At 72.9% G+C, this 340,962-nt stretch carries 326 protein-coding genes, 2 tRNA genes, 1 other RNA gene and 1 riboswitch (1 of these 330 running past the window's edge); of the genes, 151 read left to right on the forward strand and 178 right to left on the reverse strand.

Annotated features, from left to right (window positions below; all coding sequences use genetic code 11):
- Window positions 1-171, reverse strand: the 5' portion of a protein-coding gene (locus H958_RS0130340) for a GNAT family N-acetyltransferase (RefSeq protein WP_081686441.1). Its footprint begins 894 nt before the window's first position; only the first 171 of its 1,065 coding nucleotides appear in the window; it begins with the start codon at window positions 169-171; its stop codon lies beyond the left edge, outside the window.
- 4 nt (window positions 172-175) lie between these two features.
- Window positions 176-544: an EamA family transporter gene (locus H958_RS47955; RefSeq protein WP_196807640.1), complete on the reverse strand. Its 369-nt coding sequence runs from the start codon at window positions 542-544 to the stop codon at window positions 176-178.
- A gap of 160 nt (window positions 545-704) precedes the next feature.
- Here H958_RS47955 and H958_RS44400 point away from each other — a divergent pair, with 160 nt between their 5' ends.
- Window positions 705-1,052, forward strand: a complete 348-nt coding sequence (locus H958_RS44400) for an EamA family transporter (protein ID WP_196807641.1) — start codon at window positions 705-707, stop codon at window positions 1,050-1,052.
- A gap of 38 nt (window positions 1,053-1,090) precedes the next feature.
- Here H958_RS44400 and H958_RS45635 read toward each other — a convergent pair whose 3' ends face one another.
- The 9 genes from H958_RS45635 to H958_RS47960 all read right to left on the reverse strand — a co-directional run bounded on the left by H958_RS45635 (window position 1,091) and on the right by H958_RS47960 (window position 13,560).
- Window positions 1,091-3,142 carry a glycosyltransferase family 2 protein gene (locus tag H958_RS45635; RefSeq protein ID WP_231379411.1) on the reverse strand — a complete coding sequence of 684 codons (2,052 nt, stop codon included), beginning with the start codon at window positions 3,140-3,142 and terminating at the stop codon, window positions 1,091-1,093.
- An 11-nt stretch (window positions 3,143-3,153) separates the two neighbouring features.
- A complete protein-coding gene (locus H958_RS41460) occupies window positions 3,154-4,305 on the reverse strand; it encodes a DegT/DnrJ/EryC1/StrS family aminotransferase (RefSeq protein WP_051325147.1) in 1,152 nt (383 codons plus the stop codon).
- The gene (locus H958_RS0130370; RefSeq protein ID WP_028061418.1) at window positions 4,302-5,270 is read right to left on the reverse strand and encodes an NAD-dependent epimerase/dehydratase family protein; all 969 of its coding nucleotides are present in this window, start codon (window positions 5,268-5,270) and stop codon (window positions 4,302-4,304) included. The genes H958_RS41460 and H958_RS0130370 overlap by 4 nt, the downstream gene beginning before the upstream one ends.
- Window positions 5,267-6,403: a DegT/DnrJ/EryC1/StrS family aminotransferase gene (locus H958_RS0130375; RefSeq protein WP_028061419.1), complete on the reverse strand. Its 1,137-nt coding sequence runs from the start codon at window positions 6,401-6,403 to the stop codon at window positions 5,267-5,269. Before H958_RS0130375 ends, H958_RS0130370 begins: the two co-directional genes overlap by 4 nt.
- Window positions 6,400-7,524: a Gfo/Idh/MocA family protein gene (locus H958_RS41465; protein WP_081686444.1), complete on the reverse strand. Its 1,125-nt coding sequence runs from the start codon at window positions 7,522-7,524 to the stop codon at window positions 6,400-6,402. The genes H958_RS0130375 and H958_RS41465 overlap by 4 nt, the downstream gene beginning before the upstream one ends.
- Window positions 7,521-9,221 carry a hypothetical protein gene (locus H958_RS0130385; protein ID WP_028061420.1) on the reverse strand — a complete coding sequence of 567 codons (1,701 nt, stop codon included), beginning with the start codon at window positions 9,219-9,221 and terminating at the stop codon, window positions 7,521-7,523. Before H958_RS0130385 ends, H958_RS41465 begins: the two co-directional genes overlap by 4 nt.
- On the reverse strand, window positions 9,218-11,329 hold the full coding sequence (locus H958_RS41470) for a glycosyltransferase family 2 protein (protein WP_051325021.1): 2,112 nt from the start codon (window positions 11,327-11,329) through the stop codon (window positions 9,218-9,220). The genes H958_RS0130385 and H958_RS41470 overlap by 4 nt, the downstream gene beginning before the upstream one ends.
- Before the next feature lie 457 nt (window positions 11,330-11,786).
- Window positions 11,787-12,728, reverse strand: a complete 942-nt coding sequence (locus H958_RS41475) for an HDOD domain-containing protein (protein ID WP_051325022.1) — start codon at window positions 12,726-12,728, stop codon at window positions 11,787-11,789.
- A 589-nt stretch (window positions 12,729-13,317) separates the two neighbouring features.
- Entirely contained in the window at window positions 13,318-13,560 is a 243-nt protein-coding gene (locus tag H958_RS47960) for a hypothetical protein (protein WP_037412090.1), read from the reverse strand.
- A gap of 83 nt (window positions 13,561-13,643) precedes the next feature.
- Here H958_RS47960 and H958_RS0130405 point away from each other — a divergent pair, with 83 nt between their 5' ends.
- Entirely contained in the window at window positions 13,644-14,018 is a 375-nt protein-coding gene (locus tag H958_RS0130405; protein WP_028061421.1) for a hypothetical protein, read from the forward strand.
- Window positions 14,019-14,043: 25 nt separating this feature from the next.
- Here the strand turns inward: H958_RS0130405 and H958_RS0130410 are convergent, their stop codons facing one another.
- The gene (locus tag H958_RS0130410; RefSeq protein ID WP_028061422.1) at window positions 14,044-15,144 is read right to left on the reverse strand and encodes a citrate synthase 2; all 1,101 of its coding nucleotides are present in this window, start codon (window positions 15,142-15,144) and stop codon (window positions 14,044-14,046) included.
- Window positions 15,145-15,183: 39 nt separating this feature from the next.
- Between H958_RS0130410 and H958_RS41485 the strand changes: the two genes are divergently transcribed.
- Window positions 15,184-16,506 carry a citrate synthase gene (locus H958_RS41485; RefSeq protein WP_051325023.1) on the forward strand — a complete coding sequence of 441 codons (1,323 nt, stop codon included), beginning with the start codon at window positions 15,184-15,186 and terminating at the stop codon, window positions 16,504-16,506.
- Window positions 16,507-16,573: 67 nt separating this feature from the next.
- Here the strand turns inward: H958_RS41485 and H958_RS0130420 are convergent, their stop codons facing one another.
- Window positions 16,574-17,185 (reverse strand): hypothetical protein, encoded by a 612-nt coding sequence (locus H958_RS0130420; RefSeq protein WP_028061423.1) that lies wholly within the window; start codon window positions 17,183-17,185, stop codon window positions 16,574-16,576.
- Between the two features lie 124 nt (window positions 17,186-17,309).
- On the opposite strand from H958_RS0130420, the gene H958_RS44405 reads away from it, so the two are divergent.
- Window positions 17,310-18,725, forward strand: coding sequence for an HD-GYP domain-containing protein (locus H958_RS44405; protein WP_156028415.1), 1,416 nt, complete (start codon window positions 17,310-17,312; stop codon window positions 18,723-18,725).
- A 51-nt stretch (window positions 18,726-18,776) separates the two neighbouring features.
- Here the strand turns inward: H958_RS44405 and H958_RS0130430 are convergent, their stop codons facing one another.
- From H958_RS0130430 to H958_RS41505, 4 genes are all read right to left on the reverse strand, one after another.
- Window positions 18,777-21,188, reverse strand: coding sequence for a GcvT family protein (locus H958_RS0130430; protein WP_037412093.1), 2,412 nt, complete (start codon window positions 21,186-21,188; stop codon window positions 18,777-18,779).
- The gene (locus H958_RS41495; protein WP_051325025.1) at window positions 21,185-22,129 is read right to left on the reverse strand and encodes a choline/ethanolamine kinase family protein; all 945 of its coding nucleotides are present in this window, start codon (window positions 22,127-22,129) and stop codon (window positions 21,185-21,187) included. The genes H958_RS0130430 and H958_RS41495 overlap by 4 nt, the downstream gene beginning before the upstream one ends.
- Window positions 22,126-22,500 (reverse strand): GntR family transcriptional regulator, encoded by a 375-nt coding sequence (locus H958_RS41500; protein WP_028061425.1) that lies wholly within the window; start codon window positions 22,498-22,500, stop codon window positions 22,126-22,128. Before H958_RS41500 ends, H958_RS41495 begins: the two co-directional genes overlap by 4 nt.
- A 211-nt stretch (window positions 22,501-22,711) precedes the next feature.
- Window positions 22,712-24,238 (reverse strand): APC family permease, encoded by a 1,527-nt coding sequence (locus tag H958_RS41505; RefSeq protein ID WP_051325026.1) that lies wholly within the window; start codon window positions 24,236-24,238, stop codon window positions 22,712-22,714.
- A 106-nt stretch (window positions 24,239-24,344) separates the two neighbouring features.
- Between H958_RS41505 and H958_RS0130455 the strand changes: the two genes are divergently transcribed.
- From H958_RS0130455 to H958_RS0130475, 5 genes are read left to right on the forward strand one after another with little or no spacing between them, the layout of a single operon-like run.
- Complete coding sequence (locus H958_RS0130455) at window positions 24,345-25,682, forward strand: glutamine synthetase family protein (protein ID WP_028061427.1); 1,338 nt, start codon at window positions 24,345-24,347, stop codon at window positions 25,680-25,682.
- A gap of 17 nt (window positions 25,683-25,699) precedes the next feature.
- Window positions 25,700-26,422 carry a FadR/GntR family transcriptional regulator gene (locus H958_RS0130460; protein WP_028061428.1) on the forward strand — a complete coding sequence of 241 codons (723 nt, stop codon included), beginning with the start codon at window positions 25,700-25,702 and terminating at the stop codon, window positions 26,420-26,422.
- Window positions 26,423-26,480: 58 nt separating this feature from the next.
- A complete protein-coding gene (locus H958_RS0130465; RefSeq protein ID WP_028061429.1) occupies window positions 26,481-28,049 on the forward strand; it encodes an amino acid permease in 1,569 nt (522 codons plus the stop codon).
- A complete protein-coding gene (locus H958_RS41510; RefSeq protein WP_037412096.1) occupies window positions 28,046-28,738 on the forward strand; it encodes a gamma-glutamyl-gamma-aminobutyrate hydrolase family protein in 693 nt (230 codons plus the stop codon). The genes H958_RS0130465 and H958_RS41510 overlap by 4 nt, the downstream gene beginning before the upstream one ends.
- A gap of 52 nt (window positions 28,739-28,790) precedes the next feature.
- Window positions 28,791-29,534: an SDR family oxidoreductase gene (locus H958_RS0130475; protein WP_028061430.1), complete on the forward strand. Its 744-nt coding sequence runs from the start codon at window positions 28,791-28,793 to the stop codon at window positions 29,532-29,534.
- Here H958_RS0130475 and H958_RS41515 read toward each other — a convergent pair.
- A complete protein-coding gene (locus tag H958_RS41515; protein ID WP_051325027.1) occupies window positions 29,527-31,158 on the reverse strand; it encodes a family 43 glycosylhydrolase in 1,632 nt (543 codons plus the stop codon). The two genes, H958_RS0130475 and H958_RS41515, sit on opposite strands and share 8 nt — an antisense overlap.
- Before the next feature lie 47 nt (window positions 31,159-31,205).
- Here H958_RS41515 and H958_RS0130485 point away from each other — a divergent pair, with 47 nt between their 5' ends.
- A complete protein-coding gene (locus H958_RS0130485; RefSeq protein ID WP_028061431.1) occupies window positions 31,206-31,616 on the forward strand; it encodes a GFA family protein in 411 nt (136 codons plus the stop codon).
- On the opposite strand, the gene H958_RS47075 is transcribed toward H958_RS0130485, so the two are convergent.
- Complete coding sequence (locus tag H958_RS47075) at window positions 31,613-32,179, reverse strand: hypothetical protein (RefSeq protein WP_037412099.1); 567 nt, start codon at window positions 32,177-32,179, stop codon at window positions 31,613-31,615. The two genes, H958_RS0130485 and H958_RS47075, sit on opposite strands and share 4 nt — an antisense overlap.
- Before the next feature lie 17 nt (window positions 32,180-32,196).
- Here H958_RS47075 and H958_RS0130495 point away from each other — a divergent pair, with 17 nt between their 5' ends.
- Both H958_RS0130495 and H958_RS41525 read left to right on the forward strand, forming a co-directional pair.
- Entirely contained in the window at window positions 32,197-32,820 is a 624-nt protein-coding gene (locus H958_RS0130495; protein ID WP_028061432.1) for a penicillin-insensitive murein endopeptidase, read from the forward strand.
- Between the two features lie 31 nt (window positions 32,821-32,851).
- The gene (locus H958_RS41525) at window positions 32,852-33,811 is read left to right on the forward strand and encodes a cyclase family protein (protein WP_051325028.1); all 960 of its coding nucleotides are present in this window, start codon (window positions 32,852-32,854) and stop codon (window positions 33,809-33,811) included.
- Between the two features lie 36 nt (window positions 33,812-33,847).
- Here the strand turns inward: H958_RS41525 and H958_RS0130505 are convergent, their stop codons facing one another.
- Window positions 33,848-35,038: an acyl-CoA dehydrogenase family protein gene (locus H958_RS0130505; RefSeq protein WP_028061433.1), complete on the reverse strand. Its 1,191-nt coding sequence runs from the start codon at window positions 35,036-35,038 to the stop codon at window positions 33,848-33,850.
- A 17-nt stretch (window positions 35,039-35,055) separates the two neighbouring features.
- Between H958_RS0130505 and H958_RS0130510 the strand changes: the two genes are divergently transcribed.
- Entirely contained in the window at window positions 35,056-36,483 is a 1,428-nt protein-coding gene (locus H958_RS0130510; protein ID WP_028061434.1) for an acyl-CoA synthetase, read from the forward strand.
- Here the strand turns inward: H958_RS0130510 and H958_RS0130515 are convergent.
- Window positions 36,480-37,271: a hypothetical protein gene (locus H958_RS0130515; protein ID WP_156028416.1), complete on the reverse strand. Its 792-nt coding sequence runs from the start codon at window positions 37,269-37,271 to the stop codon at window positions 36,480-36,482. The genes H958_RS0130510 and H958_RS0130515 overlap by 4 nt on opposite strands.
- Window positions 37,268-38,650, reverse strand: coding sequence for an nSTAND3 domain-containing NTPase (locus tag H958_RS0130520; protein ID WP_037412101.1), 1,383 nt, complete (start codon window positions 38,648-38,650; stop codon window positions 37,268-37,270). Before H958_RS0130520 ends, H958_RS0130515 begins: the two co-directional genes overlap by 4 nt.
- A 320-nt stretch (window positions 38,651-38,970) precedes the next feature.
- On the opposite strand from H958_RS0130520, the gene H958_RS0130525 reads away from it, so the two are divergent.
- The 8 genes from H958_RS0130525 (at window position 38,971) to H958_RS0130555 (ending at window position 48,402) form a co-directional block, all read left to right on the forward strand.
- On the forward strand, window positions 38,971-39,234 hold the full coding sequence (locus H958_RS0130525; RefSeq protein WP_156028417.1) for a hypothetical protein: 264 nt from the start codon (window positions 38,971-38,973) through the stop codon (window positions 39,232-39,234).
- Window positions 39,231-40,271 carry an alpha/beta hydrolase gene (locus tag H958_RS0130530; RefSeq protein WP_156028418.1) on the forward strand — a complete coding sequence of 347 codons (1,041 nt, stop codon included), beginning with the start codon at window positions 39,231-39,233 and terminating at the stop codon, window positions 40,269-40,271. Before H958_RS0130525 ends, H958_RS0130530 begins: the two co-directional genes overlap by 4 nt.
- Before the next feature lie 20 nt (window positions 40,272-40,291).
- On the forward strand, window positions 40,292-42,067 hold the full coding sequence (locus H958_RS0130535; RefSeq protein ID WP_028061439.1) for an alpha/beta hydrolase: 1,776 nt from the start codon (window positions 40,292-40,294) through the stop codon (window positions 42,065-42,067).
- A 40-nt stretch (window positions 42,068-42,107) separates the two neighbouring features.
- Window positions 42,108-43,478: an aspartate aminotransferase family protein gene (locus H958_RS0130540; protein WP_028061440.1), complete on the forward strand. Its 1,371-nt coding sequence runs from the start codon at window positions 42,108-42,110 to the stop codon at window positions 43,476-43,478.
- Window positions 43,479-43,512: 34 nt separating this feature from the next.
- Window positions 43,513-45,054 (forward strand): M1 family metallopeptidase, encoded by a 1,542-nt coding sequence (locus H958_RS41530; protein WP_037412103.1) that lies wholly within the window; start codon window positions 43,513-43,515, stop codon window positions 45,052-45,054.
- Between the two features lie 1,296 nt (window positions 45,055-46,350).
- The gene (locus H958_RS0130550) at window positions 46,351-46,650 is read left to right on the forward strand and encodes a hypothetical protein (RefSeq protein WP_028061441.1); all 300 of its coding nucleotides are present in this window, start codon (window positions 46,351-46,353) and stop codon (window positions 46,648-46,650) included.
- A 58-nt stretch (window positions 46,651-46,708) separates the two neighbouring features.
- Window positions 46,709-46,939 carry a hypothetical protein gene (locus H958_RS47080; RefSeq protein WP_156028419.1) on the forward strand — a complete coding sequence of 77 codons (231 nt, stop codon included), beginning with the start codon at window positions 46,709-46,711 and terminating at the stop codon, window positions 46,937-46,939.
- 74 nt (window positions 46,940-47,013) lie between these two features.
- Window positions 47,014-48,402: an NCS2 family permease gene (locus tag H958_RS0130555; protein ID WP_028061442.1), complete on the forward strand. Its 1,389-nt coding sequence runs from the start codon at window positions 47,014-47,016 to the stop codon at window positions 48,400-48,402.
- On the opposite strand, the gene H958_RS41535 is transcribed toward H958_RS0130555, so the two are convergent.
- The 7 genes from H958_RS41535 to H958_RS41545 form a co-directional block, all read right to left on the reverse strand.
- Window positions 48,318-48,968 carry an MgtC/SapB family protein gene (locus H958_RS41535; RefSeq protein ID WP_051325029.1) on the reverse strand — a complete coding sequence of 217 codons (651 nt, stop codon included), beginning with the start codon at window positions 48,966-48,968 and terminating at the stop codon, window positions 48,318-48,320. The genes H958_RS0130555 and H958_RS41535 overlap by 85 nt on opposite strands.
- Window positions 48,969-49,026: 58 nt before the next feature.
- A complete protein-coding gene (locus H958_RS41540; protein WP_231379412.1) occupies window positions 49,027-50,595 on the reverse strand; it encodes a GMC family oxidoreductase in 1,569 nt (522 codons plus the stop codon).
- Between the two features lie 435 nt (window positions 50,596-51,030).
- Window positions 51,031-51,957: a type I pantothenate kinase gene (gene coaA / locus H958_RS0130570; RefSeq protein WP_037412105.1), complete on the reverse strand. Its 927-nt coding sequence runs from the start codon at window positions 51,955-51,957 to the stop codon at window positions 51,031-51,033.
- On the reverse strand, window positions 51,951-52,139 hold the full coding sequence (locus H958_RS0130575) for a YbdD/YjiX family protein (RefSeq protein WP_028061444.1): 189 nt from the start codon (window positions 52,137-52,139) through the stop codon (window positions 51,951-51,953). The genes coaA and H958_RS0130575 overlap by 7 nt, the downstream gene beginning before the upstream one ends.
- Window positions 52,136-54,274: a carbon starvation CstA family protein gene (locus H958_RS0130580; RefSeq protein WP_028061445.1), complete on the reverse strand. Its 2,139-nt coding sequence runs from the start codon at window positions 54,272-54,274 to the stop codon at window positions 52,136-52,138. The genes H958_RS0130575 and H958_RS0130580 overlap by 4 nt, the downstream gene beginning before the upstream one ends.
- A gap of 99 nt (window positions 54,275-54,373) precedes the next feature.
- Window positions 54,374-54,685: an AzlD domain-containing protein gene (locus H958_RS0130585; protein ID WP_028061446.1), complete on the reverse strand. Its 312-nt coding sequence runs from the start codon at window positions 54,683-54,685 to the stop codon at window positions 54,374-54,376.
- Window positions 54,682-55,389: an AzlC family ABC transporter permease gene (locus tag H958_RS41545; RefSeq protein WP_037412107.1), complete on the reverse strand. Its 708-nt coding sequence runs from the start codon at window positions 55,387-55,389 to the stop codon at window positions 54,682-54,684. Before H958_RS41545 ends, H958_RS0130585 begins: the two co-directional genes overlap by 4 nt.
- A 32-nt stretch (window positions 55,390-55,421) precedes the next feature.
- Between H958_RS41545 and H958_RS44410 the strand changes: the two genes are divergently transcribed.
- Window positions 55,422-56,015 (forward strand): CGNR zinc finger domain-containing protein, encoded by a 594-nt coding sequence (locus tag H958_RS44410; RefSeq protein WP_051325030.1) that lies wholly within the window; start codon window positions 55,422-55,424, stop codon window positions 56,013-56,015.
- Window positions 56,016-56,024: 9 nt separating this feature from the next.
- On the opposite strand, the gene H958_RS0130600 is transcribed toward H958_RS44410, so the two are convergent.
- The 7 genes from H958_RS0130600 to H958_RS0130630 are packed head-to-tail and all read right to left on the reverse strand — an operon-like array spanning window position 56,025 to window position 61,701.
- Window positions 56,025-56,600, reverse strand: coding sequence for a hypothetical protein (locus H958_RS0130600; protein ID WP_037412109.1), 576 nt, complete (start codon window positions 56,598-56,600; stop codon window positions 56,025-56,027).
- 2 nt (window positions 56,601-56,602) lie between these two features.
- Window positions 56,603-57,160, reverse strand: coding sequence for a hypothetical protein (locus tag H958_RS0130605; RefSeq protein WP_028061448.1), 558 nt, complete (start codon window positions 57,158-57,160; stop codon window positions 56,603-56,605).
- Window positions 57,161-57,174: 14 nt separating this feature from the next.
- Window positions 57,175-57,936 (reverse strand): ABC transporter permease, encoded by a 762-nt coding sequence (locus H958_RS41555; RefSeq protein WP_051325031.1) that lies wholly within the window; start codon window positions 57,934-57,936, stop codon window positions 57,175-57,177.
- Window position 57,937: 1 nt separating this feature from the next.
- Window positions 57,938-58,876, reverse strand: coding sequence for an ABC transporter ATP-binding protein (locus H958_RS0130615; protein ID WP_028061449.1), 939 nt, complete (start codon window positions 58,874-58,876; stop codon window positions 57,938-57,940).
- Window positions 58,873-59,607 (reverse strand): hypothetical protein, encoded by a 735-nt coding sequence (locus H958_RS41560; RefSeq protein ID WP_051325032.1) that lies wholly within the window; start codon window positions 59,605-59,607, stop codon window positions 58,873-58,875. The genes H958_RS0130615 and H958_RS41560 overlap by 4 nt, the downstream gene beginning before the upstream one ends.
- A 37-nt stretch (window positions 59,608-59,644) precedes the next feature.
- Window positions 59,645-61,024 carry a HAMP domain-containing sensor histidine kinase gene (locus tag H958_RS0130625; RefSeq protein ID WP_196807644.1) on the reverse strand — a complete coding sequence of 460 codons (1,380 nt, stop codon included), beginning with the start codon at window positions 61,022-61,024 and terminating at the stop codon, window positions 59,645-59,647.
- Window positions 61,021-61,701 (reverse strand): response regulator transcription factor, encoded by a 681-nt coding sequence (locus tag H958_RS0130630; protein ID WP_028061451.1) that lies wholly within the window; start codon window positions 61,699-61,701, stop codon window positions 61,021-61,023. The genes H958_RS0130625 and H958_RS0130630 overlap by 4 nt, the downstream gene beginning before the upstream one ends.
- 156 nt (window positions 61,702-61,857) lie before the next feature.
- On the opposite strand from H958_RS0130630, the gene H958_RS44415 reads away from it, so the two are divergent.
- Genes H958_RS44415 through H958_RS0130650 form a run of 4 tightly spaced genes read left to right on the forward strand, consistent with a single transcriptional unit; the run spans window position 61,858 to window position 66,604 of the window.
- A complete protein-coding gene (locus tag H958_RS44415; RefSeq protein WP_156028420.1) occupies window positions 61,858-63,744 on the forward strand; it encodes a peptidoglycan-binding protein in 1,887 nt (628 codons plus the stop codon).
- Window positions 63,741-64,421: an ABC transporter ATP-binding protein gene (locus H958_RS47085; RefSeq protein WP_028061453.1), complete on the forward strand. Its 681-nt coding sequence runs from the start codon at window positions 63,741-63,743 to the stop codon at window positions 64,419-64,421. Before H958_RS44415 ends, H958_RS47085 begins: the two co-directional genes overlap by 4 nt.
- Complete coding sequence (locus H958_RS0130645; protein WP_196807645.1) at window positions 64,418-65,677, forward strand: ABC transporter permease; 1,260 nt, start codon at window positions 64,418-64,420, stop codon at window positions 65,675-65,677. The genes H958_RS47085 and H958_RS0130645 overlap by 4 nt, the downstream gene beginning before the upstream one ends.
- A gap of 15 nt (window positions 65,678-65,692) precedes the next feature.
- Window positions 65,693-66,604, forward strand: a complete 912-nt coding sequence (locus H958_RS0130650) for a hypothetical protein (protein ID WP_156028421.1) — start codon at window positions 65,693-65,695, stop codon at window positions 66,602-66,604.
- A gap of 1 nt (window position 66,605) precedes the next feature.
- Here H958_RS0130650 and H958_RS0130655 read toward each other — a convergent pair whose 3' ends face one another.
- On the reverse strand, window positions 66,606-67,424 hold the full coding sequence (locus H958_RS0130655) for a hypothetical protein (protein WP_051325033.1): 819 nt from the start codon (window positions 67,422-67,424) through the stop codon (window positions 66,606-66,608).
- A 303-nt stretch (window positions 67,425-67,727) separates the two neighbouring features.
- Between H958_RS0130655 and H958_RS41570 the strand changes: the two genes are divergently transcribed.
- The 3 genes from H958_RS41570 to H958_RS0130670 are packed head-to-tail and all read left to right on the forward strand — an operon-like array spanning window position 67,728 to window position 74,446.
- Complete coding sequence (locus H958_RS41570) at window positions 67,728-70,862, forward strand: efflux RND transporter permease subunit (RefSeq protein ID WP_051325034.1); 3,135 nt, start codon at window positions 67,728-67,730, stop codon at window positions 70,860-70,862.
- Complete coding sequence (locus H958_RS0130665) at window positions 70,849-71,325, forward strand: hypothetical protein (RefSeq protein ID WP_051325035.1); 477 nt, start codon at window positions 70,849-70,851, stop codon at window positions 71,323-71,325. Before H958_RS41570 ends, H958_RS0130665 begins: the two co-directional genes overlap by 14 nt.
- Window positions 71,326-71,347: 22 nt before the next feature.
- Entirely contained in the window at window positions 71,348-74,446 is a 3,099-nt protein-coding gene (locus tag H958_RS0130670; RefSeq protein WP_028061458.1) for an efflux RND transporter permease subunit, read from the forward strand.
- A gap of 1 nt (window position 74,447) precedes the next feature.
- On the opposite strand, the gene H958_RS0130675 is transcribed toward H958_RS0130670, so the two are convergent.
- The 3 genes from H958_RS0130675 to H958_RS0130685 form a co-directional block, all read right to left on the reverse strand.
- On the reverse strand, window positions 74,448-75,536 hold the full coding sequence (locus tag H958_RS0130675; protein WP_028061459.1) for a M24 family metallopeptidase: 1,089 nt from the start codon (window positions 75,534-75,536) through the stop codon (window positions 74,448-74,450).
- 119 nt (window positions 75,537-75,655) lie between these two features.
- Window positions 75,656-76,891, reverse strand: coding sequence for a threonine ammonia-lyase (gene ilvA / locus H958_RS0130680; RefSeq protein WP_028061460.1), 1,236 nt, complete (start codon window positions 76,889-76,891; stop codon window positions 75,656-75,658).
- Window positions 76,866-77,258 carry a Rid family detoxifying hydrolase gene (locus tag H958_RS0130685; protein WP_028061461.1) on the reverse strand — a complete coding sequence of 131 codons (393 nt, stop codon included), beginning with the start codon at window positions 77,256-77,258 and terminating at the stop codon, window positions 76,866-76,868. The genes ilvA and H958_RS0130685 overlap by 26 nt, the downstream gene beginning before the upstream one ends.
- Before the next feature lie 18 nt (window positions 77,259-77,276).
- Between H958_RS0130685 and H958_RS0130690 the strand changes: the two genes are divergently transcribed.
- Together H958_RS0130690 and H958_RS0130695 are read left to right on the forward strand one after the other, a co-directional pair.
- Complete coding sequence (locus H958_RS0130690; protein WP_028061462.1) at window positions 77,277-79,235, forward strand: thioredoxin domain-containing protein; 1,959 nt, start codon at window positions 77,277-77,279, stop codon at window positions 79,233-79,235.
- A gap of 2 nt (window positions 79,236-79,237) precedes the next feature.
- Entirely contained in the window at window positions 79,238-81,307 is a 2,070-nt protein-coding gene (locus H958_RS0130695) for an MMPL family transporter (RefSeq protein WP_028061463.1), read from the forward strand.
- On the opposite strand, the gene H958_RS41575 is transcribed toward H958_RS0130695, so the two are convergent.
- Window positions 81,304-82,110: an IclR family transcriptional regulator gene (locus tag H958_RS41575; protein ID WP_407641171.1), complete on the reverse strand. Its 807-nt coding sequence runs from the start codon at window positions 82,108-82,110 to the stop codon at window positions 81,304-81,306. The two genes, H958_RS0130695 and H958_RS41575, sit on opposite strands and share 4 nt — an antisense overlap.
- Before the next feature lie 51 nt (window positions 82,111-82,161).
- On the opposite strand from H958_RS41575, the gene H958_RS44420 reads away from it, so the two are divergent.
- From H958_RS44420 to H958_RS0130750, 10 genes are read left to right on the forward strand one after another with little or no spacing between them, the layout of a single operon-like run.
- Window positions 82,162-82,629: a pyridoxamine 5'-phosphate oxidase family protein gene (locus H958_RS44420; RefSeq protein ID WP_051325037.1), complete on the forward strand. Its 468-nt coding sequence runs from the start codon at window positions 82,162-82,164 to the stop codon at window positions 82,627-82,629.
- Window positions 82,626-83,759: a M20 family metallopeptidase gene (locus H958_RS0130710; RefSeq protein WP_028061464.1), complete on the forward strand. Its 1,134-nt coding sequence runs from the start codon at window positions 82,626-82,628 to the stop codon at window positions 83,757-83,759. Before H958_RS44420 ends, H958_RS0130710 begins: the two co-directional genes overlap by 4 nt.
- The gene (locus tag H958_RS41585; protein WP_051325038.1) at window positions 83,756-84,727 is read left to right on the forward strand and encodes an ABC transporter permease; all 972 of its coding nucleotides are present in this window, start codon (window positions 83,756-83,758) and stop codon (window positions 84,725-84,727) included. Before H958_RS0130710 ends, H958_RS41585 begins: the two co-directional genes overlap by 4 nt.
- A 5-nt stretch (window positions 84,728-84,732) precedes the next feature.
- Window positions 84,733-85,905, forward strand: a complete 1,173-nt coding sequence (locus H958_RS0130720; protein ID WP_196807647.1) for a substrate-binding domain-containing protein — start codon at window positions 84,733-84,735, stop codon at window positions 85,903-85,905.
- A complete protein-coding gene (locus H958_RS0130725; protein WP_037412111.1) occupies window positions 85,905-87,359 on the forward strand; it encodes a sugar ABC transporter ATP-binding protein in 1,455 nt (484 codons plus the stop codon). The genes H958_RS0130720 and H958_RS0130725 overlap by 1 nt, the downstream gene beginning before the upstream one ends.
- Window positions 87,356-88,318 carry an ABC transporter permease gene (locus H958_RS41590; protein ID WP_051325039.1) on the forward strand — a complete coding sequence of 321 codons (963 nt, stop codon included), beginning with the start codon at window positions 87,356-87,358 and terminating at the stop codon, window positions 88,316-88,318. Before H958_RS0130725 ends, H958_RS41590 begins: the two co-directional genes overlap by 4 nt.
- Window positions 88,315-89,283: a PfkB family carbohydrate kinase gene (locus H958_RS41595; RefSeq protein WP_081686460.1), complete on the forward strand. Its 969-nt coding sequence runs from the start codon at window positions 88,315-88,317 to the stop codon at window positions 89,281-89,283. The genes H958_RS41590 and H958_RS41595 overlap by 4 nt, the downstream gene beginning before the upstream one ends.
- Window positions 89,280-89,948 carry a bifunctional 4-hydroxy-2-oxoglutarate aldolase/2-dehydro-3-deoxy-phosphogluconate aldolase gene (locus H958_RS41600; protein WP_037412113.1) on the forward strand — a complete coding sequence of 223 codons (669 nt, stop codon included), beginning with the start codon at window positions 89,280-89,282 and terminating at the stop codon, window positions 89,946-89,948. The genes H958_RS41595 and H958_RS41600 overlap by 4 nt, the downstream gene beginning before the upstream one ends.
- Entirely contained in the window at window positions 89,945-90,745 is an 801-nt protein-coding gene (locus tag H958_RS0130745) for an amidohydrolase family protein (RefSeq protein ID WP_028061467.1), read from the forward strand. The genes H958_RS41600 and H958_RS0130745 overlap by 4 nt, the downstream gene beginning before the upstream one ends.
- Complete coding sequence (locus tag H958_RS0130750; RefSeq protein ID WP_037412115.1) at window positions 90,742-91,908, forward strand: pyridoxal phosphate-dependent aminotransferase; 1,167 nt, start codon at window positions 90,742-90,744, stop codon at window positions 91,906-91,908. Before H958_RS0130745 ends, H958_RS0130750 begins: the two co-directional genes overlap by 4 nt.
- On the opposite strand, the gene H958_RS0130755 is transcribed toward H958_RS0130750, so the two are convergent.
- The 8 genes from H958_RS0130755 to H958_RS0130790 all read right to left on the reverse strand — a co-directional run bounded on the left by H958_RS0130755 (window position 91,905) and on the right by H958_RS0130790 (window position 101,595).
- Window positions 91,905-92,609 (reverse strand): Bax inhibitor-1/YccA family protein, encoded by a 705-nt coding sequence (locus H958_RS0130755; RefSeq protein WP_028061469.1) that lies wholly within the window; start codon window positions 92,607-92,609, stop codon window positions 91,905-91,907. The genes H958_RS0130750 and H958_RS0130755 overlap by 4 nt on opposite strands.
- An 18-nt stretch (window positions 92,610-92,627) precedes the next feature.
- Window positions 92,628-93,971: a glutamine synthetase family protein gene (locus H958_RS0130760; protein ID WP_028061470.1), complete on the reverse strand. Its 1,344-nt coding sequence runs from the start codon at window positions 93,969-93,971 to the stop codon at window positions 92,628-92,630.
- Between the two features lie 50 nt (window positions 93,972-94,021).
- Entirely contained in the window at window positions 94,022-94,387 is a 366-nt protein-coding gene (locus tag H958_RS41605; RefSeq protein WP_081686461.1) for a winged helix-turn-helix transcriptional regulator, read from the reverse strand.
- A 12-nt stretch (window positions 94,388-94,399) separates the two neighbouring features.
- The gene (locus H958_RS0130770; RefSeq protein WP_028061471.1) at window positions 94,400-94,966 is read right to left on the reverse strand and encodes a carboxymuconolactone decarboxylase family protein; all 567 of its coding nucleotides are present in this window, start codon (window positions 94,964-94,966) and stop codon (window positions 94,400-94,402) included.
- Between the two features lie 450 nt (window positions 94,967-95,416).
- A complete protein-coding gene (locus H958_RS0130775; protein WP_028061472.1) occupies window positions 95,417-96,004 on the reverse strand; it encodes a hypothetical protein in 588 nt (195 codons plus the stop codon).
- 7 nt (window positions 96,005-96,011) lie between these two features.
- Window positions 96,012-96,155, reverse strand: a riboswitch (cyclic di-AMP (ydaO/yuaA leader).
- A 311-nt stretch (window positions 96,156-96,466) separates the two neighbouring features.
- Window positions 96,467-96,964: a c-type cytochrome gene (locus tag H958_RS44425; RefSeq protein ID WP_051325042.1), complete on the reverse strand. Its 498-nt coding sequence runs from the start codon at window positions 96,962-96,964 to the stop codon at window positions 96,467-96,469.
- Window positions 96,965-97,049: 85 nt separating this feature from the next.
- The gene (locus H958_RS0130785; protein WP_196807648.1) at window positions 97,050-100,658 is read right to left on the reverse strand and encodes a DNA polymerase III subunit alpha; all 3,609 of its coding nucleotides are present in this window, start codon (window positions 100,656-100,658) and stop codon (window positions 97,050-97,052) included.
- A gap of 88 nt (window positions 100,659-100,746) precedes the next feature.
- Complete coding sequence (locus H958_RS0130790) at window positions 100,747-101,595, reverse strand: alpha/beta fold hydrolase (RefSeq protein ID WP_051325043.1); 849 nt, start codon at window positions 101,593-101,595, stop codon at window positions 100,747-100,749.
- 151 nt (window positions 101,596-101,746) lie between these two features.
- Between H958_RS0130790 and H958_RS41610 the strand changes: the two genes are divergently transcribed.
- Window positions 101,747-102,244: a GNAT family N-acetyltransferase gene (locus H958_RS41610; RefSeq protein WP_037412118.1), complete on the forward strand. Its 498-nt coding sequence runs from the start codon at window positions 101,747-101,749 to the stop codon at window positions 102,242-102,244.
- Here H958_RS41610 and H958_RS0130800 read toward each other — a convergent pair.
- The 3 genes from H958_RS0130800 to rnpB all read right to left on the reverse strand — a co-directional run bounded on the left by H958_RS0130800 (window position 102,235) and on the right by rnpB (window position 104,456).
- Entirely contained in the window at window positions 102,235-102,711 is a 477-nt protein-coding gene (locus H958_RS0130800) for a collagen-like domain-containing protein (protein WP_028061476.1), read from the reverse strand. The genes H958_RS41610 and H958_RS0130800 overlap by 10 nt on opposite strands.
- Window positions 102,708-103,895 carry a Y-family DNA polymerase gene (locus H958_RS0130805; RefSeq protein ID WP_028061477.1) on the reverse strand — a complete coding sequence of 396 codons (1,188 nt, stop codon included), beginning with the start codon at window positions 103,893-103,895 and terminating at the stop codon, window positions 102,708-102,710. The genes H958_RS0130800 and H958_RS0130805 overlap by 4 nt, the downstream gene beginning before the upstream one ends.
- A 238-nt stretch (window positions 103,896-104,133) precedes the next feature.
- Window positions 104,134-104,456, reverse strand: an RNA gene (rnpB, locus tag H958_RS44590) — RNase P RNA component class A.
- A 77-nt stretch (window positions 104,457-104,533) separates the two neighbouring features.
- On the opposite strand from rnpB, the gene H958_RS0130810 reads away from it, so the two are divergent.
- A complete protein-coding gene (locus H958_RS0130810; protein ID WP_028061478.1) occupies window positions 104,534-104,731 on the forward strand; it encodes a hypothetical protein in 198 nt (65 codons plus the stop codon).
- Between the two features lie 121 nt (window positions 104,732-104,852).
- Window positions 104,853-105,704: a 3-hydroxybutyryl-CoA dehydrogenase gene (locus H958_RS0130815; protein WP_081686465.1), complete on the forward strand. Its 852-nt coding sequence runs from the start codon at window positions 104,853-104,855 to the stop codon at window positions 105,702-105,704.
- Between the two features lie 96 nt (window positions 105,705-105,800).
- Here H958_RS0130815 and H958_RS0130820 read toward each other — a convergent pair whose 3' ends face one another.
- Genes H958_RS0130820 through lexA form a run of 3 tightly spaced genes read right to left on the reverse strand, consistent with a single transcriptional unit; the run spans window position 105,801 to window position 107,419 of the window.
- Window positions 105,801-106,184 carry a nuclear transport factor 2 family protein gene (locus H958_RS0130820; RefSeq protein ID WP_081686466.1) on the reverse strand — a complete coding sequence of 128 codons (384 nt, stop codon included), beginning with the start codon at window positions 106,182-106,184 and terminating at the stop codon, window positions 105,801-105,803.
- Window positions 106,185-106,208: 24 nt separating this feature from the next.
- A complete protein-coding gene (locus H958_RS47090) occupies window positions 106,209-106,784 on the reverse strand; it encodes a hypothetical protein (RefSeq protein ID WP_156028423.1) in 576 nt (191 codons plus the stop codon).
- Window positions 106,781-107,419 (reverse strand): transcriptional repressor LexA, encoded by a 639-nt coding sequence (lexA, locus tag H958_RS0130830; RefSeq protein ID WP_037412120.1) that lies wholly within the window; start codon window positions 107,417-107,419, stop codon window positions 106,781-106,783. The genes H958_RS47090 and lexA overlap by 4 nt, the downstream gene beginning before the upstream one ends.
- Before the next feature lie 112 nt (window positions 107,420-107,531).
- On the opposite strand from lexA, the gene H958_RS0130835 reads away from it, so the two are divergent.
- The 6 genes from H958_RS0130835 (at window position 107,532) to H958_RS0130865 (ending at window position 118,676) form a co-directional block, all read left to right on the forward strand.
- Window positions 107,532-107,616, forward strand: a tRNA-Leu gene (locus tag H958_RS0130835).
- 199 nt (window positions 107,617-107,815) lie between these two features.
- A complete protein-coding gene (locus H958_RS0130840) occupies window positions 107,816-110,551 on the forward strand; it encodes an AAA family ATPase (protein WP_156028424.1) in 2,736 nt (911 codons plus the stop codon).
- A complete protein-coding gene (locus H958_RS48575; protein ID WP_028061484.1) occupies window positions 110,548-112,860 on the forward strand; it encodes a helix-turn-helix transcriptional regulator in 2,313 nt (770 codons plus the stop codon). Before H958_RS0130840 ends, H958_RS48575 begins: the two co-directional genes overlap by 4 nt.
- Window positions 112,861-112,996: 136 nt before the next feature.
- Complete coding sequence (locus H958_RS41620; RefSeq protein WP_156028425.1) at window positions 112,997-116,257, forward strand: hypothetical protein; 3,261 nt, start codon at window positions 112,997-112,999, stop codon at window positions 116,255-116,257.
- Between the two features lie 694 nt (window positions 116,258-116,951).
- A complete protein-coding gene (locus tag H958_RS0130855; RefSeq protein ID WP_028061485.1) occupies window positions 116,952-117,374 on the forward strand; it encodes a tyrosine-type recombinase/integrase in 423 nt (140 codons plus the stop codon).
- A gap of 738 nt (window positions 117,375-118,112) precedes the next feature.
- The gene (locus H958_RS0130865; protein ID WP_156028426.1) at window positions 118,113-118,676 is read left to right on the forward strand and encodes a TIM barrel protein; all 564 of its coding nucleotides are present in this window, start codon (window positions 118,113-118,115) and stop codon (window positions 118,674-118,676) included.
- Between the two features lie 133 nt (window positions 118,677-118,809).
- Here H958_RS0130865 and H958_RS44435 read toward each other — a convergent pair whose 3' ends face one another.
- Window positions 118,810-119,541: a phosphatase PAP2 family protein gene (locus H958_RS44435; RefSeq protein ID WP_156028427.1), complete on the reverse strand. Its 732-nt coding sequence runs from the start codon at window positions 119,539-119,541 to the stop codon at window positions 118,810-118,812.
- A gap of 527 nt (window positions 119,542-120,068) precedes the next feature.
- On the opposite strand from H958_RS44435, the gene H958_RS41630 reads away from it, so the two are divergent.
- Window positions 120,069-121,013: a lysylphosphatidylglycerol synthase domain-containing protein gene (locus H958_RS41630; protein WP_156028428.1), complete on the forward strand. Its 945-nt coding sequence runs from the start codon at window positions 120,069-120,071 to the stop codon at window positions 121,011-121,013.
- Between the two features lie 337 nt (window positions 121,014-121,350).
- Here H958_RS41630 and H958_RS0130885 read toward each other — a convergent pair whose 3' ends face one another.
- From H958_RS0130885 to H958_RS41640, 3 genes are all read right to left on the reverse strand, one after another.
- Complete coding sequence (locus H958_RS0130885) at window positions 121,351-121,554, reverse strand: cold-shock protein (RefSeq protein WP_028061488.1); 204 nt, start codon at window positions 121,552-121,554, stop codon at window positions 121,351-121,353.
- Window positions 121,555-121,724: 170 nt separating this feature from the next.
- On the reverse strand, window positions 121,725-122,615 hold the full coding sequence (locus H958_RS41635) for an alpha/beta fold hydrolase (protein WP_037412126.1): 891 nt from the start codon (window positions 122,613-122,615) through the stop codon (window positions 121,725-121,727).
- Window positions 122,616-122,658: 43 nt separating this feature from the next.
- On the reverse strand, window positions 122,659-125,211 hold the full coding sequence (locus H958_RS41640; protein ID WP_051325045.1) for a glycoside hydrolase family 78 protein: 2,553 nt from the start codon (window positions 125,209-125,211) through the stop codon (window positions 122,659-122,661).
- 46 nt (window positions 125,212-125,257) lie between these two features.
- Here H958_RS41640 and H958_RS47970 point away from each other — a divergent pair, with 46 nt between their 5' ends.
- On the forward strand, window positions 125,258-125,425 hold the full coding sequence (locus H958_RS47970) for a hypothetical protein (protein WP_196807650.1): 168 nt from the start codon (window positions 125,258-125,260) through the stop codon (window positions 125,423-125,425).
- A gap of 76 nt (window positions 125,426-125,501) precedes the next feature.
- The gene (locus tag H958_RS41645; RefSeq protein ID WP_196807651.1) at window positions 125,502-126,428 is read left to right on the forward strand and encodes an alpha/beta hydrolase; all 927 of its coding nucleotides are present in this window, start codon (window positions 125,502-125,504) and stop codon (window positions 126,426-126,428) included.
- Between the two features lie 14 nt (window positions 126,429-126,442).
- On the opposite strand, the gene H958_RS48825 is transcribed toward H958_RS41645, so the two are convergent.
- Window positions 126,443-126,571, reverse strand: a complete 129-nt coding sequence (locus tag H958_RS48825; protein WP_255325474.1) for a hypothetical protein — start codon at window positions 126,569-126,571, stop codon at window positions 126,443-126,445.
- Between the two features lie 10 nt (window positions 126,572-126,581).
- Here H958_RS48825 and H958_RS0130915 point away from each other — a divergent pair, with 10 nt between their 5' ends.
- Window positions 126,582-126,887 carry a hypothetical protein gene (locus tag H958_RS0130915; protein WP_028061489.1) on the forward strand — a complete coding sequence of 102 codons (306 nt, stop codon included), beginning with the start codon at window positions 126,582-126,584 and terminating at the stop codon, window positions 126,885-126,887.
- A 54-nt stretch (window positions 126,888-126,941) separates the two neighbouring features.
- Here H958_RS0130915 and H958_RS0130920 read toward each other — a convergent pair whose 3' ends face one another.
- Window positions 126,942-127,295, reverse strand: a complete 354-nt coding sequence (locus H958_RS0130920; RefSeq protein WP_028061490.1) for a response regulator — start codon at window positions 127,293-127,295, stop codon at window positions 126,942-126,944.
- A 129-nt stretch (window positions 127,296-127,424) separates the two neighbouring features.
- Window positions 127,425-128,327, reverse strand: coding sequence for an aminotransferase class IV (locus H958_RS41650; protein WP_051325047.1), 903 nt, complete (start codon window positions 128,325-128,327; stop codon window positions 127,425-127,427).
- A gap of 181 nt (window positions 128,328-128,508) precedes the next feature.
- Between H958_RS41650 and H958_RS0130930 the strand changes: the two genes are divergently transcribed.
- From H958_RS0130930 to H958_RS0130940, 3 genes are all read left to right on the forward strand, one after another.
- Entirely contained in the window at window positions 128,509-129,633 is a 1,125-nt protein-coding gene (locus H958_RS0130930) for a hypothetical protein (protein ID WP_156028429.1), read from the forward strand.
- 16 nt (window positions 129,634-129,649) lie between these two features.
- Window positions 129,650-130,354, forward strand: a complete 705-nt coding sequence (locus H958_RS41655; protein WP_231379413.1) for a L,D-transpeptidase — start codon at window positions 129,650-129,652, stop codon at window positions 130,352-130,354.
- A 62-nt stretch (window positions 130,355-130,416) separates the two neighbouring features.
- Window positions 130,417-131,334: a bifunctional 5,10-methylenetetrahydrofolate dehydrogenase/5,10-methenyltetrahydrofolate cyclohydrolase gene (locus tag H958_RS0130940; RefSeq protein WP_081686471.1), complete on the forward strand. Its 918-nt coding sequence runs from the start codon at window positions 130,417-130,419 to the stop codon at window positions 131,332-131,334.
- 3 nt (window positions 131,335-131,337) lie between these two features.
- Here the strand turns inward: H958_RS0130940 and H958_RS41660 are convergent, their stop codons facing one another.
- Window positions 131,338-132,156, reverse strand: a complete 819-nt coding sequence (locus tag H958_RS41660) for an HD domain-containing protein (protein WP_156028430.1) — start codon at window positions 132,154-132,156, stop codon at window positions 131,338-131,340.
- 20 nt (window positions 132,157-132,176) lie between these two features.
- Here H958_RS41660 and H958_RS0130950 point away from each other — a divergent pair, with 20 nt between their 5' ends.
- Window positions 132,177-132,632, forward strand: a complete 456-nt coding sequence (locus H958_RS0130950; protein WP_037412128.1) for an AAA family ATPase — start codon at window positions 132,177-132,179, stop codon at window positions 132,630-132,632.
- 43 nt (window positions 132,633-132,675) lie between these two features.
- Here H958_RS0130950 and H958_RS41665 read toward each other — a convergent pair whose 3' ends face one another.
- Both H958_RS41665 and H958_RS41670 read right to left on the reverse strand, forming a co-directional pair.
- The gene (locus H958_RS41665; RefSeq protein WP_037412132.1) at window positions 132,676-133,629 is read right to left on the reverse strand and encodes an aldo/keto reductase family protein; all 954 of its coding nucleotides are present in this window, start codon (window positions 133,627-133,629) and stop codon (window positions 132,676-132,678) included.
- 43 nt (window positions 133,630-133,672) lie between these two features.
- Entirely contained in the window at window positions 133,673-133,957 is a 285-nt protein-coding gene (locus H958_RS41670; RefSeq protein ID WP_196807652.1) for a DUF3817 domain-containing protein, read from the reverse strand.
- A gap of 22 nt (window positions 133,958-133,979) precedes the next feature.
- Between H958_RS41670 and H958_RS0130965 the strand changes: the two genes are divergently transcribed.
- Complete coding sequence (locus tag H958_RS0130965; RefSeq protein WP_051325051.1) at window positions 133,980-136,070, forward strand: molybdopterin-containing oxidoreductase family protein; 2,091 nt, start codon at window positions 133,980-133,982, stop codon at window positions 136,068-136,070.
- A 7-nt stretch (window positions 136,071-136,077) separates the two neighbouring features.
- Here H958_RS0130965 and ansA read toward each other — a convergent pair whose 3' ends face one another.
- The 3 genes from ansA to H958_RS44440 are packed head-to-tail and all read right to left on the reverse strand — an operon-like array spanning window position 136,078 to window position 138,648.
- The gene (gene ansA / locus H958_RS0130970) at window positions 136,078-137,091 is read right to left on the reverse strand and encodes an asparaginase (RefSeq protein ID WP_028061495.1); all 1,014 of its coding nucleotides are present in this window, start codon (window positions 137,089-137,091) and stop codon (window positions 136,078-136,080) included.
- 1 nt (window position 137,092) lies between these two features.
- Window positions 137,093-137,761 carry an SDR family oxidoreductase gene (locus tag H958_RS0130975; protein WP_028061496.1) on the reverse strand — a complete coding sequence of 223 codons (669 nt, stop codon included), beginning with the start codon at window positions 137,759-137,761 and terminating at the stop codon, window positions 137,093-137,095.
- Complete coding sequence (locus H958_RS44440) at window positions 137,752-138,648, reverse strand: LysR family transcriptional regulator (RefSeq protein ID WP_051325052.1); 897 nt, start codon at window positions 138,646-138,648, stop codon at window positions 137,752-137,754. Before H958_RS44440 ends, H958_RS0130975 begins: the two co-directional genes overlap by 10 nt.
- Before the next feature lie 21 nt (window positions 138,649-138,669).
- Between H958_RS44440 and H958_RS0130985 the strand changes: the two genes are divergently transcribed.
- The 6 genes from H958_RS0130985 to H958_RS0131015 all read left to right on the forward strand — a co-directional run bounded on the left by H958_RS0130985 (window position 138,670) and on the right by H958_RS0131015 (window position 144,437).
- Window positions 138,670-140,076 (forward strand): APC family permease, encoded by a 1,407-nt coding sequence (locus H958_RS0130985; protein ID WP_028061497.1) that lies wholly within the window; start codon window positions 138,670-138,672, stop codon window positions 140,074-140,076.
- 47 nt (window positions 140,077-140,123) lie between these two features.
- A complete protein-coding gene (locus H958_RS0130990) occupies window positions 140,124-140,438 on the forward strand; it encodes an antibiotic biosynthesis monooxygenase family protein (RefSeq protein WP_028061498.1) in 315 nt (104 codons plus the stop codon).
- Window positions 140,439-140,846: 408 nt separating this feature from the next.
- Window positions 140,847-141,170 carry a hypothetical protein gene (locus H958_RS0131000; protein WP_028061499.1) on the forward strand — a complete coding sequence of 108 codons (324 nt, stop codon included), beginning with the start codon at window positions 140,847-140,849 and terminating at the stop codon, window positions 141,168-141,170.
- A 32-nt stretch (window positions 141,171-141,202) separates the two neighbouring features.
- Complete coding sequence (locus H958_RS0131005) at window positions 141,203-141,916, forward strand: DUF4097 family beta strand repeat-containing protein (RefSeq protein WP_028061500.1); 714 nt, start codon at window positions 141,203-141,205, stop codon at window positions 141,914-141,916.
- Complete coding sequence (locus H958_RS44445) at window positions 141,913-143,454, forward strand: sensor histidine kinase (protein ID WP_051325053.1); 1,542 nt, start codon at window positions 141,913-141,915, stop codon at window positions 143,452-143,454. The genes H958_RS0131005 and H958_RS44445 overlap by 4 nt, the downstream gene beginning before the upstream one ends.
- Window positions 143,445-144,437 (forward strand): substrate-binding domain-containing protein, encoded by a 993-nt coding sequence (locus H958_RS0131015; RefSeq protein ID WP_028061501.1) that lies wholly within the window; start codon window positions 143,445-143,447, stop codon window positions 144,435-144,437. Before H958_RS44445 ends, H958_RS0131015 begins: the two co-directional genes overlap by 10 nt.
- On the opposite strand, the gene H958_RS41685 is transcribed toward H958_RS0131015, so the two are convergent.
- Window positions 144,415-144,930: a DoxX family protein gene (locus H958_RS41685; protein ID WP_081686473.1), complete on the reverse strand. Its 516-nt coding sequence runs from the start codon at window positions 144,928-144,930 to the stop codon at window positions 144,415-144,417. The two genes, H958_RS0131015 and H958_RS41685, sit on opposite strands and share 23 nt — an antisense overlap.
- Before the next feature lie 38 nt (window positions 144,931-144,968).
- On the opposite strand from H958_RS41685, the gene H958_RS41690 reads away from it, so the two are divergent.
- Window positions 144,969-146,240, forward strand: a complete 1,272-nt coding sequence (locus tag H958_RS41690; protein WP_037412137.1) for an NAD(P)/FAD-dependent oxidoreductase — start codon at window positions 144,969-144,971, stop codon at window positions 146,238-146,240.
- 45 nt (window positions 146,241-146,285) lie between these two features.
- Window positions 146,286-146,891, forward strand: coding sequence for a TetR/AcrR family transcriptional regulator (locus H958_RS41695; RefSeq protein ID WP_051325054.1), 606 nt, complete (start codon window positions 146,286-146,288; stop codon window positions 146,889-146,891).
- Here the strand turns inward: H958_RS41695 and H958_RS41700 are convergent.
- The gene (locus H958_RS41700; RefSeq protein WP_051325055.1) at window positions 146,848-148,701 is read right to left on the reverse strand and encodes an aminodeoxychorismate synthase component I; all 1,854 of its coding nucleotides are present in this window, start codon (window positions 148,699-148,701) and stop codon (window positions 146,848-146,850) included. The genes H958_RS41695 and H958_RS41700 overlap by 44 nt on opposite strands.
- A gap of 51 nt (window positions 148,702-148,752) precedes the next feature.
- On the opposite strand from H958_RS41700, the gene H958_RS44450 reads away from it, so the two are divergent.
- The 3 genes from H958_RS44450 to H958_RS0131050 are packed head-to-tail and all read left to right on the forward strand — an operon-like array spanning window position 148,753 to window position 151,059.
- A complete protein-coding gene (locus H958_RS44450; protein WP_028061502.1) occupies window positions 148,753-149,298 on the forward strand; it encodes a hypothetical protein in 546 nt (181 codons plus the stop codon).
- On the forward strand, window positions 149,295-150,245 hold the full coding sequence (locus H958_RS0131045; RefSeq protein ID WP_196807654.1) for a DUF2332 domain-containing protein: 951 nt from the start codon (window positions 149,295-149,297) through the stop codon (window positions 150,243-150,245). Before H958_RS44450 ends, H958_RS0131045 begins: the two co-directional genes overlap by 4 nt.
- A gap of 19 nt (window positions 150,246-150,264) precedes the next feature.
- Entirely contained in the window at window positions 150,265-151,059 is a 795-nt protein-coding gene (locus tag H958_RS0131050) for a thioredoxin domain-containing protein (protein ID WP_028061504.1), read from the forward strand.
- Here H958_RS0131050 and H958_RS0131055 read toward each other — a convergent pair.
- The 6 genes from H958_RS0131055 to H958_RS0131080 are packed head-to-tail and all read right to left on the reverse strand — an operon-like array spanning window position 151,038 to window position 155,705.
- Window positions 151,038-151,436 carry a VOC family protein gene (locus tag H958_RS0131055; protein WP_028061505.1) on the reverse strand — a complete coding sequence of 133 codons (399 nt, stop codon included), beginning with the start codon at window positions 151,434-151,436 and terminating at the stop codon, window positions 151,038-151,040. The two genes, H958_RS0131050 and H958_RS0131055, sit on opposite strands and share 22 nt — an antisense overlap.
- 47 nt (window positions 151,437-151,483) lie before the next feature.
- Window positions 151,484-151,675, reverse strand: coding sequence for a hypothetical protein (locus tag H958_RS0131060; protein ID WP_028061506.1), 192 nt, complete (start codon window positions 151,673-151,675; stop codon window positions 151,484-151,486).
- Between the two features lie 2 nt (window positions 151,676-151,677).
- Window positions 151,678-152,715 carry an acetoin dehydrogenase dihydrolipoyllysine-residue acetyltransferase subunit gene (locus H958_RS0131065; RefSeq protein ID WP_037412144.1) on the reverse strand — a complete coding sequence of 346 codons (1,038 nt, stop codon included), beginning with the start codon at window positions 152,713-152,715 and terminating at the stop codon, window positions 151,678-151,680.
- On the reverse strand, window positions 152,715-153,731 hold the full coding sequence (locus H958_RS0131070; RefSeq protein WP_028061508.1) for an alpha-ketoacid dehydrogenase subunit beta: 1,017 nt from the start codon (window positions 153,729-153,731) through the stop codon (window positions 152,715-152,717). Before H958_RS0131070 ends, H958_RS0131065 begins: the two co-directional genes overlap by 1 nt.
- 3 nt (window positions 153,732-153,734) lie before the next feature.
- Window positions 153,735-154,730 carry a thiamine pyrophosphate-dependent dehydrogenase E1 component subunit alpha gene (locus tag H958_RS0131075; RefSeq protein WP_028061509.1) on the reverse strand — a complete coding sequence of 332 codons (996 nt, stop codon included), beginning with the start codon at window positions 154,728-154,730 and terminating at the stop codon, window positions 153,735-153,737.
- A 33-nt stretch (window positions 154,731-154,763) separates the two neighbouring features.
- Entirely contained in the window at window positions 154,764-155,705 is a 942-nt protein-coding gene (locus tag H958_RS0131080; protein ID WP_028061510.1) for an ATP-NAD kinase family protein, read from the reverse strand.
- A 29-nt stretch (window positions 155,706-155,734) separates the two neighbouring features.
- Here H958_RS0131080 and H958_RS41710 point away from each other — a divergent pair, with 29 nt between their 5' ends.
- Together H958_RS41710 and H958_RS0131090 are read left to right on the forward strand one after the other, a co-directional pair.
- Window positions 155,735-157,261 (forward strand): GAF domain-containing protein, encoded by a 1,527-nt coding sequence (locus H958_RS41710; protein ID WP_051325056.1) that lies wholly within the window; start codon window positions 155,735-155,737, stop codon window positions 157,259-157,261.
- Window positions 157,258-157,668, forward strand: coding sequence for an FHA domain-containing protein (locus H958_RS0131090; protein ID WP_028061511.1), 411 nt, complete (start codon window positions 157,258-157,260; stop codon window positions 157,666-157,668). The genes H958_RS41710 and H958_RS0131090 overlap by 4 nt, the downstream gene beginning before the upstream one ends.
- A gap of 134 nt (window positions 157,669-157,802) precedes the next feature.
- Here the strand turns inward: H958_RS0131090 and H958_RS41715 are convergent, their stop codons facing one another.
- The 3 genes from H958_RS41715 to H958_RS44455 are packed head-to-tail and all read right to left on the reverse strand — an operon-like array spanning window position 157,803 to window position 160,513.
- Complete coding sequence (locus H958_RS41715; RefSeq protein ID WP_051325057.1) at window positions 157,803-158,933, reverse strand: PucR family transcriptional regulator; 1,131 nt, start codon at window positions 158,931-158,933, stop codon at window positions 157,803-157,805.
- A 22-nt stretch (window positions 158,934-158,955) separates the two neighbouring features.
- On the reverse strand, window positions 158,956-159,711 hold the full coding sequence (locus H958_RS0131100; protein ID WP_028061512.1) for a tyrosine-protein phosphatase: 756 nt from the start codon (window positions 159,709-159,711) through the stop codon (window positions 158,956-158,958).
- A gap of 58 nt (window positions 159,712-159,769) precedes the next feature.
- Window positions 159,770-160,513, reverse strand: coding sequence for a protein kinase family protein (locus tag H958_RS44455; protein WP_051325058.1), 744 nt, complete (start codon window positions 160,511-160,513; stop codon window positions 159,770-159,772).
- Window positions 160,514-160,597: 84 nt separating this feature from the next.
- Between H958_RS44455 and H958_RS41725 the strand changes: the two genes are divergently transcribed.
- Window positions 160,598-162,082, forward strand: a complete 1,485-nt coding sequence (locus H958_RS41725; RefSeq protein WP_081686474.1) for an MDR family MFS transporter — start codon at window positions 160,598-160,600, stop codon at window positions 162,080-162,082.
- 45 nt (window positions 162,083-162,127) lie between these two features.
- Here H958_RS41725 and H958_RS0131115 read toward each other — a convergent pair whose 3' ends face one another.
- Together H958_RS0131115 and H958_RS0131120 are read right to left on the reverse strand one after the other, a co-directional pair.
- A complete protein-coding gene (locus H958_RS0131115) occupies window positions 162,128-163,165 on the reverse strand; it encodes an enolase C-terminal domain-like protein (RefSeq protein WP_051325059.1) in 1,038 nt (345 codons plus the stop codon).
- On the reverse strand, window positions 163,162-164,205 hold the full coding sequence (locus H958_RS0131120; RefSeq protein ID WP_037412147.1) for a nitronate monooxygenase: 1,044 nt from the start codon (window positions 164,203-164,205) through the stop codon (window positions 163,162-163,164). The genes H958_RS0131115 and H958_RS0131120 overlap by 4 nt, the downstream gene beginning before the upstream one ends.
- A gap of 684 nt (window positions 164,206-164,889) precedes the next feature.
- Here H958_RS0131120 and H958_RS47100 point away from each other — a divergent pair.
- Window positions 164,890-165,036, forward strand: a complete 147-nt coding sequence (locus H958_RS47100; protein ID WP_156028431.1) for a hypothetical protein — start codon at window positions 164,890-164,892, stop codon at window positions 165,034-165,036.
- On the opposite strand, the gene H958_RS0131130 is transcribed toward H958_RS47100, so the two are convergent.
- Entirely contained in the window at window positions 165,033-165,470 is a 438-nt protein-coding gene (locus tag H958_RS0131130; protein WP_028061516.1) for a MarR family winged helix-turn-helix transcriptional regulator, read from the reverse strand. The two genes, H958_RS47100 and H958_RS0131130, sit on opposite strands and share 4 nt — an antisense overlap.
- Before the next feature lie 61 nt (window positions 165,471-165,531).
- On the opposite strand from H958_RS0131130, the gene H958_RS0131135 reads away from it, so the two are divergent.
- Window positions 165,532-167,001 carry an MFS transporter gene (locus H958_RS0131135; RefSeq protein WP_051325060.1) on the forward strand — a complete coding sequence of 490 codons (1,470 nt, stop codon included), beginning with the start codon at window positions 165,532-165,534 and terminating at the stop codon, window positions 166,999-167,001.
- A 15-nt stretch (window positions 167,002-167,016) separates the two neighbouring features.
- Here H958_RS0131135 and H958_RS0131140 read toward each other — a convergent pair whose 3' ends face one another.
- Window positions 167,017-167,937, reverse strand: a complete 921-nt coding sequence (locus H958_RS0131140) for a PfkB family carbohydrate kinase (RefSeq protein WP_028061518.1) — start codon at window positions 167,935-167,937, stop codon at window positions 167,017-167,019.
- A 57-nt stretch (window positions 167,938-167,994) separates the two neighbouring features.
- Here H958_RS0131140 and H958_RS0131145 point away from each other — a divergent pair, with 57 nt between their 5' ends.
- On the forward strand, window positions 167,995-168,978 hold the full coding sequence (locus H958_RS0131145; protein ID WP_051325061.1) for a LacI family DNA-binding transcriptional regulator: 984 nt from the start codon (window positions 167,995-167,997) through the stop codon (window positions 168,976-168,978).
- On the opposite strand, the gene H958_RS0131150 is transcribed toward H958_RS0131145, so the two are convergent.
- Both H958_RS0131150 and H958_RS0131155 read right to left on the reverse strand, forming a co-directional pair.
- A complete protein-coding gene (locus H958_RS0131150) occupies window positions 168,926-169,912 on the reverse strand; it encodes a LacI family DNA-binding transcriptional regulator (RefSeq protein WP_037412149.1) in 987 nt (328 codons plus the stop codon). The genes H958_RS0131145 and H958_RS0131150 overlap by 53 nt on opposite strands.
- Before the next feature lie 157 nt (window positions 169,913-170,069).
- Entirely contained in the window at window positions 170,070-172,109 is a 2,040-nt protein-coding gene (locus H958_RS0131155; protein WP_231379414.1) for a RecQ family ATP-dependent DNA helicase, read from the reverse strand.
- Between the two features lie 71 nt (window positions 172,110-172,180).
- On the opposite strand from H958_RS0131155, the gene H958_RS0131160 reads away from it, so the two are divergent.
- The 8 genes from H958_RS0131160 (at window position 172,181) to H958_RS0131200 (ending at window position 183,351) form a co-directional block, all read left to right on the forward strand.
- Window positions 172,181-173,293, forward strand: coding sequence for an acyltransferase family protein (locus H958_RS0131160; RefSeq protein ID WP_081686476.1), 1,113 nt, complete (start codon window positions 172,181-172,183; stop codon window positions 173,291-173,293).
- 105 nt (window positions 173,294-173,398) lie between these two features.
- Window positions 173,399-175,681: a CocE/NonD family hydrolase gene (locus H958_RS41730; protein ID WP_051325062.1), complete on the forward strand. Its 2,283-nt coding sequence runs from the start codon at window positions 173,399-173,401 to the stop codon at window positions 175,679-175,681.
- A 94-nt stretch (window positions 175,682-175,775) separates the two neighbouring features.
- Window positions 175,776-176,246 (forward strand): winged helix-turn-helix transcriptional regulator, encoded by a 471-nt coding sequence (locus H958_RS0131170; protein ID WP_028061523.1) that lies wholly within the window; start codon window positions 175,776-175,778, stop codon window positions 176,244-176,246.
- Between the two features lie 110 nt (window positions 176,247-176,356).
- A complete protein-coding gene (locus tag H958_RS41735) occupies window positions 176,357-177,883 on the forward strand; it encodes a sensor histidine kinase (RefSeq protein WP_051325063.1) in 1,527 nt (508 codons plus the stop codon).
- Window positions 177,884-177,946: 63 nt separating this feature from the next.
- Window positions 177,947-178,513, forward strand: coding sequence for a dihydrofolate reductase family protein (locus H958_RS0131180; RefSeq protein ID WP_028061524.1), 567 nt, complete (start codon window positions 177,947-177,949; stop codon window positions 178,511-178,513).
- Between the two features lie 888 nt (window positions 178,514-179,401).
- Window positions 179,402-182,215, forward strand: a complete 2,814-nt coding sequence (locus H958_RS41740) for an ATP-binding protein (protein ID WP_037412152.1) — start codon at window positions 179,402-179,404, stop codon at window positions 182,213-182,215.
- Window positions 182,216-182,271: 56 nt separating this feature from the next.
- Window positions 182,272-182,484 (forward strand): hypothetical protein, encoded by a 213-nt coding sequence (locus H958_RS41745; RefSeq protein WP_196807656.1) that lies wholly within the window; start codon window positions 182,272-182,274, stop codon window positions 182,482-182,484.
- Window positions 182,485-182,526: 42 nt separating this feature from the next.
- Window positions 182,527-183,351, forward strand: a complete 825-nt coding sequence (locus tag H958_RS0131200) for a hypothetical protein (protein ID WP_028061525.1) — start codon at window positions 182,527-182,529, stop codon at window positions 183,349-183,351.
- Here H958_RS0131200 and H958_RS0131205 read toward each other — a convergent pair.
- Together H958_RS0131205 and H958_RS0131210 are read right to left on the reverse strand one after the other, a co-directional pair.
- Complete coding sequence (locus H958_RS0131205; RefSeq protein ID WP_028061526.1) at window positions 183,332-184,141, reverse strand: ABC transporter permease; 810 nt, start codon at window positions 184,139-184,141, stop codon at window positions 183,332-183,334. The genes H958_RS0131200 and H958_RS0131205 overlap by 20 nt on opposite strands.
- Window positions 184,138-185,079 carry an ABC transporter ATP-binding protein gene (locus tag H958_RS0131210; protein ID WP_081686528.1) on the reverse strand — a complete coding sequence of 314 codons (942 nt, stop codon included), beginning with the start codon at window positions 185,077-185,079 and terminating at the stop codon, window positions 184,138-184,140. The genes H958_RS0131205 and H958_RS0131210 overlap by 4 nt, the downstream gene beginning before the upstream one ends.
- Before the next feature lie 134 nt (window positions 185,080-185,213).
- On the opposite strand from H958_RS0131210, the gene H958_RS0131215 reads away from it, so the two are divergent.
- On the forward strand, window positions 185,214-186,356 hold the full coding sequence (locus tag H958_RS0131215; RefSeq protein WP_051325064.1) for a sensor histidine kinase: 1,143 nt from the start codon (window positions 185,214-185,216) through the stop codon (window positions 186,354-186,356).
- A complete protein-coding gene (locus H958_RS0131220; protein WP_037412155.1) occupies window positions 186,344-187,018 on the forward strand; it encodes a response regulator in 675 nt (224 codons plus the stop codon). The genes H958_RS0131215 and H958_RS0131220 overlap by 13 nt, the downstream gene beginning before the upstream one ends.
- Here H958_RS0131220 and H958_RS47105 read toward each other — a convergent pair.
- Both H958_RS47105 and H958_RS0131230 read right to left on the reverse strand, forming a co-directional pair.
- Entirely contained in the window at window positions 186,993-187,142 is a 150-nt protein-coding gene (locus H958_RS47105) for a hypothetical protein (protein ID WP_156028432.1), read from the reverse strand. The two genes, H958_RS0131220 and H958_RS47105, sit on opposite strands and share 26 nt — an antisense overlap.
- Before the next feature lie 419 nt (window positions 187,143-187,561).
- On the reverse strand, window positions 187,562-188,491 hold the full coding sequence (locus H958_RS0131230) for a LysR family transcriptional regulator (protein WP_028061530.1): 930 nt from the start codon (window positions 188,489-188,491) through the stop codon (window positions 187,562-187,564).
- Window positions 188,492-188,624: 133 nt separating this feature from the next.
- Between H958_RS0131230 and H958_RS0131235 the strand changes: the two genes are divergently transcribed.
- Genes H958_RS0131235 through H958_RS41750 form a run of 3 tightly spaced genes read left to right on the forward strand, consistent with a single transcriptional unit; the run spans window position 188,625 to window position 190,679 of the window.
- On the forward strand, window positions 188,625-188,888 hold the full coding sequence (locus H958_RS0131235; protein WP_028061531.1) for a GNAT family N-acetyltransferase: 264 nt from the start codon (window positions 188,625-188,627) through the stop codon (window positions 188,886-188,888).
- Window positions 188,885-189,832: an EamA family transporter gene (locus tag H958_RS0131240; protein ID WP_028061764.1), complete on the forward strand. Its 948-nt coding sequence runs from the start codon at window positions 188,885-188,887 to the stop codon at window positions 189,830-189,832. The genes H958_RS0131235 and H958_RS0131240 overlap by 4 nt, the downstream gene beginning before the upstream one ends.
- Window positions 189,807-190,679 carry an LLM class flavin-dependent oxidoreductase gene (locus tag H958_RS41750; RefSeq protein ID WP_081686480.1) on the forward strand — a complete coding sequence of 291 codons (873 nt, stop codon included), beginning with the start codon at window positions 189,807-189,809 and terminating at the stop codon, window positions 190,677-190,679. Before H958_RS0131240 ends, H958_RS41750 begins: the two co-directional genes overlap by 26 nt.
- Here H958_RS41750 and H958_RS0131250 read toward each other — a convergent pair.
- The 3 genes from H958_RS0131250 to H958_RS0131260 form a co-directional block, all read right to left on the reverse strand.
- Complete coding sequence (locus H958_RS0131250; RefSeq protein ID WP_081686481.1) at window positions 190,668-192,446, reverse strand: ABC transporter substrate-binding protein; 1,779 nt, start codon at window positions 192,444-192,446, stop codon at window positions 190,668-190,670. The two genes, H958_RS41750 and H958_RS0131250, sit on opposite strands and share 12 nt — an antisense overlap.
- 918 nt (window positions 192,447-193,364) lie before the next feature.
- Window positions 193,365-194,282: an acyl-CoA desaturase gene (locus tag H958_RS41755; RefSeq protein ID WP_037412159.1), complete on the reverse strand. Its 918-nt coding sequence runs from the start codon at window positions 194,280-194,282 to the stop codon at window positions 193,365-193,367.
- Between the two features lie 149 nt (window positions 194,283-194,431).
- Window positions 194,432-194,872: an Lrp/AsnC family transcriptional regulator gene (locus tag H958_RS0131260; protein WP_028061533.1), complete on the reverse strand. Its 441-nt coding sequence runs from the start codon at window positions 194,870-194,872 to the stop codon at window positions 194,432-194,434.
- A 74-nt stretch (window positions 194,873-194,946) separates the two neighbouring features.
- On the opposite strand from H958_RS0131260, the gene hppD reads away from it, so the two are divergent.
- From hppD to H958_RS0131285, 5 genes are all read left to right on the forward strand, one after another.
- The gene (gene hppD / locus H958_RS0131265) at window positions 194,947-196,071 is read left to right on the forward strand and encodes a 4-hydroxyphenylpyruvate dioxygenase (RefSeq protein ID WP_037412162.1); all 1,125 of its coding nucleotides are present in this window, start codon (window positions 194,947-194,949) and stop codon (window positions 196,069-196,071) included.
- Window positions 196,072-196,075: 4 nt separating this feature from the next.
- Window positions 196,076-197,095: a serpin family protein gene (locus H958_RS0131270; RefSeq protein ID WP_028061535.1), complete on the forward strand. Its 1,020-nt coding sequence runs from the start codon at window positions 196,076-196,078 to the stop codon at window positions 197,093-197,095.
- A complete protein-coding gene (locus H958_RS0131275) occupies window positions 197,095-198,288 on the forward strand; it encodes a homogentisate 1,2-dioxygenase (RefSeq protein WP_028061536.1) in 1,194 nt (397 codons plus the stop codon). The genes H958_RS0131270 and H958_RS0131275 overlap by 1 nt, the downstream gene beginning before the upstream one ends.
- Before the next feature lie 44 nt (window positions 198,289-198,332).
- Entirely contained in the window at window positions 198,333-198,500 is a 168-nt protein-coding gene (locus tag H958_RS48580; protein ID WP_156028433.1) for a hypothetical protein, read from the forward strand.
- Between the two features lie 83 nt (window positions 198,501-198,583).
- On the forward strand, window positions 198,584-199,696 hold the full coding sequence (locus H958_RS0131285; protein WP_028061537.1) for a quinone-dependent dihydroorotate dehydrogenase: 1,113 nt from the start codon (window positions 198,584-198,586) through the stop codon (window positions 199,694-199,696).
- Here the strand turns inward: H958_RS0131285 and H958_RS41760 are convergent.
- The 5 genes from H958_RS41760 to H958_RS41765 form a co-directional block, all read right to left on the reverse strand.
- Window positions 199,693-201,186: a sensor domain-containing protein gene (locus H958_RS41760; RefSeq protein WP_051325066.1), complete on the reverse strand. Its 1,494-nt coding sequence runs from the start codon at window positions 201,184-201,186 to the stop codon at window positions 199,693-199,695. The genes H958_RS0131285 and H958_RS41760 overlap by 4 nt on opposite strands.
- 88 nt (window positions 201,187-201,274) lie before the next feature.
- On the reverse strand, window positions 201,275-201,502 hold the full coding sequence (gene secG / locus H958_RS0131295; RefSeq protein WP_028061538.1) for a preprotein translocase subunit SecG: 228 nt from the start codon (window positions 201,500-201,502) through the stop codon (window positions 201,275-201,277).
- An 8-nt stretch (window positions 201,503-201,510) separates the two neighbouring features.
- The gene (locus tag H958_RS0131300; protein ID WP_028061539.1) at window positions 201,511-201,804 is read right to left on the reverse strand and encodes a hypothetical protein; all 294 of its coding nucleotides are present in this window, start codon (window positions 201,802-201,804) and stop codon (window positions 201,511-201,513) included.
- 26 nt (window positions 201,805-201,830) lie between these two features.
- Window positions 201,831-204,017, reverse strand: coding sequence for a heme lyase CcmF/NrfE family subunit (locus H958_RS0131305; RefSeq protein WP_028061540.1), 2,187 nt, complete (start codon window positions 204,015-204,017; stop codon window positions 201,831-201,833).
- A gap of 1 nt (window position 204,018) precedes the next feature.
- Window positions 204,019-204,417 carry a cytochrome c maturation protein CcmE gene (locus tag H958_RS41765; RefSeq protein WP_051325067.1) on the reverse strand — a complete coding sequence of 133 codons (399 nt, stop codon included), beginning with the start codon at window positions 204,415-204,417 and terminating at the stop codon, window positions 204,019-204,021.
- Window positions 204,418-204,737: 320 nt separating this feature from the next.
- Here H958_RS41765 and H958_RS0131315 point away from each other — a divergent pair, with 320 nt between their 5' ends.
- The gene (locus H958_RS0131315; protein WP_028061541.1) at window positions 204,738-205,037 is read left to right on the forward strand and encodes an MTH1187 family thiamine-binding protein; all 300 of its coding nucleotides are present in this window, start codon (window positions 204,738-204,740) and stop codon (window positions 205,035-205,037) included.
- Between the two features lie 4 nt (window positions 205,038-205,041).
- Here H958_RS0131315 and H958_RS0131320 read toward each other — a convergent pair.
- A tRNA-Gly gene (locus H958_RS0131320) sits at window positions 205,042-205,113 on the reverse strand.
- Between the two features lie 58 nt (window positions 205,114-205,171).
- Between H958_RS0131320 and H958_RS41770 the strand changes: the two genes are divergently transcribed.
- Genes H958_RS41770 through H958_RS41775 form a run of 3 tightly spaced genes read left to right on the forward strand, consistent with a single transcriptional unit; the run spans window position 205,172 to window position 206,894 of the window.
- Window positions 205,172-205,711: a TlpA family protein disulfide reductase gene (locus H958_RS41770; protein ID WP_051325068.1), complete on the forward strand. Its 540-nt coding sequence runs from the start codon at window positions 205,172-205,174 to the stop codon at window positions 205,709-205,711.
- On the forward strand, window positions 205,708-206,151 hold the full coding sequence (locus H958_RS0131330; protein ID WP_028061542.1) for a cytochrome c-type biogenesis protein: 444 nt from the start codon (window positions 205,708-205,710) through the stop codon (window positions 206,149-206,151). The genes H958_RS41770 and H958_RS0131330 overlap by 4 nt, the downstream gene beginning before the upstream one ends.
- Window positions 206,148-206,894 carry a cytochrome c biogenesis CcdA family protein gene (locus tag H958_RS41775; RefSeq protein ID WP_037412165.1) on the forward strand — a complete coding sequence of 249 codons (747 nt, stop codon included), beginning with the start codon at window positions 206,148-206,150 and terminating at the stop codon, window positions 206,892-206,894. The genes H958_RS0131330 and H958_RS41775 overlap by 4 nt, the downstream gene beginning before the upstream one ends.
- Here the strand turns inward: H958_RS41775 and H958_RS0131340 are convergent.
- From H958_RS0131340 to H958_RS0131350, 3 genes are all read right to left on the reverse strand, one after another.
- Window positions 206,891-207,337 (reverse strand): group II truncated hemoglobin, encoded by a 447-nt coding sequence (locus tag H958_RS0131340; RefSeq protein ID WP_028061543.1) that lies wholly within the window; start codon window positions 207,335-207,337, stop codon window positions 206,891-206,893. The two genes, H958_RS41775 and H958_RS0131340, sit on opposite strands and share 4 nt — an antisense overlap.
- A gap of 39 nt (window positions 207,338-207,376) precedes the next feature.
- Complete coding sequence (argS, locus tag H958_RS0131345; protein ID WP_037412171.1) at window positions 207,377-209,002, reverse strand: arginine--tRNA ligase; 1,626 nt, start codon at window positions 209,000-209,002, stop codon at window positions 207,377-207,379.
- Window positions 209,003-209,071: 69 nt separating this feature from the next.
- The gene (locus H958_RS0131350; RefSeq protein ID WP_028061545.1) at window positions 209,072-209,482 is read right to left on the reverse strand and encodes a 23S rRNA (pseudouridine(1915)-N(3))-methyltransferase RlmH; all 411 of its coding nucleotides are present in this window, start codon (window positions 209,480-209,482) and stop codon (window positions 209,072-209,074) included.
- A 20-nt stretch (window positions 209,483-209,502) separates the two neighbouring features.
- On the opposite strand from H958_RS0131350, the gene H958_RS0131355 reads away from it, so the two are divergent.
- Window positions 209,503-209,817, forward strand: a complete 315-nt coding sequence (locus H958_RS0131355; protein WP_028061546.1) for a DUF3467 domain-containing protein — start codon at window positions 209,503-209,505, stop codon at window positions 209,815-209,817.
- On the opposite strand, the gene H958_RS41780 is transcribed toward H958_RS0131355, so the two are convergent.
- Entirely contained in the window at window positions 209,796-210,986 is a 1,191-nt protein-coding gene (locus tag H958_RS41780; protein WP_051325069.1) for a M48 family metalloprotease, read from the reverse strand. The genes H958_RS0131355 and H958_RS41780 overlap by 22 nt on opposite strands.
- Before the next feature lie 17 nt (window positions 210,987-211,003).
- On the opposite strand from H958_RS41780, the gene H958_RS0131365 reads away from it, so the two are divergent.
- Genes H958_RS0131365 through H958_RS41785 form a run of 3 tightly spaced genes read left to right on the forward strand, consistent with a single transcriptional unit; the run spans window position 211,004 to window position 213,482 of the window.
- Window positions 211,004-211,735, forward strand: a complete 732-nt coding sequence (locus H958_RS0131365) for a metallophosphoesterase family protein (RefSeq protein ID WP_028061547.1) — start codon at window positions 211,004-211,006, stop codon at window positions 211,733-211,735.
- A gap of 32 nt (window positions 211,736-211,767) precedes the next feature.
- Window positions 211,768-212,268 carry a hypothetical protein gene (locus H958_RS47975; protein ID WP_028061548.1) on the forward strand — a complete coding sequence of 167 codons (501 nt, stop codon included), beginning with the start codon at window positions 211,768-211,770 and terminating at the stop codon, window positions 212,266-212,268.
- A complete protein-coding gene (locus tag H958_RS41785) occupies window positions 212,265-213,482 on the forward strand; it encodes a protein kinase domain-containing protein (protein WP_051325070.1) in 1,218 nt (405 codons plus the stop codon). The genes H958_RS47975 and H958_RS41785 overlap by 4 nt, the downstream gene beginning before the upstream one ends.
- 523 nt (window positions 213,483-214,005) lie before the next feature.
- Here the strand turns inward: H958_RS41785 and H958_RS44460 are convergent.
- A complete protein-coding gene (locus H958_RS44460; RefSeq protein WP_051325071.1) occupies window positions 214,006-214,830 on the reverse strand; it encodes a class I SAM-dependent methyltransferase in 825 nt (274 codons plus the stop codon).
- Between the two features lie 11 nt (window positions 214,831-214,841).
- Window positions 214,842-216,050: a tRNA guanosine(34) transglycosylase Tgt gene (gene tgt, locus H958_RS0131385; RefSeq protein WP_028061549.1), complete on the reverse strand. Its 1,209-nt coding sequence runs from the start codon at window positions 216,048-216,050 to the stop codon at window positions 214,842-214,844.
- A gap of 111 nt (window positions 216,051-216,161) precedes the next feature.
- Between tgt and H958_RS0131390 the strand changes: the two genes are divergently transcribed.
- Both H958_RS0131390 and H958_RS0131395 read left to right on the forward strand, forming a co-directional pair.
- Complete coding sequence (locus H958_RS0131390) at window positions 216,162-217,571, forward strand: gluzincin family metallopeptidase (protein WP_028061550.1); 1,410 nt, start codon at window positions 216,162-216,164, stop codon at window positions 217,569-217,571.
- Window positions 217,572-217,581: 10 nt separating this feature from the next.
- Window positions 217,582-217,764, forward strand: a complete 183-nt coding sequence (locus H958_RS0131395; protein WP_028061551.1) for a hypothetical protein — start codon at window positions 217,582-217,584, stop codon at window positions 217,762-217,764.
- A 56-nt stretch (window positions 217,765-217,820) separates the two neighbouring features.
- On the opposite strand, the gene H958_RS0131400 is transcribed toward H958_RS0131395, so the two are convergent.
- The 18 genes from H958_RS0131400 to uvrC all read right to left on the reverse strand — a co-directional run bounded on the left by H958_RS0131400 (window position 217,821) and on the right by uvrC (window position 237,959).
- Window positions 217,821-218,306 (reverse strand): Hsp20/alpha crystallin family protein, encoded by a 486-nt coding sequence (locus H958_RS0131400; protein WP_028061552.1) that lies wholly within the window; start codon window positions 218,304-218,306, stop codon window positions 217,821-217,823.
- Between the two features lie 64 nt (window positions 218,307-218,370).
- The gene (locus H958_RS0131405) at window positions 218,371-219,141 is read right to left on the reverse strand and encodes an IclR family transcriptional regulator domain-containing protein (RefSeq protein WP_028061553.1); all 771 of its coding nucleotides are present in this window, start codon (window positions 219,139-219,141) and stop codon (window positions 218,371-218,373) included.
- Window positions 219,142-219,147: 6 nt separating this feature from the next.
- Window positions 219,148-219,636: a nuclear transport factor 2 family protein gene (locus H958_RS0131410; RefSeq protein ID WP_028061554.1), complete on the reverse strand. Its 489-nt coding sequence runs from the start codon at window positions 219,634-219,636 to the stop codon at window positions 219,148-219,150.
- Entirely contained in the window at window positions 219,627-221,324 is a 1,698-nt protein-coding gene (locus H958_RS0131415; RefSeq protein ID WP_028061555.1) for an FAD-dependent oxidoreductase, read from the reverse strand. Before H958_RS0131415 ends, H958_RS0131410 begins: the two co-directional genes overlap by 10 nt.
- Complete coding sequence (locus H958_RS41795) at window positions 221,321-223,129, reverse strand: FAD-dependent oxidoreductase (RefSeq protein WP_081686482.1); 1,809 nt, start codon at window positions 223,127-223,129, stop codon at window positions 221,321-221,323. The genes H958_RS0131415 and H958_RS41795 overlap by 4 nt, the downstream gene beginning before the upstream one ends.
- Window positions 223,126-223,977 (reverse strand): intradiol ring-cleavage dioxygenase, encoded by an 852-nt coding sequence (locus H958_RS0131425; RefSeq protein WP_028061556.1) that lies wholly within the window; start codon window positions 223,975-223,977, stop codon window positions 223,126-223,128. Before H958_RS0131425 ends, H958_RS41795 begins: the two co-directional genes overlap by 4 nt.
- Window positions 223,950-224,993: a maleylacetate reductase gene (locus H958_RS41800; RefSeq protein ID WP_196807657.1), complete on the reverse strand. Its 1,044-nt coding sequence runs from the start codon at window positions 224,991-224,993 to the stop codon at window positions 223,950-223,952. Before H958_RS41800 ends, H958_RS0131425 begins: the two co-directional genes overlap by 28 nt.
- Before the next feature lie 109 nt (window positions 224,994-225,102).
- Window positions 225,103-225,585 carry a MarR family winged helix-turn-helix transcriptional regulator gene (locus H958_RS0131435; protein WP_028061557.1) on the reverse strand — a complete coding sequence of 161 codons (483 nt, stop codon included), beginning with the start codon at window positions 225,583-225,585 and terminating at the stop codon, window positions 225,103-225,105.
- 92 nt (window positions 225,586-225,677) lie between these two features.
- Entirely contained in the window at window positions 225,678-228,023 is a 2,346-nt protein-coding gene (locus H958_RS0131440; RefSeq protein WP_028061558.1) for an ABC transporter permease, read from the reverse strand.
- Entirely contained in the window at window positions 228,020-228,736 is a 717-nt protein-coding gene (locus H958_RS0131445) for an ABC transporter ATP-binding protein (RefSeq protein ID WP_196807658.1), read from the reverse strand. The genes H958_RS0131440 and H958_RS0131445 overlap by 4 nt, the downstream gene beginning before the upstream one ends.
- A gap of 66 nt (window positions 228,737-228,802) precedes the next feature.
- Entirely contained in the window at window positions 228,803-229,456 is a 654-nt protein-coding gene (locus tag H958_RS0131450) for a response regulator (RefSeq protein ID WP_028061560.1), read from the reverse strand.
- Window positions 229,453-230,655: a sensor histidine kinase gene (locus H958_RS41805; RefSeq protein ID WP_051325073.1), complete on the reverse strand. Its 1,203-nt coding sequence runs from the start codon at window positions 230,653-230,655 to the stop codon at window positions 229,453-229,455. The genes H958_RS0131450 and H958_RS41805 overlap by 4 nt, the downstream gene beginning before the upstream one ends.
- Window positions 230,656-230,720: 65 nt before the next feature.
- The gene (gene gpmI, locus H958_RS0131460; protein WP_028061561.1) at window positions 230,721-232,202 is read right to left on the reverse strand and encodes a 2,3-bisphosphoglycerate-independent phosphoglycerate mutase; all 1,482 of its coding nucleotides are present in this window, start codon (window positions 232,200-232,202) and stop codon (window positions 230,721-230,723) included.
- Window positions 232,199-232,960: a triose-phosphate isomerase gene (gene tpiA / locus H958_RS0131465; protein ID WP_028061562.1), complete on the reverse strand. Its 762-nt coding sequence runs from the start codon at window positions 232,958-232,960 to the stop codon at window positions 232,199-232,201. The genes gpmI and tpiA overlap by 4 nt, the downstream gene beginning before the upstream one ends.
- Window positions 232,957-234,087, reverse strand: coding sequence for a phosphoglycerate kinase (locus tag H958_RS0131470; protein ID WP_028061563.1), 1,131 nt, complete (start codon window positions 234,085-234,087; stop codon window positions 232,957-232,959). Before H958_RS0131470 ends, tpiA begins: the two co-directional genes overlap by 4 nt.
- On the reverse strand, window positions 234,074-235,093 hold the full coding sequence (gene gap, locus H958_RS0131475; protein ID WP_028061564.1) for a type I glyceraldehyde-3-phosphate dehydrogenase: 1,020 nt from the start codon (window positions 235,091-235,093) through the stop codon (window positions 234,074-234,076). Before gap ends, H958_RS0131470 begins: the two co-directional genes overlap by 14 nt.
- Before the next feature lie 40 nt (window positions 235,094-235,133).
- A complete protein-coding gene (gene rapZ, locus H958_RS0131480; RefSeq protein WP_051325074.1) occupies window positions 235,134-236,069 on the reverse strand; it encodes an RNase adapter RapZ in 936 nt (311 codons plus the stop codon).
- 6 nt (window positions 236,070-236,075) lie between these two features.
- Window positions 236,076-237,959: an excinuclease ABC subunit UvrC gene (gene uvrC / locus H958_RS0131485; protein ID WP_037412177.1), complete on the reverse strand. Its 1,884-nt coding sequence runs from the start codon at window positions 237,957-237,959 to the stop codon at window positions 236,076-236,078.
- A gap of 83 nt (window positions 237,960-238,042) precedes the next feature.
- Here uvrC and H958_RS0131490 point away from each other — a divergent pair, with 83 nt between their 5' ends.
- From H958_RS0131490 to H958_RS0131500, 3 genes are read left to right on the forward strand one after another with little or no spacing between them, the layout of a single operon-like run.
- Entirely contained in the window at window positions 238,043-238,987 is a 945-nt protein-coding gene (locus H958_RS0131490) for a glycosyl hydrolase (protein ID WP_037412183.1), read from the forward strand.
- Between the two features lie 10 nt (window positions 238,988-238,997).
- Complete coding sequence (locus H958_RS0131495; protein ID WP_028061568.1) at window positions 238,998-240,008, forward strand: threonine aldolase family protein; 1,011 nt, start codon at window positions 238,998-239,000, stop codon at window positions 240,006-240,008.
- A gap of 2 nt (window positions 240,009-240,010) precedes the next feature.
- Entirely contained in the window at window positions 240,011-240,742 is a 732-nt protein-coding gene (locus H958_RS0131500; protein ID WP_028061569.1) for an SDR family NAD(P)-dependent oxidoreductase, read from the forward strand.
- A 36-nt stretch (window positions 240,743-240,778) separates the two neighbouring features.
- Here the strand turns inward: H958_RS0131500 and H958_RS0131505 are convergent, their stop codons facing one another.
- From H958_RS0131505 to H958_RS0131545, 8 genes are all read right to left on the reverse strand, one after another.
- Complete coding sequence (locus tag H958_RS0131505; protein ID WP_156028435.1) at window positions 240,779-241,201, reverse strand: hypothetical protein; 423 nt, start codon at window positions 241,199-241,201, stop codon at window positions 240,779-240,781.
- Between the two features lie 103 nt (window positions 241,202-241,304).
- A complete protein-coding gene (locus H958_RS0131510; protein WP_028061571.1) occupies window positions 241,305-241,916 on the reverse strand; it encodes a hypothetical protein in 612 nt (203 codons plus the stop codon).
- Window positions 241,913-243,085 carry a branched-chain amino acid ABC transporter substrate-binding protein gene (locus H958_RS0131515; RefSeq protein WP_196807659.1) on the reverse strand — a complete coding sequence of 391 codons (1,173 nt, stop codon included), beginning with the start codon at window positions 243,083-243,085 and terminating at the stop codon, window positions 241,913-241,915. Before H958_RS0131515 ends, H958_RS0131510 begins: the two co-directional genes overlap by 4 nt.
- Window positions 243,086-243,141: 56 nt before the next feature.
- The gene (locus tag H958_RS44465) at window positions 243,142-245,358 is read right to left on the reverse strand and encodes an LVIVD repeat-containing protein (RefSeq protein WP_156028436.1); all 2,217 of its coding nucleotides are present in this window, start codon (window positions 245,356-245,358) and stop codon (window positions 243,142-243,144) included.
- Between the two features lie 159 nt (window positions 245,359-245,517).
- On the reverse strand, window positions 245,518-247,269 hold the full coding sequence (locus H958_RS44470; RefSeq protein WP_028061573.1) for a copper resistance protein CopC: 1,752 nt from the start codon (window positions 247,267-247,269) through the stop codon (window positions 245,518-245,520).
- On the reverse strand, window positions 247,266-247,859 hold the full coding sequence (locus H958_RS47980; RefSeq protein WP_051325076.1) for a DUF1775 domain-containing protein: 594 nt from the start codon (window positions 247,857-247,859) through the stop codon (window positions 247,266-247,268). Before H958_RS47980 ends, H958_RS44470 begins: the two co-directional genes overlap by 4 nt.
- A gap of 38 nt (window positions 247,860-247,897) precedes the next feature.
- A complete protein-coding gene (locus tag H958_RS47985) occupies window positions 247,898-248,620 on the reverse strand; it encodes a hypothetical protein (protein ID WP_028061574.1) in 723 nt (240 codons plus the stop codon).
- A gap of 1 nt (window position 248,621) precedes the next feature.
- Window positions 248,622-249,446, reverse strand: coding sequence for a hypothetical protein (locus H958_RS0131545; RefSeq protein ID WP_028061575.1), 825 nt, complete (start codon window positions 249,444-249,446; stop codon window positions 248,622-248,624).
- A 238-nt stretch (window positions 249,447-249,684) separates the two neighbouring features.
- Between H958_RS0131545 and H958_RS47115 the strand changes: the two genes are divergently transcribed.
- Both H958_RS47115 and H958_RS0131555 read left to right on the forward strand, forming a co-directional pair.
- Window positions 249,685-250,164, forward strand: a complete 480-nt coding sequence (locus H958_RS47115; RefSeq protein ID WP_156028437.1) for a hypothetical protein — start codon at window positions 249,685-249,687, stop codon at window positions 250,162-250,164.
- A 32-nt stretch (window positions 250,165-250,196) separates the two neighbouring features.
- Window positions 250,197-250,598, forward strand: a complete 402-nt coding sequence (locus tag H958_RS0131555) for a cupin domain-containing protein (RefSeq protein WP_028061577.1) — start codon at window positions 250,197-250,199, stop codon at window positions 250,596-250,598.
- A gap of 395 nt (window positions 250,599-250,993) precedes the next feature.
- Here the strand turns inward: H958_RS0131555 and H958_RS0131560 are convergent, their stop codons facing one another.
- From H958_RS0131560 to H958_RS41855, 14 genes are all read right to left on the reverse strand, one after another.
- Complete coding sequence (locus H958_RS0131560; protein ID WP_028061578.1) at window positions 250,994-251,209, reverse strand: hypothetical protein; 216 nt, start codon at window positions 251,207-251,209, stop codon at window positions 250,994-250,996.
- Window positions 251,210-251,574: 365 nt separating this feature from the next.
- A complete protein-coding gene (locus tag H958_RS48935) occupies window positions 251,575-252,996 on the reverse strand; it encodes a transglycosylase SLT domain-containing protein (RefSeq protein WP_051325077.1) in 1,422 nt (473 codons plus the stop codon).
- A 94-nt stretch (window positions 252,997-253,090) separates the two neighbouring features.
- The gene (locus H958_RS44485; RefSeq protein WP_156028438.1) at window positions 253,091-253,585 is read right to left on the reverse strand and encodes a CAP domain-containing protein; all 495 of its coding nucleotides are present in this window, start codon (window positions 253,583-253,585) and stop codon (window positions 253,091-253,093) included.
- Between the two features lie 823 nt (window positions 253,586-254,408).
- Complete coding sequence (locus tag H958_RS0131585) at window positions 254,409-255,077, reverse strand: hypothetical protein (protein ID WP_028061579.1); 669 nt, start codon at window positions 255,075-255,077, stop codon at window positions 254,409-254,411.
- Window positions 255,078-255,361: 284 nt separating this feature from the next.
- On the reverse strand, window positions 255,362-255,703 hold the full coding sequence (locus tag H958_RS44490) for a pilus assembly protein TadG-related protein (RefSeq protein WP_051325079.1): 342 nt from the start codon (window positions 255,701-255,703) through the stop codon (window positions 255,362-255,364).
- Entirely contained in the window at window positions 255,700-256,182 is a 483-nt protein-coding gene (locus tag H958_RS49290; RefSeq protein WP_156028439.1) for a TadE/TadG family type IV pilus assembly protein, read from the reverse strand. Before H958_RS49290 ends, H958_RS44490 begins: the two co-directional genes overlap by 4 nt.
- A 59-nt stretch (window positions 256,183-256,241) precedes the next feature.
- On the reverse strand, window positions 256,242-256,610 hold the full coding sequence (locus tag H958_RS0131600) for a hypothetical protein (protein WP_028061580.1): 369 nt from the start codon (window positions 256,608-256,610) through the stop codon (window positions 256,242-256,244).
- A gap of 14 nt (window positions 256,611-256,624) precedes the next feature.
- Window positions 256,625-257,503 carry a response regulator transcription factor gene (locus H958_RS41840; RefSeq protein WP_051325081.1) on the reverse strand — a complete coding sequence of 293 codons (879 nt, stop codon included), beginning with the start codon at window positions 257,501-257,503 and terminating at the stop codon, window positions 256,625-256,627.
- A 101-nt stretch (window positions 257,504-257,604) separates the two neighbouring features.
- Window positions 257,605-258,297, reverse strand: coding sequence for a phosphate signaling complex protein PhoU (phoU, locus tag H958_RS0131610; RefSeq protein WP_028061581.1), 693 nt, complete (start codon window positions 258,295-258,297; stop codon window positions 257,605-257,607).
- A gap of 6 nt (window positions 258,298-258,303) precedes the next feature.
- Window positions 258,304-259,176, reverse strand: a complete 873-nt coding sequence (gene pstB, locus H958_RS0131615; RefSeq protein ID WP_081686484.1) for a phosphate ABC transporter ATP-binding protein PstB — start codon at window positions 259,174-259,176, stop codon at window positions 258,304-258,306.
- Window positions 259,173-260,039, reverse strand: coding sequence for a phosphate ABC transporter permease PstA (gene pstA / locus H958_RS41845; RefSeq protein ID WP_037412184.1), 867 nt, complete (start codon window positions 260,037-260,039; stop codon window positions 259,173-259,175). The genes pstB and pstA overlap by 4 nt, the downstream gene beginning before the upstream one ends.
- Window positions 260,036-261,031, reverse strand: a complete 996-nt coding sequence (gene pstC / locus H958_RS0131625) for a phosphate ABC transporter permease subunit PstC (RefSeq protein ID WP_051325082.1) — start codon at window positions 261,029-261,031, stop codon at window positions 260,036-260,038. The genes pstA and pstC overlap by 4 nt, the downstream gene beginning before the upstream one ends.
- A gap of 1 nt (window position 261,032) precedes the next feature.
- On the reverse strand, window positions 261,033-262,163 hold the full coding sequence (gene pstS, locus H958_RS41850) for a phosphate ABC transporter substrate-binding protein PstS (protein WP_156028440.1): 1,131 nt from the start codon (window positions 262,161-262,163) through the stop codon (window positions 261,033-261,035).
- Between the two features lie 61 nt (window positions 262,164-262,224).
- Window positions 262,225-262,584 (reverse strand): winged helix-turn-helix domain-containing protein, encoded by a 360-nt coding sequence (locus H958_RS41855; protein ID WP_051325084.1) that lies wholly within the window; start codon window positions 262,582-262,584, stop codon window positions 262,225-262,227.
- 116 nt (window positions 262,585-262,700) lie between these two features.
- On the opposite strand from H958_RS41855, the gene H958_RS41860 reads away from it, so the two are divergent.
- On the forward strand, window positions 262,701-263,333 hold the full coding sequence (locus H958_RS41860) for a DUF47 domain-containing protein (RefSeq protein WP_051325085.1): 633 nt from the start codon (window positions 262,701-262,703) through the stop codon (window positions 263,331-263,333).
- A gap of 222 nt (window positions 263,334-263,555) precedes the next feature.
- Window positions 263,556-264,131, forward strand: coding sequence for a hypothetical protein (locus H958_RS0131645; protein ID WP_156028441.1), 576 nt, complete (start codon window positions 263,556-263,558; stop codon window positions 264,129-264,131).
- A gap of 3 nt (window positions 264,132-264,134) precedes the next feature.
- Here the strand turns inward: H958_RS0131645 and H958_RS0131650 are convergent, their stop codons facing one another.
- Window positions 264,135-266,006, reverse strand: coding sequence for an ABC-F family ATP-binding cassette domain-containing protein (locus tag H958_RS0131650; RefSeq protein WP_028061585.1), 1,872 nt, complete (start codon window positions 266,004-266,006; stop codon window positions 264,135-264,137).
- Window positions 266,007-266,041: 35 nt separating this feature from the next.
- On the opposite strand from H958_RS0131650, the gene H958_RS0131655 reads away from it, so the two are divergent.
- Genes H958_RS0131655 through H958_RS0131670 form a run of 4 tightly spaced genes read left to right on the forward strand, consistent with a single transcriptional unit; the run spans window position 266,042 to window position 269,916 of the window.
- Window positions 266,042-266,302, forward strand: coding sequence for a hypothetical protein (locus tag H958_RS0131655; RefSeq protein WP_028061586.1), 261 nt, complete (start codon window positions 266,042-266,044; stop codon window positions 266,300-266,302).
- Complete coding sequence (locus H958_RS0131660; RefSeq protein ID WP_028061587.1) at window positions 266,296-267,042, forward strand: crotonase/enoyl-CoA hydratase family protein; 747 nt, start codon at window positions 266,296-266,298, stop codon at window positions 267,040-267,042. The genes H958_RS0131655 and H958_RS0131660 overlap by 7 nt, the downstream gene beginning before the upstream one ends.
- A 49-nt stretch (window positions 267,043-267,091) precedes the next feature.
- Window positions 267,092-269,059 (forward strand): SDR family oxidoreductase, encoded by a 1,968-nt coding sequence (locus H958_RS0131665; RefSeq protein WP_028061588.1) that lies wholly within the window; start codon window positions 267,092-267,094, stop codon window positions 269,057-269,059.
- The gene (locus tag H958_RS0131670; RefSeq protein ID WP_028061589.1) at window positions 269,053-269,916 is read left to right on the forward strand and encodes an aldose 1-epimerase; all 864 of its coding nucleotides are present in this window, start codon (window positions 269,053-269,055) and stop codon (window positions 269,914-269,916) included. Before H958_RS0131665 ends, H958_RS0131670 begins: the two co-directional genes overlap by 7 nt.
- A gap of 23 nt (window positions 269,917-269,939) precedes the next feature.
- On the opposite strand, the gene H958_RS45675 is transcribed toward H958_RS0131670, so the two are convergent.
- Window positions 269,940-270,533 (reverse strand): CGNR zinc finger domain-containing protein, encoded by a 594-nt coding sequence (locus H958_RS45675; RefSeq protein ID WP_196807660.1) that lies wholly within the window; start codon window positions 270,531-270,533, stop codon window positions 269,940-269,942.
- Between the two features lie 110 nt (window positions 270,534-270,643).
- On the opposite strand from H958_RS45675, the gene H958_RS0131680 reads away from it, so the two are divergent.
- The 4 genes from H958_RS0131680 to H958_RS44505 all read left to right on the forward strand — a co-directional run bounded on the left by H958_RS0131680 (window position 270,644) and on the right by H958_RS44505 (window position 275,644).
- A complete protein-coding gene (locus H958_RS0131680) occupies window positions 270,644-272,410 on the forward strand; it encodes an ABC transporter substrate-binding protein (protein WP_081686485.1) in 1,767 nt (588 codons plus the stop codon).
- A gap of 116 nt (window positions 272,411-272,526) precedes the next feature.
- Window positions 272,527-273,387, forward strand: coding sequence for a sigma-70 family RNA polymerase sigma factor (locus H958_RS41865; RefSeq protein WP_196807661.1), 861 nt, complete (start codon window positions 272,527-272,529; stop codon window positions 273,385-273,387).
- A gap of 46 nt (window positions 273,388-273,433) precedes the next feature.
- Window positions 273,434-273,802 carry a hypothetical protein gene (locus H958_RS0131690; protein WP_028061592.1) on the forward strand — a complete coding sequence of 123 codons (369 nt, stop codon included), beginning with the start codon at window positions 273,434-273,436 and terminating at the stop codon, window positions 273,800-273,802.
- Window positions 273,803-273,808: 6 nt separating this feature from the next.
- Entirely contained in the window at window positions 273,809-275,644 is a 1,836-nt protein-coding gene (locus H958_RS44505) for a caspase family protein (RefSeq protein ID WP_051325088.1), read from the forward strand.
- Here H958_RS44505 and ppk1 read toward each other — a convergent pair whose 3' ends face one another.
- Both ppk1 and H958_RS44510 read right to left on the reverse strand, forming a co-directional pair.
- Entirely contained in the window at window positions 275,645-277,774 is a 2,130-nt protein-coding gene (gene ppk1 / locus H958_RS0131700; protein ID WP_028061593.1) for a polyphosphate kinase 1, read from the reverse strand. It lies immediately after the preceding gene.
- A gap of 67 nt (window positions 277,775-277,841) precedes the next feature.
- Window positions 277,842-278,738: a Ppx/GppA phosphatase family protein gene (locus H958_RS44510; protein ID WP_051325090.1), complete on the reverse strand. Its 897-nt coding sequence runs from the start codon at window positions 278,736-278,738 to the stop codon at window positions 277,842-277,844.
- A 33-nt stretch (window positions 278,739-278,771) separates the two neighbouring features.
- Here H958_RS44510 and H958_RS0131710 point away from each other — a divergent pair, with 33 nt between their 5' ends.
- The 11 genes from H958_RS0131710 to H958_RS41885 all read left to right on the forward strand — a co-directional run bounded on the left by H958_RS0131710 (window position 278,772) and on the right by H958_RS41885 (window position 292,187).
- Window positions 278,772-279,626 carry an ABC transporter ATP-binding protein gene (locus H958_RS0131710; protein ID WP_037412519.1) on the forward strand — a complete coding sequence of 285 codons (855 nt, stop codon included), beginning with the start codon at window positions 278,772-278,774 and terminating at the stop codon, window positions 279,624-279,626.
- Window positions 279,627-279,631: 5 nt separating this feature from the next.
- The gene (locus H958_RS0131715) at window positions 279,632-280,399 is read left to right on the forward strand and encodes an ABC transporter permease (RefSeq protein WP_028061595.1); all 768 of its coding nucleotides are present in this window, start codon (window positions 279,632-279,634) and stop codon (window positions 280,397-280,399) included.
- A gap of 164 nt (window positions 280,400-280,563) precedes the next feature.
- Window positions 280,564-281,457, forward strand: a complete 894-nt coding sequence (locus H958_RS0131720) for a recombinase family protein (protein WP_156028442.1) — start codon at window positions 280,564-280,566, stop codon at window positions 281,455-281,457.
- 104 nt (window positions 281,458-281,561) lie between these two features.
- Window positions 281,562-284,609, forward strand: coding sequence for an Agd3-related carbohydrate-binding protein (locus tag H958_RS0131725; RefSeq protein ID WP_156028443.1), 3,048 nt, complete (start codon window positions 281,562-281,564; stop codon window positions 284,607-284,609).
- Complete coding sequence (locus tag H958_RS0131730; RefSeq protein ID WP_028061598.1) at window positions 284,606-284,983, forward strand: hypothetical protein; 378 nt, start codon at window positions 284,606-284,608, stop codon at window positions 284,981-284,983. Before H958_RS0131725 ends, H958_RS0131730 begins: the two co-directional genes overlap by 4 nt.
- Entirely contained in the window at window positions 284,970-286,460 is a 1,491-nt protein-coding gene (locus H958_RS0131735; RefSeq protein WP_028061599.1) for a DUF3492 domain-containing protein, read from the forward strand. The genes H958_RS0131730 and H958_RS0131735 overlap by 14 nt, the downstream gene beginning before the upstream one ends.
- Window positions 286,457-287,959 (forward strand): hypothetical protein, encoded by a 1,503-nt coding sequence (locus H958_RS0131740; protein WP_028061600.1) that lies wholly within the window; start codon window positions 286,457-286,459, stop codon window positions 287,957-287,959. Before H958_RS0131735 ends, H958_RS0131740 begins: the two co-directional genes overlap by 4 nt.
- Window positions 287,956-288,726: a spherulation-specific family 4 protein gene (locus H958_RS41880; RefSeq protein WP_051325091.1), complete on the forward strand. Its 771-nt coding sequence runs from the start codon at window positions 287,956-287,958 to the stop codon at window positions 288,724-288,726. Before H958_RS0131740 ends, H958_RS41880 begins: the two co-directional genes overlap by 4 nt.
- Complete coding sequence (locus H958_RS0131750; RefSeq protein WP_028061601.1) at window positions 288,723-290,345, forward strand: YncE family protein; 1,623 nt, start codon at window positions 288,723-288,725, stop codon at window positions 290,343-290,345. Before H958_RS41880 ends, H958_RS0131750 begins: the two co-directional genes overlap by 4 nt.
- A gap of 2 nt (window positions 290,346-290,347) precedes the next feature.
- Window positions 290,348-291,259 (forward strand): hypothetical protein, encoded by a 912-nt coding sequence (locus H958_RS0131755; protein ID WP_037412188.1) that lies wholly within the window; start codon window positions 290,348-290,350, stop codon window positions 291,257-291,259.
- 1 nt (window position 291,260) lies between these two features.
- A complete protein-coding gene (locus H958_RS41885; protein ID WP_037412190.1) occupies window positions 291,261-292,187 on the forward strand; it encodes an NAD-dependent epimerase/dehydratase family protein in 927 nt (308 codons plus the stop codon).
- Here the strand turns inward: H958_RS41885 and H958_RS0131765 are convergent.
- From H958_RS0131765 to H958_RS0131775, 3 genes are read right to left on the reverse strand one after another with little or no spacing between them, the layout of a single operon-like run.
- A complete protein-coding gene (locus H958_RS0131765) occupies window positions 292,144-292,929 on the reverse strand; it encodes an endo alpha-1,4 polygalactosaminidase (protein WP_028061603.1) in 786 nt (261 codons plus the stop codon). The two genes, H958_RS41885 and H958_RS0131765, sit on opposite strands and share 44 nt — an antisense overlap.
- Complete coding sequence (locus tag H958_RS0131770) at window positions 292,881-293,855, reverse strand: Vgb family protein (RefSeq protein ID WP_028061604.1); 975 nt, start codon at window positions 293,853-293,855, stop codon at window positions 292,881-292,883. Before H958_RS0131770 ends, H958_RS0131765 begins: the two co-directional genes overlap by 49 nt.
- Window positions 293,852-294,700 carry a trypsin-like peptidase domain-containing protein gene (locus tag H958_RS0131775; RefSeq protein ID WP_028061605.1) on the reverse strand — a complete coding sequence of 283 codons (849 nt, stop codon included), beginning with the start codon at window positions 294,698-294,700 and terminating at the stop codon, window positions 293,852-293,854. Before H958_RS0131775 ends, H958_RS0131770 begins: the two co-directional genes overlap by 4 nt.
- Window positions 294,701-294,856: 156 nt before the next feature.
- Between H958_RS0131775 and H958_RS44515 the strand changes: the two genes are divergently transcribed.
- Window positions 294,857-295,672 carry an SCO family protein gene (locus H958_RS44515; RefSeq protein ID WP_028061606.1) on the forward strand — a complete coding sequence of 272 codons (816 nt, stop codon included), beginning with the start codon at window positions 294,857-294,859 and terminating at the stop codon, window positions 295,670-295,672.
- Here the strand turns inward: H958_RS44515 and H958_RS0131785 are convergent.
- The 3 genes from H958_RS0131785 to H958_RS0131795 all read right to left on the reverse strand — a co-directional run bounded on the left by H958_RS0131785 (window position 295,669) and on the right by H958_RS0131795 (window position 298,976).
- On the reverse strand, window positions 295,669-296,427 hold the full coding sequence (locus H958_RS0131785; RefSeq protein WP_028061607.1) for an ArsR/SmtB family transcription factor: 759 nt from the start codon (window positions 296,425-296,427) through the stop codon (window positions 295,669-295,671). The two genes, H958_RS44515 and H958_RS0131785, sit on opposite strands and share 4 nt — an antisense overlap.
- 214 nt (window positions 296,428-296,641) lie before the next feature.
- Window positions 296,642-297,541 carry an SDR family oxidoreductase gene (locus H958_RS0131790; protein ID WP_028061608.1) on the reverse strand — a complete coding sequence of 300 codons (900 nt, stop codon included), beginning with the start codon at window positions 297,539-297,541 and terminating at the stop codon, window positions 296,642-296,644.
- 55 nt (window positions 297,542-297,596) lie between these two features.
- Window positions 297,597-298,976 (reverse strand): aminotransferase-like domain-containing protein, encoded by a 1,380-nt coding sequence (locus H958_RS0131795; protein ID WP_196807663.1) that lies wholly within the window; start codon window positions 298,974-298,976, stop codon window positions 297,597-297,599.
- A 139-nt stretch (window positions 298,977-299,115) separates the two neighbouring features.
- Here H958_RS0131795 and H958_RS41895 point away from each other — a divergent pair, with 139 nt between their 5' ends.
- Complete coding sequence (locus H958_RS41895) at window positions 299,116-300,081, forward strand: DMT family transporter (RefSeq protein WP_196807664.1); 966 nt, start codon at window positions 299,116-299,118, stop codon at window positions 300,079-300,081.
- Here the strand turns inward: H958_RS41895 and H958_RS45680 are convergent.
- A complete protein-coding gene (locus H958_RS45680) occupies window positions 299,967-300,566 on the reverse strand; it encodes a GNAT family N-acetyltransferase (RefSeq protein ID WP_156028444.1) in 600 nt (199 codons plus the stop codon). The genes H958_RS41895 and H958_RS45680 overlap by 115 nt on opposite strands.
- Window positions 300,567-300,593: 27 nt before the next feature.
- On the opposite strand from H958_RS45680, the gene H958_RS0131810 reads away from it, so the two are divergent.
- Entirely contained in the window at window positions 300,594-301,130 is a 537-nt protein-coding gene (locus H958_RS0131810; RefSeq protein WP_028061611.1) for a cysteine hydrolase family protein, read from the forward strand.
- Window positions 301,131-301,187: 57 nt separating this feature from the next.
- On the opposite strand, the gene H958_RS47120 is transcribed toward H958_RS0131810, so the two are convergent.
- The 9 genes from H958_RS47120 to tkt form a co-directional block, all read right to left on the reverse strand.
- Window positions 301,188-301,358, reverse strand: a complete 171-nt coding sequence (locus H958_RS47120) for a hypothetical protein (RefSeq protein WP_156028445.1) — start codon at window positions 301,356-301,358, stop codon at window positions 301,188-301,190.
- A gap of 16 nt (window positions 301,359-301,374) precedes the next feature.
- The gene (gene rpiB / locus H958_RS0131820) at window positions 301,375-301,833 is read right to left on the reverse strand and encodes a ribose 5-phosphate isomerase B (RefSeq protein ID WP_028061612.1); all 459 of its coding nucleotides are present in this window, start codon (window positions 301,831-301,833) and stop codon (window positions 301,375-301,377) included.
- Window positions 301,830-302,840: an ROK family protein gene (locus H958_RS41900; protein WP_051325092.1), complete on the reverse strand. Its 1,011-nt coding sequence runs from the start codon at window positions 302,838-302,840 to the stop codon at window positions 301,830-301,832. Before H958_RS41900 ends, rpiB begins: the two co-directional genes overlap by 4 nt.
- Window positions 302,837-303,526, reverse strand: coding sequence for a 6-phosphogluconolactonase (pgl, locus tag H958_RS0131830; protein WP_037412193.1), 690 nt, complete (start codon window positions 303,524-303,526; stop codon window positions 302,837-302,839). Before pgl ends, H958_RS41900 begins: the two co-directional genes overlap by 4 nt.
- A complete protein-coding gene (locus H958_RS0131835) occupies window positions 303,526-304,578 on the reverse strand; it encodes a glucose-6-phosphate dehydrogenase assembly protein OpcA (RefSeq protein ID WP_028061614.1) in 1,053 nt (350 codons plus the stop codon). The genes pgl and H958_RS0131835 overlap by 1 nt, the downstream gene beginning before the upstream one ends.
- Before the next feature lie 3 nt (window positions 304,579-304,581).
- Window positions 304,582-306,126 (reverse strand): glucose-6-phosphate dehydrogenase, encoded by a 1,545-nt coding sequence (zwf, locus tag H958_RS0131840; RefSeq protein ID WP_028061615.1) that lies wholly within the window; start codon window positions 306,124-306,126, stop codon window positions 304,582-304,584.
- Window positions 306,127-306,129: 3 nt separating this feature from the next.
- Window positions 306,130-307,038, reverse strand: a complete 909-nt coding sequence (gene gnd, locus H958_RS0131845; RefSeq protein WP_028061616.1) for a phosphogluconate dehydrogenase (NAD(+)-dependent, decarboxylating) — start codon at window positions 307,036-307,038, stop codon at window positions 306,130-306,132.
- Window positions 307,039-308,586 (reverse strand): hypothetical protein, encoded by a 1,548-nt coding sequence (locus H958_RS0131850; protein WP_081686491.1) that lies wholly within the window; start codon window positions 308,584-308,586, stop codon window positions 307,039-307,041.
- A gap of 128 nt (window positions 308,587-308,714) precedes the next feature.
- Window positions 308,715-310,793 carry a transketolase gene (tkt, locus tag H958_RS0131855; protein ID WP_081686492.1) on the reverse strand — a complete coding sequence of 693 codons (2,079 nt, stop codon included), beginning with the start codon at window positions 310,791-310,793 and terminating at the stop codon, window positions 308,715-308,717.
- An 80-nt stretch (window positions 310,794-310,873) separates the two neighbouring features.
- Between tkt and H958_RS0131860 the strand changes: the two genes are divergently transcribed.
- Together H958_RS0131860 and msrB are read left to right on the forward strand one after the other, a co-directional pair.
- Entirely contained in the window at window positions 310,874-311,029 is a 156-nt protein-coding gene (locus tag H958_RS0131860; RefSeq protein WP_156028446.1) for a hypothetical protein, read from the forward strand.
- A 30-nt stretch (window positions 311,030-311,059) separates the two neighbouring features.
- Window positions 311,060-311,467, forward strand: a complete 408-nt coding sequence (gene msrB, locus H958_RS0131865) for a peptide-methionine (R)-S-oxide reductase MsrB (protein ID WP_028061620.1) — start codon at window positions 311,060-311,062, stop codon at window positions 311,465-311,467.
- On the opposite strand, the gene H958_RS0131870 is transcribed toward msrB, so the two are convergent.
- Both H958_RS0131870 and H958_RS0131875 read right to left on the reverse strand, forming a co-directional pair.
- Complete coding sequence (locus tag H958_RS0131870) at window positions 311,416-311,892, reverse strand: SRPBCC family protein (protein ID WP_028061621.1); 477 nt, start codon at window positions 311,890-311,892, stop codon at window positions 311,416-311,418. The two genes, msrB and H958_RS0131870, sit on opposite strands and share 52 nt — an antisense overlap.
- Entirely contained in the window at window positions 311,889-312,197 is a 309-nt protein-coding gene (locus tag H958_RS0131875; protein WP_028061622.1) for an ArsR/SmtB family transcription factor, read from the reverse strand. Before H958_RS0131875 ends, H958_RS0131870 begins: the two co-directional genes overlap by 4 nt.
- A gap of 80 nt (window positions 312,198-312,277) precedes the next feature.
- Here H958_RS0131875 and H958_RS0131880 point away from each other — a divergent pair, with 80 nt between their 5' ends.
- The 4 genes from H958_RS0131880 to H958_RS0131895 all read left to right on the forward strand — a co-directional run bounded on the left by H958_RS0131880 (window position 312,278) and on the right by H958_RS0131895 (window position 318,009).
- The gene (locus H958_RS0131880; protein WP_028061623.1) at window positions 312,278-312,946 is read left to right on the forward strand and encodes an ABC transporter ATP-binding protein; all 669 of its coding nucleotides are present in this window, start codon (window positions 312,278-312,280) and stop codon (window positions 312,944-312,946) included.
- A 49-nt stretch (window positions 312,947-312,995) separates the two neighbouring features.
- Window positions 312,996-315,242: an ABC transporter permease gene (locus H958_RS0131885; RefSeq protein WP_028061624.1), complete on the forward strand. Its 2,247-nt coding sequence runs from the start codon at window positions 312,996-312,998 to the stop codon at window positions 315,240-315,242.
- The gene (locus H958_RS41905; protein WP_037412195.1) at window positions 315,239-316,723 is read left to right on the forward strand and encodes a metallophosphoesterase; all 1,485 of its coding nucleotides are present in this window, start codon (window positions 315,239-315,241) and stop codon (window positions 316,721-316,723) included. The genes H958_RS0131885 and H958_RS41905 overlap by 4 nt, the downstream gene beginning before the upstream one ends.
- Window positions 316,724-316,896: 173 nt before the next feature.
- On the forward strand, window positions 316,897-318,009 hold the full coding sequence (locus H958_RS0131895; protein ID WP_028061625.1) for a chromate transporter: 1,113 nt from the start codon (window positions 316,897-316,899) through the stop codon (window positions 318,007-318,009).
- Here the strand turns inward: H958_RS0131895 and H958_RS0131900 are convergent.
- Together H958_RS0131900 and H958_RS0131910 are read right to left on the reverse strand one after the other, a co-directional pair.
- Entirely contained in the window at window positions 318,006-318,410 is a 405-nt protein-coding gene (locus H958_RS0131900; RefSeq protein WP_028061626.1) for a nitroreductase family deazaflavin-dependent oxidoreductase, read from the reverse strand. The genes H958_RS0131895 and H958_RS0131900 overlap by 4 nt on opposite strands.
- Before the next feature lie 219 nt (window positions 318,411-318,629).
- Complete coding sequence (locus tag H958_RS0131910; protein WP_028061627.1) at window positions 318,630-320,093, reverse strand: MFS transporter; 1,464 nt, start codon at window positions 320,091-320,093, stop codon at window positions 318,630-318,632.
- Between the two features lie 108 nt (window positions 320,094-320,201).
- On the opposite strand from H958_RS0131910, the gene H958_RS41910 reads away from it, so the two are divergent.
- Both H958_RS41910 and H958_RS0131920 read left to right on the forward strand, forming a co-directional pair.
- Window positions 320,202-320,813, forward strand: a complete 612-nt coding sequence (locus H958_RS41910) for a TetR/AcrR family transcriptional regulator (protein ID WP_081686493.1) — start codon at window positions 320,202-320,204, stop codon at window positions 320,811-320,813.
- A gap of 10 nt (window positions 320,814-320,823) precedes the next feature.
- The gene (locus H958_RS0131920) at window positions 320,824-322,647 is read left to right on the forward strand and encodes a M3 family oligoendopeptidase (protein ID WP_037412197.1); all 1,824 of its coding nucleotides are present in this window, start codon (window positions 320,824-320,826) and stop codon (window positions 322,645-322,647) included.
- Window positions 322,648-322,765: 118 nt separating this feature from the next.
- Here H958_RS0131920 and H958_RS0131925 read toward each other — a convergent pair whose 3' ends face one another.
- Window positions 322,766-323,986: a M20/M25/M40 family metallo-hydrolase gene (locus H958_RS0131925; protein WP_037412200.1), complete on the reverse strand. Its 1,221-nt coding sequence runs from the start codon at window positions 323,984-323,986 to the stop codon at window positions 322,766-322,768.
- A 103-nt stretch (window positions 323,987-324,089) separates the two neighbouring features.
- Between H958_RS0131925 and H958_RS41915 the strand changes: the two genes are divergently transcribed.
- Together H958_RS41915 and H958_RS41920 are read left to right on the forward strand one after the other, a co-directional pair.
- Window positions 324,090-324,809, forward strand: a complete 720-nt coding sequence (locus H958_RS41915) for an ATP-binding cassette domain-containing protein (protein ID WP_196807665.1) — start codon at window positions 324,090-324,092, stop codon at window positions 324,807-324,809.
- A 66-nt stretch (window positions 324,810-324,875) separates the two neighbouring features.
- Window positions 324,876-325,403 (forward strand): helix-turn-helix domain-containing protein, encoded by a 528-nt coding sequence (locus H958_RS41920; protein ID WP_051325095.1) that lies wholly within the window; start codon window positions 324,876-324,878, stop codon window positions 325,401-325,403.
- Here H958_RS41920 and H958_RS0131940 read toward each other — a convergent pair.
- Complete coding sequence (locus H958_RS0131940; protein ID WP_028061630.1) at window positions 325,393-326,169, reverse strand: isocitrate lyase/PEP mutase family protein; 777 nt, start codon at window positions 326,167-326,169, stop codon at window positions 325,393-325,395. The genes H958_RS41920 and H958_RS0131940 overlap by 11 nt on opposite strands.
- A complete protein-coding gene (locus H958_RS41925) occupies window positions 326,166-326,786 on the reverse strand; it encodes a class I SAM-dependent methyltransferase (protein WP_051325096.1) in 621 nt (206 codons plus the stop codon). Before H958_RS41925 ends, H958_RS0131940 begins: the two co-directional genes overlap by 4 nt.
- A gap of 11 nt (window positions 326,787-326,797) precedes the next feature.
- Between H958_RS41925 and H958_RS0131950 the strand changes: the two genes are divergently transcribed.
- The 3 genes from H958_RS0131950 to H958_RS0131960 all read left to right on the forward strand — a co-directional run bounded on the left by H958_RS0131950 (window position 326,798) and on the right by H958_RS0131960 (window position 329,773).
- A complete protein-coding gene (locus H958_RS0131950; RefSeq protein WP_028061631.1) occupies window positions 326,798-327,793 on the forward strand; it encodes a LacI family DNA-binding transcriptional regulator in 996 nt (331 codons plus the stop codon).
- Window positions 327,794-327,870: 77 nt separating this feature from the next.
- A complete protein-coding gene (locus tag H958_RS0131955; RefSeq protein ID WP_028061632.1) occupies window positions 327,871-328,263 on the forward strand; it encodes a hypothetical protein in 393 nt (130 codons plus the stop codon).
- Between the two features lie 46 nt (window positions 328,264-328,309).
- The gene (locus H958_RS0131960) at window positions 328,310-329,773 is read left to right on the forward strand and encodes an MFS transporter (RefSeq protein WP_028061633.1); all 1,464 of its coding nucleotides are present in this window, start codon (window positions 328,310-328,312) and stop codon (window positions 329,771-329,773) included.
- Window position 329,774: 1 nt separating this feature from the next.
- Here H958_RS0131960 and infA read toward each other — a convergent pair whose 3' ends face one another.
- From infA to H958_RS0131975, 3 genes are all read right to left on the reverse strand, one after another.
- Window positions 329,775-329,999: a translation initiation factor IF-1 gene (infA, locus tag H958_RS0131965; RefSeq protein WP_196807666.1), complete on the reverse strand. Its 225-nt coding sequence runs from the start codon at window positions 329,997-329,999 to the stop codon at window positions 329,775-329,777.
- Window positions 330,000-330,076: 77 nt separating this feature from the next.
- A complete protein-coding gene (locus tag H958_RS41930) occupies window positions 330,077-330,877 on the reverse strand; it encodes a sigma-70 family RNA polymerase sigma factor (protein ID WP_051325098.1) in 801 nt (266 codons plus the stop codon).
- Window positions 330,878-331,008: 131 nt separating this feature from the next.
- A complete protein-coding gene (locus H958_RS0131975) occupies window positions 331,009-331,644 on the reverse strand; it encodes a TetR/AcrR family transcriptional regulator (RefSeq protein ID WP_028061635.1) in 636 nt (211 codons plus the stop codon).
- A gap of 230 nt (window positions 331,645-331,874) precedes the next feature.
- On the opposite strand from H958_RS0131975, the gene H958_RS41935 reads away from it, so the two are divergent.
- The 3 genes from H958_RS41935 (at window position 331,875) to glgP (ending at window position 335,667) form a co-directional block, all read left to right on the forward strand.
- Complete coding sequence (locus H958_RS41935; RefSeq protein WP_037412203.1) at window positions 331,875-332,357, forward strand: methylated-DNA--[protein]-cysteine S-methyltransferase; 483 nt, start codon at window positions 331,875-331,877, stop codon at window positions 332,355-332,357.
- Window positions 332,335-333,357, forward strand: a complete 1,023-nt coding sequence (locus H958_RS0131985; RefSeq protein ID WP_028061636.1) for an aldo/keto reductase — start codon at window positions 332,335-332,337, stop codon at window positions 333,355-333,357. The genes H958_RS41935 and H958_RS0131985 overlap by 23 nt, the downstream gene beginning before the upstream one ends.
- Before the next feature lie 174 nt (window positions 333,358-333,531).
- Window positions 333,532-335,667 carry an alpha-glucan family phosphorylase gene (glgP, locus tag H958_RS41940; RefSeq protein ID WP_196807667.1) on the forward strand — a complete coding sequence of 712 codons (2,136 nt, stop codon included), beginning with the start codon at window positions 333,532-333,534 and terminating at the stop codon, window positions 335,665-335,667.
- A 39-nt stretch (window positions 335,668-335,706) separates the two neighbouring features.
- Here glgP and H958_RS47125 read toward each other — a convergent pair whose 3' ends face one another.
- The gene (locus H958_RS47125) at window positions 335,707-336,180 is read right to left on the reverse strand and encodes a hypothetical protein (protein ID WP_028061637.1); all 474 of its coding nucleotides are present in this window, start codon (window positions 336,178-336,180) and stop codon (window positions 335,707-335,709) included.
- 751 nt (window positions 336,181-336,931) lie between these two features.
- On the opposite strand from H958_RS47125, the gene H958_RS48600 reads away from it, so the two are divergent.
- Window positions 336,932-337,162: an RNA-binding S4 domain-containing protein gene (locus H958_RS48600; protein ID WP_304412503.1), complete on the forward strand. Its 231-nt coding sequence runs from the start codon at window positions 336,932-336,934 to the stop codon at window positions 337,160-337,162.
- 101 nt (window positions 337,163-337,263) lie between these two features.
- On the opposite strand, the gene H958_RS0132015 is transcribed toward H958_RS48600, so the two are convergent.
- Window positions 337,264-337,698 carry a VOC family protein gene (locus tag H958_RS0132015; protein ID WP_028061639.1) on the reverse strand — a complete coding sequence of 145 codons (435 nt, stop codon included), beginning with the start codon at window positions 337,696-337,698 and terminating at the stop codon, window positions 337,264-337,266.
- A 46-nt stretch (window positions 337,699-337,744) separates the two neighbouring features.
- Here H958_RS0132015 and H958_RS0132020 point away from each other — a divergent pair, with 46 nt between their 5' ends.
- Window positions 337,745-338,167 carry a DUF1203 domain-containing protein gene (locus tag H958_RS0132020; protein ID WP_051325099.1) on the forward strand — a complete coding sequence of 141 codons (423 nt, stop codon included), beginning with the start codon at window positions 337,745-337,747 and terminating at the stop codon, window positions 338,165-338,167.
- A 4-nt stretch (window positions 338,168-338,171) separates the two neighbouring features.
- Here the strand turns inward: H958_RS0132020 and H958_RS0132025 are convergent, their stop codons facing one another.
- Window positions 338,172-339,548, reverse strand: a complete 1,377-nt coding sequence (locus H958_RS0132025; protein WP_081686497.1) for a peptidoglycan-binding protein — start codon at window positions 339,546-339,548, stop codon at window positions 338,172-338,174.
- 79 nt (window positions 339,549-339,627) lie between these two features.
- Window positions 339,628-340,962, reverse strand: a 1,335-nt coding sequence (locus H958_RS0132030) for a hypothetical protein (RefSeq protein ID WP_028061642.1), incomplete at its 5' end; no start/stop codon positions are given.

The raw sequence follows: 340,962 nt of genomic DNA on the forward strand, positions 1-340,962 counted from the left end.
ATAGGACAAGAACCTCGGGTGGTGAAACAGCGTCTCATTGATCGCCGAGCCGAACAGGCGATCGATCGCGTCGAGCGCGGCGGAGTTCGTGGTCAGGACGTCGCAGCGGAGACCGGACATCAGGCCGCAGCGTCCTCGGTGGCGACGGCCGGCACGCGCGTCCGGGCGCATGCCGTCATGACCGCAGCAGCATCACGACGCCCGCGACGATGACCGCGATGCCGGTCCAACGCTGAACCGTGACGCGCTCGTGGAGGAACAGCTGTCCGATCAGCGCGACCAGCACGTAGCTGAGGCTGTAGAGCGGCACGACCTTCGACAGCTCCTCGCTCCCATAGAGCTCGAGACTGATCAGCAGGACGACGACGAGCAGCGCCCCGCCGGCCAGGAAGCGCCAGTCCCCCGCGAGCCGCGGAAGATGGCCCAGCGAAGCGGAGCTCCCAAGCCTGAAGCCGCCGGCGTCGACGAGCGCCGCTCGCACCAGGTAGAGGCCGGCGAGCCCGATGGCGATCGCCGCCATCACGAGCAGGAACGGCCGCCTCATCGACCGATCGGCGCCGGACGCGTGCACGTCCGGCGCCGTAGCCTCGGAGGAGGGCGGATCTGGGAGATGGAGAGTGGGCATATGCGATGGGGTTCCTGTCCGCGCACGCGGAGTCCACGCCGGCGCTAGGCTGGCGGGCATGGTCCGGACGCTGCTGCTGATGCTGCTGGCGATCGGGTTCGGGCTGGGCGGCACGTACCTCATTCGGGCCGCGCTCGTCGATGTCGGCGGCTTCACCGTCGGCAGCCGCACGGCGGCGCGCCAGCTTCGGCGCCTCACGTCCAAGCGCCGCTTCTGGGCGGGTGGCGGACTGATCGGCGCGACGCTGGTCGTGAGCCTCGACCTCTACGGCAACCAGGATCTGTCGAAGGTGGTGCCGCTCTACAGCCTCAGCTATGTGCTGGTCGCGCTGATCGGGCGGCTGTTCCTGGGCGAGCGCGTCACGCTGCGGCGCTGGATCGCGATTCTGGTCATCGTCGCGGGCGTCGTCGTGCTCGTGCAGTCGTGACCGCATCGGGCCGCGCTCGAGCGCAGTGAGACGCTCGCTCATCGCGCCGCCCCCACGACCCATTGGACGTAGCCGAGCTCGCTCAGGCTGCGCTGCCGCTCCTCCTTGCAGAGCACCTCGCCGACCTTGAGACCCCCCGCCTGCAACCGGACGATCGGCTCCGGCCCGACCGCCGAGGGCAGGATCCCCATGTGTCCGCGCTGCGGCGCCACGGCCGGCCACACCGGCACCCCGGCTGCGAGAAGTCCTTCACGGTCGATGTCGCCCCAGTACTGGGCGACAACGGCGCCCGGCGTCTGCGCGGCCAGGAGTTGCGCCTCGGTGGCGTCCAGCACGGACTGGGCGCGCGGCCGGAGAGCGACGAGGACGGCATCCAGGGTCGGGTCGAGCCGGCCGTCGGCCAGCCGTTCGCGGACCTCGACCACCGCTCCGGCGGCTGTGAGTCCCCGCTCGATGAAGGCCCGGTACGGGTTGTCGCAGAGCAGCAGGATCCTGCTCGCGGTGACGCCGACGCCGGCGTCCGTGAGCAGCTTCACGGCCATCACGCCGAGGAAGGAGAAGACGTCGACGTTCGGATGCCGTTCGTTCGTCCCGCCGACGCGTATCCCGCGCTCGCAGCAGGCGTCCACGTCGACGTCGTCCGGGCGCAGCTCCCATGCCTCGTACATCAGCGAGATCGCGGCGCCCCGCTTCATCCCGGCGATCGTCGGCGCATCAAGTGGACGCAAGTGGCCGGAGTTGGTGACGATGTCCGCCTCGGACAGACGCGCATCGGGCTTGCTCGCGACGAGCTCGATCCGATCCTCGACGCCGGCCCATGCCGCGACCTCGCGCGTATACGCGGCGGCCTCGTCAGCCGTGCCGTAGGGACCGTGGCTGGCCAGCGCGAGGACCCGGCGTGCCCCGGCCATGGCGGCGAGGACCGGCGTCACCGCGTACGCACCCGTGGCCGCCTCAGTCACCACGGTGCGGCCCTCGAGGTCGAGCTCCAGGCGCCGCACGGCCGCCTTCATGAGGGTCACGAGCCGGCGGGAGTTGAGCCCAGGGTGTTGGTCGGCGCTCGGCACCCGCGGGCTGACGACCTCGCGGGCGGCCGCCGCGCTGGAGCGGCGGGGTGGGCTGCCACCGGCACGGCGCTCCCGCCGCGCCTCGATGAACGGCGGTGCCGCCCGCACCTCGTCGAGGATCCGCCAGACGTACTCCCCGAGGAGTCCGATCGCCATCAACATCGACCCGCCCGCGAGCGAGCTGACCACCATCAGCGTGGCCCAGCCGGAGATCGGGACGTCGGCGATCGCGGCCCGCAGGACGGTCGCGACGCCCAGCGCGATGCCCGCGAGGCACGCGACCACTCCCGTCAGCGACGCCAAGCGGATCGGCGCCGCCGAGTAGCTCGTGACCATGTCGACCGCCAGCTTCGCCCGCTTCCGGACCGTCCAGTTGGAACGGCCGCCGCCGCGGGCGCCGCGCTCGTAGTCCACGAAAGCCTGCGCGAAGCCGAGGTTGTAGATCAGCAGAAACAGCGAGCTGTTGCGGGCGGAGCATTGGAGCACCGCCTCGATCACCCGCCGGCTTGCCATGAGGAAGTCCAGGCCCGACGGCGGGTAGTCGAGCCCCGTCAGCAGCCGGAACAGCCGGTAATAGGCCGCGGCCGCGAGGCGCGTGGCAGCAGGGTCGTTGCGGCGTTCCCGCCGCCGCCCCCAGACGACGTCGAACCCCGAATCGAGCCGCTCCAGCATGTCGGGCAGCGCCTCCGGCGGGTCCTGGCCGTCGGCGGCCATCACGGCCAGGAAGTCGCCGGTCGCATAGCGCAGCCCGCACCGGATCGCGGCGTGGGAGCCCGCGTTGGTCGCGAGCTCGACCACCCTGCCTTCGAGCCGGCCATGCAGGCCGTCGCACGCCTCGTCGAAGGTGGCGTCCGCCGAGCCGTCGCTGACCACGATCACCTCGATCCGTCCGCCGAGCCCGGGTTCGCGCCCCGCGACCGCCGAGAGCCGCTCGAGCGTGCGCCCGATGACGCCCGCCTCGTTGTAGGCGGGAACGACGACGCTCAGCAGCGGCCGGGTATCGCCCGGCTCCACGGTCTCCATACGTGCCGCGCTCAGCGCCATGGCGGGCCCTCCACGGCGCAGTGCGCAACGGCGGTGGCGAGCGCCTCCGCGACCCGCTCGACGTCCTTCGTGTCCATGCCGTGGAACAGCGGCAGGATCAGCGAGCGGCGCGTGAGGCGCTCGGTCACCGGAAGGGCGGGAGCCGGGAGGGCGGCGCAGGACGGCTCGAGATGCGCCGCCATGATCCCCCGCCGAGTGGCGATGCCGCGATCGAGCAGCTCCTGCATGACGACGTCGCGCTGCAGCGGGAGGTCGTCGTCGAGCTGGACGACATACGACTGGTAGTTCGTCGTGCCGTACGGTGGATCGGCCGGGAGGGACAGGCCCGGGACGTCCCCCAGCAGCTCGCTGTAGCGCGCCGCGAGCGCGCGGCGGCGGGCGACGATGGCGTCCAGCTTGCCGAGTTGCACGAGGCCGATCGCGGCCTGCAGGTCCGTCATCCGGTAGTTGAACCCCAGCTCCTCGTACGCCTCCACGACCACTGTCCGGCTCGCGTGCCGCTCGTGGGCGGACACCGCCATGCCGTGCTCGCGAAGGCGCCGCAGCCGGCGCGCGAGCCGCCCGTCACCGGTCAGCAGCATGCCGCCCTCCCCCGTGGTGATGAGCTTGCGCGGGTGGAAGCTCAGCGCCACGAGGTTGCGCGCCCCGACCGGGAGACCGCGATATGTCGAGCCGATGGCGCAGGCCGCGTCCTCCACCACCGTCACGCCGCGCGGCTTGCAGAGGGCCTCGATCGCGTCCAGATCGGCCGGCATCCCGGCCTGGTGGACGACGATCACGGCGCGCGTCGCCGGGCTGAGGGCGCGCTCGAGCGTCTCGGCCGTGATGTTCTGCGTCTCGAGGTCGACGTCCGCGAAGACGGGACGCGCCCCGGCGTAGCGTGGCGCGTTCGTGGTGGCGATGAACGACAGCGACGGGACCACGACCTCGTCCCCGGGACCGACGCCGAGCGCGTGCAGCGCGAGGTGAAGCGCCGTCGTGCAGGACGTGGTCGCGACGCCCTCTCCGGCGCCGAGCGCCGCGGCGACGGACGCCTCGAAGGCGGCGACCTTCGGCCCCTGCGCGACCCAGCCCGAGGCCAGCACTTCGTTGACCGCCGCCGCCTCCTCCGCGCCCAGCCATGGACGCGTGATCGGGATCACGCCGTCCACGCGCCCACCTCGCGCTCCGCGCGCCACCAGTCGACCAGCGTTCGCAGGCCCTCCTCCAGTCCCAGCTCCGCCTCGAAGCCCAGCCGATCGCGCGCCCGCGTGGTGTCGGCCAGCCGGCGCGCGACGTTGTTGACCGCCCGCGCCGGCCCATACGCGACGGCAAGGTCGGAGTCCATCGCTCGCAGGAGCATCTGCGCCAGCTCCGCAAGGCTCGTCTCAGTGCCGCTGGCGACGTTGCAGACCTCGTCGGTGACGTCCGACGCGGCCGCCAGCACGTTCGCGCGGGCGACGTCGGCGACGTGGACGAAGTCCATCGTCTGCCTGCCGTCCCCCAGGATCACCGGCGGGCGTCCAGTCGCGATGCGCTCGATCCAGCGGATCAGGACCTCGGTATAGACACCGTGGACGTCCATCCGCGGCCCGTAGACGTTGAAGTACCGAAGCGCCACGTAGTCGAGCCCGTACATGGCGTGGAAGCTGCGAAGCAGGCCCTCGTTGAAGGTCTTGGCCGCGCCGTAGAGCGTGTCGTTGGCGTACGGGTGGTGGTCCTCGCTCGTCGGGAAGCGCTCGGCCATTCCGTAGATCGAGGCCGACGACGCCGCGATCACCTTGCCGACCCCGGCCCTGGCCGCGGCCTCGAACACGTTGAAGCTGCCGTTGACGAGCACGTCGACGGCAAGCCGCGGCTCCTCGGCGCAGCGCGTGATCCGAAGGGCCGCTTGGTGAAAGAGGACGTCCGCGCCCGTGGCCAGCCGCTCGACGAGCGTCTGGTCGCGGATGTCGCCCTCGACGACGCGCACATTGCCGTTCGCCTCCGCCCAGGCGAGGTTGGAGCGCCGGCCGCGCGAGAGATCGTCGAGGATGACCACCTCCCCGGCGCCCTGCTCGACCAGGAGGTCGGCGATGTGCGAGCCGACGAGCCCGAGCCCGCCGGTGATCAGTGCACGGTCGATCATGCGGTGTCCTCCATCGCCGCCAAAAGGGCCTGGGCGACGCGATCGATGTGAGCGTCCGGCAGCTCCGGGTACATCGGCAGAGACAACACGCGGGCGGCGCTGCGCTCGGCCTCCGGGAACGTGCCCGCGCCACGTCCGAGCTGCATGTACGCGGGCTGGAGGTGGATGGGAGAGGGGTAGTGCACCCCGGTTGCGATCCCCATCCGGTCCAGCCGCGTGCGCACTGCGCCGCGATGGTCCACCTCCACCGGGTACAGATGCCAGACCGGCTCGGCCCACGGCGCCGTGTACGGCAGGCGGACGCCCGGGACTCCCCGGAGCGCGCCGGCGTAGCGAGCGGCCACGCGCCGGCGGTCGGCCGTCCAGTCCTCGAGGCGCCGCAGCTTGATGCGCAGCGCCGCCGCGGCGAGCTCCGGGAGCCGGGCGTTGCAGCCGACGAGCTCGTGGCGGTTGCGCTCGCGCTGGCCATGGTCGCGCAGCGCGCGCACAGCACCGGCGAGCGCGGCGTCGTTGGTCGTGACGGCGCCTCCTTCTCCGGTCGCGCCGAGGTTCTTGGACGGATAGAAGGAGAAGCAGCCGATGTGCCCGAGCGCTCCGGCCCGCGTCCCGTGGCAGCGGGCAAGGTGTGCCTGGGCGGCGTCCTCGACGATCCAGGCACCGTGTTCGGCGGCGACGCGGGCGAGCGCGTCCATGTCCGCCGGGTGCCCGTACAGGTGCACCGCCATGATCCCGGCGGCGCCATGGCGGCGCAGCTCGCGCTCCACCCCCTCCACCGAGATGGTGCGCGTGGGCGGGTCGCAGTCGACGAGCACCGGAATCGCCCCGACCAGGCTCACGGCCTCGACGGTCGCGACGAACGTGTTCGCCGGCACGATGACGCGGTCACCGGGCCCGGCGCCGAGGGCACGCAGCCCGAGCACGAGCGCATCGGTCCCGGTGGAGACGGCGACGCAGTGCCGCGTCTCGCAAGCGGCCGCGAACTCCTGCTCGAACGCTGCCACCTCCGGCCCGCTCACGAACGCGCCGGCGCGCAGGATGCGGCTCCACGCCGCGAGGATCTCGTCGTGCAGCGGCGCGTGCTGCTCGGCGAGGTCGATCAGCGGGACCCGCACCGGACTCGCGGCGACGGTCATCGGGGGGCCACCATCGTCCCGAGGCACACGGGGGTGGAGCCGTTGCACATCGACGCTTGAGCCGCCTCGAGCACGCGAAGCACGCGCAACCCCGCATGCCCGTCGGTCTTCGGCTTCGTGCCGGAGCGAATGGCCCCGGTCCAGTCCTCGAGCACCCCGAGCAGCGCCTCCCGCTCGCGGAGCGCCGGCGCCACCATGCTGCCCATGCGATAGGACACCTTGCGGCGGCGCTGCTCGCCCGGCGAGAGGTCGATCTCGGCAAGGTCGACGCCCGATTCGAACACGCTCACGCGCTGGGCGGGCAGCAGGTCGTTCCACACGACCATCCGGTGGGAGCCGCCCACGATCGTCGTGCGGATCTTCGTCGGGCTCAGCCAGTTGAGGTGACAGTGGGCCAGCAGGCCGTCGTCGAATCGCAGCGTGAGATAGCCGACGCACGCATGGCCGAGGCCGAGCGGGTCCGCCCCCTCCGCCGTGACCGTCAGCAGCTCGCGGCCGGAGCCGAGGATGAAGTCGACGATCGAGATGTCGTGCGGCGCGAGATCCCAGAAGACGTCGACCTCTTGCTGGACGAGCCCGAGGTTCACGCGGACCGAGTCGTAGTACAGGGGCGTGCCGAGCTCGCCGGCGTCGATGAGATCGCGGATCTTCTGGACCGCCGGCGTGTAGCAGTACGTGTGGTCGCAGTGCAGGACCAGGCCGCGCTCCTCCGCGGCCCTGACCATCATCAGCCCCTCGGCGTAAGAGCGCGCGAGGGGCTTCTCGACGAGGACGTGACGGCCCGCCTCGATGCAGCGGTACGCGAGCGCCCCGTGGGTCGCCGGCGGCGTGGCGATCGCGACCGCCTCGACCGATTCGTCGGCGAGGACTTCGTCGATGTCCCGCGTGACCCGGATCGCGCTCTGCGCGCCGACCAGGCGCGACGCTCGGGCCTCGTCGCGGTCACAGACCCATTTCAGATCGGTCTCTTCGAGCGCCATGGCGTTCCGCACGATGTTCGGACCCCAGTAGCCGGCCCCGATCACGGCAGTCCCGACCGGGTTGGTCGCCGCCGTCGTCGCGTCCGGCAGGGGCCGCTCGTTCAAGCGCGAGCCGTTGTGCACTGCGCTGCCGCCGTTCATCCGACGCCTCCCGCCCCGCTCGGCAGCACCCGGACGCCCTGCCGGACGGCGTATAGCCGCCAGCTCTCCGGGAGCCGGAACTCTGGGCCGGGGTCGAATTCCTTCGCGAGTTGGAAGCCCGGCTCCTGTCCGGCCCACAGCCTGGGGCGGGAGCGGTTGAGGGCGTCCTGGGGCCAGTTCCTGGGATCGGGAAGCAGGACATAGGAGATTCGCTGCCGGTTCGGGTCGGCCAGCGCGGCCCGGAACCTGCGGTCGAACGTCATGACGAGGAGCCGTGCGTGGCTCGGGTTGACCTGCGCCGCGAGCGCCGCCCCTTGGTAGGAGTCGAGCAGCACGCGACCGTTCTTCGAGAGGATCCGCGTATCGAGGTAGTGCGCGAGCCGCGCACGCGCCACGACCGGATCGCCGTACCCCATCTCCAGGGCGTCTCGGCCCTCGACGAGCGCCTTCAGCTCGGGGCGCTCCTGCGTGCCGAGCGCCGGGTTGACCATGACCCACACGCATGCCGGCGCAGCGACGATCCAGCCGGCGAGGACGATCCCGATCGCACGGCGGCGCCGCTTCGACATCGCGATCTCATAGAGCCCCCAGCCGGCGGCGGCGTAGAGCGGGGTGGCGTAGTAGCGCAGGAACTCCATGCGCGTTCCGAGGTACGCCATCGGGGCGACCAGCAACAGCGTGACGCTGAGCGCCAACGCGATCAGCGACACCGTGCCGATGCGCGCCAGCCGCCGGTCGACGGCACGCAGCACGAGCAACGCGGCGAGTGGGATCAGCGCAGGCCAGATCCGCTCGGCGACGACTCCGAGGACGCCGATGACGTCGCCGCTGCCCGCGGCGCCGCCCTCGGCGACGTCCTTCGCGTTGTAGCTCGCATAGCCGTACGCGCCGCTCAAGAAGTACAGGGGCTGCCCCATGATCACGCCGTTGAAGATCACCCACATGACGCCGACGAACGCGGACGGAACCAGCAGCAGCAGGCCGAGGCCTTCCACCGCGCGCGGCTTTCCCTGCGGCGCCGCCGGGCGCGCCTCCGAGCTCCAGAACAGCGCGCCGACGAGCGCCGCGAACAGGGCGGCCGCGAACGGCACCGCTTCGTACATCGAGGCGGTGGCCAGGCCTAGGCACACGCCCGCCGCGGCGACCCACCATCGCTCGCCCGAACGCCAGAACAGCGTGAGGAAGCACACCGCGCCGATCAGGAAGGGCGCCGCGACTCCTTCCGCCATACCGGTCCCGCCGTAGACGAACAGCATCGGGTTGGTCGAGATCACGAGTGCGTACGTCCAGCCGAGCCACCTCGGCAATCCGAGCCGCTTGGCCGTGATGAGCAGCACGGCAGCCGTCGCGCCTCCGCAGACCGCGCTGGTCGCCGCGGACGACACTCCGCTCGCGACGATGTCCGGCCAGAACGGCGTGAGAGCGGCCCACGGCAGGTTGAGCAGCGTGGGCAGCGGCATCCAGACGAAGCCGATGTTCGCGAGCTTTGGGTCCGCCCCATGGAGGACGAACAGCGCGCTGACGGACCGGTAGAACGCGTCGCCCCACTGGAAGCCCCGCGCCGCCATCCACGCGCCGAAGGAGAACTGCGCGACGAAGACGATCGCGAAGATGACCACGGGACCGTTGACGAGGCCCTCGGACGTCGCCCGCAGGCCGCGGGCCCGGACGGCATGGGTTCCGGCGACGCCGCTCACGTCGGCTCCTCCACGACATGCAGGCCGTGCTCGGTCTTGTGCCAGTGAGAGGGGCGCAGCACCAGCTCGACGAGCGCGACGTACGTGGCGGCGCTCATCATGAGCCAGTAGATGGGGATCAGCAGAGCGTGCGGAGCGAGATCGTCGTGTCCGCGACTCACCGCCGCCGCGAGGCTGAGCAGGATCAGCAGGAAGTTGCCGAGCACGAGGCTCAGCGAGGCGGGATAGTAGGTCAGGCCGGGGAACACGGCTGCGATCCAGTCCGGCTGCGCGTAGATCCAGAGCAGCAGCATGAGCCAGAAGATCGGGGCGAGCAGGGCCGTGACGACGGCGCCGCCGATGGTGAGCAGGAACGCGGACGTGGCCTTCGGCCCGAGCTCTCGCAGCAGAGTCCGCGGGCGCCGGGTGTGGACCAGGAGGGTCTGCATGTAGCCCTTGCTCCAGCGCGATCGCTGGCGCAGCCAGTTCGGCACGCGGCTGTTCGCCTCCTCCTCCGTCGTGGACTCGAGCATCGCCGTTCTCAGCCCGAGCCGCGCGAAGCGCAGCCCCAGGTCCGCGTCCTCGGTGACGTTGTACGGGTCCCAGCCGAGGCAGGCCTCGAGCGCCGGCCGCCGGAAGTGGTTCGAAGTCCCCCCGAGCGGGATCGGCGCGCCGATGCGGTGCAGGCCCGGCAGGAAGATGTTGAACCAGGCGTCGTACTCCAGCGTGAACCAGCGGGTGAGCAGGTTCTGCCGCGGGTTGTAGTAGCCCAGCTTGGCCTGCAGGCAGGCCAGCGACTCGTCGCCGGCGCGCCGGAATCCCAGCACCGCCTTCTTGAGCTGCGCCGGGTCGGGCTTGTCCTCCGCGTCATAGACGGTCAGGAGCGACCCCTTCGCGTACCGGAGGCCGATCATCATGGCCCGCGGCTTGGTCCGCGGAGTCCCCGGCGGCAGCGGCAGCACCCGCAGCCACGGCGGTCGCCCGACCTGCTCGATCGTGGCGCGCGTGTAGTCGTCGTCGGCCTCGACGAGCAGCATCCCGTCGAGCTTCTGCTTGGGGTAGTCCAGCTGCGACAGCGCGTCGAACAGCGCGCGCACGGTCGTCGGCTTCTCCTTGTAGAGCGGCAGCAGGATCGTGTAGACGGGCAGCTCGCGCTCGTCGATCGCGGCAAGCTCCTCCGGAGGAGGATCGATCGTGGTGCCGCGTCGCGACCCCTGCGCCGCCGCGTACAGCCGGAAGCCGGTGGCAGCCAAGAAGAACGCGGTGGCGATGCCGACGAGCACGGTGGCGAGCAACCGGACGTCGGTCAACAGGCCGACCGTCACGGCGAACCCCAAGACGCACGCCAGGAGCGTCTGCGCTTTCGAGGGCGCGGTCCGGAACGCCGACATGTGGGGCGCCTCGTCGCGCAGCGCTCGCGTGACCTCCTCCGCGTCGACGTCCGCGTACACGCGGTTGAGCAGCTCGTCGAGCGTCCTCTCGTCGCAGAGCTTCGGCACCACGGAACGGGAGAGGCGCTGCTCGAGCTGGGTCAGCACCGCCTCAGTCGGATCGGCGAGCGCGACGGGCATCGCGCCGTCCGGGCGACCGTCGCCGTCGAGGGGCACCGCGCGCCAGGTCCGCGCCTCGTCAGCGGCGAGCACGGGGACGGGCTCATCGCTCGGTTGGAGCGTCTCGAGACCGAGCTCGCGCGCCAGCACCGTCGCCAGCGTGTCCACCGGGACCATGCCGTGCGCGACGAGGATCTCCCCGAGCCTGCCCCCGCTCTGGGCCTGCTCCTTGAGCGCATGCGTCAGCTCGCGCTCGCTCAGCGCTCCTGCGTCCTGCAGCAGCTCGCCGAGGCGGAGCCGGATCGGGCGGCCTCCCGCGATCGCTCCGCGGGTCGGGTACCGGTCAGGAGCCGCCTGTTCCGCGCGGTCCGTCGGAATCGCCTGCGGCGGCGTCTGGTGGCGCCTCCTCCTCGGCATCACCCGCGTCATCAACGCCGTGCCGGCGACCAGGATGCCCAAGGCCAACAGCGTGAGGATGACGCCGGCCCATGGCGCATCGAAGCTCGCGACCCGGCCGTTGCCGGAGGCGAGCGCGGAGTTGGCCGTTTGGAGATGGCCGCCCTGGAACGCGACCGGCACGGCGGACCGGCTCGCATTCGTCGCGCCGGCATTCGTATACGCGGAAGCTGCTTGGAGCCTGAGGCCTCCTGCGAATGCGACCGTGGTGATGGCCACGAGGACGATGCAACGGTTGCGGCGAGGAACGAAGTCAGACGGACCGCCCGCGGGTCCTCCTAGGTCCCGTTGCGTGGCGCGGATCTCGTTCGGTGCTTGCATGTACATGGATCTCCTCGCCCCGTCTAAGTGGACGAATCTGCGGTTATGACGGTCGCGACCTTCACCTCACCTCGCTCGCATTCGCGAATGCAGCACGAAGCGAGCCGGTGAGAACGACTGTCATAACTCCTACTTCCCCCGTGTACGAAGATGCCGGCTACCCGGTCCCGCGGCTCTGCTCGCGGCGGCATGCCTAAGCGCAGCACGATCCTAGTCGGACACACTCACGAAGGCGATGCGTCTATTTGTCCAACGCCACTCAGACCCAACCGCGCGCGCTTGCGGCCAGTACCGCTTGCGCGCGGTCCGCTACGCCGAGGCGTCTGTAGATCCGGTGAAGGTGAGAACGGACGGTGCTCTCAGAGATTCCGAGCTCCAGCGCGATCTGCTTTCCGCCCTTGCCCGCCCGCAGGCCCCTCACGACCCGGAGCTCGCGTTCCGACAATGGACAGCGCTCAGCGAAGTCGCTGTGGACGAGCATCGGATACGGCTGTTCGTGCAGCAGCGTGGAAAGCGCCTCGCCGCTCAGGCCGGCCCTGTCTCCGACGTCCGCCAGTCGTTGGACGTCGATCGGGTCGGCCGCGGCGAAGTGCGCCAGCATGTCCGCCACGCTGACGACGGCGGCCACGCCTTCCGGGCGCTCGTCGTGATGGCCATCGATCGCCTCGCATAGGACGTCCGGCAGCTTCCACGACCGCGCCAGCGTGCCGCCGAGGGCTGCGTGGTCCACGCCGAAGTGCCGCCGCTCGCGGCGCACGCCCTCCTCGGGGGTTGCCTGTCGGTCGACCCCGGCGCGGTGGCCTTCAGTCAGCGCCCCGAGGGCGACCTTGCCAAGGTCGTGAAGCGCCGCCGCGGCGATCACCGCGTCCGAGTCATGGCGCCCTGCGCGGTCGGCGACCAGGCCCGCCAGCCGCTGCACGGCGAGCGCATGGACGCGCAATCGCTCTGCGCCGTGATCCCATCGCTCCGCCGCTGCGACGAACTCGGCGCCCCGGCGGTCATCCGCCACGGCCTTCACAGCCTCGCGGACGCTCGTGATCGCATCGCCGACGGCTGCCTGATTCGCAATGCCGAGAACCGTCAGAGTGAGCGCCGGGTCCGCCTCGACCGCGGCTACGAGATCCCGGGCCGGACCGCGGTGGCGAACCACCGCGTACAGCCGTTCCTTGGACTCCAAGAGTGCCGGCAGGCGATCGATCACCGCGCGCGCCGCCGCCGCCGACGGACCGCGATCCGCACGCTTCGATCGCAGCGATGATTGACCACGAAGCATTCAAGCCCCAAATATGACCAGACACCAAATGGCGACTGGCAATGTGCTTTTATACGGGCTTTTGTGGGCTATTTCAAGAGGACGCAATCACGTCTCTGCCGCCATTCCGGCGCGGCGCAGCGTCTGAATGCTTTGGAGTCGTTTCAGTGAATTGCGGTGATTGCATTGGTTAGACCTGCGGCGGGTCATCCGCGCCCGCGTGCATGCAGTTACTGTTAATCGCGTGGCGCTTACGGCGAGGATCGCATACCAACCGGCGCCAAGAGCAAGTGTGAGTAACTTTCTCCTCCGCGTCGCCGCGCGCGTGACCATCGCGGTACGGCCGGCGACGGACACGGGCGCGATGCTGTTCGCGACAGGCTTCGGCGATCGCCGCGATGTGCCGGTGATCGGTCCCGCAGCAGCCACCGAGGAGCTGCCCGCTCGGCAGCCGGCCGTCGGTCTCGACGGTGAAGGAGACGGCGACCGGCAACGCGGCCTTGCACGCGGCGCGCGCGATGCCGATCGCCTCCTCGGCTTAGGTCATCGTCGGCTGCGGCACCGGCACCTGGCTCGCCGCCGTGCGCGAGCTCGGCGCGCGGTCGCGATCGGCGCCGCCGAGCGACGCGATCTGGACCGCGTGGTCGGCCTCGGCCTCTTCGGCGCTCATGCGCTCGCCCGCGACGTAGCCGTCCCCGCCCGGGCCGATCGGTGCGTCGACGGTGATCTCGAGGTCCGGGCGGTCTCGAATGCCGCCGTCGGTGAGCGTGACGCCGCGCATGCTCACGATTCTCTCATTCGAGACGTGCCGGATGCAACCCAAGTAGGTCGTTGCCGGGTGCAACCCAAGTAACATCTGGGCACATGGCCACTGCGGACACGAAGGCGCAGATCGGGACCGCGATCGCCGCCTTCCAGAGGGAGGTCCCGGCGCTGGCGCGACTCAAGCTCGTCTTCGAGCTCGAGCTGCGCGGGCGGGGTGACATCCAGCTCTTCCGCGTCGAGGTGCCGGGGCCGCGGATCACGCGCGACATCGCGTCCGACGCCAAGGTTCGCCTCTCGCTGCCGCGCACGGAGTTCAACGAGCTCCTCAAGGACGGCTCGATCCGCCACTGGCGCGAGGCGTTCGCGAGCGGGCACGTGAAGGCCACGGGGCCGTCCGAGATCCTGAAGCTGATCCAGAGCGTGGTGCTCAAGCAGGAAGAGCGCACGCGCTCGCGCAAGCTGCGCGTGCGCTAGTGCCGCCGGCGCCCAGCGCAGGCCTTCAGGGCAGCGGCCGCGGGGGCTCGCCGACGTAGAGGGCGCTCGGGCGGACCAGCCTGCCGGAGCGCGTCTGCTCGAGGATGTGCGCCGACCAGCCGGCGGTGCGGGCGCAGGCGAAGAGCGGCACGAACAGCTGCGGCGGGATACGCGCGTGGTCGAGCACGACCGCCGACCAGAACTCGACGTTGGTCGCGAGGACGCGGTCGGGCTTGCGGGCGGCGAGCTCGTGGAGCGCGGCGCGCTCGAGGGCGGCGGCGGTCTGGGCGCGCGGCGAGTCGAGCTCCTCCGCGGTACGGCGGAGCACGCGGGCCCGTGGGTCCTCGGCGCGGTAGACGCGGTGGCCGAAGCCCATCAGGCGCTCGCCGCGATCGAGGACGCGGGCGACGTAGCGTTCCGCGTCGCCTTCCCGCTCGACCTCGTCGAGCATCTGCAGCACGCGTGCGGGAGCGCCGCCGTGAAGCGGACCGGACAGGGCGCCGACGGCGGCGGACAGCGCGGCGGCGACGTCGGCGCCGGTGGAGGCGACGACGCGCGCCGTGAACGTCGACGCGTTCATGCCGTGCTCGGCGGCGGTGCTCCAGTAGGCGTCGATCGCCTTCACGTGCGCGGGGTCGGCCTCGCCGCGCCAGGTGGCGAGGAAGCGTGCGGCGAGGCTGCCGGCCGCGTCGATCTCGCTCCGCGGGACGGCTGACGCGGCTCGGCCGCGGGCGAGCCGGGCGACGAGGTCCAAGGCGGCGACGGACGTGCGCGCCAGGTCGTCGCGGGCCTGGGCGGCGTCGATGTCGATCAGCTGCCGCAGGCCGAGGGCCGGCGCGAGGCGCGCCAGCCCGGCCTGCAGATCCGCGCGGAGGTCGACGCGCGAGCGCCCGTCCGTGGCGCCGCGCGCGCCTCCGTCCCCACCGCTCACGAGGCCGGGCAGCAGTGCGCCGTCGACGAGCAGGCCCCAGACGCGCTCGAACGGGACACGGCCGGCCAGCTCCTCGACGTCGATGCCGCGGTAGCGCAGCGCGCCGCCCGCGCGGTCGGGCTCCGCGATCTCGGTCGCGAACGCGATCACGCCCTCGAGGCCCTCGCTGACGTCGTTCTCGATCGTTGTGCTCATGCCGCCAGTCTGGCAGTATTGTCAACGTTGACTGAATCAATGTTGAGCGCGGCGGAAGCAGCCCGGCGGCTCGGCGTCAAGCCCGAGACCCTGTACGCGTACGTCAGCCGCGGCATGCTCACCCGCCACCCCGCCCCGGACGGTCGCCGCTCCCTGTTCGAGCGCGCCGAGATCGAGCGCCTCGCCGCCCGCAACCGCCGCGGAGGCCGGGCGGGCGCGCTCGAGGTGGTCATCGACACCGAGGTCACGCTCATCGACCCGGCAGGAGCGCTCTACTACCGCGGCCACGACGCCACCCGGCTCGCCCGCGAGAGGACGTACGAAGAGGTCGCCGAGCTGCTCTGGGCCGACGCGCGGGGTCCGCGCGCCGGCGGCGACGACGCGCGGGCGCTGCGGGCGGGCGGGGATGCCGCGCGGGGTCCGCGCGCCGGCGGCCACGACGCCGCCGAGTCGCGCGCGGGCGGGGACGCCTCGGGATCGGCGCCGTGGGTCGCGGCCGGCGGTGGCGCGGTCGCTGCCGCGGATGCCGTGGTGGCGCGCGGGGCGCGGCTCGTGGACCGGCTCCGCGTGATCGTCGCGCTCGCGGCGGCGGCGGACCCGCTTCGCAACGATCTCCGGCCGCCGGTGGTGCGGCACGCCGCCCGGGGCCTCATCGCCGCGATGGTCGACGGGCTCCCGCGGCGATCCGAGGCCGTCGACGGGACGGTCGCCGCGCGGCTGTGGTCGCGGCTGCACGATGTGGCACCGGAGCCGGCCCGCTTGAGGGCGCTCAATGCCGCGCTGGTGCTGCTCGCGGACCATGAGCTGGCGGTCTCGGCGCTCGCGGCGCGGGTGGCGGCGAGCGCGTGGGCGGACCCGTACCTCGTCGTGCTCGCCGGCCTGAGTGCGCTCGGCGGCCCGCTGCACGGCGGCGCGCCCGGGGCGGTCGAGCGGCTCTTCGCGCAGCTGCGCGAGCCGGGCGACGTCGCCGCCGCCCTGGGTGAGCGGCTGGCGGCCGGCGAGTCGCTGCCCGGGTTCGGCCACAAGATCTACCGTGGCGCCGACCCGCGCGCCGAGACGCTGCTCGGCCTGGTCCGCGAGGCGAGCCCTGAGCGGCAGCCCGTGATCGACGAGGTGCTGCGCCTCGCGGGGCGCCACGACGGCCCGAAGCCGAACGTCGACCTCGCCCTCGGCGCCATGTCCGACGCGTTCGGCTTCGTGCCGGGCGCCGCCGAGACGATCTTCGCGATCGCCCGCACGGCGGGCTTCATCGCCCAGGCGCTCGAGGAGTACCCGCACCGGCTCCGCTTCCGCGCGAAGGCGGCATACGTGGGAGCTGCCCCAGAGGCGGCCGCCGGACGTCGCGGCAACGGCCCGCGGTGACGTGGGCCGCCGGAGCGACGCGGCCGAAGGCGCGCGGGTGAGGTGGCCCTTGCCCGCGCGCCGGAGATCAGGACCGCGCTCGCGGGTCGACGTAGACGTCGTCGATCTGCCAGCTGCCGCCGAGCAGCGGCGCGAAGCGGAAGCGGACGGCGGTCTGGTCGGGCGGGAGCAGCGGGAGCAGGTTCGCGATCACCGCGTAGGGCAGCGTCGGGTGCCAGCCGCCGCCGAGGTCGACGCCGATCGGCAGCGTGACCCAGACGTTCAGCGACGTCTGCACGTCCACCCACACCGAGAGCGTCGACAGCAGCCCGCTGCTCTTCTTGGAGAAGAACCGCAGCGTCGGCTCGCTCAGTCCCACGCACACCGGCGGCGAGACCGCGACCGAGCCCGCGGGCAGCGACAGCGACCTGCTGTCCGCCCCGGTGCCGATCTTGGGGGACGCATCCCCCGCGATGACCTTCGCCCCGCCCGACAGCGTCCAGCCGTCGGCGCCCGTCTCGAAGTCGTCGACCTGCTTGTAGCTGGACGAGTCGCCCCACGGCTTGAACGCCTGCGTGATCTCCGGATCGCCGCAGCCCGTGGCCGACTTCGTCAACACGCCGGCCTGCGCCGGCGCACTCACCGCCGCTGAGGCGGCGGTCATCGCGATCGCGGCCCCCGCCGCTCGCGCGATGCGCATTCTCCTTGTCATCTGAGCCTGACCTCCGTGACGGCTCGGGAAACCTTGTCCCTCCTAAAGTCGGCCGGTCAGGCAGCCGACCACATAGGACACCCGTCGACTGACGGCCCAGCGACGCATGTCCATGCCCACGACGCAAGCCCTCGATGCCGGTACCGAGCGCCTGATCGCGGAGGTCCGTGCGCGCCGCGAGCAGGCGCTTCCCGCGCGCGAGCGCGTGGTGGAGGCGACGCTCGCCGCCGCGACGGTCGCCGCCGCGCTGGCCTTGGCGCTGGTCGCCGACTCCGACCGAGCGTTCTCGCTCCCGCTCGCCGTCGCGTTCACGGCCGCGGTCGGCATCGTCTCGCGCGTCAGCTTCGCCGTCGGCGACGGGCGCGTAGTCCCGACGCAGCTCGTCTTCGTCCCCATGCTCCTGCTGCTGCCCACGCCGCTCGTGCCGCTGCTCGTCGTCGGCGGGATGGTCGCGTCGCTCGCGGGCCCGGCGCTGCGCAAGAGCATGCCGCGCGAGCGGATGCTGCTCGCCATCAACGACGCCACCTTCGCGCTCGCCCCCGCGTTCGTGCTGACCGCGCTCGGCGCCGAGTCGCCCTCCTGGCCGCGCTGGCCGGAGTACATCGCCGCGCTCGCGGCGCAGTTCGCCGCCGACACGGTGCGCGAGACGCTGCGCTCCTACCTCGCCGCCGGTGTCGCGCCACGCGTCGTGCTGCAGGAGATGCTCGAGGTCTTCCGGATCGACGCGCTGCTCGTGCCCATCGGCCTCCTCGCCGCGCTCGCCGCCGCCGACGCGCCCGCCACCGCGCTGCTCGTGCTCCCGCTCGTCTACCTGCTCGTCCACTTCTCGCGCGAGCGCGAGGCGCGCATCAACCAGTCGATCGAGATGACCCGCTCCTTCCGCGGCACCGCGCTGCTGCTGCGCGACCTGCTCGAACAGGATGACGAGTACACCGGCCACCACACCGAGGACGTCGTCGACCTGTCCGTACGCGTCGCCGTGCGGATGGGCGTCAGCGAGGCGATCAAGCGCGAGACCGAGCTCGGCGCGCTCCTGCACGACATCGGCAAGATCCACATCCCCGACGCGATCATCAACAAGCCCGGCAAGCTCGACGAGGAGGAGTGGGCGATCATGAAGACGCACACGATCCTCGGGCAGCGGATGCTCGACCGGGTCGGCGGGATGCTCACCCGGGTCGGCCTGCTCGTGCGCGCCTCGCACGAGCGCTACGACGGCGGCGGCTACCCGGACGGCCTGCGCGGCGAGGAGATCCCGCTCGGCGCCCGCATCGTCGCCGCCTGCGACTCCTTCAATGCGATGACCACGACGCGCTCCTACCGCAAGGCGCTGCCCGTGTCGCACGCCGTCGCGGAGCTCGAGCGCTGCTCGGGCACCCAGTTCGACCCCGCCGTGGTCGACGCGCTGCTGGCCGTGATCGGCGACCCCGGATGGACGCTCACCGTCCGCGAGCCGGCGGACAAGCCGGCCACCGACGCGCGCCTAGGCGAGGGCCCGGCGAACGTCCACGACGCGATACGGGCGTGAGTCCGGTCACGGGGCGGGCGCGAAGACTCGCGATCGTCTCCGCCGGGGGACCTAGGCGCGGACCCGCTCCCCGCGCGGGTCGTAGAGCGGCTCCTCGGCCACGGCGCCGGCCACGCGCGCGCCGAACACCTCGACGTCGACCTCCGTCCCGGGCTGCGCGTGCTCGGCGGGCAGGTACGCGTAGGCGATCGAGCACTCGACCGTGTAGCCGTAGCCGCCGCTCGTCACGCGCCCCGCGACCGCGCCGTCCACCCGCACCGGCTCGTTCCCCAGCGCGACCGCGCGCGGGTCGTCGAGCACGAGGCAGCACAGCCGCCGCGCCGGCTCCTCCACCAGCGCCGCGCGCCCGAGGAACTCCTTGTCGCGCTTGACGCAGAACCCGAGCCCCGCCTCGTACGGCGTGTCGTCGGACGTGATGTCGGCGCCCCACACGCGGTAGCCCTTCTCGAGCCGCAGCGAGTCGATCGCGCGGTAGCCGCCGGCGACGAGCCCGTGCGGCGCGCCCGCCTCCCACAGCGTCCGCCACAGCGCCGTGCCGTACTCCGCCGGGCAGTAGAGCTCCCACCCGAGCTCGCCGACGTAGGTCACCCGCAGCGCGCGCACCGGCACGTCGCCGACGGCGATGTCCCGCCAGCTCATGTAGGGGAATGTCAGATCGTCCGTGCACGCGCCGACCATCACGGCACGAGCCCGAGGACCCCACAACCCGATGCAGGCCCAGCGCGAGGTGACGTCCACGACGTCGACGCCCTCGCCCGCGTGGCGCGCGATCCATGCCAGGTCGTGGCGGCCGAACGCGGTGCCGGTGACGATCGAGAAGCGGTCCTCGGCGAGCCGCGCGACCGTGAAATCGCACTCGATCCCGCCGCGCGAGTTGAGCATCTGCGTGTAGGTGACCTTGCCGACCTCGCGCGCGACGCGGTTGTCGCACAACCGCTCGAGCAGCTCCGCCGCCCGCGGGCCGGAGACCTCCAACTTCGCGAACGACGTCTCGTCGAACAGCGCCGCGGCCTCGCGCGCGGCCCGGTGCTCGGCCGCGATCGCGGGCGACCAGTGCATCCCCGCCCAGCCGCGCGGGCGCTCCGCGTCCGCGCCTTCGTTGGCCGCGTACCAGTTCACGCGCTCCCAGCCCGACTTCTCCCCGAACACGGCGCCGTGGGCCTGGTGCCACGCGTAGATCGGGGACACCCGCAGCGGGCGCCCGGCCGCTCGTTCGTGGTTCGGATACTTGATGTCGTAGTAGGTCTCGTAGGTCTCCTTCACGCGCGCCAGCGTGTAGCGAGGCGAGCGGTAGTGTTCGCCGAAGCGGCGCACGTCCATGTTCCACAGGTCCAGCGGCGGCTCGCCGGAGTCGATCCAGGACGCCATCACCCGCCCGACGCCGCCCGCGCCCGCGAGCCCGTGCGCGCAGAACCCGGCGGCGACGAAGAGCCCGCGCACCGCCGTCTCCCCCAGGCAGAACTCGTTGTCGGGCGTGAACGCCTCAGGCCCGTTGATGAGCTTGGTGACCTTCACGTCCTCCATCGCCGGGACGCGCATGCGCGCGGCGTCCGCGATCGGCTCGAAGCGGTCCCAGTCCTCCTCGAGCAGCCGGCCGTTGAAGTCGGCGGGGATCCCGCCGTCCGCATGCCAGGGCGCCGACTCGCGCTCGTAGCCGCCCATCACGAGCCCCGCCCCCTCCTCGCGGAAGTAGATGAGGTTGTCGGGGTCGCGCATCGTCGGGAGATGCCCGTTGCGGTTCCTGAACGGCTGCGTGACCAGGTACTCGTGCGCCATCGGCACGATCGGCACGCGCACGCCGGCCAGCGCGCCGATCTCCGCGGCGTACATGCCGCCGGCGTTGACCACGACCTCGCACTCGATGTCGCCGCGGTCGGTCTTCACGCCGCACACGCGCCCGCGCCGCAGGTCGAAGCCCGTGACCCGCGTGCGCGTGAAGACGGCGCAGCCGCCGCGCCGGGCGCCGTCGACGAGCGCGAACGTCAGCAGCGAGGGATCGAGGTAGCCGTCGGTCGGCAGCCACGACGCCCCGAGCACGCCCGCGGTGCTCATCAGCGGGAACTTCGTCGCCGCCTCCTCGCCCGAGATCAGCTCCAGCGGCAGGCCGAACGTCGAGGCCCAGCCGGCCTGGCGGCGCGTCTCCTCCCAGCGCTGCGGCGAGCACGCCAGGCGCAGGCCGCCGCACTCGACCCAGCCGCAGTCGAGCGTCCGGTAGAGCTCGACCGAGTACATCATCATCCGCGTCAGCGTCAGCGAAGCGCGCAGCTGTCCGACGAGCCCGGCGGAGTGGAACGTGGATCCGCTCGTGAGGTCCGCACGCTCGAGCAGCACGACGTCGCGCCACCCGAGCCGCGCCAGGTGGTAGGCGATCGAGGCGCCGGCCACGCCGCCGCCCACGATCACGCAGCGGGCGCTCGCCGGAAGCTCCGAAGCGCGCCGCGGCGGCGCCGACCGTGGGCTCACGCGCCGCCGCGCCCCTCAGGCGGCAGCGCCGGGACCGGCCGCGCATCCCGCAGCCAGGCCTCGAAGCACGGGTCGGCGAGCCGCTCGCGCACGCGCGCGAGGTGCGCCGCGGCATATGCGCCGAAGTCGAAGTCCAGCTCGGAGACCGCGCTCTGCACGACCGCCCACATCGCCTCCCAGAACGCCGCCATCACGCGCATCAGCCGCAGCGCGGCGAGCTGGTCGGCGCGCGGCGGCGCGTCGAGGTACGCCTGCAGCAGGCGCTCCTCGCACGCCTCGTCGAAGTCGTTGTCGGACGCGAGGTTCGCGAGGTCGAAGAACGGGTCGCCCTGGCCCGCGTACTCCCAGTCGAGCAGCCGGACCCGCTCGCCGTCGTGCATGAAGTTCGCCATCAGCAGGTCGTTGTGACACGGCGCGGACGCGCGCGTCCCGAGCGCGGCCGAGATCCGCGCCGCCGCGGCGGAGACCTCCTCGAAGCCGGCGGGCAGCGGCGCGCCGCGGCGCAGCGCGGTCGCGCGGTAGCGGGCGACGCGCTGCCACGGCGAGAACGCGTAGCCGAGCGGCGGGCCGGAGTGGACGCTGCGCAGCGCTGCCGCCACCTGCTCCAGCAGCGGCCCGCGGAGCTCCTCGGCGCCGACCGGGCGGCCCACGATGAACGACGTGACCAGGCACTCGAGCCGCGGCTCGAACGCGATCACGTCGGGCGCGATGCCGCGGGCGGCGCGCGTCGCGTCGCGCTCGGTCGCGCGATCGATCCCGAGCAGCGCCGTCTCCTTGCCCGGCAGCCGCAGGACGCAGTCGCGGCCCGCCCAGCGCAGGCGGTAGTTGCGGTTCGTGATGCCGCCTTCCAGACGCTCGGGCTCGGACTCCGGCTCGCCCAGGACCGGCCGCAGCGCATCGATCGCGGCCGCCAGGGGGGTCACGCCGGCGGCCCCGCTCACGGCCGCTCCACCAGCAGCGATTCCCCGGCGCGCGGCTCCAGCTCGCCGGCGGGCAGCGCGAGTACGACGCGCAGCTCGTCGCCGTCCGGGTCCACGCGCACCACGCGCGCCTCGACGCGCATCTGGTGCGCGCGCACGAACGTCCCCCGCCCCACGCCGCGGTCCACCAGCCCGCGCCGCGCGAGCGCGTCCAGCGCCTGGCGCAGCGTCATCCGGCTCACGCCGAACGCCTGCGCGAGCGCGCGCTCGGGCGGGAGCCGCTCGCCCGCGGACAGCTCGCCGCCCTCGATGCGCTGCGCCAGCTGCGCCGCGATCTGCGCCCAGGCCGGCTCGTCGTCGCGACGGCGCAGGCGCAGGGTCAGCTTGCTCATCGAGTCGCCCCCTGGGCGATTGCTCCCAGCGACGCGAGCGCGCAGCGCGAGGCGTCGCCCGTCACCTCGCCCGGGAGAATCGCCCCCCGGGCGATTGCTCCCAGCGACGCGAGCGCGCAGCGCGAGACGTCGCCCGTCACCCCGCCCGAGAGAATCGCCCCCTGGGCGATTGCTCCCAGCGACGCGAGCCCCCTGGGCGAGCCGTCGCCGGTCACGCCAGCTCTGCCCTCGCGCTCTCCGGGACCTTCGGCGCCGGGATCTCGTGCCGGCGGGCGGCGTAGAAGAGGCCGCCGACGATCAACACGAAGCCGAGCACCAGCCACAGGATCGGGATGTCGTTGAGGAAGCCCGGGAACGAGAGCAGGCCGCCGGTCTCGCTCGCCTTCGGGTTGGTGGCGACGCGATGCCAGGCGAAGTTGATCAGCATCGAGCCGCCCCAGACGAGCGCGAGGATGTTGACGAGCCGGCCCCAGCGCCCGAGCGAGAAGGCGCCCGGCGTGGTCGGGAAGCCGCGGCCGCGGGCGCGCAGGATCGCGAGGTTCGCGAGCAGGTAGGAGAGGTAGATCATCCCGCTGGCGGCGATCGCGATGTACGCCACGCCGGCGTACTTGAGCAGGAACAGCGCCGCCATCAGCGCGACGACGATGCACGCGCCGACCGGCGTGCCCGTGCGCTCGTTGACCGTCTGCAGCACGCTCGAGCCCGGCAGCTGACGGTCGCGCGCCATGCCGTAGGCGAGCCGGATCGTCGACGCCTGGATCGCCAGGCAGCAGACGAAGATCGCGAAGGAGACGACGAACAGGTAGCCGGTCGCGAGCGCGCTCGAGAGGTTGCCCTGGATGATCTCCGGCGGCGAGATGCCGCCGCCGGCGACGACCTTCGAGAGGTCGCCCGGGATCGCCATCAGCATCGCCCAGAGGAAGACGAAGCCGATCACGAACGCGGCGCCGATCGAGCCGAGCACGGCGCGCGGCGCCGCGCGCCGCGGGTCGCGCGTCTCCTCCGCGAGGGTCGAGGCCGTGTCGAACCCGTAGATCACGAACAGGCCCATGAACATCGCGACGAGGAAGTTGCCCGCGGTGAAGTCGGCGCCGCCGGTGTGGAAGACGACGCCGACGCCCTGGTTGTTGTGGAAGAGCGCGAGGATGATCGCGAAGACGAACAGCCCGAGCAGCTCGAACAGCACGCCGGTGTTGTTGATCAGCGCCACCACGCGCACGCCGAAGACGTTCATCAGCGTGATCACCACGAGCGCGATCGCCGCGATCCACTTCTGGTTCGTGAGCGAGCCGGCGTTCATCGAGATGCCGATGTCGTCGAGCATCGGGATCAGGGTCAGCGGCAGCGTCGCGACGACGGCGGCGATCGTCAGCGCGCCCGCCCACAGGTAGATCCAGCCGGAGAACCACGCGTAGGCCTTCGAGCGCGCGAGGTACTTGGTCCACTGGAACACGGAGCCCGCGATCGGGAAGTGGCTCGAGACCTCGGCGAAGTTCATCGCGACGATGAACTGCCCGAGCGCCACGACCGGCCACGTCCAGAAGAAGGCGCCGCCGAGCGTCCCGACCCCGAGGATGAACAGCGTGAAGATGCCCGTCGCCGGCGAGATGTAGGAGAACGCGGCGGCGAACGAGCTGAAGAAGTGCAGCCGCCGGTGCAGGCGCTGCTCATAGCCGAACTGCGCGAGGTCGGCGCTGTCGTCGACGGCGCCGGCGGCAGGACGTGCGGTCGCTGTCATTCGGTCAGACCCTTTCGGAATTGGTCTAGTCCTTTGGCGGTGCGCGCACGCTATCCAGCTTGTGACGATCGTGTCAAGATGCCGCGAGAGGTAGCGTTCGCCTTCCATGGACGGCCTGAACCTGGAGCAGCTGCGCAACGCAGCACAGGCCGGGCGGATCGACACGGTCCTGCTCGCCTTCACCGACATGCAGGGCCGCCTGCAGGGCAAGCGGCTCACGGCGCGCCACTTCCTCGACTCCGTCGTCGAGCACGGCGCCGAGGCGTGCAACTACCTGCTCGCCGTCGACGTCGAGATGAACACCGTCGGCGGCTACGAGATCGCCTCGTGGGAGCGCGGCTACGGCGACTTCGCGATGGTGCCCGACCTCGAGACGCTGCGGCCGGTCCCGTGGCACGAGAAGACCGCGCTGTGCCTGGCCGACCTCGCCTGGGACGACCATGCCCCGGTCGCGCAGTCCCCGCGCCAGATCCTGCGCCGCCAGCTCGAGCGCCTCACCGAGCGCGGCCTGAAGGCCTCCGCCGCCACCGAGCTCGAGTTCATCGTCTTCAAGGACACCTACGAGGACGCGTTCGCGAACGGCTACCGCGACCTGACGCCGGCCAACCGGTACAACCTCGACTACTCGATGCTCGCGACCGGCCGGGTCGAGCCGCTGATCGGCCGGATCCGGCGCCAGATGACCAACGCCGGCATGCTCGTCGAGAACTCCAAGGGCGAGTGCAACGACGGCCAGCACGAGATCAACTTCGCCTACTCGGACGCGCTGCGCGCCGCCGACGAGCACTCGATCTACAAGACCGGCGCCAAGGAGATCGCCGCCCAGGAGGGCATGGCGATCACGTTCATGGCCAAGTACGACGAGCGCGAGGGCAACTCGTGCCACATCCACCTCTCGCTCCAGCGCGAGGACGGCTCGGCGGTGTTCGCCTCCGACCAGACCGCGTTCGAGCAGTTCCTCGCCGGCCAGCTCGCCGCGCTGCGCGAGCTGACGCTGTTCTACGCGCCCAACGTCAATTCGTACAAGCGCTTCGCGGCGGGCTCGTTCGCACCGACCGCCGTCGCCTGGGGCCGCGACAACCGCACGTGCGCGCTGCGCGTGGTCGGCCACGGCGACGCGCTGCGGATCGAGCTGCGGCTGCCGGGGGCCGACGTCAACCCCTACCTGGCGCTCGCCGCCATGATCGCCGCGGGGCTGCATGGATTCGATCACGAGCTGCCGCTCGAGCCGCGCGTCGAGGGCAACGCCTACACGGCGGACAAGCCGCGCGTGCCCGCGACGCTGCGCGAGGCGCACGACCTGTTCGCCGCCGGCCGCGTCGCAGCCGGCGCGTTCGGCGACGAGGTCGTCGCGCACTACCTCAACAACGCCCGCGTCGAGCTCGCCGCGTTCGAGTCGGCGGTGACCGACTGGGAGCGGGTCAGGGGGTTCGAACGCCTCTGACGTCGTCCCAACGGAGCTTGCGGCGACCGGCGGACGAGACCGCCTTCTCGGCGATCTTCGCGCCGGTCAAGGGCCAGACGGCGTTCGAGGAGACGCTCGAGCGCCTCGGCACCGCGATCAAGCTCGGCCTGCTGGCGCCCGGCACGCGGCTGCCGGCGGAGCGCGACCTGTGCGAGCAGCTCGGGATCGCGCGCTCGACGCTGCGCCAGGCGCTCACCGCACTGGGGCAGAGCGGCCACCTGCACGCCGTGCGCGGGCGCGGCGGCGGGACGTTCGTGGCGGAGTCCCAGCCGGTCGCCCAGCCGCCGACGGCCGAGGTGCTCGCGCACTGGCGCGACCGCTGCGACGCACGGCTGGCGGTGGAGCTCGGTGTCGCCGTGCTGGCGGCTGAGCGCGCCGAGCCCGCGGCGATCGAGTCGCTCGGCGAGCTCGTGGCGACGATGAGCGGCTGCCTGGACGACTACCCGGCCTACCGCCACGCCGACGTGCGCTTCCACATCGGGCTCGCGGAGGCGACCGGCTCGCCGCGGCTGGTGGCGGCCATGACCGAGGCGCAGGGCGCGATGACCGATCTCATCAGCTACATCGCGCATCCGCCGCAGGTGCTCGAGTGGGCCAACGGGCAGCACGCCCGTGTCGTCACCTGCCTGGAGCGGCGCGACTCCGCCACGGCGATGCGCATCATGGCCGAGCACCTGCGCGGCACCGAGCACGTGCTCGCCGGCCTGCTTCCCTCGTAGCGACTGATACATTCCGCCAAGAGGACGGAGGACCATACCTTTACGTGGGGAGGGCTTCATGACGCAGGTCGCGCCGAAGGAACTGCACGACGACGAACGTCGCCTCGCCGAGCTGGGCTACAAGCAGGATCTCCAGCGCGCATGGAGCGGGTTCTCGAACTTCGCGATCTCCTTCACGATCATCTCCGTCCTCGCCGGCTGCTTCACGACCTACGGGCAGGCGTGGAACAACGGCGGCCCGATCGCGATCTCGTGGGGCTGGCCGATCATCTGCGGCCTGATCCTGCTGGTCGCGTTCTCGATGGCGGAGCTGGTGAGCGCGTATCCGACCGCGGGCGGCATCTACTACTGGGCGTCCACGCTCGGCGGCCCGCGCTGGGGCTGGTTCACCGGGTGGTTGAACTGGGTCGGGCTGATCGGCGTGGTCGCCTCCGTCGACTACGGCTGCGCGCAGTTCCTGAACGCCACGCTGAGCCTCTACTCGCTCAACCTCGGCTTCGCGAACTTCGGCGACTCCGCGCACGTGCTGTCGGAGACGTTCTTCCTATTCGCGGTCATCCTCACGCTGCACGCGCTGATCAACATCTTCTCCTCGCCGCTGGTGGCGCTGTTCAACAACATCTCCGTGTTCTGGCACGTGGCGGGCGTCGCGGCGATCGTCCTTATCCTCGCGTTCGTGCCCGACACGCACCAGAGCGTCGACTTCGTCTTCACCGACCGCATCAACAACTCCGGCTTCGGCGGCGGGATGTTCTGGTTCTACGTGCTGCCGCTGGGGTTCCTGCTGACGATGTACACGCAGACGGGCTACGACGCGTCGGCGCACATCTCCGAGGAGACCAAGGGCGCGGCCAAGGCGGCGGCGCAGGGCGTCTGGCGCTCGGTCTTCTGGTCGGGCGTCGGCGGCTGGATCGTGCTGCTGGCGATCACGTTCGCGGCGACCGACGTGGCGGGCATCAACAAGGGCGCCGGCTCCTCGCTCGCCGTCTTCTCGACCGCGCTCACGCCCGGCTGGGACAAGATGGTGGTGTTGATCGCGACGATCGGGCAGCTGTTCTGCGGCATGGCGTGCGTGACGAGCTGCTCGCGCATGACCTACGCGTTCTCGCGCGACCGCGCGATGCCCGGCTGGCGGCTGTGGACGCGCCTGAACCACCACCGCGTGCCGGCCTACGCCGTCGTCTTCTCGTGCGTCTGCGCGCTGCTCATGACCGCGCCCGCGCTCGCCGGCGACGCCAACGGCGCGCCGTACGCGTTCTTCGCCGTCGTCTCGATCTGCGTGATCGGGCTCTACATCGCCTACGTGATGCCGGTCTTCCTGCGCTGGCGCAAGGGCGACGACTTCGAGCCCGGCCCGTGGACGCTCGGCGCGAAGTACCGCTGGATCAACCCCGCAGCGATCATCTGGGTCGCGATCTGCGTGATCATCTTCTGCCTGCCGTTCACGCCCGCCGCGGTGCCGTGGCGCGACGAGTTCGACATCAAGTACCTCAACTACGCGCCGGTGACGGTCGGCGGGCTGCTGCTGATCGTCGGCGTGTGGTGGGCGGTGCGCGCCAAGCACACGTTCAAGGGGCCGGTGCGGACGGTGGAGTTCGATGAGGCCGCCGGGGTCGTCGAGCGGTGAACAGGCCGGTGATCGGGCTGTGCGCCGCGATCGAGCGGGCGCGCTGGAGCGTGTGGGACGACGAGGCGGTGCTGCTGCCGCGCTCGTACGCGGTGGCCGTGCAGCGAGCGGGCGGACTCGCGCTGCTGCTGCCGCCCGACCCGGCCGCGGCCCTCGATCCTGACGAGACGCTCGATCTGCTCGACGGACTGCTGCTCGCCGGCGGCGCAGACTACGGCGAGTACCCGGAGCGCGACGCGTTCGAGCTGGCGCTGGCGACGCGCGCGATGGAGCGCGACCTCCCGTTCCTCGGCGTCTGCCGCGGGATGCAGCTGATGAACCTCGCGCGCGGGGGAACGCTGATCGAGCACCTCCCGGACGTCTACGGGCACGAGGATCACCGCGCGACGCCGGGCGCGTTCGGCGACCACGACGTGCGGCTCGTGCACGGGTCGCTCGCCGCGCGGGCGGCCGGGGAGGTGGTGCACGCGACCAAGTCGCACCACCACCAGGGCGTCGACGCGATCGGCGAAGGGCTGGAGGTGACCGGCCGGGCGTCGATCGACGACCTGCCGGAGGCGATCGAGGACCCGTCGCGGCGCTTCGCCCTGGGCGTGCAGTGGCACCCCGAGGCCGACCCGGTGGGCGCGGAGATCGCCGCGCTCGTGGAGGCCGCGCGCGACGCGCTCGGGAACGTGGAGGCGGCGTGACCCTCCATCCCTACACCGAGATGAAGTCCATGTACTACGCGACAGGAGGGTGATGGGACGGCTGGCGGGGAAGGTGTGCGTCGTGACGGGCGCGGCAGGCGGCATCGGTGGGGAGTCCGCGCGCCGCTTCCGCGAGGAGGGCGCGACCGTGGTCGGCGTCGACCTGGACGACGTCGCCGACGTCGACCTCTCGATCGCCTGCGACGTCGCCGACGAGCAGTCGGTGCGCTCGATGTACGAGGAGGCGACGGCGCGCTTCGGCCGCCTCGACGTGCTGTTCAACAACGCGGGCATCTCGCCCGACGACGACGGCTCCGTGCTCGATACGACGCTCGAGGGGTGGCAGCGCGTGCAGGACGTCAATCTGCGCTCGGTCTTCCTCTGCTGCAAGTACGGCATCCCGCGCCTGCTCGAGGCCGGCGGCGGCTCGGTCATCAACACCGCCTCGTTCGTCGCCGTCATGGGCGCCGCGACGTCGCAGATCTCCTACACCGCGTCCAAGGGCGCGGTGCTCGCGCTCACGCGCGAGCTCGGCGTCGAGTTCGCCCGCCGCGGCGTACGCGTGAACGCGCTCTGCCCGGGACCGGTCGACACGCCGCTGCTGCGCGAGCTCTATGCCGCCGATCCCGCGCAGGCCGCCCGCCGCATGGTCCACCTCCCGATGGGCCGCTTCGCCGCGGCGCGCGAGATCGCCAACGCGGCGCTCTTCCTCGCGTCCGACGAGTCCTCGTACATCACGGCGTCCACGTTCCTGGTCGACGGCGGGCTGTCCGGGGCCTACGTCACCCCTACCTGACGACGACGGGGATCCGAACGGACACGGGCCCGCGCGCGCCGGCGACGTCGCGGTAGCCGCCCGCGGCCAGCCGGCGCTGGTAGGTCAGCGTGATGGTCGTCCGGCCAGGGCTTCGCGCGGCGACGGTGACCCCGTCCGGCCCGGAACCCTGGAGCTCCACCGCGGCGCCGGGCGCGGCGGCGTCGACGCGGTTGAGCGGGTTGGCGAGCGCGAGCTCGGCGCCGTCGGCGCTCGTGACCCGCCAGCGCAGGCGCCGCTCGCTGCCGCTGCGCAGGACGAGCGCCCGCGCGCTCGCGCGCAGCCGGTACGGCGCCACGCCCGAGGGGATCGGCTCGTCGCCGGTCGACTGCTCGATGCTGAGCTGCCCGCCGGCCAGCCGCATCCGCTCGGTGTAGAGCCGGCGCTGCTCGGTGCCGGGGCTGGGGCGGCCGTGATGGACGTAGTAGAGCTCGCTGCCGTCGGGCGAGGCGGCGATGCTGCCGTGCCCGGTCGAATACATGCCGATCGCGGGATCCTGATGCAGGATCGGGTTGGCCGCCGCCTTCTTGAACGGCCCGAGCGGGCTGCTCGACGTCGCGTAGCCGACGCCGTACTGGGGCGTCTCCCAGTTGTTGGCGGAGTATGTGAGGTAGTAGGTCGAGCCCGCGCGCAGGATGCTCGAGCCCTCCTCCCAGCGCCGGTCCTTCTTCTGTCCGTTGCTGAGCGCGTAGTCGTTGACGTCGGCGTTCTCCCACGGCTGCTTGTCGTGGCCGTAGTCGAGCACGGTCACGTAGCCGTCGCGGCGCGGGCCGGCCGGGCCGCCCGGGCGGTCGTTGGCGCCCTGGTAGGCGGGCGCGATCGACGGCATCGTGCGCGCCGCCGGGTCGCTCCACCAGGCGGTGGTCAGCGGCACGGCGATGATGTTGGATTCCTCGACGTACTTGCCGAGGTCGGTGTCCCAGTTCCAGTTGCGGTACGCGTTGCGCGAGACGTAGAGGTACATGCGCCCGCCGTCGAACAGCACGTCGGGGTCGATCGTGGGGATGTAGGTCCCGAGCGGCGCCTTCTCGCCCTCGGCGAGCGTCGCCGGCGGCGTGCGCTGATCCGGCCCCATCAGCAGGTTGACGTCGTGATAGTCCGGGTCGTACGGGTTGAAGCCGATCGGCTGGTCGGAGATGTTGCGGAACGGGCCGGCGGGCGAGCGCGAGACGGCGACACCGATCTTGCACGGCTCCTCGAAGCCCGCGTATCCGAACCACCGTTGCTTGTTGGCGTCCGAGCGCGCGGCATAGAAGAGGAAGTACCAGCCGGTGCGCGGGTTGCGGTAGACCTCCGGCGCCCAGAACCAGTCGTTGCCCCACTGGTCGGGGTCGTCCGCGGGCAGCGCGCCGCCCGGCATCCGTTCCCACGTCGCGAGGTCGGCCGAGCGGTACACGCCGAAGTGGTAGCCAGGGCCCGCGCCGTCGGTCGAGTAGGCGTAGTAGTAGCCGGTCGCGGCGTCGTGCAGGACATACGGGTCCGCGGCGGGCTGGGACGCGTCGTTGAAGTAGGTGGCGTCGGTCCAGGACGGCGGGAGGGCGGTGGCGGCGGCGGGGGCCGCGAGCGCGGCGACGGCGGCGGCGCAGAGGACGGCGAGACGGCGCATGACGCCGTATGCCTACCCGTCGCGGCGCGCCGGAATACGCTGCAAGCATGGTCACCGGCTCCTGCATGTGCGGCACCGTCCGCTTCCGCGTCGACGCGGACTTCTCCACCGCGGGCTATTGCCATTGCACGCGCTGCCAGCATCGGACCGGCGTGCCCCTGGGCGCGCTGAGCGGGATGGTCGCCGCCGACGCGGTCGAGATCCTCGAAGGAGCGGACTCGATCAGGACCTGGCGGCCGGACGAGGGGTTCCCGAAGTCGTTCTGCGCGTCGTGCGGCGGCCACGTCTGGGCCGGCGAGCCGGGATCAGGCGGCGTCGTCGCGATCCGGCTCGGCGCGCTCGACGGCGACCCCGGCATCCGCCCGCGCTGGCACCAATGGGTCGACGCCTCGCCGGACTGGGAGCCGCTGCCCGACGACGGGCTGCCGCGCTACCCGGGCCCGCGCGAACAGGATTAGACCGGCAGCAGCGGCGAGGCGGGATGCGCCGCGAGATCGCCGGCGAGCCGCTCGAGCATCAGGGCGGTGTCGGCGATGCGGACGCCGGTGAGATGCTGGTCGCGGGCCTCGAAGTCGTCGAGGATGGCGCGGATCGCCGCGTCGTAGGCGCCGCCGTCGCGGGCGGCGATCGCCTCGATCGCGGCGGCCGCGCGATTGAATGCGGCGGAGCCCGCGCGCATGCCGGCGGCGGCCGCGGTCGCCGCCTCGGCGTCGCCCTCGATCAGCGCCGCGATCGCGACGGCGTAGCGGGCGGGCGGCGAGTGGGCGTCGTCCGGCACCGCGACGCGCGCGTATCCCGCGGCGTCGGCCGCGTCGCCCGCGATCACCGCCGCCTTGAGCATCCCGATCAGCCGCCCGTAGCTCTCCGGGGGCGCCGCCTCCCACGAGCGGCGGTAGAGATCTGACGCCGCGCGGAACGCGTCACGGGCGTCGTTTCCGCTCAGCAGCGCCGTTTGCGCGCGGCCTTCGGTGGCGATCGCGTCACGCAGGAGGTCCAGATGGGTTCCCTCCGGCAACGCCATTGAGCAACCATACGCCGGTGCGTCCCACCCTGCTCGCCATCGCCGCGCTGGTGCTGCTCGCCTGCCCGGCCGCCGCGCGCCCGGTGCAGGACCCGCCGGTCCAGCCGCAGCGGTCGATCGCGCTCGGCAAGCCGTTCTCGCACGGCCGGCTCCTGCACGGCGTGCAACTCGCCGACTTCGGCGAGGATCACTTCACGTGGGACCCGGTCTACGACGTCTCGCCGAACCGGCCCGACCGCCGGTGGGGCACCGACCGGCTCGTGAGCCTGCTGCTGCGCGTCTTCCACGCGTACCGGACCGAGCACGACAGCGTGCAGCGGGTCGGCGTGATGGACCTCTCGCGCCCGCATGGCGGCCCGTTCGGGCGCAAGTACGGCGGGCTCGGCCACGCCTCGCACCAGAACGGGCTCGACGCCGACGTCCTGTACCCGCGCAAGGACGGGCTGGAGCTCCGCGCGTTCAAGCCGTCGCAGGTCGACCGGGCGCTCGCGCAGGATCTGGTCGACCGCTTCGTCGCGGCCGGAGCGCAGAAGATCTTCGTCGGCCCGCACCTCGACCTGCACGGCCCGCGCAACGTCGTGGTCCCGCTCATCTACCACGACGACCACATGCACGTGCGCATCGCCAACGTGCGGCGTTAGTGTTTCGTGCTCATTCCATCAAGGGGGAAGGGTGAAAGGACGTTCCGCCGCCACGGCACTCGCGGCCGCGGCGCTCGCCGCCGGCTCGTATGCCGTCGGCGTCAACCAGCACGCCCAGCCGGCGACCGCCGCGCAGTCGGCTCCGGTCGACCTGTGGCAGACCTACCAGCAGGTGCTCAAGCGCGCCCGCTACGTCGACCTGACGCACACGATCACGCCCAACATGCCGGTCTGGAAGGGCTTCGGCCCGGCGACGTTCGGGCCCACAGTCGACCCCGCGACCGGCCAGCCGTACACGTACGCGAAGGACGGCTTCGAGGCGACGAAGTACACGATCGCGACCGACCAGTTCGGCACCCAGCTCGACCCGCCGGCGCACTGGGCGCCCGAGTACCCGGGCATCGACGAGCTGCCGGCGACCTACGCGGTGCGGCCGCTGGTCGTGATCTCGATCGTGCCGCAGGTCAAGAAGGACCCGAAGTACGCGCTGAAGGTCTCCGACATCCAGGCGTGGGAGAAGAAGAACGGCCGCATCCCCGAGGGCTCGGTCGTGATGGTGCGCAGCGACTGGTCGAAGAAGTGGACCGACGACCCCGCGAAGGCGAAGGCGCTGGCCGCCGATCCGGTCTTCCCCGGCGTGTCGCTGGACGCCATCAAGTTCCTCCAGCTCAAGCGCCACATCCTCTTCCACGGCCATGAGCCGCTGGACACGGACACGACGCCGACGCTCGAGGGCGAGTCCTGGCTGATGCACCACGGCTACACGCAGGCGGAAGGAGTCGCCAACCTCGACAAGGTGCCGCAGACCGGCTGCCTGATCTCGATCGGCTACCCGAAGTTCAAGGGCGGCCTCGGCGGCTACGCGCGCTACATCGCGATCTGCCCGCCCGGCGCGCCGAGCGGGACGAAGATCTCGGGCTCCGACGCCCCGCTGCGCAAGTACTCCAAGAACCTGCACTGGGACACGGCGAAGGGCTACCGCGTCCGCTGAGATCGCCGGGCGCCGCCGCGAGGCGGCGCCCCGCCCTCAGACCTTGTTGCGGGCGATCAGCTTGCGCCCGATGACCATCCGCTGGATCTCCGACGTGCCTTCGCCGATCAGCAGCAGCGGCGCGTCGCGGTAGAGCCGCTCGATCTCGTACTCCTTCGAATAGCCGTAGCCGCCGTGGATCCGGAAGGCGTCCTCGACGACCTCCTTGCCGGTCTCGGACGCGAACAGCTTCGCCATCCCCGCCTCGACGTCTGAGCGCTCGCCCGCGTCCTTCAGGCGCGCCGCCTTGAGCATCAACAGCCGCGCGGCCTCGACCTTGGTCGCCATGTCGGCGAGCTTGAACTGGATCGCCTGGTGCTCGGCGATCGGCTTGCCGAACGTGTAGCGCTCCTGCGCGTACTTCAGGCCCAGCTCCAGCGCGCGCTGCGCGATCCCGACGCCGCGCGCGGCGACGTTCACGCGCCCGACCTCGAGCGCGTCCATCATCTGCGCGAAGCCCTTGTTGAGGCCGGCCTGCTCGCCGCCGAGGATCATGTTCGCCGGGCAGCGGTAGCCGTCGAAGACCAGCTCGGTCGACTCGACGCCCTTGTAGCCGAGCTTCTTGATCTTCGGCGGGACTGTCAGGCCCGGGTTCTCCGACGCGCCCGGCTCCTTCTCGGCGATCAAGCACGTGAGCCCGCGATGCGCAGGCTGCGCATCGCGGTCGGTCCGCATCAGCACGAACACCACGCCCGAGAGCAGGCCGTTGGTGACCCACATCTTGGAGCCGTTGAGGACGTACTCGTCGCCGTCCTTGGTCGCGCTGGCCTTGATCGCCGCGACGTCGGAGCCCAGCTCCGGCTCGGACATGCTGAACGCCGCCCGCAGCTCGCCGGTGGCCATCCTCGGCAGCAGCCGCTCGCGCTGCTCCTCGGTGCCGAACTTCATCAGCAGATACGACCCGATGAAGTGCGTGTTGACGATCCCGGAGATCGAGATCCAGCCACGCGAGAGCTCCTCCACGATCATCGCGTACGTCGTGAGGTCGAGCTCCATCCCGCCGTACTGCTCGGGGATCGTTACCCCGAAGAGCCCCAGCTCGCGCATCTGCGCGACGATAGGCTCCGGGAACTCGTCGGCCGAGTCATAGTGCTCGGCCTGCGGGATGATCTGCTCGTCGACGAACTGGCGGACCATCTCGATGATCGCCTTCTGCTCGTCGGTCCTCTGGTCTAGCGCGACGGCCATCGATCCAGAATATCCCTGTGAACTTCACCCGTGATGCGATTGAGGCCGCGCCGCCCGGCCGGCGCGCGCTCGTCGAGCTGCGCCGCGACGGCACCCGGCGGGAGTGGACGTTCGGCGAGGTCGCGGCCGCCGCGGCGGCGCTCGCGGGGCGGCTGCACGCGCTGGGGGTGCGCCGCGGCGACGTCGTGCTGACGCTCGTCGGCACGCGGGCCGAGTGGGCCCTGACGATGCTCGCCTGCTTTCGCCAGGGCTACGTCGTGCTGCCGTGCACCGAGCAGCTGCGGCCCAAGGACCTGCGGCTGCGGCTCGAGGTCGCCCGGCCGCGGCTCGTCGTCGCCGACGAGCGCAACCGCACCGCGCTGCAGGAGGCCGGCTGGGCGGGCGACACCCTGTGGGCGCCGTTCGAGGACGCGACCGCGGTCGCGGTCGCGCCCGCCGATCTGAGCCCCGGCGACCCGTGCATGGTCATCTTCACGTCGGGCACGTCGGGCGAGCCGAAGGCGGCCGTCCACGGCCAGCGCTACCTCCCCGGCCAGCGGCTGCAGGCCGAGCACTGGCTCGCGCCGCGCGACGGCGAGCTGGTCTGGTGCACGGCCGCCGCCGGCTGGTCGAAGTCCGCCCGCAACGCGTTCATCGCGCCGTGGCTGCGCGGCGCCGCCGCGCTCCTGCACGACGCGCGCTTCGACCCGCACGAGCGGCTGGAGATCATCGAGCGCGAGCGCGTCGACGTGCTCTGCATGGCGCCGACGGAGTACCGCGTGATCGCCAAGCGCGCGACGCTGCGCCCGCTGGGCTCGCTGCGCGGCGCGGTCGCCGCCGGCGAGGCGCTCAATCCCGAGGTGCTGCACGCCTGGCACGAGGCGACCGGCCTGTGGATCCGCGACGGCTACGGGCAGACGGAGACCGGCCAGCTGACCGGCGCGCCCGAAGGCGAGACTCCACGTCCCGGATCGATGGGGCGGCCGCTGCCCGGCGTGGCGCTCGAGGTGGTCGACGGCGAGCTCGTGCTCACCGACCCGGCGACCGACCCGACGTTCTTCGTCCATTACGCAGGCGCGCCGCCGCACGAAGGTCCGTGGCGGACCGGCGACCGCGTGCAGGCCGACGAGGACGGATTCCTCTACTTCGAGGGCCGCACCGACGACGTGATCATCTCCGCGGGCTACCGCATCGGCCCGTTCGAGGTCGAGTCGGCGCTGGTCGCGCACGCCGCCGTGGACGAGGCGGCGGTCGTCGCCGCGCCCGACGACGAGCGCGGCTCGGTCGTGCGCGCCGTCGTCGTCCTGCGCGACGGCTTCGCGCCCTCCGACGCGCTCGCGCGCGAGCTGCAGGATCACGTCAAGGCGCAGACGGCGCCGTACAAGTACCCGCGCGTCGTCGACTTCATCGACGAGCTGCCCAAGACGGCGTCGGGCAAGATCCGCCGCGCCGCCCTGCGCGGCTAATCGACGAGGTCGCGCAGGACGCGGTCGACGGCGAAGCTCGGCGCCAGCGGGTCGAGCTCGGGGATCTCGAAGCGGCGCACGTCGGCGACGATCTCCGGCTCCTGGTCGAGGATCGCGACGGCGCGCGAGGGGTCGAGCCGGACGAGGCGCAGGCGGGCCTCCTGACGCAGGTCGCGTTCGAACGGCGGCTCGTCCTCGGGCTGCTGGTCCACGAACGCGTCCAGCACCGCCTTGAAGCGCTTCGGGAAGCCGAGCCCGTCGAGCAGCTCGTCGTCGTGCGCGCGCAGCAGCTCGGCGAGCCGCAGCCAGTCGGCGAAGCGCTCGAGCTCGACGGGCGTCGCGGGCGCGCAGGCCGGCTCGAGCTCGAGCCAGGTCGCGGCCACGGTCCTCGTCTTCGGCAGTCCCGCGGCCGCCTGCGTCCACGCCTCCAGCATCTCGACCTCGACCGCCTGCCCGTTCCAGCAGCGCTCGATGCGCTCGAGCACCTGCGACGTGAGCGCGCGCGTCTCGTCGTCGTCGCCCTCGAGCACGGCGAGCAGGCGCACCGCCTCGCGCGGGTCGAGCTCGTCGCACAGGCGGTGCAGGCCGTCGCCGAGTGCGTCCCAGTCGGTGTCCTCGCGCAGCAGCGGGCGGGCGCGGGTGCCGTCCCCCCCGCCCTCGCGTGAGAGCGCGAGCGCCGCGCCGTCGACGCCGCAGTGCTTGAGGAAGCGGCGGCGCAGCTCGACGTCGCGCGCCAGTTCGGCGATCACGAGGTCGCGCCAGCTCGGGTGCACCCACGTGACCCTCATCGCAGCACCCGGACGAAGTGATCGGTGAGGCGGTCCACGAGGTCGACGGGCGCGCGCGAGAGCCCGTGGCCGGCGTGCCGGCGCAGCGCCGCCGCCAGGTCGCGCTCGGCGACCGGGCCGGGCGGCGAGTCGAGCATCGCCAGCAGCAGCTCGCGGTGCTCGTCGGCGAGCGCCGCGTAGGAGGTCGCCATCGCCTGCGTCGGCTCGCCCAGCTCGGCGTCGACCGCCGCGGCGACGTCGACGTCGCCGGGCAGCCGGCGCAGCCGGCCGGAGACGAAGCGGCGGATGCGCTCGGGCGTGAAATGCGGGTGCGCGACGATCGCCTCCCCGTGCTCGTAGACCAGCCGCCGCTGCGCGGGCGTGAGCTCGGCGGCGCACGCGTGGCGGTAGAGGATCAGCGTCTTCTCCGGCGGGCTCAGCTCGGCGGCGTCGACGTGCACGGCGGCCGGGTCCGGGAAGCGCTCGCCGCCGCGTTCTCGATGGATCCGGCGCAGGCCGGCGTGCAGCGGCGCGGGGCGCGACGTCCACACGAGCCAGTGGTGCGTGTCGGTCAGCCGCAGGGCGCGGTCCAGCTCGCGCGCCCAGTGGTCGGCGGCGTCCGGGCGGTACTCGGTCGAGCCGAACGCGTCGTCGGCGATGAACAGCTGCGGGCGCGTCGGGGTCGCGAGCCGGAACAGCTCCTCCGGCCGCATGCACTCGTGAACCTCCCAGCCGTCGCTGAGGAGCGCCAGCCCGAGCATCCGCGCAATCGCCGTCTTGCCCATCTCCGGCGGCCCGGTGAGGACGGCGAAGGCATGCCGGCGCAAGGTCGCCAGGCTGCGGGCGTAGGCCTCGGTCGGGACGAACACCGGGGCGAGCGCGAGGGCGGCGTCGAGATCGAGCGTGGAGCGCTCCAGCGCGTCCGCGTCCAGACGCGCTCGCGGATCGCCGACCGACAGCGCCGACGGCAGGTCGAGCCGCAGGGCCGGGTGGCGCTCGATCGCCGCCATCAGCTCGGCCTCGCCGAAGACGACGTGCTCGACGCCCTCGTGCAGCATGCCGAGGTGGAACTGGACCTCGGAGTCGTCGAGCTCCTCCGGCGTCGCGTTGACGAACGTCAGCAGCGAGCCGGCGCTCGCGATCCGGGGCTCGAGCGCCTGACCGGAGCGCTTCAGCCGCCGGCGGCGCGCGCCGTGGCCGCCGCTGAGCCAGAGGCAGCGGACGATCACCGGCGCCGGGAGCGTGCGGCCGTTCACGACGAGCGGCTCGCGGGACACGAACCCGCGATGGCGGTCCGCGTCCCCTTCCCACGCGGTCTCGGGGGTTCCGGCCTCGAGACGCAGGACCGAGGCGCAGAGACGCTCGAACTGCAGCCAACCGAACGCCGACAAGCTGGGCACCTGCCAAGTGTGCCGTGTCACCGGCCCCATCGCCACCTGCTCGTGACGCCTTGAGTGGTCAGCGGCGAGACCTCCGGAGGTTGGGATTCCGCTGCGCCGGGGATGCGGTGGCCGCTCATCCATCCCCGGTCATCGGAGCGCGCATGCCCGTAGGTCGGTCGTTCCCCGCTGTCGCCGCAGCCGCCGTCGCCCTTGCCGTCGCGGGGCCGCCCGGAGCATCCGCCGCGGCGTGTCCGGCGGGCGCGCAGTGCGGCGCCGTCTCAGTGCCTCTCGACCATTCAGACGCGACGCGCGGCACCCTGTCCGTCGCGTACTCGCGGGTGCCTGCGACCGGGCAGCGCACGGGCACCATCGTGCTACTCGCCGGCGGCCCCGGGCAGGCCGCGATCCCGTTGACGAAGGACCTCGCGAAGCTGTTGAAGCCGCTGCGCGCGTCATATGACCTCGTGTTCGTCGACCAGCGCGTGCTCGGCGCGCCCCGTGTGCTGGCCGAGGTCTGCCACCCCGGCGCGTGCTCGCAGACGGTCCGCGACCCGTCCGCGGCGCTGCCGAGGCGGCCGGCCGGCTGCAGCGCGGCGCCTTGAAGGGACCGTTCGTGACCGGCTCGGGCAAGGTGACGACCGAGCGCGTGACGGAGTCGCTGCTCTTCAACGCGCTGGCCGCCGGCGACCTCGATCCGGTGACGCGCGCGATGCTGCCGGGCGCGATCGCCTCGCTCGCCGACGGCGACGCCGCCCCGCTCCTGCACATCGCCGCGCTCGCCGGCTCCGCCGGCGAGGACGACGGCGACATCAACGCCGCGCGCCTGCTCGCGACGACCTGCATCGAGGGGCGCATGCCGTGGTCGCCCGACTCGCCGGTCGCGTCGCGCGCGGCGGCGCTGAAGGCCTACGCCGGCGGTCTCGGCCCGGCGCCGTTCGCGCCCTTCCGGCCGGCGACCGTGCTCGAGAGCTCGGCCGCCTCGCTGTGCGCCGCGTGGCCGGCGACGCCGGCGCCGCAGGGCGTCGCGAGCCAAGGCCCGGACGTGCCCGTGCTCGTGCTCTCCGGCCGCGAGGACCTGCGCACGCCGACCGAGGACGCGCGCCGCACGGCGGCGCAGTACCCGCACGCGCAGGTGCTGACGATCCCCGAGGCCGGGCACTCGGTCCTGACCACCGAGCCGACCGGGTGCGCGCTCGACGGCATGGTCGCGTTCCTCGCCGGCCGGCCGTTGCAGCAGTGCTCGCAGCGCCGCGACGGCAAGGCGCTCGCCAAGCTCGGGATCGCGTCGCCGTACCTGCCCGCGAGCATCTCCGGCCTGAAGCCGACGCGAGTCGGCGGGCTGCCGGGACGCACGCTCACGGCGGTCGCGCTGACGGTCGCGGGCGTCGTCGGCGACATCGTGGTGACCAGCGCGAGAACGATGCGCGTCCCGGGCCTGCGCGCCGGTTACGCGCGGGTGTCGCGGCACGCGGTCACGCTCGCCGGCGTCGAGTGGTTCCGCGGCGTGCGCGTGTCCGGCACGCTGTCGGGGCCGGCGAAGGGAACCTTGACCGTCAGCGGCCCGAACGCGGCGGCGGGGACGATCACGCTCTCCGGCCGCACGGCCGCGGGCACGCTCGGAGGCCGCGCGATCCGCTGAGCGGCACTAGGGTGGCGCGCATGCTGCGCGCCGTCCTGCTCGTCATCACCGCCCTGCTCGCCGCTCCCGCGGCGAGCAAGGCGGCCGCGTGTCCTCAGGGCGCGCGCTGCGCCAAGCTCAGCGTCCCGCTCGATCACTCAGGCGGCGCGCCGGGAGCGCTTCCCCTCGCCTACGCGGTGATGCCCGCCACCGGCACCTCGGTCGGCACGATCGTGTTCCTCAGCGGCGGGCCCGGCCAGTCGGCGATCCCGCTCACCCGCGACCTGACCGGACTGCTCGACCCGCTGCACCTCGACCACGACATCGTGTTCGTCGACCAGCGCGGCACGGGCGACTCGGGGGCGACGAAGTGCAAGGCGATCGACACGCCGGCGCGGGTCGCCGCGTGCGCGGCCAAGCTCGGCGACAAGCGCCCGTTCCTGAACACGACCGAGACCGCGCTGGACCTCGAGGACCTGCGCGTCGCGCTGGGCGTGGACAAGCTGACGCTGCTCGCCGTCTCCTACGGGACCAAGGTCGCGGGCGAATACGCGCGCCGCTTCCCGCAGCACACCGCCGGGCTGATCCTCGACTCGCCGGTGCCGGTCGGGCAGCTCGACGGCACGTTCGAGCTGCGCCAGCTGGGCATGCCCCGGCTGCTGCGGGACGCATGCGCGACGAACCCGTGCCGGCGCTCGATCCCCGATCCGGCGGCGGCGCTGCGCGCCGCGGTGCTGCGCGTCCAGCGCGCCCCGGTCAGCGGCCCGGCGGTCTCCAGGACCGGCCGGGTACGGAGCGAGAAGGTCGGCGAGGACTCGCTCTACGGCGCGCTGCTCGCGGGCGACGCGAGTCCGCTCGTGCGCGTCTTCCTCCCGGCCGCGGTCGCCTCGCTGGCGAAGGGCGACGCCGCGCCGCTGCTGCACCTCACGAGCCTGCTCGCGAGCGGCTCCGAGCAGGACGAGAGCGACGGGATCAACGCGGCGCGACTGCTGGCGACGACGTGCATCGAGTCCCACCTGCCGTGGGCGCCCGACTCGCCGCTCCCCGGCCGCACGGACGCCTGGCAGGCCTACCTCGCCGCCAACGCGACGCCGTTCGCCCCCTTCCGGCCGCAGACCGTCGCGCCGTTCTCGGCCGCCTCGCTGTGCGCCGCCTGGCCGCCGACGCCCGCCCCGCAGGGCGTGCCCGCGCCGGGGCCGGACGTGCCCGCGCTCGTGATCTCGGGCCGCGCGGACCTGCGCACGCCGAGTGAGGACGCGCGCCGGATCGCGGCCGAGTACCCGCACGCACGGTTCCTCAGCGTGCCCGGCGCCGGCCACTCCGTGATCACCACCGACACGTCCGGCTGCGCGCTGAAGGCGGTCGTCGCGTTCGTGAACGGACGCGGCGTGTCCAAGTGCAAGGGCGGCGCGCTCGACGTCGGCGCGGTCGAGTACCTTCCCGCGACGCCGGGCGCGCTCGCCCGCACGCGGCTGCCGGGGCGCGCGGGCCGCACGCTGACCGGCGTCAGGCTCACGATCGAGAACGTCGCGCTCGACTCGCTCGTCGGCGGCACGCTGCTCGCCGACGCGAAGAGCACGGTGCGGCTGCCGGGCCTACGCGGCGGCCACACGACGATCAAGGGCGGCCGCATCACGCTGCGGCGCGTCGAGTGGTTCCGCGGGCTGCGCATCTCGGGCTTCATCGACGACAACGGCGAGCGCGGCCGGCTGATCGTCGGCGGGCCGGCGGCGAGCGGCGGGACGCTCGTACTGAAGGGCGACGCGATCGCGGGCTCGCTCGGCGGTCACCCCGTCCGGGCGTCGGACTTCAAGTGAACCGCGGTGGCGGCGCCGGACTGAGGAGTAGCCTCGCTCCATGTCCGCCACCCTGCCGTCCGCCGACGTCGTGAACGCGCTGATGGAGCGACAGCGAGCGCGCTACCGCGAGCGCACCGCGCGCTCGGCCGAGTACTTCGCACGCGCCGGGAAAGTGATGCCGGGCGGGGTGCCGTCCCAGTTCCAGAAGAACGATCCGTGGCCGGTGTACCTCGAGCGCGGCACCGGCGCGCAGGTGTGGGACGTCGACGGCAACGAGTACCTGGACTTCCACAACGGCTTCGGCGTGATGTGCGTCGGGCATGCGAACCCGGCGATCGCGCGCGCAGTACGGGAGCGGATGGAGCTCGGCACGCACTTCGCGGCGCCGACCGAGGGCTCGATCGTCGTGGCCGAGGAGCTGCGCCGCCGCTGGGGGCTGCCGCGCTGGCGCTTCACGAACTCCGGCACGGAGTCGACGATGGATGCCGTCCATCTCGCGCGAGGCGCGACGGGCCGCGACGTGATCGTCAAGATCGAGGGCACCTACCACGGCCACCACGACGCCGTAATGGTGTCGGTCAAGCCGCCGCCGTCGGCGATGGGTCCGCGCTCGCGGCCGGCCTCGGTGGCGTACGGGCTCGGCTACGCCCCGGGGACCGAGGAGGCCACGCGCGCGGTGCCGTTCAACGACGCGGACGCGCTCGGCGCGCTGTTGGACGAGCTCGACGGGCGGGTGGCCGGCGTGATCATGGAGCCGGCGATGATGAACATCAACATCGTTCCGCCCGTCGACGGCTATCTGGCCCGCGTGCGCGAGCTGACCCGCGCGGCGGGCGCGATCCTGATCTTCGACGAGGTCAAGACCGGCGCGGCGGTGGCGGCCGGAGGCGCGACGGAGCTGTTCGGCGTGCGGCCCGACGTCGTGTGCCTGGCCAAGGCGATCTGCGGCGGGCTGCCGGGCGGCGCGGTCGGCATGACGGAGGAGCTGGGCGAGCTGGTCGCCTCCGGGGCCGTGCGCCAGCAGGGCACCTTCAACGGCAACCCGCTGACGATGGCGGCGGCGCAGGCGACGCTCCTGGACGTGCTCACGCCGTCGGCCTACGAGCGCCTGCACGCGGCGAACGCGCGGTTGATGGCCGGCTGCGACCGCGTGATCGCCGAGTACGGGCTGCCCGCGCACACCGTCGGCCTCGGCTCCAAGGGCTGCGTCGTGATGTCGCCGGAGCCGGTGCTCGAGTACCGCGACTACGTGACGAGCATCCATCACGAGCTGACCAACCTGGCGTGGCTCTATCACATGAACAACGGCATCTTCATGACGCCGGGCGAGGATGAGGAGTGGACGCTGTCGGTGCTGCACACCGACGAGCACCTCGATCGCTACGTGGAGGTCTTCGACGTCTTCGCCCGGGAGGTCACCGCCGCCTGATGCATTGAATGCGCTACAGGCGTAATTTGGTGCGATGCGACGTCCATTCGTGCTCGCGCTCGCGGTGCTGGCGATCCTCGCCGCGCCGGCTCGCGCCGCTTCGCCGTCTCCCGGGGCCGCCGGCCTCGGCGACCGTCTGTTCCCCCAGCTCGGCAACGGGGGCTACGACGCGCTGCACTACGACCTCGACCTGCGTTACGCGACGAGCGCCCCGTCGCAAGCGGTCGACGGCACCGTGACGATGCTCGCGCGGGCGAGCCAGTCGCTGTCGAGCTTCGATCTCGACTTCGCCGGCCAGAGCGTCGGCAGCGTGGCCGTGGACGGGAAGCCCGCCGCGTGGCGGCGCGACGGCGAGGACATCGTGATCACGCCGCGCAAGCCGCTGCGCGCCGGCGCGAGGTTCCTCGTCACCGTCGCGAACTACACCGCCGTGCCGACCGAGCCGGATCCGGCCGACGGGGCGACCGAGGCGTTCTTCGTCCACTCCGCCGGCTCCGCCACCGCGGGGCAGCCGAACTGGGCGCACTACTTCCTGCCGTCCAACGACCATCCGCGCGACAAGGCGACGTTCGACATCCGCTTCGACGTGCCGGCCGGGCAGACCGCGGTCGCCAACGGCGTGCTCGCGGCGAAGTGGACCGACCGCGGGCGCGCGCACTTCATCTACGTCCAGCGCCAGCCGATGGCGACCGAGCTGATTCAGCTCGCCGTCGGCCAGTACGACGTGACGAACCTCGGCGTCCACTCAGGCGTGTTCCTGCGCGACGTCACCGCGAAGCCGATTACGGCCCGCATCAACCCGCTGCTCGATGTGACGCCGGCGCAGATCGACTGGATGCAGGCCCGCGTCGGGTCGTACCCATTCGACACCTACGGCTCGCTCGTCGTCGAGGCCGACCTCGGGTTCGCGCTCGAGACGCAGACGCTCGAGCTGATCGACACGTCCTGGTTCGACGACTACTCGCAGGGCGTGTGGGAGCCGACGCTCTTGCACGAGATGTCGCACATGTGGTTCGGCGACAGCGTCGCCCCGTACTCCTGGAGCGACCTGTGGCTCAACGAGGGCCACGCGAGCTGGTACGAGTTCCTCTACGCGGAGGAGAAGGGCGAGCTCGCCGACGACACGGAGGGCTACCCCGACGACACCGGCTACGCCAGCGTCGACGACCTGATGCGCGCGGTCTACGCGCACGGGGACCAGTGGCGCGCGGACGACGGGCCGGTGGCCGCGCCCAAGAGCGCCGACACGCTCTTCAGCTTCCAGGTCTACCACGGCGGCGCGCTCGTGCTCTACGCGCTCCGGCAGGTCGTCGGCGCGGCGACGTTCCAGCGGATCGAGCGCGCGTGGCTGCAGCGCTACGAGGGCCGCTCCGCGAGCACTGACGACTTCATCGCCCTGGCGTCGCAGGTGTCGGGTCGCGACCTGACGGGCTTCCTGCGCGACTGGCTCTACGGGACCAAGACGCCGCCGATGCCGGGCCATCCCGACTGGACGGTGGACCCGGTCGCGGCGCCGGCGCCCGCGCCGACCGCGCTGTCGGCGCCGCTGTCGCCGAGGCACCCGAGGCTGAAGTAGGCCTGATCACGGCCCGCCGCCGGTCCGGGCGGCGGGCCGGCGGGCCCTTTGCGCGGCGCTCGTTTGCCGCGGCTCCGCGCCCGCGTCTCGTTTGCCGCCGCGGTCCCGCCGCCCACCCGCCCGCGATCTCTCTCCCGCCGCCGCGGTCCCGCGCCACCCGGCCCGCGATCTCTCTCCGCCGCCGCGGTCCCGCGCCACCCCGCCCGCGATCTATCTCCCGCCACCGCGGTCCCGCGGCACCCCGCCCGCGATCTCTCTCCGCTAGCCGCGGTCCCGCGCCCCGGGGCGCGATCTCTCGTCGCCGCGACCCCGCCCGTGACCTCTCTCCGCCGCCGCCGCGGTCCCGCGCCACCTGCGCGCGCGACCTCTCATCGCCGGCGTCCCGCACCACCCCGTCCGCGATCTCTCCGCCGCCGCCGCGATCCCGCGCCACCCCCCGCCCGCGACCTCTCGTCGCCGCCGCGGTCCCGCGGCACCCCGCCCGCGATCTCTCGTCGCGGCCGCGATCCCGCGCCACCTGCGCGCGCGATCTCTCCCGCAGCCCGCGGTCCCGCGCCATCTGCGCGCGACCTCTCTCCGCCCCGCCGGCGAGTGAGCGCCCGCGCGCCAAAACGATCACCCGCTCGAGGGGGTGCGTCACGTTTGTCAAGTATGCGTTGACAAACGCGACACACCCCCCGACGGATTCGGTCCTTCGCGATCGATCGTGGTCGAATCGCGCGCAATCTTTGATCGAACGCGCTCGCGCGAAGCCCCTGCGCGTCCCCAACGGACCGGGTTGGACCGGCTCCCCCTCACCAGCGCAGTTCCGATCCCTGGCGAGCCGTTCGCGCGCACCGTCCGCGCCGCCGGTGAGGGTCACGCCGCGAGCGCGAGGCGCCTAGCCGCGGGCGGCTTCCACAGGCGGCCGCGCGGTGAGACCGGGCCGGCGGCGTCGCGGAGAGCGCCTGCGGCGGCCCCCGCGGCGGCGCAACGAGCGCGGCGAAGCGGCATCGCGAGGCCGCCTGTAGCCGCCAGGCGGGCGTCACGCGACTCACCGCGCCGGCGGCCGGAGAGCCTCCCAACCTAAATGCCTCAGAGGTCTTTAGGGCAGCGATCGCGGCTCCGCGGGGTCTCGCTGGCGTGGGCGCACCGAGAGCCGTGCCGGCGCGTCGCGGAGACGGCCCGCAGCCGCGGCCGGCGCGAAGCCCCGCCGCCCGCCGGGGCTCGCGCGCGAGCCCGCGGTGCGCGCGCGCAGCGGGTGTACCCGCGCGTACACCCTCGGCGGACGGGTGGGCGTGGCGGTTGGCTCGGCCGATGACGCTTCGCCGGTCCCTCTCCGCCGCGCTGCTGTCCGGCGCGGTGCTCCTCCTCCCCACCGCCGCGGCTCACGCCGACGTGCTCTCCGCCGGCGGCGACGGGCTCGCGCCCGACGGCAGCGCCTCCCCCGCGCAGCCGCTCGGCTCTCCCGGCGGCATCCAGCCCGCCGAGCTCGAGCCGCCGGCCGTGACCGCGCTGTCCGACGGCTTCCTCGCCGGGTGGGCGGCGAGCAGGTGCTCGCGGCGCACGCCGGGCCGGGCGCGAGCTTCGGCGCACCCGTGCGCGTGGGCGAGGTGACGGACTTCGCCTGGCCGGCCGAGCTGACGTCCGGCGCCGGCGGCACCGCGGCCTTGGCGTGGGCGCTCGAGCACCCGCGGCCGGACAAGCAGGGCCTGTTCGCGACCGCCCAGCTCGCCCGCTACGCGGACGGCGCCTGCAGCGCCCCGGCGACGCTCTCGGACCCGCCCAGGAGGCGCTCGCGGCGACGCCCGCGCCGGCGGCCGACGGCACCGCAGCGGTCGCCTGGATGCAGACGCCGACGGGCGGCGGCATGGGCGACATCCTCGCCGCGATCGCGCGGCGCTGAACGCCCGGCCGGCGGGCGAAGCCACCCGCCCGCCGGTCGATCGCGTCCGCCGGAATGCGCGCTAGCGTTCGGCCATGGCGACCACCACGTCGGCATCGAGCCCGTTCCTCGAGCGCCGGTTCAAGATCAGCGAGCGTGGTTCGACGGTCCGGACAGAGGTCCTGGGCGGCGTCGTGACCTTCCTGACGATGGCCTACATCGTCTTCGTGAACCCGGCGATCCTGTCGGCCGCCGGGCTGCCGTCAGGCGCCGTGACGGTGGCGACCGCGCTCGCCGCGGCCGTCTTCACGGCGATCATGGGGCTCGCCACGAACCTGCCGTTCGCGCTCGCCTCCGGGCTCGGCCTCAACGCGGTCGTCGCCTTCGACCTGGTCCTCGGCCGCAAGCTCGCGTGGCCGGTCGCCATGTCGTGCGTCGTGATCGAGGGCCTGGTCGCGGTGGTGCTCGTGCTCGCCGGCCTGCGCGAGGCGATCATGCGCGCGATCCCGCACGAGATCAAGCTCTCGATCGGCGTCGGCATCGGCCTGTTCATCGCGCTCGTCGGCTTCCGCGACGCCGGCATCACGGTCAACAACGAGGCGACCGGGATCGGCCTCGGCGTGCTCACCGGCGGGCCGCCGATGATCGCGCTCGGCGGCCTGCTCGTCACGATCGTCCTGACGGCGCGCAGGGCCAGAGGAGCGATCCTGATCGGGATCTTCACCGCGACGGCGCTGGGCCTGATCTTCGGCGTCCTCGACGGCCCGGACAAGATCGCGGAGATCCCCAAGTCCGGCTCGTTCTCGACGATCGGCGACGCGCTGGACCCGAGCAACCTCGCCGACGCGCTCACCTGGGCGCTCGTGCCGGTGATCTTCGTCCTCTTCATGAGCGACTTCTTCGACACCGTGGGCACCGCCGTCGCCGTCTCCAGCGCGGGCGGGATGCTGGACGAGAACGGCCAGGTGCCTAAGCTCAAGCGGCTGCTGCTGGTCGACTCCGCCGCGGCCGCAGGCGGCGGCGCGATGGGCGTCTCCAGCGTGACGACCTACGTCGAGTCGGGCGCCGGCGTGTCCGAGGGCGCGCGCACAGGCCTCGCGAGCCTCGTGACCGCCGCCCTGTTCCTGCTCACGATCTTCTTCGTGCCGCTGATCGCCGTCGTCGCCCAGGGCGTGCAGGTCGGCGACGCGACGATCCATCCCGCCGTCGCGCCCGCCCTGATCATGGTCGGCTATCTGATGCTGCGGCTCGTCGCCGAGATCGACTGGTCGCGCCCCGAGGCCGGGATCCCGACGTTCTTCGTGATCGCCGGCGTCCCGCTGACGTTCTCGATCAGCGCCGGCATCGGTCTCGGCGTGCTGGCCTACGTGGCGGTGATGGCCGCCACGAATCGCGCCCGTCAGGTCCACCCGCTGATGTGGGCGCTCGTCCCGCTGTTCCTGGCGTTCTTCGCCTCCAACTGGCTCGAGGCGCACGTGTTCTGAATCACCCGCGTGCTGCTACGGGGCATCTGCCGCACCATGACGGGCGCGCCGTGCGCCTCGACCTCGCGGACCAGCGCGTCGCAGTCGGTGCCGGGCGCGACGCGGACCTCGAGCAGCAGGCGATCGTGCCGGATGCGCGTCAGCAGCGCGCTGCGGACGTGGCGGAACACGAGCAGCGCGATCAGGACGACGGCGGTGCCGGTGAGTGCCAGCGCGTAGAACCCGACGGCGGTCGCCATGCCGATCGCGGCGGAGATCCAGACCGCGGCCGCCGTGGTCAGGCCGCGCACCGCCATCCCGTTGTGGATGATCGCGCCCGCGCCGAGGAACCCGACGCCGGTCACGACCTGGGCGGCGACGCGTGTGGGATCGATCGGCGCGACGCCGTGCATGCCGCTGAAGCCGTAGACGGAGGTCAGCGTGAAGACGGCGGCGCCCATGCCGACCAGCACGTGCGTGCGCACGCCGGCCGGCTGATCGCGCGCCTCCCGTTCCAGCCCCACCGCCCCGCACAGCAGAACGACGAGCGTCAAGCGAAGCGCGAGATCGAGGTAGGAGATGGTCATGGCGCGCAGGATGGGCCGCGCGGCGCTAAGGCCGCGTGCAGATCCGCCGGCGTGGCCTTCAGATCTCGTGAAGGCGGGCGGGCACGTGACTCATCGCGTGCTCGGCCAGCGCGGCGATCGTGAGGCTCGGGTTGACGCCCACGTTGGCCGGGACCGCCGCGCCGTCGCAGACGAGCAGGTTCTCGTAGCCGAACGCGCGCTGGCGGGCGTCGACGACGCCCTGCGACGGATCGGCGCCGATCACCGCGCCGCCGAGGATGTGGGCGGTCGAGGGGATGTTCGCGGCCGCCTCCATGATCGAGCTCTGGGCGATGCCGCCCGTGCGCTCCGCCAGCCACTCGGCGAAGCGGTTGGCGACGGGGATGAAGGTCGGGTTCGGGCGCTCGCGATCCTGCTCGGTCGCGAGCCGGACGCGGCCGCCGCGGCCGCGCCTCGCGCGCAGCGCGATCGCGTTGTCGAGCGACTGCATCACGAGCACGATGATCGTGCGCTGCGACCAGCCGAACGGGTTGAGCGTGCGCGCGAGCAGTCCCGGGTGGCGAAGCGCGGCGGCGAGCAGCTTGAGCGGGCGCGTGACGCGCGTCCCGCCGCCGGTCAGCAGCGTGAAGAGCGCCGAGACGCCGTCGCCGGCGTCGCCGTAGACGCACGTCTCGATGTGGGTGTCCGGGTCGGGGTAGATCGAGCCCGTGATCGCGATCCGGCGCGTGATGTCCTCGCTCCCGGGCGGGAGCGTGACCGCGAGGATCGCCTCCGAGTTCGTGCGCACGAGCTCACCGAGGCGGGCGGACAGGCGTGGGAGCGAGCCGTTGAGCCGGCACGCCTGCAGGAGCCGGTTGGTGCCGAGCGCTCCCGCGGCGACCACGACGCCGCGGGCGGTGTGTGTCCGGCGGTCGCGGCGCAGCCACGCGCCGGAGCGCTCTGTCGTCACCGCGTAGCCGTCGGAGCCGTCCGGCGCCCAGAGCGGCCGGATGTCGACCACCGTGCGCTCGGGCAGGATGCGCGCGCCGGCGCGCTCGGCGAACCACAGGTAGTTCTTCACGAGCGTGTTCTTGGCCCCGACGGGGCAGCCGACCATGCAGCGCCCGCAGCGCGTGCAGCCAGTGCGGTCCGGCCCGGCGCCGCCGAAGTACGGGTCCGCGACCGTGACGCCGGGCTCGCCGAGGAACACGCCGACGCGCGTCTTCGCATAGGTGTCCGGCACGCCGATCTCATGCGCATACGCGCGCAGGTGGTCGTCCGCGGGGTCGTCCTGGTCGTACGCGACGACGCCGAGCATCCGCTCCGCCTCGTCGTAGTGCGGCGCGAGCGCGACCTGCCAGTCCCCGAGGTCGCGCCACTGCCGGTCCTCGTAGAAGCGCGCCGGCGCACGGTAGAGCGTGTTCGCGTACACGAGCGAGCCGCCGCCGACCCCCGCGCCGCTCACGATCGCGACGTCCTTGAAGATCGTCAGCCGGAAGATGCCGCGCAGGCCGAGGCGCGGGGCATACCAGTAGCGCCGCGCGTCCCACGCCGACTTCGGCAGCTCGTCGTCCGCGAAGCGGCGCCCCGCCTCGAGCAGGCCGACCGAGTAGCCCTTCTGCGCCAGCCGCAGCGCGCTCACGCTGCCGCCGAAGCCGGAGCCGATCACCAGCCAGTCGTAACGTCGCGCGGAGGTCGACGGCCCGCCGGTCCCGGAGGGTGATGCCGAGCCGCGAAGGCCGGCGACCGGAGGGCGAAATGCCATTTCACCGGAGGTCGACGGCCCGCCGGTCCCGGAGGGTGACGCCGAGCCGCGAAGGCCGGCGACCGGAGGGCGAAATGCCATTTCACCGGAGGTCGACGGCCCGCCGGTCCCGGAGGGTGACGCCGAGCCGCGAAGGCCGGCGACCGGAGGGCGAAATGCCATTTCACCGGAGGTCGACGGCCCGCCGGTCGCGGAGGGTGACGCCGAGCGGCGAAGGCCGGCGACCGGAGGGCGAAATGCCATGTTCATCGGAGGTTGAGCCCGCCGGTCCCGGAGGGTGATGCCGAGCCGGCGACCGGAGGGCGAAACTCTAATTCACCGTGCCCACGCTGCGTGACCTCAAGCCCTGCGCAGGTGCAGGCGGCGCACGAAGTGGTCCGGCCCCTTCTCGAGGATCAGGTCCGCGCGCGGGCGCGAGGGGCCGATGTTCTGCACGAGGTTCGGATGGTTGGTGCGGTTCCAGATCGCGTCCGCGGTCGCGATCGCCTCCTGGTCGGACAGGCTCGCGTAGCGGTGGAAGTAGGACTCGGGGCGCTGGAAGGCGCCGTTGCGGAGCTTGAGGAAGCGCTCGAGGTACCAGCGGCGCACGTCCGTCTCGTCGGCGTCGAGGTAGAGCGCGAAGTCGACGAAGTCCGAGACGTAGACGCGGCCCGCGCCGCGCTGGAGCACGTTGACGCCCTCGAGCACGACGACGTCCGGGCGCACGACCCGCTGCGACTCCTCGGGCACGATGTCGTAGGTCAGATGCGAGTAGACCGGCGCGCTGACCTCGTCGACGCCGCTCTTGAGGGCGGCGACGAAGCGCAGCAGCGCGCGCCGGTCGTAGCTCTCCGGGAAGCCCTTGCGCTGCAGGATCCCGCGCTCGACGAGCGTGGCGTTGGGCAGCAGGAAGCCGTCGGTGGTGACGAGCTCCACGCGCCAGTCCGGCCGCATCCCGCGCATCAGCGCGAGGACGAGCCGCGCCGCCGTGCTCTTGCCGACGGCCACGCTGCCGGCGAGGGCGATCAGGAACGGCACGCGGTCGGGCGGCTCGCCCAGGAACTCGCTCTGCGCGGCGGAGAACCGGCGCCGCGCCTCCACGCGCAGGACGAGCAGCCGGGCGAGCGGGACGTAGACCTCCGACATCTCGGCCAGCGCGACCGGCTCGCCGAGCCCGCTGAGCCCGGCGAGCTCGTCGTAGCCGAGCGCCGCGCCGTCGCCGCCGAGCTCCTTCCAGCGGTCCCGCTCGATCGCGGTGAACGGGGTCGCCGGGCGGCCGTTCAGCAACAGCGTGCCTGCGTGCGCGACTCGCGGGCGTCCTGGCGACGGCGCTCGAAGTCGCGCCGCGACATCACCGGCTGCCCCGGGTGCTCGCGCCGCGCATGCTCGACGTAGCGGTCGTACGCGCTCTCGCCGGAGACCTCGCGCAGGTACCAGCGGACTCCGGCGAGCGCGCGGCGGACCGTCATCGCGCCGCCCCCACCGGCTCCTCCGTGCGGTCGAAGCGGCCGGAGCGGTCGGGGAAGAGCCCGGACGGCGCGTGCAGGTGCGACTCGACGGGCGGGACCTCGGTCGTCGGCAGCGAGCCCGCGCGGACGGCGCGGACCCAGATGCGCATGGCGTCGAGGATCACCACGACGATCAGGATGGCGAACAGGGCCGACAGCACGCCGTCGACCATCGAGTTGGTGACCACCGCGTGCATGTCGTCCATGCTCTTGGCCGGCGGCAGCACCTTGCCGGCGTCGATCGCGTCGGCGAACTTGGTCCGCTGGGCGAAGAAGCCGAGCTTCGGATTGTCGCTGAACACCTTCTGCCAGCTCGCGGTCAGCGTCACCGCCGCGTCCCACGCGAGCGGGAGGCCCGTCACCCACGCCCACTTGAGCTTGCCGTGCTTGATCAGCAGCGTCGTGCAGATCGTCAGCGCGACCGCCGCGAGCAGCTGGTTGGCGATGCCGAACAGCGGGAACAGCTGGTTGATCCCGCCGAGCGGGTTGGTCACGCCGGCGTAGAGGAAGTAGCCCCAGGCGGCGACGATCACCGCGCTGCAGCTCCACACGCCCGGCTTCCAGCTCACCTGCTTGAACGGCTTCCACACGTTGCCGATCGTGTCCTGGAGCATGAAGCGCCCGACCCGCGTGCCCGCGTCCACCGTCGTGAGGATGAACAGGGCCTCGAACATGATCGCGAAGTGGTACCAGAAGGCCTTCAGGCCGTTCCCCGTCGCGCCGGAGAAGATCTGCGACATGCCGACCGCGAGCGTCGGCGCGCCGCCGGTGCGGGCGACCAGCGTCTGCTCGTCGACCGCGCGGGCCGCGCTCTGCAGCTCGGCCGGGCTGATCGCGAAGCCGAGCCCGTTGACCGCCTGCGACGCCGACCGCACCGTGTCCCCCACGACCGCGGCGGGCGCGTTCATCGCGTAATAGAGGCCCGGGTCGATGATCGAGGCGGCGATGATCGCCATCACGGCCACGAAGGACTCCATCAGCATCGCGCCGTAACCGATGAAGCGGACCTGCGACTCCTTCTCGATCAGCTTCGGCGTGGTGCCGGAGGCGATCAGCGAGTGGAAGCCCGACAGCGCGCCGCAGGCGATCGTGATGAAGACGAACGGGAACAGGCTGCCGGCGAACACCGGCCCCGCGCCGTTGTGGGCGAACTTGGTCACCGGCTCGTTCTGCATCACCGGCAGCGTCACCAGGATGCCGACGGCGAGCAGGCAGATCGTCCCGATCTTCATGAACGTCGACAGGTAGTCGCGCGGGGCGAGCAGCATCCACACCGGCAGCACGCTCGCCACGAAGCCGTAGACGACCAGGCACAGCGTGAGCGCCTTCGGCGACAGGGTGAAGGTGTCGGCAAGGCCGGAGTCCGCGACGACCTTGCCGAGCACGATCGCCGCCAGTAGGAGCGCCACGCCGATCGCGGTCGTCTCGAGCACCCGCCCCGGCCGCAGCACGCGCAGGTAGAAGCCCATCAGGAGCGCGATCGGGATCGTCATCGCGATCGAGAAGGTCCCCCACGGTGAGTTCGCGAGCGCGTTGACGACGACCAGCGCGAGGACCGCCAGCAGGATGACCATGATCGCCAGCACGGCGATCAGCGCGGCGGCGCCGCCGACCGGCCCGATCTCCTCGCGCGCCATCTGCCCGAGGCTCTTGCCGTCGCGCCGCATCGAGAAGAACAGCGTCACCATGTCCTGCACGGCGCCGGCGAAGATGACGCCGACGATGATCCAGATCGTGCCCGGCAGATAGCCCATCTGAGCCGCCAGCACCGGGCCGACGAGCGGGCCGGCCCCGGCGATCGCGGCGAAGTGGTGGCCGAACAGGACGCGACGGTCGGTCGGCTGGTAGTCGACGTCGTTGTCCAGCCGCTCGGCGGGCGTGGCGCGCCGGTCGTCGATGCCGAGCACCGTGCGCGCGATGAAGCGCGCATAGAAGCGGTAGGCGATGGCGTAGGACCCGAGCGCGGCGGCGATCAGCCATGCCGCGGAGATCTGCTCCCCGCGCACGAGGGCGATCACGCCCCAAGCCACGGCCCCCACCGCGGCCACCGCGGTCCAGATCACGATCGAGCGCGTGCGCGCCGGCGACTTGTTCACAGTCTCTCCTCCTCTGCGACCTGAGCAGGAATTGCCTCCCCGAGTGGGTGGGAGGTGAAACCTCAGGCGAGCGCCCGCGTCAGCGTGGTGTCGGCGGCGTCAGGAGAGCGCCCGCGCGAGCGCGGTGGCGCCGGCGGCGAGGAGCACGATGACGATCATCGGCAGGCGTGCGGAGATCCCCAACGCGGCCGCGGCGAGGCCGGCCAGGCGGGCGTCGAGCCGCATGCCGTCGCCTCCGGCGCTGAGCGTCTCGTACACGACCAGCCCGGCGAGGATCGCGGGCGCGACGAGCTTGGTGACGCTCATGGCTCGCCCGCCAGGGGCTTTCCCGCCGATGGTCAGCGGGCCGGCGGCCTTGGAGAGGGCGGTGCCGACGAAGAGGACGCCGATCGTGACCCAGGCGGCGGTCACGACGTGTGCTCCGCGGCGGGCGTGCGCGCGCGGGCGGCGGTCGCCTTCGCCCCGCCACGCAGGCCGATCAGCGCGGCGGCCGACGCGGCGAGGACCGGGACGCCGGGCGGCGCGAACGGCATCAGCGCGACCGCGATCGCAGCGCCGAGCAGCGCGGCGGTGAGCGGGCCGCGACCGCGCGCCTCCTCGACCAGCAGGACGAGGAAGAAGGCGGGGAAGATCGCGTCCAGACCCAGCGCCGAGGGGTCGGCCAGCGCGTCGCCGCCGACGACGCCCGCGAGCGTGCCCCCGGACCAGGCGAGGAACTGCGCCGCCGTGGCGCCGAGCAGGATGCCGCGGTCATACGAGCCGTCGCCGCGGCTGGACAGCGCGAACGATGCGTCGACGAGCGCCTGCGCCTGCGCGGCGCGGGCAACCGGGCGGCGCGAGAGGAACGGGCCGATCGCGAAGCCCATCGGGAGCCAGCGCGCGTTCATCAGCATCCCGGCCGCGATCGCCGCGACCGCGCCGCCGCCCGCCGCCAGCACGGTCACGGACGCGAACTGGGCGGCGCCGGAGAAGACGACCAGCGACATCACGACGGGGGCGACGGAGCCCATCACGGGCTGGGCGAGCACGCCGAATGCGATGCCGACGGCGAACGTCGGGAGGATCAGCGGCGCGCCCGCACGGACGCCCTCACGGATTCGGCTTGCATCATGCACCTTACCGGTTAGAATATCCAAGGGGTAAGGATATGCAACCCGAGACGATCAAGCTGATGGGCGGGGCGCTCTGCCTCGACTTCGCGAACAGCACGGACTGGACCGCGGAGAACGAGTCGATCGAGGTGGAGGACGCGCTGCTGGAGTCCGACTCGCTGGTCCGCTGGGGACGCCGCGTCGGGCTGATCGCCGCCGGGTCGGGGCGCGACGGCGCGATCGCGGCCGAGCTCGCCGCGGCGCGGGAGCTTCGCCCCGCGCTCCGCGGCGTGCTGATCGCCGCCGCCCACGGAGATGCGCCACCGGGCGCGGCCGTCGATCTCCTGACGCGCACGTACGCCGAGGCGGCCGCCGCCGCGCGGCTCACCCCGCGCGGCGACGGCGCCTACGTCCTCGACTGGCCCGACGACGACCCGCGCAAGGTCCGCTTCGCCGTCGTCGCCGACGCGATCGCGCTGCTCGCCGACGCCCCGCGCCTCGTCCGCGTGCACGTCTGCCCCGGCCGCGACTGCGGCTGGCTGTTCCTCAACACGAGCGGACGGCAGCGCTGGTGCTCGATGGCGACGTGCGGGAGCCGCGCGAAGATGCGCGCGATGTACGCCCGCAGGCGCGCCGAGGCGAGCTCCTGAGCGCAACGGTCAGCCGGCCGCGCCCGCGGGCACGCAGACGGCGAAGACCGAGAACGTGTGCGCGGCCGTCTCGTCGTCGTTCCGGACCTGGGCAGACCAGGTGCGGCCGCCGCCGCTCGGGAAGCTGTCGATGATGTCCGTGTGCGCCGGGTCGTCCACGCGGACACCGCCGCCGCTCGCCAGCTGGCCGGCGTCGCAGCCCACCGTGACCAGATCCGATGCCGTGCTCAGCCCGACGGGCGCCTGCGCGACGCTCCCGTTCGCGCCGCGGAAGATCACTCGGTCCAGCGCGATCGTCGCGCCCGCGTGGTCCGCGGCCAAGCTGCGGTCGGCCGTCTGGGCCGACACGACCTTGCCGAGCGACGACTCGACGATCTGCCTCCCGGTGAAGCTCTCGGGCGCGAGCTTGGCGCCGGTGATGGCGCCGGCCTTGACCTTCGCGCTGGTGACCGCGTTCTTCTTCAGCTGCGCGCTCCCCACGCTGTTCTTGGGCAACCGCGAGACCGCGTACGACGTTCCGCCGAGCGCGACCACTAAAGCGGCGATCGCGACGAGCAGCGCGGGTGACAGGTGCTTGCGCAACATGACTACCTCCGATCGGATGACCTCCGAAGCCCGGCCGCGAGCGCCAGCGCCCCCAGCAGTGCGGGGACGCCGAGCGCGACCGGAACGATTCCGCCGGCGTTGAGCGTCCGGCGCTGAGCGATCGCCACATGCACGGCCGGCGCCGTGAGCGGCGCCGCCCCTGCCGCACGCTCCGTCAGCACCGCGACATAGATGCCGAGGCGGCCGGGCGCGACCGCCTGGAGCCGCCACGTGAGCGTGCGAGATCCGCCCGGCGGGAGCGTGCCGAGGTACTTCGTCCGGTCCGGCGACCAGTCCTCGGGATCCACGTACAGGCCCGGGCGGAGGCTCAGCACGTTGAGGTGCGCGATCAGCCCCGCCGCGGGAGCCGTGCCCCGGTTGACGACCGTCGCGCGGAACCCGAAGTGGTCGCCGAGGCCGGCCGAGATCCGCGTGCGGTCGACGCTGACCGCGATGCCCCCGGACGCGGGCGGCGGCGAGGATGCGGCCCGTGCAGTGGCCGGCGCAAGCGCGACGCCGACAGCGGACGAACCGAGCGCGACGGCCGCGACCGCGGTCACCAACCGCCGCCGCCTCATCGCGGCCCGGTGCCTTCGAGCCGGAGGAAGCGCGACCCCACCAGCAGCGCGGCGGCGACGCCGGCGACCGCCGCGGCGAGCGGTGAGGCGAGCCACGCCGCGTCGGTCCCCCACGCATGCCCGTCGACCACGACCCGGCCCACGTAGTGCTCGCCGGCGGTGACCGGGTTCACGCGCAGCAGCAGCTCGCCCGCCCACCCGTGCTCGACGCCTGCGGGCAGCTGCGTCGGCGCGTAGAGCGCGAGCAGCGCGAACAGGCTGACCGAGAGGCTCACGCGGTTGGACGCCGCGAACACGCTGACGACGATGCCGAGCGACGCGAGCGCGACCGCCACGAGCGTCCCGGCCGCCAGCCCCATGGCGACCGCGTCACCGACGATGCCGGCGCCGCGCCCGAGCACCCACACGTAGGGCACGGCGATCGCCAGCGACACGGGCCACAGGGTCAGCGCGGCGAGCAGCTTCCCTGCGACCAGCCGCGCCCGCGGGACCGGCGTCAGGAGCAGGCTCTCGAGCGTCCCGCGCTCGCGCTCGCCGCTGACCGCGTCCGCCGCGACGAGCAGCGTCAAGAGCCCGCCGACGGCGATCGCCACCTGGAGGGTGAGGTTCACCGCCTCGCGCTGCTCGAGGAAGTTCAGGTCCGTGTTCGTCGCCGTCAGGTACGCGATCGCGCTGAGCAGGACGCTGAACCCGAAGCTCAGCAGCAGGCCGCGCGCGCCGGCCCAGAGGTCGCGCAGCTCCTGCTCGACGACCGCCATCTCAGGCGGCCTTGGTCATCGCGAGGAACGCGTCGCTGAGGCGCGCGCCCTCGAGCTCGAAGGCGCGCAGCAGGACGCCGGCGTCGAGGAGGGCGGCGATCACCTCGTTGGCGTTCGCCCAGGGCGCGAGCTCGACCTGCAGCGCGCCCGGGCGCGCGTCGTCCTGGCGCACCTGGGCGACGGCGGGCGAGCACGCAAGCCGGACGGCCGCCGCCAGTGCATCGTCAGGCGCCACCTCGATGCGGCCGCGGCGCGGTGCCGCGGCCCAGCGCGCGACCTCCGCCACCGTGTCGTCCGCCACGAGCCGGCCGCGGTTGAGGATCAGCACGCGCGAGCAGTGCTGCTCGACCTCGTCGAGCAGGTGCGTGCTGAGCAGCACCGCCACCCCGCGTTCGCTCGCGAGCGTGCCCAGCTGCGCGAGCACGTCACGCTGCCCCGCCGGGTCCAGACCGAGCGTCGGCTCGTCGAAGAACACGACGCGCGGGTCGTTGACCAGCGCCCGAGCGATGCCCAGGCGCTGCCGCATGCCGCGGCTGTACGAGCCGATCGACCACCTGGCGCGCCCGGCCAGCCCGACCCCGGCCAGCAGCTCCCGCGCCACGGCACAGGCGCTCGCGCGCGAGTGCCCGTACAAGCGCGCGTGGTAGCGAAGGTACTCCTCGCCGGTCTGCCGGCGAGGGTATCCCGCGTTCTCCGGCAGCACGCCGACGCGGCGGCGGAGCTCCTCCGGCCGGTCGCCCGGGACGCCGGCGACCGCGAACCGTCCGGCGCTCGCGGGCAGGATCGCCGTCAGCACGCGGATGCACGTCGTCTTGCCGGCCCCGTTGGGGCCGAGCAGCCCGAGTACCTCGCCGGGATGCGCGGAGAATGTGAGCCCGTCCAAGGCGACGAGCGAGCCGTAGCGCTTGCCGACGCCGTCGGCCTCGATCGCAGCCGTCATGACCCGGCCTTGAAGCGCACCAGCACCTCGCTCACGTGGCCGGACTTCGAGGTCGACAGCACCGGGCCGATGCCCTTGGCGTAGTGCTTATGCTCCCCGACCCGCGGCTCCAGCGGCGTGTAATCCAGCGTCTCGAGCACGTTCGTGAACCGGCCGGCCGGAACCCTCACCCTCCGATGGAGGCTGAGAATTCGGGCCGCATCCTCCGCGTGGCCCTTGTAGTACTCCTGCCGGTAGTCCATCCCGACGCGCGGCCGGGCGGGCATGATCACTCCCGCCTGCGCCCCGTTGACGCCCGCCTCCCACGACCCCTCGATCGTGTGGATCTTGCCGTCGCGATACTCCTTCGTGTCCTCGCCGAGGTACCAGACGTTGCCGTGGGCGTCCTGCGCGTACCAGTCCTTCGTGTCCTCGACGAGCCGGCCGCCGCGGCGGTCCACGTCGTGGACGACGCGCGCGGTGATCCCGGCCACCTTGCGGGTCTGGTGCGTGACGTCGACGACGACGTGCGTGCTCCCCTCCCGGTACTCCCAGCGGGTGCCGGGGGCCATCGGGAAGTACGGGTTGTCGATCCGGGTCGTGAACTCGGCCGGGTCGAGCTTCACCGGCTCGCCGTTCTTCGGCAGCGGGTCCGTGCCGGCCTGCGGCCGGACCTGCCGGACCGCCGCGTCGCCGCAGGCGGCGGCGAGGACGGCGGCGAGGAGCGGGACGATCAACGGCCGCGACGGCATCGCGGGGCGACCGTATGGCCCCGAGCTGAGATCTGCCTTATACGGGCAGCGCGTTGCCCGGCGACCGCGCCGGGATCGTGTCCGGAGCGTCGGGAAGCCACACGCGGACGGTCGCACCAGGCCCCGGCAGGATCGTCGCCGCGCCGCCATGGGCCTCGGCGATCGCACGGACGATCGACATCCCGAGCCCGGTGTGCCGGCCGCCGCGCGCGTCGTCGCCGGCGGCGAAGCGCTCGAACGCCCGGTCGGCGATGCCGGGCGGGAAGCCGCCGCCGTCCGCGACCTCGAGCTCCACGCCGCCGTCCGCGCGCCGGGCGCGCAGGACGATGTCCCCGCTGCCGTGGCGGAGCGCGTTGTCGAGCAGGTTGCCGAGCGCCTGGCGCGCGCGCAGCGGATCGGCGTGCACGTACAGGTCCGCGGGCGCCTCCAGGCGGATGTGGCGGTCCTGCTGGGCCGCACGGTCGCAGAAGCGGTCGCGGACGGCTTCCAGCACCAAGCCGGCGGGGAGCGCCTCGCGGCGCACCGGCAGATGCCCCTCGTCGGCCCGCGCGATCACGAGCAGGTCCTCGGCGAGCTGCGCGAGGTGGTCGCACTCCTCCACGGCGGCGACGAGCGCATCGCGTACGTCCGGCCCGTAGTCCCGCGTGCGCAACGCGCCCTCGAGCTCGGTCTTCAGGACGGCGATCGGCGTGCGCAGCTCGTGGCTCGCGTCGGCGACGAAGCCGCGCTCGCGCTCGAACGATCCCCGCAGGCGGTCGAGCATGTCGTTGAGCGTCTCGCCGAGGCGGCGGATCTCGTCGCGCGCAGGCCCGAGCGGGAGCTGCTCGCCGTCGTGCGCGAGCGACACCTCGGCGGCGCGCCGCCGCATCGCCTCCACCGGCGCGATCCCGGCGGTGGCCAGCGCGTAGCCGAGCAGGGACGCGAGCAGGACCGCCAGCGGGCCGCCGATCGCAAACGACGCGACCACTCCGCCGAGCGCGTTGTCGCGGTCGTCGAGCGACTGCCCGACCACGATCGCCCGCCCCGCCGCCGGGCGAGCGAGGATCCGCGTGCTCCCCTCGACGCCCCCGACCGGGCGCTCGAGCCGCAGCTCCCTGCGCCGCGCGGACCGCAGCTCGGCCGCGTCCAGTGCCGCGCCGCGGACGCCGCCGGCCGCGAACAGGACGCGCCCGCGGAGGGTCAGCACCTGGGCGAACGTCTCCTCCGCCTGCCCGATCGCCGCACCGCCGGAGGCGAGATCGTGGCGTCGCGTCGCCTCGGCGAGCGCCTTCGCGCGCTCGTCCAGGCTCGCGTTGACCGACTCGTTGAGGTCGGCGGCCAGCCGCAGGTAGACGAACAGCCCCGCGCCTGCGAGGACCAGCAAAGTCGCCAGCGCGAAGGCCACTGTCAGCCGTAGGCGGATCGGCAGCCGGCTCACCCGCCGCCGTCCTTGCGGAGGCGGTAGCCGACGCCGCGCACCGTCTCCAGGGAGCGCACGCCGAACGGCTTGTCGATCTTCTGGCGCAGGTACCACATGTAGACCTCGACGACGTTCGAGCGCTGCTCGTACGCCAGATCCCACGCCGCCTCCAGGAGCTGGTTCTGTGTCAGCACCTGGCCGGGCCGGCGCATGAACGTCTCCAGCAGCGTGAACTCGCGCGCCGTCAGCTCGATCTCGGCGTCGCCGCGGAACGCCTGCCGCGTCGCGGGATCGAGGCGCAGCTTGCCGACCTGCAGCACGACCGGCCGCTCGACCGGCCCGCGCCGCGCCAGCGCCCGCAGCCGCGCGAGCAGCTCGGCGAGCGAGAACGGCTTGGTCAGGTAGTCGTCGGCACCCTGGTCGAGCCCCTTCACGCGGTCGTACACGGAGTCGCGTGCCGTGAGCATGATGATCGGCGCCCACATCCGGTCCGCGCGCAGCCGGCGGCAGGTCTCGAACCCGTCGGGGCCGGCCATCATCACGTCCAGCACGATCGCGTCGAACTCGGCCGCGCGCACCATCCGCAGCGCCTCATCGCCGTCCCGCGCGACGTCCGCGACGATCCCCTCCGCCCGCAGGCCCCTCCTCAGCGCCGCGGCCATCCGGAGATCGTCATCGACGACGAGCACACGCACACGCCAATCATCTCGCCGAACCTGAGGACCAGCTGAAGCGAGGTTGGGGAGGAAACGGCGCGGCTGCGTCGCCGGCTTGACTTCGGACACCGACCGTCTCTACGTTCGCGCGCCTCGGAGGCCACGAATGGAACCCGATGGGAGGCGCAGACGATGATGGCGACCCGAACGCAGCGGGTGGCGGCAATCGTGCTTGCCGGACTGATCGTGCTCGCGATCGCCGGCTGGATCGCCGCCAGGCAGATCCGCTCGCCCGCGCGGATCGCGGCCGAGACCGCGCCGCCGCCGGCCTCGCCGATCACCGTCCCGGTCGCGCGGCGCACGCTCTCGACCGAGGTGATCGTGCGCGGGACCGTCCGCTACGGCGCGCCGCAGAAGGTCGTGCTCGGCTCCTCCGACGTCAAGCAGGGCGCGTCCGGGAGCGCGTCCGGGATCGTCACGCGCCCGCCCATCCGCAACGCCACGCTGCGGGCCGGCAGCATGGCGCTGACCGTCGACGGCCGGCCCGTCTTCGTCCTACCAGGCACGATCCCGATGCACCGCGACCTGCACCAGGGCGACCACGGGCCGGACGTGCTCGAGCTCGAGCGCGCGCTGGCCGGACTGGGCATCTCCCCGGGCGCCGCCGACGGCCGCTTCGACGCCGCGACGGCCGCCGCGGTGTCGGCCTTCTACCTGCGCAACGGCTGGGACCCGTTCGGGCCGACCCGTCAGCAGATCGACCAGCTGCAGACCGCCGAGACCGCCGCCGCGGCGGCGCGCGACGCGCACCTGCAGGCCGTCAACAACGTCGCCCAGGCGGCGCGGCCGCAGACGCCGGGCGACCTCGCGCAGGCCCGCATCGACGTCGGCGTCGCGCGCGACGCCGTCGACACCGCCGAGCTCGGCGTCCAAAGCGCGCGCGGCAGGCTCCACTCCGCCCGGTTGCTGGCGTCGACGGCACCGCTGGGCGAGGCCGTGGCGGTCGCCGAAGGCACCCGCGACCAGGCCACGGCGGACGCCGACGTCGTCGGCAAGCAGGCCGACCTCGAGAAGGCGATCGACGACGAGCGGATCGCGCGCATGAAGGTCGACGAGCTCGCGCTCGATGCGCTGCCTTCGGATCGCGAGGCGGCGGCGGCGGCGCTGCGCCAGGCGTCGACCGCCGTGGGGCGGGCGCAGGCGGATGTCGCCACCGCGGTCGCGGCGGCGAACGCCGTCCGCGTCTCCGGGGCCTCCAACGTCCAGAAGGCGCGCACCGACGCCGAGCAGGCGGCGGGCGACGTGGGCACCGCGTCGGCGGAGCTGCGGCGGGCGCGGCTGGCGGTGGAGACGGCGCGCCGGCAGGTGCGGCTCACCCAGGAGCGCGTGCGCGTGCTCGCCAAGCCGCCGGACACCAGCACGCTGCAGGACATCGCCACCGCGGCGGCGAGCGAGGCGCGGCGGACGCACGCGGAGGTCGCCCGGCTGGCGCACGAGTCGGGCGTGCAGGTGCCGGCCGACGAGCTCATCTTCTTCTCCTCGCTCCCGGTGCGCGTCGACACCGTCACGGCCCGGCGGGGCAACTCGGTCTCCGGCCCGGTGATGACGGTCACCGGCTCGCGGTTGGCGATCGACTCCTCGCTGTCGGTCTCCGACGTCAAGCTCGTGCACGCGGGCGACCCCGTCGCGATCGAGGATCCCGACCTCGGCATCAAGGCGAGCGGGACCGTCACGCGCGTGTCGAGGACGCCGGGCACCAACCGCGTCGACCCCAGTCGCTTCTACCTCGTCGTGGCGCCGCAGGGCGGCAGCCGGTCGCTGATCGGCGCGTCGGTCAAGCTGACGATCGCGGTCAAGAGCACGAGCGGCGCCGTGCTCGCCGTTCCGCCGGCCGCGCTGTCGGTCGGAGGCGACGGCAATGCCCGCCTGCAGGTGAGCCGGCGCGGCAGGCGCGCGTTCGTGCGGGTCGAGCCCGGCCTCGCCGCGCGCGGACTGGTCGAGGTCCGGCCGGCCGGCGGCAGCCGGCTGCATCCGGGCGAGTTGGTGGTGGTCGGAGCCGGGAAGGGGGCGCCGGGACCGTGAGGCCCGCCGTCGAGTTGCGCGGCATCGGCCGCCGCTTCGGCTCGGACCCGCCGGTGATCGCGCTCGACGACGTGGACCTCACGCTCGCCCACGGGAGCTCGCTGGCGATCGTCGGCCCGTCCGGCTCCGGCAAGTCGACGCTGATGCACCTGCTCGGCTGCCTCGACCGCCAGGACACGGGGACCTACCGGTTCGAGGGCATCGACGTGGGCGAGCTGAGCGACGACCAGCGGGCCGCGCTGCGCGCGCAGCGGATCGGCTTCGTCTTCCAGACGTTCAATCTGCTCGCGCACCGCACGGTGCTGGACAACGTGATGCTCGCCGAGGTCTATCGCGGCACGAGCCGCGAAGGTCGCGAGGAGCGCGCTCGGGCGGCGCTGGAGCGGGTGGGGATGTCGGCCCGCGAGCGCTTCTTGCCGGTGCGGCTCTCGGGTGGCGAGCAGCAGCGCGTCGCGATCGCGCGGGCGCTGATGGCCGAGCACAGCCTGCTGCTCTGCGACGAGCCGACGGGGAACCTCGACTCCGTCAACACCGCGTCGGTGCTCGCGCTGTTCGACGAGCTCAGCGAGGACGGGCTGACGCTGGTGCTGGTCACGCACGAGGAGCAGGTCGCGCGGCACGCGCTCCGGCGCGTGCGGATGGTCGACGGGCGGCTGACGGAGGACGAGTCGTGGTGACGCGCACCCGCGTCCGCCCGCGGCGCGCCCCGGTGACCTCGGTGCCCACGCGGTCGCACATGCGCGGGCGCGACCTCGCCGCCGAGGCGGTCGCCGGGCTGCTTGCGCGCCCGGCCCGCGTCGCCCTGACCGTACTCGGCACGGTGATCGGCGTCGGCGCCCTCGTCGCGACGCTCGGCCTCTCCAAGACCGCCGGCAGCCAGATCGTCGGGCGCTTCGACGCGCTGTCGGCCACGGATGTCGTGATCACGCCGTCGACGCGCGGCGGCGGGACGCGCGGCCTGGTGCTGCCGTGGGACGCCGAGGCGCGGCTGCTGCGGCTCAACGGGGTGCGGGCCGCCGGAACGCTCGCCGACGTCAACGTGCGCGGCGAGCTCGTCCGCTCCGTGCCGGTCAACGACCCGCTCGCGGCCGGCGCCGTCCAGCTCCCGATGAAGGCCGCGTCGCCCGGCCTGTTCCGCGCCGTCCGCGCCCGCCTGCAGACGGGCCGCTTCTTCGACGCCGGGCACTCCGAGCGCGCGGATCGCGTGCTCGTGCTCGGCGCCAACGCCGCGCACCGGCTCGGCATCACGCGCGTGGACCAGCAGCCCGCGGTCTTCGTGGGCGACCGGCTGTACGACGTGATCGGCCTGCTGTCCGGCGTGCGACGGCAGCCGGCGCTGCTCGGCGCCGCGATCATGCCCGAGGGCACCGCGCGGCGGGAGTTCGCGCTGCAGGCGCCGGGGCTGGTGCAGGTCGAGACGCGGATCGGCGCCGTGGAGCTGATCGCCCGGCAGGCGCCGCGCGCGCTGAGCCCGGGCGACCCGGGACTGCTGCGCGTCGCCGCGCCGCCGGACCCGCGCGGGCTGCGCGGCGCAGTCCAGGGCGACCTCAACGCGCTCTTCCTGCTGCTCGGTGGGGTGTCGCTGCTCGTGGGCGCGATCGGGATCGCCAACGTGACGCTGGTCTCGGTCCTCGAGCGCGTCGGCGAGATCGGGCTGCGACGCGCGCTCGGCGCCGGTAAGCGGCACATCGCCGGCCAGTTCCTGCTCGAGAGCACGGCGATGGGGCTCGCCGGCGGCCTGATCGGGGCGAGCGTCGGGACGCTGGTGATCGTCGGCGTCTCGGCCGCGAGCACGTGGACGCCTGTCCTGGACCCGTGGGTTCCGCTCGGCGCGCCGCTGCTGGGCGCCGTGATCGGGCTGGTGTCCGGAACCTATCCCGCGCTGCGCGCCGCCGCCCTGGAGCCGGTGGAGGCGCTGCGGGCGGGCACCTGACCCATGGAGGCACGCATGCGCACCGCCCGCATCACCGTTCTCGCCGCGCTCGCGCTCGCACTGGCCGCGTGCGGCGGCGGCGGAGCCGCGACCAAGGCCCAGCACGCCGACGTCGAGGACACGCTGCTCGGGATCGACCAGGAGGGGGTCACGACCCGCCAGAGCCGCGTCGAGTCGGAGATCCGCGACTGCATGAAGGCGCAGGGCTTCGACTACGTGCCGGTGGACCCGGCCGCGCAGCGCGCCGCGATCACGGGCTCGGGCCGGCTCAGCGACGAGGACTTCATCAAGCAGTTCGGCTACGGCATCAGCACGTTCTGGGGCCGCGGCGGACCCCAGGCCGACCCGAACGCCCGCATCCGCGCGAGCCTGCCGCCGGCGGACCGGCGCGCCTATGACCGCGCGCTCTGGGGGGAGAACCGCGGCGCGACGTTCTCGCAGGCCGTCGACAGCGGCGATTTCACCAAGCTGGGCGGCTGCACGCGCAAGGCGACGACCGCCGTGTTCGGGGGCACGCGCGCGCTGACCGACCTGCAGACCAAGCTCGACCAGCTCGACGAGCGGATCCTGGAGGATCAGCGGATGGTCAAGGCCGTCGAGCACTGGACGCAGTGCATGGCCGGCCGCGGCTACCGCTACGAGGATCCCGACGACATCGACGGCGAGCTGCTCGACCGCATGGAGAAGATCGTCGGGCCGGTGCCCGGGCAGTTCGCGACCGGACCGGCGCCGGGCGAGAAGCCGCGGCCGTACAACCACGCGGCGCTCGCCAAGCTGCAGCGCGACGAGGTGGCGCTCGCGCGGGCCGACTACGCGTGCGAGCGCAAGAACATCACGCCCGTGGAATCGGTCGTGCGCCCACAGTACGAGGCGCGGTTCCGGCGCGACAATCAGGCGCTGATCCGGCAGATCAAGCCCGTGCGCTGAGCTACTCGGCCGGGAGCGTGCGGCCGTACACGCGCGCGTTGACCCTGTACGCGCGGCGATCGAGCGCAAGCACCCGCGCGCGCGCCCGCGCCAAGGCGGCCGGCCCCAGCCGCCTGACGCGGCGCAGCGCGAGCGACTCGCGCTCCTTGCCTCCGGCGAAGCCGACGCGGACGTTCCCGACGCCCCGCGCGTAGTACTTGCGCTCGTGCGCACCGTGTTCGGTGGGATTCCACTCGTCGGTGACGAGCACGTGGTCGTAGCAGCCGGCCGGCACGCAGGCGCGGCGTCCGGCGCCGAGCACCCTCGCCCGGTCGGCGAACTCGATCGCCGGGGCCCAGCCCTGGCGGTAGCTCGGCGTCCCGGCCCGCGGGCGCGCCGGCATGAGCACGCCCGCCGCGGCCCCGTCCAGGCCGGATATCCACGTGTCCGGCGCGCCCACGAGCCGGCCGCGGCGGCGCACCTCGGGATACTCGCCGACGTTCCAGACCGTGCCGGCGTCATCCTGCGCCTGGAACGCGAGCTCCTCCTCCAGCAGGCGCCCGGCGTTGATGTCACGGTCCCAGATCACAAGCGTGCGCACCCCGTCGATCACCTTCGTCACATCGGTCACGGTGAAGATCACGCGGTGACGGACGCGGCCCTCGCCCCGATTGGACCGTCCCACCAGAGTGAACTGCGTACCCGGAACCAATGGTGACCAGCGATTGTCGATACGCATCGGCGCCGAGAAGGCGGCGGCGTGGAAGTCGGTGTTCAACGGCGCCGGCGGCGGCGACGCCAGCGAGAGAGCCGCAAGCGGCAGGGCGGTGATCCCGAGCATGGTCCACGCAGCCTGCGCCCCGCCGGCGCTGTCGCCGTGCGTACCTGTCACTAAACATACGGTGTTCACTCCGGCAACACGATCCAAAATCCCCGCAAATCGCGCAGGACACGCTGCCTTAAAACGACCCTTGACCTCACGAGATTCGCAGGCGTACTCTAATCCCGCTCTAAGAGGAATCGAAGGTTCACTTCCGTGGGGGAAGTGAGCCTTTATCGGAGCCGTACATGAGGCGCGATGCCCTGGATGCACGCATTCAGGGGTCGGGCACATCGCGCTGCCCTCGCTACCTGGTGCTTCACCGTGCGCTGGATCGTCGCCTCATGCCTGAAATTCCGCCTGCTCGTCGTGCTCATCGCGGCCGGGCTGATGGTGTTCGGCGTCGCGCGGCTGCGTAACGCTCCCGCCGACGTCCTGCCGGAATACACGCTTCCCTACGTCGAGATCCAGACGGAGAGCCTCGGGCTCTCGGCGGCCGAGGTGGAGCAGATGATCACGGTGCCGATGGAGCAGGACCTGCTCAACGGCGTCGAGGGGGTAAAGACCATCCGCTCGGACTCGGTGCCCGGGCTGTCCTCGATCGTGCTCGTGTTCGACCGCGGCACGGATCTGCTGCGGGCGCGCCAGCTCGTGCAGGAGCGCGTGTCGCAGCCGCACGCGTTCCCGAGCGTCTCCAAGCCGCCGCTGATGCTGCAGCCGCGCTCGGCGACCGGCCGGGTGATGATGATCGGGCTCTCGTCCAAGCGACTCTCCCCGATCCAGCTCTCGGTGCTCGCGCGCTGGACGGTGCGCCCGCGGCTGATGGGCGTGCCCGGCGTGGCCAACGTCGCGATCTGGGGGCAGCGCGACCGCCAGCTGCAGGTGCTGGTCGACCCCGAGCGGTTGCGCGACCACGACGTCTCGCTCGCGCAGGTGATCCGGACCACGGGCAACGCTCAGCTGGTCTCGTCGCTCAGCTTCCTCGACGCCTCGACGCCCGGCACCGGGGGCTTCGTGGACGGCCCGAATCAGCGGCTCGGCGTCCGCCATGTGCTCCCGTTCGGTGCACCAGACGACCTGGCCCAGGTGCCGATCGAGCGCACGTCCTACAAGCTCGGTGACGTCGCGCGCGTCGCCGAGGACCACCAGCCGCTGATCGGCGACGCGGAGGTCGGCGAGCGCGACGGGCTGGTGCTCGTCGTCGAGAAGCTCCCCGGCACCGGCACGCTCGAGCTCACCCGCAGGCTCGACGAGGCGCTCGACGAGTTGCGCGCCGGGCTCACCGGGGTGCGGATCGACGCGACGGTGTTCCGGCCCGCGAGCTACGTCCACGACGCGATCGGCAACCTCACGAAGGCCCTGCTGATCGCCGGCGCGCTCCTACTCGCCGCGCTCGCCCTGCTCCTGCGCGAGTGGCGCGCCGTGGTGGTCGGCCTCGTCGCGATGGCGCTCTCGCTGGTCGCCGCCGTGCTCGCCCTCGACCTCGGCGGCGGCACGATCAACGCACTCACGATCGCCGGACTCGTGATCGCGCTCGCGCTGGTCATCGACGACGCCGTCAGCGGAACCGAGGACCTCCGGCGGCGCCTGAGCGGGCGCGAGCGCTCCGCCGCGGACACGATCTCCGAGGCGACGGTGGCGCTGCGCGGCCCGCTCGGCTACGCGACGCTGATCGTCCTGCTGGCGATGGCGCCGGTGTTCTTCATGCCGGGTCTCACGGGAGCGTTCCTGCATCCGATGGCGCTCGCTTACGGCGCGGCCGTGCTGGCATCGATGGTGGTCGCCCTGACGGTGACGCCGGCGCTCGCGCTGCTGCTGTACTCGCGCGCCTCGTCGTCCGGGGGCGAGCCGGCGCTCGGGCGGCGAATCCGCGACGGCTATGCCGCGGGGCTCGCCCGGATCATCCGCACCCCCCGCCCCGCGCTGCTGGCGCTGAGCGCGATCGCGCTGCTGGGCGTGGGGGCGCTCGCGCTGCTGCGCAGCTCGCTGCCGCCGGCCTTCCACGACCGCCAGCTGCTGGTCCACTGGAACGCCGCGTCGGGCACGTCGCTGCCCGAGATGAAGCGCATCACCGCGCGTGCCGGCAACGAGCTCGCGGCGCTCCCCGGAGTGGAGGACGTCGGCGCCCACGTCGGGCGCGCCGTGACCGGCGACCAGGTCGTCGGCACCGGCTCCGGCGAGCTGTGGGTCAGGCTCGATCGCGGCGCCGACTACGACGCCGCGGTCGCGTCGGTGCGGCGCGTCGTGCGCAGCTACCCGGGTCTGCGCGGCGAGGTCGAGACCTACGAGCAGGACCGCACTGCGGGGGTCCTGCAGCCCCCGCACGAGACCGTCGACGTGCGCGTGTACGGCGAGGACTACGGCGTGATGCGCGCCAAGGCCGAGCAGCTGCGAGCGGCGATCGCCCATGTCGACGGCGTGCACGATCCGCGCGTGGTGCAGCAGGTGGAGCAGCCGTCGCTGCAGATCAGCGTGAACCTGAAGGACGCCCGCCGCCACGGGATCAAGCCGGGCGACGTGCGCCGCGCGGCCGCGGTGCTGATCTCCGGCATCGAGGTGGGCAACTTCTTCGAGCGCCAGAAGGTGTTCGACGTGGTGGTGCGCGGCGTCCCGGACGCCCGCCACAGCCTCACCAGCGCGCAGAACCTCCTGCTCGACACGCCTGACGGGGACCACGTGCGCCTGCGCGACGTCGCCGACGTCAGCATCCGGCCGAGCCTGGCCGACATCCGCCACGAAGCCGTGTCGCGCTACGTGGACGTGCGCGCGGGCGTCGCCGGGCGCGATGCCGGTGCGGTGCGCCAGGACATCGAGCGGCGGATCGCCACCATGCCCTTCCCGCTCGAGTACCACGCCGAGCTGCTGCCCCCCGACCAGGACGCCGCGGGCAACCGCCCGGTCAGCCTGACGATCGCCGCCGCGATCGGCATCTTCCTGCTCCTCCAGGCGGCGTTCGCGAGCTGGCGGCTCGCGCTGCTGGTCTTCGCCACCGCGCCGGTGGGCCTCGTCGGCGGGCTGATCGTCGCGCTCATCGGCGGCCGGTTGTCGCTCGGCGAGCTGCTCGGGCTGTTCGCGCTGCTCGGCCTCGCCGTCCGCGCCGCGATCGTGCTGATCTGCCACCTGCAGCGCCTGCAGCGCGAGGCGGCGGAGCCGATCGGGCCCGACCTGGTCGTGCGCGGCGCCGCGGAGCGGCTGGCGCCCGTGCTGATGACGGTCGCCACGACGGCGCTCGCGCTCACGCCGCTGGTCGTGCTCGGCAACGTGCCGGGCAACGAGATCACGCACCCGATGGCGGCGGTGATCCTCGGCGGACTCGTGACCACGACGCTGTTCGCCGTCTTCATCGTGCCGGCGCTGTACCTGCACTTCGGGTCGGCCGGCGCGTCGTTCGCGTTCACCGAGACGAGCCCTACGGGGCTTCGCCCGGCGCTCAGGAGGAGGCCAGATGCAGCCCACTAAGCAGCACCACCTGCCGGCGTTCCCCGTGGCCGTAGCCGTCTTCGTCGTCGCGGGTGCGCTGATCGGCGCCGTCCTGCTCGCCCGCGGCGGCAGCAGCCCCGCGGCCTCCTCGCCCGACGAGCAGCCGGTCAAGGTCTCCAAGATCGACGGCACGAGCCTCTCGCGGATCGTGCTGTCGAAGGCCGCCGCGGGGCGGCTCGGGGTCCAGACCGCCGTGGTCACCGCCCCGCCGGGCGATGCCGCACGCAAGGTCGTCCCGTACGGGGCGGTGCTCTACGACCCGGACGGCAAGACGTTCGTATACAAGAGCACGTCTCCGCTGACCTACGTCCGCAGCCCGATCGCCGTCAGCTCGATCGCGGGCGATCGGGCGATCCTCGACGCCGGGCCTGCGGCGGGTACCGCCGTGGTGACCGTCGGCGCCGCCGAGCTGCTCGGCGCGGAATACGGCGTCGAAGAGTGACGGAACGCGGGCGCGTGCCGCCATGCGCTGGATCGTCGGATCGAGCCTGAGGTTCCGCTTCCTGGTCGTCGCCGCGGCCGCGGCGCTGGTCTTCTTCGGCACCAAGGAGCTCGGCCACCAGAAGGTCGACGTCTTCCCAGAGTTCGCGCCGACCCGCGTCGAGATCCAGACCGCATGCCTCGGGCTGTCCGCCTCGGAGGTGGAGGAACTCGTGACCGTCCCGCTCGAGGACGCCCTCAACGGCGTGCCCGGCGTCGACACCGTCCGCTCGGAGTCGGTCTCGCAGCTGTCGTCGATCACCCTGCTGTTCAAGAAGGGGACGGATCTCCTCGAGGCGCGCCAAGGCGTGCAGGAGCGCCTGCACGCCGTTGCGCCGACGCTGCCGACGTGGGCCGCGCCGCCGTTCCTGATGCAGCCGCTGTCCTCGACCAGCCGGATCATGAAGATCGGGCTCAGCTCGAAGCAGCTGTCGCTGATGGACCTGTCGCTGACCGCGTACTGGAAGATCAGGGCGCGCTTGCTGCGCGTGCCGGGCGTCTCGAACGTCGCGATCTGGGGCGAGCGGCTCAAGCAGTTGCAGGTGCAGGTCGAGCCTCGGCGCATGCAGGCCCAGCACGTCTCGCTCGACCACGTCATGGAGGTCACCGCCAACGCGCTGGACGCGGGGCTCCTGCAGTTCTCCGAGGGCTCGCTGGTCGGGCGCGGCGGGTTCGTCGAGACGCCCAACCAGCGGCTCAGCGCGGAGCACGCGCTGCCGATCGTCACACCGGGCGATCTCGCCCAGGTCCCGCTCGCCGAGCGCGGCGACCGGCACATCCGCGTCGGCGACGTGGCGCGCGTGGCGTTCGACCACCAGCCGCTGATCGGCGACGCGGTCGTCAACGACGGGCCCGGCCTGCTGATGGTGGTCGAGAAGTTCCCCGGCGCGAACACGCTCGACGTCACCCGCGGCGTGGACCGCGCGCTGGCGGCCCTGAAGCCCGGCCTGCCCGGCGTGCAGATCGAGTCGACGATCTTCCGGCCGGCCTCGTTCATCGAGATGGCCATCGACAACCTCACGCGCGCGCTGCTGATCGGCTGCGCGCTCGTGGTGCTCGTGCTGATCGCCTTCCTGTTCGAGTGGCGCGCCGCGTTCATCAGCCTCGTCGCCATCCCACTGTCGCTGATCGCGGCGGCGATCGTGCTCGACCTGCGCGGCGCGACGATCAACACCATGGTCCTCGCCGGCTTCGCCGTGGCGGTCGGCGTGGTCGTCGACGACGCGATCATCGACATGGAGAACATCGTCCGGCGGATCCGCGTCGGACGGGCGGAGGGCACCCGGATGCCGATCGCCCGCACGATCCTGGAGGCATCGCTGGAGGTGCGCGGCGCGATCCTCTACGCGACGCTGATCAACGTCGTTGCGGTGCTGCCGGTCGTGTTCCTCGGCGGCCTCTCAGGCGCGTTCTTCCAGCCGCTCGCGCTCTCCTACGCGCTGGCGGTGCTGGCCTCGATGGTGGTGGCGCTGACCGTGACGCCTGCGCTCAGCCTGGTCCTGCTCTCGCGCGGGCGGCTGCGACAGGTCGAGCCGCCACTCGTACGCGGGCTCAAGCGGGTCTATACGGCGCTGCTGGCGCGGGTGATCCGCGGGCCAGGCCCGGCGTACGCCGCCGTCGGCGTGGCCGCGTTGCTGGCGCTGCTCGTGCTCCCCGGCCTCGGACAGTCGCTGTTTCCGACCTTCAAGGAGCGCGACTTCCTCATGCATTGGGTGACCAAGCCCGGCACGTCGATGCAGGAGGAGACCCGGATCGTGACCCGCGCCGGCCGCGAGCTGCGCACGGTGCCGGGCGTGCGTGACTTCGGCTCGCACATCGGGCAGGCGTTCCTCGGGGAGGAGGTGGCCGGCTCGAACTTCGGCGAGAACTGGATCAGCGTCGATCGCAAGGCCGACTACGACGACACCGTCGCCTCGATCGAGGCGACCGTCGAGGGCTACCCGGGGCTCTTCCGCGACGTGCAGACCTATCTGCGCGAGCGCATCGACGAGGTGCTCTCGGGCGGCCACGAGGCGATCGTCGTGCGCATCTCCGGCGACGACCTGGGGGTGCTGCGCCGGCAGGCGGACCGCGTGACGAAGGCGCTGTCGGGGATCAAGGGCATCGTGGAGCTGCATGGCGACCTGCAGGAGGACATCCCGCAGCTCGACGTCCAGGTGAACCTCGCAAAGGCGCGCCGCTACGGGCTCAAGCCGGGGGACGTCCGCCGCGCGGCGGCGACGCTGGTGGCGACCGAGGAGGTCGGGGACGTCTTCCAGGCCGGCAAGGCCTACGACGTGCACGTCGGCAGCGCGCCCGCGGCGCGGCGTGACGTTCAGGACATTCGCGCGCTGCCGATCGACACGCCGGCCGGCGGGCACGTGCGCCTCGACGAGGTCGCCCGTGTCGCGATCAAGCCCACCCCGAATGTGATCTCGCGCGAGAACGCGACGCGGCGCATCGACGTCGGCGCCAACGTGGCCGAGCGCGACCTCGGCTCGGTCACGCGCGACGTCGAGCGGCGCCTGGGCGCGGTGCCGTTCCCGCTCGGCTACCACGCCGAGGTGCTCGGTGAGGCGGCAGAGCGGCGCGCCGTGGATCGGCGGCTGCTCGGCCTCGCGATCGTCGCCGGGCTCACCGTCTTCCTGCTGCTGCAGGCGGCCTTCAGCAGCTGGCGCCTCGCCACGCTGTTCTTCCTGACGCTGCCGATGGCGCTGGTGGGCGGGCTGCTGGCGGCCTGGGCCGGTGTGGGCGTGATCTCGCTCGGCGCGCTGGTCGGCTTCTTCACCGTGCTAGGGATCGCCGCCCGCAACGGCATCCTGATGATCACCCACTTCCAGCACCTCGAGCGCCACGAGGGCGAGGAGCTCGGCCCCGCACTGGTCCTGCGCGGCGCGCGCGAGCGGCTCGCGCCGATCCTCATGACCGCCTCGGCGACCGGCCTCGCGCTCTTCCCGCTGGTGCTGTTCGGCGACATCCCCGGCCACGAGATCGAGCATCCGATGGCGGTCGTGATCGTCGGCGGGCTGATCACCTCGACGCTGCTGAACCTGTTCGTGGTCCCGGCGCTCTACCTGCGCTTCGCCCGTCCACAGCAGCGCTGACCTAGGAGCCGAGCACACGCAGGTCCAGCGGCGCGTCCGAGAGCAGGACCGGCCCGCCGGGGCCGACGAGCACGTCGTCCTCGAGCCGGATGCCGCCCTGCGCGGAGTTGTAGATGCCCGGCTCGATCGTGAAGATCATCCCCTCGCGCAGCGTCGCCGGGGAGTTGGGGACGAGGAACGGCGGCTCGTGGATCTCCAGCCCGATCGCGTGGCCCGCGCCGTGGAGGACCTCGCCGATCTCCGGGTGCGCGCCGACGATCTCGCGCTGCGCCGCGTCCACCTGGCGCGCCGTCGCGCCGGGCCGCGTCGCGGTGACCGCCGCGTCGTAGGCCTCCTTGACGACCGCCCACGCCGAGCGCGCCCAGTCGCTCGGCTCGCCGGCCGTCGCGACGCGCGTCATGTCGCCCCAGTAGCCGTCGAACTGGGCTGAGATGTCGGCGCAGACCACGTCGCCGGCGGCGAGCGCGCGCCCGTCCGGCGAGCCGTGCGAGTCCGCCGCGTGGCGGCCGAACAGGATGTGCGAGCCGGCGTCGCGGGCGCCGCGGCGCTTGAGCAGGTAGTCGGCGTGCGCGTTGACGTCGGACTCGATCGCGCCGACCGCCAGCGACGCCCACAGCTCCTCGTAGACGGCCTGGATATGCGCGCAGGCGCGGCGGACGCCTTCGACCTCCTCGGCGTCCTTGGCCTCGCGCAGCCGCATGACCACGTCGGTCGCGGGCACGAGCTCGTAGCCGGCCTCGATCAGCGCGCGCGACCGCGCGTAGTTGAGGTGATCCTCCTCCACGCCGATCCGCTTCGCGCCGTCGAGCCGCTCGAACAGCTCGGGCAGGCCGTTCGACACGCCGGCGGAGTACAGCACGCGCTCCAGCCCGCCGGGCGCGGCGTTCACGCTCTCGCGGTCCAGCGACGGCGCGATCAGCGCCGCGCCGCCGGGGCGGACCACGACGCCGAAGAAGCGCTCGAGCTGCAGGCCCCAGAAGCCGCTCAGGTAGGCGATCGAGGCGTCCTTCGTGGCGAGGACCGCGTCCAGGCCGGCATCTTCGAGCAGGGAGTCAAGCGCGCTGACGCGCGAATCGGGACCGCTGGGCATGCCGCGACCCTAGCGGCCGTTCCCACCCGTTTCCTCCGACGGATGTCGCGGGAACCGGGATCGGCTCAGGCATGCTCGCCGGCGCCCGCGCGAGCCGCACCGGGAGTGGGCTCGGAACCCTAGCGCAGCACCTGCGTGGGATAGCCGGCGTCGTTGAGCGTCGTGAGCACGCGCTCGGCGTGCTCGCGGCCGCGCGTCTCGACCACGAGCTCGATCGCCGTCTCGCGCACGTGCAGCGACAGCCCCTCGCGCACGTGCGAGACGTCCACGAGGTTCGCGCCGGTGCCCGCGACCGTCGCGAGCAGCCGCGCCAGGCCGCCCGGGCGGTCGGCCACGCGCGTGAGCATCACCAGCCGCCGGCCCGACTCGGTCTCGTGCCGGCGCGCGATCGCGGCGAGCAGCCCCGCGTCCACGTTCCCGCCCGAGAGCACGGCGACGGTGACGCCCGCGGCGGCCGGCTTCACCCGCCCGCTGAGCAGCGCGGCCACGCCGACCGCGCCGGCCCCCTCCACGACGAGCTTGCAGCGCTCGAGCAGGAGCGCCATCGCCGACGCGGTCTCGTCCTCGCCGACCATCGTCATGTCGTCGATCAGGTCGCGGATGATCGCCAGCGGCACCCCGCCGGGCCGCTTGATCGCGATCCCGTCGGCGATCGTCAGCGCGGAGGCCGCCTCGACCGGCGAGCCCGTCCGCATCGACTCGGGGTACGGCGCGCACGCGGCCGCCTGCACGCCGACGATCTCCACGTCGGGCCGCGCGTCCTTGATCGCGACCGCGATGCCCGCGCACAGCCCGCCGCCGCCGACCGGCACGACGACCTTCGCCAGGTCGGGCACGTCCTCGAGCAGCTCGAGCCCGAGCGTCCCCTGGCCGGCGACGATCGCCGGATCGTCGAACGGGTGCACGAACGCGAGCCCGCCCTCCGCGGCGCGCTGCTTGGCGAACGCAACGCACTCGTCGACGCTCGAGCCGCCCACGTGCACCTGCGCGCCCTGGGCCCGCGCCGCCTCGACCTTGGCCATCGGCGCGTCGTCGGGCACGAACACCTCGGACGGGATCCCGCGCGCAGTGGCAGCGGTGGCCAGCGCCTGCGCGTGGTTGCCCGCCGACGCCGTCACGACGCCGCGCGCGCAGCCCTCGTCGCCCAGCGCCTCGAGCTTCGCCGCCACGCCGCGGACCTTGAAGGAGCCGGTGCGCTGCAGGTTCTCGGCCTTGAGCACGACGGTGCCGCCCGCGCGCTCGGAGAACGTCCGCGTGGAGAGGATCGGCGTGCGGCGCGCGACGGCCTCGACCGCCTCCCGCGCCGCCCGCACGTCCTCGGCCGTGACGTCAGTGTGGGAGCGCGATGATGGCATCCATCTCGATCTCCGCGCCGAGCGGCAGCGACGCCACGCCGATCGTCGTGCGCGCCGGGGGATCCGACTCGAAGTACGAGCCGTACGCCTCGTTGACGTCCTTGAACTTCGAGATGTCGGTCACGTAGATGGCGATCCGCACAGCGTCCTGCAGCTTCGCGCCCGCCGCCGCGGCGACGACCGCGAGGTTGTCGAGCACGCGCCGGGCCTGGTCGCCGATCGGACCCTCGACGAGCGTGCCGGTCTCAGGATCGATCGGCGTCTGGCCGGACAGGTACACCGTGCCGCCCGACTTGACGGCGTGCGAGTACGGACCTGCGGCGTTCGGCGCGCCTGCCGCCGTGACGGTTTCGCGATGATGGGACATGGAAGGAACGTATCCGAGATGCCGAATCGCCTCGCCGCCGAGACCTCCCCCTACCTCCTCCAGCACGCCCACAATCCGGTCGACTGGTACCCGTGGGGCGAGGAGGCCTTCGCCCGCGCCCGCGCGGAGGACAAGCCCGTGCTCGTATCCATCGGCTACGCCGCGTGCCACTGGTGCCACGTGATGGAGCGCGAGTCCTTCGAGGACGCCGGCGTCGCCGCGGCGATGAACGAGCGCCTGATCTGCATCAAGGTCGACCGCGAGGAGCGTCCGGACGTCGACGCGATCTACATGGACGCCGTCCAGGCGATGACGGGCGCCGGCGGCTGGCCGCTGAACGCGTTCGTCACGCCCGAGGGCGCGCCCTTCTACGCCGGCACCTACTTCCCGCCCGAGCCGCGCCACGGCCTGCCCGCCTGGCGCCAGGTCGTCGAGGCGATCGCCGAGGCCTGGACGGCCCAGCGCGACGAGATCGCGACCGCGACGCAGAGCATCCTGCCGCGCCTGGCGGGCGCCGCGGCGCTCGAGCCGCCGCCGGGCGACGTCACGCCCGAGACGCTGGAGCGGGCGGTCGCCGGCCTGCGCCGCGGCTTCGACGCCGCCAACGGCGGCTGGGGCGGCGCGCCGAAGTTCCCCGCCAGCTCGGTGATCGAGTTCCTGCTCGCGCGCGGTGAGCCGCAGATGCCGCTGCAGACGCTGCGCCGGATGGCCTCCGGCGGCATCTTCGACCAGGTCGGCGGCGGCTTCGCCCGCTACTCGGTCGACGCCCGCTGGATCGTCCCGCACTTCGAGAAGATGCTCTACGACAACGCGCTGCTGGCGCGCGCGTACCTGCACGCGTTCCAGCTCACGGGCGAGCCGCTGTTCCGGCGCGTGACCGAGGAGACGCTCGACTGGGCGATGCGCGAGCTGCGCCAGGACGAGGGCGGCTTCGCCTCCTCGCTGGACGCCGACTCCGAGGGCGTCGAGGGCCGCTTCTACGTCTGGACGCCGGACGAGATCCGCTCCGTGCTGGGCGACGAGCTCGCGGCGGAGGCGATCGAGCACTTCGGGGTCACCGACGCCGGCAACTTCGAGGGCGCCTCGATCCTCGTGCGCGCGACCTCCGATCCGCCGCGGCTGGGCGAGATCAAGGCGAAGCTGCTGGCCGCCCGCGAGCGGCGCGTGCGCCCGGCGCTCGACGACAAGCGGCTGACGAGCTGGAACGCGCTTATGATCTCGGCGCTGGCCGACGCCGGCGCGGCGCTCGAGCGGGCGGACTACGTGTCGGCCGCCGTGACCTGCGCGCGCTTCATCGACGCCGAGCTCACCGACGCGAACGGCCGCCTGCTGCGCACGTTCAACCGCGGGCGCGCGAAGCTCGACGCCTACCTCGAGGACCACGCCTACCTGCTCGAGGCCTACCTGACGCTCTACGAGGCGACGTTCGACGCGCACTGGTTCGCCCGCGCGCGCGACCTCGCCGAGACGATCCTCGCCCGCTTCCACGACCCCCGGCGCGGCGGCTTCTTCTCGGTCGCCGACGACCACCGCGGCGGCCTGATCGCGCGCCGCAAGGATCTCGAGGACGTCCCGATCCCGTCGGGCGCCTCCTCGGCGGCGCTCGGCCTCCTGCGCCTGTCCCGGATGACCGGCGAGGCGCGCTACGAGGACGCCGCCCTGTCGCTGGTCAAGCTGCTGCACACCGTCGCGCCCGAGCATCCGCTCGCCTTCGGCCACCTGCTGCGCGCGATCGACTTCGCGCTCTCGGACGTGCGCGAGGTCGCGCTGGCGGGCGAGGACCTGGCGCCGCTGGCGCGCGTCGTGCGCGGCCGCTTCCTCCCCCACGTCGTGCTCGCGGGCGGCGACGGCGAGGTCGTGCCGCTGCTCGAGGGTCGCGAGCCGGTCGAGGGACGCGCGGCCGCGTACGTGTGCGAGCGCTTCGCCTGCAAGCTCCCCGTGACCTCGCCCGGCGAGCTCGAGGCGCTGCTGACGTGACCATGTCGCGGCTGTTCACGCTCCCGGCCGGCCGCCGGGGCAAGTGGATCGTGTTCGCCGTCACGTTCGTCGTCTTCCTGGGCTTCGCCAGCCAGGGCGGGAAGTTCCAGGACGCCCAGAAGAACGAGGTGTCCTCGTTCCTGCCGGGCAGCGCGGAGTCCGTCAAGGCGCTGAAGGACGTCGAGCGCTTCCCGGGCGGCGAGGTCGCCCCGGCCGTGATCGTCTACGAGCGCCCGAGCGGGCTGACCGACGCCGACAAGCGGCGCATCGAGCAGACGGTGCCCAAGCTCAACCGGAACCGGCTGCCGCTCGTCGGCGAGGCCCAGCCGCCGGTGTTCGCGCGCACCGGCAAGGCGGCGATCATCGTCCAGCCCGTCGAGCCCGGCGACGGCCAGGGGCAGAAGTTCCAGGACGCCGCGCAGTCGATCCGCGACCGTGCGGGGGAGTCCTCCGGAGGGCTCGAGGTCAAGCTCACCGGCGCGGCCGGCTTCAGCCTCGACGCGATCAAGGTCTTCGCCAACATCAACGGCTCGCTGCTGCTCGTGGCGGCGCTGATCGTCCTGGTGCTGCTGATCGTCATCTACCGGTCGCCGATCTTCTGGGTGATCCCGTTCTTCACGGTGCTCCTGGCCGAGGGGGCGTCGCGCGGCTTCGGCTACCTGCTCGCCGAGGCGGGCGTGACGATCAACGGCCAGTCGGGCGGCATCCTGCCCGTGCTCGTGTTCGGTGCCGGCACCGACTATGCGCTGCTGCTCGTGTCCCGCTACCGCGAGGAGCTGCGCCGGCATGAGGACAAGCACGAGGCGATGGCGATCGCGCTGCGCAGCGCAGGCCCCGCGATCCTCGCGTCCGGGCTTACGGTGATCGCGGCGCTGCTGACGCTGAGCATCGCCGAGGTCAACGGCACGGCGGGGCTCGGGCCCATCGGCGCGATGGGCGTCGCGCTCGCCATGATCTCGATGCTTACGCTCCTTCCCGCGGCGCTCACGATCTGCGGGCGCAACTGGTTCTGGCCGCGGATCCCGCACCTCGGCGAGGCCGGCGTGGACGAGACGCACGGCTTCTGGCGCCGGATCGGGGACCGCGTCGGCACGCGGCCGCGGGCGGTCTGGGTCACGGGCTGCGTCGTACTGCTGATCCTCGCCGCCAACCTCGTCAACCTCGACACGGGCCTGACGAGCGGCAACTCGTTCCGCGGCGAGGTGGACTCTGTGCAGGGGCAGGCGGTGCTGGCCCGCAACTTTCCCGCCGGTGCGGCCGCGCCGACCGACGTGATCGTGCCCGACCGCGGCCGCGCCAAGGCCGTCGCCGCGGCGCTGGGCGCGCAGCGCGGGGTCGTCAGCCAGGTGAGCGAGCCGGTCGAGGGGCCGCCCGGCGCGCGCCTCACCGTCACGCTGGTCGACGAGCCCTACTCCACGACGGCACTCGGCCAGACGCCGCTGCTGCGGCGGGTCGCCAAGCAGGCGGGCGGCGCGTCGACGCTGGTCGGCGGCCCGACCGCGCAGGAGTACGACCTGCGCCAGTCGGCCGCGCGCGACAACCGCGTGATCATCCCGCTGACGCTCGTGGTCGTCTTCATCATCCTCGCCGTGCTGCTGCGCGCGCTCGTCGCGCCGCTGCTGCTCGTGCTGTCGGTGATCCTGTCCTTCGGCGCCGCGCTGGGCACCGGCGTGTTCGTCTCGGACCGGATCTTCGGCTTCCCCGGCGTCGATCCGGCGCTGCCGCTGCTGACGTTCGTGTTCCTCGTGGCCCTGGGAATCGACTACAACATCTTCCTGATGGCCCGCGTGCGCGAGGAGGCGCTCGAGCACGGCACGCGCGAGGGGACGCTGCGCGGCCTGGCGGTGACCGGTGCGGTGATCACCGGCGCGGGGATCGTCCTCGCGGGCACGTTCGGCGCGCTCGCCGTGCTGCCGCTTGTCGTCCTGACCGAGATCGGCTTCATCGTCGCGTTCGGCGTGCTGCTGGACACGTTCATCGTGCGCTCGGTGATCGTCCCGGCAGTCGTGATGGACGTCGGGAGCCGCGTCTGGTGGCCGTCGCGCCTTGCGCGCGCGAGGCAGCGGGCCTAGGGCGCGGCGCCCGCGGGCAGGTGACGGCGCAGGATCTCGCGCATGTCCTCCACGTTCTCGAGCAGCGTCTCGAGCGGCGTGCGGCGCAGGATCGTGGTGACGCTGACGGCGCCGCTCGGCTGCGGCCCCGGTCCCATGAAGATCGGTAGCGCGACGCAGCCGACGCCGGCCTCGTTCTCCTCCTCGTCGGTGCTGAAGCCCCGAGCCCGGACCTGCTCGAGGTCGGCGTGCAGCGCGGCGGGAGTGACGCGGGTGGAGGCCGTGCGCATGACCAGCGGGTGCGCGGCGGCGTACGCCTCGACGGCCTCCTCGGTCGGTAGCGCGAACGACAGCAGGACCTTCCCGACCCCCGTGCAGTGCGCTGGGTTGCGGCCGCCGACGCGCGAGCCGAGTTGCACGCCCTCGTGGTCCTGGCGGACGACCTTGGCGACGTAGACGACCTCGCCACGGTCGAGCTGTGCGTAGTGTGCGGTCTCCCGGAAGCGCTCTGCAAGGGCGTCGAGGGCGGGCTGCACCAGCGCCCGCTGGTCGAGCGACTCGTAGTAGGCGAACGCGAGCCGCAGCGCCTCCATGCCGAACCGGTAGCGGCCGTCACGATCCTGCTCGGCCAGTCCGGCGCGGCGCAGCGTGGCAAGCGCGCGGTGGACGCTGGACTTGGGGCTTTCGAGCCGCTCGGCAAGCTGCTCGAGCGTCGCGCCGCGCGGGTAGCCGGCCAGCGCCTTGAACACGCTCAGGACGCGTCCCGCGCCTCTGGCCGACCCGTCTTCCGTTTGACGTGTCTCCATTCGCGTGACAGGGTACATTGACCAACTACCGGAATGTGATTCCAACAATTGGAATTGAAGGACGGTCGCATGAGTGAAGAGAGCTGGCGGGGCAAAGTAGGGGCACTGGAAGGCGACGACGTCGACGCCTTCCTCGCCGAGGGACGGATCGCGCGGCTCGGCTGCCTCGACTTCGACGGCTGGCCGTACGTCGTCCCCGTCTGGCATGAGTGGGACGGGTCCGCGTTCTGGCTCGTCGGCCGGCGTCGCTCGGCCTGGGCCGGCTATCTCCAGGCCGACGGCCGTTGCTCGCTCGCGATCGACGAGGACGGCCGCCAGCGCAAGGTGCTCGCGCAGTGCCGCGCCGAGATCGTGGAGGAACCGAACGTCGGCGGCGCCTGGGTGCCGGTGGCGGAGCGCATGAGCGTCCGCTACCTCGGGGAGAACGGTCCCAAGTACCTCGTGCCCACGCTCGACAAGCCCCGCTGGCTGGTGCGGCTGGATCCGGTCAAGGTCCAGACCTGGCAGGGCAACGACTGGGCGGCGCGTTACAAGTGACCGGCGTCGTCGAGCTGACCGGCGAGCTGATCGCGGCGCGCAGCCCGAACCCGCCGGGCGACGAGCGCGCGGTCGCGGGCGTGGTGCGCGAGGCGCTGTCGGCGGCCGGCCTGCCCGAGCCACGCGTGATCGCCCGCGAGCGGGAGCGCCCGAACCTGCTGACGACGCTCGACTTCGGGCCCGGCGGCCGCCATCTCGTGCTCTGCGGGCACCTCGACACCAAGCCGGTCGGCGGCGCGGCATGGAGCGTCGACCCGTTCGCGGCGACGATCGACGGCGACCGCCTGTACGGGCTGGGGTCGACCGACATGAAGGGCGCGGTGGCGGCGATGATCGCGGCCGCGGGGCGGCTCGATCTCGGAGCGGGCCGGCTCTCGCTGCTGCTGGTCGCCGACGAGGAGAACGGCGCGGCGTACGGCGCGCGGCACGTGGCGCCGATGGTCGAGGCCGACGCGATCGTGATCGGCGAGCCGTGCGGGCGCGAGACCGACTTCGACCGGCTGCCGCTCGTGAGCCGGGGGATCGCGCGCTGGCGCGCGGTGGCACGCGGCGAGCAGGGCCATTCGAGCCTGTCGGACGGACCGCGCAACGCCGGCGTCGAGGCCGCGCGCGCCGTCGTCTCGCTGGCCGACGGCCCGCCGCTCGACGCGCCGCCCAACCCCGACGGGCTCGAGGGCTGGGAGCTGACGCTCAATCCCGCCCTGCGCTTCGACGGCGGCGTCGGCTACGGCGTGCTTCCCGCCGAGATCGCCGCGCTCTGCGAGGTGCGTCTGCTTCCCGGCACCGACCGCGGCGCGCTCACCGCCGCGCTGCTCGAGCGCCTCGACGGCGCAGAGCTGGAGTGGGACGAGGTCGACTGGCTGGAGGGAACCGCCGTCGCGGCGGGCGACCCGATCGCCGCGGCCGTCCGCCGCTCGGCCGAGCGCGTGCTCGGGCGCGCGCCGGCCGACGCCGTGTTCCCCGGCACGACGGACGCGACCTGGCTCGCCGGCGCGGCGCCCACGCTGCCGGCCTGGGGTCCCGGGCTGCTGTCGCGCGCGCACGCCGCCGACGAGTGGGTCTCGGTCGCCGCGCTTCACACCGCGGTCGACCTCTACGCCGAGCTCGCACGGGAGTACTGCACGGGATGAGCGCCGTGTCCGCCACCGCCCGCCTGCAGCGCGTCGGCACGCGCGCGGCACCGCTCGCCGGTCTGGCGGCCGTGATCGTGCTGGCGGCGATCACCGCGCCGGGCGTGTTCGGCACCGACAACCTGCGGCTGATCCTCTTCCAGGCCGGCCTGATCGGCATCACCGCGATCGGCCAGACGCTGGTGCTGCTGGTCGCCGGCATCGACCTCTCGATCGGCGCGGTGATCGGCCTCTCGACGGTCATCGTCGCCTCGCACACCGACGGCCGGGCGGGCGCGCTGCCCGTCGCGATCGTGCTGGCGGTGCTCGCCGGCCTCGCCGTCGGGATCGTCAACGCAGGGCTCGTCGTGATCCGCGGCGTGCCGCCGTTCGTCGCCACCTTCGCGACCTTCGTGCTGGTGCAGGGCGCGATCACCGCGGCGACCCGCGGCGCCCCGTCGGGCGAGATCCCCGACGCGTTGGCCCCGCTCGGCGCCGACCGCATCGCGGGCATCCCCGTGCCGCTGTGGATCTTCGCCGCGCTGGCGATCGCCGCGGGCATCGCGCTCGCGCGTACGACGGCCGGGCGGCGGCTGTACGCGACCGGCTCCAACGCCCGCGCGGCGGCCATGTCCGGCATCCGCATCTCGTGGGTGGTCGCCGCGACCTACGTCATCTCCGCGCTGCTGGCGGTGCTCGCCGGGCTCGTCGACGCCGCGTACGTCGGGCACGTCGACGCGCAGCTCTCGCGCAGCCTCAATCTCGACTCCGTCGCGGCGGCCGTGATCGGCGGCGTCGCGCTGACCGGCGGCGAGGGGACGATCGCGCAGACCGCGGTCGGGACGCTGCTGTTGGCCGTGCTGCTGGTCTGGATGCTCGAGCTCGGCGCAGGGGCGGGCGGTCAGCTCGCCGTGGAGGGCGCCGTGATCCTGCTCGCCGTCTGGCTCCAGCGGCGGGGAATCCTGCAAACCAAAACCTCTGGAGGGTGATGGCGATGCTTCGCTGGATGTGTGCGCTCGGAGCTGTCCTGCTGTTGGCAGGCTGCAGCTCGAGCAAGGAGGGCACGACGAGCTCATCGAACTCGAGCTCGTCGTCGAAGGCCTCGGGCGGCTGCAAGCCGTCGCCTGAGGCGGAGGCGGCGTATCAGAAGCCGTGGCAGCAGGGCGCCGATGCATTCGGCATCGGCCAGCTGCAGGTCCCGGAGATCCCGATCTGCCAGGTGGACACCACCAAGTTCAAGAAGCAGCCGCAGAACGGCCGCTACCGGATCGCGTTCGCGGCCCAGGGCCCGACGAACTCGTGGGCGGCGGAGAACGAGGCGGCGTTCAAGGCGCAGGCGAAGGCCAAGAACGTCGACGAGCTCTACGCGTCGGCCAACGGCGACGCGACCAAGCAGGTCGACAACATCCAGCAGCTCGCCTCCCAGAAGCCCGACGCGATGGTCGTCGTGCCGATGGGCCCGGGGATCACCGGCCAGGTGCGCGCCGCGACCGCCCAGGGCATCCCGGTCGTCGCCTGCGCCGGCCAGCTTCCGGCCAACAGCGGGGTCGTCTCGACGGTCACGCGCTCCTACGACCTGCAGGGGATCCTGTGGGCCGAGTGGGTCGCCAAGCAGATCGGCGGCAAGGGCCGGATCGCGATGATCTCGGGCATCGCCGGCGTGCCGACCGCGGAGTTCCCGAAGGCCGCCGCGGAGAAGCTCTTCAAGGAGAAGTACCCCGACATCAAGATCGTCTCCAAGCAGTACGACGACTGGTCGCCGACCAAGGCCAAGACCGTCGCGCAGTCGCTGGTGTCGAAGAACCTCGACGCGATCTGGTCGGACTCGAGCTTCACCGCGCTCGGCGTCTATGAGGCCTACACGCAGGCCGGCAAGAAGGTCCCGCCGGTCACCGGCGACGCGTCGAACGCGTTCCTGAAGGCGGTCCAGGGCAAGAACGGCGTGAAGTTCGGCCTCTCTCCCTTCCCGCCCGAGATGGCCTCGCAGTGCCTCGACACCGCGCTGGACATCGTCCAGGGCAAGCCGGTGCCGAACACCGTCAACGTCCAGGCGCCGGCATTCACCGAGGCCGACGCGTCCCAGTACATCAAGCCGAGTTGCTCGGACAACCTGTGGGTGCCGGCGACGCTGCCCGAGGCCCAGCAGAAGGCGCTCAAGCTCTGCTGATGCTGGAGGCGAGCGGACTCGTCAAGGCCTACCCGGGCGTGCGCGCGCTGGACGGCGCGGGGCTGTCCGCGCGCGCCGGCACCGTGCACGCGCTCGTCGGCGAGAACGGCGCCGGCAAGTCGACGCTCGTGCGGATGCTGACGGGCAACGCCCGCCCGGACGCCGGCGAGCTGCGGCTCGACGGCGCGCCGGTGACGTTCTCGGGGCCGCGCGAGGCGCTCGCCGCCGGCATCACGGCCGTCTACCAGGAGCTGACGGTGCTGCCGGCGATGCCGGTGGTCGACAACGTCCTGCTCGGTCAGGAGCGGACGCGGCGCGGGCTGCTCGTTGGTCGCGAGCGCCGGCGCGTCGCGCGTGAGGCACTCGCGCGCGTGGGGCTCGGCGAGCTGGCGCTGGACCAGCCCGCCGAGCGGCTGTCGTTGGGGACGCGGCAGCTGGTCGAGATCGCGCGAGCGCTGGTCCGGCGCTCGCGCGTGCTCATCCTCGACGAGCCGACCGCGGTGCTCGCGGGCGAGCAGCGGCAGGCGATCTTCGACGTCGTTCGCGTGGTGGCCGCCGACGGCGTCGCGGTGATCTACATCAGCCACCTGCTCGACGAGGTGATCGACCTGGCGGACGAGGTCACGGTCCTGCGCGACGGGCGCGACGTCGCGCACGCGCCGGTGGCGGAGTTCGACGTCGCCCGGCTCGTGCGCGAGATGGTCGGGCGCGACATCGACACGGTCTTCCCGCCGCTGCCGGCGGCGGGCGACGACGTGGTGCTCGAGGCCAGTCTGCCGGGCCACCAGCTGCGTGTCCGGGCGGGCGAGATCGTCGGCCTCGCCGGGCTGCTCGGGTCCGGGCGCAGCCGCATGCTGCGCTCGCTGGCGGGCGCTGACGGCGGCGCGCGGGCGGCGGTCGGCGGCCGGGATGTCGCGGGCACCCTGCGCGCGCGGGTCGACGCGGGCGTGGTGCTGGTGCCGGAGGAGCGCAAGACCGAGGGGCTCGTGCTGCGGCTGCCGGTGCGGATGAACACCACGCTCGCGGACCTGCGCTCGGTCGCGCGGCACGGGTGGCTTGACGGCGACGCAGAGCGCGCCGTCTTCGCCGAGCAGCGCGAGCGGCTGGGGATCCGCGCGAGCGGGCCCGAGCAGGTGACCGCCGAGCTCTCGGGCGGCAACCAGCAGAAGGTGGTGCTCGCCAAGTGGCTGCGGACGCGGCCGCGCGTGCTGCTGCTCGACGAGCCGACGCGCGGCATCGACGTCGGGGCGAAGTCCGAGATCTACGGGCTGGTGCGCGCGCTCGCCGAGGAGGGCATGGCGGTCGTGTTCGCGTCGAGCGACCTGCCCGAGGTCGTCGGGCTCTCGCACCGCGTGCTCGTCTGTCGCGGCGGCGCGGTCGCCGGCGAGCTGGCGGGCGACGCGATCGAGCCGGAGGAGATCATGCACCTCGCGCTGGGGACGGCGGCGGCATGACGGCGATCGCGGCGCCCCGCCGGCGCGACGTCGCCTGGATCGCCCACAGCGGCCTCGCCGCGTGGGTGATCGTCGCCGTGCTCGTCGTGGGACTGACGATCCACGACCCTTCCGGCTTCTGGACGGCGTCGAACATCGCCAACGTCCTGACCGCGTGCGTGGTGCTCGGACTCGTCGCGCTGGGGCAGAACATCGTGGTGCTGGCCGGCGGCATCGATCTCGCGGTCGGCTCGACGGCGACGCTCTCCGGACTGCTGGCGGCGATCCTGATCGACGGCTATCCCATCCGCACGGCGCCCGTCGTGATCGCGATGCTCGCCCTCGGGGCGCTGATCGGCGTCGTCCACGGCCTGCTGATCGCGCGCGTGAAGCTGCCGCCGTTCGTCGTCACGCTGGCGACGTTCTATCTGCTCCAAGGGCTCGCGTTCATCATCACGACGCAGCCCAAGGGCCAGATCACGACCGCGCTCTCGAACTTCGCGCTGGACCGCTCGGGGCCGATCCCCCATGCGCTGCTGGTGCTGCTCGTGGCGCTCGGGGTGGTCGCGCTGCTGCTGCGGCGCACCGCCTGGGGGCGCAACGTCTATGCCGTCGGCGGCGACGCCGAGGCGGCGCGCTCCAACGGCGTGCCGGTCGCGCGCACGCTCGTGCTCGCGTATGTCGTGTGCGGCGTGCTCGCCGCGGCGGCCGGCGTGATGCTCGCCTCGCGGGCGACGATCGGCTCGCCGACGGCGGGGCAGGGGCTCGAGCTGTCGGCGATCGCGGTGGTGGTGATCGGGGGAACCTCGCTGCTCGGCGGGCGCGGGACGCTGCTCGGGACGCTCGGCGGCGTCGTGCTGCTGGCGCTGATCGACACCTCCTTCACGCTGCTCCAGATCGACGCGACGCTCAACGACCTGATCCGCGGCATCGTGATCCTCGCGGCCGCGGCGATCTTCGTGACCCGGAGCGACCGATGAGCGTGGTCGTCGGCCTCGGTGAGGCGATGCTGCGGCTGTCGGCGCCGGGCAACGAGCGGCTCGAGCAGGCCGACGAGCTGCACGTGGAGGTCGGCGGCGCCGAGCTCAACGCGCTGATCGCCGCGACCGCGTGGGGCGCGCGGGGGCGCTGGCTGACGCGGCTGGCGGACAACCCGCTGGGCCGGCGCGCCGCCGCGCATGCGCGGGCGCACGGGGTCGAGCCGGAGGTCCAATGGGACGCGGAGGCTCGCGCGGCGCTGTACTTCGTCGAGCACGGCGCTCCGCCGCGGCCGACGCAGGTCCTCTACGACCGCGGCGACAGCGCGATGGCGCGCCTGGACGCGGACGGGTTCGACTGGGCGCTCGAGGTCGAGAGTGCGTCCGCGGCGCTCACGAGCGGGATCACGCTCGGGATCGGCCCGGGCCCCGCCGAGGCGGCCCGCGCGTTGCTGGCGGCGGCGCGCAGCCGCGGCGTGCGCACGTTCTTCGACGTCAACCATCGCAGCCGGCAGTGGACGTGGGAGGAGGCGGCACCGGTGGTGCGCGGCGTGCTCGGCGACGTCGACGTGCTGCTCGCCGGCGCGCACGACCTCGAGCGGCTGCTCGAGCGCGACGGCGAGCCCGTGGGGCTCGCGCAGGAGGCGATCGCGCGGTTCGGGCACGAGGCGGTGATGCTGCGCGAGAACGTGCACGCCGGCGAGCGCGTGATGGTGACCGTGACGGCCGTGACCCCCGCGGAGGTGGTCGGCGGGCGCGCCCACTCGGCGCGCGTGATCGACGGCTTCGGGGGCGGCGATGCCGCCCTCGGCGCACTGGTGGCGCGGCTGCTGGCCGGCGACTCGATCGGCACGGCGGCCGATCACGCCGCGCGGGCGTGCGCGGTCCAGCACACGATCACCGGCGACGCATGGATCGGCCGGCCCGACGAGCTCGCGCTGAACGCCGAGCGGAGCATCCTGCGGTGAAGGCGCTGGGCGAGAGCGGCGTGGTCGCGATCCTGCGGCTGCGCGACCACGGGCTCGCGGTCGAGGTCGCCGAGGCGCTCGCGCGCGGCGGGATCGGCGTCCTCGAGCTCACGCAGGACGATCCGGCGGCGCTGGCGGCGCTGCGCAGGGTGGCTGCGTTGAAAGGGGTCGTCGTCGGAGCGGGGACGGTGACCGACGTGGCGACGGTGGCGGCGGTCGCCGACGCGGGCGCGCGGTTCGTCGTCGCGCCGAACGTGGATCCGGGCGTGATCGGCGCCGCGCTCGACGCCGGCCTCGCACCGCTGCCCGGCGCCTTGACGGCGACCGAGGTGGCCGCGGCGCTGGCCGCCGGCGCGGAGATGATCAAGCTGTTCCCCGCGGGGCCGATGGGCACGGCGTACCTGCGCGCGTTGCGCGGGCCGTTCGAGCACGTCGCGTTCGTGCCGACGGGCGGGATCGCGCACGACGCGGCCGGCGACTGGATCGCCGCGGGCGCGTCGGCGGTGGGGCTCGGCTCGGACCTCGTGGGAGCGCGCCCGGCGGACGCCGACCTCGAAGGCATCGAGGCCCGCGCCCGCGTGGCGGTCGCGAGCGCGCGCGCCGCGCTGGCCGCCTCGTCGCGCCTCGCGATCCACATGGGCGACGGCGCCGAGCCCGGCGCATGATCGTCGACGCGCACGTCCACGTCTTCCGCCGCGCCGAGCTCGACGGCCGCGAGCCCGACGCGCTCGTCCCCGCCGAGCGCGACGCGCCGGTCGAGCAGCTGCTCGCGCTGATGGACGGGGCCGGCGTCGACCGCGCCGTGCTCGTCCCGCTCGACGAGCACGACGAGTACGTCGCCTCCGTGCTCGATCACCGGTTCGCGGGCATCGCGGTCGGCCTGCACTCGCTGCCGCAGCGGCGCGAGCGGTTCGCGTTCGACGGCGTCCGCACGCAGCGGCTGGACGACATGGACGCGTTGCGCTGGATCGCCGCCGAGGGCCTTGTGCTGTGGACGTACCTGGAGCCCGATCAGCTCCCGGCGCTGCTCGAGCTGCCGGCCGTGCTGCCGGAGCTGCGCATCGTCCTCAACCACCTCGGCTTCTTCCCGCATGACATGCGCGTCGACGCCTACGGCCGGCCGCGGTTCGAGGATCCGCTGCCGCCCGACCGCGTGGAGGCGGTGCTGTCGCTCGCCCGCCACGAGAACGTGCACGTCATGCTGTCAGGGCAGTACGCACTGTCGGCCGAGGACGCGCCGTATCGCGATCTCGACGGGCTGATCCGCCGGCTGGCGGACGCGTACGGCGCCGAGCGCATGCTGTGGGCTTCCGACCATCCCTGGATCGACGACGTGCCGGGCTACGGCGCGACCGCCGCGCTGCCGGAGCTCGCACTGCCGGACGCGAGCGAGGCGGAGCTCGCGGCGATCCGCGGCGGCACCGCGCTGCGCCTGTTCCCCCGACTCTCTGGAGGCACATGACGACCCGCATCACCGAGATCTCCTCGCGCGCCACCGGGCTTCCGGTGCAGGCGATCCGCGAGGTGATGGAGCTGGCGTGGAAGCAACCGGACGCGATCCACCTGGAGGTCGGCGAGCCGGGCTTCCCCACTCCGCCGCACATCGTCGAGGCGGCGGCGCGCGCTGCGCGCGACGGCCACACCAAGTACACGCCGAACGCCGGCATCGCGCCGCTGCGCGAGGCGCTCGCGGCCAAGGTCGGGCGCGTCAACGGCTACGAGGCTTCGCCGGACCAGGTGGTCGTCGGAGCGGGCGGCGTGCAGGTGCTCCACAACATCCTCCTCGCGCTGACCGATCCGGGCGACGAGATCCTCATGCCGGACCCGGCGTGGCCGGACTTCGTGCAGATGGCGCACCTGCTGGACACGCCGCCGCGCTTCTATCACCAGACGCCCGAGACGCGGTTCTTGCCGGCGATCGAGGAGCTCGAGGAGCTGGTGACGCCGCGCACGCGGGTGCTGATCGTCAACTCCCCCTCGAATCCGCTCGGCGCGGTCGTCCCGGCCGCGCTCTCCGCCGAGCTGGTCGCGTTCGCCGAGCGCCACGGCCTGTGGCTGGTGTCCGACGAGTGCTACGACGAGATCGCCTTCGACGGGACGTTCGCGAGCCCGATGGCGGTCGCGCCGAGCCCGCGCGTGATCAGCGCCTACTCGTTCTCGAAGGTGTACGCGATGACCGGCTGGCGCGTGGGCTACTGCGTCGCGCCGCCCGAGGTCGCGGCGACGCTGACGCGCCTGCAGGAGCCGATCGTGTCGTGCGTGAACGCGCCGGCGCAGATGGCGGCGCTGGCGGCCGTCACGGGGCCGCAGGACATCGTGGTCGAGATGCGCGACGCGTACCGCGAGCGACGCGACGCGGCCGTCGCGCTGCTGTCTGAGGCGGGCGTCGGCGTGCTGCGCCCGGCGGGCGCGTTCTACCTCTGGGTCGACATCGCGCCGTCAGGGCGCGACAGCCGCGACTTCGCGTTCTCGCTGATCGCCGAGCGCGGCGTCGCGTGCGCCCCCGGCACCGCGTTCGGCGCGGCGGGCGAGGGCTTCGTGCGGCTGTCGATGGCCTCGGAGCTCGACGTGCTCCTCGAAGGAGCACGCCGGCTCGTGGAGCATCTCGGCACGCGGTCGGGCTAGTTGCGGCTGCCGCCGAAGATCCGCAGCAGGCTGATGACGAGGTTGATGAAGTCGAGGTAGAGCGCGAGGGCGCCGAAGATCGCGAGCTTCTGCGTCGTGTCGGCGTCGCCGACCCCTTGCGCGCCGATCTTCTTGATCTTCTGCATGTCGTACGCGGTCAGGCCGGCGAAGATGATCACGCCGAACACGCCGATGATGAAGTTGAACGCCGAGCCGCCGACGAACGCGTAGACGATGCTGGCGACGATCAGGCCGATCAGCGCGCCGAACAGGATCCCGCCGAGGCCGGAGAGGTCGCGCTTGGTCACGTAGCCGTATGCGGCCATGCCGCCGAACACGCCGGTCGCGCCGCCGAACGCCGCCACGACGCTGCCGGTCGTGTAGACCTCGAAGAGGATCGCGAACGTGATGCCGGTGAGGCCCGCGTAGATGCAGAAGAGCAGCGCGGCGGTGTTCGCGGAGATGCGCGTGATCAGGAACGAGAGCGCGAAGACGGCGCCGATCTGCGCGATGAAGAGGATCCAGAACGCGCCGCTGTGGTCGAGGAAGTACTGCGTGACGTTCGTCGTGCCGGCGAGATAGCCGGCGACGCCGGTCGTGAGTGCGAGCCCCAGCAGCATCCAGGCGAAGACCTGGCGCAGGTAGGTGCGCTCCGCGACGGCATCGGTGGCGGTTGCCTGGTATGCGAACGGGCTGCTCATGTGCTCTTTGTAGCGGATCTACAAGATCGCGAGGTAGCGATCGAGCTCCCACTGGGAGACCTGCACGCGGTAGTCCTCCCACTCCTGGCGCTTGATCTCGACGTAGCGGTTGAAGATGTGCTCCCCGAGCGTGCGCAGCACAAGCTCGGATTCCGACGTGATCTCGATCGCCTCGCCGAGCGTCTCCGGCAGCTGCTCGATGCCCAGGCGGCGCCGCTCGTCCGGGGACAGGTGGTAGAGGTTCTTCTCCATCGGCTCCGGCAGCTCGTAGCCGCGCTCGATCCCCTCCAGGCCCGCCTGCAGCAGCGCGGCGAAGGTCAGGTATGGGTTGCAGGCTGGGTCCGGCGAGCGCAGCTCCATGCGCGTCGCGTTCTCCTTGCCGGGGTGGTAGAGCGGGACGCGGACCAGCGCCGACCGGTTGCGGCGGCTCCAGGCGACATAGACCGGCGCCTCGTAGCCCGGGACGAGCCGCTTGTAGGAGTTCACCCACTGGGCGAAGATCGAGCAGATCTCGCGCGCGTGGCGCAGCTGGCCGGCGATGAACGCCTTGCCGACGTCGGACAGGAAGTACTTGTCGTCGGCGTCGTAGAACGCGTTGCGGCCGTCCTTGAAGAGCGACTGGTGCGTGTGCATGCCGGAGCCGTTCTGGCCGAACAGCGGCTTGGGCATGAACGTCGCGTGCCAGCCGTACTTCATCGCGTACTCCTTGACCGTGATGCGGTACGTCATGCAATCGTCGGCCATCTTGATCGCGTCGGAGTAGCGCATGTCGATCTCGTGCTGGCTCGGGCCGACCTCGTGATGGGAGTACTCGACGTCGATGCCGAGGCGCTCGAGGGCGAGGACGGTGTCGCGCCGGACGTCCGAGCCGGCGTCCAGCGTCGTCAGATCGAAGTAGCCGCCCTCGTCCAGCGGCTGCGTCGAGTCGCTGTCGCGGAACAGGTAGTACTCCAGCTCGGGGCCGACGTAGAAGTCGTCGAAGCCGAGCTCGCGGGCGCGCGCGACGGCGCGGCGCAGCACGTGGCGCGGGTCGCCCTCGTACGGCTGGCCCTCCGGCGTCTGGACGTCGGCGAACATGCGGCCGACGCCGGTGTCGCGCTCCTCCGGCCGCCACGGCAGGATCGTGAACGTGCTGGGATCCGGCATCGCGATCATGTCCGACTCCTCGATCGCGTTGAACCCGGTGATCGACGAGCCGTCGAAGCCCATGCCGCCTTCGAACGCGTCGTCGAGCTGGTTGGCGGCGATCGAGAACGACTTCAGCTGGCCCAGGATGTCGGTGAACCAGAGGCGCACGAAGCGGATGCCCCGCTCTTGGACGAGCGCCTTGACGTCGTCGGCGGTTTCGGGTTGGTCGGCCATGATCCGCGGGAGGCTAGTGGACTCAGGGTCCTGGCCGGTTGGCCTTGCGGTCAGGGTGCGCTCAACCAGCGGTCCGCCCAGGTCTTGAGCTCGCCGAGCGCCGGCGCCAGCTCGCGCCCCTTCTCGGTGAGCTCGTAACAGACGCGGATCGGGGTACCGTCCAGGACGTGGCGGGCGACGATGCCTCTCGCCTCGAGCTCCTTCATGCGCTCAGAGAGCAGGCGGTCGGAGAGGTCAGGGACCGCCTGCGCGATCTGCGTGAAGCGAAGGCGGCCTCCCTGGAGCAGGACATAGACGATCGCTCCCGTCCAGCGCTTGCCCACGAGCTCCACCGCCTCATGGAGGCGGGGGCAGCACTGGCACTCCTCGGCGTGCGGGCTGGTGGGGGCTGTCGTCGTCGTGCCGGCGGCGGGCATGGCTGCTGCTGATCAGGCCGCGCGCAGCATACGCGTCTCCTCGACGGAGCCGTCGACGGGGATCTCCCCGGCGAGGTTGACCATCGCGGTGAACGACTCCAGGCTGAGGACCGCGATCGCCTCGAGCAGCTGCTCGTCGTCCCAGCCGGCCTCCTTGGCCTCCTCGTGCAGGTGCTGGGGCGCCTTGGCGGGATCGGCGAGCAGCGGCTGAAGGAACTTCAGCAGCGCGTCCTCGCGCGGATCGCTCGACGACCAGCTGCGCGCCCTCGCGACCTCGTCGATGCCGAGGCCCGCCCGGCGCGACGTGCGGCTGTGGAGCTGGAGCCCGGGCTTTGACTCGTAGTGCTCGGCGACCGCGAGCGCGATCCGCTCGACCGTGTCGCGCGGGAGCTTGCCGTGGCGGAGCTCGCCCCGGAAGCGCACGTAGGCGCGCAGCGCCGCGGGAGACCCGGCGAGGGCGCCGAGGAAGTTGGGCAGCTGGCCCGCGGCCGAGGAAGCGCCCTTCAAGATCGGCAGCGATCCCTCGGGCGCGGTGAGGTCGTCATGGATGTGGAAGCGGCTCATCTGAGTCTTGGGCATGCTGACCGCCGTTGTGAGCTGGGGGAGCGTGTCGAGGGACGCCCTTCGCAGGGCCCTTCTTACGAGAGATAAGTGTATGTCGGCGCCCTGGGTGCCGCAACCGCACCTGGCCCCACATGCCTCGCTCGCGTCAGCGGTCGGTCAGGTCCGCGGAGCGCGGTGTTCGGGCTCCGACGGCCTGTGCGTACGAGGGGACCGCAGCCCGCGTCCGGCGGCGGATTCGTCGGGCGCGCGGGTGAGTCCCGATCCAAGGGCTCGGGGGCCGTGGGTCGGGGCGCGGGGCGGTGTCCGCGCGCCCCGCGCCTCGCGTGCGGCCTGCATCCGTTTGCGCGACCTCCCCCGCGGGTCTGCGGCGCTCCGCGGGGGTCGCCCCCGCGCGGGTCTGCGGCGCTCCGCGGGGGGTCGGCCCCCGCGCGTCTGCGGCGCTCCGCGGGGGGTCGCCCCCGCGCGTCAGTGCGACGTCAGGATGGCGATCAGGATGAGCAGGACACCGAGCGCGACGGCGTAGGCGACGATCCGGTCGGGCCGGCCGCCCATGCGCTCAACGGCGGTGCGCGGTCGGCGGTGGCGCGGCACCGGCAGCCGGTCGGGGTGGCCGCCGATCACGACCGTGCGGCGACCCTCGGTGGCGGTGCGCGGGGCCGGGGGCGCCTCCTCGGGCGTCGCGGCCGGCTCCTCCGCGTCACGCTCGAACACGATCGTCCGCGAGACCGGTGCGGGCCGCTCGTAGAGCTCGTCGACGCCCCAATCGTCGTAGCGCGGGCCTTCGGCGGGCTCGTCGCGCGCGACTCGCGACGGCTCGCTCCGCGTCGCGTCCCCACGCTCCGGCCGCGACTCCTCGCGCGCCGGCGCGCTCGCGTTCTCATCGCGACGGATCCGCGGCTCCTCGCCGCGGCGCACGAAGCGGCGACTCGGCATTCGGTCGAAGACGTCTTCGGTCACGCCCCAGTCGGCCACGGCCCGCCGCCGGCGGCCGCGCGGCTCGTCCTGTTCGTGGTCGTAGAAGGCCTGGCTCTGGGCCTCGTGCTCAGGTGGCATGTCGAAAACGTCCTCTTCCTGGGCTTACGGGGTTAGCTGACGGGCTCGCGCCGAAGAGCGGCGCTAAACGGCCTGACCTGACCGTGACTCGCCCCAACTGCTTTGGGTCCCCCGCTTCCCGTCTCCTACGGGAACTCAGCGGATGCGAGCAAAAGTACCAGCCCTCAGGAACACCTGCGTGTGAGGAGGTTTACAGAACGCGTCGGACGGACCTCCGTTTCCGCATATTCCGGGGATTCGGGAGCGCGGTGCGGCGCAATCTGCGCGATGGCGTGCGCACCGGTCGATCCGTCGAATGACGAGGCCCGGAGAAATGCGGTGCCCACCAACCGCTTGGCGACGGAGATCCGTGTCGCCCGACGGACTCGAGCCGCCGGCCGCGGGACGGATCGCCCTTCGATGCCGCTCGCGGGACCGAGCGATTCGCTGCGCCGAGCCGGCGCCCGCTACGTCCCCCCTGGGTCAGCCACCGGAGGCGCCGGTGGCCTTTGCCACGTACGCCGCGACGTCCTTGGCGTCCTGGCCCGTGTAGATGCCCGCCGGCATCTGGCCGTTGCCGGACCTGCCGTTCTGGATCGTCGAGAGGACCAGCTTCGCGTTCGGCTGCACCGTGTCGAGGTCGGGGCCGACCTGCGCGACCGCGTTCGACGCCGCGAGGGTGTGGCAGGCGGCGCAGCGCTCGCCGAACAGGTCACGTCCGCGGAGCTCGGCGCTCGTGAGGTTCTTGATGTTCGCGTGCGGGATGTCATTGCGATCGTCGACGGAAGCGATCACGGCCGTCGGGATGCCGACGCCCAGCAGCAGGAGCGCGAGGCCGAAGACGAGGGTGGCGAACTTCCGGCTCCCGCGGGACTGCGAATGCACCGCCGCACCGAGGCCGTGGCGACCGCCGCTGACCGCGACGAGGAACGTGCCGAGGCCGAGAAGGATGAACGCGAGGACGAAGACGAGCGTGGTCATGCGGGCGGGAATCTACCCATTCGCGCGGCGCCAGAGCCTCCGGCCGCCCTCGACGGTCTTACAGACGACCCGATCGTGGCGGTGATCACCGCCTCCTTCCTGAGCCGAAGCTCTGCACCGCCGGGGCGATCTCGCGGAACTCCCCCAGCGTCGCCGCGGCGGCGCGACCGCCCTGCGCCCCTTCACCGCGACCGGTCGCGGCGGCGGCGACGCGGCGCTCGGCGAGCTCGACCACGCGCGCCTGGCGGTCCTCAGGCGTGACGAGCGGGCGCAGCGTCTTGACGAACACGTTGATCGCGCCGCCCGCCTGCGGCAGCCGCTCCAGGCGCCCCTCGCACAGCAGCAGCGGCTCCGAGCGGACGGTCAGGCGATTCGATTCGTAGAGGTCGGGCGGGACGATCAGGTTGATCGTCCCGAACTCGTCCTCGAGCAGCAGGAACACGATCCCCTTCGCGGTCCCGGGGCGCTGGCGGGCGACGACGAGGCCGCCGATGCGGATGGGAGCCTCATGCGGCAACCGTTCGAGGTCGGCGATCGAGACGATGTCCGGCGGCAGCGTCGGGCGCAGCAGCTCGAGCGGGTGCGCGCCGAGCGTGAGCCCGACCGTGGCGTAGTCCGCGATCATCGACTCCCACGGGACGAGCGGCGCGAGCACCGGCGCCTCGGGAACCTCGAGCGGCAGCGAGAGCTGCGTGCCGTCGGCAACGTGCTCGCCCGGCGCCGCGATGCCCACCTGCCACAGCGCCCGCCGGCGCGCGTGCTCGGAGGCTCCGCCGATCAGCGAGTCGCACGCCCCGGCCCACGCGAGCCGGTCAAGCGCGGGGCGGCCGGCGCCGGCGCGGGAGGCGAGGTCGGCGAGCGAGGTGAACGGGCCGCCCTCCTCGCGCGCCGCGACGAGCGCGCGGATCTCCTCCTCCTTGACGCCGAGGATGAAGCCGAGCCCCATCCGCACGATGCCGGCGGGGTGAGACGCCTCGGAAGGGGGCGGCGGAGCTGCCGCGGAGGGCAACGACGCTGGGGTGGGTGGCGATGCCGTGGAGGCGCCGGAGGACGGTGCGGGGGCCGCGGGAGCGGGTAGGGGCGCCGGGGCCCATTCGACGGTGCACAGCAACTCGCTCGCGTTCACGTCGGGGGGACGGAGGACGATCCCGCGCCGCTGGGCTTCATGGGCCAGGGTGTCCGGTGCGTAGAAGCCCATCGGCTGCTCGTTGAGCAGCGCGCACAGGAACTCGGGGCCGTAGTGGACGCGGAGCCAGGTGGACTGGTACGCGAGCAGGCCGAAGGCTGCTCCGTGGGCCTTCGGGAAGCCGAAGCCCGAGAAGCCGACGATCATGCCGTAGACGCGCTCGGCGGTCTCGCGGTCCACGCCGTGGCTGGCGGCCGCGCCCTCGAGGAACCGCTCGTGGAACGCCTCGATCGCCTCCGCCGAGCGCTTGCGGCTCATCGCGCGGCGCAGCCCCTCCGCCTGCCCCGGCGAGAAGCCCGCGAACGCCTGCGCGACCTCGATCACCTGGTCCTGGAAGATGATCGTCCCCAGCGTGTCCTTGAGCACCTCCTCCAGAACGGGGTGCTCATAGGGGACGACGTAGCCGGGATCCTGGCGCAGCCGTTGGACGCGCGAGATGTACGGGTTGACGGCACCGCCGAGGATCGGCCCCGGGCGGACGATCGCGACCTGGATCGTGAGGTCCTCGAGCGACGCCGGCCGCGTCCGCCGCAACGACGCCATCTGCGCGCGCGACTCGATCTGGAACACCCCCATCGTGTCCGCCAGCTGGATCGCGTCATAGGTCTCCTGGTCGTCATAGGGAATGCGCGAGAGGTCCACGCTGACGCCGCGCACGCGCGCGATCTCGTCAACGCAGCGCTCGACCGCCGAGAGCATCCCCAGGCCCAGCAGGTCGATCTTGAGGAAGCCCGCGTCGGCGCACGAGTCCTTGTCCCACTGGCACAGCTGGCGCCCCTCCATCGCCGCCGGCAGGACCGGGCAGCAGTCGATCAGCGGGCGGGTGGAGACGATCATCCCGCCCGAGTGCTGGGAGAGGTGGCGCGGGAGCCCGTACGCCTCGTCGCACAGCCGCGCCAGCCAGGCCCAGCGGCCGGGCAGCCGCCCGTAGTCGGGATCCTCAGGCGAGGTCTCGTGCGCCTCGGCCTTGTCCGGCCGCTTCCCATGGACCATCGCCAGCCACTCGCTCGTGCTCATCGCGAAGGCCGCGGCGCGGGCGTCGGGGTCGATGAACGGACCCGGCTCGCTCTGCGGCTCCATGCCCAGCGCGACCTCGACGTCGCGCCCCACCCCCTTGACCGCCCACGGCTCGGCCCCGCGCGCGACGCGCTCGAGCTCCCCCGGCGGCAGGCCGAGCACCTTGCCGAGCTCGCGGATCGCCCCGCGCGAGCGGAACGTCGGGAACGCGGCGACCAGCGCCGAGCGCTCCTTCCCGTAGCGCTCGTGCACGCGCGGGATCAGCGCCTCGCGCACGTCACGCGGGAAGTCGAGGTCGATGTCCGGCAGCGCATTGAGCTCGTCGTTGAGGAACCGGCCGAGATAGAGGTCGTTCGCCACCGGGTCGATGTGCGAGAGGCCGGTGAGGTAGCAGACGATCGACGACACCGAGGAGCCGCGGCCGCGCCCCGGCGGCAGCAGCTGGCGCGCGACCGACGGCCCGCGCACCTCGACCGCGACGTCGCGCGCGAGCTCCAGCAGGTCGCGATGCAGGAGGAAGAAGCCCGGCAGGCCGAGCTTGTCGATCACGCGCAACTCCTCGATCAGCCGGGCGTGGGCATGCGGGTGCGACGCACCCTCGGGCGGATAGCGCTCGGCGAGCTTGAGCCAGCACAGCTCGGCGAGCTTGCGCGAGGCCTGCGGATCCTCCGCGCCCGGATAGCGGTAGCCGAGGTCGGCCGTCAGGTCGAAGCGCAGCCGCTCGGCCAGCGCCTCGGTCTCCCGCACCGCCTCCTCGTGCCCCTCGAAGCGCGCCGCCATCGCCTGCGGCGACGCGAGCACGTGCGCGGTGTTGCCGCGCCGCACCGGCTCGGACGAGTCCAGCGAGAGATGGTGCTGCAGGGCCACGAACGCGTCCTGCAGCGGCGCTCGCGAGCGCGCGTGCGCATGGACGTTCCCCGTCGCCACCGTGCGCAGCTCCAGCCGGCGGGCGAGCGCCGCGCGAGCGCGGTTGCGCGCCCGATCGTGGCGCTGGAACGGGCGCTGCAGCTCCACCCGCAGGCGCTCGGGCCCGAACGCCTCGCGCAGGCGGCGCAGCGTCGGCTCATCCTCCACCCCATGGTCGGCGCACCCGCTCAGGCACACGAGGCCGGCGGCGTGCCGCTCGATCGTCTCCAGCGGGATCGCGGGCGGCGGCTCGCGCGGATCGCGATCGTGCACGTGGGCGCGCGTGACGATCCGGCACAGGTTCCGCCAGCCCCGCTCGTCCTCGACGAGGAGCGTCAGATGCCGGGTGGGGCCGCCAGGGGCGTCGCCGGAGTCCAGCACGTCGACCTCCACCCCGTGGATCGCCCGCAGACCGAGCGCGCGCGCCGACACCGCGAACTCCATCGAGCCCGAGACGCCGTTGTGATCGGTGAGCGCCATCGCCTCATAGCCGAGCTCCAGCGCGGCGGCCGCCAGCTCGTCCGGCAGCGACGCGCCGTCCAGGAACGAGAAGGCCGAGTGGGCGTGGAGCTCGACGTAAGGCACGAACACATGTTCGCACCACGGCCGGACGGCACAGGCGGCGCGGCGCCGGGCGGCGGCGAGGACCTCGTCCTCCCTGCCGCCACGGCACTCAACCGGCGAAGACGGCGCGCTCGAGCGCGGCGACGACCCGCTGCGGACCCGGCCCGGAGCCCATCACCAGCGTGTAGTGATTGACGTCCGGCACCGCCTCGACGCGTACCTCGGGATGCGTGAGGGCGAACTTGTGCAGCTCGTTCTCGGGGATCAACGGGCTGTCGTCGTCATCGAAGAGGCCGCGCGCGGCGCGCAGCAGATGGATCGGCGCGCGGACCCGCTCGAGCGCGTTGCGCGTCGCGGCGTCCAGCAGCATCTCGCGGCTGTCGGTCCGCACCGCGTCGCCCGCCGCGCCGCAGCGCGCGACGCCGTTGTCCTCGCTCAGGTCGTAGCGGGCATAGGCCTCGATGTCGTCGTCCCAGCTCTCCGAGAACGCCGGATGCGCGCGCCAGCCTTCGACGTACTCGTCCGCGGACGGGAACGTGATCGCGAGGCGCATGACCGCGTTCGTGACCGCGCCGTCCAGCATCCGGCCGGGATCGTCGGGAAGCGGGAACGGGAGGCCCGCGTCGAGCAGCACCACGCCGGAGGCGCGGCTCGGGTGCTCGGCCGCGATCCGTGCGGCGATGTAGGCGCCCATCGAGTGGCCGGCGAGCACTGCGGAGGAAGCGCCGGCGTGATCGAGGACGGTGAGCAGGTCGCTGACATGCGTCGCGATCCCGTACGGGCCGGGCAGCTTGGCGCTCAGCCCGCGACCGCGGAGATCCGGTACGAGCAGCGTGATCCGCGGCGACAGCTCGCGAGCGATCGAGCGGAAGGTCATCAACGACGCCGTCACGCCATGGGCGGCGAGCACGACGCCGTCGGATTCTTCGGGTGGTGGGCCGGAGCGTGCGACGTTCAACCCGCCACCGGGGACGGGAACCTCGTAAAGCTCGGCGAATGGCTCGGTGCGTTCGATACTGCGATCGTGGTCAGCAGCGGGCTCCTGCTGGGCTGGCCGAGGTGCCAGTGTCGACCGGCCGCCTGGACGCGTCGACCGATACAACCGTCCTGTGGACTCGCTCGCCACGCCCTCGCTCGACCTCCGGCCGTTCGCCGACGGCGACGCCGAGGCCATGCATCGGATCTACTCCGACCCGGTCGTGATGCGCTATGTGGCGACGGGGCCGGCCGCGACCCTGGCGGCGACGCAGCGGCTCCTGCACGACTACGAGGTCCATCAGCGCTCGCACGGGTTCTCGTTCTGGGGCGTCGTGGAGCGGGCATCGGGGATGCTGATCGGCGACGCGGGGCTCTACCGGACGCCCGCCGGCGAGGTGGAGCTGGGCTACACGCTGGCGGTGGCGGCGTGGGGGCGCGGGTACGCGACCGAGGCGGCCACGGCGTGGCTCGAGGCGGCGTTCGGGCCGCTCGGCATCTCCGAGGTGATCGCGCTGGCGGAGCCGGCCAACGTGGCCTCGCTGCGGGTGCTCGAGAAGGCCGGGATGCGCCGGACGGGCGAGCGCAGCGCGTTCGGCCGCCCGCACATCGTGTACCGCCTTCACCGCTGACCGTACCACCGGCCCTCCTGGAGATCGCGGAACACGACGACGTCGCGCCCGTCGGCGGTCACGACCTCCCAGTAGCGGCGGCGAAGCGGCGCGTCCGTCCACCAGCGGTCCTCCACGAGCCAGGACTCGCGGACGGCCTCGACGGCACGGCCGGCGACGGCCAGCGGGCGCCCGGTGGCGTCGGCGCGGACGCGGGCGGGGCGCGGGGGGGCGAGGCGGCGAGGGCCGCGGGAGGCCGGCGTCGCGCCGCCGAGGACCGCGCGGGCGGGAGCGTCCCCGGGTGGTGCGCTGCCGGGCGCCTCCTCCGGCTCCGGCCGGCGTGTGCCGCGCAGGCCCGCGGGGCCCTCCCCTGGCTCCAGCCGGCGCGGGCCCGCGGGGCCCTCCTCTGGCTCCAGCCGGCGTGGGCCGCGCGGGCCCGCGGGCCCCGTCGGCGTGCGGCTCGGCGGCGCTCCCCGCTCCGCGCTCATGGCTCCCACGGCGCGAGCGCGAGCCGGCGCTCGGGCACGCGCGAATCGGGATCGACGGGGAGGATGCGCAGCGCGGCGTCCGGGCCGGCGACGGCGCGGGCCTGGCGGACCGCCTCGCGCAGGCGCGCCAGCCGGACCGCCGCCGGCTCGGCGAGCAGGGAGCGCTGGGCGCCGGACGGCGGCCCGAACGCCTCCACGCGCAGGCGCAGCGCGTCGGCGGGGGCCGGAAGGTCGCCCAACCGATTGACGAGCACGAGCCGCATGCGCCGCGGGTCGGCCAGCGCCTCGCGGAACGTCACCTGCGTGCGCCACGTCCCGCCCTCGACCAGCGCCGCCGACAGCACGACCGCGCGCAGCGTCCTCCCCCGCCGCTCGGGCCGGGCGAGCACGCGGTCGATCAGCAGGCCGAGCGCGCGCTCGAGCTGCGGGCCGGCCGCCGATTCGGGCAGCTCCAGCACCTCCTGCAGCCGCTCGGCGGCGACGCGCGGGCGCAGCGGCGTGTCGCGTCCGCGGGCAAGGTCGCGCGCGAGCGTCCCCGCAGCGCCGAAGCGATCCGCCAGCGCGGCGCGCGGGAGTGCCGCGAGCTCCCCGAGCGTGCGGATGCCGAAGCGCTCCAGCGCCTCCGGCAGCATGGCGACCTCCGGGCGGGCGCTCAGCAGCGTGACCGGCAGCGGCGCGAGATACGCCGCCAGGCGGGAGCCCTCCGGAGCGATCTCCGGCCGCCGCGCGCGGGCCCGGCTGGCGGCAGCGAGCGCCGCGAAGCGCGAGGGCGCCGCGCCGATCCGCGCCGCAACCCCGAGGGCCTTGCGCGCCACCGCGATCACTCCCTCGACGTCACCGCCGTGCAGTCGCCGCAGCCCGCGCGCGTCGAACCACGCGGTGCCGGGACGGCCGGACTCGACCGCCGCGCCGATCCCCTCCAGGGCACCGACGATGCGCTCCCACGCGTCCGCCACGCCGGCCGGATCAGGCGAGACGAGCTTGAGCGCGGGGCAGCGCGCGAACGCCTCGCCGAGGCGCAGGCCGGCGCGGACGCCGTAGGCCTCGGCGGCGGCGGAGGACTCGCCGATCAGCGGCTCGCGCCCGATCTCCGGCGCGAGCGCGAGCGGACCGGCCGCGAGCGCCTCGCGGCCACCGGCGGCGACCGCGAGCTCGAAGCGGGGTAAGAGGATGCAGACGATCACGAGCGGCGGGCGGCGAGCGCACGGCGGGCGAGGACGGCGAGGACGATCTCGCGGCGGCGAGAGCGCACGGAGGCCGCGACATCGCGGCGGGAAGGGGCCGTCGGCCGGCGGCGGATATGAGCGATACGAACGAGCATTCGTAAGAACACACGTTCGCATATTCGCCGGACGCGAACAAGCGGCCCGTCACGGTGCCGACGGCCGGGGAATGGACGAGGCCCCGCCTTCGCGGGGCCTCGCCGGTAGCGGACCTGTAAGCCGGATTCTGTCGTGAGCAGCCATCCATCTGAGCGACCGACCTGGGCCTCGGCGGGCAACCTGCGAACGGCCCTGCTTGGTCTTGCATCGGATGGGGTTTGCCTGGCCGCCGCGTCACCGCGGCGCCGGTGCGCTCTTACCGCACCATTTCAACCTTGCCGGGCCGCTTGCGCGGCCGTAGGCGGTGTCTTTTCTGTGGCACTTTCCCGCGGGTTTCCCCGGGTCGGCGTTACCGACCATCCTGCCCTGTGATGTCCGGACTTTCCTCGAAGGACGAACCTCCGCGGCTGCTCGGTCCGCTCCCCGCACGTTAGCCGGTTGGGAACGAACGGTGAACGAAGGTGGGCGGTGCGTCCGAGCTGCCGAACACACTGAGAGACATGTACGACGTCGTCTACATCGATGCCGACGGGGGCGAGACTCCCGTGGCGAAGCGCCTCGACGATCGCAAGGACGCCGCCGACGTGGCGCGCAAGGCCGCCGCGGAGCGCGGGGTCGGGCGGATGGTCCTGCCGGGGTCGAGCAAGTTGCCCAACTGCGTCTGCGTCATCCCGGTGCCGCCCGCCGAGGCGGCGTAGCCCCGTTCCTGATCCCGGCGCTCAGTACGCACGCGTGCGGCGAGCGGTGGTCGCTCCCGCCGGGTGGTCTCCTTCGCCCGCGTCACGGCCTCTCTTGGCGGCGAGTCGATAGCGTTCGGCCATGCGAGTCGGTGTGATCGGCGGGGGCCTCATGGGCTCGGGAATTGCGGAGGTATGCGCGCGCTCAGGCGTGGACGTGACGGTCGTGGAGGTCGACGACGGGCGTGCCGAACGAGCGCGCGCGGCGATCGAGAAGTCGCTAGGACGCGGGGTACGCTCGGGCAAGCTCTCCCAGCAGGATCACGCGGCGGCGCTGGAGCGCCTGGTGGTCACCTCGACGTTCGAGGATCTCGAAGGCGCCGACGCGGCGATCGAGGCGGTGGTCGAGGACGAGACGACCAAGGGCGACATCTTCCGCCGGCTCGACGAGCTGCTGCCCGACGCGCGCTTCCTCGCCTCGAACACCTCGTCGGTGCCGATCATGAAACTCGGCGCGCAGACCAAGCAGCCGGGTCGCGTGGTGGGGATGCACTTCTTCAACCCGGTGCCGGTGCTTCCGCTGGTCGAGATCGTCACCTCGATCATGACCGAGCCCGAGACCGTCGGGCAGGTGCGCGGCTTCGCGCAGGACACGCTCGGCAAGACGTGCATCGAGTCCCAGGACCGGGCCGGATTCATCGTCAACGCCCTGCTGATCCCGTACCTGCTCTCCGCGATCCGCATGTACGAGTCGGGCTTCGCCTCCAAGGAGGACATCGACCAGGGCATGGTGCTCGGGTGCGCGCATCCGATGGGTCCGCTGCGGCTCTCGGACCTGATCGGCCTCGACACCCTGCTCGCCGTCGCCCGCTCGCTCTATGCGGAGTTCCGCGATCCCGCCTCGGTGGCTCCCGCCTTGCTGAACCGGATGGTCGAAGCCGGCCTGTTGGGGCGTAAGTCCGGGCGCGGGTTCTACGACTACTCGACGAGCTAGGGAGGCGCTCGGCGCGGCGGCGATCCAGGCGGGTGCGGTTCGCGCGCGCGACCGATCGCGCGGCGGGCGATGTGCGCAGCGACCCTGCGCCGGCGTTCAGCCGAGTTCGGACGAGTGGCGGGCCACGACCTGCCACTGCCCGTCGCGGCGGGCCCAGATGTCGGTGAGCTGGAAGACGTTGGACAGGTTGGTCGACTCGAACGACGCGATCTGCGAGAAGCGCGCGTGGATGACGCCCGTGTCGCCGAAGATGTCGACGTCCATGCGCTCGTAGGCGAAGCTGACGATCGTGTAGCCCTCGCGCGCCGCGCCCATCCACTGCTCGCGACTGAACGGCTCCGGCGAGAGGTGGATCGCGGTGAAGCGGAATCCGTCCGCGACGAGCTCCTCGAGCCGGTCCATGTCACGCGCCTGCATCGCGGACATCCACTCGTTCTCGAGTCGAGCCAGCTCGACCCGATCTGTCGCTGCGTCGCTCATGAGCGTCGCAGGCTACTGATCGGGTCAGTCCAGCGTGACGTGGCAGTTGCGGCAGTAGCCCTGGACGCCGGAGCCGAGCACGGGCTCGATCTCGCCGTGGCAGACGGGGCAGGCCGCGGGCACTTCGGCGACGAGGCCCTCCCACGCGCGTGAGACCGCATCGTCGAGCGTCGGCCCGGCGAGCGCGCGACCGCGGGTCCGTGTCACGCGGATCTCCTCGGAGTCCTCGTCGGGGACCACCAACTCGCGCGGCGAGACGGGCGGCGCGGCAGCGGCCTCGGGCGGCGCGGCGACCTCGTCGCTGGGCGGGACCGGCGGGGCAATGGCGTCGTGCGGCGGCGCGGCCACCTCGTCGTGCGGCGGCACCGGCGGCGCGGTCGCGGCCTCCGTCGGCGCGGCGACCTCGTCGCGCGGCGCAAGCGGCGGCGCGGTCGCGGCCTCCGGCGGCCCCGCGGGCGGCGCGGGCGGCGCAGGCGGGGCGGGCTCGGGTGCCGGGCGCGCCGGGCGGCCGAACGCGTCACCGCCGAACAGCGAGCCCTGGCGGTCGTCGTCCTCGCGCATCCGTAGGCCCGGCGGGCGTGGCGCGACCAGGGAGCTCATGCGACCTTCCTCAGCACGCCGACCACGCGCCCGAGGATCAGCGCCTCGCGCGTCCGGATCGGCTCCATAGTGTCGTGCTCCGGCTGCAGTCGGATGTGATCCGCCTCCTTGAAGAACCGCTTCACCGTCGCCTCCTCTCCGACGAGCGCCACGACGATCTCGCCGTCCTCGGCCGTGTCCTGTCGCGCGACGACCACGTAGTCGCCGGGCAGGATGCCCGCGTTGGTCATCGAATCGCCGCGGACCTTGAGCAGGTATTCCCCCTCGTCGCCGCCGGCGATCTCGGGGATCTGCACATACTCCTCCACGTTCTCCTCCGCGAGGATCGGCGAGCCCGCGGCGACGTGCCCGACGACCGGAAGCCCCGACGGCCGCACTACGGACTTCACCGCGTCCGCCGTCGCGCTGGCGGCACGATCCAGCAGCTCGATCGCCCGCGGCTTCGAAGGATCGCGGCGCAGCAGCCCGACCTTCTCCAGGTTCGCCAGGTGCGCGTGCACCGTGGAGGACGAGGCGAGGCCGACGGCCTTGCCGATGTCGCGCACCGTCGGCGGATAGCCGTAGCGGGCGGAGTACTTCTTGATGAAGTCGAAGATCTCCTGCTGGCGCTTCGTCAGATCCTTGCCAATGTCCATGCGGGTCGCGGTCTCCTCCGTGGTCTTTCGAACGTGTGTTCGCACACGGTACCCCTCGCCGCGGACGGACTCAACCCCGCGTCGGACCCGAGGCTATACTCGCCGTTCCCTCGCGCCGATGGCGGAATTGGTAGACGCGCCAGGTTGAGGGCCTGGTCCGGGATAACCGGGTGGAGGTTCGAGTCCTCTTCGGCGCATCGCAGAAAGCCCCGCTCCGGCGGGGCTTTCGTCGTTCTGGGGGGGCGGCCTCGTCGGCGGAGTGGGCGCGCGAGGGACGCCCTGTGGCCCGAGACGGATCGTGCGAACGGGGGCGCTCATCGAATCGTCAGCCAAGGCTGCGTGGTTACGCGGTCGTTGCCGGGCGTACCGCCGCTCACGAACGGCGCCGCTGGCATCATGACGCTCGTGTCAGGGGATGTCGGCGCCGCGGGTCTCGCGTTGGTTGAGCGGGCGGGGGAACTCGCGGCTATCACCGCGTTCGCGCGTGCGACGAGCGGGTGGCTTGTCATCGAGGGGCCGGCCGGCGTCGGGAAGTCCGCGCTGCTCCGGCGCCTTCACGCCACGGCTGCGGAGGACGCCGTCGTGCTGCGCGCGCAGGCCTACGAGCTGGGTCGGGACGTGCCGTTCGGCGTCGCCCGCCGCCTTCTCGATCCACTGGTGCGAGAGTCGCCCGGCCTGCTTGACCGTGGCCACGCGCAGCTGGCGCGGCCGGTCTTCACCGGCGCGGACGGGCCGGGCGCCGACGGGACGCAGGGGCCGCTGGCTGAGGCGCTGGCTCGCCTCGTCGAGGACTTCGCGGCGGGCGCAGGCGGCCGGCGCGTGCTGATCGCTGTCGACGACGTGCAGTGGTCCGACGCCGGCTCGCTGCGGTTCCTCGCCGATCTCGGCCGGCGGATCGAGGAAGGGAGGGTCCGGGTCGCCGTGACGCTGCGCACGGACGAGCCGTTCGGCACCATCGACCTGCTCGAGCGGCCCGGCGCGATCGTGTTGCGCCCCGCCCCGCTCACCCCGGACGGCGTGGGCGCCGTGGTGCGCGCGACGCTACCGGATGGCGACGAGGCCTTGGCCGCCCGCGTCGCCCGCCTGACGGGCGGCAATCCGCTGCTGGTCAAGGAGGTGCTCGCGACCGCGCGCGATATCGATCGGCTCGACGCCGACGAGCTCGTCCCGGAGACGGTCCGCCGCTCGACGCTCCTGCGCCTCGACACGGTCAGCGCCGCGGAACGGGCGCTGGCCGAGGCGATCGCGGTGCTCGGCGAGGCCGCGTCCGCCCAGGCGTCGGAGGTCGCCGAGCTGGAGGGGACCGAGGCCGGCGCGGCTGCCGCAGCCCTGGTCGCCCGGCGCCTGCTGGCGCCCGGCGATCCCGTCAGCTTCGAGCATCCCCTGATCGGCGCGGCGGTGGCCGGGTCGATCGCACCGTTCGCCCGTGCGCGCCTGCACCGCCGTGCCGCGAGCGTCCTCGCAGGAGCGGGCGCGCCCGAGGACGTCGTCGCCGCGCACCTACTGCACGCGCGGCCGGATGGCGATGCGTGGACGGTCGGGGTCCTCCGCCGTTCGGCCGCTCGAGCCGTCGCGCGCGGGGAGCCCGGCAGTGCGGCACGCGCGCTCCGGCGCGCCGCCGACGAGCCGCCCGCACCCGCCGAGCGCGGCCGCGTCCTGACCGAGCTCGCACGCGCGGAGGCGGCGTCCGGCGACGTGTCGGCGATCGAGCGCTTCGCGACCGCGCTGGAGCGGGTGGCCGGCCGATACGAGCGCGAGGAGGCCTGGCACGAGCTGTCCCGGCTGCTCTGGGTCCGCGGTGACTTCGGCGGCGCGAGCGCCGTCGCCCGCCGCGGGCGCGAGGACGTCGGACCGGACACCGAGCGGCTGGTCGCCGACGAGCTCGCCGCGGCCGTGCTGGTGCCCGAGCTCGCCGGCGCCGCGGCGGAGGAGACGTCGCGGCTCGTAGCTGCGATCGCGGCCGGGCGCCCGCCGGCGGAGCCCGCGCTGCTCGCCCAGGTGCTTCTGCACCTCGGCTGGCGCGGGCTCCATCTCGACCGCATTCCAGCGCTCGCGCGCGCTGCAACGGCCGCCGACCCGCTCGTGGACTCGGGGGCGCGAGGTGTGCCGGTCACCTTCGTCGCCGGCAGCTTGACCTGGGTGGACGAGATCGACGCGTCAGCGGACGTGCTCGACGCGGCGATCGCGCGCGCGGCCGAGCTCGGAGACCCCGTGACGGTCGACAACCTCCGCGTCAACCGGGCCTGGCAGCACTACTACGCCGGCGAGCTTCACGCGGCGCTCGCGCTGCTGGAGGACGTCGTGCTGGAGGCCCGCGCGTGGCCGGTGAACCGCGCGCTGGCGGCCGCGCCGCTGGCGCAGACCCGGCTCGAGCTCGGCGATGTTCCCGGCGCGCGCGAAGCGATCGCGATGGGTGATCCGTCCTCACCGGGGTTCGGCTGGGCGAAGGGCCGGGTCGAGCTCGCGGCCGGCGACCCGCAAGGCGCCCTGGCCACGTTCACCTCCGATGGCCGGATGCTAGAACAGCACTTCGGCCTCGGCAACCCGGCGATCGTCCCGTGGCGCAGCGAAGCGGCGATCGCCGCGCTTCGCATCGGCGACGCGGAGCTGGCGCGGTCGCTGGCCGCCGCGGAGCTCGCCCGCGCGCGGGAGCTGTCCAATCCCCGCGGGCTTGGCGTCGCGCTACGGGCGAGTGGGCTCGTGGCCGGGGGCGCCGCGGGGCTGGCGCAGCTCGAAGAGGCCGTCGAGGCGCTCGAACGCTCGCAGACGCGGATCGAGTGGTTGAGGGCGCTCGTCGACCTCGGCGCGGCACAGCGCCGGGCCGGCCGCCGCGGCGAGGCGAGCGCGACCCTCGAGCGCGCTCGGACGTTCGGCGAGCAGTTCGGCGCCGTCGCGCTGACTACACGCGCCGGTGCCGAGCTGGCCCTGGCCGAGGCCCGCGAGCCGGAGGGCGGGCTGACCGCCGCCGAGCGCCGATCGGCCACGTTGGCCTCCGCGGGCCGCACGACGCGCGAAATCGCCCACGAGCTGCACGTCTCTCCCCGGACGGTCGAAAGCCAGCTCGCGAGCGTCTACCGGAAGCTCGGCGTGGCATCACGACGCGAGCTGGCGGGCAAGCTGCCTCAGGGATGAGGGAGCTCGTCGAGCGCGACGAAGAGCTGCGAGCGCTGCGAGCCGTAGTGGACCGCGCACGCGGGGTCGTGCTCATCGAGGGTCCACCGGGAGTCGGCATTTCGAGCCTGATCGAAGCCGGGACCGCGTATGCGGCGGCGCGCGGCCTCCCGGTGCGAACCGCCGCCGACGCGCTCGCCGGCGGCCCGATGCTGCTCGCGGTCGACGACCTGCAGCGCATCGACGCGCGGTCGCTGCGGTCCCTCGCGCAGATCGCCGCACACGCCGACGTGCGAGGCGTCGCGCTGATCCTGGGGCTCAGCACCGGCGAGCCGCCGGCCGACGCGGCCCTCGTGACCCGCATCGCGGCGAGCGCGGAGGTGCTGGAGCCCGCGCGGCTCAGCCGCGACGGCGTCGCCGCGATGTTGCGGGTCGATCCGCAAGACGCGGAGGGCATCGCCCGCGCCACGGGCGGCACCCCGTTCCTGGTCGCAGCGCTGGCGGAGGGGGCGGAGGACCGGGTCGGGCCGTGGGCCGCGGCGCGCCTGGCGCGGCTCCCACCCCCCGCGCGGCGCCTGGCCACCACCGTGGCGACGCTCGGTGAGATCGCCCTGCGCGTCGCCGCACCGCTCGCGGGCCTCGAGCTCCACGACGCCGAGCGCGCCGCGGACCTGGCAGCGGGCGCCGGGCTCTTCGCCCCGGGCGATCCGCTGCGGTTCATCGAGCCGCTCACGGCCTCGGCCGTGGCGGCGCCCGCCGCCGAGCGCGAGCGCCTGCACCGGCGAGCCGCCGAGGCGCTCGCCATCGAGGGCGCCCCGGACCTCCTCATCGGCCGGCACCTCGAGCACGCGCCGCCCGCGGGGGATCCCGCGGTCGCGGCTACGCTCGCGGCGGCTGCACGCGAGGAGCCCGAGCCCGCCGCGGCCGCACGCCTGCTCGAGCGCGCGCTGGCCGAACCGCCCCCACCCGACGCGCGCGCGACGCTGCTGCTCGAGCTCGCACGCAACGAGCTCGCGGCGGGGGCGCCCACGGCGGCCGCGCGCTTCGAGGCGCTCCTGAACACCGACCGGCGCGCGGACGCCTGGCACGGACTGGCGCAGGCACACCTCGCCTACGGCCGTCCCCGCGCCGCGGCCGAGGTGGCGGCGCGCGGACGCGAGGACGGCGCGCCCGCGGAGCCGCTGCTCGCCGACGAGCTCGTCGCGGCGCTGTTCGACCCGGCGCTCCAACCTGTCCCGGACATCGAGGCGCCGGAGGACCCGTCGCTGTGCGCGGTGCTCGCGGTCCGGCTCGCGTGGCGGGGAGCGGCGGTCGAGCGGATCGTGCCGCTGGCCTGCCGCAGCGCCGGAGCGAGGCCCGCGGCGCTGCTCACGCTCGTGGAAGCGCTCATGGCCGCCGACGAGCCGGCGCTCGCGCGCGAGCTGCTCGACGCGGCCGACACCCGCAGCGACCGCATCGCCGAGGCGACCGTCCGCAGCCTACGCGTGTACATCGGCGTCTTCGAGGGCACGTTCGGCGACCTCGGCGATGGCCCGCCGCTGCTCGCGCCGCTGGCGCGCAGAACGCGGCTGCTCATCCGACGCGCCCGGGGCGAGGACGCCGGAGCGCCGGTCTCGGACGAGCCGCTGCTGCGCGGGACGGCGGCCGGGCTGCTGCTCGACGGCGGCCGCCACGCCGAGGCGGCGGAGCAGTACCTGGCGGCGCTCGCGTTCGACGAGGACGTGATGGGCATCCGCCATCCGGGTCTGGCGCCATGGCGCAGCGGGGCGGCGCGCGCGCTCGCGAGGCTCGGCGAGCACGAGCGGGCGCGGGAGCTTGCCGCCGTCGAAGTGGAGCGCGCCCGCGCCGCCGCAGCGCCGACGGCACTGGGTCGCGCGCTGTCCGCGCTCGCGCTGGCGACCGGCGATCTCGCCGGCCACGAGGAAGCGGTGGCGCTGCTCGAGCGCTCGCCGCTGTTCCTGCCCGACGCGCTGCTGGAGCTCGGCACGGCGCTGAGCCGGGCAGGGCGCGGGCGCGAGGCGCGAGCGCCGTTGGCGCGCGCTCTCGAGCTCTCCGAGCGGCTGGGGCTGGGCCTGGCGACCCCAGCACGCGACGCGCTGCGCGAGGCCGGAGGCCGAGTGCGCCGCCGCGCGCGCCACGGCGCCGAGGCGCTCACGTCGTCCGAGCGACGCGTTGCGCAGCTCGCCGCTCGCGGCCTCACGAGCCGCGAGATCGCCGCGGATCTGGTTCTCAGCCCGCGAACCGTGGAGGCGCACCTGCGCACCGTGTTCCGGAAGCTCGGCATCGCCGCGAGGGGAGAACTCGCGTCCGTGCTCAGGGACGAGACCTAAAGTTAAGTACGCCGTACGGATGCGGATACCCATCGGGTCCGCCTACCTTCCCTTCGCGAACGGAGCCCCAGGCGGGGGCAGGGCACGGCAAGGGGCCGGCGGATACGGGAATCCGGCCGTGAACGGAAGGAACCGAATGCTTCTCGATAGGCGGCGCGCGTCGCTCGCGCTGATGCTGCTCCTGGGCCTGATCCTCGGCCTGCCCGGGCGCGCTCGCGCCGACACGCCGATCAACATGTCGCCTGAGCAGGTGCGCCAGGCGCTGATCATGGCGGGCGACGTGGGACACCTGTCGCACGGCACGGACGGCCAGCGCGACCTGCTGCTGCAGCTCGTCCTGCTCGAGGCCTACGCGGTCAAGCCGGATCTCGCGCCGGCCGACGCCGTCGCCGGGATCCAGGCCCTGCAGGCCCGCGTGCCCACCGCCGATCTCGAGCCGCTCGGGCCACAGGCGCCCAACCAGATGGTGATCTCGATCCTGCAGGCGATGGACTCGCCGCATCCCTCCGGGATCACCGGCGACGCGCTCTCGCGCGTGTTGAACCAGGCGCTGCAGGAGTCCGCGCGCACCACCAACCTCGGCAAGCAGATCGCCGTCGACGCCGACTCGGGCTGGACGCTGGCCGGCGGCACGTTCGACCCGACGGCCGTCCTCTCGCGCGCTGCCGCGTTGGGGGCGAAGAACGCCAAGTACGCGCAGGCGTGGGACACGCTCTGGCAGGCGAGCGCCGGCTACAGCATCCTCGCCGGAACGCCGCGCCTGCTCAGCGACGTGGATGCGCTCAAGCGCGATGAGCTCGAGCCGGTGGTCGGGCTGATCGCGGCCGACGGAACGATCGCGACGACCGTGCAGGCCGTCGACCAGCAGGCCGCCGCGCAGACCGCGACGCTGCAGGCGAACGCGCTCGCCACGATCGACTCAGTCGCGCCCGGAGGGACGTACGACCTAGCGACCAGCAGGCTGCGCGACGGGTCCTCGAACGGCGCGGGCGCCGCGACGTCGCTGCTGTCGAAGATCGCCGGCGCCGGCAACTCGTCGACCGGCAAGCGCATCGCCGCGGCGGGCGCCATGCTCGGCAAGCTGACGGAGAGCTACTCGAAGTGGTCGACCGCGGTCGCGGGCGTCTCTGGCGTGAGCCGCTTCGCCAACCTGTCGACGCTCAGCATGGCCGGGGGCGTCCTCGGCGCCATGCAGATGCTCGGCCCGGTGCTCGGCCTGCCCGACCAGAACGCGCAGATGCTGCAGGCGCTCGCCCAGATCAGCGAGCAGATCGACGCGCTGCACGAGGACATGACCGATCGCTTCAATCAGGTCGACGCTCAGCTCGACGCGCTCAACTCGCGCTTGGACACCATCACGTCCTACCTGTCGAGCATCAGCGGCAAGATCGACGCGCTGCAGGACTCGGTCGACCACGCCAACGCGAACATCACGCAGGCCTTGCAGGACATCGCCACCCTGCAGGTGAGCATCGACCGGCTGCAGGCCAACATGTACCAGATCGGCCAGGACGCCATCAACACGGACACCTGGCGCACGATCAACGGCGCGATCGGCTACCAGCAGGGCAATCCCGGCCACCTGCCGCTGCCGGCGATCGACTTCTTCAAGGCCGCCGGCGACCTCTTCACGTTCGGGACGACGGCCGCGTCCGGCAGCACGCTGCAGCCGATCGCCGGCCGCTCGTGGGCGCCCGACGACCTGGTCACCGAGCTGGAGAAGTTCTCGACGCTCGACAGCAACTTGGAGTACCTGCGCCAGCTGCCCGCCAAGCGGCTCGGGCTGCCGGCGCTCGGCGGCGCGGACGCTCGGGTCCTCGCCAATCCTCAGCAGTGGGCGCTTTCGTCGCATGCCCACAGCCAGCTCCTGCTCGAGAACCCAGCGCAGACGACGGCGACGCAGCTCAACCAGCTCCGTGAGCTGAGCGGAGAGGGCGATCAGCTCCACGACCTGATGCGGCAGATCGGCACCAGCGACACGAGCACCCGGTCCGGCAGCACGCTCTTCAACGCGCTGATCGACGACTACAAGACCCAGGCCGGGCTCGGCGGGTCCCCCGCGGCGACCTCGCTCGTCGGCGAGCTGAAGAAGGACGAGGCGACCTATCTCGCCACGCTCACCGGCCCCGGCTCCCCGGCCGTGCTGGGCCTCGATCTCTGGGGCGGCCCCGATCAGCCGCTCGACGTCTCGGACCTGGGGCCGATGGTCTACCTCCCGCTGCCCAGCGTGACCGACACGTTCACGAGCACCGACAGCGCGTGGCCTTTGACGCCAACCGCCCACAAGCTGGCGGTGCGGCTCGGGCTCGGCACGTTCGCGTCGACGTTCTCGGGCATCGAGTTCACGCCGAACGGCGGGACGCCCTACACGGTCGTCGACTCGGATTGCTTCGTCTCCTGCGGTCCGCTCTACACGTCGGCGACGCCGGCCCAGATCGCCGCAGCCAAGGCGGCCGTCAAGACCGCGCTCGAGAGCCGGCAGCGCGGCCTCTATGCGTACCTCGCGACTCGCGCCGCGGACAACTCGACCCCGCTGTACAAGGCACTGCGCCGGGTGCAGGGCGACACGGAGGCGATCGAGGCCTACTTGCGGCTCGGGCTCGGCACGGCGCTGACCACCGACGACCAGCTCGAGGAGCTGCTGACCGACGGCAACCGGCTGCTCGACCCGGCGGGCCTCGCGAGCATCGCCCAGAGCCTGGCGGCGCCGGCCTCGACGCTGCCGAGCGCCCGCCTCAGCACCCGGATCCCGGCGCTGCAGAGCCAGCGCCTCACCGAGCTCGAGGCGGCGATCAAGGCCGACCTCGCGCCCGCCGGCCAGGCCGCGAACGCGCGAGCCGCCGCCGCGCCGGCCATCCCGGCGTACCAGGGGAGCCCGCTCGTCGACGGCACGTTGAACCGGCTCGCGCTCACCGAGTCGGTGATCGAGAACCCGCCCGCGCCGGACGGCGTCGAGCCTACGCCGTCCCCCGACCCCACTCCGACCCCTGGGCCGGGACCGTCCACCGACCCGAACCCGGTTCCGCCGCCGCCGGCTTCTCCGCAGCCGGTTCCGCCGGCACGGCTGAGTCTGGGAGCCAAGCTCGCCGCGTCGAGCTTCACGCGGAAACGCGGGACCAGGCTGACGCTGACGACCGACGGCGCAGCGAGCGTCAAGGCCGTCCTGTCGCGGACGGCCGCCGGCCGGCGCTCCGGCACGAAGTGCGTGGCGCCGGCGAAAAGCCGGCACGGCGGCAAGGCGTGCACCCGCGTGCTCCAGACCAAGACGGTCACCCTGGCCGCACACCGCGGCACGACCGTGGTCGCCTTCGGGCGCGGCCTCACCGGCGGGACATGGACCGCGACGCTGTCAGCCGCCGGCGCCGCGCCGGTGAAGCTGACCTTCAGGGTGAAGTAGCCCCGCGGGGGCGTCCCGGAGCGCGGTCCGAGCGCCCCCTCAGTCGCCGCCATCGATCGCGGCAACAATCGTGGCAACATCCGATGGGTCCAAGGGGTCCAGTCTGTTCTCCACCGTGGAACCCCCCGACCGCACAGCACGAAACACCACTCCCCGGTCAAGCGCCCACCGCATTGAGGGCCTGGTCCGGGATAACCGGGTGGAGGTTCGAGTCCTCTTCGGCGCATGTGAGAAAGCCCCGCTCCGGCGGGGCTTTCGTCGTTCTGGGGCGGTGCTGTTCCGGTGGGGCCACTTTTCGTGGCAACGCCCTCTGACACCTGGGCCACACCTGATGTGGCCCAGCCCGTGGCCCACATCCACCGGAGGTCCCCGTGAGCATCGACTACGAGCCCGCGCGAGGGAAGTACCGCGTTCGCCGGCGCGAAGACGGCCGGCAGCGCAGCCGCCGTTTCGCGACGCGGCAAGAAGCGGAGACGTTCGAGATCTCGTTGACGCCTAGCGTCGAACCGCCGACACCCCAGCCCCTCGGCCGAGCGGCGACGGGGTCTACGCCTCCACCACCACGGCGGGCCGGCGCTGGCGCTGCGTGTACCGACAGTCCAACCGCAGCCTCACCACTCGACGGGGCTTTGAGACCCGATCGGCCGCGGTCGCCGCCCGAAACGCCGCGATCGAAGCGATCAGGCGGGGTGAGGTGCGAGTCACGCGCGCGACGTTCAGCGAGCTCTGGGCGCAGCTGCTGGAGGCCAAGCGCCCTTACGTCACCGCGGGGACGCTCCAGGACTACGCGACCCAGGGCCGCAAGCGACTCCTGCCGGGGTTCGGCGACATGGCGATCACCGCGATCGACGAGGATCGCGTGCGCGACTGGCTGACCGAGATGGCCGAGCTCGTCGCGCAAGGCGAGCTGAGCGCCAAGACGGTCAACAACGCGCGCACGTGTCTGTCGATGACGTTCGGCGAGGCGGTCCGCCGGCGCCACCTGCCCGTGAACCGTGCCGCTACGTGCCCGAGCTACCGGTCGAGCGGACCGAGATCGACTACCTGCGCCTCGTCGAGATCGACCGCTACCTCGACGCGTGCGCCGACCGCTTCCGTGCGCTCGCCGAGTTCCTGATCGGCACCGGCGCGCGCATCTCCGAGGCGCTCCGGTGCGCTGGCCCGACGTTGCCCTCGGTGCCTGCGTCGTTCGCATCTCGCGCCAGCGCGCGCGGGACGCCGGCGGCACGACGCCGACGAAAGGCAAGCGGGATTCCGCTCGGTCCAGATCGGCCCGCGCCTGGTCGCGACCCTCCAACGCGTCCGTGACGAGCGTCGCGGTTCCGGCATAGATGACGACGGCTGGCTCTTCCTTTGCCCCGCTCCCCGTCGCGGTCGCTACGCAGTCCGGACCAAGCCCGTCCCTCCGAGTCGAAGACCGCGCACGACTGGCACGAGTGGGCGCTCGAGGACGCCGGCCTCCGCGACATTACATGCCACTCGACTCGCTCCGACCGCAGCGACCGCGTGGCTGTCGACGGGCCACCCGCTGATCTTCGTTCAGCGCCAGCTCGGCCACCGCTCGATCACAACCACCGAGGAGCACGACGGCCACTTGGAGCTCTCGTTCGTCAGGCAGGCAGCAGCGCAGACGGAGGCGCTCATCGCTGCCTCCACCAAGGTCGCATAGAGCGCTCGCGATGGTCGAACCCGCGTTCGTCCTTCCGACACGATCGGTAGCGTCTGTCGTCGTGACTCCGGAGCTTCCAGCAGTCGTCTCCTCGCCGCTCGCGCAGCACGTCACGCTGGGGTGTTCCACCGGGTTCATGCACGAGTACCGCAACGACTGGGTCCGCCTCGTCGACGAATCGGCGGTGTGGTCGAGCATCGCCGTCGAGCTGTCGGCGATCTCCGCCGACGAGCTCCCCGGCCTACTCCCTACCTCCACGGCGCGCCTCGACTTCCGTTTCTGTTCATCAGCGTCCATTCGCCGTCGAAGGGGCTCACCGAGGACGAGGCACTGCTCGTGGAAGCGCTGAGTGGGGTTCCGGCGTGGGTCGACACGATCGTCGTCCACCCGGACACGATCTCCGACCCCCGGCTATACCGCCGTCTCGGGCGGCGGCTGGCCATCGAGAACATGGACAGGCGCAAGCAGGCGGGCCACACGGCCGAGGACCTTGAGGCCGTCTTCGCCGAGTTGCCCGAGGCGCGTCTGTGCCTCGATTTCGCCCACGCCAAGGACGTTGACCCGACGCTCGCCGTCGCCGCCGACCTCTTGCAGCGGTTCGCGAGCCGCCTGTCACACGTCCATCTCAGTTCGCTCGACGAAGCTCGGCATCACATCACCCTGACCGACGAGGACCAGTTGCTGTTCCGTCCGTTTCTCGATCGCTGCCGCGACGTGCCGTGGATACTCGAGGCGCGTCCTCCCTGGTAGACGACCCGCGGCGACCAGCTCCGGCTGCTGACGCCAAGCACAGCGAGAACTCGCACCTTTGCGCGACAGCCACCGCGAGCAGCGTTAGCCAGAGGACCAGCAGTTGCGAGTCGACGAGGACTCGATCGGGCACTCAAAGTCGCGCATCTCGCCGTCCCCGTCGTGTGTCGACGCTCGCGCAGCGGCGGACCCTCTCCGTCGCGCGGGCGCTCGCGAAGCCCAGGCCTGCGACGACCAGTCCGCCGATGGCGTCGAGCCAGATGTGATCGCCGGTCGCGATGATCTCGACGACAACCGCCGGCGGGTAGAGAAGCGCGGCTGCGCGGACGGGTCGCGACCGCGCCAGAGCCCATACCGTCCCTGCAGCGACCACCGAGAACGCGGTGTGGGCGCTGGGCATTGCGGCGTAGGGGCTTTGGATCGATCGTCCGAGCCCGTGGTCACCGGGTCCTGGCCGGTCGTCGTAGCCGAGGCCGGCGATCATCCGCGGGGGTGCCGTCGGCGCGATGACGTACCCGATTGCCGCGAGCGCCTGGGTTGCGGCAAACGTATCCCGGGCTCGGACGAACGCCTGCGGGTGAGCACGCCGGGTCCAGGCGAGCACGCCGAGCGCCACCGGCACATGCGCGGCGACGTAGGTCAGTCGGAGCGCTCGCAAGAGCGGCGGCCGGGTGCAGAACCAGGCGTGCACCGTCGGCTCGAAGAACAGCCCGAGCTGCCGTTCCATGTCGATCAGGCCGCGCATCCGCGCCAGTGGCCGCTCCGAGTCGGGTGCCACAGCCGCGACGACGGGCGAGAGCGCAAGCGCCAGCAGGGCGGGTGCGGCATCGCGCGCAGATCGCGCCCAACGACGTTCCGCCGGCACGCGGGTACCGTAGACGATCCCGCGCGTCGCTCGGCGGCGCGTTCAGCCTCCAACTCCTGAGGCCAACCTTCAAGAACCGTGCCACGGCCTGGACCCGCGGGTCCAGCGCGAGCCGCGTGCGCTGGTCGACGTCCGCCGGCTGGACGGCGTCCGCCTCGAGCGCGCGATCGGCGTCGTCCACCGCCCGAGACCGAGCGGATCTCGCACTCCTTCCTCGCCCGCCTCGCCGCCCAGTTCGACGCGCTCCTGCACATCGACGAGACGACGGCGCTGGAGCCGCTCGAGCGCACAGGCGAGTGGGAGCGCGGCGAAGCGCCGGAGACGTATCCGTGGGGCGTCTGAGCTGGTGCCACCGGCGCACCTCACGCAGGCGCTCGGTCGAAGAATCGGGTCAACGGCAGACCGGATCCGGGTACTGTGGTTCACGCGAGCTGCAACGCAGCCCGGTCGCTGCCAGGTCTCTTGGCTCTCTCTCCTGACGCGTCTCGGTTCGGCTAGAGCATGAAGGAAGGACAGGCCCTCGAGGAATGACCGCGATCGCACGCTTGCGCGAGATCGGGCGGCGGCACCGCGTGCTCGTCGCCGGGGCGGGCGCGGTGGCCACGGCCGGCGTGCTCTGTGTCGTGCTCGCCGGACGGCGGCACGAGTTCGAGACCGCCGTCTCGAGCGCGCCGTGGTGGATCCTGTCGGCGACGGTGGCGCTGCACGTGATCACGCTGCTCGCGCGCACCGAGGCGTGGCACTTGAGCGTCGAGGCCGCCGGCGGCCAGGTCGCCAGGCGTGTGCTGTTCCGGGCGTCGAGCATGCAGGTGCTCGGCAGCCTGCTCAGCGGCCAACTCGGCGCTGCGGCACGGATCGTCGCGCTGCGGCGCTCCAGCCGGGACGTGTGCCCGCAGGTGCCGACGCTGATCGCCGCCGAGGTGCCGATCCTGTCGGTCGAGGTGGCGCTCGCCGCACTGAGCTCCTTCACGCTGGTCGGGCCGCTCGGCCTGCCGTGGTGGTCGCCGCTGGTGGCGGCGGCAGTGATCGCGGCCGGCGGCGCGGGGCTGCGGCGGCTCGCGCTGTGCACGGGCCGGGAGCTGTGGCGCGGGCTGGCCGTGGTCCGCAGCCTCAGAGGCGGCGGGCGCGTCGTCGGCTGGGTGCTGCTCGCGGTCTTCTGCCAGATCTTCCGCAACTGGCTGCTGCTGCACGCGGTCGGCGTCGATGCTTCGTTCTTCGACGCGATCGCGGTGCTGATCGCCGTCGTGACCCTTGGTCAGCTGCCGGTCGGGCCCGCGGTCGGAGCCGCGGCGGCCGTGCTGATCCTCGGCGGGGACGGCGTCGCGGCGGCCGCCGCCGCCGGCGTGCTGATGACGGTCACGGGGACGACGGGCGCGCTCGCCTTCGCGGTCTGGGCCGCCCTCGACCGGCTCTGGGCGCGCGTGCGGACCGCAGGCGCGCGACCGGCCGAGGGAACGGCAGGCCCGTGGTGACCCTCGCGCTCAGGCGCGCCCGCGAGGCTTGCCGGACGGGCGCGGCGGCCGCCGCTCCTGCGAGGCGCGATCGCGCCGCTCGGCCGCCTCGCGCTTGAGCTGGCGCTGGGCTTCGGCGAACTCCTCACTGCGCTCCGCGGGCGAGGCGGACCTCGGCTTCTGCAACCGAGGGGTGGAACCGTGCGGCGGCGTCATGGCGACGCTCCTCTCGCTCCTTCGCGGGTCTTCGCCGAGCGCAAGTCAAGGAGCGGAGCGCTCGCGTACGGCGTGCTGCTGCCCGAGCCTACCGCCTCGGGGTCGGTCCGCTCGCCGGTCGCCCGGCGAGCGTGCCCCCTAGCTAGAGCGGAGTGACCTGCGTGGCGGCTGGGCCCTTCGCGCCCGCGGCCGCGACGTAGGACACCTTGGCGCCCTCGGCCAGGGTCTTGAACCCGCTGCCGGTGATCTCGCTGTGGTGGACGAAGAGGTCCTTGGAGCCGTCGTCAGGGACGATGAAACCGAAACCCTTGTCGTCGCTGAACCACTTCACGGTGCCGGTCGTCATCGCCGGTCCCCCTCAAAACGTGTGCTGCGCGTTCGCGGAGGAGCTGCATGGGCAGCGACTGCGGGCGCCTGCACTGCGGCGTCGGACAACGAACGGCCCGACCTGTACACGGACCAATCTAGCAGCAACGTCCACGTCGCCGAGGATGAGGAGCCAGGAGGGCGGCGCCGCTAGCTCGACAGCAGCGGGCGCCAGTGATCGGCGGTGAGATGCGCCGGATCGGTGCCGTCGCAGAACTCGGCCAGGACCTGGGCGAAGCGGCCAGGATCGTCGTGGTGCGGCATATGCCCGGCGCCCGGGAAGATCTCGAGGCGGCTGCCGGGCATCGCGTCGTGCGCGGCCTGGCCATGGCTGGACGGGATGATCGAGTCGCGCTCGCCCCACACGATCAGGGTCGGCAGCACGGCGGCGAGATGCAGGCGGTCGTTGGCGCTGACGCGCTGCCCACCGGTGTCGATCACCGACCGCAGCGTGTGCAGGAACGCCTGCCGCGAGCCGCCGTCGTGCAGCGACGCGAGGCCGCTCGCGAGCACGCCGATGTCGCCGCGCGGCGCGACGTGCCCGTGCCGCAGGGCGGCGGCGACCCCGCGCCCCACGCCGCGCACCCCGCGCGAGGTGAGCAGCGGGAGGACCCAGTCGGCACCGGGAAGCGCGGCCGCGCGCAGAAGCAGGTGCACCTCCCGCCCGAGGCCGCCGCTCGACACGAGGACCAGGCGCTCACAGCGCTCGGGGAACTGGTAGGCGAACTGCATCGCGACGCCGCCGCCGAGCGAGTGCCCGACGACCGTGACGCGATCGACGCCGAGGGCCGTGAGCAGGTCGCGCACCCCGCTCGCGTGCGCGCCGAGGGAGTAGTCCCCGCGCGGCGTGGCGGAGCGCCCGTGGCCGAGGAGGTCCGGCGCGATGATCGTGAAGCGGTCGGCCAGCTCGGCCGCCGCGCGCTCCCACGTCTGCGAGGAGTTCGTGATGCCGTGCAGGAGCAGGAGCGCCGGCCCGCTGCCGGCGGTGCGGTACGTGACCGCATGGCCGTGCAGCGTCAACTCATGGCACACCAGCTCCATCGAAAGGTCCTCACCTGATCGTTGCGGGTCTACGTCCAGGGTGTCAGATGCCCGACGGCGTCACGCCGAGCTCGTGCCTGCCCGCGCCGACCTCGTAGGTCTCCCCGCGCGGGAGCACGACCGTGGCGGTCACGTTCGCCGGGATCTCGACCGTGAGCTCGAACCGGTCGTCCGCCTGGCGCCACTCGCTCACGATCGGGCCGCGGACGGAGCGGTACGTCGCCCGCACCCATCCGAGCGAGCCGGGCTCCGGCGCCACGAGGACGTGCTCGTAGCCCGGCCGCGCCGGCCGGATCCCCGCGACGTGCTCGTACAACCAGCGGCCGACGGAGCCGAGCGAGTAGTGGTTGAAGGAGTTCATCGCCGGCGTCTGGAAGCCGCCGTCGTCGGTCCAGCCGTCCCAGCGCTCCCAGATCGTGGTCGCGCCGTGGCGGATCGAGCAGCCCCACGACGGGAACGTGTCGGTCAGCAGCAACCGGTGCGCGACGTCGGCGTAGCCGGCCTCGCTCAGCACGGGGCACAGCAGCCCCACGCCGACGAACCCCGTCGTGAGGTGGAAGCCGTGGCGCGCGATGTTCTCCACCAGCCGCTCCGCCGCGCGCGGGCGCAGCGCCTCGTCGATCAGGTCCGTGTACAGCGCCAGCACGTAGACGGTCTGCGTGTCGCCCTCGATGTAGGCGTCCTCGCCGACGTAGGCGCGGTTGAACGCGGCGACGATGCCCGCGCGCAGGCGCTCGTAGGTCTCCGCCCGCTCGTCGCGCCCGAGGGCGCGCGCCATCTCGGCCATCAGCGCCGCGTCGTAGGCCCAGTAGGCGGTGGCGAGCACGTCGCGCGGCGTGTGCTCGCCGACCGACAGCCAGTCGCCGTAGTCGTTGCCGCGCCGCGCCGTCCACAGCAGGTCCGGGTTGTGGCGCAGCAGGCGGTCCATGTAGCGCTCCATCGCGTCCCAGTGGCGCCCGACCAGCCGCAGGTCGCCGTAGCGCCACCACAGCGTCCACGGCACGATCACGCCCGCGTCGGCCCACGCCGGCGCGCCGTCGCGCTCAACCACCAGCCGCGGCGCGACGTCCGGGTACGCGCCGTCCCCGGACTGCGCGTCGAGCAGGTCGTCGCCCCACTTGGTCATGAACGCGGCCACGTCCATGTTCAGCGCGGCGGTGGGCAGGAAGACCTGCGCGTCGGCGAGCCATCCGAGCCGCTCGTCGCGCTGCGGGCAGTCGGTCGGGACCGAGACGAAGTTGCCGCGCTGACCCCACTCGATGTTGCTGACGAGCTGGTTGACGAGCGGGTCCGAGCACTCGAACGTCCCGCTGCGCGGCATGTCGGAGTGCATGACGCGACCCGTGAGCTCGAACTCGTCGATGCCGCTGACCTCGACGTAGCGGAAGCCGTGGAACGTGAAGCGCGGCTCGTAGACCTCGCGCCCGCCGCCGCGCAGCACATAGGTGTCGAGCTGCCGCGCGCTGCGCAGGTTCTCGACGTAGAGCGAGCCGTCGGGCTGCAGCATCTCGGCGAAGCGCAGCCGCACGCGCGTCCCGCGCTCGCCCTCGACCTCCAGCCGCGCCCAGCCGGCCATGTTCTGCCCGAGGTCGACGATGTGGACGCCGGGACCGCGGCGCGTCACCGCGACAGGGCGGAGATCCTGCGTGACGCGCATCGGCTGCGCGCGCTCGGGCACGAGGCGCACGCCGTCGCGCGGGCGTGCGAGCACGGGATGCCACGCGCCGCCGGCGTGCCCGGGCTCCGACCACGCGCCGAGCTCGCGGCGCGCGTCGTAGCGCTCGCCCATCAGCAGATCCGAGTAGACGAGAGGGCCCGCCGAGGCGTGCCAGCGGTCGTCGCTTGCGAGCACCTCGACGCCGCCGTCCTCACGCTCCAGGTGCAGCTCGCACAGCAGCTGCGGCTCGCGGCCGTAGTGGTTGGCGGCGCGCTGCGGGTCGAAGCCGACGAAGCCCGCGTACCAGCCGGTTCCGGCGATCGCGCCGAGCACGTTCTCCCCCTCGCGAACGAGCGCCGTGACGTCGTGCGCCGCGTACTGGATCCGTTTGCGGTAGTCCCTCCAGCCCGGCGCCAGCACCGCGTCGCCCACGCGCTCGCCGTTGAGCCACAGCTCGAGCAGCCCGCGCGCACTCGCATACAGCGTCGCGCGCCGCACGCCGCCGCGCGACTCGAACGCGCGCCGGAGATACGGGCAGGGCGCGAGCCGCCGCACCAACAGGTCGCTCTCGTCGAGCTCCTCGTCGGTGCCCGGGACGGGCACCGCCGGATCGTGCTGCGAGTCGCGGGAGATCCACTCGGCCGTCCACTCGGCGAGGCCGGTGCGAAAGCGCGCCGGCTCGCTCACCTGCGAGGTCTCCCCCTCCCACACCTCGACCGTCCACTCGAGCTCCGACCCCGGGGGGAGCGGGCGGCCCGTGTACGGGATGTCGATGCTGCGCGCGGACTCGACGCGCCCGCTGTCCCACAGCGCCCCCACCCGGATCCGATAGGCAGTCTGGCGCGTCCCGTCCTCGAGCGCCCAGCTCAGCCGCGGCGCCGGGTCGTCGATGCACGGCACGTCCTCGCGGTGCTCGCACCGCAGTCCGACAGCTCGCATCCATCAGCCCTACGGGTCTGCCTCGCGAAGAGATCATGCGGATCGCGTGCGGGGACGCGTCGGCGGCGAGCCCGTCGAGCTCACGCTCGGCGCCGGCGACGGGCCGCCGCTGGTCGTCGAGCTCGTCACCCGCGGCCGGTCGGGCGCCGCCGCGCTGCCCGGCTCGGGCACCGACCGAGCTCCACTCTCACCGCGACTTAAGACAGGGGTCTAGCCCTGCCCTCAGGGGAAGCCGTGGCCGTCCATGCGATCAGCTGGATGGCCGGATCCCGCCTCCCAGGGTCATGGACGTGGGAGATCCATTCGACGACCACGGGAGCGTCGCCGTCAACGGCGGCCTGCTCACCGTCGCGCGCGCAGGCCCGCCTCCCGGCGAGGCCGCGGCCGTCGTGCTCGCCGTCCATGGGCTGACGGCCTCGCATATGACCTGGAGGGCCGTCGCGCGCGAGCTGCACGCGGACGGCGAGATCTGCCTGCTCGCGCCCGACCTGCGCGGCCGCGGGCGCAGCGCAGTGCTCCCGGGTCCCTACGGGATGGACTCGCACGTCGCCGACCTGCTCGCGGTGCTCGACGACGCCGGCGCGCCGCGCGCCGTGCTGGCCGGCCACTCGATGGGCGCGCACCTCGTGGCCTCCCTGGCCGCCGAGCATCCCGATCGCGCGGCGAGCCTCGTGCTGCTCGACGGCGGCGTCGCGGTGCCGTCGGCGACGAGCCGGCTGGACGACGAGGCCGCCGAAGCCGCAACGGCGGGGATCGTCGACCGCATCGGGGTCCCGGTCGCGACGGCCGCCGACTACATCGCCCGCTGGCGCAGCCACCCGGCGGTGCGGACCGCGTGGAACGACGACATCGAGGCCTATGTCCGCTACGAGATGACCGACGACGGGTGCGACGCGCACTGCGTGATCTCGCAGCAGGCCGTCCTGGTCGACAGCTTCGAGCTGCTGCTCGACGGCTCGGACCCCGCGCCCGCCGTGCTCGCCCGCGTCAGCGCCCCCGTGCGGCTGCTGCGCGCGTCGCGCGGGCTGCTCGACGACGAGCACCCGGTGATCCCGCTCGCCTCGCTCGACGCGCTGTTCGTGGCATGTCCGCAGACGCGCGTGGAGCGCGTCGCCGGCGTGAATCACTACACGCTGGTGCTCGGCGCCGGCCCGGGGCCGGCGCGCGTCGCCGCCGCGATCCGGCAGGCGGTGCACGAGCTCCCCGGCGTGCGCTGATCAGGCGGGGCGCTTCACGCGGCCACCGACGCGCCGAGGAACCGCAGCAGCGCCGCGTCGACCTGGTCGGCGTGCGTCCAGGCGATCGCGTGCGGGCCGCCCTCGATGACCACGAGCTCCATGCCGTCGATCAGACCCGGCAACCGCTGACCCGTGAGCTACCGCGCCTACCGGCTCCCGTGGAGCGGCCGCCCGGCGCAGGCGCCCAAGGCCGTCGCGACCGCGAAGGCCGGCGCGGTGACGGCGCGCGCGAGCTGGAACGGCGCCACCGGCGTCGCACGCTGGCAGCTGCTAGCCGGCCCGAGCCAGGAGGCGATGACCCCGGTCGCCGACGCGCCGTCCGCGGGCTTCGAGACCGCCGCCAGCGCCGCGACGCGCCAGCCGCTCGTGGCGATGCGCGCGCTTGACGCCGCCGGCAACACGCTCGCCACGTCCGCGCCGGTCAAGCCCACCGCATGAAGTCATCGGCGCGCCTCACGGCGGTGAGCGCCGTCGGCACCTGCCCGGGGATCGCTAGACGGCGAGTTGCGCGATCGCCGCGCCCGAGAGCTCGGACTTCGGGATGAAGCCCCGCGCGCCGCAGGACTTGGCGAGCGGCGCGCACTCGGTCGCGTCGCGCGTGGAGGTCAGCACGATCGCGCGGGTCGGGTCCTCGGTCGTCAGGCGCGTGGAGACCTCGATGCCGTCGAGGTCCGGAAGGCCGATGTCGAGCAGCACGACGTTCGGGCGCAGGCGCGGAACGGCCTCGAGGGCCTCGCCGCCCGTCGCGCTCTCGCCGGCGACGTCATAGCCGTCCGCCTCGAGCAGCGACCGCGCGGCACGTCGAAAGCCGGCATGGTCGTCGACGATCAGGACGGTGGTTGCCATGGATTACAAGATGCCCGGGATCCCGCATCGCGAAAACCGGTGGCACCACCCGTCCGGGCAGGTGGACAACCGCCGATGGGGTGCGGGTTGCCCACCGCAAGACACCGGGCAACCCGCCGTAACCGCTCGCTAGCGCGCCTCGACGCGCGCCGGATCGACCTCGACGCGGTGATCCGCGCGGCGCGTGCGCTCGCGATAGAGCTCCTGCAGCCGCGTCACGAGCGGGTGCAGCGGCTGGACCAGCGCGCGGCCGTCGAGCGCGCCGACCGGCACGATCCCCGCGCCCGAGCCGCAGACGAACGCTCCCTCGGCGCCATAGAAGTCCATCGGAAACAGCTCTTCTTCGACCGCCGGAATCCCTTCCTCGCGCGCGATCTCGAGCACGGTGCGGCGCGTGATGCCCGGCAGCGCGGCGCGCGTCGTCGGCGTCGCGAGTCCGCCGTCGCGGATCAGGAACACGTTCGCTCCCGTCGACTCGGCGACCGCGCCGCTCCCGTCCAGCATCAACGCGTCGTCCATCCCGCAGGCGATCGCCTGCTGCTTGGCCATGATCCCGTCGAGGTAGTTGAGCGACTTGACGTGCGCGCCGAGCGAGCGCGGCGCCTTGCGCGCGATCGCGCTCGTCATCAGCCGCACCGGCTCGGCGCCGAGGAATGGCGGGAACGGGTACGCCGACACGATCAGCGACGGCGCCTCGCAGCTGCGTGGGTCGATCCCCGGGCCGCCGAGCCCGCGCGTGACGATCGGGCGGATGTGCGCGTCGCGCAGCTCGCTGCGGCGCACGACCTCGCAGATGAGCTCGAGCAGCGCGGCGGGCTCCAGCGGCAGCTCGAGCCCGATCGTGCGCGCGGAGCGCGCCAGCCGCGCGAGGTGGTCGCGTGGGCGGAACAGGCCGCCGTCGAAGAGGCGCATGCCCTCGAAGACGCCGTCGCCGTACATGAAGCCGTGGTCGAAGATCGAGACGGACGCTGCGCCGCCGGCGACGAACTCACCGTTGACGTAGGCCGTCAGGCCGGAAGGATCGAACCCCATCTCCCGACCATACCGGCGTCCGATCCGTCAGCGCCAAGACGCGCCCGATCAGATTGGTTCGGATCTTGCTGAGTGCGCATAGGCGCCACGCCGCATTGCGCGAATTTGCAGTAGCTTGCGCTGACATCTCTGGCCTGGACATCCGTATAGGTTCCCGCCACATCTCGTAGGCAGGGGGGTCATGAAGCGCAGGGTATTTCTGGCGGTGACGACGGCGATCGTGGGGACGGCCGTCTTCGCGGGCTCCGCGGTTGCGGACGTCAGTCCCCCCGGCTGTCTCTCGAACAGCCTCGATCTCGCCGTGACCAAGGACCGCCTCACGGTCCGCAACGGCGACACGGTGAACTTCACCGTCTCGGCCGAGAACACGAAGGACACGCCCTGTGACCTCACAGGCGCGACCATCAAGCTCACGCTCCCGGGCCCAAGCGGCGCGGCGAACGGCCAGGTCATCACGATCGCGAGCAACATCAACATCCCCGCGGGCAGCGTGCTGCCGCGGCTGAAGACGATTCCGTGGGGCGTCGCGCTCGATCCCGGGGTGACGGTCGCGACGGCGGAGGCCACCGCCGACGGCGACCTGCACGACGTGGCGGTCGGCCTGCGGGCCGTGCACATCGTCAAGACGCTCGGCACGGGATCGACCCAGCCCGGGCTCTCGCTGACCAAGACGGCGTCGACGACGGGCGGCACGGCGCCGCTCCCGGTGACCTACACCTACACGACGACGAACATCAGCACGACGCCGGTGCCGTTGGCCAACGTCGCCGTGACCGATGACCTGTGCGCGCCGGTCACCTACGCCGGCGGCGACGCGAACGCCAACGCGCTGCTCGACGTCGGCGAGACGTTCACGTTCACGTGCTCGACCACGCACGCGAGTCCGGGGACGTACGTGGACACGGCCAACGCGTGCGGGGACAGCACGATCGACAACCAGAAGGTCTGCGCCCCGCGGAAGCAGGCGACCGTCGTGGTGACGGCGCCGCCGGTCTTCGTCGCGCAGAGCAAGCCGTCGAAGTGCATCTCGATCCCGAAGACCCTGTCGGTGCGCGCCAAGGAGCTGACGACGGTCAAGGTGACCGTGACGACCGGCACGATCGCCGGGGCGTCGATCAAGCTCACCGGGCCGGGCATCTCCCGGACCGGGAAGACGAACTCGAAGGGCACCGTCACGTTCCATGTGCGCCCGACCAAGAAGGGCACGCTGACGATCGAGTCCGACTCGTGCCTCGATGCCCAGCGCGTCAGCGTCAAGAGCGCACGGAAGACGCAGTCGCGGCAGGTCCCGCGCGTGACGGGCTGACGCTCGCATGCGCAGGGTGCTGTACGCCGTACCGGTGGCGGTCGCGCTCGTCGCGGCCGCCGCCGTCCCTGCTCACGCCGCGACGCAGAAGCTGTTCCGGCCGGGCAAGGAGTCCTACTTCGCGTTCGTCGACAAAGCCGTCGCGGCGCACGCCGAGCCCAAGGCGGCCTCGCGCACGGTCGCCCAGCTGAAGCTGCGCACGCCCGACAAGACCGACGAGCTGGTGCTCGTGGTCGCGCGCACCGAGGACAAGGCGGGAAACGGCTGGCTGCAAGTCAGCCTGCCCGTGCGTCCCAACGGGACCAAGGGGTGGGTGCCCGAGGAGGCGCTCAGCTCGCTGCAGCCGCTCGACACGTGGCTGAAGATCGACACGACCGCGCTGACGGCAACGCTGATCAAGGGCGGCAAGGCGGTCTTCCGCGCCCGCGTCGGCGTCGGGCAGCCGCAGTGGAAGACGCCGAAGGGCGACTTCTACGTCCGCTCCAAGCTCACCGGCTACGGCTCGGCGGGCTCGATGTACGGGCCGGTCGCGTTCGGCACCAGCGCGACCTCGGACACGCTGACCGACTGGCCGGGAGGCGGCTACGTCGGCGTCCACGGGACCAACGAGCCCGGCATCCTGCCCGGCCGCGTCTCGCACGGCTGCGTGCGGCTCAAGAACGCCGACATCCTCAAGCTGGCCCGGCTGATGCCGGTCGGCACGCCGGTCACGATTCGCTGACCGGCCGCTGGACGACCATACGAGCAAGAACGGGCGCGGACTGGCGATATCCCGGGCTGGAGATGACGACTTCCAGCCCGCTCGCCGCCGCGCCCGAGGGCGTCGGCGTCCTCACCTTCGGCTCGCCGGCCACCCCGGCCACGCTGATCGACGGCGCGGCGCTCGCCGCCGCCGAGCGCGCGGCGGTCGCCGCCGACGCCGCCAGCTTCCTGTTCCGCCACGGTCGCCGGCCGGGGCTGGCGACGGTGCTCGCCGGCGAGGACGCGGCGAGTCGCGTCTACGTCGCGAGCAAGCACCGCGCGTGCGAGGAGGCCGGCGTCGAGTCCTTCCGCCACGAGCTGAGCGCGGACGCCTCGCGCGCCGAGGTGCTCGGCCTGATCGACGACCTCAACGCGGATCCGGCGGTCGACGGCATCCTGTGCCAGCTTCCGGTGCCCAGGCACCTCGACGGCGCCGATATCGCCGCGCGGGTCGCGCCGGGCAAGGACGTCGACGGCCTCAGCCCCGCGAGCGCCGGCGCGCTCGCCCTCGGCCTCCCCGGCCTGCGCCCGTGCACGCCGCTCGGCGTGATGCGCCTGCTGGAGTCCACCGGCCGGCGGCTGCGCGGCCTCAACGCGACCGTCGTGGGCGCGTCGGACCTCGTCGGCAAGCCGGTCGGCCAGCTGCTGCTGCAGGCCGGCGCGACCGTGACGCAGTGCCACATCGACACGCGCGACGTCGCCGGCGCCTGCCGCACGGCCGACGTGCTGATCGTCGCCGCCGGCGTCCCCGGGCTCGTGCGCGGCGACTGGATCAAGCCTGGCGCGATCGTGATCGACGTCGGCATCAACCGCCTCGCCTCCGGCCTCGTGGGCGACGTCGCGTTCCACGAGGCGACGGAGGTCGCCGGCTGGATCACGCCGGTCCCGGGCGGCGTCGGGCCGATGACGATCGCCATGCTCCTGCAGAACACGCTGCAGGCCGCGTGGGGCCTGACCTGACGCTCAGATCTCGAACACGCGCAGCAGGCGCTTCTCGTGCTCGGACTCGATCCGCGCGACCACCTCGACGTGGTCCTCGAGCCCGGAGCCGCGGAGCTTGGCGGCGAGCAGGTTGTCGACCTGGAAGACCCCGGCGGAGTTGTTCATGTCGATCTCGACGCGGACGAGCTTGCGCTCGCCGGGGATGATCCGCACCTCGTCGATCGCGGCCGCCGAGAGCGCGTGCATGTTGGGCAGCCGCTCGATCGCCACGCGGCTGCGCCCGTGCTCCATGTCGAGCGCGTCGGCGACCCGCACGACGCCCGCCTCGAGCGTGAGCGGGCGCCCGCCGCTGCGATGCCCGATGATCGCATGCTCGATCTCCGACGCCAGCACGGTCCGCTCCGGCTCGTCGTAGGCGGCGAGCAGGCCGTCGAGGTGGCGCAGCGCGAGGAAGAGGCTGAACGCCTCGTGGTCGACGCGGTGGATCGACATGCCGATGTCGTGCAGCAGGCAGCCGCCCGCGATCACGACCTCCGCGTCCTGCCCGCTCAGCCCGTAGCTCGCCTCCATCGCCGAGCGCACCCCGCGGCGGTGCAGCAGCCGGAACAGGTGCAGGGCACGGTTGAGCACGATCTGCAGGTGCACCCACGAGTGATCGCTCATGTCCAGCCGGTCGGCGTTGACCTGCGAGACGTGCCAGCGCGCCTTCAACGACAGGTCCCCGTTCGCGGCCGCCAGGAAGGCGGCGAGCTTGGGGTTGCGCTCGCTCGGCGCATGGATGCGCATCGCGGCGACCGACTCACGCAACGTCAGTGTCGGTGTTGGTGTCTCTTCGCTCATCCTCAGAGATGATTGCCCGAATGGAGGCCGTCGTGCTCTGCGGCGTCCAGGGGAGCGGCAAGACGACGCTCTACCGGGACCGATTCCTCGCCACGCACGTGCGCGTGTCGATGGACCTGCTACGCACACGCGCGCGCGAGACGGCGTTCCTGTCGCTGTGCCTCGAGACGCGCCAGCCGTTCGTGGTCGACAACACCAACCCGACCGTGGCCGACCGGGCGCGCTACGTCGCGCCGGCGCGCGAGGCCGGCTTCCGCGTGATCGGTTACGTCGTCGAAGTCGACGCGGCGGTGGCCGCGGCACGCAACGCCGCGCGCGCCGGCCGCGCGCGGATCCCGGATTCGGGGCTGCGGGGCACGACCGCGCGCTTCATCCGCCCGGCGCCCGACGAGGGCTTCGACGAGCTGTGGCATGCGACGGCCGGGCCCGAGGGGTGGCGGATCGAGCCGTTGCTGACGAGCGGGCGACTGTTCTGAGCGCGCCGTCGCCGAGCGACTCGCCGCCTCGATCTCGGGCGAGCTAGAACAGGCTGGTCTGCGGGGGCGCGAGCGCCTCGTCGATCGCCGCGACCGTGTCGGCGCCGAGCGCGATCTCCGCCGCGGCGGCGTTCTCGCGCACCTGCTCGGGGCGCGAGGCGCCGATGATCGCCGACGCCACGTTGGGCTCGCGCAGCACCCACGCGAGCGCGAGCTGCGACGGCGTGTGGCCGGCCGCCTCGGCGACCGCGACGAAGCGCTGGACGCGCTCGAGCGTGGCGCGCTGGAGGAACTGGCCGATGAAGCGGCCCATGTCGCGCGAGCCGGCCCGGGTGTCCTGCGGCGGCCGCTCGCCCGGGCGGTACTTGCCGGTCAGCACGCCCTGCGCCAGCGGCGACCACACGACCTGGGAGATCCCATTGGCCGCGCACAGCGGGATCACCTCGGCCTCCGGATCGCGGTGCAGCGCCGAATACTGCGGCTGGCTGGAGACGAACCTTCGCACGCCCGGGATCGCCAGCGACTGGCGGATGCGCTCGACCGGCCACTCCGAGAACCCGATCGCACGCGCCTTGCCCTGCGCGACGATCTCGGTCAAGGCCTCCATCGTCTCCTCCAGCGGCGTGCTCTCGTCGTAGCGATGGCACTGGAAGAGGTCGACGTAGTCGGTGTTCAGCCGCCTCAACGAGGCGTCGAGCTGCTTGTGGACCTGCTCGCGCGACAGGCCGCGGTCGGTCGCCGACATCGCGAAGTAGGCCTTGGTGGCGAGCACGTACGAACCGCGCGGGTAGTCCGCCAGGATCTCTCCCCAGGCGCGCTCGGCGGTGCCGCGGCCGTACACGTTCGCCGTGTCGAAGAACGTGATCCCGGCGTCGAAGGCGGCGCGCGTGCACGCCTCGGTCTGCTCGCGGGCGACGCCGCCGGAGTAGGTCAGCCAGGATCCCAGTCCGATGGCGGACACCTCGATCGGAGAGTCACCGAGCGCTCTGTGCTGCATGACGCAATCGTGGCACGCCCCGCGAGGAGCCGGCCCGCGCCGGCTACGTCGCCGGCGTGAGGATCGTCCGGTCCACCACGTAGCCGCCGAACGGCAGGACGGCGCCGAGCAGGACGAGGGCCGTCGTGCGCGAGCTCCAGCCCGCGAGGTCACGCACCGACAGCGCGATGAAGACATAGGCGAGGAAGAGGACGCCGTGGACCGGGCCGAGGATCGAGACGCCGGCCCCGGAGTCCTCCGCGTGCTTGAAGTACGTGGCGACGAGCAGCGCGAGGAAGGTCGTCGCCTCGACGACGGCGACCACGCGCAGGGTTCGGAGCGAGTTCATGCTCCCCATTCATACTGGGCGCATGGATGTCCACGGCGCGTGCCCGCTCGACTGCCCTGACACCTGCAGCTGGATCGTCACGGTCGAAGACGGCCGCGCCACCCGCATGCGCGGCAACCGCGATCACCCGTTCACCCGCGGCGCGCTGTGCGCGAAGGTCAACCACTACCTCGAGCACACGCAGGCCGCGGACCGGCTGCTGCACCCGCTGCGGCGGGTCGGCCGCAAGGGCGAAGGGCGGTTCGAGCGGATCTCGTGGGACGAGGCGCTGCACGAGATCGCCGAGCGGCTGCTCGCGGTCCGCGACGAGTACGGCGGCGAGGCGATCTGGCCGTTCCAGGGGACGGGGACGCTGGGCTACATCCAGGGTCTCGAGGGCCGCGCCGGTCAGCGGCTGTGGAACGTGCTCGGCGCGTCGCACCACGACATGACGATCTGCTCGATCGCCGGCGGCGTCGGCGCGCGCTACACGAACGGCACCAACACGGGGATGGACCCCGAGACGTTCGCGCACTCGAAGCTGATCCTGCTGTGGGGCACGAACACGCTGACGAGCGGCCACCACCTGTGGAAGTTCATCAACGCGGCGAAGAAGGACGGGGCGCACCTGGTCGCGATCGACCCGCTGCGCACGCGCACCGCCGATCAGGCGCACGAGCACCTCGCCCCGCTACCCGGCACCGACACGGCGCTCGCGCTCGGGCTGCTGCACGTGGTGCTGGACGAGGGCGCCGAGGATCGCGAGTACCTGGCGGAGCGCACGCTCGGCTGGGAGGAGTTCCGGGAGCGCATCCTCGAGTTCCCGCCCGACCGCGTCGCCGCGATCACGGGCCTGCCGCAGGAGCGCATCGTCGAGCTCGGCAGGCGGCTCGCGCACACGCGCCCGACCGGCATCCGCGCCACGATGGGGATCCAGCGCCATGCCGGGGGCGGGATGGCGCTGCGCACGCTCAACGCGATCCCGGGCGTGACCGGCGACTGGCGCTACCCGGGCGGCGGCGTCTCCTACTCCACGAGCGGCTACTTCGGCGGCGATCGCGCGGCGCTGTGGCGCGACGACCTGCGCCCGGGTCCGGTCCGCTCGCTCGCCCACACGAACATCGCCGCGAACCTGCTCGACGTCGACGACCCGCCCATCAAGGCGCTCGTGATCTACGGCGCCAACCCGCTGTCGAGCAACCCGGGCTCGGCCGGCGTCCGCAAGGGCCTCGAGCGCGAGGACCTCTTCACCGTCGTGATGGAGCAGTTCCCGACCGACACCGTCGACTACGCCGACATCGTCCTGCCCGCCACGATGCAGACCGAGCACCTGGACCTGCACGAGGGCTACGGGCACATGTACCTGCTCCTCAACCAGCCCGCCGTCGAGCCGCCCGGCGAGGCGCTCTCGACGACCGAGACGTTCCGCCGCCTGGCCCGCGCGATGGGGCTGCAGGACCCGTCGCTGTACGACTCCGACGAGCAGCTGATCCGCACGCTGCTCGGCTCAGGCCACCCGTCGCTGGAGGGCATCACGTACGAGCGCCTGCAGGCCGAGGGATGGGTGCGACTCAACTACGCGACGCCGTTCGTGCCCTTCGCCGACGGCTTCCCCACGCCGTCGGGCAAGCTCGAGCTCGTGTCGGAGAAGGCCGCCGCCGACGGCTACGGCCGGCTCCCGGGCTACACGCCGCCCGCCGAGGCGGCGACGCCGTCGAAGGAGTACCCGCTCGCCCTGCTCGCGCCCGCCTCGCACTGGTTCCTGAACTCGACGTTCGCCAACCACCCGGGCCTGCAGGCCCGCGCGGGCGGCCCCCGCATCGAGCTGCACCCCGACGACGCGGTGACCCGCGGCCTGCAGACGGGCGACGAGGCGCGCGTCTACAACGGCCGCGGCGAGTTCGTCGCCGCCGTCGAGGTCTCCGACCGCGTCCGCCCCGGCGTGGTCGCCTCCACCAAGGGCCACTGGCTCAAGCACGTCCGCGGCGGCGCGAACGCCAACGCGACGGTGCCCGAGCGCGACAGCGACATGGGCCGCGGCGCCGTCTTCCACGACAACGGCGTGCAGGTCGAGGCGGTGCCGGCGGCGGTCGCCACCGCGCGGCGCTCAGCAGCACAACTTGAAGACCTCTGAGGCGTGGTCATGGCGTGAGCTCGCCGCACAGGCTCTGCTCCATCAGATCGCGCGCGTGCGACGTCAGCCGCATCGTGCTCAACAGGTAGACGAGCTTGGCCAGCGCGGCCTCGACGGTCATGTCGGCCCCGGAGATCACGCCCACGCGCAGCAGCGCCGAGCCGGTCGCGTAGGCGGTGAGGTCGACGGTCCCGCGCAGGCACTGCGTGCAGTCGACGATCACCACGCCGCGGGCGGTGGCGTCGGCGATCGCGCGCAGCAGCTCGGGGTCGTCGACCGGCGCGTTGCCGGCGCCGTAGGCCTCGAGCACGAGGCCCTGCAGCGGCTCGCGCAGCGCGTTGCGCATCAGCTCGGCCGACAGCCCGGGGAACAGCCGCAGCGCGCCCACCGACGCGTCGAGGCGCTGCGGCAGCGGGACCGGCTTCTCGGGCTGGACCGCGCTGTCGACGACCAGCCGGTCGACCGTGATGTCGATGCCCGCGTGCGCGAGCTGCGGGAAGTTCGGCGAGTCGAACGCATCGAAGCCCGTCGCGCTGACCTTCACCGACCGGCAGCCGCGCAGCAGCCGCCCGCCGAAGAACAGCGAGACCTCCTGCACGGGCTCCTCGGCGGCGGCGATGATCAGCGCCGTCAGGAGGTTCTCGCGCGCGTCGGTGCGCAATTCGGCCAGCGGAATCTGCGAGCCCGTGAGCACGACCGGCAGGCGCAGCCCGCGCAGCATGAACGCCAGCGCGGACGCGGTGTAGGCCATCGTGTCGGTCCCGTGCAGCACGACGAAGCCGTCGTAGCGGTCCTTGCGACGCGCGATGATGCGCGCGATCTCGAGCCAGTCGCGCGGGCGGATGCTGGCCGAGTCCAGCAGCGGGTCGAGCTCGACGAGGTCGTAGTGGGCGACCTCGTGCAGCTCCGGCATCCCCTCCAGCAGGCTGCCGAGATAGCCCGGTTCCGGCGTGTAGCCGTTGGCGCTGCGCCGCATGCCGATCGTGCCGCCGGTGTGGATGATCGCTACGCGCCGGGGCACGTCACCCGCGGCCGATGAACGGCATCTTGGTCGCCATGATCGTCATGAACTGCACGTTGGCGTCCAGCGGCAGGGCGGCCATCTGCGCGACCGCGCGCCCGACGTGCTCGACGTCCATGGTCGGCTCCGTCTGACCTTCGGTCATCGGCGTCGCGGCGTTGCCGACGTCGATCTGCCCGCAGGCGATGTCGTGCGCGCGGCCCTCGAGCGAGAGCGCCTTCGTGAGCCCCGTGATCGCGTGCTTGGTCGCCGTGTAGGCGACCGCGTAGGGCCGCGGGGCATGGGCGGCGATCGAGCCGTTGTTGATGATCCGCCCGCCGCGCCCGATCATCGCACGGAACGCCGCCTGGGCGCACAGGAACGCGCCGGTGAGGTTGATGTCGACGACGCGTTGCCAATCCTCCAGCGAGAGCTCCTCGATCGGCGCGGCGACTCCGATGCCGGCGTTGTTGAACAGCAGGTCCAGCGGCCCTGCGGCCTCGAACAGGGCGCTGACGGCCTGCGGGTCGGTGATGTCGGTCGGCACGATCCTCGCGCCGGGCAGCGTCTCGCGCAGCGCGTCCTCGCGCCGGCCGGCGAGCACGAGCTCCCAGCCGTCGGCGCGCAGCGCGCGGGCGGCGGCCCGGCCGATGCCCGAGCCGGCGCCCGTGACGACGGCGATCACGCGCAGGCCTCGGCGGCGGCCTCGAGGAACTCGCGCGCGGCGGAGCTGAGCGTGCGCTCGCGGTGCCAGACGGCGATCAGCCGGCGTGCCGGGAGCTCCGGCAGCGGCAGCACGTCGATGCCGGGATCTCCGGCGTCGACGACCAGCTCCGGCACGATCGCCACCCCCTCCCCGCTCGCCACGAGCGCCTGGATGATCGCGTTGTTGTCGAAGCGCGACCATGACTCGGGCGACACGCCGCTCGCGAGCATCTGCATCTCGATCGCCCGCGTGTGCCGGCAGCCGCGGATGCCGAGCAGCCGGCGGCCGCTGAGATCGCCGAGGCCGCGCTCGGCGGAGCCGGCGCGCGTGACCATCACGTAGGCGTCGTCGCACAGCTCGCGCACCGCGAACGGGCCGTCGGGGAGCGGGTAGGCGGCGAACGAGACGTCGACCTCGCCGCTCTCGACCGCGCCCAGCAGCGCCTCCCCGGACAGCGCCTCCTCGATGTGCACCTCGACGCCGGGGCAGCGGGCGCGGAACGCGGACAGCACGCCGGGCAGCAGGCGCGCGCCGAAGCTCTGGAACGTCCGCACGGTGACCTCGCCGGTCTCGCCGCCGACGAGCGCGGCGACGTCGGCCTCGGCGGCTCGGACGCGCGCGAGCAGCGGCCGCGCGTGGGCGAGCACGACGCGGCCGGCGTCGGTCAGCTCGAGCGGCCGGCGGCCGCCGGGCGGGCGATGCAGGACGGGCGCGCCGACGATCCGCTCGAGCGCGCCGATCTGCTGGCTGACGGCGGACTGCGTGTAGCCGAGCTCGCGCGCGGCGGCGGAGAACGTCCCTTCGTCGACGACGGCGGCGAAGGCGCGGACGTGGCGGACCTCGAGCGCGCCCCACCCATCAGCGTTCCTCATGGGTCGTGATGCTACCTCGAATTGCTCTTCTTGGTCGCCACCGCCAGGCTGACCGGCGTGCCCGCACAACTCCAGCGCACCCTCGGCCTCGGCGGCGGCATTGCGCTCGCGATCGGCAGCGTCGCCGGCTCCGGCATCCTCTTCCTCCCGTCGACGATCTACGCGCTGGCCGGCCACGACGCGCTCGTCGTCTGGGGCCTGGCGACGCTGCTCTGCGTCCCGCTGCTGCTCGTGTTCGGCGAGATGGTGCGCGAGAGCCATGACGGCGCCGGCATCGAGGGCTTCATCGCGCGCGGCCTCGGGCCGGAGGTCGCGGCCTGCGTGCCGCTGCTGTTCGCGCTGCTCTTCCCGCCCGCGCTCGCCGCGGCGACACTGGTCGCCGGCGGCTACCTCCAGGCGGCCGTCGGCGGCGGCACCCCGGTCCGGCTCGCGGGAGCGCTGGCGGTCATCGCGGGCGCGCTGCAGACGAACCTCGTGGGCGCCAAGACCGGCGCGCGCCTGCAGTCGATCGCGACCTTCACGCTGCTCGCCGCCGCCGTGCTGCTGGTCGCGCTGACCTTCCCGCAGGCGCGGCCCGGCTATGACGCGGTGCTCCCGCGGCTGCACTCGCTCGACCCGCTGCTCGGGGGCGTGCTGGTCGCCTTCTGGGGCTTCGCGGGCTTCGAGAACATGACGTTCGTCGCCGGCGAGATGCGCAACCCGCGCCGCGACTACCTGATCGCCGCGTTCGTCGCGCTCGCCGCCTACGGGCTGCTCGCGGCGCTGCTGACCGCCAACATCGGCGCGATCATCCCGCCCGGCCAGGTCGACGAGCTCTCGGGCGTCGCCCAGCTCGCGCATCACGTCGCGGTGCCCGCCGCCGGCGTCGCGGTCATCACCGTGCTCGCGCTGGCGCTGATGCAGGCCAACAACGCCAGCTGGCTGTGGGGCATCTCGCGGCTGCTGTTCGCCTCGGCCCGCGAAGGGCGCGCGCCGGCCTGGCTGGCGAAGCTCGACGCGCGTGGGATCCCGCGCCGCGCCGTGCTCGTGCTGCAGGTCCCGGGCGCGGCGATCACCTGCGGCGCCGCGTTCGTGCCCGGGCTCGTCCTGCACCTGGTGGTCGGGGTGAGCGCGGTGTTCATGTTCATCTACGCGCTCGCGCTGGCGTCCTACGTGCGGACGCCGCGGCCGCTCGGGCGGCGGCTCGGCGCGGGCGTGATGCTCGCGCTGATGGCCGGCATCCTCGCGGGCCAAGGCTGGTACGCGCTGCCGCCGGTGATCGTCGCGGCGCTCGCGTCCGGCGCCGGCTGGACCGCGCGGCGCCGCGCGCGCGACGCTCAGTCGCCGCCGTTGCGGAAGACGAACCACCAGAGCGCGAACAGCCCGGCCCAGCCCGCGACCATCGCGGCGAACAGCAGCACGGCGAGCGCGGTCACGCCGGGACCCTAGGCGCGCGAGGTGCGAGGGACATGAGCCCGCCTGCGTACGCTCGTGACGTGAGCATCGTCAAGATCAACGCCATCACGGTCCCGCGCGAGCGCTTCGAGGAGTTCGCACACCGCTTCGCCACCCGCGCCGGGCGCGTTTCCAGCGCCGAGGGTTTCGAGGCCTTCGAGCTGCTGCGGCCCAACGACGACCGCGAGGTCTGCCTCGTGATCACGCGCTGGCGCTCGGAGGAGGACTTCCAGGCGTGGATGAAGAGCCCGGACTTCGCCGCCGGCCACGCGCAGCACCGCACCGACGGGCCCGTCGGCACGGCGAGCGAGGTGTGGTCGTTCGACGTGCTCGAGCTCGAGGGCCCGGCCGCGTAGGCCGGCCCCCGTCGCTTCGCCGCTAGCGGCCCTGCGGGCGCGGCGGCCGCTTGCGCGCCACGACCTTGCGCGGGTCGTGCTGCGGCGGCTTGACCGGCATGGGCCTGGTGCTCTTGCCGCCGGCCGAGGGTCGGCGGGACATCTGTGGACGGCGCTGCATACGAACGCTCCTCTGGCTCGAGACGAAGAGGTGGAGCGGTCCGTCCGCACCCGCCGCGGCGACCGGATGGGCGGCGGCGGGGACAACGACTGTCACCCGCCGGCGAGCCGCTCGGAGCACGGGAGAACATGGCGGTATGCAGGCATTTTCGCGCCTAAGGGGAGTTCCGCCGCGCGTAAGGCGGACGACCCGTTACGACGCTCCATCCGCCCGATGCGGCAGGCCCGTCTCAGGCCGAGAATGGACACATGCTCAAGACGCTGACAGCCCGCAAGCAGACCCCGTCGGACGCCGCCTTGACCATCCGCTTCGCCTCCTCGGACGACGAGGCGGCGCTGGTCCGGCTGGCCGAGCTGGATTCGAGCCGAGCGCCGCGCGGCGCCGTGCTGGTCGCCGACGTCGGCGACGAGACGTGGGCCGCGCTCTCGCTCGACGACGGCCACGGGGTCGCCGACCCGTTCCACTCCTCCGCCGAGGCGCTATGGATGCTGACCGAGCGCGCCCGGCAGCTTCGCCATGAGCGCCGCGGCCGCATGCAGCGGCTGCCGCGCGTCTGGCCCGCAGGCGCCTGACGGGACTCGCGCGTCCGGTTTAGGATCGCCGGATGCGCGTCTCGCCATGGGGCCGTGTCATCGCGATCTCGGCCCTGCTGGTGGTCGGCGGAGCGCTTGCGCTCGCGGTCGGGGCGCTCGCCTCGACGCGTGAGCGGCTCGTCTCCTATCCGGTGACCGGGGCGCTGCGCGGGGTCGCGTTCGACCTCGGCGACGGCGCGATCGTGATCGTCGGCGGCGGCCGCCGCGACGCGGTCACCGTCGAGCGCACCGAGCGCTTCGCGTTCGGCCACGGCGCGAAGACGACGCGCTCGGTCGTCGACGGCGTCTTCCGCGTCCGCTCGCGCTGCCCGACATCGCTGCTCGGGAAGTGCAAGGTCGCCTACCGCGTGACGGTCCCCGACAACCTGCCGGTCGAGGTCAGGACCGGCAGCGGCAGCGTCCAGATGCGCGGCTACCGCGGCTCCGCCGTGCTCGCGAGCGGCCGCGGCAGCATCGAGGTCGCGGGCTTCTGCGGCTTCTCGCTCGACGCGCGCGCGGAGTCCGGCGACGTCGCCGCGCGCACGGCGTGCTCGCCGCCGAAGCTGTCGCTGCGCACGAACTCGGGCTCGGTCACGGCGGTCGTCCCGCCCGGCAGCTACGACCTCGACGCCGAGAGCGCCTCCGGAGATGAGACGGTACGCGGCGTGAAGGCTTCACCGGACGCGCCGTTCGCGATCCGCGCGCTCAGCGGCTCAGGGCACGTGCGGGTCGAGGGCGCCGCGTGACCGCGCAGGCCGTCGAGGGACGGCTCTCCGTGCTCGGCCTTCGCCGCCGCTTCGACCGCGCCGGGCACGCCGCCGCCTACCTCCTGCTCGGCCTGCCGGTGGCGATCCTCTCGATCCCCGCCGTGCTGGCCCTGCTGCTCGGCGCGGCACTCAGCTCCATCGGGCTCGGGCTGCCGCTGCTGATCGCCGCCGCCGCGGCCTGCCGCGGGCTCGTGCGGGCCGACCGCCGCGCGGCCAACCGCTGGCTCGGCGCCGGCATCCCGCCGGTACCCGGCCGAGTGCGAACGGCGGGCGGCGCGCTGCGCCAGGCGCTCGACATCCTGTCCGACCGCCTGCAGTGGCGCTACGTGGCGCACCTCTCGATGCGGCCACTGCTGACCGCGGCGATGTTCGCCGTCGCGCTGATCCCCGTGCTCCTGCTCGCGCAGGCGCTCGCGCTCGGCGTCCAGGGCGTGGCGGGCGTCGGCGACGTCGACTTCGTGGGCCCGTGGACGCTCGGCCCCGCCCTGGGGCTGATCATGCTGGCGCTGACGCTGCCCGCCGCGGCGCTGGTGATCGCCACGTTCGAGTCGCTGTACGGCGTGCTCGCCACGATCACGCGCGCCTTCCTCGCTGCGCGCGCGGTGGCCGGCGGGCCGGTGCGCGAGGCGCTGGCCGAGAGCCTCGGCGACAGCAGCGTCTCGGTCGCCTACTGGCTCCCCGATCGCGCGCGCTTCGTCGACGAGTCGGGCCGCCCCGTGGAGCTTCCGGAGCCCGGGTCCGGCCGCACCTGGACGGCGGTCGAGCGCGACGGCCGCCGCGTCGCCGCGATCATCCACGACGCGGCGCTGGACACGACCGCGGAGCTCGTCCAGGCCGCCGCGGCGGCATCCTCGCTGGCGATCGACAACGAGCGGCTGAAGGCCGACCTGGCCGCGCGCGTGGAGGAGCTGCGCGTCAGCCGCCTGCGCATCATCGAAGCGGGCGACGCCGCGCGGCGCCGCATCGAGCGCGACCTGCACGACGGCGCGCAGCAGCAGCTCGTCGCCTTGGCGCTCGAGCTGCGTGTCCTGCGCGCGAGCACCAGGGGCACCGACCTCGAGCGGAAGATCGACGACCTGTCGGGGCGGCTCGCCACCGCGCTGGCCGAGCTGCGCGAGCTCGCCCGCGGCATCCACCCCGCGATCCTCACCGACCGGGGGCTCGCGCCGGCGATCGGCGCCCTGGCCGAGCGCGGCACGATCCCGATCGAGACCGATGTGCGCGTGCAGCGGCGGCTCGCGCCGCCGGTCGAGGCGGCCGCGTACTTCCTCGTCGCCGAGGCGCTCACCAACGTCTCCCGCTACGCGCACGCGACGTGCGCACGGGTCGAGGTCGTGCAGGACGGGGACGAGGTCCTCGTCCTGATCGCCGACGACGGCGTCGGCGGCGTGGACCTCGAGGCCGGCAGCGGCCTGCGCGGCCTGCAGGACCGGCTCGCCGCGGTCGGCGGCACCCTGCGCATCGACAGCCCGCCCGGCGCGGGGACACGACTGCACGCCCGCATCCCATGCCCGTGAAGCGCGTGCTGGCGCTGGCCCTGCTGCTCGCCGGCTGCGGCGGGAAGAGCGTCGTGCGCGAGCCCGGCGTGAAGATCGCCTCGGGCACGCCGGTCGCCACGCGCGAGGCGCCGCGCCCCGAGGGCTCGGTCCGCATCGCGGTCGTCACGCACGGGCCCGCCTCGAGCAAGTTCTGGGCGATCATCCGCAACGGCGTCGAGGCCGCCTCGCGCACGCTCGACGTGCTCGTCGACTACCGCGCGCCGGACGTCTACAGCGCGCAGCGGATGAGCGAGCTGATCGACGAGGCGGTCGCGAGCAGGCCGGACGGGCTGGTGGTCTCGGTCCCCGAGCCGGCCGTCGCGCCGGCGATCCGCCGGGCGGTCGAGGCCGGCGTCCCGGTCGTCTCGATCAACTCGGGCGCGAGCCTCTACAAGAAGCTCGGGGTGCTGGCGCACGTCGGCCAGCTCGAGGACCGCGCCGGGCTCGAGGCGGGCCGGCGGCTCGCGAAGCTCGGCGTGCGGCGGGCGCTGTGCGTGAACCAGCAGATCGGCAACACGGGCCTGGACGCCCGTTGCGCGGGGCTGGCGCGCGCGATGCGCGCGGCAGGCGGCAGCTCACGCGTGGTCGGCGTCACCGACGACGCGCCGGGGACGCCCAGGCGGATCGCCGAGGCCGTCGCCAAGGACGGCGCGACCGGTGTGCTGTGCATGAACTCGGTGACGGGGCTGGCGGCGGCCGAGGCGCTGCGCGGCAGGCGCGTCGAGATCGGGACCTTCGACCTCGGGCCGGACGTGCTGCGCGCGCTCGAGGCCGGCCGGATCGCGTTCGCCGTCGACCAGCAGCCGTACCTGCAGGGCTACCTGCCGATCGAGATGCTCGCGCAGCGCGTCCGCTACGGCCTGTTCCCCGCCGAAGGCGACGTCGTCGCCACCGGCCCGCACTTCGTCACCGAGGCCGACGCGCCCAAGGCGATGGAGCTCAGCCGGCGGTCGATCCGGTAGGCACCTGCTCGCCTTCGCGGTCGAAGCGCACCGCGGACTCCTCGGGCTTGGGCGCCGGCGCGATCAGCTTCGCGACCGCGAGCCCGCCGAGCACGCCGGCGGCCAGGCCCGCCAGCGCCCACGCCGGCCCGTCGTCCTCGTCGGCGATCGCGGCCGCCGCCGCGACCAGGACCGCGTTGTACTCGAAGCCGCCTTCGGTGTTCCAGATGCCCTTCTGCCAGTGCACGCGCTCGATCGCGGTCGTCATCGTGCCGGTCACCATCGCCGTGGCGGCGGGCGTCGCGACCCCGGTCATCAGCATGACGCCGCCGAGTGTCTCGGCCGCGCCGGCCGCCCCCGCGTGAACCACACCCGGCTTGAAGCCCATCTGCTCGAACGCCCCGCCGGTCGCCTTCAATCCGTAGCCGCCGAACCATCCCGCGAGCTTCTGCAGGCCGTGACCGATGAAGAGCGCGCCCACCACGGTGCGCAGGAGTGTGATCCCGAGTCTCATGGCTTGTTTGTACCCCGGGCACCTAGAGTCCCACCACTATGCATCGAGTCGTCATCGTGGGCGGCGGCTTCGGCGGACTGCAGGCGGCGCTCCACCTGCGCCGCGCCGACGTGGAGATCACGCTCGTCGACCGGCGCAACTTCCACCTGTTCCAGCCGCTCGCCTACCAGGTCGCCACGGGCGCGCTGAATCCCGGTGAGATCTGCTACCCGCTGCGCGCGATCTTCCGCGGGCAGGAGAACGTCCGCGTGGTCATGGGCGAGGTCACCGGGTTCGATCTCGACGCGCGCGAACTGCCGGTGCGGACCGTGCTCGGCGAGGAGCGCTTCCCGTATGACACGCTGATCGTCGGCGGCGGCTCGAAGTACAACTACTTCGGCCACCCGGAATGGCAGCACGTCGCGTCGGAGCTGAAGTCGCTGGAGGGCGCGCTGCACATCCGCAGCCGCATCCTGCGCTCGCTGGAGGCCGCCGAGGTCGAGGAGGATCCGGCTCAGCGCGCGGCGCTGCTGACGTTCGCGGTGGTCGGCGCGGGCCCGACCGGCGTCGAGATGGCGGGGCAGATCGCGGAGATCGCCCGCGATACGCGGCGCGACTTCCGCCTCGCCGACACCGAGAAGGCCCGCGTGCTGCTGATCGAGGCGGGCGACCGCGTGCTCGCCGCGTTCCCGCCGCGGCTCTCCGCGCGGGCGTTCCGGTCGCTCGAGTCGCTCGGCGTGACGCCGCTGGTCGATCGCATGGTCACCGACCTCGACGACGAGAGCGTGCTCGTGCGCTCCGGCGACGGCGAGGAGCGGATCCCCGCCAAGACCATCATCTGGGCGGCGGGGGTGCTGGCGGCCTCGATCGCCGGCCACCTGGCCGCGGCGACCGGCGCGAAGACCGACAACGTCGGCCGGATCGTCGTCGAGCCGGACCTGACCGTGGAAGGCCATCCCGAGGTGATCGCGATCGGCGACATGGTCAAGGTCCGCAGCGAGCCCCCGTACCCGGGCGTGGCGCCCGTGGCGATGCAGATGGGGCGCTACGCGGCGCGGCTCGTGCGCGCGCGGCTGGACGGCGCGCGGGCCGCCGACTTCCGCTATGTCGACAAGGGCAACCTCGCGACGATCGGCCGGGCGCGGGCGGTCGCGGACCTGAAGGGCCTGAAGCTGAGCGGGTTCTTCGCCTGGCTGATGTGGCTGCTCATCCACCTCTGGTACCTGATCGGCTTCCAGAACCGGCTGCTCGTGTTCCTGCGCTGGTCGATCAGCTTCTTCACGCACGGCCGCGGCGCGCGGTTGATCACGGGCGACGAGCACATGCCGTAGGCGGCGGAGGGTTCGGCTGCGCGCGGCGTTATAGTCGCGGGCCTCATGGGCACGTCGCCCGCGGATCGCCTCAGCGCGCGGGAGCGGATCCTCGAGACCGCGTACGACCTCTTCAGCCGCCACGGCACCCATGCGGTCGGCGTCGACGCGATCGTCGCGGACTCAGGAGTCGCGAAGATGTCGCTGTACCGGAACTTCGGCTCCAAGGACGAGCTGATCTTGGCGTTCCTGCGCCGGCGCGAGGAGCTGTGGACGAAGGACTGGCTGCAGGGCGAGGTGATGCGGCGCGCCGACGACCCCGCGGGGCGGCTGCTGGCGATCTTCGACATCTTCGGCGAGTGGTTCGCGCGCGACGACTACGAGGGCTGCTCGTTCGTGAACGTGATGCTGGGGATCGGCGACCTGCACCATCCCGTGCGGCGGGCGAGCGTGGAGCATTTGGCGACGATCCGCGAGTTCCTCTCCGGGCTCGCGCACGAAGCGGGCGTCGAGGAGCCGGACGGCTTCGCGCGGCAGTGGCACATCCTGATGAAGGGGTCGCTGGTCGCGGCCGCGGAGGGAGACGTCCAGGCCGCGGCGCGGGCGCAGGAGCTGGGGCGGCTGCTGCTCAGCGCAGCACTGCCGGCACCAGTCCGGCCAGCGACGAGCTGAGCAGGATCTCGTCGGCGGCGCGGAGGTCGGCGAGCGTGAGGCGCCGCTGGGTCGCGCCCGGCCGCGAGGTGCTCGCGAGGATCCGCCCGTCCTCCTCGGGCGTGTAGAGCCGGTCGCCGCGGCGGATCAGGACCGCCGCCCACGCGGCTTCCAGCACGGCGCCGTCGGCGTCGAGGAGCAGCGGCGTGGTGCCGCCCCGAGAGAGCGCGCGCAGCAGGTCGCGGTCCTGCCACTTGCGGTCGCCGAGCCCACCGGGGAGGACGTAGGGCTCCAGGACGATCGGCAGCCGCCGCGGGCGCAGGGGGCGGAACGCGGTCCCGCCGGCCGTGATGCGCAACGCGCCGTCGCCTTCGACGGCGGGCAGCTCCGGCCGGGCGCGGAGGCGGCGGAGGTGCGCGTCGAGGTTCACGGGCGCGCCGTCGCGGACGAGGACGGTCTCGAACACGCCGCGGTCAGGGTCGGGGCGGAGCCCGCCGCCGGCGAGCGCGGGCGGGGCGCCGGCGCGGTCGCCGCGCGCTTCGACGGGCGCGATCTCTCCCCCGGCGGCCGCGATCAACGGCCTCGCCTTCACGAGACATTCCTCAAGCTCCAGCTGAGGGTCAGAGTCGGCGACGATTCCACCACCCGCGCCCAGCCAGAGCAGGCCGTCGCGCGCCTCGAACGTGCGGATCGCGACGTTGAGCTCCAGTCCCGCCAGCGGGCTGGCGAACCCGATCGCGCCGGTATAGACCTCGCGCCCGGTCGCCTCCAGCTCGCTGATCACGCGCAGCGCCTGCACCTTCGGCGCGCCCGTCACGGACCCCGGGGGGAACGCGGCGCGGAGCAGCGCACCGTCGCCGGCGTCCTCGCGCAGGCGGCCGCGCACCTCCGACACCAGGTGCCACACGCCCGGGTGCGGCTGCGCCTCCGGCGCGTCCGGCGCGACGACCGACCCGTACTCGCACACGCGCCCGAGGTCGTTGCGCATCAGGTCGACGATCATCACGTGCTCCGCGCGGTCCTTGGCGGACTCCCGCAGCGCGGCCGGATCGCCCGGGCGCGCCATCGTGCCCTTGATCGGGCCCGTCGCGACCTCCCGGCCGGCGCGGCGCAGGAACAGCTCGGGCGAGAGGCTCGCGATCCCACCCCACGGCGCCGGGAAGCACGCGCCGTAGGCCGGCCGCAGTGAGCCGGCCGCTCGCGCGAACAGCTCCGTCACGTCGCCCGACCACTGGGTCTCCAGCCGCAGGCAGAGGTTCGCCTGGAAGATCTCCCCCGCCGCGATCCGCTCGACGCACTCGCGCACTGCCCAGGTGTGACCGGCCGCCCCGGGCGCTCGCAGGGTGAACGTTCCTACGCCGGGATCGCGCCCCTCCGGCGCCGCCGCCAGCTTGGCCCGCACCGCCTCCAGCCGGGCGTCCAGCGCCGCCTCGCGCGCCGGAGTCGCGAGCGCCTCGAACCACCAGCGCCCCTCGGCGTCGAGCCGCAGCACGTGGTCGTAGTACGCAAGGTGCGCATCGGGCAGCGGGGCGGGCCGCGGCGGCCGCGGCGGCACCCGCTCCACGCGCGCGCCGAGCCCGTACCCGAGCCACCCGAACCAGCCGCCGCCGACGACGGCGTCCCCGCGCGCGGGCGGCACGCGGTCGACCGCCTGGAACGGGTCCTCCCCGTCGAGGACCTGCACGGGCGAGGCGCCGACGATCGCGCCGCCGCCGGCCCAGCGGCCGGTCAGCGCGAACGGCCAGGGCTCGTCGCGCAGCGCCAGCAGCACCCGCTCCGGCGGGAGCGAGCAGTCCAGCGCGATCCGCGCGGCGCGGGCGGGCGAGAGCACGCGGGAAATCTAGTGTCCCGACTCGGAACACTCGTGCGCGACCATTGCGGCATGAGCTTCGCCCAGACGCGCGAGAAGCTGCACCGTCTCGCCGAGCAGGTCGTCTCCCCGGCACGGGTGCATGCGACCGGGAACGAGATCGCCCTCACCCCCACGCCGGGCGGCTGGGGCACGCCGCCGTTCCCCGACGGCGGGCAGGTCAGGGTCGAGGGCGCCGAGCTGGTCCAGCTCGACGCCGACGGCACCGAGACGCGCTCGGCGATCGACGTCGATCCCGGCGACGCCGCCCGCCTGGCCGAGTTCTTCGCGTTCGCGCAGGAGGTGCTCGAGACGCTGCGCGCGGAGGCGGCCGATCCGTCGGAGATCCACCTCTGGCCGGAGCACTTCGATGTCGCGTTCGAGGATCAGGAGGCGACCTACGGCGCCTCGCCGGGCGACGAGGACCACGACGAGCCCTACCTCTACGTCGCGCCCTGGACCGCCCCGCCGCCCGCGCCCGAGTGGAACGCGAGGGGCTTCACCGGCGCCGAGGGGCCGTGGGGCGACCGCGAGGCCGCGCTGAAGTTCTTCCGCGACCGGCGCGACGCGCTGACGTGAGCGTCGAGCGGCTGCGCGCGGGCTACCGCGACTTCGCCGCGAACGAGGCGGCGGGGCGCTCGCCGCTGTATGTCGAGCTGGCGCGCGGCGTGGCGGAGGACGACGAGCTGCTCGCCTGGCTGGACCGGCTGCCCGTCGGCAAGCGCCAGCCGAACCTGCTGTTCTCTGCGGCGCGCGTCGTCGGCGGCGAGCTCGACGGCTACGAGGAGCTGCGGACGCTGCTGAGCGAGCGCCGCGACGACGTCGAGGCGCTCCTGCTCGCGCGCCGCACGCAGACCAACGAGGCGGCGCGCTGCGCGACGCTCCTGCCGCTGCTCGCCGCGCTCCCCCAGCCGCTCGCGCTGCTCGAGGTCGGCGCGAGCGCCGGGCTGTGCCTGCTCCCCGACCGCTACGCCTACGAGTACGACGCCGGCGGCGCGACGCATCGCGTCGGCGGCGGAGGCCCCGTGCTGCGCTGCCGCGTCCGCGGCCCCGCGCCGCTTCCCGCTTCAGTTCCCCGCGTCGCGTGGCGCGCCGGGCTCGACCTCGAGCCGGTGGACGTCGCCGACCCGGAGCAGGTGAGGTGGCTCGAGGCGCTCGTCTGGCCCGGCGAGGGCGACCGGCTCGAGACGCTGCGCGCCGCGATCGGCGTCGCCAGGCAGGATCCGCCGCGCATCGTGCAGGGCGACCTCACCACCGACCTCCCGGCGCTCGCGGCCGAGGCCCCGCGCGACGCGACGCTCGTCGTCTTCCACACCGCCGTGCTCGCGTACGTGCCGCGCGAGGGGCGGGCGGCGTTCCGCGCGGCGGTGCAGGACGTCGGCGCGACCTGGATCGCCAACGAGGCGCCGCGCGTCCTCGGCCTGGACCCCGCGAGCGTCCCGCCGTCCATGTTCGCGCTCGCGCGCGGCGGCGAGCCGGTCGCCCACACCGACTCCCACGGCGCCTCGCTCACGTGGCTGGCGTGACGTGCATCATCCCGCGTCCATGCCGCTCGACATCACGCTCTTCACCGATCCCGCCTGCCCGTTCGCCTTCTCCGCCGAGCCCGTGCGCTGGCGGCTGAAGTGGCACTACGGCGACCAGCTCCGCTGGACCGCCCGGATGATCGTCCTCACGCTCGAGCCGGGCGAGGACGCGAAGCTGGCCGAGGGCGCGCCGGGGCTGCAGCGCCGCTACCGGATGCCGATCGATCCGTCGCCCTACGCGCGTCGCTTCTCGTCCGAGCCGGCGTGCCGCGCCGTCGTGGCCGCGCGGATCCACGCGCCCGCGCACGCCGAGCCCTTGCTGCGGGCGCTGCGCGTGCGGGCGATGCTCGGCGGCTTGCTCGACGACCCCGCGCTGATCGCGGATGCCGCGCGCGAGGCCGGCCTCGATCCGGACGAGCTCGCCGGCTGGGACGCCGAGCAGGCGCTCCAGGACGACGTCGCCGCGGCGCGCGACCCCTCCCCCGCCGCCCGCGCCCTCGATCACAAGCTCAGCGGCCCCGCGCAAGAGCGCCGCTACAGCGCGCCGAGCTACGAGATCGGGACGGCCGCTGTGCCCGGGTTCAGCCCGATGGAGGCCTACGACGTCGCGATCGCCTCGCAGGCGCCGGGGATCGTGCGGCGGGCGAGCCCGGAGTCGGTCGAGGAGCTGCTCGCCTGGGCGCGGACCCCGCTCGCGACCGCCGAGGTCGTCGCGCTGATGCAGGACAGCGAGCAGACCGTCCGCGCCGCCCTCTCCAAGGCGGCGCGGCCGATCGCGGCGGGCGCCGACTTCTACTGGGCGTACGGGTCGTAGGTGCCGAACGACCAGCGGTTGCCCTCGAGGTCGCGCGCGGCGTAGTCGCGCGAGCCGTAATCCTGGTCGACCGGGTGGCGGAAGACGTCGGCGCCCTTCTCCACCGCCCGTGCATGATGCGCGTCCACGTCCTCGAGCACGACGTAGATCGCCGCCGGCGAAGCGTCGGCGTCGGGCGTCGATTCGCCGAAGAAGCCGTCCGGCCGGTGCTGGCCGAGCATGATCAGGCCGTCGCCGAGGCGCAGCTCGGCGTGGTGGACGACGCCGTCATCACCGCGGTGGACCGCCTTCTCCTCGAAGCCGAAGACGTCCTCGAGCCAGGCGATCGCCGCGTCCGCGTCGCGGTAGCGAAGCGTCGGGAAGATGTTGGACTTCATGACGCGGACGGTACGCGCCGCGCACCGTCCGCGTCTTGGACGATGGGTCAGCCCGTCGCGGGCGCCTGCCCGTCGAAGTCGTCGTCGAGCGATTCGGCGTCGATGTCGAGCTCGGCGAGCAGTGCCGCGTCCTGCTCGGTGTCGACCTTCTCCGCCAGCTCGCGGTCCGCCCGCTCGGCGGCGTCGTAGTCACCGCGACCGCGCAGGCGGTCGACGATCATCGTCTTCGGTACCAGCACGCTCAGCTCACCGCCTTGGTGGTCAGGAATCGCTCGATCATCCGGTTCACCTCGCCGGCCGCCTCCATGTGCGGCGAGTGGCCGGCGCCTTCGATCAGCTGGGCGTCCGGGTCCGGCGGGATGATCCGATCCTCGGCGCCCCAGATCGTGAGGACCGGGACGTCGACGTCCGGCGCGTCGACGAAGGCGGCGCCGGCGATCGTCTCGAGCGCCTCCTTGACCCCGTCGATGCGCTTGTACTTGAGCACGTCGTCGACGAGCGAGCGGGTCACGAGCGACTCGTCGGCGAACAGCAGCTGCAGCACGGGCTTGAGCTCGCGCCGCGACTCGGCGGCGATGAAGCCGTCGATGTACTCCCGGTTGACCGGCCGGCCGAACCCGGCCGGGGCGATCAGCGTCAGCGACGCCGCCCGGCCGCGGGCGGCGACCTGCGCGGCGATCAGCGCGCCGAGCGAGTGGCCGATCAGATGCGGCTTCTCGAGCCCCTGCGAGTCGAGGAACTCGACGACCGCGGCGGCCAGCCCCGTGCCGTCGCCCACCGCCTTCGACGATCCGCCGTGCCCGGGCAGGTCCAGCGCGAACACGCGGTGATCCTCGGCCAGCGCCGGCATCGCGAAGAGCCAGTTGTTCAAGTCGCCGCCGAAGCCGTGGATGAGCACGATCGGATCGCCGTCATCGCCCTGGCGCAGGTAGCGGAGCGGCCCCGCCATCTCCGGCTGCGCACCTTCGTCCTCCTCCGCCTCGGGGACGAAGTTGGCCTCGAACTCCGCCACGAACGCGTCGATCTCCTCGTCCGGCACGGCCGCGTCGGCGATCACGCCGAGCAGCCCGCCGACCGGGATGACGGAGCCGACCTCGCCCACGCGGCGGCGCAGGACCCCGGACGCGGTGGCCTCCACCGCGCCCGTGATCTTCTCCGTCTCGACCTCGCACAGCTCGTCGCCGGAGGACACCTCGGCGCCCTCCTCGACGAGCCAGTCCAGCAGGCGCCCCTCGGTCATCGAGAGGCCCCACTTCGGCATGCCCAGCTTCGCGATCATCAGGCGACGGGTGTCCCGGTCGTCTCGCGGATCGCCGCCGCGATCCCTTCCGGCGTGGGCACGTAGGCGTCCTCGAGCACGGGCGCGAACGGAACCGGCGTGTGCGGCGGCGTGACCATCCGCGGCGGCGCCTTGAGCTCGCTCCACGCCTCCTGCGCCACGCGCGCGACGATGTCCGCCGCCATGCCGCAGCGCGGGCCGGACTCGTCGACGACGACGAGGCGCCCCGTGTTCTCGACGCTCTCGAGGATCGTGTCCTCGTCCAGCGGCGACGTCGTGCGCGGGTCGACGACCTCGCACTCGATGCCCTCGCCCGCGAGCTCCTCGGCCGCCTCGCGCGCGAACTGGACCATCCGCCCGAGCGCGACCACGGTCACGTCGCCCCCCTCGCGCACGATGCTCGCCTCGCCGAACGGGATCGTGTAGCTCTCCTCCGGCACGTCGCCCTCGAGCGTGTAGAGCACCTTGTGCTCGAGGAAGATGACCGGGTCGTCGTCGCGGATCGCCTGGATCAGCAGGCCCTTCGCGTCATACGGGTTGGAGGGCAGGACCACCTTCAGCCCGGGGATGTGGGTGAAGATCGGGTACAGCGCCTGCGAGTGCTGCGACGCCGCGCGGATGCCGGCGCCGTACATCGTCCGCACGACCATCGGCGTCTCCGCCTTGCCGCCGAACATGTAGCGGAACTTCGCGGCCTGGTTGAAGATCTGGTCAAGGCACACGCCGAGGAAGTCGACGAACATCAGCTCGGCGATCGGCCGCAGCCCGGAGGCGGCGGCGCCCGCGGCGGCGCCGACGTAGGCCGACTCCGAGATCGGCGTGTCGATCACGCGGCCGGGGTATTTCGCGTACAGCCCCTTGGTGACGCCGAGCACGCCGCCCCAGGCGTCGTCCTCGCCCGGCGCGCCCATGCCGCCGGCGATGTCCTCGCCCATGATCACGACGGTCGGGTCGCGCTCCATCTCGGACGCGATCGCCTCCGTGATCGCCTGCTGGTAGGTGATCTTGCGCGCCATGGCCTAGTACCTCACGTAGACGTCGGTGAGCACGTCGTCGGGGCTCGGGTCCGGCGCGGAGCGCGCCTCCGCGACCGCCTCGTCGATCAGCTTGCGGGTCGCCTCGTCGATCGCCGCGAGCTCCTCCTGCTCGATCATCCCGGCGCCGGTCACGCGCCGGGCGAACGCGTCCAGGCAGTCGCGGTCGCGCCGCAGCGCCTCGACCTCGCCCTCGCCGCGGTACGTCTGCTGGTCGCCCTCGAAGTGGCCGAAGTAGCGCATCACCTTGCACTCGAGCAGCGTCGGGCCGCCGCCGGCGCGGGCGCGGGCGATGGCCTCGCCGGCCGCCTCGTGGACGGCGAAGAAGTCGAACCCGTCGACCGTGATGCCCGGCAGGCCGAACCCGTCGGCGCGCTTGGCGACGTCGATGCCGGACTGGTGGTAGTTGCTGGAGGTCGACTCCGCGTAGCCGTTGTTCTCGACCACGAACACGCACGGGAGATGCCACGAGGCCGCGAGGTTCAGGCTCTCCAGGAACGTGCCCTGGTTGGACCCGCCGTCGCCGGTGAACGAGACGCCGACCTGGTCGGTCTTGGTCACCTTCGCCTTCAGCCCGACGCCGCACACCAGCGGCGGGCCGCCGCCGACGATCCCGTTGGCGCCGAGCATGCCCTGCGAGAGGTCGGCGATGTGCATCGAGCCGCCCTTGCCGCGGCAGAGCCCGGTCGCCTTGCCGAAGATCTCGGCCATCATGCCCTTGACGTCGCAGCCCTTCGCGATCGCATGGCCGTGGCCGCGGTGGGTGGACGCGACGAAGTCGTCCGCGCGAAGGTGCCCGATCACGCCGGCCGCGATCGCCTCCTCGCCCGCGTACAGGTGGACGAAGCCCGGGATGTCCCCCGTCGCGAACTCCACGTGCGCGCGCTCCTCGAAGTCGCGGATCGTGCGCATCACGCGATAGGCCTCGAGCAGCTGGTCCTTCGTGAGCTCCCCCGTCGTGGGGGGCGCGACTGCAGACATGCGTCTCCTCCTCGCTCGACTGCGAAGGGGAAGCTACGCCGTGCGGGGTTGCAACCGGGTTGCAGCGCGGCGCATCACGGCGTCGACGTCGATCCGGCGCGGGCCGCCGGTGAGCCGGACGGTGGCGGGCTGCGCGCGGCGCTCGATCTCGCGCTCGCCGTCGAGGGCGAGGCAGCCGTGGGCGGCCGCGAGCCGGACGGGGCCGTCGATCGGCGCGAACGACGCGACCGCGACCGGCACGATCAGCCCGGGCGCGATCGGCGCCATGATCGTCTCGCCCTCACCGAGCGTCACGTGGACGCCCTTGGCGCCGGGCGCGAGCATGCCGGCGATCGCGGACAGGCCGACGGCGCCGGGGTTCGCATGGGTCACGAACAGCTCGGTGATCGACTCGGCGCGCCACAGCGCGCGGGCGCCGACGAAGCGCTGCGGGCTGACCGCGACGTCGACGAGGGCGAGGTCGGTGATCCCGTCGGCCTCGACCTCAAGCGCGGGCTCGCGGCGGATGTCGTCGTCGGTCGCGAGCCCCGCGGCAAGGCCGGCGATCGTCGCCTCGCGCATCTCCGGGAACGCGTTGTTGGTGCCGGTGGAGAGCGCGACGATCGGCGTGTCGCCGCACGCCTTGGCGACGACGCGATGGGTGCCGTCGCCGCCGAGCACGACGATCGCGCTGACGCCGCGGGCGACCATCTCGCGGACCGCTCGCGTCGTGTCGTCCGCGCCGCCGGTCAGCGGCATGTCGAGCACCTCGAGAGGGAGCGGCTCGCCGTGGCCGCGGATCAGGCGCTCGAGCGTCCAGCCGAGGCCGTCGGCGGCCGGCATCATCAGCGCGCGATCGACGCCCGCGGCGCCCAGCCCGGTGAGGACGCGGTAGACCATCCCGGCCTTCTCGGAGTTGCCGAACACGCCGGCGCCCGCCACCAGTCGCCTGATGTCGCGACCTGACGCCGGGTTGGCCACGATGCCCACTGACACCCTGCGCTCGACGTTACAGTTGCAGCACCGTGCGCGATCCCTTCATCGCGGTCGATGCCGGGACGGACATCCGGGCGCACGCGCGCGCCCTGCGGCGCGCGTGGGAGGCGCGCGAGCCGGCGTCGGTGCGCGCCGTCATCTCGCAGTCGTGGTCGCGGATGGCGTCGGCGGGTCTGGATCCGGACCACCTGCACCCGAGGCGCGCGCTGTCCCCGGAGGCGGTGGACGATGCCCGCGCGGCGTCCGGGCTGGGCGAGGCGCTGCCCGCGCTGCGCCGCTGCCTCGGCGGCCTGGCGCTCGACGCCGAGCACGTGATGGTGATCTGCGACGCCGCCGGGCGGATCCTGTGGATCGAGGGGCACCCCCGCGTCAAGCACCGCGCCGAGGGCATCACGTTCACGGAAGGGATGCTGTGGACCGAGGACAGCGCCGGGACGAACGCGATCGGCACCGCGCTCGAGATCCAGCGCGCCGTGCAGGTCTTCTCGGCCGAGCACTTCCTGTCCGAGCAGCACATGTGGTGGTGCTCGGCCGCGCCGATCCACGATCCCGCCACCGGCGCGCTGCTCGGCGTCGTGGACATCAGCGGGCCGATGCGCACGGCGCACCCGCACAGCCTGGCGCTCGTGATGGCGGCGGCCGAGATGGCCGAGGACGTGCTGCGCTACAAGCTCGCGGTCGAGGAGAACCGGCTGCGCGTGCTGTATCTGGAGCGCACGACCGGCGCGGGCACGAGCGCGCTGGTCGGCGCCGGCGGCCGCGTGCTCCTGGCCCATCCGGCGGGCTGGATCGCCGGGCCGGTCGAGATCCCGCCCGGCGGCGGGCTGGTCGCGCTCGAGGACGGGCGCGTCGCGTTGGCCGAGCCGCTCGAGGTCGCGCCGCCGGCGGCCGACGGCGCCTGGGTGCTGCGGCTGATCCCGGAGCGGACCGTCGCGCGCCCGCGGCTGCGCCTGCGGCTGCTCGGCCGCTCCGCGACCGCGGCGCTCGGGGAGGCGGGACCGCTCGCGCTCTCGCTGCGCCACGCCGAGATCCTCGCGCTGCTCGCCCTGCACCCGGACGGGCTGACCGCCGAGCAGCTCACGCTGCACCTCTACGGCGAGTCCGGCAACCGCATCTCGACGCGCGCGGAGATGTCGCGGCTGCGCAAGCTGCTGGGCGCGTGCCTCGCCGCCCGTCCCTACCGCCTGCTCGCCGACCTCGACGCCGACTTCCTCCAGGTCGAGTCCGCGCTCGCCGCCGGGGACGTCGACGCCGCCTTCGACGCCTTCCGCGGGCCGCTGCTGGCGGAGTCCGGCGCGCCGCGCGTGGCGCAGGCGCGCGACGAGCTCGAGGGCGCGCTGCGGCGGGCGGCGACGGGGTCGCTCGACGGGCTCTGGCGCTGGCTGCAGACCGAGCCGGGGCGCGACGACCTCGCCGCGATGCACGAGTTCCTCCGCCGCGCGCCGGCGGGCGACCCGCACCGCGCGCTGATCGAGGCGCGGGCGCGCTCGCTCGAGCGGCGCTGGGGCATGGTCGCGATCGCCCGGGTGCATCGGCTCCGGGAGCCCGCCGCATGAAGGCGCTCATCCAGCTTCGCGAGGCCTACGCCGCGGGCCACGTGAGCACGTCGACGCTGGAGTCGCGGATCGCGCTCGCGCTGTCCGGCGCGAGCGAGGACGCGGTGTGGGACCTCCCACGCTGGTGGCACCGCCGCACCGCCCCGCGGACGCTCGTCGTCGACGGGGTCGAGTGGCCGCTCGGGCCGTCGCTGCGGATCGGGCGCAGCTCGTCGTGCGATCTCGTGCTGCCCGACGACGCGGTCTCGCGCCGGCACGCCGAGATCGCGCTGCGCGGCGGGCTCTGCGCGATCCGCGACCTCGGCTCCTGCAATGGGACCTACGTGAACGGGCGTCCGGTCACGCGCGCCCGGCTGCGCCGCGGCGACGAGCTCCAGCTCGGCGAGACGCTGCTGCAGCTCAGATAGCCCGCGGCGGACCCGCGCGGTGCATGGTCAGGACGATATGGCGCGCAGCAGCGCGGTCGTCGCGGCGGGTCCACCAGGCACGCCCCTCGGCGGGGGTGGAGCCGGCCGGGCGAATCCCGCTGTGAGCGCCGGGCTCAACCCAGCCGCGCGAGCCGCAGCGCGAGATGGCAGAGGAGCCGGTCCTCGCCGTTGCGCAGATCGATCTCCGCCAGCTCCTCGATGCGCCGCAGCCGGTAGTACAGGCCGCCGCGGTGCAGCGACAGCGCCGCCGCCGTCGCCTTCACGTCGCCCGCGTGATCCAGGTAGGCCTCGAGCGTCCGCACGAGCGCCTCGTCGCCGGCCTCCAGCAGCCGCCGCAGTCCGTCGGGCAGATCGTCGAGCGCCGAGTCCGGCAGCGAGGACACGAGCCGGTCGACCCCCAGCTCCTCCCAGCGCGCCCGGCCGGCCGGCTCGCGCCCCGCGACCCGCAAGGCGGCGAGCGCGCGCCGGTGCGAGGTGCGGGCGTCCCGCAGCGACTCGACCGCCTCGCCCTCGCCGACCAGCACGCGCGGCTCGCGCACGGCGCCGAGCGCGTCGGTCACCACGTCGCCGGGCATCCCGCGCCCGCCGGCGATCACCACGATGCCGCCGTCGATCTCGCCGCACAGCCCCTGCTTGGCCGGCAACCGGGCACGCAGGCGGTCGAGCACGTCGGCACGCCAGTCCTCGGCGGCCGGGCCGTCCGGCGCCGCGGCCCACACCCGCAGCGGGCGCAGCGGGAGGTAGCGGTCGGCCTCGAGCTCGGCCGCGGCCGTCGCGGAGCGGCTCGCGTCCGGGCTCAGGAGCGCGGCGACGAGCTCCTGCTCGCGCCTGCGCCGGTGCAGCGCGGCGTCCGCGTCGGGCTGCACGAGCGCGGCGGCCTCGGCCGCGGCCGCGCGCGCGAGCCGCAGCTCCTCGGAGGTCACCGGCGGGTCGTCGAGCAGCCACAGATAGCCGAGCCGGCGGCCGCCGCCGACGAGCGGCACGCACACGCGCGCCCGCATGCCGATCTCCGGATGCGCCGGGATCCGCAGCGGGCCGGTGGCCGTGCGGATGCCCTCGTCGTGCAGTGCCATCCGCGCGGTCTCGGGCGCGAGCCGCCCGAGGATGCTCGCCGTGCGCACCTCGTCGAGCTCGCCGAACTGGATGCTGTACGCGAGCGGGCGAAGCTCCAGGTCGTCGACCAGCACCGGACGGCTCAGCCGCAGGCTCAGCGCGTCGACGATCTCCTGAAGTCCGCGCTCCACCTGGGGAGCGAGCGTAGAGGGTTCAAGATGAGGCGGCGACCGGCTCGAAGTCGAGGCTCGGGATGCCCTGGTGCAGCAGGAAGCGCGGATTGGACTGCGTCAGCCGGTAGGCCTGCGCGCTGGACGCGCCCGCCGCGAGAAGCAGGTGGAAGCCGAGCTGGAGCGTGTGATCGCGCGAGCCGGGATGCCCGTCCGAGGCCAGGCAGTACGCGAGGCCGCGGCGCACGAAGTCGGCCGCCAGCTCCTGGACGTCGAGCCCGTGGTTGCCGAGCAGCGAGCAGACGTTGACCTGCAGCAGGGCGCCGGCCTCCACCAGCGGCCACAGGGCGTCGTGACCGCCCGCGGCGCGCTCGGGATGCGCGAGCAGCAGGCCGTAGCCGAGGACGGAGAGCCGCTGCGCGGCGGTTACGAAGTCCTCGTCGATGCCTGCGAACGGGCATTCGAGCAGCAGCCAGCGCGCGCCGGCCGGCCCCTGCGCGATGTGGCGCAGCTGTTGGGGGGACAGCAGTAGTGCGTCGCGGTGCGCGAGCTCGCCGCCGGGGTGCAGCCGAACGCCGAGGCCTTCGCCCTCGATCGCTCGCTGGGCCTCCTCGCGCGCCTGCGCGAGCCCGGACAGGTGGATGCCCCGGAAGTGCGCGCGCTTGACGTGCGGGGTGCACGCCACGTCGCGCACGCCCTCGGCGTGGAGGCGGCGAGCGTGGCGGAGCGTCTCCTCCATCGTCGCCGCCCCGTCGTCGAGGCCGGGGAGGATGTGGCAATGGAGATCGACGTACGACATGCGGCCCCATCACACTAGAAGGCCGTGCCGACGGCGCTCGAGCGCGGTCACGCCGCGATCACACGATCGAGAGCACGATGATCGCGGCGAGCACCAGCGTCGCGATCAGGACGACCGCCAGCGCGGCGCGCCGCCGGCGCCGGGCGCGGTCGGCCGTGCCGGTCTCGAGCCGGCGCAGCGCCTCGGCGACCTGACCGACCGAGAAGTAGGCGCCGTCGGCCGCGCGCGCGACGATCTCGAGCAGCGGCTGCGGCGGCTCCTCGCCGCGCAACATCGCGGCGAGCAGGCTCGCAACGGCGGCCGGTGACGAGGGCGGCCGGTCGGTGCGCGCGAGAATGCTGCGGCCGTCCAGCGGATCCAGGTACGCGTGCTCGGCGCTGATCCATACGCGCTCCGGCGTCACCGGCGGCAGCTCCGCGCCGGCGCCCTCCAGCGCCTGGACCGCCTCGGCGACCTGGCCCGCGATCCGCGTCGCGCGCTCCGGCGTCAGCGGGCCGTCGCGCAGCAGGAGATCGAGCCGGCGGCCGGGCGGCGCCTCGGCGATCGCGAGCGCGCACCCGCCGGCGGTACGCGCCTCGTAGACCGGCAGCACGTGCGGATGCACGACGCCGCGCAGGCGCTGCGCGCGCTCGAGGAAGCGCACGGCCGCGACAGCGCCGGGCGGCTCGGCGGCGACGTAGAGCGCGACCGTCCGGCCCTCGACGGGATCCTGCGCCCGCAGCACCGAGGCGGCGCCGTCGTCACGCTCGATCGACTCGATTCGGTAGCCGGCGAGCCGCGCCCCCGGCTGAAGGTTCCGCACCCTGACTTCCCTTCCGTTCACCGACCCGCGCCCATTAGAGCCGATGCGCGTGCTCCCGCCAAGTCCTCCATAGTGTGTGGCGAAATGGTCGACACCAGTCCGCTTACGCACCGTCAGATCCTCGTCGTCCTCGCCGGCGTGATGGCGGGCATGCTGCTCGCCGCGCTGGACCAGAGCATCGTCGGCACCGCGCTGCCGCGGATCGTGAGCGAGCTCGGGGGCCTCGACAAGCTCTCCTGGGTGGTCACCGCCTACCTGCTGACGTCGACGGCGGTCACCCCGCTGTGGGGCAAGATCTCCGATCTCTACGGGCGCCGGCTGATCTTCCAGGCGGCGATCGGCATCTTCGTCATCGGCTCGGCGCTCTCGGGCATGGCGCAGACGATGGCCGAGCTGATCGCCGCGCGCGCGTTCCAGGGCGTCGGCGGTGGCGGGCTGTTCGCGATCGCGCTGTCGATCATCGGCGACGTCATCCCGCCGCGCGAGCGCGGCAAGTACCAGGGATACTTCGCCGGCGTCTTCGGCGTCTCGAGCATCGCCGGGCCGCTGCTCGGCGGCTGGTTCACGGACGGACCCGGCTGGCGCTGGATCTTCTTCATCAACGTGCCGATCGGGATCGCCGCGCTGGTGATCACCTCGAGCGCGCTCAAGCTGCCGGTGCGCCGGCGCGAGCACTCGATCGACTACCTCGGCGCGGCGACGATCATCGCCTCGGTGACGTGCCTGCTGCTGTACCTGAACTGGCGCGGCAAGGACTACGGCTGGGGCGAGACGGGAGCGCTCGCGCTGCTGGCCGGCGCGCTGGGGCTGGGCGTCGCGTTCGTGTGCATCGAGCTGCGGGCGCCCGAGCCGATCCTGCCGATGAGGCTGTTCCGCAACCCGATCTTCTGCGTGGGGAACCTGTACGGCTTCCTCGCCGGCATCGTGATGTTCGGGACGATCATCTTCCTGCCGCTCTACCTGCAGGCGGTGCAGGGGATGTCGCCGACGCTGTCAGGGCTGGCGCTGCTGCCGGCGATGGTGGGCATCTTCGCGACCTCGATCCCCGCCGGGCAGCTGATCTCGCGCACCGGGCGCTACAAGATCTTCCCGGTCATCGGCGCGGTGCTGCTGACGCTCTCGCTGCTCGGGCTGTCGCGGCTCGGCGCGGACACGCCCTACTGGAAGGCGGCGATCGCGATCTTCCTGCTCGGCGCCGGCCTGGGCCTGACGATGCAGACGATCCTGACCGCGATCCAGAACGCCGTCGACCGCGCGGACCTCGGCACCGCCACCGGCGCGACGACGTTCTTCCGCCAGATCGGCGGTGCGATCGGCGCGGCCGCGTTCGGCGCGGTGCTGGCGAGCCGGCTCACCGTCCACCTCGCCGACGAGTTCGGCGGCAACGCACCGAAGGCGGACACCAACAACGTGCAGGCGATCCAGGCGTTGCACGGCGCCGTGCGCGAGCACGTGCTGACCGCGTTCTCGGACGCGCTCGACGACGTGTTCTTCATCGGCGTGCCGGTCGTCGTGCTCGCGTTCTTCGTCGCGCTCGGGCTCAAGGAAGTGCCGCTGCGCACGACGTAGATCCCCGCGGCGAGCGATTGCCGTTCGTGCCGGACGCGGACGTGCTCACACGCTGAAGCGCGTGACGGCGGCCTCGTCCCACTCGATCGGGCCGCCGGGCATCACCGTCCCGTCCTTCGCCACGACCGGCTCCTGCAGGATCGGCCCCGCCTTGTCGAGGTGCTCGAGGTAGTGCCCGTTCGGGATCGCGGCGAGCAGGTGGGCGCTGACCTCGGGGTAGAGGTGCGTGCTCGTCGGCAGGCCGTGGGCGGCGACGCGCAGGAAGCCCGTGACGCCGCCGACCCGGGCGACGTCGGGCATCACGAGGTCGGTCGCGCCGGCCTCGACGCTGCGGCGCGCCTCCTCCGGCGACCACCAGCTCTCGCCGGCCTGGACCGGCGTGGCGGTGGCCGCGGTGAAGCGCGCGTAGGCGGCGAGGTCGGCGGCGGGGAACGGCTCCTCGATCCAGACCAGTCCCGCGTCGTCGAGGCGCTCGATGTCCGGGATCGGCTGCTGGTTGAGGTCGACCATGAGATCGACGCCGAGCGCCTTGATGCGGGCGATCACCGCTGGATCGGTCGACTTGACCTTGAGGGCCGGGAATCCCTCCGCGGCGCGGGCCTCGGCATCCGCGCCGGCGCGGGACGTCAGGCTGCCGTAGGCGGGGACCGGCTCGGGCGCGCCGCCGAGCAGGGTCGCCAGCGGCAGCTCCGCGGCACGCGCCAGCGCGTCCCACGCGGCCATGTCGAGGCCGCCGAGGGCGTAGCCCATGAGGCCGGCCGTGCCGGTGAAGAAGAAGCGCGGGCGCAGGTCGTCGGAGAGCGTTGCGACGGGCCGGCCGGCGATGTCGAGCGCGTTCAGCGCCGCGACGACCCCCGCGAGCCCCTCGGGCGTGTAGGTCGCGACGTACGTCCGCCCGGTGACGCCCTGCTCGGTCTGGAGGTCGATCAGCGCGAGCGGGAACGTCGTCAGCGTCCCGGCCGCGGTCTCGACGGGCGGATCGGCGGGAAGCTCGACGGCGCGCACGCGCAGGGAGCGGACCGTGAGGGCGGGCGCGCGCTGGAGCGCCGCGGCGAGAAGATCGCTCCCGGTGCCCGTGCTCACGGCGCGCCTTCGCTCAGCCGGCGCTCCGCCCGCGCCAGCGCCTCGCGGGCGCCGGTCGCCAGGCCCGCGAGGATCTCCGCCGCCGGCCGCTCCTCCGCGAGCGCGTGCGCCTCGCCGGCCCACAGGTTGATCGACTCGCCGTCGCCGGCCTCGCGCGCGGCCCTGCGGATCGGCGACGTGAGGTGGTGGATCTCCGGGTACGCGAGCGGCGCGTCGGGGTGCTCGTCCATGAAGCGATTGCGGATCCCGCGCGCGAGCCGGCCCGTGAACGCGCGCGTGAACCCGGTCGGACGGTCGGTCGCGAGCGCCTCGCGGTGGGCCGCCGGCGTGCCGGCCTCTCGCGCGCGCAGGAACGCGGTCCCGACGGCCGCCGCGGACGCCCCAGCGCACAGCGCCGCCGCCACCGCGCCGCCGGTCGCGATGCCCCCCGCGGCGACGAGCGGCTTGTCGGTGTCCGCCGCGATCAGCTGCAGCAGCGGCAGCAGCGAGAACAGCGCGACGTCGGGCGCGTCGGTGAAGCCCCCGCGGTGGCCGCCGGCCTCGCTGCCCTGCACCGCGAGCCCGTCGGCGCCCGCGGCGAGCGCGGTCTCGGCCTCCTGCGGGCTCGTCACCGTCACCCATGCCTCGGATCCTGCCGCCCGCACGCGCGCGATCTCGCCGGCAGACGGGCAGCCGAACGTGAACGACACGACGGGCGGCGCGACGTCCTCGACCAGCGCCAGCTTCGCGGCCCAGTCGTCGTCCTCGAAGCGCGGCTCGCCCGCGCCTTCGCGCTCGGCGGCGACGCGCCGCGCGTAGTCGCCGTAGGACGCCGGGTCCGACGGCGCGCCCGGGACGAACAGGTTCAGGCCGTACGGCCGCGCGGTCAACTCGCGCAGCGCGGCGATCCGCTCGCGCGTCGCGGCCGCGGTCAGGTAGCCCGCGGCGAGGAAGCCGAGGCCGCCGCCCTCGCTGACCGCCGCCGCCAGCTCCGGCGTCGACGGCCCGCCGGCGAGCGGCGCCAGGACGATGGGGACCTCCAGGCGATCCAGCACGCTCATGGGCAAGATCGTATGTCCCGCGAGTTGCGGGCGCGGCCGCACGCTGCTCATGGTCACTGAGCACGTTGGCGAGCGGCGCCTGTCTACCGGCCGCGTCCGCGAGCCGCGGGCTCAGCGGCGACGGCGGCGCGGGGCCCCGCGCGGCCGCGCGGCGACGCCGGCGAGTCGCGCGGATCGCGGTCGCGGCACGTGCGCGGTACCCCGCGGACGCTCCGCAGGATCGGGTCCCACCGGCCCGCTGGCCTGACGTTCACGATCGATCACCCCGCGCGTCCACTTCGCCCACACCCGACCATCACCGCGCCCCGCCCGCCGGCGTGCCTTACGAACCTTCGAACTATTCGAAGCTTCGTCGCGCACGCGCTCGCCGCGCGGCGCCGAAACGATCATCGCGGCCCCGCGAACCGCGCACGCAAGTTCTCCCGAGGCCGCCGCGCGGCGCGCGGAGACGCCGGCGAGCCGCGCAGATCGCGATGGCGGCACGTGCGCCGCGCCGCGGACGCGCGCACGAGCGGCGAACTGCGCGCGGCCGCCCAGAGCCAGCGGGCGCCCGTGCGCAAGCGGTCACCCGCGCCCACTTCGCGAGCCCCTAACCGGCCTTCCCGCAAGCGCTTGCGTTCTGTCACAAGCGTGTTACTATCTCGCGCGCCGGTTCTTTCTCTCCTCCCCAAGAAAGGGCTCCCCATGGCACGACGCATCGTCGCCGCGCTGAAGCGGGCGATCGGCGAGCACGACGCGGAACCGCAGGTGCATTTCCACCAGGGCGCGGCCGGCCAGCCGGCCGTCTGTCACGTGGCGAACTGCACCAGCCCGCGGCTCGACGTCGCCTAGACCGGTACCGACTGCTCGGCCGGGTCCCCAGCGAGGGCCCGGTCGAGCAGTTGCCGGAGCGTCTCGCGCTCTTCCGGGCTGAGCGGACCGAGGACCTGGTCCTCGACCGTGTTCAGCGCCGTGTCCGAGCGCGCGAGCGCCTTGCGGCCCTCCTCGGTCACCTCGACGATATGACGCCGGCGATCGGCGGGATCGCGCGTGCGGCGGACGTGTCCTGCCGCCTCCATCTCGTTCAGCAGCAGCACGCAGTTGTTGGGATCCAGGTGCATCGAGATGCACAGCTGCTGTTGCGGCAGCGGCCCGTTGCGCAGCGTCGAAAGCGTGGCGTACGCCTTCATCTTCATGCCGAGGATGTCCTCGGTCGCGCTCCGATAGACGAGCCGGGACAGGCGCGTCAGCAGCACCATCGATCCGAGCTCGCTTGAAGTGGACATGTGCGTCCACATAGTAGCAGCTTGGTGGATTCTCACTCGATCAGATATAGTCCATGACCTAGTGACTATCACCAACGCACTTAGCGCCGACCGGCGCCGCTGGATCGCCTTGGCGGTCGTCTGCCTCGGCCAGCTGATGATGGTGGTGGACGCGACGATCGTGAACGTCGCGCTGCCTTCCATCAAGCGCGATCTCGGGTTCTCACAGGCCGACCTGACCTGGGTCGTGAACGCCTACCTGATCGCCTTCGGCAGCTTCCTGCTGATGGCCGGCCGCCTCGGCGACCTCGTCGGCCGCAAGAAGGTCTTCCTCCTCGGCCTGATCATCTTCACCGCCTCCTCCGCCCTCTGCGGGCTCGCGGACGACAAGGTCGTCCTGATCGCCGCCCGCTTCGTCCAGGGCCTCGGCGGAGCGATCGCCTCCTCGGCGGTCCTCGCCCTCATCGTCACCGAGTTCCCGCGCCCTGACGAGCGCATCAAGGCGATGAGCGCCTACATGTTCACCTCCACCGCCGGCGGGTCGCTCGGCCTGATCGCCGGCGGCGCGCTGACCCAGTCGCTGGACTGGCACTGGATCTTCTTCGTGAACCTTCCGATCGGCCTGATCGCGCTGTGGCTCGGTGCGCTGCTGATCAACGAGACCGAGGCGATCGGCCTGCGCAAGGGCCTCGACGTCGTCGGCTCGCTGCTCGTGACCGGCGCCCTGATGCTGCTCGTGTACGCGATCGTGACCTCGGCCGAGCACGGCTGGGGCTCCTCGCACACGCTCGGCTTCGGCGGCAGCGGCGTGATCCTGCTGGCCGCGTTCGGCTGGTGGGAGGCGCACGCCGGCAACCCGATCTTCCCGCTCTGGATCCTGCGGCTGCGCTCGCTGATCGGCGCGAGCTTCGTGCGCGGGCTGATCGTCGTGGGCTGGTTCGGCTCGTTCTTCCTGGGCGCGCTCTACCTCGAGCAGGTCCTCGGCTTCAGCTCGCTGCAGACCGGCCTCGCGTTCCTGCCCATGACGCTCTCGGTCCTGATCATGTCGCTCGGCCTCAGCGCCCGGCTGATGGCGCGCTTCGGCCCGCTGCCGCTCGTGCTGACCGGAACGTCGCTGACGATCGCCGGCCTCGCGGGCCTCTCGCAGGCGGGCGAGCACGCGGGCTACTTCCCGCTGCTGCTGCTCTCGTTCATCGCCCTCGGCCTCAGCGGCGGGCTCTCGATGCTGCCGCTGCTGACGACCGCGATGTCCGACGTCCCCGAGCGCGACGCCGGCCTCGCCTCCGGGATCGTCAACGTCTCGATGCAGGTCTCCGCGGCGCTCGGCATCGCGATCCTCGGCACCCTGGCCACCGACCACACGCGCACCCTCGTCGCCGAGGGCGCGTCGCGCGCGAGCGCGCTGACCGACGGCTACCACCTCGCGTTCACCGTCGGCGCCGGCTCGGCCGCCGTCGCCGCCCTCGTCGCCCTGCTCGTCGTCCGTCAGCCGCGGCCGCGCGAGGAGGTCACGGTGATCGAGACCGTAAAGACCTCAGAGGCGCTCATGTAAACGCGTCTGAGGGATTCAGGCTTGGGATGCGACCTCGGCGAGCCTCGGGGGCTGGGCTCCCGGGCGCTCGCAGGTCCGCGCCGCCACGACGCATGCGAAGCGGGTCGCCTCCCGGACCGCGTCGGTGTCGGCGAGGTCGTCGCGGCCGAGGCCGCGAAGGCTCCACCAGGCGAGGAAGCCGCCACCGAAGGCGTCGCCGGCGCCGATCGTGTCCACGACGCGCGCCGCCGGCGCCGGCACGCGCAGTTCGAGGTCGGGCGTGATGACCAGCGCACCGTCGCCGCCCGCGGTGACCAGCGCCACGCGCGGGCCCTCCTCGAGCAGCGCGCGCGCCGCCTCGGCGGGAGCGAGGTCGGGCTCGAGGTACCGGAGGTCGTCGACGCTGGCCTTGACCACGTGCACGTACTGCAGGGTCGCCGACAGGCTGCGGCGGTACGTGCCCTGGTCGGGGATGAACGTCGGGCGGCAGTTCGGATCGACCATCACCAGTGCGCTCCCCGAGACCGCCTCGACCACCGCCTGCAGCGCGATGGCGGTCGGCTCCATCACGAGCCCCAGCGTGCCGACGTGCAGCATCTCGACGTCGGGCGGGAGCATGGCCAGCGCGGCCTCGGGCTCCAGCGACGGCGCCGCCGTCCCCTCCGTATAGAAGCGGTACGTCGCCGAGCCGCCGGCGTCGAGCTCCGCCAGCGCCAGCGTCGTCGGGAGCGACGTGTCGAGCACGGTGTCGAGCTTCACGCCGTCCTCGGCCAGCGACGACCGCAGCTGCGCGCCGAAGCCGTCGTCGGACAGGCACCCGAGATAATGCACGTCGCGCTCGAGCCGGCCGAGCGTGCGCGCCGTGTTGTACGGCCCTCCGCCCGCGTGGGCGCGCAGCTCATGAGGGGATTCGTGAACGAGATCGAACAGCGCCTCGCCGCCAACCAGGATGGGCATGGCCGCGAACCCTACGCCGTGTGCAAGGGTGCAGCGCCTGTGGCCCGCCGCCCGACCATGAAGGACGTCGCCGCACTGGCCGGCGTCAGCCTGAGCACCGTCTCGCGAACCATCAACGGCGACCCCAAGGTGGCGCCCGACCTCGCCGCACGCGTGCGGCACGCCGTCGGGCTGCTCGGCTACCAGCGCGACGAGGCGGCGAGCGCCCTGCGCCGCGCCGACCGCGTCTCGGCGAGCGTGGCGATCATCATCGAGGACGTCGCGAACCCGTTCTTCTCCGCCGTCCACCGCGGCGTCGAGGACTACGCGCGCGAGCGCGGCGTGCTCACGCTGTCCGGCTCGTCCGACGACGCCGCGCGCGAGCGCGCGCTCGCCGAGGCGTTCGTCTCCCGCCGCGTCGACGGGCTGGTGATCGCCCCCGCCGGCCCCGACCACCGCTACCTCGAGCGCGAGCACGCCGCAGGCCTCCGGCTCGTGTTCGTCGACCGGCCGGGACACTGGATCGAGGCCGACGCCGCGCTGAGCGACAACGCCGGCGGCGCCCGCGCGGCGGTCGAGCACCTGATGGCCGCCGGCCACCGGCGCATCGCCTACCTCGGCGACCGCGCGTGGCTGTTCACCGCGAGCGAGCGGTTCCAGGGCCATCGCACGGCGGTCGGGAAGGTTGCCCCGGGGCTCGTGCACCAGGACCTGGGCGAGGAGCGCGCCTACGCGGTCACGCGCGAGGTGCTCGCCGCGCCCGACCCGCCGACCGCGCTGTTCACGTCGCAGAACCTCGTCACGCTCGGCGCGGTGCGCGCGCTGCACGACCTCGGCGTGCGCGACCGGGTCGCGCACGTCGGCTTCGACGACGTCCCGCTCGCCGACGCGCTGGCGCCCGGGCTCACCGTCGTGGCGCAGGATCCGCACGCGCTGGGCCGGACGGCCGGCGAGCTCCTGTTCGCGCGCATGAACGGCGAGCACGGCCCGCCGCGCCGCATCCTGATGCCTACACGGCTGATCCGACGCGGCTCGGGGGAGCTAGCAGCCGTGTCGGGATGACGAGGCGTCCCGGGCGCCCCTCGCGCCCCTCGAGCCGCGCGAACAGCAGTCGCGCGGCGGCGTGGCCCATCGCGCGCGGGTCCTGCGCGACGACGGGGATGCCGACCGCGCCGGCGAGCGCAACGTCGTCGAAGCCGATGACGGCGACCCGGCCGGCGCCGTTGGACGACGCCGCCGCGCGGACGGCGTCGAGTGCGCCGAGGGTGGTCGGGCGCGTGCTCGCGAGCAGCGCGGTCGGAGGCTCGGGCGAGTACAGCAGTTCGAGCGCGGTCTCGCGAGCCGCCTCGCGGTTGGCGAGCCCCAGGCGCGCGAGGCGCTTGTCCGCCACCGCGCCGACCGCCGCGACGCCCTCGCGGTAGCCGCGCAGGCGCTCGGTCGCCGTGAAGAGCCATTCCCGGTCGCCGAGGAACGCGATCCGCCGGTGCCCGGACACCGCGAGATGCGCGACCGCGGCCCGCGTGCCGCCGGCGTTGTCGCTCAGCACGGCGTCGACCTCGAGCCAGCGCGGCGGGCGATCGACGAACACGAGCGCGAGTCCGGCCTCGCGCTCACGCCGCAGATGGCGCTCGTCGGTCGCGGCCGGCGCCACGATCAGCCCCTTGATGCCGCGCGCGGCGAGCCCGCTCACGACCTCGCGCTCGCGTCCCGGAGCGGTGTCGGAGCTCGCGGCGAACGCGAGCGAGCCACGGTCGTAGGCGACGTCCTCGATCCCCCGCTGGAGCGCGGCGAAGAACGGATCCGCGATGTCGTCGCAGACGAGGCCGATCGCGCCGGCGTCGCGGGGGGCCTCCGGCGACGGCTGATCGGGCCTGTAGTCCAGCCGGAGCAGGGCCTCGCGCACGCGCCGCCCGAGCTCGCTCTGGACCTCGATCCCGTTGACCACGCGCGACACCGTGCTCAGGCTCACGCCCGCGGCGGCGGCTACGTCGCGCATCGTGGGGCGTCGCTGCTGACGAAACGTTTCCACCGCGTTGGAACGTAGCGGTGATACGCCCTGTTTCCAGGCACGAAAACGCTATTCGAGGAAACCCTCGCAATCGAGAGGCTCCGCCTTCGGCAAGGCCTATCCGAGCATGCGCCCCGCGTCGGGTTCAGAACGCCGTCGAGAGTGCGAACGGGTGGACCGGACCCGAGCCGCGGCGGCGCAGCTGCCCGGCGACCATCGCGAGCGTCCAGCCGGAGAAGCGGATGTCGTCCACGAGCAGGCAGGGCGAGCCGGGCGGCTCACCCACGACCGCGAACGCCCCGCGCACATTGGCCACCTGCTGCGCCGAGTTCTCCATCTCGCGCTGCGGCGGCGCGTCGCGGGCGCGCTCGACGGCGGCGACGTACGGGAGCTGCAGCGCGTCCGCCACGCGGCGCGCGAAGTCGGGTACCAGCTCGCCGCTGCGCATCGACGGGATCGCGGTGACCCAGGCGACCGGCGCGCCCCACGTGCGCACGGCCGACGCCGCAGCGTCGACCAGCTCGTCGCCGAAGCGCCCCTTGCTGCGGCCCTCGCGCACGAGCGGATCCCAGCCGCCGTCGCCGAGCCGCGCGAGCGCCCGCCCCTCCTCGGCGCGCACGTCGTCCCCGAGCTTGCGCATCTTCCCCTCGCGATCGGGCGCCATCTTCTTCGTCTCCAGCACGAGCGGGCGCGAGCGCAGGTGCAGCGCCGCCTCGCGCACGAGCACGGGGTCGAGCGGCCCGTCGAAGCGCGGGCCGGCGCAGACCGAGCAGATGCCGCAGTCCGCCGGCGCCGGGTCGTCCAGCTCCTCCTGTAGCGCGCGCATCAAGCAGCGGCCGTCCGCGCCGAACGCCGCCATCGCCGCCTGCTCGCGACGCCGCAGCGCTGTCACGTTCGCATAGCGCTCGCCGTCGTACTCCCAGCCCCCGCCGTCGGCGAGCACCCATTGCGAGCCGTCGCGCGTGACCGCGCCTTCGACGTCGAGCACCTTCAGCATCGCCTCCAACCGCCCGCGGCCGAGGTTCACTACCGCGGTCAGCTCCGGCGTCGACGCCGGTCCGTCGCTCAACGCCTCCAGGACCCGCTCCACGCGGTCGCGCGGCGGGAACGCCTGCTCGATGAAGAAGTCCTGGATCCGGCGGTCCTCGGCGCCGCGCAGGAGCACGACGTCGGCGCGCTCGATCGCACGGCCGGCGCGGCCGACCTGCTGGTAGTAGGAGATCACCGACCCGGGCGCCTGGTAGTGGACGACGAAGCCGAGGTCCGGCTTGTCGTAGCCCATCCCGAGCGCGCTCGTCGCCACCACGGCCTTGAGCTCGTTGCGCAGCAGCCGCTCCTCGACCTCGACGCGCAGCTCGTTGGCGACCTCGCCCGAGTACGCCTCGGCCGGCACGCCGTGGCCGGAGAGGAACTCGGCGACGACGTCGGCGTCGCGCTTGGTCAGCGTGTAGACGATCCCGGAGCCCGGCAGCGACGGCAGGTGCGTCGCGAGCCACGCGAGCCGGTCCGCCTGACCCGGCAGCTCGACGACCTCGAGCCGCAGCGAGGCGCGCCCCAGCGGACCGCGGTAGGTGCGCAGCGCGCTGACCCGGCCGACGGCGAGCTGCTCCGCGACGTCGGCCACCACGCGGTCGTTCGCCGTCGCCGTCGTGCACAGCACGGCGACGCCCTCGGGCAGCGCCTCGAGCATCTCCGCGAGGCGCCGGTAGTCGGGCCGGAAGTCGTGGCCCCAGTCGGAGATGCAGTGCGCCTCGTCGACCACCAGCAGCCCGACGCGCGACGCGAACAGCGGCAGCATCTCCTCGCGGAACCTCGGGTTGTTCAGGCGCTCGGGGCTGATCAGCAGCAGGTCGACCGCGTCGTCGGCGAGCAGCCCGCGCACCGCGTCCCAGGCGTCGCGATTGGTCGAGTTGATCGTGTGCGCGCGGATCCCCAGCCGCTCGGCCGCGGCGATCTGGTTGCGCATCAGCGCCAGCAGCGGCGAGACGATCAGCGCCGGCCCGGCGCCGCGCTCGCGCAGCAGCGCCGTGGCGAGGAAGTAGACGGCGGACTTCCCCCAGCCGGTGCGCTGGACGCACAGGACGCGCGCGCGATCCTCCACGAGATCGGTGATCGCCTCGCGCTGGTGCTCGCGAAAGCGGGCGTCCGGGCCCGCGAGGCGGGTGAGCAGCTCGTCGGGATTCATCTGCATCTCGACGTTAGGACATGTGACGTTTTCTTCGCCCCCGCTTCGGGAGACGACTCAGCCTTGAGCCGATGGCGGGCAAGGGACGACTTCATCCCCTCGACGGGTTGCGAGGGCTGGCGGCGCTTGGCGTCGTGCTGCTGCATGCCTGGATGTACACCGGCGCGAACCTGCCGGGCAAGGACCTGACCGTAGATCGCTGGATGGGCGAGCTGCGCGTCTGCGTGCTGCTGTTCTTCGTCTTCTCCGGCTTCCTCCTGGCCAAGCCGTGGGTCGCCGCGGCGCGCGGCGAGCGCGCCGCGCCGCAGCTCGCGAGCTACGTCGTCCGCCGGCTCGCGCGGATCGCGCCCGCGTACTGGCTCGCGCTCGCCGGCGCCGTCGCGCTGCTGCACGGCACCGGGCACGGCCGGGACGTCCCGCTGCACGACATCCCGAAGTTCGTCGTCTTCCTCGCGAACGTGTTCCCGGAGACGCGCAACCAGCTCGACCCGCCGATGTGGTCGCTGCACGTCGAGGTGTCGTTCTACATCCTGCTGCCGCTGATCGGGCTCGCGCTGATCCGCGCAGGGCGTTGGCGCCTGAAGCTCCTGGCGGTGTGCGCCGCCCTCGTCGCCGCCGGCACCGCGTTCACGACCGCCGCCGTGCTGCAGGGCTGGCGGCCGGAGATCACCTGGACGCTGCCGAGCTACCTCGCGACGTTCGCCTGCGGCATCGCCGCGGCCGTGCTCTCCCACGGCGCGCAGCCGCGCCGCCGCGTGACGCGCGCCGTCTTCCTCGCCGGCGCCGCGACCGTGCTCGCCGACTGCTGGTGGCACACGCAGGGCTACAGCGTCGTCTTCCACGCCCTGCGCGACCTGCCCGCCTCGATCGGCTTCGCCGCGATGCTGTGGGCGGTCTCGCTGCGCCCCGCTCCGCTGCTCGGCAGCCCGCCGCTGCGCGCCCTCGGGACGCTCTCCTACGGCATCTACCTGTGGCACTACCCGGCCATCTACTGGCTGCAGATGCACCATGAGTTCCCGCGCGCGTTCGGCGCCGCACTCCTCCGCATCCTCCCCATCACGTTCGCGCTCGCCGCGCTCAGCTACTTCCTGCTCGAGCGCCCGGTCATGCGCCTCACCGCCCGCGCGCTCGCGCGCCGCCGCGCGCCGCGCCCGAGCCGCGGCCCCGCGCTCGCCGAGACCTAGCCCGTGGAGTGACCTCCACGCGGAAGGCGTGGACTCTCGCGGCGCGTGCGGGCAGAGTGGCGCTCGGAGGAGCCAGAACCACTCCCGGAGGGGTCCGAGATGAGAATGAAGGGCAGGATCGCCGTCGGCGCGCTCGCCGCGCTGGCGATGTTCGGGGCGAGCGGGACAGCGCACGCGCAGATATCCGTGGTCGGGGGGAAGACCGCGCCGGTCTTCGACTACGACCAGGCGACGCGCGAGCGGGTTTACATCCCGAACGGCCAGGACGCCGACATGGACGGCGTCGAGGACCGCACGGCGATCGAGATCATGCGCCCGAAGGAGTCCGGGCCGGGCTTCAAGGTGCCGGCGATCGTCGCGCCCAGCCCGTACTACACGTCGGCGCCCGGGCAGTTCGTCAACCAGTCGATCGCGGACGTCGACGGCGACGGGCTCAACGACCGCTGGCCGCTCTGGTACGACAACTACTTCGTCCCGCGCGGCTACGCCGTGATCCTCGCCGAGATGGACGGCACGGCGAACTCGACGGGCTGCGCGACCAACGGCGGGCCGAGCGACGTGCAGAGCATCAAGGTCGTCGTCGACTGGCTCAACGGCCGCGCCCCCGGCTACGACTCCGTCACCGGCACCGCGCACCCCATCGTCGCGGACTGGCACAGCGGCAAGTCGGCGATGATCGGCCGCTCCTACAACGGCACGCTGCCCAACGCGGTCGCGGCGACCGGCGTCGAAGGGCTCACGACGATCGTCCCGATCTCGGCGATCTCCTCCTGGTACGACTACTCGCGGATGGGCGGCGTGATCGGCTCCACCGCCCACTATCCGGCGTGGCTGTCCAACTACGTCACCGACCCCGGGGACCAGGCTCACTGCGCGCCCGCGCGCGACGCGATGAGCCTGCTCGACGGCGACGCCGACGGCACGATGAACCCATTCTGGGACGCCCGCAACTACCGGCCGGACGTGAGCAGGATCAAGGCGTCGGTGTTCGAGACGCACTGCCTGCAGGACGACAACGTCAAGCCCGACCAGTTCTCCGAGTGGTGGTACCGGCTCGCGGCCGCCAACGTCCCGCGCAAGCTGTGGCTGTGCCGCGAGGGTCACATCGATCCGTTCATGACCAATCGCGCAGAGTGGATGGACGAGCTGCATCAGTGGTTCGACCACTGGCTGTTCGGGATCGACAACGGGATCATGGAGCAGCCGCGCGTCCTGATCGAGGACACCAAGGACAACTGGCACGCGTACCCCGACTGGCCGCTGCCGGGCTCCAAGGACGTCGACGTCTACCTGCAGGGCGACACGCCGTCCACGCCGGGCAAGCTCGGCGGCGCCACGGGCGGCAACACCGACACGCTGAAGTGGACCGACCTCTCCAACCAGAGCGAGGCGACGGCGCTGAACATCGCGGACGGGACGACGCAGAACAACCGCCGCGTCTTCCTCTCGCCGCCGCTGAAGACCGACCTGCGCTTCTCGGGCACGCCGCGGATCGACATCCGCGCGTCGCTGGACAAGCCGCAGTCCAATCTCTCGGCGATGCTCGTCGACTACGGCCCCAGCACGCAGATCACGCGCTCCAGCGACGGCGTCTCGACGCCCGCGAACGCGCCGAGCGACTGCTGGGGCTCGTCCTCGACGCGCACCGGTCCCGACGGCAAGGTGATGGACTACGACGCCTGCTACCAGCAGCCGATCAAGCCGACGGTGACGGTCACGGCGACCCAGGGCTGGCGCATCTCGCGCGGGATCCTCGACTCGTCCAACCGCGACTCGCTGTACGCCGACGTGCCGGTGACGCCGGGCACGGAGTACGAGTTCAAGTTCCCGATCCTTCCGGTGGACTACACGATCCCGGCCGGCCACCGCGTCGGCATCGTGCTGATGGCGAACTTCTCGAACCTCGAGCGCAACGGCACGACGGGCACGACGATCACGCTGAACTCGAAGCTCAGCAAGGTGTCGCTGCCGGTCGTCGGCGGCTACGACGCGCTCGTGAAGGCGGGCGCGCTGGAGCCGGTCACGGCGCAGCAGGACGTGGGCGGCACGGTTCCCGCCACGCTCGCGCTGTCGCTCGCCGGTCCGGCGAGCTTCGGCGCCTTCGCGCCGGGCGTCGACGGCACCTACGGCGCGCAGACGACGGCCGGCGTGATCTCCACGGCGGGTGACGCGGCGCTGACGTCGTCGGAGCCCGGCCGCCTGGCCAACGGCGCGTTCTCGCTCGCCGAGCCGGTGCAGGTGCAGCTCTCCAAGACCACGTGGACGGGACCGGCCTCCAACGATCCGGTCACGATCGCGTTCAAGCAGCACATCGGCGCGAACGAGCCGCTGCGCACGGGCAGCTACGGCACGACGCTGACGTTCACGCTCTCGACGACCGCGCCGTGAGCCGGCGGGCGCGGCCCCCGCACGGGGGCCGCGCCCGGCGTCAGGCGAGCAGCTGGGTTCAGCCGCCGCACCCAGTCGTGTAGGCTCGGGATCCGTGGAGTGGCTCGAGACGGACACGTCGAACTGCTCGATCGGCCGGACGCTCGAGCTCGTGGGCCGGCCGTGGACGTTCCTGGTGCTGCGCGAGGCCTTCCAGGGCATCCGGCGCTTCGACCAGCTCCAGCGCCACCTCGGCGTCTCGCGCCCGGTGCTGAGCCAGCGGCTGAACCAGCTCGTCGGCGCCGGCCTGCTCGAGCGCGCCCGCTACCAGGAGCCGGGCAGCCGCCCGCGCGACGAGTACCGGCTGACCGGCAAGGGCGGCGACCTCTACCCCGTCCTCCTCGCCCTGCTGCAGTGGGGCGACGCCTACGTGGCGGACCCCGGGGGCCCGGCGACGGAGGTCCGCCACCGCGACTGCGGCCGGCGCGTCCGCGTCGCCATGGTCTGCGAGGACGGCCACGAGGTCGAGTCGCTCCAGCAGCTCGAGTCGCACCCGGGCCCGGGCGCCCGTGCCCGCGCGATCTGAGCACGAGACGGGAGCGCTGCCGCAGCGGACCCGACCGAGAGGCCCCTGCGCCGCGCGCCGCGCTCTCATCACCTTCCCGCGCGGCGCCGAGACAGTCATAGTTGTTGTCTGTGCCGCCGTGGGAGAGCGAGCTGGAGCAGTTCTTCGAGCTCTCGCTCGACCTGCTGTACATCGCCGGCCTCGACGGCTACTTCAAGCGCGTCAACGGCGCGTTCGAGCGGACGCTCGGCTACACGCGCGCGGAGCTGCTCACGCAGCCGTTCATCGAGTTCGTCGACCCGGACGACGTACAGGCGATGCGCGACGTGCTCGAGGACCTCGAGCGCGGGCAGGACGTGATCGGCTTCGAATGCCGCTTCGTCTGCGCCGACGACACCGTCCGCTGGCTGCAGTCGAACATCCGCACGATCCCCGCGCGCGACGCCATCTACTGCGTGGCGCGCGACGTGACCGACCGGCGGCAGGCCGACGAGGAGCTGCGCGAGGCGCAGCGGATGGTCGAGGCGACCGCGGAGGAGCTGCGCGTGCTCGCGGAGACCCAGGCCGCCCTGCGCCGCGTGGCGGTGCTCGTCGCGCGCGCGGCCTCGCCGGCGGAGGTGTTCACGGCCGTCGTCGAGGAGGTCGGCTGGCTGCTGCGCGTCGGCGTCACGCTGATGTTCCGCTTCGAGGACGACGACACCGCGACCGTCGTGGCCGACTGGGGCGACAGCGCCACCTCGATGCCGACCGGCATCCGGCTGCCGCTCGACGGCGAGAACCTGACCGTGATCGTGCGGCGGACCGGCCGGTCGGCGCGCATCGAGGACTACGCGAACGCGTCGGGCGAGATCGCGGAGCGGGCGCGGGCGATGGGCGTGCACTCCGGCGTCGGCGCGCCGATCGTCGTCGACGGCAAGGTCTGGGGCGCGATGATCGCGGTCTCCCAGCAGCCCGAGCCGCTGCCCGTGGGCACCGAAGGACGGATCGGCGAGTTCACGCAGCTCGTCGCGACCGCGATCTCGACGATCGAGGCGCGCGCCGAGCTTGCCGCCTCGCGCGCGCGCATCGTCGCCGCGACCGACGAGGAGCGCCGGCGGGTGGTACGCGACCTCCATGACGGCGCCCAGCAGCGCCTGGTGCACACGATGATCACGCTCCAGCTCGCGCTGCGCGCCCTCGAGGGCATCGGCGGACGTGCGCGGGCGCTGGTGGAGGAGGGGCTCGGGCACGCCGAGCGCGCGACCGCCGAGCTGCGGGAGCTCTCGCACGGCATCCTCCCCGCGGTCCTCACCCGGGGCGGCCTGCGCGCCGGCGTGGACGAGCTCGCGTCGCGGATGCCGCTGCCGGTCGAGAACGCCGTTTCGGTCGGGCGCCTCCCGGCGGCCGTCGAGTCGACCGCCTACTTCGTGGTCTCCGAGGCGCTGACCAACGTCGTCAAGCACGCCCGCGCCGGCCACGCCGAGGTCACGGCGCAGATCGAGGACGGCATGCTCGCCATCGGCGTTCGCGACGACGGCATCGGCGGCGCGCGGCCCGGCGGACCCGGCTTGATCGGGCTCGCCGACCGGCTCGCCGCGCTCGAGGGCCGGCTTCGGATCGAGAGCCCGCCCGAAGGCGGCACGCTCGTCAGCGCCGCGATCCCGATCGAGCCGCGATGAGTTCCGGGCCTGTGGCGGGTCTTGATCCTCGTACGGCGGGCCACAGGACTCAGGAGGCGCAGGATGCGGAAGGTCATCTACTCGATGGGGGTGTCGCTGGACGGCTTCATCGCCGACCGCGACGGCGGGATCGACTGGTCGGGCCCTGGCGAGGAGCTGCACCGCTTCCACAACGAGCAGGCGCGCGCGGCGGGCGTGCACGTGTACGGCCGGCGGCTGTACGAGACGATGCGCTATTGGGAGACGGCCGAGGAGAACCCGGCGTCGACGCCCGTCGAGATCGAGTTCGCGCGGATTTGGACGCGGACCCCGCGGCTCGTGTTCTCGCGCACGCTCGAGCGCGCTGAGGGTGGCGCCGAGCTCGCCGACGGCGACATCGAGGAGGTCGTCGCCCGGCTCGCGGAGCAGCCGGGCGGCGAGATCGCGATCGGCGGCGCGGGCCTTGCGGCGGCCTTCGTCGAGCGCGACCTGGTCGACGAGTACCGGCTGTTCGTGTACCCGATCGTGCTCGGCGCGGGCACGCCGTTCTTCCCCTCGCTCGGCGCGCGGCTCGCGCTGCGCCTGCTGGAGACGCGAACGTTCCCCTCGCAGGTCACGTACCTGCGCTACGCGCGCGAACGAGCACGCTGAGCCGGTCGGGCGCATCGTGAACCCGAAGCGCTCGCGCACCGGCGGCGCGGCCGGATCGAGCGCGAGCTCGAAGCCGGCCGCCACCGTGGCGAGCGCCGTGCGCCGGCATCTCGCGCCGCAAGCTGCAGCAGGAGCGCCGCGAGCTGCGTCAGCGCGGCATCCGCAGCCGGCTGGATGAGTAACGAGTAGCCGCGCCCTCGGAGGGACCTCAGCTGGAAGCGAGCGGTGCGGCGAGCGGGAACTTGCGGTTCATGAAGTCGCCGAAGTGCGGGACGGTGTAGGCGACTTGGCGCGTGGCGTTGCGCACTGGATGCGACTCAGGAACAACTCGTCGTCGAGCTCGGCCAGAGCCGGCGGGCGCGCCGCTTCGACGTCGGCCAGCGTGATCACGTCCGGTCCCGCCGCCTGGTTCCACGCGTGCTTGCCATGGGCCTGTTACCAGCGCAGTTCTCCGGGCCCGAGAAGGGACGACGCGGAGACCGCGCGAGCCGCGAATCGCGGACTCCCGGGACGCGCCGCGGGATCGGCGAACTGCGCGGGTAAGGGATGCGGGTCCCTCTGGCGCGACGGCCTGACGGTCACGCTCGATCACCGGCGCGGTCTCTTCGCGCGCGAACGATCATCTTCGCGCGCGACACCAGAGGGCTGCCCTACGAACCTTCGAACTATTCGAAGTTCCGTAGGGCACCCCCGCGAGGCCGCCTCAAACGATCATCCGGCCCGCGCCGGCAAGCTCAGCCGCTCCCCTTACCAGCGCGGTTCGCCGGACCCGCGGGACGGCCCGCGCGGAGGCTCCGCGAGCGTGCCGAATCGGGCGATCTGCGAGCGTAGTCCGGAGCACGGGCACCTCCCTACACCGCGGTGGCTCACTAGAGTCGGGCTACGAGCATGGATTCCCTCCCCCGGCTGATCGGACGGCGCGAGGAGGTGGCGGCCGTCGAGGACGCGCTGCGAGGGCTGGACCGTCGCGCCGGCGCGGTGCTGGCGTTCTCCGGCGAGCCCGGCATCGGCAAGTCGCGCCTGCTCGAGGAGCTGCGCGCACGCGCCGACGCGCGCGGGCACCTCGTACTCTCCGGGCGGGCAGCCGAGCTCGAGCGCGAGCTGCCGTTCGGCGCCTGGGTCGACGCGCTGGCCGACTACGCGGGCGCGCTGGGGGTGGACCGGCTGGAGCGGCTGGTCGGCGAGCAGCTGCCCGAGCTGGCGGCCGTCCTCCCGGCGGCCGGGAGTCCCGGCGGCCTGCAGGACGAGCGCTACCGCACCCACCGCGCGCTGCGGACGCTGCTCGAGGCGCTCGCACGGCTGCGGCCCGTGGTGCTCGCGCTCGACGACCTGCACTGGGCCGACGATGCGTCGCTGGAGGCCGTCGCGCACCTCTTACGGCATCCGCCGAAGGGCCCGCTCGTGCTCGCGCTGGCGTTCCGCCCGGCCCCGGTGCGGCCCCTGCTGGCCGGTGCGCTGCATACCGCCGAACGGGACGGGACGGTGACCGAGCTGGCGCTCGCGGCACTGACGCGCGAGGAGGCGGACGCCCTGCTCGGCGAGGACGTCCCCGGACCCGTGCGCGGCGCGATCTTCGACGAGGGCGGCGGCAATCCGTTCTTCCTCGAGCAGCTCGCGCGCGAGCACGCCGCCGGCCGCCGCGTCACCGCGGCCGTCGACGCGCCCGCGACGCCCGGCGTCCCGCGCGCCGTGCTGCGCGCGCTCGAGCAGGAGATCGGCGCGCTGGCCGAGCCGGGCCGCCGCTTCGCGCAGGGCGCGGCCGTGGCGGGCGACCCGATCGACCTCGATCTCGCGGCGGCCGCCGCAGACCTCGAGGAGCCCGCGGCGCTGGCCGCGCTGGACGAGTTGCTCGCGGGCGGCCTGCTGCTGACGACCGACGTCCCGCGCCGCTACCGCTTCCGCCATCCCCTGGTCCGCCACGCGATCTACGAGTCGGCGACCGAGGGCTGGCGGATCGCCGCCCACGGCCGCGCGGCGGCGTCGCTGACCGAGCGCGGGGGCACGCTCGTCGCCCGCGCGCACCACCTCGCGCGCTGCGCCCGGCCGGGGGAGCAGGAGGCGGTCGAGGTGCTGGTCGAGGCCGCCCGCCACACCGCCGCTCGCGCGCCGTCGACCGCGGCCGGCTGGTACGCCGCGGCGCTGCGGCTCCTCCCGCACGACGACGCGTTCAAGCGGCTGGAGCTGCTGATCGGCAGCGCCCAGGCGCTGGCCGCCACCGGCCAGCTCGAGCGCGCGCTGGAGTCGCTCAACGAGGGGCTTCAGCTCGTCGGGCCGGAGCTGGGTCCGGTCCGCGCGCGGCTCGTGGCGGCGTGCGCGACGTGCGAGAACCTGCTCGGCCGGCACGCGGCCGCGCATGCGCGGCTGCTCGGCGCGCTGGGCGAGCTGGAGGGCGACGCCGCGACCGACCTGCAGGTGGAGCTCGCCGCCGACGCGCTCTACGACAGCGACTTCGAGGCCGTGTCGGCGTGGGCGCGCCGCGCGCGTGAGACGGAGGCGCCGGCGCTGGCGGCGATCGCGGTCGCGCTGGAGTGCTTCGGGGAGCTCGGGCTCGGCCGTACGGAGCGCGCGCAGGCGCTGCAGGTCGAGGCGGCCGCGCGGATCGACGCGCTCGACGACGGCACGCTCGCCGGCCGGCCCGACATCGCGTACTACCTCGGTTTCGCCGAGTTCTTCTGCGAGCGCTACGACGACGCGATCGGCCACCTGCGCCGCGGAATCGCGATCTCGCGCGCGTCGGGGCAGGGCCAGTTCGTGATCCCGATGACGATCGGGCTCGCGCATTCGCTCGAGGTCCGCGGGCGCCTGGGCGAGGCGGCCGAGCACGCCGAGGCCGCCGTCGAGGGCGCCCGGCTGTGGGGCAACCCGCAGATGCTGTGCTTCGCCCTGACCGCCGACGCCTGGATCTCCGCGCTGCGCGGCGAGCTGCCGCGGGCCCGGTCGGCCGGCGCCGAAGCGGTCGCGCTGCTCGACCGGCTCGACGAGAGCCTGCTCTCTCGCGCCACGCGCGTGCACGTCGCCGCGGCGCAGCTCGAGGCCGGCGAGCCGGAGCGCTGCCTGGCGGCGATGACCGCCGGCGGCGCGCCCGAGTTCCCGAGCGTCGAGCCGGGCCGCCGCGCCTGGCTCTACGCCGTGCTCTCGCGCGCCGAGCTCGCGCTCGACCGGCGCGGAGCGGCCGAGGCGTGGGTCGTCCGCGGCGAGGCCGCCGTGGAGGGGCTCACGCTCCCGTACGCCCGCGCCGCCGTGCTCTGCGCCCGCGCGCTGCTGGACGCCGACCCGGAGCCCGCGCGCGAGGCCGCGGCGCTCGCCGACGGCGTCGGCGCCGTGATCCAGGCCGCGCGGGCGCGCACGCTTGCCGGCCGGCTGGCCGGCGACGTCGCCGCGCTCGAGCGGGCGGAGTCAGAGCTCGCCGCCGTCGGCGCCGCCCGGCTGCGCGACGAGGCCGCGCGCGAGCTGCGCCGCCTGGGCCGCCCTGCGAGCGCCCGCCGGCGCCGCTCGGCCGGGGGCGGTGGCCTCGCCGGCCTCTCCGGGCGCGAGCGCGAGGTCGCCGACCTCGTCGCCCGCGGTGCGACCAACAAGGAGATCGCCGCCGAGCTCTTCCTGTCCGAGAAGACCGTCGAGAGCCACATGACGCGCGTGTTCGGCAAGCTCGGCGTCGGCTCGCGCGCCGCCGTCGCGGAGGTGGTCGGGCGCGAGCGCGCTTGAAGGTTCAGGGAGATCCCTGATACCGGGGCCGGCCGAGGACCGGCAGCCTTCGCTGCGTGCCGACGTTCCTCCTCAGCCATTCCCATCCCGCCGACGAGTGCCCGTTCGCGTTCGCCGCGTGGCGTGGATTCGACTCCCCGCTGCGCCACCGGCTCGCGCTCTCGAGCTGCTTGCAGGGCGGGCATGGGCTGTGGTGGGTCGTCGACGCCGAGAGCGAGCAGGATGCGCTCAGGCAGCTCCCCCACTACCTGAGCGAGCGAAGGAGGTGACCCGTGTTCGCAGCGTTCCGATTCCCTGAGAGTCTGTCGCCTGTGAGCCCCACCGTCTCGCCGCGCGGAAGCGTGCTGCCCCTGACCAGGGCAGGCGTCTGGATCCTGTTCGTGCTCGCCCTCGCGAACGGCGCGTTCCTGTATCTCCTCCCCAGTCGCGCGCTGACCGACTACGCGTGGGCGATCAAGCCGCCGGTCGATGCCGCGTTCATCGGCGCGGGATTCCTGGCCGGCACGCTCGCCACCGGCCTCGTCCTCTTCGGGACGAGCCGGTGGCGTTCGCTTCAGGTGCTGCCGCCGGCGTTGTGGGTGCTGGCCACGACGCTGGCGGCGGCGACCCTGATCCACCACGACAAGTTCAAGTTCGGCTACCCGCCGACCTGGGGCTGGGTGATCGTGTACGCCGGCGTCCCGTTCGCCATCCCGTTCCTGGTCGCGCGCCAGCGCCGCAACGCCGAGCCCGAGCCGCCGGCGGACCCGGGGTTGCTCGGAGTCCGCGTGCTCTCCGCGATCGCCGGCGCCGCGATGATCCTCGGCGCCGCCGCGCTGTACCTCTTCCCCGGCGACGTCGCCCCGCATTGGCCGTGGGCGCTGACGCCGCTGCTCGGCCGCGCCGTCGCCGCCTGGTACGCGATGGTCGGGACGATGCTCGTCAGCTGCGCGCTGCTGCTGCGGCGCCCGTCGGAGGCGTTCATCCCCTACGCGACGCTCGCCGCCTGGTGCCTGCTGCTGCTCGCGCTCCCGCTCCTGCACCCCGGCGACGTCTCGGGCGCCGGCGTCTACGTCGGAGGGATGGCGGCCCTGCTCGCGCTCGCCGTGCTCGCGCTCGCGCGGGCGGTGCCCGCGGTCAGGCGCGGAGGACTCTGAGGCGCAGCCCCTCGCCCTGCCCCGGCTCGAACCGGAACCGGCGCGCGGCGACGAACGCCGCGACGGCGGTCCAGACGACGATCGCCCACAGGTCGCCGCCGGACCAGGCCGCGCCGGAGCCGGGGACGAAGCAGCGCTCGAAGGCGTGCGCGATGTGGTAGAGCGGGAAGAAGTGGGCGATGTCCACGACCCACGAGGGCGCGTCGTCGAGCGGGTACCAGATGCCCGACACGAACGACAGCGGCAGGAACGTGAACTGCGCGACCGGCATCGCCTGATCGGCGCTCTTGACCAGGCTGGCGACGGCGATCCCGAGCGCGCTCAGGCACGCGGCGCCGAGCACGAGCGTGACGATCGCGGCCGGGAGCGCGTCGGCGTAGATCTGCACGCCGAACGCCGGCACGGAGATCGCGAACATCGCGACGATGGAGAGGATCCCGACGACCGCCGCGCTCGTCATCCACGCGCCGAGGTAGATGCCGATCGGCAGCGGCGTGCCGCGCACGCGCTTGAGGAGCCCGTTGTCGCGCGCGGTCGCGATGCCCATGATCAGCGTCGTGTAGCACGCCGCGACGAGGCTGAAGATGCCGATCGCCGGCGTGTAGAACTGCGAGAACGGGACGTTCGCCCCGGCCGACTTGACGTCGGTGTCGCCGTTGAGCGCGTTGAACAGCACGACCAGCAGTAGCGGGAACGCGAGCGTGAACGTGACGGCGCGCGGGTTGCGCAGCGTGAGCTTCACCCGCGCCGCCATCCAGCGGCGCGCGAGCGTGAGATCGGTGCGGGTCATCGGGTCTCCTCGGTCAGCTGGAGGTACACGTCTTCGAGCGACGGGCGGGCGACGGTGAGGTTCTCGAGCTCCATGCCGCGCCCCGCCGCCCAGGCGAGCACGGGCGCGAGGTCGCGCGTCGGCGTGGTGGTGGTGAAGCTCGCCGTCTCGCGCTCGACGCGGGCAGCGGAGGGCAGCGGCAGCCCGTCGTGGAAGTCCGGCAGCCGGAACGACACCACGGCGTGCCCGTCGCGGCCGAGCGAATCCGGCGTGCCCTCGGCGATCACGCGGCCGCGGGCGATCACGACGACGCGGTCGGCGAGCTGCTGCGCCTCATCCATGTAGTGCGTCGTGAGCAGGATCGTCTTGCCGAGCGAGCGCAGGCTCGAGATCAGCTCCCACGACTGGCGTCGTGCGGCAGGATCGAACCCGGTGGTCGGCTCGTCCAAGAAGATCAGGTCCGGATCCCCGGCGATGCCCAGTGCAAGGTCGAGCCGCCGCCGCTGGCCGCCCGAGAGCGTCTCCGCGCGCGCGTCGGCCTTGCCGTCGAGCCCCACCAGGTCGATCACCTCGCGGGCATCGCGTGGACGCGGGTAGGCGGCGCTGTAGAGCTCGATCGCCTCGCGCACCGTGATCGCCGGGTCCAGGCCGCCCTCCTGCAGCACGATGCCGATCCGCTCGCGGAACGCGCGCTCGCGCAGCGCCGGGTCGAAGCCGAGCACCTGGACCTCGCCCGCGTCGGCGCTGCGGTGGCCCTCGAGGATCTCCACGGTCGTGGTCTTGCCGGCGCCGTTGGGGCCGAGCACGGCGAGCACCTCGCCGCGGCGGACCGTGAGGTCGATGCCGTCGACGGCCTGCACGGCGCCATAGGCCTTGCGCAGCCCGCGCACCATGACGGCCGGCTCCTCCCGGCCTTGAGACCGTTCGGCGACGGCCGCCTCGAGCGAGTTCGTGATCATGGCGGGAAGCATCGGCAACATGGCCCGATCCGTCATCGGCGCCCGGGTCGAACCTGCTTCTCAACCCCTGGGTGGAGAGGATGTCCACCCGCGCGCCCATGACGCGCGTCGCGCGAGCGCCTACCGTGAGCGATGTGAACGTGCGCGAGCTTCCCCGGTTGTCAGAGGGCCGGCCGCCGGCCGCGCTGCGCGTGTTCGGCGTCGTCGCGCTGCTCGTGATCGTCGTCTCGACGCTCACGACCGATCCGATGCCCGGCCTGCACGGCGACGGCCTGTGGGTGACGCTCGCGGTCGTCGCCTTCGTCGCCGGCATCGCGGCGAGCCTGCCGCTCAACGAGCTGCCTCCGGGCGTGCGGCTCGCCGGGCTCGTGCTGGCCGGCGCCGCGAGCTGCGTCTTCACCGCCGTACAGCCCGACAGCGGCGGCTACGCGGGCATCTACTACGTCGTCGTGATCGCGGGCATCCGGATGCCGCGCGTGACGGGGTATCTCGTCGCCGGCGGGACGCTGCTCGCGGAGGTGCTGATCGTCTCGCTCGAGCACGACAAGCCGGCCTCGACCGCCGCCGGCCTCGTCTTCTCCGTCGTCCCCTGGTTCCTGATCACGCGCATGATCCGACAGCTCGCCGCGCGCCGCGACCGCGCGGAGGAGCTCGTCGAGGAGCTGCGCGAGTCGCGCGAGGCGGCCGCGCAGTCGGCCGCGCTGGCCGAGCGCGGCCGCGTCGCGCGCGACCTGCACGACGTGCTCGCCCACTCGCTCTCCGCGCTCGCCCTCCAGCTCGAGGGGACGCGCCTGCTGGCCCGCGGCCGCGGCGCCGACCCCGAGATCGTCGCCGGGCTGGAGCACGCGCACCGGCTCGCCGCGGGCGGCCTCGCCGAGGCGCGCCAGGCGATCGCCGCGCTGCGCGGCGACGCGCTGCCGGGGCCTGAGCGCCTGCACGAGCTGGTCGAGGCGTTCGGCCCAAGCGCGAGCCTGAGCGTGATCGGCACCCCGCGCGAGACGTCCTCCGAGGCGCGCCTCGCGCTCTATCGAACGGCGCAGGAGGCGCTGACCAATGTGCGCAGGCACAGCGCCGGCGACCGCGTGGAGATGCGGCTCGAGTACGGCGACGACGGCACCACGCTCACGGTCGCCGACCACGGTCCGGGGGCGCCGGTGATGGCCGGCGGCGGCGGGTACGGGCTGACGGGCATGCGCGAGCGCGCCGCGCTGCTCGGCGGCCGGCTCGACGCGGGGCCGACCGAAGACGGATTCAGGGTGCGCCTGTGGCTCCCCTGAGGGTCCTGCTCGCCGACGACCAGCGCGTCGTGCGCGAGGGCCTTGCGATGGTGCTCGGGATGCTCGACGGCATCGAGCTCGTCGGCACCGCCGCCGACGGCGAGGAGGCGCTCGCGCTCGCCGCCGAGCATGACCCCGACATCGTGCTGATGGACCTGCGGATGCCGCGCCTGGACGGCACCGAGGCGATCCGCCGGCTGGCCGAGCGCGGGCCGCGGCCGAAGGCGATCGCCCTCACCACCTACGCGGACGACGCGTCGGTGCTCGGCGCGCTGCGCGCCGGCGCCAAGGGCTACCTCACCAAGGATGCCGGGGCAGAGGAGATCCGCGCCGCGATCGAGGCGGTGGCGCGCGGCGACGCGGCACTGGACCCGGCCGTCCAGCACCACGTCGTCGCCGCCCTCTCGATCCCCTCCGAGGCGGCTCCGGGCCAGGCCGCCGCGCCTCTGCCGGACGACCTGACGCCGCGCGAGGCGGAGGTCCTCGCCCTGATCGCCGAGGGCCTCACCAACGCGGAGATCGCGGAGCGCCTGGTGGTCAGCGCGGCCACCGTGAAGAGCCACGTGAACCACATCTTCGCCAAGACCGGCGCCCGCGATCGCGCCCAGGCCGTCGTGTACGCCTACGCCAACGGCATCACGGGCTCGTCGTCGACAGGGTGAACGTCAGCGTCTTCGCGTAGCCGCCGGCACGCAGGGCGTCGCCGTCGCCGATCGACTGCCGGAACGTGACGGTGACCGGGTCGTTGCTCGCCGGCGTGGTGTACGTCAGCACCGTCGCGCCCACGGGCGCGAGCGCCCCGCCGGACCCGAGCGGGCTCGACGCCTTCGCCTGCAGCGCTGCGGCAGCGAGAACGCGCCGTTGACGAGGTGCCCGTCGCCGTCGCGGACGGATCGGCCACGCTCAGGGCCGCGTCGCCCGCCGACGAGGTGACCGTGGCGGCCAGTTCGGCGTCGTAGTCCTTCTTCAGGCCCGGCAGGAACGAGCCGAAGCTCACCGGCGCGCCCAGCTCGACCGGGTGCTTCGTCTCGACCCACACGGTGTCCGTGCGGCCGAGCTGCGCGGTGGTCGGCGTCGAGGCGTCGACGAGCTTGACCTTGCCGTCGTGATGCTTCGGTCACCTGTAGGAACGCGACCGGCCGATCGCCGGGCATGGAGCCGGAAAGGTCGTGCGTGCCGAGCGATCGCCTAGTGCAGCAGCTCCATCAGCCGACGAGCTGCAGCTGCGGCCGGCGCGTCTCGTAGCGCGCCGCGACCTCCAGCAGGCAGTCGAGCATCGCCTGCGTGGCCGGAGAGCGGTGGGCGCCGGCGCAGGTCGCGGCGTAGATCTCGCGCACCGGCGTCTCGCGGCCGAGCTGGCGCACCACGATGTCGTCGCGGATGCTGGTCAGGCCCAGCTCGGCGATCAGCGACACGCCGACGCCGGCGGCGACGAAGCCCTGGATCGCCGTGTAGTCGTCGGTCTGGAACGCGATTCGCGGCTCGAACCCGGCGACCGCGCAGGCGCGGTTGATCAGCCGGTTGCACTCGCAGTCGGTGTTGCCGGCGATCCACGGATCGTCGGCGAAGTCGGCGATCTTCACGTTGCGCTTGTTGGCCAGCGGGTGATCGTTCGCCATCACGAGGAACATCGGGTCGCTCACGAGCTGCTCGCGCTGGATGCCGTCGACCTCCTGGCGCACGCGCGAGTCGAACCCGAGGACCAGGTCCAGCTCGCCGCTCTTGAGCAGCGGCAGCGTCTCCTCCGGCTCGCCCATGATCATCGACAGCTCGACGCCGGGGTGGCGGGAGCGGAACGCGGCGATGGCGAGCGGCATCAGCGTCGCCGCGGCGGACTCGAACGAGGCCAGCCGCAGGCGCCCGCCGCGCAGGCCGGCGATCGCCTCGAGCTCGGCCTCCGCCTCGCGCAGCCGGGCGAGGATCGCCTCGGTGTGGCGCACGAGCGCCTCGCCCGCCTCGGTCAGCCGCACGCCGCGCGCATTGCGCTGCACGAGCGTCGTGCCGGTCTCGCGCTCGAGCGCGGCGATCTGCTGGGAGATGGCCGACTGCGTGAACGACAGGGCTTCGGCGGCGGCGGAGAACGACCCGCGGACGGCGACTTCGCGCAGGACGCGCATGCGGCGGACGTCGAGCATCAGCGGATCTTATACCACGACCTGCAAAACGTCATTTGCGCTGATGCCGGAGGTCGCCGATCATGGATCTCACGAACCCACCCCGTCGAGCGTTAGGAACACAACCCGCCGCCCGATCGTCCTAAGGATCACGATGTCCGCTCTCGCCAACCGCGCTCCTACTGTCCTCATCCGCGCCGCCCGCGGCTCTGACGGACCCGCCCTGCGTCGCCTCGCCGAGCTCGACTCCCGCCCGCTCCCCGAGGGCGATCTGCTCGTGGCCGAGGCCGACGACGAGGTCGTCGCCGCGCTCTCCGTGGACACCGGCGCCAAGGTCGCCGATCCGTTCCGGCGCACGGCCGACGTCGTCGACCTGCTCGCGTATCGCGCCCGTCGCATGCGGGCGTCCGCCGCGTGAGCACCGCCGAAGCCTCGGCCCGGCCGATCCTCACCCGGGCCGAGGCTTCGCCCGTCCAGGTATGGACGAACCTGTGGATCGTCTACATCGTCTGGGGGTCGACCTACCTCGCCATCTCGCTGATGGTCGAGACGATGCCGCCGCTGCTGTCGGCCGGCGCGCGCTTCATCGTCGTCGGGGCGCTCGTGCTGCCGTTCGTCGCGCTCCGGCGCGGCCTGGCGGCCATCAAGCCCACGCGCGCGCAACTTCTTTCGGCGGGCTTCGTCGGCCTCATGCTGCCCGGCGCCAACGCCGTGCTGAGCGTCGCCGAGCAGGACGTCCCGTCCGGCCTGGCCGCGCTGCTGGTCGGCTCGATCCCGCTGTGGGTGATGGTGCTCCGCTTCGCCTCCGGCGAGCGCATCAGCGGCCGCAGCCTCGGCGCCCTGCTGCTCGGCTTCGCCGGCCTCGCCCTCGTGGTCAGGCCCGAGGGCGGCGCGAGCATCGCCGGCCCGCTCGCGTGCGTCGGCGCGGCGCTGATGTGGGCGACGGGCTCGTTCGCCTCGCCGCGCATCTCGCTCCCGCGCGACCCGCTCGTCTCGATCGGCTGGCAGAGCATGCTCGGCGGCCTGGCCGTGTTCGCGGCGGGCTTCATCGGCGGCGAGGGCGGCGACATCCATCCCGGCGAGTGGTCGCTGCGCTCGCTGCTCGGGCTCGCATACCTGATCACGTTCGGCTCGCTGCTCGCCTACACCGCCTACACGTGGCTGCTGCAGAACGCGCCGATCGCGAAGGTCTCGACCTACGCGTACGTGAACCCCGTCGTGGCGATCGTGCTCGGCTGGCTGATCAACGACGAGTCGATCTCGGGGATGATGATCGCGGGCACCGCGGTGATCGTGGCCTCGGTCGCGCTGGTGATCCGCATAGAGTCCCGCCCCCGTGCGCATAGGAATCCAGCTCCCTGAGGTCGAGCGCGACGTGCGCTGGCCCGAGTACCTCGCCATCGCCCGCGCCGCCGAGGAGTCCGGCTTCGACTCGATCTGGCTCGGCGACCACCTGCTCTATGACGACAAGCCCGCGCCGGTGGCCGAGCGCGGACCGTGGGAGGCGTGGACGCTGCTGAGCGCCCTCGCCGCCGCGACCGAGCGCGTGGAGCTCGGCCCGCTCGTCGCCTGCGCCGGCTTCCACCCTCCGGGGCTGCTGGCCAAGATGGCCGCGACGATCGACGAGGTCAGCGGGGGCCGCTTCGTCCTCGGCGTCGGCGCCGGCTGGAACGCGCGCGAGTTCGCCGCCTTCGACATCCCGTACGACCGCCGCGTCGCCCGCTTCGAGGAGGCGTTCGCGATCGTCGCGCCGCTGCTCGCCGGCGAGCGCGTGACGTTCATGGGCCGCTTCCACTCGGCCGACGACGCCGTCCTGCTGCCCGAGCCGGCGCGCCGCGTGCCGATCATGATCGGCTCCAACGGCCCGCGCATGCTCTCGATCGCACTCCCGCACGCCGACGTGTGGAACACGTGGTACGCCGACTACGGCAACACGCCGGAGGGCTTCGCCGAGCTCAACGCCCGCATCTCCGAAGCCGCCGAGCAGGCGGGGCGCGACCCCGCGGAGATCACGCGCAGCGCGTGCGCGCACGTGGTCGTGGACCCGGCGAACCCCGAGCGCGAGCTCGAGACGCCGGTCGTGGCGCTCGAGGACGTGCGCGCCCACGTGCAAGCGCTGGGAGAGGCCGGCGCCGACGAGGTCATCGTCGTCGCCGGCCCCATCACCGAAGGCTCGGTCAGAGCCCTCGGCGCCGCGCTACTTCAGTGAGGTGAACGTCAGATCCCAGGCGGCGTTGGCCTGGCTGACCACGCCGTTGACGTTCTTGGACTCCAGGATCGGCTGGGTGTCCCAGAGCCACGGGATGCCCGGCGCCAGGCCGGTCACGGTCTTGTCGACGTTGCCCCACGCCTGGTTGCGCTGGGTCGGGTCGTTGACGACCTCGGCCTTGTCCATCTCCGCGTTGGCGGCCTTGTCGTCGAGCAACGCGAAGTTGGAGTTCGCGACGTCGAGGATGTTCTTGCCGTTGAAGACCGGGTCCATCAGGGTCTCCGGGTCGGCGAAGTCCTTCAGCCAGCCGACGCTGGGGCAGATGTCCGGCTCGTTCTTGGGCACCTGGCAGTACTTCGTGTACATCGTCGAGCGCACGACGTACTGCGTCTTGACCTTGAAGCCGAGCTTGGCGAACTGCTCCTGCGCGACCTGGGCGACGTTCTTCTGCTGGGTCGCGCTGTCGGCGACCGCGGTGAACGTCTGGTTGCCGTCGTACTTGCCGGAGGCGTAGCCCGCCTTCTTCATGTACTCCTGCGCGAGCGCCATGTCGCCCTCAGGCTTGGCGAGGAAGTCCACGCCCGGCCCGTTCTTGCCGCCGGACTCCTCGAAGCCCGGCTGGCCCGGCGGGATGAAGTGCGTCGGGATCTCGCCCGTGAGCGGGCCGCCGAACGCCTGGCGCAGCGCGTTGCGGTCGAATGCCGCGAGGATCGCCTTGCGCACGTTGACGTTGTCGAACGGCTTGTTGCGCGTGTTGAGCGAGATGTAGCGGTAGCGGCCGGTCGGCGGCGTGATGATCAGCTGGCTCTTCTGCGTCGAGTTCTTGGAGACCTGCGCGAGGATCTCGGCCGGCAGCTGGAAGTCGCCGGAGACCTGGCTCTGGCCGCTGAGGATCTGGCGGCTCGCGACCTGCGGGTCGACGCCCTCGGTGATCGTGATCGAATCCAGGTAGGCCGGCTTGTAGTCGGTCTTCGCGTCCCAGTTCGGGTTGCGGACGAGCTTGATCTCCTGGCCCGCCTTGTAGCCGATCGTCTTGCCGCTCGCGTCGTTCTGGATCATGTACGGGCCCGTCGCGACCTGGTTCTGGCCGTACGTGCTCGGGTTCTTGGCGTCGAACTTCTTGGCGTACTCCTCCGGCACGGGCGCCGAGGCCGGCATGCTGAGCATGCCCGCGACGATCGCGGCGCGCGGGCGGTCGAGCTTGAAGACGATCGTCTGGTCGTCCGGCGTCTCGATGCCCGAGATGTGCTTGGCCTTACCGCTCTGGAACGCCTTCAGACCGGTGAGGTCGCCCATGTAGGCCCCGAGGTACGGGCCCGGGACGGTCTTCGTGAACCCGCTCTCGAGCGCGTAGGCGACGTCCTTTGAAGTCACCTCGCGGTTCACCGGCGGCGAGAACTTGACGCCGGTCTTGATCTTCACGGTCACGGTCTTGCCGTCCGAGGAGATCTGCGGCGGGCCGTCGGCGAGGTCCGGCTGCGGCGTCTTGGCGTCGTCGGGCTTGTACGAGTACAGCGGGCGCTGCGTCGCGTACGCGACGAGGTTGCCGTACTGGTAGTAGGTCTGACGCGGGTCGATATTGTCGACATCGCCGCCGTACAGGACCTTCAGGTCCCCGCCCTTCTTGGCCGAGCTCCCCGCGGGCGTGCCGCCCGGCTTGGCCGGCGTGGAACTGCCCTCGTTGCTACTGCCACCGCAGCCTGCGACGACTAAGACGAGACTGGCGGTCGCCGCGGCCACCGCGGCGCGCCAAGCTCCAACTGTCATGAAACCCTCCTACAGGTGTACTCAGACCCTGGCCTGGACCTCGTGAGGCCACAGCAGGATGCAGGAACCTTAGAGCGCTCAGGCGATGGACGCGTCATCCGCGAGGAGGAGACGCGCCGCGTGGTGCGTAACCGGCCGGATCGGTCCGGCGGCGATCACGTGTAGTGCCGGCGCGAGTGCGCGGCGGTCGCGTGGGCGGCGCGGGGGCTCCGGGTCAGGAGTGGGACGCGCCGGGCAGCGACGCGAGAGTCCGGGCGCAAGCTTTGCGCGGGACAGCTGCCCGCTTCTTCGCCCGGCAGCGACGTGAGAACCGCCCGCGCAGACTTTGCAAGCGGTCGTGGCGCCGGCCGACACCACCGCGGCGCCGGCCGTGGTGCCCGGGGCGGGACCGGCGAACGGCGGGCAGTAAGGAGGTGGGGGCCGGGTCGCCTTCCCCGCTCGCGAGGCCCGGTGATCGTTTTTCCTCGGGCCACGAGGGGGTGCGTCACGTTTATCGATATATGTTCGAAGGAACGTGACGCACCCGCCACGCTGCGCGAGCGAGGATGGTCGATCACGTGCGTTCACCAAGCCTGAGCGAGAGAACGTGGGCGAAGTCGCAGCTCCGGTCCCGCCGGCTGCTGATGCGCCGTCGCGAGCTCTCGCGTTGCCGCCCGGCCGGAGAAGTGCGCGGAGCTCCCGCGGAAACGGCCGGGATTCGAGCCTGCCGCTCTCCTTACTGCGCAGTTCGGGGCCCGGGACCGCTCACAAAGGAGCGCGGGGCACTCGCGTCGCTGTCGGGCGAAGAAGCGCGCAGATGTCCCGCGGCGTCCGGGGGCGTCAGCAACTCGCGGGAGCGCCGGCGCGATCAACGACGCGCTGGCGCAAGCTGCCGGGCGGGAGCGGCGAGAGGACCGCGCGCTGCGGGCACCCGACGCGTCAGACGGGCTCTGCCACGCGCGGGTGCTCGGCGTCCTGCGCGAGCTTCGCCTGCTGGCGCTCGGGCGTGATCCTCACGACGTCCCAGGCCAGCCCGGTGCGACGCATCAGCGCGATCAGCATCGCCGACGGATCGAGCTCGTACCAGCGCAGGCCGTGCGCCGCAGAGCGCGGGAAGGCGTGGTGGTTGTGATGCCACGACTCGCCGAAGCTCGGCAGAGCCAGCCAGAACACGTTGGTCGAGTGGTCCTCGACGTCGAAGCGCCGCTTGCCGAAGAAGTGGCACACCGAGTTCACGCTCCAGGTCACGTGATGCTGGAGGAAGATGCGGGCGAACCCGCCCCAGATGAGACCCGTCAGCGCGCCCTTGGCGCTCATGGTGAGCAACCCGCCGAGAAGCGCCGGGAGCCCGAGTGACACCAGGACGATGAGCGGGAAGCGCCGGTTGATCAGGCGCATGCCCCGATCCTCGACGAGATCCTTGGCGTACTTGGACGCGCGAGCCTCGCCGTGCGTGCGCCACAGCCAGCCCACGTGCGCGTGCCAGAGCCCCTTCAGGGCACCCTTGACGCCGGCGCCGTGCCCCACGTGCGGCGAGTGCGGATCGCCCTCCTGATCCGTGTGAGCGTGATGCTTGCGGTGGTCGGCGACCCAGTCGATCACCGGGCCCTGAACCGACAGCGACCCGATGATGGCGAACAGGTAGCGCGTGGCCTTGTGCACCTGGAACGCGCGGTGCGTGAGCATCCGGTGGAAGCCCACCGTCACGCCGAACCCGCTCAGGATGTACATGAGCGCGAAGACGGCCACGTCGGACCAGCCGACGAGATCGCCCCACAGCAGCGGCACGGCGATCGCTACGACGACGAACGGGAGCAGGACGGCGGTCATGTTGACTCTGCGCTCGAGAGCGGTCATGCCATGGAGGCTACCCGCAACGCCGGTCACGGTCTCTGGGGTTCGCCACGAGTATTGGCAGGCGAATTTGTAGCTTCGCGATGATTACCACCGAGAGGTCACCGACCGGCGGCGCCGCGGCGCCCGTGTCGATCCGGACGGCGCGCCGGCTACTCCTCGAACGGGCGCTCGAACAGCGTCGACAGCACGATCTGCGTCTGCGTCCGCGTGATCCCCGGGTGGTCGCGGATCCGCTCGAGCGTCTCCTCGAGGTGCGCAGTATCGCGGGCCCGCACGTGCAGGATCGCGCTCGCCTCCCCCGCGACGGTGTACGCCGCCTCGACCTCGGGGTGGCGCTCGACCGCCTCGCGCACCTCCAAGGCGGCCATCCGCCCTTCGCAGTAGAGCGCCACGTGCGCGTGCGTCGTCCACCCGAAGCGCCCGGGATCGACGCGGGCGGCGTACCCGCGGATGATCCCGTCGGCCTCGAGCCTGTCGACGCGCCGCTTGACGGCCGGCGCGGACAGCGAGACGCGCAGGCCGATGCTCTGGAATGAGCGGCGCGCGTCCTCGCGCAGCGCCGCAACGATCTGCCGGTCGATGTCGTCCATCCGGCCGTGAAGTGTTGCACTTTCGCAACATATCGATGTTGTGTCGTCTCACGGACAGCGCAACCATTAAGTGCATGAGCATCCAGCCCGTCGTCGCGCCTTCAGAGGCCAAGGACTTCATGCCGCTCCACGGCATCGACCACGTGGAGTTCTACGTCGGCAACGCGCTGCAGTCGGCGTTCTTCTGGATCCAGGCGCTCGGCTTCAAGGAGGTCGCGTACGCCGGCCTGGAGACCGGGGTCCGCGATCGCGTGTCGCACGCGCTCCAGCAGGGGCGCATCCGCATCGTGCTCACGGGCGCGCTCACGCCCGGCCACGAGATCGGCCGTCATGTCGCGCACCACGGCGACGGCGTGAAGGTCATCGCATTGTCGGTGCCGGACGCCGAGCACGCGTATCGCGAGGCGGTCGCGCGCGGCGCCGAGGGCATACGCGAGCCGTGGGAGGCGAGCGACGGGGACGGCACCGTGCGCATGGCGACCATCGCGACCTACGGCGAGACGCTGCACACGTTCGTCGAGCGCGGGGATTACAAGGGCGCGTTCCTGCCCGGCTACGCGGCGCGCGACATTGCGCCCGCCGTCGGCGACGCCGGCCTGCTCGCGATCGACCACATCGTCGGCAACGTCGAGCTGGGCGCGATGGACCGCTGGGTCAAGTACTACGAGGACGTCTTCGGGATGAAGGAGATGATCCACTTCTCCGACGACGACATCTCGACCGAGTACTCCGCGCTGATGTCGAAGGTCGTGTCAGACGGCAACGGGCGCGTGAAGTTCCCGCTCAACGAGCCGGCCGAGGGCAAGCGCAAGTCGCAGATCGACGAGTACCTGGAGTTCTATGGCGGGCCGGGCGCGCAGCACATCGCCGTCGCCACGCGCGACATCGTCAAGACCGTGGAGACCCTGCAGGCGCGCGGGATCCAGTTCCTGCGCACGCCCGACACCTACTACGAGGAGGTGCCGGAGCGCGTCGGGGAGATCGAGGAGGACCTCGAGGACCTGCGCCGCCTGGGCATCCTCGTGGACCGCGACGACGAGGGCTACCTGCTGCAGATCTTCACCAAGCCGAGCGGCGACCGGCCGACGGTCTTCCTCGAGGTGATCGAGCGCCACGGCGCGCGCGGCTTCGGCGACGGCAACTTCAAGGCGCTCTTCGAGGCGATCGAGCGCGAGCAGGAGCTGCGCGGCAACCTCTAGGCCCATGGACGCATTCGCGCTGCTGGATCGCCTCGACGGTCGCGGGGACACCGTCCTCTCGCCGTACGGCGTCCGGCGCGCGCTGGACGTGGTGCGGCGCGGCGCGCGCGGGGAGACGCGCGCGGCGCTCGAGGAGGTGCTCGGGCCGGGCGAGGTCCCCGAGGTGGCGGCCCCGGGACTCGCCCTGGCCCAGGCGGCGTGGCTGGCCGACGGCTACACGCCCGGCCCGGCGCTGACGCTCGACACCGGCCCGCTCGACGCCGAGCGCGTGAACGCCTGGGCGCGCGAGAGGACGCACGGGATGATCCCGAGCGTCGTCGATGGCTTCGACCCCGACGAGAAGCTCGCGCTGACCGACGCGATCTACCTCGACGCGAAATGGCGCCTCCCGTTCCACCGCATCGGCAGGCGCCCGTTCGACGGCGCCGGCGAGGTCGAGATGATGGCCGTCGAAGGCGTGTTCGAGCACGCGGACGGCGCGATCCGGCTGCCGTACGGCGACGGCGAGCTGCGCTTCGTCGCGGTGCTCGACCCCGCCGATCCGCCGCCCATGGCAACCCACGCCGCGGCCCCGCCGGCGGCAACCCACGCCGCATCGCCGCCCGTCGCGTCCCCGCCCGCGATCACGCTCCCCGGCTGGCAGGCGCTCGACTGGTCGCGCGGCCACGGGACGGTCGTCCTCCCCACGTTCGGCGCCGAGTCGCGCCACGATCTCGGCGCCGCGCTCGAGGAGCTGGGCCTCGGGCCCGCGTTCGTTCCCGGCGGCGACCTCGAGGACCTGTTCCGCGGCGACGGCGCGAAGGCGCTCGGCCGCATCCTCCAGCGCGCACGCGTCGACGTCGACGACCAGGGCACGCGGGCGGCGGCCGTGACGACCGTGACCGCCCGTGCCGTCTCGGCCGTCGTCGGCCCCACCTTCCACTTGACCTTCGACCGCCCCTTCACCTGGGCTGTCGAGCACGCGCCGAGCGGCACGCTGCTGTTCGTGGGCCGCGTGCGCCATCCCCGAGAGAGGAGCGCCTGATGCGCTACCACAGCCTGGGCCGCATCCCGGCCAAGCGGCACGTCCAGTTCCGCGATCCCGACTCGTCGGCCAACGGCAGCTCGCCGCTCCTCGTCGAGGAGGTGATGGGCTTCGAGGGCTTCTCGGGGAACGAGTCGATCCTCTACCACCTGTGGTCGCCGTGCCGCGTCAAGGACGTCGGCGAGTTCGAGCCGATCGTCCTCGAGGAGTGGGTGCCGGACACCCACGTGCACCGGCTCACGAACACGCGCGAGCTGGAGCCCCAGGGCGACTGCGTGCTGGGCCGGCGCGTGCTCCAGTACAACGGCGACGTCGAGCTCGGCATCTGCATCCCGGAGCGCGAGGCCGAGTACTTCTTCCGCGACGGCGAGGGCGACGAGGTGATCTTCGTCCACGAGGGCTCGGGCGTCGTGGAGACGATCTTCGGCACGCTGCCGTACTCGAAGCACGATTACGTCGTGATCCCGCGCGGCACGACGTACCGCCTCCGCTTCGACGAGCCGCAGAAGTGGTTGACGTTCTACACGCCGGGCGAGATCGAGACGCCGAACCGCTACCGCAACCGCTACGGCCAATTGCTCGAGCACGCCCCGTTCTCGCAGCGCGACTTCCACCCGCCGGCGGAGCTCGTCACGCACCGCGATCGCAGCGAGCACGAGGTCAAGGTCCGTGTCCGCGGCGGCTATCAGGACTACGTGCTCGACTACCACCCGCTCGACGTCGTCGGCTGGGACGGCTACGTCTACCCCTACACGTTCAACATCCACGACTTCGAGCCCAAGGCCGGCCGGCTGCACCAGCCGCCGCCCGCGCACCAGACGTTCCAGGGCCCGAACTTCGTGATCTGCTCGTTCTGCCCGCGCATGCTCGACTGGGACGACCAGGCGATCGTGCTCCCCTACCACCACTCCAACGTGCAGAGCGAGGAGGTCATGTACTACGTCGACGGCGACTACGCCGCGCGCAAGGGCGTCGACGTCGGCTGCTTCACCCTGCACCCCTCCGGACTGCCGCACGGGCCGCAGCCGGGGACGGTCGAGAAGTCGCTCGGGATGAAGTCCACCAACGAGCTCGCGGTCATGTGCGACACGTTCCGCCCGCTCAAGCTCACCACGCTCGCGCGCGACCTGGACGACCCCAGCTACGCCTACTCCTGGTACGAGGAGGCCGCTCCGAGCGGAAATCCGGCGTGACAGGAGGTTCAGTTCTCGGCCGGGCCGCCGATCAGGGGGGCGAGATGACGCCCTGGCCGCCAGTTGGGACGATCGAGGAGCCGTTGCGCACCCCGCTCTGGGTGATCCGGACGCTGGCCGACGCGCTGGCGGCCGAGGAGAGCCCGACCGAGGAGCACCGCCGGCACGTCGCGCGCCAGATCGCCCGCATCGCGCGCGAGCTCGAGCAGTAGCCGCGCCGCCGCCCGGCCCTCCCGCCATCGACCCGCTCCCGCCCGCGACGGCGCCGGCGCGCCCGGCTACCCTCGCGTGCGTCGTGCTCTACCGGCTCCTCTTCCGGCACGTGCTCACGCGGATCGACGCGGAGCGCGTGCACGCGCTCGCCGCGACGGCGCTGCGGCTCGCGACGGCGATCCCCGCGCTTCGCACCGCGCTCCGGCGGTGGACGAGGCCGGCCCCCGAGCTTCGCGTCTCCGCGCTCGGCGCGACGTTTCCCTCCCCGCTCGGCGTCCCGGCCGGGGTCGACAAGGGCGCGACGTGGTTCGAGGCGCTCGGCGCGCTCGGGTTCGGCTTCGTCGAGGTCGGGACGGTCACCGCGCTCGCGCAGCCCGGCAACCCGCCGCCGCGCATCACGCGCCTGGTCGCCGACCGCGCGCTGCTGAACAGCATGGGCTTCCCCAACCCGGGCGCGGAGGCGACCGCCGCGCGGCTGCGCCGGCGGACCGGCGACACGATCGTCGCGGCGAACATCGGCAAGTCCAAGGCGGCGCCGCTGGAGCAGGCCGGCGCCGACTACCGCGCCGCGGTCCGGCTCGTCGCACCCCTGTCGGACTTCCTCGTGCTCAACGTGAGCTCGCCGAACACGCCGGGGCTGCGCGACATGCAGGCCGTCGACGTCCTCGCCGCGCTCGTCTCCGAGGTCCGCGCGGAAGCCGGCACGAGCCTCCCGCTGCTGGTGAAGATCGCCCCCGACCTGCCGGACGAGCAGATCGACGCAATCGCCGACCTCGCGGTCGAGCTCGGCCTCGACGGCATCGTCGCCACCAACACGACCCTCTCGCGCGACGGCCTCGAGGCGGATCGCGTGCTCTGGGAAGGCAAGCCCGGCGGTATCTCAGGCGCCCCGCTCAAGGCGCGCTCGCTCGCCGTCCTCGAACGCCTGCACCGCCGCGCCGGCGACCGCCTCACGCTCGTCTCCGCCGGCGGCATCGAGACGGCCGAGGACGCGTGGGAGCGCATCTTGGCCGGCGCCTCGCTCGTGCAGGCCTACACCGGCTTCATCTACGGCGGGCCGGCCTGGCCGCGCGCACTGAACCATGGCCTGCTGGAGCTGCTGCGGCGCGACGGCTACGCCTCGGTGCAGGACGCGATCGGCGCGGGCGTGGGCGGAGACGCCCGCCGCAAGGCTCGACCTCAGCCGTACCTTTAGACACCCTGCTCGCGCATGACCGCGAGCTCGGTGATCGGCTGGCGCAGGATCGCCAGCGACGCGTGCAGCGCCAGGATCAGCCCCCAGCCGAAGATCGTCCAGCCCGGCCAGAAGTACCCGAGCCCGGTGACCGCCCAGACGATGATCAGCGCCATCTGGACGACGCCGAAGATCGCCGCGTGCGTGAGCAGGCCGCGCCGGCGGCGCAGGCGCATGATCGCCGCGGTCCGCTCGTCGTAGACGATCCCGCGCTCCTGCGGCGGCTGCTCGTCGTCGAGGATCTCGGCCGGCAACTGCGCGCGGATCCTCGTCCCCTCGCCGGCGGGGCTGTCGACCGTCAGCGTGCCGTTCAACGCGCCGACGCGGTCCAGCAGCCCGCGCAGCCCGGAGCCGGCCGCGGGGTCGGCGCCGCCGCGGCCGTCGTCGCAGACCTCGATGCAGAGCGCGTCGCCGTCGCGCCGCACCGTCACCGACGCGCGCTCGGCCTCCGCGTACTTGGCCACGTTGGCGAGCGCCTCGGAGACGACGAAGTACGCCGTCGCCTCGATCGTCGAGGGGAAGCGCTCGGCCGGCGCCTCCACCAGGTCGACGGGCACCGGCACGCGCGCCACGACGTCGCGCAGCGCCGCCTCCAGCCCGCGCGCGGTCAGCACCGCCGGATGGATCCCGCGGGCGAGGTCACGCAGCTCGCCGATCGCCGTCCTCGCCTCGTCGGCCGCGACCGACACGAGATCGAGCGCGTCCTCGCCGCGCTCGAGGCGATCGCGCGCCATCCGCAGCTGCAGCGCGACCGCGACCAGACGCTGCTGCGCGCCGTCGTGCAGGTCGCGCTCGAGCCGGCGGCGCTCGGCGTCGGCGGCGGCGATGATGCGCGCCTGGGAGGAGCGCAGCGTGGCGACCTCGGGATCGGTCGGCGCCGTCAGCATCATGCGCGCGAACGTCGCGTGCAGCGTCGCGAACGCCGACGTCGCGCGGACCGAGATCGGCAGCAGCAGCAGGCCGGAGACGAACGCGCCGAACGCGACGGGGGCGGAGTCCACCGCGACGAGCCCGACGTCGACGCCGTCGGACACCGACCAGTACAGGAGCGGCGCGAGCAGGAGCGAGAGCGGCAGCCCGAGCAGGATCGCGACGGCGGTGAAGTCGACGATCCCGAGCGGCAGGTGCACGATCAGGTACGCCAGGTCCTTCCACGTCGCGGGATCGCCGAGGCGGCTCGCCAGCCGCGCGAACCAGCCGCCCTCGGCCGGCCGGTACGGCGCGGGCAGCTCCACCCCGAGCAGGCGCGAAGCGAGGAAGCGCTCCAGCCGCGCCAGCAGCCGCCAGACCCACATCATGATGACGATCGGCAGCCCGAACGTCAGCACGGACACCCCGAGGCCGGTCGAGAGCCCGGCCGCGATCACGACGAAGTACGCGATCCCGAGCGGCAGCGCGGTCGTCAGGTACACGATCCGCTTCCACGAGCGCGCGTCGACGGTCCACGCCATGAGCGCGCGTACCGCTGAGGTCTGTGAGGCGGGCTGGACTGCGGTTATGGCGCCAAGCTACCGCGCGAGCGCGAACGCGGACCCGCGGCTAGGCGGTCTTGAGGATCGCGATCGTGTTCGCGGCGAACAGCACCGCGAAGAAGATGGTCCAGCGGTCCAGGTTGCGCTCCATCAGGGAGCCGCCTGAGCTGCCGCCGGCGACGCCGACGCCGAACGCCCCGGACATCCCCGCGTCCTTGCCCGAGTGCAGGAGCACGAGGAAGATCACGCCGACGGCGATGAAGACCTGCAGGACCGAGAGGACCGTGTGGAGCATGCGGTCGCCTAGGGTAGCGGCTCCGCCCGCTCCTCGACACGGTCGAGGCGCTTGAGCAGCTCCACGGCCTCGGCGCGCAGCCCGCGGTCCATCGCGCGCCAGTCGGCGTCGGAGAGCTTGCCGGTCTGATGATCGAGCTCCGCGTCGCGGATCTCGCGGTACTTGGCCTCCTTGGCCGCCTCGAGCTCCGCCCGCTCGGCCTCCAGCGCGAGGTCCTCCTCGTGCACCCGTCCCGGCCGCAGCGGGCCGGTGATCACGAAGACCACGGCGCCGAGGACGATCAGGATCAGGAGGTATTCCATCGTGGTTCCGTCAGGGACGGGGCCACTTACGCGGGAATGCGCACTTCACGCCCGACGCGTGCGGCGTAGGCCGCGCTGACGCGGCGGGCCACGCCGCGCGGGGTCGGCCAGATGGCGATCAACGCGCCGAAGAGGATCACGAAGGCGCCGACCCAGATCCACGTGACGAGCGGGCTGATGAGCAGGCGGAAGTTCGCCGGCGGCGGGTCCTTCGCGTAGCCCGCGGTCAGCCCCTGCAGCGCGACCGCGAGGTACTCGTTCGCCTGCTGGGGCGTCAGCGCGCCGCCGGCCTTGGCGAAGACCTTGTCGCCCTCCGCGATGCGCGCGCGCAGGCGGCTCGTGTCGGGGTTCACCGCGCTCCAGACGTCCTTGAGCACGCCTTGGCGCAGGCCGACCTCGCTCGTCGCCTCGCCCTCGAAGAAGCGGGAGACCGGGCCGAGCGACGGGTCCTGTGATGGGAAGTAGTCCTTCGTCGTCGAGATCGTCTTCGCGGCCTGGCCGTCGCGCTTGACGCGCAGGACGGCGCCGAGCGAGATGCGCTCGAGCCGGCCGTTGGACGCGGCGTGCAGCTGCGACGTCGGCTTCACGTAGGTGAACGTGTAGCTGCCCACGCGCGTCGACTGGCCGGGCTTCAGCCGCGCGTCGTGGATCGCCTGGAAGCTCGAGGACGCCGAGACGCCGACGAACAGGATCATCACGCCGAGGTGCACGAGGTAGCCGCCGTAGCGGCGCCGGTTGCGGCGCACGAGCGAGACGAGCGCGACCGGCATCGGCTCGCGCGCGACCGCGCGGCGCGCGTGCAGCCCTGTGGCGAACTCCTGCGCGACCACCGCGCCGACGAAGCCGGCGAGGGCGAAGAGCGCGAACGCCGTGACCGAGCCGCGGATGCCGAGCCCCAGCAGCAGCACGACCAGCAGCCCGCCGGCGAGCGCCGGGCGCAGCAGATGCTTGCGCAGGGCCGCCGCGGAGGCCCGCCGCCAGGCGATCACCGGCCCGATGCCGGTCAGCAGCACGAGCACCAGCGCGAGCGGGACGATGTAGCGGTCGAACCACGGCGGGCCGACGGACGCCTGCGTGCCGGTCACCGCCTCGGAGATGAGCGGGAAGAAGGTGCCCCAGAAGACGACGAAGCAGAGCCCGACCAGCACGAGGTTGTTGAGCAGGAAGATCGCCTCGCGCGAGAGCAGCGAGTCGAGCCGGTGCTCGGAGCGCAGCATCGGCGCGCGCGTGACCACCAGCGCGACCGAGAGGGCGACCATCGCGCCGATCAGCAGCAGGAACGGCACCCCGAGCGTGGACGCGCCGAACGCGTGGATCGAGTTCAGGATGCCGCTGCGAACGAGGAACGTGCCGAGGATCGCGAGCACGCCCGTCGTGAGCACGAGCGAGACATTCCAGATCTTCAGCATCCCGCGCCGCTCCTGGATCATCACCGAGTGCAGGAACGCGGTGCCGGTCAGCCACGGCATCAGCGACGCGTTCTCCACCGGATCCCACGCCCAGTAGCCGCCCCAGCCGAGCTCGTGGTAGCTCCAGCGCGCGCCGAGCACGATGCCGAAGCCCAGCAGCGCCCAGGCGCCGAGCGTGAACGGGCGCGTCGAGCGGATCCACTCCGCGTCGAGCCGGCGCGTGATCAGCGCCGCCGCGGCGAACGCGAACGGGATCGTGAACAGCGTGTACCCCGAGTAGAGCATCGGGGGGTGGATCATCATCAGCGGGTCGCGCAGCAGCGGCTCCAGCCCGGCGCCCTCCGTCGGCACCGGGTTGGAGGCGCCGAACGGCGACTCGGCGAAGACCAGCAGCGACGCGAAGAACGTCCCGAAGCCCATCAGGATCGCGGTCGCGTACGGCGCGAGCATGCGCAGCCGGTGGCGCGTCGCGAACAGGATGATGCTCGACCACGTGCCGAGCAGGAACAGCCACAGCAGCAGCGAGCCCTCCTGCGAGGACCACATCGCGGTGAGCCGGTAGAAGGTCGGCGTCGTCGTCGAGGAGTGGCCCGCGACGAGCGCGAAGCCGAAGTCGGAGCGCTCGAACGCCGCCTCGAGGATGAGGAACGCCACCGCCGTGCTGCCCGCCATCGCGTAGACCGCGCGGCGGCCGGACGCGACCCACTCGCGGCGGCCGCTGCGCACCCCGTATAGCGAGGCGAGGACCCCGTAGACCGCGCACGCGAGTGCGACGATGAGGCACGCCTGACCGACTACGCGCACGTCAGGTGTTGGTCTTCTCGGCCGAGAACTTCGAGGGGCACTTCGTCACCAGCGAGTCCTTCTGCCCGACGAACGTGCCGCCCTCCTTACGCACGTCGATCACCACCTCGCGATCGGCCCGGAACGGGTCCGGCAGCGGACCGGTGTAGCGGACGGGGACCGACACGTGCCCGTTGCGGTCGCGCACCTTGAAGTAGGTGGTCTCGCCGGCCTGCTTGTAGCCCGCCACGACCTTGCCCGTCAGCTGGTAGGTCTGGCCCGCCTGGGCGGCCTGCAGCTGCGACGGAGTGCGCGCCTCACTGGACGCCGAGAAGCTCGTGTACGCCAGCGCACCGGCCAAGAGAACGGCGACGCTGAGCGCTACGACGAAGCGGATCCTGCGCTTACGGGACGGGTCCACCCCGCCAGTATGGCGCGCCGCGCAGGCGAACCGCCTCGAGAGGGGGCGTTAACGGATCTCAATACGGCGACGGGAAACATTTTCGGATTTCTGCCGTTAACCCGGGCAAGACGATGCACTTGACCCGGCCGATCTCCCTCCCCAGGCGCCGAAGCTCTCACCGGACCGCCGACCGCCCCGCCCCGCAGCGAGAACGCAACAAGCGCGCCAACGTCTCCCAGGACGCCGCGCTGTACTCGTGCTCCTGCGGCTACGTGTTCAAGGCCCCGGTTACCACCTCCGTCGGTTGTCCGCACTGCGGCACCGCGCAGGCTTGGTAGTTGGCGACCGCGGACCTCACCGTCATCGCCCTCGGGCGTCCTGACGCCAGCGCGTCCGCGTACATCGCCGAGATCCAGCGGCGGCTCGCGGCGCAGGACCGCGTGAAGTACGTCATGCACGCGATGGGGACGTCCCTGGAGGGCTCCACCGCGGACATCCTCGCCGTCGTCGGGGAGCTCCACGCCGTGCCGTTCGAGCTCGGCGTCCCGCGCGTCTACACGGTGCTCAAGCTCGACGAGCGCCGCGACAAGGAGCAGACGCTGCAGGACAAGGTCGACGCGGTCCAGCGGCTGCTCTAGCTAGAGCGGGCGAGGGGAATCGAACCCCCATTTTTGGCTTGGGAAGCCAACGTCTTAGCCATTGGACAACGCCCGCGGGACGCGAAAGCTTATCGGAGATCGCGCGTGCCGCGGATAACCTTCGCGGCGTGCGAATGCGCCTCTTCTGGCCCGTCACGGTCGCCGCCGCCCTGCTCGTCGGCCTGCTGGCCTACGGCGTGTTCTCCAAGGGCGCCAGCACGACCCTCGACGACGCGCTGGCCAAGGGTCAGCGACCCGACGCGCCGAGCATGACGCTGCCCAAGCTCGGGACCCAAGGCAGCGGGAGCCTTGCCGACTACCGGGGCAAGGTGGTCGTATTGAACATGTGGGCCTCGTGGTGCGAACCGTGTCGTGAAGAGATGCCGCTGCTGGAGAAGGTCCATCAGGAGATCGCCGGCCAGGGCGGCGTCGTGCTCGGCGTCGACACCCAGGACGCCAGCAACAAGGCGATCCAGTTCCTCAAGAAGACGAAGGCGACGTTCCCGAGCGTGCGCGACCGCGACCGCTCCTACGGGCGCGACTACGGCGTGACCGGCTACCCGGAGACGTTCCTGATCGACCGCAAGGGCCGCGTCGCGGCGCTGCAGCGCTTCCCGGTCACCCGGCAGTGGCTGGACCAGCACCTGCGAAAGCTGCTGGCGGAGAAGGCATGAGACTCGTCACGCTCGTCGCCCTGCTGCTGCTCGCCTTCGCGGCGCCCGCGAGCGCCGCCGGGAGGCCGCCGACGCTCGCCGACCTCGAGGACGAGGTCATGTGCGTCGAGTGCGGGACGCCGCTGATCGTCTCCCAGTCGCCGGTCGCCAACCAGGAGCGCTCGTTCATCAACGAGCAGATCGCCGCCGGCAAGGACAAGCAGCAGATCAAGGCCGCGCTCGTGGCCGAGTACGGCGAGCAGGTGCTCGCCGAGCCCAAGGGCGGCGGGTTCGACTCGACGCTGTGGATCGTCCCGGTCGTGATCGTGCTGCTCGGCGCCGCGGGGATCTTCTTCGCGGTCCGCCGCTGGCGCCGCAACGGCCCGGAGCCGCGGGCGCCGCTCGCGCCCGCGCTGAGCGCCGAGGACGCGCGCCGGCTGGACGCGGAGCTCGGCCGGTGAGCGGCGGCGTCGACACGACCGTGATCGCGGCCTTCGCGGTCGGCTTCGTCTCGTTCATCTCGCCCTGCGTCCTGCCGCTGGTGCCCGGCTACCTGTCGGCCGTCTCGGGCATCTCGATCGCCGACATGCGCTCCGGCGAGCGAAGCACGGCGAGGATCCTGCTGCCGGCGATCGTCTTCTGCCTCTCGTTCACGGCAGTGTTCATCGCCCTCGGGATGACCGCCACCGGGCTCGGAAGCGCCCTGCAGGACTCGCGCGGCACGCTCGACAAGCTCGCCGGCGCGGTGATCATCGCGCTCGGCGTCTTCTTCCTGCTGACCCCGTTCGTGCCCCGGCTGAACGCCGAGTGGCGCCCGGACGCGCTGATCACGCGCGCGGGCTCGGGCGGCCCGCTGATCGCGGGCGCCGCCTTCGCGGTCGCCTGGACGCCCTGCGTCGGGCCGACCCTCGGCTCGATCCTGTCGGCCGCCGCGACCCAGGACACGGTCGGCAAGGGCGGCATCCTGCTCGCGTTCTACTCCGCCGGCCTGGCGGTCCCGTTCCTGCTCACCGCGATCGCCTTTACGCGCATGACCACGGCGTTCCGCTGGCTGCGCGACCGCTACCTGATAGTCACCGCCGTCTCCGGCGTCATCCTCGTGACGATGGGCGTGCTCCTGTTCACCGGCGAGCTCCAGCGCCTGAACATCGAGGCCCAGGACGCGCTCGACGGCCTGGGCCTGAACTTCTTCAAGTCCGTCTAGCGATCGTCGCCGGCCCAGGTCCAGCGCGGGACCTCGCGGAGCGGGTGCAGCTCGGCGTCGGAGGTCGCGTTGGAGTTCTGCATCGCGACGCGCGTCCCGAACTCGACGTGCTCGCGGACGGCGTTGCGGAACGGCTCGTCGTCCGGCATCCCCGTGGCGTCCAGCGCCGCCATGTAGAGCTCGACGAAGCGCTCCCGCTGCTCCTCGGTGATCCTCAGTCCGCGGTGGACGTCGATCAGGTGCGCGAACCCCAGCTCGCGCGTGAAGCGGTCCGGGCCGCCGAACGTCTCGGCGGTGAACATCGTCAGGTGGTCGACGTGCTGCGGCTGCCCGGCCCCGAACAGCGGCTGCAGGAGCGGATCGCGCAGCACGCTGTCGTAGAAGGCCTGCTCCAGGCGATGCAGCGCGGCCTCGCCGCCGGCGTGCTCGAACAGGGTCGGCATGGCGCGCACCCTACCGGGCCGCTTGCAGTTTGCAAGTGACTACATCGAGTCCGGCGCGGAGACGCCGAGCAGCCCGAGCGCGCCGGCCAGCGTGTCGCGCGTGGCGACCACGAGGCCGATGCGGAACGCCTTGAGCTCCGGCGGCTCGGCGTCCTTGACGCGGCAGTGGTCGTAGAACTTCGTGAAGCGCTGCGCCAGGTCGAGGGCGTAGCCGGCGATCCGGTGCGGCGCGCGCCGCGCGGCGGCCTCGGCGACCTCGGCGGGGAGGTCGAGCAGCCGGCGCACGAGGTCGCGCTCGGCAGGGTGCAGCTCGAGCGGGCTCTCGGCCGCCCACTCCTCCCCCACCTCGCGCAGGATCGAGGCCGCGCGGGCGTGCGCGTACTGCACGTAGAAGACCGGGTTCTCGGCGTTCTGCTGGCGCGCGAGGTCGAGATCGAGGTCGATCGTGGTCTCGTGCGAACGCGAGATCATGAACCAGCGCGTCGCGTCCACGCCGATGTCGGCGATCACCTCGTCGAGCGTCACGAAGTCGCCCTTGCGCTTGGACATCTTTGCCTTCTCGCCGCCCTCGACGATGTGCACCATCTGGAGGATCGGCGCCTCGAAGGCGTCCGGATCGCCGCCGAGCGCGGCGATCGAGGCCTTCACGCGGCCGACGTAGCCGTGATGGTCGGCGCCGAGGACGTTGATCAGCCGGTCGAACCCGCGCCGGAGCTTGTCGTCGTGGTAGGCGACGTCGGCGGCGAAGTAGGTCGACGAGCCGTCGGCCTTGATCAGGACGCGGTCCTTGTCGTCCCCGAAGGTCGTCGTGCGCAGCCACAGCGCGCCGTCGGACTCGTACAGGTGCCCGAGCTCCCGCAGGCGGTCGAGCGCGACCTGGATCGGCGACGGCTCGGGTGGGTGGGCCTCATGAAGCGACCCTTCGAGGAAGAAGGTGTCGAAGTCGACGCGGTAGTCGTGCAGCGTCTTGCGGATGCCGGCCATGATCAGCGCGCCGGCGCGCTTGCCGAGATCGGCCGGATCGGCTTCGGCCGCGTCCGGGATCTGCGCCGCCAGATCGGCCACGTAGTCGCCCTGGTAGCCGTCCTCGGGCACCGGCTCATGCCGCGCCCGCGCGCGCACGGAGGCGCCGAGCTTGCGCACCTGCTCGCCCGCGTCGTTGAAGTAGTACTCGCGCGAGACGCGGTGGCCGGTGTGCTCGAACAGGCGCGCGAGTGCGTCGCCGTAGGCGGCATGGCGCGCGCTGGCGGCGGTCGCCGGCCCGGTCGGGTTGGCGGAGACGAACTCGACGTTGAAGTTGTGCGCCTGCTCGGGCGTCGAGCGGCCCCAGTCGCGGCCGGCCTCGAGCACCTCGCGCGCCGCGGCGACGTACCAGGGGTCGGCGAGGAAGACGTTCAGGAAGCCCGGGCCCGCGACCTCGACGCGCTCGACCGCGTCGCCCAGGCGCGCCGCGAGGCGCTCCCCCAGGCGCTCGGCGATCTGCCGCGGGGGCTCGCCGAGGGCGGGGGCGAGCAGCATCGCCGCGTTGGTCGAGTAGTCGCCGAAGCCCGCCTGCTTGGGCCGCTCCAAGCTGGCGCGGGCCCGCGGGGGTGCGGCGCCGTTGCGCAGGTCCGCGGCGGCCGCCTCGACGGCCGCCCTCAGCTCGTCGAGAGGGTGCACGGCCATTGACGTTAGTGCACGCCGGCCCGCCGAGCCCGCGGCGCCATGGCGAGCCCGCAGGGCGAGCAGAACCGATCAGTGATGGTACGTCTCGCCCGCCAGGATCTTGTGCGCCCGGAACAGCTGCTCCAGCAGCACGACGCGCGCCAGCTGGTGCGGGAGCGTCATCGGCCCGAGCGAGAGGCGCTGGTCCGTGTCCGCGACGCGCGTCCCGAACGGGCCGCCGATCACGAAGCAGACGTCGCGGCCCCCCTGGCGGCGGTCCTCGACCCAGCGCGCGAACGCCTCCGAGGAGTACGCGCGCCCGCGCTCGTCGAGCGCGCAGACGTACGCCCGCTCCGGGATCCGCCGCGCGACGGCCTCCTCGTCGTCGGCCACTTCGATCACGTCGACGCGCGCGTGGCGGGAGAGCAGCTTCGCGTAGTGCGCAAGATCGTCGGCGTACGGGGCCTTCGCCTTTCCGACCGCAACCACGTAGTAGTGCACAGGTGTGGGATGCTAGGTGCATGGGCGACGAACGGGAGCGGCACTTCAACCTGCACACGACGCCCGAGGTGATGGCGGGCGTGTACGCGAACTTCGCGACGGTCTCGCACTCGGACTACGAGTTCACGCTCACGTTCTCGCGCGTCGACCACGAGGTCGAGGCCGAGGAGGTCCCCGGCGTCGTCGTCTCGCGCATCTCGCTCTCGCCGCGGGCGATGCGCGAGCTGATCGACGCGATGGAGGACAACTGGTCCAAGTGGCACACCCGGGAGGGCATCAAGGGCCTGCCGGAGTACCGCGAGGACCGGCCGGACTACGGCACCGGCTCCTCGTAGGCCAGCGCCGCGCCGATGCGCTCGAGCGTGTCGGGGTGCGTGCCGAGCAGCACCTGGCGCCAGTGCGGCGGATCCGGGTCGCCGACGTTCTGGAGGGTGATCCGGCGCTCGAACGCCACCATCGCCTCCGGCTCGCCGGTGATGCGCAGCGCGAAGTCGTCGGCGCGCCGCTCGATCGCGCGCGAGAGCTGGTTGGAGACGACGCCGACCGCCGGCGCCAGCAGCGCGAGCGAGAGCGCGACGGCGGGCACGGGCGTCGCGCCCTCGCGCTGCAGCCGCTCGGCGGCGCGGGCGACCGCCAGGGTCGCGAACGGCGCCACCAGGGCCAGCCACAACAGTCCGTGGGGGACGTCGCGGTAGTGGACGTGGCCGAGCTCGTGGGCGATCACGAGCCGTGTCTCGGCCGGCGTGAAGTCCTCGAGCAGCGTGTCGTAGAGCACGACGCGCTTGGTCCGGCCGATGCCGTTCACGTACGCGTTGGCGGCGGTCGTGCGCCGTGAGGCGTCGACCTCGTAGACCTCGCCGACGTCGACGCCCGCCTTGCGGGCCAGCTCGAGCACGTCGTCGCGCGCCCTGCCCGCGGGCAGCGGCGTGAACCGGTTGAAGATCGGGTCGAGCACGATCGGGCCGGCGAACGTGAACACGACGGCGAACCCCGCCACCGCGGCGGCGCCCGGCGCCCACCAGGTGCGGCCGAAGCGCCGCATCCCGAGCACGAGCGCCGCGCCGCCCGCGGCCGTCAATGCGCCGCCCAGCGCCGTGCCCTTGGCCACGTCGGCCGCCCAGCCGCCCCAGGACTGCGTGACCAGTCCGACACCCTTGGCCCGCTCACGCGCGACGGCGCGCAGCGGCAGCGCGGCCGCGGTCGTCGCCGCCGACAGCGCGGCGGCGGTGAGCGCGCCCTTCAGGACCGGCCGCTGCCCCGCGCGGGGAGCCCAGCGCACGGCGGCGACCAGCACCGCGAGCTCGATCGCCGTCTGGCCGGCGAACAGCAGGAACTGGCCGTTGCGGAAGCGGACCGCCTTCGCCAGCTCCTCGGCGCTGAAGTAGGCTCGTGCCTCCACGAGCTCGCGCGGGTATCGCTCACGCGGCCGCAGCAGCAGCACCGCCGCCTCCGCCACGACCAGGGCGGTGACCAGCACAGCGGGCAGGCGGAGCCGCTTCGGCACCGAATAGACGCTACGCCATGCGGGTCGCGATCTGTACCGATATCCACGGCAACCGGCACGCCTTCGAGGCGGTGATCGCCGCTGCCGAGGCCGACGGGGCCGAGGAGCTGTGGTGCCTCGGCGACCTCGTCGGCTACGGCGCGGAGCCGGATGCCTGCGTCGCGCTGGCCGAGCGCCACTGCGCGATCTGCCTCGCCGGCAACCACGACCTCGCGGTCGTCGAGGTGCTGTCGCTGGAGGAGTTCTCGCGCGGCGCGGCGATCGCGGCGCAGTGGACGCAGGACACGATCTCCCAACAGACGCGCGAGTTCCTGCTCTCGCTGCAGCCGAAGGGCGAGGGGCTGGGCATCGGGCTCTTCCATGCGTCGCCGCGCGACCCCGTGTGGGAGTACGTGCTGTCCGGGCTGACCGCCGAGCTGTGCTTCGACGCCACCGACTTCCGCGTCTCGCTGATCGGCCACTCGCACGTCGCGCTCTCGTTCCACCGCCCCGAGGGCCAGCCGGCGTCCGGCACGACCCGCCGCGAGGGCACCGAGCTGAACCTCTCCACCGGCGAATGGCTCGTGAACCCGGGCTCGACCGGCCAGCCGCGCGACGGCGACCCGCGCGCGGCGTGGCTGCTGCTGGACACCGACGCCAAGACCGCGGTCTACCGGCGCTCGGAGTACGACATCGCGGGCGCCCAGGCCGCGATCCGCGCCGCGCGGCTCCCGGACTCGCTCGCCGAAAGGCTTCAGTACGGGCAGTGACTGCGAGCGCGTGCACTAGCCTGGCCGTGCAGATGAAACGCCTCGTCCTCCTGGCGCTTCCCGTCGTCCTGGCCGCCTGCGGCCAGACGAACCCGGACCTGATCCCGCAGAGCAACGCGCAAACGCTCCAGAAGACGGCGGATCGGATCGCCGACGCCTGCTCGAGCGGCGACCGCGTCGAGGCGCGCGCCGCCGCGCGCGACGCGCGCCAGCAGATCGAGGCGCTGCCGCGGGCGGTCGACGCGAAGCTCGAGCGCAACCTGGGCGCCTGGGTGGACCAGATCTACGGCCGCATCAGCGACGACTGCCAGGGCGAGGCGACGCCCGAGCCCACGGAGACGCCGACCGCGACGCCGACCGAGACACCGACGGCCACGGAGACCGCCACGCCGACCCGGACGGCGACGCCGACCGAGACCGCCACGCCGACCGAGACACCGACGGCCACGGAGACGGCGACGCCGACCGCGACCTCCACGCCCGCCGGCAACGGCGGGGTCACGGCCCCCGGAGGAGACCAGAACGGGCAATGACGACCGACCAGCTCTTCGCCGACCGCTACCGCCTCGACCGCCGCCTCGGCGTCGGCGGCATGGCGACGGTCCAGCTCGCGTTCGACACGCGGCTCGAGCGCTACGTCGCCGTCAAGCTGCTCGCCGAGCACCTGGCGGAGGACTCGAGCTTCGTCTCGCGCTTCCGGCGGGAGGCGCTCGCCGCCGCGCGGCTCGTGCACCCGAACATCGTGCAGGTGTTCGACTTCGGCTCCGACCCGCACTCGGGCCGCAACTTCATCGTCATGGAGTACGTCGACGGCCACTCGTGCGCGGAGATCCTGCGCGACCGCGGGCCGCTGATGCCGCGCGACGCCGTCGACATCCTGTGCCAGGCCTGCCGCGGGCTGGACTACGCGCATCGCAACGGCGTCGTGCACCGCGACGTCAAGCCCGGGAACCTGCTGCAGAACACGGACAACGTCGTCAAGCTGGCCGACTTCGGCATCGCCAAGGCGGCCGAGCAGTCGGACATCACGAAGGTCGGCTCGGTGCTCGGGACGGCCGCGTACCTCTCACCGGAGCAGACCCGCGGCGAGCCGGCGGAGCCCGGCTCGGACCTGTACGCGCTCGGCGTCGTCGCCTACCAGCTGCTGTCCGGACGCCTGCCGTACGAGGCCGCGTCGCTCACCGAGCTCGCTCGCCTGCAGGAATCGGGCCCGCCGGTGCGCCTGGACGAGCTCAGCCGCGACGTGCCCCCGGCGCTCGCAGAGACCGTCGCCCGGGCGCTGGCGCGCGACCGGGTGAACCGCTTCGCCGACGCGGCCGAGATGGAGGACGCGCTGCGCGACGGGCTGCACGGCATCTCCCACGGCACGCCGGACACGGACACGGACACGGACGCGACGCGGGCGCTGAGCGAGACCGAGGCGACGCGCATGATCGCGGGCACGCGCCCGACCGGCGCCGCGCTCCCGCGCCAGACGCGGCGCCTGCAGCCGATCGCCGAGGAGCCGCGCCGCGCGCCGCGCACCCCGCCGCCGTCGCGGCGCGCCGCCGCGCCGCCGCGCCGGCGCGGTGCGGGGCGCTGGGTCGCGCTGCTGGTCGTGCTCCTCGTGATCGCGGGCGGCATCGCCGCCTACGTGGCGGTCGGCAACGCGACGCAGAAGACGGTCCAGACCAAGCCGATCACCGACCAGAAGGTCGGGGACGCGGTCCAGAGCTTCAAGAGCCTGGTCGGCGACAACACGCGCTGACGCCGAGCCGCACTGCGCTGCGCGGCGGTCACGTCCCCGCCACCGCGGCCCTGGCGCGGCCGCCGCGATCCGCGTCGCCGCGGGCCGCGGTGTCCGCCGCAGCTAGCCAGGGTCTCCGCGCGGTCGCCGCGATTCGGCGTCGTCGCGGGCCGCGGTGTCCGCGGCGGCTCGCCAGGGTCTCCGCGCAGCCGCTCCGCGGACTCCGGCGAACTGCGCTGGTAAGGGAGTGGGTCAGGTTGCCTGCGCGGCTCGCAGGGACGCGATGATCGTTTCGGCGCCGCGGGGCGAGGGGGGCGTGACGAAACTTCGAATAGTTCGAAGGTTCGTAAGGCACCCCCGACGAACGTGCGCGCTGAGGGTCGGGCTTGAGCGAATTGGCTGCACGAGTGATCGATCGTGACCGTCAGGCCGCCCGAGGCAGTCAACCCGCATCCCTTACCAGCGCAGTTCGCCGACGCGTCCACGGGGTATCGCGAGGGGTTTCGGGGAGGGCGGCGCGCCCTCCGAGCACTACAACGGGCGCCTACGAGTCCCGGGAGCGCGTCGCGGCGACGACGCGGACGGTCGTCGGCAGCGCGTACCCGCCGCCGGCCGCCCGGTAGGGCTCGGCGAGCCGCGCGAAGTGGCGCTTCGCCTCCTCCGGCGCGTCCCGTAGCCGCGCGGCGGTTCGCACGGTGCCGCCGAGGACGCAGTCCCAGAGGGCGTCGAGGCTCGCCGCCTCGAGGTCGAATGTGACGGTCCGCTCGCTGATGCCGTCTTGGCCGGCGAGCAGCGCCAGCAGGTTCTCCCGCTTCGCGAAGCGCTCCGCGTCGGGCCCGGTAGGCGCCGCGTCGAGCAGGCCGGCTGCGTCGGCGGCCTGCCCCGGGAGGGCGAACAGCGGGATGCCCGCGTCCCACATGGCGAGTGCGATCCGGCCGCGCGAGACGCGCAGCATCTCTGCCACGCCGCGCTCGGGCTCCGGCAGGTGGTTGATCACGAACGCGCCGACGACGGCGTCGAACTCGCCGTCGCCGAAGGGCAGCGCCTCGGCATCGCCGTGGACGAACGTGAGCTCCGGATGCCGCTCAGCGGCGGCGCGCAGCATCGCCGGCGCGATGTCGACGCCCGTGGGGATCGCACCGCGCGCGGCGGCGGCAGCGGACAGGTCGCCGAGCCCGGACGCGACCTCGAGCACCGTCGAGCCGGACACGACGCCCGCGGCGTCGAGCAGCGGCTCGATCGCGTGGACGGTCGCGCGCGCCATCAGCGCGCCGTAGGTCGCCGCGCGCTCGCTCCAGCCGGCGGCCTCGAAGGCCTTGAAGGACGACGACTCGCCCTGCGGGCTCGCGTCTTCGGGGGGACCGCCCATGGGCCCTCCGGTCACGCCCGGGCCGCGAGCTCCCACGGGGCCGCGCCGGCCATCACCGCGTCCGCCGCCGCCGCGAAGCGGCCCGCGTCGATCGCGTCGCGCAACTCCGCCATCAGCCGTTGCAGGTAGGCGAGGTTGTGGACCGTCAGCAGGCGCATCGCCGTGTGCTCCTTCGCCTTGAGCAGGTAGTGCAGGTAGGCGCGCGAGTAGCCGTGCGCGCACGCGGGGCACGGGCAGCCGTCGAGCAGCGGCTCGTCGGCCTCGCGCCAGCGCGCCTTGGCGAGGTCGACGCGCCAGCGACGCTCCGGATCGGGCACGAGCGCCATGCCGTGGCGGCCGATGCGCGTGGGCATCGCGCAGTCGAACGTGTCGATGCCGAGCGCGACGCCGCGCACGAGGTCGTCGACCTCGCCGATGCCGAGCAGGTGGACCGGCCGCTCGACCGGGATCTCGTCCATCGCCCAGCCGACGACCTCGAACATCTGGTCCTTGTCCTCGCCGAGCGTCCCGCCGACCGCGATCCCGCCGGTCCCCCGCGCCGCGACCTCCTGCGCGGACGCGCGGCGCAGGTCCTCCTCCACTCCGCCCTGGACGATCCCGTACACGACCTGCCAGTCCGGCGCGTGCTCGGCGTGCCACGCGAGGCAGCGATCCAGCCAGCGGTGCGTGCGCTCGGTCGAGCGCGCCGTGTAGTCGCGGCCGCCGTGGAACGGCGTGCACTCGTCGAACACGAGCGCTATGTCCGATCCCAGCGCCGCCTGCACCTCCATCGACGTCTCCGGCCCCATGAACCTGGTGGAGCCGTCGAGGTAAGAGCGGAACGTGACGCCCTCCTCCTCGATGCGCAGGATCGCGCCGGCGCGCTCGCCGGACGACTGCGGCGCGCGGCCCTTGATCTCGTCGGCCACGGTGCCGTGGCCCATCGAGAAGACCTGGAAGCCGCCGGAGTCGGTGATCACCGGCTTCTCCCAGCGCATGAAGCGGTGCAGCCCGCCGAGCCGGTCGATCAGCTCGTGGCCGGGCGTGAGGAACAGGTGGAACGTGTTCCCCAGCACCATGTCGTAGCCGAGCTCGGCCGCCTCGCGGACCTCGAGCGTCTTGACGACCGCCTTGGTGGCGAGCGGGACGAACGCCGGCGTGCGGACCTCGCCGTGGCGGAGCCTCAGGGTGCCGGTGCGGGCGCGGGACCCGGGGTCGCGCGTGCGGACATCGAATGACACGGACCCGCAGGCTAGTAGCGGCGGGGTCTTCCGCCTGTCGCCATCACATGGACTACGGTGCCCTGAGCGCTTGGGATTCCCCGTAGCCAGGCGCTGGAAAGGATGGTGTCCATGACCGCCGTCGCCACCCAGGTACTCGGGTGGGAGGACGATCCCGGCGCGCCGGATGCGGCAAACACGCCGGTCCCACGCCCCGTGCCCGATCCGTCGAAGGACCCGCTGCCCAGCGCGATCGACGGGACCGCTCCGAAGCCCGACGAGTACGACCCGGGCTCCTCGCAGTTCCGCTACTGGGTCGCGGCCGACGCGCTGCGGCGCGTGGCGGACTACTGGGGCGCGATCCTCGGCGACGTCGCCTGGCACTCGAGCGTCGGCGACAAGCTGCGCATCGTGCTCGACGAGGGCCGCGACTTCAACGCGTTCTACGATCGCGAAGGACTCCACTTCTTCCACGACACGACGCCCGACGGGACGACCTGCTTCTCCGACAACAGCGCGGACGTCGTCTGCCACGAGTTCGGTCACGCGGTGCTCGATGCGATCCGCCCGCAGTTGTGGGACGCCGCGAACCTCGAGGTGCCGGCGTTCCACGAGAGCTTCGGCGACATGACGTCGATGCTGACCGAGCTGCAGCTCGAGAGCGTGCGCGAGACGGTGATCGCCGGCACCGGCGGCAAGCTCGCGCGCTCGTCGCGGCTGTCGCGGCTGGCCGAGCAGCTCGGCTGGGCGATCCGCCAGACCGCGCCCGACGCGGTCGACGGCGACTGCCTGCGCAACGCGGCCAACTCGTTCTTCTACAGCGACCCGCTGACGCTGCCGCCGAGCGCGCCGGCGAACCAGCTCTCGTCGGAGCCGCACTCGTTCTCGCGCGTCTTCAGCGGCGCGTTCCTGTCCTCGCTGGCAGGGATGTTCTCGACGACGGACGGCGGCTCTGACTCGCTGCAGAAGGTCAGCGTCGATCTCGGCACGCTGCTCGTCGACGCCGTCAAGGCGACGCCGGTGGTCGCCGCGTACTACAGCCAGGTCGCGGCGCACGTGCTCGCGCTCGCGCAGCAGCGCTTCCCGGACAACGGCTACGTCGACGCGCTGCGGGCCGGCTTCGTCGCGCACGGCATCCTGGCGCTGCAGCACACGACCGTGACGCTCAGCGACGCCGGGCGCGCGCTGGGGATCGTGCCGCGCGTGGCGCCCACCGAGCTGACGCCGATGGCGCTGTCGGGCACGCCGTACGGGCTGGGCGAGGACGTGCTCGTCCGCGTGGGCGCCGAGCCGAAGCGCTTCGCGGTCGCCTCAGCGGCGCCTGAGGGCGGCGCCGTCGAGGGCGCGCCGCAGGACCGCGTGGCCGCCGGGTTCGTGGAGGACCTGTTCCGCCGCGGCCACGTGCGGATCGACGCGCAGTTGCGGACGGGCGCCGAGGTCGTGCGCGACCGGTCGGTCCACACGCACGAGATCGTGCGCGACGACGGCGCGCTCGTGCTCCGCCGGCGAGTCTTCGACTGCGGGTTCCGCGCCGGGGCGTAGCCTCCTCGACATGGGCGATGAAGAGGACGAGACGACGGCCCAGGAGGAGACGTACGTGCGCGGGCTGATCGCTCGCGGCGAGGCGGCGTGGCCGGTCGACGGCGAGCTCCCTCCGGGCGCCACCCACGAGATCGTCGAGGAGGAGCCGGGCAAGCTCCCGAAGGTCGTGCGCCGCCGGTTCGGATTGCGCTGACCGGCCGGAAGGCCGCCGCCGCGCCGGTCCGGGGTGGCGCGGCGGCGAGGCGCGGCTTACGCCGCGGAGTCGGACTCGATCGTCTTCGGCGCGTTCCCGACGCCGATCGAGATCTTGCGCGGCTTGCGCTGCTCCGGCTTCGGAATCGTGATCTCGAGCACGCCGCGGTCGAAGCTCGCGGCGACGGACTGTGGGTCGACGCCCTCGGGGAGGGTGAGCGAGCGCGAGAAGCTCCCGAACGCGCGCTCGACGCGGTGGTAGCCCTCCTCGCTCGTCTCGTGCTCGGCCTTGCGCTCGCCCGAGACGGTGAGGACGTTGTCCTCGACCTCGATGTTGACGTCCTCCTCGCTCAGGCCGGGCAGGTCGGCGCGCAGGACGAAGTGGTCACCGGTCTCGACGAGGTCCATCGCAGGCATCCAGCGGCGCAGCGTGCCGCCGTTCCCGCCCGTGGCGGGGGCGTCGAAGACGGTGCCGAAGAGACGGTTCATCTCGTTCTGGAGCGAAGCCAGCTCGCGAAGCGGCTCCCAGCGAACGATCGCCATGACATACCTCCGTTCCTAGCGAAACTGTGTGCTCAGCTCAGTATGAAATCTAAGTCGCCAGATGTCAAGTCTTCTCTAGCCAGGCTCTGGAGATGCTGTCCGCCGTCGTGAGCATCGCCGGCAGGAAGCGCGCGTGCATCTCCTCGACCGGCACGCGGGCCGTGGCAGCGCACAGGTTCAGCGCCGCGTGGACGCGCCCGTCCGGGCCGTGCAGCGGGACCGACAGCGACCGCAGGCCCAGCTCGAGCTCCTCGTCGACGAGCGAGAACCCCTGCACGCGCACGAGGGCGATCACGCGCGCGAGCCGCGCACGATCGGTCACGGTGCGGTGCGTGAGCGGCTCGAGCCGCGTCTGCGCCAGATGCGCCGCCACCTCGGGGTCGCTCAGGCCCGCCAGGAGCACGCGCCCCATCGCGGTCGCGTAGGCCGGCAGCCGGGAGCCGACGCCGAGCGACATCATCAGGATCCGGCGCGACGGCACGCGGGCGACGACCACGATGTCGGGCAGGTCGAGCGTCGTCGCCGAGCACGTCTCCTGCACCTCGTCGGACAGGTCCTGCATGAACGGCTGCGCGATCTCCCACAGGCTGAGCGAGGACAGGTATGCCCAGCCGAGCGAGAGCACGCGCGGCGAGAGCGAGAAATCGCGCCCGTCGCAGCGGACGAAGCCCAGCGCCTCGAGCGTCAGCAGGATCCGGCGGGCGGTCGCGCGGCTGATGCCGGTCCGCCGCGCGACCTCGCTGAGCGTCATCGCCGGCGCCTCGCGCGAGAAGGCCTGGATCACGGCCAGGCCGCGCTCCAGGCCCTGCAGCGTCTCGCCCGCGACGGCGGCCATCTCAGCTCACGCGCTCGCGGGGACCGCGGCCGCCTTGGCCGCCAGCCACGGGTAGCGCGACGTGTCCTGCCCCGCGTAGTCGGGGTCGAGGTAGATGAAGCAGCGCTGGATCTTGAAGTCGCGGATCTCGAACACGTCGCACCAGCGGCCCGCGCCCCACTCCGGCACGCCGGCGCGCCACGGGCCGTCCTGGTGCTCGCCGTAGGACGTCCCCTCGGCGACGATCGTGTCGCCGCCCGAGAAGATCCAGTTGAAGTTGGCGTAGTCGTGGCGGATCGACTTCAGCGTCGCCCCCACGTCGCCGAACATCTGCCCGATCTCCTCGCGGCCGTTGGCCAGGCCCCACTTCGGGAACATGACCTGCGCGTCGGGCGCGAACAGCTCGAGGATGCTCTCCCCGGTCGACGTCACGCCGCCGTTGTCGAAGGCCTTCAGGTACTCCAGCGCGACCGACTTGCGCTGCTCGTCGGTCATCGTCTGCGTCGCTATCGCCATGCCAGCTCCTCTCTGTCATGTCCTGAGCTTGAGAGGACGGAGGACGAAACCGTTCTCTGTTGCTCCTTCGTCGCTGCGTTCGCCGCCCGGTAGGCGAACGCGATGATCGGGCCGAGCGTCGCGCCGCCGGCCCAGTACGCGCGCGCCGAAGGCGACGCGACGCAGTTGCCGACCCCGTACAGCCCGGGAATCGGCCGGTCCATGTCGTCCACCACCTGGCCGTCGGGCGTCGCCTTCGGGCCGCCCTTGGTGTCCAGCGTGCCGCCGGTGACGAGCGCGGCGTAGTACGGGCCGCTCGCCGAGAGCGGCCACATCGTCGGGTTCGTGCGCCCCGGCTCCTCGCGCACGTCGCCGTTGAAGAGCTGCTGCACCGCGCGCTCGCCGCGGCCGAAGTCGCGATCGACCCCGGTCTCCGCCATCTCGTTGAAGCGCGCGATCGAGGCGCGCAGGTTATCGGCCCAGTCGTCCGCGAGCGCGAGCCCCCCGGTGACGGTCGCGTACTTCGCCGCGCGCTCGCGCACGGCGTCCTCGAGCTCCTCGAGCGTCTCGCCGCGCAGCACGTGCGCGTCGCTCGCACCGGTCGAGCCGACGATCAGCCGGCCGTACTCGTCGCTCGCCGAGTTCTCCTGCGCGCGCTGGTCCCAGACCTGGACGAGCACGAGGTACGGGTACTCGCCGCGCAGCGGATCCCACTGGAAGAACATCTGGGCGAGCTCGTTGTACGGGAGCTTCTCGTTGACCACGCGCCGGCCCGTCTTGTCGACGAACAGCATCGAGTCGCCGGCGACGGAGAACATGCCGGAGAGCGACGGGTCCCTGGACACGGCGCTCTCCAGCGGGACCGGGCACATCCAGGCCTGGTTCATGTTGCGCAGCTGCGCCCCGGCGGCCGAGCCGATGCGCACGAAGTCGCCTTCGTTGGTGATCGCCGCGCAGCCGCCGTACGCAGGTGCCGAGAGGAAGTTCGCGCGCAGCTCCGGGTCGTGCGTGAAGCCGCCGGAGGCGAAGATCACGGCCTTGCGCGCGCCCACGCGGACCGTCCCCTGCGGCCCGGTCGCCTCGACGCCGACGACGGCGCCGTCGACGATCACGAGCCGCTGCACGCGATGGCGCAGCCGGATGTCCACGCCGTCGCGCTCGGCCGCCGCGCTCATCGTGGCGACGCCGACCAGGCCGCCGTCGGACATCGACTCGCGCGCGCCCTCGGGCACGAAGACGCGCCCGATGGGAGCGCGATCCTCGGGCAGCTCGGCCCAGTAGTCCGGCACGGCCTCGCACCAGCGGTACGGCAGCGCGTCGCGCTCGGCGAGCAGCTCAGCCGCCGGCGAGGCGCTCTCGTAGATCGCGCGGATCTGCGCGAACTCCCACTCGCTCAGTCCGAGCGTGGGGCTGGAGGGGTCGTACTGCTGCGGGCGCGAGAGCCGCGCGGCGTAACGCAGGAAGTCCTCCTCCGGGTCCTCGATGCCGGCCTCCCGCATCCGGACGTTGTTCGGCACCCAGTACCAGAACGCCGCCTTGCGGGCCGTCCCGCCGAGTTGCTCGGCCTTCTCGAGCAGGATCACCTCGTCGCCGTTCCAGCGCGAGAAGAGCGCCGCGGGCAGCCCGCCGCCTCCCCCGCCGACGACGACGATGTCCGCTGTCGCGTCGAACGCTCCGGCGCCGGCCGGCGCCGCCGATTCACGGTTCATCTCTCTCCCCCATTGTCACGTCGTCCGAGGTCCGAGCTTGCGAGGACGGAGGACGAAACGAGGTTCTCATTTCCGAGCAGCGAATCCATCACGCGGCTCAGCTCGGCCGTCGCGTCCTCCGCGACCTCGTTGGCGCGCCACGCGACGTGCGCGTCCGGGCGCACGAGCACGCAGCCCAATTCCTCGACCTCGCGCAGCCGCGCCCAGTCGTCGTAGATGTCATGCGCGTCGCGCGCGGGGCCGATCACGAACGCCGCGATCGGCACGCCGGTGCGCTGCGTCACCTCGGCCGCCGCCTCGACCCACGCCTCGCCGCCGATGCCCGTCAGCAGCGTGAAGCGGCCCTTGCCGGCGAGATCGTGGGTGGAGACCCTCTCGCCGCGGTGCTCGAGCCAGGCGTGCGGGAGCCGCGCCCCCGGCCACGTGGTCGCGTGGTAGTAGAGCTCGGGGTCGCGCTCGTACGCCGGCTCCGGCGTGCCGTCCGGCACCACCGCGCTCGAGCGGTAGCGCTGGCCGAGCTCGACGCCGTGCGCGTTGAACTCGTAGTTCTTGAGCTCGATCGCCGACTTGAGCTTGCGGCGCGCCTCGGCTCCGGCCGGCGAGTTCTCCTTGCGGATCTCCATGTTGGCCCGCATCTGCTCGGGGTCGGTCGTCTCGAGCAGGCCGAGGGCGTCGAAGATCGGCCCGAATTCGTCGATGCTCTGGTTCGCGCGCAGGACGATCTGCCTGCCGATCGGCGCGCGCTCGGCGTCATAGGAGTCCAGCAGCGACGGCGCCGCCTTGCCGTCGAGCACCAGCGCGAGCTTCCAGGCGAGGTTGTAGGCGTCGGCGATCGATGTGTTCGAGCCGAGCCCGTTGCTCGGCGGGTGCCGGTGGCAGGCGTCGCCCATGCAGAACACGCGGCCCTCTGAGTAGCGGGTCGCGTACATCTTGTTGTTGCCCCACAGCGACGTGGACCGCAGCGTGACGTCGATCGTGTCGTCCCCGACGAGGTTGTGCACCACCCGTGTGGCGACGGCTTCGTCGACCTCCGGCGGCGGCTCGTTGATGTCGTAGCCCCAGACGATCAGCCACTCGTCCCACGGCCGCACCATGCGCACGAGGCCCATGCCGATGCCGCCGATGTCGGCGCCCGGCTGCATCACCCAGTAGAGGACGCTCGGCCGGTGCGCGACGTACTTGGAGAGGTCGGCGTGGAAGACGATGTTCATCGAGCCCGCCCGGTCCATCTCGCCCTCCATCGGGAGGGCGAGGTCCTGCGCGATCTTCGAGCGGCCGCCGTCGGCGCCGATCAGGTACTTCGCGCGGATCTCGAACGTGTCGCCCGTCAGCCGGTCCAGCGCCGTGACGGTGACGCCGTCGGCGTCCTGGACGTATGAGAGGTATTCGGTGTCGAAGCGCACGCGGGTGCCCCGGCGGGCGGCCTCGCCGAGGATGATCGGCTCGAAGATGTCCTGCGGCAGGTCGTAGTGGATGCAGGGGCTGGCGAGCGTGTAGTCGGCCAGCCGGGCCGGATGCGTCCCCCAGGTATGCAGCCGCGCGAGCTCGTCGCCCGCCAGGCTCGTGCAGAACACCGTGTCGCCCATCAGCGGCTGCGGCACGCCCTTGGCCTTGATCTCGCCCTCCAGGCCCATGTCGCGCATGATCTCGACGGCCCGCTGGTTGGTGATGTGAGCGCGCGGCGTGTTCGCCGTCCAGCGGTACTTCGTGATCACCATGTTCTGCACGCCGTAGGTGCTGAGGAACAGCGCGCTCGAGCTGCCGGCCGGCCCGGAGCCGACGATCAGGACGTCGGTCTCGATCATGGCGCCAGCACCATGTCGTAGCGCATCGTCCAGAACGGCACGTCCATCTCGGACCCATCGGGCGCGGCACCCGGCTCGTGATGCTCGAAATGGCCGATCAGGTTCGATCGCACGCCGAAGACCGCGTCGCTGTCGAGGTACTCGTCGCCGTCGGCGAAGACATGTGTGATCAGCGTCTGGAAGCCCTCGGCCTCGATCTTGAAGTGCACATGCGCGGGGCGCATCGGGCCGCGCGCGCCCGCCGCCAGCAGCTCGCCGACGGGGCCGTCGGCCGGGATCGGATACGCCACAGGCTTGACCGACCAGAACCAGAAGCGCCCGTCGGCGTCGCTGCGCAGGTGGCCGCGCCCGCGCGGCTGGTCGAGGTCCGCGTACTGGACGTCGTAGAAGCCGTCCTCGTCGGCCTGCCAGACGTCGATCAGCGCGTCCGGCACGGGCTCGCCGTTGAGGTCGAGCACGCGGCCCTCCATGAAGCACGGCTCGCCCGGCGCGCCCGCGCCGAGGTCGTCGCCGTTCTCGAAGGCCGGCGAGCCCTCGACGAAGAACGGCCCGAACACGGTGCTCTCGGTCGCCTCGGGCGGGCGCCGGTTGTTGATGCCGACCACGAGCATCGACAGGCCGAGGACGTCGCTGAGCAGGATGAACTCCTGCCGCTTGTCGTCGGTGATGTGGCCCGTGCGCGTGAGGAAGTCGATCCCCGCGAACCACTCCTCCTCGGTCAGCTGCACCTCCGACGCGAACGCGTGCAGGTGGCGGACGAGGCTGTCGGCGATCTCTTTGAAGCGCTCGGAGCCGTTGAACGAGGCGATGACCGCCTCGGTCAGGTCCGTGTCGGTGAGGTTTCGCATGCTGTCTCCACGGGTCGTCGGCCTTCGTACGCGGCCTCGAGCAGCCCGCGTGCATCCGGATATGTCTCCTCCACCAGGCTGACCGCCTCGTCGAGGTCCTGCAGGCCGATGTCGCGCAGGGCCGTCGGCGCGCCGATCCGCACGGCGAGGTCGAACAGCGCCGGCCCGGCCTCGGGCGCGCCGAGCGCCCGCGCCACGCGCGCCATCGCCGCGGGCTCGTACGCCTCCTGATAGGCGGCGACCTGCGGGATCATCACGCCGTGCAGGTCGGCGTGCGGAAGGTCGAACGCGCCGCCGAGGATGTGGCAGATCCTGTGGTGCATGCCCGAGCCCGCGGAGGCGAACGCCGCGCCGGCGAGATAGGCGCCGTAGAGCGTGTCGGAGCGGCCCCCGAGGTCGTCCGGGCGCTCGATCGCCGCGGGCACGCCGAGCGCGAGCGCGCCGATGCCCTCCTCGGCCATCAGCGACGCGATCGGGTTCGCGCGCGGGCCGTAGAACGCCTCGACGCAATGGGCGATCGCGTTCAGCGCGCTCGGGCCGGTGACCTGCGGCGGCAACGTCGTCGTCAGCTCCGGGTCGTAGACGACGACCTTCGGCAGCACGCGCGGGTCGCTGCCCGTCGTCTTGCGCCGGCCTTCGGTGAGCCCCCACACCGGCGTCATCTCCGAGCCGGCGTAGGTCGTGGGCACGGCGACGATCGGCAGCCCGGTCTCGAGCGCCACGGCCTTCGCGGTGCCGGTGGTCGAGCCGCCGCCGACGCTCAGCAGCGCGTCGGCCCCTGCGGCCGCGGCGACCGCGCGGCGCGCGATCTCGACCGGCACGTGCCCGCGCACCTCGGTGAACTCGGCGGCGACGTCGCCCGCGAGCTCGCGCGCGAGCGGCAGCTCCGGCTCGGCCGCGATCAGCAGCACGCGCCGCGCGCCGAGCGCCTCGAGCTCAGGCCTGAGCATGGTGCGCGCCGCACCGGCGCCGAAGACGACCCGGCCGGGAAGCGCCGAGTACGTGAACTGCCTCAACGGGCCCTCCTCCGTTCGCATCACGCACACTTGTGCGCTCAGACAGCGTGGCAGTCCAAAGCGGCGCTGTCAACGACAGCGCACGGTTGTTCGCTCACCGAACGGTGAGCTACTGGAGGCCGGAGGCGCCGGGGATGACGCGGTCCCAGTAGCCGGCGAGCACGCGCAGCTCGTGCTCCTCGAACTGGGAGAGGAACTTCCGGCGCACGCCGCCCAGGTGAGTGCGGCGCGCCTCCTCGAGCGCCTCGGCGCCCTTCTCCGTCAGCACCGCGTACGAGCCGCGGCCGTCGTCGGTGCAGCCGTCGCGTAGCACCAACCCGTCCTTCTCGAGCCGATCCACGAGCCGCGTCATGCCCGAGCGCGAGAGCAACACGGAGTCGGCGAGCTCGGCCATCCGGCGCTTGCGGCCGGGCGCCGACTCGAGGTTGAGCAGCACCTCGTACGAGCTGAGCGGGAGCTTGTGGGCCGAGGCGAGCTCGGCGTCGAGCTGCTTGACCAGCGCGGAGTGCACGCGCAGCAGGCCCCGCCAGGCTCCGAGCTCAGTCGCGGAGAGCTGGACCGCCGGTTCCTGTAGCAAGTGCGCCTGTGCCATGGTGTGAGTCTAGCGGAGAGTAGTTGCGCAGGCAACGGGTCCGGCCGAAGCCCCGCCGCGCGGCTCGCACCCGCCGCCCTTGACGTTCCCCGCTATAGCGCCGCCAGCGCGCGTGGGATCTCCAGCCGCGCGGCCCGGCGGGCCGGGCGCAGGGCGGCGAGGGCGCCTGAGAGGACGCCGACGATCGCGACGGCGAGGAGTCGGGTCGGCCCGACCGCGAAGGCGTCGACCGACGCGATCCGCACGAGCAGCGCGCCCAGCGCGAAGCCGGCCAGCAGCCCGGCGGCGGTGCCGAGCGCCGCGACGATCAGCGACTCGCCGCGCACGATCGCGCGCACCTGTCCGCGGGTGGCGCCGACCGCCCGCAACATGCCGAGCTCGCGCGTGCGCTCGTGCACCGAGAGCGCGAGCGTGTTGCCGATGCCCATCAGCGCGATCGCGATCGCGATCAGCAGCATCACGTAGACCAGGCCGAGCAGCACATTCAACCCGCCGGCGGCCGCCTCGGCGTACTGGGGCTTCGTCCGCACGCTCGCATCGCCGGCCAGGCGCGCGACCGCCGCCTGCCCGCCGCGCGCGCCGGGGTGGAGCACGACGTACACCGCCCGGTCGAGGTCCTGGCCCGCGTGCGGCGACCACGCGGCGCGCGAGAGCAGGTAGTCGCCCGGCAGCCGGCGGTTCTCGTAGACCGCTCCGATCCGCATGACCGGCGCGCTGCCGTCGAGGAACCGGACACGCACGCGCGAGCCTGCACGCCAGCCGTGCTCGTCCGCGACCTTGCGCGATACGGCGAGGTCGCCCGCGAGCGGGTCCCCGCCGAGGTCGGTGACAGCGGACAGCGCCCGCAGGTCGGCGATGGACACGGTGACGTCGTCATCCGCCACGTGCGCGCTTCCCACCCCGAGCCCGACCGCGCGCTCGACCTGCGGGAGTGCGCCGATGCGGCGCGCGAGCGCGGGATCGAGCCCGCCGCCGGGACCGCCCCAGCCCGTCGGCGCGACCGCAAGATCGCCCGCGAAGGACTCGGTGACGCTGTCCTGGACGGATGCCTTCAGCGACGTGACGAACACCGTTGCGAGCGTGACGACGGCGACCCCCACGGCGAGCGCCGACGCGGTGTTGAGCGTGCGGCGCGGGTTGCGGCGGGCGTTGTCGCGCGCGATCGCTCCGGTGACGCCGCGCAGCGGCCTGCCCGCCAGCCCGGCGAGCGAGCCGGCGAGCGAGCTCCCGTGCGCCTCCGCGGCGGTCTCACGCAGCGCGGCGACCGGCGGCACGCGGCCCGCGCGCCTCGCCGGGCTCAGACCCGCGACGAGCGTGACGAGCGTGCCGACGCCGAGCGAGACGATCACCGTCACGGGCGTGACCACAAGGCCGCCATCCGGCAGCGCTCCGCCGAACGCGTCGAACATCGCCTTCAGGCCCGTCGCCATCCCGAGGCCGCCGAGGATCCCCGCGACCGACGCCGTCGCGCCGACGGCGAGCGCCTCGGTCGCGAGCAGCCGCGCGACCTGCCCGCGGGAAACGCCGAGCGCGCGCAGCAGCGCCGACTCGCGCGTGCGCTGGGCCGCCACGATCGAGAGCGTGTTGTGGATGCTGAACGTCGCCACGAGCAGGGCGATCGCCGCGAACACGATCAGGAACGCGCGCAGCATGTCGAGGAACTCGCCGCTGATCTGGTCGGAGTCCTCGGCACTGAGCTGCGCGCCGGTGACGACGTCGACGCCCTTCGGGAGCACGGCCCGCAGGCGGCGCACGAGCTCGCTCTGCGAGACGCCGGGCTCGGCCGCCACGCGGATCGTGCTGATGCGGTCGGCGCGATGCAGCACGAGCTGCTGCGCCTGCGCCGTCGTCAGCGCCACGAACGTCGACTGCCCGAGCCCGTCGGCGGAGCCGAAGGTGGCGATCCCGACGATCCTCACGCGCGTCGGCGCAGGCGTCTGAAGCGTCGTGGTGTCGCTGAGCTTCAAGCCGCCCGCGTCGGCGGCGCCGCGGTTGATCACGACCTCGCCCGCCGCACGCGGCGCCCGGCCCTCGACGAGCTTGTACGCGTTCAGCTGCGGCGTGGCGATCCAGTTGCCGGCGAGGCGCGGCGGCCCGTTCCCACCGACGGCCTTGCCGTCGGCGCCGAGCAGCGCACCGTAGCCGCTGACGACCGCCTCGGCCGCCTCGACCCCGGGCGCCGCACGGACCCGCCCGAGCAGCGCGGCGTCGATCGGGCCGCGGTCGGTCCCGTCGACGGACGAGACGCCGGCGGCGCTGCGCACGGCGGCATCGGTGCCGGCGTTGGCCTCGGCGAACAGCGAGTCGAAGTTGCGCGCGAGCGTGGAGCCGAGCACAAGCGCGCCGGAGAGGAAGGACACGCCGAGGAAGACGGCGAGGAATGTGCCGGCGAGCCGGCGGCGGCGCGCAAGCAGGCCGCGCAGGGCCAGCGCGGTCATGCCTCGATTCCCTTCAGGCGGTCGAGCACGGCGTCCGCCGTCGGCTCCTGCAGCTCGGCCACGATCCGGCCGTCGGCGAGGAACAGCACGCGGTCGGCGTAGGCGGCCGCGACGGGGTCGTGCGTGACCATCACGAGCGTCTGGCCGAGTGCGTCGACCGTGCGGCGCAGGAACGCGAGCAGCTCGGCGCTCGAGCGGCTGTCGAGGTTGCCGGTCGGCTCGTCGGCGAAGACGATCTCCGGCCGCGAGGCCAGCGCGCGCGCCACCGCGACGCGCTGCTGCTGCCCGCCCGAGAGCTCCGACGGCCGGTGACTCAGGCGGTCGCGCAGGCCCACCGTGTCGATCACCTGCTCGAGCCACTCCGCGTCCGGGTCGCGCCCGCCGAGGCGCAGGGGCAGGAGGATGTTCTCGCGCGCATCCAGCGCCGGCAGCAGGTTGAAGGCCTGGAAGACGAACCCGACGCGCTCGCGCCGCAGCAGCGTCAGCTCGCGATCGGACAGGCCCGACAGCGGCGTGCCGCCGATTGCGACCTCGCCGGCCGTCAGCGCGTCGAGCCCGGCGACGCAGTGCATCAGCGTCGACTTGCCCGAACCGGATGGTCCCATGATCGCGGTGAAGGCGCCGCGATCGAACGCGACGGTGACGCCGTCGAGCGCGCGGACGTCGCCATAGCGCTTCACGGCGGCGGAGGCGGAGGCTGCGGGAGCGGTCATGGCCGGAACTGTCGCCCCCGCCGGCTGCACCGGCATCGGCCCGGGGATGACACTTCGCGCGTACGGCTACGGGCGTACGAGGCCGCTCTGGTACGCCGCGACGACGAGCTGCGCGCGGTCGCGCGCGCCGAGCTTGCCGAGCGCGCGGCTGACGTGCGTCTTCGCCGTCGCTGGGCTGATCACCAGCGACTCGGCGATCTCGTGGTTCGTCAGCCCGTGCGCCACGAGCGCGACGACCTCTCGCTCGCGCTCGGTCAGCTCGGCGAGGACGTCCGCGCGGACTCGCGGCCCGCTCGCGGGGCGCGACGCGTAGTCGGCGATCAGGCGGCGCGTCACGCCGGGCGAGAGCAGCGCGTCGCCGGCGGCGACGACGTGGATCGCCTTCAAGAGGTCGACCGGCTCGGTGTCCTTGACCAGGAAGCCGCTCGCGCCGGCCCGCAGCGCCTCGAACACGTACTCGTCGAGGTCGAACGTGGTCAGCATCACGATCCGCACGTGCTCGAGCGAGGGATCGGCGCCGATCCGGCGCGTCGCCTCGATCCCGTCCACGCCCGGCATGCGGATGTCCATCAGCACGATGTCGGCCCGGCGAGCGAGCGCGACGGCCTGCGCCCCGTCCGCCGCCTCGCCGATCACCTCGACGTCGTCCTGCGCCTCCAGCAGCGCGCGGAAGCCGGCCCGCACGAGGGCCTGGTCGTCGGCCAGCAGGATGCGGATCATGGCGAAGCCTCGCTCCTGCCTCGGCGTGCGGCCTCATCACCGCTTCGCTCGGGGCTCGTTTCGCCCGGGAGCCCAGGGGGCGAGACTCCCGGCGACGCCCCGGGCGTGCTCCGCGGCAGCCTCGCGTACACGCGGAAGCCTCCGCCGGAGCGCGGGCCCGCGGCGAGCGTGCCCCCGAGCGCGGCGGCGCGCTCGGCCATGCCGGCGAGCCCGTTGCCGTGGCCGTTCACCGTCCCGCCCACGCCCTCGTCGCAGACCTCGACGACCAGGTCGCCGGGCTCGTAGCGCAAGCGGACCGCGGCGCTCGCCGTGCCCGCGTGGCGGATCACGTTGGTCACCGCCTCCTGCACGATGCGGAACGCGGCGAGATCGACCGCCGCGGGCAGCGGCGCGGGATCGCCCTCGATCTCGGTGTCCAGCCGCAGGCCCGCGGCGGCCGCGCCCGCGACCACCTCGTCGAGCCGCGCCAGGCCGGCGGTGGGCGCACGCGGGGCCGGCCCGTCCGCGCGCAGCGCCTCGAGCACCGAGCGCAGCTCGCCGAGCGCGTCCTTGCTCGCGTGCTTGATCGCCGCGAGCGCGTCGCGCGCCTGCTCCGGCCGCTCGTCGATCAGGTGCAGCGCGACGCCGGCCTGGACGTTGATCAGCGAGATGTCGTGCGCGAGCACGTCGTGGAGCTCGCGCGCGATCCGCAGCCGCTCCTCGCCGCGCTGCCGGCGCGCCTCGTCCTCGCGCGCCCTGCGCGCCTCGGCGCGGTACGCGCGGCGCCAGCGGATCGCCTCGGCCGCGCCGAGCAGGACCAGCAGCCAGGCGGCGAGCGACCCGGCGCCGCCCGCGGTGACGGCGTCGCCGCGCGCGAGCGGCGCGAGGAACGCGAACCCGATCCAGCCGCCGGCGAGCGAGAGCGCGGCGGCGAGCCGCCGGCCCTCGAGGTGCGCGCTGAAGAACGCGACGATCAGCGGCAGGAACACCGGCCCGCCCGGTAGGTCCAGCAGCCAGTACGCAAGCGTCAGCGCCAGCACCGCCGCGAGCACGGCGCCCGGATTGTCGCGGCGCCAGGTCAGCGCCAGTCCCGCGCCCCCGAGCAGCGCGAAGCCGAGCACCCCGGGCGTTCCGTCGTGGTAGCGGCTCGTCAGCGCGGTGGCGGCGACCGTCAGCCCGGCGACTCCGGCCGCGATGGCGAGATCGGTCCGCCGCTGCATCCGGCCAGCCTAGGCGCACCGCGCGGCCCCGTCATCGGCCGCGCGGCGTACTCCCGCGGGCGTACCTAGGCGATCAGCGAGCGCCCGGTCATCGCCTCGGGCTGCTCGATCCCCAGCAGCGCGAGCGCGGTGGGCGCGACGTCGGCGAGGATGCCCTCGCCGTCGAGCGCCTCGGCCCCGGCGGTCACGATGAACGGCACCGGGTTGAGCGAGTGGGCGGTGTTGACGGAGCCGTCGTCGTTGAGCATGTGATCGCAGTTGCCGTGATCGGCGGTGACGATGCATGCGCCGCCGGCCGCGTGGACGGCGTCGACGACGCGCCCGAGGCACTCGTCGACCGTCTCGACGGCCTCGACCGCCGCCTCGATGACCCCGGTGTGGCCGACCATGTCCGGGTTCGCGAAGTTGATGATGGCGAACGCCGGCTTGTCGCCGTTGAAGTGCTCGACGAAGGCGTCCGTCGCCTCGCGCGCGCTCATCTCGGGCTTGTGGTCGTAGGTCGGCACGTCGCGCGGCGAAGGCACCAGCTCGCGCACCTCGCCGTCGTACGGCTCCTCCTCGCCGCCGTTGAAGAAGTACGTCACGTGCGGGTACTTCTCGGTCTCGGCGACGTGCAGCTGGCCTTTGCCGGCGTCGGCGATCACCTGCGCGATCGTGACGTCCGGCCGCTTCGGCGGGAAGACGACGGGATAGTCCCAGTCCTCCTCGTACTGCGCCAGCGTCGTGTAGCGCTCGACCACCCCGGCGCCGCCGCGGTCGATCTCGGTGAAGTCCGGGTCGGCGAGCGCGAGCGTGATCTCGCGCATCCGGTCGGGCCGGAAGTTGAACGCGATCACCGAGTCGCCGGGACGGATGCGCGCCTCGTCGCCGACCAGCGTCGGCGCGATGAACTCGTCCGTCTCCTCGCGCTCGTAGGCGGCCTTGGCCGCGTCCTCCGCGGTCTCGCAGTGGTGCTCGGCCTTGCCGTGCACGAGCAGGTCGTACGCCTTCTGGATGCGGTCCCAGCGCTTGTCGCGGTCCATCGCGAAGTAGCGCCCGACGACCGACCCCACGCGCGCGCCCCACGACTCGACCTCGGCGAGGTACTTCGCGCCGCCGGTCGGCGACGTGTCGCGCCCGTCGGTGAACGCGTGCACGACGACGTCGCCCTGCGCGAGCTCGACGAGCGCGCGCAGGTGGCGGTCCGACGAGTGCACGCCGCCGTCGGAGACCAGGCCGATCAGGTGCACGCGCGGGGCGTCCTTCATTGCAGCCTGCAGGACCTCGTTGGAGGCCAGCGAGCCGTCCTCGACGGCGGCGTCGATGCGCGCGAGGTCCTGCGGCACGATCGTGCCGGCGCCGAGGTTGAGGTGCCCGACCTCCGAGTTGCCCATCTGCCCGTCGGGAAGGCCGACGCTCGGCCCCATCGCGGTCAGCGTCGTGTGCGGGTGCTCGCCCCACAGCTCGTCGAACACGGGCGTGCTCGCGAGCGAGATCGCGTTGCCCGGGCCGTCGGGCGCGAGCCCCCAGCCGTCGAGCACGACGAGGCAGACGGACGGGACGCTCATGCGCGGGCGGTCTCCACGATCGTCGCGAACGACTCGGCGTCGAGCGACGCCCCGCCGACGAGCGCGCCGTCGACGTCGGGCAGCGCCAGCAGCTCCGCCGCGTTGTCGGGCTTGAGCGAGCCGCCGTAGAGGATCCGCACCCGGTTGCCGGCCTCCTTGTCGAAGCCCTGCACCAGCGCGCGCACGAACGCGATCGCGTCCTGCGCCTGCTCGGGCGTGGCGACCAGGCCGGTGCCGATCGCCCAGATCGGCTCGTAGGCGACGACGACCTCGTGCAGGCGCTCCTTGGGCACCTTCTCGAGCCCTTCCTGCACCTGGTGGCGCAGCTTGCGCTCGGTGTCGCCGCGTTCGCGCTCCTCCTCCGTCTCGCCCACGCACAGGATCGGGATGAGCCCGGACTCGAGTGCCTTGGGGACCTTCAGCTGCAGCGCGCGGTCGGTCTCGCCGCAGAGCTGGCGGCGCTCGGAGTGCCCGAGGATCACGCCCGCGACGTCGATCTCGGTCAGCATCGGCGCCGAGACCTCGCCGGTGAACGCGCCCGCGTCCTGCTCGTGCATGTTCTGTGCGTAGACCTGGACGGCGCTGCCGCGCGCGGAGTCGACTACCGCCTGCAGCGACAGGTACGGCGGGCAGACGACCACGTCGACGTCCTCGACGGCGCCGACGCGCGGAAGCAGGGCCTGGACGAGCTCCTCGGCCTCCGCGATGGTCTTGTTCATCTTCCAGTTGCCCGCGATGAACCGCCGGCGGTCGCTCACGACAGCGCCACCACCCCGGGCAGCTCCCGGCCCTCGACGAGCTCCAGCGACGCGCCGCCGCCGGTCGAGAGATGATCGACGCGGTCGGCGAGCCCGAAGGCCGCGAGCGCCGCGGCGGAGTCGCCGCCGCCGACGACCGTGGTCGCATCAGTGGACGCCATCGCCTCGGCGACGGCCTTGGTCCCGGCCGCGAACGGCTCGAGCTCGAAGGCGCCCATCGGGCCGTTCCAGAACACCGTGCCCGCGGCGGCGATCGCCGCCATGTAGCGCTCCGCCGTGCCGGCGCCGATGTCCAGGCCCATCCACCCGTCGGGCACGTCGACCTCGGACAGCTCGCGCACCTCGGTGTCGGCATTGAACTCGCGGCCGGCGACGAGGTCGGTCGGCAGCTCGAGCTTGTCGTTGCCGAGCAGCTTGGAGGCGGGCTCGACACCCTCCTCCTCGCACAGCGAGGCGCCGACCGAATGGCCCTGCGCCTTGAAGAACGGGAAGCCCATCGCGCCGCCGATCAGCACCGTGTCGGCCTGCTCGAGGAACGCCTCGAGCACGCCGATCTTGTCGGTCACCTTGGCGCCGCCGACGACCGCCACGAGCGGCCGCTTCGGGTCCTCGAGCAGGCCGGTCAGCGTCTCGACCTCGCGCTCGAGCAGCCGCCCGGCCGCCGACGGGAGCAGGTGCGCGACGCCCTCGGTGGACGCGTGCGCGCGGTGCGCCGCGCCGAACGCGTCGTTGACGTACGCGTCGGCCAGCGCCGCGTAGCGCTTGGCCAGCTCCGGGTCGTTCTTGGTCTCGCCGCCGAAGAAGCGGACGTTCTCGACCATCACCACCTCGCCGTCGGGCACGCTGTCGAGGTCCGGTGCGAGCTGGACCTCGACGCCGAGCAGCTCGGAGAGGCGCTCCGCCGCGGGACGCAGCGAGAACGTCGCGTCGCGCCCCTTCGGCCGGCCGAGGTGCGCGAGCAGGACGAGCCCGCTCGCGCCCTTCTCGCGCAGCTCGCGCAGCGTCGGCAGCGCCGCGCGGATGCGGGCGTCGTCGGTGATGTGTCGGTCCTCGTCCAGCGGGACGTTGAAGTCGACGCGGACGAGGACCCGCTTGCCCTCGACGTCGAGATCGTCAAGCGTGCGCACGCACGAGCACCTTCTGGGCGAGCTCCACGCAGCGGTTGGAGTAGCCCCACTCGTTGTCGTACCACGCGAGGATCTTGACCAGCGTGCCCTCGAGCACGGACGTCAGCTCGGAGTCGAAGATCGACGAGTACGGCGACTTGACGATGTCCGAGGAGACGATCGGGTCGGCCGTGTACTTGAGGATCCCGGTGAAGGCGCCGGTGTCGGCCGCGGCCGCGAACGCCTCGTTGATCTCCTCCTTGGTCGTCTCGCGCGAGACGACGGCGGTGAGGTCGACGACCGAGCCGGTCGGGACGGGGGCGCGCACCGCGAATCCGTGCAGCTTGCCGTTGAGCTCCGGGATGACCAGGCCGATCGCCTTCGCCGCGCCGCTGGAGGCGGGGACGAGGTTGATCGCCGCCGCGCGGGCGCGGCGGAGGTCCTTGTGGGGCGCATCCTGGAGGCGCTGGTCGGCCGTGTACGCGTGGATCGTCGTCATCAGCCCGTGCGTGATGCCGATCGTGTCGTGCAGCACCTTCGCCGCCGGCGCGAGGCAGTTCGTCGTGCACGACGCGTTGGAGATGACGTGGTGGCTCTCCGGGTCGTACGTCTCGTCGAAGTTGACGCCGAGGACGAACGTGGCGTCCGGGCCGGTCGCGGGCGCGGAGATGATGACCTTCTTCGCGCCGCCGTCGAGGTGCTTGGCGGCGTCGTCGCGCTTGGTGAAGAAGCCCGTCGACTCGATCACGACGTCGACGCCGAGGTCGCCCCACGGGAGCGCGCCCGGGTCGCGCTCGGCGAGCACCTTGACCTCGCGGCCGTCGACGGTCAGAGCGCCCTCGCCGACCGTGACCTCGCCCGGGAACGGGCCGTAGACCGAGTCGTACTTGAGGAGGTGGCCGAGCGTGCCGGCGTCCGTGATGTCGTTGACGGCAACGATCTCGACGTCGGCGTCGGACTCATGCGCCGCGCGGAAGACGTTACGGCCGATTCGGCCGAAGCCGTTGATGCCGACGCGTACAGCCATCTTGAAACCCTTTCCGAGGTGAGAGAGGCGGCCGGTCAGGCTACCGAACCGTGCGCATCGGCAGCCGGTCGACGTCGCGGTGCGACACCTCCACGAAGTACTCCTCGCGGTCGCGGAACACGTTCGCGAGGTGCTCGGCGATCGCGACCGAGCGATGGCGCCCGCCGGTGCAGCCGATCGCGACCATCAGATGCGCCTTGCCCTCGGCCACGTACTGCGGGAGCAGGAACTCGAGCAGCGGGACGACGTGGCCGTAGAACTCGTCCAGGCGCCCGTCGCGCGCGACGTAGGCGACGATCCGCTCGTCGAAGCCCGTCAGCGGCCGCAGATCGGACTCGTAGTGCGGGTTGGGCAGGAAACGGACGTCGAAGGCGATGTCGGCGTCGCGCGGCGGACCGTGCTTGTGCCCGAAGGAAGTGAAGGTGACGGCGAGGCGGCCGGGCGACGCGGGCGACAGCAGCTCGTCGGCGACCTTGCGCCGCAGCGCGGCGGCCGAGAGGCCCGACGTGTCGATCACCAGATCCGCGCGCTCGCGCACGGGCGCCAGTAAGTCGATCTCGGCGCGGATGCCGTCGATGACGCTGCCGTGCGGCGCCAGCGGATGGCGCCGGCGCGTCTCCTTGTAGCGGTTGACGAGCGCCTCCTCGTCGGCGGTGAGGAAGACGACGCGGTGCACGACGCCCGCGTCGGCCAGCTGGTCGATCACCCCCGCCAGCGCGGCGAGGTACTCGCCCCCGCGCGAGTCGCACACGACCGCCGCGAGCTCGACGCGCGAGCCCTGGTGCATGAACAGCTCCGCGAGCGAGCGGATCATCTCCGCCGGCAGGTTGTCGACGCAGAAGTAGCCCGCGTCCTCGAACACGTTCATCGCCGACGACTTGCCGGCGCCGGAGAGGCCGGAGATGACGACCAGGTCTCGCAGGTTGGAGCCGGGCTTGCGACCGTCGACCTGCTCGTCCCGGACCGCGTTTGCCATGCGCCGCTACCTGCCTGTCTTGTTGAGGTGGGCGTAGAGGTCGCGCGCGACCTTCTGCGGGAATCCGGGGACGTTCTCCAGGTCCTCGCGGCTCGCGCCGAGGACGGCCTCGGGCGAGCCGAAGTGCTTGAGCAGCGCGCGCTTGCGCGCCGGGCCGATGCCGGGGAGCTCGTCCATGATCGATTCGGTCATCGCCTTGTCGCGCCGGATCCGGTGGTGGGTGATGGCGAAACGATGCGCCTCGTCCCGGACGCGTTGCAGCAGCTGCAGCTCCGGCGTCTCATGCGGGAGCACGATCGGCGTCGAGCTGCCCGGGGTGAAGACCTCCTCGATGCGCTTGGCCAGCGATACGACGGCGACGCCGCGGTCGCGGAAGGTCTCCAGCGGGGGCAGGCCCGCCGCGAGCTGTCCCTTGCCGCCGTCGATCACCACGAGATTCGGCAGCGCGGCGAAGCTCGGATCGCGCTCGGCGTCGTACGGCGAGCGCTCCGCCTGCTTGCGCCACTGTGCCTCCCGGCGCGAAAGCACCTGCTCCATCGCCGCGTAATCATCGCCGGGCTCGACCTCGCGGATCGTGAAGCGCCGGTAATCGCTCTTCTTCGGCGCGCCGCCCTCGAACACGACCATCGACGCGACCGTGTAGGTGCCGCCGAGATGCGAGATGTCGAAGCACTCGATGCGGACCGGCAGCGTGTCGAGCCGCAGGGCGTCCTGCAGCCCGGTCAGCGACTCGACGCGCATCTGGCGGCGGCGCTCGAGCTTGAGCTTCTCCTGGTCGAGCGCGAGCCGCGCGTTGCGCTCGGCGAGGTCGAGGATGCGGCGCTTGCCGCCGCGCTCGGAGGCACGGATCTCGACCGGCCCGTCGCGCCGCTCGCTGAGCAGCTGCCCGAGCAGCTCGAGCTCGGACCCGTCGACCATGTCGTGCTGGACGACGATCAGGTTGGGGATCGAGAGCGCGCTCGCGTAGTACTGGAGCATGAACTCCTCGGCGACGATCGCCGGGCTCTGCTCGGCCTGGTTCTCGAGGTAGAAGGACTGGCGGTCCGAGAGCACGCCGTCGCGCACCTGGAACACCTGCGCGTTGGCCTCCACCCCCTCCACCGCCACCGCGACGGCGTCGTAGGTGCCCGCGCCGCCGTCGGCGACGCGCTGGCGCTCGAGCAGCGCGCGCACCGACTGCAGGCGGTTGCGCTCGACCGTCGCCTGCTCGTAGTCGCGCTCGCCGGCGGCGAAGTACATCCGCTTCTCGAGGTCGCGCTCGATCTGCTTGAAGCGCCCGGAGAGGAACGTCATCACGCCCTCGATGCCCTCCCGGTACTCCTCCTTGGAGACGAAGCCGACGCAGGGCGCGCCGCAGCGCTTGATGTAGTAGTCAAGGCACGGCGAGCCGCTGTGGCGGCCGGGCTCCGGGCCCTCGCAGGAGCGGAACAGGAAGATCTTGCCGAGCAGGTCGAGCGTGCCCCTGACGCGCTTGGCGGAGCTGTACGGGCCGAAGTACGCGCGCTCGCGCTTATGCCGCTCGCGCGTGAAATACACGCGCGGGAAGTCCTCGTCGAGGCTGATCGCGATATAGGGATACGACTTGTCGTCGCGCAGGCGGATGTTGAACTTCGGCTTGTACTGCTTGATGAAGTTCTGCTCGGTCAGCAGCGCCTCGGCCTCGGTCTGCACGACGAGCGACTCGATGTGGTCGATCTCGGTCGTCAGGGCGGTCGTGCCATAGACCGCCGGGTTCGAGAAGTGGCTGGCGACCCGCTTGCGGATCGACTTGGCCTTGCCGACGTAGATCACCCGCCCGCGCGCGTCGCGGAACAGGTACACGCCCGGTTGATCGGGCAGCCCGCGCCGCTGCTCGCGCAGCCGCTCTGCGAGTGGTGTATCGATCGCCATCAGGTGCTTCTAGGAGCTTAGAAGCGCCGATCTTAAGTCTGTCTTTAAGCAACTCCAGGGGTGGGAGGCGGGTTCCGATGGCCATGCATCTGAGGAGAATCGCCTCGCTGGCCGCGCTCGCGGCCATGATCCTCGCCCTGCCGGCGACCGCATCAGCGAACTACCGCGTCGGCATGAGCGAGCAGAGTCCCGCCATGTTCGATCAACCCGCGTGGCAAGCGCTCAAGCTCAAGCGCGTCCGCTACATCGTCCCGTGGGACTGGTACAAGAACGCCGGTCAGAACAACGAGGTCGTGGGTTTCATGAACCGCGCCCACGCCGCGGGCCAGGACGTGCTCGTCGCCTTCTCCGCGCGTCGTGGTTGCTACGAGAGCGGCAAGTACTCGAGGTCGAGCGCATGCAAGGCGCCGTCGACGTCGGCCTACAAGTCGGCCGTGACGCGCTTCCACAAGGCGTACCCGTGGGTGAAGACATACAGCCCGTGGAACGAGGAGAACCACGTCTCGCAGCCGACGCACAGCAGCCCGAAGCGCGCGGTCCAGTACTACGACACGCTGCGCAAGGCCTGCAAGGGCTGCACCGTGATGGCCGCCGACGTGCTCGACCAGAGCAACGTGACGAGCTGGCTGAAGAGCTTCCTGCACTACTCGCACGGCCGCGGCACGATCTGGGGCCTGCACAACTACAAGGACGTCAACCGCCGCCAGTCCAAGGGGCTGACGAGCGTGCTCAAGACCGTCCCCGGCCAGCTGTGGCTGACCGAGACCGGCGGCATCGTGACGTTCCTGCCGGACTTCAAGACGTCGACGGCGCGCGCGTCGTCGGCGACCAAGTACATGTTCCAGCTCGCGGATCGGTACGACTCCAAGCGGAGCGGCTACCGCTCCAAGCTCACGCGGCTGTACGTGTACCGGTGGTTCGGCGAGGCGCCGGGCGCGACCTTCGACGCCGGACTGGTGAACCCGGACGGCACCCCGCGGTCCGCGCTGGCGCAGTTCCAGAAGTACGTCAAGAACCGCCTGAAGTAGCGTCCGGGCGGTGAACCCGCTCGTCAATCTCTATTCCGACACGCAGACCCGGCCGACGCCCGCCATGCGGCGGGCGATGGCCGAAGCCGAGGTGGGTGACGAGCAGCGCTTCGAAGACCCCACGGTCTCGGAGCTGTGCGCGCGCGTCGCCGCGCTGCTCGGCTTCGAGGCCGCGGTCTTCCTCCCCTCCGGCACGATGTGCAACGAGATCGCCTTCCGGCTGCACATCCGTCCCGGCGGCGACGAGGTGATCCTCCACCGCGGCTCGCACCCGCTGATCGCCGAGGCCGGCGGTCCGGCCGCGTTCGCCGGCGCGATGGTGCAGCCGCTCGACACGCCCGCCGGCATGTTCACCGGCGATGACGTACGCGGCGCGCTGCGGCGGCCGGGCAACCGCTACGAACCGCGCTCGCGCCTGGTCTCGGTCGAGCAGACCACGAACATGGCGGGCGGCCGGGTGTGGCCGGCGGCGCAGCTGCGCGGCGTCGTCGACGCGGCGCGCGAGGCCGGGCTGCGGCTGCACATGGACGGCGCGCGGCTGATGAACGCGGTCGTGTCGGCGGGCGTCCCGGCCTCCTCGTACACCGAGGGATTCGACACCGCATGGCTCGATCTCACGAAGGGCCTGGGCGCGCCGGTCGGCGCGGTGCTCGCCGGCTCGGCGGAGCTGATCGAGGAGGCGTGGCGCTATAAGCAGATGCTCGGCGGGGCGATGCGACAGGCGGGGATCCTCGCCGCCGCCGGGCTCTATGCGCTCGACCATCACGTGGAGCGGCTGGCGGACGACCACGAGCACGCTGCGCGGCTCGCGGACGGGCTGCGCGAAGCCGGCTACTCGGTCTGGCCCGTCGAGACGAACATCGTGATCTTCGACGTCGAGGGCGACGCGGGCGAGTGGTGCGCCGCGCTCGAGTCCAAGGGCGTGCGGATGGGCGCGGTCGGCCCGTCGGCGGTGAGGGCGGTCACGCATCTGGACGTCGACGCCGACGGCGTCGCGCGCGCGCTCGAGGCGGTCGCGTAGCCATGGATCTCGCAGGCAGGACCGCGCTCGTCACCGGCGCCAGCGGCGGCATCGGCGCCGAGCTCAGCCGCCGGCTCGCCGAAGCGGGCGCCGCCGTCGCCGTGCATCACCGCGACAGCGAAGCGGATGCGCTGGCGGTCGCCGAGGCCGTCCGCGCCGCGGGCGCGCGCGCTCTCGTCGTCCAGGCCGACCTCGGCGAGGCCGCCGCGGCGGACGCCTTGATCGATCGCGTCGAGCGCGAGCTCGGCCCGGTCGACGTGCTGGCCGCCAACGCCGGCCTCGGCCAGTCCGCGCGGTGGCAGGACGTCGACGCCGAGGCGTTCGACCGCATGTACGCCGTCAACCTGCGCGCGCCGTTCCTGCTCGCGCGCCGCGTCCTGCCGTCAATGGCCGGACGCGGCTACGGGCGCGTGCTGTTCACGTCGTCGATCGCGGCGCTCACGGGCGGGATCGTCGGGCCGCACTACGCCGCGACGAAGTCCGCGCTGCACGGCCTCACCCACCACCTCGCGGCGCGCGTGGCGCGCGACGGCGTGACGGTGAACGCGATCGCCCCGGCGCTGATCGCCGAGACGCGCATGCTGCCCGGAGAGCCGGCCGAGCTCGCCGAGCGGATCCCGGTCGGCCGCCTCGGCACGCCGGCCGAGGTGGCCGATCTGGCGCTCGCGATCCTGCGCAACGGCTACGTCACGAGCAAGGTGATCGCCGTCGACGGCGGGCTATATCCGGTCTAAACCGGACGTCCCCGCACCGCCGCCGACGGCGAGCTTTCACCCGAGCGGACCGCCCGGGCCGAGCGGGCCGGTCGGGCCGAGGTTGAACTGGTCCCAGGAGCCGGGGAGGTGACCCGGACCCAGCGGGCCCTTGTCGCCGAGCGGCCCATACGGGCCGGTGGGCCCGAAGTTGAACTGCTGCCAGTAGCCGGCTGAGCCGGGGACAGGCGGCGCCGCGGGCGCCGTCGCAGCCACGGGCGCCGCGGCCGGAGCGGGCGTCGCAGCCGGGGCGGGAGCGGCGGCCGCATGGTGCGAAGCGGTCCGGTGATGGCGCACGTGGTGCTTCTTGTGGTGCTGACGCGCGGCGTGCGTGCCGTGCCGGTGGCTTGCAGGGGCGGCGCCGGCGCTGGTCACCGGTCCGGCGAGCGCGAGCACCAATATGGCCGCGAGAACGGCCCGGGATCGCTTGAGCGTGGACATGTGGGGCGTCCACCTCCTTGGTCTTTCGAAACTTCTCGTCGACCTTCATGCTGCTCCTGGTGCGCCGCGCTCCCGCTGTCCCGAGGGCCAGTTGGGCCACGGCCTACGCTCGCGCCCGGCGCCGGCGCCGCAGGAGCGCCAGTGCGGCGCCCCCGGCGGCCAGCAGAACCGCGGCGGCGACCGCGATCGGAACCAACGGGCTCCCGCCCAGGTCGGCCCCGTGCAGCTCGGCCAGCCGGCGCACCGCGGTGTCGCCCGCCGCGGCGAGATCGCGACCCGGCGCCGGCAGCGAGGCGAGCCGGCGCTTGTCGGCGGCCGCCGGCAGCGCGCTCTCGCACGGCCCGACGCCGCGCTTGGCCACGCAGTGGTAGATGCCATAGCCGTTCGGCATCACGACGAGCAACCAGTCGGCGTTGAACTGCGCGAGCTCCTGGGCGAGGAACTGGGCGTAGCTCTGCGGCTTGCGGTAGAGCAGTCCCGCGGAGCCGAGGTCGTAGACGTGCGCGATCAGCGCGACGCGCACCGGGTACCCGGCGGCCTTGGCCTTGGCGATCGTCGCCGTCAGCGCCTGCGTGCTCGCCTTCGGCAGCTTCTCGTAGTACGGGAAGAAGACGCGGTCCTTGATCAGGACGTCGCTCGCCGGGTCGCCGTCGGCGCGCGCGGCGGCCGGCGCCGCGAGCAGCGCCGCGGCGAGCAGCGCGGCGAGCAGCCTCACTGCAGCGCGTCGGTGCGGAGCGACCGGTTCCAGGCGAACTTCCCGTCCTTGACCTGAAGGATCACCCGGTTGTCGTAGAGCTGCGTGTGGTCGCGCGCGAAGCGGACCACGCCGAGGAAGTCGGTGAAGTTCGCATCGAGCGTCGTCAGGCCCGCGAGCATCTTCTTGCCGTCGGTGCTGTGCGCCTTGTCGATCGCGTGCGCGAGCGTGCGCACGGCGTCGTAGGCCTGCAGCGCGTCGAAGCCCGGCGCGCGCTTGTAGACCTGCTTGAAGCGCTCCGCCCAGTGCGCCGCGGTCGGCGTGTTGCTGCCCGACGCGGTCGCCGTCACGAACGCCCCCTCGGCGCCGTCCGGCCCCGCAGCGGCGAGGAAGTCCGGGCTCTCGGATCCGGCCGACGCCGTGAACGTGCCCTTGTAGCCGGCCTGCTTGAGTGCCTTCGCGAGCGCGCCGCCGGTCTTCGCCGCACCGGTCCAGTAGACGAAGTCCGGCTTGCCCACGAGGGTCGCCTTGGCGATCGTCGCGAGGTTGCCCTCGTCGTCGACCGTCTGCAGTCCGACGACCTTCGGGGTCTGGTCGACGAGGCCGATCGCCTGCCGCGCGAGCTCCTTGGACTCCGGCGAGGAGTCCTGCAGGACCGCCAGGCGCGCGGCCCGACGGTAGTTCATCCAGAAGACGGCCGAGAGCGCCTGCTGGTAGACGGTCCCGTTCATCAGGTACGTCGACGCCGTGTCCTGGTTGACGAGGTCGTCGCTGTTGGCGGAGGTGACCAGGAACGGGATCCCGGTCGAGTCGATCACCGGGACCTCGCGCTCGGCCGCCTCGTCGCACATCCCGCCGATCACGCCGGCGGTGCCGCCGCCGTCGGAGAGGAACGACTTCGCCGCCTCGTAGGCGACCGGTGCCGAGCACGCGTCGTCGACGACGTCGAGCGTGAGCTTCTTCCCGAGGACGCCGCCGCGCTCGTTGATCTCGGCGACCGCCAGCTCGGCGCCGTCGGTCAGGTCCTTCGCGCGCGTCCCGAGCTCACCGGTTCGCTCGACCGGGGCGAGCACGCCGAACGTCACCGTGCCCTTCAGCGCGGTCTTGTCCTGGTCCTTCTTGCTTCCACAGCCCGCGGCCAGCCCCGCTGCCGCCAGCAGCGTGAGCACGATGCCGCCCCTCCGTACCACGATCACTTCTCCTTGCGATGTTGCGTGGGCCGCCGTCGCCGGCGGCCCACGATTTCCTACGGCGCCGTCGTCGACAGCGTGAACGTCAGCAGCTTGCTGTACGACCCCGTGCGAAGCGGGTCGTTGGCGTTGATGTGCTGCTTGAAGCCGATCGTGACCGGATCATTGGAGATCGGCCCGGTCCACGATGCCTTCGACAGCGTCACCTGCAGCGGGTCCGGCAGCGCGAACGAGCCGTTGGTCAGGTGACCCGGATCGGACACGCTCAGCGTCGCGTCGCCCGCGGTCGAGATGACGTTGGCCGTCGTCTGCGCGCTGTAGTCGTTGGCGACGCCCGGCGTGAACGCGCCGAAGCTGGCCGGCGCGCCGAGCGTCAGCGTGAGCGTTGCCGGCACCGAGCCGCCCACGGGCGCGTCGACGTTCGTGGTCTTGGCCGGCGTCTGCGACGAGTCGCACGAGTTCCAGCACACGCGCGGCTGCACGACGCCCTTGATCGGGCCGCTGTAGCGCAGTACGTCGATGCCGCGGTTGTAGTCCGCCACGTAGACGTAGCCGTTGTGCCAGTACGCGGCCGAGGAGTTGTTGGCCTGCTGGCCCGTCGCCTGCGGGATGCGGATGTACGCGGCCTGGTCGATCTTCGCCGGGTCGGACACGTCGAGGATGCGCGTGCCCTGGCCGTAGAACGCGATCGCGACCATGTTGCCGAGCACCGTGAACCAGTGCGCCGAGCAGCTCGCGCCCGGGCTCGCGCCCGGCCAGTCCTTCGCCGAGTAGCTGCCGATCGTGGGGACGAAGAAGCGGTTGCTCGCGCTCAGGTTCGGCGACCAGTCCTCGCCGTTGTAGCTGCCCGCGAGGTCGGCGATCCGGAACTGGCCGGCGCCGCCGCCGCTCGTCGTGGTGCAGTTGACGACGTTCTCCTGGGTGATGTACTGGAGATCGGTCTTCTTGTAGGTGTTGCCGTCAGACGACGCGACCGTCGGCGACGAGTGGTCCGAGGCCGCCTGCGTGACGTGGTAGGAGTTGTGCTCCAGCGTGCTCGTCGCGAACTGCGGATCGTCGGAGTGCACGCTGCCGCCGGCGTACGGGACCGGGTCGGTCGCCGTCGCGTAGCGGTCGGTGTTCGTCGTCGGATCGTGGTGCAGGCCGTTCGTGTAGAAGCCGCGCACGCCGCCGAAGCCGGACGTCCAGGCGATGCCGTTCTGGTCGACGTCGACGCTGTGCGTGTAGGCGGTCGTGTTGTTGTTGCGCTTGAGGTCGACCGGCTGCGCGTACGTGTACGGGTGATTGACGTCGCGCACGTCGGTCACGAAGACCGGGACGCCCGTCCATTCCGGGTGCAGCACGCCGGCGATGTCCTGCGGCTGGCCGTCGGTGTGCGAGCCGTTGTTGGCCGGCCCGACCGTCCACAGGTAGCGGCAGTCGTTGATGCAGGTCTCCGTGTGGCCCGCCGGGACCCAGTGGTAGGCGACGACCTGCGGGTGCCACGGATCCTTGACGTCGATGATGTAGACGCCGGTGCGGCCGTTCGGGTGGGAGCGGTTGCCGAAGCTGCGCGGGTCGCGAGCCAGGAACACGAGCTTGCGCTTGGTGTCCACGGTCGGGTTCTCGCCCTCGTAGAAGCGGGCGTCGGTGTCGGCCGTGCCATGCGCGTCCGCGCCCTGCATGAGCTGGCCGGCCGGGACCGCCGAGACGAAGCTGGGCTTCTCCGGGTTCTTCAAGGACCAGATCGAGAGGCCGCCCGTGCCGTCGCCGATCATGAAGTCGTAGCCGAGCTTGTCGTAGTGGATGAAGTTCGCGCCGGCGTCGTTGCCGTTGTTGGTCGGCGTCGTCTGGTTGCCGGCGAGGCCGCGCGTGTTGTAGAGCCAGTCGATGTTGTCGCTCTTGACCGCGCCGTCGGCGGGGTTGTGAACGTCGGGGAGGGGCGCCGGGGCGTTCGCGTCGGTGCTCGGGCCCGCGTTGGCGCCGGCCAGCGACGCGGCCTCCTTGCTCGCGTTCTCCTGCGCCGCGGTGCAGTCGGCGGCGTCGGCCGCCGCGGCGGCGGTCTTGGCGACGTCGCTCGACGCCGCATCACGCGCCTTCGCGGACCGTGCGGCGGTCGCGCACGCCTGCGCGGCAAGATCGTTCGCGCGGGCGACGCTCGCCTGCGTCGTCTCCGCGATCGTCCCCGGGTCGTCGGCCGGACCAGCCGGCGGACCCGCGAACGCCGTGCCTGTACTCAACAGCATCGCTGCGGCCAGCAGCGATCCCACCGCGACGCATCTGCGCCCCTGCATACGCATCCCCCTCCGTTGACCCGGGAAACCGGAAGGAAGTTAACCGGACGATTAAGGCCGGTCAACGGACAACGGCGTGGAGAAGTGTCAACGCCACGATCAGCGCGGCGATCCCGGCCGCCAGGGCGAGCAGCGCGAGCAGCAGGCGCGTGCGGACGCTCATCCGTTCGCCTTGTCGAGGAACGTGACCGTGAACGGGCGGCCCTGCGGCGGTTCGACGTCGATCGTCAGGCCCCAGTGGCCGACCATCACGAGCGCGGGCGCGTCGCGCCCGTAGACGCCGGGGGCGGCTTCGGGCAGACGGTAGGCCTGGCGGCCCATCTCCATGTCGAGCATCGCGAAGCCGGCTGTGACAACGGCTCGCTGCACGGGCGTCCCGTCCTTGGTGATCGTGACCGCGAAGCGGTTCGGCACCGCGGCGCGATTGGGTGCGATGGTCAGCGCGAGGCGGTAGCCGGCCTGGGCGGCGGTGGTGTGGACGCGGCCGGGGCCGACGCGGGCGGCGGGCGCGCCGAGGTCGGCGACGGCCTTGGCGGGCGGGGCAAGGCTCGTCAGCACCGCCGCGGCGAAGACGGCTCCGGCGACGATCACGATCTCGCCCGAGACGAGACGGCTGGCGGCCGGGCGTCCCGACTGGATGCGCGGGCGGGTCCGCAGGAGGTTGACGGCGGCGAGCAGGAGCGCCGCGACGATGAGCGCGATCTTGGCGATCAGCGCCTGGCCGTAGCCCGTGTCCCACAGCGACGACAGCGCCGGGAGGTGGATGACGGCGGCGGCGATGCCGGTGGCGATCAGCGCGCCGACCGCGGCCAGCGCGACGTTGGAGAAGCGCGGGACGGTGATTGCGAGCGCCTGCGGCGCGGTGCGCCAGAGGACGAGCAGGCCGAGCAGGCCGCCGATCCAGACCGAGCCGGCGGCGAGGTGGATCCAGTCGAGCGCGATCGCCAGGCCCCGGGGCGAAGTCTGTCCGGCGTGGCCCGAGACGCCGGGGATCAGGACGACCGCGGCGGCCGCGAGCAGTGCGCCGCTGAGCGCGAGCAGCTCGGCGACCGACCGGCGGGGCCGCTCGGGACGGTCGACCGCGATCGCGACGCCGGCCGCGAACGCGAACAGCGCGAGCGTGAGCTCGAGGTCCAGGTAGCCGCGGCCGAAGGCGGAGACGTCGAGCAGCGGAGCGAGAGCGCCGAGGTCGAGCGGGCTGCGGAGCGTGAACTGGGCGGTCGCGAGGACGAGGTAGACGGGCGCGGCGAGCAGCCCGGCGCCGGTCGCGATCACGAAGGCGACGGTGACCGGCCGCAGGTTCGCGGCGCGGGCGGGGCGGGCGATCAGGATGCGCAGGAGGAACAGCCCGATCGCGGCCATCGCCGCCAGCGTCACGATCCAGCGGGCCGCGAGCAGGCGCGGGGTCGCCGCGGTCTCCGACACGCTCGGGACGACGAACTGCGGCGCCGGTCCGGGGTTCGGGCCGACGGCGTACGTGAACGCACCGCGGACCGGGTGGCCGTCGACCGAGATCACGCGCCAGTAGACGAGATACCAGCCCTGTGGCTGGGACCGCAGCGCGACGACGATGGTGTCGGGGTCGCCGGACGGCCGGCGCGGGTTGGACGCGGTCCGGCGATGGCCGGCGGCGTCGGTCACGGAGATCGCCGCGAAGCGCGGCTCCACGGGCTCGCTGAACGTCAGCCGGACCTGGCCCGGGGCTCGGTCCACGACCCGGCTCGCCGACGGGACGGCGCGCACGAGGACGGCGTGGGCGTACGCGCTCGAGGGCGCGAGCAGCGCGGCGGCGACAACGGCGGCGAGCGCGGCCCAGCGCTTCACGGGCGTCCGGCTCCTGCCGTCGCCGCCTGCGGCGGCCGGCGCCCTCACGGCCTCCGCGCGCGACGCGATCTCCGCCCGGGCGCTCACGCGAGCTCTCTTCCCCCCGCCCGCAGGAGCAGGGCGATCGCCCCGGCGACGAGCGCGAGCGTGGCGATCAGGAAGTCGACGACGGCGAGCGTGCCGCCGCCTCCTCCGCCACCGCCGAGCGAGTCCTTCGCGGTGATGGCCGGCGCGGGGGTGTCGGCGCCGCCGCTCCAGTCGACCACGGTCCCGTCGGAGTACGTCTGGCGCACCTTGAACGCGTACGTCTTGGCGGCGCCCGGCTCGCCGACGAACTGGAACGTCGCCGCCTCGCCGGTCGGCACGCTGCCGCCCGTCCATGTCGCCTTCGTGATGTCGACCTCCTCGCCCGAGCCGGTCTGGTCGGTCGCGCGCTTCCAGCCGGGGGCGGCGACGAACGAGTCGATCGTGAAGCCGTCCGGCGGCGTCAGCTCGATCTGGGTCGTGGTCGCACCCTCCTTCTCGGTGGGGACCGCGAGCGTGAAGAGCTGGCTCGTCTTGGCGGTGACGGTCGGTGGGCTCAGATTCGCGTGCGCGGACGCGGTGTCCGTGTAGGCGAGCACGGCGGCGACGGGCAGGAGCGCCAGCCACCGCCCGCCCGCGAGCGGCCTGGTCAAGTTCGGTGTCCTTTGGGTTGATGGTGTTCGGCGTGCGGTCAGGCGACGGCGAACGGCGGCGCGCGAGCGCCTGGCGGACGGTGCGAGACGCGGCTCGCGGCACGAGCGGGCCGCGGCCGCGCGTAGGCGCCCGACCGGGACCGGCGGCACGCGGCGCGCAGCCGCGCGAGCGTGCTGCGCATCCACGCGAGCACGTGCTCGGCTGCGGTCGCCAGCGCGCCGGCGAGCAGCGAGAGCGCGGCGAGGATCGGCAGCGCGTCGCGATGGACCGGCCCGAGCAGGCACTCGAGCCCATGCCAGCCGAGGCCCGCGCGCCAGTGGACGAACGATTCGAGCGCCGCGAACGCGAGTGCGGCGGCGGCGAACAGGCCGCCTGCCCGCGGAAGCAGCACCCCGGCGCGCAGGCGCGGCGCCCGCGCACGCGGCTCCAGCAGCCGCCGCTCGTTCACCCCGAGCGCCGCGAGCCACAGGACCGCGCTGGACGCGGCGATCCCGAGTGCGATCGAGACGATCGCGACGAGCGGCAGCGCGGGGCCGCCGGCGCGGTCGAGCAGCGCCCGCGCCTCCGGGGCGGGGCTGAGGGCATACGCGACCGCGCGCGAGCCGAGCACGACGAGCGCGACGGCGACGACCCACGCAAGGCGCTCGGCCGCGGCGTGCACGTGGGGTCGCACCGCGCCGCGGTCGCGGGTGGGGCGCTCGGCCGCGGCACTCGCGTGGGGTCGCGCGGCGCGGCGGTCGTTCGCGGGTCGCGCCGGCACGTCAGCTCACGTTCAGCGTGAACGGCGCCGTGAGCACCTTCCCGCGCACCTTGCATTGGATGAACAGGCGCCACGTCCCCGGCACAGGCAGCAGGACGCCGACCTCGAGCTTTCCCGGCGTCTGCGACGTGCCGGTGACCTGCGCGCCGCCCAGGGTGCTGGTGCAGCCCGACGCGCCGGGGGCGCAGACGTGGGTGTGGAAGTAGTCCAGCGTGCCGGTGCGGAAGAAGATCGCGTGGGCGAGCGCGCCGTACCACGGCGTGAACGCGGCGGGGCGCCCCTTCGGGTCGGTCACGGTGATGCTGAGGAACGCGGCCTCTAGCGCCTTCAGCGCGGGCTTGCCCTCGATCGCGAGCTTGTAGCCGTCGACGACCTGGGTGGGCTCGTACGCGGGGATCGGCTTCGCGTGCGCCTTGCCTGAGACGGTGATCCAGCGGAACAGCTGGAAGTTCTTCTGGGCGGCCGGAGCCCCCGGGTAGGCGTCGACGACGACGCGGTAGCGACCGGGCTCCTTGAAGGTGACCTTGTCGCCGACCGTGCCGTCCGGCTGCACCGGCGGATGGTGGTGGATGATCGTCGACAGGTCGTCGCGGACGAAGAGGACGTGCACGCCGGTGTGGGGGCCGGCGCCGGTGGCGTACTTCGTCAGCGGCTTGCCGTCGGGCTGGTCGATCCGGAACGAGACGTCCGTCGGCCTGCCCGCCTCGGCGGTGTCGCCGGGCTGAAACGCCGCGAGCCGGAACTGCCGCGCAGGCGGCGGTGCGGCGAGCTGCGGCGCGGCCGAGCCCGCGTCGCCACCGCACGCCGCCAGTGCCACGGCGAGCATCGCCGCAGCGACTATCGGAGCGGCAAGCCGCCCCACCCTCCTTGACCCCATCGCCGCAACAATAGCCCCGGTGCGCGCGAACTCGACAGCCGTCGGTCTCGTCGCGCTCATGCTCTGCTCAGCGTGTGCGGCGGGGACCTCGGCCCCCTCCCCCACCGGGACGGCCGGCGCGTCGCGGGCCGGCGAACCGCGCCCCGAGCCGAGCGTCGATCCGCATCTCGCGGCGCGCCACGGTCTCGTGCCGACGCAGATCGGACGCGGGCCGGAGTTCCAGCCGGTGGCGCGGGCGCCCAGGGCCGGCTGCGAGCGCGGCCGCGTGACCGGTCGCTTCCGCGCGCACGTCGAGCTTTTCGGTCGCCGCCACGCGATCGTGATCCCGGCCGCCATCGGGATCGGCGGGCAGACGAAGCGCCAGTACGGGCGCATCGTCGCGGCGGACTGCCGCGCGGGCATGCGGACGCTCGACCCCTCGGGCGTCGTGCACTTCGACCGCGAGGGCCTGCGACTCGGCGACCTGTTCGCGGTCTGGGGGCAGCCGCTCGGGCGCGCGCGGATGCTCTCGTTCCGGGGGCCGGTGTCGGTGTTCGTCGGCGGCCGGCGGGTCACGGCGGATCCTGGGGATGTCCCGCTGCGCGACGGCGCCCAGATCGTCGTCGAGAGCGGCGGGTACGTCCCGCCCCATCCCTCGTTCCGGTTCCCGCCGAGGACCGCGCCGTGATCGCGCGGATCCCGGCGGCTAGCGTGGGACGCATGGACATCAAGCGGCTGCCCGCGGAGCCGGACGTCGTCGCGCCCGACGGCTCGGACGTCCGGATCCTGCTCGGGGTCCCGCGCGGGACATTGGCGCACTTCCGGCTCGGCCCCGGCGAGACGTCGCTGGCCGTCAAGCACCGCACGATCGAGGAGCTGTGGTACTTCGTCGGTGGCCGCGGGCAGATGTGGCGGCGCGCCGCGGACGGCGAGGAGCGCATCGACGACATCGAGGCGGGCGTCAGCATCGACATCCCGGTCGGGACGGCATTCCAGCTCCGCGCCATTGGAGACGAGCCGCTCAGCGCGGTGGCCGCCACGATGCCGCCGTGGCCGGGAAGCGGCGAGGCGATCGCGGAGGAAGGTCCGTGGACGCCGACAGTCGAGCCCGGTCCCGCATAGCCCTCATCGGACCAACCCCGACCGCGGGGCGCGTTGCCGTCACGGCGACGAGCGGTGCGCCGGCGCCGGCGCGGGGCGCGTTGCGGTCACCGGCGACGAGCGGGGCGGCGGCGCCCGGTCATCAGCCCGAGGATGCGCGCCACGTGCGGCGTCGCGGACACGTTCCAGCGCTGCGCGGCGCGCGCGAGGATCGGCGCGAACGGGGTGCGAATGAAGCCGGAGCACCGCCCCGTGCGACACGCCGGCCGCTCCGTCGCCGGTACCGCCGTCGTCGCCCGCGATCCGCCGTCGGCGGTTTCGTCTCCATCCGTGCGGGTCCCACCGTCCCCGTCCGCTGCCGGCTTCGCGCCCGGCCGCGAAGGCGGTTTGACGAGGCCGAAGTGCTACGAGGAATGCTATACCGGGCGGCGCTGCTTCTCCTCCGCGCGAGCGGCGTGGCGCGGTCCGCGAATCCCGCCCGGCTGAATCACGATCGCGATCGCCACGAGCACGATGACGAGGTAGTTCCACAGCGCCCCGTCATCGAAGATGTCGACGACGAGCAGGGCGAATGCGGCGAGTACCACCACCCAGTACGCCCACGAGTAGCGGGCGCCGTAAGGACCGATCATTCCGCGGCGATCCGCGAAGTCGGGCCGTGCCTCCCGCTGTTCCGGGTCCGGCATGCTGCGACGAGTATCGCCCAGCGCGGACCGCGCGGTCAACCGGACGGCCGTCCGGGCTTTCGACGGCTGACCGCGAATGCGCCACAGCGGCCTGGAGCGCCGTCCGACAGCTTCTCCACGCCCCGGACGGCTCGACGCCTGGCCGGCGGGTCAGCCGGTGCTGACGTCGGGCTGCTGGTATTGGTCGGCGGCCTTGCGACGAGCCGCTCAGCGCGGTGGGCGCCACGATGCCGCCGTGGCCGCGAAGCGGCGAGGCGATCGCGGAGGAGGGTCCGCAGACGCCGACCGTCGAGCCCGGTCCCGCGTAGCCGTCATTGGACCAACCTGACCGCGAGCGCGTCGCCGTCACCCGCGACGAGCGGCGCGCCGGCGCCGTTCATCAGCCCGAGGATGCGCGCCACGTAGCCGCGAGTCTCGGGGATGGCGGGGATGCACCCGCAGGCGGAGACGGCGCCGGGACCGGCGTTGTATGCGGCGAGCGCGAGTGGGACCGATCCGAACCGGCGCAAGAGGTCGCGCATGAGGTGCGCCTGCGCGCCGATCGCCTGCTCCGGCTCGAACGGGTCCTCCAGCCCCATGGCGTCCGCCGTCGCCGGCATGAACTGCGCGATGCCAAGCGCACCCGCGCGGCTACGGGCGAAGGGGTTGAACGTCGACTCGGCGTAGATCTGCGCCGCGAGCAGCGTCGCGGACACGTTCCAGCGCTGCGCGGCGCGCGCGAGGATCGGTGCGAACCGGGCGGGAACGAAGCCGGGCACCGCGCCGTGCGACACGCCGGCCGCTCCGTCGCCGGTCCACTCGTCATCCGTGCGAGCCGCGCCCGCGGCGGTTCCGGCGCCGTCCGCGCGGAGCGCACCGTCCCCGTCCGCTGCCAGCTTCGCGACCGGGCGCGACTGCGGGTTGAGCGCGTAGCCGAAATGCCACGGCTCCCACGAGTAGCGCTGGATGAAGTGGAAGGCGCCCGCGTGGGCGGCGAGCCAGGCGTACGCGAACGGCGGGCCGAGGTCGAGCTCGGTGCCGTAGCGGTGCAGGGACGTGCCGGGGCGGGCGACCATCTTCGGATCGGGATGCTGTGCGAACAGCGCAGCCTGCTCGGCGTCGGTGCGGTAGCCGCTGTTGATCAGCAGCGTCACGCCGTCGGCCCGCGCGGACGCCTCCATGCGGTCGAAGGCGAGCGCGACGTCCGGGCGCATCGGCTTTCCCTGGCGGAAGTCGAGCGGGCCTTCGTAGCCGCCTCCTTCCGCGAAGCCGGTGATGTCCGCTGGGCCGAGCTCCGCTTCCGCCGTGGCGGCGATCTTCGCCTCGCGCGCCGCTCGGCCGTGGCCTTCGCGCACCGTCTCCCGCACGGTGACGCGGACGCGGACCGGCGCGATCGTCTTCTCGTCGGGGAAGGAGACCTCGGCGCGGCTCGCGCCGTTCGCCCGTGCGACCTCGAGGGCCCGTGCCCGTCCAAGCGCGAGGTACTCGGCTTTCTCGAGGTGTTGCGGGTTCGGCTGCCGGCGGATGAGCGCGGGCTCGAATAGCCGCCCGTAGCTCTCGTGCATCGCCCTTCCGGCCGCGACGGCGGCGAGATCCGCGGCGCGCTGGGCGCCGGCCTCGCGTCCGACGGCGCGCGCGACCGCTCCCACGATCACGGCCGCGATGACGAGGCCGGCCAGACCGCCGACGAGCAACACCGCCGCCTGCCCGCACGCGGACGTGACATGGTTCGCGGAGCGGGGCTGGGGCGGCATGCCCGCAGCGTCGCCGAGAACCCTGTGACGGATCTACGCGCGTCTGTGAAGAAAGTGCGACAAGTGCAGGGAGATCGCCTTGCCCCTCACCGCCTCACGCCGAAGTCGACCGTGTAGGTCGCGCCGTCCCGGCCGGCGTCGCCGAACGGGACGCCAAATGAGACGCCGACGCCGACGTCGCGGAAGTCGGCGCGTCGAGCAGATTCGAGCGGTGGCCGCTCGAGCGCATCCATGCGGTCTCGACGGCACGCGGCGTGTCGAGCGATCCGGTGCCCCACGCAAGATTCTCGCCGAGCGTCCAGTCGGTGCTGCAGCGCGTGTAGCCGGCGCGGACGATGCGGTCGGCGACGCTCGCGCCGCTCGCCGAGGCGTGAGCGAAGTAGCGGTCCTGGACCATCTCGACGGAGTGCGCGTGGGCCGACCTGTCGAGTCTGCGGTTCTCCTTCAGGGGCGGGATGCCCCGCCGGCCGCGCTCGGCGTTGTGCAGGCAGATGACGGCCGCGCGGATCTGGTCGAGGTTCGCGGCGCCGGGCGCGAGGTCGGCGTTCGGGCAGTCGGCGGCGTGAACAGGCGTCGCGAGCGACGGCATGAAGGCGAGCGTCGCCGCGAGCACGGCGAGTGCCGACCGTGAGGAGACATTGGGCGCAGGGCCATCGCGACCGCCTCTCAGGCGCGGGCCCGTCACGAGGACGGGTCATCGGTATTACCACCGGCAAACGCGTCAGTCAAGGAACCTTTACTGCGCCGGATTATGGCCTAATGAGGCCGGGGATCGGAGGACGGCGTCTGCGCCGAGCAGCTCGTTCTCCAGCACGTTGGTGGGCCGGGTGATCGGTTTGGGCCGCGTGGCGAAGGGGGTGCGCGACGAACCTTCGAATAGTTCGAAGGTTCGTGGGGCACCCCTCACGGCTCGTGCGCTGTGATGGTCGCTTGCGCGCGAAGAGGCCGCGGCGATGATCGATCGTGACCGGCGCCCCGGCTCAGCGGGATGGACGCGCATCCTTGCCCGCGCAGCAGGTGATCCTGCCGCGGGCGGCTCGCGCCGGACAGTGATCACCGGGCCGGGGCTGTCGCGACGAGGCGTGGGTGCGGCGCGCGAGTGAGACGGGGAGCGGGTCCGGCGCGGCGAGGCGCGGGTGCGGCACGGCGCCCGGGCAGGTCGAGCGAACTGCGCTGGCAATGGAGTTGGTCAGCGTGGTTGCGCGGTTCGCGAGGCCGGGTGATCGGTTCGGGCCGCGCGGCGAAGGGGTGTGCGACGACTTCGAATAGTTCGAAGGTTCGTGGGGCACCCTTCATGGCTCGTGGGTGGCGATGATCGGTCGTGCGCGAAGACACGACGACGATGATCGATCGTGACCGCGTAGCCGACCCACTCCCCTGACCGGCGCACTTCTCCGCGACCCGCGCCCGGATCAAGGGAGCGGCGAGCAGCTCGGGCGCTCAACGATGGCCAGGGCGCAATGGGCATCCGAGCCGAGGAGCTCGGAGATCGCCCGAGGCGCGCGGAGCCCGGCGTGGGCGAGGCGGCGAGTGAGGCCGCGCGGGAGCGGTGTGGACACGAGGACCGGCACGTCGAGGTGCTCGAGCGAGGCGACCGCGAGCTCGGCGAGTGGCCCCTCGCGGTCCGGCGCGACAACGATCGCGAGCTCCTGGGCTGCGACCGCGGCTTCGAGCGCCGGCGTCAGCGGCGCGGTGATCGCGAGGACCGCGAGCGTGCCCGCGACTGGGAGGCGGTGGGCCGCGATCGCGGGCGGCCATGCCCGGAGCGCGGGAACGTCCGCAGCGATTGCGGCTTCGAGCGGCGCGGCGACCGGGGGAGTGCCGGCGACCGGCGGGGGGTCGGCGATGTCCAGCGGAGCGTGCGCCCAGGCAAGCCGGCCGCGGGCGGTCGCATCCAGGCCCTGGGCGGCGAGCCGCGTCGCCAGCCGCCGTGCGGCCGGAGCGCCTCCTTCACCACCGCCTCGTGACGGCGGGTCACCGCCGATCACGACCACGGCCGCCGCTCGGGCACGCCCGATCCGGCGGAGCGCGAGCGCCACCGCCGCGGCGACCGGCTCAGCCTCCCCCGCCTGCCCGAGCACCGCAACGGTGACGATTGCGCGGCTCTCGCCGGGAGAGCCGCGATCCGATGCCCCAGGGAGACGAACTCGCCGCGGCGTCGCGTGATCGCGCGGTGCGCTCGGGTGATCGCGGGCGTGGATCGGCGGCGCCCACCCGGCGGCGGTCCCGCGGGGCGGTGCTGGTTCGGGCCGGTCGGGATCCGCCGCCGGGCGTGCTCCCGGCGTGCGCCGTTGAGCGTTCGCGGCGCCGCGCGACGCCGCGTCGGCCTCGACCGGGGGTGGGGCGAGGAACCAGTCGCGGAGGCTCATCGCGTCCCCGGTCCGGCGTGGGCGTGCTCGTCTGCGGCGAGTGTGTCGGCGAGCGCCGCGATCGGGAGGTTCGGGCGGACGTGGACGTGGACCGACGGACCGTCGACCTCGATCCGCGCTCGCTCACGGGTGCCCTCGGGGAGCGCGTCGCGAGCCGCTTGGCGCGGCTCCCGGCCCTGGAGGATCGCGAGCGCTCCGGCCTCGGCGGCCGCGCCCGCCTCCTCGTGCGCGGCCTGGGCGGCGGCGAAGGAGAAGACCGCCAGCGCGATAAGCAGGACGAGCGGGAGGAAGGCGATCAGCTCGATCGAGGCCTGACCGCGATGGGATCGGACGGTCATGGGCCTTGGCGCTCGAAGTGGCCGGTCGCGGCCACGCGGCCGACGTCGAGCGCGCGGATGACCGCAGGGATGCGGACGGACACGCGCACATCGCCGTCCGCGCCCGCGGTGACGCGGAGACCGCGCTCCAGCGGCGCGGGGAGATGATCGCGCGCCGCCTCGCGCGGATCGCCCCCGACGGCCTGGGCGCGAGCGGCGGCGCGGGCCGCGGCGCGAGCGTTCCACAGGGCGTCGCCCGCGAGCAGGAACTGCCAGCCCGCGAACAGCGCGAGAACGATGAGCGGGAGCAGCGCGACGAACTCGACGGACGCCTGTCCGCGCTGGGAGGCGTCGGGGCCGGCGAAGACTCGCGGGATGCGGCGAGCGGCAAAGACCCGCGCGATGCGAGGGCCGGCGACGGTCCGCGCGACGCCCCGGCCGCCGAAGCCCCGCACCCAACCGCGCGAGAAGCGTGGTCTCCTGTCGGCTCCGCACAGCACCCGCCCAGCCTCCCGCGCGCCCCTGCAACGGGTCTACGCGCGGATGTGACGAAAGTGCGTCAGTACGTCGTGTGCGCGCGCCAGACGCTGTAGATCGCGTAGGCGGCCGCGCCGAGCATCGCGAGCCAGATCAGGGCTCCCAGGCCGCCCGCGTCCCACATCCGGCGCGTCGCGATGAGGGCGAACGCCGCGAGTGCGAGGGCGCCGTAGAGCAGCCCGCGCTGGCGCTCCTCGAGCCCGAGGATCGTGTCCCGGCGCTCCATGTAGATCCGGAAGCCGAGGAACCCGACTCCGCCGATGAAGATCACCGAGAAGACGTTCCCGACGGTGTTCGCCCCCGTGCCGCCGCCTGGGAGCTTCCAGACGGCGACGGCGAGCACGATGATGATCGCGATGTTGCGAAGGTGCTTTACCGCGTCCGGGCCCATGAGGCCCTTCTAGGTTAGACCAGCTCGACCGCGGACTCGTCGACCGGCGCGAAGGCCTGCGGATCGAAGCGCGCGCCCGCCTCGCCGGCGGCGGCGAGCGGCTCGCCTCCCTCCGTAGCGGAGGAGGCCGAAGCGGACGCCGGCTCCGCCGCGAAGCGGTAGCCGATGCCGAAGTGGGTGTGGATGTAGCGCCACTCGGGCGAGACGCGCTCGAGCTTGCTGCGCAGCTTGCGGACGAAGACGTCGACGGAGCGGTCGCCGTGCACCATGGCGTAGCCCCACACGCGCTGGTAGATCTCCTCGCGCTGCAGGACCTGGCCCTCGGCGTCGGCGAGAAGCTGGATCAGCTCGAACTCGCGCCGCGTCAGCTCGACCGACGAGCCGCTGACGAAGGCCTGGAACTGGTCCGCGCGGATCTCGACCTCGCCGACCACCGTCGGGCCCTTCTCGACCCGCACGTCGGCCCGCTTGCGGCGGCGGACGACCGCCTCGACGCGGGCGATCAGCTCCTCCGGGTGGCACGGCTTGGTGACCCAATCGTCGGCGCCGAGCCGGAGCCCGCGCACCCGCTGGGCGACCGAGGACTGGCCGGTGCAGACGACGACCCCCAAGTGCGGCAGGCGCGTGCACAGCTTGTCCAGGTAGCTCCAGCCCTGCGGCCCCAGCACCGCGAGGTCGACGACCACCGCGTTGAGCCGCATGGCGACCATGGCGTCGAGCGGCACCGGGGAGGCAAGCACTCGGTACGGCCAGCCGGCCCCCTCGAGCCGCTTGCCCAGCACCTGCAGGAACCCGGTGTCGGAATCGATCACCGCCAGGCGGATCCCCGCCTGACCGGCGGCGCCGTTGCGCCGCTCAGCCCCCGCAGGGGCCTCACTGCCGACCGTCCTCATCCCCGCGCACATTACTCACGAAGAAGGCGGGTCGGGGTTTGTCCACCCTCGAAATAACGATCTGGTTACAACGCGAGAACGAGATTTGCGGGGATTGCGAATCAGACCTGGCCAGGAGTCGAGGCGTCGGAGAACTCCCGGAACAGCCCCGTGACCACGAATGCGACCTGCTCCCCGATGTCCACCGCGTTGTCGCCGATGCGCTCGAGCGCGCGCGCGACGAGCATCATCGACATGGCCCATTCGCGCCGGTCCGCGTCGGTGCCGACCTCGACCGCGCGGGCGAACACGGCGCGGTTCAGCCGGTTGATCTGCTCGTCCTGACGCACCAGGTCCTCCGCAACCCGCACGTCGCGCAACAGGAACGCCTGCTTGGACTGCGCCACCTCCGAGCGGGCCAGCTTGCCCATCTTGAAGATGTGGTCGAGCATCACCTCGTCCGACGGCGGTTCGAAGCCGACCACCGGCAGCATCTTCGCGATGTTCACGCACTGGTCGCCCATGCGCTCCACGTGCTTGATCACGTGCAGCAGCGCGGCAACCGTCCGGAGATCGGAGGCGACGGGCGCCTGCAGCGCCAGCAGCGACAGGATCCCCTGCTGGACCTCGAGGTACCTGCCGTCGATCCGGTCGTCGTCCGCGACGACGATCGAGGCGAGCTCGATGTCCTGGTGCTCCAGCGCCTCGAGCGTGCGGTCCAGGGTCGAGACGACGAGGTCGAGTCCGCCGAGCGCCTGCTCCTCGAGCGCGCGCAGCTCCTCCTGGAAGTGAAGCCGGCCGTGTCCCGTAGCCACGGCGAACTACCCGAACCTGCCGGTGACGTAATCCTCTGTGCGCGAATCGTCCGGGTTCGTGAACAGCTTGTCGGTGTCCGTGAACTCCACCAGCTCGCCGGCCAGCATGAACGCGGTCTTGTCGGCGACGCGTGCGGCCTGCTGCATGTTGTGGGTCACGATCACGATCGTGAAGCGCTTCTTGAGCTCGAGCACGAGCTCCTCGATCTTCAGCGTGGAGATCGGATCGAGCGCCGACGCGGGCTCGTCCATGATGATCACCTCGGGCTCCACAGCGATCGTGCGCGCGATGCAGAGCCGCTGCTGCTGGCCGCCCGAGAGCCCGATGCCCGGCTGCCCGAGGCGGTCCTTGACCTCCTCCCAGAGGCCCGCGCCGCGCAGCGACTGCTCGACGCGCTCCTTCACGTCGCCGCGCCTGCCGCTGAGCCGCAGGCCGGCCGCGACGTTGTCGAAGATCGACATCGTCGGGAAGGGATTCGGCTTCTGGAAGACCATGCCGATCACGCGCCGGACGGACACGACATCCACGTCGGAGCCGTAGACGTCCTCGTCGTCGAGCAGGACCGACCCCTCGGCGCGCGCGCCCGGGATCTCCTCGTGCATGCGGTTGATGCAGCGCACGACGGTCGACTTGCCGCAGCCCGACGGTCCGATCATCGCGGTCACCTGATTGGCGGCGTAGGTCAGGCTCACGCCCTTCACGGCGTGCTGATCGCCGTAGTAGGCGTGCAGCCCTTCGAGCTTGACGGTGCGCGCGGGGCTGGTGATCTCCACCGGCGCGCGCCGCTCCTTCTGCTCCCGGATCACGGCCGCGACGTCGGGCGACACCGGCTTCTCGCCGGCCCCCGCCTGGGTGGCCTGCTTCGGCTCGGTGCTCATGCGAGTCGGCTCCTTCGCTGTACGAGTCGGGCGATCAGGGTCAGGATCAGGACCATAACCACGAGGGTGAGGGCCGCGCCCCATGCCCGCTCCACGATGTTCGCCTGGGGCTGGCGGACGTCATTGAAGATCTGGATCGGCAGCGAGTTCATCTGCTGGCCGAGGTTCCAGCTGGTCGCGTTGACCGCGAACGCCGTGAACAGCAGCGGCGCAGTCTCGCCCGCGCCGCGGGCGATGGCAAGCATCGAGCCGGTCACGAGGCCCGGTAGGGCCGTGGGCAGCACGATCCGGAACACGACCTTCCAGCGCGGCGCGCCGAGCGCGAGCGCCGCCTCGCGCAGCGAGTTGGGCACGAGGTTCAGCACCACCTCGGCGGAGCGCGTCACGACCGGCAGCATGAGCAGCGCCAGCGCGACCGAGCCCTTCCAGGCGGTGAAGTTGCCGCCGATCCCCGTCAAGACGAGGACGATGTAGATGAACAGGCCGAAGACGATCGACGGCACGCCCGTCATCACGTCCACGAAGTAGCGGACGAGGTTCGCGAAGACCGACTTCTTGCCGTACTCGACCAGGAACAGCGCCACGCCGATCCCGGCCGGCACGGCGATCAGCGACGCGAGGCCGACGATCAGGATCGTGCCGACGATCGCGGACTTGACGCCGCCGGGCGGCCCGAGGAAGCGGCCCGTCGGGTCGGTCGTGAAGAAGTCCCAGCTGAGCGCGCCGAGGCCCTGCTTGAGCAGGTAGTAGACGACCAGCGCGAGCGGGACGAGCGCGATCAGCGTGCCGGCCAGCAGCACGCCCCGCATGATCTTGTCGGTGCGCCGGCGGTTGGCCGGCACCGGAGCGATGATCGCGCTCATCCGGCCATCCCCTTCGGCACGCCGCGGGACGTGGCGCGCTCGGAGCGGACCACGAAGTAGCGCGCGGCGGCGTTGATGATCAGCGTCAGCACGAACAGCACGAGGCCCGCGGCGATCAGCGCCGCGCGGTGTGTCGGATCCGACGCCGCCTCGCCGAACTCGTTCGCGACCACGGCGGCGAGCGTGTAGCCCTGCGAGAAGAGCGTCTTGCCGATGTCAGGCGCGTTGCCGATCACCAGCGTGGCGGCGATCGTCTCGCCGATCGCGCGGCCCAGGCCGAGCATCGAGGCGCCCGTGATGCCGGCGCGCGAGTACGGCAGCACCGCCATCCGGATCATCTCCCAGCGCGTGGCGCCGAGCGCGAGCGCTGCCTCCTTGTGCTCGACCGGCACGGTCGACATCACCTCGCGCGAGATCGCCGAGACGATCGGGAGGATCATGATCGCGAGGATCAGCCCCGCGATGAAGTAGTTGGGGCCCGCGACCTGCCCGCCGATGAACGGCAGGAACGAGAAGGCGTCGGAGAACCACTGCTCGATCGGCTTGAGCTTGGGGATCAGCACGAACACGCCCCAGAGGCCGTAGACCACCGACGGGACGGCGGCGAGCAGCTCGACGAGGATCGTCAGCGGCTGCTTGGCGCGCCGCGGCGCCAGCTCGGTGATGTAGAGCGCCGAGGCGACCGCGACCGGGACGCCGATGGCGAGCGCGATCACCGAGGTGATGATCGTGCCGACGAGCAGCGGGAGCGCGCCGTAGAGCTGCTTCGACGGCACCCACTCGTTGGAGAAGACGAAGTTGACGAAGCCGTACTGCGAGAAGACCGGCTCGGCCTCGATGTACAGCTTGACGAAGAAGAAGGCGATCAGGGCGAGGATCGCCGCCGCCAGGCCCGTCAGACCCCAGCGGAGGACCTGATCAGGGAGGCGGGACAGCGGCGGTCGCGCCAGCGCGCTGGAGCGACCGCCGCGGGAAACAGTCCCGGCTTCCATGTCAGGTGCCCGAGATCGCCTGCCCGTTGCACTGGAGCCCGTCGACCTTCGCCACGGCCTTCTGGTGCAGCTCGTCGGGCAGCTTGGCGTACTGCAGCTCGCCGGCGACCGCCTGGCCGTCGCCCTCGGCGTACTGGAGCCAGGCCTTGATGCGCTTGGCCGCGGCCTCGTCCTTGCCCGCCTTGCAGACGTCCTGGTAGACGAGCAGGAACGTCAGCGCGGTGATCGGGTACGCCGTCTTGCCCGGTGCGTCGATCGTGGAGATGCGCAGATCGTCCGGGATCGTCAGGCCGTCGGCGGCAGCCGACGTCGAGTCGAGGGTCGGGGCGATGTAGTCGCCGGACTTGTTCTTCACGCTCGCGAACGTGAAGTTGTTGGCCAGCGCGTACGCCTGCTCGACGTAGCCGACCGCGCCCGCGTTCTGCTTGATGCAGGCCGCGACGCCGTCGTTGCCCTTGGCGCCCGTGCCGCCCGGCCACTTGACCGACTTGTCGACGCCCGGGCCGTTCTTCCACGCCGGCGAGTACGCGGCGAGGAAGGCGGTGAAGTTCTTCGTCGTGCCCGACTCGTCGGAGCGGTGGCAGATCGAGATGTCGCTGTCGGGCAGCTGCGTTCCCGAGTTCTGCGACGCGATCTTGGGGTCGTTCCACTTCGTGATCTTCTGCAGGAAGATGTCCGCGATCGTCGGGCCGTCGAGCTTGAGGCCCGACTTCACGCCGTCGAGGTTGTAGGAGACCGTCACGGCGCCGAGCACCGTGGGGATGTGGACCGGGTCGCCCTTCTTCTGAGCCGCCGTGAGCTCCTCGTCGGTCATCGCCGAGTCCGACGCGCCGAAGTCGACCGTCCCGGCCGTGAACTGGGCGACGCCGCCACCGGAGCCGATGCCCTGGTAGTTGACGGTCACGCCCGACTTCTGCTGGAAGCGAGCCGCCCACTCCTGGTAGACGGGCTGGGGGAACGTCGCGCCCGCGCCGTTGAGTGAGCCGCCGAGCTGCCCCGTCTTGCTCCCCGAGCCGCCTCCGGACGGAGAGTCCGGGACTCCGTTGCTCGAACTGTCGCTGCCGCACGCGGCAGCCCCGAGGGCCAGCGCGGCCGCAGCGGCAAGCGCCGTCATGAGCCGTGTGGTTCTCATCAACCCTTCCTTCTCTGTCATGGTCGGTGCCGACCCTCGCAGGGGCGCAAGGACAACTCTGTTACCGACCTGTTCCCGAGCTGTGAAAAAGGTGTGAAGGCTCCGGCTGGAATCGATATCCGAACCCGAAGTGGGTGTGGATGAACCCCCATTCGGGCAAGGCCGCCGCCAGCTTCGTCCGCAGCTTGTGGACGTAGACGTCCACCGACCGGTCGGACGCGCGCAGCGGCATGCCCCACACCGTCTCGTACAACTCCTCTCGCGGCACGATGCGCCCTTCGCGCCGTGCCAGCGCCGCCAGCAGCTCGAGCTCGCGGACCGAGAGCGACAGCGCGCGGCCGCGAGCGCGGGCGAGGTGCTCCATCGGCCGGATCTCCAGCTCGCCCGCCTTCAGGACCTCCGCCTGTTCACCCGTGTGCATCCCCGCGTACGATCTGACGGAGCGGGTTGATCGCGGTTACATCCCCGTGAACCGAGCGTGAAGAAGTTGTAAACCGCCGGCTGCCCGCGCAGCATGCTCTATAGGTTGCGCCCCCGATGCGTCGCGCCCGACCCGATCCAGAGCTTCTCAGCCTGTTCGAGGAATCCGGCCGAAACGTGCAGCGCACCTGCCTGCTGCTGCGCGATCTCCTGAGCGATTACCCCGAGCAGGCTCCGCTCGCCCGCGAGATCCTGCTCTGCGAGCAGGAGGGCGACCGCATCGTCCACGACATCCTGCACCGGCTCGCCGCGCGCGGGAGCCGGCGCGCGCAGCTCGACTCGGCCGACGTCCACGCCTTGGCCGGCGCGCTCGACGACATCGTCGACTACGCCGAGGAGTGCGCCGACCAGCTCGGCCTCTACGGCGTCGAGGCGCCGATGGAGCAGGCGCAGCAGATCGCCGGGGTGCTCGTCGGCGCGGCCGAGCACGTCGCGACCGGCCTGCGCGGCCTGCGCAACGGGCTCGACGTCGCGCCGCAGCTGGTCGAGATCCACCGGCTGGAGAACGAGGCCGACAAGCTCCAGCGCGCCGCCCTGGCCGATCTCTTCGTGGCCGGGATCGACCCGATGATGGTGATCCGCTGGAAGGACATCTTCGAGACGCTCGAAGCCGCCGTCGACGCCTGCGAGACCGTCGCCAACGTGCTCGAGGGCATGACGCTCAAGCGCGCCGCCAACGGCTACGCCTAGCGCGCTCAGGCGCCGGCGGGGCCGGCGAGCAATGCCCTGATCACGGAGTCGGGCTGTCGATTCGCGGCGAGGATCGGTCGTGCGCGAAGAGACCGCGGCGTGTGCATACCCGCGCCGCACGCGCGCTGAAGGACGGCTGACCGCGTCGCCGTCTACACAGAGGCTTGATCGGCGCTTCGTGCGGGAATCCTGCCTATACAAACGCGCTTCCAGGAGGACCGCATGTCTGTTCGCACAACTGAGACGCCGCCGCGCAGCGGCGTGTCGCTTGCCAAGGGGCCCGTCGCGGTGATCGGGCTCGCGTCGCTCGCGCTCGGGGTGCTCGGGCTGATCTTCGCGAGCACGAGCTTCAGCACGGACGCGCCCGACGGCATCGTCAACGGCGGGACGTTCATCGGCATCGAGGGCAACGGCTGGACCTGGGTGGCGTTCGCCGCCGGCGGCCTGTTGCTGCTGCTCGGCTCGCCGATCCACTGGGGCGCCAAGTCGATGGCGTTCATGGTCGGCGTCGCCTACGGCGTGGGCGCGCTGATCGCGCTCTCCGACGGGACCGACATCCTCGGCATCTTCGCCACCAACAACTGGACCAAGCTGGTCCTCGGCGTCGGCGGCATCGCGCTGATCGTGCTCTCGACGCTGCCGCGCGTCGGCCGCCGCCGCGGGGCCGCGCCGATCGACACCGGCACCGAGATCGAGCGCCGCCGCTTCGGCCGCGACCGCGTGGTCGAGCGCGAGACCGTGCCCGCCGCCGGCCGCACCGAGTCCCCGGGCAACGGGACGCTCGACGACCGGCGCTAGCGCTCAGGTCGCGACGGCCTCCCAGCGCGCGTAGAGCTCCTCGAGCGTCCGCTTCGCCTCGGCGTGGCGGGCGCTCGACTTGGCCGCCGAGCGCGGGTCGTTCCAGGCGGTCGGGTCGGCCAGCTCCTGCTCGAGCGACTTGAGCGCCGCCTCGGCGACCTCGATCTCCTTCTCCAGCCGCTTCGCCTTCGCCTGCTCGTTCTTCGACGGCGCCTTCGCGACCGGCGCGGGCTTCGGCGGCGGCGCCGGCTTGGCGCGCCTGGCGACGCGCTCGGCCTCCGCACGCTCCCCGCGCACGCGCACGTACTCGGGCCAGCCGCCGACGTAGGAGTGCAGCGTCCGGTCCTCGAGGGCGATCGTCCGCGTCCCGACCGCGTCGAGCAGGGCGCGGTCGTGCGAGATCAGCAGCAGCGCGCCCTGGAAGCCCTGCAGCGCCGCCTCCAGCGCCTCGCGGCTTTCGAGGTCGAGGTGGTTGGTGGGCTCGTCGAGGATCAGGACGTTGGCGCCGGAGTGGACGAGGATCGCCAGCGAGAGCCGGCGCCGCTCCCCGCCCGAGAGCCCGTCGAGCGGCTTCTCAGCATCGTCGCCGCTGAACAGGAACTGCCCGAGCAGCGCGCGGGCGTTGTTCGGCGTCAACCCGGTCGCTCGCTGCGTCGCCTCGACGACGGTACCGGTCGAGCCGAGCTCCTCGGCATGCTGGGAGAGCAGGCCCAGCTTGACGTTGTGCCCGCGCCGCAGCTTGCCGCCGTCGAGCTCTCGCTGTCCGGCCAGTGCGCCGATCAGCGTCGTCTTGCCGGTCCCGTTGGCGCCGACCAGCGACACGTGCTCGCCGCGCTCGAGCCAGAACTCGAAGTGCTCGAGCAGCGTGCGGTCGCCGATCTCCAGCTCGCCGTCCTCGACCTCGAAGACCACGCGCCCGGAGCGCTCAGGCGGCTTGAAGGCGAAGCCGAGCGACTTGGCATCGCGCGGGTCGCGCTCCAGGCGCTCGATCCTGTCCAGCCGATTCTGCCGCGACTGCGCCTGGCGCGCGCGGGTGCCGGCGCGGAAGCGCGTCACGAAGCGCTCCAGGCGGTCGATCTCCTCCTGCTGGCGCTCGATCGCGCGGCCGAGGGCGAGCTCGCGCTGCGCCTTCTCCACCCGCCACGCGTGCCAGCTGCCCTTGAAGTAGCGGCTGCGCCCGCCTTCGAGCTCGAGCACGGACGTGCCGACCGCCTCGAGGAACCAGCGGTCGTGCGCCACGAGCACGACGGCGGCGTCGAGGTTCTGCAGGTGCGACTCCAGCCACTCCAGCGACTCGATGTCGAGGTGGTTGGTGGGCTCGTCGAGCAGCAGCAGGTCGGGGTCGCCCGCGAGCGCCCGGGCGAGCGAGGCGCGCGTGAGCTCGCCGCCGGAGAACGTCTGGAGCGAGCGGTCCAGGTGCTCGTCGCGGAAGCCGAGGCCGTGCAGCGTCGCGTTGATCGACTCGCGCCAGTTGTAGCCCCCGGCGTGCTCGAGCCGGGTCTGTGCCGCCGCGTACGCGTCGAGCGTGGCGCCGCCGGTGTCGCCCTCGGCCATCTTGAGCTCGAGCTCGGTCAGCCGCTCCTCCAGCGCGAGCAGCTCCTTGGCGCCGGAGAGCACGTAGTCGCGCAGCGTGACGTCGCGCTCGCGCGGCGGGCGCTGGTCGTGCAGGGCGACGCGGACGTCCTTGGCGAACACCAGCTCGCCGCCGTCGACGCCGCTCTCCCCCGCCAGCATCCGCAGCAGCGTCGTCTTGCCCGAGCCGTTGCGGCCGGACAGCGTGAGCCGGTCGCGGCGCTCCAGCTTGAAGGAGACGCCGCGCCACAGCGGCTCGCCCGCCATGTCCTTGGCGAGATCTGAGGCGATGACGACGGCCATGGCCTCCGAGGATAGGTAACGGTAACCTGCACCCCATGGTCCGGACCGCCCTGCTCACGCTCTCCTTCCTGCTCCTCGCCGCGCCCGCCGCGCTCGCCGCCGACGACGGGCAGGGGACCTACGGTCCCGCGAGCGACAAGGTCGTCACCGACGCGGGCTTCATCCTGATCGGCGGCATCCCGATGCTGCTGATGCTGCTCTCGATCGCCTACAGCGTCCTGGACCACCGCCGGGTCCGCCGCTTGGAGGCCGCGAAGAAGCGGCGCGCCCGCGCAGACCAGCGCGGCGGTTGGTAGCCGGCGAGCGGCGCGGCGCCGCGGCGCTGGTCACGATCGACCGGCCCGAGCGCCACAACGCGGTCGACGGCGAGACGGCGGCCGCCCTGCTCGCAGCCTTCCGCGCCTTCGCGGCCGACGACGACGCGCGCGTCCTCGTGCTGACCGGCGCGGGCGATGCCGCGTTCTGCGCCGGCGCCGACCTGAAGGCGATCGAGACGCTCGACGTCGACGCGCCGGGCGGGCCGCTCGGCTTCACCCGCCTGGCCTCGCCGAAGCCGACGATCGCGGCGATCTCGGGTTGGTGCCTGGCCGGCGGGCTGGAGCTCGCGCTGTGGTGCGACCTGCGGATCGCGACCGAGACCGCCGTCCTCGGCTGCGCCGAGCGCCGCTGGGGCGTGCCGCTGGTCGACGGCGGCACGCAGCGGCTGCCGCGCGTGATCGGCACCGGCCGCGCGCTCGAGCTGGTGCTCACCGGCCGCGACGTCGCCGCCGCCGAGGCGCTGTCGATCGGCCTCGTCAACGAGGTCGTGCCGCCCGGGCGCCACGTCGAGCGCGCGCTCGAGCTGGCCGAGGCGATCGCCGCGCATCCGCAGGAGACCGTGCGCTCGGACCGCCGCGCGCTGCTCGAGGGCGAGGGCCTGACGCTCGCCGAGGGCCTCGCGCTGGAAGCGCGCCTCGGCCGCGACCGGCTCGCCGACGCGCGCGACGGCGCGGAGCGGTTCGCGCGCCGCCCCGGCGGCGCGACTCCCGGCCGTTAGCGGGTCCAACAGCGTCACGGGACGGGTGCGGTGACGTACTCTCCCGGCGGTGAGCTACTTCGTCACAGGTGCCACAGGGTTCATCGGCCGCCACCTCGTCGAGCGCCTGCTCGAGCGCGAGGGAGACATCTACGTGCTCGTGCGCGAGGGCTCGCAGGAGAAGCTGGACGCGCTGATCGAGCGGTGGGGCGCTCCAGACCGGATCAAGCCGGTCGTGGGCGATCTCTCGGAGAGCCGGCTCGGAGTGGACCCGGGCTCGCTCCCGCAGATCGACCACTTCTTCCACCTCGCCGCCATCTACGACATGACCGCGGACGAGACGCGCAACGCGCTGCTCAACGTCGGCGGCACGCAGAACGCGGTCGACCTCGCCAACGCGCTGGAGGCCGGGCGCTTCCACCACATCTCTTCGATCGCGGTCGCCGGCCTCTACAAGGGCACGTTCAACGAGGACATGTTCGACGAGGGCCAGCCGCTCGCCCATCCGTACCACCGCACGAAGTTCGAGTCGGAGAAGCTGGTGCGCGAGCGGGTGAAGTCCCCGTGGCGCGTGTACCGGCCGTCGGTCGTCGTCGGCAACTCCAAGACCGGCGAGATGGACAAGATCGACGGGCCGTACTACTTCTTCAAGGCGATCCAGCGGATCCGCCACGCGCTGCCGCAGTGGTTCCCGCTGGTGTCGGTCGAGTGGGGCTGGACCAACATCGTCCCGGTCGACTACGTCGCCGCCGCGATCGACCACATCGCCCACCAGGAGGGGCTCGACGGCCAGGCGTTCCACGTCGTGGATCCGAAGGGCCAGCGCTCCGGCGACGTGCTGAACACGTTCGCCGACGCCGCGCACGCGCCGCAGGCGGTCATGCGCGTGGATCGCAAGATCATGCAGAACCTGCCCAAGGGCGTGCTGAGCTTCGCGATGAAGCTCCCCGCCCTCAAGCAGATCCGCGGGCAGTTCCTCGCCGACCTCGGCATCCCCGAGGAGATCGTCGACTACATCGCGCTGTCGTGCCGCTTCGACGCGCGCGACACCCAGCGCGCGCTGCGCGGCACGGGCATCGAGCTGCCGCCGCTGGAGTCCTACAGCGAGAAGCTGTGGGACTACTGGGAGCGGGTGCTCGACCCCGACCTCTACAAGGACCGCAGCTTCGAGGGCGCCGTCAACGGCAGGACCGTCGTCATCACCGGCGCGTCGTCGGGCATCGGGCGCGCCGCGGCGCTGAAGATCGCGGCGGCCGGCGGCATCCCGATCCTCGTCGCGCGCACGCTCGAGAAGCTCGAGGAGGTCAAGCGCGAGATCGAGGCGGCCGGCGGGACGGCGTACGTGTACTCGTGCGACCTGTCGGACTTCGACGCGATCGAGAAGCTCGTCGAGGACCTGCTCGCCGACCACCCGCGGATCGACATGCTCGTCAACAACGCGGGCCGCTCGATCCGGCGCTCGGTGGCGGTCTCCTACGACCGCTTCCACGACTACGAGCGCACCGTGCGGCTCAACTACCTCTCCCCCGTGAAGCTGCTGCTCGGGCTGCTGCCGCACATGCGCGACCAGGGCGGCGGCCACGTCGTCAACGTCTCCTCGATCGGCGTCCAGACCAACCCGCCGCGCTTCAGCGCCTACGTCGGCTCCAAGGCGGCGCTGGACGCGTTCACGCGCGTGGTGAGCTCGGAGACGATCGGCGACGGGGTGACGTTCACGACGATCCACATGCCGCTCGTGCGGACGCCGATGATCGCGCCGACGAAGATGTACGACTCCTTCCCGACGATCACGCCGGACGAGGCGGCGGACATGGTGTGCGAGGCGATCCGCGCTAAGCCGAAGCAGATCAACACCCGGCTCGGCACCTTCGGCGAGGTCGCGTACGCGCTCGCGCCGAAGGCGGTCGACCAGATCCTGCACCTCGCGTACCGCGTCTTCCCGGAGTCCTCGGCGGCGAAGGGGCAGAAGGACGGCGACGACCGCGCCTCGGGCGAGGCGACGGCGCTCGCGTACCTGATGCGCGGAGTGCATTGGTAGCCACGCGCGTCCTGCGCTCGGGCGCCCTTACGGCGACCTTCGCGCCCGCCTTCGGCATGATCTGCTCCTCGCTGCTGCACCGCGGCGAGGAGCTGCTGGGGCAGCGCAAGGGGCTGGAGGAGTACGCGCGCGGCGGCTCGACGATGGGCATCCCGCTGCTGCACCCGTGGGCCAACCGGCTCGGCGGCTTCGAGTACGGGTTCGCGGGCGTCGCCGTGACGATCGACCCCGGCGACGTGCGGCTGGAGGAGCACGGACTGCCCGTCCACGGCATTCCGGCGGCCGTGCGCGGGTGGGAGACCGTCGAGGCGACCGACGTCCGGCTCGTCGCGGGCCGCGACGTGCGCGGCCTGGCGGCGTTCCCGTTCGACCACCGGATCCAGGTCGCGGCAGAGCTCGACGACTCGCGGCTGGCGATCACCACGACGCTCACCGCGCTCGGGGATCGCCCGGTGCCGATCTGCTTCGGCCACCATCCCTACCTCCAGCTTCCCGGCGTCGCGCGCGCGGACTGGCAGATCACGGCGCCGGTGCGCGAGCGGCTGCTGCTGGACGAGCGGCTGCTGCCGACCGGCGAGCGCGAGCCCGCCGGCGACCTCGACGGCCCGCTCGGCGACCGCACGTTCGACGACGCCTTCACGCTCAGGCCCGGCGCCTTCGGGCTCGCGGGCGGCGGCCGCCGCGTCGAGGTCGCGTTCGGGCGCGGCTACCGGCTGGCGCAGATCTTCGCGCCGGGCGACCTCGACGTGGTCTGCTTCGAGCCGATGACGGCGCCCGCCGACGCGCTCCGGCACGCGCCCGCGGCGGTCGCGCCCGGCGAGTCCTTCCGTGCCGGATTCAGCATCAGCGTCCGCTGAGGCCGGCGCCGGAGGTCCGCCCGTTATCGTGTCCTGCGGCGCCGGTAGTAGTTGCTTGCCTTCTCGCGCCCTCCGCAGATCGACATCGAGCACCAGGTGGCGCTCGTGTTGGCGGAGCGGTCGTAGAAGGCCCAGTGGCAGCTCAGGCGGGGGCACGCCTTCAGGCGCCTCCAGGTGCCGTCCCACATCGCGACCACCGCGGCGGCGACGACCGTTCCGAGCGCACCGTCCACGCCGGTACTTACCGGCGCGAGCGCCGCACCCTCCGCAGGAAGCAGAACCCGCAGCCCGGCGCGTCCCGCGGCGTCCTCCAGCACCTCGCGCGCCCCCGCCGGTACGGGGGTTCCATGGTTCGCAAGCAGGAGACCGCGCAATGCTTCACGAAGCTCACGCGCGCGGCCCAGTTCGGCCGTGGAGATGGGCGGAGGCGCGTGCGGTGCGCCGCCGAGGTCACGCAGTGCAAGCCACTCGACGAAGCCGGCGGCGTCATCCAGGAGGTCGGGACCGTGCTCGCGGTCGACCGTGTTGACGAAATCTTGAACGAGCGCCAGCGATCCCGGGGCCGGGTCACGTCCTCCGGGTTGCGGGCGTCCCGCCAGCAGGTAAGTGCGCTCCACTTGCGCGCCGAAACGCTACCGTGCGCGGTCTTCGCCAGTACGCTTCTCGCCGGCAGGGGGCCGACGGGAGGCACTGCGCCGGCATCTGGTTTCAAGGAAAGGACGCATTCATGCGAAGGTCCGCATGGACCCTTGCGGTCGCCGCGATGGCGGCACTGTCGCTCGGCGTTGCCGCCTGCGGAGGCAGCGGGAACAACAGTGACACGGGTGGGAAGAAGGACGCGACCACCCCGCCGAAGAGCGCCAAGCAGGGCGGTGTACTGACGGTGCTGTGGAGCGGTGATGTCGATCACATCGACTGCGGCGAGGCGTACTACCAGATGAGCTACTTCATCTGCTACTCCACGCAGCGCCCGCTCTACTCCTACAAGCCCGACGACGGCGCCACGCTCGTCCCGGACCTCGCCGAGAGCGCTCCTGAGGTCTCAGCGGACGGCAAGACCGTCACGGTCAAGATCCGCAAGGGCGTCAAGTTCTCCCCGCCGGTCAACCGCGAGGTGACGTCCAAGGACGTCAAGTACGCGATCGAGCGCGGCTTCTACACGTCCGTCGCCTCCGGCCCGACGTCGACGTACTTCGCCGACCTCGAGGGCGCGAAGATCGGCTCCAAGCCCGGCAGCGAGGTGTCCGGCATCCAGACGCCGGACGACAACACGATCGTCTTCAAGCTCAAGCGCGCGACCGGCGGCGTGCTGGCCGCGGGCGCGCTCGCGTTCCCGGAGACGGCGCCGGTGCCTAAGGAGTACGCCTCCAAGTTCGACGCCGAGACGCAGTCGACCTACGGCGAGAACCAGGTCGCGACCGGTCCCTACATGATCGAGAACAACGCGGCCGGCAAGGCAGTCGGCTACGAGGCGACCAAGCGCATCCACCTGGTCCGCAACCCGAACTGGGACAAGCAGACCGACTTCAAGCCGGCGTACCTCGACGAGATCAACAACCTCGAGGGCAACGACGACACGACGGTCTCCTCGCGCCGCATCCTGAGTGGCAAGAGCATGATGAACGGCGACTGGTCGCCGCCGCCCGAGATCCTCAAGACGGCGGTCACGCAGAACAAGAGCCAGCTCGCGTTCGTCGGCGGCGCCGGCAACCGCTACGTCGCGATGAACACGACGATCAAGCCGTTCGACAACATCAACCTGCGCAAGGCCGTCAGCGCGGCGTTCGACCGCGACGCGATGCGCCTGACGCGCGGCGGCGCGCTGATCGGCGACATCGCGACGCACTTCATCATGCCCGGCACGCCCGGCTTCGATGAGGCGGGCGGCATGAAGGGCCCAGGCGTGGACTTCCTCCCCGCCGACGGCAAGCCGAACATGGCGCTGGCCGCGGACTACATGAAGAAGGCCGGCTACCCGTCGGGCAAGTACACGGGCACCGACCCGATCCTGATGGTCGGCTCCAACACCGGCATCGCCACCAAGGCCGCGCAGGTGACCAAGGAGCAGTTCGAGAAGCTCGGCTTCAAGGTGACGCTGCGCCTCGTGAACCAGAACACGATGTACACGCGCTACTGCAACACGCCGTCCGCGAAGGTCGCGGTCTGCCCGAACGTCGGCTGGATCAAGGACTTCGCCGACGGGCAGACGGTCCTCGATCCGACGTTCAACGGCAAGAACATCCTCGACCAGGGCAACTCGAACTGGCCGCAGCTCGACGACCCGGCGATCAACAAGGCGATGGATGACGCCGAGACGCTTCCGGCCGACCAGCGCGCCGCCGCCTGGGCCAACATCGACAAGATGGTGACCGAGCAGGCCGCCGCGATCCCGTGGCTGTGGGACAAGCAGGCGCTGATCATCTCGCCGAACGTCAACGGCGTGGCGACGCAGTTCAACGCCCAGTGGGACTTGAATTTCACGTCCCTGAAGTGACCTGAGCGGGTTCTGAGCAGCGGCTGCGGCCCCGCGTCACGCGGGGCCGCAGCTGTTTAACAAGCGCGTAGGTTCGCCTTCAGATTCCTTGAGGCGGTTGCCTAATGCTGCGCGGCATGACCACCGCCGCGCCTCCCCACGAAGGCCGTGAGCTGGGCGACGGCCTCGGCCTGTTCCTCCAGCGCATCGCCCGCACGCGACTCCTGACCCATGCCGAGGAGCTCGAGCTCGCCCGCCGCATCGAACGCGGTGACCTCGCCGCCAAGGACCACATGATCGAGGCCAACCTGCGTCTCGTCGTGCACCTCGCCAAGCGCTTCCAGCGGGAGGACTCGGGGATGACGCTCCTGGATCTGATCCAGGAGGGCACGATCGGCCTCGTACGCGCGGTCGAGAAGTTCGACCACCGGCGCGGCCTGCGCTTTTCGACCTACGCGACGCTCTGGATCCGCCAGGCGATCGGCCGCGCGATGTCGGAGAAGGGACGCACGGTGCGCCTGCCCGTGCACGTGGGAGATCGGGTGCGCAAGCTGCAGGCGGTCGAGCGAAGGCTCGCCATGGCGCTCGGCGCGATGCCGACGAGCGCCGAGCTGGCCGGCGAGCTCGAGTGGACGGAGGGCGAGGTGGCCGACGTGCGCCGCGTCGCGCTCGCGCCCGTGTCGCTGGAGGCGCCGGTCGGCGACGACGGCGACGCCGAGCTCGGCCATCTGCTGGCCGACGAGGGGCCGTCGCCGGAGGAGTCGGCCGCGGTCTCGCGCATGCACGCCGATCTCGGGAACGTGCTCGCCGGCCTCGACGGGCTCGAGCGCCGCGTGCTCGAGCTGCGCTTCGGCCTCGGCGCCGAGGCGCCGCACACGCCCGGCCAGGCCGCGAGGGTGCTCGGCATCACGCCGCGCCGCGTCCGCTGCGCCGAGGATCGCGCGCTGCGCCACCTGCGGGCGTCGCCGGCCACCGGCGCGCTGCGCGACGCCGCATGACCTGACTTGACTTGACGCCCCGGCCCCGGGCTGGGAGCGTGGGCACGTGGAGGCCGTGCGCGTGGACCTCGACCTCGGGCCGCAGGCGGATGCCGAGGAAGTCGACCGGGCGGTCGGCGAGCTGCTGCGCGAGGTGCGCGAGCTCGACGTCGAGTCGGCCGAGCGCCTGCCCGGCGGGCCGCCGCCTGACGGCAGCCGCGCCCTGGAGGTCGCGGCGCTCGGCTCGCTCGTGGTGTCGCTCGGCCGCGGCGCGCTGGGCGGGCTCGCCGGCGTGCTGCAGGCGTGGCTCTCCCGGCGGACGGGCCGCACCGTCAAGCTCACGCTGGGGTCCGACAGCATCGAGATCAGCGGCGGCTCGGACACCTACCAGCGGCAGCTGATCGAGACCTTCCTCGCGGCGCACGCCAAGGAGTGACGCGCGATGCCGGGACGGTACGCGCTGATCGTCGCCACGGACGCCTACGAGGACGAGAAGCTGCGCCGCCTGCGCGCCCCGGCCCACGACGCCGACGCGCTCGCCCGGGTCCTTCGCGACCCCGAGGTCGGCGGCTTCGAGGTCGAGCTGCTCGCGAACCAGCCGGAGGCGCGGCTGCGGCGCCGGATCGCCGGGTTCTTCGCCGACCGGGGCCGCGAGGACCTGCTGCTGCTGCACTTCTCCTGCCACGGGCTCAAGGACGACAGCGGCCAGCTGTACTTCGCGGCCGCCGATACCGAGGTGGCGCAGCTCGACGCGTCGGCGGTGCCCGCGGAGTTCGTGTCGCGCCAGATGGCCCGCAGCCGCTCCAACAGCGTGCTGATGCTGCTCGACTGCTGCTACAGCGGCGCGATCGCGCGCGGGCTGACGTTCCGCGCGGGCGACGGCGTCGACGTCTCCGACCACCTCGGCGGGCACGGGCGGGCGGTGATCACGGCGTCGAGCGCGATGGAGTACGCGTTCGAGGGCGACGCCCTGACGGGCGAAGGCCGGCCTTCCGTATTCACGAGCGCGGTCGTGAAGGCGCTCGAGACGGGCGAGGCGGACCGCGACCAGGACCGCTGGATCTCCGTCCGCGAGCTGTATGACTACGTCTGCGACGAGGTGCGCGAGCTGACGCCGCACCAGCGGCCGAACATGCTCTCCCACCTCGAGGGCGAGCTGTACATCGCGCGCAGCTGCTACGTCGCCGAGGTGAAGCTGCCGGCCGAGCTGCTCGACGCGCTCGCCAACCCGCTCTCGGCCGTCCGCACGGGCGCGGTCAGCGCCCTGGCGGAGCTGCTCGAGAGCCAGCACCAGGGCCTCGCGGCCGCGGCGCGCGCGCGGCTCGAGCGCGTGGTGGTGGAGGACGACAGCCGCCGCGTGTCCGCGGCGGCCGAGGTGGCGCTGGCCGGCGCCCCGGAGGAGCCCACGGTCGCGGCGCCGCCGCTCGCCCACGCCGTGTCATCGGCCGCCGCCGCTCCGCCGGCCGTCGCGGCACCGCCGCGCACCGCCACATCGTCGTCGCCCGTCACCACGATCTCGCCGCCGGCCGCCGCCGGCTCCCCGCCGCCGCGCGCCGTCTCTCTCACGCCCGCCGCCGTCCGGTCTCTATGGCCGCTGGGCCTCACCGCCGCCGGGGCGGTCGTCGTGTGGATCGGCTGGACGATCCCGTGGGTGTACGACTCAGACGGCCGTGACATCACGACGGAGTCGAATCTGCCGCAGCTGTGGTGGCTCGTGGCGGCGGCCGCTGCGGGGCTCGTCGCGGCTGGGCTGTCGCTCGCCCGGCGGGCGCCGTGGTGGGGCTGGTGGGCCGTGCTGCTGGCCGCCTCCTGCGGGCTCGGCCTGGTCGCCCACTTCGCCGACCTCGCGTGGTCGAACGTATGGCGCGCCGGAGGGCTCGTCACGACCGCCGGACTGCTCGCCCTCGCCGCGTCAGCGGCCGTGATGGCGCTGCGCGCGCCGCCGAGCGCCCGCGAAGCGGCGCCCGCCTGGCTCGGCGACGCGCTGGCGCTCGCCGGCGCGCTCGTCGCGACCTCGATCCTGCGCGCCGGCGACTGGCCGGAGTCCGAGGCCTACCTGCGCACCCTGCTGATCTGGCTCACGCTCGCCGCCGCCGTCGCCGCGATCGCGCGCCTGCTGCGGGCGAGGGTGGTGCCGGCGCGCGCCGCGGCCGCCGTGATCGCCGCCGTCGGCGCCGCCGACGCGGGGTTCGCCGCCGGCGTGACGCGCTGGGGCCTCATCCCCGCGGCGCTGGCGATGGCCGCGGGCGGCGTCTACGCGGCCACGACGCGGCGGTAGCTACGCCTGCGACGCCGCCTGCGAGGCCGCCTCGGCGGCCTCGGCGGCGTGCGCCGCCATCAGCTCGCGGTGCACGCTGCGGGGCTCGCCGTCGCCCGGGGTGCGGCGTGTCCAGATGCACTCGGCGTCGAGCTCCCAGGCGTTCACGTTGTCGGCGAAGCAGCGGTCCAGGGTGTCGGTGAGGTCGCCGCGGATCGCCTCGTCGCGGACCGGGGCCAGCAGCTCCACGCGCGTGTCGAGGTTGCGCGGCATCAGGTCGGCGGAGCCGATGAACGTCACGCAGTCGTCGTCGCGCTGGAACTCGAAGATGCGCGAGTGCTCGAGGAAGCGGCCGACCACCGAGATCACGCGGATGTTGTCCGAGACGCCCGGGACGCCCGGCTTCAGGCAGCAGATGCCGCGGATGTTGAGGTCGACGCTCACGCCCGACTGCGACGCGCGGTAGAGCGCCTGGATGCACTCGCGATCGACCAGCGAGTTCATCTTCATCCGGATCCGCGCCGGGCGGCCCGACTCATGCACCGCGATCGTGCGATCGATCTCCGCGATCACCGCGTCGCGCAGGTGCATCGGCGCCACCAGCGCCTTGCGGTAGCCGCGCGGGCGGGCGAAGCCGGTGAGGAAGTTGAACATGTCGGCGACGTCGGCGCCGAGCTCCTCGTCGCACGTCAGCAGCCCGAAGTCCGTGTACAGGCGCGCCGTCTTGGCGTTGTAGTTGCCCGTCCCGACGTGCAGGTAGTGGCGGATGCCGTCACCTTCGCGCCGCACGACGAGGATGCACTTGGCGTGCGTCTTCAAGGACGGCAGCCCGTACACCACGTGCACGCCCGCCTCCTCCATCGCCCGCCCCCACTGGATGTTCGCGCGCTCGTCGAAGCGCGCCTTGACCTCCACGAGGCAGACCGCCTGCTTGCCGCGCTCGGCGGCGCGGATCAGCGCCGGGACCAGCGGCGAGTCGTCGCTCGTGCGGTACACGGTCTGCTTGATCGCGAGCACGTCGGGATCGTTGACCGCCTGGTCGACGAAGCGCTCGACCGACGTCACGAACGAGTCGTACGGGTGGTGCACGAGGATGTCGCGCTTGCGCATCGCCGCCAGGACGTCGGGCTCCTCGCCCTCGTCGGCCTGCAGCCGCGGCTGCGTGACCGGCTGCCACGGCGGGTCGCGCAGCTCCGGGAACCCGGGGACCTTGACGATGTCCCACAGGTCGGTCAGGTCGAGCATGCCGTCGATCTCGAACACGTCGTCGGCGTCGACCTCGAGCGCGCGGGTGATCTGCTCGCGCATCCCGGAGCTCATGCCGGCGCCGACCTCGACGCGCACCGCCTCGCCGAAGCGCCGCGCGCGCAGCTCGTCCTCGACGGCGCGCAGCAGGTCGTCGGCCTCGTCGGAGACCGTGAAGTCCGCGTCGCGCGTGACGCGGAAGACGTGGTGATCGACGATCTCCATGCCAGGGAACAGGGCGTCGAGGTTCGCCGCGATCAGATCCTCCAGCGGCACGAAGGTGCGCCCGTCGCCGAGCGCGTGGAACCGCGGCAGCATCTCCTTCGGCACCTTCACGCGGGCGAACGTCTGCACGTCGGTGACCGGGTCGTGCACGATCACGCCGAGCGACAGCGAGAGGTTGGAGATGTACGGGAACGGGCGCCCGAGGCCGACGGCGAGCGGCGTCAGCACGGGGAAGATCTGGCGCTGGAAGCGCTCGTCGAGCTTCTTGCGCTCGGCCGCGCCGACGTCCGGGTAGCGGACGATCCGGATCCCGTGCTCGGCGAGCGCGGGGCGCAGGTCATGGTTCAGGCAGCGCGACTGCCGCGCCACGTGCTCGCGCACCACGCGGCGGATCGCCTCCAGCGTGTCGCTCGGCGTGCGGCCGTCCTGCAGCGGCTTCTCGATGCCGGCCTCGACCTGGTCGTGCAGGCCGGCCACGCGGACCATGAAGAACTCATCGAGATTGGATGAGCAGATCGCGAGGAACTTCAGCCGCTCCAGCAGCGGGACCTCGGCATCAAGCGCCAGATCGAGCACCCGCGCGTTGAACTGCAGCCAGGACAGCTCCCGGTTGAAGTACAGGCCCGGATCCGACAGGTCCCGCTCGACGACGGGCTCGGCTTCCCTCGTTGCGTCGCTCACGTGTCGACCGTAGAGGATCGCACCCCCCGAGCGTCAACCACGTGTTACGGCGAACGCCGCCACGCCGTCATGCCCCGGACCCGCGGTCTCCGGGGCGAGGCCCCGCCATGTCCAGGAGCACCCCCTCGCGCAGGCCGCCGCGCCCGATCTGCAGCGGCAGGCCCAGGAGCTGCGCCGCGGCGTCCAGGGCGAGCAGGCCGGCCGGGAGGAGCTTCACGCGCTCGTGGTCGAGGTCGTAGCGCGTGGCGACCTCGGCGGCCGGCGCGCCGCACAGCACGCCCAGGGCGCGTTCCAGCGCGCCGGGCTCGAGCACGGGCCCGACCAGGCGCCGCAGCGACGCCGCGCTGCCGCCGACGGCCACCGCGCTCTGCACCGCGGGCGGCCGCACGCCCTCGAGCGCCGCGGCGGCGTGCTCCCGCACCGCCGCCAACTCGCCGGCGCCCGGGGGGTCGCCGTGCAGGTAGGTGTCGGCGAAGAAGCCCGAGCCGAAGTCGAACGACTCGCACCACTCCACCCCGCCGGCGACGGTCCCGACGGCGATCTCGGTCGAGCCGCCGCCTACGTCGACGACCGCGACGCGCCCGCGCAGCGGCGTTCCCAGCGTGCGCGTGGCGCCCAGGAACGCGAGTCGCGCCTCCTCCTCGCCGTCGAGCACGCAGACGTCCACGCCGCCGTGCGCGCGCATCGCGGCGCAGAACTCGGCCTGGTTGGCCGCACGCCGGATCACGGCTGTGGCGACGGTGCGGACCACCGCGCCGAGCCCGTCGGCGACCGCCCGCTGCGCGGCCACGACGCGGGCCGTCTCGGCGATCTTGGCCGGCGAGATCGTCCCGCCGGCCCGCAGCCCGCGGCCCAGCCGCGTGAACGCCTTCTGCTGGAGCACCTCCTCCAGGCGGCCGTCGCGCGCGTCGGCGACCAGCACGCGGGTGGTGTTCGTCCCGATGTCGATGCAGCCGTAGAGCATGGGCGCTCGGGCGATGTTGCCATGATGGAAGCGATGACGAGCGGGGTTCCCGCGATCGAGGTGCTCGGGCTGCGCAAGGCGTACGGTCCGCACGAGGCGCTCCGCGGCGTCGACTTCAGCGTCGCGCGTGGCGAGGTGTTCGGCCTGCTCGGGCCCAACGGTGCCGGCAAGACCACCTGCGTGGAGGTCCTCGAGGGCTACCGCGAGCGCTCCGGCGGCTCGGTCAGGGTCCTCGGCGCCGAGCCCGGATCGCGCGACCTGCGCGCCCGCGTGGGGATCGTCCTGCAGAGCTGCGGTACCTATCCGCACCTGAGCGTGCGCGAGACCGTGAGCCATTGGGCGACGCTCTATCCCGCGCCCCGCGACGTCGACGAGGTGCTCGCGCTGGCTGGGCTCGAGGAGGTCGGCGGGCGCCGCGCGCGGGTGCTCTCCGGCGGCCAGCGCCGGCGGCTGGACTTCGCGCTCGCGCTCGTGGGCGATCCGGAGCTGATCTTCCTCGACGAGCCGACCACGGGCTTCGACCCCGCGGCCCGCCGCGCGGCCTGGGACGTCGTGCGCGCCCTGCGCGACCTCGGCAAGACGGTCGTGCTGACGACGCACTACCTCGACGAGGCACAGGCGCTGGCCGACCGCGTCGCGATCCTCAAGGACGGCCGCATCCTCGCCGAGGGCCCGCCGGACTCGCTCGGCGCGACGCGCTACCGCGTCGCCTGGCGGGACGCCTCCGGCACGATGCTGGAGCGCTTCACCGACGACCCGACCGCGCTGCTGCACGAGCTCACCGGCGCGGCGCTGCAGCGGGGCGAGCAGCTCGAGGAGCTGTCGGTGACGCGCCCGAGCCTCGAGGACGTCTATCTCGAGCTCACGATGGAGCCCGTGGCCGCATGAGTGCGGTGCCCGCGGGCGCGCCGCCCGGCTGGTGGGGCGCGGCGTGGCGCCAGTTCCGGCTCGAGCGCCGGATGTTCTGGCGCAATCCCAGCGCGGCGTTCTTCGGCGTCCTGCTGCCGCTGCTGCTGCTGGCGATCTTCGGCGCCGTGTTCTCCTCGCGCCAGGCCGACCTCGACGTGATCGTGCCCGGCATCGCCGGCATGAGCGTGATGTCGGCGACGTTCACGTCGCTCGCCTACAACCTCACGACGCTGCGCGAGCGCGGGATCCTCAAGCGGCTGCGCGGCACGCCGCTGCCGCCCTCGGCGTACCTGGCCGGGCTCGCCGGCAACGCGCTCGCCAACGCCGTGATCCAGCTGGTGCTCGTGATCGTGGCCGGCAAGCTCGTCTTCGGCGTCGCCTGGCCGCGCGACTGGGGTGCGCTGGTGGTCTTCGCGGCGGCCGGCGTCGCCTGCTTCTCAGCGCTCGGCGTCGCCCTTTCCCATGCGATCCCGAACCCCGAGTCGGCGCCCGCATACGTAAACGCAGTCTTTCTTCCTCAAATTCTCATCGCGGGCGTTTTCTACGACGACGAGCGGGCGCCAAGAATGATTCGAGACATCGCCGAGGTTTTGCCACTCAAACATCTGATCGACGGGCTCTCAGGCGCGATAGTCCACGGAAATGGCTTAGCTGCGCATAGCACCGCTTTTCTGGTGCTGATGGCGTGGACTGCCGTTGGTGCCATTCTCGCCGTGCGCGGGTTCTCCTGGGAGGCCCGCCGTGCTACCTGAGTTGAGTCCGTGCGTAGTTCTGTTCATGTTCTGACACCCGACGTGGGCTAACCCACGTCGTCGCTGGTAGGCCTACCCACGATCTCAACGAGGGAGAAGGTGGCGTGCAACGAGATCGGCCGCGTTTACAGGATGGCGGAAGGCGAAGGACGCGAATCGAAGCGGTGCTGCTGGGTATCGTGCTCGCAGCAGACGGATTGGCGGCATTCGGCTTCGGAGCGCCCGGCTGGCTCGCCGCGCTCTACATAGCGCTCGGATTCGCGCTGGCGGCGGTATGGGCGCGCTACGCCCGCAACCGCGCGGCGGCGCAGACCGCGCACGCGCTGCCGGCCCCCGCGCCGCCGCCTTCCAAGCCGGTCGAGCGCCCGGAGCCGACGCGCCGAGCGCTCGGCTACGTGTGCCTCGACGAGGACGCCGAGGCCGGAGGCCTGGGCGACCGCAAGACCGCGATCCGCGGCTGGTGCGCCAGGCACGGGCTCGAGCTCGCGACCGTCGTGCACGACGACGAGTCCAACGGCGACGGCCGCAGCCGCCCGTCCCTGCGCTGGGCGCTCGAGCAGATCGCCAAGGGCCAGGCCAACCTGCTGGTCGTCTCGCGCCTGCGCGACCTCTCGACCAACGTGGCGAACCTGCCGCCGCTGCTGCGCTGGTTCACCGAGCCGGGCCGCAGCCTCGTCGCGCTGGACCTCAAGCTCGACACCGCCACCGAGGCGGGCCGGCTCGCCGCCGAGGCGCTCGCGGGCGTGGGCGGCTGGGAGCATGAACGCATCTCGGCGCGGACGCGCCGGGGGCTGGAGGCTGCAAGATCGCGCGGAGGCGGCCAAGGGCGAACGGCGGTAGCCGACGTCCCGGAGCTGCACGACCGGATCGCCGCGATGCGGGAGCAGGGCATGACGCTGCAGGCGATCGCCGACACGCTCAACGAGGAGGGCGTGCCCACGCTGCGCGGCGGGGCGATGTGGCGCCCGTCGAGCGTGCAGCGGGCGACCGGCTACCGGCGGCCTTCGTCGCAGGGACGCAGCATCGAGCTGCCCCGCGCCGAACCCGACGGGCACTGAAACGAACTTGCCGCGCGTACGCGCGGCAGGCCGTACGCAAGGGGTCGGAGGTGGATGCCTCCGGCCCCTTGCGCCGTATGGAGCGGCCTCCCTTGAATGAGCACATGAGGGCTGCCCTGCTCGTACTCGCTGCCGTACTCGGCCTCGCCGTCCCCGTCGCCTTGGGCGCCGCTCCCGTGCCCGTGAGCCCGGGACAGCGCATCGACATGAAGGTGCTCCTGCTGTCGGCCGACGGCACCGAGCCCGGATTCGGAGCGTGGAAGGCGGAGCTCGACCGCGAAGGGCTGCCGTACACCGCGATCGTGCGCAAGAGCTCGGCCCCGATCACGGCGGCCCAGCTCTATGACGGCGACCACGCCTTCTACCAGGCCGTGATCCTCGCCAGCGGCGATCTCAAGAGCAACGTGCAGAACCCCAATGGGACGGTCAGCTACCTCTCTGCGCTGACGGACCCGGAGTGGGCGGCGCTCGCGACCTTCGAGCGCACCTTCGGCATCCGCCAGCTGAGCGACTACACGGCGCCCTCGGCCGGGCATGGGCTGCTGGACGTCGGCGGCGCCAACGAGGACGGCAACACCGGCAGCCTGACGGCGGCCGGCAAGCTCGCGTTCCCGTACCTCAAGGGCCCGGTCCAGATCGCCAACGACGACCCGGTCAACGGCGACGCGTTCGGCTACCGCGGCAAGCCGGCCCCGGGAGCCGACTGGCAGTCCCTCCTCAACGCCCCTGACGGCTCCTCGTGGCTCGGGATCTACACGCATCCCGACGACGGGCGCGAGGAGATGGTCATGACCGTCGCCAGCAACCAGTTCCAGAACCACAACCAACTGCTGCGACACGGGATGCTCAACTGGGTCACGCGCGGCGTGTACCTCGGGTACGAGCGCAACCACCTCGAGCTCGACGTCGACGACATCTTCCTCGGCGACGACAAGTGGAACCCGGCCACGAACGTCACCGACTACGACCCGGCGAACGCGATCCGCATGTCGCCCACGGACGTGACCAACGCCGTCGCGTGGCAGAACCGCACCGGCCTGAAGCTGAACATGGTCTACAACATGGGAGGCGTCACCCCCGGCGGCGACCCGCTGCTCACGGCGCTCCAGGGCGCGAAGAACAACTTCCGCTGGATCAACCACACGCTCGAGCATCCGAACCTGGACTGCACGACGGCGAACTACACCGCCGCGCAGCTGACACAGAACCAGGCGCAGTTCAACCAATTGCTCGGCAGCGGCCTCGCGGCCGGGCTCAACGATCCCAGCGAGGCGGTCACCGGCGAGCACTCCGGCATCGCCAACACGCGTCCTGGCAACCCGGGCACGATCGACCCGCCGACCTTCGACACGGCCGACGCCGGCACCGCCGCCGGGTCGCTCGGCGCGGGCTCGTACGAGTACGGCCTCACCGCGACATCGTCGAGCGGCGGAGAGACGACGGCGTCGATCAGCGCGCCGGTCCCCGTGGCGGCGAGCGGCAGCGTCAACCTGACGTGGCCCTCCGTCTGCCATGCGACCACCTACAAGGTCTATCGCCGCCCGGTGGGCGGAGCGTGGACGCAGATCGCCACGGTGCCGCCGATCTCGCCGGCGTTCGATGACAACGGCGCAGTCAACGTCTCTTACAACGACACAGGTGCGGCGGCCGGCAGCGCGATCAACCCGCCGGCGTCCAACGGCGCCGCGCTGGCCCCGTATCCGCAGAACCCGAGCTTCATCCCCGCCATCACGCAGGCCGGCATCAAGACGATCGCCTCCGACGCGTCCAAGGAGTACCCGAACCCCGTCACGGCGACCGCGGTCGGCGAGAGCGTCGCCGGCAACTTCGCCAAGGGCACGATCTTCCAGGACGGGCCGGCGCTGGCGGTCCCGCGTTACCCGTCGAACGTCTATTACAACGTCGCCAACCGGGCTGACCAGCTCGACGAATACAACTGGATCTACACGTCGCCGTCCGGCGGCGGCGGGTGCGTGCCGATCGCCAACGTCACCACGTGCAACGCCGCGCCCGTGACGTGGGCGACGTACCTCAGCAACGAGACGCGGATCATGTTCGGCCACCTGGTCGGCAACGACCCGCGGCCGCACTACGTCCACCAGACCAACATCGCGCAGTCCAGCACGACCGCGGCCGATACCGACACGACGGTGGGCGGCACGCTCTACGCCGTCATCAACACCCTGCTGGCGCGGTATGACGCCGGGTACGACCGCGGCAAGGCGCCGCTGCTGCAGCTGACGCCGGCGCAGATCAGCTCCGCCCTGATGCAGCAGCGCAACTGGGCCGCCGCCCAGGGCAGCGTGCAGGGGTATATCGAGGACGGCGCCGTGCACGTCAAGAACGCCGGCGCGGCGGGCATCGCCGTGCCGCTGACCGGCACGACCGTCGGCACCCCGTACGGCGGCCAGCGCTCCGGCTGGACGACGCTCGCGCCCGGCGCGCAGATCGACGTCACCCCCGCCGAGCCGGCCAACACCGCGGCGCCCACGGTGACCGGGACCGCGCGCGTCGGCGAGAAGCTCACGGCGGCCAACGGCAGCTGGGAGGGCGGCGCGCCGGTGACCTACCGCTACCAGTGGCAGCGCTGCACCAGCACCTGCAAGAACATCCCGGGCGCCACGGCCGCGACGTACACGCTGGCCGCCGCGGACGAGAAGGCCAAGCTGCGGGCGGTCGTGCTCGCGGGCAACTGGGTGTCCTCGGTGAGCCAGGCCGCATCGGCGCAGACCGCCGCCGTCGCCGTCGCGCCGAAGGTCGCCCAGGGCAAGAAGGAAGGGTCCAACGGAGGCCCGAAGACCGGCAAGAACGCCAAGCTCAGGCTGACCAAGCTCAAGCTGAGCCCGCGCCGCTTCCCGGTCGCGCACAAGACCGCGAAGCGCGGCACGCGCCTGGACGGCACGCGCATCAGCTGGAAGCTGAGCAAGGCCGCCAAGGTCAAGCTCCAGTTCCAGCGCAAGGCCGGCAAGCGCTGGGTCACGGTGGGCACGATCAACCGGTCCGCCAAGGCCGGCACCGGCGTCGTGCGGTTCCGCGGGCGCTTCGGCCACAAGCTGCTGGTGCCGAAGCAGTACCGCGTCGTCGTCAGGGCCTCCGCGGGCAAGGAGCGGACCGCCGCCAAGCGCGTGAGCTTCCGGGTGGTGAAGGGGTGAGCGATGAGGATCGCCCGCGCCGCTTCGGGCGCCGGAGGACCGACGCGGCAGGCCTCCAGGTCGAGTCGCTCGTCGCCCTCCGCGCCGAGCTGCTCCTGCTGCGGGAGGAGAACGCACGGCTCAAGGCGGCGCCGCACCGCGGGCCGGACGTCGGCGCCGTGCTGGGGCAGGCCCGCTCGATCCCGGGCGTGCGGACGGACGACGACATCGCGGACGAGACGACGCGGGTGCTCGTAGAGGGGCTCGTGATCCGCGAGTCGCTGCTGGAGCTGTGCAACGAGATCGAGCGCGCGATGGTCGCCTTCGAGGCCCGCCTGACCGCGCTCCAGCCGCCGGCCATCATCAACGGAAGCAACGGGAATGGCGGCGGTTGAGGCATTCGCCCCCGCGGTTCCGGCCGAACCGGCGGCGCCGGTCGGCCGGGCGCGGATCCTGCTCCTGACCGAGGGCACCTACCCGTACCACATGGGCGGCGTGAGCTCGTGGTGCGACCTGCTCGTGAACGGGCTGCCGGAGTTCGACTGGCAGGTGCTGCCGATCGTCGCCCCGCACGGCAAGCCGCCGCTCTACGAGCTCCCGCCTCACGCCCGCGAGGTCGGGCGCATCGAGGTGTGGTCGGAGGCGGCGCCCCGCGGCAGCCGCCGCGGGCCCGCCTGGGGTGAGCTGCCGAGCGTGCTCGCGCGCGGGCTGCTCGGCTGGGATTCAGACACTGACGCCGTCCTCGCGGCATGGATCCGCTGCCGCCGGAATCCGGCGGCGGTGCGCCGCGCGTTCCGCTCCCGTGCGGGCTGGACGGCGTTCGTCGCCGCACTCGGCGAGGTCCTCGGAGAGCGCGTGCCGGAGGCAGGGACGCCGCCGGCGTTGGACCTCGTCGAGGCGGCGCGCCTGTACCAGACGCTCTACTGGATCGCGCGCACGGCGGCCGCGCCGACGCCGCCGACGGATCTGCTGCACGTCACGGCCGCCGGCTGGTCGGCGATCCCGGCGCTCGTGCACCGCGCGCTGTACGGCACGCCGATGGTGCTGACCGAGCACGGCGTGTACCTGCGCGAGGCGTACCTGGCGGCGGCGCGCTCCCACGACTCCCCGGGGTCGCGCTGGACGTCCACGCGGCTGGCCCGCGGGCTCACGCGGGCGGCCTATGCGGGCGCCGACGTCGTGTGCCCCGTGACCGACGCGAACGCGTACTGGGAGATGGGCCTGGGCATCGACCCGGCGCGCATCCTCGTGCTCTACAACGGGCTCGCCTCCCCTGGCGCGCCGACCCGGCCGCGCGGTGGGCTGAACGTGGTCTCGGTGGGGCGCATCGACCCGCTGAAGGACATCCACACACTTCTGAGGGTCGCCGCGGAGACGCTGCGGATCGTCCCGGGCGCCCGCTTCGCGCACTACGGCACCGTGACCGACGGCGAGGAGGCCTACGGCGAGTCCTGCCTGGCCCTGCACGCCCGCCTCGGCCTCGGCGAGCGCTTCCGCTTCATGGGGCGCACGTCGGACCCGCACGGCGTCATGCGCGACGCCGACGTGGTGCTGGCGACGAGCATCTCCGAAGGCCTGCCGATGTCGATCCTCGAGGCGATGAGCCAGGGCCGGCCCGTCGTCTGCACCGGCGTCGGCGGCGTCCCGGACGTCGTCCGCGGCTGCGGCGTGATCACGCCTCCGGGCGACGACCACGGGCTCGCGATGGCGCTCGTGATGCTGCTGCGCAATCCCGACCTCGCTTGGCGGCTCGGCTGCCGTGGGCACGGGCGGCTGGGCCGCCTCTTCAACGAGGCCGCCTGCGTCGACAGATACCGCGACCTGTTGCGCGAGATGACCGGCGCGCGCGGGCGCCTGCGGGTGGTGGCATGAGCGAGCGCTTCGACGGCGCGCCGGCGCCGGTCGCCGTGCTGCCGCGGATCGGCGGCCGCGGCGCGGCGGGCTCGAGCTCGTCCGTCGCACTCGTGGAGGCCAGGCTCGGGCGGCCGGCGCAGGACATGCTCGAGGCGGCGGTCGTGCTGGAGGCGTGGGGCGGCGTCCCTGCCCAGCGAGCGCTCGACATGGGCGCGTCGCTGGTATCGCGCGCCGCGTCCGTGCCCGAGCCGAGCACTGCCGTGCTGCCCCCGGTCGGCCGGCGGCAGGAGCTCGTGATCGAGGGGCTGGCGTTCGTCGTCTCGGTCCTCTCGATCGCGCTCTGGACGCAGCCGCTCGCCGATGCGCTCGGCGCGAGCACGGTCTCGCGCGCGCTGACCGTCGCGCTGCCGCTCGCGCTCGCCCTCCAGTGGGGGCTGCGGCGGCGCTATCTCAGCCGCCCGCGCGGCCTCGCCGAGCTCGCCCGCGCCCGCGCCGGGCTCGCGCTCGGCACCGTCGCCATCGCGCTCGGGCCGTGGCTGGTCTTCGGCCGCGCCGGCGCCGTCGCGGGCCTGCTGACGCTCACGTGGACCGGCAGCACGATCCTGATGGCCCGTGGCTGGAGCGCGGGCTACGCAGCCCTGGTGGTGGCGGCGACCCCGGCGATGGTCGCCGGCTCGGCGCCGCTGGCCGTGCTGGCCGTCACAGCCGCCGTCACAGCCGCCGCCGTCGCCGTCGCCCTGCGGGCGCCCGCGAGTCCCGAGCGCCTGGCCGGCGGCTCCTGGGCGCGCGCGTTCGCGTGCGCGACGCTCGGCGCCGGTCTCGGCGCGATGCTCGTCACCGACTCGAGCGTGAGCTGGAGCACCAGCGCCACGCCCGCGCTGGCCCTCCTGCCGTCGGCGCTCGCCGGCGTATGGGCGGGCCACCGCGTCTGGCATCTCGACCATGCCATCCCCCGTGCTCTCGCCGGCATCCCGGTGATCGAGCCACCCGAACCCGTCATCCGCAGCACCCGACCCGATCCGGAACCGCGCGCCGCCCGACCCGAACCTTCCGCCGGCGGCGCACCACGCGCGCTCCACGCAGTACGACCCGAACCCGCTTCCATCGACCCCGAGCCGCATGGCCCCGCCGTGACGGCCGCGCCGCGCCGCGGCTTGGTGCTCGCCCCGGTCGGCGTCCTGCTGGGCGCCATCGGCCGGCTGATCGGCCTCGCCGCGGTCGGCTCCGTCGTCGTCGCCACGATCCTCCCCGTCGGCTCCGGACTGCTGGCGGCGTTCGCGCTGCTCGCGCTCGCGACGCTGCTGGTGAGCCTCCTCGAGGCGATGGGACGGACCGTCTGGGCGGCGCTGGGAATCACCTGCGCGCTCGCCGCCGAGCTCGCCGTCGGCCACGCCCCGTTCGCCGGCGCCGGCCTCGCCGCGGGTGCGGCGGTCGGCGTCCTGGTCCTGCTCCCGGCCGCCGTCGCGCCGCTCCTGCGGCCGGCGCGGACGCTGGCCACGACCCTGTGGATCACATGATCCGGGGGACGGTGATCGCATCCGCCACCGCGGCGGGGACGCTCCTGGCGGTGACAGTGTTCGCCACTCGCGGCCACGACGGCCGCGCCGCCGCGTGCGCGCCGGACAGCCTGGTTCCCGCCTACCTGCCTCCGCGGGCGATCACCGCGCTCGCGGGCAGCCCGCACCTGCCGCGCCTGCTGGTCGTCAATCCGGCCTCCGGGCCGGGCACCGAGCCGCACCCGCCGTTCCGGGATGCGGTGAGGACGGCGCAGCAGGCGGGCGCGCGCGTCCTCGGCTACGTTCACACGGGCTGGGGCGCGCGCGATGCGGGCGACGTCGAGCGCGACATCGACCGCTACGCCGACTGGTACGGCACCGACGGCGTCTTCCTCGACGAGGCCGCGCACGACCCTGCGCTGGCGGGGCACTACCGGACGCTGGCAGCGCACGCGCGCGCCCGCGGCGCGCAACTCGTGGCGCTCAACCCCGGCGTGGTCCCCGCCCGCGCCTACTTCAGCTTCGCCGACGTGGTCGTGACGTTCGAGGGGCCCTTCTCGGAGTACGAGGACCGCGTGGAGACGATGCCCGGCTGGCTGACCCAGGTGCCGCCCGACCGGATCGCCCACCTCGTCTACGGCGCGACGCGCGAGCAGGCGCTCGAGCTCACCGGCGGCGAGGGGCCGTCGGGCCGGCTGTACGTGACCTCGGGCGCGCTGCCCGATCCGTGGAGCGCGCTTCCCGACTATCTCGCCGACGAGCAGGCCGCGCTCGGAGGATGCACATGAAGCCGCTGTGGTCCGGTGAGCCGCAGGAGGCGACACCCGACCCGTCGCCCCCGCCGCGGCGCCATGCAAGCCTGTACGAGGCGGAGTACGCGAAGCAGCTGCGGCGGATCGAGCGCATCCGCAAGGCCGTCGGCGGCGGCGATGCTCCGAACCCGCCGCGGCGCCCGCACCGCTGGGACGAGCCGCCGCCGCCGGCACCGCAGCCCGGCGAGGCGCCGGAGGACCCGGCGTCGTTCGGCGAGACCCCGGCGCCGCAGGCCGAGCAGAAGCCGGTCGCGCCGCCGCCGGCCGACGACGTGCCGTCCGGCGAGGGTGCCGGACCGAACCCGGAGCGGCCGGCCGAGGAGCCGCCGGACGCGGAGGAGCCAGGGACGGAGCCGGCGGAGGAGCCTCCGGACGCCGGCGAAGCGGCTGACGAGCCGCCGGCAGGCGAGTCGCCGCAGGTGCCGCGGAGCGAGGAGCCGCGGCGCCCCCACCCGCCGGCGGAGCCGTCCCCCGCCGCCGCGCGCCGCGCCCGGCTCGCCGCGGTCGGCCTCGGGCCGCGTGAGCGCCGGGTGAAGCGCATGCACACGATCAACGGCCACATGCGGCAGCCGCCGCGGTCCGAGCCGGCGGTCGCCGGCGCGCGCGAGACCTCCTCGCCGCGCTGGGCGATCTTCGGCGCCGGGCTCGCGCTGCTGGGCATCGGCGCGCTGGCCGTTGCGCTGCTCATCGCCCGCGGCGGCGGACCGCGGCCGGCCATGGTCGCGCTGCCCGGGCCGGCGACGGACCTGGTGGCCGGCGGCGGCCACCTGTGGGCCGCGGCGCCCCAGGCCGGCGCCGTGTGGGTGCTCGACGCCAGGTCGGGCGACCCGGTGGCGCCGGCGATCCGCATCCCGGGCACGCCCGCGCGGCTCGCCGCCGACGGCCGCCAGGCCTGGGCGGCGGACACCGCCAACGCCACCGTCGTGCGGCTGCGCGGGGCGCGCGTCCCGGTGCCCGTGGGCGCCGACGTCGCGGATATCAGCATCGCCGGCGGCCGCGTCTGGACGGCGAGCGCCGATGACGGAATGGTGCGCGTGCTGGACGCCGGCGGCCGCCACCCGCGCGCGATCAAGGTCGGCGGCCATCCGGCCGCGCTCTGCTCGGACGCGCGCAGCGTGGTCGTCGTGTCCTCGGACGGCGCGATCGCGTGGTTCGACGCGCGTGCGCGCAAGGGCGTGGCCGCGGTCCGCGTCGGGGGGACGCCGATCGCGGCCGCGATGAGCGGCGGCGCCGCGTGGTTCGTCGATACCCGCGGCGGAACCGTCCGCCGAGCCTCGCTGCGCTCCGGCGCAGCGACGAGCGGAGGCGTCTCCGGCGGCGGCCCGGTCGCCGGCGGCGCCTCCAGCATCGTCGTCGGTCCCGCGATCGCGGTCGGGCGCCGGCCGGTCGCCATCGCGGCCGCCGGCTCAGAGCTCTTCGTCGCGTCCCGGGGCGACCGCAGCGTCGCGGTCGTCGACGCGCGCCACGGCGTGGTGACGCGGCGCATCGCGCTCGGCGTCGAGCCGGCGGCGATCGCCGTGGCCGGCGACTACGTCTGGGTCGCCGCCGCCGGAAGGAGCGCGATGGCGCGCATCGATCGAAGGAGGCTCACATGATGATGGCGAGGCTCGCCCTGGTGGCCGGGTTGGTGACGGCCGTCGCGGTCGTGCAGCCTGCGCACGCGCAGGCGCCGCCGGGCCCGCCCGGGCCTCCGCCCGGCAACGGGACCGACCTGCCGGCACCGCCGGGGACCGCGCCCGCCTACGTCCCGCCGGGCACGCCCGCCGCCGTCCCCGGGCCGCCCTCCGGCCCCGGGCTGCTGACCGGCAGCGGCGTGGCGCTCAACCGCGCCAGGCGCACCTTCGACGTCGCGCTCGCCTGCCAGGCCAACGGCCGCGTCCGCGTCCGCGCCCGCGGACTTGCGCACGGCACCGTGGCCCGCGGCGGCTACCGCTGCTCGAATGGCCGCGCCAAGGCACGGCTCAAGCTCACGGCCAGGACCGCGTCGCGCCTCGTGCGCCGCCACAGCGTCCCGGCGACCGCGAGCGTCAAGCAGGGCGCCCACACGTCCACGCTCGACTTCAACCTGACGGCCGGCCGGCACCCCGACAACCCCAAGGGCTTCTGGACCGACGGGCACCTGGACTGCTCCGGCGCCTACCTCGTGCAGCCGGATTACACGACCGCGACGCCCACGATGGTGTCGACGCGCGGCTGGCTCGCGTGGTACACGCCACGCGCCGGCTGGCACTGGCTCGGCACCGACGGCGAGAACGCGGGACGCTGGGACACCTGGACGGCGACCGTCCAGGGCATCGCCCAGTTCCATCCCAACGGCCAGCCGGCGCCGAGCCCGTGGACCTGGGGTCCGATCGCGATCCCGCCGGGCAACGGCACCTACGCCGTCGGCGTCTACGAGATCGTCTATTGGGTCGGCGGACACCCCGACTACCAGTGGCAGTACGTCAATGCGGGCACAGCCGGTGCTGCGGCGGCCGGCGGCGGAACCCTCTACTGCACCTATCCCTGAGATGACGCGACATGTCCTGGTCACCGGCGGCGCCGGCTTCATCGGATCCAATCTCGTCGACGCACTGCTCGACGAAGGGCGCGAGGTCACCGTCCTCGACGACCTCTCGACCGGATCCCGGCACAATCTCGTCGGCGCGCTCAACCGCGGCGCGCGGCTGATAAACGGCTCCATCGGCGACCGGGACGCGATCGCGAAGGCGATGCGGCCCGTGCCCGACACGGTGTTCCACCTCGCGGCGCAGATCGACGTGCGCCGCGCGGTCGCCGATCCCGAGCACGACGCGAAGGTGAACCTGCTCGGGACGATCGCCGTGCTGGAGGGCGCCCGTGCGGCGGGCGTCCGGCGGATCGTGCTGGCATCGACGGGCGGCGCGATCTACGGCGACGCGGAGACGATTCCGACGCCGGAGACCGCCGAGCCGCGCCCGCTCTCCCCCTACGCGGCGAGCAAGGCGGCGGCCGAGAGCTACTGCATGCTCTACTCGCGCCTGTACGGCCTCGAGTGCTTCACGCTGCGGCTCGCCAACGTCTACGGCCCGCGCCAGGACCCGCGCGGCGAGGCCGGCGTGATCGCGCTGTTCTGCGCGAACGAGACCGGCGTGGCCACGGTCTTCGGCGACGGGCGCCAGACGCGCGACTTCGTCTATGTCGGCGACGTCGTCGACGCGTTCGTCCGCGCAGGCAACGACATCCGCAACGGCATGTGCAACATCTCCACAGGCCGCGAGACCAGCGTGCTCGCGCTCGCGGCCGCCGTAGGCCTCGAGCCGGACTTCCGGCCCGAGCGCCCGGGAGAGATCCGCCGCTCGTGCCTCGATCCGTCGCTGGCCCGGCGCCTGCTCGGCTGGACGGCGCGCACGTCGCTTCAGGAGGGCCTGGCGCTCACCAGCACGGCTGCCGCCACGCGCCCAGCGAGACCCGCTTGAGCATCGCCATCAAGCCCATCGCGTTCGCGCGCGAGCAGAAGTCGCTCTGCCGGTACTCGGCGACGAAGACGGCCTTGCCCGCGCGTGTGAACGGCTCCAGGCGATCGCATTCGTCGTACTGGAAGCACTGCTCGTCGAGCGCCCAGTCGAAGTCGCGCACGAGCGAGCGGACCTGGTCTAGGTCGTTCTTGAGGCCGATCGAGAGCCCGCGCCGGTGCGCCGCGCGCGCGAGGAAGCGGTTGTAGCGCAGCTGGTCGGCGCCGCGCAGGCGAAAGCCGGAGCGGTTCGCGTAGCCGTCGACGTTGTCGGCCTCGACGGCGTCGAAGCCCTTGCGCCGGCAGAGGTCGAGCCGCCGCTCCATGATCGTCCCGAGCGTACGCAGGCGGCGGATGTCGAGCCAGCGCTCGCCCCGCCAGCCCTCGAGCGCGCGGCCGCGCACCGAGCGCGGGAACCGGCGCGCGTCAGGCCGCCAGCGCTCGTAGGAGCCGGCGCTGAAGTAGCAGACGACGTGGGTGCCGCGGGCGTGGAGCTGCTGGATCGCCGAGGTCGGCGTGTCGAACAGGTCGACGTCGTACATGTCCGCGGGGACGCCGAGGTCCAGCTTGCCGTCCAGCTGCCACTGCCACGTCGTGCGCGGCGGCGGCACCCACTCGGCGGCCCGCGCCTGCGCCGGAGCGCAGAGCGCGAGGACCGTCAGCCACGCAGCCGCGTGACCGTGCCGCTGCGCGCGTCGACGATCCATGCGCCACCCGCTCCGACGGCGAGCGAGGTCGGGAAGCCGGACACGTGCGAGATCCGCTCGACCCCGCCCGTCTGCGGGTCGATCCGCTCGACCTCCCCGCCCTTCGTGTCGAGGACGAGGACGCCCTCGCGCGTGATCGCCAGCGCGCCCGGCGCGCCGCCGACCTTCACCGGCGCTCCTTGCCGCTGCCCGCTCGCGGCGCTCAGCCGCGTCACCGTGCCGTCGCCGCGGTTGGCGACCCAGACGCTGCCGAACCCGACCGCGAGGTCCTGCGGATCGCGCCCGACCGGCAGCCGCCGGCCGATCACGAGGTTCTCGCGCGGGTCCAGGCGCGCGACCGTGCCGTCGCCGGCGTTGACGACCCACACGTAGCCGGCGCCGACCGCCAGCGCGGCGGGGAAGCTGCCGGTCCGGACGGGCTTGCCGACGACCCGGTTGGAGATCGGGTCGATCCGCGTGACCGTGCCCTGCAGGCCGTTGGTGACGAACACGCCGTCAGGGCTGGCCGCCACGTCGACGGCGTCCGTGCCGATCGGGATCCGGCGGCCGCTGCCGGGCAGCAGCGGGTCCAGCCGCGTCACCGTATCGTCGCCCGCGTCGGCGGTCCAGACCGAGCCGGCGCCGACGGCGACGCGCAGCGGCGCCGACCCGGTCGTGTGGGGCGCCGGGCGCGAGGAGCCGGCCGCGGCGTCGATCGCGACGACGCGGTTGTCGCGGCCGGACACGACCCAGACCGTGTCGCCCTGGACGGCGACATCGGTCGGGACGCGGCCCACGTGCACGCCCGCCGCCGCCCTGACGGTCTCCGAGCCGCTGCGCGTGAGGACGACGATCAGCGCGGGCGCGATCACCACGACGAGCATCCCGATCACTGCGGCCAGCAGCGCCCAGCGGGGGAACGGCCTGCCCAGCGTTGCGGCGCTCATCCGTCGAGTGCCTCCGTGCCGGGCAGCCGCGTGGCGGGCACGGGCGCGTTGAGCCGCGCGTCGATCGCGCGGAAGCCGGGGTGGCCGGCACGGGCGAACGCGTCCTGCGCGCTCACGCAGCGATACTGATCGTGCCAGCCGACGTAGACCTGGCGCGGGCCGGGCCGGAGCTCGTCCAGGCGCCGGCGGATGTCGCTCCAGGGCAGCGTCAGGCCGGGCCCGGACGCGCGCGGCACGGCCATCCCGACGAGGCGTCCCGCCTGGTCGAGCACCGGACCGCCGGTGACCTCGGGAACGAGCGGGGCGTCGAGCGCGACCGCCGTGTGCAGCAGCGGCAGCCTCGCGTCGACCGGCGCCGGCCCGGCGCCGCTCGACGCGCGCACGGGGATGCTCACCAGCCCATAGGCGCCGGCGTCGGGATCCGTGCTGCGGCGGCCGACCGAGCGCAGCAGCTGCCCGGGCCCCGGCGCGGGCGCCGGCGCGGGCGAGAGCAGGCCGGGGATGCGCGGGTACGCCTCGACCAGCGCGATGTCGTCGCAGGGCGCACGCGCGACGATCCGCCCATGCAGCACGCCGAGCTGGGTCGAGAGCTTGAGCGAGCGTGCTCCCCAGACGGTATGGGCGGTCGTGACGATCAGCCCGCTGTCGCCGTTGACGACGATGCCGGAGCTGTGCACGTCATCGCTCCCGATCCGCGCGTCGATCGCCACGACGCCGAGCTCGAGCTTCTGGGCAGGTCTCGTCGCGGCGGGCGCCGGCGGGCGCTTGCCGCCGCCTCCGCAGGCGTTCAGCCCGCCCGCGCAGAGCAGTGCGATACCGCTTGCCATCAGGACGCGCCGGAGCATCTGCCGCGATCCTATGGGCCGCTTCTGGGGGTGGATAGATCGCCTCAAACGATTCCTGACGGCTTTTCGCGTATACGTCAGGGGGTTTCCGTAGAGCTGTCGCGTATCCCCCATCGATGCCTTTCTGCGGCCGTTCGGCGCCGGTAGAAACGCGGCGTGGCCTCCGCCGAAGTCTCCGAGCCGCTGCGCACCTCCGCCGGGCGCCGGCTGTTCCTGATGTTCCTGATGTGCGTGATGCTCGGCGGGCTCGGCGGGCTGCTCGCCGCGACGGTCCGCCACCCGCCGCCGGCACCCGTGCGTTTCACGCCTCCGCGCGAGGTCGCGTTCGACTTCCGCCTCCCCGATCAGAACGGCCGTCGGACCTCGCTCGCCGACGCTCGCGGCAGCGTGGTCGCGATGACCTTCGTCTACTCGACCTGCCGCGACCTGTGCCCGGCCGAGGGCCATGAGATCGCCGAGGCGATGGAGCACGTCCAGAGCCGGAACGTCCAGGCGTACTTCGTCAGCGTGGACCCGCTCGGCGACACGGCCGCTCGCGCGCGCGAGTGGATCGAGCGGCGCGAGCTGCCGCCCGATCGCACGCACTACCTGCTCGGCGGGCGCGCGCGGCTGCAGCCGGTCTGGAAGGCCTACGGCATCGTCCCGCTGGTCGCGGGTCCGAGCGAGGTCGCGGCGGCGGTGCAGGGCGCCGAGGCCTACTGGAAGGCCAACCCGTACAAGCCCGGGAGCTACTACGAGTACCGGTATCCGCCCGCGCGACCGGCGACCCCGCCATCGAAGGAGGCGTTCCCGAACACCGGCGACATGCAGTACCGCGGGCTCGCCCGCCATGCCGCCGGCTGGGACTACGAGCACTCCGCCTATGTGCTGCTGATCGACAAGCAGGGCGAGCAGCGCATCGGAATCCCGTTCGAGCAGCTGAGCGAGAAGTCGCTGGCGCGCGACATCCGCACGCTGCTCGCCGAGCGCTAACCGCCGCCGGTCGCCGCTCGCAGCCCGAAGTGAGCTTCCAGGCCGCGCCGGCCCTCCGGCGTCACCTTCACCGCACGCGACCCCGGCAGCGGGCGGATCCAGTCGAGCTCCTTGAGCCGGTGCGCCAGGGCGGCGCCGAGCGCGCCGCTCAGGTGGTGGTCCTGCTCGCTCCAGTCGACGCAGTAGCGGATCGGCGGGCGGCGGCCGGCGAGCGCGGCGTCGAGGTCGACCCCGAGCCGATCGAGCGCGCCGGCGCCGCGGTCGGAGAGGCGGTAGTCCACGTCGCGGCCGTACGCGGACGGCCGGTCCGCGTGCGCTCGCTCGCGGTGGTGGCGCCCGTCGCCTCCCTGCAGGATGCCGTCGCGCACCAGCGCGGCCATCAGGTCGACGCCGAGCCGGCCGGCCAGGTGGTCGTAGCACGTGCGCGCGGCGCGCAGGGCCTGCGCGCGCGTGCCGTCCTTGAGGCTCCGCACCGGGGCGGGCGGCGCGATCGCCGCGAGCGCCTCGATGGCGCGGCCGACGGCGGGGCCGGAGACGCGGAAGTAGCGGTGGCGGCCGCGCGACTCGACGGCCACGAGGCCGCCCTCGACGAGCCGCGCGAGGTGCGCGCTCGCGGTGGAGGCCGCGACGCCCGCCTCGGAAGCGAGCACGCTCGCGGGGAGCTCGCGTCCGTCGGCGAGCGCCATCAGCACGCGCGCGCGGGCGGGCTCGCCGATCAGTGCTCCCACGCTCGCGAGGTCGGTATCGCCGAGCATGCGATCGACGCTAGCGCGGGGACGCTTCGTCCCCGGACGAAGCGATCCAGATGGTTGATTTCGCGGCCGTCGTGCCCGGATGTGCGTGCACCGTGGATGCAGGGCGCCGCCCGCCACGCCCGCGATGTACCGGGCGTACCTCCGGGCCTGGCGGGTGGCGATCCTGCGCCGCGGGGCGCGTGCAGCCGGGTGCGAGGGTGGTGGAATCAACCATCTAGCGATAGCCCGTGTCGTCTGGGGACAGGCCCTTGTCGCGGTGCTCGAGGATGTAGCGCCATGCGTCCGGCCGGGTGCCGTCGATGTCGGTGAAGCCGTAGACCTGCGCGAGCCCGCCGCTCGAGAGCGACTGCCCGTTGAAGCGGGCGACCTCGGGATCGGTGGCGAGCGCCGCGACGGCGCGGCCGACGTAGCGCGGCGACTCCGAGATGCAGAAGTGCGGGATCCGCTCGGTCGCGTCGCGCCAGTTCTCCTCGGTCACGCCGAAGGCCTCGAGCATCATCTCCGAGCGCAGCCAGCCCGGCGTGAGCGCGACGGCGGTCGCGCCGCGCGGCCCGAGCTCCTGCGCCTGGTCCCAGGCGAGCCGGTTGATGCCGGTCTTCGCGAGGTCGTAGAAGACCGACTCGCGGTAGTGCGTCGCGTTGTACTCGACGGTGCCGTCACTGACCTCCACGAGCAGGCCGCCCGCGTGCTCGATCAGGAGCCCGAGCGCGAAGTGGCTCGTGATCAGGTGCGTCTCGATCGCGTTGCGGAGCATGCGCAGGCCCTTGGCGAGGTCGTGCTCCCAGACGGGAGTGTTGAACTCGAGCAGGCGCTCGCCGCCCCAGGCGTCGTTGACGAGCACGTCGAGCCGCCCCTGCTCCTGGCGGATGCGCGCCACGAGCGCCTCCACCTGCGCCGGATCGAGGTGGTCGGCCTGATGGGCGATGCCCGTGCCGCCGGCCTGCGTCACCAGCTCGGCGGTCTCCTCGATCGTTTCCAGGCGGTCGTAGTCCGAGCGCTGCGTGCGCGTGCTGCGGCCCGTGCAGTACACGGTCGCCCCGATCTCCCCGAGCCCGACGGCGATCCCGCGCCCCGCTCCGCGCGTGGCGCCGGCGACGAGCGCGATCACCGCCATGCGGCCGGGTCGAGCGCCGGCAGAGCGCTGCGCCGCGTGCCGGCGCTCGATCGCCTCACCGGACGGCGGCAAGCCGCTTGACACCTTCGGCGAGCCGCTCGGGCGGCTCGGCGGCGTAGGTGAGACGGACGAACGGGGCGGGCGGCTCAGCGGCGAAGAATGGGCGCCCAGGGTAGACGACCACGCCGGCCGCGGCCGCCCGCCGGGCGAGCTCGCGGTCGTCCTCGCCGGGATCGAGCCGGACCCAGAGGTTGATGCCGCCGGACGGGAGTCCCGCGAGCCTCGCCGCCGCGCGGTCTTCGAGCGGCCCCAGCTGCTCCTCAACCGCGGCGGCGAGCGCGTCGCGGCGCTCGCGCAGCACCTTGCGCAGCCGGCGCAGGTGGGCGCGCCAGGCGGGCGCGGCGACGAGCTCGAGCGCAGCCTCCTGCAGCGGCCCGGAGACGAACAAGTCCTCGACGATGCGGGCGGCGCGCAGGCGCGCGGCGGCCGGGCCGCGGGCGACGACCGCGCTGATGCGCAGGCTCGGCGCCGACGGCTTCGTCAGTGAGCGGACGTGGACGACGTGACCGTCCGGGTCGTCGTGGAAGAGCGGCGGCGGCGGCTCCGGGGCGCCGAGCGAGAGCTCGCGGAAGGCGTCGTCCTCGATCAGGAACGCGCCGGCCGCGCGCACGGCGGCGAGCACGTCGGCGCGGCGCTCGAGCGCGAGCGTCGCGCCGTGCGGGTTGGCGTGCACGGGCTGGAGGTAGACGAGCCGGGCGCCGGACTCGTGGAGCGCGTCGGCGAGCAGGTCGGGGCGCACGCCGTGCTCGTCGGCGGGGACCGGGACGGGTCTCAGGCCCTGCGTCCGGGCGGCCAGCAGCGCGCCGAGATAGGTCGGCGCCTCGACGATGACCGCCGCGCCCGGCGCCGCGAGGCCCCGCAGGCAGGTGCCGAGCGCGGCCTGGCCGCCCGGGCAGACGATCACGTCGCCCGCCGTCGCGCCGCCGCCGACGGCGGCCGCGAAGTGCGTGCGCATCCCCGCGAGCCCCTCCGCCGGCATCCGGTCCCAGACACCTGGGCGGCGCGCGGCGCGGGCGAGCGCGGCACCCAGCGCGGCGACCGGCTGGAGCTCGGCGGGCAGGTATCCGGTCGACAGCACGATCACGTCCGGATCCGGCACCTGGAGCAGCGCCTCCAGCGGGTCGGCGTCGATCGCCCGCGGCCCGAGCGCCACGGTCTGCCACGAGTGGTCCGGCGCCGCCGCGGGCACGCTCGCGCGAGCGGCGACGAACGTCCCCCGCCCCGGCCGCGCCTCCACCAGCCCGCGCGCCGCCAGCGCGGCGATCGCACGCTGCACGGTCGCGGGCCCGGCGCGATGGCGCGCCATCAGCTCGCGCACCGACGGCAGCCGGTCGCCGGCAGCCGCGTCCGCGACCACCGCCTCCAGGTCCGCCACGATGGGCCCCGTTGCGATGATGCCTGGTGCAGTGTTACCGTTCGGCATGGAAGATTCGAGTAACGCTACCGACGCCGCGCCGGTAACGCAAGGGACGGGCGACGCCGCGCGAGACTCGAGCGGCGGCGATGCGGTTGTCGTGCGCGCCGCCGCCTGGGGCGCGGTCGGGGTGCTGGCGTTCTCGTTCTCGCTGCCCGCCACCCGGCTCGCCGTGCGCGACCTCGATCCGACCTTCGTCGGCCTCGGCCGGGCGCTCGTCGCCGCGGCCCTGGCGGCGGCGCTGCTCGCGGTCACGCGCGCGCCGCTCCCGCGCCGCGCCGACCTCCCCCGCTTCGCGCTCGTCGGCATCGGCGTCGTGATCGGGTTCCCCATCTGCACGTCGCTAGCGCTCGAGCACCTCTCCTCCGCCCACGCCAGCGTGATCGTCGGGATGCTCCCCGCCTCCACCGCCGCCCTCGCGGTCGCGCGCGCGGGCGAGCGGCCTCCGCGAGCGTTCTGGGCCGCCGCCGCGGCTGGGCTCGCCGCGGTGCTCGCGTTCGCCGCCACCCAGGGCGCCCACGGCATCGAGGCCGCCGACCTGCTGGTGCTCGCAGCGGTCGCGCTCGCCGCGCTGGGCTACGCGGAAGGAGGCGCGCTGTCGCGCACCTACGGCGGCTGGCAGGTGATCTGCTGGGCGCTGATCCTCACCGCGCCCGCGCTGGTGATCCCCGTGGCGATCAGCGCCGCCGCGCACGGCGTCCACGCCGGCACCACCGAGTGGCTCGGCTTCGCCTACGTCTCGCTGATCTCGATGTTCCTCGGCTTCTTCGCCTGGTACCGCGGGCTCGCCCTCGGCGGCGTCGCCAGGATCGGCCAGCTCCAGCTCGCGCAGCCGGTCCTCACGCTCGTGTGGTCCGCCCTGGTCCTCGGGGAGCGGATCACCGCCGCGATGGCGATCGCCGCGCTGGTCGTGCTCGCCTGCGTCCTCGCGACCCAGCGGACGCGCCGCGCTCAGCCGACGACGAAGGCGGACGGCGGCTCGCCCGAGACCTCGGCCGCCACCCGCCGCAGCGGCCCGCGCTCCCACGCGGCCCGCAGCAGCGAGAACACGACCACGTCGTGGTAGACGTCGCCGTGCCGGTGCCAGGCCGCCAGCACGCCCTCGCGGTGGAAGCCGACGCGCTCGAGCGCCGTCTGCGAGCGCCCGTTGCGGGTGTTCGCCCACGCCGTCAGGCGGTGCAGGCCGAGCGATTCGAACGCGAGCTCGGCGATCAGCGCCTTGGCCTCGAAGTTCGCGCCTGATCCCCACCACGGCTTCCCGATCCAGGAGCCGACCGTCGCGCGCCGGTCGCGCGCCGAGAGCTCCGAGATGCCCGTCACGCCGATCGGCCCGTCCTCGCGATGGACGATCAGGAAGTCGAGCAGGTCGCCGCGCTCGCGCCGCGCGGGCAGCGACGCGACGTACGCGTCAGGCTCGTCCGGCGACCCGTACGGCCCCCACGAGAAGAAGCGCGTGACGGCCGGATCGGAGCCCAGCTCGAACAGGCGCGGGACGTCGTTCGCGGCCGGGTAGCGCAGGCTGAGCGTCGGACCGCTGACGGTGACTGACACCGCGCCGATGCTATACACGCGCACCTGATGTCCCGTACCGCCCTGCTCGTGATCGACATGCTCAACGCGTACGAGCACGCCGACGCCGAGCGCCTCACCGAGAGCGTCGAAAGGGTCCTGCCCGCGATGGCGCACACGATCCAGCGCGCCGGGGACGCCGGCGTGCTCACGATCTACGTCAACGACAACTTCGGCGCCTGGACCTCCAACCGCGACACGCTCGTCAAGGAGGCGATGGGCGGGAAGTTCTCGCACCTCGTCGAGCCGATCCTGCCCAAGGACGACACGCTGTTCGTCGTCAAGGCCCGCCATTCGACCTTCTACCAGACGCCGCTCGAGTACCTCCTCGGCCAGGAGGAGGTCGACCACGTGGTGATGGTCGGTCAGGTGACCGAGCAGTGCATCCTCTACTCGGCGCTGGACGCCTACATCCGCCACCTCCGCGTCACGGTCCCGCGCGATGCCGTCGCGTGCATCCACGAGGACCTCGCCGACGCGGCGCTGAAGATGATGGCCGTCAACATGGACGCCGAGATCGCCGACGCCGCGGAACTTGGCTTCTAGGGCCGGTCTTGCGCGCCCGCAGCGCGCCGTCGGCCGCCTCGAGCAGCTCGAACCCGGTCAGGAGTCGGTGGCCTCGTAGGCCTCCGAGGCGACCAGCTCCTGGAGCTCCTCCGCGGACGCCCCGCGCTCGTGGGCCGAGCCGAGGTGCTCTCCGAGCCGGCCCTTCAGCTCCTCGTCGGACTCGGCCGAGATCGTCTCGCCGCAGATGTCGCATTCGACCACGCGCATGAGCGTCTCCTTCCCGTCAGTCGTCCCGCAGGAACTCCCGTTCGATGCCGTCGATCTTGGCGAGCCGCCGCTCGTGGCGCTCCTCGCCGGTGAAGTCCGCAGACAGGTAGGCGCGGATGATGTCCGACGCGAGCGCCGGCCCGACGACGCGCCCGCCGAGGCAGACGATGTTGACCTTGTCGTGCTCGACCGCCTGGTGGGCCGTGTAGGTGTCGTGCGCGACGGCCGCGCGGATGCCCGGGAACTTGCACGCGGCGACGGCCACGCCGGCGCCCGAGCCGCACACGAGCACGGCACGGTCGGCGTCGCCGCTGCGGATCGCCTCCGCCGCGGCGCGCGCGGTGTCCGGGTAGTCGACCGGGTCGGTCGACCAGGTCCCGAGGTCGATCACCTCGTGCCCCTCCGCCGCGACGGCGTCGAGGACCATCGGCTTCAAGGGGAAGCCGGCGTGATCGAAGGCGCACGCGATCCTCATGCGAGCTCGCTCTGGTCGCCGGACACCGCGCCCTGGAGATCGCCGCCGGTGTCCTGGGCGTGCTCCTGCGCGGCGAGCAGCGCCGCCCCGTACACGCCGGCGCGCGGACCGTGGCGCGCGATCCGGATCGTCGTGTGCGTGCCCAGCCCCGGCACGACGTGCCGGTATGCCGCGTCGCGAGCCGGCTCGACGAGCATCTCGCCCGCGCGCGACACGCCGCCGCCGATCACGACCTCGAGCGGGTCGAACGTGTTGATCGCGTTCGCGATGCCGATGCCGAGCCGGTGTCCGAGCACGCGCAGGCAGTACAGCGACGCCGCGTCGCCGGCCCTGGCGCCGTCGACGACGTCGGTGCCGGTCACGACGCCGCGGTCGGCGCGGCTGCGGCCGAGGTGGGAGTCGGGGTACTGCGTCGCCGCGCGCGCCGCGAGCCGGTCGAGCGCCCGGCCGGACGCGAGCGTCTCGAGCGAGCCTCGCTGGGGGAACGGCTCCTCGGCGCCCTCGTCGCCGTCGGTCAGCTCGCGCCCGATGATCCAGTGGCCGACCTCTGCGGCCGACGTGCGCGCGCCGCGGTAGAGCTTGCCGTTGAGCACCCAGCCGCCGCCCACGCCCGTGCCGATCGTGAACATCACGAGCTCCGGGCACGTCAGCCGGCCGTCCTCGAACGCCTCGGCCAGCGCCGCGCAGGACGCGTCGTTCTCGACGTGCACCGGAACGCCGACGCGCTCGGTCAGCAGCTCGCGCAGCGGGAGGTCCTTGAGCGGGATGTTGACGCTCGACAGGATCCGCCCGGTCGCGAACTCGATCACCGACGGCAGGCCGATGCCGATCGCGCGCGTGTCGGCGCCTCGGGAGGCCTCCAGCCGTCCCGCGAGCTGCTCGACGAGCGCCTCCTGGGACGACTGCTCGGTATACGTGACCTCCGGCTCGGTGAACGCGCCGTCCTGGAGCTTGGCGATCGCGATCTTGGTGCCGCCGACGTCGACGCCGATGAACTGGTCGCTCACGGCGACAGCTCCTTCGCAGCCGCCGCGTCGCACAGCACCAGCAGCTCGCCCGACTCGGGGCGGACGTGCGCGGCGGGCGAGCTCGGATCGGCCGGATCGCCGAACGCCCGCCTCATCGCCGGCGCCTTGTCCTCCCCCGTGACGAGGAACACCACGCGCCGCGCGGCGTTGAGCGCCGGCAGCGTGAGGCTGATGCGCGGGATGAGCGGGTCCCAGCCCGCGTGCTCGACGCCGGCGACGAGCCGCGACCGTTCCTGCACCTCGGGCTTGCCCGGGAACAGCGACGCGACATGGGAGTCGGGGCCGAGGCCGAGCAGCAGCAGGTCCCAGCGCGGGTCGCCGCCGAGCCGCTCGCGCACCAGCGCCTCGTAGTTGGCGGCGCCGGTCTCCGGCCCCAGCTCCCCCTCCATGCGCACGACCTCGGGCCGCTGGTCCTTGGGCAGCCGCCCGATCAGCGCGCCGTCGGCGAGTCCGAAGTTCGAGCGCCCGTCGGCCGGCGGCACGCAGCGCTCGTCGCTGAACCAGACCGTCGCGCCGCTCCAGTCGGTCCCGGCGCGCGCCGCGGTCTCGTACGCGCGCCGCGGCGTCGAGCCGCCGGTCAGCACGATCTGGCCGCCGCGCGCGGCGGCCTCGGTCAGCATCTCGGCGACCGGCGCGGCCGGATCTTCAAGGACTCGTATCTCCATCAGTCAACCATCACGCGGGCACACCCGAGGGCGGGACGATATGTGGGATCGCGCAGCAACGCCTGCCGGACGCCCTCGCCCAGGATTCCGCCTTCACCACGCGAGGCGCCCATGACCGTCCAGGCCCGCTCCTTGCCGTTGCGCTCGCGCCGCATCGCGCGCAGGCCGCCCGGCGCACGGTCCAGCGCCACCGCCTCGCCCGAGGCGAGCTCGAGCGTCACGCCCGCGAGGCCGGGAGCGTTCTGGTCGACGGACTCGAGCGAGACGCGGATGTCGTGCCGGCGCGTGGTCGCGTGGCCCGACCAGCGCCCGCGGGCGTGGTGCAACGCGCCCGGCTTCCAGCCCAGCCGCGAGCTGAGCCAGCCGACGTAGAGCAGCGCGCTGGCGAGCGAGTCCTCGCGGTGGCGCACCGTCACGCCCGAGATCGCGCGCAGCTCCGGCCGCCGGCGCGGCGCGTCGAACGCCGCCGCCACGCGCTCGCGCCACGGCGTCGAGCGCAGCCACGCGAGGTCGACCACGTAGGTGTCGTTGGCGAGGTCGGCGACGCGGTCCAGCGCCGCCTCCACGTCGGGCTCGTCCTGCGAGTCGACGAGGACGATCTGCGCGAGCCGGCGCAGGGCGTCGACCGCCTCGCCGTGCCCGTGCGGCGACCACACCATCGTCGCCAGGTCGCTCACCACCAGCGGGTCGACGATCGTGTCGAGCTTGGCGAGATGGCGCTCGCCGACGAGCAGCTCGATGCGCTCGCGCCCGATCGAGATCGTGCCCGCCTTGGTCGCTTCGTCGGTGCCGATCGAGGCCCAGGCGGCGAGCTTGGTCCGGCCTGGCTCGACGGCGCACAGGACCAGGCGCGACGGGTGGTAGCGCCCGACGCGCTCGAGCCGGTTCTCGATCTCGCCGCGGAACTCCCGGTCGACGATCACGACCATGTTCATCACGCGCGCCGGGACGTACGCCCGCTCCTCCTTGAAGCGGTTGACGAACAGCCGCCGCAGCGCGGCCTCGATCCGCGCCGGGGTCGTGTCGTCCTCGCGCCAGACGTCCTCGGACATGCCCTAGAGCCCCCTCCAGCGGCGCGGGGCGATGAGGTCGTCCGCCGCCTTCGGCCCGGCGGTCCCGGAGGGGTACCGGTACAGCGGCATGTCGTCGTCGTCGTGCCAGGCCGTGAGGATCGGGTCGATGATCGACCACTGCGCGTCGACCTCGTCGTTGCGGGTGAAGAGCGTCGCGTCGCCGCGCATGGCGTCGAGGATCAGCCGCTCGTAGGCCTCCGGCGACTCCGACATGAACGCCGAGCCGTAGAGGAACTCCATGTTGACGGGGCGGATGCGCATCGAGGAGCCCGGGATCTTCGCCCCGAGCGAGAGCGAGACGCCCTCGTTCGGCTGGACGGTGAGGATCAGCTGGTTCGGCTGCACGCCGACCGAGCCCTGCGACTTGAATGCCAGGTGCGGCACCGGCTTGAGCTCCACCGCGATCTCGGTCACCTTGCGCGCGAGGTGCTTGCCGGTGCGCAGGAAGATCGGCACCCCGGCCCAGCGCCAGTTGTGCACCTCGAGCTTGAGCGCCGCGTAGGTCTCGGTGCGCGAGTCCTCCGGCACGCCGTCCTCCTCGAGATAGCCGACGACGTCCTCGCCCGCCTCGGTGCCGGCGGTGTACTGCGCGCGCACCGTGTCGCGCCGCACCTGCTCCGGCGTCGGCGGCGTGATCGCCTGCAGCACCTTGACCTTCTCGTCGCGCACCTTGTTGGCCTCGAACGAGGCCGGCGGCTCCATGCAGACCAGCGTCAGCAGCTGCAGCATGTGGTTCTGCACGAGGTCGCGCAGCGCGCCGGCGTGGTCGTAGTAGCCCGCGCGCGAGCCGATGCCGATGTCCTCGGCCGCGGTGATCTGGATGTGGTCGATGTAGTTGCGGTTCCAGACCGGCTCGAACATGAAGTTGGCGAACCGGAACGCCATCACGTTCTGGACGGTCTCCTTGCCCAGGTAGTGGTCGATGCGGAAGACCTGGCGCTCGCGGAACGTGGTCGAGACCACGGCCTGCAACTCGCGCGCGGACTCGAGGTCGGTGCCGAACGGCTTCTCGATGACCGCCCGCACGTCGACGTCGGGGTCGTAGTTGAGGGCGGCCTCCTTGAGCGCCTTCGTGATCACCGGGAAGAACTCGGGCGCGGTGGAGAGATAGAACGCCCGGTTGAGCTTGCCGCCGTCCTCGTCGAGCGCCTCGATCGCCGTGCGCAGGCGGCCGTAGCCCTCCTGGTCGTCGAACGAGAAGCCGATGTACTGCATCCGCCCGAGCAGCCCCTCGAGCACCGTCGCGTCCGGCTCGCGGCGCGAGAACGCGGTGATCGACTCGCGCGCGAACTGGCGGAAGTCGTCGTCTGACTGGTCGCGGCGGGAGACGCCGATCAGGTTGAAGCGCTCCGGTAGCGCCCCCTCGTGCGCGAGGTTGTACAGCGCGGGCAGCAGCTTGCGCCGCGCCAGGTCGCCCGTGGCGCCGAAGATGGTCAGCGTCGTGGGCGGGACGGGCAGGCGCTCCAACCCGGCGATCAGGGGGTTCTCGCCGAGGGCGCGCGGATCTGGCTTGACATGGACGGCCATGGATCAGGACTCCAGCTTGTGCACCGCGTGGCCGCCGAACTGGTTGCGCAGCGCGGCGAGCACGCGGTGGGTGTAGTCGCCGTTGCCGCGCGAGTAGAAGCGCGCGTACAGCGACGCGGTGATGACGGGGGTGGGGACGTCGAGGTCGATGCCGTCGACGATCGTCCAGCGGCCCTCGCCCGAGTCGTCGACGTAGCCCTGGAGCCCGGCGAGGTCGTTGCCGTCCTCGTCGAAGGCGCGCTCGGCCAGCTCGCACAGCCAGGAGCGCACGACCGAGCCGCGGTTCCAGAGCCCCGCGACCTCCTTGAGCTCGATCGGGAACTCCGACTTGTGCATCAGCTCGAAGCCCTCGGCGTAGGCCTGCATCATCCCGTACTCGACGCCGTTGTGGACCATCTTCACGAAATGCCCGGCGCCGGCATCGCCGAACCGCCGCCAGCCGTCCGGCGGGGCGAGCACGTCGAGGATCGGCGCGAGCCGGTCGACCGAGTCCTGATGGCCGCCGACCATCATGCAGTAGCCGACCTCGAGGCCCCAGACGCCGCCGGACGTGCCGACGTCGATGTAGTGGATCCCGGCCTCGTCGAGCTCCGCCGCGCGGCGCTTGTCGTCATGCCAGTTGGAGTTGCCGCCGTCGACGACGGCGTCGCCCGGCTCCAGCAGCCCCTTGAGCGTCTGCACGCTCGACTCGGTGATCTCCCCCGCGGGCACCATCAGCCAGACCATCCGCGGGGCGGACAGCTTCGAGACCAGCTCCTCGAGCGAGGAGGCGCCGGTGGCGCCGTGACCCTCCGCGGTCGAGACGGCGTCCGCGCTAGGATCGAACGCGACGACCTCATGGCCGGAGTCGCGGAGGATGCGATGGACCATGTTGCCGCCCATGCGGCCGAGTCCGACGAATCCGATCTGCATCTAGAGGCGCTCCTTGATCTGGTCGATGTCGCCCACGACGACCCGCACGGCCGTGAGCCCATGGTCGCGCAGCGTCTGCAGGTCGCCGTCCGCCTGCGCGCGGATCAGCGTGCCGAAGGTGTAGGGCTCGCCGGGGACCTCGAGATCGGCCGCCGGCTCGTCGATCAGCTGCAGGAAGCGTCCGACGGGAGGACCGCCCTTGTGGAACTGGCCGGTCGAGTGCAGGAAGCGCGGCCCGTAGCCCCAGGTCGTCGCCACGTGGAAGCGATCGATCAGCGCCGTGCGCAGGCGCGCGATCGCCGCCTCGGTCTCGGCCGAGTACGGCAGGTAGCCCATGATCGCGATATACGCCGGCGGCTCGCAGCGCAGCTCCGAGAGGTCGCCCTCCGGCAGCTCCGGCGCGCCGTGCTGGAGGACGCGATTGGTGTTGTCCTTGGCCTCCTGGACGTTGGGCTGGTCGAACGGGTTGATCCCGAGCACCCAGCCGGCGACGGCGGTGGCGAACTCCGACAGGAAGAAGATGCGACCGAGGTCCTCAGGCCCGAGCGCGTGGATCGTGATCAGCGGGTGGCCCGCCTCCGCCAGGTCGGCGCCGCTGCGCACGCCGCCGTGCTCGAGGTGCAGGAACACGCGGTCCTCGCCGTAGGCCGAGGGGTCCATCATCGGCTCGTCGGCGATCGGCAGGATTCCCTTGCCCTGCTTGCCGGTCGACTCCGCGACGAGCTGCTCGGCCCAGAGCCCGTACGCCTCCAGCGGCGCGTCGGCCACGAAGGTCAGCTTGTCGCGGCCCTGGGCGGCGAGCTCGCCGAGCGCGACGCCGAGCCACAGGCCCGGGTTGCCCTGCTCGGCGCGGCACTCCTCGGCGGCGTCGATCGCCGAGTCGAGCACGGCCCCGATGTCGATCCCGGCCAGCACCGCGGGGACGAGTCCGAACGGCGACAGCGCGCTGTAGCGGCCGCCGATCTCCGGGTCGCCGTGGAAGACGCGCCGGAAGGAATGCTCCTGCGCCAGCTTCTCCAGCGACGTGCCGGGATCGGTCACCGCGACATAGTGCGCGCCATCCGGCTGGCGGGCGTGGAAGGCCTTGAACATCGAGTTCGGCTCGATCGTCCCGCCCGACTTCGACGAGACGATCATGATCGCCTTGTCGAGGTCGACGGCGTCGAGCACCGCCTGGACCTGAACCGGGTGCGTCGAGTCGAGCACGTGCAGGGTCAGCCCGTCGGCGCCGGCGAAGCTGCGCCGGAAGACCTCGGGCGCGAGGCTCGAGCCGCCCATGCCGAGCAGCACCGCGTCGGTGTAGCCCGCCTCGCGCACCTCGGCGGCGAAGGCGGCGTAGTCGTCGAGGAGCTCGCGCATGCGGTCGGCGATGTCGAGCCAGCCGAGCCGGTCCTCGAGCTCCGGCGTGCCCGCGCGCGCCCACAAGGTCCCGTCCTTGGCCCAGATCCGCTCGACCACGCGTTCCTCGCCTGCAGCCCGCAGGCGGTCGGCCACGGCGTCGGCATAACGCTCGGGGACCTCGGCCTCGATCGTCGTTACGTCGCTCATGCGTGTTTCCTCCTGCACCGGCCGTCGGATCGTGGGCAGGACGCTAGCGGACGAATGGCCGCGACAGGCATTTCCTGAGCCGGCCGCCTCCCCCGCGAGACGGCCGCCGAAGTCGTCCTCCGGGAGCCCTACCCGACCGCCGCCAGGACGCGCCGCGCGCGCTCGGCGACCTTCTCGCCGGTGAATCCGAAGTGCTCGTAGAGCGCCTTGGCCGGGGCCGAGGCGCCGAAGCCCTCCATCGCCACCACGTCGCCGGCGTCGCCCACCCAGCGGTGCCAGCCGAGCGGGCTGGCGGCCTCGACCGCGACCCGCGCGCGCACGGACGGCGGCAGGACGCTGTCGCGGTAGGCCTGGTCCTGCTCGGCGAAGCGGTCCAGGCACGGCGCCGAGACGAGCCGGACGCGGACGCCCTCGGCGTCGAGGATGTTCGCCGCGTCGTGCGCGACGTGCACCTCGGTGCCCGTGGCGATCAGGATCAGCTGCGGGTCCTCGGCGTCCTTGAGCACGTACGCGCCGCGCTCGATCGCATCGGCCGGGACGGCCGACGGGTCCCACACCGGGACGCCCTGGCGGCTCAGCGCGAGCACCGTCGGCGTGTCGGTCGCGTTGACGGCGAATTGCCACGCCAGCGCGGTCTCGTTGAAGCCGGCCGGGCGCACGACGTTGACGTGCGGCGTCGCGCGCAGCGTCGCGAGCTGCTCGATCGGCTGGTGGGTCGGGCCGTCCTCGCCGAGGCCGATCGAGTCGTGCGTGAAGACGAACGTCGACGGGATCCGCATCAGGGCGGCGAGGCGGATCGACGCCTTCATGTAGTCGCTGAAGATGAGGAAGCCGGCGCCGAACGCGCGGAGGCCCGAGAGCGTGAGGCCGTTGACGATCGTCCCCATGCCGAACTCGCGGATGCCGAAGTGCAGGTTGCGGCCGCCGTATTCGCCCTTCTCGACGCTGCCGCCGTCGTTGATCAGCGTCAGCGTGGAGGGCGCGAGGTCGGCGGCGCCGCCGACCAGCTCGGGGACGTTCGCCGCGACCCACTGGATGACGTCCTGTGAGGCCTTGCGCGTCGCGATCATCCCGGCGTCCGGGCCCTTGGTCGGCACGTCGGCGTCCCAGCCCGCCGGCGGGCGGCGGTCGACGACGATGCGCTCGAACTCGGCGGCGAGCTCGGGGTACTCGGCCTTGTAGGCCTCGAAGCGCTCGTTCCACTCCTTGACGTACTCGTCGCCGCGCGGGACGGCCTCGCGGAAGTGCGCGAGCGACTCGTCGGGCACGAAGAACGGCTCCAGGCTCGGCCAGCCGTAGGCCTCCTTGGTGAGCCTGATCTCCTCGTCGCCCAGCGGCGAGCCGTGCGCCCCGGCCGTGTCCTGCTTGTTCGGCGCCCCGATCGCGATGTGGCTGCGGACGATGATCAGGCTCGGCCGGTCCTCGACCGAACGCGCCTCGCTCAGCGCGGCCTCGATGCGCTCGAGCCCCATGTCCTCGCCGAGGTTCTGGACGTGCCAGCCGTAGGCCTCGTAGCGCTTGCCGACGTCCTCGCTCATCGCGAGGCTGGTGTCGCCCTCGATCGAGATGTGGTTGTCGTCGTAGAACGCGATCAGGCGGCCGAGGCCGAGGTGGCCCGCGAGCGCGGAGGACTCGTGGCTGACGCCCTCCTGCATGTCCCCGTCGGACGCGATCACGTACGTGTGGTGATCGATGATCTCGTGGCCGGGCTCGTTGAAGCGGGCGGCGAGCATGCGCTCGGCGAGCGCGAGGCCGACCGAGCTCGAGATGCCCTGGCCGAGCGGTCCGGTCGTCGTCTCGATGCCCGGCAGGTGGCCGTATTCCGGATGGCCGGCGGTCGGCGAGCCGAGCTGGCGGAAGTGCTTGAGATCGTCGAGCGAGACCCCGTAGCCGCTCAGGAAGAGCGTCGAGTACAGCAGCATCGACGCATGCCCGGCGCTGAGCACGAAGCGGTCCCGGTCCGGCCAGTCCGGGTGCGTCGGGGCGTGCTTCATCACGCGCGTGTAGAGGACGTACGTCAGCGGCGCGAGCGCCATCGGCGTCCCCGGATGGCCCGAGTTGGCGCGCTGCACGCCGTCCATCGACAGCGTGCGGATCGTGTTGACGCAGAGCTCGTCGAGCGTCGTCGTCTCTTCTGCGACGGACACGAGGCCTCCTGAGGGTTCGGGTTCAAATGGCGGCGGAGACGGTACTAAGTGACGCCGCATACGGGCGTAAGGGGTGGGGCCGCGGAGGAGTGCCCGGACGCCCGATGCGGCGCGGGCTTCTCAGCTTGAACATGACGCTCATGCATCCGACCCTCATGACCATCCTCGCCAACGAGCGCTCCTACGACCTGCGGGCGGACGCCGCCGCGCGTCGCCGCAGCCGCTTCGCCCTCAACCGCGGTCGCCGGGCTCAGGCCCGGCGGCTTCGCCGCCAGGTGCGGGTCGCTCACGCGTAACGCGCGCGCCCGTGGGCGTACTGTGGAGACATGGCGACAGAGATTCAGAAGACCGACGCGCAGTGGCGCGAGGAGCTCACGCCTGAGCAGTACGCCGTACTGCGCCAGGCCGGTACCGAGCGGGCGTTCACGGGCGCCTACTGGGACGTCCACGACGACGGGATCTACCGCTGCGCCGGCTGCGGCGCGGAGCTGTTCTCGTCCGAGACGAAGTTCGAGTCGGGCTCCGGATGGCCCTCGTTCACCGAGCCCGCGGTCGCCGAGGCGGTGGAGGCCAAGCGCGACCTCTCGCACGGGATGATCCGCACCGAGGTGACCTGCAGGCGCTGCGGCGGCCACCTCGGCCACGTGTTCGACGACGGCCCGCGCGAAGCGGGCGGCCTGCGCTACTGCATCAACTCGGCGGCCCTGGAGCTCGACTCCACCTCGCCCCGGTAGAGCTGGAGCAGACCGGGCCAGCCGCCCTCCCTCGACACCGCCGCGCGCACCTGCTCGGCGGTGTCGCCGTGACGCTCGATGTGGCGGTGCTCGAGCTGGACGAGCGTCTTCTCGCCCTGAGGCGTGAACGTGACCTCGACCTCGGACGCCTGGTCGGTGTGGTAGCGCCAGTCGCCGCCGATCTGCCACGTCAGCTTCAGGCGCCGCGGCGGCTCGTAGGCGAGCACCGTGCCCCACTCGCACTCGCCGCCGTCGGCATCGCGCTCGTACCAGCGGCCGCCGGTCCTCGGCTCGAGGACGGCCTCCAGCATGTCGCCCTGCCCGATCTTGTGAGCGCGCGGCCACCAGGCGTCGAAGCTCCCGGTGAAGACCTCGAACGCGCGCTCGGGCGGTGCGTCGACGGTGATCTCGCTGCGGACGTTCATCGCGTGTGCTGCTCCTTCTCGACGGCCTCTTTCAACGAGGCGAGGGCTTGGGTCCAGAACCGCTCGAAGTACATGCGCAACGCGCCGACCCCCTGCGGGTCGAGCTGGTAGAGCCGGCGCGTGCCCTCGGCCCGGTCCGTGACCAGGCCGGCCTGCTTGAGCACCTTGAGGTGCTGCGAGACGGCGGGCCGGGAGACCGGCAGGTGGTTCGCGAGCTCGCCGACCGCCTGCGGGCCCTCCGCGAGGCGCTCGAAGATCGCGCGCCGCGTGGGGTCGCCGAGGGCATCCATTCCTGCGTTAGTCATGGCTTACCGTTAGTTTGGACTTACCGTTGCTGCCTGTCAAGTCCTGAACGCGGGTTTATGCGCCGCCGTACCGTGAACGGATGGCGGTCGTTCGCGCCGAGGGGCTGGTGAAGACGTTCGGGGAGGGCCGCGCCGCGCGGCGCGTGCTCGACGGGGCCTCGCTGAGCGTCGCGGCGGGCGAGGTGGTCGCGGTCGTGGGCCGCTCGGGAACCGGGAAGTCGACGCTGCTGCACCTGATCGGCGGGCTGGACCGGCCCGAGGCGGGCTCGATCGTCGTCGACGGCGTGCAGGTGACGGGCGCGGGCGAGCGGGCGCTGAGCCGGCTGCGGCGGCGGCGCGTGGGGTTCGTGTTCCAGTTCTTCCATCTGCTGCCCGAGCTGACGGGCGAGGCGAACGTTCTGCTGGCCGGGCGCGTGCGCCACGCGCGGCCGGACGCCGCCGCGCGCGGGCAGGAGCTGATCGACAGGCTCGGGCTGCGCGCCGTGGCGGGATCGCTCCCGTCGCAGCTGTCCGGCGGCGAGCAGCAGCGGTTCGCGATCGCGCGCGCGCTCGTGAACGACCCCGCGGTGCTGCTGGCCGACGAGCCGACGGGGAACCTGGACGTGCACGCGGGCGCCGAGGTGCTGCAGCTCCTGCGGGCCGGAGCGGACGAGGGGCGCGCCGTCGTGATGGTCACGCACGAGGCATCGGCGGCGTCGATCGCCGACCGCGTGCTGCGGCTCGAGCGCGGGCGGCTGGTGGACGCGTGAGACCGCCGCGCTCCTCCGGCCCGATCGCCGCCGCCCAGGGCGGGCGCCGGTGCTGAGCGACGCGCTCGCCGGCCTCCGTGCCCGCCGCTCGCGCACCATGCTGGCGGCGGCAGGCGTCTTCGCGGCCGCGCTCGTCGCCGGCACCGCGACCACGGTCGGGTACTCGCTGGCGACCGGGTTCGACCGCTCGGCGGACCGCGCGGACCTGCCCGACGTGATCGCGCGCTTCTCCTCCGACCGGCTCTCGCGGGTCGACGCCCGCGTGAGTGCGCTGCCGAACCTCGCGGCGCGCTCGTACCGGTGGGAGCGGACGAACGTGGCGCTGGACAGCGCGGCGAAGTCGACCGGCCAGGGCGCGCTGGACCTCGTCCTCGGCGGCCGCCGCGGCTACCTCGTCGTGTCCGGACACGATCTGACGGGCGCGCCCGGCGAGGTCGTGGTCGAGCGGGGCCTGGCGCAGGAGTGGGGGCTCAAGGCCGGCGACGACCTGCGCGTCGGGCGGCTCGGTTGGCTGCGGATCGCCGGCATCGCGGTCTCGCCGGACAACGTCGCCTATCCGCTGGCGAAGGCGGCGCGCGTCTATGTGTCCCCCGAATGGCTCGGCTTCCGGCCGGACCCGAACGTCGCGCTGCTGTGGCTCAACGACCCGTCGAAGGCCGACGTGACGCTGACGCAGGCGCGCGCGGTCTCGTTCGGCCTCGGACGGTTGCAGTTCATCACGCGCGACGGCGTGCGGGTCCTGCTCTCCCAGGCGGCGGGGATCGTGATCTCGCTGCTGATCGCGTTCTCGCTCGTCGCGCTCGTCGCCGCCGGCACGATGCTGGCGGCCGGCGCGCACGCGGACGTCCAGCGGCGGCTGCCCGCGCTCGGCGTGCAGCGCGCGCTCGGCTTCACGCCGGCGCGGATCGCGGCGCTGCAGGCGACCGAGGCCGCGCTCGTGGCGATCCCGGCGGCGGGGCTCGGGATCGCGGCCGGCGCCGCGCTGGTCGCGCGGCCGGCCGGCGACCTCCTGGCCGCGCTCAACGAGCTCAGCCCGGGCTGGGCGCTCGTCCCGCCGCTGGCCGTCTGCCTGCTCGCGGTCACGCTCGTGGTCGTCACCGCCGCCACCTGGCCGGCGTGGAAGGCGGCGCGGCGGCCGCCGGTCGAGATCCTGCGCGGCGGGGACGTCGCGGTGCCGGCGCGCCGGCGGCGAGCCGCGACCCGCGGTGGGGGCCTCGCCGCGCTCGGCGCGCGCTTCGCCACCGCAGCGCGCGGGCGGTGGGTCGCCGCCGTCGCGACGATCGCCGTGTGCGCGGGCGTCGTGACGCTGATGCTCGCGCTCGCGTCGCTGCTCGAGCGGCTGCGCACCGATCCGGGCACGGTCGGCAAGCGCTACCAGCTGAGCCTCACGCTCGACTCGAGCCGCGTGGGCGAGGCGGCGAAGGTGCCCGGCGTCGCCGCCGTCGGGCGGCGCTACAGCGTCGACGCGGCGGATTCCTTCCGGCTCGGCGAGCCCGTGCGGCTCGTCGCGTATCCCGGCGACCACACGCGGTTCGAGGCGCCTCCGCTCGCCGAAGGCCGGCGCATCCGCGGTGCCGGCGACATCGAGGTCGGCCAGGGCATGGCCGACGCGCTCGGGCTCAGCCCCGGCTCCGTGTTCGCCGCGCAGCTGCCGAACGGCGAGGAGGCGCGGTTCCGCGTCAGCGGCGTGGTGCGGGCGCTCGAGAACGACGGGCGGATCGCGTGGGTGCGGGCCGGCCGGCTGCTCGCAGCCGACCCGGCCGTCTCGCCGGAGATCGTGGTCCGAGTGCGCGCGGGCGCGAATCGCGACGCCGTCGTGCGCCGGCTCGAAGCGCTCGGCGCCCAGCTCACGCCGGTCGGCGGCGCGCAGACCGACGACGCCCGCTTCCTGGCGGTGCTCGCGGCCGTCCTGCGCGGCGTCGGGCTCGCCGTCGGGCTCGTCTGCCTCTACGCGCTGATCCAGGCGCTGACCGTCACCGCCCGCGAGCGGCGCGGCGCGGTGGCCCTGCTGCGCGCCTGCGGCGCCGACGCCGCGACGGTCGCGCTCGTGCTCGCCGGCGCGGCGGCGGCGGTGGCGATCCCGGCGGCGCTCGCCGGCGTCCTGCTCGGGACGTTCGCGTTCGGCCCGCTGGTCGCCCGCCTCGCGGCGGGGTTCGCGTCCCTGCCGCTCGCACCCACGGGCGGCCAGGTGGCGCTCGTCGTCGCGGGCCTGCTCGCGCTCGCCGCGGCGGCGACCGCGATCGTGGCCCGCCGCGTCCTGCGGGAGCCGATCGTCGCGGGGTTGCGCGAGGAATGAGACCGCCCGAGGAGATCCGCCACGCCGCCACGGCAGGCCCGCGCCGGGCGCGCGCGGCGGTGCTCGCCGCGGCGATCCTCGCGCTCGCGGCCGTCGCCGTCCCCGCCTGCAGCGGCGACCGCGCCGCCTCGCCCGCCGTTGCCGGCTCGACGCTCCAGGCGACGCTCGCCGATCCCGACGGGGACGGGTTCCTGCAGGCTGGGCCGGGCGAGCCGCTGGTCGACCGCGGCGGCAGGGCGGCGCCCGGCGCGACCCTGGCGACCTTCGCGCAGCTGACCGACACGCACGTCCGCGACGAGGAGTCCCCGGCGCGCGTGCCGTTCCTGGACCGCCTCGGCGGCCGCTTCACGTCGACGTTCCGCCCCCAGGAGGCGTTCTCCGCGCAGACGCTCGACGCGTCCGTCCGTGCGCTCAACCGCGAGCGGCCGGAGGCCGTCTTCGTGACCGGCGACATCGTCGACAACGCGCAGGAGAACGAGCTGACGATGGCGATCGACACGCTCGACGGGCGCGAGGTCCACCCCGGCAGCGGCGCGCCCGGCTACGACGGCGTCCAGGCCGCGGACTCGGCCGATCCCTTCTACTACCGCCCCGATCACGACTCCCCTCGGCATCCGGGCTCCCTCGCCGCCGCGCAGCGGCCGTTCAAGGCGGCCGGCCTCGACGCGCCGTGGTACCCGATCGTCGGCAACCACGACGTGCTCGCGCAGGGCGAGGTTCCGCCCACACCGGCGATCCAGGCGTGGGCGACCGGTGGGCGGCTCGTGACCACGCTCGATCCCGGGCTCCAGCCGCCCACCGAGGAGACGCAGGCCAAGCAGGCGGTCGCGGCCGTCCTCTCGGGCGCGGCGTCCCTGCCCAGCGTGCCGACCCCGCGCGATCCGCACCGGCGCATGCTCAGCTCGCCGCAGGTCGAGCGGCGACTGATCGCGGCGAGCGCGAAGGGAACCGCCGCGCCCGGTGGGCTGATGGACTACGCCGTCGACGTGGGCCCGCACGTCCGCGCGATCACGCTCGACACCGTCCGCCGCGACGGCACCTCCAAGGGCCTCGTCACCGCCGCCCAGACCGCCTGGCTCACCACCCAGCTCCAGCAGGCCGGCGACCGCTGGGTGATCGTCCTCTCCCACAACCCGCTCGACGCGTCCGACGGCGGCGCCGCAGCGCTCGCCGCGCTCGACCGGGACGCGCGCGTCGTCGCCGCGATCTCCGGCAACCGCCACAAGAACGTGGTCACGCGCCACAAGCGGTTCTGGCTCGTCGGCACGTCCTCGCTCGCCGACTATCCCCAGCAGGCGCGCATGTTCCGCCTGCGCGCCACCCGCACCGGCGTCGCGCTCGAGACCTGGATGGTCGACCACGACGGCAAGGGCCTCGCCGGCGTCTCGCGCGAGCTGGCCTACCTCGACGCCCAGGGCGGCCGCCCGCAGCGCTTCGCGGGCACCCGCGAGGACCGCAACGCGCGGCTCTACGTGGGCTAGTCCGGATCGACGCGCAGCGAGGCGATCTGCTCGCCCGACTCCGGCGCTCGTCGCCGGAGTCATCGCCGCTCGGCCGCAGGATCACGAGGCGGCGGCGAGGATCACCAGGGCGAGTGCCCCGAAGAGGAGGCGCATGGTTCTGCGCACCCTGTCGTTTGTAGCCTGCGGGGCGCATGCGCGACATCCCGCTTCGCGTGGTCCTGCGCGAGTGGGGCCGGATCGGCTGCCTCGGATTCGGCGGCCCGCCGGCGCACATCGCGCTGCTGCGGCAGCTCGTGGTGGACCGCCGGCGCTGGCTCGGGCACGACGAGCTCGAGGACGCGATCGCGGCCTGCAACCTGCTGCCCGGGCCCGCCAGCACGCAGCTGGCGATCTACACGGCGTGGCGCGTGCGCGGGCGACCGGGCGCGCTCGTGGGCGGCCTCGCATTCATCCTTCCCGGGCTGGTCGCGATCCTCGCGCTGTCGGCCGTGTTCCTCGCGAGCAGCCCGCCGGAGTGGGTCCGGGGCGCGGGAGCAGGGGCCGGCGCGGCGGTGGCCGCCGTAGCGGTCCAGGCGGCCTGGGCGCTGATCCCGGCGAGCTGGACGCGGGCGCCGAGCGGGCTGCGCTGGATCGCCTATGCCGCCGCCGGCGCCGCCGCGGCCGCGGCGGCCGCCCCCTGGGTCGTGCTCGTCCTGCTCGCGGCCGGCGCGCTCGAGCTCACGCGTCGCCGCGCCGCGCTCCACGCGTGGCCGGTCCTTTTCGCGGCCTCGGCGCCGAGCGCGGGGCTCGCGTGGGTCGCGCTGAAGGTCGGCGCCCTGTCGTACGGCGGCGGCTTCGTGATCATCCCGCTGATGCAGGGCGACGCCGTCGACCGCCACCACTGGATGACGGCGGAGCAGTTCCTCAACGCCGTCGCGCTCGGCCAGGTGACGCCGGGGCCGGTGGTGCACACCGTCGCCGCCGTCGGCTACGCGGCGGCCGGCGTGCCGGGCGCGCTGCTCGCCGCGGCCATCGCGTTCGCGCCGTCGTTCGCCTTCGTCCTCGCGGGCGCAGGCCGCTTCGGCCGCCTGCGCGCCCACGCCGACGTGCGCGCGTTCCTCGACGGCGCCGGACCGGCGGCGATCGGCGCCATCCTCGGCTCCGCGTTCGCGCTCGCGCGCGCGCTCGAGGAACCGTGGCAGGCGGCGATCCTCGCGGCCGCAGCGGTCGCGCTGCTGGCCGCAAGGCGCGGCGTGGTGGAGACGCTCGTCGCGGCGGGCATCGCCGGCGCGCTGCTCGCGCTCGCCGGTGCCCCGGCTCCCTAGGACGCGCGCTCGAGGACGACGATCGGGATCTGCCGGTCGGTCTTCTTCTGGTACTCGTCGTAGTCCGGCCACTCGGCGGTCATCGTCGGCCACAGCTGCCGGCGCTCCTGCGAGTCGGCGACCCGCGCGCGCGCCTTGAAGCGCTCGTCGCGGACCTGCACCTCGACGTCCGGATCGGCCTCGAGGTTCAGGAACCACGCCGGCGGCTCGTCGGCGCCGCCCTTGGACGCCACGATCAGGTAGTCGTCGCCGTTGCGCCCGTAGATCAGCGGCAGCTCGCGCGGCTGGCCGCTGCGGCGCCCCTTCGTGGTCAGCAGCAGCGTCTGCGTGCCGCGCCAGTCGTGTCCTTCTTCGCCCCCGGTCGCCCGGTAGCGCTCAACGTGCTCCTTGCCAAACAACATCCTCAAAACCTACCCATAGGCCGCCTGCCTACCCTCTCGAGGTGTCACGCCCGCTCTTCGTGGCCGGCGGCGCCCTGCACTTCCTCGAGCCCCGCGTGCACGAGGCGATCATCGACGCCCAGCGCTTCCGCGGCATCCCGATGCCGCTGCTGTGAGGGCGGCAAGGCGCCGCGACGGGGGGTGACCGCCGCGGCGCCCTTTGTGTCGCCGGTGATGAACCTAGGCAGAGACGGGCACAACCTCCACCTCGCCTGCCTGAGCCGCCGCGGCGTGCTCGCGGCTGGCGCGGCCGGAGATCGTGAACAGCGCGAGCAGCGCGCCGGCGATCGCGAACCCGGCGCCGACCGTCATCGCGGTGCCGAAGCCCTCGGTCAGCGCCTGCGCGCGGGCGGTGCCGTCGCCGAGCAGCGAGTCCGTGCGCGAGTTGGCGATCGCGGCGAGGATGGCCAGGCCGAGCGCGCCGCCGATCTGCTGCGACGTGTTGATCAGGCCCGAGGCGAGGCCGGCCTCATGCCCTTCGACGCCCGCCACGGCGGCGACCGTCATCGACACGAACGCGAACCCGAGGCCGAAGGCGGACAGCAGCGACGGGAACAGGATGTCGCCGAGGTACGAGCCGCCGGCCGAGATCTGCGCGAACCAGACCAGGCCGCCTGCGGTCAGCACCATGCCCAGCACGAGGATCGGCTTGAAGCCGAAGCGCGTGACGAGGCCGGAGGCCATGCCCGCGGAGACGATGATCCCGCCCGCCAGCGGCAGATAGGAGACGCCCGCCTTCAGCGCGTCATAGCCCAGCACCTGCTGCATGTACAGCGAGACGAAGAAGAACATCGAGAACAGCGACATCGCGATCAGCAGCGCGACGACGTTCACGCTCGTGATCGTGCGGATGCGGAAGATGCCCGGGAACGGGACGAGCGGGGCCTTCGTCCTGCGCTCGATCGCGACGAACGCGACGATCGACGCGACCGCGACGCCCATCAGGATCAGCGTCTCCGCCGAGGCCCAGCCGGCCTTGTTGGCGTTGACGATCGAGTAGACGAGCAGCGACAGACCGCCGGTGACGGCGATGGCGCCCGCGACGTCGAAGTGGCGCGGGCCTGCGTTGCGGCTCTCGGGCAGCAGGCGCGGGGCGATCAGCGCCGCGGCGATGCCGATCGGCACGTTCACGAACAGCACCCACTCCCAGCCGGCCCACTGCGTCAGCATGCCGCCGAACAGCACGCCGGCGGCGCCGCCGGCGCCGGAGACGGCGCCCCAGACGCCCATCGCCTTGTTGCGCTCCGCACCCTCCCTGAAGAGCACGGTCACGAGCGAGAGCGCGGCCGGAGAGACGAGCGCGGCGCCGAGGCCCTGGACCGCGCGCGCGACGATCAGCCATACGTCGCTCTGGGCCAGGCCGCCTGCGAGTGAAGCGGATGCGAACAGCACGAGGCCGATGACGAACATGCGGCGGCGGCCGATCAGGTCGGCCATGCGGCCGCCGAGCAGCAGGAAGCCGCCGAACGTCAGGGTGTACGCGTTGACGACCCAGGACAGGTTGTCCTGGGAGAAGTCGAGCGCGCGGCCGATGGACGGAAGCGCGACATTGACGATCGCCGCGTCGAGCACGACGATGAACTGCGCCGCGGCCAAGAGGGCGAGCGCCAGCCAGCGGCGATCGGTCGAGGGTGTGGTTGTCATCAGTGCTCCTGGTGGGGTTAGCCGAACTAAGTGGAAGCGGGGTTCCGGTTTCGGTTGGTACCATACGGAATTGACGTTCCGCTTTCAAGGCCCTATTTTCCTTCTCCCATGACACAGGTCTCAGGACGCCCCCTCCGCGCAGACGCTCGGCGCAATCGCGAGCGCGTCCTGACGGCCGCCCGCGCGGTCTTCGCCGAGCAGGGTCATGACGCCCAGATGGACGACGTCGCCAAGCGCGCCGAGGTCGGAGTCGGCACCGTCTACCGGCACTTCCCGACCAAGGAGGCGCTGATCGACGCGATCGCGCTCGATGCGTTCGAGCGCCTGCTCGCGTTCGCGACCGAGCAGGTCGCGCGCGAGGACGCCGATCCCTGGGAGGCGCTGGAGGCGACGATGTGGGCCAGCGCGGAGATCCTCGCGGGTGACCGCGCGGTCGCCGAGGTGATGGCCGAGATGGCCGGCCCGCTGACCTTCGACGAGGCGCTGCAGGAGAAGGCGTCCGCCGCGATGACGGCGCTCGTCGAGCGCGCTCAGGCGGCCGGCGCCCTGCGGCCGGACGTGATCGTCGACGACATCGTGATGGTCATGTGCGGGGTCGGCACGGCGACGCGCAAGCCGCACAGCTGTACCGAGGCGTGGCGCCGCCACGTGGCCATCCTCCTCGACGGGCTGCGCGCCGGGAGCGCCGTCTCCGATCTCACGCTGAAGCCTTGTTCGTAGGCTGAGGGGCATGACCGCCCCGGAAGCCCTCACCGATCCCGAGCTCGAGCAGGTCGCCTGGGATCTCAGTGACCTGATCGCCGGCGCGGGTCCCGAGGACCCGCAGGCCGCCGTGGACGCGCTGCTCGACGACGCGAAGTCGCGCGCCGACGCGTTCGCCGCCGCGTACGCCGGCAAGGTCGCGTCGCTCGACGGCCCCGGGCTGGTCACGCTGATGCGCGAGCTGGCGGAGATCGAGGAGATCGCCGCGCGCGCCGGCACCTACGCGCACCTCTCGTTCTCGGTCGACACGGCCGATCCGGCGCGCGGCGCGCTGCTGCAGCGCGTCGAGGAGAAGGGCACGGCGATCGAGACCGTGCTGCTGTTCTTCCAGCTCGAATGGGCCGCCCTCGACGACGCGAAGGCGGACGAGCTGCTCGCCGCGGACGGGCTGGACTTCGCGCGCCACCACCTCGCCACCGCGCGCCGCTACCGGCCGTACCTGCTGAGCGAGCCGGAGGAGAAGGTCCTCACGGAGAAGGCGCTGTCGGGCCGCACCGCGTGGGTGCGGCTGTTCGAGGAGCAGACGGCGGCGATCGAGGTCGAGCTGGCCGACGCGTCCGAGCCCGTGTCGCTCGAGGTCGCCCTCGCCCGCCTGTTCTCGCCTGACCGCGAGATCCGGCGCGACACCGCCCAGCGCGTCACCGCGGCGCTGCAGCCGGGGCTGCGCACGCGCGGCTTCGCGTTCAACACGCTGCTCGCCGACAAGGCGACCGACGACCGGCTGCGCTCGTTCCCGCACTGGCTGGCCTCGCGCAACCTCGCCAACGAGGCGTCCGACGAGTCGGTCCAGGCGCTGATCGACGCCGTCCGCGCCCGCTACGAGCTGCCCCGCCGCTGGTACCGGCTCAAGGCCCGGCTGCTCGGCCTCGACAAGCTCGCCGACTACGACCGCATGGCGGCGGTCACCTCCGACCAGGAGAAGGTGCCGTGGCACGAGGCGCGCGACCTCGTGCACGAGACCTACGCCGGCTTCTCCGACGAGCTCGGCGCGATCGTCAAGCGCTTCTACGACGAGCACTGGATCGACGGGCCGGTGCGCCCGGGCAAGCGCGGCGGCGCGTTCTGCTCCTACGGGACGCCGGGCGTGCACCCGTACGTGATGCTCAACTACACGTACCTGCGACGCGACGTCCTCACGCTCGCGCACGAGCTCGGCCACGGCGTCCACGCGGCGCTCGGGTCGCGCCAGGGCGTGTTCCACATGGCGACGCCGCTGACGCTGGCCGAGACCGCGTCGGTGTTCGGCGAGACGCTGGTGTTCGGGCGGCTGCTCGAGCGCGCGCCGACGCCCGAGTCGCGGCTGGCGCTGCTGGCCGAGTCGATCGAGGGGTCGATCGCGACCGTCTTCCGCCAGGTGGCGATGAACAGCTTCGAGCACCTCGTGCACACCAGGCGGCGAGACGAGGGCGAGCTGTCGGCCGACCGCTTCGGCGAACTGTGGGCGGAGTCGCAGGTGGAGCTGCTCGGCGACGCGGTCGAGGTCACCGAGGGCTACCGGTCGTGGTGGTCCTACGTGCCCCACTTCATCGCGACCCCGGGCTACGTCTACGCATATGCCTACGGGCAGCTGCTGGCGCTGGCCGTGTATGGGCGCTACGAGGAGGAGGGCGACGCGTTCGTGCCCAAGTACCTCGAGCTGCTCGGCGCGGGCGGGTCGCGCAGCCCGGAGGAGCTCGGCGCGATCGTCGGCGTCGACCTCGCCGACCCCGGCTTCTGGGACCGCGGCCTGGATCTGGTGGAGCGCAAGCTCGACGCCGCCGAGCAGGCGGCGAAGGACGCCGGCCGCATCTAGGGCGTCACCCGCCCGCCGGCGCGTCGCCGATCTCGGTCCGCGCGTAGCGCGCCTCGCAGCTCACGCCGCGCGGTCGAGCAGCGCCTGCGCGCCGGCGGGAAGCCCGAGCCGCCGCGGCTCACGCGCTCCGCAGCACGAGCCGCACGATCATCCGCGCGACCGCGGTGAGCTCGGAGAGCTCGACGTGCTCGTCGACCGCGTGGGCGAGCTCGATGCCCGGGGTCCCGACCATCACGGCCGGGATCCCGCGGGCGGTGAAGAGCCGCATGTCGGCCCCGTAGGGCACGCCGACCACCGGCGCCGAGCCGCGCTCCGCGGCGACCGCCTCGCGGACCGCGGCGACCCACGGGTGGTCCCGCGGCGTCTCTCCGGACGCGAACGCGCCGCCTTCCCACGTCAGCACGCACGGCGGCTCGCCGTCGTCGAGCGCCGCGTCGACCGCGGCCTGCAGCGCCGCTCGCGCTTCGCCGAGGCCGGCGCCGACGGGGACGCCGAGGCGCCCCTCGAACTCGATCCGGTCGGGCACCTGGCTCGACCACGTCCCGCCGGTGATCCGTCCGACGAGCAGCGGGTACGGAAGCGGCAACGACCGCATCAGCGGATGCGCCACGTCCGCGTTGACCGCCGCCTCGTGGGCCGCCAGCGCCGCGTGGACGCGCACGTAGCGGTCGAGCGCGGAGCAGCCCTCCAGCCGCGCCGCGGCGTGGGCCGAGCGCCCGCGGACGACGCCCTTGAAGGTCAGCGCGCCGGCTTGGGCGCAGACGACGGCGAAGCCGGTCGGCTCCGGGAGCAGGGCGGCGTCGAACGCGGCGTCGCGCTCGAGCTCGGCGAACGTGCCGAGGCCGCCGTCCTCCTCCGAGGACACCGCCTGCAGGACGACCGTGGGCGAGGTCGCGCCGGCGGCCTTGACGGCGGCCAGCGCGTGCAGCGCCGCGACGACGGCGCCCTTCATGTCGACCGCTCCGCGCCCGTAGAGCCGGCCGCCGGCGAGCTCGCCCGACCATGGCCCGTGCGACCACGGCTCCGTGCCGGGCCCGACGACGTCGACGTGCCCGTTGATCGCGATCCGGGGCCCGGAGCCGGGCAGCGTCGCCGTCAGTCCCCACAGCTCCTCACGCGGCGCCTCCTCGCCCGGATGGCCGGGCGCGGCCCGCAGCGCCGCCAGGTCGTGCGCGTGCAGGTCGGCCTCCAGCCCCAGCTCCCCCGCCCGCGCCGCCAGCAGCTCGAGCACCCGGCGCTCGGCGCCCGTCACGCTCGGCACCCGCACCGCCGCGGCCGCATCGCGCGCGAGCGCCTCCGTGTCCAGCGCCGCGAGCGCCGCCTCCTCTTCGGGTGCCATGAGCGCGCGAGGGTACCGTGCAGCGATCCGAGCCCGCAGGGCGAGGATCGCCCTTGACCTTCGGATAGGTCGAGAAAGGCTGAGCGCGAGGATGATCTTCGCGATGAGGGAGCCCGGCGATCAGCCGATCGCGGTGCGCTCGCTCGGTCGTCGCTTCGGTCCCCAGCAGGTGTTGGAGGATGTGGATCTGTCGGTCGGGCGCGGCGAGATTCATGGCCTGCTCGGTCCGGGCAATGCCGGCAAGAGCACGCTGCTGCGCATCCTCGCCGGCCGGCTCGGCCAGACCGCCGGCGAAGCGCGCGTGCTCGGCGAGCCGTCCGGCGCGCCGGCGCTGAAGGGCCGGATCGCGCTCGTCGACGCGGGAGGGGACGTCGCCTACCAGCGCATCTCCGGCTTCGAGAACCTCGCGTTCGCGGGCCGCCTGCACGGGATGGCGCACCGCGAGGCGTTCGAGCGCGCCGACGCGCTGCTGCACGAGGCCGGCCTCGGCGCCGCCGCGCAGGTCGCGGTCGGCGAGTGGACCTCGGGGATGCGCCGCCGCCTGGCGGTCGCCCGCGCGCTGATCACCGAGCCCGCGGTGCTCCTGATCGACGCGCCGGCGCACGGGATGGAGCTCGATGCGGCCGGCGCCGTCCGCACGGTCGTCGCCGCCCGCGCGACCCACGGCGCCGCCGTGCTGTGGGCGACGCACCGACTCGACGAGCTGCCCGCCGCCGCGGCGACCGTGACCGTGCTCGCGAGCGGCCGCGTGCGCTATGCGGGCGCCGTGCGCGCGCTGGCCTCGCTCTGCGTCCAGACGGCGGGGGCGCGGCGCGCTGCCTGACCACAAGCCCAGGCCTGAGGCGAGGGTGTCAGCGCTTGCATACCACTCCCGTTAGTCTGGAAGACGGTGCTTAGCGGTCAAACTTTCAACAACGGCATAGGCTCCGACCTGGGTGGACGCGTCCGCTCCCTGCGGCGCCAGCGCGGGCTCACGCTCAAGGCGCTCGGCAGGCTTGCCGGCCTCTCGCACCCGTTCCTCAGCCAGGTCGAGCGCGGGCTCGCGCGCCCCAGCGTCGTCTCGGTGGAGCGGATCGCCGAAGCGCTCGGCGTGCCTGTCGCGCACCTGTGGGCGCCGCCGCGCTCGCGCGACGTGCGGCTGCTGCGGCGCGAGGAGAGCGGGCGCGGCACGCGCGAGCTGCTCGCCGCCGCGCCGGCGGTGCAGGAGTGGAGCGGCGACCGGCGCTGGCCCGCGGAGCCCGATGCGCACGCCGGCGACGTGCTCGTCTACGTCGCGCGCGGCGCGATCGACGTCGAGCTCGACGGCACCGTGCACGAGCTCGGCGAAGGCGACGCCCTCGTGTTCGACGGCCACACGCCGCACCGCCTGCGGCGCCGCGGCGGCCCGAGCACGCGCGCGCTGATCATCAGGGTCTGAACGCGAGATCGGCGGGCGGCTCGCCGCCCGCCAGCAGCATCTCGGCGGCCCTGCGCAGCGCGGCCGCCGCGACGCCCATCGGCCCCGGGCCGTAGCTGATGCGCGAGACGCCGGCGGCCGCGAGCTCCGCCCGCGCCGGCCCGCCCGCGCCGGCGAGCACGCTCACCGGCACGCGCGCCGCGATCTCCCTGATCGCATCGAGGTCCCGCAGCCCCGGCACGAAGATGCAGTCCGCGCCCGCGTCCATGTAGGCCTCCGCGCGCTCGATCGCCGCCACGAGCCGCTCCGGCTCGGGCACGTCGCGGATGTAGACGTCGGTGCGCGCGTTGATCACGACCGGCACGCCGAGCTCCTCACCGTTCGCGCGCGCCGCGGCGACCCGCGCGGCGTGCTCCTCGGCCGCCCGCAACGTGCCGTCCGGCTCGGAGTCCTCCAGGTTGCAGCCGACCGCGCCGGCCTCGATCGCCAGCGCGACGATCTCCCCCGCGTCGCCGTAGCCGCGCTCGAGGTCGGCGGTGACCGGAAGCTCCACGGCGCCGGCGATGATGCCGATCGCGGCGAGCATCGTCTCGCGCGGCATCGCCTCGCCGTCGGCGAAGCCATGCGCGGCGGCGATCGAGTGGCTCGCCGTGGCGACGGCCTGACAGCCGGGGGCGGCGGCGACGACGCGCGCGGACGCGGCGTCCCAGACGTTGACGAGCACGAGCGGCTCGCCGGGCCGGTGCAGCGCTCGCAGCGCCTCGGCCTTGTCTCGCTGGGTGCTCATGCCGGAGAGCGTATGCGGTAGACGGCGCCGCGCGGAAGCTCGGCGGCCGGGCGGCGAACGACGTCGAGGCCGGCGCCGGCGGCGCGCGCGAAGAAGCCCTCGGCGGCGGGACGGCCGGGGTCGGCGAGCCAGACCTCGCCGCGCGGCGCGAGCAGCCGCGGGAGCAGCGGCAGCAGCGCCTCGCCGTTGCGCGCCTCGTAGAGCACGTCGGAGGCGAGCACGAGCTCCCACGGCCCGCGCTCGATCAGCGCCTCCGGCTCGGTCCAGGAGCACGCGAGCGTGTCGAGCACCAGCCCGTTGCGCTCGGCGTTGCGCGCGGTCATCGCGACGGCGTCCGGGGCCCAGTCGGTCGCCAGCACGCGTCCGCCCGCCGCGGCCGCCGCGAGGCTGGGGAGCCCAAGGCCGCAGCCCAGCTCGAGCGTCCGCGCGCCGTGCAGCGCGCGCGTCCCGATCGCCCGCGCGAGCGCCAGCGCGCTCGGCCACAGCTCGGCCCAGTAGGGCAGGAACTCCTCGTGCTCGAACGCCTCATCGTCGAGCAGCGCCTCGGCGTCGCGCGGGCGCAGCAGCGTGAGATCGCGGCCCGCGATCGCGACGACCTCCTCGACCAGGTCCTCCATCGGACCCTAGGATGGCTGAGATCACCGTTCCGTCACGTGTCACCAGCGTCGATGTGGCCCGCCGTGCCGGCGTGTCGCAGTCGACGGTCTCGCTCGTGCTGTCCGGCAAGGGCCGCGGGCGCATATCCGCCCGCACGGAGGAGGCGGTCCGCGCGGCCGCGGCCGAGCTCGGCTACCGCCCGAACGTCGCGGCGCGCACGCTGCGCACCGGCGTCGCGCGCACCGTCGGGTTGGTGGTGCCCGACATCACGAACCCGTTCTTCGGGCCGATGCTGCGCGGCGCGCAGGCCGAGGCGATGAAGGCCGGGTACACGGTGATGCTGGTCGACATCGGCGAGGACCGGACGTGGGAGGCGCGCTCGGTCGAGGCGCTGCTCGCGGGCCCGTCGGACGGGCTGCTGCTGTTCGAGGCGGGGCTGCCCCCGGGCGAGACGCAGCCGGCGATCGCGATCGAGGTGCTGCCGGGCGACCTGCCCGTCGTCCGGCTCGACGTCGAGTCGGGCTTCGACCAGGCGATCGACCACCTGCTCGGGCTTGGCCACCGGCGCTTCGGACATCTCGCGGCGTCGTTCGAGGCGCAGACGTTCGAGCTGCGGCACGCGCGGCTGCGCGAGCGGCTGGAGCGCGAGGGCCTGGCGGCGCCCGTGACGGCGCGCACGAACATCACCTTCGCCGACGCGGCACGCGCAGGACGCGAGCTGCTCGAGAGCGACGCGACCGCGTTCGTCTGCGACGACGACATGCTCGCCGGCGGCATCTACCTCGCGGCGCGCGAGCGCGGGGTCCGGATCCCGCAGGACGTGTCGGTCGTGGGCTTCGACGACCTCGCGTTCGCCGTCGTGCTCGACCCGCCGCTGACGACGGTCGCGGCCGACGCGCAGGAGCTCGGCGCGACGGCGTTCCACGCGCTCGCCTCGGCGCTGGACGGCGTGCCGCCCCCGGCCGACCAGAAGCTGCCGGTGCGGCTCGTGGTCCGCGGCTCGACGGCGCCGCCGCGCGACGCGTAGGGGTTCGCGCCCGCCGCCGGGCCCGCGTCACCGAACCGCAACTTGACAGCTTGGTCATACGTAGTACGCTCATTCGTATGAACCAACTCCGCACCACCCTCGCCGCGACGTTCCTCGCGGCCGCGGCCGCCGGCTGCGCGCAGGTCGCGGAGGGCAGCCAGCAGCGGGTCCTCGTCGTACTCGGCGGCCACGCGGCGCAGTCCCCCGCGCTGATCGAGCGCGCGCGTGACGCGATCGCCGCGACCGGCGACGGCGAGGTCCAGCTGCGCGTGCCCGAGTCCTCGACCGAGGAGCTCGGCGTCACGCACATGGCCGCCGCCCGCCACTACGACACCGTGATCGCCGTCGACCTCGACCACCGCGTCTCGGTGGCGCCTGTCGCGGCGCGCTACCCCGGCGTGCGCTTCGTCGAGACCGCGGCGGACGCGGATGCGCTGGAGCGCGTCCTCGCCGCCGCCGCCGCCCGCTGATCGCCCGAGCTCACCGCTTCACCCCTGCGGTACGGTGCAGGTTTCCATGTCGCAGCCCGCGCACACCGCCGAGGGCAACCGCTGGGTCACGCTCGTCCTGGTCTGCCTCGCGCAGTTCATGGTCATCCTCGACGCGACGATCGTGAACGTCGCGCTGCCGACGATCCAGCGCGAGCTCGACTTCTCGCAGGCCGACCTGCAGTGGGTGATCAACAGCTACACGCTGACGTTCGGCGGCTTCCTGCTGCTCGGCGGCCGCGCCGCCGACCTCGTCGGCCGCAAGCGCATCTTCATCGCCGGCACGCTGCTGTTCTCGCTCGCCTCGCTGCTGAACGGGCTCTCGACCACGAGCACGCAGCTGGTGATCTTCCGCGGCCTGCAGGGACTCGGCGGCGCGCTCGTCTCCCCTGCCGCGCTGTCGATCATCACGACGACGTTCCCCGAAGGGCCTGAGCGCACGAAGGCGCTCGGCGTCTGGGGGGCGATCGCCGCCGGCGGCGCCGCGTTCGGCCTGCTGCTCGGCGGCATCCTCGTCGACTCGCTGTCGTGGGAGTGGATCTTCTTCGTCAACGTGCCCGTCGGCATCGTCACGGTCGCGCTCTCCGCGCGGCTGGTCCGCGAGTCCAAGGCCGAAGGGGCGGGCTCGTTCGACGTGCTCGGCGCCGTGCTCGTCACCTCGGGCCTGATCGTGCTCGTCTACGCGATCGTCAAGGCGCAGTCGTTCGGCTGGGGCTCAGGCCGCACGCTCGGCCTCGGGGCCGTCGCGCTCGCCCTGCTGGCGGCGTTCGTCGTCGCCGAGTCGCGCAGGGAGGGTCCGCTCGTGCGGCTGAGCATCTTCAGGATCCGCTCGCTCGCGGTCGCGAACCTCGTCCTGCTGCTCGTCGCCGGCGGCTTGTTCGCGCTGTTCTTCTTCGCGACGCTGTACGTGCAGGAGATCCTCGGCTTTTCGCCGCTGAAGGCGGGCTTCGCGTTCCTGCCCGTCACGGCGGGCATCGTGGCCGGCTCGGGCACGGCGCAGTTGCTCGTGCGCAGGGTCGGCGTGCGCGCGAACACGATCGGCGGGATGGTCTGCGCGGCGGCCGGCCTGTTCGTGCTCTCGGGCGTGCCGGTCGACGGCTCCTACGCGTCGGACCTGCTGCCTGGCCTGTTGCTGATGGCGTTCGGGATGGGGAACACGTTCGTGCCGATCACGCTGATCGCCACGACCAACGTGGAGCCGCGCGACGCCGGCCTGGCGTCCGGGCTCTTCAACACGTCTCAGCAGATCGGCGGGGCGCTCGGGCTCGCGGTGCTGTCGACGTTCGCCGCGGAGAAGACGACGAGCTGGCTGCAGGACCTCGGCCATCCGCCGTCGCCGGCCGACAGAGCGGCGGGCCTCGTCGAGGGCTTCCAGGTCGCCTTCACGTCAGCGGCGATCCTGGTCGCCTTCGGCGCGGTGTTGATGGCCCTGCTCCTGCGCTCCCGAGACGTCGAGAACGTCAACCCGGAGCAGGGAATGGTCCCGGCCTGAACTACTTGTATCGGTAGACGATACGCCCGCGGTTGAGGTCGTACGGGGAGACCTCGACGCGGACCTTGTCGCCGGGAAGCACGCGGATGCGGAACCGGCGCATCTTGCCGGCGAGGTGGGCGAGGAGCTCGTGATCGTTCTCGAGCTTCACGCGGAACAGCAGGTTCGGCAGGGCCTCGGTGACCTCGCCGTCGATTTCGAGCTTCTGCTCTACCGCCACAGGCATCTCCTTTTCGAATGGCACGAACGAGCCGCCCGGCGGCGCGGCCGGAGCGGCAACTCATTCCATTCTAGGCGCCCGGATCAGGCGGCGGCGACCCAGCCCAGCAGCTCCTCGTCCTGGTGCAGGCGATCGAGCGCGGCGGCCTCGAGCTGGCGCACGCGCTCGGGCGAGAGGCCCACGGCGGTTCCCACCGCGCCGAGCGTGCGCTGGCCGTGCCCGTCGAGCCCGTAGCGCAGCCACATCACGTCGCGGTCGCGGCCTTCGAGGCGCTCGAGCGAGCGGCGGAGGGCTCGCCGGCGCTCGGCCGCCATCGCGACATCCAGCGGCTGCGTGTCGTCCGGGCGCGCGAGCACGTCGGCGAGCTTGCCGGCGCCGTCGCCCACGGGCGCATCGAGCGAGGCGACCGGCGCGTCGGCGCGGCGCACGCGCTCCACGGCGGCCTCCTTCATGCCCGTCGCGGCGGCCAGCGCCTTCGCGCTCGGCTCGCGGCCGGTCTCCAGCAGCCCGCGCTCCGCGCGCGCCAGCCGGTCGGCCTCGAGGTGCTGCGGCGCGGGCAGGCGCACGAGCCGGCTCGTGTTCGCCAGCGCGTGGGTGATCGCCTGCCGGATCCACGGCACCGCGTAGGTCGAGAAGCGGGTCCCGCGGCGCCAGTCGTACTTCTCTGCCGCGCGGATCAGCCCGACGACGCCCTCCTGGAGCAGGTCCTCCATCGGCAGCCCGCGGCCGACATAGCGGCGCGCGACCGATGCGACCAGTCGCAGGTTGGACCGCACAAGGCGGTCCTTGGCCTCGAGATCACCTCGCTCGATCCGGCGCGCGAGACGCCGCTCATCAGCGGCGGTGAGCAGCGGATGCTCAGCGAACGCTCGATCACTTGTCATGGGCACAGTCCTGGTTCAAACGCTTGTTTCGAGTTCGGACTGCACATCATACGCTTGTTTGAACCGGGGTCGGAAGGGGGCTCCCTCCCAGGCTGGGGTAAGGCCTGCGGTACCTCTTGCGGAGGTTCGCCTTAGGCGGGCGCGAGCGCGGTGGCCGGCGCGCGAAGGCCGGCGGCGAGGAACGTCACGAGCTGCGCACGCAGGTCCTCGCAGCCGCCGCCCTCGGGAAGGCAGGGGGCGGGGTTCTCGAACGCGCCCGTCAGGTGCGCGCCCACGACGGCGAACATCGAGCGCATGCGCAGCCACAGCTCATCGCGGGGAAGCTCGGGCAGCGCCCGCTCGAGCATCCCGAGCTGGTAGCGCTCCGCCTCGTGCACCTCGGCCTTGACCAGCGCCCGCATCTCCGGGTCGGGATCGACCAGCAGGCGGCCGATCAGGTGGATCACGCGGGAGGGCTCGGCGTCCCCGTCCAGCCGTTCGATCAGCGGGCTGATGATCGCGTCGACGATCGCCTCGACCGGCGCGCCGGGCTCGAGCGCGTCGAGCCGGTTGCGGCGTTCCTCCGAGAGCGGGGCCAGCGCGCGATGCACCACCGCCTCCAGCAGCGCCTGCTTGGAGCCGAAGTGGTAGTTGACCGCGGCGATGTTGGCGGCCGCCTCGGTCGTCACCGCGCGCATGGTCGTCGCCTGATAGCCGTGCTCGGCGAACAGGCGCTCGGCCGTGTCGAGCAGCCGATCGCGCGTGGTGTCAGAGGGATCGCAGAACATCGGTGACCAGCTTCGAGTCTAGGTCCAGCCTGGCCTTTGAGACAAGCCCATCAGGGCGGGATCCGACGATCGGCCCATGCCGTCCCGCGTCCGTCACCGCAACCGGAGACGGCACGTTCAGGCTGCTGCGGGGCGCACGGACCGCGTATACGCAGGCCTGAACCAACGAACACCTCGATCCGGTCGCCGCCATCATCACACTTCCCGGCGCGCGCCGCGTTGGAAACCTCATGCACCGAGCACTCCTCCCCAGCCCGATCGGACCGCTCTTCGTCGAGGCCGGCGAGCACGGTCTCACGCGGCTCTACACGGGCGGTCATCGCCTGCATGCCGAGGCGCCTGCCGATGATGGCGCGTTCGCAGCCGTCGCGGCGCAGCTCGACGCCTATTTCGCCGGCGAGCTCGAGCGCTTCGACCTCCCGCTCGCGCCCGCGGGCACCGAGTTCGAGCGGCGCGTCTGGGAAGCGCTGACCGAGATCCCGTACGGCGAGACCGTGTCCTACGGCGAGCTGGCCGGCGAGCTGGGCAGCGTGGCCCGCGCGGTGGGCGGCGCCAATGCGCGGAACCCGATCAGCATCATCGTCCCGTGCCACCGCGTCGTCGGCTCGACCGGCAAGCTCACCGGCTACGCCGGTGGCCTGGACGTGAAGCGCAAGCTGCTCGACCACGAGCGCGGGGTACGGTCGTGGGATGGAGTACCGCACTCTCGGTAGGACCGGGGTCCGCGTCAGCCCGCTCTGCCTCGGCGCCATGATGTTCGGCGCCTGGGGCAACCCGGACCACGACGACTCGATCCGCATCATCCACGCCGCGCTGGACGCCGGCGTCAACTTCATCGACACCGCGGACGTCTACTCGCGCGGCGAATCGGAGGAGATCGTCGCCAAGGCGCTCTCCGGCGGCCGCCGCGACGACGTCGTCCTGGCCACCAAGTTCCACGGCGTCATGGGCGACGACCCGAACCACCAGGGCAACTCGCGCCGCTGGATCATCCGCGCCGTCGAGGACTCGCTGCGACGGCTGGACACCGACTACATCGACCTCTACCAGGTGCACCGCCCGGAGGAGGACACCGACGTCGAGGAGACGCTGTCGGCGCTGACGGACCTGATCCGCGCGGGCAAGGTGCGCTACGCGGGCTCCTCCACGTACCCGGCGTCGCAGATCGTCGAGGCGCAGTGGGCGGCGCAGGGTGCCGGGCTGGAGCGCTTCAAGTGCGAGCAGCCGCCGTACTCGATCCTCGTGCGCGGGATCGAGGCGGACGTGCTGCCGACGATCGAGCGCCACGGCATGGGCGCGATCGTCTGGAGCCCGCTCGCCGGCGGCTGGCTCTCCGGGCGCTATCGCAAGGGCGCGGAGCTGCCGACGTCGAGCCGCCTCGAGCGCCTCCCCCAGCGCTTCGACCTGTCGATCCCCGGCAACCAGGCCAAGCTCGAGGCCGCGGACGCGCTCGGCGCGCTCGCCGACGAGGCGGGCATCCCGCTCGTCCAGCTCGCGATCGCGTGGGCGATCAACCACCCCGCGGTGACGAGCGCGATCGTCGGGCCGCGCACGATGGAGCACCTCGAGTCCCAGCTCCCGGCCGCCGAGCTCGAGCTCGACGACGCGCTGCTCGACCGCGTCGACGAGATCGTGCCGCCGGGCGTGAACCTCAACCATGCCGACAGCGGCTACGCGAATCCGGCTCTCGAGCCGGGACTGCGCAGGCGCTGAGCCCGGAGAACGGCTAGCGGGGCGTCTCGTCGAGCGCCCCGCCGCAGTGCGGGCACGAAGCCCGCTGCGCGACACGATCGCGCGGCCACAGCTTCAGGCAGCGGAGGCAGAGGATTCGCATGCACGGCGTGATCGGCCCGCGCGACGCGTTCTTTAGTGCCTATCCTGCCCCGCGTGCAAGCTGGCCTACGCGACCTGGAGCGCGCAGCGCAGGCGCTCGCCGCCCGCCTTCCCGAGCCGCTGGGCGTCTTCGCCCGCGTCGCCTACAACTACCGCTGGTCCTGGGCCCCCGACGGCCCCGAGGTCTTCCGGGCGATCGACGCCGATCGCTGGGAGCGCGTCGCCGAGAACCCGGTGCGCCTGCTGCAGGAGACCGGCATCGACCGCCTCGAGGCCGCAGCGCGCGACGGGGACCTGCTCGCCCGCGCCGCCGCGCTCGAGGAGGAGATCCGCGGCGACCTCGCGCGGCCGCCGCGCGACGGCGTCGCGACGCCCGACCGGCCGGTGGCCTACTTCTCCGCCGAGTACGGCGTCCACGGATCGCTGCCGATCTACTCCGGCGGCCTCGGCGCGCTGGCGGGCGACTACCTCAAGGAGGCGTCCGACCGCGCGCTGCCGATGGTCGCGGTCGGCCTGCTGTACCGAAACGGCTACTTCCGCCAGCGCATCGACCGTGGTGGCTGGCAGCACGAGTACTGGGTCGACACGGATCCCGAGCGGCTGCCGGCGGCGCTGGTGCGCGACGAGGACGGCACGCCGGTCACCGTGTCCGCGGCGGTGCGCGACGAGCACGTGACGGCGCAGATCTGGCGGGTCGACGTCGGCCGCGTGCCGCTGTTCCTGCTCGACGCCGACCGGCCGGAGAACTCGCGCGCCGGGCGCTGGATCACGTCCAAGCTCTACATCTCCGACGAGGACATGCGGCTGGCGCAGTACGTGCTGCTCGGCGCGGGCGGCGTGCAGGCGCTCGCCGCCCTCGGGATCGAGCCCGGCATCGTGCACCTCAACGAGGGCCACGCCGCGTTCGTGACGCTCGAGATGGCGCGCGGCGAGACCAGCGCCGTCGGCTCGCTGAACGGGGCGCTGGAGATCGCGCGCCGGCGGACCGTCTTCACCACGCACACGCCGGTCCCGGCCGGCAACGACACCTATCCCGCGCAGCAGGTCGCCGACGTGCTGTCGCAGATGGCCGGCGCGCTCGGCGTCGAGGCCGAGCAGATCGTCGCGCTCGGGCGCACGAACCCGTCCGAGGCCGCGGAGCCGTTCGGCGTCACCCAGTTCGCGCTGCGCACGTCGCGCACCGCCAACGGCGTGAGCCGCCGCCACGGCGAGGTGGCGCGCGAGATGTGGCAGCCGATGTGGCCCGACCGCGCCGTCGACGACGTGCCGATCGACTACGTCACCAACGGCGTGCACCTGCCGACCTGGCTCGGCCGGCCGATGTGGCGGCTGCTCGACGAGCACCTCGGCGAGGGCTGGCTGGACCGCGCGACAGACCCCGCGACGTGGGCGCCGGTCGATTCGATCCCCGACGCCGAGCTGTGGGGCGTCCGGCGCGAGCAGCGCGAGCAGCTGATCGGCTACGTGCGACAGCGCGCGACCGTCGACCGGCTGGCGCGCGACGAGCCGCGTCCCTACGCCGAGGCGGCCGCGGCGTTCGATCCCGACGTGCTGACGATCGGGTTCGCCCGCCGGCTGGCCACCTACAAGCGGCTCAACCTGCTGCTGCAGGACGTCGAGCGCGCGATCCGCCTCGTCGGCGGCGACCGCCCGATCCAGGTGCTGCTGGCCGGCAAGGCCCACCCCCGCGACGACCAGGGCAAGGCGCTCGTGCAGGGGCTCTTCCGCATGAAGGACGCGCCCAACTTCGCCAGCCGCGTCGCCTACCTGGACGACTACGACCTGCGCATGGCGTCCCATCTCGTACGCGGCTGCGACGTGTGGATCAACCTCCCGCGGCCGCCGCTGGAGGCGTCCGGGACGTCGGGGATGAAGAACGTCGTCAACGGCGGCCTGCACCTGTCGGTGCTCGACGGCTGGTGGGCGGAGGCCTACGACGGGACCAACGGCTGGGCGCTGTCGGGGGACGTCGACCCCGACCACGGCGCGCAGGACGCGCGCCATGGCGCGGAGCTGTTCCGGCTGCTCGAGGAGGAGGTCAGCCCCGAGTTCTACGCCCGCGACGGCGACAAGCCGCCGAAGGCGTGGCTGCAGCGGGTGCGCAACTCGCTCAAGTCGTGCGGGCCGGAGTTCGGCGCCGGCCGCATGCTCGAGGACTACGAGAAGAAGGTCTACGGCGCCGCCGGATAGAGGCCGAGCGGCGGCGCCGCGGCGCCGCCCGGCCCCGGCTCACGGGCGCGTCTCGGTGCGGTTCTGATCGCTGGTCGAGCCGCTGTCCGAGGACGGCGTGTTGGTCGCGGTCGGCGTCGCGGACGGGCTCGCCGACGGCGACGGGGACGGCGTCTCGGTCGGCGTCGCGGTCGGCGAGGGCGAGGGCGACGGCGTAGGAACCGGCGTCACGCTCGGGACGCCGCCGGCCGGCAGGCGCTGGTCGATCTCGTGCTGGATGGCGTTGAATTGGCGCTCGATCTGGTCGGCGCGGTCGTTGACGTGGTCGGTGACGTGGTTGCCCACGAGCAACAGGATCGCGGCCATGCCGGCGAGCGTGACGAGCACGGCGACGGCGAGCATCCAGGCGATCACGGCGATGTTCTGGCGCCGGAAGCGCGCGCGGCAGTACGGGCAGCGCGGCCCGGTCGCCCACGAGATGCGGGCGCACTTAGGACAGACGCGCTGCGGAGGCGCGCTGACGGATCCCTCCATGGACAGACAGCCTAGGAGGTCATGAGAGCAGAGCGACGAGTCGCGCGACGGCCGGGCGCGCAGGGCCGCGGAGACGCCGCGCGAGCAGCGGGAGCGTCACGCCGCTGCGGAGCGCGACGAGTCGCATGTCGCGCCCCCGCCCCGCCGGCGCTCGGCGGCCCGACGGTCACGCGCGATCACTGGCGCGCGTCCGCTTCGCGCGCGAGCGATCATCGCTCGGGGCGCTGCCTTACCAGCGCGGTTCGGCGCCCCGAGAAGCCGCCGCGCGGCGGCCGCTCCGCCGCGTGCAAGGCACGGCGAACTGCGCGGGTAAGGAGTGCGGGTCTATCTGGCTCTGCGGCCTGACGGTCACGCTCGATCACCTCGCGCGTTCGTTTCGCGCGCGAGCGATCATCCCCGCGCCGGCCCGGATCGATCACGCGGCCTCGCGAACCGCGCAGGCAACCTGACCCATTCCCTCACCAGCGCCGTTCGCCGGCCCCGAGAAGCCGCCGCGCCGGCGTTCTGGAGAAGCGGCCGTACCGCGTGCCAGGCGAGCGGGCCCGGTTCAGCTATGACCTCACCCCAGCGCGCGAGGAGCTGCTCGTCGTCCTCGGTGCGCTGCAGCAGTGCGGCGACGCGCACGTCCGCGCGCGGAGGGTCCATCGTTGCTGCGCCGCCGGCGCGGCACGGACGAGCCGCTCGGCGTCGCGTTCGTCGACCGCTCCGGCAACGTCGTGGCGCTCGAGGACGTCGAGTTCGTACCGGCCGGTTGACCGCGGCCTATCATCGCGGCATCCGCGAGATCCAGGCACGTGACGGCGTCATCCGCCTTGGGCAGCTGCTCAAGCTCGCGGACCTCGTGGGCTCCGGCGGAGAGGCCAAGGCCCTGCTGGAGACCGGCACGGTGCTCGTCAACGGCGAGCCGGAGACGCGCCGCGGGCGCCAGCTGCACGCGGGCGACGTGGTGAGCGCCGGCGAGGACGCAGTGCGGATCGTCTAGGCGTCTGTTGATCTTCGATCCGTCGAAGCGAGGTGGTGCGCCCGTGGATGCCGGGCGCCGCGGGCGTGCCGCATCGCGCGGCGGGGAAACATCAACGGGCTCTAGGCGAGGCCCTTGGCGGCGAGCTCGCGCCTCGCCTTCTCGGACTTGCCGATGTCCTCCACCCCGAGCGCGCGCAGCACCTCCGGGGTCTTCGTGAACTGGACGTCGCGGTAGTCGACGATCTCGAGCTGGTTGCCGGACGGGTCGCGCATCCGCAGGCGGCCGCTGTCCGCGACCGTCTGGCCCTCCCGCCGCAGCGCGGCGCGGATGGCGTCCTTGTCCTCGACGACGAGGCCGACGTGGCGGTCTCCGTCAGGCGGTTGCGTGCGGCCCTCGCTGAGCGCGACGAACTGGTCGCCGAGGTCGATGAACGCCATGCCGGGCATGCGCCCGCGCAGCTCGAAGGCGAAGTAGCGCTCCCACCACTCGAGCGCCTCGTCGAGGTCGTCGACCTCGAAGGCGACGTGGTTGACGCCGAGTGCTCTGACTCCCATGCCCGGACCCTACTCACGCGCCGGCCGCATGTCGCGTTGCACGGGCATGACCCAGTTCGTGATCCAACCGCTCCCCGCCGGCGAGGTCGACGCCGGCGCCCCGACCGCCGTGCGACGGACCGCCGAGGGTGGTGAGCCGTGCCGGCGCTGCCTGCGCCGCGCGTCGGCCGGCGAGCCGCTGCTGCTGCTCGGCTATGACCCCTTCGTCGTCCGGAGCCCGTATGCCGGCTCGGGCCCGGTGTTCGTGCATGAGCGCTGCGGAGACGACGGGACGGGCGTCGAGCAGGTGCGCGGCAGCGTCCTGTCGGTGCGCGCGTATGACCAGGACGCGATGCTGCTCGATGCCGAGGTCATGCCGGGCGAGGCACTGAGCGACCGCGCCGCCGAGTTGCTCGACGGCAGCGCCGCATTCCTCCACGTGCACTTCGCGGGTCCGGGCTGCTTCGCCTTCCGCGTGGATCCGGTCTGAGCCGCTACGCACCTCCGTTTCCGCGCGCCGGCGGGCGCTTGTAGCCCGTCGCCGCCTGGACGCTCGACGGCCGCCAGTGGGAGCCGCCGCGGATCGTCGGCACGCCCTCGTCGTTGAGCGTGTCGGCGATCGCCTGCAACGACATCCCGCGGGCGCGCATGGCGGCGATCCGCGCGCTCAGCGCGGGGTCGTCGCGGACGGCCGCGTGCGTCGAGACGGCGGCGAGCCCACGGCGGGCGTGCCGCTCGCTGCGCCGGCGCTCCCACTCGCCGACCTCGCGAAGTGCGCTGATCGCCAGGGCGCCCTCGGTGCTGGAGGTGTCGATGTCGTAGTCGAGCGCGACGAGGAAGGCGTCGCCGTCGGCGAACGCCTGCAGGAGCGCGCCGAGGTCGGCGACCGAGTCGGCCAAGTCGCTGAGCTTGACGCACACCAGCCCGGCCGCCGCGCCGTCCGCGACCTGGCCGAGGGCGTAATTCAGGCCGGGGCGGTCGACCCGCCGGCGCTCCGGCGCCTCGACGTCGTGCACGACCTGTCCGAGCTCCCAGCCGCGCCGCTCGCACCACGCGGCGATCGTCTCGGCTGACTCCTTCAGGCGCGCCGCGGGAGGCTCGCCGGCGCGCGAGCGGACGTAGCCGAGGACGCGGTTGGGGCGGTGGTCCAGCTCGTCGGGCCGGTCGACCGCGACCAGGCGCGGCGGTGGCGGCGGGCCGCCGCTGTCCCACCGGCGCGGCGCGGGGGCGGCTTCGGCGTCCCGCGAGGAGGGCCGCTCCTCGGCGGGCCGGCGCGGCTCGGCGGGCGCCACCGGAGCCGGAGGATCCTGCCGCCTCGATCTCCTGCGCAGCGCGGCGCCGATCCAGGCGCCGATGACAGCGAGCGCCACGAGCAGGGCGATCAAGGCGACGATCGCGAGGGCCGGGGAGCCGCCGCGCGCGCCGGCGGCGGCGGTGTGCGGCCGCGGTGCGCCGGCGACCGCGGTCTCGCTTGTGCCGGCGTGGCGGAAACGCAGCGCCGCGACGGTGGCGAGGTCGGCCGTGCCGGTGAGCGCGAGGCCGTGCTTGATCTGGAACCACGTCAGCGCGGCACGGGTGCGCGGGCCGAAGCGGCCGTCGATGTGGCCGGTCCGATAGCCGCGTGCGCGCAGCCGCCGCTGGACCTCGCGGACCCGCTTGGACCCGTGGGCGTAGCCGCTACCGAGCTTGACCGCGCCCGCGGACCAGCCGCGCGGCCAGGCGCGCTTGGTAAGCAGGCTCGCCGGGGGCAGCGGGTCGCGTATCTCTCGTCCGTGCCAGCCTGCCGCGGGGGTGGGGCCGGCACCGAACGCCGCCGGGGCCGCCGCCACGGTCATGACCGCGGCGAGGGATCCGGTGATCCATCGATGCATCTCTCTCTCCTGATTCGAGCGTTGGTCGGGCCGGCGCGCGCGGCACCGGCCAAGGGGCTTGGGGCGACGCGAGGTCGCCTTAGCCCGGGCGCTCGATCGGAGAGAGAAGCGGCACCGGCCGCACCAGCGGCGGCACCATCAGGAGTGAAGTCAAGAGGATCGCCGCAAGGAGCCCGGCGGGCGTGAAGATCACGGCCGACCCACCGCCGCCGCCGGCGGCCACGCCGGTCCCGGCCGACGAAGAGCCACCCCCGGGGACGGAGACGGGTGGAGAGGCGACCGGCGCCGAGCGCGGCGTCGGGACGCCGGCGCGGCCGGTCCGCGAGACGGGACGGGGGCTTGGGCCGGCGAGCACAGGGCTGCCCGGGAGCGGCGACGACGCCGGCGCGGCCGGGGCGCGAGTCTGAGAGTCCGTCCTCATCGCACGGGCCGGCGCGCGAACGACGGCCACGCCGACGACCGGTGACGAGGCGGCGCCGCGATCCACGGCGAAGGGCACCGGCGAGCCGGACGCCTGCGATGCCGGCGCCACAATCCCCCCGACCGGCGCCGCGCCCGGCCGAGCGACCACTCCCGGCTGCTCCGACCACGTCGCGGGCGACGTCGCGACCGGCGCCGGAGCGGCGGTCTTGGGGCCCGGCGCGTCCGTCTTGGCGGCCGGCGCGAGCGTATTCGCGATCGGCGTCACGACCGTCTGAGCGACCGGCGCGACCGTGTTCGCGATCGGCGTCACGACCGCCTGAGCGACCGGCGCGACCGTGTTCGCGATCGGCGTCACGACCGCCTGAGCGACCGTGTTCGCGATCGGCGTCACGACCATCTGAGCGACCGTCTTGGCGGCCGTGTCGGTGACCGTCTGCGCGACCGGCGCGACCGTCTTCGTGGCCGTGTCGGTGACCGTCTTGGCGACCGGCGCGCCCGTCTTGGCGGCCGTGTCGCTGACCGACTGCGCGACCGGCGCGGCCGTGTCGGTGACCGACTGCGCGACCGGCGCGACCGTCTTGGCGGCCGTGTCGCTGACCGACTGCGCGACCGGCGCGACCGTCTTGGCGGCCGTGTCGCTGACCGACTGCACGACCGGCGCGACCGTCTCGGTGACCGACTCCGCGACCGGCGCGACCGTCTTGGCGGCCGTCTCGGTGACCGTCTGAGCCGCGGTCGGGGACGTCGTGGAGATCGGGCTAGACGCCGTGTCGGTGACGGTCTTCGCGACCTGCTGAGCCGACGTGGAGGCCGGCTTCGAGGCCGCGTCGGTGACCGTCTGGACCGTCGTGGAAGACGGCTTTGACGCCGTGTCGTTGACCGTCTTGGCGGTCTGCTGCACGGGCGCGGAGGACGACGCGGACGACGGCTTTGACGCCGTGTCAGTGACCGTCTTGGCGGCCTGCTGCACCGGCGCCGAAGACGACGCGGA

Source organism: Candidatus Solirubrobacter pratensis (assembly GCF_000425945.1).
GTDB classification, from domain to species: domain Bacteria; phylum Actinomycetota; class Thermoleophilia; order Solirubrobacterales; family Solirubrobacteraceae; genus Solirubrobacter; species Solirubrobacter pratensis.

Coding starts and splice junctions, on each gene's coding strand:
- H958_RS47955 (WP_196807640.1), bottom strand. CDS start 544: ATGAGGCGGCCGTTCCTGCTCGTGATGGCGGCGATCGCCATCGGGCTC.
- H958_RS44400 (WP_196807641.1), top strand. CDS start 705: ATGCTGCTGGCGATCGGGTTCGGGCTGGGCGGCACGTACCTCATTCGG.
- H958_RS45635 (WP_231379411.1), bottom strand. CDS start 3,142: ATGGAGACCGTGGAGCCGGGCGATACCCGGCCGCTGCTGAGCGTCGTC.
- H958_RS0130370 (WP_028061418.1), bottom strand. CDS start 5,270: ATGATCGACCGTGCACTGATCACCGGCGGGCTCGGGCTCGTCGGCTCG.
- H958_RS0130375 (WP_028061419.1), bottom strand. CDS start 6,403: ATGACCGTCGCCGCGAGTCCGGTGCGGGTCCCGCTGATCGACCTCGCC.
- H958_RS41465 (WP_081686444.1), bottom strand. CDS start 7,524: ATGAACGGCGGCAGCGCAGTGCACAACGGCTCGCGCTTGAACGAGCGG.
- H958_RS47960 (WP_037412090.1), bottom strand. CDS start 13,560: ATGCGCGGCGTCACGCTCACCGACGGCGGCATTCGAGACCGCCCGGAC.
- H958_RS0130405 (WP_028061421.1), top strand. CDS start 13,644: ATGGCCACTGCGGACACGAAGGCGCAGATCGGGACCGCGATCGCCGCC.
- H958_RS0130410 (WP_028061422.1), bottom strand. CDS start 15,144: ATGAGCACAACGATCGAGAACGACGTCAGCGAGGGCCTCGAGGGCGTG.
- H958_RS41485 (WP_051325023.1), top strand. CDS start 15,184: ATGTTGAGCGCGGCGGAAGCAGCCCGGCGGCTCGGCGTCAAGCCCGAG.
- H958_RS0130420 (WP_028061423.1), bottom strand. CDS start 17,185: ATGCGCATCGCGCGAGCGGCGGGGGCCGCGATCGCGATGACCGCCGCC.
- H958_RS44405 (WP_156028415.1), top strand. CDS start 17,310: ATGCCCACGACGCAAGCCCTCGATGCCGGTACCGAGCGCCTGATCGCG.
- H958_RS41500 (WP_028061425.1), bottom strand. CDS start 22,500: ATGAGCAAGCTGACCCTGCGCCTGCGCCGTCGCGACGACGAGCCGGCC.
- H958_RS41505 (WP_051325026.1), bottom strand. CDS start 24,238: ATGACAGCGACCGCACGTCCTGCCGCCGGCGCCGTCGACGACAGCGCC.
- H958_RS0130455 (WP_028061427.1), top strand. CDS start 24,345: ATGGACGGCCTGAACCTGGAGCAGCTGCGCAACGCAGCACAGGCCGGG.
- H958_RS0130465 (WP_028061429.1), top strand. CDS start 26,481: ATGACGCAGGTCGCGCCGAAGGAACTGCACGACGACGAACGTCGCCTC.
- H958_RS0130475 (WP_028061430.1), top strand. CDS start 28,791: ATGGGACGGCTGGCGGGGAAGGTGTGCGTCGTGACGGGCGCGGCAGGC.
- H958_RS41515 (WP_051325027.1), bottom strand. CDS start 31,158: ATGCGCCGTCTCGCCGTCCTCTGCGCCGCCGCCGTCGCCGCGCTCGCG.
- H958_RS0130485 (WP_028061431.1), top strand. CDS start 31,206: ATGGTCACCGGCTCCTGCATGTGCGGCACCGTCCGCTTCCGCGTCGAC.
- H958_RS47075 (WP_037412099.1), bottom strand. CDS start 32,179: ATGGCGTTGCCGGAGGGAACCCATCTGGACCTCCTGCGTGACGCGATC.
- H958_RS0130505 (WP_028061433.1), bottom strand. CDS start 35,038: ATGGCCGTCGCGCTAGACCAGAGGACCGACGAGCAGAAGGCGATCATC.
- H958_RS0130515 (WP_156028416.1), bottom strand. CDS start 37,271: ATGAGGGTCACGTGGGTGCACCCGAGCTGGCGCGACCTCGTGATCGCC.
- H958_RS0130535 (WP_028061439.1), top strand. CDS start 40,292: ATGCTGCGCGCCGTCCTGCTCGTCATCACCGCCCTGCTCGCCGCTCCC.
- H958_RS0130540 (WP_028061440.1), top strand. CDS start 42,108: ATGTCCGCCACCCTGCCGTCCGCCGACGTCGTGAACGCGCTGATGGAG.
- H958_RS41530 (WP_037412103.1), top strand. CDS start 43,513: ATGCGACGTCCATTCGTGCTCGCGCTCGCGGTGCTGGCGATCCTCGCC.
- H958_RS0130550 (WP_028061441.1), top strand. CDS start 46,351: ATGACGCTTCGCCGGTCCCTCTCCGCCGCGCTGCTGTCCGGCGCGGTG.
- H958_RS0130555 (WP_028061442.1), top strand. CDS start 47,014: ATGGCGACCACCACGTCGGCATCGAGCCCGTTCCTCGAGCGCCGGTTC.
- H958_RS41535 (WP_051325029.1), bottom strand. CDS start 48,968: ATGACCATCTCCTACCTCGATCTCGCGCTTCGCTTGACGCTCGTCGTT.
- H958_RS0130575 (WP_028061444.1), bottom strand. CDS start 52,139: ATGACGGTCCGCCGCGCGCTCGCCGGAGTCCGCTGGTACCTGCGCGAG.
- H958_RS44410 (WP_051325030.1), top strand. CDS start 55,422: ATGCAACCCGAGACGATCAAGCTGATGGGCGGGGCGCTCTGCCTCGAC.
- H958_RS0130600 (WP_037412109.1), bottom strand. CDS start 56,600: ATGTTGCGCAAGCACCTGTCACCCGCGCTGCTCGTCGCGATCGCCGCT.
- H958_RS41555 (WP_051325031.1), bottom strand. CDS start 57,936: ATGGCGGTCGTCGAGCAGGAGCTGCGCGACCTCTGGGCCGGCGCGCGC.
- H958_RS0130615 (WP_028061449.1), bottom strand. CDS start 58,876: ATGACGGCTGCGATCGAGGCCGACGGCGTCGGCAAGCGCTACGGCTCG.
- H958_RS41560 (WP_051325032.1), bottom strand. CDS start 59,607: ATGCCGTCGCGGCCGTTGATCGTCCCGCTCCTCGCCGCCGTCCTCGCC.
- H958_RS44415 (WP_156028420.1), top strand. CDS start 61,858: ATGGCGACCCGAACGCAGCGGGTGGCGGCAATCGTGCTTGCCGGACTG.
- H958_RS0130650 (WP_156028421.1), top strand. CDS start 65,693: ATGCGCACCGCCCGCATCACCGTTCTCGCCGCGCTCGCGCTCGCACTG.
- H958_RS0130655 (WP_051325033.1), bottom strand. CDS start 67,424: ATGCTCGGGATCACCGCCCTGCCGCTTGCGGCTCTCTCGCTGGCGTCG.
- H958_RS0130665 (WP_051325035.1), top strand. CDS start 70,849: ATGCAGCCCACTAAGCAGCACCACCTGCCGGCGTTCCCCGTGGCCGTA.
- H958_RS0130670 (WP_028061458.1), top strand. CDS start 71,348: ATGCGCTGGATCGTCGGATCGAGCCTGAGGTTCCGCTTCCTGGTCGTC.
- H958_RS0130675 (WP_028061459.1), bottom strand. CDS start 75,536: ATGCCCAGCGGTCCCGATTCGCGCGTCAGCGCGCTTGACTCCCTGCTC.
- ilvA (WP_028061460.1), bottom strand. CDS start 76,891: ATGCCATCATCGCGCTCCCACACTGACGTCACGGCCGAGGACGTGCGG.
- H958_RS0130685 (WP_028061461.1), bottom strand. CDS start 77,258: ATGTCCCATCATCGCGAAACCGTCACGGCGGCAGGCGCGCCGAACGCC.
- H958_RS0130690 (WP_028061462.1), top strand. CDS start 77,277: ATGCCGAATCGCCTCGCCGCCGAGACCTCCCCCTACCTCCTCCAGCAC.
- H958_RS0130695 (WP_028061463.1), top strand. CDS start 79,238: ATGTCGCGGCTGTTCACGCTCCCGGCCGGCCGCCGGGGCAAGTGGATC.
- H958_RS41575 (WP_407641171.1), bottom strand. CDS start 82,110: ATGTACCCTGTCACGCGAATGGAGACACGTCAAACGGAAGACGGGTCG.
- H958_RS44420 (WP_051325037.1), top strand. CDS start 82,162: ATGAGTGAAGAGAGCTGGCGGGGCAAAGTAGGGGCACTGGAAGGCGAC.
- H958_RS41585 (WP_051325038.1), top strand. CDS start 83,756: ATGAGCGCCGTGTCCGCCACCGCCCGCCTGCAGCGCGTCGGCACGCGC.
- H958_RS0130720 (WP_196807647.1), top strand. CDS start 84,733: ATGCTTCGCTGGATGTGTGCGCTCGGAGCTGTCCTGCTGTTGGCAGGC.
- H958_RS0130725 (WP_037412111.1), top strand. CDS start 85,905: ATGCTGGAGGCGAGCGGACTCGTCAAGGCCTACCCGGGCGTGCGCGCG.
- H958_RS41590 (WP_051325039.1), top strand. CDS start 87,356: ATGACGGCGATCGCGGCGCCCCGCCGGCGCGACGTCGCCTGGATCGCC.
- H958_RS41595 (WP_081686460.1), top strand. CDS start 88,315: ATGAGCGTGGTCGTCGGCCTCGGTGAGGCGATGCTGCGGCTGTCGGCG.
- H958_RS0130745 (WP_028061467.1), top strand. CDS start 89,945: ATGATCGTCGACGCGCACGTCCACGTCTTCCGCCGCGCCGAGCTCGAC.
- H958_RS0130750 (WP_037412115.1), top strand. CDS start 90,742: ATGACGACCCGCATCACCGAGATCTCCTCGCGCGCCACCGGGCTTCCG.
- H958_RS0130755 (WP_028061469.1), bottom strand. CDS start 92,609: ATGAGCAGCCCGTTCGCATACCAGGCAACCGCCACCGATGCCGTCGCG.
- H958_RS0130760 (WP_028061470.1), bottom strand. CDS start 93,971: ATGGCCGACCAACCCGAAACCGCCGACGACGTCAAGGCGCTCGTCCAA.
- H958_RS41605 (WP_081686461.1), bottom strand. CDS start 94,387: ATGCCCGCCGCCGGCACGACGACGACAGCCCCCACCAGCCCGCACGCC.
- H958_RS0130770 (WP_028061471.1), bottom strand. CDS start 94,966: ATGCCCAAGACTCAGATGAGCCGCTTCCACATCCATGACGACCTCACC.
- H958_RS0130775 (WP_028061472.1), bottom strand. CDS start 96,004: ATGCCACCTGAGCACGAGGCCCAGAGCCAGGCCTTCTACGACCACGAA.
- H958_RS44425 (WP_051325042.1), bottom strand. CDS start 96,964: ATGACCACGCTCGTCTTCGTCCTCGCGTTCATCCTTCTCGGCCTCGGC.
- H958_RS0130800 (WP_028061476.1), bottom strand. CDS start 102,711: ATGAGCGCGGAGCGGGGAGCGCCGCCGAGCCGCACGCCGACGGGGCCC.
- H958_RS0130810 (WP_028061478.1), top strand. CDS start 104,534: ATGTACGACGTCGTCTACATCGATGCCGACGGGGGCGAGACTCCCGTG.
- H958_RS0130815 (WP_081686465.1), top strand. CDS start 104,853: ATGCGAGTCGGTGTGATCGGCGGGGGCCTCATGGGCTCGGGAATTGCG.
- H958_RS0130820 (WP_081686466.1), bottom strand. CDS start 106,184: ATGAGCGACGCAGCGACAGATCGGGTCGAGCTGGCTCGACTCGAGAAC.
- H958_RS47090 (WP_156028423.1), bottom strand. CDS start 106,784: ATGAGCTCCCTGGTCGCGCCACGCCCGCCGGGCCTACGGATGCGCGAG.
- lexA (WP_037412120.1), bottom strand. CDS start 107,419: ATGGACATTGGCAAGGATCTGACGAAGCGCCAGCAGGAGATCTTCGAC.
- H958_RS0130840 (WP_156028424.1), top strand. CDS start 107,816: ATGACGCTCGTGTCAGGGGATGTCGGCGCCGCGGGTCTCGCGTTGGTT.
- H958_RS48575 (WP_028061484.1), top strand. CDS start 110,548: ATGAGGGAGCTCGTCGAGCGCGACGAAGAGCTGCGAGCGCTGCGAGCC.
- H958_RS41620 (WP_156028425.1), top strand. CDS start 112,997: ATGCTTCTCGATAGGCGGCGCGCGTCGCTCGCGCTGATGCTGCTCCTG.
- H958_RS41630 (WP_156028428.1), top strand. CDS start 120,069: ATGACCGCGATCGCACGCTTGCGCGAGATCGGGCGGCGGCACCGCGTG.
- H958_RS0130885 (WP_028061488.1), bottom strand. CDS start 121,554: ATGACGACCGGCACCGTGAAGTGGTTCAGCGACGACAAGGGTTTCGGT.
- H958_RS41635 (WP_037412126.1), bottom strand. CDS start 122,615: ATGGAGCTGGTGTGCCATGAGTTGACGCTGCACGGCCATGCGGTCACG.
- H958_RS41640 (WP_051325045.1), bottom strand. CDS start 125,211: ATGCGAGCTGTCGGACTGCGGTGCGAGCACCGCGAGGACGTGCCGTGC.
- H958_RS0130920 (WP_028061490.1), bottom strand. CDS start 127,295: ATGGCAACCACCGTCCTGATCGTCGACGACCATGCCGGCTTTCGACGT.
- H958_RS41650 (WP_051325047.1), bottom strand. CDS start 128,327: ATGGGGTTCGATCCTTCCGGCCTGACGGCCTACGTCAACGGTGAGTTC.
- H958_RS0130930 (WP_156028429.1), top strand. CDS start 128,509: ATGAAGCGCAGGGTATTTCTGGCGGTGACGACGGCGATCGTGGGGACG.
- H958_RS0130940 (WP_081686471.1), top strand. CDS start 130,417: ATGACGACTTCCAGCCCGCTCGCCGCCGCGCCCGAGGGCGTCGGCGTC.
- H958_RS41660 (WP_156028430.1), bottom strand. CDS start 132,156: ATGAGCGAAGAGACACCAACACCGACACTGACGTTGCGTGAGTCGGTC.
- H958_RS0130950 (WP_037412128.1), top strand. CDS start 132,177: ATGGAGGCCGTCGTGCTCTGCGGCGTCCAGGGGAGCGGCAAGACGACG.
- H958_RS41665 (WP_037412132.1), bottom strand. CDS start 133,629: ATGCAGCACAGAGCGCTCGGTGACTCTCCGATCGAGGTGTCCGCCATC.
- H958_RS41670 (WP_196807652.1), bottom strand. CDS start 133,957: ATGAACTCGCTCCGAACCCTGCGCGTGGTCGCCGTCGTCGAGGCGACG.
- H958_RS0130965 (WP_051325051.1), top strand. CDS start 133,980: ATGGATGTCCACGGCGCGTGCCCGCTCGACTGCCCTGACACCTGCAGC.
- H958_RS44440 (WP_051325052.1), bottom strand. CDS start 138,648: ATGAGGAACGCTGATGGGTGGGGCGCGCTCGAGGTCCGCCACGTCCGC.
- H958_RS0131000 (WP_028061499.1), top strand. CDS start 140,847: ATGCTCAAGACGCTGACAGCCCGCAAGCAGACCCCGTCGGACGCCGCC.
- H958_RS0131005 (WP_028061500.1), top strand. CDS start 141,203: ATGCGCGTCTCGCCATGGGGCCGTGTCATCGCGATCTCGGCCCTGCTG.
- H958_RS0131015 (WP_028061501.1), top strand. CDS start 143,445: ATGCCCGTGAAGCGCGTGCTGGCGCTGGCCCTGCTGCTCGCCGGCTGC.
- H958_RS41685 (WP_081686473.1), bottom strand. CDS start 144,930: ATGAGACTCGGGATCACACTCCTGCGCACCGTGGTGGGCGCGCTCTTC.
- H958_RS41690 (WP_037412137.1), top strand. CDS start 144,969: ATGCATCGAGTCGTCATCGTGGGCGGCGGCTTCGGCGGACTGCAGGCG.
- H958_RS41695 (WP_051325054.1), top strand. CDS start 146,286: ATGGGCACGTCGCCCGCGGATCGCCTCAGCGCGCGGGAGCGGATCCTC.
- H958_RS44450 (WP_028061502.1), top strand. CDS start 148,753: ATGAGCTTCGCCCAGACGCGCGAGAAGCTGCACCGTCTCGCCGAGCAG.
- H958_RS0131050 (WP_028061504.1), top strand. CDS start 150,265: ATGCCGCTCGACATCACGCTCTTCACCGATCCCGCCTGCCCGTTCGCC.
- H958_RS0131055 (WP_028061505.1), bottom strand. CDS start 151,436: ATGAAGTCCAACATCTTCCCGACGCTTCGCTACCGCGACGCGGACGCG.
- H958_RS0131065 (WP_037412144.1), bottom strand. CDS start 152,715: ATGATCGCGAAGCTGGGCATGCCGAAGTGGGGCCTCTCGATGACCGAG.
- H958_RS0131070 (WP_028061508.1), bottom strand. CDS start 153,731: ATGGCGCGCAAGATCACCTACCAGCAGGCGATCACGGAGGCGATCGCG.
- H958_RS0131075 (WP_028061509.1), bottom strand. CDS start 154,730: ATGTCTGCAGTCGCGCCCCCCACGACGGGGGAGCTCACGAAGGACCAG.
- H958_RS0131090 (WP_028061511.1), top strand. CDS start 157,258: ATGAAGGCGCTCATCCAGCTTCGCGAGGCCTACGCCGCGGGCCACGTG.
- H958_RS0131100 (WP_028061512.1), bottom strand. CDS start 159,711: ATGTCGTACGTCGATCTCCATTGCCACATCCTCCCCGGCCTCGACGAC.
- H958_RS41725 (WP_081686474.1), top strand. CDS start 160,598: ATGGTCGACACCAGTCCGCTTACGCACCGTCAGATCCTCGTCGTCCTC.
- H958_RS0131120 (WP_037412147.1), bottom strand. CDS start 164,205: ATGAGCGTGCTGGATCGCCTGGAGGTCCCCATCGTCCTGGCGCCGCTC.
- H958_RS47100 (WP_156028431.1), top strand. CDS start 164,890: ATGGCACGACGCATCGTCGCCGCGCTGAAGCGGGCGATCGGCGAGCAC.
- H958_RS0131130 (WP_028061516.1), bottom strand. CDS start 165,470: ATGTCCACTTCAAGCGAGCTCGGATCGATGGTGCTGCTGACGCGCCTG.
- H958_RS0131140 (WP_028061518.1), bottom strand. CDS start 167,937: ATGCCCATCCTGGTTGGCGGCGAGGCGCTGTTCGATCTCGTTCACGAA.
- H958_RS0131145 (WP_051325061.1), top strand. CDS start 167,995: ATGAAGGACGTCGCCGCACTGGCCGGCGTCAGCCTGAGCACCGTCTCG.
- H958_RS0131150 (WP_037412149.1), bottom strand. CDS start 169,912: ATGCGCGACGTAGCCGCCGCCGCGGGCGTGAGCCTGAGCACGGTGTCG.
- H958_RS0131155 (WP_231379414.1), bottom strand. CDS start 172,109: ATGAATCCCGACGAGCTGCTCACCCGCCTCGCGGGCCCGGACGCCCGC.
- H958_RS0131160 (WP_081686476.1), top strand. CDS start 172,181: ATGGCGGGCAAGGGACGACTTCATCCCCTCGACGGGTTGCGAGGGCTG.
- H958_RS41730 (WP_051325062.1), top strand. CDS start 173,399: ATGAAGGGCAGGATCGCCGTCGGCGCGCTCGCCGCGCTGGCGATGTTC.
- H958_RS0131180 (WP_028061524.1), top strand. CDS start 177,947: ATGCGGAAGGTCATCTACTCGATGGGGGTGTCGCTGGACGGCTTCATC.
- H958_RS41740 (WP_037412152.1), top strand. CDS start 179,402: ATGGATTCCCTCCCCCGGCTGATCGGACGGCGCGAGGAGGTGGCGGCC.
- H958_RS0131205 (WP_028061526.1), bottom strand. CDS start 184,141: ATGACCCGCACCGATCTCACGCTCGCGCGCCGCTGGATGGCGGCGCGG.
- H958_RS0131210 (WP_081686528.1), bottom strand. CDS start 185,079: ATGATCACGAACTCGCTCGAGGCGGCCGTCGCCGAACGGTCTCAAGGC.
- H958_RS0131230 (WP_028061530.1), bottom strand. CDS start 188,491: ATGCTCGACGTCCGCCGCATGCGCGTCCTGCGCGAAGTCGCCGTCCGC.
- H958_RS0131235 (WP_028061531.1), top strand. CDS start 188,625: ATGTCCGCTCTCGCCAACCGCGCTCCTACTGTCCTCATCCGCGCCGCC.
- H958_RS0131250 (WP_081686481.1), bottom strand. CDS start 192,446: ATGACAGTTGGAGCTTGGCGCGCCGCGGTGGCCGCGGCGACCGCCAGT.
- H958_RS41755 (WP_037412159.1), bottom strand. CDS start 194,282: ATGACCGCTCTCGAGCGCAGAGTCAACATGACCGCCGTCCTGCTCCCG.
- H958_RS0131260 (WP_028061533.1), bottom strand. CDS start 194,872: ATGGACGACATCGACCGGCAGATCGTTGCGGCGCTGCGCGAGGACGCG.
- hppD (WP_037412162.1), top strand. CDS start 194,947: ATGAGCATCCAGCCCGTCGTCGCGCCTTCAGAGGCCAAGGACTTCATG.
- H958_RS0131270 (WP_028061535.1), top strand. CDS start 196,076: ATGGACGCATTCGCGCTGCTGGATCGCCTCGACGGTCGCGGGGACACC.
- H958_RS0131275 (WP_028061536.1), top strand. CDS start 197,095: ATGCGCTACCACAGCCTGGGCCGCATCCCGGCCAAGCGGCACGTCCAG.
- H958_RS48580 (WP_156028433.1), top strand. CDS start 198,333: ATGACGCCCTGGCCGCCAGTTGGGACGATCGAGGAGCCGTTGCGCACC.
- H958_RS41760 (WP_051325066.1), bottom strand. CDS start 201,186: ATGGCGTGGACCGTCGACGCGCGCTCGTGGAAGCGGATCGTGTACCTG.
- secG (WP_028061538.1), bottom strand. CDS start 201,502: ATGCTCCACACGGTCCTCTCGGTCCTGCAGGTCTTCATCGCCGTCGGC.
- H958_RS0131300 (WP_028061539.1), bottom strand. CDS start 201,804: ATGGAATACCTCCTGATCCTGATCGTCCTCGGCGCCGTGGTCTTCGTG.
- H958_RS41770 (WP_051325068.1), top strand. CDS start 205,172: ATGCGCCTCTTCTGGCCCGTCACGGTCGCCGCCGCCCTGCTCGTCGGC.
- H958_RS0131330 (WP_028061542.1), top strand. CDS start 205,708: ATGAGACTCGTCACGCTCGTCGCCCTGCTGCTGCTCGCCTTCGCGGCG.
- H958_RS0131340 (WP_028061543.1), bottom strand. CDS start 207,337: ATGCCGACCCTGTTCGAGCACGCCGGCGGCGAGGCCGCGCTGCATCGC.
- argS (WP_037412171.1), bottom strand. CDS start 209,002: ATGGCCGTGCACCCTCTCGACGAGCTGAGGGCGGCCGTCGAGGCGGCC.
- H958_RS0131355 (WP_028061546.1), top strand. CDS start 209,503: ATGGGCGACGAACGGGAGCGGCACTTCAACCTGCACACGACGCCCGAG.
- H958_RS0131365 (WP_028061547.1), top strand. CDS start 211,004: ATGCGGGTCGCGATCTGTACCGATATCCACGGCAACCGGCACGCCTTC.
- H958_RS47975 (WP_028061548.1), top strand. CDS start 211,768: ATGAAACGCCTCGTCCTCCTGGCGCTTCCCGTCGTCCTGGCCGCCTGC.
- H958_RS41785 (WP_051325070.1), top strand. CDS start 212,265: ATGACGACCGACCAGCTCTTCGCCGACCGCTACCGCCTCGACCGCCGC.
- H958_RS44460 (WP_051325071.1), bottom strand. CDS start 214,830: ATGGGCGGTCCCCCCGAAGACGCGAGCCCGCAGGGCGAGTCGTCGTCC.
- H958_RS0131390 (WP_028061550.1), top strand. CDS start 216,162: ATGACCGCCGTCGCCACCCAGGTACTCGGGTGGGAGGACGATCCCGGC.
- H958_RS0131395 (WP_028061551.1), top strand. CDS start 217,582: ATGGGCGATGAAGAGGACGAGACGACGGCCCAGGAGGAGACGTACGTG.
- H958_RS0131400 (WP_028061552.1), bottom strand. CDS start 218,306: ATGGCGATCGTTCGCTGGGAGCCGCTTCGCGAGCTGGCTTCGCTCCAG.
- H958_RS0131405 (WP_028061553.1), bottom strand. CDS start 219,141: ATGGCCGCCGTCGCGGGCGAGACGCTGCAGGGCCTGGAGCGCGGCCTG.
- H958_RS0131410 (WP_028061554.1), bottom strand. CDS start 219,636: ATGGCGATAGCGACGCAGACGATGACCGACGAGCAGCGCAAGTCGGTC.
- H958_RS0131415 (WP_028061555.1), bottom strand. CDS start 221,324: ATGAACCGTGAATCGGCGGCGCCGGCCGGCGCCGGAGCGTTCGACGCG.
- H958_RS41795 (WP_081686482.1), bottom strand. CDS start 223,129: ATGATCGAGACCGACGTCCTGATCGTCGGCTCCGGGCCGGCCGGCAGC.
- H958_RS0131425 (WP_028061556.1), bottom strand. CDS start 223,977: ATGCGAAACCTCACCGACACGGACCTGACCGAGGCGGTCATCGCCTCG.
- H958_RS0131435 (WP_028061557.1), bottom strand. CDS start 225,585: ATGGCACAGGCGCACTTGCTACAGGAACCGGCGGTCCAGCTCTCCGCG.
- H958_RS0131440 (WP_028061558.1), bottom strand. CDS start 228,023: ATGACCGCGCTGGCCCTGCGCGGCCTGCTTGCGCGCCGCCGCCGGCTC.
- H958_RS0131445 (WP_196807658.1), bottom strand. CDS start 228,736: ATGACCGCTCCCGCAGCCTCCGCCTCCGCCGCCGTGAAGCGCTATGGC.
- H958_RS0131450 (WP_028061560.1), bottom strand. CDS start 229,456: ATGATCCGCATCCTGCTGGCCGACGACCAGGCCCTCGTGCGGGCCGGC.
- H958_RS41805 (WP_051325073.1), bottom strand. CDS start 230,655: ATGCAGCGGCGGACCGATCTCGCCATCGCGGCCGGAGTCGCCGGGCTG.
- gpmI (WP_028061561.1), bottom strand. CDS start 232,202: ATGAGCGTCCCGTCCGTCTGCCTCGTCGTGCTCGACGGCTGGGGGCTC.
- gap (WP_028061564.1), bottom strand. CDS start 235,093: ATGGCTGTACGCGTCGGCATCAACGGCTTCGGCCGAATCGGCCGTAAC.
- rapZ (WP_051325074.1), bottom strand. CDS start 236,069: ATGGCAAACGCGGTCCGGGACGAGCAGGTCGACGGTCGCAAGCCCGGC.
- uvrC (WP_037412177.1), bottom strand. CDS start 237,959: ATGGCGATCGATACACCACTCGCAGAGCGGCTGCGCGAGCAGCGGCGC.
- H958_RS0131490 (WP_037412183.1), top strand. CDS start 238,043: ATGCATCTGAGGAGAATCGCCTCGCTGGCCGCGCTCGCGGCCATGATC.
- H958_RS0131500 (WP_028061569.1), top strand. CDS start 240,011: ATGGATCTCGCAGGCAGGACCGCGCTCGTCACCGGCGCCAGCGGCGGC.
- H958_RS0131505 (WP_156028435.1), bottom strand. CDS start 241,201: ATGTCCACGCTCAAGCGATCCCGGGCCGTTCTCGCGGCCATATTGGTG.
- H958_RS44465 (WP_156028436.1), bottom strand. CDS start 245,358: ATGCAGGGGCGCAGATGCGTCGCGGTGGGATCGCTGCTGGCCGCAGCG.
- H958_RS0131545 (WP_028061575.1), bottom strand. CDS start 249,446: ATGCTCGCCGTGGCACTGGCGGCGTGCGGTGGCGACGCGGGCTCGGCC.
- H958_RS0131555 (WP_028061577.1), top strand. CDS start 250,197: ATGGACATCAAGCGGCTGCCCGCGGAGCCGGACGTCGTCGCGCCCGAC.
- H958_RS0131560 (WP_028061578.1), bottom strand. CDS start 251,209: ATGATCGGTCCTTACGGCGCCCGCTACTCGTGGGCGTACTGGGTGGTG.
- H958_RS48935 (WP_051325077.1), bottom strand. CDS start 252,996: ATGCCGCCCCAGCCCCGCTCCGCGAACCATGTCACGTCCGCGTGCGGG.
- H958_RS44485 (WP_156028438.1), bottom strand. CDS start 253,585: ATGCCGTCGCTCGCGACGCCTGTTCACGCCGCCGACTGCCCGAACGCC.
- H958_RS44490 (WP_051325079.1), bottom strand. CDS start 255,703: ATGACCGTCCGATCCCATCGCGGTCAGGCCTCGATCGAGCTGATCGCC.
- H958_RS0131600 (WP_028061580.1), bottom strand. CDS start 256,610: ATGGGCCCGGACGCGGTAAAGCACCTTCGCAACATCGCGATCATCATC.
- H958_RS41840 (WP_051325081.1), bottom strand. CDS start 257,503: ATGAGGACGGTCGGCAGTGAGGCCCCTGCGGGGGCTGAGCGGCGCAAC.
- pstB (WP_081686484.1), bottom strand. CDS start 259,176: ATGAGCACCGAGCCGAAGCAGGCCACCCAGGCGGGGGCCGGCGAGAAG.
- pstA (WP_037412184.1), bottom strand. CDS start 260,039: ATGAGCGCGATCATCGCTCCGGTGCCGGCCAACCGCCGGCGCACCGAC.
- pstC (WP_051325082.1), bottom strand. CDS start 261,031: ATGGAAGCCGGGACTGTTTCCCGCGGCGGTCGCTCCAGCGCGCTGGCG.
- pstS (WP_156028440.1), bottom strand. CDS start 262,163: ATGAGAACCACACGGCTCATGACGGCGCTTGCCGCTGCGGCCGCGCTG.
- H958_RS41855 (WP_051325084.1), bottom strand. CDS start 262,584: ATGCACACGGGTGAACAGGCGGAGGTCCTGAAGGCGGGCGAGCTGGAG.
- H958_RS41860 (WP_051325085.1), top strand. CDS start 262,701: ATGCGTCGCGCCCGACCCGATCCAGAGCTTCTCAGCCTGTTCGAGGAA.
- H958_RS0131645 (WP_156028441.1), top strand. CDS start 263,556: ATGTCTGTTCGCACAACTGAGACGCCGCCGCGCAGCGGCGTGTCGCTT.
- H958_RS0131650 (WP_028061585.1), bottom strand. CDS start 266,006: ATGGCCGTCGTCATCGCCTCAGATCTCGCCAAGGACATGGCGGGCGAG.
- H958_RS0131655 (WP_028061586.1), top strand. CDS start 266,042: ATGGTCCGGACCGCCCTGCTCACGCTCTCCTTCCTGCTCCTCGCCGCG.
- H958_RS0131680 (WP_081686485.1), top strand. CDS start 270,644: ATGCGAAGGTCCGCATGGACCCTTGCGGTCGCCGCGATGGCGGCACTG.
- H958_RS41865 (WP_196807661.1), top strand. CDS start 272,527: ATGACCACCGCCGCGCCTCCCCACGAAGGCCGTGAGCTGGGCGACGGC.
- H958_RS44505 (WP_051325088.1), top strand. CDS start 273,809: ATGCCGGGACGGTACGCGCTGATCGTCGCCACGGACGCCTACGAGGAC.
- H958_RS44510 (WP_051325090.1), bottom strand. CDS start 278,738: ATGCTCTACGGCTGCATCGACATCGGGACGAACACCACCCGCGTGCTG.
- H958_RS0131710 (WP_037412519.1), top strand. CDS start 278,772: ATGACGAGCGGGGTTCCCGCGATCGAGGTGCTCGGGCTGCGCAAGGCG.
- H958_RS0131725 (WP_156028443.1), top strand. CDS start 281,562: ATGAGGGCTGCCCTGCTCGTACTCGCTGCCGTACTCGGCCTCGCCGTC.
- H958_RS0131735 (WP_028061599.1), top strand. CDS start 284,970: ATGGCGGCGGTTGAGGCATTCGCCCCCGCGGTTCCGGCCGAACCGGCG.
- H958_RS0131740 (WP_028061600.1), top strand. CDS start 286,457: ATGAGCGAGCGCTTCGACGGCGCGCCGGCGCCGGTCGCCGTGCTGCCG.
- H958_RS41880 (WP_051325091.1), top strand. CDS start 287,956: ATGATCCGGGGGACGGTGATCGCATCCGCCACCGCGGCGGGGACGCTC.
- H958_RS0131750 (WP_028061601.1), top strand. CDS start 288,723: ATGAAGCCGCTGTGGTCCGGTGAGCCGCAGGAGGCGACACCCGACCCG.
- H958_RS0131755 (WP_037412188.1), top strand. CDS start 290,348: ATGGCGAGGCTCGCCCTGGTGGCCGGGTTGGTGACGGCCGTCGCGGTC.
- H958_RS41885 (WP_037412190.1), top strand. CDS start 291,261: ATGACGCGACATGTCCTGGTCACCGGCGGCGCCGGCTTCATCGGATCC.
- H958_RS0131765 (WP_028061603.1), bottom strand. CDS start 292,929: ATGGATCGTCGACGCGCGCAGCGGCACGGTCACGCGGCTGCGTGGCTG.
- H958_RS0131770 (WP_028061604.1), bottom strand. CDS start 293,855: ATGAGCGCCGCAACGCTGGGCAGGCCGTTCCCCCGCTGGGCGCTGCTG.
- H958_RS0131775 (WP_028061605.1), bottom strand. CDS start 294,700: ATGCTCCGGCGCGTCCTGATGGCAAGCGGTATCGCACTGCTCTGCGCG.
- H958_RS0131785 (WP_028061607.1), bottom strand. CDS start 296,427: ATGCTCGGCGATACCGACCTCGCGAGCGTGGGAGCACTGATCGGCGAG.
- H958_RS0131790 (WP_028061608.1), bottom strand. CDS start 297,541: ATGGCGGTGATCGCGCTCGTCGCCGGCGCCACGCGCGGAGCGGGGCGC.
- H958_RS0131810 (WP_028061611.1), top strand. CDS start 300,594: ATGTCCCGTACCGCCCTGCTCGTGATCGACATGCTCAACGCGTACGAG.
- H958_RS47120 (WP_156028445.1), bottom strand. CDS start 301,358: ATGCGCGTGGTCGAATGCGACATCTGCGGCGAGACGATCTCGGCCGAG.
- rpiB (WP_028061612.1), bottom strand. CDS start 301,833: ATGAGGATCGCGTGCGCCTTCGATCACGCCGGCTTCCCCTTGAAGCCG.
- pgl (WP_037412193.1), bottom strand. CDS start 303,526: ATGGAGATACGAGTCCTTGAAGATCCGGCCGCGCCGGTCGCCGAGATG.
- H958_RS0131835 (WP_028061614.1), bottom strand. CDS start 304,578: ATGTCCGAGGACGTCTGGCGCGAGGACGACACGACCCCGGCGCGGATC.
- zwf (WP_028061615.1), bottom strand. CDS start 306,126: ATGGCCGTCCATGTCAAGCCAGATCCGCGCGCCCTCGGCGAGAACCCC.
- gnd (WP_028061616.1), bottom strand. CDS start 307,038: ATGCAGATCGGATTCGTCGGACTCGGCCGCATGGGCGGCAACATGGTC.
- H958_RS0131850 (WP_081686491.1), bottom strand. CDS start 308,586: ATGAGCGACGTAACGACGATCGAGGCCGAGGTCCCCGAGCGTTATGCC.
- tkt (WP_081686492.1), bottom strand. CDS start 310,793: ATGCGGCGTCACTTAGTACCGTCTCCGCCGCCATTTGAACCCGAACCC.
- H958_RS0131860 (WP_156028446.1), top strand. CDS start 310,874: ATGCATCCGACCCTCATGACCATCCTCGCCAACGAGCGCTCCTACGAC.
- msrB (WP_028061620.1), top strand. CDS start 311,060: ATGGCGACAGAGATTCAGAAGACCGACGCGCAGTGGCGCGAGGAGCTC.
- H958_RS0131870 (WP_028061621.1), bottom strand. CDS start 311,892: ATGAACGTCCGCAGCGAGATCACCGTCGACGCACCGCCCGAGCGCGCG.
- H958_RS0131875 (WP_028061622.1), bottom strand. CDS start 312,197: ATGACTAACGCAGGAATGGATGCCCTCGGCGACCCCACGCGGCGCGCG.
- H958_RS0131880 (WP_028061623.1), top strand. CDS start 312,278: ATGGCGGTCGTTCGCGCCGAGGGGCTGGTGAAGACGTTCGGGGAGGGC.
- H958_RS41905 (WP_037412195.1), top strand. CDS start 315,239: ATGAGACCGCCCGAGGAGATCCGCCACGCCGCCACGGCAGGCCCGCGC.
- H958_RS0131895 (WP_028061625.1), top strand. CDS start 316,897: ATGCGCGACATCCCGCTTCGCGTGGTCCTGCGCGAGTGGGGCCGGATC.
- H958_RS0131900 (WP_028061626.1), bottom strand. CDS start 318,410: ATGTTGTTTGGCAAGGAGCACGTTGAGCGCTACCGGGCGACCGGGGGC.
- H958_RS0131910 (WP_028061627.1), bottom strand. CDS start 320,093: ATGACAACCACACCCTCGACCGATCGCCGCTGGCTGGCGCTCGCCCTC.
- H958_RS41910 (WP_081686493.1), top strand. CDS start 320,202: ATGACACAGGTCTCAGGACGCCCCCTCCGCGCAGACGCTCGGCGCAAT.
- H958_RS0131920 (WP_037412197.1), top strand. CDS start 320,824: ATGACCGCCCCGGAAGCCCTCACCGATCCCGAGCTCGAGCAGGTCGCC.
- H958_RS0131925 (WP_037412200.1), bottom strand. CDS start 323,986: ATGGCACCCGAAGAGGAGGCGGCGCTCGCGGCGCTGGACACGGAGGCG.
- H958_RS41915 (WP_196807665.1), top strand. CDS start 324,090: ATGAGGGAGCCCGGCGATCAGCCGATCGCGGTGCGCTCGCTCGGTCGT.
- H958_RS0131940 (WP_028061630.1), bottom strand. CDS start 326,169: ATGAGCACCCAGCGAGACAAGGCCGAGGCGCTGCGAGCGCTGCACCGG.
- H958_RS41925 (WP_051325096.1), bottom strand. CDS start 326,786: ATGGAGGACCTGGTCGAGGAGGTCGTCGCGATCGCGGGCCGCGATCTC.
- H958_RS0131950 (WP_028061631.1), top strand. CDS start 326,798: ATGGCTGAGATCACCGTTCCGTCACGTGTCACCAGCGTCGATGTGGCC.
- H958_RS0131955 (WP_028061632.1), top strand. CDS start 327,871: ATGAACCAACTCCGCACCACCCTCGCCGCGACGTTCCTCGCGGCCGCG.
- H958_RS0131960 (WP_028061633.1), top strand. CDS start 328,310: ATGTCGCAGCCCGCGCACACCGCCGAGGGCAACCGCTGGGTCACGCTC.
- infA (WP_196807666.1), bottom strand. CDS start 329,999: ATGCCTGTGGCGGTAGAGCAGAAGCTCGAAATCGACGGCGAGGTCACC.
- H958_RS41930 (WP_051325098.1), bottom strand. CDS start 330,877: ATGACAAGTGATCGAGCGTTCGCTGAGCATCCGCTGCTCACCGCCGCT.
- H958_RS0131975 (WP_028061635.1), bottom strand. CDS start 331,644: ATGTTCTGCGATCCCTCTGACACCACGCGCGATCGGCTGCTCGACACG.
- H958_RS41935 (WP_037412203.1), top strand. CDS start 331,875: ATGCACCGAGCACTCCTCCCCAGCCCGATCGGACCGCTCTTCGTCGAG.
- H958_RS0131985 (WP_028061636.1), top strand. CDS start 332,335: ATGGAGTACCGCACTCTCGGTAGGACCGGGGTCCGCGTCAGCCCGCTC.
- H958_RS47125 (WP_028061637.1), bottom strand. CDS start 336,180: ATGGAGGGATCCGTCAGCGCGCCTCCGCAGCGCGTCTGTCCTAAGTGC.
- H958_RS0132015 (WP_028061639.1), bottom strand. CDS start 337,698: ATGGGAGTCAGAGCACTCGGCGTCAACCACGTCGCCTTCGAGGTCGAC.
- H958_RS0132020 (WP_051325099.1), top strand. CDS start 337,745: ATGACCCAGTTCGTGATCCAACCGCTCCCCGCCGGCGAGGTCGACGCC.
- H958_RS0132025 (WP_081686497.1), bottom strand. CDS start 339,548: ATGCATCGATGGATCACCGGATCCCTCGCCGCGGTCATGACCGTGGCG.